Raw genomic sequence first — 461,373 nt, 5'->3', positions numbered from 1 at the left:
GCTGGAAGGTTGTATCTAGAGGGTTCCTCATTGGACTTGCGACCCTTTTAGCATTTATGTTTGTGTATCACCGTGATCCAAACAACCTGCCATATGCACAGACTGTTGCATTTAGTACGCTTGTGTTGGCGCAGCTCATTCATGTATTTGACTGCCGCAGTGAACGATCCATCTTTGAACGCAATCCATTCGGGAATCTCTACTTAATCGGTGCGGTTTTGTCATCACTTTTACTGATGTTTGTGGTCATTTATTATCCGCCGCTTCAGCCGATTTTCAAAACGGTGGCGATTGCACCAATTGATTGGCTGCTGATCATCGGTATGTCTGCACTGCCAACTTTTTTACTGGCAGGATCACTTTTGACAAGAAAAAAATAATTCGTTATGGTATAATTTTGAGGTAATAGTGTCTGCTATTACCTTTTTCATTTTATTAATATGAAAGAATTGGGTGTTTTGACATGATACGCAGTATGACGGGATTCGGCCAAGCGAGTAAAACGGATGGAGAACTGACAGTGTCAGTTGAGCTAAAATCGGTCAATCACCGTTTTAAAGAGGTTCATGCCCGTTTGCCGAGGCCGCTTTTATATTTCGAAGACACATTAAAAAAAATCATTCTTCGTCACGTGCAGCGCGGTAGAATTGAGCTGTTTGTTACGATTGAAGGCGGTAAACTAGCAAGCCGGTCCTTGCAGATCGACTGGCCGCTGCTTGATGAATACATGAAAGCCGCAAAAGATCTCGAGAAACGCTATCACATTTCAGGCATTCAGCATGCACATGACTTACTGGGGCTGGAGCATGCCGTTCAAGTAGAAGAATCGGCTAGCCGAAATGAGCAATTAGAGCAATTGCTGATGGAAGCTTGTGAAACGGCTGTCAAGGAGCTTTGCTTCATGAGAGAGCAGGAGGGAACATCACTTCAAAAAGACTGTGAGCTGAGGCTTTCTGAATTAGAGGCCTATACAGAAGAAATCAAAGTCTTTGCACCAGAGGTTGTGAGTCAGTATAAAGACAGGCTCAATCAGCGATTGCAAGAATGGATCGGAGAGGCGCTTGACGAAAGCAGATTGACAACAGAGGCTGCGATCTTTGCTGACCGCTGTGACATTACAGAAGAGATTACGAGATTGAAAAGTCACTTTCAGCAATTCCAGCAAATCTTGATGCAAGGCGGTGCTGCTGGCAGAAAACTTGATTTTCTTGTACAGGAGCTCAACCGTGAAGTGAACACCATTGGCTCAAAAGCGAACCATCATCATTTAACTAAGCTGGTGGTTGAAATGAAAAGTGCTATTGAAAAAATAAAAGAACAAGTGCAGAATATAGAATAGTCATTGTGTATGCTGTTTACAGTACGTCTCTTTCGGCGAGACTAGAGACGTTTATAATACAGGGGGACGTTAGAAGATGACCATAAAGTTGATCAATATCGGATTTGGAAACATCATTTCAGCGAATCGGATGATTTCGATCGTCAGTCCGGAATCAGCACCGATTAAACGAATGATACAAGACGCAAGAGATCGAGGCATGCTCATAGATGCTACATACGGAAGAAGAACCCGTGCTGTTGTCATTATGGACAGTGACCATGTCATCTTATCTGCCGTTCAGCCTGAGACTGTCGCGCAAAGACTTTCTGTAAAAGAAGAAATCATAGATGAAGGGCAGGGGTAATACGCCATTATGAAAGAAAGAGGACTTTTAATCGTTCTCTCTGGACCTTCGGGAGTTGGAAAAGGAACGGTCAGACAAGCCATTTTCTCCCAGGAAGATACGAGATTTGAATACTCAATTTCTGTGACAACACGTAAACCGCGTGAAGGTGAAAGAAATGGTGTCGATTATTTCTTTAAATCCAGGGAAGAATTTGAACATATGATTGAAAACAAAAAGCTGTTAGAATGGGCAGAGTATGTCGGGAATTACTACGGCACGCCTGTTGACTATGTAGAACAGACATTAAGCGAAGGAAAAGATGTTTTCCTTGAAATCGAAGTGCAAGGTGCACTTCAAGTAAGAGAAGCATTCCCAGAAGGTCTTTTTATTTTCCTTGCACCGCCTAGTCTTTCAGAACTTCAGAACCGCATCATTACACGTGGTACAGAGTCTGAGGAGCTCATTCGAAATCGAATGGCTGCTGCAAAAGAAGAGATTGAAATGATGGATGCTTACGACTATGTCGTGGAAAACGATGATGTCGAGCTTGCTTGTGAAAGAATCAAAGCGATCGTCCTTGCAGAACACCTGCGCAGAGACAGAGTCGCACCAAGATATAAAAAAATGCTGGGGGTAGAATAAACTATGTTAGATCCTTCAATTGACTCATTGATGAACAAACTTGATTCAAAATACACACTTGTGACAGTATCTGCACGCCGTGCACGTGAAATGCAGATCCACCAAGATCAGCAAATCGAAAATACGAAATCTTACAAATTTGTAGGTAAAGCACTTGAAGAAATCGATGCCGGTCTTTTGACATTTGAAAAAGAGGATCAAGTATAACACATCGCTTCTGCTATGCAGATACGATACGTTCAAAAAAGTCAAAACTATGATTGGTTTTGACTTTTTTGAATTGTAGACGAATTTGTGAAAAAGGCCGTTAAGGGGGACAAACAAATGTTACAGTCAAAAAATATTTTGCTCGGCGTCAGCGGAGGAATCGCCGTATATAAAGCAGCTGCACTTACTAGTAAACTCGTACAGGCGGGCGCAAATGTAAGAGTGATTATGACGGAATCTGCTCGTGAGTTTGTGTCTCCGCTTACCTTCCAAGCTCTGTCTCGACATGAGGTGTATGTGGATACATTTAAAGAAAACAATCCAAAAGTCATTGCGCATATTGACGTAGCTGACTGGGCCGATCTCATTCTTGTTGCCCCTGCAACAGCACATACGATTGGTAAAATGGCGGCAGGGCTTGCAGATGATATGCTCACGACGACCTTACTTGCTTCAACTGCTCCTGTATGGATCGCGCCAGCTATGAATGTGCATATGTATGATCACCCGGCTGTAAAGCGGAACATTCGCACATTATATGAGGACGGCTACCGGTTTATTGAACCGAGTGAAGGTTATTTAGCCTGTGGCTATATTGGAAAAGGGCGATTAGAGGAGCCTGAAAAAATAGTTGAGCACATCCGTGCTTTTTTCGAAGAGCCAAAAAACTTACCGCTTTCAGGTAAAAAAGTCGTGGTGACAGCAGGTCCTACACGAGAAGTCATCGATCCTGTGCGTTTCTTTACAAATCGATCGTCTGGAAAAATGGGCTATGCGATTGCAGAGGCTGCGCAGCAAATGGGGGCTGATGTCACGCTTATTTCAGGACCTGTTTCTTTAACGGCACCTAATCATGTACATGTGGTGCACGTTGAATCGGCAGAGGACATGTATCAAGCCGCATTAGCTGTGTACGAGGAAGCGGACCTTGTCATTAAATCAGCAGCAGTCGCCGACTATACCCCTGTGACCTCATATCCTCATAAAATGAAAAAACAGGACGGCGGCTTAGAAATTGAATTCACCCGGACAAAAGATATTTTAAAAGAGCTGGGGAAAAGAAAAGAGCATCAAGTGCTTGTCGGTTTTGCAGCTGAAACGCAGGATGTAGAATATTATGCGAAAAAGAAAATCGAATCCAAGCATTTAGATATGATTGTGGCCAACAATGTCACAAAAGAAGGTGCAGGCTTTGGCACAGACACAAATGTAGCAGCAATCATCAAAGCAGATGGTACAACAACAGAACTGCCAATGATGAGCAAAAAAGACCTCGCTTTTGAAATCTTAAAGGAGGCAAAACAGCTGTTGCCAAAAGAGCGTGATCGCGCATGATTGCTGAAGTCATCGTAGATGTCACAACGAAAGCCATTGACCGGCCATTCGATTACCGTGTACCAGATCGATTCAAAGATCTCGTCAAAGCGGGAATGAGGGTGGTCGTTCCCTTTGGCCCGAGGAAGATTCAAGGGTTTGTGACAAAAGTCAAAGAAGAAACAGACGTAAAAACAGGAAGCATAAAGGACATTGTCGATTTATTTGATTTATCACCTGTTCTGACAGATGAGCTATTGGAGCTTTCCCACTGGCTGACGGAAAAAACATTGTCCTATCACATTACGGCACTTCAATCGATGCTGCCTGCAGCCATGAAGGCGAAGTATGAAAAAGAAATTCAAGTGCTGTCAGATGAAGAACTTCCGCAGTCATTGAAAGAGCTTTTCGGTCAGCGAGATAGCATTCTTTACGCTGACATCCCAGCCGAACAACTAAAACAGATTCAAAAGCATGTCCAAAAAGGTCATCTAGAGGTAAGGTATCACGTCTCGCAAAAATCTGGAAAGAAAAAAGTGCGCACGCTCCAACTAGCTGCATCAAAAGATAAGCTTGAAGAAAAACAGCAGCAGCTGAAAAAAAATGCGGTGAAACAAAAGGCTCTGCTCTCCTTTTTGCTTCAAGCGAGTGAGACGACCTTTTTAGCGAAAGACTTGCAGCAGCAAACAGGCGCGAGTTCTCAAACGCTTAAAACCTTTATTCAAGAAGGGCTGCTAACAGAAAGCTATGAAGAGGTCTACCGGGATCCTTATCGTGACCGGGCATTTACACCTTCTGCTTCACTTGACCTTATGCCAGAACAAGCAGAAGCGGCAAAACATATACATCAAGCAGTCAGTGATGACCGGCATGAAACCTTTCTGCTGCACGGGGTGACAGGAAGCGGTAAAACGGAAATATACTTGCAGACGATTGATCATGCCCTACAAAAAGGAAAAGAAGCGATCGTCCTCGTTCCAGAAATCTCGTTAACCCCTCAAATGGTTCAGCGGTTTAAAGAACGATTCGGTTCAAATGTGGCTGTACTTCACAGCGGCTTATCGACAGGGGAAAAATATGATGAATGGCGGAAAATCCACCGCAAGGAAGTCAAACTTGTCGTGGGCGCGAGATCGGCTGTTTTCGCACCATTTGAAAATCTAGGCATGATTATCATAGATGAAGAGCATGAATCTTCTTATAAACAAGAGGAAATGCCTCGTTATCATGCCAAGGACGTCGCCATTGAACGAGCCAAAAGGCATCGATGCCCAGTTGTTTTAGGTAGTGCAACTCCTTCACTTGAAACCTACGCGCGTGCCAAAAAAGGCGTGTTTACATTGCTGACGCTCAAAAACCGAGTCAACCAGCAGCAGCTGCCGCACGTTTCGTTAATTGATATGAGAGAAGAATTGAGAAATGGCAACAGGTCCATGTTTTCAGAAGAATTAATGCTCAGATTAAAGGAAGTGCTTGAAAGAAAAGAACAAGCCGTCTTATTTCTGAATAAAAGGGGCTATTCATCCTTTGTGATGTGCCGTGATTGCGGATATGTGGAGCAATGTCCTCATTGCGAAATTTCTCTCACCTATCACCGCTATCAAAAACGGCTGAAATGCCATTATTGCGGTCACGAGGCACCGGTGCCAGCTGAATGTCCAGAATGCCATAGTGAGCATATTCGCTATTTTGGTACGGGTACACAGCGTGTAGAAGAAGAGCTGGCAAAAGTACTGCCAGAGGCAAGAGTCATCCGAATGGATGTAGATACAACGTCTCGTAAAGGTGCTCATGAAAAGCTCCTCACATCTTTTGGCAATAAAGAAGCAGATATTTTGCTCGGGACGCAGATGATTGCAAAAGGGCTAGATTTCCCAGATGTCACACTTGTTGGTGTTCTAAGTGCGGATACGTCTCTTCATATCCCTGATTTCCGTTCAAGTGAAAAAACATTTCAGCTTCTCACGCAGGTCAGCGGCAGGGCAGGACGACATGAAAAAGCGGGCTCTGTGATCATTCAATCGTATACGCCTTCTCACTATAGTATTGAATTAACGAAGCAGCATGACTACGAAGCCTTTTATGAACAGGAGATGCTGCATCGCCGCCACCAGTCCTATCCGCCGTATTACTTTTTGGCGATGGTGACAGTATCACATGAGGAAGTGACGAAGGCAGCGCATGTCACGGATCAAATTGTTCAGTTCCTAAAAATGAACTGTGCCCCGAATACAAGAATTCTTGGTCCGGCTGCATCACCAATCGCTAAGATCAAAGATAGATATCGATATCAATGCGTGATAAAATACAAAAGGGAAAATGAACTGGCAAGTTTACTACGGAAAATACAAGATCATTATCAAAAGGAAATGGAACAAAAACAATTGATGATTTCAATAGATATGAATCCATATATGATGATGTAAAACGGAGGGCTTTAAGTGGCAGTCAAACCAATAGTCATGCATCCGGCAGAAGTACTCGAACAAAAGGCAGAGCCTGTCGATACGTTCGATAAAAAGCTCAAAAAACTGCTTGATGATATGTATGATACAATGCTTGAGCTAGATGGAGTCGGACTAGCAGCACCACAAATCGGCATTTCACAAAGAATTGCTGTTGTCGATATCGGAGAAGAAACGGGCAGAATTGATTTAGTAAATCCCGAGGTTCTTGAAGTGAAAGGAAGTCAAACAGATATTGAAGGCTGCCTGAGCTTTCCATCTTTATACGGCACAGTAGAAAGACCGAGCTATGTGAAGGTAAAAGCCTTTGATAAGAAAGGCAAACCATTTACAATAGAAGCAGAAGGATTTTTAGCAAGAGCCTTATTGCACGAAATTGATCACTTAGACGGGATATTATTCACGTCGAAAATCATTCAAACCTATACAGAAAAAGAACTTGCGGAAATGGAAGGGTGAAGAAAATGGCACGTATTGTATTTATGGGAACCCCTGATTTCTCAGTACCTGTGCTGCAGACACTTATAACAGAAGGATACGAAGTTGTCGGGGTCGTCACGCAGCCAGATCGCCCGAAAGGCAGAAAACGAGTACTCACGCCGCCTCCTGTGAAAGTGGAAGCCTTAAAGCACGGCATTCCGGTCTTGCAGCCTGAAAAGGTACGCCTTGATGAAGAAATTGATAAAGTGCTTGCCTTAAAGCCAGATTTAATTGTCACGGCGGCATTTGGACAAATTCTACCAAAACGATTACTAGATGAACCTCAGTTCGGCTGTATCAATGTACATGCCTCGCTGCTGCCAGAACTAAGAGGGGGCGCGCCGATCCATTATGCGATCCTTCAAGGCAAAAAGAAAACAGGCGTCACGATCATGTACATGGTGGAACGGCTCGATGCAGGGGACATGATCAGTAAAGTAGAAGTGGAAATCGACGAATTAGACAATGTCGGTACATTACATGATAAATTAAGTGTAGCAGGCGCCGCACTATTGAAAGATACTGTGCCGAATGTTCTGAGCGGATCTATTTCTCCAATTCCGCAAAATGAAGAAGCGGCAACGTATGCACCTAATATAAAGCGAGAGCAGGAAAGGTTAGACTGGACAAAGACCGGAGAAGAGCTTTACAACCAAGTTCGCGGCTTAAATCCGTGGCCAGTTGCCTATACTGAATGGAACGGGGCTCATCTAAAAGTATGGGAAGCGAAAAAAGTTCCACTCGAAGCGCAAGAAGAACCTGGGAAAGTGATTGAGCTTCAAAAAGAAGGACCAGTCATTGGAACTGGGAATAAACAAGGCCTTTTATTAACAGGTGTGCAGCCAGCTGGTAAGAAAAAGATGAGCGGCGAAGACTTCCTAAGAGGCGCAAATATCGAAATGGGACAGAAATTAGGGTTAATGAATGAAGAAAAGTAATGTAAGAGAAGTAGCGCTGGACGCTTTAATCAAACTCGAACAAAACCAAGCTTACAGTAATTTGCTTTTGCAGTCAGTTATGAAAGACAAAGACTTGGCCGATCAGGACAAACCGCTCTTAACAGAGCTTGTGTACGGTACACTGCAAAACAAGCTGGCATTAGATTATATGCTGGCACCATTTGTGAAAAAACCGCAAAAGGTGGCTCCGTGGGTCATGCAGCTTTTGCGGATGTCTCTTTATCAAATGGTCTACCTTGAAAAGATTCCAGATCGTGCAGCCATCCATGAAGCGGTTGAGCTAACGAAAAAGAGAGGGCACAAGGGCATTTCTTCACTTGTGAACGGCGTTCTTCGATCCGTGCAAAGAGAAGGCGTTCCGGCTTTTGATGACATCAAAGATCCAGTCAAGCGGCTTTCGATTGAGACAAGCCACCCATTATGGCTCGTGCAGGAATGGGTTCAGTCGTACGGATTTGAAGCGGCAGAAAGCATGTGCCGCATTCATTTAGTACCGCCAAAGCAAACCCTTCGTGTCAATCGAATGAAAACGGACCGCGCAGCACTGCAGCAAGAACTGCTGGATGCCGGAATTGAAACGGAGCTTGGCGATTTATCAGAAGATGCACTTAAGCTGATGAAAGGGTCCATCGTTTCAACCCCTTCTTTTCAAGAAGGCTATGTGACCATTCAAGATGAAAGCTCAATGCTTGTCGCAAGAGCACTAGACCCTCAGCCGGGAGAAGCTGTGCTTGACGCCTGTGCGGCTCCAGGCGGAAAATCAACACATATCGCAGAGCGTATGAACGACGAAGGACAAATTGTTTCACTTGATTTGCACGAACACAAAGTGAAACTCATCAAACAAGCAGCAAAACGTCTGAACCTTACTCAGATCGAGGCAAAAGCGCTTGATGCAAGGAAGGCAAAAGACGATTACAGCGAAGCTTCATTTGACCGGATTCTGATTGATGCGCCGTGTTCTGGTTTTGGCGTCATTAGACGAAAACCAGATATGAAATATACAAAGTCTCCAGAAGACTCAGCAAGGCTTGCTTCAATTCAGCAGGCAATCTTAAAAGAAACAGCTCCGCTTTTAAAGCCTGGCGGAACCCTTGTATATAGTACATGTACAATGGACCCAACAGAAAATCAACAAGTGATTCATGCGTTTTTACAAGAACACCAAGACTTCGAACCCGATCTATCTCTTAATGAACGGCTGCCTGAGCAGGTTGCTCCGTTTGTTCAAAACGGAAGTGTGCAAATTCTTCCTCATTATTTCGGAACAGATGGTTTCTTTATTTGCAGCATGAGAAAGAAGGGATAAAAAATGACAGAACAAAAAGTAAGAAAAGAACTGAAAACAGATATGCCGTCGATCTATTCATTTGAGCTTCACGAAATGAAAGAATGGTTAAAAGAACAAGACGAAAAGCCTTTCCGCGCAGCTCAAATTTTTGAGTGGCTTTATGAGAAACGTGTGACATCCTTTGATGAAATGTCTAACCTCTCCAAAGATTTAAGAGAAAAATTAAAAGATCAATTTACAATCACAACATTAAAAACCGTGATCAAACAAACGTCTCAAGACGGAACGATCAAGTTTTTATTTGAACTGCATGATGGTTATACAATTGAAACAGTTCTTATGCGTCATGAATATGGAAACTCTGTCTGTGTGACAACGCAGGTTGGCTGTAGAATTGGCTGTACATTCTGTGCATCTACACTCGGCGGTTTAAAACGAAACCTTGAAGCCGGAGAAATCGTTGCACAAGTATTAAAAGTACAGCAGGCACTTGACGAAACAGACGAGAGAGTCAGCTCTGTTGTCATCATGGGAATTGGCGAACCGTTTGATAACTTTGAAGAAATGCTTGCTTTCCTTAAAATCATCAACCATGATCATGGCTTAAATATTGGTGCACGCCATATTACGGTTTCGACAAGCGGAATCATTCCAAAGATCTATCAATTCGCTGATGAGCAAATGCAAATCAACTTTGCTGTGTCATTGCACGCACCGAACACAGAGATCAGAAGCCGCCTAATGCCGATCAATAAGGCATATAAGCTGCCAAAATTAATGGAAGCCATCGAATACTACATTCAAAAGACGGGTAGACGTGTCAGCTTTGAATACGGCCTGTTTGGCGGAGTAAATGATCAAGTTCACCATGCAGAAGAACTTGCAGACCTATTAAAAGGAATCAAGTGCCACGTGAACCTCATTCCGGTGAACTATGTACCAGAGAGAGATTATGTGAGAACACCTAGAGAACAAATCTTCCTATTTGAAAAAACGCTAAAAGAACGAGGCGTAAACGTAACGATTAGACGAGAGCAAGGCCATGACATTGATGCTGCTTGCGGTCAGCTAAGAGCGAAGGAGCGTCAGGAAGAGACGAGGTGACGAATGTTGATAAGGGCAGCCTTTCTTACCGATACAGGAAAAGTCCGTCAGCATAATGAAGATGATGCAGGTATTTTTGAAGCAAAAGAAGATTCACTTCTCGCTGTTGTAGCAGACGGCATGGGAGGTCATCTTGCTGGTGATGTCGCCAGCAAGATGGCAGTCTCTTCTTTAAAAGAATACTGGGAAGAAACATCTTCAATTCCAGAAAAGCCAGCCGATCAAGAAAGCTGGTTAATCTCTAAAATCAGTGACATTAATGACCAAGTTTATGAACATGCGCAAAACAATGAGGAGTGCCAAGGAATGGGGACGACTATTGTATGCGCGCTCGTTCATTTGCAAACGGTCACAATTGCGCATATTGGAGACAGCCGCTGCTACCTGCTAAGAGAAGGAGTGCTGACCCAATTAACAGATGATCATTCACTCGTAAATGAGCTTGTGAAAACAGGTGAAATTTCAAAAGCGGATGCAGAATATCATCCAAGAAAAAATGTGCTCACGAAAGCATTAGGAACAGATAAACGTGTTCAAATTGATGCACGTACTTTTGAAGTGGACCCAGGAGATCAAATCCTGCTTTGCTCAGATGGTCTATCGAATAAAGTAGAAGAAGAGAATTTGACTCATATATTAACGCAAACGACCGCACCAGAGGAAAAAGTAACAGAGTTAATACAAACAGCGAATGACAACGGCGGTGAAGATAACATTACAGCAGTACTGTTAGAAATCTCCTCCCAGCCAGAGGAGGGTGACAGCAAGTGTTGATCGGAAAAAGGATCAGCGGCCGTTATCAGATTCTTCGCGTCATAGGCGGAGGCGGAATGGCCAACGTCTATTTGGCGGAGGATATGATTTTAGATCGCGAAGTAGCGATTAAAATTTTGCGGTTTGACTTTGCGAGCGATGATGATTTTATTAGACGTTTCCGGCGGGAAGCGCAGTCAGCTGCAAGCTTAGATCATTCGAATATTGTCAGCATCTACGATGTTGGGGAAGAAGATGACATTTATTATATTGTCATGGAATATGTCGAAGGGATGACGCTGAAAGAATACATACACGCCAATGGCCCGCTTCATCCGAAAGAAGCCGTTCGCATCATGGAGCAAGTCGTTGCGGCGATGGAAGAAGCCCATGCGAAACAGCTCGTCCACCGAGACATTAAGCCTCACAATATATTAATAGACAATATGGGGAACATCAAAGTCACTGATTTTGGGATTGCCATGGCACTCAGCTCAGCGACCATTACCCATACAAATTCTGTCCTAGGCTCCGTGCACTACTTGTCTCCAGAACAAGCACGCGGGGGTCTTGCAACGAAAAAATCAGACATCTATTCACTTGGGATTGTGCTCTATGAACTCATCTCAGGACGCATGCCATTTGAAGGAGAATCGGCTGTCAGTGTTGCACTGAAGCATTTGCAATCAGAGCCACCATCTGTGAGAAGATGGAATCCTTCTGTTCCACAAAGCGTGGAAAACATCATTTTAAAGGCGATGGCCAAAGATCCATTTTATCGATATGAAGATGCATCTGAAATGCAAAAAGACTTAAAAACCGCTTTCGATCCAGCCAGATTAAAAGAAAAACGCTTTGTTATTGAAGAAGACCATGAAGCAACGAAAGCAATCCCAATCATTCAAGATCATCAAATCGATCAAGACAATGAAAAAACAGCCGTCCATCCGGCTCAAAAACCGAAGAAAAAAGAAAAACAAAAGCCGAAAAAGAAACGAAAAAAATGGCCATGGATTGTGGCATCCATCTTATTTATATTGACTGCTGCGTCAATTTTAGCCATCACTGTGTTTCCGGGGCTGCTTTTTCCAAAAGATGTGGAAGTCACAGATGTATCTGGCATGACGGTTGAAAAAGCAGAAGATACCTTAAAGAAAGCTGGGTTTACCGTCGCTTCGGAGTCAATAGAGATCGCTGATGAGAAAATTGAAAAAGGTCTCGTCGTCAAAACAGACCCGAAAATCGGCACAAAGGTCAAAGAAGGAACAGAGATTCAGCTTTACGAAAGTACTGGCAAGGAAAAGACCGAATTACCTGATGTTACAGGCGAAAAGGTCGATAAAGCAAAAGAAATATTAGAGAAAAAAGGATTTAAACAGGTCGTTGTGGAGGAAGTGAATGATAATGACACCGAGTCTGGGATTGTCATGGAACAGAGTCCTTCCGCGAATACTGAGCTTGTAGCAGCAGATGAAGAAGTCACGTTGACTGTCAGCATAGGTCCTGCCGATATTACATTACGTGATTTAACGACGTATAGTAAGCAAGCGGCATCGAATTATTTAGAGGATAACGGCTTAAAGCTCGATGAAAAAGAAGCGCATTCTGACGATGTGCCAAAAGGCGAGGTCATGAAGCAGGAACCAGGAGCAGGAACGGCTGTTAAACCAGGTGATACGGTCAAGATTACATTCTCTCTTGGACCGAAGGAAAAACCAGCTAAAACGGTAACTGAAAAGATTGAGATCCCTTATGAACCAGAAGCGGAAGGGCAGGAGATGAATGTCCAAATTTCCATTGATGATGCGGAGCATAGCATCTCTGATTCATACGAAAGCTTTAAAATCACTGCGCCGACTGAACGGACCATTAAATTTAAGATTGAACCAGGTCAAAAAGGATATTATCAAGTGACGGTTGATGATAAAGTCGTCAGCTCGAAAACGATCGAATACCCTGATGATGAATAAAGGAGGGACTTTATGCCTGAGGGCAAAATTATTAAAGCATTAAGCGGATTCTACTATGTGCTGGATGAGTCGCAAGAGAGTGGAAAAGTAGTTCAGTGCAGAGCGAGAGGCATCTTTCGAAAAAACAAAATTACACCTCTTGTTGGCGATTACGTCGTGTATCAAGCAGACAATGATAAAGAAGGCTACTTATTAGAAGTAAAAGAACGGACAAACGAACTTGTTCGTCCGCCTATTAGTAACGTTGATCAAGCGGTACTTGTTTTCTCAGCGGCAGAACCAGCCTTTAGCACCTCACTTTTAGACAGATTTTTAGTGCTTGTAGAAGCCAATCATATTGAGCCGATTATCTGTATCACTAAAATTGACTTATTGAAAACAGACGAAGAGCGTGAAACGATCAAGGCATATGCAGACGACTATCGGCAAATTGGTTATGAGGTTCATTTAACCTCTACGATTGAAGGAGATGGCATTGAGAAGCTGACCCCGCATTTTCACAATAAAATCACGGTATTTGCCGGTCAGTCTGGTGTAGGCAAGTCCTCCCTTTTAAATGCGATGAGTCCTGAATTGGCGCTGAAAACAGATGATATCTCATCCCATCTCGGACGAGGAAAGCATACGACAAGACATGTCGAACTCATTCGAACAGCAGACGGGCTCATTGCAGATACTCCGGGCTTTAGCTCGCTCGAATTTACTGGCATCGAAGCAGAAGATCTAGGTCTATACTTTTTAGACATTAGAGACCGGAGTGCAGATTGCAAATTTCGAGGCTGCTTGCATGTGAAAGAGCCTGGCTGTGCGATAAAAGATGCGGTCGAGCATGATCAAATCAAAGAATATCGCTATCAGCATTATTTAGAGTTTTTAACTGAAATCAAAGACAGAAAGCCGAGGTACTAAATCATGGTTTATATTGCCCCTTCCATTTTATCGGCCGATTTTGCCAATTTGGAGAAAGATATCCGTGATGTGGAACAAGGCGGTGCAGATTACATTCACATCGATGTCATGGACGGTCATTTTGTTCCGAATATGACATTTGGGCCAAATGTCGTTGAAGCGATCAGACCGCATACGCGTCTGCCGCTTGATGTTCACTTAATGATTGAGCAGCCAGATCGGTATATTCCTGCATTCGCAAAAGCAGGCGCTGATATTATCTCTGTTCATGTGGAAGCTTGTCCGCACTTACACCGAACAATACAACATATGAAAGAACAAGGTGTAAAAGCAGGGGTCGTCTTGAATCCGCACACACCTGTTTCTCACATTGAGCATGTATTAGAAGATGTGGACCTTGTGTTATTCATGACAGTGAACCCTGGTTTTGGGGGACAGGCATTTATTCCATCTGTCCTCACGAAGGTAAAAGAAGTAAAAGCACTGAGTGAACAAAAGGGCTTAACCGATTTACTAATAGAAATAGACGGCGGTGTCAATGTAGAGACTGCAAAGAGTTGCAAAGAAGCAGGCGCTAATTTACTAGTAGCGGGCTCTGCGGTATATGGTAAAGAAAACCGCGCAGCAGCGATCCAGGCAATTCGAGAAGCGTAAAGGAAGGAACCAAAGTCATTGTGATCTTTGGTTCTTTTTACATGGAGAGGAGCGTGTATCATGCACATACATATCGTAGCCGGCGGTCCTTTTGAATACATCCCGCCACTTGAACGTGAAGCATCACAGGAGGATGTTCTCTGGATTGGCGTAGACCGTGGAACCCTCTTCTTACTAGAGCACGGTATTACCCCTGCCAAAGCCTTTGGTGATTTTGACAGTGTGACAGAAAAAGAGCTTCGAGAGCTGAAAGAGAAATTGCCTGCTCTGAATGTATTTCAAGCTGAAAAGGATGAAACTGATTTAGAGCTTGCACTGAACTGGGCACTAAGTCAGCACCCAGCACATATTTACATCTATGGTATTACAGGAGGAAGGGCGGATCATTTTCTAGGAAATATCCATCTTCTTTACAAAGGGATTCAGCACAAGCAGAATATCACCCTTGTAGACAAACAAAATATCATTCAAATGTTTGAACCTGGTACATACGAAATAAAAGAAGATCAGGATAAAAAATATGTATCGTTTTTACCCTTTGGAACACCGGTTGAAAAGCTGACGTTAAAAGGTTTCAAATATCCTCTGAAAAATTGTCATATTGAGCCTGGTTCCACACTATGTATTAGTAACGAACTCATCCACTCAAATGGTACTTTTTCTTTTCATGAAGGCATATTAATAATGGTAAGAAGCAAAGATTGACCAACCTATCAATGTGGATGGCTGATTAAGCTCAATTGTGCTGCAAGCGGTACTTTTAGGAGGGGGACAAAATGAAATTTTATACAATCAAACTGCCTAGATTTCTTGGCGGCATTGTCCGTGCGATGCTTGGTTCATTTAAGAAAGATTAATGAGTAATCTCCTTTATTTCCACATAAAAACGCCTGCTACAAGTTATTGTAGCAGGCGTTTACTCTTGCTTATACACGCTCAACTTTACCAGATTTCAAAGCTCGAGCTGATACATATACTCTTTTAGGCTTACCGTCCACTAGAATACGAACTTTTTGAAGGTTCGCGCCCCATGTACGTTTTGTAGAGTTCATTGCGTGAGAACGATTGTTCCCAGCTTTTGTTTTTCTGCCTGTAATAACGCATTTACGTGCCATTTGTTTCCCTCCTAACTGCGAAAACATCATCATATTCTTCATATACGTACTTAGAGATGCCTCAAGATACTTTAATAATTTACCACAGCTTCAAGGGGTTTGCAAGGATTGTTTACTCCTCTTTCAAGAAAAATACCTTGACATCTTGATAAAAAATCAAGGCTATAGTATAAGTAGGATTGGGTCGGATTGAATGATTTCTTTTAAAAAGAAGGGTCTTATAGTAAAATAGTGATAACTCAGGGCAATTTCTCAAAAAGGGGGAACCAATGTGTCCATTGAACTTAGAACGAAATACGGACAAATTGATATATCAAATGAAGTCATTGCAATGGTGGCAGGAGGCGCTGCGATCGATTGCTATGGTATTGTTGGGATGGCGTCCAAAAATCAAATCAAGGACGGCTTGACGGATATTCTCCGTAAAGAGAACTTCAGCCGGGGTGTTCTTGTGCGTCAAAAAGAAGACCGCATTCATATTGATATGTACATCATCGTCAGCTACGGTACAAAAATATCAGAAGTCGCACATAATGTTCAAACGAAAGTCAAATATACGATTTCTCACACAGTTGGACTTTCTGTTGATTCGGTCAACATTTATGTACAAGGAGTAAGAGTTACGAACCCGTAGTAAGGAGGAAATATATTGTCTATTAGAAATCTTGATGGCCGCTCATTTGCAAAAATGATTCTTGCAGGTGCTCACCATCTTTCTCAAAACGCACAAATTGTGGATGCGTTAAATGTTTTTCCAGTGCCAGACGGAGACACGGGGACAAATATGAATTTGTCAATGACTTCAGGGGCAAAAGCAGTTGAAGAAACAAATACCGATCATATTGGGAAGGTCGGCGTGGCCTTGTCAAAAGGGCTATTGATGGGCGCAAGAGGAAACTCAGGCGTCATCCTATCACAGCTCTTTAGAGGTTTCAGTAAAAATATAGAACAAAAAGAGACGATTGACGCCAAAGAATTTGCCCTTGCCTTACAGGCAGGTGTCGATACAGCCTATAAAGCCGTGATGAAGCCGATTGAAGGGACCATCTTAACGGTCGCAAAGGATGCAGCAAAGAAAGCGGTTGCTGTTTCAGTAACAGAAAAAGACATTGATCGCGTTCTTGAGTTAACGATTGAGGAAGCGAGAGCATCACTTGATCGAACGCCAGATCTGCTTCCTGTTTTAAAAGAAGTAGGCGTTGTCGATAGTGGAGGTAAGGGACTTCTCTGCGTATATGAAGGTTTCCTTGCTTCATTAAGAGGAGAGGACCTCCATCTGAAAGCGGCCTCTTTGCCAACGTTAAAAGAACTTGTCAGTGCAGAGCATCATAAAAGTGCACAAAGCCATATGAACACTGAAGATATTGAATTTGGTTATTGTACTGAATTTATGGTGAAATTTGAAGAAGAGAAACAGTCCTTTGATGAGAATGCCTTCAGAGAAGACTTAAGCGAATTCGGAGATTCACTTCTTGTGGTATCTGATGAAACGCTGGCGAAAGTTCATATTCATGCAGAGCAGCCTGGAGATGTCTTATCCTATGCACAGCGCTACGGCAGCCTGATCAATATGAAAATTGAAAACATGAGAGAGCAGCATAGCTCGATTGTGAACGAAGAAAAAGAACATGCGCCCGCTGCACCAAAGGCACCTGCTGCTGAAAAACAGCGCTTTGGAGTCGTCAGTGTCGCAATGGGAGAAGGAATTGCTGACTTGTTTAAAAGTATCGGAGCTTCCGTCGTCATTGAAGGCGGACAGACGATGAACCCAAGTACAGAAGACATTGTCACAGCAATTGAAAGCGTACATGCCGAAACCGTCTTTATCTTACCTAATAATTCTAATATTGTCATGGCAGCGAAACAGGCGGCAACTGTCTCGAGTCGTGAGGTTGTTGTCATTCCAACGAAGACCGTTCCTCAAGGAATGTCGGCACTTCTTTCTCTCAATGAAGCAGCTTCAAATGAAGACAACGAAGCGGCGATGCTAGAAGCGATTGACCACGTGAAAAGCGGCCAAATTACCTTTGCGGTGAGAGATACCCAAATTGATGGAATCGACATTGCCAAAGGAGATTATATGGGTCTCTTTAACGGAAAAATCACCCTAACTGCGAAAAATCAATTAGATGCAGCAAAAGAACTTTTGACCAAAATGGTGACAGAAGATGATGAGATTGTTACGATCATTAAAGGGGAAGATGCATCATCTGAAGAGATGGATGAGTTAGAAGCCTTTATTGAAGAAACATTTGAAGATATAGAAGTTGAAGTCCACGATGGAAAACAGCCGCTTTATTCATATATTTTGGCTGTCGAATAACGAAAGAAGGGCAAATAAAGCCCTTCTTCTTCTTTTGCAATTTTTTACTAACGATTCAACGGTGAAATGAGTTGCGGGAAACGATTGAATCCATTAGTCTAAAGAAAGAACCAAACCAATATGTGAGTGGTTATGAGAGGGGAAGACCTATGAAATTTAGAAGTGTGTTTGATATTATTGGACCCGTCATGATTGGTCCATCAAGTTCGCACACAGCGGGTGCGGCTCGAATAGGAAGAGTGGCTCGCAGCTTATTTGGAAGAGAACCGAAGCGAATTGTCGTTTCATTTTATGGCTCTTTTAAAGATACGTATAAAGGACATGGTACAGATGTCGCCATGATCGGCGGCGTTCTTGACTTTGATACATTTGATGAACGCATCAAAACAGCGATCGATATTGCAAAAAGCAAAGGGATCGACATTGAATTTAAAGAAGAAGATGCGGTACCAGCGCATCCGAATACAGCAAAAGTAGAGATATCAGATGCGAACGGAAGCCTTGAATTAATCGGGATTTCCATCGGCGGTGGTAAAATCGAAATTACTGAACTGAATGGCTTTGAGCTCAGACTTTCAGGAAATCATCCTGCCATTCTTGTGGTTCATAACGATCGCTACGGCACGATTGCGGCAGTCGCCAACGTGTTAGCGAAATTCGCCATCAACATCGGTCATATGGAAGTGGCGCGTAAAGATGTCGGGCAAGAGGCTCTGATGACCATCGAAGTGGATCAAAATATTGACCCAGCTGCCTTATCAGAACTTGAAACACTGCCAAACATTATTCAAGTCACACAAATTGCAGAGTAACAACAAGGAGGTTATGAATGATGTTTAAAAACGTCAAAGAACTCGTGCAGCTAACAGAAGAACGGAATACCTCCATTTCAGAAATCATGATTACGCAAGAAATGGAAGTAACAGGGAAATCGCGTGAAGATATTTTCTCCCAGATGTACCGCAACTTAGAAGTGATGGAACAAGCCGTAGAAAACGGGCTAAAAGGTGTGAAATCATTATCCGGTTTAACAGGCGGAGATGCGGTCAAACTTCAAGCGTATATCGCATCAGGCAAAACATTGTCTGGTCATACGATATTAGATGCTGTTAGTAAGGCAGTGGCAACAAATGAAGTCAATGCCGCAATGGGGACGATCTGTGCAACGCCTACAGCAGGCTCAGCAGGTGTTGTGCCAGGTACGTTATTTGCAGTAAAACAAACATTAAAGCCAACAAAGGAACAAATGGTCAGATTCCTATTCACTTCTGGCGCATTTGGTTTTGTTGTGGCCAATAATGCGAGCATCTCTGGTGCAGCAGGCGGCTGTCAGGCTGAGGTAGGCTCAGCATCAGGGATGGCGGCAGCAGCCATTGTCGAAATGGCAGGCGGTACACCTCAGCAATCTGCTGAAGCAATGGCGATTACACTGAAAAATATGCTTGGACTTGTTTGTGACCCAGTAGCTGGACTTGTTGAGGTACCGTGCGTAAAACGAAACGCCATGGGTGCATCAAATGCGATGATTGCAGCAGATATGGCACTTGCCGGCATCACAAGCCGTATCCCATGTGATGAAGTCATTGATGCGATGTATAAAATCGGCCAAACCATGCCAACGGCACTTCGCGAAACAGCACAAGGCGGACTTGCTGCGACACCGACAGCAAGAGAGCTTGAAAAGAAGATTTTCGGAGGTGTGACCCCATCTCGTGATACAGAAACTGCAAGATAATGTCTCAGTCCTTAAGGGGATTGGAGAAGAAACCGAAAAAACACTCAATGAACTTGGAATTCACACAGTAGCCGATTTACTTGGCTACTTTCCTTATCGATATGACGACTATGAGCTTCGTAACTTAGAAGAAGTAAAGCATGACGAACGTGTCACAGTTGAAGGAAAAGTGCACAGTGAGCCCGTCCTCACCTATTATGGAAAAAAACGAAGCAGGCTGACATTCAGGCTGCTTGTCGGGCGTTTTCTCATCACAGCAATTTGCTTCAATCGTCCTTATTTAAAACGAAGCCTTGTGTTAGGTGATACGGTATCCGTCACTGGCAAATGGGATAAAAACCGTCAATCGATCATGGTGCAGGAATTTAAAAAAGGGACGCACGAGCAAGATGGCAGTATAGAGCCTGTTTATTCAGTAAAAGAAAATGTAACCGTGAAAATGATGAGGCGTTTTGTCAAACAAGCCTTGTCACTTTATGTAGATAAAGCTGAAGATCCACTGCCAAAGCAGCTTGTCTCTACCTATAAACTCATGTCCTATCAGGAAGCATTAAAAACCATTCACCTGCCAGAAACAAGAGACTCGCTCAAGCAAGCAAGACGCCGCTTTGTGTACGAAGAATTTCTTATTTTCCAGCTGAAGATGCAGGCCATCAGAAAGAAAGAACGAGAAAAAACATCGGGCATCCAGCATCCGTTTTCTAAAGACGCTGTTTTTGAGTTTGTTCACAGTCTGCCATTTCCGCTGACAAAGGCACAATCAAGAGTGCTTGATGAAATTATGTCTGATATGGCGTCCCCGTACCGGATGAACCGTCTGCTGCAAGGGGATGTAGGTTCAGGGAAAACTGCTGTTGCAGCTATTGCACTATATGCCGCTCATTTATCCGGCTATCAAGGTGCATTAATGGTTCCAACAGAGATTTTGGCAGAGCAGCATGCAGATTCCCTTTATCAGCTGTTTGAAAAATGGGGACTAAATATCGCTCTACTAACAAGCTCTGTGAAAGGAAAGCGCCGCAGAGAATTGCTAGAACGTCTAAAAGAGGGCGAGATTGATATATTAGTCGGAACGCATGCGCTCATCCAAGACGAAGTCGAATTTCAGCAGCTCGGTCTTGTGATCACAGATGAGCAGCACCGGTTTGGCGTCGAACAAAGGAAAAAACTAAGAAGTAAAGGGCAGGACCCAGATGTCTTATTCATGACTGCCACACCTATTCCGCGCACACTTGCGATCACTGTTTTTGGAGAAATGGACGTTTCCGTCATTGATGAATTACCAGCCGGCAGAAAACAGATCGAAACGTATTGGGTCAAGCATGACATGCTTGAGAGGATTCTTGCATTTGTAGATAAAGAGCTAAAAAAAGGAAGACAGGCATATATTATTTGTCCACTCATAGAAGAATCGGACAAGCTGGATGTCCAAAATGCGATTGATGTCCACAGCATGCTGACAGAGGCATACCGCGGTAAGTGGTCGATCGGCTTAATGCACGGGAAACTGGCGAGTGATGAAAAAGATCAGGTGATGAGAGACTTTACAGCAAATGAAGTACAAATTCTCGTTTCAACCACAGTCGTTGAAGTGGGTGTCAACGTGCCGAATGCGACCATCATGGTCATTTACGATGCAGACCGTTTCGGACTGTCTCAGCTTCATCAGCTCAGAGGCCGGGTTGGACGCGGAGAGCATCAATCATTTTGTGTTTTAATGGCGGATCCAAAATCGGAAACCGGGAAAGAGCGGATGAGGATTATGTCCGAAACAACCGACGGCTTTGAGCTGTCTGAAAAGGACTTAGAGCTAAGAGGACCCGGTGATTTCTTCGGTAAAAAACAAAGCGGAATGCCTGAATTTAAAGTAGCAGATATGGTTCATGACTACAGAGCACTGGAAACTGCTAGAAAAGATGCGGCAGAACTTGTGCAATCAGATGCATTTTGGACAGATCCCGAATACAAAGAACTTCGGCAAACACTTGTAGACAGCGGGGTGCTGGGCGGAGATAAATTAAGCTGATCAAGCGCTGGAGGAATTTTCTTGTCTTTTTGAAACAAGGATTGATTTATCATCTATGAGATTATATACTACTATTAGTACCTAGTCATAAATGTACGGATGGTGTCTGCATATGAAACTAAATAAAAAAGAACGTCAAAAGCTTCTCCAGCAAACGATCAGCTCGACTCCGTTCATTACTGATGAAGAATTGGCAAGTAAATTCGGTGTAAGCATTCAAACGGTTCGTCTTGATCGTTTGGAACTGTCAATTCCTGAATTACGCGAAAGAATTAAGCATGTGGCCGAAAAGACATTAGAGGATGAAGTGAAGTCACTTCCGCTGGATGAAGTGATTGGAGAAATGATTGATGTAGAGCTTGATGACCAAGCCATTTCCATTTTAGAAGTGAGAAAAGAGCATGTATTTAGCCGAAATCAAATTGCCAGGGGACATCATCTCTTCGCCCAGGCAAATTCGCTTGCAGTAGCGGTCATTGACGATGAACTGGCTTTAACAGCAAAAGCGAATATTAAATTTACAAGGCAGGTTAAACAAGGCGAACGAGTTGTCTCAAAAGCCAAAGTAGCCTCGCATGATAAAGAAAAAGGCAGAACTGTAGTTGAAGTAAACAGCTATGTCGGTGAGGAAGTTGTCTTCTCAGGTGACTTCGTCATGTATCGCTCAAAACAAAAGTAAAAGGTGGCACGTAATATGAGAATTGCAGTCGATGCAATGGGGGGAGACCATGCCCCTAAAGCCATTATTGACGGTGTGCAAAAAAGCTTAACGGCATTTTCAGATATCGAGATTACACTTGTCGGCGATGAAAATAAAATCAAACCATACATAACAAATAACGAGCGCATCACGATTTTAGATGCAAAAGAAGTCATTGAACCGACAGATGAACCAGTGCGTGCAGTTAGACGTAAAAAGGATTCATCTATGGTGAAAATGGCGCAAGAAGTATCCGAAGGACGAGCAGATGCTTGTATTTCAGCAGGAAACACTGGCGCACTCATGACAGCAGGACTGTTTATCGTAGGAAGAATTGATGGCATCGATAGACCGGCACTTGCTCCAACACTGCCAACACTTGATGGCAGCGGGTTTTTATTACTAGATGTCGGTGCAAACGTTGATGCCAAACCAGAACACCTTGTGCAATATGCGATGATGGGTTCAATTTACGCAGAGCGTGTTTTTCCAAAGAGCAATCCGCGTGTAGGATTGTTAAATGTAGGAACAGAAGATAAAAAAGGCAACGATCTCACAAAAAAAACCTTTGAATTATTGAAAGCATCAAATTTGAATTTCGTAGGAAATGTGGAGTCTCGTGATTTACTAGAAGGTGTAGCTGATGTCGTTGTCACAGATGGTTTCACAGGAAATATCGCCCTGAAAACGATTGAAGGCACAGCTCTTTCTGTCTTTAAAATGCTGAAAGAAACATTAACATCCAGCTTCACAGCAAAAATAGCGGCTGGCATGATGAAGCCGAAATTGATGCAGATGAAGTCTAAAATGGATTACTCCGAATATGGCGGTGCCGCTTTATTTGGTTTAAAGGCACCTGTCATTAAAGCGCACGGTTCCTCTGATGAAAACGCCATTTTTCATGCCATTCGTCAGGCACGTGATATCGTAGAAAAAGACGTTTCAGCCATCATTCATCAAGAGGTCCAAAAAGAAACCACGAACGAGTCTTAATGGAGGTATAGCAGCATGACTAAAATCGCATTTTTATTCCCTGGCCAAGGCTCTCAAAAAATTGGCATGGGAAAAGATTTATTTGACCAAGAAGAAGTATCTAAAGCTGTATTTGAAGAAGCAGACAAGACCCTCGGTTTTGACTTATCTTCAATGATTTTTGAAGGAGATGCAGAAGAGCTGACGCTCACTTATAACGCGCAGCCAGCTCTTTTAACGACAAGTATCGCCATCTTAAAGAAATTTGAAGAGAGCGGAATCAAAGCAGATTACGCAGCAGGACATAGCCTTGGTGAATATACGGCCCTCGTTGCGGCAGGCGCACTTTCGTTTCAAGATGCTGTCTATGCAGTGAGAAAGCGCGGCGAATTAATGAACGAAGCTGTTCCAGCAGGAGAAGGCGCTATGGCAGCGATCCTTGGCTTAGATCAAGCTGCGCTTTTAGAAGTGACAAAAGAAGTGACAGAGAGTGGTCATCTTGTAGAACTCGCTAACTTAAACTGTCCTGGTCAAATCGTGATCTCTGGTACAGCAAAAGGGGTTGAACTCGCTTCAGAGAAAGCGAAAGAAAAAGGCGCAAAACGTGCGATTGCCCTTGAAGTGAGTGGACCTTTCCATTCTGCCTTAATGAAACCAGCCGCTGAAAAATTCACAGATGTTCTGTCAAAGCTAAACATTACAGATGCCAAAACACCAGTGATCTCAAATGTCACAGCAGACATCGTTACATCTCGTGATGCTATTGAAACAAAGCTCATTGAACAATTGTATTCTCCTGTTCGATTTGAAGAAAGTGTAGAACGTCTGATTGATTTAGGCGTGACAACGTTTATTGAAATTGGCCCAGGCAAAGTGCTTTCAGGTCTTGTGAAAAAGGTCAATCGCCGCCTGATAACTATTTCAGTTTCAGATCAGGAAACAATTGAAGCAGCCATTGAAACATTGAAGGAGGATTCTTGATGCTTACAAATAAAACAGCCGTTGTAACAGGTGCATCACGCGGGATTGGCCGTTCTATTGCGATCGATTTAGCAAAGAATGGTGCAAATGTTGTCGTCAACTATTCTGGAAACGAAGCAAAAGCAAATGAAGTCGTAGACGAAATCAAAGCACTTGGCCAGCAGGCATTTGCCGTTAAAGCTGATGTTTCAAATGCTGAAGAAGTACAATCGCTCATGAAACAAGCGATTGACACATTTGGTTCAATTGACATTCTTGTCAATAATGCAGGGATCACAAAGGATAACCTGCTCATGAGAATGAAAGAAAATGAATGGGATGACGTCATTAACATAAACTTAAAAGGTGTCTTTAACTGTACAAAAGCTGTGACACGTCAAATGATGAAACAGCGCAGCGGAAGAATCATCAACTTGGCTTCAGTGGTTGGCGTATGTGGAAATCCTGGACAAGCAAACTATGTTGCAGCAAAAGCTGGTGTCATCGGATTAACGAAAACAACAGCAAAAGAGCTGGCAACTCGTCATATTACAGTCAATGCAGTAGCACCAGGCTTTATTTCTACAGATATGACAGACAAGCTTGATGAGAATGTACAAACTGAAATGCTTAAGCAGATCCCGCTTGCACGCTTTGGTGCACCTGAAGATATTAGCAACGTTGTTGTCTTTTTAGCTTCAGAAGGAGCAGGTTATATTACAGGCCAAACCATCCAAGTAGATGGCGGAATGGTCATGTCCTAAGAAATATCAAAATTTCATTAGGTTTTCTCTAGTTTTTTAAAAACGAATCAACTATAATACTTTGAGGGGAGGTGAAAGGCAATGGCAGACGTATTAGAGCGTGTATCAAAAATTATTGTAGACCGCCTTGGCGTTGATGAGGCTGACGTGAAAATGGAAGCTTCATTTAAAGAAGATTTAGGCGCTGATTCCCTTGATGTAGTTGAGCTAGTTATGGAACTTGAAGATGAGTTCGATATGGAAATTTCTGACGAAGATGCTGAAAAAATTGCAACAGTCGGTGACGCTGTGAACTACATAAATAGCCAGCAATAAGCGTAACAAAGTCCCGTCTGTTTTCATGACGGGACTTTCAAAATTTATGTTAGTTTCAACATATTCAGCTGATCAATTGTCAGCCTTTTTCAGATGCTAAGGAGCAAAGTTTCCTTGCATGTAGAAAGAGAGACTCCATATAATCAGTATCCTTAAAGGCGATTAAGCCTACCTGGAGGTTGCTATGCCAAAACAATATAAAGACAAACAGAAACAGAGCAAAAAACTAGAGCAATTTAGAGAATTCCAGCAGCGTATTTCTGTACACTTTCAAAATGAAAAACTTCTATATCAAGCCTTTACGCACTCCTCTTATGTGAATGAACACCGGAAAAAGCCATACGAGGATAATGAAAGACTTGAATTTCTAGGAGATGCTGTTTTAGAATTGACCATCTCTCAATTCTTATTTGCGAAATATCCTGCGATGAGCGAGGGAGATTTAACAAAACTAAGAGCAGCGATCGTATGTGAACCGTCACTTGTGTCTCTGGCACATGAGCTGTCCTTCGGAGACCTTGTTCTTTTAGGAAAAGGCGAAGAAATGACCGGCGGGAGAAAACGCCCAGCACTTTTAGCGGACGTATTCGAGGCGTTTATCGGGGCACTTTATTTAGATCAAGGGCTTGAGCCAGTGGAGCGATTCCTAGAAGCCTATGTTTATCCGAAAATTAATGATGGAGCGTTCTCGCATGTCATGGACTTTAAAAGCCAGCTGCAAGAATTCGTTCAGCGCGATGGAAAAGGTGTACTGGAATACCACATCCTGCATGAAAAAGGACCAGCACACAACCGGGAATTTGAAGCAAATGTCTCCCTTCGCGGAGAAGTGCTTGGAATTGGAAATGGCCGCAGTAAAAAAGAAGCAGAACAGCATGCTGCACAGGAAGCACTTGCTAAATTGCAGAAACATCATATGAACCAATAAAATCCCCCTCGTCATTCAGGGGGATTTCACTCTGTTTTCCATCATCTTTTTTCACTTCATATGGTAAGATAATAGTACTTTAAATACATAAGGAGGATCACTCTCATGTTCCTCAAACGTTTAGACGTGATAGGATTCAAATCTTTTGCACAGCGAGTGACCGTGGACTTTGTCAAAGGGGTCACCGCTGTTGTTGGACCAAACGGAAGCGGCAAAAGTAATATTACCGATGCCATCCGCTGGGTACTTGGAGAACAATCAGCGAAAAGCCTCCGCGGAGGAAAAATGGAAGACATCATTTTTGCAGGAAGCGACTCAAGAAAAAGAGTCAACCTAGCAGAAGTGACTTTAACATTAGATAACGAAGATCACTTTTTACCGATCGATTTTCACGAAGTCAGTGTGACAAGAAGAGTCTATCGTTCAGGAGAAAGTGAATTTCTCATAAACAATCAATCTGTCCGCTTAAAAGATATTATTGAACTTTTCATGGATTCAGGTCTTGGAAAGGAAGCTTTTTCGATCATCAGCCAAGGGAAGGTAGAGGAAATTCTATCTAGTAAGGCAGAAGAGAGAAGAAGCATCTTTGAAGAAGCGGCTGGTGTTTTGAAATATAAAACAAGAAAGAAAAAAGCCGAGAATAAACTGTTTGAAACGCAGGACAACTTAAACCGAGTAGAAGATATTCTGCATGAACTAGAAGATCAAGTAGAACCATTAAGAATGCAGGCATCTATTGCAAAGGACTATTTGCAAAAAAAAGAAGAGCTTGAAAATGTCGAAATCGCCTTAACTGTCCATGACATCGAAGCACTTCATGAAAAATGGACAACACTTGGTGAAGCTGTCGAGCGCTTCAAACAAGATGAAATGAAGCAATCCACAGATATTCAAGCAAAAGAAGCTAAAATTGAAGAGTCAAGAGACCGCATTCAAGCACTTGACGAATCAATTAATGACCTGCAAGAAGTTCTTCTTTTCACAAGTGAGGAATTAGAAAAGCTTGAAGGTAAAAAAGAAGTACTAAAAGAACGGAAGAAAAATGCAGCCGCAAATCAGGGACAGCTAGAAGAAACGCTCATTCGTTTAACTGAAAAGCAGGCGCAGCTAACCGAAAAAATTCAGCAACAGAAAATCGCGCGGGACAGCCTTCAAAAAGAAGTGCAGCAGCTAAAAGATGAAGTGAAAACAAAGCAGCATCAACTGTCGCTTCATAGTGAAGATGTGGAAGGTCAAATTGAACAGCTGAAAAGCGATTATTTTGATCTGCTCAATGAACAGGCTACCATACGCAATGAACGCAAATTATTAGAAGAACAGCAGCGCCAAGCGGCCATGCAGCTAGATCGGCTAACGCAAAACAACCAAAAACACATTGAAGAACGTGTGTCTGTCAAAGAGAAGAAAACAGAGGCTGAGCAGCAGCTTTCAGCCCTAGAAGAAGACATTCTGGCTCAGGTCAAGCGTTTTAGAGAAGCGGAACAAAAGCTTGAGCAAATGAAACGTCAATACGAGAAAAAAGAAACGGCTCTTTACCAAGCCTATCAATATGTGCAGCAGGCAAAGTCAAAAAAAGAGATGCTAGAATCCATGCAGGAAGACTTCTCAGGCTTTTTCCAAGGAGTAAAAGAGGTCTTAAAGGCAAAAGAACGGTTAGGCGGTATTCACGGTGCCATTGCAGAGCTGATTCAAACAGATCAGCAGCATGAGACAGCGATTGAAATCGCGCTAGGCGCAGCAACGCAGCACGTCGTCACAGAAAACGAAGCCGCAGCGCGACAAGCAATTGCATACTTAAAGCAGCACTCCTTTGGACGAGCAACCTTCCTGCCAATGAATGTGATCAAAGAACGAACCATTCAGCATAGAGACGTCCAAACAGCCGAGCAGCACGCTGCATTTATCGGTGTAGCAAGTCACCTTGTTTCCTTTGAAGAAAAGTATCAAAAGGTCATACAGAACTTGCTTGGAACGGTTCTGATCGTTAGAGACTTAAAAGGCGCCAATGAACTGGCAAAAATGCTTGGTCATCGTTATCGCATCGTGACCCTTGATGGAGATGTTGTGAACCCCGGCGGTTCAATGACTGGTGGCGGTGTTAAGAAAAAGAACAACTCCCTTCTTTCAAGAAACCGTGAAATCGAAACATTAACAAAGCAGCTTGTTGAAATGGAAGAAAAAACGACGATCCTTGAAAAGGAAACAAAAGAAACGAAGCAATTGATTGCAGCAAACGAAAGTCAATTAAACGAACTGCGTCAGCGGGGAGAAACGCTTCGAGAACAGCAGCAAGAGCTCAAAGGGAAGCTATACGAACTGCAAGTAGCAGAAAAAAATATTAATGCTCACCTTGAACTCTATGACCAAGAAAAAGAAGAATTGCAGCTGCGTTCTACTGAACTTACAGATAAGGACAAAAAGCAGGCAGCTCTTGAAGTTTCTATAGGGGAGAAATTGACCACCCTTGATCAAGAGATCAATACATTAACAAAGCGTAAACAGACCCAAAGCTCAACGAAAGAAACCATTTCTGCCGAATTAACAGAGCTGAAAATCTCGCTTGCCAAAAAAGAGCAGTCCTTAGCGAATGAACAAGAAAAGCTTTCGAGCTTAATGGCCGAATTAGAAGAGGCTGAACAAACGCTGACGGAAACAAAAGAAGATCTGTCACTCTTAACAAGTGAAATGACATCTAGCTCAAGCGGAGCAGAACAGCTGGAAGAAGCGGCGAAAGAGAAGCTGGAAAATAAAAACAAAACAACCGCGCTCATTTCAGAGCGGCGCAAACAGCGTCTTGCTCTTTCTGAAACGTTAGAATTTGCTGAACGTGAACTGAAAGAACAAAAACGCCTTTACAAGCAGCTCACCACAAGCTTAAAAGATGAAGAAATTAAGCTTGGCCGTATGGAAGTTGAGCTCGACAACCTCATCGCTTATTTGAACGAAGAGTATGCTCTCTCGTTTGAAGGGGCAAAAGAGATGTATCATCTGACGTTATCGCCAGATGAAGCAAGAAAACGAGTGAAACTGATCAAATTAGCCATTGAAGAGCTAGGAACAGTGAACTTAGGCAGCATTGATGAGTATGAACGAGTAAATGAACGCTACCTTTTCTTAACAGAACAGCGAAATGATCTGACAGAAGCGAAAAATACATTATTCCAAGTGATCGAAGAAATGGATCAAGAGATGACAAAGCGCTTCTCTGAAACATTCTCGCAAATTCGCGGGCATTTTGAATCAGTTTTCCAAGCATTATTTGGCGGCGGGAAAGCAGATCTTAAGCTGACAGATCCAAACGATTTACTAAACTCTGGCGTTGATATTGTCGCGCAGCCGCCAGGGAAAAAGCTGCAAAACTTAAGCCTTCTTTCAGGCGGTGAGAGAGCATTGACAGCGATCGCTTTACTATTCTCTATTTTAAAAGTCAGACCTGTTCCATTCTGCGTGTTAGATGAGGTAGAAGCGGCGCTTGATGAAGCCAATGTTTTCCGCTTTGCACAATATTTAAAAAAATACAGCGAAGAAACACAATTCATAGTCATTACGCACCGCAAAGGAACAATGGAAGAAGCAGATGTGCTCTACGGTGTTACGATGCAGGAGTCAGGTGTTTCTAAGCTTGTATCTGTCAAACTAGAAGAAACGAAAGAGCTTGTCCAGTAATTAAAGGAGGTTTTTGAACCAAATGAGCTTTTTTAAGAAATTAAAAGAAAAATTTACGCAGCAAACCGATTCAGTATCAGAAAAGTTTAAAGATGGACTTGAAAAAACGAGAAACTCCTTTCAAGGAAGAGTAAATGAACTCATTTCACGCTACCGTAAAGTTGATGAAGACTTTTTTGAAGAATTAGAAGAAGTTCTGATCGGCGCGGATGTCGGTTTCACAACGGTGATGGAACTGATTGATGAGCTGAAAAAAGAAGTGAAACTAAGAAACATTCAAGACCCAAGTGAAGTACAATCGGTCATCTCTGAAAAACTGGTTGAAATCTACAATAGCGGAGAGGAACAAATCTCTGCGCTGAATATTGAAGACGGGCGATTAAATATCATTTTATTTGTTGGTGTCAATGGCGTTGGGAAAACAACGACGATCGGCAAACTTGCAAATAAGCTGAAAAATGATGGGAAATCCGTCATTTTGGCAGCAGGTGATACATTCCGTGCCGGTGCGATAGAGCAGCTTGAAGTATGGGGAGAGCGTTCAGGTGTCCCTGTTGTCAAACAGACGGCTGGCTCTGATCCAGCAGCGGTGATCTATGATGCCGTTCAATCAGCAAAAGCGAAAAATGCGGATGTCCTTATCTGTGATACAGCAGGAAGACTACAAAACAAAGTCAACTTGATGAAAGAGCTAGAGAAGGTCAAGAGAGTCATTGAACGCGAGGTTCCAGATGCACCGCATGAAGTGCTGCTCGCTCTTGATGCAACAACGGGTCAAAATGCGATGGCACAAGCGAAAGAATTTTCTAAAGCGACGAATGTGACAGGAATTGCTTTAACAAAGCTTGACGGCACTGCAAAAGGCGGGATTGTCCTTGCAATTCGAAATGAGTTAAACATCCCCGTGAAGCTCGTCGGTTTAGGTGAAAAGGTAGACGATCTGCAAGAATTCGATGCAGAATCGTATGTGTATGGATTATTCTCAGACGTGATTGATCAAGAGGACTAACAAAAATGCCGGCAAAGATTGCTGGCATTTTTATTTATACGCCGCTTCATGCAGTGACAAGATAAAAACTTGACACACAGTAGAGAACCGTGTAAACTTAGTTGATGTAAAGGGAATGAACTTAACAAAGGGGAGAGAGCCCATGACGCTTGAAAAAACAACGAGAATGAACTACTTGTTTGACTTCTATCAATCGTTGTTAACCGCAAAGCAAAAGAGCTACATGTCGCTTTACTACCTAGACGATTTTTCCCTCGGTGAAATTGCGGATGAATATGAAGTATCAAGACAGGCTGTTTATGATAATATTAAACGGACTGAAGCGATGCTTGAACAATATGAAGAAAAGCTGCTCTTGTTTAAGAAATTTAAAGAGCGTAAAGAACTTCTCAAAAAAATGAGTGAGCTCGTAGCAGATTCCGCTCAGATGGAAGAAGCAGAAGCTTTAATTGAATCGCTTGAGAAATTAGATTAGGAGGCGGCACAGTATGGCATTTGAAGGATTAGCCGACCGACTGCAGCAGACGATTTCAAAAATCCGCGGCAAAGGAAAAGTGTCAGAACAAGATGTAAAAGAAATGATGCGCGAGGTACGCCTTGCCCTTCTTGAAGCTGACGTCAATTTTAAAGTAGTCAAAGACTTTGTGAAAAAAGTAAGTGAGCGGGCAGTTGGACAAGAGGTCATGAAAAGCCTTACCCCTGGGCAACAGGTCATTAAAGTTGTAAAAGAAGAACTCACTGAATTAATGGGCGGAGAAGAGAGTAAAATCGCTGTAGCGAAAAAATCTCCGACGGTCATTATGATGGTTGGTCTTCAAGGGGCAGGTAAAACCACCACAACTGGGAAGCTTGCCAATTTACTTCGCAAAAAACATAATCGCAAGCCGATGATGGTGGCTGCAGATATTTACAGACCAGCAGCGATCCAGCAGCTTGAAACGCTAGGGAAACAGCTTGATATGCCTGTGTTTTCATTAGGTGATCAAGTCAGTCCTGTCGAGATTGCCAAACAGGCAATCGAAAAAGCGAAAGAAGAACACCATGATTATGTCATTTTAGATACAGCAGGACGTCTTCATATTGATGAAGAATTGATGGATGAACTTCAGAAAGTAAAAGAAGTAGCGAGTCCAGAAGAAATTTTCCTTGTTGTTGACTCTATGACAGGTCAAGATGCTGTCAATGTAGCGAAAAGCTTTAATGAACAGCTAGGTTTAACAGGTGTCGTTTTAACGAAACTAGACGGGGATACACGAGGCGGTGCAGCACTTTCCATTCGAGCTGTCACCAATACGCCGATTAAATTCGCCGCGCTAGGTGAAAAGCTTGACGCGATTGAACCATTCCACCCAGAACGGATGGCATCAAGAATTCTTGGCATGGGAGATGTGCTTACACTGATTGAAAAAGCACAGGCAAACGTGGACCAAGATAAAGCGAAAGAGCTTGAACAAAAAATGCGGACCATGAGCTTTACACTCGATGATTTCCTCGAGCAGCTTGGCCAAGTTCGTAACATGGGTCCACTTGATGAATTGATCCAAATGATGCCGGGAGCCGGTAAAATGAAAGGGCTCAAAAACGTCCAAGTAGACGAAAAGCAGCTCAATCACATCGAAGCGATCATTAAATCAATGACGACCGAGGAAAAAGAACAGCCAGAGGTCATCAATGCAAGCCGAAGAAAACGGATTGCAAAAGGAAGCGGAACATCTGTACAGGAAGTCAATCGCCTCTTAAAGCAATTTGACGAAATGAAAAAGATGATGAAGCAAATGACCAACATGTCCAAAGGAAAGAAAAAAGGCTTTAAATTACCATTTATGTAATTGGTTATACATGATAAAACCGTTGTTAAGAAAAAACACTTTACAAACCCTTTTATCATTGTTAATATACTATCTTGTTGAAATATTTTCGGAGGTGCTAGTAAAATGGCAGTAAAAATTCGTTTAAAACGTATGGGATCAAAAAGATCTCCTTTCTATCGTATTGTAGTAGCAGATTCTCGTTCACCACGTGATGGTCGTTTCATCGAAACAGTTGGAACATACAATCCAGTGTTATCACCAGCTGAGGTGAAAATCAACGAAGAATTAGCTCTTAAATGGCTTCAAAATGGTGCGAAACCATCTGATACAGTTCGCAACCTTTTCTCAAGCCAAGGAATTCTTGAAAAATTTCATAATGCGAAAAACAGCAAATAATGAATGAGCTGTCCTTGGAAGAATTGATTGTGTCCATCGTCGAGCCACTTGTTGATTTCCCAGAAGATATTCACGTATCTTCATTAGAAAAAGATGAGCAAGTGATTTACACACTGTCTGTCAATGCTGAAGATACCGGAAAGGTGATCGGAAAGCAGGGACGTACAGCGAAAGCGATACGAACAGTCATGTTTGCAGCAAGTGCAGAGTCTTCTAAGAAAGTTCAACTTGAGATTGCTGACTAAAAAGGGAGAGGGCTTAGGACCTCCCCTTTTTTTACACGTTTAAATCTATTTTTCGTTATACTGTAGAGGACAAATGCCTTCGGATAGGGGGACAAAAAGGAAGATGCAGATCATTCAACATGTCACCGTCATGCAAGTATTAACTGAAAGCAGTAAGGACAAACTGTTAACGACTTTTTTGGAGAAAAAAGAAAGACTAGAACGTGAATGCAACCAACTATATTTTCAACTGAAAAAACATGAAAAAGAACCACATCAGCAAGAAGCCATCCCTCAATTTCAAAAAGCCATCGATAAACGGCAGGAAAAGATCCAGCAAATTGACTTTCAAGTAGAGCAGCTGCATATTTTGCCGCTTGGAAGTGAAATGAAAGAGACAGAAGTGGATGCGCTGGTTGAAGTGAAAATAGGTGATAAATGGGATGACAAGATGCAAGACAATGTCATCGTCGTGAAAGACGGCACCATTGTGGAAATACGTCAGGGGTGATTGAGAACATGGAACAAGAATGGTTGAATGTTGGAAAGATTGTCAATACACACGGAGTGCGCGGAGAAGTACGCGTCGTATCAAAGACAGATTTCCCAGAAGAGCGTTACAAAAAAGGAAGCGTCCTCTATATTTTTAAGCAAGGTCAAGGGGAGCCGCTGAAAGTCACTGTCGCATCACATAGGCAGCATAAACAGTTTGATTTGCTTACATTTGAAGAAATTAGCTCATTAAATGAAGCAGAGCTATTGAAAGAATCAATCTTAAAAGTAGAAAAAGAACATCTCGGCTCTTTAGATGAAGGAGAATTTTATTTCCACCAAATCATTGGCTGTGAAGTATACGATGAAGAGGATCAGCTTGTCGGCCAAATCAAGGAGATTTTAACACCAGGGGCAAATGATGTCTGGGTGGTCGGAAGAAAAGGCAAAAAAGATGCCTTGATTCCTTATATCCCATCTGTCGTCAAAAAGATCGATATCTCATCCAAAACCATACACATTGAAGTGATGGAAGGACTCATTGACGAATGAAAATCGACTTCTTAACGCTTTTTCCTGAAATGTTCGAAGGTGTGCTCCACTCATCGATCTTAAAAAAGGCACAGGAGAAAGAAGCTGTCTCATTCAATGTTGTCAATTTTAGAGAGTATTCAGATCATAAGCACAAAACAGTAGATGATTACCCATATGGCGGCGGTGCTGGTATGGTACTGAAAGCACAGCCCGTATTCGATGCGGTAGAAGATTTAACGAAGAAAGCAAGCAAGAAGCCCCGAATTATTCTTGTCTGTCCTCAAGGAGAAAGATATACACAAAAGAAGGCAGAGGAACTTGCAAAAGAAGAACACCTTATGTTCATTTGCGGCCATTATGAAGGCTACGATGAGCGCATCAGGGAGCATCTTGTCACAGATGAAATCTCAATCGGAGATTTCGTTCTCACAGGCGGAGAGCTGCCAGCGATGATGATTGCAGACAGTGTGGTCAGGCTTTTGCCTCATGTGCTTGGAAAAGAAGCGTCTCACATTGAAGATTCATTTAGTACAGGTTTGCTAGAGCATCCTCACTATACAAGGCCAGCCGATTATAAAGGACTAAAAGTGCCGGAAGTGCTCCTCTCTGGAAATCATGCCAAAATTGAAGAGTGGCGGCGCAAAGAATCCTTGAAGCGAACTTATACAAGAAGGCCAGATTTGATCGATTCATGCAAAACGTTAACAGATGAAGAAAAAAGATGGCTTTGGCAGCTTCATAATGACTAGATTGTATTGCACACTGCATAGAGGTATGGTATGATACTACTTGTGACTTGGACGGCTTGCCGATTCAAGTTTGAAAACGATGTTCCGCTGCAATGAAGAAAGAGGACATGAGCATCTGTTGGAAGGAGTTGAAAACGATGCAACATTTGATTGAAGAAATCACAAAAGAACAATTACGCACTGATCTTCCTGCGTTCCGTCCTGGTGACACTTTACGTGTACACGTTAAAGTTGTCGAGGGTACTCGTGAGCGTATCCAGATCTTTGAAGGTGTTGTAATTAAGCGTCGTGGTGGTGGAATCAGCGAAACTTTCACAGTTCGTAAGATTTCTTACGGTGTAGGCGTTGAGCGTACATTCCCTGTACACACACCAAAAATCGCTAACATCGAAGTTGTACGTCACGGTAAGGTACGTCGTGCGAAACTTTACTACCTACGTGAACTTCGCGGTAAAGCGGCTCGTATCAAAGAAATCAGACGATAATGATATCAAAGGAAAGAGCTTGTTACCTGTAACAGGCTCTTTTTTTGTACAATGTATAGAGATAATCGATAGAAGAGAAGGTGCACATATGACGATTCAATGGTTTCCAGGCCATATGGCAAAAGCAAGACGTGAAGTCACAGAAAAATTAAAGCTCATCGACATCGTATTTGAATTAACTGATGCTAGAATTCCGATGTCCTCTAGAAACCCAATGATCGAAGAAATCCTTCAGAATAAACCCAAAATCATGCTATTAAACAAAGCAGATAAAGCGGATCCTCGTGTGACAAAGGAGTGGCAGGCGCACTTTGAGCAGCAAGGCGTTCGGTCACTTGCTATTAACTCTGTCGATGGACAAGGGTTAAATCAGATCATCACAACTTCAAAAGAAATCTTAAAAGAAAAATTCGACCGCATGAAAGCAAAAGGTGTTAAACCACGTGCAATCCGGGCGCTGATTATCGGGATTCCCAACGTCGGGAAATCGACCTTAATCAATCGTTTAGCGAAAAAGAACATTGCCAAAACAGGAGACCGTCCTGGTATTACCACCTCACAGCAATGGGTGAAGGTAGGGAAAGAATTGGAACTGCTCGATACACCTGGAATCCTCTGGCCGAAGTTTGAAGATGAGAAAGTAGGACTTAGGCTAGCGGTAACTGGAGCGATCAAAGATTCTATCATCAACTTACAGGATGTCGCTGTATATGGACTTCGCTTTCTAGAAGAAAACTATCCAGAGAGATTAAAAAAACGCTATGACCTAACGGAGATCCCTGAAGATACGGCTGAGCTGTTTGATGCAATAGGTACAAAGCGCGGCTGTCTCATGAGCGGTGGATTGATTAATTACGACAAAACCACCGAAATCATTATTCGGGATATTCGAACAGAAAAATTTGGTCCCCTCACTTTTGAGAAGCCTGAAAGCTAAAAGACACGCAGCTCATGCGGGTCTTTATTTTTTGCGGAAAACTGCCGATATAAAGAAGGAGGCTGACGAAAAGCCTATGTACACAGTGAAACAAATAAAAGAACTGATAGAAAAGCATTCGCAAGACGAGTCATACATTCATGAGCTTGTAAAAGATGATAAGAGAAAAAGTGTCCAAAAACTGATAGAGAAGTGGCACAAAGAGAGAGAAAAGCAGCAGCAACTTCATGTAGCATGGAATGAGATGCTGCAATTTGAAAACAATGCTAAGGCGCAGGGATACACATGTATTGCTGGAATAGATGAAGCAGGAAGAGGACCGCTGGCAGGCCCCGTTGTAGCAGCAGCTGTCATATTAAAGGAAGATACAGTCCTGCTCGGTTTAAACGACTCAAAGCAATTATCTGAGAAAAAAAGATTGGCATATTATGACCTGATCCAAAAAGAAGCACTTGATATCGGTATCGGCATTGTTGATGCGGCTACGATTGATGAAATCAATATTTACGAGGCATCAAGACTGGCGATGGTGAGAGCGGTGGAGCAGTTAACTCATACACCTGATTATCTACTCATAGATGCCATGACGCTCCCACTTCCTATTCACCAGGAGAATATCATCAAAGGAGATGCAAAAAGTGCATCCATCGCAGCAGGTGCATGTATTGCAAAGGTGACAAGAGATCAGATGATGGAAGAATACGGGCGTAAGTACCCTGAGTATCAATTTGAAAAACATAAAGGGTACGGAACAAAAGAGCATTTGGCTGCCATTCAAACACATGGAGCTGCCCCAATCCATCGATTATCGTTTGCACCAGTGAAATCCGTTATCTCATAAATTTTTGACCTAAGGAGGCTGCCTGTGATGACAAGAGTTGAGGACATACATACAGCACTGAATAGCCGGTTAAGTGCGGCAGAATCTGTGCCATTAAACACCGAAGGAAAGGAAAATGTGCATCGGCTGATTCTCGGTAAAGTACTGAAAATGCTTGGAGATGATACAGCCCTTGTTCAAATAGGCTCAACAAAAATAAAAGCACAGCTAGCGGCTCAGCTCAAAGCAGACGCATTTTATTGGTTTCAATTTGAACAAGAGGGTGGAGACAGCCTCAATAAACTAAGGCCAGTCCAGCAATTTGATCAAGATCCTAAGACATTAAAGGATGCCGCTGCCAAACTATTAGAAGGTCTCTCTCTGAAAAGCGGACTTGAAAACATTCTAACAGCCACAGCTTTTTTAAAAGAAAAATCGGTTATCAACGAAACAGAGTTAAAAACGGCAGTGAAGTGGATCGAACAGCTTCAAGGAGCTGATGTGAAAAAAGGTCTCCAGGCACTTCTATTTGCTTTAAAGAAAGACTTGCCGATCCAGGAAGGAGTGCTTCAATCCATTTTAGCTGTGAAATCATCCTCTGCTCTTCATCAGGATATGACAGCGCTGCTAGAACGCTTAACACAGCTCCCGAAGCACTCAGACGCCACACAGGCGCTTACACAAGCCGTTCGATCAGTCATAGATGCTGAGACGTCTGTCCATGCAGAAAAGCTCTTATCGGTCCTTCTAGCAGCGAGAGAAGGGGCGACGAAGCAAGGAGGAAGTCTACCTGTAACGCCTCAGCCCAATCTGACTCAACCAAAAGAAAATAGCCAAACTCCAATCGCTCAAGAGCGTCAGACGACCCAAGTTCTTCAATCTAACGTGCAGCAGTCAACAAGTCCAAAAGAGCTGCACATCCCGCCTCAGCAAATTGAGCGGATACTTACAAGTTTAATAAAACAAGGCGCAGATGGGCAGCAAGAACCTAGCTTAAAACAGCTCACGTCATTGCTGCAAGGGCTTCAGCAGGCTGGATCTCAGCCTGACGCAAAAGCATCTGTGCTTCAAAAAGAATTTCCATTCCTGTCAAAAATAGAGGCAAAAGCATTGGCTCAGGTGGTGCAGCAGACGGAACCCGCATTAAGCAATAAAACCGATGTGCTCGATTTACTCATGACGATGAAAAAGGCAATAGGTGTACGTGACGAAATCGGTATGCTGAAACTACTCGAAAAAGGCAACCAGGATGTAAAAAATCAGGAGCTTCACCAATTAAAGCTCGTCTTAAATGATGTGAGACAGTCTGATTTACCAGAGCCCGTAAAAAAAGAAGTCGATCAATTGTTTCATAGATTGAACGGGCAGTTATTTGTGCAGCAGGAGAACCAAACCATCAGCCAAATGATGGTCTCTTATCCGCTCTTTTCAAAACATAGTGTTCAAGATTTAACCTTTATTCTAAAAGGACATAAGAAAAAAGATGGCTCTATTGACATTTCTCAGTGTCGCCTTATGTTTTACTTAAACATGGAAAACCTCGAAGAAACATTAATCGACTGTACGATTCAGCAAAAGGTCATGTCAATTACAGTTGAAACCGGTCATGAACTTCAAGGAACCATTAATCCAATGATTCCAGCAGTTCGGGAGAATTTAAATGCCTTAGGATACAGCCTTACGGGAATTACAGCAAAGAAGAGACAAGAGCCAGTAGATCCGTCTCACTTTCTAGATGAACACTTTCATAAAATCAGCGAGAAAGGGCTGGACTTACGAGTATGAAGGATTCAAAACCGCTTAGAAGGGCGGTCGCTCTACATTATGATGAAGAAAAACAAAAGGCGCCAAAAGTCGTCGCGACAGGGAGCGGCTATGTGGCAGACCATATCATTGAAGAAGCAAAAAAGTCGGGAGTTCCTATCCAAGAAGACCGTAATTTAGTCGAACTCATGCGCCACTTAACGCTGGATGAGGAGATCCCTGAAGCGTTATACGATACTGTAGCAGAAATATTTTCGTTTATCTATAGGTTAGATCAAAAAATGAAAAAATAAGGTAAAATAAGTGTTTTGAATGAAAAATTTATATTTTTAATAAAATAAAAGTTTGAATGTTTAGAAGGATTTTACGATTTTACATAGAACCCTAGACATTCTCTTTTTTATTCTTTAAAATGAAAGCGCAGTCTATTTTATAATTTTTGTTTCTACATATGTTGGGAGGATGGGAAATGAATATCCATGAGTACCAAGGAAAAGAAATCCTAAGAAAATATGGGGTTTCAGTTCCAAATGGTAAAGTAGCATTTACACCTGATGAAGCAGTGAAAGCATCAGAAGAGCTAGAAAGCTCTGTATATGTCGTAAAAGCACAGATTCATGCAGGCGGCCGTGGTAAAGCAGGCGGGGTAAAAATTGCAAAAACAAAAGATGAAGTGAAAGGGTTTGCAGAGGAATTGCTCGGCAAAACACTTGTCACACATCAAACTGGGCCTGAGGGGCGCGAAATAAAACGCTTACTTATTGAAGAAGGCTGCGATATTCAAAAGGAGTACTACGTTGGACTTGTTTTGGACAGAGCGACATCAAGAATTGTATTGATGGCTTCTGAAGAAGGCGGTACTGAAATTGAAGAAGTAGCAGAAAAAACGCCAGAAAAAATCGTCAAAGTGGTCATCGACCCAGCGATTGGATTGCAAGGCTATCAGGCGAGAGAAGTAGCGTTTAAAATTAATATTCCAACAAAATTAGTTGGCCAAGCTGTTAAGTTTATGACAAGTCTTTACAATGCGTTCGTTGAAAAAGATTGTTCAATTGCTGAGATTAATCCACTTGTTGTAACAGGCGATGGAAAAGTCATGGCACTTGATGCGAAATTAAACTTTGATAGCAATGCCTTATATAGACAAAAAGATATATTAGAATACCGTGACCTTGATGAAGAGGATCCAAAAGAAATTGAAGCATCTAAATATGATCTAAGCTACATTTCTCTAGATGGAAATATTGGCTGTATGGTCAATGGTGCAGGTCTTGCGATGTCTACAATGGATATCATCAAGCATTACGGCGGGGACCCTGCAAACTTCCTGGATGTTGGCGGCGGTGCAACAGCTGAAAAAGTAACGGAAGCATTTAAAATCATCTTATCTGATCAAAATGTAAAAGGGATTTTCGTGAACATTTTTGGCGGCATCATGAAATGTGATGTCATTGCAGAAGGTGTCGTTGAAGCGACGAAACAAGTCGGCTTAACATTACCACTCGTTGTACGTCTTGAAGGAACAAACGTTGAATTAGGGAAGAAAATTCTGAGCGATTCAGGCTTAAATATCACTTCTGCTGAGTCTATGGCTGATGGGGCAGAAAAGATTGTATCTTTAGTCAAGTAGAGCAGAAAGGCAGGGAACCTAAATGAGTGTATTTATTAATAAAAATACGAGAGTAATTGTTCAGGGGATTACCGGTTCAACCGCATTGTTCCATACAAAACAAATGATTGAGTACGGAACAAATATTGTTGGCGGTGTCACACCTGGAAAAGGTGGAACTGAAGTAGAAGGAGTTCCTGTATTTAATACAGTATCTGAAGCTGTTCAAACAACTGGAGCAAATGCTTCTGTTATCTATGTACCAGCACCATTTGCAGCAGATGCCATTTTAGAGGCTGTTGATGCAGAAGTCGATCTAGTCATTTGTATTACAGAACATATTCCAGTACTTGACATGGTCAAAGTAAAACGGTATATGGAAGGGAAAAAGACAAGACTTGTTGGCCCTAACTGCCCAGGTGTCATTACACCTGAAGAATGTAAGATTGGGATCATGCCAGGCTACATTCATAAAAAAGGTCATGTGGGGGTTGTTTCTCGTTCTGGAACGCTTACATATGAAGCGGTACATCAGCTTTCAGAAGCTGGCGTTGGTCAATCGACAGCTGTAGGAATCGGCGGAGACCCTGTCAATGGGACAAACTTTATTGATGTATTAAAAGCATTCAATGAAGACCCTGATACACATGCTGTCATTATGATCGGTGAAATTGGCGGTACGGCTGAAGAAGAAGCAGCTGAATGGGTAAAAGCAAATATGACAAAGCCAGTTGTTGGCTTTATTGGCGGTAAAACGGCGCCTCCAGGAAAACGCATGGGACATGCTGGTGCCATTATTTCTGGTGGTAAAGGAACAGCTGATGAAAAAGTAAAAACAATGCGTGAATGTGGAATTGAAGTGGCAGAGACACCATCTGTCATGGGAGAAACTTTGATTAAAGTACTAAAAGAGAAGAATCTCTTTGAAGCTTGTAAAACGCATTAATGACACAAGAAGACTTGTTCTTTGACAAGTCTTCTTCTTTCTATCTTAAACAGGAGGAATGGTATGTACAACGTGTCCGAAAGAATGATTTTTCACCGCTTAAAAGGCCTCATCTCACCCTCTTTGTTAACAAAATGGTGGAAAGTCGATCCTGAGCTATATATAAATGAAGAAACACATCATTTCAAACAGGATCGATCATTACAAACAATCGACTTTACCCGCTTAAAACAAGCCGAAGAAAAAGAATTCCCCATTTTTCAACACATCGTTCAAGCCTATTTAAAGCAAAACATTCACATGATTCCCATCACATCACCCTTATATCCCAGCACACTAAAACATATTTATGATCCTCCCCCTGTGTTATTCCTAAAAGGAAACATATCGTATTTAAATGAAGAAAAAAGTTTAGGTGTAGTAGGCACACGAGTTCCATCGTCTTATGGAGAAGCATGTGTGAAGAAAATTGTTGGTGAGCTTGTAAAGGAAGAGTGGACGATTGTCAGTGGCTTAGCAAAAGGCATTGATGGACTTGCACATAAAGAGTGCATTAGGAATAAAGGGAAAACGATCGGTATTATAGCAGGCGGATTTCAGCACTTATACCCAAAGGAACATGTGCAAATGGCTGAATACATGGGCGAGCATCATTTGCTTTTATCTGAGCATCCGCCTTACGTCAAACCAGAAAAGTGGCATTTCCCTTTGAGGAATCGTTTAATTAGTGCGCTCACAAGTGGAACCATCGTGATTCAGTGCAAAGAAAAGAGCGGTTCACTCATTACCGCCTATCAAGCACTTGAGCAAGGCAAAGAGGTATTTGCGGTTGCAGGATCAATCTTTGATCCTAATTCCACAGGTCCAGCCAGACTTATACAGCAGGGAGCAAAGCTTGTTCATTCAACGAAGGATATTTTAGAGGAATTCTCCTTCCGCAGCGTTCAATATACTGAACTCTCATAAAAATATCGTTTGACAAAAGACATAGGAATATTTAATAATAGTGAGGATTTAAGTTTACACTTTGTTTTTCGTGTTTATAATGATGTTCATCATAAAGAATTTTTCATGATTGCCTGTTAGATAGGTGCAATTAACATAAATATGAATTGTGAAATGTATAAAGAGAGAACACCTCTTAAGGGGGATTTTGAGTATGGCTGATTATTTAGTCATCGTTGAGTCGCCAGCCAAGGCGAAAACGATTGAGCGTTATTTAGGTAAAAAGTATAAAGTAAAGGCTTCAATGGGGCACATAAGAGATTTACCGAAAAGTCAGCTTGGTGTTGACACTGAGCATGACTTCGAACCGAGGTATATTACAATTCGCGGGAAAGGCCCCGTATTAAAAGAATTAAAAACAGCTGCGAAAAAAGTAAAGAAAGTCTATCTCGCAGCTGACCCCGATAGAGAGGGAGAAGCGATTGCTTGGCATTTAGCGCATAGCCTTGACCTTGACCTCTCTTCTGACTGCCGCGTTGTCTTTAACGAGATTACAAAAGATGCTATTAAAGATTCCTTTAAGCATCCACGTATGATCAATATGGATTTAGTTGATGCACAGCAGGCAAGACGGATCTTAGATCGTCTCGTTGGGTATAAAATTAGTCCGATTTTATGGAAGAAAGTGAAAAAGGGCTTAAGTGCTGGTCGTGTTCAATCAGTTGCACTCCGCCTGATTATTGATCGCGAGAATGAAATTAATGAATTTAAACCAGAAGAATACTGGACAATTGACGGTACATTCCTAAAAGGAAAAGAAAGCTTCGAAGCGAGCTTCTTTGGCGTCAATGGCAAAAAGCATCCACTGAAAACAAAAGAAGATGTAAAAGAAATCCTTTCGAAACTAAAAGGGAGCAAATTCTCTGTAGAGAAAGTGACGAAAAAAGAGCGTAAACGCAACCCAGCTGTTCCGTTTACAACATCTACTTTACAGCAGGAAGCTGCGAGAAAATTAAACTTCCGTGCGAAAAAGACGATGATGATTGCACAGCAATTATATGAAGGAATTGATCTTGGTAAAGAAGGTACAGTCGGACTCATTACATACATGAGAACGGACTCAACACGTATTTCCAATACGGCGATTGAAGAAGTATCTGCTTTCATTGATCAGACATACGGTAAGAATTTCTTAAATACAACAAAACGAACCGCTAAAAAGAATGAAAATGCACAAGATGCTCACGAAGCCATCAGACCGACATCTACGCTAAGAAAACCAGCAGATGTCAAACATGTCTTAAGCCGAGATCAGCTTCGTCTGTATAAATTGATTTGGGAACGATTCGTCGCAAGCCAAATGGCGCCAGCTGTTCTTGATACAATGAGTGTGGACCTTGATAATAACGGGCTTACATTCCGTGCTAACGGAAGCAAAGTGAAATTCCCTGGATTCATGAAGGTATATGTAGAAGGGAAAGACGATCAGCTAGAAGAAAAGGACAAAATGCTGCCTGATCTTAAAGAAGGTGATACGGTTCTTTCAAAAGATATCGAACCTGAACAGCACTTCACGCAGCCGCCTCCGCGCTACACTGAGGCAAGACTTGTCAAAACGCTTGAAGAGCTAGGTATAGGCCGTCCGTCTACGTATGCACCAACATTAGATACGATTCAAAAGCGTGGCTATGTCGCACTTGATAATAAACGGTTTATCCCAACAGAGCTTGGGGAAATTGTTCTCAACTTAATCATTGAATTCTTCCCTGAAATCATTAACGTGGAATTCACAGCGAAAATGGAAAAAGAACTTGATAGCGTTGAAGAAGGTACGATCGAATGGGTTCGTATTATCGACAGCTTCTATCAAGACTTTGCAAAACGGGTCGAAAAAGCGGAAGCAGAAATGCAAGAAGTTGAGATTGAGCCTGAATACGCCGGAGTTGACTGTGAAGAGTGTGGACATCCGATGGTGTACAAAATGGGTCGATACGGTAAGTTCATGGCTTGCTCTAACTTTCCTGACTGCCGTAACACAAAACCAATTGTGAAAGATATTGGTGTGAAATGCCCGACATGTCATGAAGGAAACATTGTTGAACGAAAATCTAAGAAGCGCCGCATTTTTTATGGCTGTGATCGTTTTCCAGAGTGTGAATTCGTCTCTTGGGACAAACCGATTGAAAGAAAGTGTCCAAAATGCGAAAATATGCTTGTAGAGAAAAAGCTGAAAAAAGGCATGCAAGTTCAATGTGTGAACTGTGATTATAAAGAGGAACAACAAAAATAGCGGTGAGCAACCTTGTTCACCTGCTTTTTTATGTCATCAAACAGAACTTACGAAATAGGAGAGTTGTACAATGAGTCAATTTGTAAATGTGATCGGAGCAGGTTTAGCTGGAAGTGAAGCGGCATGGCAAATTGCTAAACGCGGAATTAAAGTCAACTTGTATGAAATGAGACCTGTCAAACAAACGCCAGCTCACCACACAGATAAATTTGCAGAGCTTGTATGCAGCAATTCACTGCGTGCCAACGCTTTGACAAATGCGGTCGGTGTATTAAAGGAAGAAATGCGTCATTTAGATTCAGCGATTATCGCAGCTGCAGATGAAAGCTCAGTTCCTGCTGGCGGAGCGCTTGCAGTAGATCGTCATGAATTTGCAGCAAACGTTACTGATCGCGTAAAAAATCACCCGAATGTGACAGTTTTTCAAGAAGAAGTGCAAAGCATTCCAGAAGGTCCAACAATTATTGCGACAGGCCCACTTACATCTGAAGCACTTTCAAAAGAATTAAAATCGTTAACTGGTGAAGAATATCTGTACTTCTACGATGCAGCGGCTCCTATCCTAGAGAAAGATAGCATTGATATGGATAAGGTGTACTTGAAATCACGTTATGACAAAGGAGAAGCTGCTTATTTAAACTGTCCAATGACAGAAGAAGAATTCGATCGTTTTTACGACGCGCTTATTTCTGCTGAAACTGTGCCATTAAAAGAGTTCGAAAAAGAAATCTTCTTTGAAGGCTGTATGCCAATTGAAGTCATGGCGAAAAGAGGAAAGAAAACGATGTTGTTTGGTCCGATGAAGCCAGTAGGACTTGAAGATCCGAAAACAGGAAAAAGACCTTATGCTGTTGTTCAATTAAGACAAGATGATGCAGCAGGCACTTTATATAACATCGTCGGCTTCCAGACACATCTGAAGTGGGGCGACCAAAAGGAAGTATTCCGCTTGATTCCAGGTCTTGAAGAAGCAGAGATTGTTCGTTATGGCGTGATGCACCGCAATACATTCATTAACTCACCAAGTCTTTTAAAACCAACGTATCAGTTTAAAAATAGAGAAGATCTATTCTTTGCCGGACAAATGACAGGCGTTGAAGGCTATGTCGAGTCCGCAGCTTCCGGACTAGTGGCTGGAATTAACGCCGCTCGTTTTGTCAAAGGAGAAGAGCTTGTGACACTTCCGGAGGAAACAGCGATCGGCAGCATGGCTTATTACATCACATCGACAAACAAGAAAAGCTTCCAGCCAATGAATGCGAATTTTGGTTTGTTGAAAGATCTTGGTGTTCGCATTAAAAACAAACAAGAGCGTTATGCGGAGTACGCTAAGCGCGCAATCGAAACTATTCAAACTATTTCGAAATCTCTGTAGTAAATCATTGCACGGAAAGCAAGATATGTGATACCATTTAAAAGCCTTAAAGAGGTGTAAAAATGACGAATAAACAGCGTCTTGTCCACTTATTCATTGAATATCTGCAAATTGAAAAAAACTATTCTGCTTTAACCATCTCAGGATATACAGAAGCGATTGAAGAGTTTGTCAGATTTATGAACGTTCAAGGAATAGACGGTTTTGAAGAGGTATCCTATCAAGATACGAGAATTTATTTAACAGAAGCTTATGAAAAAGGCCTGACAAGAAGAACGATTAGTAAGAAAGTCTCTGCGCTTCGCAGCTTTTATAAATTTCTATTAAGAGAACAGCTTGTGAAAGAAAATCCTTTTTTACTCGTTAGCTTACCAAAGCAGGATAAGCGAATTCCTTCATTTTTGTATGAAGAGGAACTGAAAGAGCTTTTTACAGTTTCTGATGTCAGCACACCGCTTGGGCAAAGAAACCAAGCGATTTTAGAACTTCTTTATGCAACAGGTATGAGGGTCAGTGAGTTATGTTCATTAAAAGAATCTGATCTTGATTTATCGATGGATACAGTGCTTGTTCATGGAAAAGGCAGCAAGCAGCGGTATGTTCCTTTTGGTTCATATGCTCATGAAGCGCTCATCACTTATTTAGAGGATGGAAGGCTAAAGCTGAAAGCGAAGGGGAATGATCGTGCTGATGCATATGTGTTTTTGAATCAGCGCGGGGCGCCTCTTACAGACAGAGGCGTTCGATTCATTCTCACTGAACTAATGAAAAAGGCGTCAGGCACATTACATATCCATCCTCACATGTTAAGGCACACCTTTGCCACACACCTCTTAAATGAGGGGGCAGATTTGAGAAGTGTTCAAGAACTTCTTGGTCATTCGAATTTATCATCAACTCAGGTGTACACGCATGTATCAAAAGATTCTTTAAGGAAAACGTACATGTCTCATCACCCAAGGGCTTTTAAACGATCCTAAAAGGAGGTTTTTTCATGTCATCATTTCATGCAACAACCATCTTTGCCGTTCAACACAAAGGAAAAAGTGCGATGGCTGGAGACGGTCAAGTCACTTTCGGGCAGGCTGTCGTGATGAAACACACAGCAAAAAAAGTGCGCCGTCTTTTCGGAGGCAAGGTGCTTGCAGGTTTTGCAGGTTCAGTAGCAGATGCATTTACACTCTTTGAAAAGTTTGAAACGAAGCTTGAAGAATATGGTGGTAACTTAAAGCGGGCAGCCGTAGAACTAGCAAAAGAATGGCGTAGTGACAAGATGCTTAGACAGCTTGAGGCCATGCTGATCGTTATGAACAAAGACAGCATCCTGCTTGTCTCTGGGACAGGAGAGGTCATCGAACCAGATGACGGTATTTTGGCCATCGGCTCAGGCGGCAATTATGCGCTTAGCGCCGGGAGAGCACTCAAAACACATGCAGGTGATCATCTCACAGCAAGAGATATTGCAAAGGCAGCTCTTGAAACCGCTGGAGAAATCTGTGTCTACACGAACGATCAAATCACTTTAGAAGAGCTTGAATAGAAAGGACATGAGACGTATGGAGAAAAAGCCGTTCACCCCAAGAGAGATAGTTGAAAAGCTTGATCAATACATTATTGGTCAGCTTGATGCGAAAAAAGCAGTGGCGGTGGCTTTAAGAAACCGTTACAGAAGAAGCCTTTTACATGATAAGCTAAAGGATGAAGTCGTTCCGAAAAACATTTTAATGATCGGCCCAACAGGTGTGGGGAAAACAGAGATTGCCCGCAGAATTGCAAAAATTTCTGGTGCGCCTTTTATTAAAGTGGAAGCGACGAAGTTTACTGAAGTTGGTTACGTCGGCCGTGATGTAGAATCGATGGTCAGAGATCTAGTTGAGACAGCGATCCGAATTGTCAAAGAAGAAAAGATGAAAGACGTTCAAGAAGAAGCAGAAAAACAAGCAAATAAACGTCTTGTTCATTTACTTGTTCCTGGCAAGAAAAAAAGCCAGTCTGTGAAAAATCCTTTTGAGATGCTGTTTGGTGGTTCTGATGAAGATGACCGTGATCGAGATCAATCAAGTGAAGAAGTTGAACTTGAATCGACAAGAAAGCGAATCGCTCATCAACTGGCTATGGGCGAACTTGAAGATCATTACGTCACGATCGAAGTCGAAGAGCAGCAGCCATCCATGTTTGATATGCTTCAGGGCTCGGGTATGGAGCAAATGGGCATGAACATGCAGGATGCGCTCGGCAATCTCATGCCTAAAAAGAAAAAACGCAGAAAGCTGACCGTCAGAGAAGCAAGAAAGGCGTTAACAGCTGAGGAAGCTTCAAAACTGATTGACATGGATGAAGTCAGTCAAGAAGCTGTCTATAAAGCAGAGCAGCAAGGAATTATTTTTATCGACGAAATCGATAAAATCGCTAAAAGCGGTGGTGCATCATCTGCAGATGTTTCTCGTGAAGGGGTTCAACGTGATATTTTACCGATTGTAGAAGGTTCAACTGTGATGACGAAATATGGGGCAGTGAAAACAGACCATGTGCTTTTTGTAGCAGCAGGTGCATTTCATATGGCAAAACCATCAGATTTGATTCCAGAGCTTCAAGGGCGCTTCCCAATTCGTGTAGAATTAGATAAATTAAGTATCGAAGACTTTGTGAAAATCTTAACGGAACCAGATAATGCATTATTAAAGCAATATAAAGCTTTACTTGAAACAGAAGGTATATCTCTTGAATTTTCTGACGATGCTATTCATAAGATTGCCGAAGTGGCTTATCATGTCAATCAGGAGACAGATAACATCGGTGCAAGAAGGCTTCATACCATACTTGAAAAGCTGCTTGAAGAGCTTTCATTTGAGGCGCCTGATATTACACTAGGGACAGTGACCATTACCCCTCAGTATGTGGAAGAGAAGCTAGGAAAGATTGCGAATAACAAAGACTTAAGTCAATTTATACTTTAACAAATGAATAAAGTAATCTAGGAGGATCATTAATATGGCGTTACTACAAAAAACAAGGATTATTAACTCAATGCTGCAAGATGCAGCGGGGAAACCAGTTAATTTTAAGGAAATGGCAGAAACGTTGAGAGATGTCATTGATTCAAACATTTTCGTATTAAGCAGAAGAGGGAAGCTTCTAGGCTACTCGATCAACCAGCAGATTGAAAATCCGCGTATGAAGAAAATGCTTGAAGACCGTCAGTTCCCTGAAGAATATACAAAAAGTCTATTTAACATCCCTGAAACATCTTCAAACCTTGACATTAACAGTGAGTATACAGCTTTCCCGATTGAGAACCGTGATTTATTTGAATCAGGTTTGACAACCATTGTTCCAATTATCGGAGGAGGAGATCGTTTAGGGACGTTAATCCTGTCTCGTTTGCAAGATACATTCAAAGATGATGATTTAATTCTTGCTGAATACGGTGCAACAGTTGTTGGAATGGAGATCCTTCGTGAGAAATCAGAGGAAATCGAAGAAGAAGCAAGAAGTAAAGCTGTTGTCCAAATGGCGATTAGTTCTCTTTCATATAGTGAGCTTGAAGCCATTGAGCACATCTTTGAAGAACTTGATGGCAACGAAGGGCTTCTAGTGGCAAGTAAAATTGCTGACCGTGTAGGAATCACTCGTTCAGTGATCGTGAACGCCTTACGTAAGTTAGAAAGTGCAGGCGTCATCGAATCTCGTTCTCTTGGAATGAAGGGAACGTATATCAAAGTGTTAAACAACAAATTTTTAATTGAACTTGAAAATTTAAAATCTCATTAATCAAAAACCCTTTTCAGCAGAAATACAAGCTGAAAAGGGTTTTTTTTTATAAAAAAAGAGGATTTGTCCGAAAAATGACACTCTTTTTTCCAAGAAAACCCTTACAATTCTTAGTTCTTTGAATCTAGGTCTTTATACCTATTCGTAAAATAGATATATATTACGAGTTTTTTTTACATATACATCATAGACTTTAATCCTATTATTTCTTACAATGAACATATGGTTTTACAAATCTCGACATGATTAAATGGAATGAAATACATATGATTGGAGGTATATGGTTTTGGATATATTTTCTGGAACGATAAGCAACCTTGAGAATGCCTTGGGCAGAGCGAATGTTAAGCAAAAAGTCATAAGCAATAATATCGCGAATATAGACACACCGAACTACAAGTCGAAAAACGTCGCATTTCATGATATGCTAAACGATGCATCGATCAAGTTAGATGCTAAAAAAACATACCAAGGTCACATTGATTTTTCTAAAACAGGGTCTAATTATTCAGTTGTTTCGAGCAACCGTACTTCATATCAAGAAAACGGAAATAATGTCGATATTGATCAAGAGATGAGTGAACTCGCTAAAAACCAAATTCAGTATAATGCGTTGGTTGAAAGAATGAGTGGAAAATTCAATTCTCTTAAAACAGTTTTGACAGGAGGTAAGTGATGTCAATTTTTTCAGGCGTTAACGCTTCGGCCTCTGCATTAACAGCACAGAGGCTCAGAATGGACGTTGTATCCTCTAACCTTGCAAATATGGATACAACAAGAGCGAAACAGGTTGATGGCAACTGGGAGCCTTATAGACGTAAGCTCGTCACATTACAGCCGTCAGGTGAATCGTTTTCATCTATATTAAACTCAAGCATGAATTCGAGCGGTAAATTAGGAAACGGCGTGAAAGCAACGAAGATTACAGAAGACGAAACTCCATTCAACCTTCAATATGATCCTACAAATCCCGATGCCAATGAAAATGGATATGTTCAAACACCTAATGTTGATCCATTAAAGGAAATGGTTGACCTCATCAGCAGCTCAAGGTCATATGAAGCAAACGTGACCGCGCTAAATGCGAATAAAAGCATGTTGATGAAAGCTTTAGAAATAGGAAAGTAAGGTGAAAAGAATTGGTTAACGCAATATCTCCTTTCCAGCTTCAAGCTGCTCAGCAAGCAAGTGAATTGACAAATGCATCGTCCGTTCATGCGGCTGCACCTAAAAGTCAAACGAATTTCTCTGATGTGCTGAAGAATTCCATTGAGGCATTAAATCAATCACAGCTTAAATCAGACCAGTATACAAATGCACTTGCACAAGGAAAAGATGTCAATCTCGATGAAGTCATGATTGCCTCGCAAAAAGCGAGTGTGACACTCACAGCTGCAACGGAGTTTCGAAATAAAGCGGTCGAAGCGTACCAAGAGATTATGAGAATGCAGATGTAGGAGGTGCTGACGGACAAAAAAAGACTGAATGGAATGACCGGGGGTTAAGATGAATCGTACTTTAATGCAATTAAGAACAAAAACAGTTGAGTTTTGGCGAAATCGATCAAAATTACAAAAAATACTTATGATTGGCGGCGTTGCTGCCCTAGCAATCATTATTACGGTTGTTAGCATCTTTGCTTCTTCTGAAAAAATGGTTCCATTGTTTAGAGATTTGTCTGAGGCAGAAGCTGGGCAAATCAAACAGGAACTAGATGGCAAAAACGTTAAATCGGAACTTGCGAATAATGGAACAACGATTCTCGTTCCAGAAAAGCAGGCCGACTCTTTAAAAGTAACACTCGCATCTGAGGGTCTCCCTAAGACAGGGAATATTGATTACTCCTTCTTTGCGAATAATTCCGGCTTCGGTTTAACAGATAATGAATTTGATGTTCTGAAAGTAGACGCAACTCAGACAGAACTATCCAATCTAATCAACACGATTGATGGGATCAAAGATTCAAAAGTTATGATTAACCTGCCAAAAGATTCCGTTTTTGTTGGAGAAGAGCAAAGTAATGCATCAGCATCCATTGTGCTGCAAGTTGAACGTGGCTACACGCTCGCGCCGCAGCAAGTAAAAGGCCTTTATCATCTTATTTCAAAAAGTGTACCGAATTTAAAGACAGAAAACATTGTCATTATGGACCAAGATTCCAACTACTACGACTTAAACAGCAGTTCCGATTCCTATGCAAGTGGAATGGATGCACAGCAGCAGAAAAAAGAAGAAATCGAAAAGAACCTTCAAAGAAAAATTCAACAGCTGCTGGGAACAATGATGGGTCAAGAAAAAGTCGCTGTATCGGTCACAACAGACATTGATTTTACTGAAGAGAAAAGAAAAGAAGACCTTGTAGAACCAGTTGATAAAGAAAACATGCAAGGCATCGCTGTCAGCGCTGAAAAGATTGCTGAAACTTATTCAGGAAATGGTGCAGCAGCTGGTGGAACCGCTGGAACAGGCGACGATGATGTCACAAACTATCAAGGCGCCGATGGAGCGAACGGTAGCGGAGATTACGAAAAGAGCGAAGATCGTATCAACTATGAAGTCAACCGCATTCATAAAGATATCAAAGAGAGCCCTTATAAAATTAGAGATGTTGGCATTCAAGCACTGGTCGAACCACCAACTGCAAACGATGTGAACTCTTTAACAGCTGAAAGACAAGATGATATTAAAAAGATTCTTTCAACGATCATTAGCACGTCAATTGATAAAGAATACACAAATGGTCAAGCGCTCACTCAAGCGGACTTAGATAACAAAATTGTTTTATCTGTATCAAAATTAGACGGTAAACAGCAAACTGCAGCAGAAAACCCATCAAACAATATTCCAATTTGGGTTTATATTGTAGGCGGTGTGCTACTACTTGCAATTATCGCTCTCATTATTCTTCTTGTGCGTAAACGCAGAAAAGAAGAGGAAGAAGAGTTTGAGTTTGATGAACATACACCAATTCATGTTCCTGATATCGACACTGAACCAGAAACAGAAGAAATGGTGAGGAAAAATCAGCTTGAAAAAATGGCAAAAGATAAACCAGAAGACTTTGCTAAATTGCTACGCAGCTGGCTGTCCGAGGATTAGGAGGAATATACATGTCGAGAAAAGATTCAAATCGACTAACAGGCAGACAAAAAGCAGCAATCCTAATGATTTCCTTAGGGCTAGAGGTGTCAGCATCTGTATACAAACATCTGTCTGAAGACGAAATAGAAAAATTAACATTGGAAATTTCCAATGTGCGAAGTGTAGATACTGCTAAAAAAGATGAAATCATTGAAGAATTTCACAGCATCGCCATCGCGCAGGACTACATATCACAAGGCGGTCTTATGTACGCAAGACAAGTGCTTGAAAAAGCGCTTGGTGAGGACAAAGCGGATAGTATCTTAAACCGATTAACATCCTCACTTCAAGTGAAACCGTTTGATTTTGCTCGAAAGGCTGACCCAGAACAAATCTTAAACTTTATCCAGCATGAGCATCCACAAACCATTGCGCTCATCCTTTCCTACTTAGATCCAGTTCAAGCAGGGCAGATTTTATCTGAATTAGGTGAGGAAGTACAAACAGAGGTTGCGAGACGTATTGCTTTAATGGATCGCACATCTCCAGAGATCATCAATGAAGTGGAACGCATTCTTGAACAAAAACTTTCTTCAACCTTTACGCAAGACTATACGCAAACGGGCGGAGTCGAAGCGGTTGTAGAAGTACTAAATGGTGTAGACCGTGCGACCGAGAAGACCATTTTAGACACTCTTGAAATTCAAGATCCTGAGCTTGCTGATGAAATTAAGAAACGTATGTTTGTCTTTGAGGATATTGTCACTCTTGACAGCAGAGCGATTCAGCGCGTGATCAGAGATGTTGAAAATGATGACTTATTGCTTGCACTCAAAGTGGCAAGCGAAGAGGTCAAAGAAATTGTCTTCCGCAACATGTCACAGAGAATGGTCGAAACGTTCAAAGAAGAAATGGAGTTTATGGGACCTGTCCGGCTTAGAGATGTCGAGGAAGCACAAACCCGTATTGTCAGCATCGTAAGACGACTCGAGGAAGCTGGAGAAATCGTCATAGCTCGAGGCGGAGGAGACGATATCATTGTCTAGGATTATCAAACATGAAACATCTGTTATTCCTGAGCAAGGCCGGCAAACGATTCCTTTGCAGCAAGTGGAGTTCAAAAAAGAACATCATGAAGAAGAGCTTGTCAATGAAACAGAAGTGTCGCAGCTTGTACTAAGTGATGCTGAAGATCAAGCAAGCCGTATAGTAGAACAAGCAAATAGTGAGCTTGAAAAAACAATGGCTGAAATCAATCAGCGCCGCGCTGATTTTGAAGAAGAAAGAATGCAGCTTATTGAAGAAGCGAAACAAGCAGGTTACCAAGATGGCTTCCAAAAGGGTGAAGCAGATGCGATGAGTCAGTACCGATCAATTCTTGATCAAGCAAATGACATTGTCAGTCTTGCCAAGCAGGATTACGAAGAAAAAATTGAAAGCTCCGCAGAAAAAATTGTGGAACTGGCTTTTGAACTCGCCAAACGTGTTTGGTACTCGGCTGAGGACACGAAAGATCAATTTTTGGCTCTCGTGAAGCAGGTCATTTCTGAAGTGAAAGAATATGACGATATTTCCATCTATGTTGACCCTGAACATTACGATCATGTGATGGAGTATAAAGACGAATTAATCAGAATCCTTCAAAAGGATACACACCTTGCCATTTACTCGGATGAAAAAGCGCCAAAAGGGACTTGTTACGTAGAAACAAGCTTTGGAAAAGTGGAAGCGAGTGTTGATACACAAATGAATCAGTTGAAAGAAAAGCTACTAGAAGTCATTGATTCAGGTGATCACAAATGAACATCGATGTGTTAAAAGAAACGATTGAAACCGCAGATCCTTATAAACGATTTGGTAAAGTCAATCGAGTTGTTGGACTGATGATTGAATCTAAGGGGCCGGAAAGTTCTATCGGAGACGTGTGTCTCATTCATAAAAAGGGGCGTAAGCACGATCCAATAAAAGCAGAGGTCGTAGGGTTTAGAGATGAAAATATTCTGCTCATGCCTTATGTAGAAGCATCCAATATTTCACCAGGAAGTCTAGTTGAAGCGACAGGTGAGTCGCTGAAGGTCAAAGTTGGGACTGGGTTAATTGGCGAAGTTGTTGATGCCTTCGGTGAACCGCTGGACGGCAGTATGCTTCCAAAGGGACTTGCACCTGTTTCGACAGATCAGTCACCTCCAAACCCGATGGACAGGCCACCTATTCGTGAAAAAATGGGCGTTGGTGTCAGAGTGATCGACAGTCTGCTTACAGTCGGCACTGGTCAGCGGATCGGAATTTTTGCCGGAAGTGGTGTTGGGAAAAGTACCTTAATGGGGATGATTGCTAAGCAGACAGAAGCAGACCTCAATGTCATTGCCCTTGTTGGAGAGCGTGGCCGGGAAGTTCGTGAGTTTATTGAAAAGGATTTAGGTACCGAGGGACTAAAGCGATCGATTGTTGTCGTCGCAACTTCTGACCAGCCTGCACTGACGAGAATGAAGGCTGCTTATACAGCAACAGCTATTGCAGAATATTTTAGAGACAGAGGCAAAAACGTCATGTTCATGATGGACTCTGTTACACGGGTCGCTATGGCACAAAGGGAAATCGGTCTTGCAACTGGTGAACCGCCAACGACAAAAGGATATACGCCTTCGGTGTTCGCTATACTGCCAAAATTACTTGAACGAACTGGAACGAATCAGCTTGGTTCCATCACAGCGTTTTACACAGTGCTTGTTGATGGTGACGATATGAATGAGCCAATCGCTGATACAGTCAGGGGAATCTTAGATGGCCACATTGTACTTGATCGTGCTTTAGCCAACAAAGGACAATTTCCTGCTGTCAATATTCTGAAAAGTATCAGCCGTGTTATGAGCAATATCGCAAGTCATGATCACAAGGAGGCGGCCAACCGGTTCCGCCAGCTTTTATCCACTTATCAAAACGCTGAAGACCTCATTAACATTGGAGCATATAAAAAAGGCTCCTCGAAAGACATTGATGATGCCATGCAGGCTTATCCTCATCTGATTTCATTTTTGAAGCAGGATGTAGAAGAGGCTGTATCTATTGACGACAGTGTGAATGTATTGCTCGGTTTGATGAATAGAGAGGATTGACAAAAACAGTGAGATATCAATACAAATTTCAAAAGCTCTTAGAACTGAAAGAAAGTGAAAAAGACAAGTCACTCGCAGCGTACCAACAATCCGTTTCGGCATTTGAGCAAGTCGCTGAAAAGCTCTATGAAAATATGAGTAAAAAAGAATTAATGGAAAAAAGCAAAGAAGAAAAGCTGAGAAGTGGTATGAGTGTTCAAGAAATGCGTCATTATCAGCAATTTGTGACCAATTTAGATAACACCATTCAGCATTATCAGCAGCTTGTGATCATGAAACGCCATCAAATGAATGAAAAACAATCTGATTTAACTGAAAAAAACATCGAGTTTAAAAAGTTTGAAAAAATGAAAGAAAAGCAGTATGAAAAGTTTTCCCTTGAACATAAGGCCATTGAAATGAAAGAAATGGATGATATCTCTATCAGCCAATTCATGTTTCAAGGACATTAGGAGTCGAGATGAATGCCTAAGAAGGAAAAAACGAAAGAATCAAGCGGCGGTAAATTTCAATGGATCTTGTTTATTGTCATCATCCCATTGATTGTGCTTGTGTTAGTGACTGGCACAATCCTTTATATGGCAGGTTTTGATCTAAAGAAACCGCTCCAAAACATTCCGGGCGTCAGTAGTTTGGTTGGTTCAGATGACACCTCAAAAACGTCATCTTCACATAATAATCAAAGCGATGCAGAATTGAAGGAACTGAAAAAGACCATTAAAGAGCAAAAGAATGAACTTGAAATTGCACAAAAAGACTTAAAAACAAGTGATGAAGAGATTAAAAGACTGAATCAAAAAATCAGTTCACTTGAAAAAACATCTGAAAATGATGCGAATGATAAGTCAGCGGATGACAGTTCATCAAATAGCAGCTCATCAAGCGATACATCAGGTAATAATGCATCAGGGACAACTTCTGATGGGGCAGCAGCCTCTAACCAGAAACCGAAAGGGAAGATTGCCAGTATCTATGAAAGCATGGACGCAGGGAAATCTGCCAAAATTTTATCAGAATTAAGTGATAAAGAGGCATTGAAGATTCTTGAAGAGCTGAGCAAAAATAAACTAACAGACATATTAGCAAAACTAACACCTCAGAAGGCAGCTACGTTTACGAAAGAGCTTTCTAAAAAAGAAAGTGAAAATGGGGGTGGACAATAAGTGAAGCTATTGGATATTGGAGCCTTACAGCAATCGTCTCAAGGTCTCTCGGGACCAAAGGGGAGCGGCGCGGCATCTGCAAGCGGGTTGTTTAAACAATTACTTAGCGGGGCAGGCGCACAAAGCGGCCTTGTGAATGCTGAGACAGCGGGTGCCACTCTTTCCATCAATGATGCGATGCAAATCATTGAAAAATGGATGCAATCGCCTGAAGAAGGCATCAACGGAGACCTTCTTAGCGCGCTTCAAACACTTCAAGGTCAAACGCTTGATTCGTCTGATCTCAAGTCACTAGAAGAGCTATTTCAAAAAATGGAATCATCCATTTACGGTGATCAAATGGATAAGTCAGCTTCTGAACATAGTGAGCAGCTCATACAAGTCCACTTTTTCATATATCAACTACTCAATCAACAGCCGCTCAGCTTTGATGCAAAGCTAGTGCAAGATATTGAAGCAAAGGGTCAAGACTTCATTCACTTTCTTTCAAAAAATGGAGTAGATGAGAAACTGATTCAGCAAGTAAAAGAGCAGTTTTTCTCGCAGGGTTCAGCACCAAAGCTGAATTCGATGTCTCAAAGTGAGCTGAAACACTTTAATCAGTTAATCGACCATATGATGGCAAATGCAAAAGGGTCAGACAAAGAGTTGAAGATTGCTTTAGGAGAGTTAAAAGAATTGGTCTCTCCAAGACAAGAATCTACTCTTGCTACTCCTGCAAAAGGGGCTAACTCTCTTGAATGGCTCATCAAAAAGGAAGTTGTCAAAGGACAAAGCACTGCTGCACCTGCTTCTGAAAAAACAATCACTCATACGCTGTTGCCAGGTCATAAGCAGTTTTTTCAACTGCAATCAGCAGCTCCTGTTCAGCAGACACAAACAACTGATGAAAAGCCGGGAACGGTTGATCAGCAAATTCTAAATACGTGGAAGCAAATGAAATTCACGCCATTTGGCAACTCAAGTGGGCGCTTTACAGTTCGGTTAAATCCAGAAAATCTCGGATTTATCACGATTCAGCTGACGAAGCAAAATGGTATGTATGCGAGTAAAATTACAGCTTCGACACAGGCAGCAAAAGAACTGCTAGAGCATCACCTTCCGCAGCTCAAGCAGGCGCTTCCGAATATGTCGGTTCAAGTGGACCGTTTCCATATACCGCTTCAATCAAATGAGCAGCCGTTATTTGGACAACAATTTAACGAAGAAAACAAGCAGCAGCAGTCAAAAGGACAGAATTCCCAGCAGACTGATGAACAGGAAGCAGAATTCCAAGATGTACTGGATGCTCTTGTTGGGTCAGATGAAGAAGAGGAGGAGATCTAATGGCAACAGTTGATGCTACAAATAGAATAGCCGCACAAACAGACACTTCTTCAAAAGCAGAAAAGAAAACAGATACGCTTGGCAAAGATCAATTCTTGAAAATTTTGCTCACACAGCTTCAAAACCAAGATCCGACAAACCCACTAGATGACCGTGAGTTTGTCACACAGCTTGCAACATTTTCATCTTTAGAACAGCAAACCAATATGAACGATTCGATCACCAAGCTGAATCAGCTCATGTCTACATTTGTTGCACACCAAGATCCGTTTACGACGTATGTAGGGTGGATCGGTAAAGAAGTATCGGGCAAATTGGATGATAAAGAGATATCAGGCACTGTGAAATCTGTTAAAAACATAAACAATGAATACTTCCTATATTTAGAAGATGGAACGAAAATCAGCCCTTGGGATGTTACAGCAGTTGGAGAAAAAACGAAGTAATTCGAGGAGGAAAATAAATGTTACGCTCACTTTACTCAGGAATTAGTGGAATGAAAAACTTCCAATCAAAATTAGATGTTGTAGCCAACAACGTAGCCAACGTCAACACACACGGATACAAAAAAAGCCGTATCACTTTTAAAGATATGGTCAGCCAAACCATTGGAAGTTCTGGTGGGCCAACGAACAACTCTGGTTCAATCAACTCAAAGCAAATTGGTTTAGGGTCATCTTTATCTTCAATCGATAAAATTATGTCAGCGGGATCTTCTCAAAATACAAATGAACCTTACGACTTCTATATCAATGGAGATGGGTTTTTCCGTATTGAAGTTCAAGGAGAAGTTCTTTATACAAGAACAGGAAATTTCGACACTGATTCAGAGGGAAGCTTAGTCACCCCTGATGGAAATTATCTACTTGGAATGAATGGACAAAAGATAACGATTCCAGACGGTGTTTCAAGTGTAAGTGTTGGTCCAGATGGAACGATTTCGGTTGTTGAAAACAATGTATCAAGAACCGTTGGTCAAATATCACTCGTATCTTTCCGTAACGCAGGAGGGCTAGACAAAGTTGGTGACAACCTTTACCGCCAAACGTTAAGCTCAGGTGCTCCAAGTAATCCAATCGTACCAGGTGAACAAGGAACGGGCGTCGTCCAAACAGGGAAACTTGAAATGTCAAACGTTGATTTAACAGACGAGTTTACCGAAATGATTATCGCGCAGCGTGGATTCCAATCGAATGCAAAGACGATCACAACATCTGATGAAATCCTGCAAGAGCTTGTGAATCTGAAACGATAGGAGGTAGGGGGAGCGGATGATCGCTTCTCTGCTTAATATGATCGAAGTGACAAGATTGAATGGCAAAGGATTTATGCTGAACGCTCTCCATATCGAGCAAATCGAAAGCTTTCCAGACACGACCATTACATTAGCCAATGGAAAGAAATTCGTTGTGAAAGAAAATGAAGAGCAGCTTCAAGAGAAAATCATTTCTTTCTACAGAAAAATCCAAGTCATTTCATTGAATCAAGGAATAGAGGAATTTGAATGAAGAAGAAATTAGTCGTAGTAATGCTAATCATGATTATTGCCATCGGCGGAATAGGAGCAGGCATCATTTTTCTGTTGAATGGTTCAGAAGAAGCAAAAGCTGAAAAAGAGCCAACAGCAGATGAAGTCGTAAAAGCTTCTGTTGAAATTCCTGAGATTATCACCAATTTAAAGTCTGAAGGAAATGCGGTCAAACTTGTATTGAATATTGAAACAGACTCTGAAAAAGCAAAAGAAGAGCTCGAGAAAAGAAGTTTTCAAGTGAAAGACGCCGTAATTGACATTTTATCAGACACAAATGCAGATGAACTTGATGGCAAAAAAGGCAGAGAACATTTTAAAGCACTAGTTAAAAACAAAGTGAATAACTATTTGCAAGATGGCAAGGTGAAAGAAGTATATATAACCTCCTTTAATCTGCAATAGAGGCGATTAATTGACACGATGGAGGTGAAGAAATGTCAGGAGAAGTGCTTTCCCAGAATGAGATCGATGCATTATTATCCGCCATATCTACAGGCGAAATGGATGCAGAAGAGCTGAAAAAAGAAGAAACGACGAAAAAAGTAAAGGTGTATGATTTTAAACGTGCACTTCGCTTTTCGAAAGACCAGATTCGAAGTTTAACAAGGATTCACGATAACTTCGCTAGACTGCTCACCACACACTTTTCAGCTCAGCTAAGATCATATATTCAAATTACTGTCAGCTCGGTTGACCAAGTACCATACGAAGAATTTATTCGTTCGATTCCTAATATGACATTATTAAACTTATTTTATGTCAGCCCGCTTGAAGGAAGAATTATGCTTGAAGTGAACCCAACAATCGGCTATGCCATGATGGACAGGCTGATGGGCGGGATAGGCATTAGTCATAATAAGACAGAATCACTTACAGAAATCGAAACAAAGATTATCTCAAACATGTTTGAGGGAGCTTTGGAAAATTACAGAGAAGCGTGGCAGTCCATAACCGACATCGAGCCTGAAATGGCAGATTTCGAGGTAAATCCCCAGTTTGTTCAAATGGTGTCACCAAACGAAACAGTTGTCGTCATTTCTCTTAATACACAAATTGGTGAGGTAAGCGGGGTTATTAACCTATGTATTCCTCATGTTGTATTAGAGCCTATTATTCCAAAGCTGTCTGTACACTACTGGATGCAGTCTGAACGAAATGAACCAAAACAACAAGAAACAAAGGCTATTGAAAAACGGATTATGACGGCAAAGATACCGGTAGTCGCAGAGCTAGGGGAATCGGAAATGACGGTGGAAGAGTTTTTGAATTTGGAAATTGGTGATTGTATTGCCTTGGACAAACCAGTAAATGCGCCTCTTACTGTTATGGTCGGAAATAAACCGAAATTCTTGGGACAGGCCGGCCGCGTGAATCGGAAACAGGCGATTCAAATTCTAGATCACGACATAAGAGGTGAAGAAGATGGAGAATAACGGAAGTAAATTATCACAAGACGAAATCGATGCGCTCCTTAAAGGAGGCAGCAATGACGATATAGAGCCTGAAACAATCCTTTCTGCAATGGAGCAAGATGCCATTGGAGAAATCGGAAATATTTCATTCGGCAGTTCTGCTACAGCACTTTCAACCCTATTAAATCAAAAAGTGGAGATTACCACTCCAACTGTTACAGTGATTCAAAAAAGTATGCTGAATGAGGAATTTCCTCATCCGTATGTCGCGATTGAAGTGAATTATACGGAAGGCTTCAGCGCAAGTAACCTGCTTGTCGTCCAGCAAACAGATGCAGCAGTCATTGCGGACTTAATGATGGGCGGAGACGGGACAAATGCTGACCCTTCTTTAAGCGAGATTCACTTAAGTGCAGTGCAAGAAGCGATGAACCAAATGATGGGTTCTGCTGCGACATCCATGTCGACGGTCTTTAATAAAAAGATTGATATTTCTCCGCCTCGCGTCGAATTACTTGATGTGAAAGAAGGAGAAGGAACAGACCGGATCCCAGCTGAAGAAATGCTTGTCAAAGTGTCCTTCAGATTAAAAATAGGAGAGCTCATTGATTCAAATATTATGCAGCTTTATCCTATTACATTTGCGAAAGATTTAATTGCAGAATTAACAGACCCAGCGCAGGAGGAAGAGCCGGTTCAAGACACGCAAGTGAGCACACCTGAACCTCAGCAGGCAGCACCTCAAACGCAGTCTGCACCAGCGCAGCAAGCTGCTCCGCCGAAAAGACAGGCGAAGCCAAAGCCGGCAGCACCTGTAAATGTGGCACCAGTTGAATTTGAAGCGTTCAGTGAGCCTCAGCATACAACAAGCCAGCTTGGAAATCTTGATATGCTGATGGACATTCCGCTTTCCATTACGGTGGAACTTGGAAGAACTCAGCGAAGTGTCAAAGAAGTCCTTGAGCTTTCAGCAGGAAGTATTATTGAACTGGACAAACTTGCTGGTGAGCCAGTAGACATTCTAGTGAACAAACGAATCGTCGCCAAAGGGGAAGTCGTTGTCATTGATGAGAACTTTGGTGTTCGTGTGACTGATATTTTAAGTCAGTCAGAAAGACTTTCTAATTTAAAATAAACAAACATACAGGGAGAGAATAAGTAAATGGCTACTAAGGTATTAATCGTAGATGATGCAGCATTCATGAGAATGATGATAAAGGATATTCTTGTAAAAAACGGATTTGATGTAGTAGGAGAAGCAGAAAACGGCGCTCAAGCAGTTGAAAAATTTAAAGAAACATCTCCTGATCTTGTCACAATGGATATCACAATGCCAGAAATGGACGGGATCACAGCATTAAAAGAAATTAAACAAATCGACGCTTCTGCAAAAATCATCATGTGTTCTGCAATGGGCCAGCAGTCAATGGTTATTGACGCGATCCAAGCAGGTGCAAAAGACTTTATCGTGAAGCCGTTCCAGGCAGACCGTGTACTTGAAGCAATTAATAAAACGTTAGGCTAAAAAAGGGTGTAAGACTTGTTGAAAAAACGTTTGATATGTATAGCAATGATCAGTTTTATGCTTTTCTTAACGATACAGCCTGTCTCACTGTTTGCTGAAACGAAAGATCCTGAAAATGGCACAGTGAATGACTGGCTCAAAGAAGAGAAAGGCAGCAAAAAGGATACAGAAAAGACAACCACTGACAATCAAACGAATCCGGCAGAAGAAGTTCCCTCTTCTTCTGTCTCCATTATGGATTTTGTCAAAATGATTGGTGCCTTACTTTTTGTCATCCTGCTCATATATGGATTGGTGAGATTTGTTGGTAAGCAAAACCGCTTACTTAAACCATTTCGCTATGTTGAAAATATTGGCGGAACGACGGTTGGCCAAAACCGTTCAGTCCAGCTTATCAAAGTGGGCAAACGAGTATTAGTTGTCGGAGTAGCGGACTCAATCCAGCTGCTAAAAGAAATTGATGATGAACAAGAATGTGAAGCGATCGTGAAACAATACGAAGAAGCGATGGAAAGCAAAACAGATTTACCAAAAATCGTTCAAAAATTCACATCTCAGATAAAGAAACAGGATCAGCCAACCACTTCTTCTTTTTCAGCCAATTTGAAGGCGCAGCTAGCCGAATTGAAAAAGACCCAATCAGAAGTCAGAAAGAAAGGCCCGAAACAAAATGAATGAGTTTATCGATTTATTTAATTCCAGCGGTGCAGGGAATATTAGCACGTCTGTCCGTCTTCTTTTACTTTTAACCGTATTTTCGGTTGCACCAGGCATTCTCATTTTAATGACGTGTTTTACACGAATTGTGATTGTACTTTCATTCGTTAGAACGTCACTTGCAACCAACTCAATGCCGCCAAACCAAGTGCTTGTAGGGCTTGCATTGTTTCTCACATTTTTTATCATGGCACCCACGTTCTCAGAGATTAATAAAGAGGCACTCACGCCGCTTTTAAATGATGACATTACGCTCAATCAGGCATATGAAAAAGCCGAAGTGCCCATTAAAGAATTTATGAGTAAACATACGAGACAGAAGGATTTGGCTTTATTTCTTAGTTACGCAAAAATCGATACACCTGAATCGATAAAAGATATTCCGTTAACGGCGATGGTACCCGCTTTTGCGATTTCAGAATTAAAGACGGCATTTCAAATTGGTTTCATGATCTTTATTCCCTTTTTAATTATTGACATGGTGGTCGCAAGTGTTCTGATGTCAATGGGGATGATGATGCTTCCGCCGGTTATGATATCGCTCCCTTTTAAAATATTGTTATTTGTTTTAGTCGATGGATGGTATTTGATTGTTAAATCTTTGCTGCAAAGCTTTTAGAGTAGGTGCTTAAAACATGAGTTCAGAATTTGTCATTACGATGGCTGAAAGATCAGTGTATGTGGTATTGCTTGTCAGTGGGCCGCTTCTAGCGCTCGCTCTTATTGTGGGACTGATTGTCAGTGTGTTTCAGGCGACAACCCAAATTCAAGAACAGACGCTTGCGTTCATTCCTAAAATTGTTGCAGTTCTTATCGGGCTTGTTGTGTTTGGTCCATGGATGCTGTCAACCATTGTGTCCTTTACGACAGAGCTGTTCTCGAATTTAGATCGATTTGCAGGTTAACGAGCGATGTCAATCATAGAATTATTCCCTGCTTTTCTATTAGTTTTTATTCGGATCACCGCTTTTTTTGTGACAGTACCGCTTTTAGCGCATAGAACGATCCCAGCTGTACACAGAGTTGGATTCTCTCTGTTTTTAGCCGTGATTAGTTTTAGCACGATTAAGGAACCGCCAGCACTCGACATAGACGGTCTTTATATGATGCTTGCGGTGAAAGAAGCAATGGTCGGACTTCTGCTTGGCTTGATTGCATATATCATGGTGTCCGCTGTTCAAATTGCCGGCTCATTTATTGATTTTCAAATGGGCTTTGCGATCGCCAATGTGATTGATCCGCAAACAGGGGCGCAAACGCCGCTGATGGGGCAGTTTTTTTATACGGTCACATTGCTATTGATGCTGGCAACCAATGCACACCACCTGCTGCTTGATGGAATCTATTACAGCTTTCAATATATTGCAGTTGATCAGTACGCACTGAATTTCGGCAGTGAATCCTTTGCTTATTTTATTGCAAAGAGCTTCAACCAAATGTTCATCATTGCCTTTCAAATCTCAGCACCGGTCGTTGCCAGCTTGTTTTTGGTCGATTTAGCACTGGGCATTGTGGCACGAACAGTTCCGCAGATGAACGTTTTTGTTGTCGGACTTCCTATTAAAATGGGTGTGAGTTTTATTATGATCATCATCTGTATGGGCGTCATCTTCGGGGTTGTCCAAAATACATTTGATACGATTGTACTCACCATGAGGAATTTCTTAGCATTGGTCGGTGGTTCGTCATGATGACAAGACTTAGACTAGACTTGCAATTTTTCGCAGGTGAAAAAACAGAAAAAGCAACGCCGAAAAAGAGACAAGATTCACGTAAAAAAGGTCAGGTTGCCAAAAGTACCGACGTCAATACAGCCATCTCATTTCTATTAATCTTTTTATCATTCTTTTTTATTGGGCCTTTTATGAAAGAGCGTATTATTGCGCTCATTGAACGTTTTTATTCAACAACGATGCTAATGAAGGTTAGCACGTCTAATATTCATCAACTATTTGTGCAATTGCTTCAGGAAACAGGAATCCTCCTCATGCCAATCCTTGGTGTTGGTATGCTGGCAGGGATCATCAGTAACTATTTGCAAGTTGGTTTTCTCTTTTCGACAGAAGTAATCAAACCAAAATTAGAAAAACTCGATCCAATCAAAGGGTTTAAACGGATATACAGTATTCGAGCCCTCGTAGAGCTATTAAAATCCATTTTGAAAATTGGTTTAATTGGTTTTGCGACATTTATTGCACTTTGGATGCACTTTGACGAAATCCTGAGGCTTCCTTTATTAACAGCAGAGGAAACCCTTCATTTCGTCGCAAATATGACCTTGATTATGGGGCTATATGCAGCAGGTGCTCTCATGATCTTAGCAGGGCTTGATTATATGTATCAGAAATTTGATTATGAAAAAAACTTACGGATGTCCAAACAAGACATCAAAGATGAGTATAAAAAATCAGAGGGTGACCCGCTCATAAAATCTAAGATTAAACAGCGCCAGCGGGAAATGGCCATGAGACGGATGATGCAGGAAGTCCCAAAAGCGGACGTCATCATTACAAACCCAACCCACTATGCAATTGCTTTGAAATATGACGAAGAAAAGATGGACGCGCCCTTTGTTGTGGCAAAGGGGACAGATATTTTAGCTTTGAAAATTAGAACGATTGCGAAAGAGCACGATATCATGACCGTAGAAAACCGGCCGCTCGCTCGGGCACTATATGATCAGGTCGACATCGACCAAGCGGTCCCAGAGGAATACTTTAAGGCGATCGCAGAAATTTTAGCTTACGTCTATAAAACGAAACAAAAGATTTTATGAATTTTTGGTTTTAAAAGGAGAGAACAGGCATGTCAGCAAGAGATTTATCTGTTATATTCAGTGTTATTTTAATTGTGGCGATGCTGGTCATACCGTTTCCGCCAATGCTATTAAGTATTTTAATCATTATTAATATTTCTCTTGCGCTTATCGTGCTTCTCACCACTATGAACATGCAAGAACCACTGGAATTTTCAATTTTTCCATCATTGCTTTTGCTCTTAACACTGTTTCGTTTAGGGCTTAACATCTCTACAACACGTTCTATTCTTTCAACAGGAGATGCTGGAAAGGTTGTAGAAACGTTTGGTTCATTTGTTGTTGGAGGAAATATCATCGTTGGTCTCGTTGTTTTCCTTATTCTGATCATCATTCAGTTTATTGTTATTACTAAAGGGGCTGAGCGTGTATCAGAGGTTGCGGCAAGATTTACACTTGATGCGATGCCAGGTAAACAAATGAGTATTGACGCTGATTTAAATGCAGGGATGCTGACAGAAAGTGAAGCAAGAAACCGCCGTGAAAAAGTAGCGAGGGAAGCAGACTTTTATGGAGCGATGGACGGTGCCAGTAAGTTCGTTAAAGGGGACGCCATCGCTGGTATTATCATCGTTATCATCAATATTATATTTGGAATTATTATTGGGATGCTTCAGCAAGGCATGTCGATTCAAGAATCAGCTTCCCACTTTACCCTGTTAACAGTAGGGGACGGAATTGTTTCTCAAATTCCGGCACTCCTCATTTCAACGGCGACAGGGATTGTTGTTACGAGAGCAGCTTCTAACGGAAACCTTGGATCAGACATTACAGGTCAGCTCTTTGCATTCCCAGCCATGCTTTATGTCACAGCAGGCACGATCTTCCTTCTTGGGTTGTTTACTCCAATCGGCGTACTTTTGACAGGACCGATCGCAGGTTTACTTGCCCTCGGCGCATACTTGATGTCAAAAAACAAACAGGATCAAGAAGAAATAGAAGAGGTACTAGAGGAGCAGGCAGAGGTAGAAGAGATGAAAAGTCCAGAAAGCGTCATTCACCTTCTCCAAATGGATGCCATTGAATTTGAGTTTGGCTACGGCCTGATTCCGCTAGCCGATGCAAATCAAGGCGGTGACCTGTTAGACCGAATTGTGATGATCCGAAGGCAGCTTGCCCTTGAACTCGGTCTTGTGATTCCAGTTGTCCGGATCCGGGACAACATTGCACTTAACCCAAATGAGTATCGACTCAAAATAAAAGGGAACGAAGTGGCAAAAGGCGAGCTCCTGCTTGATCACTACTTAGCGATGTCTCCTACGCCTGATGATGATCCGATTGAAGGAATCGAAACAATCGAGCCATCCTTTGGTCTTCCGGCTAAATGGATCTCAGAAGCAGAAAAAGATCAGGCTGAGATGCTCGGCTATACGGTTGTAGATCCTGCATCTGTTGTGTCTACTCACATCACAGAGAAGATTAGACAAAACACACACGAACTGCTCGGGCGCCAAGAAACGAAGCAATTAATCGATCATCTGAAAGAAAGTTATCCTGTCTTAGTGGATGAAGTGACCCCGAATCCACTAGCAGTTGGTGAGATTCAAAAAGTGCTTGCAAAACTGCTGAAAGAAAAGGTTTCTATTCGAAATCTTGTCACCATTTTTGAGACGCTTGCAGACTACGGAAAATTAACGACGGATACAGATTTGTTAACAGAGTATGTCAGACAGGCGCTGGCAAGACAGATTACTGCACAATATGCGAGAGAAAATGAATCGCTCAAAGTCGTGACATGCTCAGGCCGAGTGGAAAAGGTGATTGCTGACAGCGTACAGCAGACAGAGCATGGCAACTACTTATCGTTAGATCCAGAATCCTCTGAAAGTGTGATTCAATCAGTGGCGAGAGAAATTGAACAGCTTTCGCTTCGTCAGGAAACGCCGGTTCTATTGTGCTCACCTCCTATAAGAATGTACGTCAAGCAGCTGTTAGAAAGATATTTCCCGGATTTACCGGTACTATCTTATAACGAACTAGAAGCAAATGTGGAAGTACAGAGCATCGGAGTGGTGGATATCTAATGAAAATGAAAAAAATCACAGCGAATTCAATGCAGGAGGCAACGATTCAAATTAGGCAGCAGCTTGGAAAGGATGCCGTCATTTTAAATTCCAAAACCGTTGTGAAACGAAAGCTGTTCGGTTTAAAGAAACAGCAAATGGTTGAAGTGATTGCAGTGCTGGATCAAGATTTTGAAGAAAGAGCGGGTAAAGGTGGACACCCTGCGCCTCCTCTTCCAGTATTTCCGAAAAAGGAGCAGATTCAACACCGGCCTGAAGAGCCGTCTCTTGCTCCTGAGGCAGTGAAACCAGTACCTTCTCAAGCTCAGCCTTTAGAATATGCGAGGAATGAGCGGCATGCTGGTATTCTGCCTGATCCTCTCATGGCAATCGATCAAAAACTGAAGGATCAAGGTCTTGATGATGTCATTCGAGACGAATGCCTCAAAGGTCTTTTAACGAAGGGTGCTGTCAAGGAAGATCAAATTCAAAAAGAACTTGAACAACAGCTGACAGATATGCTGCCGGCTCACACCTCTGAAGAGCCGATGATTCGTTCAAAATACATTGTGCTGTTTGGTTCAACTGGAGCTGGTAAAACAACAACGATTGCAAAGCTCGCTGCTAAAACGGCCATTCAGAAGCAAAAGAAAATCGCTTTTATTACAACAGATACGTACCGAATTGCAGCGATCGAACAACTGAAAACATATGCGGAACTGCTCAATGCACCGCTTGAGGTTTGTTATTCGAGAGAGGATTTTGTAAAAGCTCAAGAGACGTTTAAAGAGTATGATCATATTTTCGTAGACACAGCGGGTCGTAACTTTAAAGAAGAAGCGTATATCAAAGAGCTGACAGACATCATTCCATTTAATGAAAGCATTCAAAGTTTCCTAGTGATGAGTGCGACCTCGAAGTATCAGGACATGAAAGCCATGGTTAAACGCTTTGAACACGTTCCAATCGATCAATTCATTTTTACAAAGGTAGATGAAACAGACACGATGGGAACCATCTTTCAAATCATTGCAGACTCTCAAATTGGACTTGGCTTTTTAACAAATGGTCAAAATGTTCCTGAGGATATTCTTGAGGGCTCTCCTCTTGAATTAACAAGGATGGTCTTACAATGATGAAGCCCGACCAAGCAGAAGGTTTAAGAAAGCTCGTTCAGCAGAATCAAACGATCGCACCAGCTCCTCTTGGTATAAGCGGACAGGCAAAAACCATTGCTGTCATGAGCGGTAAAGGTGGGGTTGGAAAATCGAATTTGACGCTGAATATGGCACTGTCTATCGCAAATGCAGGGAAGCGAGTGTTAGTCATCGACCTTGATTTTGGTATGGGCAATATTGATATTTTACTAGGAAAAACTTCGACTAGCTCTATATTAGATGTTCTTGTCAGGAAGAAATCCTTCCAAGCAGCTATGACCCAAGGAACGAACAACCTTTATTACATTTCTGGTGGCAGCGGACTTGAACAGCTGTTTTCTTTAGATAAGGATCAATGGTCGTTCTTTCTAGAGGAAATGGAAAGAATGATGCACGACTTTGATTGTATCTTCTTTGATATGGGGGCTGGCTTGTCTAAAGATCAACTGCCTTTTGTTTTATCAGCAGGAGAAGTTGTGGTTGTGACAACGCCAGAACCAACATCAATCATGGATGCCTACAGCGCAATTAAACACTTAGCGATTCATCAGTTCGAACAATCTGTGCAAATCATTGTCAACCGGTGTAAAACCTCGTCAGAAGGGTCAGAAACCTACCGGAAATTAGCAGGAGTGGTCACATCATTTTTACACAGAAAACTAGTATTTGCTGGTGCTGTGCCTGATGATCCTGCGGTTCCAAAAGCGGTGGCTGAACAAATTCCATTTTATATGAAGCAGCCTCATTCACGGCTGAGTAAAACGATCAAGATGCTGGCAGAAACACTTTATCAACAGCAGATAAGAGAGGCACAGAGAGAGCAGCATACGTTTATAGATAAGTTGTCCTCTTTTTTTAAAAGGAGGAAGGTGGACTCATGATTAGAGTGCTTGTAGTAGATGACTCGGCCTTTATGCGAAAGCTCATTAGTGATTTCCTAAGTGCCGAGCAAGAAATAGAAGTCGTCGGAACGGCGCGAAATGGGGAAGATGCCTTAAAACGGATCAAGGAACTGAATCCAGATGTCGTCACATTAGATGTGGAAATGCCTGTTTTAAATGGAACAGAAGCATTAAAACAAATTCTGGCTGAACACGACCTTGCCGTGATTATGGTGTCAAGCCAGACAAAGCAAGGGAAAGATTTAACCATCCATTGCTTAGAACTTGGTGCTTTTGACTTTGTGACAAAGCCTTCAGGAAGTATTTCGCTCGATTTACACAAAGTAAGAGGCCAAATTGTAGAGCGGGTGCTTGCGGCAGGGCTGTCAAGGAAACGCACTGAAGTACAGGTTTCTCCAAAGCCGGTGATGAAGCCGCCAATTCCAGTGGCTACACCTCGCCCGCAAGCCGTAAAAAGTGGCTCACTCCGAAAGATTATTTCAATCGGAACATCAACGGGAGGGCCAAGGGCACTTCAACGAGTTGTCACGAAGCTGCCTAAGGACATAGAAGCACCTATTTTGATTGTGCAGCATATGCCGGCAGGATTTACAGCATCACTTGCTACTAGGTTAGACCATTTATCTCAAATTTCGATTAAAGAAGCACAAGATGGAGACATCGCTAAAAATGGAGTGGCTTACATAGCACCTGGTGGAATGAATATGTCACTTCATGAACAAGGGGCATCCTTAGTCATCAGGCTATCTCCAGAGGACACGGAAAGCCGGCACAAACCTTCTGTTAACTATTTATTTGAATCCATCAGTCATATAAAGGGTTACGAGAAAATTGCTGTCATTATGACAGGCATGGGTAGTGACGGCACAGAAGGTGTCAAAAAAATGGTCGCAAGCGGTCATACAAAAGTCATTGCAGAAAAAGAAGAATCATGTGTTGTTTTCGGAATGCCTAAATCAGTCATTAAAGCAGGCCTTGCACATGAAACAAGGCATGTGGATGACATCGCACATGCAATTATAAGCTCCATGAAAAAAGAGAGGGCGTGAACACGTTGGATGTAAACCAATACTTAGATATCTTTTTAGATGAAAGCAGAGAACACTTACAAACTTGTAATGAAAAACTTCTTGATTTAGAAAAGAACCCAACCGACTTGCAGCTAGTGAATGATATATTCAGAGCGGCTCACACATTGAAAGGCATGAGTGCAACGATGGGCTACGCTGATATGGCTCAGCTAACACATCATTTAGAAAACATGTTTGATGCCATTCGAAATGAACAAATGATTGTCACACCTGAGTCAATGGACACAATGTTTGAAGCACTTGATCACCTTGAAGCAATGGTTCAATCAATTGCAGAAGGCGGAGATGGGAAACGCGATGTCACAGAGATTAGTAAAAAGCTAGATGTGACAGGAAGCCATGCTGAGGCAGCTCCTAGTGTTGAAACAGCGGCTGTATCAGCGGCTGCTGCTAATGACTTAGACTATAACGAATTTGAACGAACAGTGCTTGATGAAGCGAGGGAACAAGGCTTTAAATGCTATGAACTCAATGTAACATTAAGTGACGCATGCCTATTAAAAGCCGTTCGTGTCTATATGATCTTTGAAAGACTGAACGAAGCAGGCGAGGTCGTCAAAACAGTTCCAAATGCAGAACTTTTAGAATCAGAAGATTTCGAATCTGAATTCAGTATTTCTTATTTATCTAAACAACCGATGGACGAAGTGAAAAAAATCGTGATGACGATCTCAGAAGTTGAACAAGTTGAGATCTCAGAAGTTTCTGCATTTGAAGAAGCGAATCCAGCTGAAAAACAAGAAGCAAAACCTGAACAGAAAAAAGAAGAAGTCTCCGTGCCTGCTGCGAAAGCACCAGCAAACGATGCACCAAAAGCAAATGGCAATAACGGTTCAGCTGCAGGAGGAACAAAAACGATTCGTGTCAACATCGATCGTCTAGACTCTCTTATGAATCTATTTGAAGAACTGGTGATTGACAGAGGCCGTTTAGAACAGATTGCCAAAGAGCTTGAAAATAACGAACTCACTGATACGGTCGAAAGAATGACACGTATTTCAGGCGATCTGCAATCGATCATCCTGAACATGAGAATGGTACCTGTAGAAACGGTGTTTAACAGGTTCCCGCGTATGATCCGTCAATTGACGAAAGAGCTCAATAAAAAAATTGAACTGATCATTGAAGGTGCTGATACTGAGCTTGATCGAACAGTCATCGACGAGATTGGAGATCCGCTCCTACACTTACTTAGAAACAGTCTAGATCACGGAATTGAATCGCCAGAAGAACGTGTGAAAAAAGGCAAGCCAGAAAAAGGAACCGTTCTATTAAAGGCGTATCATAGCGGAAACCACGTCTTCATTGAAGTAGAAGATGATGGCGGCGGAATTAACCGTAAGAAAGTGCTTGAAAAAGCATTAGAGCGCGGGGTTATTACAGAAAGAGAAGCGGAAACCATTGAAGATCATCAAATTGATTCATTGATCTTTGCAGCAGGATTCTCTACAGCTGATGAGATATCTGACATCTCAGGCCGCGGTGTAGGTCTTGACGTCGTGAAAAACAAGCTGGAATCACTAGGCGGATCTGTAAGCATCAACTCAACAGAGGGACAGGGCTCACTATTCTCGATCCAGCTTCCGCTTACATTATCGATTATTTCTGTACTTCTTGTAAAATTGGAAGAGGAAACATTTGCGATTCCGATTTCTTCTATTATTGAAACGGCTGTCATTAAGAAAAGCGACATCCTTCAAACGCATGATCGCGAAGTAATTGATTTCCGCGGATTTATCGTACCGGTCGTGTACTTGAAGAAACAATTCCACGTACCAAATGCGAATGAATTAGAGGAAGAACTGCACATCATCGTTGTTCGTAAAGGAGATAAGCTGACAGCATTTGTGGTCGATTCATTTATTGGTCAGCAAGAGGTTGTATTGAAATCACTAGGAGATTACCTGCCAAACGTGTTTGCGATCTCAGGCGCAACAATCCTAGGCGACGGTCAAGTTGCACTCATCGTTGACTGTAATGCACTGATCAAGTAAAAAACAATAGAGGAGCGGTCTGAAATGAGTACAGATATCAAAACTGGCGAAAAGATGATTGTGTTTATCGTAAACAAAAAAGAATACGCCATTTCAGTATCAGAAGTAAAGTCCATTGAAAAATGGCAGCAGCCGACAAGAGTCCCTGGCGTTGCCCCTTATATATGCGGTGTTATTAATCTGCGCGGTGTCGTGACGCCTGTCATCGATCTTAGAGTGAGACTTGGATCAAGTGACAACGAAATTACAGATGAAACAAGAATGATTATTGTACAAGTTGGTGACATTGAAGTCGGCTGGATTGTTGATGAAGCTAATGATGTCATTACAGTCCATCAAGAAGAAGTAGAATCTTCTCCTGAGTCAGCTGAAAAAGAAGGACAATCATGGGTAACAGGTATCATTAAGCATGATCAGCGTCTATTTAATATCATTCACCCTGGTGCTGTCCTCGACAAGAGCGTTCAAGATGCACCTGTTCATTAAGGAGGATGTGAAATGAGCATTTTCAATGAAATAAAAGATGAACAGCTGGATGTATTAAGAGAGGTTGGGAATATTGGAGCAGGCCACGCCGCGTCTGCTCTTGCCAGCCTTTTGGATCGCAAAATAGATATGGCTGTTCCGTTTGTCAAGGTTCTCTCGTTTGAAGAATTAATGGATTTCTTTGGCGGTGCAGACCTCCCAGTTGCAAGCATTTTCCTGCGAATGGAAGGAGATTTATCTGGCTCTATCTTTTTCATTATGCCCTTTGAGCAAGCTGAGCAATTTGTAAGAGAGCTTGTACGAGATCCAGCATTTGATATTGATACCATTCACGAGCATGTGATGGGGACGTCAGCACTACACGAGCTGGGAAATATTTTAGCAGGCTCTTATTTATCAGCCCTTGCCGATTTAACAAAATTGCAGCTTCACCCAAGTGTTCCAGATGTTACGCTCGATATGTTCGGGGCTGTCATTAGCGAAGGGTTAATGCAATTCAGTCCTCTAGGTGATCAGGCAATTGTGATTGATACATCAATTTTTGATGATCAAAATAAGCAAGAGCTGAAAGGAAATATGTTTCTATTACCAGACTTTGAATCGTTTGAAAAACTATTCAAAGCATTAGGTAACCTTTAATGAACGTTCAGATTCCGGCAGTTGTAAAGGTTGGTATAGCGGATGTTCAGCTTGTGAAAACACCGGACCGCATTCGGACATCCGGACTTGGTTCTTGTGTAGGGCTTGTTCTGTTTGATCAAGAAAAAAAACTGGCAGGTCTTGTCCATGTCATGCTTCCAGACTCATCCCTTGCAAAAGGGGCAGTGGAGAACTTGGCTAAATATGCAGATACAGGTGTCAAGCATACAATTGATCTGCTCCTTAAAGAAGGAGCGCGCAAACATGCGCTAAAGGCAAAACTTGCTGGTGGCGCAGAAATGTTTAAGTTTAAGTCAACCAATGATCTGATGAGAATTGGACCTAGAAACGTATCAGCTGTTAAAGAACATCTGTCTCTTTATCGCATCCCGATCATTAGTGAGGATACGGGCGGGAACAATGGTCGTACGATTGAATTTGACCCGCTTACGACAGAGCTTGAGATCCGCACTGTGAAGCAAGGCATTATGAAGATATAACTAAGGAAGTATAGGGGGAGAAAGATGCAATCCTTAAATTACGAAGATCAGGCGCTATGGGCTAGATGGAAAGAGTGGAAGGACCCAGCTGCTGGAGATGATCTTATGCGCCGCTATATGCCGCTCGTCACATATCATGTTGGAAGAATTTCCATCGGTCTCCCGAAGTCAGTGCATAAAGAAGACTTGATCAGTCTAGGGATGCTCGGTTTATATGATGCCCTTGAAAAATTCGACCCCGGAAGAGATCTGAAGTTTGATACATATGCATCCTTCAGAATCCGCGGGGCCATCATCGACGGTCTTCGTAAAGAGGACTGGCTGCCTCGTACATCAAGAGAAAAAACAAAAAAAGTAGAAGCGGCTATTGAAAAGCTTGAACAACGCTATTTACGAAATGTGACGCCAACAGAAGTGGCAGAGGAACTTGGCATGAGTGAACAGGATGTTGTCACAACAATGAATGAAGGTTTCTTTGCAAATCTGCTTTCAATCGACGAGAAGCTGCATGATCAAGAAGACGGTGAAAACGTCCAAGTCATGATTCGCGACGAGAAAACTGTGACACCTGAAGAGAAGATGCTGAAAGATGAATTAATAGAACAGCTTGCTGAAAAAATGACCGAGCTATCTGAAAAAGAAAAGCTCGTGATCAGTCTTTTCTATAAAGAGGAACTGACGTTAACGGAAATCGGTCACGTGCTCAATTTATCGACCTCACGCATTTCGCAAATTCATTCAAAGGCATTGTTCAAGCTTAAGCATCTGCTTGATAAAGCCATTCAATCTTAAAGAGTTAGTGAGTGAAAAAATATGTTATGGCTGATTAGCTTCATGCTTCATGCTGCACTTATTTATTTTGTGATCATTTTATATACGAGAATGAATTCGCTGAAGGCAACTGAACAAAAGCAGCGAGAACTTCTAGAAGAAACGGAAAATACCCTGGCTGCATTTTTGATGGAAGTCAAAGAAGAGAATGACAAACTATCAAAAGTGGCAGCCGCTTCCCCTGATTTTTCTGCTGAAGAGCTGAAAACAGATTTTCAGACACCAAAGCAGCCACAAACACCAATTGAATCCCAGCAATCGGTAGAAAGTGAAGATCCAGTACCAGAGCACTTGTCGGCTCTCCTTAGCGAAGTCGAAGTGCAGGAAGAGAAGGTAAACGAACCCGTTCCACATCTTGAATCAGACGCTTTTGCGTCTTCTGAAAGTGAAGTAGAAGAAACATTCGAGGACCAAGTGAAGACCTTATATGACCAAGGGCATTCGCTAGAAGAAATAGCGAAAGAACTGAAAACGGGCAAGACAGAAATCGAGCTTTTATTAAAATTTAGCGGAAAGCTGTAAAGGATTCTTGATTGTCAGTCCATCATGTGTTATATTATTTCTTGGTGTTAAATACACACGCTTAATGATTCATATGAAGGTGCTGCCGTGGCGCAGTTTTATGTGAACATGACTTGAGCGGAGGAAAAAAAACCATTATATTAGGAGGCAACAACATGTCAGTTATTTCTATGAAACAATTGCTAGAAGCTGGTGTTCACTTCGGTCACCAAACGCGCCGCTGGAACCCAAAAATGAAGCGTTACATCTTTACAGAGCGTAACGGTATCTACATCATCGATCTTCAAAAAACGGTGAAAAAAGTAGAGGAAGCTTACAACTTCACGAAAAACCTTGCTGCTGACGGAGGAAAAATCCTTTTCGTTGGTACGAAAAAGCAAGCACAAGATTCAGTGAAAGAAGAAGCAATCCGTTCTGGTATGTTCTATGTGAACCAACGCTGGCTTGGTGGAACTTTGACAAACTTTGAAACAATCCAAAAACGTATCAAACGTTTAAAAGATATTGAAAAAATGCAAGAAAACGGTACATTCGATGTTCTTCCTAAGAAAGAAGTCGTTCAACTGAAAAAAGAATTAGAACGTCTTGAAAAATTCCTAGGCGGAATCAAAGACATGAAAGGTCTTCCGGATGCACTTTTCATTATCGACCCTCGTAAAGAGCGTATTGCAGTTGCAGAAGCTCGTAAATTGAATATCCCAATCATCGGTATCGTTGACACAAACTGTGATCCAGACGAAATTGATGTTGTGATCCCTGCAAACGATGATGCAATCCGTGCTGTAAAACTTCTAACTGCTAAAATGGCAGATGCGATTCTTGAGTCTAAACAAGGCGAAGAAGAAGCTGTTGTAGAAGAAACGACAGAAACTGAAACAACAACTGCGTAACCTATTCAAAAGGTGATAAGAGGGAAATGCCTTTTATCACCTTTTTTTCACCTAGTAATCCGTGTTTTAACATAGAAGGAGGAAATGTAAAATGGCTATTACTGCTCAATTAGTTAAAGAACTGCGTCAAAAAACTGGTGCAGGTATGATGGACTGTAAAAAAGCGTTAACAGAAACTGATGGTGACATCGACAAAGCAATCGATCTTCTAAGAGAAAAAGGAATTGCAAAAGCTGCGAAAAAAGCAGACCGTATTGCTGCAGAAGGATTAACTCTTATCAAAACTGACGGCAACACAGGCGTGATCCTAGAAGTGAACTCTGAGACTGATTTCGTTTCGAAAAACGAAGGGTTCCAATCACTTCTTAACGAACTTGCTGATCATTTGCTTGCTGCTAAACCTGCAACAATTGAAGAAGCTCATGCTTCTAAAATGGAAAACGGTTCAACAGTTGAAGAGCATATCACATCTGCGATTGCGAAAATCGGAGAGAAAATCACTCTACGTCGTTTCTCTGTTATCACGAAAGAAGATAACGCAGCTTTCGGTTCTTACTTACACATGGGCGGACGCATCGGTGTGTTAGCTGTTCTTAACGGAACAACTGACGAAGAGCTTGCAAGAGACATCGCAATGCACGTTGCTGCTGTAAACCCTAAATACATTTCTCGTGACCAAGTGTCAGAAGAAGAAGCAAACCGTGAGCGCGAAGTATTAACGCAGCAAGCGCTTCAAGAAGGAAAACCTGAAAACATCGTAGCTAAAATGGTAGAAGGCCGTCTAAACAAATTCTTCGAAGAAATTTGCTTACTTGACCAAGCTTTCGTTAAAAACCCAGATGAAAAAGTGAAACAAGTAGTAGCTGCGAAAAACGCAAGCGTTCAAACTTATGTTCGCTATGAAGTGGGCGAAGGCATCGAGAAGCGTCAAGACAACTTTGCTGAAGAAGTGATGAGCCAAGTGAAAAAATAATGTTTGAAAAGCTCTCTGGGGCTTTTTTAGGGAGCACAAGCACTGTGTTCCCTATTTTTTAGAGGATATTGATTTACAAAAGGCAGTTTCTTACGCATAATAAGAGACGGTATAGTTTACACTTGGAGGTTATCATGAGCAAACCGAAATATAATCGCATTGTACTGAAGCTAAGTGGCGAAGCACTAGCAGGTGATGCTGGAAATGGAATTAACCCAACTGTCATTCATTCAATTGCAAAGCAAGTAAAAGAAATTGCAGAGCTAGATGTTGAGGTTGCAGTTGTTGTAGGCGGAGGAAACCTTTGGCGCGGTAAGACAGGTAGTGACTTAGGAATGGACCGTGCAACAGCAGACTACATGGGCATGCTGGCAACAGTGATGAATTCACTCGCGCTACAAGACAGCCTAGAAACGCTTGGCATTCAGTCTAGGGTACAAACCTCTATCGAAATGAGACAGGTTGCAGAACCATACATAAGAAGAAAAGCGATCCGTCATCTTGAGAAGAAACGTGTCGTAATTTTTGCTGCAGGTACTGGTAACCCTTATTTCTCTACAGATACAACGGCAGCACTTCGTGCAGCAGAAATTGAAGCAGATGTCATTTTAATGGCGAAAAATAATGTAGACGGTGTCTACAGTGCTGATCCTCGTACAGATGCGGATGCAGTAAAATATGACAAGCTTTCATATCTTGATGTGCTAAAAGAAGGGCTTGCAGTAATGGATTCTACTGCGTCCTCATTATGTATGGACAATGACATTCCATTAATCGTATTCTCTATTATGGAAGAAGGAAATATTAAACGTGCCGTAAATGGCGAATCAATTGGAACGATTGTGAGGGGGAAATAACGTGTCAAAAGAAGTATTGAACCAAACGAAAGAAAAAATGGAAAAAGCCGTTCAAGCATACGGACGTGAACTTGCAACTGTTCGTGCGGGCAGAGCAAATGCTTCATTGCTTGATAAAGTGACGGTTGATTATTACGGTGCACAAACACCACTTAACCAAATCGCGTCAATCACAGTGCCAGAAGCACGTATGCTGATTATCACACCTTATGATAAAACAGCTATCGGTGATATCGAAAAATCGATCCAAAAGTCTGATCTTGGCATCACGCCAACAAGTGACGGAAATGTGATCCGTATTGCGATTCCTGCACTAACAGAAGAAAGACGTAAAGAGCTTGTGAAAGTGGTAAGAAAATATTCAGAAGAAGCAAAAGTAGCTGTTCGTAATGTTCGTCGTGATGCAAACGATGAGTTGAAAAAGCTCGAGAAAAATGGTGAGATCACTGAAGATGAATTAAGATCATCAACAGAGGATGTTCAAAAATTGACAGATGAATATGTCGCTAAAATTGATGACGTGACGAAAGATAAAGAAAAAGAAATCATGGAAGTTTAAGAAAAAACTATGTACAATAGATAATAGTGAAAAGACCCTCTTCATGTTTACAGGGGGTTTTTTTGTTAATACTGTTGGTGACTATATTATTAGCGGAAACGCAACCTTTTTGGGTGATGGAGGAATCTCATGCTCAATATACTCAAAAATTGGAAGAATCAGCAAACTGCAGCTTCCAACTTAGAAAGTCTGACAAAAGAAGACATATTAAATGGAGAAATTCCTGAACATATCGCCATTATCATGGATGGGAACGGAAGATGGGCAAAAAAACGTGCTCTTCCGCGGGTAGCAGGACATCATGAAGGAATGAAAGTCGTCAAGCGCATGACAAAGCTTGCAAATGAGCTGAATGTCAAAGTGCTGACTTTGTATGCTTTCTCTACAGAAAATTGGAAGCGTCCAAAACTAGAAGTAGACTTTTTAATGAAACTTCCTGAAGAATTTTTAAACATCTACCTGCCCGAGCTCATCGAGGAAAATGTCCGTGTTCGCTTAACAGGTGATCCAGACGGCCTCCCGCAGCATACGAAAAGAGCGGTGGAGAACGCAGTAAAGAGTACGACGAATAACGACGGGCTCATTTTGAATTTTGCGCTCAACTATGGAGGGCGCACAGAAATCGTCTCCGCATGCAGACAAATTTCTGAAAAAGTCAAAGAAGGTAAGCTTCAAGCAGAAGACATCACAGAAGAGATGTTTTCAGCTTATTTAATGACAGAATCTCTTCAAGATCCGGATTTGCTTATTCGCACAAGTGGAGAAATTAGATTGAGCAACTTCATGCTTTGGCAAATTGCGTACAGCGAATTTGTCTTTACGGATGTGCTTTGGCCTGACTTTTCTGATGAGCATCTTATAGGCGCTATCGGAGAATACCAGCGCCGCGGCCGGAGGTTCGGTGGAATTTAGAGGGTGGTGCAGATGAAACAAAGAATTTTGACGGGTGTTTTGGCAGCTGCAGTCTTTTTACTTGCAGTTATATATGGACAGATGCCATTTACCCTGCTGATTTACTTAATGGGAAGTGTCGCTCTCTTTGAGCTTCTAAGAATGAAAAAGATATCGATTTTTAGCTTTCCTGGTATTGTCAGCTTAATATTGCTTTGGCTTTTAATGGGCGGAGAGAACAGCTTCTTCCCGAACGTAGACGCATCAAAAATGCAGATTGCTTTATTTGCAGTCTTAATTCTTTTAACTTATACAGTGTTGAGTAAAAACTCTTTCACATTCGATGAGGTTGCTTTTGTAATATTAGCGACATTATATATTGGCGTCAGTTTCTATTATTTTATTCAAATTAGAGGCTTATATGGCATGAGTGCGATCTTCTTCGCAGCAGTGATTATTTGGTCCACTGACTCAGGTGCCTATTTTATTGGGAAATCGATGGGGAAACGAAAGCTCTGGCCAGAGATCAGCCCAAACAAAACAGTAGAAGGATTTATCGGCGGAATCGTCACAGCGGTCGTGTTGTCATTTGTGTTTCAGGCGGTTACAGGATTTTTGCCATCATATCTGCTCGTTATGTTTATTACGCTTTTGCTCAGTATCTTTGGACAGCTTGGCGACCTTGTGGAATCTGCTTTAAAGCGTCATTACCACGTGAAGGATTCAGGGACAATTCTCCCTGGACATGGCGGGATTTTGGACAGGTTTGACAGCTTTTTATTCGTTCTGCCGTTTTTATATTTATTGCTTGCAACGTTTGCCAGCTAACCTCATAGAAACTTATTGAACGAGAGAAGGAGTGGCAATTTGAGATATATTTCGCTATTAGGCGCAACAGGATCAATTGGAGAACAAACATTAGATGTGATGAGGCAGCACCCAGACAAATTTAAGCTAAAAGCCATGACGTTTGGCCGAAATGTAGACAAAGCCATACCAATCATTGAACAGTTTCAGCCTGAATTTGTCGGTTGCTTAAGTGAAGAGGCCTATCACACGCTAAAAGGTCATTCATTTGAATACGATGTCAAAATGGCTGCTGGTGATGAAGCCAACATCGAAGCAGCGACCTATGATGCAGTGGACGTTGTGGTCAATGCCCTTGTCGGAAGTGTCGGGCTTGTTCCAACATTAAAGGCCATTGAACAAAAAAAGACGATTGCACTCGCAAATAAGGAAACACTTGTGACAGCTGGTCATATAGTAAAAGAGTACGCGAAAAGATATGATGTACCTTTACTTCCTGTCGATAGTGAGCATTCCGCTATTTTTCAATGCCTGCAAGGTGAACAAGCTAAAAACATTGAACGCTTAATCGTGACAGCCTCAGGTGGTAGTTTCCGAGATAAAAAACGAACTGAACTTGAAGGTGTTACGGTTGAAGAAGCGCTGAACCACCCAAACTGGTCGATGGGAGCGAAAATTACCATTGATTCAGCGACGATGATGAATAAAGGGCTCGAGGTGATTGAGGCACATTGGTTGTTTGATATACCGTATGAACAAATTGATGTGCTGTTACATAAAGAGAGCATTATCCATTCGATGGTGGAATTTCACGACAAAAGCGTCATGGCTCAGTTAGGGACACCTGACATGAGAGTGCCCATTCAATATGCACTCACATACCCTGACAGGGCGCCATTACCAGAAGCAAAATCATTGAACCTTTGGGAGATTGGACAATTGAATTTCCAAAAAGCGGATTTTGACAGGTATCGCTGCTTACATTTTGCTTATGAATCAGGTAAAATAGGAGGGACAATGCCTGCTGTGCTCAATGCAGCAAATGAAATGGCAGTCGATGCATTTCTGAAAGGCAAAGTAACATTCCTGCAAATTGAAGAATTGATTGAAAAGGCACTAAACAGACATCATGTGATTTCAACGCCTAGTTTGCAAGATATCCATGAAGTGGACAAAGATACACGAGACTTTGTTCAATCAATCCTCACATAAGGTGGTATGTTCGTGAATACAGTGATTGCGTTTATTATTATTTTTGGAACGCTCGTTTTTTTCCACGAGCTTGGCCATTTAATTATGGCGCAGCGAGCGGGGATTTTATGCCGTGAGTTCGCAATTGGTTTTGGGCCGAAGATTTTCTCCTTTAAACGAAAAGAAACCGTTTATACCATTAGACTTCTCCCTATTGGCGGATTTGTTAAAATGGCAGGAGAGGACCCTGAAGTCATTGAAATTAAACCAGGTCATACAGTGGGGCTCTTATTCAATGAGCAAAATGAAGTAGAAAAAATCATTTTAAATGATAAAGAAAAATATCCTGATGCACTTGTCATCGAAGTTGAGCAGATTGATTTAGATCATGCCATGAGAATCTCAGGATATGAAGCTGGAAATGAAGATATTTTGACTGGCTACAATGTAAGTCAAACAAGCTTTTATATTGCAGATGGTGAAGAGATTCAAATTGCACCGTACAATCGTCAATTTGGATCAAAAACGGTATGGCAGCGTATTAAAGCGATCGCAGCTGGACCGATTATGAACTTTATCTTGGCGTATGTGATTTTAGTTGCTTTAGGGTTTATTCAAGGGGTCACCGTTGATGATCCTGTACTCGGCAAGCTGACGAAAGACGGCCGAGCGGCAGAAGCTGGACTCATGCAGGGAGACCACATCGTGTCCATTAACGGGGATAAAATGAATTCTTGGACAGATGTCGTTCAAACCGTTCAAAAGAACCCTGAGAAAAAAATGAATGTCGTCATTGACCGAGACGGCAAAGAAAGCACTGTGCAGGTTGTACCAGAAGCTGTGAAAGCAGACGGAAAAAACATTGGCCGTTTCGGATCTTATCCGCCAACGGAAAATGGATTTCTGAAGGTTATTTCATCCTCAGGAACGACTGTGATTTCAACAGCAGGTCTGATTTTAACGAACTTACAAAAGATTGTCACAGGGCAATTTTCACTAGATATGTTAGCAGGTCCTGTTGGGATCTATGACATGACAGGAGAAGTAGCTAAGCAAGGTGTGTTAACATTAATGCAGTTTGCGGCGTTCCTTAGTATTAACTTAGGTATCGTGAATTTATTGCCGATTCCTGCACTAGACGGAGGACGTTTACTATTCTTGTTTGTTGAAGCCATTCGCGGTAAACCAATTAATCGTGAGAAAGAAGCACTTGTTGTCTTTATCGGTGTTGCATTCCTCATGCTGTTAATGCTAGTGGTTACGTGGAATGACATCCAGCGATTATTTTTATAAAACCAATGTCTCTTGTTTCTCATTACGGGAAACAAGAGTTTTTGTGAGAAGTCCTATTTCATAAATGAGGTGTAACGACATGAGACAATCCCTGACTTTCATACCAACTCTTCGAGAGGTGCCAGCAGATGCTGAGGCAAAAAGTCACCAGCTCTTAGTAAGAGCTGGGTTCATTAGACAAAACACAAGCGGAATCTATCATTATCTGCCGCTTGCTCATAAAGTCATCCAGCATATTCAATCCATCGTTCGCAAGGAGATGGAAAAGGCGGGAGCAGCTGAGCTGTTAATGCCAGTGCTGCAGCAGGCAGAAATGTGGCAAGAGTCAGGAAGATGGTATACATACGGTCCAGAATTGATGCGTATGAAAGATCGTCATGGCCGTGAGTTTGCACTTGGCCCAACGCACGAAGAAGTGATTACATCACTTGTACGCAGCGAAGTGAAATCGTATAAGAAGCTTCCTTTAACTCTTTATCAAATTCAATCAAAATTCCGCGACGAACAGAGACCGCGTTTTGGGCTACTACGCGGACGTGAATTTATTATGAAGGATGCGTACTCATTCCATTCTTCACCAGAAAGCCTTGATGACACTTACAACAAGATGTTTACAGCTTACTCCAATGTATTCTCAAAAGTAGGTCTTAATTTTAGACCAGTTATTGCAGATTCTGGTGCAATGGGAGGAAAAGATACACATGAGTTTATGGCACTGTCAGAAGTAGGAGAAGATACAATCGCATACTCTGATACATCTTCCTATGCTGCGAACATTGAAATGGCTGAAGCTGTATATCAAGGAGAAGAAGCAAATCCTGCGGACTTCAAAGAACTTGAAAAAGTCCATACACCGCAAGCAAAAACGATTCAAGACATCGCTGGATTTTTAGAAGTTGATCCTTCTCTTTGTATCAAGTCTGTTTTGTTTAAAGCAGATGATGCGTATGTTCTCATCCTGACGAGAGGCGACCATGAAGTAAATGATGTGAAAGTGAAAAACTTGGTAGGAGCACAGCTTGTAGAGCTTGCTACTCGCGAAGAAGTACTAGAAGTCATTGGAACAGAGCCTGGATTTGTTGGTCCAGTGAAGCTGGAAGCAGAAGTCGATATTTATGCAGACCTTGCGGTTAAAGGCATGACAAATGCTGTTGCAGGTGCAAACGAAGCGGATTATCACTATATCAATGTCAATCCTGCGCGTGATGTGTCAGTGAAAGAATTCACAGATCTCCGTTTGATCCAAGAAGGCGACGTTTCTCCAGATGGAGAAGGCACAATCCAGTTTGCTAAAGGGATTGAAGTAGGACAAGTCTTTAAACTAGGCACTCGTTATTCTGAGTCAATGGATGCGACGTACCTTGATGAGAATGGTCGAGCGCAGCCAATGATTATGGGCTGCTATGGTATTGGTATCTCTAGAACGCTTTCAGCGATTGTTGAACAGCATCACGATGAGAAAGGAATCATTTGGCCGGAAGCTGTTGCGCCATATGACCTTCATCTCCTTGCATTAAATATGAAAAACGATGCTCAAAAAGAGCTAGCTGAAACGTTATACGAGCGCTTAGAAGATGAGGGCTTTGACGTACTTTTCGATGACCGTCAGGAGCGAGCAGGCGTGAAATTTGCAGACAGTGATTTAATTGGGCTGCCAATTCGCATTAGCTGCGGAAAACGTTCAGAAGAAGGCATTGTTGAAGTGAAGTTTAGAAAATCAGGGGAATCACACGAAGTATCTGTTGATGAGCTGATTTCATTTATACGCCAAGCATAAAAAACGAACAAAAAAATGAAGGTACCTCCTGTAGAAAAGAGGTACCTTTCTGATTGACAAAAGGAGGGTCCTGTCTTGGATGAACAATTACCGATCACACGGCGGCAATTTCATATATTACTCAATCAGATTCAAATGACAGATGATGACCTCAGTCGTTACTTTGAAGAAGGAGAAATCGTCAAATTGACGGTGCATAAGGCGGCGAAAACGTGGCATTTCCTTTTTAAATTTAAGGCGCTTTTGCCTTACAAGGTATATGCAATGTTTCTCAGCAGGCTGACAAATGCATTTTCTCATATTGCACAAGTCACTTGCACGATTGAAGTCAATGATTCGAGCATCTCTGAAGAGCTCGTTCAATCGTATTGGTCACATTGTGTGGAAGAGCTTCAAGGAATTTCTCCTCCAATTATCAGCTTGCTTCAGCAGCAAAAACCATCGCTGTCTGGACATAAAATCATCATCAAAACGAAAAGCGAAACAGAGGCTTTGGCCATCAAGAAGAAGTACAGTCCAATGCTCCAGGCTGCTTTTAAACAAGTAGGCTTTCCAGAATTGCAATTTGATACAGAAATTTTTGTATCAGATCAAGAGATTCAGAAGTTCAGAGAACAAAAGCTTGCTGAAGATCAAGAAAGAGCGATGCAAGCCCTCACTGAGATGGAGAAGAAGGAAAGTGAGGAGCAGGAGGAAGGTCCGTCTGGCCCTCTCATGATTGGCTATCAAATTAAAGACAATGAAGAAATTCGTACGCTTGATAGTATTATGGATGAGGAAAGAAGAATCACCGTCCAGGGCTACGTATTCGATGCAGAAACGCGTGAGCTGAAAAGCGGCAGAACGCTTTGTATCTTTAAAATTACAGATTATACAAACAGTATTTTAATTAAAATGTTTGCAAGAGAAAAAGAAGATGCCCAACTGATGAAATCATTGAAAAAAGGCATGTGGGTCAAAGCAAGAGGAAGCATTCAAAACGATACGTTTGTCAGAGACCTTGTCATGATTGCCAATGACGTCAATGAAATGAAACCTCAGCTGAAAGAGGATACGGCACCTGAGGGTGAAAAGCGTGTCGAGCTTCATTTGCATTCCCCAATGAGTCAAATGGATGCTGTTACTGGCATTGGCAAGTTGGTGGAACAAGCAAAAAAATGGGGACATGAAGCGATTGCTCTGACGGATCATGCGGTTGTACAATCCTTCCCAGATGCCTATGCAGCAAGTAAAAAGCATGACATCAAAATGATGTATGGTGTGGAAATCAACTTGGTTGACGACGGAGTACCTATTGCCTATAATCCAGAGCACCGTTTGTTAGAGGATGCAACATATGTTGTATTTGACGTAGAGACAACTGGACTTTCAGCTGTGTATGACACGATTATTGAGCTGGCAGCAGTGAAAATAAAGGGCGGAGAAATCATTGACCGTTTTGAGGCATTTGCAAATCCTCATCACCCACTATCAGCGACAACGATCGAATTAACAGGTATCACGGATGATATGGTCAGAGATGCTCCAGATGTCGTCGATGTCGTACGGGATTTCAAAGAATGGATTGGACAAGATATACTTGTTGCGCACAATGCAAGCTTTGATATGGGCTTTTTAAATACAGCGTACAAACGCCTGTTAAAAACAGATAAAGCGTCAAACCCTGTGATTGATACACTGGAACTTGGCCGATTCCTTTACCCTGAATTTAAGAATCACCGGCTGAACACACTTTGTAAAAAGTTCGATATAGAACTGACGCAGCATCACCGGGCCATTTACGATGCAGAGGCGACAGGCTACCTCATGCTGAAAATGCTAAAAGATGCGGCTGAAAAGGATATTGCCTATCACGATCAATTGAATGAAAACATGGGTCAGTCTAATGCTTACCAGCGCTCACGTCCTTACCATGCCATTCTGATCGCACAAAATGAGACAGGGCTGAAAAATTTATTCAAGCTTGTTTCTCTTTCTCATATTCATTATTTCTACCGAGTGCCGCGCATTCCGCGCTCACAGCTTGAGAAATATCGAGAAGGTTTAATTATTGGGTCTGCCTGTGATAAGGGTGAAGTGTTTGAAGGGATGATGCAAAAATCACCTGATGAGGTGGAAGACATTGCAGCATTTTATGACTATTTAGAAGTTCATCCGCCAGAAGTGTATCAGCATCTGCTACAGCTGGAGCTTGTTCGAGATGAACGTGCGTTAAAAGAAATCATCACAAACATTGTGAAGCTTGGCGAAAAGCTGAATAAACCAGTCGTAGCAACCGGAAATGTGCATTATCTGCATCCAGAAGACAAAATTTATCGTAAAATCTTAATTTCATCACAAGGTGGAGCAAATCCGCTGAATCGTCATGAACTGCCAAAAGTTCATTTTAGAACGACAGATGAAATGCTTGAAGCATTCTCCTTTCTAGGAGAGGAAAAAGCGAAAGAGATCGTCGTGACGAATACGAAAAAAGTCTCTGAGATGGTCGAAAGCATTAAACCAATCAAAGATGACCTATACACACCAAAAATTGAAGGTGCAGATGAAGAAGTACGGGAAATGAGCTATCAAATGGCGCGCAGCATCTATGGAGATGATTTGCCGAAAATCGTAGAAGACCGTATTGAGAAAGAATTAAAAAGTATTATCGGGCATGGATTCGCCGTTATTTACTTAATCTCTCATAAGCTTGTAAAGAAATCACTTGATGACGGATATCTTGTTGGTTCAAGGGGATCTGTCGGCTCATCTCTTGTTGCAACTTTAACAGAGATTACCGAAGTGAACCCGCTTGCGCCGCATTATGTATGTCCAAGCTGTAAGCATTCCGAGTTCTTTAACGACGGATCTGTTGGTTCAGGCTTTGACCTTCCTGACAAGGACTGCCCGGAATGTGGCACGCCGTACAAAAAAGACGGGCATGATATTCCGTTTGAAACGTTCTTAGGTTTTAAAGGAGACAAAGTCCCTGATATCGACTTGAACTTCTCAGGTGAATATCAGCCGATTGCCCATAACTATACGAAAGAGCTGTTCGGTGAAGAGTATGTATACCGAGCAGGTACGATTGGTACTGTTGCAGAAAAAACAGCATATGGTTACGTGAAAGGCTACGCTGGAGATCATAATCTTCATATGAGGGGCGCAGAAATCGACCGGCTTGTACAAGGCTGTACAGGGGTAAAACGGACAACGGGCCAGCATCCAGGCGGTATTATTGTAGTGCCGGATTATATGGACATTTACGATTTCTCACCTATTCAATTTCCAGCAGATGCGACAGGTTCTGATTGGAAAACGACGCATTTTGATTTCCACTCAATCCATGACAACTTGCTCAAACTTGATATATTAGGGCACGATGATCCTACGGTTATTCGTATGCTTCAGGATTTAAGCGGAATTGATCCAAAGACGATTCCAACAGATGATCCAGAAGTGATGAAAATTTTCCAAGGAACAGAGCCTCTTGGTGTAACAGAGGAGCAAATTGGCTGTAAAACAGGTACACTCGGTATTCCAGAGTTTGGGACAAGGTTTGTTCGGCAAATGCTTGAGGATACAAAACCAACAACCTTCTCAGAGCTTGTTCAGATCTCTGGATTATCACACGGGACGGATGTATGGCTCGGGAACGCGCAAGAGCTCATTCACAATAAAACGTGTGAACTAAGTGAAGTGATTGGGTGCCGTGACGATATTATGGTCTATCTCATCTATCAGGGCTTAGAGCCGTCACTTGCCTTTAAAATCATGGAGTCTGTTCGTAAAGGAAAAGGACTTCCCCCTGAATGGGAAGAAGAAATGAAGAATAATAATGTACCGAACTGGTATATTGATTCTTGTAAAAAGATCAAATACATGTTCCCTAAGGCCCACGCAGCTGCTTATGTATTAATGGCTGTACGGATTGCCTACTTTAAGGTGCATCATGCACTTTTATACTATGCGGCTTACTTTACCGTTCGTGCAGATGACTTTGATATTGAAACAATGACAAAAGGATCGAATGCGATTCGAGCGGTCATGGACGATATTAACTCAAAAGGTTTAGATGCATCACCGAAAGAAAAGAACCTATTAACTGTACTAGAGCTTGCCCTTGAAATGTGTGAAAGAGGCTACCATTTCAAAAAAGTGGATCTCTATCGATCAAGTGCAACAGAGTTTATCATTGATGGAGATGGATTAATTCCGCCATTCAACTCAATCCCTGGACTCGGAACGAACGTTGCGTTAAATATTGTTCGCGCACGTCAAGATGGGGAATTCCTTTCAAAAGAGGATTTACAAAAACGCGGAAAAGTGTCGAAAACGATTCTAGAATATTTAGATCGTCAAGGCTGCTTAGAAGCACTTCCTGATCAAAACCAGCTTTCTTTGTTTTAATGCGATCAATGAAGAGCGCCCTTAAAGGGGCGTTTCTTTTTTATATATACAATAATATTATTATGTTAACTAATAAAGAATTTCCACCAAATGGAATCATTTTCTAATTCAATCATATACCTTGATTTAGCGTGATGTTTTAAAAGAAGAGATTGTATGTCATTCTTTCTACCCAAATAGAGCAAAAAAGAGAATTTCGCCGTCTGAAATGTTCTCAATCGACATATGATCATTCTGGGTACAGTCACAGAAAGAATCAAGAGAAAAAAACTTCGATGAGCGCAAAGCTGATTGCTGTTTACTATGCTTATTTTTGAAACATATTTGATTCTTTTCAAAGCTGTTCAAATCACGTTCTGAATCAAAGGAGGTGGCTTGTCTATTCATGTTTGACTAAATAGAAGGGGTGAGTCATACAGAAATGGCATCGTATAACTATGTAGAGGTTCTTCAAAAATCCTTGTTGTTTTATGAAGCGCAGCGGTCTGGAAAACTGCCTAAAAGCAGCCGTCTCAACTGGCGGGGAGATTCTGGACTAGAGGACGGGAAGGATGTAGGGCATGACTTAACTGGCGGCTGGTATGACGCAGGTGATCATGTGAAATTTGGACTTCCAATGGCGTACTCAGCAGCTGTGCTTGCATGGACAGTATATGAATACCGAGAAGCCTATGAAGAGGCAGAACTGCTTGATGACATCCTCGATCAAATCAGGTGGGCAACAGATTATTTTTTGAAAGCTCATACAGGTCCGAACGAGTTTTGGGCGCAGGTAGGTGATGGGAACGCTGATCATGCTTGGTGGGGACCGGCAGAAGTGATGCCGATGAGCCGGCCAGCTTTTAAAATTGATGAAAATTGTCCAGGAACAGAAGTGGCCGCACAAACTGCGGCAGCTTTAGCAGCGGGCTCTATCATTTTTAAAGAGACAGATGCCCCTTATGCAGCAAAGCTTCTGACGCACGCGAAACAGCTGTATGCATTTGCGGACAGGTATCGCGGCGAGTATACAGATTGTGTCACAAACGCTCAGCCGTTTTACAACTCATGGAGCGGCTATATTGATGAACTCATTTGGGGCGGAATCTGGCTGTACTTGGCAACAAATGAAGAAACCTATTTAAATCAAGCATTAAAAGCAGTAGAGGAATGGCCGAAGGATTGGGATTATACGTTTACCATGTCTTGGGACAATACTTTTTTTGCTTCGCAAATCTTACTCGCCAGAATCACGAAAGAGAATCGATTTATAGAATCGACAGAGCGTAATCTTGATTACTGGACCACAGGTTTTGTTCAAAATGGAAAAGTCGAAAGAATCACTTATACGCCTGGCGGTTTGGCATGGCTTGATCAATGGGGCTCGCTTCGTTATACAGCAAATGCAGCATTTTTAGCCTTTGTTTACGCTGATTGGGTGTCAGATGAAGAAAAAAAGAATCGATACCAAACGTTTGCGATCAACCAAACTCACTATATGCTTGGTGATAATCCGCTTAATAGAAGCTATGTCGTTGGGTTTGGCCAGAACCCGCCGAAGCATCCACACCACCGAACTGCACACGGTTCATGGTCTAATCAACTGACAAATCCTTCGAATCATCGTCACACTCTTTATGGGGCGCTCGTTGGCGGACCTAATGCACAGGATCAATATGACGATGACATCTCTGATTATGTATCAAACGAGGTGGCGACGGACTATAATGCCGCTTTTACAGGAAATATAGCCAAAATGGTACAGCTGTTTGGAAAAGGGCAATCAAAGCTGCCCAATTTCCCGCCTCAAGAACAACCAGAGGATGAGTTTTTTGTAGAGGCAGCATTGATGAATAACGATGCAACATCTACTCAAGTAAAGGCGGTTCTATACAACCGGTCCGGATGGCCGGCGAGACGTAGTCAAACGCTCTCCTTTAGATATTATGTCAATCTGAGTGAGGTCTTTTCAAAGGGATTCACTGAAAAAGATATTCAAGTGACAACCGCCTACAATGAAGGCGCTTCCTTATCTCCGCTCAAGGTATATGACGCATCAGCTCACGTGTATTATGCAGAAATTGATTTTACGGGCGTAGCGATTTTTCCTGGAGGAGAATCAGAGCATAAGAAGGAAATACAATTTCGATTATCTGCACCAAATGGGTCGAATATATGGGATGCCTCAAATGATTATTCCTTTCAAGGCTTAACATCCAATATGCAAAAAACACCGAGAATTCCTGTTTTTGATGATGGTGCTTTAGTATTTGGTACACTTCCAGACAAATAAAAATCAAGATTTTTTGAAAGGGTGAAGGATTTGTCAAACAAAGAACGGTTTTTAACGCTTTATCATCAAATTAAAAGTGATGGGAATGGATATTTTTCATCAGAAGGAATTCCGTATCATTCAATTGAGACGCTTATTTGCGAAGCGCCTGATTATGGGCATATGACAACGTCAGAAGCGTATAGCTATTGGCTGTGGCTAGAGGTGTTGTACGGACATTACACAGGGGATTGGAGCAAATTAGAGGCAGCCTGGGACAATATGGAGAAGTACATCATCCCAGTAAATGAAGATGGAAATGATGAGCAGCCGCATATGAGCGCCTACAATCCTTCTAGCCCAGCCACATACGCAGCGGAAAAACCATATCCAGATCAATATCCTAGTCAGCTGAGCGGAGCTCGTCCTGCTGGTCAAGATCCGATTGATGGTGAATTGAAATCAACCTATGGAACGAATGAAACGTATTTAATGCACTGGCTGCTTGATGTCGATAACTGGTATAAATATGGGAACTTACTCAATCCATCACATACAGCCGCATATGTGAACACGTTCCAGCGCGGGCCGCAGGAATCTGTATGGGAGGCGATCCCACATCCATCACAAGATGATCAATCTTTTGGGAAGCCAAATGAAGGCTTTATGAGCTTGTTCACAAAAGAAAACCAAGCACCAGCTGCTCAGTGGCGCTATACCAATGCGACGGATGCTGATGCGCGTGCAATACAAGCGATGTATTGGGCAAAGGAACTCGGCTACAATAATTCAACCTATCTTGATAAAGCGAAAAAAATGGGTGATTTTCTCCGTTACGGTATGTACGATAAGTATTTTCAAACGATTGGAAGCGGCAAGCAAGGGAATCCGTACCCTGGAAACGGAAAGGGTGCCTGTCATTACTTAATGGCGTGGTATACCTCTTGGGGCGGAGGACTTGGCGACTATGCAAACTGGTCATGGCGTATCGGAGCGAGCCACTGCCACCAAGGGTATCAAAACCCTGTCGCCGCTTATGCTTTGTCCTCAGACAAAGGTGGTTTAAAGCCATCTTCCGCTACCGGTGCAAGCGATTGGGAAAAAACATTAAAAAGGCAGCTTGAATTTTATGTATGGCTTCAATCAAAAGAGGGAGCGATAGCAGGAGGCGCAACCAATAGCTGGAATGGAGACTATAGTGCATATCCGGCGGGAAGAAGTACTTTTTACGATATGGCATACGAGGATGCACCTGTTTACCATGATCCACCTTCTAATAACTGGTTTGGGATGCAGGCATGGCCGATGGAACGCGTAGCAGAGCTTTATTATATTTTTGTGAAAGATGGAGACAAAACTTCTGAAAATGTCCAAATGGCGAAATCTTGTATCACAAAATGGGTCGACTATGCATTAGATTACATTTTTATCGGCAGCCGTCCTGTGTCGGATGAAGAGGGGTATTTCTTAGATGACCAAGGACAAAGAATTCTAGGAGGAACAAATGCTGCTGTGGCTACAACGAGTGCACCTGGCGAGTTTTGGCTTCCTGGAAATATTGCATGGAGCGGACAGCCTGATACTTGGAATGGGTTCCAGTCTGCAACAGGAAATCCAAACCTAACAGCTGTCACAAAAGATCCAACTCAGGATACGGGCGTACTAGGGAGTCTCGTCAAGGCTTTAACATTCTTTGCTGCTGCTACTAAGCTAGAAACAGGGGATTATACAGCGCTTGGCGTAAAAGCGAAAGATGCAGCCGCACAGCTCCTTGAGGTGGCGTGGAATTACAATGATGGCGTGGGCATTGTGACAGAGGAAGACAGAGAGGACTATGACCGCTTCTTTAAAAAAGAAGTGTATTTCCCAAATGGTTGGAGCGGGACCTTTGGTCAAGGGAATCAGATTCCTGGATCAAGCACTATTCCTTCTGATCCGCAGCGAGGAGGTAATGGGGTCTATACGAGTTTTGCTGATCTTCGTCCGAACATTAAACAAGATCCAGCATGGTCTTCACTCGAGAGTAAATATCAGTCTTCATTTAATGAAGCAACAGGCAAATGGGAGAATGGGGCACCGGTTTTCACCTATCACCGTTTTTGGTCACAAGTGGATATGGCCACTGCCTACGCAGAATATCATCGTCTAATCAACTAGCAGGTGAAATTTAAGCTGCCGGTTTCTTTGAGCCGGCAGTTTGTTTAAGAAATATAAATACAGTGAAGATAAGGGTGTTTTTACATGGTCAAAGAAAGAAGTTTTCTTCATCAATCAATAAACAAGGGCGAAAATGAGCAGATCAATCTGATGTGGAAAAAAGAGGCGAATGATCGAATCTCAGAGCATAGACAAAGAGATCTTGAAATAAACGTCACAAATCACGATAAAAAGCCAATAGCAGGAATAGAGGTTGAGTTGAAGCAAATTAGGCATGAATTTGCATTTGGTTCAGCGATGAATGACCAAGTGTTATTTAATCAACAATATGCCGATTTTTTTGTGAAGCATTTTAATTGGGCTGTTTTTGAAAATGAGGCAAAATGGTATGCAAATGAGCCGGAAAGAGGGAGAATCACCTACGAAAAAGCAGATGCGATGCTGAATTTTGCAGATAAACATCAACTTCCAGTAAGGGGGCACGCTTTATTTTGGGAGGTAGAGGATGCCAATCCAAGCTGGCTGAGGTCACTACCGAATCACGAAGTGTATGAAGCCATGAAAAACCGGCTTGAGCATGCGGGCAATCACTTTAAAGGAAGATTCCGTCACTGGGATGTAAACAATGAAATGATGCATGGTTCATTTTTTAAAGACCGCTTCGGGAAAAATATTTGGAAATGGATGTATGAAGAAACGAAAAAAATTGACCCTCAAGCACGATTGTTTGTGAATGATTATAATGTGATCTCATATGGTGAGCACCATGCTTATAAAGCACATATCAATGAACTTCGTCAGTTAGGCGCACCTATTGAGGCGATTGGTGTACAAGGGCATTTTGAAGAACGGGTCGATCCAGCCGTTGTAAAAGAGAGGCTCGATGTGCTTGCTGAGCTTGGACTTCCTATATGGGTTACAGAGTACGACTCTGTTCACCCTGACGCTAATAGAAGAGCGGATAACCTAGAGGCTTTATATCGCGTCGCATTTAGTCATCCAGCCGTAAAAGGAGTGCTAATGTGGGGATTTTGGGCAGGTGCCCATTGGAGAGGTGAGCATGCGGCCATCGTGAATTACGATTGGTCTTTAAATGAAGCAGGTAGACGTTACGAAAAGCTTCTAAATGAGTGGACGACACAAAGAGTTGAAAAAACAGATGCTAATGGCAATGTGACATGTCGAGCATTTCACGGGACATATGAGATTCGAATCGGTAAAGAAAGTAAACTGTTGAAACAGCAGACAATTGAACTTGATTCAAATGAACAAACACCACTTCGGCTAGATGTGATCATACCTGAAGAAGGATAGATTGTGAGGAGAATGTAAATGAAAAAGTGGACTCAAAGAGTGTCCTTCTTCATACTTGTGGTCGCTATATGGGCCGGATGGTTTTCACTGACGATTAAAGCCGCCGCTTATGTACAGACGTCTGGCACACAATTTACGCTGAACAATCAACCATTTTACTTTGCTGGTACAAATAATTACTATTTCCATTACAAATCTAAAAAGATGGTAGATGCAGTGTTCGATGATATGAAAGCAATGAATTTAAAGGTCTTACGTATTTGGGGATTTCACGACGGAGCCCCTCAAGAAAACTCCGTTTTACAATCTAGTCCAGGGGTCTATGAAGAATCGGGTTTTCAAAAACTAGATTATGCGATTTATAAAGCGGGGCAGGAAGGAATAAAACTTGTCATCCCACTAGTGAACAATTGGGATGACTTTGGCGGGATGAATCAATACGTAAAGTGGTTCAATGCAGGATCACATGATGCCTTTTATACAGATCCTCGTATTCAACATGCTTACAAAAATTATGTGCGTTATGTTTTAGAAAGAACGAATACGTACACAGGTGTTCAATATAAGGACGATCCAGTTATTATGACTTGGGAGCTAGCCAATGAGCCGCGTGTGCAGTCAGATCCAACGGGTAATATACTAGTCAAATGGGCAGATGAAATGAGTACATGGATCAAATCGCTGGATCGTCACCATCTTGTTGCAGTAGGAGATGAAGGGTTTTTTCGCATACCAGGCCATGAAGATTGGTTTTACAGAGGCGGAGAAGGCGTCGATTGGGACCGTTTGACAGCTCTCTCTAATATCGATTATGGAACCTACCATCTGTACCCAGATCATTGGAACAAGTCTGCTGCTTGGGGAGTGAAATGGATCGAAGACCATATCACCCGCGGGAAGTCAATCGGAAAACCAGTTGTGTTAGAAGAGTTTGGCTATCAAAATCAATCAGCACGTCCTGACGTATACCAAAGCTGGCTGTCAGCGGTTGAGCGGCTCGGAGGGGCTGGTAGTCAATTTTGGATTTTAACAAGCATTCAAGACGATGATTCTCTCTATCCCGATTATGACGGTTTCCGCATCATAAAAGGGAGCAGGGAGGCAGCCCTTATCAGTGAACATGCGAAAAGAATGAACGAAAAGAACTGATGGCGAATGCTTGCTGAATAAGGAACTTCATTTGCTGTTTATATTGCTTAAACCAAGTTTTCAGAAAGGATCAAGTGACAGAAGGTATTTATGAGATTTCGTTCCCCATAAAAAAGGAGGTGGTTATTTTTATTTTTTATCTTAATTTGTAAAAAACATTTCCAATAACTTGACTAAATGGAAATTTAATTCTATACTCTGTAGTACAGAGTTCTTTGTGGAAGAGGAGTTTATTTATGCCGAATGAAAAATCGAATAATTCAGAAATATTAGAGAATTTATCTCATATCAAGACGATTACAAACTATAAAACAGAGTATTGTAAACAAACAAGTATTTATTTTATCATTTGGGGCCTTATTTGGATAATGGGGTATTCAATACCTTTACTTTTTGCTAATCCAATAACTATAGGTGTCTTTTGGCTTGTTTTAGGTATTGTGGGCTGGGTTATCACTTTAACTACATATTTTAAACAAAGGAAAATGATACCAATGCCCTTGTTTTTAAGAACTCAATTGCAATACACATGGCTTGGCCTTGGAATCATTTTAGGTATCTTTATTTTTTTAATATGTGTTGGTTTATTACCATATACAGTAGATAATTTACCCTTTTATATTGTTTTATTGGTATCCATAATGTATTTACTTTTAGGTATTGTTCTAGCTAAAGAGATTTTTATTATGGGGTTCTGGTTAAGTGTTTTAGGTGTAACTACATTTTTATTATTTCCTAGTTTAATGAACATTATTTTTGCTTTTATTGGTGGAGGAAGTTTGTTATTAACTGGTGTGATTTTAAAAAGAAAAGGACAAGGAAATGAGTAATGTCAATAGTTTAAATGATTTAATCCATCCAAAAGTCCGGTTAGGGATTATGAGTTTATTAATGATTTATGAAACATGTGATTTTACCTTCTTAAAAGGTTCTTTATCTGTAACAGACGGGAATTTGGGCTCGCATTTGAAAAAATTAGAAGAAGCTGGCTATGTGCTAATTACAAAGACCTTTGTGGATAAAAAACCAAAAACAATAGTTAGTATAACAGATTTAGGAGAGCACGCTTACAAAGAATATTTGAGTGTTATTGAAGCCATTTTAAAAAATAAATGAGATGAAAGGAAAGGGTGCCGAATGTTGAAAATAGAAAACGTCAGTAAAAAATACGGAGCTTCCCAAGCGTTAAGAAGTATTACATTAACGATTCCAGAAGGAGTTTGTTATGGATTAATAGGTCCAAATGGCTCTGGTAAATCAACCTTAATGAAAATTATATCTCATATAATTAAATCTTATGAAGGCAAAGTTGAGCATGTTGGTGAGTCTAAAAGTGCGCTAGGCTACATCCCCCAAGACATCAGCTTGGAGGAAAAATTAACAGCTAAAGTAAATATGGAGTTTTTTGGACAGATTTATGGTTTAAAAGGGAAGAAATTAGATGAAAGAGTAGAAAAAACACTAAAAGATGTAGGGTTGTGGGAAAGAGCAAATGATATAGTTGAACATTTTTCAGGAGGAATGAAACGCCGTTTGAATATTGGCTGCGCTCTCATGCACGCCCCTGAGTTAATTCTTTTAGATGAACCGACAGTGGGGGTAGATCCTCAATCAAGACGCTATATTTTTGACATAATCAACAAATTGAAGGAAGAGGGAAGAACTATTATCTATGTTAGTCATTATATGGAGGAAATAGAGAGTTTATGTGATTATGTGGCTTTCATTGATAAAGGAAAAATTGTTGAAGAAGGAAAAATAGGTGAACTTTTGAATCGTTATGCAGAAACATCTGTCTTTTTTGATTCTATGATTCCTAATAAAACATTAACTAGTCTCGGGTATGACTTTGTAACTTATCAAGGCGGTGTGTTAGTTAAAACAACAAAACCCTTAGAAACGTTAGAAGATTTGGCTAAACTGAGTAAAAAAGAATCATTGGTTCCCCAACAATTATCTTTGTACAGACCTAGACTCGAAGATGTATTTTTTCAATTAACAGGAACAGATTTACGTGATCAATTCCAATAAAAATGTCTTTATGAATGAAAACCACTCTCGTATTTTAATTCATATAACTTATAAGAGTGATTGACATAGTTAAGAGGCATACATCAAACGAACAGAATTACCTTGTGTGAACCTTCAATTTAAAATAATAAGTAGGTTAGTTAAGATGATTTGACTAATTATAATTAAATACATCTATAAATGGTAAAATAATTAAAAAATGTGATTATTTTAAAGCGATATAAGAAAGCGAATTAAATTAATATAACGGGAGTGATTTTTATGTGGCCATTAGTCCGCATCGAATCCATAAAACAAGTGAAAGATCGATCTTTGTTGTTCTGGACCATTTTGTTGCCAGTTGCTTCAATTATTCTTTTAATAGAATTATTTACATCAGGTAGTTCACAAGCACAAAAAACATTAGTTGCTTCTCAATCGGTTACAGGAATGAGTGTGTTTTTTTCCACATTTGTTATTATTTCAATTGTAATTAGCTTTGTAAAAGATCGAGAGAAAGGAATTGTGGCAAGGCTGGCAAGTACTCCCTTACAGCCGCATAATTTTTTTCTTGGAAAGTGTATTCCGTTCTTTGTCATCATTTTATTTCAAGTTTTGTTGTTAACCATTTTGGGTGTTTACTTATATGGTATTGAAATCACACAATACAGCTCGTATTTCTTAGTAGTTGTCCTATTATCAATGCAAGTCACTTCATGGGGAGTAGCCATCGCCGCATTTGCTAAAACTGAGAATACAGGTTTAGTGATGACGAACATGATTGCTTTAGGGACAGCGGTTGCTTGTGGTTTATGGACTCCATTTGATCAATTACCTAGTTATTTAAAAATAATTGGAATGCTCTTCCCACAGTATTGGGCACATCAAGGCTTAGTGCAATCAGTATCAACACTACCCGGGGGGGAGAATTTGATCTTAGTAACAGTAGTCCTTATAGGTTATACACTGTTAGGATTTATTCTTTCGTTGGTTGGTTATAAAAAATATATAAAGAGAGCCAGAGGCTAGGCTATAAAATTTCAGCTGAATGTTATGCACATAAACTAACTTAAATTTTAATGATTTATCTAAACTTCAATTAGTCTATTTCTAGAACGTTGACCGAAAAATCAATACTTGTAAGCCGTCTTTTTATATAGAAGGAGTGGGGCAATGTTAAGTGAAAAGTTAGAATTATATGTTGAAAGTTGTTTTCGGCCATATAAAAAAGACAAAACATATGAAGAAAAGAAAAAAGAATTATTAGAGATGCTTGGAAAAGTTAAATTAAAACTGAAAAATGCTGGAACAAAAGATGAAGAAGTTCAGGATATGCTTATTGAAAAGCTGAAATCAGGTGAAATAAGCATTGATGTCAATACATTAGATATTGATGATCATAATCGAGTAGAGCATGTGAAAAAAATATTTGTTAATGCTGATTTAGATTGGTTGACTTTTATAAATGTTAAGTATAAATTGTGCGATTTTAAAGGGCTATCGATCGTACAAAAAGTGATGAACCATTCAGAATTTAATGGGTGTTATCTGAGAAAAATGAATGTTAGCAATTCTAAAATTTCCACATCAACTTTTGAAAAGAGTGATTTGACTCAATCTCATTTTGAACATTGTGAGATAACGAATTCATCTTTATATGGCTGTCATTTACCCAATGTTCGTATTGATGAATCAACTTTAATAAATGTTTCATTTGAAAATTGTTATTTTAAAAACATCTCTTTTGAGAATTCTAAATTAATAAATGTTAATTTCAAATCATGTACGTTTAAAAAATTAAATTTTATTGGAGTGACAATGGATAAAATGACCTATCATATCTTAGAAGGAGAAGGGGCTGATTTAAGCGGTGTGAAAGTAATCGATAGTTAATGTAGTAGGCTGTTGAGAAAAATCTCAATAGCCTTTTTTGTTTTATCCTCTATCTCTAGATTACCCCATTAGTATCATGATCACCGTGTCTTTGGGTTGAAATTCAAATATATGTAAGAGAAATAGTTGTGTTGAGAATTTAAATTGAAGTACAAGAATTAGTTTAATTATAAGAGGGAGCTTTACAAAAGCGAGTTAAATGCAAGGTTTTCGTTAAGGAGAATAAGTGTGGAAAATTTCTATTTTTCCAAATAAAAGATGACCACACACCTAACTAATCTGCTTCGCTAAGTGTGTGGGAGGTTTTTTCAATCATATATATTACGAAAAAACCTAAAGTTGATTAGAAAGTTGAAGAACTTGAGATGATTGTTGTGCAAGTGCAGCGCGCAGCCATTGGTTCAAATAAATGTTGACCTTCCCCATGTACCTTAGCAGACAAAGCAGTTGGAATTGTAATTTTAGTCATCTTTAAACCTCCTTAAATAAAATTTATCAACATAGATTATGTAGTTGATATATTACATATGATGGTTCATAAGTCTTTATTTGTCAATAATTAAGTGTGAAAGTTTTATATTTTCTGAAAAGTACATTGATAACACCAAAAAAGTGTGGTTTAATATGACTATGGAAAATAATACTATAATTAAAATTTTATGTATTTAAAGTCATTATATGGTCTAGATGTTATTTTTTAATTGAGGGATGATGTTAATTTGGATCAATTATTTTGGGTATTTAGATATTAAGTTAAGTAAATGTATGAAAAAAGTCGAGGTTAACTATGTTATGAAGAACTCAAAAAGAAGATTACTATTTCTGTTAAAAGTTTAATCATTTTATCTAACTGAGAGATAAGAAAGAGAAAAGAGGGAAGTGCTGTTTATGAGTATTCATTATGTCGGTATTAGAGAACCAATAAAAGTCTATTTAGAGAAGATGAAAGTTGATTATGACGACTACCCTGTTCAAGTTATTGATTTGGGCGGAGCGGTCAATTATGACAAAGAATTTTTTATAAATAATACTGATTTTCAAACGGAAACAATTCTTTTATCTAATAGAAGGCATAATGTCGAGGATGAACTAGGTTCTCTTGAAAGTGAATTATTGAAAATTTATCAGAATAGTATACTTTATAGGACTTCACCGCTTGATATCAATATAGAACTTTATAGAGGATGGGCAGGTGCTACTGGAAAATTAATAACTGCATTTTCTCCCGAGGGAGTTAATTGGATTAATACAATAGATGTTATAAAGGCATGTTTGATCCCTAAAAAAGATGTTAGAAGTCGCGCTGGAAAAGCATATGATTTAACAGGGCCAGAGTTAGTAAGTATGAGTAGGCTTAAGGATATCTTTGAAAAGGATTTAGACATGAAAATTGAATTATATTGTAAAAGTAAAGAAGAGGTTATAACAATTTTATTCCAAAATAATATGCCTTTAGATGTATTAGAATGGTTAGTCGGATTTCAGGAATATTCTTCTTCAAAACAATTACAGCCATTTACGAAAACGCTAGAACAAATAATTGGTCATCCCCCAACAAGTGCACAATTATTTAAAAATACAAATTAGTTATTCTTAAAGGAGGAATAATGTATGTTTGTTAAAGAACAAGAAAGCACGAGATATAAATTAGCACCACACGTTACGCTGGGTAAATTAGAAGACAGTTTGATTGGTTTAAAAGCGCAAACTGTCACCAAAATTGAAGGTGAAGGAATTATTGAATTTATTCAAGAAATTTCTAATCATCTCACGAAAGATAATGGGGTTTCAATTAAAGAGCTAGAGGAGAATTTTGAAATTGAGAGTGATCAATTAAAACATGTCCTCGAATTTTTAGTTGCGAATGGAATATGTGTTAAGACTGATATGAACTTTGATTTGACTGCGCTTTTGTCTTATGAAAGAGCCGGTGGCCAAGTATTGGTTGAAGATATACTAGATCGTTTAAAAACAGGGATTGTTGAAGTGATTGCGCAGGATCACAATCCAGTTGCTGTAGAATTCATTCGTCATTTGCAAGAGGCAGGGCTACATGTAGCGCTTAAGGGAGAAATAACTAAGCAACCAAATATCAGGGTTGCTATTGGTAAATCTCATTTAGATCCGATTTTGGAAGAAATAAATGACCTAGCATTAGAAGACCATATACCTTGGTTAAGCATTGTGCCATATGATGGACAGACATCTTGGGTAGGTCCATTTTTCATACCACATCAATCAGCTTGTTTACATTGTTATAACCTTCGAAAATCAGCGAACTTTTCTGACGAAGTACTGCGTTCAGACTTAATGAAAATCAAACCTGTAAAGCCTGAAAAGAAGCCGGTTTATCATATGCCGATTAATTTAGTTCAAATCGGGATTGCAAGTAATTTAATTCTAGAATGGCTCACTTTAAAAGATTACGCACCAAGTGCAACACCAGGTGGATTTACAACAATTAATTTAGATGATAAGGGAGTATCTGTTCATAATCATCGTGTTTATAGAGTACCAAGATGCCCTAAGTGTTCTCCAGCTGCAGATACCGGTTTTCCTCAAGTTTGGTTTCATGGTGAGGTGAAAAATTAATTATGGTTAATAAATGGACAACATTAGAAGAGTCATGGGAGATACTTGACCAATTGGCGGATCCTTATGTTGGGATAGTCCGTAGAGAGTATAGAAAACTCAGAGACGTTGATGATATATGGGGTCATTCATATGGAGCGCATGGTACAGACAGCAATATTTTATTTGGAGTACCATCTAATTCTTATAATGGGGGAGGGTCTGCTAATCCAGCAGCAGCCAGATTAGCAGCTATAGGTGAAACGGTAGAAAGATATAGTGCAGCTTATTTACCTTTAAACTCTGATGTAGTTTGTTTTGGAACACAAAAGGACTTAATCAATGAAAACAAATCAGTAATTGGCTTTGATAAGTGGGAAATGTATGCTGTCACCCAATATGAAGATCCGAATTTTCCTCATAATGTATGGAATGAAGATACAAAATTATGGTGGAGAAAAGGTCATATTGCTGAAAATAATGAAGAAGTTTGGACGCCTGCTCAATTAATTCATATTGCAAACTATACTGAGTGGCCAGGAGACCCAAATATTGGTCATGCAACTAGTAATGGACTAGCATGTGGTATTACATATCAAGAAGCGGCAATCTCAGGTTTATTTGAAACAATTGAAAGAGATGCATTTATGCTTACTTGGTACAATAAGTTAAGTTTACCGCAGATCGATATTAATACTTCACCTAGATTAAAACATTTCTATGAACGATATATTAAACCTACATCTCTTGATTTGCATTTAGTAGATATGACCGTTTTTTCTGGTGTACCTACTATTTTGGCAGTGATAAGAAATCCTCATACAGATTTAGCTCCATTTGCTATTGGCGCTGCCTCTGCTCATTCAATTGAAAGAGCATGTGAGAAAGCTGCAATAGAGGGAATGTATACAAGAACTTGGGTAAAAACAGAACAACGATTAGGGAATGCGCTAGTAGATGTAGATTATCATCGTGATATAAATAGTTTTGAAGATCATATTAAACTCTATGCTGGAACAGCTATTGTGAAAGAAGCTGATTTTTTAACTGCGAGCAAGAAATTAGTGGATGTTAATGATTATACACCGTTTGATGATGGTTCTCCAGATATCTTATGGACTAGTCTCGTCAGTCATTTATCAAAACAAGGATATCATGTAGCAACTTTTGATTTAACCAGTCCTGATATAAAAGATGCTGGTGCATATGTCGTAAAATCAATTATTCCTGGATATAAACCGATTGACGTTCTATATAGAGGTAGAATGTTGGGTGGAGAACGAATTTTAAAACACTCTTATCAATTAGGTTTAGTAGATAAACCTTTTAAATTAGAAGAACTGAATCCAATTCCGCATCCATTTCCTTAATATCGTAGAAAGGTGATTAAATATATGAATAGTATTGAAAGACATGCTACTAATTTGGCTGATGTTGTGTATGGAAACGAAGCATTACGGTTTGATGATCCTTCTGAAAATTGGTTTGAAGCAACAAAAATCTATAGAGGTTCAATGGCATGGGACGCACCTGGTGTTGCAGGACTGCTTCGATCTCAAACTTTGCAAAAGATTGCTACACATGCAAGTAAAAGGTTTGATGACCTACCATTAATTTCACTACCTAAACCATTAAATACAAATATATCTTTAGACGATGTCATTAAGGGACGAAGAAGTGCAGATTATTTTAGCGGGGGGAGTGTTTCATTAGAACAACTCTCAACAGTTTTACAGAAGAGTTATGGATTGGTAGAGCGTAAAGAAGGACCTAGACGTCCTATACCATCTGGTGGTGCGCTCTATCCTCTAGATCTATATATTGTAGCCAATAAAGTGGATACTTTAGACAAAGGTGTTTATCATTTCGATCCGTATAGAAGAGGATTGACTAAAATGGGTGATTACTCCGAAAAAGAATTTGAGAAAATAATGTTACAAGAAGAATCAGTTCAAGATTTTGCATTTGCTATAGTCATTTCAGCTAATTTTTGGCGTTCTCGATTTAAGTATGGACATCGTTCTTATCGCTTTGTTTTTATGGAGGCAGGACATGTCATGCAAAATATGATCATGCTATCTACTGCACAGAAGATTAATAGTCGACCGTTCGGAGGGTTTATCGATGATGAGTTGATGGAATTGATCGGTGGATTTAATGGGGTAGATGATGCCCCAATTTATACATTGATTGCGGGTACTTAAATAAATGATTTCAATGATAGCAGCTTTAGGGATCCTCATTCACTTTTTGGGTCCCTTAAGTTCTAAAATGGTTGTCAAAATCATGAGAGATAAATCAACAGCCAATCGAAGGCTAACAACATATATCACACCTCAGAGGAGCTATGATGGACTCACCATTATCGGAGCTTCTATATGCTGTGGGGCGCTTTCTCAAGAACTCTTTGTTGAAGTCGCGAATAGTAAAAATGTATTTGGCATTTTATTTTTCTTTTTGTTAGGAGTACTTTTACCATCAGTGCTATGGAAAATAAAAAACAAAGTGATTGTATTTAAAGGTAGATATGCTGTCAATGTTGATTCAATCGTTTTTCTTCCATTGACTGCTCTATCAGAAGAAGTAATTTGGCGCTTTATTCTTCCGGCTTTATTAATGAATTTATGGGAATCTATTGCAATATCAATCTGTGTAAGTTCGATAGGATTTATATTGCTGCATATACCATTAGGCGGTGCTAAGTCAACTGCTTATATGTCTCTTTTTACATTAATTACAGTTATTTCATATTTTGTATTTGGGATTTTAGCAGCGATAGCATTTCATATTTCTCATAATTTGTTCATTCATTTTTTTCACCCTCTCAAAGTAAAGGAATTCAAAACGAAACCTCCCGTATTATCTGAAACTGACTGGTGAGGCTTTTATAAAGGTGGTAAACCCTGTGATGATACAAGAAAAAATCAAAGAGCTTGAAGTAAAAAGAGCTCTGGCTCAGTCATGGTTTTTGGATCCAGATAAAAGAAAAATAAGTTCAAATTATGATAATAGAGAAACACCATTTACTCGATTTCTATCAGCTGAAACTTTCATTTCTTATTATCAACTAACATTCAAAAAAACACCTGTTTCTATTTTAGATATAGGGTGTGGACAAGGTCAGATGCTTGAGTATATATCTAAGCAATTACCTCTAGCTGATTTGACTGGGATTGATTCATCTGAAGAAGCCATACATTGTGCAAATAAATTAAATATAAAAGCCAATTTTATTTGTACAGATATAAAAAATTTTTCATCACATGCTAAAATATATGATGTGATTTTAATACATCTGTGTTTTGGGCTATTTGAAAATCCGATCGAATTATTAGAACAGTTACTTCCTTATTTATCAAATGAATCTATGATTTATATTGTTGATTTAAATCGAGATAGTATAGAAAGTGGATTGAGTTCAGTTCAGAGCAAAGAAGAAGAACTGTATATATATGATCAATATCATGCCTCGTTGACATTATCTGAGTTTGAACAGTTACTCACCTATATTACCAAACCGAGAGAAGATATGATGTATAAGATTGGTACTTCTATAATTGGAGGATTTAGCCCATTTAGTATGGAATTTTTATCGTTAATAGGAAATGGAAATTTACAACAAACGTTAAGACAGGCTCCAGATCAATATAGCAGTTCAACGCAGAAAGTACCTGTACTTTTACATGCGTGGCTTATTAAAAATTCTGGCTAAATAACTCCATCTAAACATGGTCCTTTCTTTATGTGTAATGTTAAGGTTATCAGTACAGTATTCCGCCTACTCTCCATGGAGTTCGATGTGAATTTTTTCTCAATTTTATTCGCTAGAAACAAGTTGGGAGGGTTTTCTTTGAAATGAGGGAGCAAAGGCAAAGCGATTAAAATGGAAGCCTGCTTATTTCTTTAACATTTACACTCTTTTCTTCTATATTAAATATCAACCATTCTGTTTAATACAAAATGCTTTTTCGACATAGAAATGATTTAGTGCAGATGGAGATCATTTTTCATAGGGAGTTCTGTTCTTCGCCCATAGTATACAGCTGCGATTATCACCAGCCCGTTCTGTTCATATTGGCATATATAATAAAGGAAGAGAGAGTTATGATTGGTTTAAAGTAAACGATTTACGAGTACCTGTTATAAGGAAGAACTTCATTTGCATAAAAAAATTGGATATGGTATAGTTTTTATGGAAATGCTAACGATTACCGAGACAAGAGTGGGGAAACCCGCTCTTTTGTATTGAACAGGCAATTTTTGTCTCGACATTATTCATCCGTTTTCTGCTCCCCCTGCTCACATAAAGCAGGGTTTTTATGCAGAATGATTGATAAGAGCGTTTATCGAAAGCACAAGGAGGAAGAGAATGAGCAAAAAAGTAGTGGATGTCGTAAGCGAAATGGTACAGCCAATTTTAGATGGCTTACAGCTTGAACTCGTTGATGTTGAATTTGTCAAAGAGGGTCAAAACTGGTTCCTTCGCGTGTTTATTGACTCTGATAAAGGCGTCGATATCGAAGAATGTGCCAAAGTGAGCGAAGCCTTGAGCGAAAAGCTTGATGAGGCAGATCCGATTAGCCAAAACTACTTTCTTGAAGTGTCCTCTCCTGGAGCGGAGCGCCCATTAAAGAAAAAAGCTGATTTTGAAAAAGCACTTGGAAAAAATGTTTTCATGAAAACATATGAACCAATTGATGGTGAAAAAGCATTTGAAGGTGAGCTTACAAGCTTTGATGGTGAGATTGCAACAGTGACAGTGAAGATCAAGACAAGAAAGAAAGAGATCAATATTCCATACGAAAAAATAGCTAACGCAAGATTAGCAGTTTCGTTCAATTAACCTTTTCATTGATATAAGGGGGAACCATAAAAATGAGTAGTGAGTTGTTAGATGCCCTGACTGTTCTCGAGAAAGAGAAGGGTATTAGTAAAGAAATTATTATTGAAGCGATAGAAGCTGCACTCATTTCTGCATATAAGCGTAACTTTAATCAAGCGCAAAATGTTCGTGTTGATTTAAACCGCGAAACGGGAACAATTCGCGTATTTGCAAGAAAAGATGTTGTAGATGAAGTGTATGATTCTCGCCTTGAAATCTCTGTAGATGATGCAGCCAATATGAACCCGAATTACATGGTAGGTGACGTCGTTGAAATTGAAGTCACGCCAAAAGATTTCGGACGCATTGCAGCTCAAACTGCGAAACAAGTGGTGACGCAGCGAGTGAGAGAAGCAGAGCGAGGTGTGATCTACACTGAGTTTATCGATCGCGAGGAAGACATTATGACGGGAATCGTTCAGCGAATTGACAGTAAATTCATTTACGTGTCACTTGGCAAAATCGAAGCCCTTCTTCCGGTCAACGAACAAATGCCAAATGAGGACTACAAACCACATGACCGCATTAAGGTGTTTATTACAAAAGTCGAAAAAACAACAAAAGGACCACAAATTTATGTGTCTAGAACACATCCAGGTCTTTTAAAGCGTTTATTTGAAATTGAAGTGCCAGAAATTTATGATGGTACTGTAGAGCTTAAATCGGTTGCTAGAGAAGCTGGGGACCGTTCTAAAATCTCTGTTCGTACGGATGATCCTGATGTTGACCCAGTTGGTTCTTGTGTTGGACCAAAAGGCCAGCGTGTACAAGCAATTGTCAACGAGCTAAAAGGCGAAAAAATTGACATTGTCCATTGGTCTAATGACCCGGTTGAATTTGTTGCCAATGCATTAAGTCCATCAAAAGTACTTGATGTTATTGTGAATGAAGAAGATAAGGCGACAACAGTCATTGTCCCTGATTATCAGCTGTCGTTAGCCATTGGTAAAAGAGGTCAAAATGCTCGTCTTGCAGCAAAGCTGACTAGCTGGAAAATTGACATTAAAAGCGAAACAGATGCAAGGGAACTCGGTATTTTCCCAAGAACTGAAGACTCTGAATCTCTTTTCTTAGAGGCTGAACCAGTAGCTGAGGAATCTGACGAATAAGAGGTGATGTAAAAGGTGAATAGCCGAAAAAAAATCCCGCTTAGAAAATGTGTCGTGACGGGAGAAATGAAACCAAAGAAAGAACTGATCCGTGTTGTTCGTTCTAAAGAAGGTGAAGTGTCTGTTGACGCAACTGGAAAAAAGAACGGACGCGGAGCTTACCTTTCTCTCGATAAAGAAACCATTCTTGCGGCAAAGAACAAACGCAGTTTACAGCAGCAATTTCAGACACAGATTGACGAACACATATTTGAAGAATTACTAGAACTAGCTGAAAAGGTGAAAAAACCAAATGACTGATTCTAAGTGGTATCCTTTGCTTGGTCTAGCAAATCGAGCTCGTAAAGTCGTGTCAGGAGAAGATCTTGTGATCAAAGAAGTTAGACATGCGCGTGCTAAGCTGGTTCTTCTTGCAGCAGATGCCTCACCGAACACAGAGAAAAAGGTATCTGACAAATGCAAATTTTATAATGTTCCGGTTAGAAAAATTGAAGACCGTTCCGTTCTCGGACGTTCTATTGGGAAAGAAGCTCGCGTAGTTGTCGCTGTCACTGACCAAGGCTTCGCTAAGAAGCTTATAAGCTTGCTCGATTAATTTATTTGGGGGTGAACGAATGGCTAAAGTGAGAGTATATGAATACGCAAAAGCCATAGATGTTTCAAGTAAAGATATTATAGCAGCGCTTAAGGATATGAATGTGGAAGTGAACAACCACATGGCGACGCTTGAAGACGACACTGTGAAAAAGCTAGACGCTATCTATAAAAAAGCCAAAGCAAAAGAGACAACTAACGAGAAACCCGCAGAACAAAAAAAACAATCATCTAACAAAAACAATGATAGAAAGAAGAATGACGTGCAGAATAATCAATTTAATAAAAACAAAAAAAACAACAACCAAAACAAAAACAAAAATAAACGCGGTGGGAATAACAAATCGCAGCATCAACAAGCTAGACCTGTGAAGCCTAAGAAAGAGCTTCCTGAAAAAATTGAATTTACAAATTCAATGACAGTCGGCCAGCTGGCTGAAGAGCTTGGAAAAGAAACAGCTGAAATTATCAAAAAGCTGATGATGCTTGGTGTAATGGCAACCATTAACCAAGAGCTGGATAAAGATACAGTTGAACTAATCGCTTCTGAATATGGCGTTCCAGTAGAGGAAGTCATTATTTTAGAAGAAACTGAACTTGAAAAGTATGAAGTGGAAGATAAAGAAGAAGATATGCAAGTACGCCCTCCAGTTGTGACGATCATGGGACACGTTGACCACGGGAAAACAACGCTTCTTGACAGCATTCGTAAGACGAAAGTCGTTGAAGGCGAAGCTGGTGGAATCACGCAGCATATCGGTGCATACCAAATTGAAGAAAACGGCAAGAAAATCACGTTCCTTGATACACCTGGACACGCAGCCTTTACAATGATGCGTGCACGTGGTGCCGAGGTAACGGATACAACCATTCTAGTCGTGGCAGCAGATGATGGTGTGATGCCGCAAACGGTAGAAGCTATTAACCATGCGAAAGCAGCAGAAGTGCCAATCATTGTTGCTGTCAACAAAATTGACAAACCAACAGCGAACCCTGACCGTGTGATGCAGGAATTAACGGAGCATGGTCTAGTACCAGAAGCTTGGGGCGGCGAAACGATCTTCGTTCCTCTATCTGCAAAAACAGGTGAAGGCATTGACGAATTGATCGAAATGATCCTTCTTGTCAGCGAAGTTGGAGAACTGAAAGCCAACCCAAATCGTGCGGCAAAAGGGACTGTTATCGAGGCTGAGCTTGATAAAGGAAGAGGGTCAGTTGCAACCCTTCTTGTTCAAACTGGTACGCTTCAAGTAGGTGACCCAATCGTTGTCGGAAATACATTTGGGCGCGTTCGTGCAATGGTCAATGACATCGGACGCCGCGTGAAAACAGCAGGACCATCTACACCTGTTGAAATCACTGGTTTAAACGATGTACCAAATGCAGGGGATCAGTTCCTCGTATTCAAAGATGAAAAAACAGCTCGTCAAGTAGGTGAGGCGCGTGCTTCGAAACAGCTTGATGAACAGCGTTCAGACAAAGCGAAATTATCTCTAGATGACCTATTTGAGCAAATCAAACAAGGTGAAGTGAAAGATATCAACTTGATCGTGAAAGCAGACGTACAAGGTTCTGCTGAAGCACTGACGGCCGCTCTTCAAAAAATTGAAGTGGAAGGCGTAAAAGTGAAAATCATCCATACGGGTGTTGGAGCGATTACAGAATCTGATATTATTTTAGCAAGTGCTTCTAATGCGATCGTGATCGGATTTAACGTACGTCCTGATGGAAATGCGAAGAGCACAGCTGAAACAGAAAACGTAGATATCCGCTTACACCGCATTATTTATAAAGTCATCGATGAAATTGAAGCGGCGATGAAAGGAATGCTTGACCCTGAATATGAAGAAAAAGTCATCGGTCAAGTTGAAGTTCGTCAAACGTTCAAAGTATCTAAAATCGGTACAATTGCTGGTGGCTATGTTACTGAAGGAACGATCACAAGAGATAGTGGTATCCGCTTAATCCGTGACGGCGTCGTTATTTTTGAAGGCGAAGTCGACGTATTAAAACGATTCAAAGATGACGTGAAAGAAGTTTCACAAGGTTATGAATGTGGTATTACCATTAAGAAATACAATGATATCCGTGAAGGCGACGTTCTGGAATCATTTGTTATGCAAGAAATCGAAAGAAAATGATCGGTTATACCGAATGTGAGTGCATCATTTATGATGCCTCCTCACTGAAGGAAAAACGTGCGGTTCTTCAGCGTATATTGACAAGAACGCGCCATAAATTCAATGTAACCATGGCTGAAATGGATTACCAGGACACATGGCAGCGTACATCAATTGGAATCGCCGTGATTTCCTCATCTCGGGTTCAAGTGGAAAAGGAATTGCAGCGTGTTTTAAGCTTTATTGATTCTTTTCCTGAAATTGAACGAACGATCACGAAAACTGAGTGGTTTTAATTAGAGGTGATATGATCATGAGTATGAGAGCAACCCGCGTGGGTGAGCAGATGAAAAAAGAATTAGGCGATATCCTAGGCAGAAAGCTAAAAGATCCAAGAATCGGCTTTTTGACTGTAACCGATGTCGAAGTAACCGGTGATTTGCAAATTGCCAAAGTCTACATTTCTGTTCTCGGTGACGAGAAGAAAAGAGAGGAAACCTTAAAAGGCCTTGCTAAGGCTAAAGGGTATATCCGCTCTGAAATTGGCAATCGAATTAGACTTCGCAAAACACCAGAACTGCACTTTGAATTCGATGAATCCGTAGATTACGGAAACCGAATTGAAAGCCTAATTGCTGAACTAAACACAAAAGATCACGAATAAGACGTTGAAATAAGGATAGGCGATGATCGTCTGTCCTTTTTCATCGTTTACGAAAGGAGAGAGCGCAGATGGTAAATGGTGTTCTTTTATTACATAAAGAAAGAGGGATGACCTCTCACGACTGTGTGTTCAAAGTGAGAAAGCTCTTACATACAAAAAAAGTCGGACATACAGGCACCCTCGACCCCGAGGTATCAGGTGTTCTGCCCATTTGTATCGGAAGAGCAACGAAGATTGTCGAATACTTAACAGATAAATCGAAAACGTATGATGCAGAAATCACGATTGGATTTTCTACAACAACAGAAGACCAAACAGGTGAGATCGTAGAAGAAAAAAAGGTGCAAAACCCCATCTCAGAAGAAGACATTGATGCTGTGCTGAAACAGTTTCAAGGAACCATTGAACAAATTCCTCCTATGTTTTCGGCTGTGAAAATTGGCGGAAAAAAACTCTACGAATATGCAAGAGAAGGCATTGAAATTGAGCGGCCGAGCCGCGAGATTACGATTCACCGTATCGAGCGGACAACACCTGCTTTATTTGAAAATGGAAAAGTATCATTTAGATTCACCGTTTTATGTTCAAAAGGAACGTATGTCAGAACCTTAGCAGTTGATATTGGAAAGAAACTAGGATTTCCAGCTCATATGTCACATCTCATTCGCATAGGATCAGGTGATTTTACACTAGATGAGTGCATCACCCTTGATGAGTTGCGAGATATAAGCGAAGAAGGCACAGTAGATGAGCACCTTGTCTCGATCGAGCGTGCGCTCAATCATTTGCCGAAATGGGAGATAAATGATACATTAGCAAGTAAAGTGGAAAACGGTGCAGTCCTGCCCATGCCTGATGAATTCGCTCATTTCGCAGAGGAAGATCGTGTCGCTGTCTTTGCTCCTTCAGGCAGGTGTTTGGCGATATATATGAAGCACCCGACCAAACAGAATCTGATGAAGCCGGCGAAGATCTTATCTCAGGACAAGCAATCTTAAAGAAAAGGTGACCATCTCGTGAAGACTATACATATTTCACACCCACATACATTGAATCAAAAGGATCAAGACCCGTCTGTTATGGCTTTAGGGTATTTTGACGGTGTTCACCTCGGACATCAAAAAGTGATTGACGCAGCAAAAAGCATTGCGAGAAAAGAAGGATTGGCTTTAGCGGTCATGACCTTTCATCCGCACCCATCACATGTTTTGCAAAAAGCACGTGAACCCAAGGACTTAATTACACCGCTTGAGGATAAAATTGATTTCATCGAACAACTGGGCGCTGACTATTTATACATTGTGCAGTTCAGCGAAAGCTTTGCAGCGCTATCTCCTCAAGAGTTTGTCTATCAATATTTAGATGAGCTGAATGTGAAGCACGCAGTAGCTGGTTTTGATTTTACGTTTGGCCGTTTTGGTGCAGGCACAATGGAAACCTTCGATGAGTACGGAAAAGGGCGTATCACGGCCACCATCGTTCCTAAGTTGTCCAATCAAGACCGAAAAGTCAGCTCAACACTCATACGCTCTGCATTGAAAAATGGGGATGTTGAATATGTGAGTGAGCTTTTAGGAAAACCGTATCAGCTGCGCGGTATTGTCATTCATGGTGATAAACGAGGACGGACGATCGGCTTTCCGACTGCGAATGTCGGTTTATCTGCTGAGTATATCATTCCGCCAACAGGGGTTTATGCAGTAAGAGCAGAAGTGAAAGGTAAAGTGTATGACGGTGTTTGTAATGTTGGCTATAAACCAACCTTTTATGAAAAACGTCCTGATCAACCTGCCATTGAAGTAAACCTCTTTGGTTTTAACGAAGAAATATATGGTGAACCGATTAAATTACAGTGGTTCAAGCGCATTCGCAGTGAGCAAAAATTTAACGGAATCCAGGAGTTAACGGCTCAAATCAGTCAAGATAAAGAAGAAGCGATTCAGTTTTTTCAACATCAGCGAAAGCAAACAAAAAATTCATAGAAAAACAGCTCTACCATTTGCAAATTCAGCATATTTTTAGTATGATTATTCCTGTAGCTTTAAAACCACTTACTTGGCAGGCCGACTTCACCGACGGTTGCGAGGTAGATGGGGCTAACATGATTTGGAGGTGAAACAGGATGGCTATTACTCAAGAGCGTAAAACTCAATTAATTAGTGAGTTCAAAACACACGAATCTGATACTGGATCTCCAGAAGTTCAGATCGCTGTCCTAACAGAATCAATTAACAACTTGAACGAGCATTTACGTACTCATAAGAAAGATCACCACTCACGTCGCGGTCTTTTGAAAATGGTAGGTAGACGTCGTAATCTTCTTACGTATCTACGTAATAAAGACGTAACTCGTTACCGTGAGTTAATTAACAAACTAGGCTTACGTCGATAATCGTAAAAAGCGGGAGGATTCCCGCTTTTTTATCGTATAATCACTAATATTTTATGGTTAAAATGTTGAAAGAATGGCAAAAACCCTTCTACATACACCTTTCACATTGATATGTGAAAATCATTTTGTTCATAATAAGAATTAACTAAAATTTCAAGATAAGAGAGGAGTTTTTCTCAGAATGGGACAAGAGAAACATGTCTTCACCATAGACTGGGCTGGACGTCAACTGACAGTTGAAACTGGCCAGCTTGCAAAGCAAGCAAACGGAGCGGTCCTCGTACGCTACGGAGATACAGCTGTGCTTAGCTCAGCAACAGCTTCTAAAGAACCAAAACCACTTGATTTCTTCCCGCTCACTGTGAACTACGAAGAAAGATTATACGCAGTAGGTAAAATTCCTGGTGGCTTCATTAAAAGAGAAGGCCGTCCAAGTGAAAAAGCGATCCTTGCGAGCCGCTTAATTGATAGACCAATCCGTCCATTATTTGCTGATGGATTTAGAAACGAAGTACAAGTTATTAGTATCGTCATGAGTGTGGATCAAGATTGTTCATCTGAAATGGCTGCAATGTTTGGCTCATCTTTAGCATTATGTGTGTCTGACATTCCATTTGAGGGACCAATCGCTGGCGTTACAGTAGGACGAGTTGATGGAAAGTTTATCATCAATCCAAATGTAGAACAGCTTGAACAAAGTGACATCAACCTTGTAGTCGCTGGAACAAAAGATGCGATCAACATGGTCGAAGCTGGTGCTGACGAAGTACCAGAAGAAACAATGCTTGAAGCTATCATGTATGGTCACCAAGAGATCAAACGTTTAATCGAATTCCAAGAGGAAATTGTCAAAGCAGTCGGTAAAGCAAAAATCGATATTCCTCTATATGAAGTAGATCAAACGTTAGCAGACGAAGTAAAAGCACTTGCTGAAACAGACCTGCTGAAAGCGATTCAAGTACATGAGAAGCATGCACGTGAAGATGCAATCAGTGCAGTGAAAAAAGCTGTGGTTGAGAAATTTGAAGAAGAAGATCGCGACGAAGCGACAATTAAACAAGCGAAAGACGTATTAAACAAGCTTGTCAAAAATGAAGTTCGTCGTCTGATCACTGAAGAGAAAGTACGTCCAGATGGACGTGGTGTAGATCAAATCCGTCCACTTTCTTCAGAAGTAGGACTTCTACCAAGAACGCACGGTTCAGGTCTATTTACAAGAGGACAAACACAGGCGCTCAGTATTTGTACATTAGGTGCACTTGGCGATGTGCAAATTCTTGACGGTCTAGGCGTTGAAGAATCAAAACGCTTCATGCACCATTACAACTTCCCTCAATTCAGTGTTGGTGAGACAGGGCCAATGCGTGGCCCAGGACGCCGTGAAATCGGACATGGAGCGCTAGGTGAACGGGCATTAGAACCAGTGATCCCATCTGAAAAAGATTTCCCTTATACGGTTCGCCTTGTGTCTGAGGTACTGGAATCAAACGGATCTACTTCACAAGCAAGTATTTGCGCAAGCACACTTGCGATGATGGATGCGGGTGTTCCAATTAAAGCACCAGTTGCAGGGATTGCAATGGGACTTGTGAAATCCGGTGAATACTACACAGTGCTGACAGACATTCAAGGAATGGAAGATGCACTTGGTGATATGGACTTTAAAGTTGCAGGTACATCAAAAGGTGTAACAGCACTTCAAATGGATATCAAAATCGATGGTCTATCAAAAGACATTTTGGAAGAAGCGCTCCAACAAGCGAAAAAAGGAAGAATGGAAATCTTAGATAGCATGCTGTCAACGATTCCTGCTTCTAGAGGAGAATTGTCTCGTTATGCACCAAAAATCTTAACGATGAAAATCAATCCTGATAAAATTCGCGATGTCATTGGACCAAGCGGTAAACAAATCAATAAAATCATCGAAGATACCGGTGTGAAAATCGATATTGAACAAGATGGTACAATCTTTATCTCTTCTACAGAAGAAGACATGAACCAAAAAGCGAAGAAAATCATTGAAGATCTTGTGAGAGAAGTTGAAGTAGGACAACTTTACTTAGGTAAAGTAAAACGCATTGAAAAATTCGGTGCTTTCCTTGAAATCTTCAGCGGCAAAGATGGACTTGTTCATATTTCTGAGCTTGCGCTTGATCGTGTAGGCAAAGTAGAAGATGTCGTGAAGATTGGCGATGAATTACTTGTCAAAGTCACTGAAATCGATAAACAAGGCCGTGTGAACCTTTCTCGCAAAGCTGTTTTACGTGAAGAAAAGGAAAAAGAAGAAAAACAGTCTTAATGAAATATGTTAGAAGCCAGGTATCCGTACCAGGCTTCTTTCTTTTCTTGCGCTAACAATAGTTCTAGCTTGTTTCTCCCCATCATAATTTGTGGTAAAGGGGAGGGACAACCATTGAAAAAAACGTTACCATTCATTGTGTTTGTATTTTTACTGCTCGTGTCATATCAAACGATGAAGCAGCCGGCTGCTGTTACATATATTGAATCAATGAAAGAGCATGCTGAGGTTGCATCTGTTTCAAAAGATATTTTATATCAAGAGATTGAATCGAAGTCTTCTGACTATGAAGTGAAGGCGCAAAATGCTAAGATTGATAAAGTGTGGAAAAAGATGCCTGGTCTAAATGGACAGACGGTCAATATCGATGCCTCTTATGAAAAAATGAAAAAACAAGGGTCATTTGATGAAAAGCTGCTTGTTTTCAATGAAACAAAACCTTCTATTCATTTACATGAACTTGGTGCTGAACCCATTTACAAGGGACATCCAGATAAAAAAATGAATGCTTTCCTCATCAACGTGGCTTGGGGTGACGAGCATTTAATCAAGATGTTAAAGACACTGGAAAAGCATCAGGTCAAGGCGACCTTTTTCTTAGAGGGCAAATGGGTGAAAAAAAGCACGGATCTTGCTAAAAAGATCGTGGCAGATGGTCATGAAATTGGAAACCATTCATACAATCACCCAGATATGCGCACACTGACAAGAGAACGAGCATTAGAGCAGATTACCAAAACAAATCGTCAAATTGAAGAATCCCTTGGAAAAAAACCGAAGTGGTTCGCCCCTCCAAGCGGTAGCTTTAAAGAAGAAACAGTGAAGCTTGCCGCAGAAGAAGGAATGGAAACCATTATGTGGACGGTAGACACCATTGACTGGCAAAAACCGTCACCAAACGTACTACAAAAACGGGTGCTTGGAAAAATTCACAATGGGGCGATGATATTAATGCATCCAACAGATTCGACGGCGAAAAGTCTTGACGCACTTATCACTCAAATCAAGGAAAGAGGATATGAATTAGGAACGGTTTCTGACCTCCTAAGTGAAAAAAGACATCCGTGATCCGATCTGTTTGTTGAATAGGAGGAGCAAAACTTGGTCAAAACGTATACATGCCAAAACGGAGTAAGAATTGTACTTGAAAACAATCCCACTGTAAGATCTGTCGCAATTGGCGTCTGGATTGGAACGGGTTCTAGACATGAGACACCAGAAATTAACGGAATCTCACACTTTTTAGAGCATATGTTCTTTAAAGGGACAAAGACGAGATCTGCACGTGATATCGCAGAATCCTTTGACCGCATCGGTGGTCAAGTAAATGCCTTTACGTCAAAAGAATACACTTGCTACTATGCAAAGGTGCTTGATTCACATGCCGGCTACGCCCTCGATGTATTAAGCGACATGTTCTTCCACTCTGCTTTTGATGAAGAAGAGCTGAAAAAAGAAAAAAATGTAGTATATGAAGAAATCAAAATGTATGAGGATACACCTGATGATATCGTTCACGATCTGTTGAGCAAAGCGATTTATGGTGATCATTCTTTAGGGTTCCCGATTTTAGGAACAGAAGAAACACTTTCTACCTTTAACGGTGATTCTCTTAGAGCTTATATGGATGAATTCTACACGCCGGACCGCGTCGTTATCTCTGTTGCAGGGAATGTGGATGACACATTCATTAGTGAGGTTGAAAAGTTGTTCGGTTCGTATGAAACGAAAGGAAAAAAACAGCCTGTAGAAGCGCCGCAATTTCACTATGACAAGCTCACACGCAAAAAGGAAACAGAGCAAGCGCATCTATGCATGGGCTTTAATGGCCTCCCAGCTGGAGACAAAGGCATCTATGACTTAATCGTCTTAAATAATGTTCTTGGGGGAAGCATGAGCAGCCGCTTATTTCAGGATGTAAGAGAAGACAAAGGCCTCGCCTATTCCGTTTTCAGCTATCACAGTTCATTTGCAGATAACGGCATGCTGACGATTTATGGCGGGACTGGAGCGAAGCAGTTAAACCTGCTCTCTGAAACCATCTTACAAACACTTGACGTCTTAAAGCGTGAGGGAATTACGCAAAAAGAGCTTGAAAACTCTAAGGAGCAAATGAAAGGGAACCTAATGCTCAGTCTTGAAAGCACAAACAGTAAGATGAGCCGAAACGGTAAAAATGAACTGCTCCTTGGCAAACATCGTACACTTGATGAAATTATTGAAGAAATCAATAAAGTCACATTAGACGGTGTGAATAACTTATCAAAACGAATCTTTACTGAGGATTATGCGCTCTCGCTTATTAGTCCTACGGGTGATCAGCCATCATAATGTAAACAACACGGCAGGCTTCTTATGAGGTCTGCCGTTTATTGTATATCAAGTAGAAAGGGGCACTGCTTACATGGAACGTGAAAAACTGAAACTCCTCTCTCCGCTTCTGACACAAGCCATCTCCTTTCAGCCGATGACATCTGGCTTTTCTGGAAACCGTACTTACCTCGTCACAACATCCTCAAGTGAAAAGCTGGTGCTCAAGCTATCAAATCTCAAAACGTATACTAATTTTAAAAGAAAAGCTTCAGTTCAGCAAAAGTTTAAAAATCGAGGGCTTCTATGTTCTGAAGTCATGGAGGTTGGAATGAATCCTGAACTTAACTGTACCTATCGTATTTTCTCTTTTATTGAAGGAGAGAACGCTAGAGCATCCATCCATCTGCTTACAAATGAAGAGCAGTATGAAATCGGAAGACGGGCAGGCAGAGAGCTGAATTTCATGCATACATGTCCCGCACCTTCTCATGTCGCGCCATGGGATGAGAGAGTCATGGCGAAACATGAACGGTATGTACATGCCTATCAATCAAGTGGAGTGACCTTTACGAAAGAGCAATTCGTATTAGATTTTATCAAATCACATGCTGATGCGGTAAAGGCGAGACCTAATCAATTCCAGCATGATGATTTTCATTTGGGGAATATCATCATACAAGAAGGTGAGTATGCCGGCGTCATTGATTTTGATCAATCTGACTGGGGTGACCCGGTTCATGATTTTTATAAATTGTCCTTATTTAGCCGAGAAAATAGTATTCCGTTTTCAGCAGGGCAACTGGATCACTATGTAAATACGCAGGTCACAGACGATTTTTGGCTTCTTTTTTCTATCTATACAGCAATGAGCTGCTTTTCTTCTATTGTTTGGACGCTTTCTTATGACACTGAACATGTACAAGGTATGGTGAACCGAGTGGAGAGAATGCTGGCAGACCATGATCACTTTCATCAACTGAAACCAGCTTGGTATTCAAATTGGCATCATGCATAACTTGCAAAAGCGGGACGGTCTATTTCTTCTTGTGGCTGCATATATGATACGGAAGGGAAGTGATGCGATTTTGAGGCTAAGCGAGCTGTCAGGAAAAGAGATCGTTGATATTAAAAGAGCGGAGCGGCTTGGCGTGCTTGGACAAACCGACCTTGAAATCAATGAACAGGACGGTCAAATCACAGCACTCATCATACCTTCCGTGAAGTGGTTTGGCTTTCGAAAGCAAGGAAATGACATCCGCGTCCCGTGGAATCACATTCAAAAAATAGGATCAGATATGATCATTCTCGATGTGCCTGAAGCACTTCAGCCGCCCGGGGAAAAAGAGCATCCATCATAAATGGGTGCTCTTTTTCTTTTCTCTCTTCGATTTGTTCACAGGCTGAATCCTCTCCTCATATGCTGAAAGGGAGATTCAGAAAATATTACAGACTTTTTTAAATAAAGAAGGTGAACGGTCAGTATGTTGAGCGGTTTAACGGTTGCGGTGATCGGGGGAGATGCAAGGCAGCTTGAAATTATTCGCAAGCTGTCACAGCAGCATGCCAAAGTGTTTTTGGTTGGATTTGATCAGCTGGATCACGGATTTATTGGGGCTGAAAAGCTAAAAATGTCAGAACTTCCATTCGAACAGGTAGACAGTATGATCCTGCCAGTATCAGGGGCAACGGATGAAGGTGTTGTCGCGACAGTTTTCTCAAATGAACAGGTGTTACTAGAAGCAACTTATTTAGAAAGAACCCCTGCCCATTGTACCTTGTACTCAGGTATTTCTAATACGTACTTAGACAATCTGGCAAAGCAGGTGAACCGAAAACTTGTGAAGCTGTTTGAGCGAGATGATATTGCCATATATAACTCTATTCCAACAGTTGAAGGGATTATCATGATGGCCATTCAGCAAACGGATTATACGATTCATGGATCACGTGTCGCTGTTCTTGGACTCGGAAGAACAGGACTCACCATTGCCCGCACATTTCGGGCACTCGGTGCGGATGTAAAAGTAGGGGCAGCAGATACAGCGCATTTAGCGCGGGCATTTGAAATGGGACTCGATCCATTTTCAATGGACCGGTTAAAAGAAGAAGTAACCGATGTAGATATCATCATCAATACCATTCCAAGCCTTGTATTAGATTCATCTGTCATCGTCAGCATGACACCAAAGACACTCATTTTGGATATCGCCTCCCGCCCAGGAGGAACAGACTTTGACTTTGCACAAAAACACGGGGTGAAGGCGCTTCTTGCACCAGGACTCCCGGGGATTGTCGCACCAAAGACAGCGGGGCAAATCATTGCAAAAGTGCTTTCTGGGCTCTTATGTGAACTTGCAGAGGAAAAAAGGGGGATGGAATCATGACAACATTAAAAGGGAAAAGAATCGGCTTTGGCTTAACTGGTTCCCACTGTACGTACGAAGCTGTTTATCCGCAGATCGAAGCACTTGTAAAAGAAGGAGCAGAAGTGCGTCCAGTGGTGTCATATACGGTCCAGAACACGAATACAAGATTCGGAGATGGGGCGGACTGGATTGAGCGGATCGAGAAGCTGACTGGCTTTAAGGCGATTGACTCAATCGTGAAAGCAGAGCCGCTCGGACCTAAGCTGCCACTTGATTGTATGGTCATTGCTCCATTAACAGGGAACTCGATGGCGAAATTCGCAAATGCCATGACAGACAGCCCTGTTTTAATGGCGGCAAAAGCAACCATTCGAAATCATCGTCCTGTCGTTTTAGGAATTTCAACAAATGATGCGCTAGGCTTAAATGGTACAAATCTGATGAGGCTGATGTCGACAAAAAATATTTTCTTTATTCCATTTGGCCAGGATGATCCATTTAAAAAACCGACCTCCATGGTCGCGAACATGGATTTGCTTTCTCAAACAGTAGAAGAGGCACTTCAGCATAGACAAATTCAGCCAATTTTAATTGGACCAAGCGAATAATAGATTCACTAGAAAATCATGAAAGATTCAAAAAAGATGCTTCAAGCCTTGCTTTTCTATGGTAAAATAAAATGTAAAAAGTCATAGGATGGCCATCCGAAAGAAAAGAATCATGGATGGGTCGGAAGGAGTTTTACTGATGGGAAGAGGATTGCATGTAGCTGTAGTTGGAGCGACTGGAGCTGTCGGTCAACAAATGTTAAAAACACTAGCTGACAGAGATTTTGAAATGGATACACTGACTCTACTATCCTCAAAACGTTCTGCTGGAACAAAAGTGACATTCAGAGGTCAAGAGTATACTGTACAGGAAGCAACACCTGAAAGCTTTGAAGGAGTAAGTATTGCATTATTCAGTGCTGGAGGAAATGTTTCCAAGGCGCTAGCTCCTGAAGCAGTCAAACGAGGTGCGATTGTTGTAGACAACACAAGTGCTTTCCGTATGGACGAAAACATCCCTCTTGTCGTACCAGAGGTAAACGAAAAAGACTTGCATGACCATAAAGGAATCATTGCAAACCCTAACTGTTCAACGATTCAAATGGTAGCGGCATTAGAACCGCTTCGTCAGGCGTATGGCATGAAAAAAGTCATCGTGTCCACTTACCAAGCCGTATCAGGTGCAGGACATGAAGCCATTGACGAGCTATATAGCCAATCACAAGCCATTTTAAATAAAGAAGATGTGAAACCGGAAGTCATGCCTTATCAAATTGCATTTAATGCGATTCCGCAAATTGATAAATTCCAAGACAATGGCTATACATTTGAAGAAATGAAAATGATCAACGAAACGAAAAAAATCATGCATATGCCAGAGCTGGAAGTAGCGGCAACATGTGTGAGACTTCCAATTGAAACAGGACATTCAGAATCTGTTTACGTCGAACTAGAATCAAACGACGCAACAGTTGAAGACGTCAAGTCCATTCTAAAAGATGCTCCAGGCATTACACTGCAAGATGATCCGTCTCAGCAAATTTATCCAATGCCTGCAGATGCTGTTGGGAAAAACGACGTATTTGTCGGCCGCATTCGGAAAGATTTGGACCGTCCAAACGGGTTCCATATGTGGATTGTATCTGATAACCTGCTAAAAGGCGCTGCATGGAACTCCGTTCAAATTGCAGAAAGCTTAAAAGCATTAAAATTAGTTTAACATTCAATGGATGATGAGGACGAACAGAAGAGAGTTAGGCATCATTCGCCTGCTCTCTTCTGTTACGTCAGAATGAACTTGGAGTGAAAACAGTGAAAATAATTGTCCAAAAATTTGGCGGTACATCTGTCAAAGATGATCAAGGTAGACAAAGGGCACTTGCACATATCTTATCGGCAAAAGAGAAAGGCTATAAGTCGGTTGTCGTCGTTTCCGCAATGGGACGAAAAGGCGATCCTTATGCGACAGATACGCTGCTTGGTCTGCTTTACGGCAGCGCGCAGCATATGACAAATCGAGAAAAAGACTTGCTCGTTTCCTGCGGAGAGAATATTTCAGCTGTTGTGTTTTCAAGCATGCTGAATGAAAACGGGCTAAAAGCTGTAGCGATGACAGGCGCACAGGCTGGCTTTGTGACAGATAAGGAACATACGAGTGCGAAAATTATTGATATGAAGTGCGAACGTCTCGAGGCGGCACTATCTGAACATGATGTTGTCGTTGTTGCTGGGTTCCAAGGAGCCGCGAAAAATGGAGACGTGACCACAATTGGACGAGGCGGCAGTGATACGTCCGCAGCTGCTTTAGGTGCTGCATTACAGGCAGATTTTATTGATATTTTTACAGATGTAGAAGGCGTCATGACGGCAGATCCCCGCATTGTTGAAAATGCAAAGCCGCTCAGAGTCGTGACTTATACAGAAATTTGCAACCTTGCATATCAAGGAGCAAAAGTCATTCACCCGAGAGCTGTCGAAATTGCGATGCAAGCAAAAGTACCAATGAGGGTCCGTTCAACATACTCTGATGAAGAGGGCACACTCGTCACGTCACACTACTCAGATAAAATGAGCCATGATGTGTACGACCGCCTCATTACGGGTATTGCACATGTCAATGATGTGACGCAAATCAAAGTCCCGGCAAAAGAAGGGCAATACAGCGTCCAAACAGAGGTCTTTAAAGCAATGGCTAATGCACAAATCAGTGTCGATTTCTTCAATATTACACCGAGTGAGATTGTGTATACCGTGACAGGTGCAATGACTGAAAAGGCAACCTCGATCCTAAAAGATCTTGGTTATACGCCAATTGTCACAACAAATTGTGCGAAAGTATCAGCTGTTGGCGCAGGCATCATGGGTGTACCAGGTGTCACATCAAAAATTGTATCGGCTCTATCCGAGCAAAACATTCCGATTTTACAATCGGCTGACAGCCATACGACCATTTGGGTGCTAGTGAACGAAGAAAACATGAGAGCGGCTGTCAATGCCCTGCACGAAGTGTTTGAACTTTCAAGATAAATGTGATTGAATCATGATGAGGTGAAAAAAATGAATTTCGGAAATATCGCAACAGCTATGATTACACCTTTTGATAAAAAGGGCAACATTGATTTCCAAAAGCTATCAATTCTCATTGATTACTTGTTAAAAAACGGCAGTGACTCATTAGTCGTTGCAGGGACAACAGGCGAATCGCCAACTTTATCGACTGAGGAAAAAGTCGCTCTTTTTCAGCAATCGGTAAAATTAGCAAATGGTCGTTGTAAAATCATTGCAGGAACAGGCAGTAATAATACAAATGCGTCTATCAAACTAACGAAAAAAGCAGAAGAAGCGGGCGTTGATGCAGTGATGCTTGTCGTACCTTACTACAACAAGCCATCACAGGAAGGCATGTATGCACACTTTAAAGCCATTGCCGAGTCTACATCTCTTCCTGTCATGCTTTACAATGTACCAGGGAGAACGGCTGCGTCATTAGCCCCAGAAACAACCATTAAGCTTGCGCAAATACCTAACATTGTCGCAATCAAAGAAGCAAGTGGTGATCTTGATGCCATGACAAAAATCATTGCAGAGACACCAGAGGATTTCGATGTCTATTCAGGTGACGACAGCTTAACACTTCCAGCTGTATCTGTTGGTGCAAAAGGAGTAGTCTCTGTGGCGTCTCATATCGTAGGGCTTGATATGCAGCAAATGCTGAAAAGCTATGCTTCAGGTCAAACGGCCAATGCCGCATTGATCCATCAAAAGCTGCTTCCAATCATGAAACAGCTATTCTCAGCGCCAAATCCAACGCCTGTCAAAACAGCTCTTCAGCTGAAAGGACTAGATGTCGGATCGGTTCGTCTTCCGCTTCTACCTTTGTCAGAAGAAGAGAGACTGGATTTAAGCAGCGTCTTAAACAGCTGATCAAAACAAAAGATTTCGTAAGCGGTCATTCTCAGATGTCCCTGAGTATGACCGTTTTTTATACATAAACACTTTCTTAAAATGTGACTTCATCTTGTTTTCTAAAATTAGATTCAGTTATAATAGCATTAAGCGATGATGGACGGGCTTGAGACTAGGAGGATAAGAATTTTGAAAAAGAAAAATACAGAGAACGTAAGAATTATTGCACTTGGAGGCGTTGGAGAAATCGGGAAAAACTTATATGTCATTGAAATTGATTCGGACATATATGTGGTAGATGCAGGCTTGATGCATCCAGAAAACGAAATGCTAGGCATTGACGTTGTCATTCCTGATATCTCTTATTTAACAGAACGTGCTGATCGGGTGAAAGCAATTTTTCTTACCCACGGACATGATGAAGCAATCGGAGGCGTATTCCATTGCTTAAGCAAATTGTCTGTACCAGTTTACGGAACGAAGCTGACCCTTGCGTTACTTCGAGAAAAATTAAAACAGTATGGCTTCAATCAAAAAGCTGATTTGCGTGAGGTACATGCAAAATCAGTCATTACGTTTGAAACAACAAAGGTATCATTCTTTAGAACGAATCACAGCATCCCTGATTCAGTTGGGATCAGCTTCAAAACCTCTCTTGGTTCAATCGTATGCACAGGTGATTTTAAATTTGATCAAACCCCAGCGCTTAACCAAGCCTGTGACATCGGAGAGATTGCGAAAATTGGAAACAATGGCGTTTTAGCACTTCTTTCAGACAGTGCCAATGCTGAAAAACCAGGCTATACACCTTCTGAGGCGCTCGTCCAAGACGAAATCTCAAATGCGATGTACAATGCTGAAAATCGTGTCATTGTGGCTGTATCTTCATCTAACATTAACCGAGTGCAGCAGATCATTAATGCAACAAATCAAAATGGCCGTAAGCTTGCCGTAGCAGGAAAGAATATGATGACGACTCTTCAGCTGGCGATCAAACTTGGTTATGTCACAGCAGACGAAGAATTATTTGTACCAGTTCAAGAAGTGAAGAAAATGGCGAAAAACGATGTGGTCGTCCTGACAGCTGGAAGCCACGGAGAGCCTTTAGCTGCGTTAACAAAAATGGCGAAACAAAATCACAAACAGCTTCATATTGAAAAAGATGACACGGTTGTGATTGCATCTACACCTCTTCCTGGACAAGAACTTACCTATTCAAAAACAGTGGATTTCCTTACAAGAAGCGGCGCACAAGTCATTTTTGCACAAAAACGTGTGCATGTTTCTGGACATGGCTGCCAAGAAGAGTTAAAGCTCATGCTGAACTTACTAAAGCCGAAGTATTTAATTCCGGTGAATGGCGAATATCGTATGCAAAAAGCACATTCTCGTGTTGCTGAAGAAGTGGGAATGAAACGAAGTGACATTTTCTTGATTGATAAAGGGGATGTTGTGGAGTTTAGAGGACAGAACGTCAAGATTGGTGAAAAAGTTCACCAAGGCAATATTTTGATCGATGGTCTTGGCGTTGGTGATATCGGGAACATTGTGTTACGCGATAGACGCCTATTGTCTCAAGATGGTATCTTAATTGTCGTCATTACGCTCGATAAACAAAAGAAACAATTAATTTCTGGACCTGAAATCATCACAAGAGGATTTGTGTATGTCAGAGAATCTGAAGAGCTGATTGTGAAAGCGACAGAAATGGTCAAAGGGATTGTCAAAGAGCAAACGGAAAACTCAATTGTTGAATGGTCAACATTGAAACAATCCATGCGCGACGTACTTAATCAATTCCTATATGAAAAAACAAAACGTAAGCCGATGATCATTCCGATTATTATGGAAGTATGATGAGAAAGCCCAAGGAGCATAAGCTCTTTGGGCTTTTTTGATGTGGTGCGAGGAATGCGGATTGAATATGGCCTTCTTGTTCATAATAGGAGGAGAGTTTGAGGAAAGGATGGAGACAAATGGACGAAAAAAATGAACAGCAGCCTGAGCGAAAGCCAGAAGAAAAAGACAGCATTATGAGCAAAATACAGCAGCTTGGTGAAACAGCCATACCACAGCTCCCGCAAGATACAAATATCCATTGCCTCACCATTATTGGACAAATTGAAGGGCACATGCAGCTTCCACCACAAAATAAAACAACCAAATACGAGCATGTCATACCGCAAATCGTAGCAGTAGAGCAAAACCCAAAAATTGAAGGGCTTTTGATAATCTTAAATACAGTAGGCGGCGATGTTGAAGCGGGACTAGCGATTGCAGAAATGCTTGCTTCTTTATCAAAACCGACTGTATCGATTGTACTTGGCGGCGGCCACTCCATTGGTGTCCCGATTGCTGTATCGTGTGACTATTCCTATATTGCGGAAACAGCCACGATGACCATTCATCCTGTGCGTTTAACTGGTCTTGTGATCGGTGTCCCGCAAACCTTTGAATACTTAGATAAAATGCAGGAAAGAGTCATTAACTTTGTGACAAGCCACTCCAATATTACAGAAGAGAAGTTCAAAGAGCTCATGTTCTCAAAAGGCAATTTGACAAGAGACATTGGAACAAATGTTGTTGGTCATGAAGCGGCAGAATACGGTCTCATGAATGAAGTAGGCGGTGTAGGACAAGCGATTAAAAAGTTGAACGAGCTGATTGGAGAAAGGGCATCTCAAAACGAGGGGCTGATCCAATGATTTTATACACACCTATGCCATATGAAGCCATTTACGCAGAGGAACAAGGAGACCGCAAACTTCAGCAGGTAAACATCCAAGGCGTGCCAGTTATGGTTGAAATGAAAGAGGATGAAGCAGAAATCGTTCAGGTCATGAGCACCAATCCAATGGACTTTTTGAATCAAGAGCTTGCACCAGGCAAGCGATTGAAGTTACAATTAGGCTCCAATCAAACCGACTCATATGAATGATTCTATGCTATAATAAAGGGAAAACTTACAACAAGATGCAGCCAAAACCAGGCTGCTTTCTTTCTGATCTTTCGGTAGGTTATATTTTCTTTCGTAGTAAGGTGATGAGTATGGCTAAAAAGAGAAAACGGAAAACGAGAAAAAAACAAAATAAACAGCTAAAACTGAAATATGAATTAAATGGGTTAGTCTGTATTGCCATAGCGATCATCGCCATTTTACAGCTAGGCGTCGTTGGACAAACCTTCGTACATTTATTCCGATTCTTTGCAGGTGAATGGTTCATTCTCTGCCTTATCGGATTATTTCTTTTTGGCGTGACCATCTTCTGGAAAAAACAAATCCCAGATATGTTGACAAGAAGAAAAGCAGGGCTATACTGCATCATTGCGAGTATCTTGCTTTTGTCTCATGTGAAGCTCTTTCAGCACCTTTCATCTGCGGGTGCGATAGGCTCTCAAAGTGTGATCAGAAATACATTTGAGCTTTTCTTGATGGACATGAAAGGTGAGACGGGGTCGCCTGATTTAGGAGGCGGCATGATCGGTGCCGTATTATTTGCTGCTTCTTATTTCTTATTTGCACAAGCAGGCTCTCAAATCATGGCAATCGTTCTGATGCTGATTGGAATTGTGCTGATTACAAATCGATCTCTTCAAGAAATGGTGAAAAAAGTGACGCTGCCTGTCTCGCAATTTATGGTGAAGCAGTGGAAAGCGTTTGTTGAAGATATGAAAGGAATCAGGCAGGCGAAAAAGAGCGCGCCCTCTCAGAAAACGGCCCAAAAGAAAAAACGGTCTCGTATTCAGGAAGAGGACGAAGATGGTCAGATCATAATGGAAGAGGAAGCGCCAGTGCCTGACAATAGTCAGCCGATTATCTCAAGCTTTGCTGACAGAGATGACATTCTCACCCCGCTCGTTCAAAAAGAGCAGGTGGCAAAAGAGACTTCGCCTCTTCAAGAATCTGTGCAAAGTACGCCGGCTCCATCAGATTCAGCTGATGAACCAAAAGAGGCGCCGCCGATGACGTTTACGGAACTTGAAAACAAAGATTACGAATTGCCGTCACTGGATATTTTGGCAGAGCCGCAGCACTCAGGACAGCAAACAGACAAAAAGAATATATATGAAAATGCAAGAAAGCTTGAAAAAACGTTTCAAAGCTTCGGCGTCAAAGCGAAAGTTACACAGGTTCACTTAGGACCGGCTGTTACCAAATATGAGGTCTATCCAGATGTTGGCGTGAAGGTAAGTAAGATCGTCAATCTAAGTGATGACTTAGCTCTTGCTCTCGCCGCAAAAGATATTCGGATTGAGGCGCCGATTCCTGGGAAATCAGCCATCGGTATTGAGGTTCCTAATGCAGAAATTGCGATGGTTTCTTTAAAAGAGGTATTAGAATCGAAGCAAAATGACCGTCCAAATGCGAAGCTGCTGATTGGACTAGGCCGCAATATTTCGGGTGAAGCCGTGCTCGCTGAAATGAACAAAATGCCGCATTTACTTGTAGCAGGATCGACAGGAAGCGGAAAAAGTGTGTGTATCAATGGCATTATCACAAGTATTCTCATGAGAGCGAAACCTCATGAAGTGAAAATGATGATGATTGATCCGAAAATGGTTGAACTAAATGTGTATAATGGCATTCCGCATCTGCTCGCTCCCGTTGTAACGGACCCTAAGAAAGCCTCACAGGCACTGAAAAAAGTCGTCAGTGAAATGGAACGCCGATATGAATTATTTTCTCATACGGGGACAAGAAATATTGAAGGGTACAATGATTACATTAAACGAATGAATCAATCAGAAGAGGCGAAACAGCCAGAACTTCCTTATATTGTCGTCATTGTAGACGAGCTTGCAGATTTAATGATGGTCGCTTCCTCAGATGTGGAAGATTCTATTACAAGACTTTCGCAAATGGCTCGTGCAGCCGGGATTCATTTAATTATTGCCACACAAAGACCTTCTGTCGATGTCATTACAGGTGTCATTAAAGCCAACATCCCATCTCGCATCGCCTTTAGCGTGTCCTCGCAAACCGATTCAAGGACGATCCTTGATATGGGAGGCGCAGAAAAACTGCTCGGCAGAGGGGATATGCTGTTTCTGCCAGTTGGAGCAAACAAACCGGTTCGTGTGCAGGGCGCCTTTTTATCAGATGAAGAAGTAGAGCATGTCGTTGACCATGTGATCACTCAGCAAAAAGCGCAATATCAAGAAGAAATGATTCCAACTGAAGAAACGCAGGATCAGCTTACAGCTGTGGATGACGATTTATATGATGAAGCAGTGGAACTCATCATCGGCATGCAGACGGCTTCTGTCTCTATGCTTCAAAGAAGATTCCGCATCGGCTATACCCGGGCCGCCCGCCTGATTGACGCAATGGAAGAGCGAGGCGTTGTCGGTCCTTATGAAGGAAGTAAACCGAGAGAAGTCCTGCTTTCAAAAGAACAATATGATGAGCTCTCTTCATAAATCGAAGAGAGCTTTCTAAAAAAGAAGTGAACGATAGTATGATTATGTTAACTGGAAGTCAGACTATTTATTTATTTGCAAAAACATGATATAGTTATGTTCAACTTATCTCGGAATAGAGATTTCTCATCTTATCATTTGCATTGATTAGACGGAGGGAAAACATGTCGACCAAAACAGACAATCGCCATTTATATTTGAAAGTGATTGACCGTATTAAAGAAGATATACAATCAGGCGTATATGCCGAAAAAGAAAAGCTGCCTTCTGAGTTTGAGCTCTCAAAGCTTTTAGGCGTGAGCAGAGCGACACTGCGTGAAGCCCTTCGTATATTAGAAGAAGAGAAATATTTAATTAGAAGGCATGGTGTGGGTACGTTCGTCAACACAAGACCACTCTTTTCAACAGGCATAGAACAGCTGGCAAGTGTCACGAAAATGATAGAGCAGGTCAATATGACGCCTGGTACCATTTTTTTATCCTCCCAAGAAGGGGAACCAACAGAGAATGATGTGATTCGTTTTCAGTGTGATGAATCTGATGAGATTTTTTCAATGGAGCGCGTTCGGACGGCAGATGGACAGCCCGTGGTTTACTGTTTAGATAAAATTCCGGTCAAGCATCTTCCCGCTTCTTTTACACATGAAGAAGAGTCTCTTTTTGAGCTGTTTGGAAGAGAACCACACAGCGGGATAAAATATGCAGTTGCTGACATTGAACCAATCGGCTACCACGATCAGGTTTCACCGATACTAGAATGTGACCCTGAAACAGCATTATTACTACTGAAACAAATGCACTATGATCAGGATGATCAGCCGGTCTTATACTCGCTTAATTATTTTCGAGCGGATAAATTCAGCTTTCATGTGATACGTAAACGATTTTAACGAGCAGTCGCTTTCATAAGCGGTTGCTTTTTGTTTGCCCATACATAATACCCGTAAAACTTGCCACACTAATACGTAACAGTATATAGAATTGGGTGAATGATGTTGGGCGAGAAAACAGTCAGTAAAAAGAATATTATTGCATTATCATCAGTGCCTTTAATCATGACACTTGGGAACTCGATGCTCATTCCCGTATTGCCACAGATAGAAAAGACACTTTCCATTACTTCCTTTCAAGTCTCCCTCATTATTACGGTATACTCCGTTGTCGCGATCTTATGTATTCCGATCGCCGGCTATTTATCAGATCGAATCGGGCGAAAAAAGGTACTCCTGCCGTGTCTGTTAATCGCAGGACTTGGAGGGGCTGTGGCAGCAGTTGCCTCAACGATCATGAAAGAACCGTACATGTGGATTCTATTTGGCAGGGTCCTTCAAGGTGTTGGCTCAGCCGGGGCAGCACCTGTCGTGATGCCGTTTATTGGAGATTTGTTTCATGATGATGAAGAAGTCAGTGCGGGACTAGGCGCCATTGAAACCTCTAACACAGCTGGAAAGGTATTGAGCCCGATTATTGGGGCGCTTTTGGCTTCATGGTTTTGGTTTGTGCCGTTTTGGTTTATTCCGTTCTTCTCAATCATCAGCTTTCTCATGGTACTGTTCATGGTAGAATCCGCGAAAAAAGAGGAGGACCCGCCTTCATTCAAAGAATTTTTACAATCAACAAAGACCATATTTAAGCATGAGGGACGCTGGCTGTATGCCATTTTTGCAATTGGCGGTTTTATTATGTTTCTTCTTTTTGGTGTGCTTTTTTACTTATCTGATAACCTAGAGGCAGCTTATCAAATTAAGGGTGTCAAAAAAGGGCTCCTGCTTAGCATTCCGCTCCTTTTTCTATCCATCAGCTCATACGTTGCTGGGAAAACAATTGGAAAAGAAAAAGGGAAAATGAGAATCTTTTTAATCGTAGGCATGGCCTTGCTATCACTTTCCTATATGCTTTTATGGTGGAATCACAGCTTTTATGTATTGTTTATCTGCTTAAGCATTGGCGGTGTTGGCATCGGTATTGTCCTGCCTGCACTTGATGCCCTGATCACAGAAGGAATTGAAAAAGAGCAGTGCGGAACCATTACGTCGTTTTACAGCAGTATGCGTTTTATCGGTGTCGCTTTAGGACCTCCGATTTACGCTTATCTCATGGATAAAGGGGACTCCATCGTTTTTATTCTCTCGACCATTTGCAGTCTTATTTCTCTATTTTTGGTCATCTTCTTCATCCAGCCAGATGAAGAGGATGAAAGTGAACAATTAAAAACGGTTTAATCTAGAAAAAAGACGGTATTTTGCCATCTTTTTTCTTTTTTATAAATTGACATGTAAAATTTTGATAGTTAAACTAATGTATAGTAATATCTTTTAAATTATTCCAAACGGGAGGTGTTCAAAAACATTCATTTTCTGTCCTTCTTTAGGCGGAAATTGAGTTCGCGTGGTGATGATGAATGTGTGTTTCTTCAACACGAAAAGACAATTGAATAGGTCATCCTGCCATTAGCACGTTGAAGGAGACGCAGTCAGCACTTCAGACACGCTCAAATATAGCAAATTGATTGATGAACTAGAAGGAGCTTGAAGCAGCTATGTTGCAAATAATTAAAGCAAGATGGATTGTATTAGTGGTGTGGATGATAACAGCTGTGATTCTGTTTATTACTGCGCCCAATTTAGAGGAATTAACAAGAGAAAAAGGGCAATTAAAGGTTCCGGAGGGGACACCAACAGCTGAGGCACTTCACTTATTGGATAAGCTCACAGATCAAAACGGGAAAAAAGATACGGGTGTCATTGTATTCTCCGAACAACATCTGTTCCCAAAGAAAGAGCAGGAATTAAAAAAGGCTTTATCTGCACTCATGACACATGCTCCAGACCTCCACGTTGACGGAATTACTTCGTATTTTCATGTAGATCCGGACATTCAAAGACAACTTTTATCAAAGGATAAAAGTACACTTCTTGTTCCATTCAAATTCGACCACTACGAAACAAAAGCTGTGAAGCTTAAAGAACAAATTGAGGAAGTTTTAAAGCCCTATCATGTCTCATATGAAATGACGGGACAAAAATTTGTGGATTCAGATGTCATTCAAAGCTCTCAACAAGGTCTGAAGAAAACTGAACTTATAACGATCATTTTTATTTTCTTTATTTTAATCATTGTTTTCAGATCGATTTTGGCACCTGTTGTTCCGCTCATTACGATCGGCATTTCTTATGCTGTCAGCCGGTGTATTGTGGCTTTTCTAGTAGAATATATGCAATTTCCTCTATCTAATTTTACTCAGATTTTTATGGTAGCGATTATGTTCGGTATAGGAACAGATTATTGTATTTTGCTGTTAAGCCGTTTTAAAGAAGAAATCGGTCAAGGTCGTGATGTCAAAGAGTCGATTATCATCACATATAAATGTGCAGGGAAAACGGTCCTTTTCAGTGGCTTAGCCGTGTTAGTCGGCTTCTCAAGCATTGGGTTTGCCAAATTTCAATTGTATCAATCAGCCGTTAGTGTTGCTGTTGGAGTTGGTATCCTGCTGATCGCCCTTGTCACCATCGTTCCCTTTTTTATGTCTGTTTTTGGAAAATCCCTTTTCTGGCCATCTAAAAGAGAAAACATTCGCCACCCGCAAAGTAAAATGTGGGAATGGGCTGGGCGTTTTTCATTTAAAAGGCCGCTGATCAGCCTAGGTTTAGTTGCACTCATTACGGTGCCTCCTATTCTGATGTACGACGGGACTCTTTCTTATAACAGCTTAAATGAGATTGGGACAAAGTATGAATCAGTGTCTGCATTTAATACGATATCAGAGCAATTTGGCTTTGGGGAAGCGCTGCCCCTGAATGTACTTGTTGAAAGTGACAATAAGTTAGATAACCAAGAAAAGATTGTCATAATTGAAAAACTGACCCGTAAATTAAATGACATTGACGAAGTAAAAACAGTTCGCAGTGTCACTCGGCCTGTTGGGGACGGGCTAAGTCAGCTTTACGTCACCTCTCAAGCAAAAGAGCTGGGCGGAGAACTAGGAAAAGGCCATGAAGGAATCGGAAAAATTTCAGATGGTTTGACCGAAACAAATCTTGCCCTTCTTAAACAAAAACCAAAAATTCAAGAATCCGCTAAAGGCATTGATCAGCTGATTGATGGAACAAAAGCGATCAAAAGCGGCATTGGAGAAGTAAGGGTGTCTCTGATCTCTTTAGAAGATGGGGTGAGGCGCAGTAAAGATGGCGTCGGAACCATTCGAAGTAAAATCAAAGAAGCGAAAAAGGAATTAGAGCAAGAATATCGAAGCAGTGAAGCGATGATTCAAGAGCTTAAACGAATGGTGAGTACGTTTGAACGTCATGCGAAATCAAATCAGCAGCTAATAACCACCATTAAAAAAGTAAAAAGTTCGTATGAAAATGTATCGTTTGAAGCACTTGAAAAACGGCTTCCAGAAGTAAAAGATATGGATGAATATAAAGAAATAAAGAAAGTATTCAAAGACACAAAAGGAATGCTTGATCAAGCAGGGGACCAAATGGGTCTGTATGAAGAGGAAGCCTCTGTCTTTAAAGAAAAGATCAAGAAAGCAGATTCAGTGATTCAAAGCCTATCAAGCAAGCAAAAAGAAGTAAAACGTCAAGTACAAGCGCTCATGGAAGGACTGGATCAAATTTATGCCGGTCTTGATCAAACAAATGAGGGTCAAAAACAATTGATTAAAGAAATGCCTAAAATTGAAGATGGCGCAGACCAGCTGACAGACGGTCAAAAAGCCATCAAAAAAGGATTTAGCCAGCTTTCATCAAAACTCACATTGTTAACAGATGGTTTAGATGAAAGTATTGAAGGGCTTGAGCAGGTCAAAAGCGGCTTCACAGAGGCGGACGGCTATTTAAAGCAGCTTCAGAAAGCGCCAGATGAAGAAATAACAGGCTGGTTTATTCCAGAAGAAGTGCTGAAACGCCCTGAATTTAAGCAAATCTTTCATACGTATATGTCTCCAGATCGTAAATTAACAACCTTTGAAGTTATTTTAAATGTGAATCCATACAGCAATGAAGCGATGAAAGGCGTTGCGAAAATTGAGGACACCCTTGATCAATATTTACCTGTCAGCGGGTTAAAGAATGCAAATTACGGTGTGTCTGGTATCTCAAGTTTAAATGTAGATTTAAAAGAAACATCTGACGGTGACTTTATTCGAACGGTCATTTTCATGCTAGTTGGCATCTTTATCATTTTAATTATATTATTACGGTCAATCGTCATGCCGATATACTTAACACTTTCACTCATTTTAACGTATTTTACATCCGTCGGTTTAACAGAATGGATCTTTAAAACATTTTTTGGCTACGACGGTCTCAGCTGGGCTGTCCCATTTTTCAGCTTTGTCATTCTTGTCACCCTTGGCATTGATTATTCGATCTTCTTAATGGATCGCTTTAATGAATGGAAGGGAGAGCATGTGCAAGCATCAATGATATCAGCGATGAGAAATATGGGTTCCGTCATTATTTCAGCAGTCGCGATATTAGCGGGGACCTTTGCCGCTATGCTGCCGTCCGGTGTATTATCACTTGTTGAAATTGCAACGGTCATACTCATTGGGCTTTTATTATATGCTTTTGTTGTATTACCGCTCTTCATCCCAGTCATGGTTCGTATTTTCGGTAAATGGAATTGGTGGCCTTTTAGAATGAAATAACGACCGGCGTCTCTGCTTATAGCAGAGGCGTTTTTATTTCCTATCCTTTCCTCTGATTGATATAATGTCTATTAAATGGCTGTTTTACGTATATATCAGCTATGTTCTAATACATAATAAATAGGATGAACAAAGGAGGTTTCTCATGACGTACTTACAAGAGAAGACACTAGACACACCTGGTCTTCATACTCATATTGTCAAAACAGAAAAATTTAAAACGGTCACAATCCTTTTTAAAATGCTTGCGCCTCTATCGAAAGATGACGTCACCATGCGTTCACTTTTCCCGCATGTGCTGTTAAGAGGAACAGAGAAAATGCCGAAAACAGGAGAATTGCGTGCTTATTTTGATGAGCTTTATGGTGCTACGGTTTCAGCAGACATGGCGAAAAAAGGGGAGAATCACATCATTACCTTCCGCCTGGAAATGGCGAATGAGAAATATTTAAAGGATCAAACCCCTTTACTAGAAAAAGGGATTGCCTTACTATCTGATCTACTATTCCATCCGTATGTTGAAAATGGAGCGTTTAGTCAATTATATGTAGATCAAGAAAAACGCACTTTAAAACAGCGAATTCAAGCAGTGTATGATGATAAAATGCGTTACTCGAACTTAAGGCTTGTGCAGGAAATGTGCAAAGGTGAACCGTATGCACTGCACGTCAATGGAGAAATGGAAGATATCGAAACGATCACAGCTCATTCGCTGTTTGAAGCATATAAGCATGCGCTTCAAACAAATCAGCTTGATCTTTATGTTGTGGGAGATGTAGACGAACAAGACATCAGCCGAATGGTCTCTCAATACTTCAAAACAAGTAATAGAGAACCGGTCAAACAACACGCTGAATCAGCAAGCACGCAAAGAGAAGCAAAAGAAGTCATCGACGAAGAAGACGTAAAGCAAGGCAAACTGAATATCGGCTTTCGCACGCATACGACGATTGCAGATGACGATTATCCGGCTTTGCATTTGTTTAATGGCATATTCGGCGGCTTCTCACACTCGAAGCTATTCATCAATGTTCGGGAAAAAGCAAGTCTTGCGTACTACGCTGTGTCTAGACTTGAGAGCTTTAAAGGCTTGATGATGGTTATGTCAGGAATTGAAGTCGGCAACTATCAGCAGGCAGTAGACATCATTAAAGAACAATTTGAAGCGATGCAAAAAGGTGATTTTTCAGATGAAGCGATTGACCAAACAAAAGCTGTCGTCAAAAATCAGCTGCTTGAAACGATCGATACATCTTATGGGACAGCGGAATACCTGTATCAGCATGCCGTTGTGCCAACAGGGGAAACGCTTGATTCCTTTTTAGAAGCACTTGACCGAGTGACAAAAGAGGACATCATCAAAGTGGGTCAGAAAATCGAATGGGATACGACCTATTTTCTTAAAGGAACGGAGGGTGCTTCATGACAGTGAAAACAATTCAATTCGACCAGCTGCAAGAAACTGTTTATCACGAAAAAATGGAGAGCGGACTTGACGTCTATGTGCTCCCAAAGCAAGGGTTTAACAAAACCTATGCGACCTTTACAACCAAATATGGTTCTGTCGATAACGAATTTGTGCCGCTTGGCAAAGAAGACATGATTCGAGTGCCTGACGGAATTGCCCATTTTTTAGAGCATAAACTGTTTGAAAAAGAAGACGGAGACGTATTTCATACATTTAGTAAACAAGGAGCATCCGCAAATGCTTTTACGACATTTACGAGAACAGCTTACTTATTCTCAAGCACCTCAAATGTCGAACAAAATCTTGAGACACTCATTGATTTTGTTCAGGAACCTTATTTTACTGAAAAAACGGTCGAAAAAGAAAAGGGCATCATTGGTCAAGAGATTAACATGTATGATGACAATCCGGACTGGCGTTTATTCTTCGGTCTGATTGAAAATCTATATCAAGAGCACCCCGTGAGAATTGATATAGCTGGAACAGTAGAAAGCATTGCTCCGATTACAAAAGATCATTTGTATGAATGCTATGAAACGTTCTATCACCCGAGCAATATGCTTCTATTTGTTGTCGGTCCCGTTGATCCGAAGCAAATATTAGATCAAGTTCGAGCGAATCAGGAGAAAAAGCCATTTACAGACCAGCCAGAGATCAAACGAAAAGACATCAATGAGCCTGAAGGTGTGTACCGAAAAGAATACGAACTTCCAATGAACGTACAAGGCTCGAAATGTATGTTCGGTTTGAAAACAAAGAATCCTCATAAAAAAGGAAATGAGCTGTTAAAACATGAACTCGGAATGAATCTCATTTTAGAGACACTGTTTGGTAAAAGCTCCTTACAATATGAACAAATGTATGAAAAAGGTTTAATTGATGAGACCTTCAGCTACGATTATACGGAAGAAGGCGGCTTTGGCTTCACGTCAGTTGGCGGAGACACAAATGATCCTGATCAACTGGCGAAAGTATTAAAAGAAACCCTTCTTCAAGCAAAGAACTTGATCTCAGAAGAGAAAATTGAGCTCGCGCGTAAGAAGAAAATCGGAAGCTTTTTAAAAGCGATGAACTCTCCTGAATACATTGCGAACCAATTTACCCGATATGCATTTTTAGATATGAGCTTATTTGATGTCGTGACCATGCTGGAACAGATCCAATTAACTGACATTCAGCAAATTTTAGAGGAAGAAATTGATGAAGAACGGATGTCCGTTTTCAAAGTCGTCCCGAAAACCAAATAAATAAAGAGAGACAAACTCAGATAAATGAGTTTGTCTTTTTTATGTCTAATGAATAAAAGCCTGTGATGTGTGAGGATTTTCATTGACAATCATTTTGTTCATTAGTTAAACTCTTTAATAGTTAAACACTTAAACTAAAAAAGGAGCAACGTATGGAACAAAATAAAATTGCACAGCTCATTCAGAGATATGCAGACGTCTATCTTATGATGGAAAAAAAGGTATCGAGTATGATCACGGAAAAGCTTGATAAAGAGCTGACGCTTGATCAGTATTACTCGCTTCGATACATCAATTTACATCCTGGATGTACGTCTACTGACCTTGCAAATGTATGCAATGTGAATAAAAGTGCGGTAACCTCCATGACCAATCGTCTTTTTACAAAAAACTATATTGTCCGTGAGCACGATAAAGCCGATCGAAGAAATGTTCACCTTTACGTCACGCCAGAGGGCAAAGATGTGGTCAGCCGAATGGAAAAGCAGCTTCAGGATCTCGTTCGATCTTATTTTGAAAAGCTGGAAGAAAAAGAAATGGAATCATTTATTCAAACATATGAAAAGATCTATCAAGTAATCATCGAAGAGGAGGCACAAAGTACTAATGAGAGCAATCATAAAGGGTAGATGGCTGATCACGATTTTATGGATCGTATTAGCGGCAGTGTTACTCATCACCGCCCCTAATATGGCGCAATTAACAAAAGAAAAAGGGCAAATTTCAGTACCAGACGGCTATCCGTCCTCATATGCAAATCAGTTATTAAAGAAAATGTCTGAAAACGGTGATACAGAAAAATCAATTGTCATTGTCTTTCAAGAAAAGAACATCGTCAAAGAAAGAGAAACATCTTTAAAAAAGGCAATGGAGATTTTAGAAAAGGACCAAGATCTACATGTCGAGGACATCACTTCTTATTTTGACGCCAATAAAGATATCAAAAAACAGATGCTTTCTAAAGATCGCACGACGCTCCTTGTTCCAGTTACATATGACTCAAACAAAATCAAAGCTTCCGATTTTAAAGAAAGAGTCAATGAAAAGCTGAAGAGCTTAAATCTAACATATGAAATGACAGGACAGCCGTTAATTGATGATGACGTGATCACAAGCTCGCAAGAAGGTCTGAAGAAAACAGAGTTCATTACGATTGGGTTTATTCTCATCGTTCTTGTCCTTGTCTTTAGATCAGCTGTGGCGCCTTTCGTTCCATTAGTCGCAGTAGCTCTGTCTTACTTGGTGAGTCAATCCATCGTGGCTTATTTAGTTAAATATCTCGACTTCCCGCTCTCGACCTTTACCCAAATTTTCATGGTCGCGATCATGTTTGGAATAGGAACGGACTACTGCATTCTACTTCTCAGCCGCTTTAAAGAAGAAATCGCACACGGTAAAGATAAAATTGAGGCAATTCTCATTACGTATAAAACAGCAGGAAAGACTGTTTTATTCAGCGGAATTGCTGTGCTCATCGGTTTTACATGTATTGGCCTGGCACAGTTTCAGCTCTATAAATCAGCTGTTGCAGTAGCAGTTGGTGTTGCTGTGCTCATTGTGGCGCTTCTCACGATTGTTCCGTTCTTTATGGCGGTTTTAGGTAAAGTGTTATTTTGGCCGATTAAAGGTGATATTGCGCATCCGCAGTCAAAAATGTGGGAAACAGCAGGACGCTTTTCATTTAAAAAACCACTTTTCAGTTTATTAATCGTAGGAATCATTACGCTTCCGCCCATTCTCATGTATAAAGGAACGCTTTCTTATAACAGCTTAGATGAAATCGGTAATAAATATGAATCAGTCAATGCATTCAATACGATTTCCGACAAATTTGGGCCAGGAGAAGCTCTACCTGCAACGATTGTCGTGAAATCAGCTGATCTGTTAGACAACAATAAAGGGCTGATTGCTGTTGAAAAACTCAGCCGTGCAATTGAACAAACAGATGGCGTAAGTAAAGTGAGAAGTGCGACACGTCCTGTCGGTAAAGGGCTGAGTGATCTATACGTGAAATCACAAGCAAAAGAACTAAATACCGGACTTGATAAAAGTAATGAAGGCTTGAAAAAAATCCAAGATGCACTGACGACAATGAGTCAATCCATTGAGGATCAAACGCCGCAAATCAAATCATCTGGAAAAGGCATTAACAAATTGATTTCTGGTACAGAATCAGTGAAAACAGGCATTCAAAACATCGAAAAATCGTTAAGAGATTTACAAGGCGGAATCGCTCAAAACAAAAACGGTGTTGCACAGATTAAAGAAAAAATTAAAGGTGCGAAAAAAGAATTAACGACTCAAGTCGCACAAGTAAATCAGCAAGTGTCGCTATATAAAAGCATTTCCAGAGAATTAAAGGCAGCATTAGCGAAGGTGGATACGTCCTCCTCTGCCGCAGCAGATGTAAAAGCATTAATCACACAAGCAAATAAACAATTTAGTACACTTGAAAAACAAATTCCGCAAGTGAAAGAAAATCAATCGTATCAAGCCATCAAAGCTTCATATAATGAACTTTCTACGACCTTGCAAGAAGGGGCGAAACAGGCAGACAGCTATGCCAAACAAGCGAAAGAAGCTAGAAAACAGCTTGAAGCAGCGGATGCCTTTATCGCAAAAGCTAGAGAGCAGCAAAAAGTTTTGACGAGTCAAATCGATGAACTCGTTGCTGGCTTAGATGCAATTGAAACTGGATTGGATAAAACGTCTAAAGGTCAAGGGCAAATAGCTGATAATATGCCAAAGCTTGCTAATGGTGCCGGGCAAGTGATTGATGGTCAAAAACAAATGAAAGAAAAGATTGGCGGCTTTGGTGATAACCTGACCAAACTGACAGATGGGCTGAACAAAAGCGTCGATGGCTTAGAGAAAATTTCAAGCGGATTAATGGGTGCAGGTGACTACTTAGACGAACTGAAAAATGCACCAGATCAAGACATGGCCGGCTGGTTTATCCCAAAAGACGTGCTGAAAAACAAAGCATTCAAGCAAGTGTTTGATTCATACATGTCGGATGACCGCAAGATGACAAAGATTGATGTCATTTTAGAAAAAAATCCATATGGCAACGAAGCCATGTCGACGATCAAACAAGTAGAAGCTTCTGTCGAGCGGGCACTTCCTGAAACGAATTTAAAAGATGCATCATTCGGCGTTTCAGGTGTATCAAGTATGAACGCTGATTTAAAACAGCTGTCAGACCAAGATTTCAATAAGACGGTTCTTTACATGATGATCGGTATTTTCCTCATCCTGGTGATCCTGTTCCGTTCGCTTGTGATGCCGCTGTACTTGGTAGGTTCACTTATTTTGACTTACTTTACAGCTATCGGAATGACAGAATTTATTTTCACTCATTTCTTCGGATATCCGGGCATTAACTGGGCGGTTCCATTCTTTGGATTTGTCATATTAATGGCGCTCGGAGTCGATTATTCGATTTTCTTAATGGAGAGGTTCAATGAATACAAAACAAAAGACATTCAGTTTGCGATGACCGAATCAATGAAGAATATGGGCTCTGTCATTATGTCTGCTGCTGTTATTTTGGCAGGAACATTTGCAGCCATGCTTCCTTCAGGAGTGCTGTCTCTCCTGCAGATTGCAACACTTGTTCTCACAGGACTTTTGCTGTACGCACTCGTTGTGCTACCATTGTTCGTACCTGTGATGGTGAAATTGTTCGGATCAGCGAACTGGTTCCCATTTAAACGAAAAGAATAGATATTTCAAATAGAAAGTAGGAATCCATGTGATGAGTCGTTGGGCGCTGATAACAGGAGCCAGTGGCGGGATTGGGCAGGCTGCGGCAAAAAAGCTTGCCCAGGAAGGCTGCCATGTGATAATCCATTATCAAAAAAATGAACAGACAGCCGTTCAGCTTGCCGCTGAGCTGGAAGAAACATGTCATATTCAGACGCATGTCGTTCAAGCGGATTTAGCTAAAACGGGCGGAGCAGATGAGCTCGTCAGCCGTCTGCCTGTATGTCCAGATATTCTTGTATTAAATAGCGGTAAGAGTCATGTCGGATTAGTGACAGATACAGAAAAAGACGTATTAGCCAGTATGGTGCAGCTTCATGTCACAAGTCCATATGAGCTCACCCAGCACCTATTGCCAGCCATGATTCAAAAAAAAGCAGGTCATATTGTTGCGGTAAGCTCAATATGGGGAGAAACAGGTGCATCGTGTGAAGTGCTGTATAGCATGGTAAAGGGGGCGCAAAATGCGTTTATTAAAGGTCTGGCAAAAGAGCTTGCCCCAAGTGGAATTAGAGCAAATGCTGTTTCGCCAGGTGCTGTCCATACAGACATGATGAAAAGCTTCACACAAGAAGATATTGACATGCTGGAGGAAGAAATCCCGCTTGGCCGGCTTGCATCACCTGAGGAGATTGCAGATGTCATTTGGTTTCTCGCCTCAAAGCAGTCAAGTTATATGACAGGTCAAATTTTATCCGTTAATGGAGGCTGGTACTGTTAAATAACGTGTATAATTCGTAACTCCATGACAAAAGCTATGGCTGTAATTCATCTTTTCGAATGGAGGAATCGACATGTCAGTACTTGAGAACTGGGACCATTGGAAAAACTTTTTAGGTGACCGCTTAAATCATGCGCAGGATAAAGGCTTAAAAGATGATACCATCAATAACCTTGCGTATGAAATTGGCGGATATTTAGCTAACGAAGTTGAAGCAAAGAACGAGCAAGAAAGAGTACTTGCTGACCTTTGGAGCGTTGCATCAGAAGATGAGCAGCGCGCAATTGCCAATATGATGGTCAAACTGGTTGAAAATAATAGCTCGCACTAAACAAAAAGAGGGGTCGTTTGTGCCTCTCTTTTTATTTTAACTGTTTCACAACATTGTGCTTTCTAAAAATGTGAAAATGCTTTATGATATAGGAAGGTAAAAATTTGCCACAATGAAGGGGGTAATATCATTTGGCAAAGCTCGAATGGTATTTTGAATATGAGATACAGGTAAACCGTCCCGGACTTTTAGGAGACATTTCATCTCTAATGGGGATGCTTTCAATTAATATTGTGACAATTAATGGTGTTGATGTATCAAGACGCGGAATGCTTTTGCGCTGTGACCATACAGATCAAATTAAGCGCCTTGAATCAATTTTAAATACAATGGAAACGATAAAAGTAACGAAATTAAGACAGCCAAAACTTCGTGACCGCTTAGCGGTTCGTCACGGCAGATATATTCAGCGTGATGCAGATGACAAAAAGACGTTCCGATTTGAAAGGGACGAGCTTGGTCTTCTTGTTGATTTTATGGCAGAACTATTTAAAAAAGAAGGACATAAATTGATTGGGATTCGCGGGATGCCGCGTGTCGGAAAAACAGAATCAATTGTGGCTTCAAGTGTATGTGCCAGCAAGAGATGGCTATTTGTATCGTCGACTCTTTTGAAACAGACGATCCGAAGTCAGCTGATTGCGGATGAATACAGCCCAGATAACGTCTTTATTATTGATGGTATTGTGTCGACGCGAAGAGGTTCTGAGAAGCACTTGCAGCTTTTAAGAGAAATTATGAGACTGCCGGCAACAAAAGTAGTTGAGCATCCAGACATCTTTATTCAAAATTCAGAATATACAATGGATGATTTCGACTATATCATTGAATTGCGTAATAGTGCAGACGAAGAGATTACATATGAGCACGCTGAAGAACCACAAGTGTTTGATCATTCTGGTTTTTCTGGCTTCGATTTTTAATATGGTAATGGTAGGTGTTTGTTTTGACTGAATTGGGAAAACGGCTCATTGAGGCCAGAGAGGAAAAAGGGATGTCGCTGGAGGATCTTCAGACGGTGACCAAAATCCAAAAGCGCTACTTGCTAGCAATCGAACAAGGAAACTATGATATTATTCCAGGTAAATTTTACGTCAGAGCATTTATTAAACAATATGCCGAAGCCGTTGGACTAAATCCTGAACAATTGTTCGAAGAATTTCGTAAAGATGTGCCGAGCACATATAACGATGAAGTATCTGATAAATTATCAAATATTAAGCCGCAAAGAGAGCTGCCTAAGCCTGCCTCGAAGGTGCTTGAGCTGCTGCCGACCATCTTGATTATTGGAGGCGTCCTTGTGGTCATCGCGATCATTTATGTCATCGTGCAGGCGGTCAATCATGATAGCGGACAGAAGAACAACCAGACGGCTCCTCAGCAGTCAGAATCTAAGTATGAAGTATCTGAGGATTCATCTCTTGCCAAGGATCAAAAGAAAAAAGAAAAAGCTTCGTCAGATGATCAAGAAAAATCATCTAAAAAAGATGACTCATCAAAGGATTCATCCAAAGACGATGAAACGGTCTCTTTGAAGGCAGCGAATACAGAAGGCTCAACGACAACGTATGAAGTGTCAGGCGCAGATGATATGGAGTTAACCATTTCTGCTACAAAAGCTTCTTGGCTGCGCGTCAGGGACGAATCTGGAAAAGTGCTGAAAATGGGTGAACTTAAAGATGGCGAATCGTTTAAAACAGACTTGTCTGAGCTCTCTCAGGTCGATATCCGTCTAGGCAATGCGACTGGAATTGATATTAAGGTGAATGACGAGACGCTTAAGTACGAATTAGACCCTAAGAACACCATGACACAAAACATTGTGATTGTGAATAAAGGAAAGGAAAAGTCATCTTAAGCAAGTAGATGACTTTTCTTTTGTTCCTACTATTATATATACATAAAAAAAATGGCTTATTGGAGGATTGAAATTCATGTTTAACTTACCGAATAAAATAACTCTTTCTAGGATCGCCTTGATCCCTGTTTTTATGATTATTATGCTTGCACCTTTAGATTGGGGCGTTGCGCGTTTTGGTCACGTCAGCATCGAAGTGACACATCTTGTTGGAGCAATCCTGTTTATTGTTGCTTCGACAACGGACTGGATTGATGGGTACTATGCGCGTAAACTGAACTTAGTGACGAATTTTGGTAAATTTTTAGATCCGCTTGCAGATAAATTGCTTGTTTCAGCTGCTTTAATTATACTTGTTCAGTACAACCTCACGCCGGCATGGATGGCGATTGTGATCATTAGCCGTGAATTTGCTGTAACTGGTCTAAGGCTTGTGCTAGCCGGAGGCGGTGAAGTGGTAGCAGCTAATATGCTTGGAAAAGTGAAAACATGGGCGCAAATCATTGCGATTTCAGCTCTTCTATTGCATAACCTGCCGTTCGAACTTGTATCATTCCCGTTTGGTGACCTTGCGATGTGGGTAGCAGTGTTCTTCACTGTTGTGTCAGGCTGGGATTACTTTGTGAAAAACTGGGAAGCTTTAAAGAATGCTAACTAAAAAGGACGTGTACGCTTTGAAGTCAGAGAGAAAAGCAGAAATTATTGCAGTCGGTTCCGAACTTTTGCTAGGGCAAATTACGAATACGAATGCACAATTCATCAGCAAACAGCTGGCTGAAATTGGTGTGAATGTTTATTACCATACAGCAGTTGGTGACAATCCAGAGCGTTTAAAAAGGGCCATTCAAGTGGCGCAGGAAAGATCGAATTTTATTATCTTCTCAGGTGGTCTTGGACCAACGAAAGATGATTTAACAAAAGAAACCATCGCGAGTACGCTTGGAAAAGAGCTCGTGCTAAATGAAGAAGCATTTGAATCCATTCAAGAATACTTTCGAAAGACTGGACGAGACATGTCACCGAATAACCGGAAGCAGGCACTCGTCCTAGAAGGATCTGATGTGCTCGTGAACCGGTTTGGAATGGCTCCGGGTATGTTTATTCAAGAAAACGATACGTTTTATATGCTTCTTCCTGGTCCGCCAAGTGAACTGCATCCAATGTTTGAGAACGAGGCGAAGCCGCTGATATGTGAGAAACTGGATTTGAAGGAAAAAATCGTGTCTGTTGTTCTTCGCTTTTTCGGAATCGGTGAATCACAGCTTGAAACAGACCTAGAAGATTTAATTGATGCTCAAACCAACCCAACGATTGCACCTCTCGCATCTGACGGTGAAGTGACACTTAGGCTCACGGCTAAGCATAAGGATGAAAAAGAAACGGAGCGTCTGTTAAAAGAGACGGAAGCGAAAATTTTAGCGCGTGTAGGAGAGTACTTCTACGGGTATGGTGATACATCACTTGTCCGTGAAGCCTCCAAGGCCCTGCACGAACACGGGAAAATAGTGGCAGCGGCTGAGAGCCTGACAGGCGGAATGTTTTCTGAATGGCTGACAGACCTTGAAGGTGCATCGTCGATTTTAAGCGGCAGTATCGTTTGTTATACAAACCAAGTCAAACAGCAGGTGCTTGGCTGCCGTGAGGAAACATTGTCTTCTCATGGTGCTGTTAGCAAAGAGTGTGCTTTAGAGCTTGCTGAAGGTGCTAGAAAGCTTACGGGAAGTGATATTGGCATTAGCTTTACGGGTGTAGCAGGCCCTGATACCCACGAGGGACAGCCTGTCGGAAAAGTGTTCATCGGGCTATCTACGAAAGACCATACAGACGTGTTTGAATGGATGTTTACAGGAAGCCGGTCAGGCATTCGAAAGCGCGCTGTGAAATACGGACTGCATCACTTGCTGAATTTATTAAAAGAAAGTTAATTTTGTTTTTTGTTAGGTTTACTCCTTTATAAAAGAGTGTTTTTTCTAATAGAAATCACTCTTTTCTTAAAAATCTGCCAAGAAAAAAATCGAATATGTGTTCGTTTTTTTTCTTGGCAAATGTCGTGAAACAAGGTATAGTATAGATAGTGGAATTGATAAAGGAGGAAACAATAGAATGAGTGATCGTCAAGCAGCCTTAGATATGGCTCTTAAACAAATAGAAAAACAGTTTGGTAAAGGCTCTATTATGAAACTAGGAGAGCGAACAGATACACGTATTTCAACAGTACCGAGTGGCTCGTTAGCACTTGATACTGCACTAGGAATAGGTGGATATCCTCGTGGCCGTATTATTGAAGTATATGGTCCAGAGAGTTCTGGTAAAACGACAGTAGCACTTCATGCCATTGCCGAGGTTCAGCAGCAGGGAGGACAAGCTGCATTTATTGATGCAGAGCATGCGCTCGATCCAGTTTACGCTCAAAAACTAGGTGTCAATATTGATGAGTTGTTACTTTCTCAGCCTGATACAGGAGAACAAGCACTTGAAATTGCAGAAGCTCTTGTCCGCAGTGGTGCAGTTGACATTGTTGTTATTGACTCAGTAGCTGCTCTTGTACCAAAAGCAGAGATTGAAGGAGACATGGGTGATTCACACGTTGGTCTACAAGCACGTTTGATGTCCCAAGCACTTCGTAAACTATCTGGTGCCATTAATAAATCAAAAACCATTGCCATCTTTATTAACCAAATTCGTGAAAAAGTTGGGGTCATGTTCGGTAACCCTGAAACAACGCCAGGTGGACGTGCGCTGAAGTTCTATTCATCTGTTCGTTTAGAAGTGCGCCGTGCTGAACAGCTGAAGCAGGGCAATGACATTATGGGGAATAAAACGAGAATTAAAGTAGTGAAAAACAAAGTAGCACCGCCATTCCGTATTGCAGAAGTAGACATTATGTACGGTGAAGGAATTTCAAAAGAGGGCGAAATCATCGACCTTGGAAGCGAACTAGATATCGTACAAAAGAGCGGTGCTTGGTATTCTTACCAAGAGGAACGTCTTGGACAAGGCCGCGAAAATGCGAAACAGTTCCTGAAAGAAAACAAAGATATCATGCTAATGATTCAGGAGCAAATTCGTGAACATTACGGCTTGGATAATAACGGAGTAGCGCAGCAGGAAGCTGAAGAGGCGCTAGAAGAATTAGAATAAAAATAAAATCAGTATGAAATGATACAAAAGGCTGGGTGAAAAAACTCAGCCTTTTTTATTTTGCAAAAAACTTTCGACAACTTTTTCAGTACTTCATCCGTCTAAAATATAAAATGGAATTTATTTTGGGGGGAAAAGGTAATGACAAGCCCAACCCGCAGTAGAACTGCAAAACGCAGACAGAGAAAACCAAATCAGAGGGGAAAACTTGTGCTTGTTTTTTTAGCAGCGATGATTTACTTAGCGATGTGGAATGTGCTTCATCGAAATAGTGAAGAGAACAACCCGTTTCAACAAACTGCAGCAGCTTCAAGTACTAGCCAGAAAAAAGAAGTCAAAAAGAAAACCGTCAAAAAATCAGAGGAACAAATCAAAACAGTGGACCGCAATCAAAATATCAGCAGCTATTTAAATGAGATCGGTTTCAGCGGAACAGCCATGATGGTTAAAAATGGAGAAATCGTAACAAATAAAGGTTTTGGTTATGCAGACCGTAAACAAAAAATTCAAAATAATCCATTGACATCTTTTTATGTCGGTTCGTCACAAAAAGCGCTGATAGCAACCGCTATTTTGCAGCTTGAGGAAAAGGGGAAACTTCAGACAAGTGATCCGGTAAGCATGTATTTACCTCATTTCCCTAACGGACAAAAGATTACCTTGAAAAATCTGCTTACACATACATCGGGAATAAACGGACATATTGAAGGAAACGGCGCAATTACTCCGGACAATTTAATAAAAGATATAGAACGTCAGGGAATTAATCGTCAGCCGGGCGTATGGGAATACAAGGATTCCAACTATTCTGTTCTTGCTTATATTGTTGCTAAAGTAAGCGGTGAGTCCTATGAACAATATATAACGAATCATATTTTTAAACCGGCAGGAATGACGCATGCAGGTTTTTACAAAACATATGAAAAAAACCCTTATCCTGCTGTAGGGTATAAACTGAAAGGCGGCAGAATGGTTACACCGTATATGCTTGATCTATCTCAGCTGTATGGTGCTGGAGATATTTATATGAGTGCTATAGATATGTGCAAATTTGACCAAGCACTGATAGACGGCAAACTGTATTCGCAGAAGAGTTATAAAAAGATGTTTACGCCAGGAAGCAGCTCCACATACGGAATGGGATTTTATGTTGCTCCCGGCAGCTATTCAAACCATGGTGTCATGCCGGGTTTCAACATTTTGAACAGCTTTAGCAAATCTGGACAAACCATTGTTGTATTGTTGTCAAACATTCAAAATAACACGAAACTGGGCCAAGTGAACAATATAATATATCAGCTGCTGAATCAAGAATAATTCTGATCTGCTTTTGCAAACGTTAAGATAGCAAGCTTGACAAGTATTTCCGACACAATTACAATGGAAATGTATCACTTGTTTTTCTTAACATGATTGATAACTAATTTAAACTTGACAAGGGCAGTGAGGATCTCATTCCCTGTGAAGGCCCTGTATGTTGAGACACAAAACAATGTACATGCCGACACTTTATTTGTAAAACCAAGTTCATAGCAAGAGGAGGTGAAAATATGTCGCCTACGATGTTTACGATCATCTCCATTTTGCTGAGCCTAATCTGTTTAGTTGTTGGCTACTTTGTTCGTAAAACCATTGCAGAAGCAAAAATATCCGGCGCAAGAAACATGGCCGAACAAATTGTTGAGGATGCAAAGCGTGATGCGGAAGCATTGAAGAAAGAAGCGCTCTTGGAAGCGAAAGATGAAATTCATTCCTTTCGTGTAGAGGCGGAGCAAGAAGTTCGTGAAAGACGTAATGAGCTTCAAAGACAAGAAAACCGTTTACTTCAAAAAGAGGAAAATCTTGATCGCAAAGATGAATCTTTAGATAAACGGGAGTCCCTGTTGGAGAAGAGAGATCATTCTCTGAATGAACGACAACAACATATTGAAGAGATGGAAAGCAAAGTGGATGATATGATTCGTTTGCAGAAAGCCGAGTTGGAACGTATTTCAAGTTTAACTCGAGATGAAGCGAAACAAATCATTCTGGATCAAGTTGAAAATGAGCTTTCCCACGACATTGCAGTCATGACGAAAGAATCTGAAAACCGAGCGAAAGAAGAGGCTGATAAAAAGGCGAAAAATATTCTTTCACTTGCGTTACAGCGTTGTGCAGCTGATCATGTAGCTGAAACGACGGTATCTGTAGTCAATCTTCCAAATGATGAGATGAAAGGTCGTATTATCGGACGTGAAGGACGAAATATCCGTACGTTAGAAACGTTAACAGGTATTGACTTGATCATAGATGATACACCTGAAGCTGTTATCCTATCGGGCTTTGATCCGATTAGACGTGAAACAGCGAGGATAGCTCTGGACAAGCTAGTCCAGGATGGCCGCATTCATCCTGCACGAATTGAAGAAATGGTGGAAAAATCACGCCGTGAAGTCGATGATTATATCCGTGAGATGGGTGAGCAAACGACATTCGAAGTCGGAGTTCACGGTCTGCATCCGGATCTCATCAAGATTCTCGGTCGCTTAAAATTCCGTACAAGTTATGGACAAAATGTCCTGAAGCATTCAATTGAGGTTGCACATCTTGCAGGTCTCATGGCTTCAGAGCTTGGAGAAGATGCAAAGCTTGCAAAACGAGCAGGTCTTCTGCATGACATTGGAAAAGCCATTGATCATGAAGTAGAAGGAAGCCACGTAGAAATTGGCGTTGAGCTTGCGACGAAATATAAAGAGCATCCTGTTGTCATCAACAGTATTGCCTCTCACCACGGTGACCAAGAACCGACATCTATTATCGCTGTTCTTGTTGCGGCAGCAGATGCATTATCTGCAGCACGCCCTGGTGCACGAAGTGAGACGCTTGAAAATTACATTCGGAGACTTGAGAAATTAGAAGATATCTCTGAATCTTATGAAGGTGTTGAAAAATCGTTTGCGATACAGGCTGGACGTGAAGTACGTATTATGGTGAAGCCGGATTCAATTAATGATCTTGAAGCTCACCGTCTAGCAAGGGATATTCGTAAGCGGATTGAGGACGAGCTCGATTACCCTGGTCACATTAAAGTGACGGTCATTCGAGAAACTCGCGCAGTAGAGTATGCAAAATAGAGCGGTGCGCTTAGCGCCGCTTTATTTTTTTGTGTAAATATGCAACACTGATAAGAAGTCAATTTATAAGAGAAAGGGTTCAAAGCGCATGAAAATATTATTTGTTGGAGATATTGTCGGTTCACCTGGACGAGACACACTGAAAGAATACTTGCCAAAGCTAAAGAAGAAATATCAGCCCCACTTTACCATTGTCAATGGAGAAAATGCTGCTCATGGAAAAGGGATCACTGAAAAAATCTATCATGAACTGCTGCAAGCAGGAGCTGACGTGCTCACAATGGGCAACCATACATGGGATAAAAGAGACATTTTTGATTTCATTGATGACGCAGCCAACATGGTTCGTCCGGCGAACTTCCCAGAAGGTACACCTGGTAAAGGTCTTACGTTTATCAAAAAACAAGGGAAAGAATTAGCCGTCATCAACCTGCAAGGACGTACTTTTTTACCCCCACTTGACTGCCCATTTCAAAAAGTAGACGAGTTAATTGCGGAAGCATCTAAACGTACACCGTTCATTTTTATTGATTTTCATGGTGAAGCCACAAGTGAAAAGCTAGCGATGGGCTGGTATACAGACGGCCGTGCATCATGTGTCGTTGGAACGCATACACATGTTCAAACAGCAGATAACCGCGTTTTGCCAAAAGGAACTGCGTATATTTCAGATGTGGGGATGACAGGACCTTATGATGGCATTTTAGGTGTTGATCGGGAGACGATTATTAAACGATTCAAAACGAGTCTTCCAGTCCGTTTTGAGATTGCGGAAGGACGCACGACATTAAGTGCAGTAATCGTAGAAATTGACGAACAGTCGAAAAAAGCTGTCAAAATTGATCGAATTTTGATAAATGATGACCATATTTTCTTTGAATAAATGTTCACATATTTATTTCAGAAAAATATTAATCAGAAAGAAGGAATATGCGCCCTCTATCGTGAATATAGTAAAAATGGTAGGTAGCCTGCTATTTTTGAAAAACATTTTGGGGATGGATTTTCAAAAAATAGCATCATCTAACAAAGATTGTTCTAATGAACACTCACTTATCCATTGTAAATTTAAGGGGGAGCAGAAATGGAGATTTTAAAAGTTTCAGCAAAGTCAAATCCGAATTCAGTAGCAGGAGCATTAGCAGGCGTTTTACGTGAACGCGGTGCAGCGGAAATACAAGCAATCGGCGCTGGAGCGCTGAATCAGGCGGTCAAGGCTGTAGCCATAGCAAGGGGATTTGTTGCACCAAGTGGAGTGGATTTGATATGCATTCCAGCCTTTACTGACATTCTTATCGATGGAGAAGAAAGAACAGCCATCAAATTGATTGTTGAGCCACGATAATTCTAATTTTATTATTTTCAACCTGCTTACATCATGTAAGCAGGTTGTTTTTGTTTACCACTATACATTTCTTATATAACATATTCAGTTCATGAAATAGATAAAAATGACATATTAGAGCTTGCATTTTTTCACCATGATGATAAATTAAGATTAAGTTAAAAATACTTCATCAAAAATAAATATTTAAGTAGGTGAAATAATGGTTGAAGCTTTTTTGAAAAGAGGAAAGCTTGTTTTTATTTTATTTTTTATTGTTCTCATTGCTGGTGGCTATTTATTTACGCAGCTTCCTAAGCGAGAACTGCCAGAATTCCAAGCGAATATCGTCACGATTTCCACCGTGTTCCCAGGTGCGGATGCAAAACAGGTGGAAAGTGATGTAACCAATAAGCTCGAATCAGCCATATCTGATATCAATGGTGTAGAGAAAACGAGCTCTGTTTCTGCCATTGGGTTTTCAAATATTGTGCTTGAAATTGATGATCAAGCCGACTTTCAAAAGGTGGCAAGTCAAATTAAGAACGAAACCACAAGTGCTGCGTCGTCCTTTCCTGATGGAGTGATGGAGCCTGATGTAAAGGATGAGTTTGGCAGCGTGCCGGTTGGTTCTTATATGGCTGTGGCAAGTCAATCAGCAGACTTAGCAAAAAGTCAGGAATCGCTGCGTGCGTTGAAGGAAAAGGTTGAGGACATCAATGGGGTAGACAGTGTCGTCATCAAAGGATTCAATGACAAACAAGCGGTATTAAACTTAGATTCAAGTAAACTGGAGGATGAAGGGTTAAGTGTAACGGATGTCACAAATGCCATCAATCAGGAATTTGACACATCTCCACTAGGCGACATTCGGACAGGCGGCGAGAAGGTTAAGCTGTCCATCGATGCCTACGACCGTTTGAATCAAGTGAAAAAGCTTGAGCTTTTCTCCAAAACGAACCGTGAACCGGTCACAATCAGTCAGCTTGGCAGCTTAAAAGAAGTAGAAAAAGAGAAAAGTGACATTGTGTCGTATAACGGAAAGCCTGCCTATTCATTTACAGTCAATATCAAACCAGGGCTTGATATTCCTAAAATGTATGACAAAGTCAGTGATGTTATTGAGAAAGAGAAGCAGCTTCCAAGTGGTGTCGAGTGGGTAAACTACTATTCACAAAAAAGTGAAGTGGATGCCATTTTTAATGATTTGATAAAAGAAGCCATTGTTGCGGTCATCGCTGTTATTGTTGTCACCACACTTGGTCTGACCATTGGCGGTGCGTTCATCGTTTCACTTGCCATCCCATTATCAATCACAATCGGAACGATTCCGCTGCCATTTTTACAAGTGGACCTCAATCAGATATCGATTATCGGATTTATCATTGCCCTAGGAATACTTGTCGATGATGCCATTGTCGTCAACGATAATATTTTAAGGCAGATGAAAAAATATGAAAGTCCGCTGAAAGGAACGATTGCAGGGGTCAAAGAAGTTGCAGGGTCTATTTTGACCTCAACACTTGCGGTTGTGTTTGCTTTCTTGCCACTTGTTTTCCTATCAGGTGCAAACGGTTCATTTATACGAGCATTACCGTCTGTCCTCGTAACGACTGTACTTGCGTCTATGGTAATTTCTCTGACACTAGTGCCAGTCTATCAATATACTGTGAACCGAAAAAGACAGAACAAAAAAATTCAAAAAGAGCCAGGATTCCTAGGCAAACCGTTAAAAAAATTAGCTGATTTTTATGCAGACCGTGTGCTGACGAATATTGTGAAGCGTCCGCTGCTTATTGGTTTAAGTGGTTTGCTTGTTGCAACGCTTGCCTTTTTACTAATTTTCGTCACACCATTTGAATTTTTCCCTGCAGCGAATAAGAAAGAAGTGGTTGTCACTGTCACACTTCCAAGTGAAACAACATTAGACAAAACAAATGAAACATTAGAGAAAATAGAACAAGAGATGAAACAGCAGAAAGGCATTGAAGAGACGGCGATCTTTGCAGGCGGCGGTGTACCGAACCTGTTTAATGAAAGTATCTCAAATGCAAGTGATCATACTGGCCAGGTTGTCGTGAGAGTAGACAATGATCAGGTGACGAGTAAACAATTGATCGATCGTATGACAGAGCCATTGCGTAAGAAGTTTAAAGATGCTGATATCTTTATGAAAACCATTGTTCAAGGACCTCCAACTGGTGCACCTGTGACAGTAACCATTGCGGGTGACTCTTTTGCAAAGCTCATTGATGTCAAAGAAACGCTCACAAGTGAAATGAAAGAAAAAGGAGCGAGCTTGATCACTGACGATGTCAATCAGCCGGTAAAAACGATCTCCTTTGAACTAAACCGTGACCGAATGGCAGAGGATGGCCTCACCGCTCAGCTTGTCAGCAGACAGCTCGGTCTTGTGACAGAAGGCATGCCATTAGGCAGCTTTAAACAAGGAACAAAAGATATCGATTTAGTGGTCAAACAGGATGTAGGTACACATCAAAATGGATTAAAGCTAAAAGAAATAAAAGTGCCTGTCAATTCAAATGAAGGCGGTATGCCTTCACTCGAGCCACTTAGCCGATATGTAAAAGAAAAAGAAACAGAGCAGTACGAAAGCATTCCACATGAAAATGGAATTCCGACCATTACGCTGAAGGCGTACCCTGGCACGTCAGAGTCGTTTAAAGACGACATGAAAGAAGTCGTCGATCAAGTAGGAAAAACAGATGCAGCGAAGGATCTAGCTATTTCTCAAGGCGGAGAAAATGAAGATCAAACCAAGTTCTTTATTGAAATTAGTCTCTTATTTGGGGTTGTCTTGCTTCTCATTTATGTGACCATCGCTTTCCAGTTCAATTCATTGATGCTTCCACTATTAGTTCTAGGAACGGTTTACTTAGCGATATCTGGAGCTGTTATCGGACTATTTGTCACACAAACACCGTTCAGCTTTATGGCAACAATGGGAATTGTCTCATTAGCTGGTATCGTGGTCCGAAATGCGGTTGTCTTGTTCGAGTTTATTGAGCAGCGGCGTAAGCAGGGATTCGATCAACAGACAGCTGTCATTGAAGCGGGAAGAGCAAGGATTAGGCCAATTTTACTAACAGCATTTACGGCACTTGTTGCCCTAATGCCTGTAGCATTAAGTAATGATCCGCTCTTTAAGCCGCTGGCAATCTGCATTGTATCGGGTGTCTTTTTCTCAACAATTTTGACACTATTAATTGTGCCAGCCTTATATATTGTCGTTTCAAAAAGACGGTGAATCAAAAAGTAAATCTCCTTTTCTACGGGGATTTGCTTTTTTTTTAGAAAAATATCCAAAAAAATATGTGGAGTGTTCATTTGTCTTTTTGCAGTAGACAATGGTATTTACGACGAAAATAAGACGTGTTAAAATCTCATTGGGAGAAGTTTTTTAACAAAGGGGTTGTACGTCATGTGTGGAACGATGAAAGCAATTGTTAAAAAAGAAAGCGCTTACGGAGCGATGCTGATGGAGATGCCGATTCCAGAAATCAATGATCATGAAGTATTGATTCAGGTGAAAGCCACTTCGATATGCGGAACAGACGTGCATATTTACAATTGGGATGACTGGGCAAAGGGAAGAGTTAAAGCGCCCTACATTTTTGGACATGAATTTACAGGGGAAGTTGTCAAGACGGGGAAACAAGTCTCACGTGCAAAAGTAGGGGATTTTGTATCGGCAGAGACACATGTTGTATGTAATCAGTGCTCTATGTGTTTAACAGGTCAACAGCACTTGTGCAATGAAACGAAAATTTTAGGAGTAGACATTGACGGCTGTTTTGCTGAATATGTCAAAGTACCTGAACAAAATGTGTGGCACAATCCAGCTCAAATGCCAGTAGAGCTTGCGTCTATTCAAGAGCCGCTTGGCAATGCGGTTCATACAGTGCTGCACACACCTGTTTCAGGTAAGTCAGTAGCGATTTTTGGCTGCGGACCAATCGGTTTAATGGCGATCGCCGTCGCGAAAGCTTCCGGTGCTGTCCAAGTGTTTGCTGTCGATCAAAACGAATACAGGCTGAATCTTGCCCGGGAAATGGGAGCAGACCATATCGTGGATATTGGAAAAGGTGATCCTGTTGAGGTGATTAAGCAGTTCACGCGGATGGAGGGGGCAGATGTGATATGCGAGATGTCAGGACATCCAGTTGCCATTAATCAAGCTCTCGAAGCTTGTGCAAATGGAGGGAAAATCAATATACTAAGCTTGCCAGAACGACCAGTGACAATTGACATTACGAATCAAATTGTTTTTAGGGGATTAACCGTGCAAGGGATCACGGGGAGAAAAATGTTTGAAACGTGGCGTCAAGTATCTGAGTTATTAAGAACAAATACCATCGATGTCAAGCCAGTTGTCACCCATACACTACCATTTGAACAGTTCGAAAAGGGATTTGAACTCATGAGAAATGGGATGTGCGGAAAGGTCGTACTGATGATGCCATCAAATCAAAGGGGGAAGAAATGATGAAAGAATTCACGTATTTACAAGATGAACTGGAAACAATGAAGCAGCAAGGCACTCACCAAACATTGAAAGAGATTGACTCAAAACAATCATCCACTGTGACATTAAATGAACAACCTGTCATACAGCTCTCCTCAAATAACTACTTAGGCCTCACCTCACATCCAAGGCTGATGAAAGCGGCAAAAGAGGCCATTGATCAATTCGGTGCTGGTACGGGGTCGGTACGAACGATCGCTGGCACAATGACGATGCACGAACGTCTTGAAAAAAAGCTCGCTGCATTTAAAAAGACCGAGGCAGCCCTTGTATTCCAATCAGGCTTTACGACCAATCAAGGGGTCTTATCAAGTATCCTGACAAAAGATGATATTGTGATTTCAGATGAACTGAATCATGCCTCAATCATTGACGGCATTCGGTTAACAAAAGCAGATAAAAAAGTATATGGTCATTCCAATATGGAAGAGCTTGAGAAAATTTTAAAGAAATCTATGAATTACCGCGTTCGTCTCATCGTCACAGACGGTGTGTTCTCGATGGATGGAGATATTGCGCCACTTCCTGAGATTGTCAGGCTCGCAGAAGCATATGATGCATTTGTGATGGTAGACGATGCACATGCCTCGGGCGTGCTTGGTGAAAATGGCCGCGGGACAGTCAACCATTTTAAACTCGACGGCAGAGTGCATATTCAGGTTGGGACACTTAGTAAGGCTGTCGGAGTGCTCGGCGGCTATGTAGCGGGATCAGCCGTTTTGATTGATTATTTAAAGCATAAAGCAAGACCGTTTTTATTCAGCACCTCACATCCGCCAGCTGTGACTAGAGCGTGTGAAGAAGCGATTGAAGTGCTGTTAGACGAACCAGAGCGAATTAGCACGCTCTGGGAAAACGCCGCCTATTTCAAAGAAAAAGTCGTCAGCCTTGGATTTCAAGTTGCTCCGACAGAAACACCCATTATTCCAATCATGATTGGAGACGAAGCTCTTACGTTTCGCTTTTCAAAGGCTTTAATAGACCGAGGCGTGTTTGCCCAGGGCATCGCTTTCCCAACTGTAGCAAAAGGAAAAGCGAGAATTAGAGCCATCATCACAGCAGAGCACACAAAAGAAGAACTGGACCGTGCACTGACGATCATCGAAGAAGAAGCAAAAAAACTGAACATACTTGATTGAGAGAGCGCAGGCTCTCTTTTTTTTGCACTATTCTTTCCATATTTCATCAAATCTACCGTTTGTTATGTATAATGTATGTAAAAAGATCTATTGAGGTAAGTGGTGAGACAAATGTTATTTAATAAAGAAAATTTTTATGAGCAATTTTTAGATTATAAGAACAAAGGGAGAACAGATAAGAATCACCCTTTTCACAACATGTTTAATAAAGAAATCCCAAACAACATTCGTTATGAATTAGAAAAACGTCATATGAGGAATTTGGATAGGATCGATATTAAAGCATCTACAGGAAATGGAAAAGTTGCAGAATGTTTTTGGATTGCACTTTTAGACAGGAGATTAACGACAAATCCTAATTCCCAAAAAACAACGACACAAAAAGGAATATTTATTGTTATTTTATTTGCTGAGAACGGGGAAGATTTTTATTTAACAATTGAAACTGGAACTGAAAATTTATCTTTATCTGAAATTAAAGAAGAGGCAGCTATTTGGAGGAAGAGGCTACAGCCGGAATTAAAGCACCATAAAAGACTAGAGGACTTTCATATAGGTGATTTTCATTTGGGTAAATCATTAAGACCTAAAAAATACGTGGCAAGCTCATTGGTTTTTAAAAAGTATAATATTGATCATTTTGACCATCACCAATTAATACAAGATATCAATTCTTTAAATGAGTTTTTTTATGATTTTGTTTACGAAGTATATTTGGATCAGGACCTTACTCCAAAAGTGAAAGATCAGAACAAATTTAAAAGAAAAAGAATCATTCATAGAGATGTTTATAAACAATTAAGAGAAGAAAGAGCAAAGCAAAACGAAGAGACAGGTAGAATAGCAGAGAAATTTGTTTATCGTAAGGAAGTAGAGCAATTAAAAGCAGTGGGTCGGGAACAATTAGCGGAAGCTGTCGATTGGGTGGCTGAGACGGAAGATGGTCATGGATTTGATATCAAATCTTATTACCCCGATGGAAAAGAGAAGCTCATAGAAGTAAAAGGATCTAAACTGACTCACCAAGACTTTCCATTCTTCTTATCTGAACAAGAAAGAATGGTAGCAGAAGAGGAAAAAGAATCATATGTGATTACTTTAGTTGAGAGTGTCGGGACACAGCATATGAAGATTGTCAAAGAAATACAAAACCCTTTAGGTAAAGACGATCTACATCTGAAACCTACTCAATATTCATGCAAAATTCGTGTGGATTGAAAAGTAGTGGCACGTATGAATTTATTTTCAATTCATCACAAAATAGTCTATACTGTAGGGTGGAGCTTGGTTTGAAAGGAGTACAAATTCATGAATGAAGAGCAGAGAAAAGCGAGCGGACAAGTAAGTTCATCGGACAAAAAATCCGAGAAGGACTATAGCCAGTATTTTGAAGCTGTGTACATTCCGCCTTCCTTAAAAGATGCAAAAAAACGGGGTAAAGAAGAAGTCGAATACAATCAATTTCAAATTGACGAGCGTTTTCAAGGGTTAGGAAACGGGCGCAAGTTTTATATTCGCACATATGGCTGTCAAATGAATGAGCATGACACAGAAGTGATGGCTGGTATTTTTATGGCGCTTGGTTATGAACCGACAAACTCAACGGAGGATGCAAATGTCATCTTATTAAACACTTGTGCAATTCGTGAGAATGCGGAAAATAAAGTGTTCGGAGAGCTTGGTCATTTAAAAGCATTAAAGCGTGAAAAGCCAGATTTAATTTTAGGTGTCTGCGGATGTATGTCTCAAGAGGAATCTGTCGTCAACCGTATTCTGAAGAAACATCCATTTGTTGATTTGATTTTCGGTACACACAACATTCACCGCCTGCCAGAGCTGTTATCTGAATGCTATCTTTCAAAAGAAATGGTCATCGAGGTTTGGTCAAAAGAAGGCGATGTCATTGAAAACCTTCCGAGAGCCCGCCAAGGAAAAATTAAGGGCTGGGTGAATATTATGTACGGTTGTGATAAATTCTGTACATACTGTATCGTCCCTTACACACGCGGTAAAGAAAGAAGCCGCCGCCCTGACGAAATTATTCAAGAGGTCAGACGTTTAGCGGCAGAAGGATATAAGGAAATTACCCTTCTTGGTCAAAACGTGAATGCGTATGGAAAAGATTTTGAAGACATGGAATATGGTCTTGGACACTTGATGGATGAGTTGCGTAAAATCGATATTCCGCGTATCCGTTTTACAACAAGCCACCCGCGTGACTTTGACGATCACTTAATTGAAGTGCTTGCTAAGGGTGGGAACCTTCTCGATCATATTCATTTGCCAGTTCAATCCGGCAGTTCTTCTGTCTTGAAGCTTATGGCGAGAAAATATGACCGTGAGCGTTACCTTGATCTTGTGCGCAAAATCAAAGAAGCGATGCCAAATGCTTCATTAACAACGGATATTATTGTTGGGTTCCCAAATGAGACAGATGAGCAGTTTGAAGAAACACTTTCCCTCTATCGCGAGGTTGAGTTTGACGCTGCTTATACGTTCATTTACTCTCCAAGAGAAGGAACACCAGCAGCGAAAATGCAAGACAACGTGCCAATGCATGTGAAAAAAGAACGTCTGCAGCGCCTGAATGCCCTCGTGAATGAAATTTCTGCGAAAAAAATGAAGGAATATGAAGGGCAGACTGTCGAAGTATTAGTAGAGGGTGAAAGTAAAAACAACCCTGAAATCCTAGCCGGATATACAAGTAAAAGCAAGCTTGTGAATTTTAAAGCACCAAAAGAAGCGATTGGCAACATCGTCAAAGTGAAAATCACACAAGCCAAAACTTGGTCTCTTGACGGAGAAATGGTTGGAGAAGCTATCGAGGTGAATTAAAATGACACTTTATTCAAAAAAAGAGATTGTCGAGCGCGCAAGAGAGCTCGCTAAAATGATTTCTGAAACAGAAGAAGTTGATTTCTTCAAGAAAGCAGAAGCGCAAATCAATGAAAATACAAAAATTTCAACGATTATTAATCAAATTAAGGCGCTTCAAAAACAAGCTGTGAATTTAAAGCATTACGGCAAACATGAAGCCTTAAAGCAAGTCGAAGAAAAAATCGATGCCCTGCAAGAAGAACTGGATGAAATCCCGGTGATTCAAGAATTCAAAGAATCACAAGTGGAAGTCAATTCCCTGCTTCAGCTCGTAGCGCATACGATTTCTAATCAAGTAACAGATGAAATCATTCTTTCAACCGGCGGTGACCTCTTATTAGGAGAAACCGGTTCAAAAGTGAAAAACTCATCACCAAGTTGCTCCATTAAATGAGAAAACCCCGCAAATGCGGGGTTTTTATTATATAGAATATATGTAATTTGTATTTTGCTACTGCATCAACAACAAAATGTTGATGCAGTAGCCCTGTATTTCGTAATTTATTTATTCAAAATATTATAGTGATACGTTATAAACTAAAAATTAATTGATTTTACAGATTAAAAGATTTGAATTGAAGCTCAATGCTTAATCCAAAAATGTTTATTATAATATTAAATTGTTTCATAAGATCTCCTCCTTATATAAAGAAGGGCTACTATCTTTATTACATCAAATGACACCATTACAGTCAACCCCAAAATCTCTCACTCTCCAACTTTTCCAATTTTCAAGGCAAGTTTGTGGGCGACCATGCATACACTGAAACAGAAATGAATTTAATTGAACATGAAGTTCAAAATCGTGACACACTAGACGAATGCCCAGCATAAGATAAAACGATCAAGAACAAGGAGGCATGCCGGAATGTCTGAATACAGAGAAATTATTACAAAAGCGGTGGTTGCAAAAGGGAGGAAATTCACCCAAAGCACACACACCATTTCTCCATCGCAAAAACCAACCAGCATCCTAGGTGGTTGGATCATTAATCATAAGTATGATGCTGAAAAGGTCGGTAAAACTGTTGAGATTGAAGGAACCTTTGATATTAACGTATGGTATTCTTACGCTGATAACACAAAAACAGAAGTCGTCACAGAACGGGTGAAATATGTAGACATCATCAAACTAAGATATAAAGATAAAAATTTCCTTGATGATGAGCACGAAGTGATTGCAAAAGTACTGCAGCAGCCGAATTGTCTAGAAGTGACCATTTCTCCAAACGGCAATAAAATTATCGTTCAGGCAGAGCGTGAATTCATTGCTGAAGTGGTAGGAGAAACAAAAATTGTTGTAGAGGTCAATTCAAGCTGGAAAGAAAAAGATGATCATGAGTGGGAAGAAGAGGTGGATGAGGAGTTAGAGGATATTCATCCAGAATTCCTAGCGGGTGATCCAGAAGAGTAATTGATGACTAGGGCGCATATCCCCCTAGTTTTTTTGTGTCCTATCTAGGAGAAAAAAGGTGATTTTTTATGCTATAATGAAAGATGGTATGAATTCGAATGTAATATAGTGAGGGATTAGAAATATGGCAAGTTATACGCCCATGATACAGCAATATTTAAAAATCAAGGCAGAGTATCAAGATGCCTTTTTATTTTTTCGCTTAGGCGATTTTTATGAAATGTTTTTTGATGACGCAAAAGAAGCGTCACAAGAATTAGAAATCACGCTAACAAGCAGAGATGGCGGGACCATACCAATGTGCGGTGTTCCTTATCATTCTGCTTCTGCATACATAGAACAATTGATTTCAAAAGGCTACAAGGTCGCGATTTGTGAGCAGGTGGAAGATCCTAAAACGGCAAAAGGTGTAGTCAAAAGAGAAGTCGTTCAACTCATTACACCAGGTACGGTGATGGATGGTAAAGGCTTAAGTGAAAATGAAAACAACTTCATTGCCTCTGTGACAAAGTTTGAAAATGGATATGGACTTGCACTTTCCGATTTATCTACTGGTGAAAACATGGCGGCTTTCATTGATCGATTAGATGAAGTCGTGTCTGAAATTTATTCTGTCGGTGCAAAAGAAATTGTGGTGTCAAAGCAGCTGGATGAGGAAACAGTCAAGACCTTAAAGGATCGGTGCCAAGCGACCATTTCATACGAAGATAGTGATGAATTGATCGATGAAGCTGAGCGGCTCGTGTCTCGCCTGAGTGAGCAACTAAGATCGGCCTTTTTGACATTATATGCTTATTTAAGAAGAACGCAAAAAAGAAGCCTCGATCACCTTCAGCCAGTTCAAGTGTTTGAGCTCGAACAAACAATGAAAATTGATCTTTACTCAAAACGAAATCTTGAATTAACAGAGACGATCCGCTCAAAAAGCAAGAAGGGCTCTTTGTTATGGCTGTTAGATGAAACAAAAACAGCGATGGGTGGAAGGCTGCTCAAGCAATGGATCGACCGGCCGTTAATTCGGCTTTCGCACATTAAAGAACGCCAGGAAATGGTGCAAATTCTCATGGACCATCTCTTTGAACGAGAGGATCTGCGTGAACGGTTAAAGCAAGTATATGATCTCGAACGTTTAGCGGGCCGCGTCGCATTTGGCAACGTAAATGCCCGTGATCTCATTCAGTTAAAGGAATCCTTAAAACAAGTACCAGCCATTAAAGAGCTTGTGCACTCACTGCCAGAGGAAATGGCAAAATCAAGAGCGAATGCGATTGATCCTTGTGGTGACTTGCTTAATTTATTAGAAGATGCACTTTATGAAAATCCGCCGATGACGATAAAAGAAGGCAATTTGATTAAAGATGGCTACAATGCAAAATTAGATGAATACCGTGATGCCAGCCGAAACGGAAAGGACTGGATTGCACGTCTTGAACAGCAGGAAAGAGAATATACCGGCATTCGCTCCTTAAAAGTCGGGTTTAATAAAGTGTTTGGTTATTATATCGAAGTGACACGCGCAAATACACATCTGCTGGAGGAAGGCCGTTATGAAAGAAAACAAACGCTTGCCAATGCAGAGCGGTATATCACACCTGAATTAAAAGAAAAAGAAGCACTGATACTTGAAGCAGAATCAAATATCAACGAATTGGAATATGAACTATTTACAGCTCTCAGGGAGCAAGTGAAAGGTTATATTCCTAGATTACAGCTGCTTGCAAAACAAATGAGTGAGCTGGATGCGCTTCAATGCTTTGCGACTGTCAGTGAAAAACGCCGTTATATCCGTCCAGAATTCTCAGAGGATGAGGTAGATGTCATAGATGGTCGTCACCCAGTCGTTGAAAAAGTGATGGATCACCAGGAGTATGTACCAAATGACTGCCATATGGGAAATGGCCGGCAAACCTTACTCATTACTGGACCAAATATGTCAGGGAAAAGTACGTATATGAGACAAATGGCGCTTATCTCCATTCTTGCGCAAATTGGCTGCTTTGTGCCGGCATCGAAGGCGACTCTTCCGATCTTTGACCAAATCTTTACACGCATTGGGGCGGCAGATGATTTGATTTCTGGTCAGAGTACTTTTATGGTAGAGATGCTCGAAGCAAAAAATGCGATGGTGCATGCAACGAAAAACAGCTTGATTTTATTTGATGAAATTGGACGCGGGACAAGCACCTATGATGGAATGGCTCTTGCGCAGGCGATCATTGAATTTGTTCACGATCATATTGGTGCCAAAACGCTTTTTTCCACACATTATCACGAGCTGACAGTTCTTGAATCTCAATTAAGCGAGCTGAAAAATGTCCATGTACGTGCTGAAGAGCATGAGGGCACGGTCGTTTTCTTACATCAAATCAAAGAGGGTGCAGCTGATAAAAGCTATGGTATTCATGTAGCGCAGCTTGCTGAATTGCCTGATGCGATCATCGATAGGGCCCAGACCATTTTGACGGAGCTTGAGAGCGGATCACATGAAGTGACCCCGCACGTATCTGCAGCTCCAAAAACAGAAAAGGCGGAGGAAAAGCAGCAGCTTTCTTTCTTTGAAGTAGAAGAAAAACCGCAAACCAAACCAGTTCTAAAACAGAAAGATCAAGCGGTGATCGAGGAATTAAAGTCATTCAATCTAATGGATATGACTCCGCTCGAAGCGATGACTAAGCTATATGAATTGCAAAAGAAATTATAATGTAAGGTGAGGTGAGCAAAATGGCAAAGATTATTCAGTTATCCGATGACCTATCCAATAAAATTGCTGCAGGTGAAGTAGTCGAACGTCCAGCTTCTGTCGTAAAAGAGCTTATGGAAAATGCAATCGATGCAAGTAGTACAGTGATTGAAATCGATGTAGAAGAAGCAGGTCTTTCTTCTATTAGAATGATTGATAATGGTGTTGGAATCGATGCTGAAGATTGTAAGCTCGCCTTTCAGCGCCATGCAACGAGTAAAATCAAAGATGAAAATGACCTGTTCCGTGTCAGAACGCTCGGTTTCAGGGGAGAGGCGCTGCCAAGTATCGCATCTGTCTCTCATCTAGAAATGAAAACAAGTACTGGTGAAGGAGCTGGAACGCACCTGGTGCTGCAAGGCGGAAAGATCATTTCAGAGAAAAAAACCTCTAGTCGCCGCGGTACCGAGATCGTCGTTACCAACTTATTTTACAATACACCGGCCCGCCTAAAATACATGAAAACCGTTCATACGGAGCTTGGCAATATATCAGATGTCGTCAATCGAATTGCGCTGGCTCACCCAGAAGTATCGATTCGCTTGCGTCATCAAGGAAAAGTCCTGCTTCAGACGAATGGAAACGGGGATGTGCGGCATGTGCTTGCGGCCATTTACGGGACAGCTGTTGCGAAAAAAATGGTGCCGCTTCACGTGCAATCACTTGATTTTGAAGTGAAAGGATATATCTCCTTGCCAGAAGTGACAAGGGCATCACGGAATTATATGTCTTCTGTTGTAAACGGCAGATATGTTAAGCATTTTCCGCTCGTGAAAGCGGTCCATGAAGGGTATCACACGCTGCTACCGATTGGCCGCCACCCGATTACATTTATAGAGATGAAGATGGACCCCATTTTAGTGGATGTGAACGTTCATCCTTCGAAGCTTGAAGTGAGACTTAGTAAAGAGCAGGAACTTCATGAGTTAATTAAGCAAGGAATTAAGGACGTATTTCAAAAGCAGCAGCTCATTCCAAGTGCTTCGGTGCCAAAGAAAGCACCAATGCCAGCGATCAAAAATGAGCAGCAATCCTTAACCTTTGATGCGAAAAAAGGAAACACAAGCGAGGTGGAAACGCCGCTATCCTATCAGCCGGAGCCGCTCGAATCGGTCTTATATGAGACAAGCCATACCGAAGCATACGGAATGCCTAATCAAGAGAAGACGGAACCATCATCACCAGTATTTTATGAAGAAGCCTCATCTGAGCGAGTTCAGTTAGAGGAATCCGCCGCTTCACTAGAATATGAAGAGTCAGAACTAAGAGAAGATGCTGTAGAAGCCATTTCAGAAAACGAACGCGTCCCTGTGATGTATCCCATCGGACAAATGCACGGCACATATATTTTGGCTCAAAATGAACGTGGGCTTTATATTATTGATCAGCATGCGGCCCAGGAGCGAATCAAGTATGAGTATTATCGTGAGAAGGTAGGAGAGATCAAACAGGAAGTGCAAGAAATGCTCGTCCCATTAACATTCCATTACTCGAAAAACGATATGCTGATTATTGAAGAGCATAAAGAGATACTAACGAAAGTGGGTGTCTTCTTAGAGCCTTTTGGTTCAGGAAGCTACATTGTACGGTCGCATCCGCAGTGGTTTCCAAAAGGAGAAGAGGCTGAACTGATCGAAGAGATTATTGAGCAAGTGCTGGATGAGAAACGTGTAGATATCAAAAAATTAAGAGAAGAAGCGGCAATCATGATGAGCTGCAAAGGCTCTATCAAAGCAAATCGTCATTTGCGAAATGATGAAATCAAAGCCCTATTAGATGAACTCAGGCAGACAAAGGACCCTTTCACTTGTCCGCACGGCCGGCCGATCATCATTCATCACTCGACATATGAAATGGAGAAAATGTTTAAACGGGTCATGTGATCAAATAAAAAAAGCGCTCTTATTAAGGCACCTCAGCGTGTAGACAAACTATTGCGCGAGCTGGTGCTCACGAATGTCTAATCCGCGCCAGAACTCGTCCTTCCTAAGCTACAAAGGTTTCTATCACACTGAAAAGAAGACAAAGGGCTAAAATAAACATCATTTTGCCCTTTGTCATTTGAAGCGCTCTTATTAGAGCGCTTTTTTATTTAGCATCCACACGGATCTGGCGGTGTGACCACAACTGGTCGTGTATTAATATCAATCGTATCTTCTGCATAAAATGTAGAACCGATGCTAATTGCTCGATTTTCTGCGCGGAACGTATATGTACCTGCGGCAGGGAGTACTTTATGTGAAAGCTTTAATGTATATTTGGAAATTCCAAGTAAATCCAATCTAAGCGGAATACGGACGGTTTGTCCGTTGTTCAAAATGTAGCTGTCTTTTAATGCTTTACCGTTCATAATGTCTTTAGTTGTTGCTTGGAAACCCTTTGGCAGTGTGAACTCAACCGCACCAAGACTTAGAATAGAATTTGGGCTGTACGTTAGTTCAATGTCAGAAAAAGACCATTCCTGCTTACTTGTACCTGTAATTTTTGCGTAAAGGGCAGCTGGTTTTGCATTGGTTGATGCTTTGCTTTCCTCTGTTTTGGCTCCTTCAGCAGATGCAGAAAGCGGTACTGACAGCGCCATAACCAATGTGAGCATCCCCATCATGATCATCGTCCATGTTTTTTTCATTTCTTCCTTCCCCCTTGTTGAATATAGGTAAATAATAGATGATTACACCCATTATTTACCTATAATGTTACCATATCCCTACATGGTATTAAATGGTATATTATACCCTTATTTTGTCATTTTGTTTAGTAATAACGGGGAAAATGCGCATTTGGTTGGTTCATTCCGTAACCAAAGCCTGGCATTTGCTGATTCGGCATCATCATATGCATATCTTGATATCCGTATGGATGATATGGCATCATTCCATATCCACCATAGTGGCCATGATGATGGTGATCCTTCATTGGAACATGCGAAAAGGGGTCATGCTGATTTGGAAAAGGCGGATAGGCTGAATGATGATGCGGATAATGTCCGCTGTACTTATCCTTTTTACCGGTATGATAATGGTTTGGCATATTCATATGATCATGCATGTTTGGCGCGACCACATGCTCATGATTGGCTGTATACACATTCTCAAACGTATGGTACGGATTTCCTTCGTGATGATAATTCATTTGGCTATTCATATTGTTCATTTGATATCTCATCCTTTATGTCAGGTTGCCATATCCTATGAGCATGATCCGTTTCATGAGCCTATCCATATGAAAAAAACCGGCTTTTCAGCCGGGAAAACAAAAAGCAGTTGAAAGCGTCAGGTGCTAATATGAGAAGCCATGTCTTCTTCTACGACGCTTCTTACAACTGCTGCAGACACTTTTAGGGTAATAATAGGGATCGTAGCTTCTAGAAGTATCCCAGAAATCGCTCTCAAACCAATCATCTTTTTTATGATGAAACTTTTTTTCTTTACATGGGTCCTCATGGCAATGATCGTCATGCTTTTTATAACAGTTTGAGTGGGAATGTTTGCACTTGCATTTGCACATTGTCATCCCTCCTAAATGTGACTCAATGCTAGTATATGCACGAATAAGACAAGGGGACTGGATGGTGGCGCATCTTCTCTAAAAAAAGGCTTTTTCTCAAAATTCAAATGAAAAGAATTGACTAGTGCTAAAATAACATGATAAAATATAAATTTTTATCCAACCATGAAATGTGTTATAATCAAATTGTGAATACTTTCGGAGGTGGCGGATTTGTTTCAAATAGGTGATAAAATTGTTTATCCTATGCATGGTGCCGGTGTGATTGAAGGAATGGAAGAAAAAGAGATTTTAGGTAAGACGGAGGAATATTTTCTGATTCAAATGCCGAATATGCAGATGATGATCCCAAGAGGCAGAATCAATCAACTAGGTATTCGTCAGGTAGCAGATCAAGCAACGCTGAAAGTTGTGATGAACAATTTTGCAGAAGAAACAAACGACGACACGCTTACTTGGAAGCAAAGATATGATGAAAATATGAAAAAACTAAAAACAGGTGCGATCGAAGACGGTGCAGACGTTGTCAAAGATCTGATGAGACGAAATCAGAAGAAAGCATTAAATTCAAGTGAAAAGAAGATGCTTGAAGATGCTAGAGGCATGTTAGTGAGTGAAATTTCTCTTGCACAAGGGCTTTCACAAGATGAAGTCCTTTCAGCTTTAGAGAATGAACTAAGAATTTAATGATGGATATACAATAATTGGCTGTAAACAGAAGGGCATCCCTTTTGTTTGCGGCTTTTTTGTTTGAAATCAGAAAAACATGTCCATTTTTGTAGGTGATTTTAACTAAAGCTAAAATAAGGTCATACGATGCAGTTTTTTATTCAAGCAGCGAATGATTCAAAGAAGTCAGAAATACCTAGAGCGGCATAAAAAAACAGGAAAGTTCTCCTGATTCATTTAAATGAGCCGGACAACCTTTGAATTCTGTTAGCCATTGATAGTAAAATAATGCGATAAGATGACACCTAAGAGAATGAAAAGGAGCGGTGAAATGAAAAGGCTACTGATATGTGGATTCATCTTTCTGATCCTATGTGCTCTTTTAATGGTGAAATGCAGCCATTCTGTTCAAGAAAAAAAAGAGCAAAAGAAACATCAAGAAGAGGTAGAAAAGTATCAAAAAGAGCGAAAAAAAGGGGATCGATACGACAGTTTTAAACAGCTTATTCGGCATGAAAGAAAAGGGTATGAAATAGAATTTCACGAAAAGGGCGGAAGTGATTTACTCGTCTTTTCTCCTCATGGAGGGGAAATTGAACCAGGAACAAGTGAAATTGTAGAAGCATTTCAACAAAGATACTCGACGTATTTGTTTGAAGGAACGAAACAAGACAACAATCGTGATTTGCATATTACAAGCACCAAGTTTGATGAACCGATATTGGTCCAAATGATTAAAACGTATCCCTTCTCCATTTCCATCCACGGCTATAAAAGTGATAAAAAGCACACGCTAGTTGGCGGGACAAACGAAAAAATGAAAAGAGCAGTTGTACGAGAGTTAAAAGATCGAGGATTTTCTGCAGAAATGGTGCAAGAAGGCGAACGGCTTTCAGGAACAGATCCTAAAAATATTAATAATCGAAATGCAAGTGGTGAAAGCGTTCAGCTAGAAATTAGTACGGCGCAGAGAGAATCTTTTTTCGACCATTTTGATACGAGAAAAGGAAAGAAAAAAGCATTCAGACGTTATATCCGTGCTTTAAAAGAAGTATTAAGAGAATTTGACCCAACTTCGTAGTAAAATCGTTTTGATGGGTAAAAGTACTCCATTTAAACTTGGTAAAAAAGATAGAAATATGCGAAATGAACATAAATCATGCAATAAATTACAATTTGCCTTAAAAACATAAATTATGTAAAATAATAGTTATCAGTTTGATATGATAGAATGGGGCTGAAGTGGATGGCACATAAAATACCATCTTCCGAAGTAGGTGTAAAGATCAATCAATGGTACACGCATATTTGCAAATTTGAAGTCGAACAAGCAAACGATATGAAGCGCCTTGTTGAAGAAGAAATTCATGAGATGGAAGAGGATCAAGATTTGCTTCTATATTATTCTCTAATGGATTTTCGCCATCAACTGATGCTTCAGCATTTAACGCCAGTCCATGCAGGGAGTGAAACACTTCAAGCCGTGTCTTTTCCGAAAGAAATGGAAGATGGAGAAGATGAGATGACAGGCTTACTTGGCTATTACTTTCATTTTTTTCATGGAATGTATGCGTTTATCCAGCGCCGATACATCGAGGCCATTTCCTATTACAAGCATGCGGAACATCAACTGATCTTAGTGACAGATGAGATTGAAAAAGCGGAATTTTACTATAAAATCGCTGAAGTATACTATCATATGAAACAAACTTATTTCTCCATGCATTATGCTAAAAAGGCGAGAGACATTTATAAGAAACATCAGCTTTATGGAAAAAGAAGCATTCAATGTGATTTTGTCATGGCAGGTAATTGTATTGATGTGAGTCAGCACCAAAAAGCGCTTCCTTACTTAGAAAAAGCGTTAAAGGTTTGTGAAGCGATGGAGCGGAAAGAGTGCACATCTTATTTTAAAGCGATGGCTCTTAATAACTTAGGAGCTTGTCATTATAGTATGGGAACGTACCATACAGCGACAGTCTTTTTTGAACAAGCCATTTCCCTTTATCAAAAAGATCAAGCATCCACGATGATCAAATCATTATTTTCACTTGCTCTTACCTGGTTTAAACTCGGAGATATCGAGCGGGCGGGTGAGGCTATACGTAAAGGAATGAACGAGGCTTGTTTATTGGAAGATGAAATTTATCAGTTGAAATTTCAATTTTTACAGGCGCTTTATATAGAAAAAGACAGCTGTGAGCAATTAAGATCGGCACTATTTGGACTGCGAAGCAAAAAAATGTTTGCTGATTTAGAGGAATTAGCACTTGATGCGGCTAATTATTATAAGGAACGCGACATGTACAAGGAATCCTCCACTTTTTTTGAGATTGTGATCGAAGCGCGTACGCACATTCAAAAAGGAGATGAGATGTATGAGAACGAAGCATAACATGTCAGCTGATCAAGTAGATGAAAGACTTCACACGTAATAACAGACAAAAACAACACCCTTTACGAATCAACGTAAAGGGCTTTTTTATTTATTCTTTGATGGCTTTTTCTGCGTCAATGGCACCTGCCCCGTAAATCATCGGGTCATCCCCAGACCACTTGCTTGTATTTTCTTTTAACAGGGTTTTGACCTCATCGGGCGTTAAATCTGGTGAATGCTCTAATAGAAGAGCACAAATACCAGCGCAAATCGGTGTTGCCATAGATGTGCCAGATAACGTCGTGTAATCATCATCGACTCTGCTTGATTTGTCGAGTTTATCTAGAAAGGATCTTGGTGATCTGAGAGAGACGATGTTTACTCCTGGTGCAAGGATATCAGGCTTTGTCTCACCATAAACAGTAGGACCTCTGCTTGAAAATGGTGCCACGATATCATCGTTTGATTCTGGTGTATTCCGGTCATCAAAAGCGCCAACCGTAATCACTTTTTGACTGACGGCAGGGCTCGCAATCGTTTGACTGTTAGGACCAGAGTTTCCGGCTGCGACGCATACTACAATGCCTTGATCCCAAGCAGCATTGACAGCACGCACCATCGGATCGTCCTGTTCGTCATCATAACGCTGAGCATCTCCGCCTAGTGACATACTCATAATATGAATCGGATCATCAGGGTGATCTTCATTGAACTGGATGCACCATTCAACCCCTTCTATAATAGTAGAAAGCGATCCAGCCCCTTGTTTATTTAACACTTTTACGCCAATTAAATGAGCTTTTGGAGCAGGTCCTTTGTACAAGCCATCTGAGGCCGCTCCGTCTCCAGCTACATCTCCAGCGCAATGAGTACCATGCCCGTTATCATCATAAGGCTTTGTTTTTTGCTTGACTAAGTCCACAAAATCGCGAATCCTTCCTTCTAAATCTTCATGCGGATAAATTCCTGTATCAATGACAGCGACCGTAATGCCTTCCCCTGTTAAGGCTGTACCGTTGCGGAAGACTTCATCCGCGTGACTGGCTTGTGTGGCCACATCCAGAAGTGCATGAACTTTCCGGTCTAAATAAATTTTACGAATATGCTCACCATTTGCTAACAGCTCCTCTAAAGCGGCCGGTGTTATGTCTGCAGCGCAGCAGTCGATATGTGAAAAGTGCCGTTTGATATTTGTTTTTCTACTTTTTTTCATGAGCTGTTTTGTGCTTTGAATCCCTGCTTCGACCGCGTCTTCCTTAAATTCAATAATTACACGAAGCTTCTTTCTCTTCTTTAATCTTCCTTCAAAGAAACGATGAAGAAAGCATGGCGTCCATTTAAAAGGTTTATAAAGGTGAAGGACGGTCTCTCTTAAAGGCTGATCTAGTTTACTAGCATGTGTCCTGACCATTTGCACCATAGAAAATCCAAACATGTGATGCCCTCCATTCTAGCTATCCATTCTTGTACACTCTTACGTTATGAGAATGAGAGCTGCTTTGTTCGGATTCTTGTCCCTTCTTTTCTTCATATTGGCGGCTTACTCATTTCTGATGAAAAAGAAAAGCGCTTACATTTTGTAAAATAATAGAAAAAGGTGGAAAACATGTAGAATCAGCCGATGATAGGTGGGAGAGTTCTTCTTAGAGAACCGGTGAAACAAACGATTTTGCAGAAAAAAAGGAGGGGTTAGACAGGGTCAATGCTCATACAAATGTGACTTGTCACAGAGGAAAAAAATCAAATCCATATAAAAACAAGCCGAATTAAAGAAAACAGACTGGATAGAACTAGGTCATTTTAAACATAACTTCGTTTGTCTGTCATACTATTCTAACTCTGTTTTCAAAGACGAGAGGCGTTTCTGTGTATATAAATGCAATTATCTTATTTTTGAGGAATCTCATGATCTAGAGTGTTATGATCAAATTTGAAGAGAAAAAGTGGAAAAAATGAAAAGAAATGATGATTCAATATAAATCATAGAAACGGCTTAGAAATCTGTTAAAGGAGAACGGGAATGAAGAAGTTTTTTGCTTTGCTTCTCCTGCTTGCGATCGGATGGGGCGTTTATTATACAATGCAAGCACAGGAACATGATGAGCCATTGTCATCAGGTGGGGAAGACGAAAGCGGTTCAAATGATATTTATCGCAATTTTAAAGAACTGGAAGAAAACGAATCAACAAGCAGCTATCAAATTACAGCCAACCCAGTGCCTGGAAGCCGTCTTCTTGTGATGTCACCCCATGGCGGGAGAATTGAAGGCGGCGTGAGTGAGATCGTCCATTTTTTCGATAATGATTTCTCTACGTATTTGTTTGAAGGTTTAAGAGAGAATGCGTCAGAACTTCATGTGACAAGTACAAACTTTGATGAGCCAGTCGGCGTCGCGCAGGCAAAAGCACACGATTATATCTTAGCAGTGCATGGATACAAAGGTGAGGAAGGCATTGACCATACGCTCGTTGGCGGAACAGATTACGACCGTGCAGAAAAAATAGTGAACTCATTAGAGCGGAACGGATTTTCTGCTGAACTGGCTGTCGCACACGCAACCCTGAGTGGAACAAGCAATCATAATATTAATAATCTTACTAAAACAGGGCAAAGTGTACAGTTAGAGATTAGTAGAAGTCAGCGTGAAGCTTTATTTGACAGTTTTGACTTTCGGCGGCGGTCGAGTACAAAAAACGAGACGTTCTACCGGTATGTCAGGGCGATTCGGACAGTGCTGGATGAGGAATATACATAAAGATGGTGCACATGTTAAGACAAGCAGCGTGAATTCTTGTTACACTATAAAAAGTGATAACAAAAGGAGAGACGAATATGGCGCGTCATCATTTTCATCTTCAGGCGAGCTGGCCTGGCCTGCGTAACGATGTGGGTACAATCTCATGCGAACAGTTAAAAACGAAGATTTCAATTCCAAAAGAAATGGACGGTCCCGGCATCGGAACAAATCCAGATGAGATGCTCTTAGGTGCAGCGGCTACGTGTTATATTATTACACTTGCCGCTATGATGGAGCGGAGCCAATTAGAAAAAGAGGATCTCACAATGAGTTCTGAGGCTGTCGTAGATGTGACAAATGGTGTGTTTACATATGAAAAAATCATTCACCGGCCTGTCATCATCCTCAAAGCCTCTGCTTCTCCGCAAGATATTGAGCTGGCCCGCAAGCTCGCGCACAAAGCCGAAAGCTCATGTATGATCTCAAGAGCTGTTCAAGGAAATGTGGACATTTCCTTAGAAGAAACCATTCAAGTCGGCGGGTAAAAACAAAAAGTCATTTTCTCTTAATGAAATGGAGAAAATGACTTTTTTTATGACGTCCATTCGGTTTGATCGATTTGTTCTTTGTTTTCTTCCTTTTGTTTTTTTGACAGGTTCAAGACAATCACGCCGCATATCACTAGTGCAAGACCGATGAAGCCTTTTATGTGAATGGTTTCGTTAAACAGCACGAGTCCGATAAGAGCAGTGAGTGCTGTTCCAACGCCAGACCATGTTGCATAAGCAGACGAAAGGTCAATCGTTTTAAGTGCCAGACTGAGGAAGGTAAAGGCACACCCAAATCCGATCAGGACCCCAATACTCGGCAGCAGTTGCGAAAAACCTTGGGAAAGCTTCAGCATCGTACTGCCAAAAACCTCTGTCAAAATAGCCCCTGTTAAATAGAGCATTCCTTTCATGATCTCTCACATCCTTTATGACATATTTAAAAGTACGACTCCTGAGACAAGCATCGCCATCCCAATGATTGCTCTTTGGTTCAAGGTTTCTTTGAAAAAAAGCACGCCAAAAATAGCCGTGAGGACTGTACCAACCCCAGACCATGTTGCGTAAGACATGCTAAGCGGAATGATATTCAGTGTCAATGACAGCATATAAAAGGCAAGTGTATACCCAGCAACAACGACAGCGCTAGGCTTAAAGCGAGTAAAGCCATTTGAGAATTTTAACATCACGGCGCCAATGGCTTCTGAAAAAATAGCCACAGCTAGAAAAAGATATCCGAGGATCATGATTATCCCTCCTCTAATAGGTGTAAAATCCGATGAAGTAAAAGGGTTTTTTCCTCTCGGTTCAGCGGTTCAAGCTGAAACATTTCTGAAAACCATATTCCATCACATGAAAGGCGGATCAGCTGGCTCAATGCAGGGTCATTGATTTCCTCAGCTGCTTTCGCTTTGAACTCTGCATAAAAATCACGCCAAGGGTTCAATAACGCTTCATCAAATGACATGGTGGCCAGCATACTTGTACATAACTGGGTCGTGTTTTGCATATCAAGATCATTTAATGTCGCCAAAATATATGCACGTACATAAGGAGCCTTTTCGTTTTTGTATGTTTCCTGATACGACTCAAGCTGCTGACGAAAGCAGACAATCGCGTGCTCATTCATTTTTTGGATGAGCTCTTCCTTGCTTGAAAAATGATAAAGCAGGCCGGCCTTGGTCATATGTGCATGCTCTGCTACATGTTGAAGGGTAAGCTGACTTAATCCTTCTTTTAAAATCGTACGAGCAGCTGCCTCAAAAATTTGCTCTTTTTTGGTTTTAGACATAAAAAAAACACCTACTTTACTGAACGGTCGGTAAAGTAAATGTTAACCCATGAAAAACTAGTGTGTCAATCGATTCATTTTATGAAAGGTTGTTTTCACTTAAAAGACATGTTTAATAATAAGGGTATGGTCCATATGGCGGGTACGGAGGCGGATAAGGGTACCCATAGCCATAGCCTGGAGCAAGCAGGGACCCAGCAAGTAGTCCTCCGGTAAAACCACCTAAAAATGGAGCTCCAAAAAATCCAGGTCTCCCAAAACCAAATCCAGGTCTTCCAAAACCAAATCCTGGGCCTCCAAAACCAAACCCAGGGCGTCCAAATCCAAAAGGTCTTCTCATGTCTTCTTGAATAAACGGTGGTGATTCAAAATAATTCATAAAAAAAGGCTCCTCTCACATAAAATCACTGTAACTGACATCAGTGTATTCAAATGGCCTACATGTGTTTGGGTGACCGCCTAATATAAGGAGGAATGTCAAAAATGGGCCTGTATCCATCTGATTGGGCAAATTGTCCGCCGCATGCTCATGCCTATAAAGCACGAACGGATATAACAGAAGAGCATTATCATTTAATTGAAGGGATCTCTCAGCCTGTAAATGGAAGCAGTACTGACAAGCATACGCATTACTATCGCGGGGTCACCTCTTTTGAAAGAGGCCATTTTCACAGATACTATGGCATCACAGGACCTGCTATCCCAAGAGCCGATGGCACACATTATCACGAAATCCAGGAGGTCACGTATTCTGCTTATACAGATCCTGTCCCCATCCGATACGGAGGTGTCGTCTATAGTCCAGATCAAGAGAGGCCAACGCATACCCATCGTTTTAAAGGAAAAACATATGAAGTGGTCGGAAATGAACCACTCGGCTGGTGATAGGCATTATATAGGAGAGAAAGAGAAGTTATGCTATACTGTAGGCAGTTTGTAAAAGAGAGTGATGTTATGAAAAAAACGAAACAACCAGTGATTGTATTAGTAGGACCGACGGCTGTCGGCAAAACAAAACTGAGCATACATATAGCCAAAGCATTTAATGGAGAAATTATCAGTGGTGATTCTATGCAGATTTATAAAGGAATGGACATTGGAACAGCTAAAATCACCCCTGAAGAAATGGATGGTGTCCCGCACCACTTAATTGATATTAAAGAGCCGGCCGAATCCTTTTCTACAGCTGAATTTCAGCAGCTGGTCCGTATGAAAATCAAAGAGATTGCCGCTAGAGGGAAAACACCCATGATTGTCGGCGGAACAGGTTTGTATATCCAATCTGTTTTATATGATTACACATTTACCGATGAGAAAAGTGACCCTGCTTTTAGAGAAGAAATGGCGCTGTTTGAACAGCAGCATGGCTCCCTTCAGCTGCACGAAAAGCTAAAAGCAGTAGACCCTGATGCTGCAAAAGCCATTCATCCGAATAATGTCCGCCGCGTGATCCGGGCGCTGGAAGTGATCCATACAACAGGTCAGAAAATGTCGGAGATGCAAAATGGTCATCAAGAAGTTCCTCTTTATGATACAGCCTTCATTGGGCTCAAAATGGATCGAGAGCTTTTGTACGAGCGCATTCACCAAAGAATTGATATGATGATAGATGAAGGCTTAATTGAGGAAGTGAGCGCACTTTATCAATCTGGCTTGAAGGATTGTCAATCGGTTCAAGCGATTGGTTATAAAGAGTTGTATGCGTATTTTCAAGGTGACTGCTCACTTGATGAAGCTATCCAGCAATTAAAGCAAAATTCCCGTAGATATGCGAAGCGTCAGTTCACGTGGTTCCGTAATAAAATGGATGTCACTTGGTTCGACATGACACCGCCTTGCCACTTTTCAGACAAAAAAGGGGAAATTTTCGCATATATAGCAGGAAAGCTTGGACTTAAAGCGAAACTGTAGTTATCAGAATCAAGGAGGACGAAACATGAAACCGATTAATATTCAGGACCAATTTTTGAATCAAATTCGTAAAGACAATACATTTGTTACAGTATTCTTACTGAATGGCTTTCAGCTTCGCGGTCAAGTGAAAGGCTTTGACAATTTCACGGTGCTGCTTGAAACAGAAGGGAAGCAGCAGCTTATTTATAAACACGCCATTTCTACATTTGCACCTCAAAAGAATGTAAATCTAGAATTAGAATAGGATATGTTCGACCTAATAGCCCCATGCATCTGCGAATAAACCGGCCGGAACCCGCTACGTTTTTTGTCAGTGCAGAGGGGCTATTTTGCATGCCGTGAAACCTTTCTGTCTATTTTGCGTATAATCCCTTATTGGATATGAAGAAAGGTGAGGGAAGCGATATGGAAAATGCAGAGCTTGAATTAAGAAGGATTAGAGTGATCCTTCTATTGATTGGGATTGTTGTCTTATTTGGATCATGCGCCATTTCAAACATTGAATCAAGACAGGAAAGCTGGCATAACTATTCTAATCAAGATGATCATGGACATATAGATGGCCTATTACAATCAGCTGTTGCACTAAAAAATAATCACTTTGCTGTTGTGAAAGATGATGAAGTACATGTGTACCGGTTTGATGAAAAAGAGGGAGAACTGACCCTTATTAAAACAAAATACATAGATGAGTGGGACGAAGATGATGATGATGACGATTCTGTAGAAGAGTAAGCACGTAAATTTACAAATGAATGTGAAGTCGCTACACTATAATCATGCATCAGACATCTAGACAGAAAAGGATGAGTTCATGACACACAAAATTAAAATTAATCATTGGGAACAAACTTGTGAAGACGACTCCTGTTTTGAATATGGAACAAGCGTTTCTGTAAATGGGAAAGAATTAGTCAGAGAAGCTTCAATCGTCTCTGCGCTTGAAGCGGTGCTAAAAGAATTAGGTGTTGAAGTGGAAATTACAGAAGTGTCAGAAGATTTACAGTGCGATGCCTACAAAAAATAAAACAAAAAGTCTAGTCTACTAAGCGATTTTTTTTCGTGTTATGATAGATTTCGGTTTCAGTTGAATAGAGAGTAGAGCAGTCTATTTTTAGATCCTGTTCTGCTCTATTTATTTGAACGTACGAGTTCGGCTATGAATGTTCGGCCGGGTTGGTTGATTTTTTTCGTTTCGAACATCTATATGTTGTGTTTTGAAAAAACATAGTATACTATATATAGTGAATAACGAAATGATCAACAATACTAAAAACTAGGTCGTGATGGAATTGATTCAAATCGTATTTGATTCAAAAACAGGAAATGTTCAACGCTTTTTGGACAAGACCCCTTTTACAGACAAACGAAAATTGACTGGAGAAGAGTTTTTGGATACGCCGTTTATTCTCGTCACCTTTACGACAGGATTTGGACAAGTCCCTAGTACTACTCAATCCTTTTTAGAGAAAAATGCTCACCTTTTACTAGGTGTAGCGGTGAGTGGAAACAAAGTATGGGGAGATAATTTTGCCAAAAGCGCCGATACGATTTCTAAACAATATCAAGTTCCTATTTTGCACACCTTTGAACTAAGCGGAACAAAAAGGGATGTTGAATTGTTTACACAGGAGGTAGAAAGAATTGTCACAAAATCAGGTTCCAAAGTGGATACAATTAAATAACGAGATTATGATTCAAAAAGAAGGAAAGTTTCAGTTCGATAAGGACAAAGAAGCTGTACATAGTTATTTCGTAGATTATATTAATCAAAACACAGTCTTCTTTCACAACTTAGAAGAGAAGATTGATTACTTAATAGAAAACGACTACTATGAGGAAGAATTTTTAAGACAATACAGCATGGCAGATATTAAAGAGGTATTCGAAGCTGCATATGCGAAGAAATTTAGATTCCCATCATTCATGAGTGCGTTTAAGTTTTACAACGACTATGCACTGAAAACAAATGATAAAAAGAAAATCCTTGAACGCTATGAAGACCGCATTTCAGTTGTAGCGCTTTTCTTTGCGGGCGGAGATAAAGAAAAAGCCCTTGAGTTTGTAGAACTGATGATCAATCAGGAATACCAGCCAAGTACACCAACATTCTTAAACGCTGGACGTAAAAGACGCGGTGAGCTTGTGAGCTGCTTCTTGCTTGAAGTGAATGACTCATTAAACGATATTTCAAGAGCGATTGATATTTCAATGCAGCTTTCAAAATTAGGCGGCGGCGTCAGCTTGAACTTGTCAAAGCTTCGTGCAAAAGGCGAAGCAATTAAAGATGTTGAAAACGCGACAAAAGGTGTCGTCGGCGTGATGAAGCTTCTTGATAATGCATTCAGATATGCAGATCAAATGGGACAAAGACAAGGATCAGGTAGTGCCTACCTTAATATTTTCCACAGAGATATTAATGATTTCTTAGATACAAAAAAAATCTCTGCAGATGAAGATGTGCGTGTGAAAACATTGTCCATCGGTGTCGTCATCCCGGATAAATTTATCGAGCTTGCCAGAGAAGATAAAACAGCTTACACCTTCTATCCGCACACAGTCTATAAAGAATATGGACAGCATCTTGATGAGATGGACATGGAAGAAATGTATGATGAGCTTGTAGAAAACCCGAAAATCAAAAAAGAAAAAGTCAATCCGAGAAAGCTTCTTGAAAAATTGGCTGTTCTTCGCTCAGAATCTGGCTATCCATATATCATGTTCCAAGATAATGTGAATAGAGAGCATGCATTAAACCATATTTCACGAGTGAAATTCTCAAACCTTTGCTCAGAAGTGCTTCAAGCTTCAGAGGTCTCTTCTTACGCGGACTATGATCAAGAAGATGAAATTGGTCTTGATATTTCTTGTAACCTTGGTTCATTAAATATCATGAATGTCATGAAAAACAAATCGATCGAAAAAACGGTCAAACTAGCAACAGACTCACTCACGCTTGTATCTGAAACAACAGATATTCGCAATGCACCGGCTGTTCGAAAAGCGAACAAAGCGATGAAATCAATCGGACTTGGTGCGATGAACCTTCACGGGTATTTGGCTCAAAACCAAATGGCCTATGAAAGTGAAGAAGCAAGAGATTTCGCGAATACGTTCTTTATGATGGTGAACTACTATTCAATTAAACGTTCAAGTGAGCTTGCAAAAGAAAAAGGAGAAACATTCCATCGTTATGAAGGCTCTGGCTACGCAACGGGCGAGTACTTCAATAAATACGTGGAGAATGATTTCACACCAAAAACAGAAAAAGCAGCAGCATTATTTGAAGGCATGCACATTCCAACAAAAGAAGACTGGGCAGCACTCAAAGACTTTGTAGCGGAAAATGGCATGTACCATAGCTACCGCTTATGTATTGCACCAACAGGTTCCATTTCTTATGTGCAATCGGCAACAGCCTCTGTTATGCCAATTATGGAACGTATCGAAGAAAGAACATACGGCAACAGCAAAACGTATTACCCAATGCCAGGTCTTTCAGCGCAAAACTGGTTCTTCTATAAAGAAGCGTACGATATGGATATGTTTAAAGTGGTCGATATGATCGCAACGATTCAGCAGCACGTCGATCAAGGAATCAGCTTTACACTATTCCTGAAAGATACGATGACAACGCGTGACCTAAACCGCATCGATCTGTATGCACACCATAAAGGCATTAAGACACTTTATTATGCAAGAACGAAGGATACAGGGCAGGAAGGCTGTCTTTCTTGTGTTGTTTGATTAAAGGAGAGTTTAACGTGACAAAAATTTATGATGCAGCCAACTGGTCAAAACACGAAGATGATTTTACACAAATGTTTTACAACCAAAATGTGAAGCAGTTCTGGCTTCCTGAAGAGATTTCCTTAAACGGGGACCTCTTAACATGGAAATATCTAGGTGAAAAAGAGCGAGATACGTACATGAAGGTACTTGCTGGATTGACTTTACTTGATACAGAACAAGGAAATACAGGGATGCCGATTGTGGCTGAACATGTAGAAGGCCATCAGCGTAAAGCAGTATTAAACTTTATGGCGATGATGGAAAATGCGGTACATGCGAAATCATACTCAAATATCTTCATGACACTCGCACCAACTGAAACGATCAGTGAAGTGTTTGAATGGGTCAAAAAGAATAAATTCTTGCAAAAGAAAGCAGATATGATTGTCAGTTTATACCGTTCGATTCAAAAGGACGATCCGATTTCCCTCTTTAAAGCAATGGTTGCTTCTGTTTATTTAGAAAGCTTCCTATTTTACAGTGGTTTTTACTACCCGCTTTATTTCTATGGACAAGGAAAGCTCATGCAAAGTGGTGAAATCATCAACTTGATTTTGCGTGATGAAGCGATTCACGGTGTATATGTTGGATTATTAGCACAAGAAATTTACAACAAACAAACACCTGACGTGCAAAAAGAGCTATATGATTTCTCGATTGACCTCTTGAACGAGCTTTATGAAAATGAACTTCATTACACGGAAGATATATATGACCAAGTCAATTTATCGCATGATGTGAAAAAGTTCATTCGTTACAATGCCAATAAAGCGTTAATGAACCTTGGATTTGCCCCTTACTTTGAAGAAGAAGAGATCAATCCAATTGTATTGAACGGACTCAATACAAAAACAAAATCGCATGACTTCTTCTCAATGAAAGGGAACGGCTACAAAAAAGCAACGGTTGAGCCGTTAAAAGATGACGACTTCTTCTTTGGAGATGAATCATAAGTAAGGCGTAAAAGTCAAAACGCATCACTCGTTTTGGCTTTTTGCCATTTCATATAATGCGTTACATACTGGAGGTTACCGAACATGGGAAAAATGGATGAAATCATACTAGTTGCACCGCGCACACGCGTATTCCAAAACGAAACGCTTGCGTTTAATGGTGTGAATAGTGAAGAGAAAACAATCAACACCATTATGAAAGAAATCGAAGAGCACTTCAAGCAGATGCGCAGAGGCGATGCGGAAGAAAATCCTGACTTCAAGCAGCCGATTCCTTATGTCGTGATTAAGCGTGAGGACGAAGTGTATGTATATGAAAGGCTTCAAGGCGGGGGAGAGACTCGATTGCATCATAAGTTATCTCTTGGCTTTGGTGGTCACATGAATTTCATCGAAGGCAAAAACTTTGCTGAAATTCTAAAAGAAAATACGGATCGTGAACTAGACGAGGAACTTTCTATTCAAGAAGAAGACAAACTTGAGATGAAAACCCTTGGTTTAATTAATGATGATGACAACAGTGTCGGCCGTGTGCACATTGGACTGTTATCGGCGCTTGAATTATCTCCAGGCGCTCATGTAGAAGTGAAAGAAACAGATCAAATCTCAGGAAAATGGATGAAAGCATCCGATTTGAAAAAGCCTGAATACTTCGATCGACTTGAAACGTGGTCTCAATTTGTCGTGAACATTTTAGCATAAAGGAATCAATCATAAACCGGCTCAGCAGCAGACTTGAGCCGGTTTATTTCGTTATAACAAGCTTCAGTTATTGGAAAACGAATGCGTCATGACCGGCCTGTTTCAATCTTGCGACGAGGTCATCCGCATTTTGCTTTGTACGAAAAGCCCCGGCTTGCACTCGGAACATGCCGCCCTCTAATACAACGAAGGCGTCAAAGCCTTTGGATTTCAGCGTGGCTGCTAATTCATCTGCATTGGCTTTCACCTTGAAAGCTCCAGCCTGAACTTTATAAAGATTACTAGCTTTTTTTTTCAGCTGAAAGGCTTTCTCTAATCCAGTGGCATGAGCGCGAGCGATGCCTTGAAGGAAGGTTGCGTTGCGGAGCTTATTTGCATCAGCTGTCGTATCGATGAAACCATTCTCTGTTAAAATAGCGGGCATAGAAGTTTCTCGAAGAACGTGGAAGTTCGCTGTTTTCTTGCCGCGGTTGGCAAAATCCACCGAGCGAACAATTTCATCATGAAGGGCATTGCGATACGTGGTGGTTGGTGCTGAAACGCCAGGATACACATAGCTTTCAAAACCTGTGCCCCCGCCTGCATTAATATGAATAGACACGAAATAGTCAGCTCCCCAGCTGTTTGCCGCATTTGTACGCTGGGCCAAAGTAACGGATTGATCAATTGAACGACTTAAGCGGACGGAAACGTCATCATAATCACTAATCAACATATCTCTCAATAAAATCGCGATTTGCAGTGTGATATTTTTCTCCAAAAGTCCATTAGCAGCAGCTCCAGAATCTGTTCCTCCATGGCCAGGATCAATAAAAATTTTCACCATCTATTCATCACCTCGTCTTTATTTTATGAGAAAATAGAAAAATTGCCTGTACAAAATGCGGAAATCATTGAGACTCTTTTCTGCACAATTTGTGATGAGAAAGCTACATTTTTCTAAGAAAAAACAAATTGTTGGTTTGTCCGCCTAAATGGGATGAATACAATGGAAATAGCACATCATTTCCTGGGAAACCGCAGAAATCCCTACAATATTCGGAATCTCGGGTCATTTTGACAGCAAACTTGGGCTTAAGCGGGCGATTGTCACGATTACAGCTCCACCCGAATAGAATAAAGAGAGAAGAGCGAGAGGTGAATACGTTGGAGCGAGCTGTCACATATAAAAACAACGGCCAAATCAATATTATACTTAACGGACAAAAACAAGTATTGGTTGATTCAGATTCAGAGGCAGAATACCTAGAAGCCTTGCAGAAAAATGAGGCAAAACACAGCATCTTACGGGAAATAGAGCGTGAAATGAACAGCCTTGTCGGTATGGATGAAATGAAACGAAACATAAAAGAGATTTATGCTTGGATCTTTGTCAATCAAAAAAGGCAGGAACAAGGGTTAAAGGTAGGTAAACAAGCGCTTCATATGATGTTCAAAGGGAATCCCGGCACAGGGAAAACAACGGTTGCAAGACTTGTCGGGAAGCTTTTCTTTGAAATGAATGTCCTCTCAAAAGGTCACTTAATTGAAGCGGAACGCGGAGATCTAGTCGGCGAGTACATTGGTCATACTGCTCAAAAAACAAGAGATTTAATTAAAAAATCACTAGGCGGCATTTTGTTCATCGACGAAGCCTATTCTCTTGCCCGCGGAGGCGAAAAGGATTTTGGGAAAGAAGCGATTGATACCCTAGTCAAACATATGGAGGACAAACAACACGAATTCATTCTCATTCTTGCTGGCTACTCCAAGGAAATGGATCATTTTCTATCATTAAACCCCGGCCTGCAATCGAGATTTCCAATCAATATCAGCTTTCCTGATTATACCGTCGATCAGCTCATGGACATTGCCAAACGGATGATGGCTGACAGAGAATATATATTTACTCAAGAAGCTGAATGGAAGCTGCGAGATTACTTAATGCACATTAAAAGCACCACGAGTCCTGCAAAATTCAGCAACGGCCGTTTTGTGCGAAACACGATTGAAAAGGCCATTCGAACCCAAGCGATGAGACTCCTGCTTGTGGATCATTATGACAAAAAAGATTTGCTCACGATTAAAAGTCACGATCTCCAAATGAAAGAGGATACGCCTACTTAAAATGGCGTATCCTTTTTATAAAGAGATACTAAAATAAACCATCCGAATAGTGGTATACGTGTGGTGTGTTTGGTATGATGGTACTACTGAAAACTTAAGTACAGAAAGGAAACAACTGACGTTGAATGAACATGAAATGACAGAAAAAGCGATCCTTGTCGGCTGTCAATTGCCGCATGTCACGGATGAACGCTTTCAATACTCAATGGAAGAATTAGCTTCCTTAACCAAAACGGCTGGCGGTGAAGCTGTCAGCGTAATGACGCAGAAGAGAAATAGACAAGACAGCGCAACATATATCGGTAAAGGGAAAGTAGAAGAGCTTGAAGTGCTTTGCGAGGAATTCGAATGTGATGTCATTATTTTTAATGACGAACTGTCTCCAAGTCAACTAAAAGCTTTGGCAACTGCCTTAGATGTGAAAATTATCGATCGGACACAATTGATTTTAGACATCTTTGCAAAAAGAGCCCGGACAAGAGAGGGGAAGCTGCAAATAGAGCTTGCCCAGCTTCAGTATGCCTTGCCGAGACTAAGCGGACAAGGGATCAGCCTCTCAAGGCAAGGCGGAGGAATTGGCGCAAGAGGTCCAGGTGAAACAAAACTTGAAACAGATAGACGCCATATTCGAAACCGTATTCACGAAATTAACGGGCAATTATCTACAGTCAAAGAGCACCGGACAAGATACCGGGAGCGCCGGAAGAAAAATGGTGTGTTCCAAATTGCCATTGTTGGGTATACGAATGCCGGAAAATCTACTTTGTTTAACCAATTAACAGATGCAGATAGTCATGAAGAAGATCTGCTATTTGCGACACTTGATCCAATGACACGTAAGATGACATTAGCATCTGGCTACAGTGTGCTGATTTCAGACACCGTTGGTTTTATCCAAGACCTCCCAACAACACTCATTGCGGCATTTCGTTCCACTCTTGAAGAAGTGAAGGAAGCCGATTATTTGCTTCATGTCATTGATTCTTCTAATGAGGATTACGAAGGTCACGAACGGACGGTTCATGAGCTTTTAGAGGAATTAGAAGCAGATCGTATTCCAATGCTGACGGTTTATAACAAAGAAGATCAAATCAGACCGGATTTCATCCCATCTTCAAAGCATCGTCATCTATTAATCAGTGCGAGGCGCGAAGAAGATGTAAAGCGATTAAAAGCGGATATTATGGCAGAACTGAAACAAAACTTTTTAAAGCCCTATCATGTGAAGATTCCAGCGTATGAAGGAAAGCTCATCTCCGCATTAAAATCAGAAACGCTCGTGGAATCGCTAGAATTTCAAAAAGAAGCAGAACTTTATGACATCACCGGGTTTAGCGGTGAGGAGCAGACCATATTAGGTCAAATCAAGAAGTATATGTTGTAAGAAAGGAATTAAATCAAGATGTTTCATACATTAAAACACGGCAGTATTTTAGAAAAAGTAGCAGCAGAAACAGAACAAGACATTTTTCACATGCATCAGCAAATTGATCAAAAGAGTGAACAAAATGAGTGGCGGGTGCTTGAAAGCTACCGAAAGCATAGAGTCAGTGATTCTCACTTTAACCCGACAACTGGATATGGCTACGATGATATGGGAAGAGACACGCTAGAAAAAATTTATGCGGATGTCTTCGGAGGAGAAAGCGGCCTTGTGCGTCCGCAGATCATTTCCGGCACACATGCCATTTCCATTGCGTTATTTGGTGTGCTGAGACCTGGCGATGAATTGATCTATATGACGGGAAAACCATACGATACGCTAGAAGAAATTGTAGGGATTCGCGGCAAAGAAGGGACAGGCTCATTAAAAGACTTCCAGATTGATTACAAGGCCATTGATTTAAGACAAGATGGATCCGTCGATTATGACAAAGTAAAAGAGTCAATCTCCTCTAAAACAAAAATGATCGGCATTCAGCGTTCGAAAGGCTATGCTTCAAGACCTTCCTTTACAATAGAAGAAATCGAGCAAATGATTTCATTTGTAAAAGAGATCAATGAAGAAATCATTGTGTTTGTGGACAACTGTTATGGTGAATTTACTGAATTACAAGAGCCATGTCATGTGGGAGCGGATCTTATGGCGGGTTCCCTTATTAAAAACCCAGGCGGCGGGCTTGCCAAAACAGGCGGCTACATCGTTGGAAAAGAAAAATGGGTAGAAGCTTGCTCTTATCGAATGACATCTCCGGGCATCGGCAGTGAAGCGGGTGCCTCGCTTTATGCGCTTCAGGAAATGTATCAAGGATTTTTCTTAGCACCGCATGTTGTGGCGCAAAGCTTAAAAGGTGCAGTGTTCACGGCTCGTTTTCTTGAGAAGCTCGGGTTCCAAACGAACCCGGCGTGGAATGCGAAAAGAACGGATTTAATTCAATCCGTCGAATTTGGTGATCCTAACAAAATGATTGCATTCTGTCAGGCGATTCAATATGCATCTCCGATCAACAGTCACGTCACACCGCATGCAAGCTATATGCCGGGTTACGAGGATGATGTCATTATGGCAGCGGGCACCTTCGTCCAAGGGGCTAGTATCGAATTGTCAGCCGATGGACCGATCAGACCGCCTTATACAGCCTACGTTCAAGGCGGACTCACGTATGCCCATGTGAAAAATGCGATTTGCAGTGCTGTAGATGCCTTATTGGAACAAGGTTTCATCGACATACCTGCTCGATAAAAAAATCCATGTTAATATTCCTAACATAATGTTGACACATAATATAACATGACATATAATAAATTTAAGCAAAGAGGAGGAGACAGTTGAGATGAGTGATAACATTCGCCGCTCAATGCCTTTATTCCCAATTGGGATTGTCATGCAGCTAACAGAATTATCTGCAAGGCAAATTCGCTATTATGAGGAAAATGGTTTAGTATTTCCAGCAAGAAGTGATGGGAATCGCCGATTATTTTCTTTCCATGATGTTGATAAATTACTAGAAATTAAAAACCTCATCGAACAAGGTGTAAACATGGCAGGAATCAAAAAACTTTTTGCCAATGCTGAGGCAGAACATCCAGCGTCTGATGCAAAGACCGAGGAGAAATCCACAGCGAAGCACAACTTGACAGATGATGAACTCAGGAAGCTACTGAAGAAGGAACTCATTCAGGCTGGACGTTTCCAACAAGGAACGACCTTTAGGCAGGGGGATATGTCAAGGTTCTTCCGTTAACCAATTAGCAAAAGCATTGCTATACAATTTTACCTTTTGTAGGGGAGGAGTTTTACGAAATGGCAAAATACACAAGAGAAGATATCGTAAAATTAGTAAATGAGGAAAATGTAAAGTACATCCGTCTGCAATTTACAGACATTCTCGGAACGATTAAAAATGTTGAAATTCCTGTGAGCCAGTTAGAAAAAGCTCTCGATAACAAATGTATGTTTGACGGTTCATCTATTGAAGGTTTCGTACGTATTGAAGAATCAGATATGTATCTATACCCAGATCTCAACACATTTGTTATATTCCCTTGGACAGCAGAAAAAGGTAAAGTTGCACGCTTTATTTGTGACATTTACAAGCCAGACGGGACGCCATTTGATGGAGACCCACGTAACAACTTAAAGCGTGTCTTAAAGGAAATGGAAGACCTAGGATTTAGTGATTTCAACCTTGGACCTGAGCCAGAATTCTTCTTATTTAAATTAGATGAAAAAGGCGAGCCAACGCTTGAATTAAACGATAAAGGTGGATACTTTGACCTTGCACCAACAGATCTAGGCGAAAACTGCCGCCGTGATATCGTGCTTGAACTTGAAGAAATGGGCTTTGAAATTGAAGCGTCTCACCATGAAGTAGCACCTGGACAGCATGAAATTGACTTCAAATATGCAGGCGCCATCCGTTCTTGTGATGACATTCAAACGTTCAAACTCGTTGTCAAAACGATCGCGAGAAAGCATGGTCTTCATGCGACATTCATGCCAAAACCATTGTTTGGTGTAAACGGATCTGGTATGCACTGTAACCTATCATTATTCAAAAATGGCAAAAACGCATTCTTTGATGAAAAAGCAGATTTACAATTAAGCGAGACGGCTAGACACTTTATCGCAGGTATCGTCAAGCATGCAACTAGCTTTACAGCGGTCACAAACCCAACGGTGAACTCTTACAAGCGTCTTGTACCTGGTTATGAAGCACCTTGCTACGTGGCATGGAGTGCACAAAACCGTAGCCCATTAATCCGTATCCCTGCATCACGCGGCATCAGCACACGTGTAGAAGTGCGCAGCGTAGACCCATCTGCAAACCCATACCTTGCATTAAGCGTATTACTTGCAGCAGGTCTTGACGGAATCAAAAACAAACTAGACGCACCAGCACCAATTGACAGAAACATCTATGTCATGGACAAAGAAGAGCGCCTTGAAAACGGCATCGCTGATCTGCCTGCAACACTTGCAGAAGCACTTGAGCTGCTGAAATCAAACGAAGTCATGGTCAACGCGCTAGGCGATCACTTATTCGAACACTTCATCGAATCAAAAGAAATCGAATGGGATATGTTTAGAACCCAAGTACACCCATGGGAACGCGATCAGTATATGTCTCAGTATTAATCAAGAAACCCCTTGGAGCCATTGGCTTCAGGGGGTTTTTGTTTTTGTGGGTGTTTCTAATATTTCAAAATGAAGCAGGCATTACCCACAAACCATAGATGTCTCAGATTACAAGGCGGGTGTCGAAGGGCTAGCATCAAGAATGTAAATAAAAGCTATGTTTGGCAAAAGCTCATTATAATTAAAGTCCCTTCTTATTTGAGGGGTTTGACTATAACAATTATAAAAAGTAGTTTTGTTAAATCACTTTTTGAAAAATCTTATGAGATTGATGGTTGAATTTTCAGATCGAAGTTATCAATTTTTTAAGAAGATGTAGGTAGCCCTTTAGAAGAAATAAATATCAGAAGTCTCTCTCTTCTGATGTCACTTCACTCAATTATTATCGTATTTGCGGGATACCGAAAATTTCTATTATGAACAGTTTGACTTTACATATGTTGTAAATCTAGTGTTAAAATATTAGAAGGATTTGTTTAGAAGGGGGTAAAGGGATGTCAGAATTAATTGCCTCTCAGGAGGTAGGGAACATGCTAAACACTTGGAATCTTGCTATACAAAAAGGAAATTTATCGGCAGCTATTGAAATGCAAGATGATATAGACAGGGCAATCGAACAAATGGAAGAAAATCAAGATATTCTTTTGTATTATCAACTTTTGAGCTTTAGACTTAAGCTGAAACTTCAGAATATTAGCAGAAATTTAGATAAGCCATTTTTTGAGAGAAATGCACCAGATGAAAAAGAAGAAAAAACAAATAAACTCATGTCATATTACTTCTACTTTTATAATGGGATCTATCATGACTACTTGCAAGATTATGATAAGGCATTAAGTTATTTCAGAATAGCTGAAAAGAAGTTAGCTTATGTTGATGATGAAATAGAAAAAGCTGAATTTCATTATAAATTAGCTGTTCTGTTCTATGATTTGAAAATGACTTTCCTATCTAAATATCATGCTCAAATTGCTTGTGACACATTTAATGCACATGAATCATATATCAAAAGACAAATTAACTGCAGAATGCTACATGCGCTGAACTTAATCGATCAATTTGAATATGAGAAAGCAAGTGAACTTTTCTGCGAAGCAGAGAACATGATCGGAAGTATCAATGACAATCATTTAATTATTCACCTCTATTACAGCATGGGTTTTTTGGAAAGTAAAAAAGAGAATGCTGAGAAAGCATCAGTCTTCTTTAGACGTACGCTGAGTTATGAAGAAATTGAAAAACAAATATTATTAAAAATGAGATGTTTATATGAACTAGCTAGGATAGAAATATCAAATCAAAGCCATGAAGTGATTGAATGGATTGATCTAGGCATTTCTTTGTCGGAACAAGTGAACCATCATATTTTTCAAATCAAATTTAAATTGTTAAAAGAACTATTATATGAAACAAATGAAACTCAACTGGCCAATATGAATAATTTGTGTGCAGAGCTTGAAGAAAAAAGAGTATGGGTTGATTTAGAGGAAATCTTGGTTGATGTGGCGAAATATTTAGAGGACAAGGGCTTACTGCAACAATCATTGAATTACTATAAAAGAGCCTTACATGCAAGTCAATTTGTAGGAAAAGGAGTGAATTAAATGAAAAAGTCAATTTTTATTACATTATCAATAGCTGTGGTAGCAATAAGTACACTTTTCTTTACAAATGGTTCGATTCAGCCTCAACCTCAACATGAAGATGTCCAAACAGTCGCATCAAGAGGCAGCTCTGGAGGATAATTGGTTAAAAAACGATAAAGTGGATTAAAGTGTCAGGCTCCTTATGGTATTCTAGTAAAAGAATATTCCATAAAAGGAGTCTTTTTTATATGAAAATATTAGATGCTCCATCTTTACTATCAGCTGTCGAACAGAGGTCAAAGGCCTATCATGAGCTTCAAGAAGAGATGAAACTTGTGAAAAAAGCATTAAAAGGTGTATCGGGATTAGGTGATGAGTTTACTGGAAAAGGTGCAGATAATATCAAAGCTTTTTATAATGATCTTGCACTATACGCAGACACTTATCTTGATTTTATCGATATGCAAAAAGCTTTTTTAGATGGAGTGAAAGGAAAGCTGGATGATGAATCATTAGGCGGGAGTACATTTATTGATGAGCACTTCCTAGATGCTCAATTGAAGCAAGGCATTCAGAATAATAAAGATATGGTCAAGGAACAAAAAGAAGCTCTTTCCACTATTTTTGACGATATCAGTGATTTAATTGAATTACACACATTTTCAAGTAAAGAGGTCAATGAACATTTAGACGATGCGAACAAAAAAAGAAAAGAGACAATTGATGCTTTACATAAAATAGATCATGAGCTAAAAATAGAATACGCAAAGTCAGAAGAGATTGAGAATCACCTCAAAACTTTTTATACAAAAATGATGGCTGCTACAGGAAAAGGTAAGAACGCTCAGCCCATGTATTATGATGCAAAAGCATTTCATGAGACAGATGTGTACAAGAATCATGATAAAATCGATGCACAGGTGAAAGCATATTTAAAAGTGAAAAAAGAAGAAAAAGAGAAACGAAGAATTAAAGAATTGAAAGAAAAGCTCAATGATCCTTCGTGTATATCAGAAGCGAAATACTTTGAGATTGTAGACGAAATTGGATATGAAAATCTTTCTTACGATCAAAAAATGTATTACAGCCAGCTGCTCCAAATCAAAGCGCAGGAAGAAGCATCAGAGGTATTCGTTGATAGTGTAAAAGGTGCTGCAGTTGGTCTATATGATGTGGCCAAAGATACAGTGACCGGAATATATGATCTTGTGACAGACCCTGGTGGTGCCGTAGAATCAGTCATTACGGCTGTTTCTCATCCAATTGAAACATCGAAAGCGATTGGAAAATCAATTTCAGACTCATTCCAAAAAGAAGTCATAGATGGTGATGCGTATTCTCGTTCACACTGGTTCGCCTATGCGACTGGTTCACTAGCAGAAATCGTCTTTGGTTCCAAAGGGGCAGGAGCCATCACAAAAACAGGGACAACCGCGGCCAAAACTACAGTGAAGAAAGGGCTTGAACAAGGAGCAAAATCATTAGACAGAGTCTCTATTCCGAATCTATTGCCGTACTCACCAAAGTTTCAAATGGCTGGTGGACCGAAGCTCCCGTACAATGTATTTGACGGGGAAAAACTTAAAAATAAACTCCTCTCCATGGCTAAGCGTCTAGACAACAACTCAGGCTACGGCATCTCTCAGACAGGCAGACGCTTACCAGCACAAAAATCACCGCCAACCGTTGTCAGTTACGGAGACCACTATGTGAGATGGAAACGTAAAAAAGTATTAAAACCAAATGTCGTTTATTCAACAAAGCAAGGCTACACCTACACAACCGATCACTACGGACGTATTGTCAAAGTTGAAGCAAGTGATTTAAAATACGGAGAGGTCAAAAGAAACCAATACGCCCAATCTAATTCAGGCAAGCCAGATCGATTACTGGATGATGATGGTGGGCATTTAATTGCGTCAATTTTTAAAGGTTCAGGTGATATTGATAACCTGCTTCCGATGAATTCACAGATTAATCGTAGTGGCGGGAAATGGTATGAGATGGAGCAAAAGTGGAAAAAAGCATTAACGGCTGATCCTCCAAAGTATGTAGAGGTCAAAATTGAGCCTGTTTATATAAATGATTCATTAAGACCTGCAGAATTTCTTGTAGAATATAAAATCGGAGACCAAAAGAGATTTAGAACTATTAAAAATAAGCCAGGAGGTTGAATTGTGGAAAAAATAGAAGAAAACTATAAAGAAATAGCAGAAATATTAAATGAAATGATTCCTGTTGAATGGGATAAAGTTTGGATGTATGCAGAAATCGTGGATGATTCGTCAGAAGTGAATTTTTATTTCTGCAACCCAGACAGTGAAGAATTGATTTATGGTCATAATATTCCTGGAAAATATAGTGTTAGTAACTCTATTTATAAAAAGTTATTGTTAAAACTTCTCCATTCTTTAGAAAACTTAAAAAAAGAATATATAAAAAATGGATTCGGAGATTGGTCGACAGCAATTATAAAAATGGAGCAACCAGGAAAATTCTCTATTGAGTATGGATACAAAGATATTTATTCATTAGGAATTGATGGTGATCAAAGAATAGCAGTTTGGGAATATGAAACCTTTGGATTTCTCCCTGAAGATGAGGAAGATAAAGAAGCTGTATTAAATTATTTAAAAAATAAAGACGACAACTAACACGCATTACCCTCCTAATCAAGGAGGGTTTTTATGTGCCTGTATTTGATATATTTCATATCATAAAAAACTCATTCCATTATTTAAACCGATAAACCGTCACTTCACACCCACCCAATACCTCTTCAATCATGCCTTCCACAATCGCCCAATCGCCGCCCGCCAGTCCGCAGCCGATCCCGTAGGGAATGGCGATGGAAGTATGGTTTTTCTTTTCATTTGAATGGGTTACTGTGTCTTTTAGGCTTTGTAAGCAGCTGCGTAAGGCATCGTAGTCCGTTTGCATTCTTTTTCTTCCGTATCCGGTTTGAGCAAATAAGTTGGCAATTGTTTTTCCGTCATTAGTTGTGATGAGTTGAACGGAGCTTAACAAGTCATCTCCTTGTTCTGTACATAATTCTTTATACTCTTTGTACACATTGGGGTATTTGCTTTTGATTTGTTTGGCTAATCCAGCGCCCATGACCCCTTTACAGTTCACCTGGTGACAGATGATGTCTTCACTTGCCTCTAAAATGTTGCCATCCACTGTTTTGATCATATCGTGTAACCCCTTTTTCATAAAATAGAAACATAAGTTCTATTTTATCAGTTTTGACCAAATGATTTAATAGCAAAATGCTTTTTATGAGTTTCGTTTATTTGAAGACACTTCAGAATAACTTGATTGTCAAAGCTGGTGCATGTCATCTAAAATATGAAGAGACTAGAAAACACGAAATAAAGCAAGAACAGTGAGGAGTCATTTATGAATCAATTAGAAACGAATCGTTTAATGCTTAGACCGTTTTGCGATGAAGATGCAGCAGGGATGCTTGAGTACTTGTCTAATCCAAGAGTAAATTGTTTCCTCGCTGATCGAATTTCTTCATTAGAAGAAGCTTTGGCTATAGTGAAAAAGAGAAAAGAAGACCATTCATATGTAGCGGTTTGTTTAAAAGAAAGTGGGCAGATTATCGGTGAGTTGTTTCATTTAAAAGAGGATCCTGATACGTATTCAATCGGCTGGAATATCAATGAAGCATATGAAGGAAAGGGATATGCACGAGAGAGCGCTGTGGCGCTTTTGTCCTATTTATTTGTAGAAAAGGCAGCAAGGCGGCTTTATGCCTATGTAGAAGATGATAATGTCCGTTCGCAGGCATTATGTGAGCGATTAGGCATGCGGAGAGAAGGCCTTTTTCTTGAGTTTATTTCATTTACTACATATGAGGATGGCACCCCTAAATATGAAAACACGTACCAATATGCTTTACTAAAAAAGGAATGGCAGCATCACTCTCTATAGAGCAGTAAGTAAATGATGTCAGTGACAGCAAAGTGACAAACATGTCATATGGTTCCATGGTTTGTTCGTTCAATCGATGGAAGAGTCATCTTATTTCAATTATCCTTATCATAAATCGAGGAAAAAGGAATGAAATGAGATGCAGCGATATAATGAAGATTTATTTAGGTGGGTGAATCAGCTCAGTATCGATCATGGTTATTTGAATCCGATATTCATTGGACTAGCTGAATATACTGTGCTGTTAGCAGCGCTCACGTGTCTGTTCATATGGTTTCAAAATCGAAGTGAAACCAATAGGGGGATGGTGGTATCTGCTGGACTTACTTTCATATTGGCAGAGTTAATTGGGAAAATTGCAGGATTTTTTTATTCCAACCAGCAGCCCTTTGCCGAAATGAGTCATGTCAATCTTTTGATTCAAAAGGAAGTGAATAACTCTTTTCCGAGTGATCATACCATCTTTATTTTTTCTGTATGTCTGATCTTTTGGCTTTTTCACAAACGCCATGTTTATTGGCTGATCATAGCGTGCGCCGTTGGTTTTTCTAGGATATGGGTAGGTGTCCATTATCCTTTTGATGTCTTAGCAGGGGCTGTTATAGCGTGTTTAATAGCGGTTGCAGTTGTCTATTTGCCGATATGTCAAAGGAGCGTGAATGCCATCTTGTCATGTTATGAGTGGCTTGAGCAGAACGTTGTAAGGAAGAGAACAAAATAACATGTTGCAGCAAAATGCCCCGATCTGATAATGGCTCAGATCGGGGTACTTTTTATTTTCGCCAAAACGTTGTACAATCCGCTTTGTCTTCAATATTAAATTCGATGATTTTCTTTAGGAGAGGATAATCAACTGGTAAGCTTTCCTTCATGCGAAACATCTTTTTTCCATGATCGTAACCCGCTTGTACAATGTCAGCTGAAAAGTGATCGATTCCTTTTCCTTCTGGTGCGACAGAAATGTGATGTTTTGCCACGCTAAACCCAATAATAAATGTGCCATGGTCTGTGAACATGGGCTGATTCCAAGCAATTTTTGGTTCTAGTTGAGGGAATGTGTCTAATATCCATTGTAAAATGTCTTGCGTGCGCTGCTTCAGCTCTGGATTACCGATGTTGCTTACATATTCTTTAAACACATGCATGATGTTTTATCCTCCCATTCCATCGACCTCATAAGCCTCAGACGGGATTCGAACCCGCACTCCTTTCGTAAGCATAGGCTAGGGGCAACACGCTTCCCTACGGAATTTCACCGACAGGAGTTTCGCCTGTCTCAGCTCATGTGCTTTTCGGTGCTTCTGAAACCCTTGCCTTGCGACCCGCTAGCTACAATTTGTTTTACGGCGCTCTTCCCTTCTAGAGCTACTGAGGCGCGGAAGTTATTGATCATATTATATAAAGAAACTGGATAAATGAAAAGCTGTGCTGATAATTAGTTTACTGATCTATAGGCGAATCGCACAAAATAGTCAAAGACACATATGATAAAAGACCATATGGATTGTATACAGCATTGAATTGGGCTGATGGAAAGTGACAAACCTGTTGATGAGTAAATTGAAAGAGATAAACAATCAAACAAAAAATGAAAGCTTTACTCACAAGCGTTCAATGAGTCCTTCTTTTTTGCTACTCATGGAAGATGGAGAACCTTTCTACTCATGGGTGTTCTTTGAAAAAAGTGTGTTTAAGACTTGCTATTTTTCCTTGATTTCCATCAATGAAGAACAAAATTGTGTGGTGTTAGAGCTTCTTGTTCCATGCTGCATGCGATCGGCGTGCTGTCAGAAAGTTTTATATCGATCCAGTTCAAAGATCCTTGTTGATCTTTCTTTTTTATGCGGAATGATTGAAGCAGAACAACCAGTCTATGATGCGATCATTTTAAAGAACATAGAACCTCACCACCTCCTTCTTGGTTTTTCAACATCGCCCAGTTCGGTTGAAATCTGGCGAAATGGAACAAAATTACCAAATGCAGCAACAGTGATTTTGCATCATCATGATGATCAAGATGTGCCGGTTTCTATCACGATTCAAACGAAAAAATCATGTCACGATATATGTGTTCAAAAAGGAGAAAGTCGATCGATTACTGTAAAAGATATGATGTTGATTTTCAATCATCAAACCACTGAAAAGGTGCAAGCATGTTTAGACATTCGATTGAACATGGTACAAAGGAAAAAAATAAGGCTTTGAGTCTGGGATAAGCGCACAATCTTCGTAGATCACTAGATCATAGTCTATCAAGAATAGGTTGAAGGAGGGTTAAAATGGCTATTTTAGGCGGGTGTAGTAATGAGCAAACAGGCTTTGTGAATGATGCGGTATGCTTCACAGTCGATTTAGCAGCAGCAGCGGATCCAGTAGTCGTCTGGACGGATGGAACACCATTTGTCATAAACGGGACCATTATGGTGGAAAACAACGGAATCGTGGCTGTAGCTCCAACTGTGACATTAGAGGTCAACGGTGCGGCTGTTCCAGATTTCACTGTACCTCCAGGAGAGAGTCGATCCATTACGCTAAGTGATCTTAACTCCATTGGGATTGTAGCTACGGGTGGGACCTCGACTGGAAGTATTGTCGTTTCTTTTTCTCTCAATTATCAGTATTAGTGTGTATGTCTTGAAGATTCCACAGTTTGAAAGAAGTGAGAGGCATGTGTGCCCAGCTTAATATGTGTGGAGGAATAACGGGTCCAACAGGAGTAACTGGCCCAACCGGATCAACTGGCCCGACCGGATCGACGGGTTCAACCGGATCAACAGGATTAACCGGAGTAACTGGCCCAACAGGATCAACAGGTTCAACGGGAGTAACAGGTCCAACAGGATCAACGGGCCCAACAGGATCAACGGGTTCAACCGGATCAACAGGATTAACCGGATCAACTGGTCCAACCGGAACAACAGGTTCAACGGGATCAACAGGCCCAACGGGAGTAACTGGCCCGACGGGAGCAACGGGTTCAACCGGCCCAACCGGATTAACAGGTTTAACCGGATCAACAGGCCCAACGGGAGTAACTGGCCTGACCGGATCGACGGGTTCAACGGGAGTAACTGGCCCGACGGGAGCAACGGGTTCAACTGGTCCAACCGGAACAACGGGTTCAACGGGAGTAACTGGTCCAACCGGAACAACGGGAGTAACTGGTCCAACCGGATCAACAGGATTAACCGGAGTAACAGGAGCAACAGGTCCAACCGGTACAATTGTAACCGCTAACTCAATGTACGCGTCTAATACGTCGGGAAGTACAGTGCTTGTTGTCCTAGGCGGGACAGCGGTTTCTTTGCCTAATAATCAGAGCTTAGATGGTTTTACGGCAAGTGGTGGAAATACGATTTTTACAGTGCCAGTCTCGGGTCGCTATTTCATCACTTATCAAGTGAACACAAATGCAGCGCTGCTTGCTGGAACAAGGCTGGTTAACAGCGGATCTGCCATTCCCGGTTCTATATTAACACCCGCTTTATCGGCATCTACCTACAACGTATCACTCATTACAACACTTGCAGCAGGTAACCAAATTTCTCTCCAAATTTTCGGTTTAGTCGCAACAGTGGTGTTACTTGGGGGAGGTTCTGTTGGAGCGGCACTTACCATCATACGATTGGAATAAGTACAAAAAGCCCCCAAAAAGGGCTTTTTTCATTTCATCCGAGATGATTGTTTATTTTAAAACCGAAAAAAGACGGAATTTTTACGCAAACATCATTGGTTAGAAAAAAGAAAAGCTTTTTCAAAGGAAACGGTTATTGAAGATTTAAGTGATTCATATTAAAATGATCTCGAATGGACTAATTAGCAATTGCTAATAGAAGTTCCATATTTAGTGAAATCATGTGATGCAGCTGAAGGTGATTGGGGGTGTAGAATGAGCAAGATTCCTGTTGCGGAATTGGCATCATTATTAAATGACTGGAACATGGAAATTAAAAAAGATCATGCAGATGAGGCAGAACGGCTATTTGCTAAAGCGAAACAAGCAGTAGAGGAAATTGATGATGCGGACATCCTTATGTACTATTCTCTTCTTGAGAAGAGGCATCACATTCTCATGTACAATTTAAGAGGTCAAAAGGGCAGTGTTTCAACGAAAAGTATGGAAGGTCTCCACGGGAAAAAAGAGGATGACTTATCTAACCGCCTTGCCTACTATTTTGATTTTTATGAGGGTGTGTATGAGCAGCATCAAGGGAATTACGAGGTTGCATTGCAAATGTATCAAAGTGCTGAAAAGCTCTTAGATAAAATTCCAAGTGAGATCGAACGTGCTGATTTTGATTTTAAGGTGGCCTGGCTTTACTACCGGCTTAGTCATATCATGCTCTCACTAAGCTATATCAGGAGAGCCCTTCACGTTTATAAACGGCACAAGCATTATGAAAGAAGAACGGCACTTTCATATTCCCTCATAGCGGCGAATCAAACAGAGATCGGCCGGTATGAAGAGGCGCTTGAAAATTATCGTTTGGCGGAAGAGGTTTTGACAAGCGAGCAGGATGATTTTATGCTGGCTCAGCTTCATCACAATGTGGCCATTTTATATTCATTTTGGAATAAACCGAAAGAATCAATACGTCATCTTGAAAAAGCATTGTCCCATCAAGAATATTACGAGTCGGATTTCTTTTTCCATTCTACGTATCTGATGAGCCGGGAACTCTGTGTGATTGGTGAAAAGCAGCGTGCAAGCCACTATATAGAGGCTGCGTATGCGAGAATAAAAGATGCTTCTCATGAAGTGTTTCAGCTGAAAATAGGCATCGTCCATGACCTTTACTTAACGAATGCACCACAAAGATTTCAACAAATTGATGAGAAATTAAGAAAGTTAGAAGAGAAGAATGAATATCATGAAGTAAAAGAGCTTTCACATTTTGCGGCTAAGTATTGTGAAAAGCAAGCACTTTATGAGCAGTCTGTTTTTTATTTGAACAAAAGTTTAGAAGCGGATTTACATATGAAAAGAATGGGGTTGATTTAAGATGAAAACAGGTTTAAAAGTATTATTCGTTGTAGGTTTAGCGATCGCTGCGTCAGTTCTGACTCAAAACGTTGCGGGTTCTTTCGAAGTAGCAGAAAAAATCATTGGTGGTTAATCCACCATTTATCTCTTGCCCTTGTTGATTATCGTCAGCAAGGGTTTTTTGTCTTTTAATAGGCTCTTCTTATTAAACGCTACAAGAACGTTTAATAAGAAGAATTCGCAACAAAGGGGGTGTGCAAATTTGTTACCTGCCTCATTATTCTAAATAAACATAGGGCAGAGCAACAAGTTAAAAAGGTCACCTTTCTTTGCTTAATTTAATTTTTTGCAGGACTTTTCATTCAAATTTTCTCAAATTGGTCTATTGTACATAGAAGTAAAAGAAAAAGCGGGAACACCGCTCCATTTGTCATGCATATGATGAGATGAAGTGTATCTAGAAGGTAGGTGATTGTATGGACCCACGGGTATATGGAGGTTTTCATGGAGGCGGTTTTAGCGGAGGAGCAGTGGGGCCACATATTGGCTTTGGCGGGTATTATGTGAGCCCTGGCGTGTTCTCTGGTTTAGGAGGTTATCCTGGATATGGTGGATTCGGGACATTTTCTGGATATTCTCCATACGGCTCCACGTTCATTATGGGGCGTCCTCCTGGTTTTTATGTAAGAAGTTATTAGTGGTTTCATTACAGAGATTGAAATAGCCATCTTTCGATTGGCTATTTCAATTGATGAAAGTGCTTGAATGCAGCAGTGATCACAATGACCCCTAGGATAGAGATAGGCAGCCAAATGATGATAAACGGATCGAATGCATCTGTGTATGCCGCTAATGCAGCACCTAGGCAGTAAAAGACAATAGAGCCTATTCGCATGAAACTGACATGCTGAATGGGAGCTGTTCTTTTTTCCCGATGTGAAATGCGCTGAGCCAAATCCTCAAATAGGTTGGCGAGTGTATTCGTTAGAACCGTTGTGGAAATGCCAGCCACATTTAATTTGCGGGCGGCCGCTGTCTGCAGGCCCATGGCCATGCTTAAAAGGATAATGAGCATAAAATAAGCACCTTGTGTATAAGGGAAAATGGCCATGAGAACAAATAGAAGCAGTATCAGGACTTCTATGATAAAGATACGTGTAACGGCTTTCGGCCAAAATGTTTTCTCATGCTTTCCGCCTATCACAACAGCAAGTAAAATCCCTAATACAAATCCACTCAGTGCGGTGATGGAATGAAGGGCCGTAAGCTGCAAGGAGCTTCCTGCTGCAATGCCAAGTAGCACAATATTACCTGTCATATTGGCTGTAAATACATGCCCTAAGCTCAAATAGCCAATCACATCCACAATACCTGCTGCAAGGCACAAGAAAATAAGTGCTATATTTCGAAATGAATGTGCGGTCAAAATGGTCATCCCTTTCTTACTCTCTAATGAGTAAGTGTAACGCTTAATGACCGCGTATGTCCATCTTATGTGCCGGGATAATGTCCTCAAGCCGGTGCAAAACTTGTCTGAAAGTGTCATCATTTGCAAGGTGCCTCATGCGTCGGAATGGATTGCCTTTTTCCTTTAGACGCTCTATCACAGCTGGCATGGTAAACAAAGAAGGATGAAGTCCATCTTGATGGAGTTCGTCCCATTCAAGCGGTGTTGCTACAAGTCCAAGCTCATTTCCTCTTGGTGAATAGGGCGCAATGATTGTTTTTCCAGCATCGTGCTGAATATAGTCTAAATACAAGCGCTTGCCGCGTTTTTTCTTAAGACGTTCCAAAGTAAATAGCTCAGGGGCTTGTTCACATAAAAATTGGCATATAAACGCGGTAAATGTCCTCGTTTCTTCATATGTGAAGGCATTTTTCTTTAATGGAATATAAACTTGCAGTCCTTTACCACCGCTTGTTTTAATAAAGGCTGTGAGAAAGAGACCGTCTAAAAGCGTTTTGATTCGCTTGGCAGCTTCTATGGCTAGATGAAACTCGTTAACAGACGGCGGGTCTAAATCAAAGACGATTTCGACCGGCCGGTTCGTATCCCTTGTTTCAAAAGGAATATGAAATTCCATTGCAAGCTGGTTGCCAAGCCAAAGAAGCGTCTGAGGGTCATTACAGACCGTGTAAGCAATATCATCAGCTTGATCGGTCAACACATAATCTGGCGCATAATCAGGTGTCGACTTTTGATAAAAGAATTCATCCCCGGCGCCATGAGGAAACCGAATTAAAGTCAGCCGTCTTTCACGTAAAAAGGGCAAGAGATAGGGAGCGGCTTGTCTCAAATAAAGTAAGTAATCTGCCTTGTTCAGATGAAGAGACGGCACAATCGGTTTTTCGGGATGAGTGATGTCAATCACAGCAGGGAGCGGATATAGCTGTTTGAGCATTTGCTGAAACGTACACGTTGCTGGATCAGTATCTAGTAAAAAGGAAGAAAAACGCGGCTCTCTTAAGGCGGATCCATCAAAGGAGATACAAGCAATGCTCGCGACGATAGAAGGTGGGATTTCATATCCTGATGCCCCTGCCTGCTTGCCTTTTGTTTGAAAGAGCGTACGAAGCGTTTGTTCTTCTTCTTTAGAAAATCCATGCTTGAATTGGACAACCTCGGTGAGTTGATGATCTTGATAAATACAGCCTTGAAAGTAGCCATTTTCTTTATCAAAATGAGTCACTATGACAGAGACATATCGCCAGTTTTTGACTTTCAACCATTCTTTTGACCGGGTATTGTCGTGCCATTTACTCGTCCCTTTTTTCGCAACGAGTCCTTCTGCTAAATACGTCGTCATCAGCTTTTTCATATTTTCAGGATTTGTGTCTGTATGAATGAGTTGAAGAAGGGAAGGGTGCTCAAGCTGTACAGATGGCGGAAGTTTTGCTGCTTGGAAAACTTGCTGTAACTGTTTTTTCCTTTCTATCAACGGTAAATCAATTAGAGATTGCCCTTTGCATCTTAATAGATCAAATGCGATCAAATGACATGGAAACCGCTCAGCCTGTTGCTTAATCGCCTCTTTGTTTTTCAGCCTGCCTCTTTGCTGAACCCTCGCAAAATCGCTTTGCTGTTCATCCAGTAAAAAGACCAATTCCCCGTCAAACGTCAGAGGTAAAAAAAGAGCAAACTGATCCCTTAATTGTTCGCACTGTTCAATCATCTCAGGAAACTGTTCATTTAATCGTTTTCCGGCTCTGCTTTCTAAATGAATCTCGTTTTGATCCCACGTCAGAATGGCTCGAAAGCCGTCATATTTTAATTCATACGCCCAGTCTGCACCGGTAGGAACCTCATGTGCAGCCGTTAATCGCATAGGTTTCATTTGTGCATGTCACTTCCTCGTATAATGTGTTCTTAGAGTGGGATGAAATTTTCATTCACATACATAAGTCTAACGAAAACATTGCATAGTAAGGAGAAAAGAACGGAGGCGACGCGATGCATACAGTTTGGAAAGGCGGCATTAGCTTTGGACTAGTCAATATTCCAGTGAAGCTGTTTACCGCTACAGAGAACAAAGACATTAAATTAAGGCAGCTGCATAAAGAGTGTCACACGCCCATTAACTACAAGAAAGTATGTGCCAATTGCGGTGAAGAGGTAGCGCCAGAACAAATTGTGAAGGCGTATGAATATGCGAAAAATAAATTTATTGAATTGGACGAGGAAGAGCTTGAAAAACTGCGAAAAGAAAATGAAGAAAAAGCCGTTGAAATCATTGATTTTGTGAAGATAGAAGAGATTGATCCAATCTATTATGAAAGAAGTTACTTTTTATCACCAGATACCGGCGGAGCGAAGGCTTATTCATTATTAAGAAAAGCTTTAGAGGAATCGGGGAAAATTGGTGTCGCAAAGATTATGATCCGCTCAAAGGAGCAATTAGCAATCGTTAGATGCTATGAACATATTTTACTGATGGAAACCATTCATTTCCCTGATGAAATTAGACAGGTATCAGATGTACCGAATATCCCCCAAGAAGAAAACATTGTAAAAAAGGAGTTAGATACAGCGCTTCTTTTAATCGAGCAATTAACCACAACTTTCGATCCAGCTGCCTATCAGGATGAATACAGAGAACAGCTGATGAATTTAATTGGAGATAAAATATCTGGAGAACATACAGTTCAGCCAGAAACGACAGGCAAAAAAGATCCTGCATCCAATGTGACCGATTTAATGGCAGCTCTACAGGCTTCAATCGACCGATCAAAACCAGCCAAAGCGAAAAAGGCAGCACCTAAAAAAAGAAAAGCACCAGCGAAAAAAGAAAAGAATGCATAAAATAAGACCGCTTTTGAGCGGTCTTACTGCGGTTTTAACACATCCTGAATGCTCCCATCTTTTCTATGGATAACAACAGAAGTCCCTTTATTAGATGCAATCTCACTTGCCCGGTCGATGGCTTCTTGTTTCGTTTCTTTGACCTCACTTGCTCGTTTTGCTTTCTCTGTTTGAACCGCCCAGCCTTCTTCGTGCTTGACGACATGCTGCGCATGATCCATAAGCTCTGGTCTTGCGGAGCTGCTGTCTTTAGATGGCGTGACAGAACCATGAGCTGAGACATTCTCGATCTCTTTCTCCGTTGCGTTCTTTTTCCATTCTTTCGCTTGACTGATTGCAATTGGGATGGCTCTACTTTCGTCATAGCCTTCCTGCATCATTTTGTTCGCAATCTCAAGCGCTTTTTTTCGAATGACGTTGTCTAATGATTTAAATGAAGCAGGATAATCTTTCATCGTCCAAGGCATATAAAGCGCTCCTTTCTTTTATTTGAACAACTTCCCCCATATGTAATCGATCAAACATATCATTCTTCTCAAACCAATGAAGGGGATAAAATACATCGTTTTGCTGAGGCAGAATCTCATCAATTCCCGCAGAATAGAAGGTAGAAAAGGAGTGATTTTGATGATGATAAAAGGTTTGTATGAAGCCCATTTACCTGTGAGTGACTTAAAGAAATCTATTGCGTTTTATGAAAAATTGGAATTGACACTTGCTCACGCAAATGAACGAGTTGCTTTTTTATGGATTGAGAAAGGGAAGAGCTGGCTTGGCTTGTGGAAAGTAGATATCAATGACTTCCCATATCATCCCTCGACACGGCACGTTGCTTTTCAAATTACAACCTCTAGTATCGAACAAATCAAGGCTTGGCTGGTTGAAAAAGGCATCAGCATTCACCCAATGTTTGGCTTTTCAGAAGAGAAGCAGCCTTTAGTTCTCGATAATCCGCCGCAATTTCATGCAGCGATCTATTTTCTTGACCCAGATGGAAATCTGCTTGAATGCATTGCCCCGCTTGAGCTTGATACAGAAGAAGACTACGATATCATGACTTATGAGGACTGGGATCAAAAGAAAAATCCATTTATTGATTGACAAAACCACTCATTGTAACTATATTGATTACAACGGTGGTGAAAGATTGTGAAACAAATTAGCAGCAGGTATCCGATTGCTGTTCATATTGTGTCATTTATTGCAGGTGTTCCAAAAGAGTGTACAGGTGATTTTATTGCAGAGAGCGTGAATTCAAATCCAGCCATTGTTCGAAAAATGATGGCAATGCTCAAACGGGCGGATCTTATTGAGATCCGCCGCGGAGTAGGCGGTGCTTATTTAAAAAGACCGGCTGAGGAAATCACGCTATTAGATGTGTACCGCGCTGTCGATGTAAGCGAGGATGAAGAATTATTTAACTTTCATCAGCCCGTCATCGCATGCCCGATTGGTCAAGCGATGGATACGAGACTGCGGCATGAACTAAAAGAAGCACAAGCTGCACTTGAGAATCACCTAAAGCAAGTGACAATTCAGCAATTATTGACAGAGGCGGAATAAAAAAGCTCATACATTGGAGCTTTTTTTACACCTTTGTTGTAACCATTTTGATTATAACGTATGCACATCACCGTTGAATGAAAAATGAGGAGGTCAAACAAATGAAATTATTAGTAACAGGCGCAACAGGACAGCTTGGATCGCTCGTCGTCCAGCATTTACTTAAAAAGGTACCAGCTGAACAAATTGCGGTGAGTGTTCGAGATCCGCAAAAAGCAGCACATTTAAAGGAAGCCGGGGTGGATGTACGCCGCGGAGACTTTACTCAGCCAGACACCCTTAAGGCAGCCTTTCAAGGCATTGACCGCCTTTTGATCATTTCAACTGCGGATGGTGACCGCGTGCAGCAGCATACGGCTGCCATCCAAGCGGCCAAAGCAGCCAGTGTATCCTTTATTGCTTATACAAGCGTTGTGAATGCAAGAGAGAGTCAGCTTGTCCTTGCACACGACCACGCAAAAACTGAAGAAGCCATTGTGGCCTCTGGCATTCCTCATGTGTTTCTAAGAAACAACTGGTATGTAGAAAATGAAAAAGATACGATACTAGCAGCCGTTAGCGGCGCACCATTTTTAAGTCCAATTGGTGATGGCAGGGTTGGCTGGGCAACAAGAAATGACTACGCAGAAGCGGCCGCAAATGCGTTAACACTTTCTAAACATGACAAGGAGATATATGAACTGTCAGGCCCTCTTCGGACACACACTGAACTTGCTCACATTGTCAGTGAGGTGAGCGGAAAAGAGATCAAAGTGGAGCAAATTGATGTCGACACATTTGGGGAATTTTTAGCTTCTAATGGTGTACCAAAAGAAGCTGTGCCATTTGTCAAAGCCATTCAAAGCGGAATTCGCGATGGTGCCTTAGCCGTTGAAAGCCATGATTTCGAAACCTTATTAGGACGGCCGTTAACACCTATCGACGAAAAAATTCGTGAAATGATTACAAAATAAATTTTCTCAAACGTCCTATCAAAAGGGCGTTTTTTTCATTCAAGCTACACGAGCACTTCATTGAAATTGCAGGAAGTTGGGACTAAAATGGAATTTAGGCTTATTATTTGTTTATTCTTCCTGCTTAATCTAGCATAGGGAAGCTAATAATAAAGGTTAGATTTTCAATTAGTTCTTCTGAATAATGGACGTATATAATGGTTATTACTCTTTCTTAACATATGCAACCTTTTAAAATCTACATAAGCAGGATGTGACGAAATGTTACGAAAAGCCTCACTTTCTTATCTTATTGCAAGCATTATAACAATAATAGTCATTTTGATTGAAGTTGGTATCCGTTCAGCAGTTGTTTCTCCTTTTGTTCTACTTGATTCGAACAAAGATAACAATCCAAAAGTATTAATCTCCCATTCTCTTTATCAGGGTGATTTTTTATTAACCTATCAAGATGATGACTCCAAAGATCGTTCAGAAGCAGCCTTTCAATTGGGGGGAAAGCAAGTAAATTTCACGGAGATTTCATCTAGGAATAGAGTTAGCACGATTGAAACTAACAAATTAATGAAAGAAAAAGCAATGGTTTTTCTAAGAAGAGGTTTTGTACTTATTCATGATGATAAAATTAAGATGGAACAGGTATCGCAAAATCCTTTTTTCTCTAAATACAATCTAACGAATCTAACAGAAAGTACTAAGGTCAAAACAGGTTTTAAGCATAATACCACATATATTATATTAATTACCTTAATAGGAATTATTTTTCCATCTATGTTATTTTTATTTTTTAATCTTCATGAATCTATGAAAAACCTATTCACATTATTTATTCCCTTTGTTCTAGCCATTTTTCTTCCCTTGGGATTAAATTATTTTTTCTTAATGGGATATGCGCTATCAATAACAGGCTCTTATGTATTAAGCATCATTCTCTCTATACTTGTACCTAGTTTCCTGTCAGTCTTATTGACAGCTTATTCATTTGAGTATACTACAAAAGATACGCCTGAAGGTTTAGAAGAGAATGAAGGTGCGTCAGGAAATTCGTTTTTAATGAATGTTAGGGAGCAAGTTGTTTTGTTTGGTGCTGCCACATTATCTTTGCTATATTTCGGATCATATTTATTACTTCCTTTGTCATTTCAAGCGAAGATCATGGATAACCTTTTTCTCTTTTGTGGCTGGTACTTCGCCCTAATCATATTATTTATTTTTGGTTACTCAATCATACAAAAAATAATAAACAAATATGAACTTTTAAATACGGAAGCATTCATGAATATTCGCAAAGATATTGAGAATAAGACAAACCAAAAGGTAAATATTTGGGTGAAAAAAGACTCTCAACAGGATGTGAATGCCTGGATATATTCATTTAAACTTCCATTTAAAAGAAGAGTTGATGTGTATGTGACAGAAGGGTTGTTAGATAAGTTTGAAAAAGATGAAATTCGTGCCATCTTATACCATGAAATGGGGCATGCGAAGTTAAAACATGCGCATTATACCATGTTTCTAACTTTGATCGTAACATTATTTATGGGCATCAGTATGTATTATGCCAGACAGGTTATGCTTGCTAACGGATGGTGGCAATATGTTCTTATTTTCCCAGTAGGAGTAATTCTCATGATCTTCATTACGGAATGGTTGCCAAAGAAAATCAGCCGGTTATTTGAGATTCAGGCTGATAACTTTGCTGTTTTCCACCTTGGGAATAAAACACTGTATCTCAATACTTTGATTAAATTAAGCAGCCTTATTGAAGAAGAAGATGGAGATTATGGAAAAAAGTCTGAATGGCGTGAAAGTCATCCCTCTTTCGAAAAAAGAATTGAGAACATAAAGAAAAATTAGGCCATCTCACTCCTATTAACGAAAAAATTCGTGAAATGATTACAAAATAAATTTTCTCAAACGTCCTATCAAAAGGGCGTTTTTTTCATTCAAGCTACACGAGCCATATGTCCAAATTTAGACAAATCACCTCGTTGAAATTTCAGAAATTTGGGATTAAAATGAAAATAAGGCCTGTTATTTCGTCATCAGATGACCAAATTGATGAATCAAATTGCAGCAAAGAAGGGAAGTTCGCCGATGAAAGTCCATTTATTCGTTACTTGTTTAATTGACACTATGCAGCCAAATGTAGGAAAGGCCACAGTGGAAGTATTAGAAAGGCTCGGTGTAGAAGTGGAATTTCCAGAGGCACAAGTGTGCTGCGGGCAGCCAGCCTTTAACAGCGGCTATACAAAAGAAACCATTAAAGCAGCAAAAAACATGATCAAAGCCTTTGAATCAGCTGAATATGTCGTGACGCCGTCAGGTTCTTGTAAGGCGATGTTTTTAGAATATCCTCATCTTTTAAAAGAAGACCCAGTGTGGTCAGCAAAAGCTAAGGCACTTGCTGAGAAAACATATGAATTAACCGAGTTTATTGTTGATATATTACACGTCACAGATGTCGGAGCGAGCCTGAAAGGAAACGCAACCTATCACACATCCTGTCATATGACGAGACTGCTGCGAATTAAGGAAGCCCCTTTCACACTGTTGTCAAATGTCAAAGATTTGACGATGACACCATTGTCGCGCGCCGAAAATTGCTGCGGATTTGGAGGAACCTTTTCAGTAAAAATGACTCCTATTTCTGAGCAAATGGTCGATGAGAAAGTCCAAAGCATAGAGGAGACACAAGCTGAATACATCATTGGTGCTGACTGCGGCTGCCTGCTGAATATTGGCGGGAGGCTGAATCGTCTTGATAAGCCCATTCAAGTGATGCATATCGCAGAGGTATTAAATAGCCGCTGACTTTAAGAGGGGGAACGGCACATGAGTATGAAAATTGGAGAGAAGGCCTTTAAAGAACGAATCGGGGAAGGGTTAGAAGATAAAGTCATGAGAGGTGCTGTTTCCTCAGCACAGGAACGCCTGTATGAAAGGCGGCTAGCTGCGAGCGAAGAGCTTGGCAATTGGGAAAAGTGGCGTGAGCTTGGCGAGGAAATCCGGCAGCATACGCTGACGCATCTTGATGACTACTTATACCAGTTAAGTGAAAGTGTTAGTGCACGCGGAGGACATGTCTTTTTTGCAAAAACAAAGGAAGAGGCATCGGCGTATATTCAACATGTGGCACAGAAAAAGGCGGCCCAAAAGATCGTTAAATCAAAATCAATGGTCACAGAAGAAATTGAAATGAATCAAGCCCTTGAAGAGATCGGCTGTGAGGTGGTGGAAAGCGATCTTGGCGAGTATATTCTGCAAGTAGATGATCATGAACCTCCTTCACATATTGTGGCACCTGCTCTTCATATGACGAAAAAACAAATACGAGAAGTCTTTCACGAAAAGCTCGGATATGAGATGTCAGAGACACCTGAAAATATGACGAGTTTTGTGAGAGCCATCTTACGTGAAAAGTTCCTCGAAGCAGATATTGGTGTCACCGGCTGTAATTTTGCTGTCGCCAATACAGGTTCCATTTGCCTAGTGACAAATGAAGGGAATGCGGATCTTGTCACGGCTATCCCGAAGACACATATCGCCGTTATGGGCATGGAACGGATTGTTCCAACGATGGAGGAGCTGGATGTCCTCGTTGGTCTTTTGTGCAGAAGTGCAGTCGGTCAGAAATTAACGAGTTACATTTCTGTCGTTGGACCAAAAGGAGAAGAAGAAGTGGATGGACCAGAAGAATTTCACTTGGTCATTGTAGACAATGGGCGGTCCAATATATTAGGTACTGCCTTTCAGCCTGTTCTCCAATGTATCAGGTGCGCAGCCTGCATCAATGTGTGCCCAGTTTACCGGCATGTGGGCGGACATTCATACGGATCGATTTATCCGGGGCCAATTGGTGCTGTTTTATCGCCGCTTCTTGGCGGCTATGATGACTACCAAGAGCTCCCCTTTGCATCCAGCCTTTGCGCGGCCTGCACAGATGCTTGTCCAGTAAAGATCCCGCTTCACGAGTTATTAATAAAACATCGTCAAGTCATCGTGGAAAAAGAGGGGAGAGCGTCTAAAGCTGAAATGATGGCGATGAAAATGTTCGGAATGGGCGCATCGACTCCCGGGATGTATCAATTCGGAACAAAAGCAGCTCCTGTATTGATGAATCGTATGGCTTCAAACGGACAGATTTCAAAAGGAATAGGTCCTTTAAAGAATTGGACAGATATTCGTGACCTGCCAGCTCCTAGTAAAGAAAGATTCAGGGATTGGTTTAAAAAGAGACAGAAGGAGGAGCAGTGATGAAGGGAACCATTTCTCAACGAGAGTCGTTTTTAGCTCATATCCGTAAGCAATTAGGGAAGGATTCCTCCTCGTCTGCATCTATTCAGCGTCCAGCTTGGAAGCATCAAGTTCAGTGGGAAACAAACGGACTTTTGTCTAAAGAAGAGCTAGTCGAGCAATTGAAGGTGCAATGTCAACGAATTCATACAAGAGTGGTCGAAACAACACCAGAGGAAGCGCCCTCTGTATTACGATCATTGATGACAGAGTATGGAGAGGGTTCTGTGATGACATCGGGCGATCATCGTTTTGAACAATATGGATTTTATCCGATGTTTGACACCTTGCTGCACGAAGGATTCGCAGTCACCAGTTGGAATGCTGAGGCTTCAAGGGAAGAAAATATCAGGCTGGCAGAGCAAGCGGCGTATTCGGTTGTATTCAGTGATTACACCTTAGCAGAATCAGGTACAGTCGTCCTTTCATCCCATCAGGGCCAAGGAAGAGCGCTCCATTTTTTACCGATGATGTATATCGTGTGTATCGAAAAAAGCACGGTGGTTCCGCGGATGATTCAAGCTGTTTCGGCTCTTAATCGCTCAGTAGAGGAGGGAGAGCAGGCGAAAGGTGCTATTCATTTCATATCAGGTCCGAGTAACTCTGCGGATATCGAGATGAATTTAGTAGTAGGGGTTCATGGTCCAGTTCGGGCGGTTTATCTATTGATAGATGATGAATAGGGCTTTCGAGAAGAAAGCCTTTTTTCATGCAAAAAAAGCGTACATAAGTTTTAAAATCATCTTGCCTCTAGCGGATTGGACATAGTAAGATGACGACATACAAGATGAACTTCTCATCTACTGCTGATGTAAAGGAAGCTGCTTATGGACATGAAGTCAACTGCTCAAAAGAAATCAATTGCACTACCGCTTGTGATTTCAATTATTGCCATTTCGTTTTCTGCTATCATTGTGAAATGGTCAAATGCACCTGCTGCTATTTTAAGCATGTATCGAATGATCTTTGCCGCGATTTTTATGCTGCCGTTTATTCTGCCACGAAAAAAAGAATTTCTCTCGATTCAGCGAAGAGATTGGTTTTTCTTATGTATGTCAGGCTTCTTTTTAGGACTCCATTTTGTGTTGTGGTTTGGCTCACTGAAGCTGACGACTGTGGCAAGCTCTACTATTATCATCGCCCTTCAGCCGATGGTCTCCTTATTAGGCGGCTTTCTCTTTTTCCGTGAACGAACCACGCTGCCTGCACTCTTGACGATGTGTGCCGCAATTGTTGGTGCACTTATGATTGGGTGGGGAGACATAGGTCATAGCCAGGAAGCCATCCTAGGAGACATTTTATCCTTTTTAAGTGTGATCGCGGTTGTTTGTTATTTATTAATAGGTCAACAGGCTGTCAGAAAGATATCTCATTGGATTTATAGTTTTTGTGTGTTTGGTTTTGCCGGTCTTTTTTTAATTTTATTCAATTTGATTCAGCAAACGCCTTTTACAGGCTATCCGGGTAAAGAGTGGGGAATCTTTTTATTGCTTGCGATCATTCCCACCATGTCTCATGTCATTAATAATTGGCTTTTAACCTATGTCAATGCCACAACCATTTCAATGAGTATCCTTGGCGAACCTGTTGGAGCCACGATTCTTGCTGTATGGCTGCTTGGAGAGAAAGTCACGCTGCTCCAAATGTGTGGCGGTTTTCTTGTCCTTTTAGGCGTCTTTTTCTTTTTGATGCAGCAGCGGCAAGGGATTGTGATGAAACAAAAAAAATCCGGTTAAATTCCGGATTTTTTACTCTTTTAAATCGTTTTTTTCAATCACTTTGTTCAATCTTTCCTCAACCTTCTTCAATTCCATTCTTTTTCTTCTGATCATTCGAAAAGCGATGACAATGATCGTCACGATAGCAGCAATGAATAGAAGAGAGAACACTTGAAATAGAAGATCACCAATATTAAATGCCATATTCTCCCCATTAGACATACGTAAAACCTCCCTTTCTATCTATATATTACCATAATCGATAAAAGATTGAGATTTATCCATCATTTATCTATAATAGGTAAAATATCACTTATTAAAGGAGAACCAATATGAGAACTTTAGTCCTTTTACGAGGTCTCCCAGGCGTAGGGAAATCAACTTGGATCAAAGCCCAAGGCTTAGAGCCTTACACATTATCAGCGGATCAGATTCGTCTTTTGACCCAGCCTCCGCAGTTATCTGTCAATGGGAAACCAGAAATTTCAAGCAAGCATGATCACAAAGTCTGGTCTTTATTATTTGAATTGCTTACAGCACGTATGGAACGCGGAGACTTTACTGTGATTGATGCCACGCATATTTCAAGCAAATCGATATCTCAATATAAATCGCTGGCCACATCGTATCGTTACAGGGTGTATGTCGTCGATTTCACGCAGGTGCCGCTTGAAACAGCTCTATTGCAAAATCGCTCACGGGTAGCTCACAAAGTTGTGCGGGAGTCTGTTTTATATCAAATGAATGAGCGGTTAAAAACAGAAAAGGTCCCATCATGGGTGACTGTCTTGCAGCCTGAGGAATATCCGCAAGTGATGACCTATCAGCCTCGATCCTTCGATCAATATGAGGCCATTCATGTTTTTGGAGATATTCACGGCTGTCATACCGCTCTGACCACCTATTTGCAAGGAGATATTAAAGAAAATGAACTTTATATCTTTGCAGGTGATTTGCTTGATAGAGGCATAGAAAACAAGGAAGTATTAGAATGGATGCTCGCACATAGAGAATGCCGGAATGTCATCGTGATTGAGGGCAATCATGATCAGCATTTATACCGGTTTGCACATGGTGAAAAAGTAAAAAGTAATATGTTTAACCGGCATACTGCACCTGAGATTGAAGCAGCAGACTTTGATTTAAAAGAAGTACGAAAGTTTGTTAGGACATTTCATCAGCTTACTTATTTTACGTACCATGGCAAGACATTTCTTGTTACCCACGGGGGGCTTGCTCATTTGCCAGAAGAGCTATTGCATGTCTCAACACAGCAACTCATCCACGGTGTAGGTGAATATTCAGATGACATTGATCACTTGTTTGTTCAAAATACTGCTGGATTAGATGTCATTCAAATTCACGGGCATCGCAATTTATACAGGCTGCCTATTCAAGCAGCGGAAAGGTCTTATAATCTAGAAGGCCAGGTTGAATTCGGGGGACAGCTGAGGGTGTTGAAAATCACAGCTGACGGGATTGAGACTCATGAAATTGACAACCCAATCTATAGAGCTTCTGAGAAAAAACCATCAGCCGCTATTCAACCAGATATCTCACTAGATGACTTTTTAGCTCACTTAGATCAGCATGAGTATGTACAGGAATTAAAGCTTCCGCACCATATTTCATCTTTTAATTTTACGAAAAAAGCGTTTAGTGAACGGCAGTGGGATGATGTGAATGTGAAGGCAAGAGGCTTGTTTGTCAATATGGTGTCAAAGCAGATTGTTTCAAGAAGCTACAACAAATTTTTTAACATTGATGAGCGTCCGGAGACAAAAATGCATCATCTAGTGAACCACCTTCAATTTCCTGTCACCGTCTATGATAAAGCAAATGGATATTTAGGGACGGTTGGGTATAACGAAATGGAAGATGAATTGGTGTTTACGTCCAAATCGTATACATCTCATGTGAAACAAAATCAGCATGCTTCCTGGGTCGAGGAGTTATTCTATCAGACCTTCGGAGACGTGCAGGTCGACTACATCAAATCATACGTACGTGACCACAATGCATCTCTTGTGTTTGAAGTCATTTTGCCAGAGAAAGACCCACATATTATCACATATGATCATGATCAACTCATTTTGCTTGATATAGTGAAGCGTCAGCTAAGCTATGAAAAGGCACCATTTACTGAAGTGAAAAGAGTAAGCGAACAGCTTGGAATATCCAGCAAGCAGGAAGTGGCTGTCTTCCATGATTGGACGTCTTTTTATAAATGGTATCAGGCCGTTTCTCATGACGACTCGATCAAAGAAGAGGGATATGTCATTGAGGATGATCGCGGCTTGATGACCAAGCTCAAGCTTCCTTATTATCAATTCTGGAAGCAGATGCGCGCGATCAAACAGCGCGTTGCAGAGAAGCGTTCCACGCATAAATATATGCAGGCATTGCAAACAGCGGAGCAAGCTAGATTTTATACGTGGCTTCTTGAGCAAGATGACAATGCTGTCAGAAATAGCTCCATTATTGAGCTGCGCTCACATTTTGAGCAAAGCGATGCAGCCCAATTGAATAATGATGGAATAAATGCATAGTCTAAAAAGGAGTCTTTTCTAAGGAAAAGGCTTTTTTTGATGCAATTGAAAGGTGGACCCTTACATGCCTGACCATATTGAAGTCATTTTACGGACGATGTTTGCTTTTGCGATTTTATTTGGTGGAGCACGTCTTCTTGGAAAGCAAACCATAGCACAAATGAATATTTTTGATTTTATAGCAGCCATTAGCTTAGGTTCAATTGCGGCGAGTCTCGCGTTTAATACAACGCTTCCGTTTCATCACACGACGATTTCCTTTGTCACGCTTGTCATGATCATTTATGTGATTTCGCTCATTGCTTTAAGGAGCCGAAAATTGAGAGGATTTATGGCCGGTAAACCAACCCTTGTCATACAAAATGGCAAAATTCTTGAAGAGAATATGAAGGGAATGAGATATACCCTTGATTATTTAAATCAGCAGCTGAGAGAAAAAGACATTTTTGATATTAGCGAAGTTGAATTTGCCATAATTGAAACAGATGGACATATGTCAGTGAAAAAATATCCTTCGTTTGAAAATGTCACTCGAAAGGATCTTCAATTGTATATGAAGGCAGAGGGCTACATGCCTATTGAAGTGATCATGGACGGAAAGCTCATTTTGAAAAACATTCATGAAAATCAATTAACGGTGGAGTGGATAGATGAAGAGCTTAAGAAAAGGCAGCTCTCCTTAAAGGACATTGTATACGCAGTCCGTTCAAGTAATGGCAGCTTATATATTGATACATATGACGACCACATTCACTCTCCGATTGATCAAGAATGAAGGTATAGTGCGGAGGTCACCCGCATGACACATATCCGTCAATGTTTATAAGTCGTTTGGATGCTGTCTGACTAGGCATCATTTCTCAATTATTATTATTTTCAGAAAATGTGATGACGGAAAAAAATAAATGTGTTTAAGTGTATATAGAACAAATTAAAATATTAATATAATATACCGTTTGCGGAATGAACGTTCATTCCTGTGGCGAGGAGGGGATGAAGTGCAAGCAGTGACTGATAAACAAGAACAGATCATGAAGGCTTCACTAGACTTATTTATTGAACGGGGCTTTGATGGGACCACGATGCCAATGATTTCAAAAAGAGCAAACGTCGGAGCGGGAACCATTTACCGTTATTTCGACAGTAAAGAGGCACTCGTCAATATTTTGTACCAGCGCAGCCTTTCTGCATTTATCGAAAAAATGAACACAAACAGTCCAGATCCAAAGGCGAGTATTCGGGCGTACTTTAAGCATGTATTTTATTGCTTGGTTTTATTTACAAAGGAGAATCCAAGCGGGCTATATTTCTTAGAAATTGATAAACGATCCCATTACTTAGACGAGACGAGCAAAGAGAAAATGCAGCATTTGTTACATGAGCTATTCCTTATCTTTGAAGAAGGGAAAAAGGATGGGATTCATCCAAATCTTTCAGGTAAAACCATTTTATCGATTGTATTTGGTGCCTTTGTACAGCTGCATAAACAAATTCTTGCAGAAGAAATAGAGCCAACGATTGAATTTCTAGAGGACATTGAGCAAAGTTTATGGCGCGCTATCAGCGTCGCATCTTAATGAATGAAAAGGAGTGGGCACATGCAACAAACATCAATCATTCCAAAACCAAAAACATACGGACCTTTTAAAAATATTCCCCATATCAAAAAGGGGGAGCTTTCTCAAACCTTTTGGCGGCTGGCAGATGAATTAGGACCGATCTTTCAGTTTGAATTTTCAAAAGCAACAAGTATTTTTGTTTCTAATCATGAACTTTTCCAAGAAATATGTGATGAGAGCCGTTTTGATAAATACATTGGGACTAGTCTCAATAAAGTAAGAGCATTTGCAGGGGATGGGTTATTTACGAGCTGGACAGAAGAACCGAACTGGAGAAAGGCTCACCACATCTTGATGCCGGCGTTTAGTCAGCAGGCCATGAAGGGCTATCATGAAATGATGCTCGATATTGCCACACAGCTTGTACAAAAATGGCAAAGAACAGGCCGTGATGAAGAAATTGAAGTAGCAGAGGATATGACAAAGCTTACTTTAGATACGATCGGACTTTGTGGTTTTGATTTCAGGTTTAACAGTTTTTATAAAGAAAATCAGCATCCATTCATCGAAAGTATGGTGAATGGTTTAAGCGAAGCGATGGATCAGGCGAGCCGGTTGCCGGTTGCAGATAAGCTAATGATCAAAAGAAGAAAAAAATTTGAAGATAATGTTGATTTTATGAAGCAATTAGTAGATGACATTATTCAAGAACGGAAAAAACAAGATAAAACGGGCGATGATTTACTGTCCCTCATGCTGCATGCAAAGGACCCTGAAACAGGAGAGCGCCTGTCAGATGAAAATATTCGCTATCAAATCATTACCTTCTTAATAGCTGGGCACGAAACAACAAGCGGGCTGCTATCCTTTGCGATTTATTTCTTATTAAAGAATCCTGAAAAATTAAAGAAAGCTGTCCAAGAAGCAGATGATGTGCTGCAAGGCGGACTGCCAACATTTAAGCAGGTACAAAAACTAAATTACACACGTATGGTTTTAAATGAATCTCTTCGCCTCTGGCCAACAGCGCCTACGTTCTCTTTTTATGCGAAAGAGGACACCGTCATCGGAGGGAAATATTCGATTAAAAAGAACCAAAGTGTCTCCGTGCTGCTACCTAAGTTACATCGTGATCAAGCGGTATGGGGAGAGGATGCGGAAGAATTTAAACCAGAGCGGTTTCTACACCCTGAAAAGATCCCGCAGCATGCCTACAAGCCTTTTGGGAATGGACAGCGTGCATGTATCGGCATGCAATTCGCCCTTCATGAAGCCACAATGGTACTGGCAATGGTCCTGCACAACCTGGAATTGATTGATCACACATCATATGAACTTGATTTAAAAGAATCTCTGACGATTAAGCCAAACGATTTTAAAATCAAAGTGCGGCCAAGAAAGCAGCAACTCTTTATGGCACCACCGAAAGAAGAGGCGAAAAAAAGCACAAAATCTGATGAGTCAAAAGTGGAGAGTCATGGTACACCACTGCTTGTTTTATATGGATCAAATCTTGGCACAGCGCAGCAAATCGCAAACGAATTGGCTGAAGAAGGAAAAGCAAAAGGGTTTGATGTGACCACTGCTCCGCTTGATGACTATACACGTCAATTACCAGATAAGGGTGCAGTCTTCATCGTGACCGCTTCATATAATGGACATCCGCCTGACCATGCGAAAAAATTTGTGGATTGGGTCACGCAGGATAAAGAGCAGGATTTAACAAACGTGACGTTTGCTGTGTTTGGATGCGGAGATCGAAATTGGGCGAGTACGTACCAGCGTATTCCTCGCCTCATTGATGAAGCACTTGAAAGAAAAGGTGCGAAACGTGCAGCTGATTTAGGAGAAGGTGATGCAGGCGGAGATATGGATGAGGATAAAGAAGCATTTCAGAAAACGGTCTTCAAGCAGCTCGCAAAAGAATTTAAGCTCACCTTCCAAGAAAAAGGTAAAGAAAACCCAAAGCTATCAGTTGCTTATACCAATGAGCTAGTAGAACGTCCTGTGGCGAAAACATATGGTGCCTTTTCAGCTGTTGTACTGAAAAATGAAGAATTACAATCTGAAAAAAGTGAGCGGCAAACAAGACATATAGAGCTGCAATTGCCTGAAGGGAAAAAGTACAAAGAAGGGGATCATATCGGAATTGTTCCGAAAAATAGTGATGCACTCGTTCAGCGGGTGATCAATCGCTTCAATCTAGATCCTAAGCAGCACATCAAGCTTTCTTCTGAGAAAAAAGCAAATCATTTACCTTTAGATCAGCCGATTCAAATGAGAGAATTACTTGCGTCGCATGTTGAGCTTCAAGAGCCTGCAACACGTACGCAGCTAAGAGAGCTCGCCGCATATACAGTTTGTCCGCCTCACCGCGTGGAGCTTGAGCAAATGGCTGGTGAAGCGTATCAAGAAGCTATTTTAAAGAAACGAGTAACCATGCTTGACTTACTAGATCAATATGAAGCATGTGAGCTGTCATTTGTGCACTTTTTAGCACTTTTACCAGGTTTGAAGCCGCGTTATTATTCTATTTCTAGCTCACCAAAGGTCGATGAAAAAAGAGTCAGTATCACAGTGGCGGTTGTGAAAGGGAAAGCGTGGAGCGGCCGCGGAGAATATGCCGGAGTCGCATCAAACTATTTATGCGGTCTGCAGGAAGGAGAAGAAGTCGCCTGCTTCCTCCACGAAGCGCAGGCAGGATTCCAGCTGCCGCCTTCATCTGAAGTTCCGATGATCATGATCGGACCGGGTACAGGAATCGCTCCATTTAGAGGGTTTGTTCAGGCAAGAGAAGTATGGCAGAAGGAAGGCAAACCACTAGGCGAAGCTCACCTATATTTTGGCTGCCGTCACCCTCATGAAGATGATCTGTATTTTGAAGAAATGCAGCTTGCAGCGCAAAAAGGAGTTGTCCACATCCACCGGGCTTATTCTCGTCACAAAGAGCAAAAAGTATATGTCCAGCATTTGTTGAAAGAAGACGGCGGCATGTTAATCAAGTTACTTGACCAAGGTGCGTATCTTTACGTGTGCGGGGACGGAAAAGTCATGGCACCAGATGTAGAGGCTACACTGATCGACCTCTATCAACACGAGAAACAATGCTCGAAGGAAGCAGCTGAAAATTGGCTGACAACCCTTGCGAATAATAATAGATATGTAAAAGATGTATGGAGCTGACAAGAGGGAAGACCGCCAATTAGGCGGTTTTTTCTGTTTCATCAAGAGAGGTGAGATCGATAGAATGAAAGTTTGAAAGATACAAAACACCTAATTTGAAAATGAAATATTTTGTAAAAAATAAGAATATTCTCTCATTTACTCCAATATGGAACAATCGTATCATTTTTGATATAGGACATAAAGGAGGAATATGATGAAAAAGGTGAAAATGTTACTCCCTTCTCTACTCGTTTTTGGTGCTTTAAGTGTGCCTAGTTTTGCCCATGCCGCATCGGATTCAGTACTAACATCTGATTATGACATGGTGACTTCTGATGGAAAGGTGATCTCTTCAAGTGATTTCCACAATGATACGAAATCCCCCTCATCCTTTGATAAAGTGGATGATCTATCTTCAACTGTTGGTGAAAAAGTAAAACCACTATCAAAATATGTAAAAGACTTTCAAACTAAAGTCGTCATTGGAGACGATGGTAGAACAAAAGTAGCAAATACAAGAGTAGCACCATATAATTCAATTGCTTATATTACATTTGGCGGCTCCAGCTGCACGGGGACACTCATTGCCCCTAACAAAATTTTGACAAACGGACACTGCGTGTACAATACAGCATCGAGAAGTTATAGTGCAAAAGGATCGGTGTATCCAGGGATGAATGATAGCACTGCGGTAAATGGGTCAGCAAATATGACAGAGTTCTATGTACCAAGCGGATATATCAATACAGGTGCGAGCCAATATGATTTTGCCGTGATCAAAACAGATACGAACATTGGCAATACAGTCGGTTACCGCTCCATCCGTCAAGTGTCAAACTTAACTGGAACAACGATTAAAATTTCTGGATATCCAGGTGATAAAATGAGATCGACTGGCAAGGTGTCGCAGTGGGAGATGTCAGGTCCTGTGACAAGAGAAGATACGAATCTCGCATACTATACGATTGATACATTTAGCGGAAATTCAGGCTCAGCGATGCTAGATCAAAATCAGCAAATCGTTGGGGTTCATAACGCAGGGTATTCAAACGGAACGATTAATGGCGGTCCAAAAGCGACAGCTGCCTTTGTTGAATTTATCAACTATGCAAAAGCGCAATAAAAGCTAGAACATAAAGCTTGTTTCCTTCATAGGGGACAAGCTTTTTTATGTGGATACAAGTGTCTATCTGTCTATACTTGAAAGATTCATTGAGTTTTCAGCCTCTTCATTTTTTTCACATGTCATTCGTGAACGACTCATACATTAAAATGACACATTTCCTTTAAGTCAAGATTCTACTTGAGAAAAATGAGGAGGTCACGCATTTTTGAAGATGAGAAGAGGCTGGATTACTGCTGTCGCCTTATGCTTTGTGATATGGATGGGCACGCTGCTAGGTGGATTTGGGGAGGAACATGCGGCAAAAGGTGCGGATCGATATGATCATGTTATTCAATTTCCAAAGGAACGGTACCCTGAAACAGGCAGTCATATTCAAGAAGCCATTCGAAAAGGGCATTCAGATGTGTGTACGATAGACCGAAATGGAGCAGATGCCCGCAGGCAAGAATCATTAAAAGGCATTCCGACTAAGCCTGGATTCGACCGAGATGAGTGGCCGATGGCAGTTTGTCTTGAAGGAGGAAAAGGGGCGAGTGTTCAATATGTCAGTCCGTCTGATAATAGGGGAGCGGGCTCATGGGTCGGACACCAGATGAGCGGGTATCCTGATGGGAAAAGAATTTTATTTATTGTGAAATAAAACTAAAAGAGAGGCGCCTGTGAGTAGGTGCCTTTTTTGATGATGATCAGAGCGTATTGGAGCTAGCAGGGGCAAAAGATTCAGTGGTACAATGGATCCTATAAGGTACAAAGACAGACAAGAAGAAAATGTGAAGGGACATATGCTTATGGATAAGAACCGTGCATTATACGATTATTTCATGCAACATGCAGAGAAACTGACTGAAACTTGGTATGATTCAATTGAAGATGATGATCCAGAATCAATATATCGTTCAACAGATTCCAGCATCATATCAGAGCTAAAACGGCAAAATCAAGATTATTACCAGCATTTTATACGTGCTCTTATTGAAGACAAGACGTATTTACATACTGAGTTTAAAAAGTGGTCTGAAGACTTAGCCAGTGACCCAAAGCATTTAAACACACCATTAGATTATGTTGTGAGAGAATACATGTCCAATCAAAGAGTGGTCCTTCATTACTTAAAAGAATTTATTAAACAGCGTCAAGATGAAATTGATATTGACCGCATCTTTTATTGGTATGATTTAATTTCAGAGGCGTTTAATATTTCTATTCATATGTTCATCCAGCAATATGTGAAAAATACAACGAGGAAGCTCGTGGCACAAAGAGACATGATTTACGAGCTGAGCTCACCTGTCATTGTCTTAAAAAGTCATATTGCGTTATTGCCGTTAGTAGGTGATATTGATACAGCAAGAGCAAAGATTATTTTAGAAAATACGCTAAAACAGTGCTCACAAAAAGGTGTACAGCATTTATGTATTGATTTATCGGGCGTTGTCATCATTGATACAATGGTGGCTCATCAAATCTTTGATCTTGTCACATCACTTCGGTTAATTGGAGTAGAGACAACTATTTCAGGAATCAGACCAGAAATTGCCCAAACCGCTGTGCAGCTCGGGCTTCCTTTTAATGAATTTCGCACGGCATCATCACTTGCTCACGCCTTAGACCGCATGACTGAATTTACTTCAATATAAAAACCAGGCCGATTGAATGGCCTGGTTTTTATTTAGATAACAGCGTCAATTTTAGTGACTTTCCAATCTTTTTGTCCTTTTTCGAACGTAACCGTTCTTTGTACTTTGCGTCCATCAAGTGTTGGGACAGTGAATTCATATGTGCGGACTGTTTGTTTTTTAGAGACAAGTTTAGGTGTCGCTTTATCCCAATTAAGCATATTGTCTCCGTCGCCGACTGGAACAGCCATTTTGCCTTTATGAACAATGAACTGGTAGTCTTTTAAACCTTGATTGATGGCTTCTTTTGTGAAAACTTGAGATAGGTAGCTGTTTAGTTTTTTCTTTGTATCAAATGTTTTAGAAAGATAGTTGTAAGTCATGTCTTTATAGCTAAATGATTTTAATTTGTAATCAGAATGTTCATTAATTTTGTAGCCTGACATCGCACTCCAAAAGTGTTCCCGTGCATCAAGGGCAATATGTAACGCTTCTTTATTTGTCAAAGTGGCTGGTTTTTTAGAAGCGGCCAATGTTGTAGATTGTAATGAGATCATAAGCATAATAGCAGTTAATAAAACGAATAATTTTTTCAAGGCGATTGCCTCCTTTTCTCAATGAAAACTTCTTATGTTACAAATGTTACAATAATTACAGTGATATTACAAGTATTAAATTGAAATGTTTTTTATTTCTTTTCTTTCTATATATATAACGTTTGAGGGTGGCAAAAAGTTTTCATTTTTTTATTTTTTCTTTATATCTACTACTTAACCGTTCTAAAGAAGAACAAAACGTTTTTTGGAAAAGTTTCTGTTTGGACGTTCAACACGCTTTTTCATTTATGACATATACTATCGTGATGAATGTCTAAGAAAGTGGTGTTGAATATGTATTATCCGTATGAAGGTATGTGGAATGGGTACTCATATGATAGGCAGATGCAAGGTTGGCCGTCGCTCCCTTCTCAAGTTGGAGGATTTCCAGGGTTTCCAATCGGAGGAGGAGGCACTGGGCCCGGATCTAGTGGATCAGCCCCGCCAGCCCCACCACAGCATATCGTTTCGCAATATCAGCAAGCATTATCACAGCCTCAAAGCATGCAGTCACTTATTTCAGGGCAAACAGGTGGAGGTCAGCAATCGGTTCAATTTGCCGCGGGATGTAATAGAAGGTGGACGATTGTGTTTATGAGAAACGGTCAAGTATTTTTAATGTATGTTCTATCTTCACAGCCTTTCGGGAGAACAACTGGCTTTATTTGGCCGAACTTTACATTTGGTTCCTTCCCAAGCTCGAGTATTCTTGCCTATTCTTGTTCATAAAAAAAAGCCGGTTCTCATCATTAACTGATGAAATACCGGCTTTTTTTAGTGAATATTTCTAAAGACGCCAATCACTTTACCTAGTATACTTACATTCTGTAAAATAATCGGTTCCATAGATGGATTTTCTGGCTGTAATCTAAAGTGTGTATCTTCTTTATAGAAACGTTTCACTGTCGCTTCATCTTCCTCTGTCATGGCGACGACAATATCTCCATTGTTAGCAGTGCTTTGCTGACGCACAATGACATAGTCCTTGTCCAAAATTCCTGCGTCAATCATACTTTCTCCCATAATTTCAAGCATAAATACTTGTTCATCTGGTGCTGCAAAAGTCTCTGGAAGAGGGAAGTACTCTTCTACATTCTCAACAGCCGTAATAGGCAGGCCTGCTGTTACTTTTCCGATGACTGGTACGTTCATTACAGCACTCTTTGGAATATTCATTTCCTCTTCATCTAGTACTTCGATCGCTCTAGGTTTTGTCGGGTCTCTTCTAATTAAGCCCTTCGTTTCTAGTCTAGCTAAATGTCCATGAACCGTTGAACTGGATGCTAGACCGACAGCTTCTCCAATTTCACGAACGGATGGGGGATAGCCCTTGCTTTTTACTTCTTCTTTGATGAATGTCAGGATATCGAGTTGTCTTTTTGATAGCTTCGTCATCTTTTGCACCTCAAAACGTCAATTTTAAAGAAATTATAGCATGTTTTTCCTAACAGTACAAACATAGGTTCGAAAAAAACGTTTGACAGAAACGTTTGTTCGTATTTATAATAAGTGTCAGAAAGAACGAACACACATTCTATTAGGAGAGATGACATTATGAGGTTAAAAGAATCTATTATTTTTATTGGGGTATTCTCATTCATCGTTGGCATATTTCTCTCACTTATTGCAGTCACAAGCCATAATGATCCAAATCAGTATGTTAAAATAGAAGTTCAATCAGGGGATACTCTTTGGGGGTTAGCTGATCAAGTAAACGACAGCAAATCAATCGATAAAAATGCGTTTATTGACTGGGTCACTCAGCACAACGATCTTGCTTCAACAGAAATCCAGCCTGGTGACATCCTTGTCATACCAGTCAAAAAAGAGCATCCAGTCGTATATCAACTTGCAACAGTACAGTAGAAAGGTCGATTGAAGACATGAATGCAATCATCTATGCGAGAGTAAGCACTGTCAAAGAAGAGCAGGAAACCTCACTGAAGAGACAAGAAGAAGAATTGCTAGCTTTAGCTGCTATGCACAAGATGAATGTGGTTAAAGTCATTAAAGAAAAAGCAAGCGGGTATGATCTAGATCGCGATGGTGTGTTTGATATGCTAGCTACACTAAAAGAAGAGTCAATTGATGCTGTTCTTATCCAGGATGAAACACGTCTCGGAAGAGGACAAGCAAAAATTGCGCTTCTTCATTGTCTTTTTAAAGAGAATGTGAAGGTGTACAGTACGTTTCATAGAGGCGAACTTGAGCTTTCAGAAGCAGATGAAATGGTGATTGAGATCGTAGGAGTCGTTGAAGAGTATCAACGAAAAATTCATAACCTGAAAATCAAGCGGGGAATGAGAAGAGCCGTTGAACGAGGGTATCAGCCCGAACTGAATTTAAAACAGCAGGATCATGCGCCTGGCCGTGAGCGTATTGAAGTGCCGATTTCAGAAATTGTTCGATTAAGAAAAAATAACATGACCTTCGCAGAAATCGCAGCAACTCTTCAGGCACTAGGTTTTGACATTTCAAAAGCAACGGTCCATAGAAGGTATCAAGAATATGAAAAAGGTCTGACCACCTAAAGCTTGATTTGTTGTCAAAATGATTGATATTTAGTAGTATGTAGAGAAAATGCTTTAAAGGAGTTAGTCATGATTTCTAAAAATCAGCTTGCAAGAATCAATGAGCTTTCAAAAAAGTCAAAAGAGACCGGTTTGTCAGACGCTGAAAAAACAGAACAAAAGCAATTAAGAGAAGAGTATTTAAAAGCTTTTCGTTCTTCTATGAAAAATACACTTAAAACCGTGAAAATCGTTGACCCTGAAGGAAACGATGTCACACCAGAAAAATTAAAAAGAGAAAGAGATCAAAACCTTCATTAAGTTTTCGGTTTCTTGAATTTTGAAAAGATGGGAAGGATATTCTCATCTTTTTTCATATTTGCATAACTTTTTAGGTGATCGATAAACTAAATGTGACAAAATCACTCTTTTTCAGCGTGAAATAGTTGTGAAAAAAGGACAGTAGATTTATGATAATGGTGTACACAAGATACGGAAGGGGATTTATATGGAAACGATTGAATTGAAATCTATTGCAACAATACGTACTCTCTCCATAGACGCAATTGAAAAAGCGAATTCCGGCCACCCTGGAATGCCGATGGGTGCTGCGCCAATGGCATACGCTTTATGGACGAATCACTTAAACGTAAGTCCGCAAAACCCAAATTGGTTTAACAGAGACCGTTTTGTATTATCTGCGGGACATGGTTCTATGCTTCTATATAGCATGCTTCATTTAAGCGGATACAATCTGAGCATCGATGATCTAAAACAATTCCGCCAATGGGGTAGCAAAACACCTGGACATCCTGAATTTGGACATACAGATGGCGTCGATGCTACAACAGGTCCTTTAGGACAGGGGATTGCCATGGCAGTTGGTATGGCACTTGCAGAAAGACATCTTGCGGAAACGTATAACAAAGACAACTTTAATGTTGTAGATCACTATACATACAGCATTTGCGGAGATGGAGACTTAATGGAGGGAATTTCCTCTGAAGCTGCTTCCCTTGCTGGTCATTTAGGCTTAGGCCGTTTAATTGTCCTTTATGATTCAAATGATATTTCTTTAGATGGCGACCTAGATCGTTCATTCTCTGAAAATGTGAAGAATCGTTTTGAAGCGATGAACTGGGAAGTTCTTTATGTGAAAGACGGCAATAACATTGAAGAAGTGACGGCTGCTATCGAAAAGGCAAAACAAAGCACAGACAGACCTACACTGATTGAAGTGAAAACAACAATCGGTTTCGGATCGCCAAACCGTGCAGGAACTTCTGGTGTGCATGGTGCACCACTTGGCAGCGACGAAGCCAAGCTGACGAAGGAAGCTTACTCTTGGACGTTTGAAGAAGATTTCCATGTACCTTCTGAAGTGTACGATCATTTCAAAGAAGCTGTAAAAGACGCTGGTCAGAAAAAAGAAGCAGCTTGGAATGAACTATTTGCGCAATATGAAAAAGAATACCCTGAGCTTGCAGCTCAATTGCAGCTTGCGATTGAAGGAAAGCTTCCTGAGAATTGGGATCAAGAGGTTCCTGTTTATGAAGCAGGTTCAAGTCTTGCCTCCCGCGCTTCTTCAGGCGAAGTATTAAATGGCATTGCGAAGCAAGTACCTTTCTTCATTGGCGGGTCTGCTGACCTTGCAGGTTCAAACAAAACAACGATTAAAAACACAGACGATTTTGGTAAAGATCATTATGCTGGTAAGAACATTTGGTTCGGCGTCAGAGAATTTGCAATGGGTGCCGCGTTAAACGGTATGGCGCTTCACGGCGGCCTTCGTGTATTCGGCGGAACGTTCTTTGTTTTCTCAGATTACTTAAGACCAGCGATTCGTCTTGCTGCCTTAATGGGACTTCCAGTCACTTATGTCTTTACTCATGACAGTATCGCTGTTGGTGAAGATGGTCCGACGCATGAGCCGGTTGAACAGCTTGCTTCATTACGTGCGATGCCGAACCTTTCTGTCATTCGCCCTGCGGATGGAAACGAAACAGCTGCAGCGTGGAAACTGGCTGTATCTTCAACGGATAAACCGACAGCACTAGTTCTGACTCGTCAAAACCTTCCAACGATTGACCAAGCACCTGAGAAGGCGTATGAGGGAGTAGAAAAGGGTGGATACGTCGTCGTTGAAGCTGCTGATGCGCAGCCAGAAGCACTTCTACTCGCATCTGGATCTGAAGTCGGTTTAGCGATTGAAGCGCAAAAAGCACTTGAGAAAGAAGGAATCCGCGCGTCTGTTGTCAGTCTTCCTGCATGGGATCGTTTCGATCAGCAGTCAGACGAATACAAAGAATCAGTCCTTCCTACAGCAGTGCGGGCTCGTATTGCGATTGAAATGGGGGCTTCACTTGGCTGGGAGCGTTACACTGGTCTTGATGGTGACGTAATTGCCATTGATAAATTTGGCGCTTCTGCACCTGGTGAAACCATTATTGAGAAATACGGCTTCACGGTCAGCAATGTCGTCAGCCGTGTGAAAGCGAAGCTGAACAAATAACGAAGTCTCCAAGCATCATGCTTTTTTTCATCTGTTTGCAGAGCATTTTCATCCGCTCTGCAAACTTTTTTCTTTTTTCTTGTTTTTTTGACAAAACTAGTTTCTTCTTGCTTCATATATAGACAATTCTTTCTTTCACATTTTTGTATAATACAAGCAATATACGAGATTGACGAAATGTGAAAGGAAGGGATAGACATGGAACGCCATTATTATATTTATTGGATTGAGGATGAATTTGCGCATCATTATTTTGGCAGAGAATCAATTTTGTTTCATTTGTTTGAGTCGTTACACTGGACGAACCGCACGGAAGATGAATTGGTGATGCTTGTGAAACAAGTGGATTACGTGACGAAACGAATCCCTGCTTTTCATATGCATCAGCGATTAATGAACAACTTAACGAACGTTCACTATACACAAATTGGCTCGATATACAGCGCTTCCTTACCTGATGGAAAAGGAACGGCTGCATTTATCATAAAAGATCGTTATATCCAAATGTCTGCCACCGGTAGTTATGAAGCAGAAGCAGTGTTTTTTGAAGTGCTGAGAAAAATTAGTCCTTGCTTCCTTGCGATGGACTTCGGTTCAAAGAAGCACGGGTGGCTCAATCCGGTAAAAGTGAGGAATTTTGTTTAAAAAAATAAATTTGAACGTGAAATGTTGTATAATAGCCTTTTGTTTAGTACACTTTATACGAGACAACATGAAGGAGGAAGAATTATGGATTTATGGGTTGTCATCCTTGTAGGCGTTGTTGCACTGCTTGCAGGAGTTGCACTCGGATTCTTTATTGCTCGTAAGTATATGATGAGCTACTTGAAAAAGAATCCACCAATTAATGAACAAATGCTTCGAATGATGATGATGCAAATGGGCATGAAACCGTCCCAGAAGAAAATCAATCAAATGATGAAAGCCATGAACAACCAAGCGAAATAATACGTACGATATTATGATCATAGATGGAACATGGTTATAAAGAATGGACAAGCGTTGTCCTTTCTTTATTGAATTCACCTTCATCAGACGCTTTAAAACCACTGTACTTGCCTAAATGAAGCAGGGAAGGTGGTTTTTATTTTGGCGTCAGCTTCCTGTAAAAAAACAAAAACCCCTGTTATCAGAGGTTTTTGTTTCGTTTATGGTCACACATATCAACTGTTCTAAAAATCGTGCAGCATGATAAATATCATGAGATATGATTAGTTGGCTGAGTTTGAGTGTAAGTGTCGTTGATATTGTAAGAGGAGATGATCTAGCTGCTGGCTATGTTCGATGGTCACTGTTGAGGTCATCCCATTGTGCATCACAACTTTCATCAGCTCTTCTCTTTTTTCTTCGATTTGAGTTAATAATGATGTTTTTACCAAAGTCATGTTCCTTTCATGCAAATCTTGATAAAAAGAATCGATTCTATTATATCCATTTTCAGGTTTATTTTCAAATTTAAAGGATTCGTTATCTCGATGTCAAATTAAATTATATAAGGTTTTAAGAGAATAGACCATCTTTATTGAGAGGATGTAAAAAAAATGAAATGATTTTGTCATCTCTTATTGTATATTGTAAGAAGGGGGTGTTCTTTTGACAGATTTGAATTACTTTTTAGCTTTCGGAGCAGGATTCCTTTCTTTTATCTCACCGTGCTGTCTGCCGCTTTATCCAGCGTTTTTATCTTATATTACGGGCGTTAGTATGGATGAAGTGAAATCTGAGAAGGTGATGCTGAGAAGAAGAAGTCTGCTTCATACCTTATTCTTTTTAATTGGTTTCTCTATTATCTTTATTGCGATAGGCTTTGGGACATCGTTTGTTGGGAAGTTTTTTGATGATTACCATCAAGCGATTCGCCAGGTTGGAGCTATCCTCATTATTTTCTTTGGTTTTATGACGCTTGGTGTATTTCAGCCTTCTTTCCTCATGGGCGAAAAGAGAATGCAGTTCAAAAACCGACCTGCTGGTTTTTTTGGATCGATTCTCATTGGAATGGGCTTTGCCGCTGGTTGGACACCTTGTACAGGACCTATTTTATCTGCTGTTATCGCACTGGCGAGTAACAATCCTGAGTCGGCTGTGCCTTATATGATTGCGTATGTATTTGGATTTGGCGTTCCCTTTTTTGTTCTCTCCTTTTTCATTACGAAAATGGCGTGGATCAGAAAGCGTCAGCAGTTCATCATGAAAATTGGCGGGATCATTATGATTGTGGTAGGGATATTGCTGTTCTTTGATCTCCTCACATGGATTATCATCATGTTCTCATCCTTGTTTGGCGGATTTACAGGCTTTTGAAATCGTTTTCTACAGTCGCGGCGAATGGTTTTTTTTCGTCAATTGGAGTATATTATACATAGGCTGACCTTAAAGAATAAAGGAATGATTTGATATGATGGTCTTAATCTCTTCTATAATTGCAATATGTATGGCGGTAGCCGTCATGTTTATTCGCATTAAGTCATCTGCAAAACCGGCAACCGCGAAAAAAATTATATTACCTCCTATTTTCATGAGCACTGGAGCTTTGATGTTTTTTGTTCCTATGTTTCGAGTAACTGGAGCTGAATTTCTTGAAGCGATCACAGTGGGGATGTTTTTCTCCATCTTTTTAATCAAAACATCGAAGTTTGAAATTAGAGGGAACGAGATTTACTTAAAGCGTTCAAAAGCATTTGTGTTTATTCTCATTGGACTTCTTGTTCTTCGTATCGGGATGAAGACGATCCTGAGTTCTTCTATTGATTATGGCTCTCTAAGCGGAATGTTTTGGATACTTGCCTTTGGCATGATTGTACCTTGGCGCGTTGCCATGTATTTGTCGTTTAGAAAGCTGTCTAAGCAATTAGATCCGCAGCAGGTTCAAATGAATTAAACCCAGATTGTTGACAAAGGGCTAAAATGATCTTTATTTTAGCCCTTTGTCTTCTTTCTTTTCAGCGTGATAGAAAACCTTTGAAGTCTAGGATGGGTGAGCACCAGCGCACAGACTGACAAAGAATGCGAGGGTTTGTCTACACGCTGAACCTCCTTTTTATAAAGGAGGTTATTTTAATAACGCCTCATATGGCGTATGATCGATGTTTTTTTCTTGAAGGCGCTTCAATAAAAACTTATGATCACGCTTTGGTGTAGCGATAATATAGCCGCGAATGATTAAGTCTAAATTAATGCTGGCAGCTTGTTCTTTTAAAGCCAGCTCGCCAATTTTTCCTGCAATTTTTTCTTTGGCGACATCTCTAAACAGCTCTGGAACAGGTAATACAAGCTCATTTAAAAGCTGTTTGTCTTCTTCCCGCCATAGGTGGAGGCTCTTTTGAATATATTCATCCTGCCAATCAAGCTCTGATTTCCCATCTTCCTTCGGCAATCGTTTTAAAAATTTGCGAAACATAAAAAAGCCACCGATTGCGAGTAATCCGATCATCACCGTACCCCAAAATAAAATGAACCACAAAAACCAGCCGCTTAACATGTTCTCACTCCTTATACCCCTCGTCTCTCTATCTTATTTTACATGAAGCGATGATAGAAGAAAATAACAAAAATGTATGTCTCTCATCTCTATGAACGCCTTTTTTCATTCATAACTGCCCATTTACTAGAAAGACCCAAACCATCTAGTAGAAAAAGAATACCTTATCATATAGCGACTCTACTATTTGGCCATGGTGGTTCGCAAAAGGTATTGACTTGACACGAACGGAAGAGAGCCCACCAAATGAAGGTGGGCTCTTAATGTTTGAAGTGCGGGATTTGAAAGGAAAATGCCCCGCGTGGATGGTCGGAACTTTTTTTAATTCTTATCGAAATGATTCGGTTTTCGTATTCTGTTTCAATCTCTTTGTCGTTCAAATAAAAAGGGAGCATGACACTTTTTTCAATTGGCTGTTCGCCTTCAACATTTGGCTTTTGTACCGTGCAACAGAGAGTCAGCTCATGTCCAGCGAAGGTCAGCTTTACATCGGTGATCGATAGGGTGGAGACATCAATCTCAATAATATAATCACGGCTTGTTTCATAAAGGTCAATTGGGAGGTGTTCATCATACCAGGCAAATGGATCATCCATTAAAACATTGAGCCAATCATCTATTTCTAGAAAATCAGAGGAATTCGATTGCTTTTCATTCTCCATAGACACTCCTCCATCACATCTCATAATAAATGATATGTTGAGAACTGAAATGTGTGAAAGACCTAAAACATTCCGTTTTGCCACGGGATGAGAGGAGAATGTTTACATATCGTGATGAGAATTGTGCTTTTGTCTTGTATGGTTGCGGTTTTTTACTTTTTTACTGCCTGATAATGGCTCAGGCTGTCCGCTTTGATGCTCCTTAGGCGAGTTTTGACGGATGTCTTTTCCTGTGTTTTTATTCGTCATGATGCTTGCTCCTTTCCTATTGGTTTTTTTTACGTTTTTTATTGTTTTGTCTTTGTTCTTCTGTTAAAACGAGTTGGTCATTTTCAATATAGCCTGCACCATTACCTTGGCTTTTGGCTGCATTCATGCCGTCAATCACATGATTTGCTTTACGTTTTGTCATGTTCTATCACCTCATTTGTAGTATGAGCCCGCCCCGCTTCGTTTATGAAGAGTAATCATTTCCTGATGATAAGTTAAACTTATTGAATTTAATAAAAGCATTGTTATTTACTTATGTATGAATTTGTTTTAAGATGAAATTGTGAGAAAATTGTGGTGAAATACGACGATTTTTCTGAGAATTGAAATTGATCTTGATCATCAAAAGGGGGATTTTGGATATGTCGAAACAGCAGCAAGTCGCTAAACAAGACGCTTTTCAATCTAGAAAAACGTTTTCGACAAATGGGAAAACGTATCACTATTATTCGTTAGAAGCACTAGAGAAACAAGGAATCGGAAATGTTTCTAAGCTGCCTTATTCCATTAAGGTACTTTTAGAATCAGTGCTTCGCCAAGTAGACGGTAGAGTGATCAAAAAGGAACACGTTGAAAACTTGGCAAAATGGGGAACTGCCGAGGTCAAAGAAATTGATGTTCCATTTAAACCTTCTCGTGTTATTTTACAAGACTTCACGGGTGTACCAGCCGTCGTTGACCTTGCTTCATTAAGAAAAGCAATGGCAGATGTAGGTGGGGATCCGGATAAAATCAACCCTGAAATTCCAGTTGACCTTGTTATTGATCACTCAGTACAAGTTGATAAAGCTGGAACTGAAGATGCATTAAACATTAACATGGATTTAGAATTCGAACGTAACGCAGAGCGTTATAACTTCCTTAGCTGGGCAAAGAAAGCGTTTAATAACTATCAAGCTGTTCCGCCTGCAACAGGGATTGTTCACCAAGTAAACTTAGAGTACCTTGCAAGTGTTGTTCATGCGATTGAAGAAGATGGCGAGATCATCACTTACCCAGATACATTGGTTGGTACTGACTCTCATACAACCATGATCAACGGGATCGGCGTACTTGGATGGGGCGTTGGCGGTATTGAAGCGGAAGCTGGTATGCTCGGTCAGCCTTCATACTTCCCAGTACCAGAAGTCATTGGTGCTAAATTAGTTGGAGAACTTCCAAACGGAACGACTGCAACTGACCTTGCATTAAAAGTGACACAAGTTCTGCGTGAAAAAGGCGTAGTGAACAAGTTCGTTGAGTTCTTCGGACCAGGTGTTGCACAGCTGCCGCTAGCAGATCGTGCAACGATTGCGAATATGGCGCCTGAATACGGGGCTACTTGCGGATTCTTCCCAGTAGATGAGGAAGCTCTTGCTTACCTTCGCCTTACTGGACGTGATGAAGAGCAAATTAATATCGTTGAAGAATATTCTCGCGCAAATGGCTTATTCTATACGCCAGATGTAGAGGACCCAATTTTTACGGATGTTGTGGAAATTGATCTTTCTCAAATTGAATCAAACTTATCTGGTCCAAAGCGTCCACAAGATTTGATTCCACTTTCAGAAATGAAAGAGACGTTCCATCAGCACATCGAAAGCCCAGCTGGTAACCAAGGGTTTGGATTAGAAAAATCAGAGCTGGATAAACAAATTGAATTTGATCTAGCAAATGGTGAAAAAGCTGTGATGAAGACAGGTGCGATTGCGATTGCAGCGATTACGAGCTGTACGAATACATCAAACCCTTACGTCTTAATCGGAGCAGGTCTTGTTGCGAAGAAAGCAAGTGAGCTTGGCATGAAGGTGCCAAACTACGTGAAAACGTCACTAGCGCCAGGTTCTAAGGTTGTGACAGGATACCTCGTGAACTCAGGTCTTCTTCCATACTTAAGAGACCTTGGATTTAACATCGTTGGGTATGGCTGTACAACATGTATCGGTAACTCAGGACCGCTTGCACAAGAAATTGAGGATGCTGTCTCTGAAAATGATCTGCTGATCACATCTGTTTTATCAGGTAACCGTAACTTTGAAGGACGTATCCATCCGCTTGTAAAAGGAAACTACCTTGCATCTCCACCATTAGTTGTGGCATATGCACTTGCTGGTACGGTCAATATCGATTTAACAAAAGACCCTATCGGTGTGGATAAAAACGGTGAGAACGTTTATTTCAATGACATTTGGCCATCAATGGACGAAATCAACAGTGTCGTGAAAAGCACAGTCACACCTGAACTCTTCCGTTCAGAGTATGAAACTGTATTTGACAGCAATGACCGCTGGAATGAAATTAAAACGACAGATGATGCTTTGTATAAATGGGATGAAAATTCCACATACATTGACAACCCGCCATTCTTTGAAAACCTATCAGTTGAACCTGGTAAAGTTGAACCGCTTAAAGGCTTGCGCGTCGTTGCGAAGTTCGGTGACTCTGTGACAACTGACCATATTTCTCCTGCTGGAGCGATTGGTAAAGACACACCTGCGGGTAAATACTTGCAAGAAAGAGGCGTATCTCCTAGAGACTTTAACTCATATGGATCTCGCCGTGGTAACCACCATGTCATGATGAGAGGTACTTTTGCAAACATCCGTATTAAGAACCAAATCGCACCAGGAACAGAAGGCGGATATACAACGTACTGGCCAACTGGTGAAGTGACATCCATCTATGATGCATGCATGCGTTATAAAGAAGATGGCACAGGTCTTGCGATTTTAGCAGGTAAAGACTACGGAATGGGTTCTTCCCGTGACTGGGCTGCAAAAGGAACAAACCTTCTTGGAATTAAATTCGTTCTAGCTGAAAGCTTTGAGCGTATCCACAGAAGTAACCTTGTCTTCATGGGTGTACTTCCTTTACAGTTTAAAGACGGAGAAAGTGCAGAAACTTATGGACTAACAGGAACAGAAACATTTGAAGTTGAAGTTGATGAAACAGTTCGTCCACGTGATCTTGTCACTGTGAAAGCAATTGATACAGATGGCAATGAGAAAACATTTGAAGTGGTTGTTCGCTTTGACAGTGAAGTCGAAATTGACTACTATCGTCATGGTGGTATCCTTCAAATGGTACTTCGTGAAAAATTGGCAAGCAACTAATACTCATACAGCAAAGAAGAGAAGGCGCCTAGACAGCTTTCTCTTCTTTTTTAAAATAGTGGAGGATCAATCATGTGGAAAAAAGGAATAGCAAGCGCTGTTTTACTTGTATTGATTGGTTTACTTGTGTGGAATTTACTTGAACCAAAAGAGCCCGCAATTGGTCTTGAAAAAGGGGATCAAGCCCCTGATTTTGAACTTAAAACCCTTGATGGTCAAACGGCCTCGTTATCTGATTACAAAGGGAAAAAGGTGCTCGTCAATTTTTGGGCGACATGGTGTAAGCCATGCAGGACAGAAATGCCGGATCTAGACGCAATTAGAAGCGAATATGATCAGGTCGAAGTACTTGCAGTGAATTTAACGACCACTGAAAAAAGTGAAGATCATGTTGCAGCATTTGCAGATGAATTAAAGCTGAGCTTTCCTATTTTATTGGATCAAAAAGGCATTCAAGCACGATATCAGGTGCTTTCATACCCCACGACATACATATTAGATGAAAAAGGACGCATCATGTCTGTGAAGCATCAAATGCTGACAAAAAAAGAAATTGAGCAAGAGCTGGATCTATAATGATTCAGCTTTTTTGCTTATTTTCTAAATGTTTTGGCGAAAATGAAATACAAACACTGGAGGTGAGTACAATGAGAAGAAGAAAACGCCGTACATTTGAAGAGCTTGTACTTGAAAATAAAAAAGAATTATTAAGCAATGAGGAATTTTTAAACCAGCTTGAAGAAAAGTTGGAAGAGCGATTTAGACAGAAATAAGTTATGAATTATCCTTTTTCGTTCATCCTAAAGAAGAGGAGGGATGAATGATGGGTAGAGAGCATGATAAACAAGCGCAGTTTACACCAGACCATTTAGGGACAAAACCTGTAGCATACAAACGCAATAAAGGTAAAAAGATGCATAATAAATCAAATGAACAGCCTGATGTGATCCAGACGAAGGGCGAATAAGGAGGGAATCAAGATGAATGGAAAGTCTTATCAATCCAATCCAGATGATCGTTCTGATAATGTTGAAAAGCTGCAAGATATGATTGAAAACACCTTTGACAATATCGATGAATCTGAAGCAGCGATGGCCCTTTCGACAGATCAAGAAAAACAGATGATTAAGCAAAAAAATGAAAATCGAAAAATGAGCATAGATGCGATGCGTTCTGAAATCAAGGACGAAGAAGCAGCAAGAAAAAATGGCTATACTGAATAAACCAGGGATCCCTGGTTTATTTTATTGCCTCCTTTTAGAAGAACCATTTCGATTGTGGTAAAATGGCAGAGATCTTAGGTTTTGATAGGAGAGCGATGAAAACGTGTATGTATCTAAAAAAGAAATAGAAGTCCGTTATGCAGAAACAGATCAAATGGGCATTGTGTATCATGCCAATTATTTAATCTGGATGGAAGTCGGCAGAACAGCACTGATTAAAGAATTAGGATTTTCCTATGCGCAGCTAGAAGCAGACGGCGCTCTTGCACCCGTTATAGATTTGCAGGTGAAATATAAAAAACCACTCCTGTACGGTGAAACAGCGACCGTTCATACTTGGATTGAAGAATACAATGGACTCAAAACGGTGTATGGCTACGAAATTCAAAAGCCTGATGGACAAACAGCGATTACAGGGACAACCTCGCATATTTGTGTAGACAAAGACACCTTTAGACCTATTCAATTTAGAAAAGCATTTCCTGCCTGGCACAAAGTATATGAACAGTCGAAGAAGCAGGTTTAACTTATGGCGTTTGGTCTTAAAAGAAGCGATCTAAATGCGTGGAAATCAGCTGTTCAGCAGGGAAAAATGGCCTTTTTAACTCATTATTGGCTTGATGACCGTTTCCCGCATGCTAATACCGTCACTAAAGCAGCCTGTCAGGATATGAAGCAGTTAATTGAATGGGGAGAAAAGCATGGACTTAAAAAAGAATGGATTCATGACCGCGCAGGGTTTCCTCACTTTGACTTGATCGGTGAACCACAAAAAAGAATCCTGCAAAAGGAGCGGTCTTTAGGAAACATTCAGGAGTATGGGCTATATATTGAAGGATAAAACAAAAAAGATACCCGAGGGATGAGGTATCTTTTTTGTTTATTCATAATGAAATTCTGGTTCTTTTACAGACTCGTTATAATCAATATGCAGATCATGGTTGTCAAAATACCAAATATCACTTTCTTCTACAAAGAAAGTAATACCTTCTATTTCAGCGGTTGCGCCGGCATTTTGAGGTTCATCTTTTGCGACGCCGAGAGAAAAGCCTTTTTGTACATTACTGCACCCGCCATATCTCACAAAAAAGCGAACTTGATCACCTTTTTCTAAATCTAATTCATCCTTGTACCAATTAAGTGCATCTTCTTTTATCGTTAATTTCAATGTGATCGCCCCTTTTTGAAGTCATGCTGTTTTTTAAAATGCAGGATGCAAAAAACAGCTTTTCTTTACTTTTACCACAGAATGAAACTTATGAAACGGCTAGAGCCATTTGATTTTCGGTTCAGTTTTGTTGAGGATTCGTTTGAGGTTGGCGATGTGTCTGTAGATCACAAAACCAGCAAGAACGGCAACAACAATGATTAAGAATACGTCTTTGGTGAATATGCTGTAAATGAATGTATAGATGCCGGTCAGCATAGATGATAATGAAACATATTTACTAATGTATAAAAATAAGAAAAAAGCAGCGATCATCGTGATAAATAAGAATGGGGCATAAAATAATAACACGCCGCCAGATGTAGCGACTGCTTTTCCCCCTTTAAATTTTGCAAAGATAGGAAAGCTGTGACCGATAACAGCAGCAACCCCTACTAATAAGGGATGAATGTCCAGTTGCATGAAAAACGGTAAAGCAGAAGCGAGAGTCCCCTTTAAAATATCAGCAGAAATAACGATAGACCCTGCTTTTACGCCAAGCGTACGAAATGCATTCGTCGCACCAAGGTTGCCGCTGCCATGTTCACGGATATCAATCCCCTTTGCAGCTTTCCCGACAATGAGACCGGATGGAATACTGCCGAGAAGATAAGCCAAAATAAACATCAAAGCAATTAACATCTGCATAACTCCTTTATATTCTCCCTCTTGTCTTACATTTTAACATGATCTTATGAAAAACATGGGGATCTTTTTTTGAAAAAATCAAAAGCAGATGGATTCAGCTTTGTTTTTAAGCAGAAGTTCGCTAAAATAGAGGAAAAGGGGTGTTTGGATGAATCATCCTTCGAAACAAGAAATTGGCCGCATATTAAAAAGCAGTAAACGAATTGCTGTTGTTGGTTTATCAGATCAACCGCACCGAACGTCATATATGGTGTCTAAAGCGATGCAGGATGCCGGTTATGAGATCATTCCGGTGAATCCAACGATCGATGAAGCACTTGGTGTGAAAGCAGTCGCTTCACTAAAAGATATCAAAGAGCCTGTTGATATCGTGAATGTTTTTAGACGTTCAGAGTTTTTGCCCGAGGTAGCAGAAGAATTTCTTGAAATAGACGCACCTGTTTTTTGGGCGCAGCAAGGCATTTATCACGAAGAAGCGAAAAGGCTGATTGAGGAAAATGGCAAGGTCGCCATCATGGATGTATGTATCAAGGTGGCTCATGCAATGACAAAAACTCATTAAATCGTCAAAAATCCTTGGTTTTCAAGGATTTTTGCTTTTTTGTTACAGAAATATATTTGCGATTCTAGAAGAAAGCGATAAAATAAGGCGACAGGGACATATCGGTGATCTTGCATAACAAGCAAAAGAGCGATAAGATAAAAAACAGAACATTTGTTCTGTTTTGTAAAAATCATCATATGATTGCATTTGGCTTATCAAACAGTCTTGTTTATAATGGACTTCTAGTTCTCATTGCAGAATGTAGAACATTCTCATAGCCGTTAAGGAGCATGTGTTGTTGAATCACACATGCATGGTGATGATGCAGCTTATTAAAGTGGACAGTAATGAGCAGCATGATCATCATTAAAATCTAGAGAGATCATTTGATGGTTTGCCGGTTATGTTTGTTAGTGAAAGGGGATTAAGCATTTGGTTAAAAAGCAGCAAGTAGATTATAACGATGATTCTATTCAGGTGCTAGAGGGGCTTGAAGCGGTCCGTAAACGTCCAGGGATGTATATTGGGTCAACGGATTCACGCGGTCTTCATCACCTTGTCTATGAGATTGTAGACAACTCTGTCGATGAAGTACTCGCTGGCCATGGAGATCATATCGTTGTCAAAATACATAAAGATAACAGCATTTCCGTTCAGGATAAAGGACGCGGGATGCCTACTGGTATGCATAAGCTTGGAAAACCGACACCTGAGATCATTTTAACGGTCCTTCACGCAGGCGGAAAATTTGGTCAAGGCGGATATAAAACAAGTGGTGGGCTTCACGGAGTTGGGGCATCTGTTGTAAACGCGCTGTCAGAGTGGCTTACTGTCACAATTGAACGTGATGGCTTTATTTATCATCAGCGCTTTGAAAACGGCGGAAAGCCTGCCACATCACTTGAAAAAGTCGGAAAAACGAAAAAAACCGGAACACTGATTCATTTTAAACCAGATCGATCGATGTTCAGCGTTACAACCTATAATTTCGATACATTATCAGAACGTTTAAGAGAATCTGCCTTTTTATTGAAAGGATTAAAAATAGAGCTGATTGATGAACGACATGATGTACAAGAAACCTTTTATTATGAGACGGGCATTGAAGCCTTCGTTGCTTATTTAAATGAAGAAAAAGATGTTCTGAGTGAAGTGGTCTCATTTGAAGGAGAGCATCAATCAATCGAAGTAGACTTTGCATTTCAATTCAATGACGGCTACTCGGAAAATATTCTTTCTTTCGTCAATAACGTGAGAACAAAAGATGGCGGTACGCATGAGTCTGGTGCCAAAACGGCGATGACAAGAGCCTTTAATGAATATGCGCGCAAAGTAGCCCTTTTAAAAGAAAAAGACAAAAACTTAGAGGGCACTGATATTCGCGAAGGGCTGTCTGCTATTATTTCTGTCAGAATTCCTGAAGAACTGCTTCAATTTGAAGGCCAGACAAAAGGAAAGCTTGGAACAAGTGAAGCTCGCTCAGCTGTTGATGCTGTTATTTCTGAAAAGCTGGCTTATTTCCTTGAAGAAAACCGTGAAACAGCGACTCTTCTTGTGAGAAAAGCGATTAAAGCGCAGCAGGCAAGAGAAGCTGCTAGAAGAGCACGTGAAGAAGCAAGGAGCGGCAAGAAACGGAAAAAGTCCGAAGCAACACTGAGCGGTAAATTAACACCTGCTCAATCTAGAAACCCAGCAAGAAACGAATTGTACCTTGTAGAGGGCGACTCTGCGGGCGGGTCAGCAAAACAAGGACGTGACCGTAAATTCCAAGCGGTGCTGCCGCTTCGTGGAAAGGTCATTAACACAGAAAAAGCGAAACTTGCTGATATTTTCAAAAATGAAGAAATCAACACCATTATTCATGCGATCGGTGGAGGCGTTGGTGTCGATTTTAATGTAGAAGACATCAATTATGACAAAATCGTGATCATGACAGATGCTGATACGGATGGAGCGCATATTCAAGTGCTTCTGCTCACGTTCTTCTACCGCTATATGAAGCCGCTGATTGAGCATGGCAAAGTGTTTATTGCACTACCGCCTTTATATAAAGTCAGCAAAGGCTCAGGTAAAAAAGAAGTTATTGAGTACGCATGGTCTGATGAAGAAATGGACGACGTACTGAAGAAAGTTGGAAAAGGGTACACGATTCAGCGCTATAAAGGTTTAGGTGAAATGAACGCCGACCAGCTATGGGAAACGACAATGAATCCAGAATCGAGAACACTTGTCAGGGTTAAAATCGACGATGCTGCACGTGTGGAACGCCGCGTCACGACATTGATGGGTGACAAAGTAGAACCACGTCGTAAATGGATTGAAAAGAATGTCGCCTTTGGACTTGATGAGGAAAGCAACATTCTTGAAAATGAAAACTTGTCGCTAGCTGAGGAGGTTTAAACATGGCACAACAAGAACGATTTCATGATTTACCATTAGAAGAAGTAATCGGAGACCGGTTTGGTCGCTATAGTAAATATATTATCCAAGACCGCGCGCTTCCAGATGCGCGAGATGGACTAAAGCCTGTACAACGAAGAATTTTATATGCGATGTACGCAGAAGGAAACACGCAAGATAAAAACTTCCGTAAAGCCGCGAAAACAGTCGGTAACGTGATTGGTAACTATCATCCGCACGGTGACTCATCTGTTTATGAAGCGATGGTGAGAATGAGTCAGGATTGGAAAGTACGGAATGTGCTCATTGAGATGCATGGAAATAACGGGAGTATCGATGGTGATCCGCCTGCTGCCATGCGTTATACGGAAGCAAGGCTATCTGCGATTGCTTCAGAGCTATTAAAGGACTTAGACAAGGAAACGGTCGAGTTTGTCGCAAACTTTGATGATACAAGCAAGGAGCCAGTTGTTTTACCAGCAATGTTTCCAAACCTTCTCGTGAATGGATCAACAGGGATTTCTGCTGGTTATGCCACTGATATCCCGCCGCATCATCTAGGAGAAGTGATTGATGGTGTCATTAAACGAATCGAACAGCCGCATTGTACGGTTGAGGACTTAATGACGGTCATCAAAGGTCCAGAATTCCCAACAGGCGGTATCATTCAAGGGGTAGACGGCATTAAGAAGGCCTATGAAACAGGCAAAGGAAAGATCATGATTCGCGGAAAAGCGGAGATTGAAACCATCCGCGGCGGGCGCCAGCAAATTGTGATCACAGAGATTCCTTATGAAGTGAATAAAGCCAACCTTGTCAAAAAGATGGACGAGTTCCGAATTGAAAGAAAAGTGGAAGGAATTTCAGAGGTTCGAGACGAGACTGACCGGACTGGGCTTCGAATCGTAGTAGAGCTGAAAAAAGAAGCAGATGCAAATGGTGTTTTGAATTTCTTATATAAAAACTCAGATCTGCAAATCCCGTATAACTTTAATATGGTGGCGATACATAATCGTAGACCAACCTTAATGACGCTCACAACTATACTTGATGCATATATTGCTCATCAAAAAGAAGTGGTGACGAATCGCTCAGCATATGAGCTTCGAAAAGCGAAGGAACGCCACCATATTGTAGATGGATTAATTAAGGCGCTATCCATCTTAGATGAAGTCATTGCCACAATCCGCTCTTCTAATGATAAGCGAGATGCGAAAAACAACTTGATGGATAAATATGACTTTACAGAAGCACAATCAGAAGCAATTGTTTCCCTCCAGTTATATCGTTTAACGAATACGGATATTACGCAATTAAGAGACGAAGCAAGTGAGCTTGATGTGCGTATAGCAGAACTTGAAGACATTTTAGGTAACGAGAAAAAGCTGCTAAAGGTCATTACAAACAGTTTGAAAAAGCTCAAAAAGACATATGCTGATGAGAGACGATCTGTCATTGAGGAAAAAATCGAAGAAATTAAGATTAACCTAGAAGTGATGATTGCCTCAGAGGATGTTTACGTCACGGTGACGAAGGATGGGTACATCAAACGGACAAGCCAGCGCTCCTATGCTGCATCTAACGGTAAGGACTTTGGCATGAAGGATACAGACCGCCTGATTCATCAGTTTGAAATGAACACAACAGATGTCCTTCTATTGTTTACGAATAAAGGGAGCTACATTTATTGTCCTGTGCATCAGCTGCCAGACATACGATGGAAAGACATGGGGCAGCATATTACGAATATCATTTCTATTGATCGTGATGAATCCATCCAAAAAGCCATTCCAATTAAAGAATTTGATGAAACATCGTATCTGCTGTTTTTTACAAAGGGCGGAATGGTGAAAAAAACAGAGCTTCTTCAATATAAAGCGCAGCGCTATTCAAAACCACTTGTCGCCTTGAACCTAAAAGGGGACGATGAACTCGTGGATGTCCATGTGACAACAGGACAGCAGGAATTGTTTATTGCGACGAAAAATGGCTACGGATTGTGGTTTGATGAAGAAGAAGTAAGTGTTGTTGGTCCGAGAGCGGCTGGTGTTAAAGGCATCAACTTGAAGGACGGGGACGAAGTAGTCTCTGGCCAGATCATTGATCCGAAAAACGATGTCCTTGTGCTGACGACACAAAGAGGGGCTGTGAAGCGAATGAACCTCTCTGAATTTGATAAAACATCTAGAGCAAAACGCGGAGTTCTGATGCTAAGAGAATTAAAGAAAAACCCGCATCGTATTGTGGCTGTCATTGCTGCATCACTGCACGACACACTTGAAATGGATACAGAGAAGGGTGCAACGATTCCGCTTGATATCTCTACTCTCAGAGCGAATGACCGTTATAGCAATGGATCATTTATTGTAGATGAGGAAGAGCAGGGAGAAGTAACGCATGTCCTTGTCACACCTCAACCTGCACCAGATGACAATAAATAAGCAAACGAAAACCCCCTGCGATAAACAGGGGGTTTCTTTTATATACGGGTCATTTAGCTCTCGTGGCTGCCAAACATGTTTGTAATGGCGTGCACTACTTCAATTCCTTGGTAGACGAAAAGAGAAAGTGAAGTGACAGAGAATAGACCTAGAATGAATACTCTTAAGAAAAATAACATCGTGTAAAACCTCCCAATTTTTGTTTTGATTTAGATGGTTGGGTTAAACACGAGACAGTCGGAAATAAGAAGATTGATAGAACACTGCAAGTAAATGCTTCTTTTTCCGGTCATATTGATCAGTATGAGTGATGCGTGCAAATCCAGCTGTCATACTGCCAATCATCAGCAGTACTGTAAATGCGGCAAATACTGCGCTCACATGTTTTTGTTTCTTTTCATCGCCCATGGTCTGAGCGATTTTCATCTCATGTGATTCTTGATCGGCAACCACCTTTGCATGATGGTATACCTGAACGGAATGAGGCATTGAGAACAAATGAAAACTTGCAAGTGCTATGAATAAGACAGCTAATTTTAGCAACATATTTTTTTTCATTTATCTCACCCCTTCCTGTTTATTTTCATGATCTTACCACGTTTTCTGTTATTTGAAAAGTCTTATTTTTTCACTTTCCCTCTTTAAAAAAGCGATAAACATCAGGACATTTATAGGACTGTTTCACTTCATGAAAGGTTTCAATTTTATTTTTTAATTTAAAAAAAGTGCCATGATCGAGGATCAGACACTTTTAGTGAACTTGTGATGTACGCGGTTTTGCGACAGCTTTTGTAAAGATTCCTGCAATACATATGGCGAATAACACAAAAATAAAGGCATGAAGCAGTCCTACTTGATTGGCAAGCAGCCCTAATATAGGCGGCCCAGAAAGAGAGGCGGTGTAACCTGATAAGGTCACAATGCTGACGCGTTTCACGGCGTACCGGCTATCATCACCAGCTGCAGAAATGGTTAGCGGGAAGCCTAAAGAAGCGCCAAGTCCCCATAAAAAGATCGATATCATACATACCACAAGTGAAATCTTTAAAATGACCAAGAATAGTCCAGCAGCAGCTGATACAATCGCAACTCTTAGCAATAACACCCTGCCGAAACGGTCGATCAAACGTCCGCTGATTAATCTGCCGCTAATCATCCCGCATAAAAATAATGCATAGATGACGGTACTCATGGAATGTGAAACCTGGTATCCATCCACCATTGCAAGTGGAATCCAATCATTAGCAGACCCTTCGACAAACGCAAGACATAAGGCGATCATCGCAAGAGATATCGTCCGTTTGTTCAGCCATGGCGTTTGAGTATCATCTATTGTATCTGACTGCGACTGCTTCTCATGCTGATCCATTCCAGTCCCATGCGGAATATACCGGGTACAAATTAGGATGCTGAGAAAGAAGAGAAGGGCAATGACAAGTAAATGAATCAACACAGAGACCCCTAGATGAATAAAAAGAATGCCAGCACCTGCTCCAATTAAAGTGCCAATGCTAAAGGAAGCGTGCAATATAGGCAAAATGGTTTTCTTAATCCTGTATTCAATTTCTGTCCCTTCTAGGTTCATCGCCACATTGCACATCCCTGAGCCTGCTCCAAAAAGAAATAGCCCAGCCGTGACGACAAAGATAGAAGAGAGGGTCGAACCAATAGCAAGAGTGGTGAATCCAAGAAACATCAAAAAAGCACTAATCACAATCGCCAATCGTCCGCCTTTTTTTCGAACAAATACATTTGAAAGAACAAGCCCAACAATTGAACCAACGGATAATCCGAGTAAAATGAGTCCCATCGTTCCTGTATTGGCTTGTAATAAATCTCTCACTTCTGGTGTCCGTGAAAACCATGTGGAAATGGAAATACCAGACATCGTGAAAATGATGATGATTGCTTTATACCACTTTAATTCCATGTAATCCCTCACATTTAAAGATGTATCTGTTACTGAACAAATCTACTCGATTATAAATGAGACGGGTCGATTCGTAAATAACTTATGGCAGGAACATGGCCAATTCTATTCAAAAGAAATCATGCCTTCACAAATTCTTCTGAAGAGAAGGTAAAATAAAGAAAAAGGGGAGGAGAGGATCAATATGAAAAGTGAGAAGGAAAAAATGATCCAAGGAAAACATTATGTATCTAGTGCCCAAACCTTGATCGCAGATCGTGAAAGAGCGAGACAATTGACCTTTGCATACCAGCCATAAAAAAGAACAGCCATTTTATTAAAGGAATTATTAGGTGCTTGCGGAAATGATGTCGTTTTGAACCAATAGAACGTGCAAAAGGCATTGAATTTGGCAAGTTGGCGGAAATCCTGCGAAAATCATGAAATATCTAGATGAATCAAAATCTGGCGAATAAGCGAAGGATTTTGATTTTTCCTTTTTTGTCTCAATAAGATAAGTATGCTTAAATTTGAGACATGAAAAATGTATTCGTTGTTTAACTTCCTAGAATATATATTATGTAAACTAAAAAATGAAAATAAACAGACGCAATGCAATTGTTCTGTACTAGAAGGTAAATGTGAATCCATTGTTGTACACTCCCTCTTATCCATCTCCAACTGCCCTTTTGTATGTAATATCAAAAACCTCTATGTCCAATAAATTATTTTGAATTTAATTATTGTTACCTAATTGCCATCCCTCGACTTCACCCACATATTAAAAAATGTTTTTAAAAGCTTGTTATCTTTATTGAAATACTTAACTTCAAAAGGCCTTTCGCAAAGGGTGGATCGCCAGTTAAACAAGCCCTTTCTGCCTCAAAAATCTCTGTTAAAGCCTCTTTCCTAGTATTGGGCTTATTATCACCAAATAACTCAAGACCAAAATCAATTTGTGATCTTTTAGTCGAATTAAAGAACTCTCGATTTTCTTCAATACCGATAAATTGGAGTAGTGAATTATCTGAAATAAATACAGCGCAGTGGTCACTTCCGGACCTAACTGCCCTTCCCACCCCCTGTAATCGTTTGAGCAGTTTGTGCACATCCCTCTCGCACAATAGAATTATATTGTTCTCTTGCTGTGTATGAGTTAGGCTTACCATCAAGCACGAGGATTCTGCAAGAATCCCCTGCCAGATCTACTCCATGTCATATACAAATTATCCAGTCAAATATAAACTAGACGTACTTCACATGGGACGTCTATCATGGAAACACAAGGAGAAGACGCCCCCAAATCAATGAAAAAGGGGCGTCCGTCTATGAAAAAAACAGGAAAGCAAGCACCAGCTAAAGGATCGATGGAACTTTGATTTAAGGCATAAATACCCGGTGAAAGCACTGCTTAAGATCGCAGGTATTCCGCGAAGTACCTACTACTATTTGGTGAAACATTGGAATCTTCATAACCGAGATGTCCATCTGAAAAAATGATTCAAAATATTTACTAATCTTTAATATGTTTTATTTTTTTATCGCATGAATGTAATGAATCGTTTCAAAAGCAGATAAGTAATCATTACGATTCTTAAAATAAAGTTCATGAATTTGAGCCGGTGATAGGTGTTCGTAAATTAATAAACCGGATTTCTCTAACATCTTCTCAATTTCAAAGTAAGAAAAACATGATTTCATTGGTTCCCCGCCTATTGAAGCCATTTTCAACATATTTTCAACTCTATTAGAGGTTCCTTTTTCTTCGAATAGTTTCTCGTCTGCATAATCAAAAACGATTGAACTTCCTGATGGAACCTTGGTGAATAAATAATCTATTAAGCTTGAAACTTCCTCTTTAGTTAAATAGTATGAAACACCTAAAAGACTAAAGAACGTCTTTTTGTTATCAAATCCTTTACCTGTTAGGTTTTGATAGGACAATTTTTTTGTGAAGTCCATAGAAACAAAATGAAGATTACTTGGGATTTTTAAATTAGCCTCGTCCAGTTTTTTCTTTTTAAATTCCTGTGTAGTAGGATAATCAATTTCGAATATTTCTAAGATGTTTTCCAATTCTGGATGTCGAAAACTAAAAGTATCTAATCCAGCGCCAAGTATGACATATTGTCTTAAACCTAAAGCTACCTCATTAAGTAATACTTTTTCGCAATACGCAGCACGTGATAAGGTTATTGGAGAAAGTTGTACTTGTGTAATCCATTTTAATATTTCTTCTGTATTCCCCTCGAATTTTTGTGCGATATCTTTGTTGAAGAAATGTATGCCTTGAACCATATTCTCTTTGATGTCATTAAATTCTTTTTCGGAAATTAAGTCTTTAGCTAAATAATCATTAAAGATTTTAGGGGTATCATCAAATTGACTATGATAGGATCTGCCAAAAGCTGATATTAACGAAGTTACACTTGACTCATCTTTCTTCATACAAACACTCTCCTTTATTATAGAACAAAAAAATAGGGTTCCCCTGGCCAGGAGAACCCTATTATATAACCGAAAAAAACAAAAGTAAATTATAGCACAAATAAAAAATTTCGTCAAGCGTAAATCGAATTTTTTTGTTTTATTTCGTAACCTTAAATGCTTTAACAAGGTCAATACAACTTTTCGAAATATTGTTTTATTGAAGGGAAGCTACCTTTTGGAGCACCTAATAGTTTTTCATAAATCTCGTCAATCGCATCTAGTTTGGCAATGAGCTGTTCGTGAGTCAATGAGAAAAGGCTGGGATCAAGCATAAAATGGAGTCCGACTAATAAGAATTCCGTAATTTCATCTGGAAAATCCGTGTGAAATACACCTTCTTCTACTCCTTGCTTCAAAACAGATGAAATAATTGGTACATATTCTTTTATCATGCAAACTTTCATTTTCTGATGTAGAAGAACGTTATCTTTGTGATGTAAATGAGTCATTAATCCATCACTGAAATGATTTGATGTTTCCTGTGAAAAAAACTGAATAATATTTATAAACTTCTCTATTGCTTTTAAATCGGAGTTATTATTAATTTGTTTAAACACTTGAACACTTGAATCAATAGAGTCTTGAATTACTGCGTCCGCAATTTCATCTTTTGACTTGAAATAATGATAAAAAGTGCCTTTTGCAACTCCAATTTTTTTAATAATATCGCTAATCGTAGTATTCTCGTACCCATTAGATGAAAACAAATCTTTTGCGACGGAAATAATCTCGCTTCTTCTTTCTTCGGGTTTTTTGACAATTCTTTTCATGGAACTCCCCCCTCGAGACTTATAATTGTCTTTTAAAGATACATCATTGACCGACCGACGGTCAATGATGTATTATTTATTTACTTTTAACATCTTTAAGGAGTGTGAAGAGGTGAAGAATGGAAACCAAGTGCGAAAGTATGAAGAGGAGCGCATTCGTATTGTTTTAAGAGAAATTGAAAAAAAAGTCGTTAAGTTGGATCATGATTCTGGTGGATTAAAGAAAGATGTCATTCATCTAAAGAAAACCTTTTGGGATGATGTAAAAATAAATCTAGATAATCCTGAAGATGCTGGTGAAACCTTATCAAGCATTAGACAGCAGGCGGAGATGCTGTCCGAGAGAGAAAGAACGCACCGTCAGCTAGATAAGCAGAGGAAGACCTTATCTCGATTAAAAGATTCTCCATATTTCGCCCGTGTTGATTTTCTCGAAAATGGTAAGGAGACAACAAATAACGTGTACCTTGGAGTTTCGAGTTTAATGGATGAAAATGAAGAAACATTTCTTATTTATGATTGGAGAGCCCCTATTTCCAGTATTTATTATGATTACTCTCCAGGATCAGCCCAATACGAAACAGTAGAAGGGATAATTCAAGGAGAAATAGAGTTAAAGCGTCAGTTTATCACGAGAGATGGGCAAATCAAAACGATGTTTGATACGGATGTTACCATTGGCGATGAACTTTTGAAAGAAGTACTTGGCAATAATGCGAGTACCAATATGAAAAGTATTGTTGCTACCATTCAGAAAGAGCAAAATCAGATTATTCGTAACGTGAAAAGCAAGTATTTAGTTGTACAAGGGGTTGCTGGAAGTGGGAAAACCTCTGCAGCTCTTCAAAGAGTTGCTTATTTGCTATATCACTACCAGAATGAGATCACGGCTGAAAATATTATGCTTTTTTCACCTAATTCTTTATTTAATCGCTACATTGCTTCTGTCCTCCCTGATTTAGGGGAGGACAATATGCAGCAGCTCACATTCCAAGAATATGTGGAGAAGCGTCTTGGAAAACAATTTGATGTTGAACATCCGTTTACGCAAATGGAATATATGCTTACATGTCAGGACCATAAAAAGTATCCTGCAAGAAGAAAAGGAATACGGTATAAAGCGAGTAGCGATTTTAAAGCTTTGATTGATTCCTATGTTGTTATTCTCTCGAGTGAAGAGCTTATCTTTAAAAATATTTCTTTCCGAGGAGAAATGTTGATTAGAGCTGAACAAATTAAAAACTATTTTTATTCACTAGATGCATCTATCTCCATTCCAAATCGTATGCAGTTAGTAAAGGAATGGCTTCTAAAAGAGTTAGGAAAGAAAGAAAAATTGGAAAGAACCAAAGATTGGGTAATAGAAGAGAGTGATCTGTTAGAACTTGAAGAGTATACAAAAGTTTATAGTGAGCTACTGAAGGAAGGAAGATTTTCTGAGAATACGTTCGACGATTTTGAACAGGAGCAAAAGAAAATAGCTAAAATGATTGTCAAAAAACACTTTAAACCAATACGAACAGCTGTAAAGAAACTAAAGTTTATTAATGTAGCGGCGATTTACTGTCAACTGTTTAAACAGAAAGACAACATCCTTCAAAAGCTTAAAGGTACACTTCCTGAAAGTTGGGAAGAAATTTGTTCGTATACATTAAAAAAGCTACAAAGAAAAGAAATGACGTATGAAGATGCAGCGCCTTATTTGTATCTCCAAGATAAACTTGAGGGAAAAAGAATAAACACAAGAATACGCCATTTATTAATTGATGAAGCACAGGATTATTCACCCTTTCAGTTTTTTGTTCTTAAGCAGCTTTTTCCTTATTGCCGAATGACGATTCTAGGTGATTTTAATCAGGCGATATATGCCCATACACTAAATGCACCAACCTTACTATCAAGCGAATTATATGTAAAAGAAAATTTTGAGAGAATAGAGTTAACGAAAAGCTACCGTTCAACTCGTCAAATCGTTGAATTCACAAAGGGAATTATAGAAGAAGGAGAAACTATTGAAGCTTTTAACAGAGATGGTCAGAAGCCTACTTTTACGAAGGTTGAGGATCTTGACACCCTTCAATCTCGAATAACACAGAAGATTCGTCAACTGCAGTCAGCAAACCATGAAACAATCGCTGTGATATGTAAAACGGGAAAAGAATGCAAGGAATCCTATGAGCAATTGAGTAAGCAAATGGATCTCAAGATGATTGAACAAAGTGCGATTTCCTATCAAAAAGGTATCTTAATTCTCCCTGCTTATTTAGCAAAGGGAATCGAATTTGATGCTGTGATCATATACGATGCTTCTAATATAAAATATGGAAGAGAATTTGAAAGGAAACTCTTTTACACTGCATGTACGAGGGCTATGCACGAGCTTCATCTTTTCTCCGTAGGGGAAATGAGCACGTTTATGAATAAGATTCCTGAAAATTCGTATGAGATTACAGTTTGAGTATAATTTCAATGAGGAATTGCTAAGCGTTTAAAAGCCGCCCTATCACTTCAATTCCTGCCAGATTTGCGGATGCTTCTTTTTCTTTGACATTAAATATGAAAGCCGATGAATCCTTAGCGTAGGAAAAATCGGCTTTATCCATCTAGAAATTGTCTTAGCGTATGTTTTCCGCGTTTGGCTGGTAGGACCCCAAAAAGAGCTGGCTCTTTTTTAAGTCATCAACTATCTGTAACTGTACGAAGTCTACATTTCTTTACTAATTTCGGAGTCAAATGATGAAATAATCTTGGAGGAATGTGTAGGTGCCGAATAGCTAACAATTTTCACCTTCTATTTCCATGGTGTTTACACTTGATTTGCTAGGAGAAGAAAACTTTGCTACTTCTTATCTTTATTTTGATTTATTAGTCGTTCATTATGGATCCACTTTTAACTTCTATGAAAAGAGTATAAAAATTGGATCCATTAAATTATAGAATCCTTATTTCACTAGTGTCAATGAAGCATTCAATGGATCTATATTTACCTTCTTGTACATCTTCCCTTCTGTGCATCATCTCAAAAACCTCCATAGAGGTTTTTGAGTTAAATGAGCTGTCATATGACAATTCTTAATTTTAAATAAAGCCTATTGGCTCATTTTGTTGATGAGCTAACTCCATTCCTTCTGCCAGATAGAGAGCGTTCTTTTTATCTATATCATCATCAGGCCAATTGTGGATCAGTTGACGTAATCTAACTGCAACGGTCCTACAAACATCTGGCATTAAGTAGCTATCAGAATCCGAAAGTTCCAGCAAAGGAATGATGTCATCTGCAAAGTTCTCAATCGGTGTAAGACCAATGTGCTTCGCAATGAGTAAAATCCAATCCCACGAATCATTCCTCCGTTTTCAAATTGTAATGATCAATGTTTTCAACACTCGCAAACGTCACTCCTGATTGATCATATAATAGGTCACGAGGCACGCAACTCTCTATTCTACCTGAGTTCTGCGTGATTTTCCCCTAAGGTTATTTTGATTTAATCCCTGCACCACAAAGAGGTATGACAATGGTTTCTTCTGGTTCCTTTTGATATTTCATGTAGCCAGCAAAATTGACTGCAGATGTCACTTCGACATAAAATCCTTTTTCACTCAGTTTAGATCGTGCATTTAAGATCTCATCTTCTTCAATATCAATAAATGTACCATTCGTATCTAGTACAGCTTCTAAAATTTGTTTGGAGCGCGCCGGGGCAGCAATGGCGATCCCTTCTGCTAAGGTCCCTTTATTCGTCACAGGTGCTGCTGATTTTTCTTCATTTTGATAAGCTTTCACAAGGGGTGCACAGTTTTTCGCTTGTACTGCAACGATTTTCGGTATGTTATGAATGAGACCATTTTCAAATAACTCTTTAAAACCATAATACGCACCTAGGAGGAGAGTACCATTTCCAACCGGAATGATTAAAGCATCAGGTGCTCCTTTTAGTTGCTCATAGATTTCATAGGCGTATGTTTTTGTTCCTTCAAAAAAATAAGGGTTATAGACATGGCTTGCATAAAAAACGTCTTCGTCGTCTACTGCTTTTTGGGCTGCGGCTGCAATATCCTCTCGAGTACCACGAATTTCTTTAATCGTTGCTCCATGGGCTTTTATTTGAGCGACCTTTTTAGGAGAAGTGTCATCGCTTAGATAGATGTCACAGGCAATCTCGCAGCGTGCTGCATAAGCTGCAATCGCCGTTCCTGCATTCCCACTACTATCAGCAATCACTTTTGATACCCCGAGTTCCTTAGCCTTTGTCATTAGAACTGCGGCTCCTCGGTCTTTAAAGGATAAGGTCGGCATCATATAATCAACTTTGACATAGGTGTTTGGCTCATTAGGATCTAGAACGATTAAAGGGGTTTGACCCTCCCCCATTGTGACAGTTTCCCAAGTCTTAGAATCTTTTGAAAATGGCATGGTTTCAACATAACGCCATAATGAGTTTGGATAGTGATCCCAAGCTGCGATATCTATGTTCGGGGTATCTTTCACCAGGTTTAATACTCCATCACAATCACATCTCCATAGAGTTGGTGTCATCTCATACTTTTTCCCGCAATGGTTACAAATCAATTGATTCATCAATCATCAACCCCTTCAAATATTTTTTTATACGAAATATAATTTTTTATATAGAGTAGGCAAAAAAAAGATCTTAAATATATGCAATGGCATCAATTTCAATTTTGAAACCAAAATGTAATTCATTCGTTGGTACAATAGTACGTGCTGGTTTATGTTCACCGAAAAAATCAGTATAAACAGCATCAACTTTGTCCCATAAGTGAATATCCGAAATGTATAATGTCATGCGCAAAATCTTCTCTTTGTTACTTCCAGCAGCCTCTACAATCATCTCTACATTCTTAAGCGCTTGTAATGTCTCTTCTTCAATGGGGCCGAACTCTTTTTCTCTCGTTTCGGGATTGATGGCAAATTGTCCTGAAACATAGACCGTGTTTTGATGAATGGTTGCGAATGCATAGTGTCCGTTTGATTTTAGATTTCCTACCTCGAGTATGCTTTCCATTTTGACTCTCCTTACCTCGATTTATTTTTGATTTCATCCAAATAGCTATAGACGGTTACTTTGGAAATGCCTAACATAGATGCGACCTTCTCAACAGATCCTTTCATTAAAAAAATGCCCTTTTCATCCATGAATTTAATTAGTTCAATTTTTTCATGACGTTTCATGACTGGATGAACACTGTTTTGAATGATTTGTTGAATCAATTGATCTACTATTTCTTCCACATTTTCAAGATCATCATTTGATGTTGTTTCTTTCTCTGGAGCTTCCACTTGTGTAGAAAGAAAAGTATCCATAAATTGCTGCATTTGATTCAGTGCTTCAACATCAAAGTTGATACAGAAAGCACCAATCACTTTTTGCTTTGAATCACGTATTAATGAAGTCGAAGAACGAATCGTACGCTTATCTTCTGTTACAAATGTATAACCAGCCAGATAATCTTCTTTAAAATCTTCTGATTGTAATACAGTCTTTACTAGATGATCAAATGATTGGCCGATTTGTCTTCCTGTCACATGGTTATTTACTGTAAACATGACAGATGCTTGAGGGTTCGTTAAATCATGAATAACCACTTCACAATTTGGTCCAAACATTTTTGCTGTAGATTTTGCTAAAGGAATATAACTCTCTAATAAATTTTTAATATGTTCCATGCCTAAGCACCTCATTTTTTTATTCCACTAGATTATATAATTTTTTATATATAAAAACAATATATAGATTTATTTATATATCATGATGCTCACAAGATCATAAATGTGAAAATCACCATATAAAAAAAGCAGCCATTGACTGCTTTTTGCTTGTGCTCCTTTCTAATTGATTTCTTTCTGGATTCCATACAAAATGACGTCAATTCCCCACCTGAACCGTTCCATTGATACGGTATCACCTGCAAACATTTCTTCTTTTACACTATGAATGAAAGGAAAACGCGTTTTGTCTGCATCATGAAATGTTTTTTTAATGTCTGAAATCTGCGAAGAGTCATGTTTCTTCCAAGAGACCTTTTCGTAAGCTACCGAAGATACGTATAACAGCAATAGGTCTACTCCCCATGCAGCGGATGTAGATTTGATCCCGCCTTCATTTAATGCAGTGAGAATACGTTCGGTCAACTGAAGAAAGTTCGTTCCTTGTGGAATGGTGGAAAGAGAAATTTCAGCGAGACCAGGTTTTTCGAATAGCAGTAGGAAATAAGTATGCAATATGTCAAATAACTGTTCTTTCCATGTGCGATTCTCTGAATCTGGGTAAACCATTTGGCCGAGACCATAATCCAATACGTAAGCACTGAGTTCTTGAAAATTGTTCACGTAGACATACAAGGATGCAGGTCCCGTATCCAATGCTTTAGCCACCTTACGCATACTCATGCCCTCTATCCCTTGCTCCTTAAGAAGCTCATAGGCCGTTTTCACAATGAGCTCACGGCTTAAGGGCTCTTTAGCCGGCCGAGACCGGCGACTTATAATACGACGATTTGAATTGTTCATACTCTCTTTATAACATGTCAAAGTAAAATAGTAAATTGAGCATCAATCACCGTTTTCTTGAAAAGAATTCATCATATCTGCAAGCTTGACCGCAGCGTCTTTTGAAAAACACAGTTTTAAACTATTCTCCGATTCATGTGCCTTTTCCGATGAATATTCGTACATCATGTCTTCGTATTCCTCAATGGCCTTTTCAATATCATGAGGATGTCGGACAATAGCAAGTGCTAGCTCCCTTGCATCAAACATCGCCATGTTTACACCCTCGCCTGCGAATGGTGACATGACATGAGCTGCATCACCGATAAGCGTTACTCCTTTATGACGGTTCCATTTAAAACCGGTAGGAAGCGTATAAATCCGTCTTGGAATGATGGCATCTTCTGCATAACGAATATACTTTTTCAGCTGATCATCCCAATCACTAAATAACTCTAATAATTGTTCTTTTGCTTCTTTCGCTTGATGAAACGGTATACCACAAGTCTCGATCCAGCTGCGTTCTACCATAAGGCTTGCATACACTTTGATTCGTCCATCTCCGTTCAACTGCCCAATTATCCCTTTGTGATCAGCTAAAGCAAACATCTTACCACGTTTATTAAATTCAGCTAAATCAGGGTGGTTCGCCTCTACGCTTAGGACATTCAATTCCAGCATCGTGAGCCCAGAGTATTCAATCTCAATATCTGTTAACAGAGGACGCACACGAGAAAATGCACCATCAGCCCCAATCAAAAGGTCAACTGTCTCGACAACCCCGTTTTCAAAATGAAGCTCCGTCATGCCGTTTTCTAATGAAACGCATCTTTCTAGTTTATATCCATATTTGATGTTTGCAGCATCAATTTGATCTAACAGCAGTTCGCACAACACACCACGATCAATTTCTGGACGAGTGCCTTTTTGATCTGATTCCGTTTCTTCATCTAAATAAATTCTTCCTGATTTATCAAGTAATCGGAAATCTTCTCCTTCATAACGGGCATTCCTTTGAAATTTCTCATAAACTCCTGCTTCTTTTAATGCTTTTTGGCCTGTTTCTTCGTGAATATCCAGTGAGCCTCCTCGTTCAAGACTCTTGTCATGCATCTCCCGTTCGTAGATGGTTGTTTGTATACCGTAATTCTGCAGAATTAAGGCGAGTGTTAGCCCCCCAGGTCCTCCTCCAATAATAGCGATTTGCTTTTGGTTCTTAGATAATGCCGTCATCGTATGCATCTCCTCTTCTTTTATGGAAATCGTTTAAAACTACATCTCATTTATATTATAACGAACATTGTTCGTAAAGAACAGTGTTCGTTTGAAATTTGTTTGTTTCACGATTGTGTTTTAATGAAAAGAAACCACTCGCCCGCCATCATATGATACACTCCATCTAGGAATATTAAAGGTTTTCATTGTTCAAATTGTGAGTGTAAGAGGTGTTTCTATGAATAAATTATTGGCAATGTTGATATTAGGATTGGGCTTTAGTGGTGCCGCGCTCATTCTTTCTGTCCCTTTGTTATTCAAATCCAAATTAGAACAATCTGGGCTGATGTTTGCTGCTGGATCAGCAGGCGCTTTCGCAGTTTTTGCTGTCTCATGCCTAGTTCTTCGAAAACGATTCAATCGCTAAAAAACCTAAACACAATCTATCATTGGAACAATGGAGATGTGTTTAGGTTGTTGTGACTCACCTTAATATGAACTTAAAGAATGTGGTATAAGCTGACCCCAATACTAAGAGAGAATAAAACAAGTGCAGGAATTGCTTTTTTAAAGGGATCTTTGGCCAATACGATCAGAGTAAATGCAGCTGCCAGCATCGTGCCTCCTAACAATAAGCCTGATAATAATGCTAATGTTGGCATCCATATGCCGGCTAGCATTCCAGCAGCGCCTATTAGCTCAAGAGCGCCCGTTAAAACATTGAAAAATGCGGGTAAACCAAATCGTTTGAACTCTTCTGCCATTTTCCCTGATATGATTTTCGTTCCTGTGAGGAAAAAGAAAACGGCCAATACAATTTGTAGAATAAGAATAAAAATAGTGATCACATCTTTCTAAGTTATTTGACCAAATGGTGTCATTTATATGTCATAGCATATATCGTACAAAAATAGAGGTTGTTCCTACTTTACAGATTTATCAAGATGAATAGTGTGAATGAAATAATTTGTTTAAAAGTAATTTTAATTGTTGAATCTCTTCATCGCTTAATTGATTTGTCACAGTTCGATGTGCATCCATGACGACAGGAAGAATCGCCTTTTTGATCTCGTCCCCTTTTTCTGTTAAAAACAGGTGATGTGATCGCCGGTCTTGTTCATTATAGCTTTTTTTGACAAGCCCTTTTCGTTCCATTGACTGGATCATTCTTACGACAGTGGTTTGATTTTTATCAATGCCTTCTGCCAATTCCTTTTGAGTCGAGCCTTTTTCACGGCTAAGAATACTAATAATGCTCCACTGTTCTGGTGTAACTCCGTACGGCTTTAACCTATTCGTAAAATAATTCGTCATTTTCACATCAGTGCGATGAACGAGATAACCTATTAAATCATGTAACTTCATGTAAACACCCTCTACCAATTTTATATGCTATAGCATTTATATTAGTGGAGCGGTTAAACATTGTCAAATTGTCTACATGCTATGCTTAAAATCAATTCCTGACATGATATACGGCAATGCTGATTTGATAAATTCTTCTGAAGAAATGTGCGAACTATTCTTTCTCCACTCAACAGAAGCTCCGTGAATTCCCCAGCTTAAAAAAACAGCCGTGACCTTCAACACTTGCTTTTCGACATTTGTATATTGATTCACTAACAATTGATAAAAAATAATTTCAAGCTGTTCTCGAACAATCGGAGCAAGTTCAGTTTCATATTCTACTTGGCAGCGGTTATGCAGAGATTGTTGAAAACTGGCTAGCGCTTTAAAGATATTCATCATTGTATCTTCATCAAGTTTACTATTATTAAAATTGATACTTTCTAAATTAATCGACAATACTTCAGAGAGTGTTTTATCCAATAAATCGTATTTATCCTCAAAATGATAATAAAACGTCGCTCGGTTAATCATGGCTTCTGCTGTCACATCTTTCACCGTAATATCCTTAAATTCCTTTTTCGATGAAAGCTTGATGAAAGACTCCATGACTAATTTGCGCGTTCTTAATACGCGCGGATCTGTCTTTGGCTGCGTCATCTTCTTCCTCCTTCTTTTTAAACACATGCTTGAATCTGTTGGATAAACAACAAATTGAAGAAATTATTGGTGTTGATCTCACTCATTCTGTCTTAAGATTCAATTGTAAAGCAAATGATTGATTCAAACAACTTATAGGAAATGACGTTTCCTGCAAAATTAAGGAGGAAAAATAATGATGAAAATGAGGTTGTATCTTGGTCTACTGCCTTAAAAACCATTAGAACTTAATGAACATAGATAATGAAAAAGAAAAGAGGAAAACAACTTGAAAAACAATGACATGTTTTGTGATTTAGAAACTGGTGTATGCGGTGTAGGTGAAGAAGAAGATATCCAGGTCATTGACTTTCACCAACCTAAAAAATCCATTACGCTCTACTATGTAACAGATCCGATTTGTTCTCATTGCTGGGCAATTGAACCTGTCCTGCGTCGTTTTAAAGAGCAATATGGACATTATTTTCATTTCCAGACTGTGCTTGGTGGACTGCTAGAGAAATGGCATGACGGTCCAATTGATCCCGCAAACGGAATTTATAAGCCTGCTGATGTCGCGGGTCACTGGAGAGAAGTCGGAGAGCATTCTCGCATGCCAATTGATGGGTCCTTAATGATTGACAATCCTGTTCAATCCTCCTACCCGTCCTCTCGCGTGTTCAAAGTGATTCAAAAACATCACGGTGATGAACAAGCCTATACGTTTTTACGCCGTGCAAGAGAAGCACTATTTGCATTCAATCAAAATATATCTGATATTACGGTTTTGATTGATATCGTCAACAACCTTGGACTGAACGGAGATGTTATTTTACATGAAGCGGAGCTCCTTAGCGGACAAGACTTATTAAATCAAGATTTTGCTCTTGTTCGAGACCTCGGTGCAAGAGGTTTTCCGACCATCATCTTCGTCAACGAAGAAAATAAAGGAGTTAAAATCACGGGTGGTCGACCGTTAGACGTCTATGTTGATGGATTAAAGAAAGCTTTAAACACTGTAGAGATTCAACCGAAGAAGCTCCCAGCTGTTTCTGCCTTACTCGAAAAAGAAAAACTTCTATTCTCTAAAGAGATTGCAGTAATGTACGATATTGACCAATCGGATGTGCGGGCATTTATGGAGAAAGAACTTTCACAAAAACCGTTTCAAATGAAAGAAGTTCTAGGGGAACAGTATTTCACAACATCAACATAAGGAGAATGGCGATGGCTTACGTATTACAAGTAGATTTTAAGATGAATGTCCCTTTTGGGGATGAAATGGCAAAAGAGTTTTCTGATTTAGCGAGAAGTATTAATCAAGAGGACGGGTTCATCTGGAAGATATGGACGGAGAATTCTGAGGAAAATGAGGCTGGCGGGATTTATTTATTCGAAACAAAAGAAGCAGCTGAAACATATCTCGATATGCATTCTAAAAGAATCACTAGCTTTGGCATAACAGACATCAACGCGAAAATCTTTGACATTAACTCTGAGCTGACTCATATCACAAAAGGCCCATTAAAAACGCATAAAGATTGACAAACGAAAAAAGAGCAGTTGTTGGCTGCTCTTTTTGCTTATGAATTAAATAAGATATTCAACTTTAAGGCTGCTATCAGCAGCTTCCCCTATCTCACTTGTTGCTGGTTTTCTTGATTAAGTCTACACCTTCATATGACAGGCTTTCTACACGTACAGCCTTTTGCAGGATGTAATGATCAAAAAAGGTCTTCGTATAGTCCGTCACAAGATTTCGCATCTCTAATACATCCCTTGTGCCTCTAAGTTCCTCATCTACACCGGTAAACACGATGTCACAGTAATCTAAATGTGCAGCACCATCAACAGAGAAATAATAGGTTTCCATGCTGTTGTTATCACCAATGATCGCATTCATATAATAATTCGGTTCAGAAAACAGGAGCAAAAAGGGTTTATTGAGGTCGCTGTCGAGAAGGCCGAATGCACCACTATCTAAGCCAACCCCGCAGACAAACCGGTCGTCATCCCGGCAAACAATAGCCGCTGTAGGCCCGCCATAAGAATGCCCTGCGATGCCCATGCCGATGCCGAGCAGCAGTCTGTTACGAAAGATAGACTTCCATTCTCCAGAGTCTAGTTTGTGAAGATAATCGGCTACGTACCTTACATCTTCTGCCTGTTGTTCACTATATCTTGTTAACTTGTTAATGGTTGGCAAGGTAAGGACGTTACGGCACATCTCAATAGCCGTTTCATCGTCAGGCCGCATTTTCATCTTACTAGCCAGCGCCATCATCTCTGGATCTTCAGAAAACGTCATTATGACATCCGAAAAATCCTTTGAGACATTCACCAGCTTCCCATCTTTCCGTTTATACATGGTGCTATCCTGATGACCGATACTGACGACAACATACCCTTGGCATGCCATGTCTGTACAGATGGCTGTCCCCCATTCTGGTGAACCACCCCCGCCGCAAACATAGAATACCACTGGATAGCGCTTTTCCTTCCCGGAAAGAGCAAGATCGTCATAACAATGAGTCTTGATATCGGTAGAGAAGAAGTTTATTTCCTTCAAATATTCAGTGACAAGTGGCTGCTCATGAAGCATCTCGTAGACTTCAGGAAACATGTACGTTGATGCAGTCTTCCCTTCGCTGCTATCAGATGGATAGTATATAAACGCGGTCAATTCTCTTTTTGAGTGATCTGATGCGGTATACTCAAAATCCATCTGGATTTGGCCGGCTATATAGCTACCGATTGGTTTTGGGAATGTGTCATACCTTTTCATTCTTTTATGCCCCTTTCATCTTGAAAATGGATATCTGTTCTTTGCTGGGTGAGTATCGTTTTGTGATATAATCTTGAGTCAAATACAAGTGATAAGAAAAATGAAATGAACTTGCTGAATGGAATTCTTGATTGTAAAAAATTCTGAAGAAATGATAGGGTGATAGCGATGAGAAGACTTGAGTCTGGTATATCAATAGACTACGAATCATTTTCTGATATTGCCAGGTATGAACACGAAACAATCAGCAGAACGACAATCATCAACTCAAATGTTCGTTCTCCTATTTTTTGGAGCTGTCACCTGGATCATCTTGTATTTGATACGTGTGATCTCACGAATGCAAGATTTTTTGCCGGTAGTACGATTGATCATTGTACTTTTAGTCGTTCCGACTTGCGTTCTGTGGGCATTGGCAAAAACGAAGCTGTCTTCACCAATTGCGTATTTTCTTCTTGCGATATGAGGGGAATGACCTTGGAGAATGCTACGTTTATCGATTGCATTTTCTCTAAATGTAGATTCAATGACCGCGTTTTACAGGTAGCGAATATCGTCAATTGTACCTTTGCTGGTAAGCTAATAGATATAACGTTTGAGGGAAATGGCAAACAAAAGCTGATCGCCGATTTTGAAAACTGCACCCTTGACGGTGTTCGTTTTACAGGCTGTGAACTGTCGGCATGTATTCCGCCAGCATCCAAAAACCAACTCTATGTTGAAAAGGTATCTGCACGAGTGAAAATGGCTTTGGAGAAGGTAAATGATGACCCTGCTCTTTCTGACGATGAACGGAAAATACTAGTGCGTAGTCTGCGCAAGCTTGAGCATATGGAACAGTATATTTTTAACATGAATCATATGGAGAAAATATATGGGGTTGCTTTTGTTGAGCGATTTTTCAGTCATCTTGGATGCAGTAAGGATCACACTTGACGTTTTCTGCATCCATCCTCCTACTGTATATCTATGGGGCACATCAGCTTCGAGTATATTTGAGCGGTATGAGTTCTTCGATTTTCACCTTGACCAGCTCCCCAGCCATCTCGATGATGACAAAACATGCTGGTCCGAAGTCTGAAATGAGCTCTCGGCAGATGCCGCAAGGGCTTACTACTCTAATTTTTCTATCTTCTTCATCTGAATAGGGATGTCTCACTGCCACAATTGTATCAAAATCCTTATGTCCATTCGATAAAGCACTGCCAATCGCAATGGCTTCTGCACAAACAGTTACCCGTCCGATATAGGCTTCTATATGGACAGCCGACATTATTTCTCCTGTTTTCATGCGGATCGCTGCCCCTACATGGTGTTTATCATCTTCATAAAGACTGATAATCTTCTTTTTTGCTTCGTCTATTAATTCAAGATCTTCTTGGGATAAATCAAAAGTTTCCAACGTGTTCTCCTTCCCCTTCCATGCTCGTATCTATTATACCAAACATTAGGTAATGAACTGTTTGCCCGAAGATGAGTGGAAACAAAAATAAAGCTTATGTTTGCAGGCATAAGCTTCTTTATGCTTTTTTATAGCGTTGAATCATAAATTGGATGATTTTTGTGATGAGAGAGGTACACATGCATAGAAAAGTCATTGCGACGACCCAATACATATTCGACAAATCGAACCCCGTATAGGCAAAGATAAAAACGGTTGAAGCTGCAAATGTGATCACTAGAACGACGTAGACCCGCTTAAAGATGAAATAGCCGACAATCCCCCATATCAAAGATAACAAAGGCAATGTAAACAAGATCAGAGCCATAGGTTGAAGAAAGGAAACAATCATCATTCACTCTCCTTTACTAGCCGTCATTTATTTAAATCCAATGAAGAAGCGAACAATCATTATATTAATGGGAAATACGATCGTTGTAAACAAAAATTGGAATTTAAGGAAGTGGAATCTGTAGTGAATGGATATTGTGATTATATTTAAAAAGACTGCTTAAAAGGAAGCAGTCTTTTTGGTGTGAACGGAATCCCTAACGATTAATCACCTGAATGATTTTCTCCTGAGCATCTTGTGCCTCAGGGATTGGCATGACAACAAATACATGAAGCATTTCGGGATAAACAAAGGTTTTGATGTCAATTCCTTGTTCTGTTAGTTTTTCATCGAGCTTTATGGCATCTGGATATAACATATCATGTGTTCCAATGAAATGAGTAATCTTCGCAAGTCCTTTGAATTCACCGTAAATGGGACTGATCAATGGGTCAGTTACATGTTGATCAGCTGTCCAAATCTTTGCAATGGCTTCCATTCCTTCATAACCTAGAATCGGGTCCTTTTTTGCATATTCAAACATGAGAGGATTGCTTAAGCTCATGTCAACACATGCAGATAATAAAATAATATCCTTCGGCTGCGGCAGATCCTCCTTCTTTAAAAGGTGCGCCAGACCAAGTGAGATATTTCCGCCAGCTGAATCTCCCATGATCGTCAATTGATTGGCACTTCCGGCAGTTTTCAGAAGGTCTTTATATAGGTTAAGTATTTTCGGATACGTATCCTGGTAGCTATAATGAGGCACTTTTGGGTAAATAGGAGCGACTACTTTCGCACCTAGTGATTGCGCCATTTTATCCATGAACCACCAATGGACATTCAAAGGCTGATTTGTCCACGCGCCTCCATGTAGATAGAGAATGACTTTTTGGTTTTGTGATGCTTGTTCATTCAATGTGAAAACTTGCATGCCTTCGAATGTCTGCTCTTGTACCTCACTCATTAACTTCACATCATCTCCAATGGCATAAGGCTGCGTATTTTCCATTCCTTTTTGCTCAAGAAATTTTTTTGTGTGCTCGATACTAGAAAAACTCTCTTTATTACTTTGCGAAGCGAATAATGTTTCAAATTGAATACTTTCGTCAGAACGTTCACCTTGATAAATTTCTACACTCATTTTTTTCTCTCCTTTCACTCAATATGAGGATTGATCATCCTGGTTTGGTACACGAAATGATTCCATGTAGACTTGTACTTTTTTTTCAGGAGTTTTTAATAAGTTAGATAAAAGGTCTTGAATGAGACGAAGGCTTTTGATTTTCCTTTCAATTTCTTCATGTTTAAGATGGACAATTTTTCTTAGCGTATCAAGTTCTATGTCTTGACTTAGCATGTCCATGATTTCAGCTATTTCCTTTAATGAATAACCCAATGTTTTCGCATCTTTGATCAATTGAATCTTCACAACATAGTCTTCTGTATAGAATCTGTAACCGTTTGAACGTCGTCTTGGAGCAGGTAATATGTTGTGCTCTTCATAGTAACGAATTGCGGCAGGACTTATTCCTGTTTTTTTGGCAAGTTCTCCTCTAGTCATCAACTCCATCGTTACTCCTTTGTCATTATTTTGTCTTACTATATATATATTATAAAGGTTGAACTATACATCAAGGTCAAGGTGAAACATTTATTGGCTTGCTATGACATGATTTGGGTTTCTTTTCGGTAAACAAATAAAACACCATCGCACCCGGCAAATAAAGGCGGGCGCAATGATGTTTTCATCATTCAATCTGGATTATGATAAATCTTCTCCATTTGTTGCAATCACATTTTTGTACCAGTAGAAGGAATCTTTTCGGTAACGATTTAATGTACCATTCCCTCTGTCGTCTTGATCCACATAGATCAAACCATAGCGTTTACTCATTTGAGATGTTCCGCAGCTAATTAAGTCGATGCATCCCCAAGGCGTATACCCCATTAAGTCGACACCTTCTTTGACTGCTTCTTTCATTTGTTCAATATGTTTTTTCAAGTAATCAATTCGATAATCGTCGTGTATTTCTCCGTCTGGTGTCAATGTATCTCTTGCGCCAAGTCCATTTTCACATACAAATAAAGGCTTTTGGTATCTGTCATACAGCTTGATTAATGAAATGCGGAGTCCCATCGGATCAATTGGCCAATCCCATTGTGATAGCTCCAAATGCTCATTTTTGATTGGACTATCAAATGTACCCGCTAGCTCAGCCGCATCTTCTCGCGCTTCTGCAACGTGGGACATATAGTAGCTGATTGCCACAAAATCAACAATGCCCTCTTTCAAAATTTGTTCATCCTGCTCTTTGATATCCAGCTTGATGTCGTTGTCTGCAAAGTATTTTACCATGTATGTTGGATATTCTCCTCTAGCTTGAACATCTGGATAGAACATATTCAATTGGTTCGATTTTACCGCTTGCAGCTGGTCCTCTGGCTTTGTTGTTTTTGCATAGGCTTCAATTTGGTTAATCATACAGCCAATTTGTGCATGAGGAATGATTTCTTTTGCTGCCTTCACTGTGAGAGCGCTGGCGATAAATTGATGATGTGACGCTTGATACGCAGCCTGTAATTTATGGTCTACTAGGTCCTCTAAAATTCCAGCACCGGTGTAAAGGCTGTTGAGGTTCATATTCATTTCATTGAATGTAATCCAATACTTCACTTTATCTTTATATCTTTCTAAAATGGCGCGGGCATATTTTTCAAACAACGGCACAAGCTCTCTATTCATCCATCCATTATATTTCTCTGTTAAAGTAATCGGCATTTCATAGTGAGACATCGTGACTAACGGTTCAATTCCATATTTCGCACATTCATCAAATACTTGATCATAAAAAGCCAATCCTTCTTCGTTCGGCTTTTCCTCTAAACCAGTTGGGAAGATTCTTGCCCATGATATAGACAAGCGAAACACTTTAAAGCCCATTTCTGCAAATAGTGCAATATCCTCTTCATATCGATGGTAAAAATCGATTCCGCGTCTTTTCGGGAAATCAAATTCATCAGGTTGTTCCTTGTATCTTTTTAATTCAGCTGAACTAACATCGAAAGTAAAGTTGTTCACTTTTCCTTTTTCATAAGGATCTTTATATGCAGCAAAGTCTGACGTCGATAAGCCCTTGCCACCTTCTAAGTACGCGCCTTCTATTTGATTGGCAGCAGTTGCGCCACCCCATAAAAAATCATCTGAAAATCCTTTTTTTACATTCTTCATTTCAATCATCCCTTCTCTTTATATTAGTGAATAAGCATTAAGAGCTTATTTTGACCTGCGGTGACATGAGCGTCACCTGTATGAATCACATCAAGGTATTGCGTTGAATTTGTGACGATAATAGGTGTCACTACATCTAAATGGTTTGATTGAATTCCTTCTATATCAAACGATAATAAATGATCCCCGGTCTTCATCTCATCGCCCTCTTTTACTAGTACATCAAAGAATTGGCCATTTAGGCTGACGGTATCAATCCCCACGTGGATCAATAATTCAATTCCATCATCTGAAACGAGTCCGATGGCATGTTTAGTAGGCGTAACAGTCACTACTTTTCCTGAGAACGGTGCTTGTACCACCCCCTTATCAGGCAAAATTGCGACTCCCTTCCCCATCATTTCACTTGAGAACACTGAATCATTCACTTCAGATAAAGGAATGACCTTTCCACTCATAGGTGCTTGAACTTCGAATGGGCTTGTTTGCTTAGACATTTGTTGATTCTCTGTACTCACAGTGTGATTTGGCTTTTCTGCTGCTTGCTCGTGAACGGCTGTGACAGACTCCTTAAATCCAAGGAAAATGGTGACGAGAAGTGACACGATGAAGCTCAAGGCGATTCCAATCAGAGCCAGCTGGAAATTATTCGTCCCTTTCATAATGTAAGTGGGCAGTGAGGTGATGCCTGGAATCGAAAAGGCTGTCGTTTTAACTGAAAATAAACCGTAAAAACATCCACCGACTGCGCCGCCAATTAATGAAGCATAAAAAGGTTTTTTTAGTCTAAGTGTGACTCCATAAATGGCTGGTTCTGTGATACCGAAGAAACTAGGAAGCAATGTTGAAAGTGCTAAAGACCTTGTTTCTACCCGCTTGGTGCGGATGATGACACCTAACACAGCGCCTGCTTGTGCCATATTCGCAATGAAATTCATCGGAAGCAGCATGATATCGTAACCCACTTTTTCAAAGCTGGCTAACGTGCTTGGGAAGAATGCGTAATGCATCCCAGTTAACACAATGAGTGGCATCAAGCCGCCCATTAATAAACCGGCAATCGGACCAGCGAAATTGAACAAAGAAGTGAAAAAGATTTCTAAATACTGCCCGGAAACGTTTCCAATAGGAGCTATAAAAGCCAGTGTAAGAGGAGCCGTGATCATCAGGCTCAGTACTGGTGTAAATACGATACTTAAGGATTTAGGGATCGCTTTTGTTATCCACTTATCGACAAAGCTTAGTAATAGCACACCTAAAATAATTGGTAATACGGAAGATGTGTAATTATTTAGTGGAATACTTAACCCTAAAAAGCTTAACGGGTCTGCTCCTTTTGCTGCACCTTCGATCATCGTTGGATATAGTAAAATTCCTGCTAATGCGAGCGCGAGAGATTCTCTTGTTTTAAACTTCTTCGCTGCCGAATAAGCAATGAGGAAAGGTAAAAAGTAAAAGACAGCATTTGAAAAGATTTGAAGTACTTGATAGGTAGCGCTTGTTTCCGTCAGCCAGCCTAAGCTAACAAGTAGTGCCATGATCCCTTTGATCAATCCACTACCAACAATCGCTGGCAAAATAGGTGTGAAAATCCCGCTGATCACATCGAATACGACTTCAATTGGATTCATCTTTGACGTGTTTTTACCAGGAGCAGATTCATTGCTGCTATGACCAACCAGATGATCAATTTCCTCATAGACCTCTGCTACCTTTGCTCCAATAATGACTTGGAATTGTCCACTTTGGAATTGTGCACCTAAAACACCATCTAATGTTTTCAGCTCATCTACTTTTACTTGGCTTTCATCGTTGAGATTAAATCTTAGTCTCGTGATACAATGCCAACTTTGAGATATATTTTCGGTTCCACCGATTAAATTCACAATTTCTTGAGCCAATTCTTTGTTTTCCATGCCTTCACCCCTTCATTTTCACAAAAAAAACCTAAACAAAATCCGCCATTAGAAAAGATGATTCTTCTTCATGGAGATTTGTTTAGGTTAATGCTTTTTCATAACACGCCTAAAAGAAATCAGTTATTTTTTTGGTGTTCCTTTGTGATTCTCTCAATATGGATGACTAAAAAAACAAGTTCGTCTTCTGTCACATTCCAATTGAATTCTCGTTTTAACATTTCTTTGATAATCAATCCGCAGGCATAACTCTTCATATAACGATCCTGAATTAATTCTTTTAACGAGTCATCCATCTGCTGCGGCGGGTGATTGGTTTCCTGCCTCACAATAAAATATCTCAAGTGTGTGATAAACCTCGAATAATTAATGGATGATTTATCCAATATCATCTCGAAAATATTTTGAATAATTTTGACGATTTCCTTCGTGAGGTGAGTCATCTTAATGGTGTCTCCCATAGACTGACCATCTATTTGAGCGTTTACAAAATGCAGGGCAATGAGTGAAGCTTCAGTATCTTCAAAAGAAATGCCCATCATTTTTTGAATAATTGTCAGTGCTTTTTTCCCGATTTGATATTCTTGAAAATAGAGATGTGGAATTTCCCACACAATGGGGTTTTCATACGCCATTTTTTCTTCGTGCCTTTGAATAGCAAAGGTAAGATGATCGGATAGCGAAAAGAGCACGCTGGAACCTAACTTCTTATTCAACATCTCTTCGCCCACACGAATGATTTTTTCAGTTAATAAAAGGATATCAGTTGGGATAGCGGCAAGTTGAGATTCTAATGGAGACGTCTGATCAGAATAAAATGTCTTACTGACAGCGCTCTCATCAAGAGTATCACCTTTCTTCTTTTTAAAACCTATTCCTGTTCCAAAAACAACGACTTCATTTTGAGTCTCTGTTAGAGCTAATACGATATTATTATTTAAAACTTTAACGACGGTGAACATCCTCATCCCACCTTACCTAAAATGCTAAAAAAAGCATAAAAAAACACCAAAATCTCAGCAAACAACGTACAAAATGTACAAACTGTTTACCTGACTTGGTGGTGCCTGATCATATCAGTAACACTCCTGCATCGGTTACGACTTTATTTTAAACAGAGGGATGACCAAAGTCAACTATTTTTTCTGAAAAAATAGATTGAAATACCTATAATCATTTTATCTTTCATTGATCATTTTACGGTTTAACATTTTTAAGGTTGCTGTAAGGTTCGGATTAATACAAGTTAAGGTTGAGGTTGTACAATGGGGTTGTAAGGAAGTGAGGGATGAGTCAAATGGTCCCCTCTTCTAAATCAATCATAGAGGTGAAAAGGTTTGAGAGAAAATAAAATTTTGTCTTCATTATGTTACTTCAGTATCTTTTTTGCACCGTTTCTGTTTCCAATTATCGTCTATTTCTTAGGAAAGGACGAAGTGAAATATCATGCGAAAAAATCGCTTTGGACGCATTTAATTCCTTATTTGATTTTTGGCATCGGTATTGCCGGTTCAGGGTTACTTGGCATGAACGATATCAGTCATGCTGGTCCGTTCTTAATTGCAACGTATGCTGTGACATTCCTTGTCGCGATCTACTTCTTCATTTGGAACATTGTGAAAGGCATTAAAGTGTTTTCAGAATAATAGTTGAAAAAAACGGTTCTGTGATTGAGCAGAACCGTTTTTTTGTATGTCCGTTCATGCGGGTAATTGGATATCAATCGTTGTTCCTTCCCCAATCATACTTTGTATCTTAATATCCCCGCCGTGTTTTTTGATAATATCCTTTGCAATCGCCATTCCAAGACCAGAGCCTGCATGTGTCCCTCCTGTATTTGTCCCTCTATAGTAGCGGTCAAACACTTTTTCTAGCTCTGCCTCTTCGATTCCTTTGCCGTTGTCTTGAATCGTAATGTGGGTGTTTTCTTTTTGTTCAAGCTGTACAATGATGTTCACATCAGCATCATTGTGAACAAGGGCATTTAAAATGAGATTGGTGACCGCTCTTCGTATGAGGATCGTATCAATATTCAGCATAAGCTTGTCTACATTCGTTTGCAGCTCAATGGTCTGATCTGCATATCTCGAATCGTTGAGGATATCAATTAACGTTTCACGCAGCAACGGTACAATGTTCACCAGCTCTTTATGCAGCATCACGTCGTTATTTTTCAGCCTTGTTGTTAAATTGAGATCCTCCATGACATCTTTGATGTACAGTGATTTATTCTCTATGATGCTGGCATAATGTTTGATGTCTTGATCTGAAAGAGGATAATTTGGATCTTTCATGATTTCTGCATAGCCTTGAATGGAGGATAATGGTGTTTTAATATCATGAGAAATATGGCTGATCCACTCTTCTCGCATTTGCTCTAATTTGTCTTTTTCTTTTTGGCTTGAAGCGAGCTGTTCTGATAAGTGATTGACATTATAGAAGACATCTTTATATATCCCCTTAGTTGGCAGCTTCGTCGTATAATCTCCGTTTGCGAGCCGCTGGATGCCATAAATGGCACGGCCGAGCGGTTTGATGAGCTGCCGGCTGAATAAGTATCCAATGACTAAGGCAATGATGGCATCAATCGATAATAAAATCATCGTCCCGATATTGAATTGCGATATTAAGTCTTTCGTATCGAACGAAAATAAATATTTTCCGATGGAAGGGTCCTTAAATCCGATAAAGTAGCTGTATTCCTTACCCTTTCCATTTTTCCCCCCAGCATAGATAGTCGACATCAATTGCTTATCTTTATATTTATGTAAGTTTACGATTTCTATAGGTGTGTATTTGCTCTTTAAGCCTTTAGGTGCTTGTGCATGATAAACATCTTGTCCATTTTCGTCTAATATTTGAATCCATGCATTTTGTTGTTTTAAGGCTTGCTGTCCTTCTTTGCTCACAGTGATATCTTGATTGGACAAGGTGATGTATTGTTCAAATGTTCTTGTGAAGGTTTCCGGCGTATTTTCTTCGTTTTGCTGGCTGCTTGCTTGTAGTACAAGCCAAATCATGAATCCAAATAAGTTAATAAAGACCGTGATAATGGTCACGATAATGACAGAGACCATATATCTGCCTGTTAATCGCCATTTCATCTTTACGCATCCTTTACAACGAATTTATAGCCAAGTCCTTTAACCGTTACGAGAAATTCTGGTGTAGATGGGGAATTTTCTATTTTCTCCCGAAGTCTTCGTATATGAACCATCACCGTATTATCAGAACCGAAGAAATCCTCTCCCCAAACCGTTTGATAAAGCGTTTCTTTACTGATCACGCGATTCGGGTGCTGCAAGAAATAGGTCATCAGCATAAGTTCTTTCGGAGTGAGCTCAATCGCCGCTCCGTTTTTCGTCAGTTCGGCTTGCTGCTCGTTTAACTCAAATGGCCCTTTTTTGATGATGGGTTCTGCTTGAGAAGGCTGTAAGTATGACGACCGTCTAAGCTGTGCTTTTACCCGGTAGGCGACTTCTTTTGGACTGAACGGCTTTGTAATATAATCATCACCGCCAATGGCAAGTCCTACAATTTTGTCTGATTCCTCTCCCTTTGCTGATAAAAAGATAATCGGAACATGCGAGACGTCTCTGATTTGTTTGCAAATATCGTAGCCTTCACCGTCTGGTAGCATAATATCCAGTATGACGAGATCGGGTTGTTCTTGATGGAATTGCGAGAGCCCATCACGGGCAGTTGAAGCTGTTATCACCCGGTCAATGCCTTCTCTTGTTAATACGGTATGGATTAATTCTAAGATTTCTTTTTCGTCATCTATAATCAATACTTTGCTTTGAAGTTTTGGCATTATGATCACTCTCCTGAAGTCATTGTTATTATTATACCCAAAGTGGAGACGTCGTGAAAAATCAACTTTCTATTTACACAGAAAAAGCCAATTTTCTTTGTTAATGAGAAAATTGGCTTTTGGTGTTTTTTAGCGTTTGACCACAAATGTTGTCACACTTTGAGCAGGGAGATGAGCCCAAAATTGATTTCCTGATATGTTTAAGTCAGTTCCAGGCTGAAGGTTACTGTTGCTGCTCGTGATCCATCTTGACGCTTGGGAAGCAGTTCCGTTTTGCATGACAAAGTGTTGATTGACTCCTGTATTGTTTTTGTTAATCGCGACAATGACGACCTGATTGTTTCCTTTATAGGCTGAGACGAAAACATTCGGTTCAGGGCTTTTCGTTGCATCAATTCTGACGTACCCTGGACGCACAAACTTGGAGAAATGCGCCATGTTGTATCCGCGCTTGCTAATCATTCCATCTTCTTTCATAGGACCGTATGATCTCCGGATGTACCACCACACATACGCCTGAAAGTCCCCTTCCACCATTGAATGGTGAATATGCTCTGATACCCCTAATGCCTCAGGCCAGCGGTCCGCTGAATTGTTATCACTATTCGGGTAGTAGACCTCTGTCATCCACAGCTCTTTCCCCCCTCCTTTTTGTTTGAAAAGAGGATACGGAAGCTGGCTGATTTGGGTTCCGTACAGATGGGCACCGAGAATGTCCATATTTCTAAGCGCCTGCGGATCGTTTAAGATAGGATCTGAGATATTCTTAAGGTATTGAAAGGATTCTGGTGCAATCACACGTGCATTTATGGAGCCAGCATTTTCTCTCATGAATCGCAGGATTTCCTGAGGTGTCCACCATGTCCATTCATGTGCATAATCAGGCTCGTTCTGTACAGAAATGGCATAGAGATTGACGCCATTATTTTTCATGAATGTCACAAAACCATTCAAATGCTGAGCATATGCGGCGTATTGATTGTATCTCAGCCGCTTTGCAGACGCACCATTACGGTTGAAAGTCTCTACCATATGGCTTGGAGGATTCCAAGGCGAAGCGATCACCAAAGCGCCGTGCTCTATCGCTCTTTTGGCGGTGGCGACTTCTCTGTGCCAATTATTTCTGTTCTCGTCTACATAAATCCGTAAAATGGAGAATCCTAACTGATTCTGTCCATTGCCAAAGGCGGTATCCCTTTGAGGGCCGGTCAAATCACCAATCCAGGCCGGGTGGTTCATTCCGCCAAAGCCGCGGATCACTTGTCTTTCCGCGTTGACATTAATATTCGCATCTGCCGCTGACACCTCAGTTACCCCAGGCCCTAAAAACATGACAGACAACATAGTGAAGCAGACCAATAAAGTGCAAATTGGTTTTTTGATTATGGACATCAAATTTTCCCACTCTCCCATCAACCATTAATCGATGCCGTAGCATCAGATTTTGTTTACCTTTGAGTAAACTGCCAGGAATCAAATTGGAATAGGTTGGCACCATTTCCTTTGAAGACAAAAAATACGTTGTGTACTCCCGTTGCCCCGTTTACTGCCGCTTCTATTTCTCGCCAGTTTCCGCCTGTGGAAGGGACATTGAGTGTTCCAGCAATTCTACCGTCTGGACTGCCAAGACGTACTTCAATTTGTCCGCCTGAAGCGGCTGCTACATTGGCTTTAAAGGTTCTGGCACCTCTCGATCCGAAATCGACATTACTGACAGCCACCCAATCGCCGTTTTGAATGTTTGTGACGTGCTGGTTATTGGCTGGCCCACCAGGTGCTGAGGAGGCCTCTGTTAAAATGCGCCCATTCCAAGCGAATGTTTCAGCTTCTACCCGTTGATAAGGATTTAAGTTGGAAAGCTGTTTAACGCCTTCAAAATTGGCTGCGACCTCTCGAAGGGAGCCGTCAGCATTATGCACAAGCTTATTAATGTGGGGAGATCTGTAGCCTTTCCCTGCTCCGTATAAGGCAGAGCTCACCGTTTGTGTGTGATACACGACATACCACTCGTTTTTAAAATTGAACACAGCATGATGGTTGTTACCGCCGCCACCGAAAAATGCACCCGGATTTTTCAAGAAGTGTCCTTTATACGTAAAGGGACCCATAGGACTTGAGCTCGTCATATAGCCGATCTCGCCTGGTGGTTTATCTGCTGGGTGAGAGCCGCCAAAATTGATGCAATAGGAATAGTAATAGGTACCGTTATACTTATGCATCCCTGAATCTTCAAACATGAAAGGAGCATCAATGGTTGATGCACTACCGACCACACTTGTCATGTCAGGCCCTAGCTTCAGAACTCTTGCTGTTTTAGGATTGGCCCATTGTCCCTGCGTTGGATTTGAACCGCCTGGAACGCCTCCACCAGCATATAGATAACCGGTCCCGTCATCATCTACAAATACGGCTGGATCAAACAGCCATACAACACCTGACATCCCTGGTGTATTTGGCGTGACGAGCGCTTTTCCGATAGGATCTTTCCATGGACCAATCGGGCTGTCCGCTGTCAGGACGCCAATCCCTCCACCGCTGTTAGCAAAATAAAGGAAAAATTTATCCTTCCCATTGATCTTCTTCACCGCAGCGGCTGGAGCCCAAGATGCGCCTGCCCATTTGGCAATCCCTTTCCCGCCATTGGCCCCATTGGCACCTGCTACTGGAATCGCTCCGTGATCTGTCCAGTTCACCATATCTGCCGAAGAGATGACAAAAACCCTATTCAAATTTGCAAAAGAATTGTCCTTAATCGTTCCATTGCTGTGATACTCATAGTCATCGCTCGACATATAAATGTACACTCTTCCGTTATAGGTGAGCGCAAACGGATCTGCCCCCAGGTGATGGTCTATGAGCGGATTTGCATTTCCTACTCGTTTTGCAATGGGGGTACTTGCTGCACTCGCATCATATACAGGTATACAGCTCAGTACCAAAGCAAGAATCAATAAACCTAAACCGCACTTCATCCTCTTTCTCATCGTGTCATTTTCCTCCTGTTTTCATCTTCCTAATCTTGGGGTTTACGCCCAATTTCAAATTATGTTGATAGACGCTGATGAAGAATGAATACAAAGGATGATTTCTTGGGAGAATCGCTGCTAAAACAACGATGAAAACCCTTACTTTTTGACTAGGAGACAACAAAAAAATGCAGTTCTCCTTTTGGAACTGCATTTTCTTAGCTTATTCATGATTGTTGATCACATATAACGCGCGGTCACCATTTTCTTTCTTGTGTAAAACTCTACTCCGTCTGTTCCATTCGCGTGCAAGTCCCCGTAGAAAGAATCCTTCCAGCCGGAAAACGGGAAAAATGCCATTGGTGCGGGAACACCGATATTGACGCCGAGCATCCCTGCGTCGATGTTTTCGCGAAATTCTCTGATGCTTGATGCACTGTCTGTGTACAGGCAGGCACCGTTCGCAAATTTTGATTGATTGGACAGGTCGATTGCTTCTGTTAGTGAAGAGACACGAACAATGGATAAGACTGGGGCGAAAATCTCGTCCTGCCAAATTTTCATTTGATTTGTCACATGGTCAAAGATCGTTGGTCCAACAAAATACCCTTTTCCATTTGTTTCGTGATCTTTCCTGCCATCACGAATGAGACTTGCGCCTTCTTCAATCCCTGACTGGATGTATTGAAGCGTTCGTTCTTTATGTTCCTTTCGAATGACTGGACCAAGAAAGACCTCTTCATTTATTCCATTTCCAATGACGAGCTCGTTCGATTCATCAACTAATTTTTGAATGAGCTCATCTGCCACTTCTTCTTCCACTGCGACAACGGCCGCAGCCATGCAGCGCTCTCCTGCTGATCCAAAGGCAGCACCAATGATTTGTTTCGTTGCCGCGTCTAAATCTGCATCTTTGAGAACAATGGAGTGATTTTTTGCTCCTGCAAGTGCTTGGACACGTTTGCCATGCTCTGTGCCTTTTTTATAGACGTATTCTGCGACTGGTTGAGAGCCGACAAATGAAATGGCTTTGACCTTTTGGTGTTCAAGCAGACCATTGACGACATCGTGAGCCCCATTGACAATGTTGAGAACACCTTTTGGAAGACCTGCTTCTTCAAATAGCTCGGCTAAACGCGCGGCAAGAATCGGCGTGCGCTCTGAAGGTTTTAAAACAAACGTATTTCCGCACGCAATGGCAAGCGGGAACATCCAGCAAGGGACCATCATCGGAAAGTTAAATGGTGTAATCCCCCCGATGACGCCTATTGGATAGCGGTACATGCCGGATTCGAGTCCAGATGCGATATCTGGTAATTGTTTTCCCATCATTAAGGTTGGTGCACCAGCGGCAAATTCGACACATTCAATCCCGCGCTGCACTTCTCCTTTTGCTTCTGTTATGCTTTTTCCGTTTTCAATCGTGACGAGTTCAGCCAGCTCATCCCATTTTTCAACGAGTAACTGCTGATATTTAAATAAAATGCGGGCACGGCGGGGAACGGGGGTTTTCGACCAAGTGGTAAATGCTTGTTGTGCTTCCTGTACCGCACGTTCGACATCTTTTTTTGTTGATAGCGGCACTTCTGCGATGATCTCGCCAGTAGCTGGGTTATATACTGCCTCTGTTTGACTAGTTTCTGCCTCAATCCATTGTCCGCCAATATAATTTTTCAACATTTGTACATCTGTTTTGGTCATGTTCCCTCTCTCCTTTTTATGAAAAAATGTCATGCTTATAGGATGTGTTTGGTTGTCATTGTCTCATCTAATGGGCGCCCATCTGTATACACTCTTTGTCAAATATTATTGTCGTTTTGGTTTACGTTGTGATAAAAGCTTGCTCTAACGTGTGAAAGGTTGTCGCCCATTCATTTGTTTGTGAGAAATGATTCCGGAATGTGATTCATTCATGATGTATTTTTGATTAACTATTGGTTAACTTTAGAAAAATCATAATATTAAAAATGCTTTCAGTCAATCCTCTTTTTGCAGCATAAAAAAACCTGATGCGCGTAGCATCAGGTAGAGGCTGGTTTATTTCTGTAAGTTGGTTGATGCGGCATATTGATTCGGTTCTGCAAAATGCGGAAGCATCTCACCATGTGCTTCAATGAGTTCATCGCATAATTTGATGATGTCATCAATCGATAGTTCAGCGCTTGTGTGTGGATCAAGTAATGCCGCTTGATAAATGTGCTCTTTTTTGCCGCTGATTGCTGCTTCGATTGTCATGAGCTGTGAGTTGATATTGGTCCGGTTCAGTCCAGCCAATTGTTCAGGGATCTCTCCGACATAGCATGGCATGATACCGCTCCGATCTGCAACACACGGCACTTCGACACACGCTTTTTCAGGCAGGTTGTGAATGAGGCCTCCTGTGTTCAGCACATTCCCGCCAAATTTAAAGGGAATGTTCGTTTCGATCGCTTCAATGATACGGGAACCATATTCTTTTGAGCGAGTATGTGTGATCTGTGTATTGCCCACAAGGTCATGCTTCATGGTATTCCAGTTGTTGATTTGTTCCTCGCAGCGTCTCGGGTATTCATCGAGCGGAATGTTATATTGACCGATCAGTTCTGGATAGCGAGATTTAATGAAATAAGGATGATATTCGGCATTATGTTCTGAGGATTCTGTGACATAGTAGCCGAATTTATCCATCAGCTCAAAACGTACCATATCATGATGCCGCGATTGCTGCTTTTCTTTTGCTCTTTTTTTGATGTCTGGATACAAGTCTTTTCCGTCCCGTTTCACTTCTAATAACCATGCCATATGATTAATGCCGGCAATTTTTTCTTCAATGCCTTCATGATCCATTTCAAGTGATTCAAATAGATCCTTTGTACACACCTGCACACTATGACAAAGACCCACTGTTTGAACCTGTGTATAGCGCAGCATCGCGCCTGTCAGTGTGGCCATTGGATTTGTGTAATTTAACAATAAAGCATTTGGGCAAACCTCTTCCATCTCCTTTGCAAAATCAAGCATCACAGGAATTGTTCGAAGGAAGCGGAAGATGCCGCCGATGCCAACCGTATCCGCAATCGTTTGTCTTAACCCATAGTTTTTCGGAATCTCAAAATCAATCACCGTGCTTGGCCGGTAGCCTCCAACCTGGATGGCATTGATCACATATTTCGCATCCTTTAAGGCTTCTTTTCGGTTGTGATAGGACTTAATGGCCACATGTGCACCGTAGTTCTCTTTTAAATGGCGGAGCATCGTTTCGGATTCTTTCAGCCGGTTGTGGTCGATATCATATAAAGCGAATTCAAAACCGCTTAGTGCAGGGACGAACAAACAATCTCCTAATATATTTTTAGCAAACACGGTACTCCCTGCACCGATAAATGTAATTTTAGACATAGACGACTCTCCTTTTCGCATCCATATTGAACTACCCTTTGACAGAGCCTTGTGAAAGCCCTGCGATAAAATATTTTTGCAACAGTAAAAACATCGTCACCATCGGCAGCATTGCAATGAGCGCAGCAGCACCAACGAGCTGAAGCTGATGTTGATTTTGACCAAAAAAATGGGATAAGGCGACTGTGAGTGTATGCATCTCTTTATCTTGCAAAAAGAAGATGGCAAATTGATAGTCGTTCCAAATATACACACAGGCAATGATTAAAACAGAAGCGGTAATGGGTTTCAGAAGCGGAAAAACGACGGTGAAAAAAACTCTAAGTGTCCCCGCTCCATCAATACGGGCTGCTTCTTCAAGGTCCTTTGGAATGGTTGACCGGATAAAGCCTGCATATAAGAAAATCGTTAGCGGCAAAAAAGCAGCGACATTATTTAAAATAGCGATTTGATAGGTGTTCATCATCCCGATTTGAACGACCATTTTATAGAGAGGGACAAGGGCTGTGAGTGGTGGAATGACCATAATGGCGATGAATAAAACATAAACTGCTTGATTTAGCTTTGTGCTCCTTCTTGCGAGCGGATAGGCTGCAAGGGAGCCAAGAAAGATGAGGCATACAGCAGAGCTGAACGTAATGATCACGGTATTCAAAAAGGATTGGCCAAGCTGAGCCTCTGTCCATGCCGTGCGAAAGTTTTCAAGATGAAGCGCTTTTGGAAACAGCCATTTTGAACTAAAATCTCCTATCCCCTTTAATGATGTCGTTACCAAGATATAAAATGGAATGAGATGAAGCAATGTCACCAAAAGGGCGAGGAAGGTGTACCATCTCTTCTTACGTTTAAAGGCATTTTCCATCACACCTCGGTCTCCTTTCGTTTGAAATACATCAACGCTGCGACACTAATGACAAGGATGATGACCGCCATGAAGACCCCTTGCGTTGCTGCATAGCCTGCATCCTGACGTTTGAAATACAGATCATACATAAAGGTCGACATCGATTGCGAGGAATCTCCAGGTCCGCCGCCAGTAAGCGCCACAATGACATCAAAGAGCTTGAGCCCGCCAATGACATTTAGCACAACATTAATGGTGATAGACGGTATAAGGAGAGGCAATGTAATTCGCCTGAATTGCTGGAGGCTGGATGCACCGTCTAATTGTGCGGCTTCATAATAATCCTTAGGAATGCTTTGCAGTCCTGCTAAATAAATGATCATCGCGATCCCGACGAATTGATAGGTGTTGACGAGCACAATGATCCATGTGTTTAGTTGCGGATTGCCAAGCGCATTCATTTGATCAAATCCAAAAAGCGTCACCACATCGTTTAAGGCACCGCCTTGGTAAGCAAACACAAAATACCAAATATAGCCCATCGCAATCGGACTAATCATGACAGGTAAATAGACAATTGTTCTTGCGATCGCTCTCATTTTTAAGGTTTGATTTAATAAAAGAGCATATCCAAGTCCGATGATATTTTGTAAGATGGTGCTACCGATGCCGTATAGAAGTGTATTTTTAACAACAAGCCATGTCGTTGGGTCCTGAAGCAGGCGCTTATATTGATCCAGCCCAATCCATTCATAAGTTTGTGAGAACCCATTCCAATTCGTAAAAGATAGCTGAATTCCGTTCAAAAAAGGATAAATGATAAAGGTACTGACGACGAGAACAGCTGGCAAGTACATCCACCAAAGGGATGAATTCTGGCTTTTTTTCATTTTCTGCTTTGGTAAAGAGGTGAATGCGGCTGGCTGCTGTGCTTTTGTGATGTCATTCATTGGCTTCACTCCTGTTTCAGCATGAGCCTGCTATTGTTTTTTCAGACGCTTATATTCCTCTTCCATCTTTTTCGATAACTGTTCTGGTGTGATGGAGCCTGCTAATAATTCTTGACCCGATGTTGCCATGACAGCCCACATGCCGCTTGGTAAGTATTTTCGATCGAAATACGGTTCAATCTTCACCTGTTCGTATTGATCGTAAAACGTAGAGTAATAGTTTTTCGCTTTTACTTGCTTTAAGGCTGCTTCAGAGGATGTGCCTTCTGCGATCTTTTTCGCATTTTCAGGCTTTGCGAGAAAATCAATGAATTGTTTTGCTTCTTTTAGATGCTTGGAGTCTTTCCAAGCAGCGACCGTAAACCGTTCTCCTCCAATCCAGCTTTGCTTATCTCCTTCATGAATAGATGGAACTGGCATCGTCCCTACTTTGATCGATGGATTGAGTTCAGATGCTTCAGGTCCTAATGAGCCTCCGACAAAGGTGAAGGCTATTTTGTTTTGTGCCATCAGTTCAGGTGCTTGAGATAGTTTTGCTGTGAGGACATCTTTGTTTAAAAGATCTTGATCCTTCAGCTCCTTCATGAACTGTGCAAGCGGTGTATAGAGAGACCAATCAAATGATCCGTTTTCAAGGTCTTTTCCGTATCGGTGGTTTGGACTGGTGATCAATAAAGGTGTGGCGAGTTCATCAAAGACTTGGGCGATATTTGAGTTGTCTCCTCCTGGTATCCAGAGCGGCACAACCTCTCCTTTGCTCTTTTCCTTCACTGTCAGCAAAGCGGATTTTAGCTCATCAAGTGTTCTAGGGATTTCAATGTCATAGTCCTTTAATAGATTGGCATTAAAGCTAAGCCCGTCTTTTGCTTGATTCAGCGGATACGCGTATACTTTGCCATCTTGGTCCTTTAAAATTTGATCGAGTGAAGGATCAAGCTGTTTCACCCAATCCATTTCTTTTAAATCAGCCACATACTCGCTGTAGCGCAGTTTTGCCCAGCCATGTGTGTCAAACAGATCCGGCATATCGTTTGCCCCCATTTTGACGCGGATCGTATCTTCATAGCTGTTGCCTGGGAAGTTGGCATCGATTCGAAGATGTGGATGCTCTTTTTCAAACTCACGAATCACTTCTTCAAACGCTTTTCTTTCCCCGCTGTTGCTCATCGTCGAAAAGAGAGTCAAGGTGACCTTTCCGTTTGCTTCGGACGTACTGTTATTGCTGCAAGCAGACAAAAGAATGGTCAAGATAAAGGCCGCAGTGAGTAGCATGATTTTTTTATTCATGGTTTCCTCCTTTTAATCACTGAAAATTCAGACGATAATCGGTAGAATTCATGCAGTTGCGGAAACAAAAGAAGTCCATTATACTGGAATTCTATTCTTTTCAAAGAGATAAGAGAGCATACCGGTAGGCTGCCTTGTTCTTCGCATGATCTGGCCATCATGCTAGCAGCTTGCTTTCTGCTTTTTTGTCTCTTTTTTGTTTGCTGAAATCTCGGGTTCACCCCCTTTCATGGATGAGACATGTGCTGCCTCTTTCGATGAGTTTTGTTGGCACGACGACTTTTAGAGGAAGCTTTCTGCCGTTTATTCTCTCAAGCAAAAGCTTCAGACCGACTTCCCCCATTTCTTCTGTATATACTTTGACGGTTGTAAGCGGCGGGCTTGAAAATGAAGCCGCTTCAATGTCATTAAACCCAACAATGGATACATCGAAAGGAACACGCAGACCGGCTTCGTTGAGCGCTCGCATTGCACCGATCGCCATTGAATCACTTCCGATAAAAAAGGCTTGTGGCAGGTTTCCTTTTTTAATGGCCTTCTGCATGAGCGTATAGCCTTCTTGCATGGAGTATTCTCCAATATGGATGTCATCCAGATGAAGACTACCTGCCTCTTGCATTCTTTTCATAAACGTCGTTTGTCTTTCGTCCTCAATCACAGCATTACCTTCGAAATAATGCTCTCGCTCCTTTCCGCCAATATAGCCTAGATGTGTATAGCCAAGCGATTGCAGATGGCGAATCGCTCGATCTGCCGCTCTGACAAAATCGACATGTACACAATCATATAAATCCTCATCCGCATAATGATTGATAAAAACAATGTGTTCCATTCGATTTGTCATTTTTTCCACCGTATCAGGGCTAATTCGTCCAATGACGATCAAACCGTCAATATCCTTTAGCATCGCCCCTTTATCCATGCTTCTCAGGCGAAAGGTATGGAGGGTGGAGAGCCCTTGTTTGGCATATTCTTTTTCAATTCCTTTTCGAATCGATGAAAAAAAGGGGTCATTTAATTCTTCGTCAATGGATTGAGCGACAACGATACCGATGACTGGGGATTCAGATGGGCTTTTTTCCTCTGTGTGATCGGCTTTTCTTGCTCTCACTGGGGTATAGTTTAGCTTCTTTGCAATGTCGAGGATGTTTTGTCTTGTTACGTGCGAAACGGCAAGGGTTTGATCACCATTTAACACACGGGATACAGTGGATACGGACACTTTTGCATCATGAGCAATATCTTTGAGTGTGGTCATAGGCAAACTCCTCTTGGTTTTTGACTAAATATTTACTAAAGATATTTGAAGGATAACATGTTGATAAAGCGCTTTCAAGTGTGAAGTTATGATTTTTTATTTTGTTTTCGAGTATGTTTTGGTTAGATACGATGTTTTAGTAAAGTTGCGTAAAAAAGAGGATGGGTTTCATCCTCTTTTACTAACGTGATTCAATTGAGGCTGTTTCTTTTGAAAACAATTGCTTCATTGTCTCCCAAGCTGTATCAAGTTGATGGTGAAGTCCAAATAAACCTGAGGTACCGATAATATAGATCTCGTTTCCAGCCTCAGCAAGCAGCCGGAACGTGCTCTCATTACAGGAGCCGTCTACTTCAATTGAAAACGTGTAGCCTCCCTTCTCTTTTACATCTTTCACCTGTTTCATTTTCTGAAGCATTTCTTTAATAAAAGGCTGCCCTGCAAAGCCTGGATCAATCGTCATGATCGTCACTCGGTCTATTAAATGTATATAGGAATCTAACACTGCAATTGGTGTGGCTGGATTTAAGACAAAGCCAACCTCGCAGTCTCTTTGATGGATATGCCGAATGATCCTAAAAACGTCCTTTTGCACGACCTCTGGGTGTAAGCAGATCATGCTTGCGCCAGCATCAATACAGGCATCAATTAAAAATTCTTGGGGGAATTCAGCCATAAGATGCACATCAATTGGTCTATCTGTCAGTTTTCGGAGCTGTTCTATGAAAAAGGGTGATAAGGTGATATTTTTCACGTAATGACCATCCATGACATCGACATGATATCGATCTGCTCTTGTGTTGAGAATATGAATATGTTCGCGGAAATGCGTTAAATCCATGCACATCAGCGAAGGTGAAAAAATGGCTGTCATTCCCAGGTTCCTCCTTTTTACAGTTGAAATAAAAGCTTGATCAATCCAATCAAGATTCCGATGATACCAAAGTCTGTATCTCCAAAAGTTGTCCCTTCAAAACCAAGGGTTCCTAACACAGGTAATAAACAAGCAGGTAAAAAAGAAAGAAGCAATCCATTTGCAAATGCCCCAGCGACAGCCCCTCTCACGCCTCCAGTTGCATTACCATACACTCCTGCTGTAGCGCCGCAAAAAAAGTGCGGGACAAGACCAGGAACGATGACAGTTAAACCAAACAAAGGTAAAAGAAAAATGGATACAATGCCTCCTGCAAAGCTGCATAAAAAACCGATAATGACTGCATTTGGAGCAAATGGAAAAATGGTTGGTGCGTCAAGTGCCGGTTTTGCCCCTTTCACAAAACGATCGGCAATCCCTTTGAAAGCAGGCACGATTTCACCGATTGCCATCCGAACCCCGGCTAAAATAATGTACACACCAGCAGCAAAGGTTATCGCCTGAATGAGAATGAAGACGGCGAAGTTCGTGCCCCCACTCATTTGTTCTATAAAGGGAATCCCAGCAAACGGTGCAATCGCAAAGAAGAGCAAAGCCATCGTGATTGAAATGGCCACAGATGTATCTCGTAGAAAGCCGAGTGATTTAGGCACTTGAATGGTTTCTGTTGATCTCTCTGGACGACCGATCCATTTTCCGATCATTCCCGCTGTAAAATAACCGAAGGTACTGAAGTGTCCAAGCGCAAGATCATCGCTTCCAGTGACTTTCCTTGTGAATGGCTGAAGAATAGCGGGTGCAATGACCATAGCGGTCCCTAATATAATTGAACCGATAGTGACAAGAAGCGCTCCTTGCATTCCTGCTGTCGAAAGAACGACTGCGAGCATTGCAGCCATATACAAGGTATGGTGTCCTGTTAAAAAGACGTATTTAAAGGGGGTGAATTTTGCCAATAATAAATTGACCAGCATGCCAAAAATCATAATGAGAGCCGTCTGTGTCCCGAATTCCTTTTGGGCAATGGCCGCCATGGCATCTGTATTTGGGACAACCCCTTGAATGTGAAATGCTGCTTCAAACATTTTCCGAAAAACGCCAAGTGAATCAGACACGACTGTGGCGCCCGCTCCTAATATTAAAAAACCCATCGTTGTTTTTAAGGTGCCTGATACTGTATCGGCAGCTGATTTTTTCTGCAAAAGTAAACCAGCTAGTGCAAACAAACCGATGAGAATGGCTGGTGTGCCCAATATATCGTTCATGATCAGTTCTATCATGATGTGAATCCCCCTTTTTCGTGGCTTAAATGTGTTTACGAAGGACGTCTTTAATGGCTTCCTGGTCTAACAAGTTATTTAATCCAGCGACCTTTCTTGTGCCGTCATCCAGCTGATCGATAATGTCTGTTGCTCCGATATATAGATCAGCCAGTTCATTTTTACTTGTGCTGAGATCGGTATGGTCCACTTCAGCTACAAGTCCTAACTCTTCTAATGCTTTTTTGACATTCATTTCTACGATAAAGCTGCTTCCTAATCCGTTTCCGCACACAACAAGAATTTTTTTCATTCTCTTTTTCCTCCTTTATCGTTGTGAAAATTGATCAACTAGTTTTTGCACCGATGCTAATTCCTTTGCTTCAACCAGTTGTTTCCTCCGTTTTTCATCACTTAACAGCATGGTCAGCTGTTTGAGCGCTTTCAGGTGGGTCATACTGTCAATGGCTGCTAGCACAATGATGAGACGAACTTGTTTTTTTTCATCCTTAGAGAAAAAAACGGGCCATTCGAATGACATGAGTGACATGCTTAATTCGTTCACGCCGTCCTCTGGTCTAGCATGCGGAATGGCTACTTGTGGCGCGATCACAATATAAGGTCCATTTTGATGAACGGACTGAATCATGGCCTCCACATAACCTTTCTGAATGGCATTTTGATCGAGTAAAGGCTGCGCTGCTTTTGTGATGGCCTCTTGCCATGTTTCTGCTGTTTGTTGGAGATGAATGGTTTTTTCTGTTAATAAATCGTTTAACACTGGTTTCCACCCTTTCTGATGGGATACATATGCGGGATGCAGTAGCGCTTTAAGATCATGAAGCAGTGCATTTTCATTTTGTACGATGGTATGTTGTTGAATGATGTTGAATAAAGCGTTCACATTTTTCTCATCAAACCTAGTTTCTGCACCTTCTCCATATTGAAGTAAGGTTTTTTTTTCATAGGCAGTAAGGATGGGATGAACGAGATGAACTGGCTTTCCTTTAAACGAAATAGGTGTTGTTGACACAACAAAGTCGACATCAATCGATGACAGCTGTTCATATGAGCGCTTTGATAATAGATCACGTACATCGATATAACCGATTAATTCGATAAGCTGTGTTTTCAGCATATGACTTGTGCCAATTCCTTCGCCGCAAACAATGTATACAGAACGCCGCACAATTGGCGAAATCCCTTCTCTTCTCATCCAACCACCAAAATGCATCGCCACGTAAGCAATTTCATGATCACTTATCTTGGAGCAGGTCGCCTTTTCTAAATGGCATACGACCTTTTGAGTGATGTCAAACACCTCTGGCTGTGTTTTTTTAATAGATTCTGTTAATTCATTGTTGATATCGATGTGATAGATGAGTCTGTAATAGGCAGGGATGAGATGCATGGTTAAGTTTTGCTCCAAGGCTTCGTACTCTTGAAAGGAGATACATGCATACCGCTGAAAATCAACAATCATTTGTCTGGCAATGGTGCGAATGAGATGCTCTTCTGGCTTTTGACTTGATGGAAGCTTTTGTTTCTTGGCGCTGAGCCATAGAGTGCTAAGAAAATAGATTTCATCATCATGAACTTGAAGGCCGGTTTCTCTTTGAATTCGTGCCATGAAACGAATAGCCGCCAAGCATTCATCTGTTTCCTGCAATGTACGCTTTTCTTCGTTTGAAAGGTGTACAGCACGTCCTAGCTTCATCCGCTTAAAGTAGAAAAAGAGATCCAAAGAGAGCTGATCCAGCATGTCATCTGCAAACTCGAGCTTAAGCTCTTGTTCTGACTGCTCGAGGAGATGTTTTAACCTGTTATATGAAATGGGCCCCTTTAACCAAAAAGATGGAAACGCTTTTTCGTTTTTTATCATGGTGCGAATGGAATGAATATAAGGTTTCAGCGCCAATCGAATCATTCTTTCTTCTCCTGAAATCAAATAGCCGCAGGCTGCCTGATAGTGAAGCGTGAGCTGCTGCTTTGAAAGTGCTTCTTTTAGCTGTTTCATATCTTCAAGCAATGTATTCCGGCTCACTTTGGTGAGCTTCATAAAATCATCAATTTTTAGACATTTCTCACTGCATGCAATAGATAAGAGCAAAATAGCCCTTCTTTCCATTACACATGGTTCATAATCATCACCAACGAGAATGCTGTTCGCTTTTTGAATAATGACTTCTTTTTCATGTGGGTGTAAGTAGTAGCCAAGTTGATCTTTTCGCTGAACGCCACTAAGCTGATGTGTGTCCAGCCAGCTATTCATGCGTTTGATTTCATAGTAGACAGTTCGAGTAGAGACATTCAGTCGATTCTGTAAATCTTCAATTGATAAATAAGATGTCGTGTGAATCAGCATCGATAATAAAGTCGTACCCCTTTTGGTTAAGTGCAGTTCGAATTCCTCCCTTCTTCCCTTTGGTTATAAGTCTAATCAACTCCCCTGCGTCAAAGAAGTCCAAATGTCTTCAGCAAATGCTGTGCAGCTTTTTGGGTGTTCTTTTGCTATAAGAAAAAGCACACCCGCTTGAGTGTGCTTTGAGACTTGTATAAAAAGAATTCTTTGTTTTCTTTTATGTGATAGAAAACGTTTGTAATGAGGTCATGGATGTACTGAATCGTCCTTTATGCCTTTTTTGATCTTTCACAATTCTTTTGGCATTCTTGATTTACTCATATGTACTGAATCATCGTTGCTAAAAAAGCGGACACCTTATATGCCTTCATAGGAAAAAAGGTCACCATCCACCTTTTTGTCGGTTTTTTGCATAATCTCATTAAAACGAACTAATTTGAATGCATTTTTGAAAGAAAGTCTTGAAGAACTACTTTTACTGGTGAATTCGCAGTAGTAGTCACTACATGATTTACACGTTCTAAAATTTGAGGATGCTTCAATATCAATTTCTTGCCTTCTTCAATTGGAAAACTTCTCAATGTATCAATACAAATCTCAAACAATTCTTTATCATTAGTATTCAACAAATCTATTAAAATATTTAACTCATATTCATTGCACTCATTATCCAGACAGTAAGCAATTTTACGCTGCCACTCTATTGGTTTATTAAGCACCTGATTTGATAGTTCTTCCCAGTCGTTTAGGCTAAAATCTGAGAGTATCTCACTAGCAATCAAACACCCGTCATCATACCAAGAGTCTATCGTTGTATTAGCAGATAAAAGATTATCTAATTCTATAAACATATTGAGTCCCTTAATTATGAATTTACTCTGAGAACACATTCGAGTACCTATAGCCCCAAAAATTAATCATAAAACGAGTAAAACTGAAGAAAATAACGATGTTAATTTGTTAGTAATTAAGTAACTAGCATTTTATTTCCACCAGTTAGATGTAATTTCTTTCAAATGAAATTCTATAAAATCAATCACTTTGGTATAGTCATCCGAGCTGAATTCCTGAATAGGATTGTCCCAATCTGTATTTTTAACTATTAGAACAAGATAGTGACCATCTGAAGATAAGTCGGGATACCACCCTAAATCCAATGTTATTGATGATGTCTCATGATAAAGTTGTAACAAACTTTCAGTGAACATAAACCATCTATCATCTTCTGTTTCTAACTTTTTAGGGTCAATTTCCCTGAAATTATTATAACGTACAATCCAACCTTCAGTTATTCTTAAAGGATGAATGTTTACTTCGGGAATATCAAGTTTTACATATTTTCTCATCATCTGACCTCTTTGCTAATATTCTAGTTATTTTATTCCTAATTTATTTAAATACTTATTTAGTCTGTCTCCAGCAATAGGGTGGCCGTGATACACATTTCCACTCGTCAGTTCTCCCCTTATCCAACTTGTAGATTTACCATTATCATAACCAACAATTTTACCTGTATCATAAATGAAATAAAAATTATTGTTGCCATTATCAATGATATGCCCTTTTTGAAGAGCCTCTTTTTCTAAAACTTTATTATTTATTTCAGGCAGGTATTGAGCATTTCTTTTTCCTGTCTCACTAAAACGTTTGGCTTCTTCAGCAGTCCTAGCCTTTAAATGTTTATTATCATGATGAGAATATACTGCATTATTTATCTTAGCTCTAAAATCTTTTCTACCATAATAACTTTTATGAGCAATTTCATCGTGCCTTTTTGAAATATTAGGTATGCCTGTACTCTTTACCCCCATCTTCCCATGAAACCCTTTCGCCCCAAACGGCAAAAGCATTCCCAGCGCCGCATTCATACTCGCTTCCTGCTGTTCTTTCGAGACCTTATTTCCAAACATATCACGCCCTGTAATCGCTTCGCTGAAGCCGTTGGTGGCGGTGAGACCATATAAGCCTTTTTGAGAAGTTTTCAACGCATCAAAAGACTTTTGCGATGTCTTGTAAATGTCGACTGCTCTCACTGCGGCTGATGTGGCTTGAGTTGTTTTATAGACGGCTTTTCCACCTTTGAAAATACGACCTGCCCATCCGACGATTGGGATATAACCTGCTGCTGCCATGCCGCCTGCGGCGACGCGCTGTCCTGCGGTAAGTTCTTCGCCTGTAATCGGGTCAACGCCTGTTGCGGCGCGTTTTGCATCGTTCACGCCAGTCAGTTCATTCACGATATTTCCGCCATAATCAAGTGCTTTTTCATACCAAGGACGGTTGGCGAGTGCTTCTTGTTCTTTTGCAATCTCACGGGCCTCTTCTTGTTCTTTTTTGATTTTCAGATATTCAGAAGTTTGCTTCTCAATATCGCTTTTTGCCTTGTAGATTTCACTATTTTGATACGCTTTCTTGTCAAAATTCATAGGCGAAATGGCTTTTCCGTCATTTGTGGCATTCATCATTTCCGTATACAATGCCATTGTAGCTTGCTGCTCCGTTTCTGACAAAGCATATTCATCTTTTACATTTTGATCAAGTTCTCTTAGGTCTTTCACTGTCTTTTTTCGCTCGTCTTCCGCATCTGCAATTTTTTCATCAAAGGTTTGACTATCAAATACTTCTAAAGAAATAAGGTCGTCGATGTCTTGAAAAATCGTTTTAAGCGCCTTTTTTTGATCCTTCACAATGCTTTTGGCATTTTTGATGCCCATATGTACAGCGTTGTCTAAAAAGTGTTCTTCTACAAAGGTGTCGCCGCCAAAGTTTGTATCATCTAGTGTCCCAGAAACACCTTCATGAAAGGCTTTTTGCTTATCAATGAAGCTGATAAACATATCTACATTTCCAGCCAGTTCTTTATAAAAGCTTTTAATGTTATCGGCACCTTTTCCAGTGAAATCATCACCGAGGTTAGAAACACCTTGTAATGCTTTTTTTAAATCTACCATTTGTTCACGGAGTTCCTGGTAGTGTTTTGCCCTTGCATCCATGGCACTTGTTAGTGCTTTTGCATCAAGTATCTTGCCCAGAAGAAGTCACTCCTTCCTATTCATTGACAAGGTCAATTTTACCAACACAAAGTTTGTCATTAAATAGGAATAAAGATACAAAAAAGTACTTAATATGTAATGAACCGTGTTTTATTAGAACGCTTTAGCGCCGCTATCGTCAGTAATCATTAAGACGCGATTTTTAAACCATCCTTTAATTAAAATCATTTGAGATGTTCCATTGTAAACAAGGTTATAGAGCACTTCCATGGTAAGAAGAGGCCACTAATTGAGCCAATTATAATCTTCGCTACCTTATTTGAACAACTTATAGAAAAGCACACCCGCAACAGTGTGCTCTCTTACGATTTAGACTTAAGCAATTGCAACTCTTGATCCATAATATCTGCTGCTTCGGTAATAAATTGAATAATTAAGTCTAATTCTTCTCGTTTGTATTCGTTTGTAAGCTGTTTTGTTGATGCCGATAAGGATCGAAAGAGTTCTTTTACCTGTGATTTCCCTGCTGTTAATGGAACGATGATGACTCTTCGTTTGTCTTTTGGGTCCTTTTCTCTTTTGGCGTAGCCTGCTTTTTCAAGGCGGTCAATCAGAGCTGTGACCGCACCTGAGCTAAGACCTGTTTTTTCACTTAATTCTCCTGCTGTGAGAGGACCGAGTTCGTTTAATAAATCGGCTGATTTGAGGTCTGTTGGGAAAAGGCCAAGCGATTGTGCGGCCGCTTGGTGGAATAAAACCGTTCGTGTGGCGAGGCGCCTCATTGTATGGATGATCAGGTCTGCTCTGTCTTCTGCGTCGTTCTTTATTGACAACTTGTTCTCCTCCCTTTAAAATCAATTTATCTTGATCATCAAGATAAATGTTCTCTTACTTTATATTTAAGTTGATCATAGCAAAAATAAGGAGAGAACGTAAGCAGGAGGTAAATGAAATGAATCATGTGGATAAAGGCAAGGCATCCACTCACTTAGTTGTCATCGGTTTGCTGTTAGGAATTTTTATGGCGGCGATGGACAATACCATTGTTGCAACAGCAATGGGAAGCATCGTAGCAGATTTGGGCAGTTTTGATAAATTTGCTTGGGTGACGGCTTCTTATATGGTGGCAGTAATGGCTGGAATGCCGATTTACGGAAAGCTTTCTGATATGTATGGTCGAAAGCGTTTTTTTCTGTTTGGACTTATTTTCTTTTTAATTGGATCTGCGCTTTGCGGTATCGCACAAACGATGGATCAGCTCATTATTTACCGAGCCATTCAAGGGCTTGGAGGCGGTGCCCTTCTTCCGATCGCGTTTACGATCATCTTTGATATCTTCCCGCCTGAAAAACGCGGGAAAATGTCCGGTATGTTTGGTGCAGTGTTTGGTTTATCGAGTGTACTAGGACCACTATTAGGAGCTATTATCACAGATTCAATCGGCTGGCATTGGGTTTTCTATATTAACGTGCCAATTGGTATTGTTAGTGTGTTCTTGATCGCCAGATACTATCATGAATCCCTAGAACATCGCAAGCAGAAAATTGACTGGTCAGGTGCTATTACACTTGTCGTGGCGGTTGTCAGCTTGATGTTCGCTCTTGAGCTTGGCGGTAAATCCTATGCATGGGATTCGGTGCAAATCCTCACACTTTTTGCCGTGTTTGTTGTGTTTGGTACCATCTTCTTTATTGTTGAGCGTAAAGCGGAGGAACCGATTATTTCATTTTGGATGTTTAAAAATCGTTTATTTGCGACATCTCAAATTTTGGCGTTTTTATATGGCGGAACATTTATTATTCTTGCCGTCTTCATTCCTATTTTCGTCCAGGCGGTGTACGGTGAATCAGCGACAAGTGCAGGATTCATTTTAACACCGATGATGATAGGGTCTGTCATTGGCAGTATGATTGGCGGAACGATGCAGACGAAAGTGCCTTTCAGACGTCTTATGACGATCTCTGTCATTTCATTTTTCGCGGGGATGCTGCTGCTTGCCAATATGTCACCAGATACAGCTAGACTGTGGCTCACAATCTTTATGATGATATCAGGCTTTGGTGTCGGCTTCAGCTTCTCCCTTCTGCCGTCAGCTTCAATGAATGATCTTGCCCCTCGTTACCGAGGCAGTGCAAACTCGACCAATTCATTTATGAGATCACTTGGGATGACACTTGGTGTCACGATTTTTGGGACGATTCAAACCAATGTCCTATCGAATCGCTTAGCAGATGCCTTTAGCGGAATGAAAGGAGTCCCTTCTCAAATAGGCGATCCACAGGCCATTTTCCAAGAAGGTGCCCGTTCACAAATTCCGCCTGATATTTTAAATAAAGTCATCGATGCGATGTCACAAAGTATCACGTACGTATTTTTGATTGCGTTATTCCCTATTGCCCTTGCAGCGATTACGGTCCTGTTTATGGGAAATGCACGGGTGCGCACATCAAATGAAATGAAAGAAAGCGAATAATGTGAAAAAGCAGAGCTTAAGCGGCTCTGCTTTTTTGTTTCACTGATATAGAGGATGGGCTTTGCCCTCACTGCCAACGATCCGTATTTTCGATGTGACCATATCTTTTGCTGCTTGTTTAGCTTTTTGTAAATACATCCGTGGATCTAAGCTTTCCGGTTCGTTTGAGAAATGATCACGAATGGCTTCAGAGTACGCATTTTTTAATTCAGTTGAGACATTGACCTTTGCCATACCAAGTGCCACACATCGTCTGACGTCTTCATCCGGTACAGCGGAACCCCCGTGCAGCACAAGGGGAACATCGACCAGTGATGCAATTTGTTCAATGCGGTCAAAATCAATATCCGGAACCCCTTTATAAATGCCATGTGCGGTACCAATTGCAGGTGCTAAAGTTGGTACCCCAGTTTCTTCTACAAATTGACGGCATTCTGATGGAATGGCTTTTTCAGCATCCTTTTCATCGACAACGATATCATCCTCTACGCCGCCCACCTTGCCTAGTTCAGCTTCAACGTTCACCCCTACTTTTAATGCGAGGTCCACCACTTCTTTTGTGCGGCGAACATTTTCTTCATATGAATGCATCGATGCATCGATCATGACGGATGTATATCCCGCCCTGATACAGGTGAGAATCACATCAAAGTCCGTACAGTGATCGAGGTGCAGGCCGATTGGGATTTGATATTGATCAGCCGCCGCTTTGACTGTATCTGCAATCGCTTTTGCTCCAAGAGATTGAACGGTTCCAACCGTTGTTTGCAAAATGACAGGTGACTTTAATTCTGCGGCCGTTTCGAGCACCCAATAAATACTGTCAAAGGAATGTACATTGAATGCAACGATTCCGTATTTTTCTTTTTTCGCAGTCTCAAGCATCGGTGTTGTGGATAGTAAAGGCATGATCAAACATCCTCTCTCGTTAAAATATCTGTTTCTAATACAGTTAGCATCTCTTCATTTGTTCTTGTTTCCAGTAGCTTTTGTCGTTTCGCTTCATCCATTAATCCTCGTGAAAGGGCAGAAAGAGCCTTTAGATGAGTGGTCCCTGCTTCACTTTTGGGGATCAGTAAGGATAAGAAGAAAAAGCAAGGCTTCCCATCAAAAGCGTCCCATTCAATGCCTGTTTCCGTGCGGACGATCACGAGTGCTGGTTTTGTGATGACGTCTGTTTGTGTATGCGGAATCGCAAATCCATCTTGAAATCCAGTTGTGCTCAGTGCTTCTCTTTCCGCTAAGCCTTTTTTAACATCCTCTGGTGATGTACAAATACCTGCTTTGTAGGCAATATCAGCAATGGCTGCGAAAACACCAGCCTGTGACGACGCGGTTTCATGAAGATTCATATAAATATGTTCCATCATTTCTCTTCCTCCCTATTAAACTGCGGGTTTGTCTATTTTTTTACGATAAAGTCCGTATAGAATGGCACCTACAAGTGATCCGATCAGTATGGATAGTACCCACTGGAATGCGCCTGTGACGACTGGAAGGACAAGGAACCCGCCATGCGGAGCTGGAACCTGTACGCCAAATAGATATGTCAATATAGCAGAGATGGCGGAACCAAACATGATAATTGGCAGGACAACGATCGGGTTCTTTGCCGCAAATGGGATGGCCCCTTCTGTTATATGTGTCGCTCCTAGAATATAGTTGATGGCCCCTGCATTTCGTTCCTGCGGTGTGAAATGTTTTCGGAAAATCGTTGTGGCAATCGCAATGATAAGCGGTGGTGTGATACATGCTGCTGACACACCTGCCATGAAGTAAAGGTTACCTTCTGCAAGTAAAGCCGTTCCTGTGACATAGGCTGCTTTGTTAAAAGGTCCTCCCATGTCAAATCCACACATCGCTCCAACAATTAAACCTAAGAGCAGCGGATTCGTGGATTGAACAGCTGAGAGAAAATCCATTAATGAATTATTTAGCCCCGTGATTGGTACTAATAGAGGTGTCATCACAGCCCCAATTAAGAAAATACCGATGACAGGATAGATGAAGATTGATTTTAATCCGTCAAGTGATGCAGGTAATTTTTGAAGCAGGAATTGAAGGAGTACGATGATATACCCTGCTGCAAAACCTGCGATAATACCACCTAAGAATCCAGCACCTCCATCGTTTGCAAGCAGGCCGCCGATAAATCCGACAACCATCCCTGGGCGTCTGGCGATTGAATCAGCGATAAATGCTGCTAAAATAGGCACCATTAAGCTAAAGCCGAGTCCACCAATGCTTTTCAAGTAGGCAGCAAACGGATGATACGTTTCATGCTGAGGATCAGCTGAGTAAATACCGAATAGAAAAGATAAAGCAATTAAGACCCCGCCTCCAACAACAAATGGAAGCATGTGTGATACACCGTTCATTAAATGTTTGTAGATGGTGTGTATCCACTTATTCGCCGACTTTTGTTGAGCTGGTGAAGAAGAAGCAGATGTTTTTTCTGTTCCAGTAGCTCTTCCTTTCACTTGATGAACGGGAGCTTCTCCATTGATAATGCCTTGGATCAGTTCATTTGGCGTGCGGATACCCTTCGCTACAGGCACTTCAATCAGTGGTTTGCCGTGAAAACGATCTGTATTCACATCTTTGTCAGCTGCGACAATGACCCCATCGGCCTCCAGAATGTCTTGATCGGTTAAAGCGTTTTCAATTCCTACTTGACCGTGCGTTTCAACTTTGATGTCGACCCCTAGTTGCTCAGCAGCTATTTTTAATGCCTCAGCTGCCATAAATGTGTGTGCAATGCCTGTTGGACAGCCAGTTGCAGCGACAATTTTTTTGCGGCTCATGTCTATTCCCCCTTATATCTTGTCAATGTGTACTTGATCAATTAATGAATGAATGTCATGTAAATCACTTAAGCCTTTAGAAAATGCAGTAGATGCCCCTGTTGCAATGCCGTAACGTAAGCACTCTTCAGGTGAATGTCCTTCAAGCTGTTTACTAAGAAAGGCTGCGAGCATCGCATCTCCAGAGCAAGCTGTATTTACTACAGTGCCTGTCGGTGCGTTTCCTTTTAAGACGGCGTCTTTTGTAATGAACAAAGCCCCTTCTCCCCCGCGGGAAATAAGCACTTGCTCTGCACCCATCTCAATGAGCTTTTCTCCTGATTGAATGAGTTCTTTTTCTGACATAGGATGTGTTTTGCCGAAAAAAGCAGCGATTTCTTCTTCATTCGGTTTTAATAAATACGGCTTGTATTGAAGCGTCTCAAGAACTGCTGCGGAGCTTGTGTCTAAAATAAACTTGACGTTGTGCTGATGACAAATAGCTGCTACTTCTGAAAAAATGCTGGCTGGTACGCCCTTTGGCAGGCTGCCTGACATGATCAGGATGTCCCCCTGCGGGATGGCCGCTATTTTTTCACGAAAGGCGTGAAGTGCTTTTTCTTCAATCGCAGGTCCTTGGTTCACGAGCTTATATTCTTCTGTCGTATTAATAAAAACATTAATGCGTGTAATTCCTTCAACTGAGATAAAATCGGTTTGAATGGAAAGGTCCTTTAAGGATTGTTCAATATAAGAGCCTGAAAACCCAGCAATAAATCCTAATGCAGTGCTGGTGAATCCATATTTCTTTAGCATAATGGAGACATTGACTCCCTTGCCGTTCGGCTGATAATCTTCATCTTCCGTGCGGTTGACTGCATTTGCCTTCATTTCTTTTAATGCAATATATAGGTCAATAGCAGGATTTAAGGTGCAGGTATAAATCAATTGGTTTCACCTTCTTTCTTTTCTCTAAAGAAAGTATCTCATACGCAGGAGTGAAAATGTTTTCAGATTGTGTAAAGGTTTTCATGATAAAAAGCCTTCTAGATCAAAGTCTCGAAGGCTTCTTTATCGGTTATTTCATTCGAATCACGTAGGCATCTAGTAAAATGCGGGCAATGACATGAAGAGACAGGCGCGATCTGACCTCATAATCTGGGAAGAAAGATTGTTCGCCTTTATATCCGACTAGAGTCATATCTGATATTTTACTTAATGTAGAATCTATTCTTGTGGTGACGGTAATGGTCGTGACTTGCTTCATGCTAAGATTTTGACACGCTTCAACGAGCTCTGCTGTTTCGCCATTCAATGAAACAAAGATTGCAAGTTCGTTTTTACCGATATCCCGCGACTTCAGCCGAATGATATTCGGGTCGTCATGTACTTCACATGTTTTTCCGATGAGCTGTAATTTGATGGTCATTTCTTTGGCAATCATCTCTGAGAAGCCTCTGCCGAAAATATAAATTTTGTCCGCATTATGTATTTTTTGAACGGCATCTTCAATTTGCCCAATACTTTGCAGCTGGATCGTCTTTAAAACCTCTTCTTCGTTTTTCCGAATCGCTAGTTTGATGTCTTCATCAATGTTTTTGAGCTGATCACTTGCATCGGTCATTTTCTTTTCTTGTTTCAATCGATATTTAAAGGATGTATAGCCGTTGTAGCCGATTTTTTTCATCAGCCTGACAATTGTGGCTGTCGACACATTGGCTCTTTCACTTAATGTGACGATGGATAAGGTGGAGATATCCTCTAAATGCTGGTGAATATAGTTGAGTAAATAACGTTCTGTTTCACTTAGCGTTTGATACACTTCGCTTGGAATGTTAAATAGTGGTTCATTCAATTCGATTCCCCCTTACTCATTTCATACTATAATTAAATGCCCAATAAAAACAAGTTGATTCTTTTGTCATGTATTTTTTTAAAAAAGCCAAAATGAGTGAAATTTCATTTTTGACATACACTAAGGAAAAGTTGTGTCTGTGTGAAAGGAGCTGATCATGATGCTTCATCTTTTGTTTTATCTCATCCTTTTTTATGTCGTCTATGTATTTTTGACCGCATTTGTTTTGTTTTATTTACCGATACGAAAAACATGCAAAGAACATTGCATTTATAAAGCCTCTTCTATCTCAGGAGACGATCAGGGGACAAATCAAGTCATGCTTCTTGACGACGGCTTTGAATCTGGTCAGGTGAGGATCCAAATGATTCGTGAGGCAAAGAAGATGATCCGTCTCAGTTACTATTCCATTCAAAAGGGAAAAACAGCCGAATGGATACTAGGTGCTTTAATTGAAGCAGCTGATCGAGGTGTGAAAGTGCAGCTGTTGTTAGATGGCATCTGTCACAGTTTGCGCGGGCCACTAAAGCATTTGCGCTATGCAGTAGCAAATCATCCGAACATGTCGATTCGTTTTTATGAGCCCTTTCGTTTGTTCAAGCCATGGACATGGCATAATCGGCTACACGATAAGCTGCTACTAGCAGATGGCCGAGTGGCTGTGATGGGCGGAAGAAATATCGGTGATAAATACTTTGCAGATCAGCCGCCGAAAGACTTTGCTTTTGACCGTGATGTGCTGCTCTATAACCCCAAAAAGGGAAAAGTATTAGATGAAATGGAGCAATATTTCGTTTATCTATGGAATCATGATTTCACAAAAAGAACAAAAGATGTGTTCTCTAAGCCAAAAGCGAAAAAAGGGTTAAAGCTAAGAAAACAGCTGCTCAGATCTTATCAAGAAGCCATGCGCACGAAAGAACCTTTTGTGATGTCCTCATTTGATTGGGCAGCAGATTCCACTTCTGTGAAACAGGTTGCCTTTTTCACAAATCCTGTGGAACGCTTTAATAAGCGGCCACTTGTGCTGAAAAAACTGAACGATCTTGCGCACCGGGCAAAGCGTTCTGTGCTTATACAGACGCCTTATGTCATTCCAACACGCCCAATGAAATCCGGACTCACCCCCTTACCTAGTGAGATTCAGACGACAGTGGTGACGAATTCTCTTACGGCGACGCCAAATCCATTAGCCTTTGCTGGATATTTAAGTACAAAAAAGGAATTGATGAAAACAGGCGTTCATTTGTATGAATACGAAGGTCCATATTCGATTCATGCGAAATCAATGGTGATTGATGATTACCTGAGTATTATTGGGACATATAACTTAGATGCGAGGTCTAGTTTTTTAAACACAGAGTCCATTTTGGTCATTGACAGTGCCCCGTTTGCGTTATCACTTACGCAAGCAATTGAACGAAAAATCGCCTATAGTTATCTCGTTGCTAAAGATCGAACTGTCTACCAGACGAGCGCTTATGGACAGAAAAAAAAGCCTTTGATGAAAAGGCTCCTTTTAAATGGATTATCCGCGATAACAGTTTTATGGCGTCGATTGATATAAAGTAGGGCAGCTACTCTTGTGGCAGCCCTTTTTCTTGCGTTTGATCTTTTTCTGCAGACTCCAATTTGGTCAATTTAAACACCAAGATCCCTGCCACAATCACAATAACACCTAAAAGTTTTGTCAAAGAGAATTCTACTTTTTCTAACCCAAGCCAGCCAAGCGAATCAAACAAAAGCGCGCAGCCGAGCTGTGACGTGAGGACAATCGAGATGCCATAAGTCGGTCCAAGACGTTTGATACTTTGAACAAGACAAATGACCACTCCTACCCCAATGGCCCCGCTGATCCAGTACCATGCTTCCATATGTCTTAATCGAAACATGCCAGTCCCCTCTAGTAAGAGCCCCATCAGGAGTGAAGCAATAAAGCCCATTCCAAGAACGAGGGTTGTCGTTGACCAAGAGCCTGTGTGCTCGTTGACCTTACTGTTAAAAATGGTTTGTAAGCTGACGAGTGCGCCAGCCGTGATGGCTAATACTATTCCTATGATCATATATAAATCCCTTCATTTCCTCTATTCATAAATGTTGTGCTCGGCTATTTCTAGGAGCCCTTTGCGGTCACAAATCGTAATCTTTCCTCTCTGCCTTTCTATCAGCCCTTTTTCACAGAATTGCTGAATGACTCGGTTAATATGACGGTAGCTCGTACCGATTAAGCTTGCCGCATCAGTGAGACGAAGGGCGCTCGCGCTGTCGTCATCTGTGACAACAGACAATAAGTAGCTTGCGAGCCTGACCTCCACAGGATATAACAGGTGGAAACTCAAATCGTTTGATTTTGTATAAAATTTGTTTGTGATCCCTTTTAGCAGAAAGGTTAGCATGCGCGGGTCATCCTTCGCATGGCGCATGAGCGCTTGATGAGAAATCCTTAACATATGTACTTCTGTGACCGCTTCGACTGTATTGACCATGTCCGTCTGCTGAACGTATTCGATATCTCCAATCGCTTCAAGGGGATGTTTAAAGCTAAGAATAAAGGTTTTCCCTTCCTTTGTGGTCGTGAAAATCTTTAATTTTCCTTTCACTAACAAGTACAGGTACTCCCTCTTATCCCCTTTTGAACAAACGAGCTCCCCTTGCTCATAGCGCCACAAACTTACGTGTGATATGAGCTTTTGATGAAAGACACTTTCTAATTGATGTGCCTTCATATATGAGGCAAAAAGAGATTCATCTTGAAGTTCCTCCATCTGTCGCCCTCCTTTATAGTTTTAAAATGATCACGCCTGTGACCATCAATAAAATTCCTGCGTAATGTGGCCATTTCATTTTCTTTTTCTGAACACCAAACCATCCTTTTGCATCGATTGCAAAGGTAAAAGCAAGCTGTGCAATCAATAAAGCTGCGATAGTGAGTGTCACACCGATGATTTGAATCGCGGTGACTTCATTAAAAATAATAATCGCTGCAAATGCGCCGCCTATTAAATAAAGTGGCTGCACCTTTCGATATTCTCTGAAGTGTCCGTCTCGTACGATGAGTAAAATGACGAGCGAGATGATAAAGCCGGTCAGCTGCGTGATGGTGGCTGCCTGCCATGTGCCGATATCCTGGCTAATTCTTGCATTGGCTACGCCTTGTAGTGTAATACAAGCGCCTCCTAATAAAGCGAAAATAACACCTTTCATTCGTTCAAAAGCTCCTTCTTTTTTCAGTCTAGTTCCATTAAATGATACATGCCTGCCGGTTGAAAAGGACATATGTCCCACTTTGCGTATTATATCAGAAACTTTTTCTTTTGCAGTTTGTTCGTTTTAGATTTTTCACAGTGGGTACAGTTTTATATCAGCTGAAAACAGAATATTGAATGAATCATATACAAAAAGGAGACATGTCAGAATGAGAAATCAAGAGAAACATTTTATTAACGGAGAATGGGTTGCATCAACAGGAAACGAAACGACAGAGGTCATCAACCCTGCGACAGAGGAAGTCATTGGCACCATTAGCTTAGGAACAAAAGAAGATTTAGATAAGGCAGTGAAAGCAGCTCGTGCCGCCTTCCCTTCTTTCTCCAAAACATCTCGAAATGACCGAGTGAAGATGCTGGAAAACATTGTGCGCGGCTACGAAAAACGCAAAGATGAACTTGTAGAAGTGATGACACAAGAGCTCGGTGCACCGCTAAAAGTATCCGAAGAAGTTCATTACAAAATGGGCTATGAACATTTTTCTAAAGCAGCGGAAGCACTTAAATCTTATACATTTACAGAGGACCGCGGCGGACATACCATTATAAAAGAAGCGATTGGCGTCAGCGGATTGATTACACCGTGGAACTTCCCAACGAATCAGACATCTCTTAAAATCGCAGGTGCCATTGCGGCAGGCTCACCAGTTGTCTTAAAGCCAGCGGAAATTACACCATTTGCTGCGATGATTCTTGCAGAAATTATGGATGAAGCTGGTGTACCGAAAGGAGTCTTCAACTTAGTAAACGGAACGGGTGACGTGATTGGTGACGGCATTAGCTCACATCCTGATATTGACTTTGTTTCATTTACCGGATCAGGTGCCGTCGGCTCTAAAATTATGGAAAACGCGGCGGACAATGTGAAGAAAGTGGCTCTTGAGCTTGGCGGGAAATCCCCTCTTATCGTCTTAGATGATGCAGATGTGGATGTAGCAGCAGAAACCGCTGTTCATCATATTGCGATGAATACAGGTCAAGTGTGTTCTGCAGCTACGCGTGTGCTTATTCCAGAATCAATGAAAGACAAGTTTGAAAAAGCGCTGCTGAACGCCCTGCCGAAGTTTACAGTGGGTGATCCGAGAGAAGATCATGCTACAGGCCCGCTTGTATCTAAAAAGCAATGGGATACCGTGCAATCTTATATTGAAAAAGGAATCGAAGAAGGTGCTACCCTTCTTGCAGGGGGAACTGGAAAGCCGGACGGAATCGATAAAGGATATTTCGCCAAGCATACCATTTTCACCAATGTGAAAAATGACATGACCATTGCACAAGAAGAAATCTTTGGACCGGTCATGAGTGTCATCACGTATCAGGACCTGGATCATGCCCTTGAGATCGCCAATGATACAGTGTATGGCCTTGCTGGGTATGTTGTTGGAAAAGATGAAAAAACATTAAAATATGTCGCTGAACATATTCGTGCTGGCCAAATCACCATTAACAATGCCGAAACAGATTACTTTGCCCCATTTGGCGGCTTCAAGCAATCAGGTATCGGAAGAGAATGGGGAGACTTCGGCATCGAGGAATATTTAGAAGTGAAAGCTGTGATGGGGTTACCAACTGCATAAATCGAGAAGGGGGGAAAACTCTAGGGTTTTTCTCCCCTTTTTATTTAGTAAGAACCCATTTCGAATTTTAAGAACTGCTTACTACTCTCTTATTTATTCTTATCCATAATGATTTTGTATTTTTCGACGGTTGCTTTTGGAGGAAACGATTCTTGTAACTCATCAAACCAAATCTCAATCGTTTGCCCCTGTGACAGCTCTTTAGAATCTACTTTCGTTAAATCGATAATGATGAGATCATCTTTATACTTATCAATAAGTAGATGAGTATTCAACGAATCATCGCTTTTTAGAGGCGTTTTATTGTTTATAAGAAGTAAACTCGTCTCCTCTTTACATAGCAGTATGCCTTTTTTTGAAAAAGGTGCTGTTGTTTTATTCTGATTGTATGAATCCTTTATATTTCCCTTCGGAGAATTGCACGCTACTAATAAAATGAGAAAAATCAAGATGACAAGCCGAAAACATTTTATTTTTTTAAACTTTAGCTGTATCAAATTTCATTCACCCCTTTTCAATTCTTTGCATCGCTTCTTCATGCTAGCATTCTTAGAACAAAACGACCCATTTTTCTTAAGATGCTTTATACAGTTAAACTGATTCACCTTCAAGTTCATTCATCTTATAAAGGTATTAGAAATCTTAATCATGACAATCAATATTATATATTTTACTTAATGGCAAACTTTCGGTAAAGTTCAAATTGAACCTATATATATAATTCCTATCGAATTAATCTATGTTTATATTCCTTGTGAGGTGGATATCGTTGCAACTTCATGTATTGAACAGTCCGTTTAGTCAGCAGCAGGCAGACTTGCTTAATCAGCTGCTTCCGACTTTAACAGATCAACAAAAAATTTGGCTTACCGGTTATTTATCAGCACAGGCAGCTCTAACCGGATCAGAAACAGCTACTCTAGCCCCTTCTCCTTCTGCCGCAGTACCTGCGCAGCCTGTCAGTAAAGATGTGACCGTCATTTATGGCTCACAAACAGGTAATTCCGAAGGATTAGCGAAAAAGACAGCGCAGCATCTTGAGGAGAAAGGTTTTCAAGTGACGCTCTCTTCTATGTCAGATTTTAAACCAAATAATCTGAAAAAAATACACAATTTACTGATGATCGTCAGCACACATGGCGAGGGAGATCCGCCTGATAATGCCCTTTCTTTCCATGAATATGTCCATGGTAGACGTGCGCCAAAGCTCGATCATTTAAACTTTTCTGTTCTTTCACTTGGCGACAGCTCCTACGAATTCTTCTGTCAGACTGGAAAAGAATTTGATGAGCGCTTCAAAGAGCTTGGCGGAACGCGCCTGACAGATCGAGTGGATTGTGACCTTGATTATGATGAGCCGTTTTCGGAATGGCTTCAAGGGGTGACATCGTCACTTAGCGAAGGTGAAGCCGCAGCCTTCCCGCAAGAATCAGCAGGAGAGAGCAACCAAACAGCAGCTACTGAATACTCAAGAACGAATCCTTTTTATGCGGAAGTTCTTGAAAATATCAATCTAAATGGTCGCGGCTCTAACAAAGAGACCCGCCATTTGGAGCTTTCACTAGAAGGATCAGGACTTGTGTATGAACCGGGTGACAGCCTTGGAATTTATCCAACAAATGATCCTGCGCTTGTTGATGAACTGATCACGACATGTGGATGGAATGCAGACGAAGCCGTAACTGTTCATAAAAACGGTGACACTCTTCCTTTAAAAGAAGCACTTACCTCACATTTTGAAATAACAGTATTAACAAAACCTCTTCTTCAAAAGTTGGCGGACTTGACGAAAAGTGAAGCCCTCCATGCCCTTTTAGAAGAAGGAAATGAAGAAAAGTTAAAAGCGTATTTAGCAGGAAGAGATTTAGTCGATGCTGCGCGCAACTTCGGTCCTTTTGAAGGAACAGCCGCAGACTTTACTGCGATTTTAAGAAAAATTCCTGCCCGCCTTTATTCGATTGCAAGCAGCCTGAAAGCGAATGAAGAAGAGGTTCATTTGACGATCGGTGCTGTGAGATATGATGCGCACGGGAGAGAACGTCAAGGTGTCTGCTCCATTCTATGTGCAGAGCGCTTAGAGCCAGGTGATACGCTGCCTGTTTATATTCAGCACAATCAAAACTTTAAGCTTCCTGAAAACCCTGATGCACCGATCATTATGGTGGGACCAGGCACAGGTATCGCCCCTTTCCGTTCGTTTATGCAGGAACGAGAAGAAATCGGTGCAAGCGGAAAGTCGTGGTTATTCTTCGGCGATCAGCACTTTGTGACGGACTTCTTATATCAAACCGAATGGCAAAAGTGGTTAAAAGATGGCGTCTTAACGAAAATGGATGTGGCTTTTTCAAGAGATTCAGAGGAAAAAGTATATGTTCAGCATCAAATGAAGAAGCAAAGTAAAGAATTATTCGAATGGCTGGAGCAAGGTGCGTATGTATATGTTTGCGGAGATGAAAAGCATATGGCGCATGATGTGCATCGTACCCTTCTATCGATTATCCAAGAAGAAGGAGCGATGAGCAAAGAGAAAGCAGAAAGCTATCTAGCTAACTTGCAGCAGCAAAAACGCTATCAGCGCGACGTATATTAATGGACTTGATGCTTGAAAGAAAGGAGCTTTTACTTACATGGTGAAGACAGCATTAACAGCGCCGGATGGACCTCCGAGCGACGTAGAAGAAATCAAAGAAAAAAGTGATTATTTACGGGGTACGTTAAAAGAAGTAATGCTTGATCCGATTTCAGCGGGAATTCCTGATGATGACAACCGCCTGATGAAGCATCACGGCAGCTATTTACAGGATGATCGGGACCTCAGAAATGAACGGCAGAAACAAAAACTTGAGCCTGCCTATCAATTTATGCTGCGTGTACGCCTGCCTGGTGGAATCGCCACATCTAAGCAGTGGCTAGTGATGGATGAGCTTGCTCACACATACGGAAACGGTACGTTAAAGCTGACTACTCGTGAAACCTTTCAGCTTCACGGTATTTTAAAATGGAATATGAAAAAAACCATTCAAGACATTCATTCTACTATGCTTGATACAATTGCTGCTTGCGGCGACGTGAACCGGAATGTCATGTGTACATCAAACCCCTATCAATCAGAAGTGCACCATGATGTATACGAGCTGGCGAAAAAATTAAGTGATGACCTGCTTCCGCAAACAAGAGCGTATCACGAAATTTGGCTTGATGAGGAAAAGGTTGCGGCAACGCCAGATACAGAAGTTGAACCGATGTATGGCCCGCTTTATTTACCAAGGAAATTCAAAATTGGTGTGGCGGTCCCTCCTGCTAATGATATTGATGTCTTTTCGCAGGATTTAGGCTTCATTGCGATCATCGAAAATGAGCAATTAATCGGCTTTAATGTCGCAATTGGCGGCGGAATGGGTATGACTCATGGTGATACAGCGACCTATCCTCAGCTTGCAAAAGTAATTGGCTTTTGTACACCGGAACAAGTTGTAGAGATTGCGAAACAAGTGATTACTATTCAGCGTGACTACGGAAACCGTTCCGTGCGAAAAAATGCCCGCTTTAAATATACAGTGGACCGCCTTGGTCTTGAGAATGTAAAAGAAGAGCTGGAGCGCCGCCTCGGGTTTGCCCTTTTAGGCGCAAGAGATTATCACTTTGATCATAATGGGGACCGCTATGGCTGGGTAAAAGGCATCAATGGCAGATGGCATTATACGATGTTTGTAGAAGGCGGACGTATCACAGATTATGATGATTATCCGCTGATGACGGGCATTCGTGAAATCGCAAAAATTCATACGGGTGACTTCCGCTTAACAGCGAATCAAAATTTGATCATTGGAAATGTCACTTCTCATAAAAAGAAACAAATCGAGCAGCTCATACAGGAGTTCGGTTTATCAGCTGGTCAGCAGCACTCTGCACTCCGCCGCAGTTCAATGGCCTGTGTTTCTCTTCCAACATGCGGCTTAGCAATGGCAGAAGCAGAACGCTACCTCCCGCGCTTGATTGACAAAATTGAAGAGATTGTTGAAGAAAACGGCTTAAGTGATAAAGAAATCACGATTCGTATGACTGGTTGTCCAAATGGCTGTGCCCGCCATGCGCTAGGTGAAATTGGTTTTATCGGCAAATCACCTGGCAAATACAACATGTATCTTGGCGCTGCGTTTGATGGCAGCAGATTAAGTAAGCTGTACCGTGAAAATGTTGGTGAGGAAGAGATTTTAAACGAGCTTGGTTCTCTTCTCCCCCGCTATGCAAAAGAACGAGAAGACCAAGAACATTTCGGTGATTTTGTTGTTCGGGCAGGGATTGTCAAAGAAACAACAGATGGCACGAATTTTCATGTGCAATAGAAAAAGACAGGACACTCTCCTGTCTTTTTTTCAGCCCTAGGAAGAACGAGTACCGGCACGCAGATCTGAACACCGATGCGAGGGCTCTTGTTTACACGCAGTTCTGTTTCCGTTTTAAGTACTCGCAAATGCTTTTGTACACATGAGGATTGTCTAAAGAAGAAAGATCTGGTGAAGGCTGCTGTTCATAAGCTCCTTTTAATAGACGCCGGACGATTTTTCCGTTTCTTGTTTTCGGTAAAGCTGAAATAAGATGAATTTCCTTTGGCGTGAGCGCTTTTCCCGCAAATGAACCAACATGAGTTTTGAGATCTTGAATCAGTTTTGATTCGTCACAAGACTGCGGGCTGGTCACGATGAAGCATACGAGTGCCTCCCCCTTCACCTCATCCTTTACCCCAATGACAGCTGCCTCGTGTACAGCTGGGTGTCCGACAAGAATGGATTCAATTTCTGCTGGACCGACACGTTTTCCTGCTGTATTAATGACATCATCCGACCTGCCAGTGATATGAAACGTGCCATCCTCTGATTGCACCACCCAATCACCATGTGTCCACACCCCATCAAATCGTTTGAAATACGTGTCTTCATAACGCTTAGGATCTTTCCAAAACCCACATGTCATGCCAACCCATGGCTTTTTCACAACGAGCTCTCCTACTTCATTTATGACGCTCTGACCTGCTTCATTATATACATCAGCTGCCATTCCTAAAATCGTCGCATTAAAAAGGACTGGTTTAATTGGGCGAAGCAACGTACTTCCTACAATTCCGCCTGAGACTTCTGTTCCTCCCGAATAGTTTAGAATTGGAATATGCTTATGACCAATTTTATCAAAAAGCCATTGCCATGGTGCTTCATTCCATGGCTCACCTGTAGATATGATGGCTTTGACATGGGGCAGCTTTATACCTGCAAGATCTTGCTGCATCGCAGATCGAACAAACGTAGGTGAAAGACCAAAGTGGGTGACCCTTTGCTTGTGAATGAATGACCAGAGGTGCTGTTCATCTGGATAATCGGGTGCGCCGTCATATAAAACAATCGCAGCTCCATTGATCAAGCCGCCAAAGACGAGAAATGGCCCCATCATCCAGCCCATGTCTGTGAGCCAAAACAAGCGGTCTCCTTTTGCAACGTCCATACAAAGACCGGCATCAAAAGCTGCTTTTACAGGGAATCCTGCGTGTGTATGAACCGCTCCTTTTGGCGTACCAGTCGTTCCAGAAGTGTATAAGATCATGAGAGGCTCTTTATTTGTGAGATAGGTCGGTTCACTTATCGGATTTTCTTTTAACAAATCATTTAGCCTGATATCTCCTTCATATTCAGTATCAGAGGAGGTGTGTACAATGACGGTTTTGACGGTCGTGGTTTTGCCTATGGCTTCTGCTGCACATTCCCGCATATTGATCTTCTTCCCGCGGCGCGTCATGCTTGAGCCTGTGACGACAATGGCTGCACCTGACGCACGAATACGTACGGCAAGAGGCTCGCTTCCATATCCAGAGAAGACGGGGCTAAAGATAACGCCAATTTTTGCAAAGGCTAGCATGACAGCGACCGTTTCAGGAAGCATCGGCATATAAATGACTGCCACATCTCCTTTTTGAAGCCCATTCTTCAAAAAGCCAGCAGCGAGGCGATTCACCTTTTCCTGAAGATCGAGATACGTCCATCTCCTCTCTTCGCCCATCTCGTTTTTCCAAATCACGGCTGGCTGATGCTGCGCTTCTTCGTTCTCTGCCCATTTGTCCACGGCCGTTTCGGTTATGTTGAGTTGGCCGCCTTTATACCAGTTTGGCCACATGAGTGAATCTTGACCTAATGCGGCTTCATACGGCATCTTCCATTTAATACCGACCGCCTTTTCAGCTTCTCTCCAAAACCAATCGGTACGCTCGATACTAGCTTTGTAGAATGCATCATAAGTAGAAAAACCAAGTGAGTGCATCCATTGGTAAAGACGTGTCTGTTTGATCATCTGCTCTTCCGGTTTCCATACTGGTTTCAGGTTCATCATGAGGCTGCCCCCCCTTAGACCGGATAGACCGGATGTTTTCGGCTTGTAAATGTCATCTCTTTTGAGGAATAGGCTTGTAATCGATGACAAAGCTCATCTCGCAGGTGGTCGAACGGGATGACGCCGTCGACAATCATTTCAGATGCAAGCTCATATATATTCATATCTTCTTGATATTCCTTGCGTTTCTCTTGGATAAATGCAGCTCTCTCTTCAGCAGGCAATTCGGCAATCTTATTTGCATAGACAGCATTTACAGCCGCTTCTGGCCCCATGACAGCAATTTGCGCTGATGGAAGAGCAAGACAGCAGTCTGGTTCAAACGCTGGTCCTGCCATTGCATATAAACCTGCACCGTATGCTTTACGCACAATGACCGATATTTTCGGAACGGTTGCCTCTGACATAGCGGAGATCATTTTCGCCCCGTGCCTAATAATGCCAGCTTGTTCCACTTTTGTTCCGATCATAAATCCCGGTATATCCGCAAGGAAAAGGAGCGGGATATGAAAGGCGTCACATAGCTGAATAAACTTGGCAGCTTTGTCAGCTGAGTCATGGAACAGCACCCCGCCTTTTACCCTCGGCTGGTTGGCGATAAGACCGACAGGCTGTCCGTTCATGCGGCCAAAGCCTGTGATCAGCTCTGCGGCAAACAGTTTTTTGATTTCAAAAAATGATCCTTCATCAATGAGTAAATCAATGAGCTGATACATATCAAAAGGGGTATTCTGCCCTTTAGGAATAAGGTCTTGGATGGTCCTCTCAGATGCTTTAGGTGCTTTTGCGGCTGCCAGTTTTGGTTTTTCTGTATAGTTGGCAGGCATGTAGGTTAAATAGTCGCGAGCGATTTGAATGGCTTCTTCCTCGGTTTTGGCTAAAATATCACCACATCCTGATATGCTGCAGTGCATGTTTGCCCCGCCCATTTCTTCAAGTGTTACTTTTTCTCCAATCACCATTTCGGCCATTCTCGGAGAGCCTAAATACATCGAGGCATTCCCTTCGACCATCACAACGATGTCACAAAAAGCAGGAATGTAAGCACCTCCTGCCGCAGAAGGACCAAATAGTAAACAAACTTGCGGGATACGTCCAGACAGCTTCACTTGGTTATAAAAAATGCGTCCCGCTCCTCTTCTGCCTGGAAACATCGCAATTTGATCGGTGATTCTAGCACCCGCAGAGTCGACTAAATACAGCATTGGGCAGTTGAGCTTTTCTGCTGTTTCTTGGATTCTGATGATTTTTTCGACCGTTTTGACGCCCCATGATCCAGCTTTGACAGTAGAATCATTGGCCATAACGCATACGGTTTGCCCATTCATCCGCCCCGTCCCTGTAACAACACCATCTGCTGGTAAATGCTCATCTTTACACTCGGCAAACATCGCATCCTCAATGAACGAATCCTGATCTAATAACAACTGGAGCCGGTCACGGACGAACAATTTTCCTTTTTCTTTGTTTTTTTGATGGTATCGTTCAGCTCCTCCTTTGACAATCCGCTGTTTTTTCACTTCATATTCTTCAATCATGCCCATTCCCCTTTCTTGCTAGTTGCCTCTGTATTGAGGCGTTCGTTTTTCTTGGAAAGCTTGAAGACCCTCCATTCGATCTTCTGTATCAATGAGCCGTACATAGGCTTCGTATTCCTTCATCAAACCTGTACGCAGATCGTGATCAAGACTCATTTGAATCGCTCGTTTCGCTTCTTTTAAAGCAATTGGGCCGTTTTTGGCGATTTGTTTTGCGAGAGAAATGGCGTCATTCATAAGGGAATCTGCTAAAGAGAGGTGCTCAATTAGTCCAATTTGAATGGCTTCTTCAGCTTGTAATGAAGCACCTGTGAAAATGAGTTCTTTTGCTTTACCGAGTCCAATGAGACGAGGAAGCCGCTGCGTACCTCCTGCCCCTGGTATGATAGCTAGTCCTGTTTCTGGCAGACCGAGTCTTGCTCCGGCTCGTGCGATGCGAATATCACAAGCCAGTGCGAGCTCAAGTCCTCCGCCAAGTGCGTGTCCATTCATGACGGCAATGACAGGTACAGGAAGGAATTCAAGTTCTGTAAAGGTTTGCTGAATTGACAGAACTGCCGCTTTTGCTTCTTCTTCTGTCATCAATCGTCGCTCTTTTAAATCAGCACCTGCGCAAAAAACGTTAGAACCAGCTCCTGTCATGAGCAGGCAGCGGATGCTTTCATCATGTTTGATTTCTTGAATGAGTTGATTGATCTCCTCAAGCATCGCAGCAGATAGGGAATTTGCTTGTGCTGGTCTGTTTAAGGTCATGATTCCAATCTGTTCATCTTGTATCGTAAAATTGACCAATGATGTCATGTCACATTCATCCTTTATGAAGTAGTATGAGAGTGAAAAGCGCGTAAACAATGACTAGGCAGGGTTCGATTTACTTTTGATTCGATCCATTCTGCCGCTTTTATCAATGCTGGAAAATCGATATTGGTTTCAATTCCTAGTTTTTGAAGCATATGCACGACATCTTCTGTCGCGACATTTCCACTAGAGCCAGGCGCATATGGACAGCCGCCTAGCCCGCCGCTAGAGGCGTCAAATGTGGTGATTCCAGCTTTTAATGCCGTATAAATATTGGCAAGACCCATCCCTTTCGTATCATGAAAATGAAGAGCGATTTTATCAGCAGGAAAACGTTCAAGTAAAATGTCTAAGCGTCTTTCTACTTGAAGCGGATGGGCTTCTCCAATGGTGTCGCCGAGTGATATTTCATCAATGCCATAAGAAAGCAGCATATCCGTTAACCGCAACACTTGATCCATCGGCACTTGATGTTCATAAGGACAGCCAAACACGGTGGAAATATATGCGCGTGTCTGTTTTCCTGCTACTTTTAAATCAGCTGTCATTTGTTTGATGACAGGAAGTGTTTCGTGGATGGATTGATTCATATTCTTTTTGTTATGTGTTTCACTCGAGGAGATAAACATAGCGCCTGTGTCAAGATTTGCTTCAAAAAAGTGAGCTAAGCCTTTTTCGTTAGGAATGAGTGCTGCATAGGTGATGTCGCCTCTTTTGTGTAAGGATTGGGCTAACTCTTTGGCGTCTTTTAAGGCTGGGACCCATTTAGGATGAACAAATGAGGTGACTTCAATATAAGGAAGCCGGGATGCTGTGAGCAGTTCAATCCATCTTTGTTTCTCACTTGTGTCCAGCCAAGTGGATTCATTTTGCAATCCGTCCCGCGGGCCAACCTCCCTAATAAGTACACGCTTTGGTAATGCCATCTCGCTTCCCCCTATTCTGTCAGCTCTAGAAGAACCTCCCCTTCATCGACAAATTCTCCCTCTCTTTTATACACTTTGCTGATGACACCTGCCTCTTCTGCCACTATTGGAATCTCCATTTTCATTGATTCCAAGATAGCGACCTCCTGCCCTTTTTGCACTTCATCGCCTTGTTTCACAAGAAGCTTCCATAAGTTTCCCGCCATTTGTATCGTGACCGTTTTCATGAACGGTTCCCCTCCCTTTTTTTCATGAGAAAATCGGTTGTGATGCTGCCATGTAAGAAAGTAGATGATTCAGCCATTTCCCTCAAAAGCGGTAAGTTGGTTTTGATCCCTTCTATTTCATATGCTTGTAACGCCTGTTTTAATCGTTCTATTGCAAGTTTTCGTGTATCACCGTAAACGACCATCTTCGCAATCATTGGATCGTAATATGGGGTAATGACGCTCCCGCTTGTCACACTTGATTCATGGCGTATATAGGGAGCTTCTGGTATAGATAGCCGAGTGATTGTTCCTGGTGACGGATAAAAGGTGACGGGATCCTCCGCATAGATTCTGACCTCGATGGCATGCCCGATTTGATGAATGTCCCCCTGATTGAAGGAAAGTGGCTCTGATGCAGCGATTTTCAGTTGCTCCTCGACAAGATCAATACCTGTAATTTCTTCTGTGACAGGGTGCTCTACTTGTAATCTCGTGTTCATCTCTAAAAAGTAAAATTGTTGGTTTTGATCGACTAAACATTCAATTGTCCCTGCATTTTCATAGCCAATGGCTTTGGCTGCTTTCACCGCCACCCGTCCCATCTCTTGTCTTACGGATTCATCGAGACAGGCAGCTGGTGCTTCTTCGATGATTTTCTGGTGTCTTCTCTGGAGTGAACAGTCGCGCTCAAATAAGTGAACCCCGTGGCCGAATGAATCAAAGAGGACCTGGATTTCAATGTGCCGCGCGTCTTCAATGACCTTTTCCATATAAAGCGTCCCGTCGTTAAAAAAACTTTGCGCTCTTTTTTGATTTCCCTCAAAAGCTTTACGCAGCTCCTCATCATTTCGGACAAGCTGCATGCCTATACCTCCGCCTCCGCTTGATGCCTTGAGCATGATCGGATAACCGAGTGACTGCGCTTTACTGACTCCTTCTTCTGCGTCATGGAGAGGTGCTGAAACGCCAGGTACAATGGGGATTCCCGCATGATCCATCGTTTTTCTCGCTTCAATTTTATTCCCCATGCGCTGAATGACCTGTGCAGATGGACCAATAAAAGCGATTCCTTCGCTGCGGCAGCGTTCTGCAAAGGCGGCATTTTCTGATAAAAGGCCATACCCAGGGTGGATGGCGTCTGTATTTGTCTGCTTGGCTACCTCGATGATCACTTCCATGTTTAAATAGCTTTCAGATACTTTTGCACCTCCAATAAGATAGGCGCTGTCTGCTTCTTGCACATGAAGTGCATGCTGATCTGCCTCTGAATAAACAGCCACGGTGTTGATCCCGAGCCTTTTACAAGTCCGAATAATTCGACGAGCAATTTCGCCTCGATTGGCGATCAATACTTTTTTGAACATCGCTGCCCTCACTCCTTTATTAGATCAAGTGCCTGTTTTTTCAGACGAAATTTTTGAATCTTCCCTGAGGCGGTCATCGGATACTCGTCTGTGATGAAAAAATATTTCGGAATTTTGTAGCGTGCCATTTGTGACTGACAGTAGCTGGTTAATGTCTCAATCGTCACCGTGCGACCTTGTTTGAGCCGAATGAAAGCGGCGGCTTCTTCTCCGTAAGTCTCGTCAGGAATACCGACGACCTGTGCATCAAGAATGGCTGGATGCGTGTAAAGAACGTCTTCAATCTCTTTTGGATAAACATTTTCCCCGCCTCTAATGATCATATCTTTCAGCCGTCCTGTGATTTTCACATAGCCATCCTCATCCATCTCCGCTAAATCTCCTGTATGAAGCCACCCGTCCTCATCAATGACTTCATTTGTGGCTTCTTCATTTTTATAGTAGCCTTTCATCACGTGATAGCCTTTCGTGCACAGCTCGCCTTGTTCTCCTCTTGGTACTTCATATGGGGTACCTGGGGCGGTGATTTTTACCTCGATGTGAGGAAGCGCCCGTCCGACTGTTTGAACCCGCCTTTCAAATGAATCATCCGTTCTTGTTTGGGTAATGACAGGTGAGCTTTCAGTCTGGCCGTAGGCAATCGTGAGCTCCTTCAGACCCATTTGTTCAATGACGGCTTTCATCACATGGGATGGGCAGAGAGATCCTGCCATAATGCCGGTGCGTAATGTTGACAGATTGTACTTGTGGAAATTCGGATGATCAAGCTCTGCGATGAACATTGTCGGGACGCCGTGAAGAACCGTGCACTTCTCTTTTTCCACTGTTTGAAGGACTCGCTCTGGGTGGAAAGATTCAATTGGAATGATCGTGCCACCTTTTGCGAGACAAGCAAGTACGCCAAGAACAGACCCAAAGCAATGAAAAAACGGCACGGGGATACACATGCGGTCTTCACGGGTGAGCTTCATGCAATCTGCGATTTGACTGGCATTGCAGACGATGTTTGTATGGCTGAGCATGACACCTTTTGGGTAGCCGGTTGTCCCTGACGTATATTGCATATTAATGACGTCATCAGGCGTCAGCTCCTCCATTCGTTTCTCCCATTCATCATCCCCCGTTCTTTTGGCAGCAGCTTGAATACTGTCCCAGCTGCGCATGCCCTTTGGCGTGTGCTCGCCAATATAAACGACACTTTTTAAATATGGAAATGCTGTTGAAGTGATCTCGCCCTGATGAGCTGTTTGGAGCTCTGAGATGAGGTCTTCAAGCATTCTGACATAGGATGTCTCTTTAAACCCGTCTACGATAAACAGCATGCTGCTATCAGAGTGCTTTAGTAAGTAAGCGAGTTCTTGTGATTGAAAGTTCGTATTCACGGTGACAAGAACGGCTCCAATAGAAGCGCAGGCGAATTGCAGCATGAGCCATTCAGGTACATTGGGTGCCATAATGGCGATATGATCTCCTTTTTGAACGCCTAATGCCATAAGACCTTTCCCTGTTTCCTTGACCTCTTTAAAAAACGCTTCGTATGAATAACGTAATGAACGTTCTGGATACACAATGGCTTCATGTGCTGGGTGCTGCTCCTTTTTCTCTTTTAATAGGGAGCCAATCGTTTGTGGATGAATCGACATCATGAATTTCCTCCTCCACCAATAGTAAGCGTTTTCATAACAGAATTAAGCTAACAATTGTCTTGCGATGACTAAACGCTGAATTTCAGAGGTGCCTTCTCCAATTTCCATGAGCTTGGCATCTCTCACAAGCCGTTCTACCCCGCACTCTTTCATATAGCCTGTTCCTCCGTGAATTTGGACAGCATCAAGACTTGCTTTTGTCGCCATTTCTGAAGCGAAAAGCTTGGCATAGGCAGCTTCTTTTGTAAATGGCTTGCCATGATCTTTCAGCCAGGCGGCTTTCCACACCATTTGTCTAGCGAGTTCTATTTGCATCGCCATATCTGCCAGCTTAAACTGAATGGCTTGGAAGGAAGAAAGGGTCTGCCCAAATTGCTTTCTTTCCTTAGCATAGGATAGTGAGGCATCAAGTGCAGCCTGCGCGATGCCAACTGATAAGGCAGCAATGGATATGCGTCCTCCGTCTAAAGTGTATAAAAATTGCTTGAAGCCTTTGTTTGGATCTCCTAATATATGATGTGCTGGTACACGTACGTTGTCTAAAATGATTTCAGCCGTATCTGAACCGCGCACCCCCATTTTGTCATATGGATTTGTAATGGTCAGCCCTTTTTGCCCTTTTTCTACAATGAAGGCGGAGATGATTGGACGGCCGTGCTCATCGTGATCCGATACGGCGGTAACGATAATGGTTCTGGCAAAATTGGCGTTTGTGATCCAGCACTTCTCCCCGCTGATCACATATTCTTGTCCGTCTTTGACCGCTTTTGTTTTTGTCCCTTTAGCATCTGATCCTGCATTTGGTTCCGTTAATCCGAAGGAACCGAGTGCTGTTCCAGAGGCCAGCGGGACGAGGTGATCCATTTTTTGTTCCTCTGTACCGAAGTAATACAGCGGGCTTGCGCCTAAGGAAACGGCCGCGGCATAGCTAAGACCTGTACTGGCACACTGTTTTCCGATTTCTTCTACAGCGAGCGCATATGAGATTGTATCTCCACTTGAGCCTCCGTATTTCTCTGGAAAAGGAATACCCATCAAGCCGAGCTCCCCCATTTTTTGAAAAGTTTGGGCTGGGAATACAGCCTGTTCATCAATGGTTTGAGCGAGTGGTGCAATTTCTTCCTTGGCGAATTCTTTGACCATCTGCCGAATCATTTGTTGTTCTTTCGTTAATTCAAAATCCATCATGTTTCCCCCTTTGGCTCTTTTCTATCATATTTATTAATCAAGTGGCTGCTTCATGCCAAGCTTGGCTGAATTCAGAAAATTAAAACAAAAATAATAGAAAAAAGCATGAACGAAGAAAATCCTCATTCATGCTTTTTCGTTATCTCACTCTTTTTGTAGAAGGTTTGCTTTCGTGATGAAGACGATTGAGAGCCGTTACTTTGTAAGTATTACTCTTATTCTGGTGAACTGAAAGATCTTTGACAGATGTCAGCGTACCAGTTTCTTTTCTAACAGTTTGAAGCAACTCATATGTTCCTTTCGTCGTCAATCGATAGACTGCATAATAGGATGCGGTAGATTGCGGATCATTTTTGATCTGTAAAGCTGCACCATCTGCTGTTTTTTTAATAGATTGAATGATTGGTTTTTTTGGCGCTTTCTGATGAAGCCAAGGCATTTCTGGAATGAGAGCCGGTTTACGGTACGCATCTTCTATCAATCGATTTTTGACATTCAAAGGGTTACGGTTGATATCCTTTAGGCTAAAGTGCATGCTTCCCTGTACGAGAGGTGACTGTCTGTTTAGTTTGATCTGCCGAAAGTATTCTTCTGGATCTGACCAAGCAGGATCACTGTTTTGATTAATTTTATACGTCGCCTGACCAATGTACAGGTGAACAGGCTCTCCCTTCACTTCATTTGACCACCATTTCGTGAGCACGTCATAGGCGGCTGCCTGAAAACCGATGCTCCAGTAAATTTGCGGGGTGACATAGTCGATATCATGCTGCTGAATCCACTCTCTTGTATCAGCATACAAATCATCGTAATTGGTCATCCCTGCTGTGGTATTTGAACCAGTCGGGTCATCCTTTATGTTGCGCCATACTCCAAATGGGCTAATACCAAATTTCACATACGGCTTTACTTTCTTCACGGTGTCGTTGATTTGTTTGACCAATTGGTTCACATTATCTCTTCGCCAATCTTCTATATGAGTAAATGCCTTTTTTCCATATGTTTCATACGTTTCTTGATCTGGGAACGGCACACCGGCTATTTTATTCGGGTAAAAATAATCATCCATATGCACTGCATCAATATCGTAGTTTTTCACGACTTCTTCTATACCGCCGACAATGAACTTCTGAGCTTTTGGAATGCCTGGATTGAAATAAAGCTGATTTCCGTACGCAATGGTCCAATCAGGATGTTTTTTTGCCGGGTGATCGGCTGATAAACGGCTGAGATCGGTATGATTCATTGTGATGCGATACGGGTTAAACCAAGCGTGAAATTCGAGCCCGCGTTTATGAGCTTCTTCGATCATGAATTCAAGCGGGTCATACCCGGGATCTTTCCCTTGCGTGCCGGTTAAATATTCGGACCACGGCCCGTATGCCGAAGGGTAAAAGGCATCTGCTGTCGGTTTAATTTGCATGATCACGGCATTCATATTCATCGCTTTGATCTCATCTAACAAATGAATAAACTCTTCTTTTTGCTCTTTGACAGGCAGCCCTTTCTTTGAAGGCCAATCTAAATTATAAACCGATGCGATCCATACTGCGCGCATCTCTCTTGTGCTTTCAAGCTTCCCTTTTGGGATTGGACGAGCTAGACTGCTAGAAGGAATCAATAAGAATACAAACATTAAAATTATTGTTAGACACGTCATACAGATCTTTTTCACCATTTTTTGCATCACCTCATCATCAGTTTATTCCGCTTTTTGAGATCGAATGCCAGCAGATGGTGTCAGCAGGATGTTTTTCATTTCCTTGAGCTGGGCTTCAGGTATGTCGCAAGCCTCGATTAAATACCGCTCTGCACTCCCGTATGTCTCCATCATTTCGTTTAGCACATCTTCCAGATAATCTTGCTGCACACCGAGAAGCGGCTGAATTTGCTCTTTTGATACCCGATATAAACTCATCATCCGGACAAATCGCTGCTGCCTTCTGACAAGCATTTTCACCCCTTCGTTAGAGCGCATGTATTCACTTAAAACGGCAGACATCGGTACACCTGCTGCTAATTGAATGAGGGCAGATAAAAAGCCTGTCCGGTCCTTACCGCTTGTGCAGTGAAGCATCAGCGGGTAATTGCTTTTATCTGAAAGCAGTGTGAACAGTTGCTGAATTTCTTCTTTACGCTCTGTGAGCATGCTTTGATATAAATCCTTCATAATCGGTGTGAAAGTGAAAGATTTCCCTTCTGCTACCAGCATACGAAACATGGTCCATTTACTTGGCATCTTACTGTCAGGATGCATGGGAATATGGACGATTTTGTTATGTTCCTTGATCTTTGGCGGATGTGATTTGCGTTCTGAGGCTGTACGAAGATCACAAACGGTTTGAATCCCAAGGGTCGAAAACGTCTCGATATCTTGTTTCGTCAGACGGGACAAATCTGCGGATCGATAAATCATCCCCTCCCTGATCACCATTTCATCTGTTGTGTGAAGTCCCCCTACTTCTCTAAAATTCGCAAGCTTTGAAAATGGGTTGTTTGATTGATTCATAGAAGTGAAAGTCCTTTCCGTTACGTTCTTTTCTCTATCATACGCTTTTATCGAGATGGGGAAAAGAGAAGCCATTTGGTATAATGGAAAAAGGACATACGGTTGGATTGGAGAAATGTAGCATGATCAAAACAAAACGGATTCAGCAAATCAAAGAGTATGTGTTTGACCGGGAATCTGCCTCACTGGATGAGCTTGTGGCGCATTTTGGCGTTTCAAAAAACACGATACGCCGAGATGTACAAGCATTGGTCGAGTCCGGCGTGCTCAAAAAAGTATATGGCGGAGTGGCTGTGAATCATTCAACATTAGTAGTATATCAGGAGCGAAAGACCCGTCAGCTGAGTAAAAAGCAATTGATTGGTCAAACAGCAGCTGCTTTTGTGGAAAATGGGGATATGATTTTTGTTGATTCTGGTACGACAACACTTGAGATGCTTCCCTATTTGACTGAGAAACAGGTGACTGTTGTGACCAATAATGTAGATTTCATCACACAGGCGATGCCTTATGAGAATCTCACTATCTTTTCCACCGGCGGGATGCTTGAGAGAAAAACGAATTCATTCGTTGGCTATCAAAGTGTAGAGCGTTTGAAAGCTTACAATGTCAATAAAGCCTTTATCGCATCAACTGGTTTATCCATTGATCACGGCGTCACGAATTCGTCCCCGCTTGAAACGGATATTAAAAAGACGGTTGTTGAAAAAAGTGCCAAAACGTTTTTATTAGTGGATGATAGTAAATTTAATCATTACGCTTTGACCACATTTTGTCATTTGCAAGATCTTGATGTCGTCGTGACGAATAAACAGCCAAGTGAAAATTATCTTCAATATGGAAAAGAGCATGATGTACGGTTTGTCACGCCTTCATCAAAATAGATGGATCACAAAACAACGGCTCAGGAATTTGAGCCGTTGTTTGATTCATTCATTTCAAGCTGCATGATCAGGCGGAATAAAAAGCGGTACACGGCTGAGATGACTTCAATGAAGGGCATATCTTCATGGATGTCCTCAAGCTCAAGAAGCTGTAAATTCACATCAAACAAGCCGTCTTGCCCATTAAATTGAAGCTGCGCACCATTTAATGAAGCCAGCATGTCCTTTAGAATGCCTGTGTCTTTTTTAGGACGTTTGAAACCGAATAACACGGTATACGTTTGAAATACTTCGTCCCATTCAATGGCTAATCCATCGACTCTCACCACATCAAACCACTTTGATTCGATATAAATGAATTCTTTTTGATGTTGTTTTACATATGTAAGCGGTGTGTTTAGAAATGAGGCGCCCTCTGATTGAATCATGTCCTCGGATTCTTTGTCTACACGCTCTATATATACATCGCTAAAGCGTGCCTCTTCCTTTATTCTTGCACCCTCTAAAGGCCAATTGTGGCGCGCCGCTTCGTCATATTCAAAGTCTGTCAGCGCTTGTCCTTCTTTCAATAGATCTTGTAAGCGATTTTGTAGCGACATGGCTATGTCTCCTTTCTTCTCCTTCATGTGCGTGTATTATTTTAGCATAACTCATGAAAAGAAAGATATGGATCAGCATATGATGGTATGATAGTGTCAAAAGATACATCTCGGAGGGGTACGTTTTGCTCACAATGACACTGGCAGAAAAAATCGTAGACGAGGTCAAAAAGGTGCTGACTGAGGAAATCATCATTACACAAACAAACGGCACCATCATAGCGGCAACAGATCCAGCGCGCATTGGTCAATTTCATGAAGGAGCATATTTGACATCCTTTGAAGGACAAAAACGAATCCTTACAAAGGATGATGAGCAGCGAATGAAAGGGGTCAAAGCTGGCATCAATCTGCCTATTTATTTTAAGCAAGAGGTCATTGGTGTAATTGGGATGACAGGAAATCCTGTCCATGTCTCTCCATTTGGCGAAATATTACGAAAAATGACCGAATTGCTTATTCAAGAACATGAATTTTTTCTAGAAACGGAAACCGATGAACGGCAGCTTGAAGCGTTTGTGTTCGACTGGCTTCATCTGCCAGAGACAGCCATCGATCTCACTGAAAAAGCAGCGCGGCTTCAGCTTGATATCAATAAGCAGCGTGCGGTCGTCCTCATTGATTGTCACGATGAATCGTTTATGAAGCAGGATCAATACAAAAAAGTGAAGGAAATGCTGCATCTCACCAATCAGGAAATGATCGTCCGCTGGGGACATGCCCGCTTTTTGCTCATGCTACAAACCTCGGCAAATGACCGTGATACTTTGCGGCAGCGTCTTTTTTACATCCATGCTGCGCTCACCGCACATCCTAAGTCAAAGGTTTTGATAGGTGCGGGAAAACCTGCAGCTGGACAGATGATGAAGCAATCATTTCATCAAGCCTTTCGTGCTTTAAAAATGGCGAATGCAGATACACCGATTGTGTTTGATGAGGATTTAACACTTGAACTTTTTATAGAAGAAGTGAGTCAAGAAACAAAAGAAGTGTTCCTTGATCGAACGATTGTCCCGCTTCTCCCCTACCCTGAACTAGTGAAAACATTGCGTGTACTCATGACGTCAGATTGCTCATTGAAATATACTGCGGAAGCGATGCACGTACATATCAATACACTGCATTACAGGCTAAAACGTATCCAAGATTTAACGACACTTGATCCGAAACGCATGCAAGATGCGATGCTCTTTTATTTAGCTTTGATGCTATTAGATCATCATCCAAATAAACGAGGCGAACAGCCCGATATTTTGTAGAATCGTCCATAGGCATGAGGCGATTCTTTTTTTATACTGAAAGAAACGGTATGTCTAATCAGTAGGAGTGAATGCGTATGTTAAATTCTGAATTTTTTAGTCAATTAAAAAAGATTGTCGGTGCGTCTCATGTACAGCGCAGTAAAGCCGATCGGCTTGCCTACTCTTATGATGCAACGCCTAATTTTCAGCATATGCCAGATGTCATCGTAAGCCCGCACGCGGCTGAGGAGATCCAGCAAATTGTTCGGCTCTGCGCCTCATATAAGGTGCCGATTGTGCCAAGAGGATCCGGTACGAACCTTTGTGCAGGCACCTGTCCGACACAAGGCGGACTTGTGATGTTGTTTACAAGAATGAACCAATTCATCGAAATTGACGAAGAAAACCTGACTGCAACGGTCCAGCCTGGTTTGATCACACAGGAACTCATTCACCAAGTAGAGGCAAGAGGCCTTTTCTATCCACCAGACCCAAGCTCGATGAAAATTTCGACGTTAGGCGGCAATATTAATGAAAATTCAGGTGGGCTCCGGGGGTTAAAATATGGTGTGACGAGAGATTATGTACTTGGACTTGAAGTGGTTCTGCCAAACGGTGACATCATCAAAACGGGCGGCAAGCTCGCAAAGGACGTGGCCGGGTATGATATGACCCGTTTATTTGTTGGATCAGAAGGAACGCTCGGAATTGTCACTGAAGCCACGCTGAAGCTTTTGCCGCTTCCAGAAACTAAACAAACGATGCTTTGTTTATATGAAAGCCTTGAGGAAGCAGCTGCATCAGTTTCGGCGATTATTGCAGAGCGTATCATCCCCGCCACGTTAGAATTTATGGATCAGCCGACACTAGAAGTCGTCGAAGACTTTGCCAAAATCGGCCTGCCGACTGACGTTCAAGCGGTGCTATTAATCGAACAGGACGGCAATCCTGAGGCTGTTTCCCGTGATATGCAAAGCATTGCAAAGGTTTGTCAGCAGCACGGTGCAAAAGAAGTGAATATCGCACACTCTGAAGAAGAAGCAAGTGCCCTTTTAACAGCGAGGCGAGCCGCTTTATCTGCCCTCGCCCGTTTAAGCCCTACGACCATTTTAGAAGATGCCACAGTGCCCCGTTCTGAAATTGCGAACATGGTGCGCGCGATCGAAGACATTGCGAGAGAGTACGACGTGAAAATCTGTACATTTGGTCATGCAGGTGACGGAAATCTGCATCCTACTTGTGCAACTGATGCAAGAAATGAAGAAGAAATGAAGCGGGTTGAAGAAGCATTTCAGGCCATTTTTGAAAAAGCAGTCTCCCTTGGTGGCACCATTACGGGTGAGCATGGTGTGGGTCTAATGAAAGCCCCCTATTTGGAGCTAAAGGTCAAAAAAGAAGGAATCGCTGCAATGAAAGCGATCAAACAAGCGCTAGATCCAGCAAATATCATGAATCCTGATAAGGTGTTTGGAAAAGCGGCAAGGAAGCGAGTGGTGGTCTCATGAATTCCTCTAAACAAACAAAGATTCAGCAAACATTTCAACAGCAAATGGACGAAAAGGAGCTGCTCAATTGCATGCGCTGCGGCTTCTGCCTCCCTTCCTGCCCTACTTATATTGAATCCGGTCAACAAGAAACGCACTCACCCCGCGGCCGAATTGCTTTAATGAAGGCGGTAAGAGACGGCGTGATTGAGCCTGATGAAGACGTCGAACATTCATTGAACCTTTGTCTTGGCTGCCGTGCATGTGAACCGGTTTGCCCCTCAGGCGTCAAATATGGACGTTTACTTGAGGATGCAAGAGACATCATTCAGCAGCACAAGAAACAATCCCTTCCTGTCAAATTTGTGAGACGTGTTGTGTTTAAAGGACTCTTTCCTTCCCAAAGCCGAATGCGTCAAGCGGCTGGACTACTGCGATTTTATCAAACCTCTGGTCTGCAAACGGCCGCCCGCAAGTCTGGCATGCTAAAGGTACTTCCGCCGCATTTACAGCTGATGGAAGAGGCCCTTCCAAAGGTGCCGCGTCAACAAAAAAACCGTGCGTTAGAATACAAGGCCATTGGCACAGCAAGAAAGCGTGTCGCCTTTTTTACTGGCTGTTTAATGGACACCGTTTTTTCCAGCACAAACGAAGCAACCATCCAGCTTTTGCAGCTGGCCGGCTGTGACGTTGTCGTCCCTCCTGTTCAGACGTGCTGCGGTGCACTTCATGGTCATAGTGGAGAAAAAGAGCAAGCGAAAGAGCTAGCAAGGCGGAATATTGAAGCATTTGAGGAGGTTGAGGCAGATGCCATTGTCATGAATGCGGGCGGATGTGGTGCCTTTTTAAGTGATTATGATCATTTACTAAAGGATGATCCGTCTTTTCAAAAGCGAGGTGAAGCCTTCTCACAGAAAATCACGGATATATCAGACATTCTCGTGGAGCTGGAATTTCACGGCCGTACGCCGCTTGCTTTGCCAAAGCAAGTCATCACCTATCAAGATTCCTGTCATTTGCGGAACGGAATGGGTGTACAGCAAGCGCCAAGGGTGCTCATGAAGGCAATTCAAGGGGTATCATTTAAAGAAATGAAAGATGCCGACCGCTGCTGCGGATCTGCTGGAATTTATAATATCTTGCAGCCACAAATGTCGATGCAAATTTTAGATCATAAAATGACAGAAGCTAGTCAAACAGCTGCGACTGCGATTGTCACGTCCAATCCAGGCTGCCAGCTGCAAATGGCAGCAGGTATCAAACGTTCAGGACAATCGAACAGCATGCGTGCTGTTCATCTCGTAGATTTTTTATTAGAAGCGGTTCAATATGGAAAAGAAGCGTCCAGCACATCAAGCTGAACGCTTTTTTTCATGCATATCTTCCGGCAATTGGTTGGATAATAGAGGCAAATTGCGGAAGGAGATGGTTCAAGTGCTGAAGAAAAACAAACAACATCAAAAAGACCCAAATTCAGTATTTGAGGCATTGTCACGTTCCTCTGATTTTACAAACGAGTTGTCACGAAGTGAAGGGTTTCTTTATCGAATTTCTTTTTTTCGTTCTTTAATTAATGGGCATCTACTTCATGAACAAATTTTGCCCTGCATGAAAGAATTACATCTCACCCCTACTCTTGAGGAGCTGAAAGAACGAATTCCCATTGAACAGTCCGTCATCACGACCGATCTTCAGGAAGTGGAAAAAGCGCTTCATTTAGGTAACTTGGCCATTCGGCTCGAAACGGATTGGGGCAAAGCGCTTCTGATCCCGATTGAAGAAAAGAAAGGCAGACAAGTAGGTCCGCCCGAGATAGAATTTGGCATTATTAGTGCACAGGAAGCATTTGTGGAGGTTTTGGATACCAATTTAAATTTGGTCAGACGGCGGCTGCCGACACCGAACCTAAAAGTGTCAGAAAAGACGGTTGGCACGCTTTCGCAAACAAAAGTAGCGGTGTTATATATTGAAGAGATTGCTAATCCGACAAACATTGAAACCGTTCTCCAGCGTATTGAAGACATTGATTTTGATCAAATTTTAGATGCAAATTACCTTGCACAGATGCTTTATGATGTGTCCAATACGATCTTTCCGTTGTTTTTAAATACAGAAAGACCCGACCGCGTCTCTTCAGGTTTATCAGAAGGGAAAATTGCCATATTAGTGGATGGCTCGCCTCATGTCTTGCTTGCCCCGACGATTTTACTTGAGTATTTTTCCACTATGGAAGACTACAATATGTCGTGGATTGCGGCTTCTTGCTTTAGGCTGTTACGCATATTTGCTGTGATATTTTCCATTTTTGCGACACCTTTATATGTAGCCGTTTTAACGTTTCATTATGAGCTAATTCCAAAAGACTTATTAGAAACCATTGTGGCCTCCCGCTATCTGGTTCCATTTCCTCCAATCATTGAGGCGCTATTTTTAGAGATTTCGATTGAATTACTAAGAGAAGCGGGTTCGAGGCTTCCAGCTAAAGTCGGTCAGACGCTCGGGATTGTTGGAGGGATTGTCATTGGACAGGCTGCTGTGGCAGCAGGATTAACAAGTAATATTTTACTCATTATTGTTGCCCTTTCTGCTCTTGCCTCATTTGTCACCCCTATTTACAAAATGGGCAGTGCCATTCGGCTGCTGAGATTTCCCTTTCTACTTGCGGCACAGGTGTGGGGTGCATTAGGTATTGCAGTGATGGGATCATTCCTTCTCACCCATTTAATGAAATTAACGTCTATTGGACGTCCGTATCTAGAGCCTATTTTTCCGCTGCGCCTGACAGATCTAAAGGGCAGTTTGATTCGCCCTCAGCTTCGTTTTTTGAATAAAAGACCGGAAAATTTACGCCCGGAAAATGAAACCATCCATCGGCAAAAGCCTAAGCAAGGCCGTAAGGGGAAAAATGATTTTTATGAATAAGGAAGTGAAAGCATGAGTTCTTCTTCTGTAAAAGAGAAATTTCAAGTTTCCCCTTTTTTTGTGTTTTTTCTCGTTAATGCTAATCAAGTTGGTGTTGGCATTTTAAACTTTCAAACAAACCTTGTTCGTTCTATGAATAATGATGGATGGATCGCCATTCTGATTTCTGGCTTCAGTGTCAATGTCATGATCTTTCTTATGTACATGATGTTTAAAAAGGCCCCTTCGGATGAATTTGGTGATATCACGCAATATGTATTTGGCAAGTGGGTTGGGCAATTATTCAACATTCTCTATATCTTATATTTTGCTTCTTTGTCGTTGACCGTTCTCGTCCATTATATGGATGTGATCCATGTATGGCTGTTTAAAGAAATTCCTGGTCTATTGTTTGCGTCTGTACTTCTGCTGCTCGTGTATTACATTCATACCGGCGGGTTTAGAACGATTGCTGGATGGGCATTTTTTAGTATTGTACTGACGTATTGGATGACGTTTATTTGTTTTTATGCCATGAAATATATTCACATTCGTTTCATGTTCCCGATGTTTGATCATACATTTTCGCAGCTGTTGATGGGAGTCAAAGATGCTTCATTATCCATGTTTGGTTTTGGCACACTGCTTGTCTATTATCCCTTTATTAAACATGCGCAGACGTCTCAAAAATTTGCTCACATGGGGGCATTATTTACGACATGCTTAAATTTACTCGTCTTTCTCGTCTCCATTGCGTATTACTCAAGTGCTCAGCTTAAATTAACAAAATGGCCGACGTTAACGTTAACAAGCATTGTGAAGCTCCCGTTTATCCAGCGCTTTGAATTTATCGAAGTGTCTCTTTGGCTGCTTTTAATCATTCCGAATATCGCGATTCCACTGTGGGCCGCGAGCCGAATGGCAAAACAAGTGCTTCATACAAGCCAGCGCGTCACGTTCATCGCGCTCAGCATCCTCATTCTGGTCATGTTTTCATTTTTTACGGGGGCGACTTCTTTTGAAACCTTTAACCAATGGGTGGAATATAGCGGATACTTTCTTGTATATGGCTTGATTGTCTGTATGGTTATTGGACTGATGTTGAAAAAAAGGTGGGTGAAAAAACGAGCATGAAACGTTATATACTCACGGGTCTCATGTTGTTTAGTCTCTTCTTAACTAGCTGTGCACAGCCTCGCCTTTTAGATGAATTAAATATCTCTCAGGCGGCAGGATTTGATTTAATCGAAGATGGAGAAATGAAGGGCTTCTTTGTCTTCCCTGTCTTTAAAAGTGAGGAGCAAGGAAGTTATCAAATATTAAGCGCAAGGTCAAATACCATTAGTAATATTCAGTTTCTCGTATCAGAAAAATCACCTTTTCCAGTCGTCATGGGTCAGGTGCTCGTTATTTTAGTCAGTGAAAAATTAGCAAAGGAAGTCGGCATGATCGATTTAATGAATTACATTTATCGTGATCCTATCATTGGTTCACGCCAAGTGTTTGCGATTGTAGGCGAAGAAGTTGAAGATTTATTATATACAAAAATGAATCAAACGAACTTAAATATAGGTGTGTATCTCTCTGATCTGTTGTCCCAAAATATGCGAAATGGCAATCAACCTGTCACTAATCAGCATATTTTCATGAATCAGATGCTGGCAAAAGGAGTCGATGCTTACCTGCCTTACATCAAGAAAACTAGCAACGCCATTAAAGTCACAGGAGTTGCTCTGTTTGATCAGGAAAAAATGGTCGGTCATATCCCTGGAGAAGACACGTTTACATTTAAAGCGATGATTGAAAATCATAAAAATGGTATCTACGAGTTTCAATTGGCTGATCAAGAAAAGACCCATGTCGTCATTGAAAATATCAAATCACATGTGTCCTACCAGGTCAAACCAACGAATAACCTAACAAAAAAGCCTCATATCACGATTGATATCAAGCTGAAGGGCGAATTAAAAGAATTCATGAAATCCAAGAAAATTGATAAACCGAATATATTGGACCATGTCGAAAAAGAAGTTGAAAAACGTGTCGCCCAGCAAGGACAAGACCTTGTTCAGTCCTTTAAAAAGCAACATATTGATCCGCTTGGGCTAGGCTTAAGGTATCGATCAAAAGACAAAGCTATGACACCAGAAAAATGGAAGGAAATCTATCCTGATGCGGATGTACAAGTTAAATGCCATATGAAAATTGTGCAAACTGGTGTCAGTCAATAAAGGAGTTGGAAATTATTCGAAAATATCTTCTTTGTTGTTCAATATGGTAGACACGTTCGTTTTGACTCTTGGAACGCAGTCTTTTTGAAGATAGTCATTTAACGTGTTCTCTACTTCACTTTTATCTGTGTGAAGGATCTTAGGTGAACATTGTTCCACAAGGACCGGTCTATTCCCTTTAGCACAGTGTGTCATTGTTTCAAGGGCAATTAAACTGAAAGGTCTTCCTTTGTCTAGCCATGTTTTCATTCTATCCCAGGTTGGACAGCTTAAAGCTGCCAGCCTTCCCCAATGAACGTGAAAATGAGTGCAAGTGACCTCCATCCAATTTAATACTTTGTTAGAGTGGAAACGGTACAGACAGATAAAAGCAGCTGTCGGTAATTCTTTTTCACTGATCGATTTCAATTTCTCTATCACATGTTGTAAACCTTCATCTTCGGGCAAACTGCTGGCCGCTGCCCAAGAAAGTGGATAAAGAAATTCTTCGTCAGCCTGATTCACCAGTTCCCTTACCCACCCAGCGGCAGATGTACCTAAAACATCAGCCACGATTTCTAACATGCGTGATTTCACTTCGATATGCTGAGTTTCCTCAAACCGGCTTTGAACAGAGTCTAAGGTCCTTTGCTGATCATGCTGTTTCAGCGCATCAATGACATCATCCTCAAGAAACCACCTAGTAATTGAGAAGTCTATTAAAGACGCCAAATCTTGCCGCACGTCTTGTAATGTGGGGGCTTTATCTTCTTTGGTGACGATGACACCATCCAAAGCCTGTCCATCCTCTCCATAAAAGTCATCATGCAGTAAAAATTGTTTAGGAGAATGGAGAACGGCTAAGTTATACCATTCAATCGGTCGTAAAGAATTGTTGATTAGTCTCTTGTGACACGGCTGACATAATTGATAAGGTTGTTTCGGTTCATCAGTATCTTCTACCACATTCATTGCGTTTTTTTGACAGGCTTCACATAAGACGACTTTTTCCACTCCATTCACTTCCTTTGAATCTAATCTTCATCCTTTACATCTGGATCTTCAGGAATCGGTTCATTTAAAATCTCTTGGACGAGCTCTTTGTATTGTTCAAGCTGCTTCATATGCGTTTGAAACTGTCCTTGATAAATGAGATATGATTCTCCGTCAAATACAAAACGGATCTTTTTTTGCTGAATTAATTTCTCAATATACGCCTCTGATACTTCTAAGTATTCAGCTGTTTCTTCGATTGTTAAATACATGTTTATGCACCACCCGTTCGTTTCATCTAACAAATTATATCATGATCTGTTGAAAAAAACGGAAGCCGCCTGTTCATATTTTCTTTCCTGATATCATGATAACAAGTGTTCAGCAAGTAGATCGTCTAGGTGCGAGCAAATATGGTATGATAAAGTTTGCTAGATGGGCGTTTTTCGGTTTGACCTTCAGAGAGGTAAGCGAAAAGCAGACTCATGAGAGAAACAAAACAAGCATAGGCTTTTATATGAATGCTTGAAGAAAATTCGTATTTAAAGGCAGAGTGAAATGAATGGGAACCTTGTTTAATGAAATTTTAACTTGGCTGACAAGCCTTGGTTATGTAGGTGTAGCACTAGGTCTGATGATTGAAATCATTCCGAGCGAAATTGTTCTTGCTTATGGCGGATATATGGTGTCAACAGGAACAATCGGTTTTGTTGGAGCTGTTATCGCCGGCGTCATCGGAGGTACGCTCGCACAGTGTTTTATATACTGGATCGGTCTTTATGGCGGAAGACCTTTTTTAACAAAGTACGGGAAATACTTATTCATCCATGAACATCATATCGCCACTGCAGAGCGCTGGTTTGATCGATATGGAACCGGTGTGGTGTTTACAGCGCGCTTTATTCCTATTGTCCGCCATGCCATCTCCATTCCAGCCGGTATTGCCAAAATGCCTTTTTTGAAATTTGTCCTCTTGACAGGATTAGCAGCCATCCCTTGGTCGATCTTATTTATCTATCTCGGTATGCAGCTTGGGACAAAGTGGGACCACATTCAAAGTGTTGCTCACGCTTATACCACTCCTATTATGGCCATTGCGATTGTCCTGATCGTTCTCTATTTCGTCTTAAAAAAAATTCGTACGAACCGAAAACGGACAATCTAATGAAAAGCGCCTTCCACTGATCTAGTGAAAGGCGTTTTTTCTATGAGTGTAAGGATTGTTTTTTCATATATTGAGATAATTCCATAATCATTGCACCCATTCTCTCAAGTGACGGGGCGAGAATCCGGTCAATTCCCTCTTCTTTTAAAGCTTCAGCTGTGACTTTTCCAACAGCTACTGCCAGTACGGGCTGCTCGAATAGCGCTTGGAGTTCTTCTTTTCTTCCCCATTTTGCCGCTAGTGTGAAAAAGGCGTGCACCTGAACAGCGGTTGTAAAACAGACGGCTTGGACTTTTCCATCTTTCATTTCTTGAAGCAATGTTTCTGCGGCTTCTGGTTCAGGTGGTGTGTGCTGATAAGGTAAAAGCGGCAATACATCTGCCCCTTTGTCATGTAAAAACTTCATGAGAGCCGGAGCGTTTTCTCCGTGCAGCTGCACCATGACACGTTTGCCTTGAAACTCTTTGCCTTCAAGCTTTGAGATTAGGTCACGCACCGTTCCATCTTCATCAGATACGTCTGGCTGAATTCCGCGTTTTTTGAGTGCAGCATAGGTTTTGTATCCTCTTGAAGCAATCTGTGCATTTGATAGAATGTGCATAAATTCTTCCCCTAAATGAAGCTCTTCTGCACTCTCAATTAATGTATCAGTCCCGATACCCGTTGTTAAAATCACCCAATCGGCGCCTTTTTTCACAAAGGTTTCAATGCCTGGCTTTAACTCCTCTTTGGCTAAAAATACGGTTCCTTGAAGAGAACGAATAACGGCTTGTCCCCCTTGCTTTTCGACAAGTGTACGCATTTCTTCTGTTTTTCTCGTTCCACAAATGGCAATCGTTTTTCCAGCTAAGCCTTTACTCAATTTTATCCCTCTTTTTCTATCACATTTGATATGTATTAAATATAGATTTATTTGGAAGACGTTGCAAGTGTCTACTAAAAAAGAGCTTGACGTTTCGGTCTAATTCGAGTATCTTTTGTAAGTGCAAATTGTAGGAGGTCATTATGGAAAAACAGAATGTTCAAGCTTATCGATTATCAATTGCAGACCCAACACCACTTGGTTTGTTTGGTTTAGCAATGGTGACGCTCGTTGCGTCCTCACAAAAACTAGGAATTACAGATGGCACTTCCCTTATTTTACCTTGGGCTATCTTCCTTGGAGGCATCGCGCAGCTGATCGCGTCCATACAAGATTCAAAGCATCAAAATATTTTTGGAGCCACTGCCTTTGGCGCATTCGGTCTTTTTTGGATGGGCGTTGGTACGACTTGGCTCATTCAAGCGGGCGTTTTTGGGAAAACGCTTGCGGAAGCAGCAGATCCAAAACAACTAGGTTTTGCGTTTATCGGATATTTAATTTTCAGCTTGTTTATGACGATTGGTGCAATGGAAACACATAAAGTATTATTTTTGATTTTCGTCTTTATTGATTTCTTATTCCTTGGTCTTTCCCTAAGCTCATTTGGTGTGATGTACGATGTGACTCATACCATTGCCGGTATTGCAGAATTGATCATTTCCCTGCTTTCTTTTTATGGTTCAGCAGCAGTTGTGCTCAATACTCATTTTGGCCGTACTGTACTGCCAATTGGACAACCATTTCGTATTTTTACAAAAGCATAAGTAAAAAAAGAACTGCTTTGTGCAGTTCTTTTTTATGTTTATTTTTCTTGTGCCTCTTGGAAGATCTCGCTGATGATTTCATATGAACGCATTCTTTCTTGATGGTCAAACATATCCGAATTAATCATCACTTCGTCTGCTTGAGTAGCTTCAACAAAGGCTTCCAATTCTTTTTTCACCTTTTCTTTATCCCCGATCATTGTTGAACTTAATTGTTCATCCACCATCGCTTTTTCATATGGACTCCAAAGGCCGTCCATACTGTCGACAGGCGCTTTGAGTTTTCCTGGAGTATTTCGAATGAGACTCAAAAACCGCTGATAATGAGAGGTTGCCAAATATTCAGCCAGCTCTGTTTGATCTGCAGCAAAAGCTGTCACCCCCACCATGGCATAAGGCTCTTTCAACACATCAGAAGGTCTAAATGACTGTCTATACAACTCTAAAGCAGGAATTGTATTTTTAGGTGAAAAATGTGCCGCAAAGGCAAATGGCAATCCAAGCTCTCCTGCAAGTCTTGCGCTAAAACCGCTTGAACCAAGCAGCCAAATCGGAATGTTTAGACCCTCTCCCGGAACGGCTCTTACATGTTTTTTGACCTGTCCAGTTGGTTTAAAATATTGCCGAAGTTCTTCTAGCTGCTCAGGGAAATCTTCTCCATTATGAAGATTACGTCTAAGCGCCCTTGCCGTTAACTGATCTGTCCCTGGTGCTCTGCCAAGACCTAAATCAATTCTCCCCGGATATAATGTCTCAAGTGTGCCGAATTGTTCAGCAATGACAAGTGAAGAGTGGTTTGGCAGCATAATTCCACCAGATCCTACTCGAATTTTTTCGGTTCCTCCAGCAATATACCCAATTAAAACGGACGTTGCTGAACTTGCAACACCTTCCATATTATGGTGTTCTGCCAGCCAGTATCTATGATAACCCCACTTCTCCGCCTTTTTTGCTAAATCCATACTATGTTCAAAAGATTCCTTAATGGAGCCTCCTTCTGTCACAGAGGATAAATTTAAAACGGAATAAGCTGTACGCTGTAAAACTGATTGACTCATAAATGATGTCCCCATTTCTGTCAAAAATCATACTAGTTTCATACTTTCAACACCATAACATAAAATCATCAAACATTTAAATGATTTGATTCGATGATTTTCGAAATGATGATTTTCTAGGTTTTACTTCCAATTTAAAAATTTGCACATAGAATGAAATATCAATTTTAGGAGATGGGCAATTTGTACAATCAATTCGATCACAAATGTCCCTTTTGCGGTAAATATCATGAACAGCCTCATTACAAAAGATCACGTCATGACCGTTCTCAAAGAAGAGACTGTCCATTTATCAAACAAGAACTTTCGAAACAAAATAGACCTCAAGGAAATCCTCTCTGTCACAGTGCAAAAGGAGAAAAACAATCAAAACCAATTCAAAGGGTTGGACGAAGAGGTCCCGCTGGGCCTATAGGACCCACCGGACCTGCTGGCGCTACTGGGGCAACCGGTGCAACGGGAGCCACCGGAAATACTGGTCCAACTGGAGTTACCGGACCAACTGGAGACACTGGTCCGACCGGAGTTACTGGTGCCACTGGTGATACCGGTCCAACGGGAGCTACTGGTGCAGGGTTAACAGGTATTGAAGCGTTTGATCCGGTAATCAGCCCTACTTACCAAGTAGGGCAAGTAGTGACCTTTAATGGCAGTACGTATGTAGTAAATACTGCACCACCGACAGGTACACCAGATACTTCCCCAGACTACACATTACTGGCTGCAGCAGGATCAACTGGTGATACTGGACCAACAGGTGTAACTGGAGATACCGGGCCTACTGGCCCTACTGGTGCCACTGGTCCAACTGGAGATACTGGCCCTACTGGAGACACTGGTCCAACCGGAGCTACCGGTCCTACTGGAGACACTGGTCCAACCGGAGTTACTGGCCCTACTGGTGCCACTGGTCCAACCGGAGTTACTGGTCCAACCGGAGATACCGGACCTACTGGAGACACTGGTGCGACCGGAGTTACTGGTGCCACTGGTGATACTGGTCCTACTGGACCAACAGGTGTAACCGGAGCTACCGGTCCAACGGGAGACACTGGTGCGACCGGAGTTACTGGACCAACAGGACCAACAGGTGTAACCGGAGCTACTGGAGCGACCGGTCCTACTGGTGCAACTGGAGATACCGGCCCTACTGGTCCAACCGGAGTTACTGGAGCCACTGGTGATACTGGTCCAACCGGAGATACCGGTCCAACGGGAGCTACTGGTGCAGGGTTAACAGGTATTGAAGCGTTTGATCCGGTAATCAGCCCTACTTACCAAGTAGGGCAAGTAGTGACCTTTAATGGCAGTACGTATGTAGTAAATACTGCACCACCGACAGGTACACCAGATACTTCCCCAGACTACACATTACTGGCTGCAGCAGGATCAACTGGTGATACTGGACCAACAGGTGTAACTGGAGCTACCGGACCTACTGGAGACACTGGTCCAACCGGAGATACTGGCCCTACTGGAGACACTGGTCCAACCGGAGATACTGGCCCTACTGGAGACACTGGTCCAACCGGAGATACCGGTCCTACTGGTGCCACTGGTCCAACCGGAGATACTGGCCCTACTGGTGCCACTGGTCCAACCGGAGTTACTGGTCCAACAGGTGTAACCGGAGATACCGGTCCAACGGGAGACACTGGTGTAACTGGAGATACCGGTCCTACTGGAGACACTGGTCCAACCGGAGATACTGGCCCTACTGGTGCCACTGGTCCAACCGGAGTTACTGGTCCAACTGGACCAACAGGTGTAACCGGAGATACCGGTCCAACGGGAGCTACTGGTGCAGGGTTAACAGGTATTGAAGCGTTTGATCCGGTAATCAGCCCTACTTACCAAGTAGGGCAAGTAGTGACCTTTAATGGCAGTACGTATGTAGTAAATACTGCACCACCGACAGGTACACCAGATACTTCCCCAGACTACACATTACTGGCTGCAGCAGGATCAACTGGTGATACTGGACCAACAGGTGTAACTGGAGCTACCGGACCTACTGGAGACACTGGTCCAACCGGAGATACTGGCCCTACTGGAGACACTGGTCCAACCGGAGATACCGGTCCTACTGGTGCCACTGGTCCAACCGGAGATACTGGCCCTACTGGTGCCACTGGTCCAACCGGAGTTACTGGTCCAACAGGTGTAACCGGAGATACCGGTCCAACGGGAGACACTGGTGTAACTGGAGATACCGGTCCTACTGGAGACACTGGTCCAACCGGAGATACTGGCCCTACTGGTGCCACTGGTCCAACCGGAGTTACTGGTCCAACTGGACCAACAGGTGTAACCGGAGATACCGGTCCAACGGGAGCTACTGGTGCAGGGTTAACAGGTATTGAAGCGTTTGATCCGGTAATCAGCCCTACTTACCAAGTAGGGCAAGTAGTGACCTTTAATGGCAGTACGTATGTAGTAAATACTGCACCACCGACAGGTACACCAGATACTTCCCCAGACTACACATTACTGGCTGCAGCAGGATCAACTGGTGATACTGGACCAACAGGTGTAACTGGAGCTACCGGACCTACTGGAGACACTGGTCCAACCGGAGATACTGGCCCTACTGGAGACACTGGTCCAACCGGAGATACCGGTCCTACTGGTGCCACTGGTCCAACCGGAGATACTGGCCCTACTGGTGCCACTGGTCCAACCGGAGTTACTGGTCCAACAGGTGTAACCGGAGATACCGGTCCAACGGGAGACACTGGTGTAACTGGAGCTACCGGTCCTACTGGAGACACTGGTCCAACCGGAGTTACTGGCCCTACTGGTGCCACTGGTCCAACCGGAGTTACTGGTCCAACCGGAGATACCGGACCTACTGGAGACACTGGTGCGACCGGAGTTACTGGAGTTACTGGTGCCACTGGTGATACTGGTCCAACTGGACCAACAGGTGTAACCGGAGATACCGGTCCTACTGGAGACACTGGTCCAACCGGAGTTACTGGACCTACTGGAGACACTGGTCCAACCGGAGTTACTGGTCCAACTGGACCAACAGGTGTAACCGGAGATACCGGTCCAACGGGAGCCACTGGTGCGACCGGAGTTACTGGTGCCACTGGTGATACTGGTCCAACCGGAGATACTGGACCTACTGGTGCCACTGGTCCAACCGGAGTTACTGGTCCAACTGGACCAACAGGTGTAACCGGAGATACCGGTCCAACGGGAGCCACTGGTGCGACCGGAGTTACTGGTGCCACTGGTGATACTGGTCCAACCGGAGATACTGGACCTACTGGTGCCACTGGTCCAACCGGAGTTACTGGCCCTACTGGAGATACTGGACCAACAGGACCAACTGGTGTAACCGGAGATACCGGTCCTACTGGTGCCACTGGTCCGAGCGGAGATACCGGTCCTACTGGTGCCACTGGTCCGACCGGAGTTACTGGAGCTACTGGACCAACAGGTGTAACTGGAGATACCGGACCTACTGGTGCCACTGGTGCGACCGGAGTTACTGGTGCCACTGGTGCAACTGGTGATACTGGTGATACTGGTCCAACTGGTGTAACTGGTCCAACCGGAGATACTGGTCCAACTGGACCAACAGGTGTAACTGGAGATACCGGTCCAACGGGAGACACTGGTGTAACTGGAGCTACCGGACCTACTGGAGTTACTGGTGCCACTGGTGATACTGGTCCAACTGGACCAACAGGTGTAACCGGAGATACCGGTCCTACCGGAGCCACTGGTCCAACCGGAGTTACTGGACCTACTGGTGCCACTGGTCCAACCGGAGATACTGGCCCTACTGGAGCCACTGGTCCAACCGGAGTTACTGGTCCAACTGGACCAACAGGTGTAACCGGAGATACCGGTCCTACTGGTGCCACTGGTCCGACCGGAGTTACTGGTGATACTGGACCAACAGGTGTAACTGGAGCTACCGGAGATACTGGCCCTACTGGTGCCACTGGTGCGACCGGAGTTACTGGAGCCACTGGTGATACTGGTGATACTGGTCCAACTGGTGTAACTGGTCCAACCGGAGATACTGGACCTACTGGTGCCACTGGTCCAACCGGAGTTACTGGTGCCACTGGTGATACCGGTCCTACTGGTGCCACTGGTGATACTGGTCCAACTGGTGTAACTGGTCCAACCGGAGATACTGGTCCAACTGGACCAACAGGTGTAACTGGAGATACCGGTCCAACGGGAGACACTGGTGTAACTGGAGCTACCGGACCTACTGGAGTTACTGGAGCCACTGGTGATACTGGTGATACTGGTCCAACTGGTGTAACTGGTCCAACCGGAGATACCGGTCCTACCGGAGCCACTGGTCCAACCGGAGTTACTGGACCTACTGGAGACACTGGTCCAACAGGTGTAACTGGAGCTACCGGACCTACTGGAGACACTGGTCCAACCGGAGATACCGGTCCTACTGGAGACACTGGTGCGACTGGAGATACTGGACCAACAGGACCAACTGGTGTAACCGGAGCTACCGGTCCTACTGGTGCCACTGGTCCGACCGGAGTTACTGGTGATACTGGACCAACAGGTGTAACTGGAGATACCGGACCTACTGGAGACACTGGTCCAACCGGAGATACTGGACCTACTGGTGCCACTGGTCCAACCGGAGTTACTGGTCCAACCGGAGATACCGGACCTACTGGAGACACTGGTGCGACCGGAGTTACTGGTGCCACTGGTGATACTGGTCCTACTGGACCAACAGGTGTAACCGGAGCTACCGGTCCAACGGGAGACACTGGTGCGACCGGAGTTACTGGACCAACAGGACCAACAGGTGTAACCGGAGCTACTGGAGCGACCGGTCCTACTGGTGCAACTGGAGATACCGGCCCTACTGGTCCAACCGGAGTTACTGGAGCCACTGGTGATACTGGTCCAACCGGAGATACCGGTCCAACGGGAGCTACTGGTGCAGGGTTAACAGGTATTGAAGCGTTTGATCCGGTAATCAGCCCTACTTACCAAGTAGGGCAAGTAGTGACCTTTAATGGCAGTACGTATGTAGTAAATACTGCACCACCGACAGGTACACCAGATACTTCCCCAGACTACACATTACTGGCTGCAGCAGGATCAACTGGTGATACTGGACCAACAGGTGTAACTGGAGATACCGGGCCTACTGGCCCTACTGGTGCCACTGGTCCAACTGGAGATACTGGCCCTACTGGAGACACTGGTCCAACCGGAGCTACCGGTCCTACTGGAGACACTGGTCCAACCGGAGTTACTGGCCCTACTGGTGCCACTGGTCCAACCGGAGTTACTGGTCCAACCGGAGATACCGGACCTACTGGAGACACTGGTGCGACCGGAGTTACTGGAGTTACTGGTGCCACTGGTGATACTGGTCCAACTGGACCAACAGGTGTAACCGGAGATACCGGTCCTACTGGAGACACTGGTCCAACCGGAGTTACTGGACCTACTGGAGCCACTGGTCCAACCGGAGTTACTGGTCCAACTGGACCAACAGGTGTAACCGGAGATACCGGTCCTACTGGTGCCACTGGTCCGACCGGAGTTACTGGTGCCACTGGTGCGACCGGAGTTACTGGTGCCACTGGTGATACTGGTCCAACTGGTGTAACTGGTCCAACCGGAGATACTGGACCTACTGGAGACACTGGTCCAACCGGAGTTACTGGTCCAACTGGACCAACAGGTGTAACCGGAGATACCGGTCCAACGGGAGACACTGGTGCGACCGGAGTTACTGGTGCCACTGGTGATACTGGTCCAACCGGAGATACTGGACCTACTGGTGCCACTGGTGCGACCGGAGATACCGGTCCTACTGGTGCCACTGGTCCGACCGGAGTTACTGGTGATACTGGACCAACAGGTGTAACTGGAGATACCGGACCTACTGGTGCCACTGGTGCGACCGGAGTTACTGGTGCCACTGGTGATACTGGTCCAACTGGTGTAACTGGTCCAACCGGAGATACTGGCCCTACTGGTGCCACTGGTCCAACTGGTGTAACTGGTCCAACCGGAGATACTGGTCCAACTGGACCAACAGGTGTAACTGGAGATACCGGTCCAACGGGAGACACTGGTGTAACTGGAGCTACCGGACCTACTGGAGTTACTGGTGCCACTGGTGATACTGGTCCTACTGGACCAACAGGTGTAACCGGAGATACCGGTCCTACCGGAGCCACTGGTCCAACCGGAGTTACTGGACCTACTGGAGCCACTGGTGATACCGGTCCTACTGGAGCCACTGGTGATACTGGTCCTACTGGAGCCACTGGTGATACTGGTCCAACTGGTGTAACTGGTCCAACCGGAGATACTGGTCCAACTGGACCAACAGGTGTAACTGGAGATACCGGTCCAACGGGAGACACTGGTGTAACTGGAGCTACCGGACCTACTGGAGTTACTGGTGCCACTGGTGATACTGGTCCAACTGGACCAACAGGTGTAACCGGAGATACCGGTCCTACCGGAGCCACTGGTCCGACCGGAGATACCGGTCCTACTGGAGCCACTGGTGCGACCGGAGTTACTGGTGATACTGGACCAACAGGTGTAACTGGAGATACCGGACCTACTGGAGACACTGGTCCAACCGGAGATACTGGCCCTACTGGTGCCACTGGTCCAACCGGAGATACCGGACCTACTGGTGCCACTGGTGCGACCGGAGTTACTGGTGCCACTGGTGATACTGGTCCAACTGGACCAACAGGTGTAACCGGAGATACCGGTCCTACTGGAGACACTGGTCCAACCGGAGTTACTGGCCCTACTGGAGCCACTGGTCCAACCGGAGATACCGGTCCTACTGGAGACACTGGTGCGACCGGAGTTACTGGTGCCACTGGTGCGACCGGCCTTACTGGAGCTACTGGTGCGACCGGAGCGACCGGCCCTACTGGAGCTACTGGTGCCACTGGTGCGACCGGAGTTACTGGTGATACTGGTCCAACTGGTGCCACTGGTGCGACCGGTCCTACTGGTGCCACTGGTGCGACCGGCCTTACTGGAGCTACTGGTGCGACCGGAGCGACCGGCCCTACTGGAGCTACTGGTGCCACTGGTGCGACCGGCCTTACTGGAGCTACTGGACCAACAGGTGTAACCGGAGCGACCGGTCCAACGGGAATCACTGGTGCCACCGGAGCGACCGGTCCAACCGGAGATACTGGACCAACCTCACAAATTTTCTTTGACCAAACAGCAACACAGCAGCAAGTATTTCCTCCGTTGAATTCAGAAATAACAGTACTCACTTTTACAGTTCCTGTAACAAGTGGTCAAAGAGTAAAGATTGACCTATCAGCAAATATTACAGCTAACACTACAGCGAATTATAGTATAAGTGGAAATACTCGATTAAGGAGAAACGGAACATTGTTAACAGAAGTTCCTTTCTTTAGATCAGGATCAGGCGCAGGGGCACAAAGCTTTGTAGTTTCCACCACTTTCGTTGATACTGTAACTAGTACGGGTAATAATGTATATACTGTTAATATCATTATTACAGCACAGTCAAATATAACAACAGTTAACACAGATACTCGAGCTGCAAATGCTGTAAGATATGTATAAACAAAACGCATAAAGGCTTTGGCCTTTATGCGTTAAGGCTGTCGAAAAAATCTAGACAGCTTTATTTTTTTCCTTAAAGTTTCCATTCCCCCATTTTATAATAGAGAAAGCAACACCTTCCATATTATGGTGTTCCGCCAGCCAGTATCTATGATAACCCCACTTCTCCGCCTTTTTTGCTAAATCCATACTATGTTCAAAAGATTCCTTAATAGTGCCTCCTTCTGTCACAGAGGATAAATTTACATAAAACAATTTAACTTTTAAATAATTTGATTCGATGAACTTCGAAATAAAAATATCATTTAACTTAATTTCGCTTTTTAAATTTCCACATAGAATAAAATATTAACTTGTAGGAGATGGGGAATTTGTATAATCAGTACGACAACAAATGTCCCTTTTGCGGAAAAAAGCATGATTGGCAACCTCATTACAGAAAATCTCGTCACGATAGACCTCTATTTGATGACTGCCCTCTTCTTAAACGAGAATGTAAAAAGAACAAAGTTGTTAAACATCACAGCACTTGTGCTAAAGCAAAAGGACGGAAAAAAACAAATAATAAAATTGTAAAAAGAGGTCCTACTGGTGCAACCGGAGCTACCGGTCCTACTGGAGTTACTGGTGCAGGGTTAACAGGTATTGAAGCGTTTGATCCGGTAATCAGCCCTACTTACCAAGTAGGGCAAGTAGTGACCTTTAATGGCAGTACGTATGTAGTAAATACTGCACCACCGACAGGTACACCAGATACTTCCCCAGACTACACATTACTGGCTGCAGCAGGATCAACTGGTGATACGGGAGCCACCGGAGATACCGGGCCTACTGGAGACACTGGTGCAACCGGAGTTACCGGTTCTACTGGAGTTACTGGTGTAACTGGAGATACCGGCCCTACTGGAGTTACTGGTGCAACCGGAGATACCGGCCTTACTGGGGCCACCGGAGTTACCGGTCTTACTGGTGCAACTGGTGCAACCGGAGATACCGGTTCTACTGGAGTTACTGGTGTAACTGGACCAACAGGTGCAACCGGAGGTACCGGCCTTACTGGGGCCACCGGAGTTACCGGTCCTACTGGAGCTACTGGGGCAACCGGCTCTACTGGAGCTACTGGGGCCACCGGAGTTACCGGTTCTACTGGAGTTACTGGTGTAACTGGAGGTACCGGTCCTACTGGACCAACAGGTGCAACCGGAGATACCGGTCCTACTGGAGCTACTGGGGCAACCGGAGATACCGGCTCTACTGGAGCTACTGGGGCAACCGGAGTTACCGGCTCTACTGGAGCCACCGGAGTTACCGGTTCTACTGGAGTTACTGGTGTAACTGGAGGTACCGGTCCTACTGGACCAACAGGTGCAACCGGAGATACCGGTCCTACTGGAGCTACTGGGGCCACCGGCTCTACTGGAGCTACTGGGGCAACCGGAGTTACCGGTCCTATTGGACCAACAGGTGCAACCGGAGTTACCGGTCCTACTGGAGCCACTGGGGCAACCGGAGTTACCGGCTCTACTGGAGCTACTGGTGCAACCGGAGATACCGGTTCTACTGGAGTTACTGGTGTAACTGGAGGTACCGGTCCTACTGGACCAACAGGTGCAACCGGAGATACCGGTCCTACTGGACCAACAGGTGCCACCGGAGATACCGGTCCTACTGGAGCTACTGGGGCCACCGGCTCTACTGGAGCTACTGGGGCAACCGGAGATACCGGTTCTACTGGAGTTACTGGTGTAACTGGAGGTACCGGTCCTACTGGACCAACAGGTGCAACCGGAGATACCGGTCCTACTGGAGCTACTGGGGCAACCGGAGATACCGGCTCTACTGGAGCTACTGGGGCAACCGGAGTTACCGGCTCTACTGGAGCCACCGGAGTTACCGGTTCTACTGGAGTTACTGGTGTAACTGGAGGTACCGGTCCTACTGGACCAACAGGTGCAACCGGAGATACCGGTCCTACTGGAGCTACTGGGGCCACCGGCTCTACTGGAGCTACTGGGGCAACCGGAGTTACCGGTCCTATTGGACCAACAGGTGCAACCGGAGATACCGGTCCTACTGGAGCTACTGGGGCCACCGGCTCTACTGGAGCTACTGGGGCAACCGGAGTTACCGGTCCTATTGGACCAACAGGTGCAACCGGAGTTACCGGTCCTACTGGAGCCACTGGGGCAACCGGAGTTACCGGCTCTACTGGAGCTACTGGTGCAACCGGAGATACCGGTTCTACTGGAGTTACTGGTGTAACTGGAGGTACCGGTCCTACTGGACCAACAGGTGCAACCGGAGATACCGGTCCTACTGGAGCTACTGGGGCCACCGGCTCTACTGGAGCTACTGGGGCAACCGGAGTTACCGGCTCTACTGGAGCCACCGGAGTTACCGGTTCTACTGGAGTTACTGGTGTAACTGGAGTTACCGGTCCTACTGGACCAACAGGTGCAACCGGAGATACCGGTCCTACTGGAGCCACTGGGGCAACCGGAGTTACCGGCTCTACTGGAGCCACCGGAGTTACCGGTTCTACTGGAGTTACTGGTGTAACTGGAGGTACCGGTCCTACTGGAGTTACTGGTGTAACTGGAGATACCGGTCCTACTGGAGCTACTGGGGCAACCGGAGTTACCGGCTCTACTGGAGCTACTGGGGCAACCGGAGTTACCGGTCCTATTGGACCAACAGGTGCAACCGGAGTTACCGGTCCTACTGGAGCCACTGGTGCAACCGGAGTTACCGGCTCTACTGGAGCTACTGGTGCAACCGGAGTTACCGGCTCTACTGGAGCTACTGGTGCAACCGGAGTTACCGGCTCTACTGGAGCTACTGGGGCCACCGGAGGTACCGGCTCTACTGGGGCCACCGGAGATACCGGTCCTACTGGAGCTACTGGTGCCACCGGAGTTACCGGTTCTACTGGAGTTACTGGTGTAACTGGAGGTACCGGTCCTACTGGACCAACAGGTGCAACCGGAGGTACCGGTCCTACTGGACCAACAGGTGCAACCGGAGATACCGGTCCTACTGGACCAACAGGTGCAACCGGAGATACCGGTCCTACTGGACCAACAGGTGCAACCGGAGATACCGGTCCTACTGGAGCCAATGGTGCAACCGGAGTTACCGGTTCTACTGGAGTTACTGGTGTAACTGGAGATACCGGCTCTACTGGAGCTACTGGTGCCACCGGAGTTACCGGTTCTACTGGAGTTACTGGTGCAACCGGAGATACCGGTTCTACTGGAGTTACTGGTGTAACTGGAGGTACCGGTCCTACTGGACCAACAGGTGCAACCGGAGATACCGGTCCTACTGGACCAACAGGTGCAACCGGAGATACCGGTCCTACTGGAGCTACTGGGGCCACCGGAGATACCGGTCCTACTGGAGCCACTGGTGCGACCGGAGTTACCGGCTCTACTGGAGCCACCGGAGTTACCGGTTCTACTGGAGTTACTGGTGCAACTGGAGGTACCGGTCCTACTGGACCAACAGGTGCAACCGGAGTTACCGGTCCTACTGGAGCTACTGGGGCCACCGGCTCTACTGGAGCCACCGGAGATACCGGTCCTACTGGACCAACAGGTGCAACCGGAGATACCGGTCCTACTGGAGCTACTGGTGTAACCGGAGTTACCGGCTCTACTGGAGCCACCGGAGTTACCGGTTCTACTGGAGTTACTGGTGTAACTGGAGGTACCGGTCCTACTGGAGCCACCGGAGATACCGGTCCTACTGGACCAACAGGTGCAACCGGAGTTACCGGTCCTACTGGAGCTACTGGGGCCACCGGCTCTACTGGAGCTACTGGTGCAACCGGAGATACCGGTTCTACTGGAGTTACTGGTGTAACCGGAGTTACCGGCTCTACTGGAGCCACCGGAGATACCGGTTCTACTGGAGCCACTGGTGCGACCGGAGTTACCGGCTCTACTGGAGCCACCGGAGATACCGGTTCTACTGGAGTTACTGGTGTAACTGGAGGTACCGGTCCTACTGGACCAACAGGTGCAACCGGAGATACCGGTCCTACTGGACCAACAGGTGCAACCGGAGATACCGGTCCTACTGGACCAACAGGTGCAACCGGAGATACCGGTCCTACTGGAGCCACTGGTGCGACCGGAGTTACCGGCTCTACTGGAGCCACCGGAGATACCGGTCCTACTGGAGCTACTGGTGCAACCGGAGTTACCGGTCCTACTGGAGCCACTGGGCCTACTGGTCCAACTCAAACGGCTCTTTATGCCGGAAATACAACGGGGCCTACAATCATTACTGTTCTTGGTGGTACGAACATTGCTTTACCAAGTAATCAAAATATCAATGGATTTGCACCGAATGGTTCAAATGATACTTTTACTGTACAACAAACAGGTAAATACTATATCACATACCAAATTAATACAACAGTTGCACTTTTAGTTAGTGCACGGCTACTTCTTAATGGAGCCACTGTCATCCCAGGTTCTATTCAATCACCGGTGGTCTCAACCACATTTATCAGTAACACATTGATTGTGAATTTAACTGCTGGAAATACGATATCATTGCAATTGTTTGGGGCAGTTGTAACAGCTATTTTAATTGGTGGAGGTGCAACCGGGGCATCCCTAACAATCATAAGACTCAGTTAACGAAAAAAAGAAGGGCTACTTTAGCCTTCAGATTGTAGAGAAACTCATGTTTTTCTACAATCGTTAGGTTGAATAAAAAAGGCATCCCACACACGTTTTGTTTTCCTCTCAACCGGCAATAGCGAAGCCCATGCAGTTGTTTTGAATCTGCAAGGCTTCGCTCTATTTTTCTTTTCTTTTTTTATATAGCTCTTTTCCAGAGGCAGACAGACGATTTTGTCTGATCTTTTCTTGTGTTCCTCTCCCATACATGTCTGGAGATCACTTTTTGATGATTTTTCGATCTTGTACAGCTCTCAAGGAAAGAGATGGAAAATATCTAAGAAAAAAATAAAGCTGTCGAGATTTTCTCGACAGCATGAGAAAGGCTTTTTCAGCCTTTCTTTTTTATGTCTTCTATGACATTTATACATTGTTCAATATCATCAGATTGTAAGAGGTGAAAAATAGATTGGATGACGGTAAACTCTAAATTCCACCATTCTAATAACTGAAGTTTTTCGATGATTTCAGATGAAAACCGGTATTTCATGAGCTGCTGCGGATTTCCTGCGGCAATCGCATATGGAGGCACATCTTTTGTGATGACACTATTTGCACCAATCACTGCTCCGTTCCCTATACATACTCCTGACATGATTGTTGCTCCATAACCAATCCAGACGTCGTGTCCTATGTGGACATCTCCTTTTGACTTTGGATGTCCTTTAATGTGAGAAGCTTCCTTGAAAATTTGATTAAACGGATACGTTGTGGCCCAATCTGTACGGTGTTCACCGCCAAGGAAAATTTTGACTTCGTTTGCGATGGAACAAAACTTTCCAATGTTTAATGTTGTTCCTTCCCCCCACGTCAGCACTTGGAAATCTGGTCCGGCATAAGAAAAATCACCGATATTGTACGCGCTCAGTTCATTTCTTTGATTCAAATACATAGAAGATCAGACCTCCTGAAAAGTGATAGATCTTCGTATGTATATGCTGCTTCACACTTTTACATTATGACTGCACTAGCGCTACAATCTGTTTTTTCTTCCATACGAGCTGATAGTAGCCGTATTGAAGGAGTAAGTTCACGAAAAAAGCCGCAGGATAGCCAATCCAGATGCCCTTGATGCCAAGGGTTGTGTGGTGCGATAGCACATAAGCGACTGGTACTTCTACAAGCCAAATGGAACAAATACTAAAGATCGTTGGCCATAGCACTGTTCCGCTTGCTCTCATCGTGGCTGCAACAATTTGGGCTGTTCCAAAAATAAGATAGCTCCATAATGTAATGACAACTAAGCTATAGGCAATGTCAATCGTCTTAGAATCTGTTAAAAAGATAGATAAAATCTGCGGTGCGAAGAGATAAACAATGATAATAATGAATCCGCCTATGGCAAAATTGAGTCCTAGCCCGATTTTTATCACATCTTTCAATCGGTTGATATTCCCTGCGCCGATGAATTGTGCTGCAAAGATCGAGACCGCGATGCCAAGACTCACCGCCGGCATCTGCACATAGCTCACAACTTGATTGACAACACCATAGGCAGCAGTCGCCTGTGATCCATAATCATTGACAAAGGAAATAACAGCAATTTCTGATAAAGAAATAAGGATCATATTAATGCTCGATGGAATGCTGAGCTTTAATAATGTTTTTAGTAGATCCCCTTTCATCAATAAATGCTTTCTAACCGATGCATCGATGCGAAGCGGGTGTTTTGTTTTATATAAGTAGATATGTAGAATAATAAACGTCACAATGGTTGAAATCACAGAAGCATACGCAGCACCGTATAAACCAAATGCCGGCAGTCCCAGCCAGCCAAATAATAAAATCGGCAGCATCAAAATATTCGTTGCCGTACTAATCATTAAGAAATAAAAAGGCGTTTTTGAATCCCCTGTCCCTCGCAGGAAAGTCGTGTAAACAAAATAAAGAAATAAGATCGGCATTGAGATGAATAGAATTCTGGCATAAGCCGCACTTTCCTTCACGATATTCGCAGGTGTTCCCATGAGATTTAAGATATCTGTTGCAAAAAAACCTCCAATGATTGCTAAAGAAAGTCCGATTAAAAAAGTAAATGAAAGCGTTGTGCCAATAATTTCTTTTAATCTTTGTTCATTTTTTGCTCCATACGCTTGTCCAATAAGGATTGAACTTCCCGATCCAATTCCGATGGAAAAAGAAACGAGTAAAAAGAAAAGCGGAAAGAATGCAGAAATGGCAGCTACTGCATCCTCTCCAATCCATCTGCCGACAAGGACAATGGATACAAGCTGTCCGATTGATTGCAAAATATTGCTAAGCAAAAGCGGGACGAGAAAAATGGACATGGTTTTTACTAAAGATTGATTGTTATCTAACGTCATGGTGGTTCTCCTTCTCTATCTAAAGATTCTCAGCTAAAATGCTAACAATGTGGTCTTCTATCTCTTTCCCTTTCTCGTCATCAACAAGATGATTTAATAAAATGGAAAAAGCGACCGTCTTTCCACTCTTTGTGTCAATATATCCAGAAAGTGTACTGACCGTAGTTAATGAACCTGTTTTTGCACGTACTTTTTCTAGTGTAGCTGGTTCTTTCAACCTGTTTCTTAACGTCCCTCCCACCATTCGTTCACTTGCCCCTGCTAACGGAAGCGCATGTTCATAGGTCTTAAACCATTTTTCCTTTTGAATGTTTGTTAAAAATAACGTGAACTGGTTGGCAGAAACAAGGTTAATAGGTGAGATGCCTGACCCATCTCGCAGCACTGCAAGAGATGGATCGATGCCGAATGCAGGAAGCCGTTCATTCATCACATCCAGTCCATCTTCAAAGCTCCCTTTGCTTTTCACTTGTTTTCCAAGTTCCTTCAGCAACATTTCTGCTTGGGTATTGTTGCTGAGTTTCATCATGGGAACAAGGAGCTCTGATAAAGGCATCGATGAATGGGTGGCAATTTTCTTGGCTTTTTTAGGAACTTGTTTTATTTTAAGCGGTCCTTTTACGTGAATCCCTTCCGCCTTTAACGCTCGTTTCATTAAATCTAACGCATAAGAGGATGGTTCCCATAACGCTACCCATTGTCTAGATACACTCGCTTTCACCGGAATGGTGCCAGTCAAAGTGATTTTGTTGGTGCCGTGAGAGCGCTTAAAAGAAATCTTCTTTTTCCCTTCTTCTGGCACGGTTTTTACTTGATTGATGACTTGAGGGACAGAAGTCTTCGGAATCATGTCATAGGTGGCTTTTTGCCCAGCTTTTTTGCCTGGCTTTACTTCGAGAATCACGGTTCCTGCATCAAAATCTTGATTCGGTGAAGCCGTGAGAGCAGAGATTTGTGCACCGTAATATTGATCCTCATCACTCCAAGGTAAATCAATCGAATATCTTGTGTCATCATACCATGTATCGTCTGCCGCAAGCTGTCCGCGAATTGTATGTATTCCGACCTTTTTCACTTGTTTGGCAAGTGCTGCAAAATCCTCTTCTAATAAAGTCGGATCCCCGGTACCGCGTAGATACAGGTTGCCATGTAACGTTTTCTTTTGAATAGAACCATCTATCCAGATGTCTGTCGGGAATGTGTGTGTTTCTCCTAGTATATCAAGGGCGATGGCTGATGTGAGCAGTTTCATATTAGAAGCAGGAGTAAGACGAATATCGGCTTGATGTTCATAAAGAAGAGAGGAGTCAGAAGTATCGCGGACGCTGATGCCAGAGATCGCGCCCTCTAAATCAGGTGCTGTTCGTATAAATTCATCTAAAGCTGTCACCCACGGCAGTGAGTCGTCACGAGCTGTCAGTTGATCATCTTTTGCTGAAAAAGGGAGAAATAAAATCGACAGGATACATATGTGTAAAAACAAGATCTGTGAAAAACGCTTCATACAATCCCTCCTTTTTAGTCGCAGCCAATTTTAGAAGAATATGTTCATTATACACAAAAGAACGTTTGTTCTCAAAGGTTTTTTAAACAGAAAAGTCAGCTTTCTTTGACGAAAACTGACAAGCTCTTTACCTTTTTTCTGGATTCCAGCCATCGGTTCCGCTAAGAACAGCTTGCACTGTGATTTGACTTGCTTCGTTTTTCGATAAAATACTGGACCATTTTACGCGGGTTGCTGCGTTGCTTCCTGCTCCTGTCGATCCATATTCTTTATATCTTGCTGTTCTTTCGTTATCACGGTTATCCCAGTTATGCCAACCCTCTGCCTTAATATGATCATCCATATTTGTATAGAGGAATGTCACAGCAGAATGAGGCCGCCACGGACGTCCTAAATATACCGATTGAGCAGCAGCCGTCCCCTTTTTGAGCGTAGAATCGATGAATACATATCCATACTTTTGCGCTTCTGTTGTGGATGCTGCAGTAATATACCCATTTCCAAGACTTTTTATTTCAGCTCTTTTAAACACGGCTGTGGCTGATCCGAAAATAAAATCGACCGTTCCTTCGATATAGCAGTTTTCATAATATTGCCGGCCTGTACCTGTTGCATAAAGTGTATCTTGATACCCTAAAACTCGTATTTGTTTAAACGCAGCCCGGTCGCCGGACACGTACAGTGCAACCGCCTGACCAGCATGTCTGCCAGCCGTATTTTGAAAGGTGATATTTTCTGCATAAAAGTCGTTCGCACGAATCATTGTGCTTGAGCTATTTGTTGTGCTGCCAGTACTTGCATTTGTATCATGATACGTCAGAATCGTCTTGTATTGGTCTTCCCCGATAAAGGACACGTAAGGTTTATTTTGCGGAAGCAGGATTTTTTCTTTATACACACCATTTTTAATATAGATCGTTACGCGCTGTTGATTGTTCACTGGAATCGCATCAATGGCAGATTGAACGGTTCGAAACGAGCCATTTTCCTTTTGATCGACCACAAGAACGCGATTTGTTTGATTCTGATGTCCGGCTGCTTGAAGTGAAGCTGAGTTCAATAATAATAAAGACAAGACGACTACAAGCCATACCTTTCCATACTTCATCGTGCATCTCCTCCTCTTTGTGAACGTTTTCAATCAAACATTCTTTTTGATCCTATTCATGACACGCACAAAAAAACACCCACTTATAGATGTTATGGATGTTTTTTGGACTTTTCATATTTCATTGCATAAATCCCTTCATTTTCAATCCATTCACAAAATAGAACGTCTCGATAGGAAGAAATGTGCTGCTTTTTTAATTGCTCACTCAGCCATGTTTCATCGAAGCCAGCTTCTTGTAAATCTTTTTTTAAAATTTCACCGTCAATAATAAACGTTCTAGGTAATTTGACTTCTTTTCCCTTCACGTTCACATCTTCTGCGGTGGCTGTTGCGTATTTCATTTTCGGAAGAACGCTTACCGAGCCGTCTGTTTCCAAAATGGCATATTCAATTTCATTCAAAGCAAAATGACCCTTCGCGCGAATCAGTGTTTGTAGCTGATTGAGATCCAGCATATTTTTCTTTAAACGTTTGTAGTGAATCTTCCCTTGATCAATGACAAGTGTCGGTCTTCCTTCTAAAAAGGCTCGAATACCTTTAAAGCGCTGTGAAAACCATTCAACTGTATAGAGAAGAACGCCCCATACCGCAACAGCAAACAAAATGTGCTGAATCTTGACTTCTGGGTCGAAAATGGCGTTTCCGACCATTTCGCCTAAAATCAGTGCAGAAATAAAATCAAACGGCGTGATTTGTGCAAATTGTGTTTTCCCTAATAATTTTATTATAGAAAATAAGGCAAAAAATCCGATAAACAGTTCAATCAAAATATTAAAAAATGGCACAAACATACCTTCCTTTCAAAGTGCATTTACCTACAGCATGCACATGAAAGGAAGGATCTAAACCGTTTACAAAGTAAAACGTCGTCTCCCTCAAGCAATGAGTCATATACTTTGACGCATCCATGATCTGGTGCTTGAATGTCACCTCATGTAAGATGGCTTTTCAAATCAGCTCACTGCCTAGAGCGGAAAAAAGTGATAGTAAATCAAAATATCTGATTCATAAAAAGCCATGACCACTCTTCGGTCATGGCTTTTCTTTATATGTGTAAACACCCTTTGTTTGACCTATTTTGGCAGAACCGAACTCCCCATTAAATAACGGTCTACCTCGTGCGCCACTTGTCTGCCTTCATTAATTGCCCAGACAATCAAGCTTTGCCCGCGTCTTGCATCTCCCGCTGCAAATACGCCTTCTACATTTGTTGTATACTCCCCATACGTTGCGTCAATGCGATTGTTTTTGCTGTCCACGCCAAAGTGTTTCACGAGTGGCTGTTCAGTTCCCTCAAAACCAATTGCAATAAAGACTAGCTGAGCCGGCCATACCTTTTCTGTCCCTGGAATCTCATGAAATTCAAACTTCCCTTGTTCGTTTTTCACCTTTTCCATTTGAATCGTATGAAGCTCTTTTAATTTTCCATTTTTGTCTGCCACAATTTTTGTGGTTTGAATGGAATATTGACGCGGATCTTCCCCGAATTTTGCTTGTGCTTCTTCATAAGCATAATCGAGTGAGAAGACGTAAGGCTGTTCAGGCCACATGTTATCCCCTACACGTGTATTTGGAAGCTTCGGATGCTTCCCGAACTGAACAACACTTTTTGCTTTTTGGCGAAGTGCAGTTGCAACGCAATCTGCACCTGTATCTCCCCCGCCAATGATAATCACGTCTTTTCCTTTTGCATCAATGAAGTTTTTGTCTTTAAATCCTGAATCCAGCATGCTTTTTGTTGCGAGGGTCAAATAATCCATCGCTAGGTGAATCCCTTTAGCTTCCCGGCCTTCAATCAACAGGTCACGCTGCTTTTGTGCACCTGTACAAAGGATGACCGCATCAAACTGCTCTTTCAGTTCATCGGCAGTGACATCGACGCCAATTTCTGTGTTCGTTACAAAATCAATGCCTTCTTGTCTTAGCAGTTTGACTCTTCGTTCCACTACTTCTTTGTCCAGCTTCATGTTTGGAATGCCGTATGTCAGCAGTCCGCCAAGGCGATCAGACCGTTCGAACACTGTGACGGCGTGGCCTGCTTGGTTTAATTGATCAGCACTTGCAAGTCCTGCTGGTCCTGAGCCGACAATGGCAATCTTCTTGCCTGTACGGCTTGAAGGAATTCTCGGTGTGATCCATCCATTTTCAAAGCCTTTATCAATGATGGTGCGTTCGATATTTTTAATCGAAACAGCTGGATCATTGATGGCGACTGTACATGACCCTTCGCAAGGCGCTGGACACACTCTCCCAGTAAATTCAGGGAAATTATTTGTTTTTTGCAGTCTTTCGAGCGCTTCTTTCCATCTGCCTCGATACACAAGGTCGTTCCATTCTGGAATTAAATTGTAGATCGGGCAGCCTGACACGCCGCCTTTGATCTCCATCCCAATTTGACAAAACGGTGTGCCGCAATCCATACATCTAGCGCCCTGCTTCTTCAATACGTCATCTGTATAAGGAGCTGAATATTCTTTCCAGTCATTTTGACGAGTGAGAGGGTCACGTTCATTTGGCTTTTCTCTTTTATAATCCATAAAACCTGTTGCTTTGCCCATTGTCCTCTCCCCTTTCTTAATGAGCGAGGGCTGCTTTTTGCCCGTTTGCCGTTTCTTGATTTTTCGGTTTCGTGTTTGCTTCAAAGGCATACATGACCGCTTCCTCATGACTAAGGCCCGCTTGTTTTTGTTCTTCAATGCTTTGAAGCATCATTTTGTAATTTCTCGGAATGACCTTGATGAATTGATCCTTTTCTTGCGCCCAGTTTTCTAAAAGTGCCGAAGCTTTTGCGCTGTTTGTATAGTGAAGGTGCTCTTGAATCAGCTGTTTCACTTCTTGCTCTTCATCGTGATCTGTGAGTTTTTCAAACATGATCATTTCCATGTTGCACATTCTTTTGAACTGTTTCGCATCGGATGTATGGACATAAGCTACGCCGCCAGACATTCCTGCGCCGAAGTTCTTTCCGACGTCTCCTAAAATGACGACACGTCCGCCAGTCATGTATTCACAGCCGTGATCACCGATTCCTTCAACAACCACCTGCACGCCTGAATTACGAACGGCAAAGCGCTCACCTGCACGCCCGTTAATATAGGCTTTTCCACTTGTCGCTCCGTAGAATGCGACGTTTCCAACAATGACATTTTCATGTCCATTTTGTACAAAGTGATCAGATGTTTTGACCGCAATTTTGCCTCCAGAGAGTCCTTTGCCGATATAGTCATTTGAATCACCTGTTAAATAGAGAGACATGCCCTTTGGCACAAATGCGCCGAAGCTTTGTCCTGCGGAACCAGTGAACCTTAGTGTGATCGTATCCTCTGGCAAGCCTTCTTCCCCGTAGCGTTTAGACACTTCACTTCCAGTAATGGTTCCGGCCACACGATTGATATTGCGAATATTCAATGATAGATCAACCGGTGTTTGATGATTCAACGCTTCCTGTACATAAGGGAGGATTTCATTCATATCCAGTGATTCATCAATTTTATGATTTTGCGGTGTTCTGAATGTACGAGCTCCTTCTGGCTGATAAAGCAGTGTTTCAAGGTCTAGCTGGCCTGCTTTCCAGTGAGCTTTTGCTCGTTCGCTAACTCCTAGAACATCCGTGCGTCCAATTAATTCATCCATTGATGTAAAGCCGAGTTCCGCTAAGATTTCTCTTACTTCCTCTGCAATAAACATCATGAAATTCACAATATGGTCAGGGTTCCCCATGAATTTTTTACGAAGCTCTGGATTCTGTGTAGCGACGCCGACTGGGCAAGTATCTAAATGACATGCTCTCATCATCACGCAGCCCAATACGACAAGTGGAGCTGTCGCAAAGCCATATTCTTCTGCTCCTAATATCGCAGCCATGACAACGTCGCGACCAGTCATTAACTTTCCGTCCGTTTCAAGAACGACTCTCTCGCGAAGGCCGTTTAACACAAGGGTTTGATGCGCCTCTGCCAAACCGAGCTCCCAAGGAAGTCCTGTGTGTTTAATACTCGTTTTCGGCGAAGCTCCTGTGCCGCCATCGTATCCACTGATCACAATGACATCCGCCGTTCCTTTTGCAACACCTGCTGCAATCGTACCAACGCCTGCTTTAGACACAAGCTTGACGCTGATGCGGGCATCACGGTTCGCGTTTTTCAAATCATGGATCAGCTGCGCTAAATCCTCGATGGAATAAATATCATGATGCGGCGGTGGTGAAATCAATCCGACGCCTGGTGTAGATCCGCGTACATCGGCGACCCAAGGGTATACTTTATTTCCTGGCAGCTGTCCGCCTTCTCCAGGCTTTGCTCCTTGTGCCATTTTAATTTGCAGTTCATCTGCATTGACCAAATAATGACTCTTTACGCCAAAGCGGCCAGAAGCAATTTGTTTAATCGCACTTCTGCGATCATCGCCGCGTTCATCAACTGTAAAGCGTGCAGGATCTTCTCCGCCTTCTCCGCTGTTACTTTTACCGCCAATTCGGTTCATGGCAATCGCAAGTGCTTCGTGCGCTTCTTTACTTAAAGACCCAAATGACATGGCGCCTGTCTTGAATCGGCGCACGATGGATTCAGCAGATTCAACGTCTTCCAAACGAACTGGTTTTTGTTTTGGCTGGAAAGCAAATAAATTTCGAAGGAAGCCGATTCTTTCTTCGTCCGCTGCCTTTGTATATTGCTTAAATAGATCGTAATCTTCATTGCGACATGCCCACTGAAGCGTATGGATCGTTTTTGGATTAAAGGCATGGTGCTCACCATTTTTTCTCCACTGGAAGTCACTTCCTGATTCGAGTGTTTGGTCAGTCGCTGCCTGATACCCTGCTTCATGACGAAGTTTTGCTTCATGTGCAATGGTCTCAAGGTCAATCCCGCCAAGCTGAGAAGCTGTTCCCGTGAAATACGCCTGAATGACGTCTTCACTAATACCAACGGCTTCAAAGATTTGGGCTCCTCTATAGCTTTGCACAGTGGAGATTCCCACTTTAGACATGACTTTGACGACACCTTCGGTTACGCTTTTACCAAACTTAGTGACTGCTTCATCAAAGCTGAAAGAGATCGCTTCTTCTGCAATCAGCTGTTTGTACGTTTCATACACAAGATAAGGATGGATTGCATCTGCTCCGTAGCCAATCAGTGCGGCAAAATGATGAACCTCTCTGACTTCTCCAGATTCAACGATCAGACTCACCTTTGTCCGTAAGCCTTGACGAACAAGATGCTGATGCAGTGCACTTAGCGCTAGAAGTGGTGGAATCGGCACTTTTTCTTCCGTCATTTCACGATCGGAAAGAATTAATAAAGATACACCTTCGCGGATCGCTTTTTCCGCCTCTTCAAACATCGCATCCAGCCCGCGCTTTAAATCATCGGTGAAAAGAGTATGAATCGTTTTGCTTTTAAAGGCATTATGAACAATTGTTCTCAAACCGTTAAACTGCCCGCTTGTTAAGACGGGTGTATACAGTTTAATTCGTCGGCATGAATATTCATTCGGATGTAAAATATCTCCTTCAGCACCTAACCACGTCATCGTAGATGTCACAAGCTGCTCACGAATGGCGTCAATCGGCGGGTTCGTCACTTGTGCAAACAGCTGCTTGAAGTAAGAAAACAGAGACTGCGCACGATCTGATAACACAGCAAGCGGAGTGTCGCTTCCCATTGAACCGATTGGGTCCTTGCCTTCTTCTAGTAAAGGAATTAAATACTTTTGAATGTCCTCGTACGTATAATGGAAGGCACGCTGGCGCGTCAATAAATCATCCATTATACTAGAATTTTCTGAATTTTCTTCCGAGCGATTGACGTGCACCATTTCTTCATCAAGCCATTTTTGATAAGGAAGTTCATTCGCAATCGTCGATTTCACTTCTTCGTCAGAAATAATTCGCCCTTCTTCTAAATCAATTAAAAGCATTTTACCTGGCTCAAGACGATCTTTATACTTCACATCCTCTTCATTTGTGTCGATCACACCGACCTCAGAAGAGAAAATGATATGATCATCATTTGTGACATAGTATCTTGCCGGTCTTAATCCGTTTCGGTCTAAGATGGCTCCGATTTGTTTACCATCAGTAAAGGAAATAGCTGTTGGCCCATCCCACGGCTCCATAAGAGAACTATGGTATTCATAAAATGCCCGTTTTTCTTTCGACATGTGCGTGTTTTCAGTCCATGGCTCTGGAATCAGCATCATCGCTGTATGAGCAGGTGTTCGGCCTGCAAGCACAAAGAATTCAAAGGCATTGTCTAGAATGGATGAATCACTTCCGTCTGCATTCAGCACTGGCAAAATCTTGTCTAAATCGTCTCCGAAAGCTTCAGATACGAATTGTTGTTCTCTTGCTCTCATCCAATTGATGTTTCCTCTTAATGTGTTGATTTCACCGTTGTGAATCAAATAGCGGTTTGGATGGGCTCTTTCCCATGTAGGAAATGTATTTGTACTAAATCGTGAATGAACAAGTGAAAATGCAGAAACAAATGTTTCATCCTGAAGATCAAGATAAAAAGCATCGACTTGATCTGATGTTAAAAGCCCCTTGTATACAATGGTTTGACTCGACAGGCTGACAAAGTAAAATTGCTTTTCCTCTGCTGTCCCCCAGTTCTCAGCCTGCTTACGAATGACATATAATTTTCTTTCAAATGACAAACGATCTGTGATCTTGTCATTTGCCCCGATAAAGACTTGCCTCACAACCGGACAGCTCTTCGCTGCGACAGTACCAATTTTCCCGGCATCAATAGGAACTGTTCTCCAGCCAATTAATGTTTGACCTTCTTGTTTAATGAACCCGTTGATTTTTTGCTCGATGGCTTGGCGCGTTTTCTCGTCATCCTCTTTTGAAAAGAAGACCATTCCTACCCCGTAACGGCCCTTTTCAGGAAGTGCAAAGTCTTTGCAGCTTTTTCTAAAGAAAGCGTCTGGTAGTTGTACCATTAAGCCGGCACCATCACCTGTATACGGATCACTGCCTTGCCCGCCGCGGTGATCAAGCTGGCACAGCATTTGTAATCCCTTTTTGACGATGCTGTGTGTCGCTTCCCCTTTTAAATGAGCGTACAGTCCGATCCCACATGCATCATGTTCAAATTCAGGACGGTAGAGACCTTGTGGTTGTGGTAGTTGATTATAAGTCATCGTTTCTCTCCCCCGTTTAAAAGATCCGTTTTTTCACAGTAATAAAATCTCACAAACTCTGTAACTTATTTTAAGTTTTCAAATTAATATAAACAATATATAATTTAGATGAAAACAATCTCTTTTTGAGATAGATGGGTGTGAAGTGTAAAAATGGAGCTTCGTCAGTTACGTTATTTTGTAGAAGTCGCAGACCGTGAACACGTGTCAGAAGCGGCTGAAAACTTACATGTTGCCCAATCTGCGATCAGCCGGCAGATTGCGAATTTAGAAGAAGAGCTTGGAGTGGCCTTATTCGAACGAGAAGGACGAAATATCAAATTAACGAAGATCGGCAGACAATTTTTAGATCATGTCAGAACGGCTCTAAAAGCCATTGATTATGCGAAAGAACAAATTGATGAATATTTAGATCCACACAAAGGAACCGTCAATATCGGCTTTCCTACTAGCCTAGCAAGCCAAGTGCTACCTTCTGTCATTTCCGCCTTTAAACAGGAATACCCAGAGGTCGATTTTTTACTTCGTCAAGGATCCTATAAATTTCTCATTGAAGCTGTAAAAAATCGAGATATTGATCTCGCCTTTTTAGGACCCGTACCGACAAACGATCCTCAAATAGAAGGACATATTTTGTTTTCAGAAAGCATTTATGCCTTGCTGCCTGTCAGCCACCCCTTTAGCGGACAAAGGAGTATTCATTTAAGTGATTTAAGAAAAGATCATTTCGTGTTATTTCCGGAAGGATATGTCCTGAGACAAATTGCGGTTGATGCTTGTAAGCAGGCAGGTTATGAGCCAACCATTTCATCAGAAGGAGAAGATTTAGACGCCATTAAAGGTCTCGTATCAGCGGGTATGGGAGTTACCTTATTACCCGAAAGCGCCTTTTATGAAACCACACCGCGCTTTACAGTGAAAATTCCGATCGATTTTCCGCAAGTGAGAAGAACGGTTGGAATTATTGCTTCTAAATCACGAGAAATGTCTCCTTCTGCTCATGATTTTTATGTGTTTGTGAAGGATTTCTTTTCTAAAATTGAACAATATAAATAATTCATTAAAACAAGACATTTCATTTGTGGAAATAATCCCTCTTTGTATATGATGAGTTACAGAACAACACACTATATGGAAGAAAGGTATTCGTATGAAATCAATTTTATCGTTTTTAAAGCCGTATCGGCTGTCCGTTGTCTCCATTGTGATCCTCACCTTTTTAAGCAGTATGCTCCAGCTGTATTTACCGACGCTTACGGCAGATATCGTCGATGTCGGGATCGTCCAAGGAGATATTGCTTACATATGGAAGGTTGGCGGCTGGATGGTGGCCTGTTCTTTACTTGCCATCTTACTCACGATCTGGAAGTCCTACTTGTCATCAAAGACTGCACTTGGCTTCGGGCGTGATATGAGAAGACAGCTATTTGTGCATGTCGAACAATTTTCATTAGAAGAATTTCAAAAGATCGGAACGTCTTCCTTTATTACAAGATCAACAAATGATGTAAAACAAGTCCAAGATGTCACGATCATGATTTTACAAATGATGACGAGAGCCCCGCTTATGCTTGTCGGCGGAATTATTTTAGCTGTATCACGCGATGCTGTCCTGTCTCTCATCTTTTTAGCAGCACTTCCCCTTCTTGGCGGATTTATCTATTTGGTGTCGAGAAAAGCCATTCCGCTCTTTGGCCAGCTTCAGAAAAAAACAGACCGGCTGAATTTAATTATGCGAGAATCTCTTTCAGGCATCCGGGTCATTCGTGCTTTTAACCGAGTAGATGATGAAAAGGAGCGTTTTCAAGAAGCCAACACATCCTACAAGGATACCGGCCTTAGAGTCAACCGTTTAATGGCTTACTTGTTTCCATTTATGCTGATTATCATGAACTTCACGAATATCGGCATTGTCTGGCTAGGTGCAAACCGAATTGATGCCGGAGAGATGGAAGTAGGGAATCTCATTGCCTTTATCCAATATGCGATGATGATTTTGATGGCACTGATTATGCTGTCGATGAGTTTTATTATGGTCCCAAGAGCACAAGCATCAGCTAAACGGATGAACGAAGTGTTAAACATGGAACCGAAAATTCAAGACAATGAAGGAACGGTTCCTAACCTGCGCGCGCCAGCACAATCCATTCGCTTTGAGGATGTGTCATTTTATTACTCAAATGCTGAAAAGCCGGCAGTTCAAAACATTTCGTTCGAAGCCAAAACTGGCGAAACGACAGCTATTATTGGAAGTACAGGTTCAGGGAAAACCACTCTTCTCCAGCTAATGACGCGCTTTTACGAAGCAACTGAAGGCCGGATTACACTAGATGGTGTAGACATTAGAGAGCTGCCTCAGGAGAAACTAAGAGGCCAGATGGGCTATGTTTCTCAAAAAGCGGTTTTATTTAGTGGAACCATTGCCGATAATGTGCGCTTCGGCAGGCAGAATGCAAGCGATGAAGACGTCTGGCAGGCGCTGCGAACGGCGCAGGCAGAAGAATTTGTTTTGCAAAAAGATGGCGGCATCGATGCGGAAATTGACCAGGGTGGATCGAATCTATCTGGCGGTCAAAAGCAGCGTCTTTCTATTGCAAGAGCGCTAGTGAGAAAGCCGTCATTCTATCTGTTTGATGATAGTTTTTCAGCACTTGATTATAAAACAGATGCGAAGCTTCGGGCATCATTAGAAGCTGAAAAAGCGCATGCAGCCCTCATCATTGTGGCGCAAAGAATCAGCACAGTGAAGCATAGTGATAAAATCATCGTACTAGATGATGGGAAAATCGCAGGTATCGGTACACATGAACAATTACTGAAGGAGAACCTTGTCTATCAAGAGATTGTTGCATCACAGGAAGGTCAGGAGGTGGAGCGAGGATGAGTAAAAAAATGTCTTCCGGCATGGGTCATAAAGGCGGCCACCCTAGAGGACCTGTCGCAAAACCAAAGGAATTTAAGAAAACACTGCTTCGTTTGATTGGCTATTTAAAACCAAGGAAGATTCAATTGATCATTGTCTTCATTGCAGCAGTCGGTTCAACCGTCTTTAACGTCATTAGTCCAAAGCTACTCGGGGATGCCACCTCTTCCCTGTTTGACAGCTTTACACAAGGAACAGCTGTACAATTTGATGTCATTTCACGAATCTTATGGCTGCTTGTCGTGCTATACGTCGTTGCTGCTCTCTTTTCATTCGTTCAGCAATATGTCATGGCGGGTGTCTCCCAACAGACCATTGCTGAATTACGGCAAGAAGCAAATGACAAGCTCACACGTCTCCCCCTTCGGTATTTTGATAAAACAACCCACGGGGACACGCTGAGCCGTGTAATGAATGATATCGATAATATTAATACTTCGCTTCAGCAGGCACTCACCCAAGTGATTACATCTGTTATTACAGTTATTGGGATTGTCGTCATGATGCTATTGATTAGTCCGCTGCTGACCTTGCTTGTTTGTTTAACACTGCCGCTCAGCCTGTTTGCCATTCGCGGCATTACGTCATTTTCTCAAAAACATTTTAAAGCGCAGCAAAAAGAGCTAGGAATGATCAATGGACATATTAATGAAATGTTCACAGGGCATCAAACGGTTCGTGCATATGGCTACGAAAAGAAAGCGATCGATACATTTGATCAATTAAACGAGCAGCTGTATGAATCATCAAGGAAAGCACAGTTCATTTCTGGCTTAATGATGCCAGTGATGACGTTTATCGGGAACCTCGGCTATGTGGCAGTCAGTGTAGCCGGCGGTATTCTTGTGATTAACGGGAATATTCGTGTCGGAGATGTGCAGGCGTTTATTCAATACACGCAGCAAATGTCTCAACCGCTAGTGCAAGCATCAAGTGTCGCCAACTTGGTTCAATCAGCGATTGCTTCTGCTGAAAGGGTGTTTGAAATTCTGGATGAGAAAGAAGAAAGTCCCGAGGAAGATGCAGCGATTGATCTTGAATCACTTTCAGGCGATGTGAGCTTTGAACAAGTTCAATTCGGATATGAAAAAGACCATCCAATTATTAAAGATTTGACTTTAGATGTAAAAGAAGGTCAAACGGTTGCGATTGTTGGGCCAACAGGCGCAGGAAAAACAACCATCATCAATCTTTTAATGCGTTTCTATGAATTAGATCAAGGCTCTATCCGCATCGGCGGTGTCAAAACAACTGACCTCAGCCGTCATCAAGTACGCGACTTATTTGCGATGGTTCTTCAGGATACGTGGCTTTTTGAAGGGACGATTCACGACAATATTGCCTATGGCAGGCAGAACGTCTCAAAAGAGGATGTCATCAAAGCCGCCAAACATGCTTATGCTGACGACTTCATCCGCACGCTTCCAAACGGATATGACACACTCTTAACAGAAGATGCCGGCAATCTGTCCCAAGGTCAGCGCCAGCTATTAACCATCGCCCGTGCAATTTTATCTGATCCAAAGATCTTAATACTAGATGAAGCAACGAGCAGTGTGGATACACGAACAGAGATGCACATTCAAAAGGCGATGAATGAGTTGATGAAAGGCAGAACGAGCTTCGTTATTGCACACAGACTTTCGACGATCAAAGATGCCGACCTTATTCTAGTCATGAAAGATGGCACTATCATTGAAAAAGGAACGCACAGCGAACTCTTAAAACAAAATGGTTTCTATGCAGACTTATATATGAGCCAATTTACGGAGAATCAAGTCGGTTAAAGATAAAAAAGGATAGACACGCATCCATGCGGTCTATCCTTTTTTGGTTACTCTAAACGCTTTTTCACTTTTACACTGAGTTTCGTTATATACTCTGCTTCATCTTTAGACATGAGTGAATGAAGCAAATACTCCTCAAATACATCTCCATCCAGCATCATGTCCTTTTTCTCAATTTCATCTAACAAGCGCGAATAAGCAGATTCAATCACTTCATATGATCCTTGATCATACATCACCGCATAAAGGCCCGCAGGTTTTTTAACTGCTTCCGGCGCTTCCATTCGGCAAAACAACTGATCTGACTGATGATATTGACGCTGAAGGAACTGCTCCTTCTTTAAGACAGCTCCATTTGCCGCAGCCCCTTTTATGCCAATTTCCTTTAGAAAATGTCCAACAATACGAGATATTTCTTCTACGGATGTATTCATGTCAATCGGGTTCGGTGCACTTAATACAACTGGTTCTTCTGGCAGCTCTTGAAACAAGACCTCCCCCATTTTGACAGATGATAGTTCCTGCGTCGTCTCCATGACCCGCATAAGAAAAGACTGGATATCTTGAAGTTTTTCAATCTCTTGTTTGACCTTTTCTATTTGTTCAGCTGCTAGGCTTTGGAGCCTTTCTCGGGAAGGCTCAGTGAAATATTGTTTTAACTCTTTTATCGGAAATTGCACAGCTCGAAGGGATTGAATCGCTATAAAATGATCAAATTGCTCAAGTGTATAGTATCGGTACCCATTTTCATGAACACCAGCTGGCTTAAATAAATCAATTTTATCGTAATAAAACAAGGTGTCTTTCTTTACATCAAATAGCTTGGCAAATTCTCCAGTAAAAAATGTTTTTTGCACATCATTTATCATAACTAAGGCTCCCCTCTTGACTATGGAGTTACTCCACCCTTTATGATAACATGCAGAACACCACTACGCTTGGAAAGGATAAAAACATGAACAACATCACTCAACATGAAGTGGCATTAGAACTTGCAAAAAAAGAGGACTTCCCTTTTATGAAAAATGAGCTACAGAAAGCTTTTACAGCTGGTGTGATTGACGCATTTGGCGATGCGCATGATGGACCGACTCCTCCAGGTGAAGTGATTGATGAATCTTTTCATTCGAATGAACACATCGTTTACCATATTATGCTAAATGGCGAAAAAGCAGGCGGCGTTGTCATTAAAATCAACCAAGAGACCCACCACAACTCAGTTGACTTATTATACATCTCTTCATCCTCACACGGAAAAGGCATTGGTCAGGCAGCATGGAAAGCCATCGAGGCACAATATCCAGAAACGATTGTTTGGGAGGTTGTGACCCCGTATTTTGAAAAACGCAACATTCATTTCTATGTCAATAAGTGCGGCTTTCAAATTGTGGAATTTTATCATATGAAACATCCAGATCCGAACGCACCTCATGCAGCTGATCAAGAAACTAAGCCTTCAGCACCTGAAGAATTTGAATTTTTTAAATTTGAGAAAGTGATGAAGAAAACCTGCTCTAGCTAATAAATATCAGCATCAAAAAACACTACCCCATGAAAAAAGGTAGTGTTTTTTGAATCTCATCTAGCTTCTAATCTGACCGTCACCCGACAGAAGCAGCTTCGTTGTCGTGAGTGCTGGAAGTCCCATCGGACCTCTTGCATGCAGTTTTTGAGTAGAAATGCCAATTTCAGCCCCATATCCAAGTGCACCTCCGTCTGTAAAACGGGTAGATACGTTATGATAAACCGCCGCCGCATCGACTTCGTTTAAAAACTTAAGTGCCTGCTCTTCATCCTCTGTCACGATGGCTTCTGAATGTTTTGTACCGTACTCTTCAATATGGTGGATCGCTTCCTCGATTGAATCGACTACCTTTACTGCAAGATCAAGACTTAAATACTCATCTGTCCAGTCCACTTCCTCAGCAGGAATGGCGTTTGAAAAATGAGACAGTGCTTCCTCGTCGCCATGTACGGTGACATGGTGCTCTAGCAGAGCTTCATTCAACGATGCCGCATTTTCTTTCAGCCAATCGCGATGGATGATTAGCGTCTCAAGTGCATTACATACAGCCGGACGATTCGTTTTTGCATTGATGACAATCTCAATGGCTTTTTTCACATTGGCTGTTTGATCAATAAAGACATGACAGTTTCCTGTTCCTGTTTCAAGGACAGGAATGGTAGATTGTTCAACCACGGTTTTGATTAAAGAAGCTCCGCCTCGCGGAATTAAGACATCGATCCATTCTTTTAGATGAAGCATCGCTTGAACCGATGAACGGTCTGTTTGTTCTATCAATTGCACCGCATCACGCGGAATCTTTGTTTGATCTAATGCTTCATGAATAACACTTACAATGGCTTTGTTGGAAGAAATAGCGGAGGAACCGCCTTTTAAAATCACTGCGTTGCCTGCCTTAAGGGCAAGCCCTGCTGCATCGACAGTGACGTTCGGTCTCGCTTCATAGATCATCCCGATCACGCCGAGCGGTACTCTTCGGCTTTTCACATGCAAGCCGTTCTCAAGAGTCCATTCATCCAATATTTCTCCAACAGGATCTGTTAATCTCGTCACAAGCCGCAAGCTTTCGGCAAACTCATGAATTCTTTCTTCATTTAACATTAAACGATCCAAGAGTGCCTCTGAAAATCCCTTTTCCTTCCCGGCATCTATATCCTTTTCATTCTCTTGCAAGATGAACGTGCTATTTTGTTCTAACGCTTCTGCTAGTTTCAGCAGTGCCTCGTTTTTATCCTCTGTATGAAGTAAACCTAGTTTTTTTGAAACGTGCTTTGCTTTTTTCGCTTTTTCTTTGACCGATGTGACAACTTCAGCTGTCAGTGTCATGGAATTCCTCCCTTTTGGTTAGCAAACTGGTATCGATAAATCTAAATGACAAACAAAAGCTTCAAGATCGACGACATGAACCACTTCATCCTGCAACGAGTCACTGCTCAGTGCAAGTTCGTCAGATGGATAATTCACAATACCAAGCCCGATTTCTCTTCCATCTTGATCTAAAATGCGGACGACATCGCCTTTTTTAAACGAACCCTTTACATTGACAATGCCACCCGAATCAAGGCATTTCTCCCTATGCATGAGGTGTTCCTGCGATTTCTTTTGAACAACAATCTCGCCTTTTGGTCCAGAATGAAAGGCAATCCACTGCTTCTTGTAATTCAGCGGTGCTAAATTTTCATCCGCGGTAAAATAAGTGCCGTCCTCTGTTCCATTAATGGCTTTGTCTAAAATGTGAGGCGTATCCGCTTTGCCTAAAAAGCCGTTAATGCCAGCTGCCATTGAAATTTTAAACGCATCGAGCTTTGATTTCATTCCGCCTGTGCCCACACTGCTGCCTGCATCTCCAGCTGCTGCTTCGATGTCTTCTGTGATGTCTGTGACTTCAAGAATTCTTTTCGCATTCGGATTTGTATGCGGGTTCTCTTCATACAAGCCATCAATATCAGATAAAATGGCAAGGAAATCCGCGTCAATGAGTCCAGCTACTTTTGCAGACAATGTATCGTTATCTCCAAACTTCAAGCGGTTAATCGTCACTGTATCATTTTCATTGATAATCGGAATGATGCCTCGATCTAATAACACATTCATCGTGTTGCGCACATTTTGATAGCGCGTTTCATCTGAAAAATCACTTCTTGTGATTAAAAGCTGTGAGGCAATATAACCGTGTGATAAAAATAAAGTAGAATATGATTCCATTAAAAGGCCTTGCCCAATTGAGGCAGATGCCTGTTTTTCCGGCAGTGTTTTGGGTCTATCGATAAATCCTAGTTTTCGGTAACCAGCTGCAACCGCACCAGATGAAACCAAAATGACTTCGTGTCCTTCATCTTTGAGTTTTACAATTTGATTGACGAGGTTTTCTAGTTTTTTTAAACTAATCTCCCCTTGAAAGCTAGTAAGTGAGCTGCTTCCGATTTTTACAACAATTCGTTTTCTCTCTTTATCTGCGTACACCTTATCACTCCTGTACCTGGGCTCTATTTATTATATAGATACTTTTTGTTTTTGCTGTTTGCTGATCTCTTTTGATCGGTTGGCAGCATGTTTGACGGCCTGCTTGATTGCTTCTCCTCCGCCAAAATCATCTAATGCATTCAGTCCTGCAGCTGTTGTTCCATTTGGTGACGTAATTTTCTCTCTCAGAGTAGAAGGGTCTTCCTCTGTTTCTTGCAACATTTTCGCAGCACCGAGAAGTGTCTGCGCGCCAATTTGGCGAGACAATTCCTTAGATAAACCTGCTTCTTCTCCTGCTTCTTCGATTCTTTCCATTAAGAAATAAAAATAGGCTGGTCCGCTTCCGGCAATTCCAGTGAAAATATCCATTTGCTCTTCCTGAATGGTATACACTTCGCCCATTTCAGATAAAAGAGCCTGACTCATGCTGATATGGTCGTCTTTCACATAACGTCCAGCACATAAAGCGGTCGCTGAAGCCCCGATCGTACTTGACGTATTCGGCATGACCCTCATCACGGGCTGTCCTTCATGCAGCATATCTTCAATATACGATTGCTTCACGCCTGCAAGGACAGACATGATCAGCTGGTCTCTCCGAATATGAGGTTTTAACAATTCAAGTGCTGTTTCAGCATCCTTTGGCTTCATGGCCAGGATCAGTATATCCATTTCTTCAAAAGGAAAAGAATCCATTGTGGCTGTTTGTATTCCGTAACGTGTCGTTAGTTCATTCAATCGAATTTGATTTTGTCTGTTTGTTGCGTAAATTTGGCCTAGTGGCATTTGTCCTGATCGCACAATCCCGGCAATCATTCCTTCCGCCATAGAACCTGCTCCAATGAAAGCAACTTTCTTTTGATCAATGATATTGATCCTCTCCCTTGTTCGCTTTTTGTTCGTGTTTTTCGCACGTTAGTTATCGTAACATGATGAGAAATCGTGTCAAGAAAGAGCCAGCGCTTTTCAAAAGTCCCGAATACGCGTTCAACCGCTTGCTGTATGTATACTGACTGCGCTTTTGCAAAACAACATTTTAGATCAAAAGTACTATTCGTATTTGCATCATAGTACCCTTTCGTTCGACTGAATTCCCCATTTTATTTTTGGTTTCGGTGACTTCAATTCTATTTTTTAGAAAGCGCTATCATTTTTAATGACTTTCTATTTTCCTATACGATGAATGCGCTTGAATCTTCCGATTAGACTATTGACATATTTTAGAAAACATGTCCGTTGAAATGATATTTTACGGGTGATACCGTGAAAGGGAAACTAAGTGAAAAAGGAGCGTTCATAATGAAAGTGAAAGAAAACTATATCAATGTCATTCCAATGAAAGAAATCCGTTCGACCGATGACCTTCTTTTCCCGTTCCCTATTTACAATGAGCTACGTGCCCAGAGTGATATTAGATATGATGAAACAAGAAAGTGCTGGGATCTCTTTCGATATGCGGATATCCAGTCTGTTCTGAAGCAGCCAAAAGTGTTCTCATCACAGCGAGGAAGAAGCACAACGAAAACGAGTATTTTAACGATGGACCCGCCAAAGCATACAAAAATGAGAGCACTCGTCAATAAAGCATTCACGCCAAAAGCGATTAAACAATTAGAAGATAACATTAGAGACCTGACACATGACCTGCTGCAACAAGTCAAGGAACAGCGTACGTTTGATATCGTCCAAGATCTAGCAGCTCCCCTGCCTGTCATGATTATTGCTGAGCTTCTCGGCGCAGAGGTAAAGGATAGAGCGTTCATTAAGAAACATTCTGATGCCCTAGTAGCAGGTGCTAAGGATGAATCAAAAGAAGCCATTCAAGCAGTAGTCGATATGCAGAAACGCGCAGAGGAAGAGCTGTCCGCTTATTTTGCTCACTTGATCCAAAAACGAAAAGAATCCCCTGCTGATGACCTGATCTCACTTCTTATTCAAGCAGAAATCGATGGTGAGCGTTTAACCGAGAATGAACTACTTGGTTTTTGCATTCTATTACTTGTTGCTGGTAATGAGACAACGACCAATTTGATTACTAATGCAGTAAGACTGCTAACAGAGCAGCCGCATATCGCTGAAGCAGTACGGCAAGACCCCTCTCTTATTCCTCAATTGACCGAGGAAACGCTACGCTATTATCCGCCTGTTCAAGCCATTGGGCGAATCGCGGCCGAGGATGTTGAGATTGCAGGCTCAAAAATTAAAAAAGGAGACTATCTCATTAGCTGGGTTGCTTCAGCAAATCGTGATGAACAGAAATTTGACGATCCGGATACGTTCCGTCTTGACCGGAAATCAAACCCGCATATGAGCTTTGGCTTTGGCATCCATTTTTGTCTCGGTGCACCGCTTGCCCGTCTTGAGAGCAACATTGCCCTTGAGGTTTTACTCCAGACGTTTCAAGACATCACCTGTGCGGCAGATCAGCTAAAACCTATTCAAAGCACATTTGTTTTTGGGGTAAAAGAATTTCCTGTACAGGTCACCCGTTTTTAAAAGTCCCTTTTGAGGGGCTTTTTTTCATTTTCTTCAATTCATCATCTCTTTCTTACCTTCCACCTCCGAACATGCTAAAATAAAGTCCATATAAAGTGATAACGGATTTCAGAAAAGGAGCCAAAAATTCATGACCGATTATACAGCAATGAAAGACGGAATATTCAAATCAGTTTGTTCGTTAGATTGCCCGGATCAGTGCGGTCTGTTGATACATAAAGAAAATGGAAAGATCGTAAAAGTGCAGGGAGATCCAGACCACCCCGTCACCCAAGGCAACATATGTAATAAAGTGCGGAATGTCACAGCCCGTTTATATGATGAAAAGCGACTGACCACTCCTTTGAAGCGTGTTGGCCGCAAAGGCGATGGACAATTTGCTCCGATTACGTGGGAAGAAGCCATTGAAACCATTCAGCAAAAATGGACAAAACTGATTGAAGAAAAAGGTCCAGAAAGTATTCTGCCTTACAGCTTTTATGGGAATATGGGCAATCTGAATGCAGAAGGCATGGACCGCCGTTTTTTCTATCGTCTTGGTTCAAGTCAATTAGACCGGACCATCTGTCAGTCAGCAGGAACGACTGGCTATAAATATACAATGGGTGCAAGCATTGGGACAGATCCAGAAGAGACCATTCATACGAAACTATTCATCTTTTGGGGGATCAATGCCGTGTCGACCAATATGCACCAAATCACCCTCGCACAAAAAGCGCGAAAGCAAGGAGCAAAGATTGTCGTGATTGATGTACACAAGAACCAAACCGGACGGATGGCAGATTGGTTCATTCCGCTTCGACCTGGTACTGACAGTGCCCTTGCCCTTGGCATCATGCATGTTCTTTTTAAAGAAGGACTGACAGATGAAGCCTTTTTAGAATCTTATACAACCGGTCATAAGGAGCTGCGTGAGCATGTGAAGCAGTATGATCCAGACACTGTTGAGGGCATCACGGGGGTTTCTAAAGAGGACATCCTTACACTTGCAAGAATGTACGCAGAAACATCGCCGTCTCTCATTCGCATTGGCAATGGTTTGCAGCACCATGATAATGGCGGAATGAGTATTCGAACCATTTCCTGCCTCCCTGCCCTGACTGGTCAGTGGCTCCACAAGGGCGGCGGTGCGATGAAATCAAACTCTTCTTTTCTCAGCTATAATGAAACAGCTCTTCAGCGGCCAGATTTATTAAAGGAACGCACGCCAAGATCATTTAATATGAATCAGCTAGGCAGTGTGCTGACGAATGCAGCGCCTTCCATTGATTCACTCTTTGTCTACTCGTGCAACCCAGCTGTTGTGACGCCTGAAGCGAATAAAGTAAGAGAAGGTTTGCTGAGAGATGACTTATTTACAGTCGTTCACGACCTATTTCTAACAGAGACAGCTAAGTATGCAGACATTGTTCTGCCGGCAACATCCGCCTTTGAAAATGAGGATTTCTATACATCATACTGGCACCATTATATTCAAATTCAAGAGCCAGTGATTGAACGCTATGGAGAAAGCAAATCCAATACAGAAGTGTTCCGCTTGTTAGCCCATGCGATGGGCTTTGAAGATGAAGCCTTACGCGAGACAGATGCGGAACTCATGGAACAAGCCCTTCATCATCCAGAAAATCCGCATTATGAGGACATTTCATACGAGACATTAAAAGAAAAGAAATGGATCAAAGCAAAACGAGGACCTTTCCAAGACTTAAAGCTCTCTACCCCGAGCGGCAAAATTGAGCTTTATTCTGAACAAATGAAAAAAGACGGATATCCGGCGCTTCCTACCTACGTGCCCCTTTATCAGGAAAGCGAATATCCGCTTACCTTTATACCGGGACCGAATCATAATTTTCTTAACTCGACCTTCTCACTTCATGAAAAGCATCAAAAGCTTGAGAAGTTCCCGAAGCTTCATATGAATGAACAAGATGCAAAGGCAAGAAAAATTGAAGATGGTGACATGGTGCGTGTGCTCAATGACCGAGGAGAATGCGAGCTTGTCGTGTCAGTCGGTCACAATGTATTACCTGGTGTTGTGGTCAGCCAAGGATTATGGGCAGATCAAAAAGGCAAAAAGCATCTAGTTAACGGGCTAACACCTGATCGGCTGGCAGATATGGGCGGCGGTGCGACGTTCTTTTCTGGCAGAGTGGAAGTTGAAAAATGATCATAGACAGAAGAAAAGCCAGCAAAAACTGCTGGCTTTTTTCATTTCGTTTTATCGAATAATCAGCTGGTTGGTCATCACATTCGCACTTCCGTTGCTTCGGTAGCCTTCTACAGTTAATGCTGTTTCATACATTTTCCCCATTGGCATACCTAGGCTTTCCCATTTTCTGAAATGCTCACTGACGGATACAGTACCGCTCGTACGTTTTGTTTGACGTACACTCCAATATTGCTTAAAGGTAGCGTCTCCAATAATAGAAGGCTGATTGACACGTAGCGTTTCATAAATGTCATATGTGCCTCCATCGGCATAAAATGATCCTTTATACGTTCCTGTTGGGCGATAGGTGCCCCATGACTCAACAATGTAGTATTCAGCTAATGGAGATTGTGTCCAGCCATAGACACATAAGTAGGAATTCCCGCCTGGGTTAAAGGCTGCGTTGTAATTGATGGAGATGTTGCCAAGTTGATGATGAGTTTTAGTGGAATCAAACTTCTTCCCTTTTCGAAACAAAGCATTTCCGATATTGTTCCATTGTGCGCTAAATGCCCCGCCGTTATTGAGTGTCATTGCGGTATTTCCGTAATCCTTCCATAATTCAAAATCGTACCCGCTGTGATTGCCTATTCTATTGTCATAAATCGTTTCCGCATGAGCTGGTACAGCCGTCAGTGTCAGCACAAATCCAATACACATCACAAACAATAGCCTCAATCTTTTCAAGTTCATTTTCCATCCATCTCCTTTTTTCATTAAAATTGTTCTGCCTACTCTAAGATGAAGCGAGCTCATCACCTCCTTTCATGTCACCCTTTTTGCTAGACGGAACGGTATTGTTCTAACCCGGCATGGATATCTCTTGTTTGTGTATAGATCTTTTGATACAGATGAAACAGATCATCATATATACTTGCATGCTGCTGCTCTGGCTCATAGACAGCTGCTTGATGGATAAACTGTTCCGCACATGCTTCAAGCGACGGATACCAGCCGCAGCCAACGGCGGCCAGTATCGCTGCTCCTAAAGCAGGCCCTTGTTCATTGTCTAACTGGATGACCTCTGCCTGAAAAATGTCTGCTTGCATTTGAAGCCATGTCCGGCTTCTCGCACCGCCTCCAATGGAAACAATTGAATCTATGTGTTTCCCAGCTTGCCTGAATAAAGCGATCGATTCATTTAACGAGAAAGTAATCCCTTCTAGCACAGCCCTAACGACATGTGCCCTTTCATGCCGGCTGTCTAATCCAATCAAGCTTCCACGAATGATAGCATCCGCATGAGGTGTTCTTTCCCCGACTAAATATGGCGTGAAGAGCAATCCATTTGCTCCTGGCGCGACATAAACCGCACCCTCTAAAAGTGATTGGAACGATTCCTCTGGAGCCAGTAAATGTTTTATCCAGTTAAGGCTATATCCTGCTGAAAGGGTCACACCCATTGTGTAGAAAGCGTCTTTTTTTGCATGATGGAACAAATGCAGGTTTCCTTGAAGCTCTCTTTCATGATCCTCTTCGTAAGAGAGAATGACCCCAGATGTGCCAATACTGCATAACGTGCGGCCAGAGGATAAAATACCAGCACCAATTGCTCCGCAAGCATTGTCTGCCCCGCCAGCAAAGACTTTTGCACCCTCTTCGATCCCCGTCTCACGTGCAATGTGCGGAAATAGTGTACCAACCTCTTCCTCTGATGAGATCAGTGGCGGACAAATATGAGGAGGAATATCAAATGCCTGACAAATTTCTTCACTCCACGCTTGCTCTCCAATATTTAATAACAAGGTGCCAGCCGCATCAGAATAATCGATATGAACAGAACCTGTTAATCGAAATCTGACATAATCTTTTGGGAGTAAAAACATGTCGATTTGTTGATCAATTTCTGGCTCATGCTCCTTTACCCATAATAATTTTGGCAGTGTGAATCCTTCAAGCGCTTGATTTTTCGTGATCTGTTGGAGCCGTTCCCCCAGTTTTTTTGTAATATGTGTACATTGCGCTGTCGTTCGTGTATCATTCCATAAAATTGCAGGGCGGAGCACCTCGCGGGATTCATTTAAAAGAACCAGACCATGCATCTGTCCAGAGAAGCTGATGCCCTCTACTTTCTTTGAAAGGACAGGCTGCCTTGCCATCAGTTCTTTCATCGCAGCCACTGTTTGCTCAACCCATTCCTCTGGGTTCTGTTCACAATATCCAGGTTTATCTTGAATGAGGCGGTAAGGCTTAGTGGCCTCGCCGCACACCTTTCCATTCTCATCTACTAATATGGCTTTGACTCCGCTCGTTCCAAGATCAATTCCCATCACATACTTCATGTCTTCACTCCTTCAAAACAGGTCCGCTTCTTCAATCAATCTTCTAACAAGTATTGATTTAACCGGGCTTTTAACTGTTCCTCTCTTCCCGATTCGTTACTGATTAAAGGGTGCTTGAGCGCATACTCTTCTAATGTATGAAAGTTTGCCTTTCCTTCTGAAATGTCACGGCCAATCCCTTCAGAAAAACTGCGATATCGGTGCTTGATCACATCTTCAAACACACGATCTTCTATGAGTCTATGAGCCACCCGCAGTCCTTTTGCGAATGCATCCATGCCCGCAATATGGGCATACAAAATATCTTCAAGCTCAAAAGAAGCTCTTCTCACTTTTGCATCAAAATTGAGACCGCCAGTTCCTAGTCCGCCATTTTGCAGAATTTCATACATGGCAAGAGTTGTGGCATATAAATCGGTTGGAAATTCATCCGTGTCCCAGCCAAGCAGCGTATTCCCTTGGTTCGCATCCACAGAACCGAGCAATCCATGTATTCTTGAGACGCGTAATTCATGCTCAAACGTATGACCAGCAAGCGTCGCATGATTGGCCTCGATGTTCAATTTAAAATGTGAATCTAGTCCGTATTGCTTTAAAAAGGCAATAGATGTCGCTGCATCTGCATCGTATTGATGAGTGGTTGGCTCCTTTGGCTTAGGCTCAATTAAAAATTGGCCAGTGTACCCAATTTCCTTTGCATAATCAACAGCCATATGCAAAAATGACGCCATGTGATCAAGCTCTCTTTTCATATCTGTATTCAGCAGAGTATCGTACCCTTCTCGTCCTCCCCAGAAAACGTAATTTTCTGCGCCAAGTTCTTTAGCTGTTTCGATGCCTTTTTTCACCTGTGCGGCTGCATAGGCAAAGACATCTGCATGACAAGATGTCGCTGCGCCGTGTACAAATCTAGGATGCTTGAACATATTGGCTGTATTCCACAGCAGCTTGACTCCGCTATCCCGCATGTATTCTTTCATTCTTTCTAAAATGATGTCTAATTGCTGATTCGTCTCTTGAAGCGTATCTCCCTCCGGTGCAATGTCACGGTCATGGAAGGAAAAATACGGAACATCCAATAGATCAAACAGTTGAAAGGCTACTTCCAATCTAGCTTTTGCTAAATCCATTCCGCTATAGGAGTCCCAGGCTCTCTGCATCGTACCAGTTCCAAACATGTCTGTTCCATCAGCAGTCAATGTATGCCAATAAGCGACTGAGAAGCGCAGGTGATCTTTCATTGTTTTTCCGCCAATCATTTCACTTGGATCATAGTGTTTAAAAGCGAGTGGATTTTTTGATTGTTTTCCTTCAAATTGTATTTTTCCGATTCCTTCTAAGCTGTGTAACGTTTTCATATTTGAGTTGGCCATCTTTTATTCCTCCTATGAATATACTTTGTAAGTTGATTCAACAAACTAATGTTCAATTGATGATCCATTCACTTTGAATTTTCCATATTTTTTAGTTTTTTAGAAATATTTTCGTTATAATAAAGTTAAAATCATCCTTCTTACAGATTACATGCGTAGAAAAGCAGCTTTTTTCTTCACTTAATCTAAAGACGAAACAAATGGAGTGGATAACATGGATATCGCTGATCAGAACTTTGTGAAAAAAATAAATCAAAAGCTATTATTAAAAGAAATTCTCCAGCATGCACCAATTTCTAGAGCTAAATTATCTGAACGCACTGGGTTAAATAAATCGACTGTTTCCTCTCAAGTGAGTACATTAATGAAAGAGCAACTCGTCTATGAGATCGGTCAAGGTGAGTCTAGCGGCGGGAGAAGACCGGTTTTACTGATGTTTAATAAACGTGCTGGCTGCTCCATCGGGATTGATGTCGGCGTTGATTATGTCAATGGCATTTTAACCGACCTTGAAGGGTCCATCCTTCAAGAAGAACAGATCAAGCTCCCATCAAGCGCTCCTGATGTGACCATACGCATATTAACTGAATTAATACAGCAGTTGAAGGCCCAAATCCCTTCTTCCCCATATGGGCTCATAGGTATTGGCCTATGTATACCTGGGCTAGTGGATGCCGATCAACAAATCGTGTTTACGCCGCATTCTAAATGGAAAAATGTTGACATGAAAACAACGCTCCAAGACGCATTCCAAGTACCCGTCTTCATTGAAAATGAAGCAAATGCCGGTGCATATGGTGAAAAAATCTTTGGTGCCGCTAAACATTATGATCATTTGATCTATGCCAGCATCGGCACCGGCATTGGAATCGGGATCATTATCAATCATCATTTATACAGAGGTGCATATGGCTTTTCTGGTGAAATGGGACATATGACCATCGACTTTAATGGACCAACATGCAGCTGCGGAAACCGTGGTTGCTGGGAGCTGTATGCATCTGAGAAAGCCTTGTTTCAGTCCCTTCAAACAAATGATCAGCCCATCTCTCATCAAGAATTGGAAAAGCTGGCGACGTTAAATGACATGAAAACCCTCAATGCCCTGCGCAACTTTGGCTTTTACCTTGGGGTTGGTCTCACAAACGTCCTCCATACCTTTAACCCGCAAGCGATTATTTTACGAAACAAGGTGATTGAAGCGCAGCCAACGGTTCTACGTGTGATTCAAGAGGAGGTCTCCTCCAGGATGGATACTCAATTCAGTTCACATGTCGAGCTGCTTCCATCGTCATTAGGACACAACGCACCAGTATTAGGGATGACATCTCTCGTCATTGAAGCTTTCCTGCAAGATGCCACCCTCTCACCATGACAAATTCATAGATAAAAAAGACAGCTCTTACCGTGTTGTCTTTTTTTATTTATCTGTTTCCTCATAACGGAAATAGTTGAAATCAGCAGGAAGACGCTCGCCACTTGTATCCTGGCACTGCATGCCGACAAATGCCCCTGTAAAAAATCCTCCTCCTCGAATGAAGTCATCAGATAGGTGGCTAGATTCAAATATCACATCAATTTCCTTCCAGTCTTTTTGATCAAATGAATAAGAATAGGTATATGTTTCTTTCTGAACGGTCACTTTTAAATACACATAGGTGACCTCCTCTGGAATGACGATTTTTTGTGCCAATGGCTGAGAAAAGGAAAGGTTTTGACAGGCAGATAATTCAAGAATGCGGCCAAGTTCCTCGTCATATGTCACCTGAAGCGCTGTCCAATTTTCCGTATTGTAATAATTCACAAGACCAGCGGCTTGCTGAAAATTCTCTGGATAGAACAACACAGCTGTCTCTGCTTCAAAATAAAAGCTTTGCCAGCGCCTTGCAACAAAGGCTTGAGTAAACTTAGATGTTAGAGATTCGTGACCATATAACCTTAAATGCTGAGGTTTTTCCGTTAATGAACCGATCTGTTCAGTAAAAGGAATTCTTAATGTTTGAAAGTGTCTATTTAACGTTGATTCTTTAAACTCATCGACTGTATGGTAGGTAGGAGCAAAAACCTTTTCGTTGATCGCTGGCGCTTCAACCTCCAGCGTTCCTTCTTTTCCGCCCACAACATACGGCCAGCCATCCTTCCATTCAAGCTTTTGAATCGCTGTTTCTCTTCCTAAAGGACACCACCCTCTTTGCTGAAAAATAGATTCCTTGCTTGATTGAATGGGGCGGCCAGTCAGATGAGCGAGATACCACTCATTTGTGTGCGTTTGAACAATGGAAGCATGACCGCATTTTTGAAGCGGATGTTCAGGTGAGTGAAAAGCACTTAAAATTGGGTTATCAGGATGAACCTCATAAGGCCCTTCAATCTGCCGGGAACGGGCAATTGTTGCCGCATGCTCGTACCTGGTGCCTCCTTCTGCTGTTAATAAATAATAGTAATCACCGATGTGATAAAGATGCGGTGCTTCTGTCAATTTAATCGGTGTGCCTTTAAAAATGACCTTCCGCTGACCAATGAGTTTCTTTTCCGTCACGCTATATTCCTGCAGGGCAATACCCGCAAAGGAATGGTGCTTTTCTCTATGATCCCACAGCATATTTAAGACGTATTTCTTCCCGCTTTGGTCATGAAATAAAGAGGGATCAAAGCCAGAGCTATTAAGCTTAACCGGCTCACTCCAATCACCATCAACTTCACTTGCCGTAACCAAATAATTATGACCATCTTTAAATGGACCATCCACTACTTTGATATCTGAATAAATGAGCCAAAACTGACCATCTGCATAGCTTAGGCACGGTGCCCATACTCCGCCAGAATCAGGATTTCCTTTCATGTCCAGCTGCGACGTTTTTTGCAAAGGACGCGCAGCAAGCCGCCAATGGACGAGATCCTTCGAATGATAAATTTGTACCCCTGGAAACCATTCAAATGTAGAGACCGCCATGTAATAATCTTCTCCTACACGGCAAATACTTGGGTCCGGGTTAAATCCTTTGAGTACTGGATTGGTGATTTTCATTCAACTTCCTCCTCTTTCACGACCTACATTTTAAAATCATCCATATGATCGATATATACTTGATCCCTATTCTCAAGCTCCCTCACGACTTTTTGGTGCTCTTCTTCATCTAGGTTATAAAAATTAATATCAATCATCGCTAAAATCAGTAAGCATACAGGAATCACTGTTACCGTGATTAAAATGCCAAGCAATGCTTCTGGCGTCTGCACTTGGTTTGCAACATAGCCAAATCGATCGAGTACAAGCCCCGGAACAATCCCGCCTAATGCCATCCCAAATTTAAAGAAAAATCCAATGACTGCGTAGATCAGTCCGCCCATCCTTTTTCCAGTTTTATATTCGCCATATTCAACAGTCTCAGGAATGAGCGCCCACATGTAAGCACCCGCTGTAATACTCCCCGCAGCAGCAACAAGCCTGAAAATCAGTATTAAAGTGATTTGACTCGGCGGTATCACAAGTAAGGCAAGAAGACCTACTATATTCAGCGATAAAGAATAATTCAGCAGCTTTTTCTTTCCTAACAGCTTGTGCAGCTTCGGAATAAATGGCAGCACCATTAAAGCTGGCAGACTGCCAATGAGTCCGTACCATTTCACTAAATCTTCACTGCCAAGGTTATACGTCACATAATAGATCCCAACAGAGTTGCTGATCGAGTTCACACCAAAAATAATAATAAAGAAAATGCTTAATACAACAAGCGGGCGATTCACTCGTAACTGGACAAAGATATCACTGAATTTAATCTTTTCCTCTGGCTTTTGAAGCGTGACACGTTCATTCGTGCTTTTAAAACAGAAAATCAGTAATGCGCCGCCAAGAACGCCGAGAAAAGCCATCGTCATCTGCCAGCCAAGTGCTGTATTTCCTGTCGTATCACTTAAAAAGGTCGCAAGAAAAGGAACAAAAAAAGCAACAACTAGACCACCTAGATTGGCAAACACCATACGAACGGACGTAATACTGACAACCTCTTGGTTATTTCTTGTCATTGCGGAAGTTAAAGCACCATAAGGAACGTTGATGAATGTGTATGTAAGCGATAAACCAACATACGTGATGTAGGCATAAATGAGTTTACCCATTTCGGAAAAATCAGGTGTTGTAAAGCAAAGAATGGCAAGTACGACAAAAGGAAATGCACCGAATAACAAATAAGGTCTGAATCTACCAAAACGGCTGTTCGTCCGGTCTACCAATGCACCAATAAATGGATCTGCAAGCGCATCGATGGCGCGAACAACCAAAAACATCGTCCCTGCTGCTGCCGCTGATAAACCGTACACATCTGTATAGAAAAATAATAGATACGTAGAAACAGTAGCGTAAATCAAATTACATGCGAAATCCCCTGAAGCATATCCCACTTTTTCAGACATACGAATCTTCTTTAAATTCTCACTAACCATGAGCTTTCTCCCTTCTTCACTTAGCCTCTTCTAACGAACAGATGACGGAGGGCAGCAGCAATCAATACAGGGAATATAAAGCGCTTTCAATTTGTTATAAAAATGTAGCTGAACATCTCTTCCTTTCAGCTTAGCCCAAATGCGCAGCAAAACAGTCGAATGACAGAATCATCTCCTTCAATATAGGGATCAATACTTGAAATTCATCTTAGTTTATTGACCAAACAAACTAAGATGAATTCATTTTATAAAATCTGATCTGACTTTTCAATATATTTTGAAAAAATAATCCAAATAATCGATTTCTTGTCATTCATCTTGTGAAATGACAAGAAAATCTGAAAGAATTCATTTAAAGGTTGCATTCAAGCTCATCCCATGCTATATTAATCAAGCGATGAGCTGAATTGTGTAAGTCGGGTAACATGTCTCTTTGAGACACACACGAATGTGGCGTGTGGTTATTCCGCCTCAATACGCAAAAGACATCTTCTTAGGAAGATGTCTTTTTTCTTACCCTATTTTTGTTCCATTCTCAACCGGTTCATCTGTCGCTAACAACACCACGTCTTCTTTTGACGGCATGCCTCCTAAGACAAGCACTTCTGATTTGAACCCTGCAATTCTTCTTGGCGGGAAATTAACGACCGCTACGATTTGTTTGCCGGTAAGATTTTCCGCTGTATAACGCTTCGTCAACTGAGCACTAGATTGCTTCACACCAATTTCTTCACCAAAATCAATCTTGAGCTTCAACGCAGGCACTCTTGCCTCTGCAAAAAATTCTGCTTCTATGATCGTCCCAACGCGAATATCTAACGCCAAAAACTGTTCAATATCTGCCATCTGACTCTCTCCTCTTCATAAAAGGTAACGTAATCTATTGATTATTCATTGTAGCACATTCATTTTGTCATAGAGGAGGTTCAAAAAGCCTATACAGCGTTAAAATCACCTTTATAGTTTACATAATAAATTTATTGTCGTGTATTAAATGTTTGCATCCTGAAAATGAATTCAGTAAAATGGCAAATAATCCTACTGCTTCCTCCCGAATATATTGGGGAGGGTTCACACTTGTTTACATTATCGGATATGTGGACGTTTTGCTGGTCGTTTTTTGTCATTCTTCCTATCGTTGCCATCCTGCATCAGCTTGGCCATATTGTGGTCGCGTGGATGTTTGGAGCAAAGGTTTCCTTTGCGCTTGGCAGAGGGAAAAAAGTGTTGAAAGTAGGCGTCGTTGAAATTAGACGAATCTATTTTCTAGATGCATTTTGCCACTATGAAGAAATGAGGAAAAACAACCGATTGTCGCACATTCTTGTCTACTTAGGCGGTTCATTATGCAACCTGCTCAGTGTTCTCATACTGAACACAATGATCGCCAATGATTTCCTGCCAGAGCACCAATTTTTCTATCAATTTGCTTACTTCTCAGTCTACTATGTATTTTTTGCACTGCTGCCAGTCCAGTATGCAGATCATCATCCGAGTGATGGGCAAGCGATTGTGAACATCATTCGGCACGGTGAACCATGCGACATCATTGACTAACATGATGACTTTCACTGTCAATATGATAATGAATCGTTAAAAAAGGAATACCGAACAGCTTCATTTGATGTACCGCTGTGAGACTTTGATCTGTCTCCGGCTTCATATGAAAGCTTTCTTCCATTGGCAGTTTCATGGTGATAAAAGGCGTATGCAAATACAATCCTTCGTCACCGGTACTGCCTTTTGGACATGCGCTTTTTAATAGAAAATCTTCTTTCTCATTAAAAGGCTTTAAAATAGCTGTCAGCTGAGAATACGGAAGTGGCAGCGCAATATTCATATAACCCGCAGCTGCATCGTAATGAAGAGCATAAAGTGCAAAAAAGACTTGCTCTCCTTTTACATTGTGACGTATCCAAGCCCGAACATTTTCCCTTTCTTCCTTCGGATGTTGAAATCTAGTCAGACGTCCCTGCATCTCATATGGATGACGAGATAACCCCAAATAAAGCTGACCTATTTTCTTAAACACTGGCTGAAGTAAAAAAACAAACGGCCTTACCCACCAATGAAAGCTGACGGCTGCTTTTAATGTAAAAGCCATAGGGTCTTCATAAAATCTGCGAATCACAGGTGAGACCCTGTCAGCTGAAAATGTCGTTCCATTTAATTCATCAAGCGAATCGACTAAACCCAGCTTCTCATGGTTATGCACGCTTTCCTCTTGAAAAGAGATCAGTTGAAACCGGCCATACACTTTGGAAATCGGAAAGTTCTTCTGCTTTAATTGATCCTTCGGTCCTTCAATCAGCCAGCCAATCAACCCCGGCAAAATCACAAAAAAAGCATTGATACTGCCATGAAACCAAATCATCTGATCCATGCTGATGTAGGTCACACGCATCAGCATACCAGCGGAATAAAGAAGTGATAACACGATCGTCCCCATTAAAACTAAGCTAGAAAACACAACAAGACCTTTTGCCAAAGTCGACCGAAATCTTGTTTTCATACAAAGGATGCCATATATGTAGAGCGCCATTACATAAAGAATGACGCTGAACGTATCAAATAGACGGGAAAAGCTAATCCCCACAGCAATCATCACAGGCGACAGCAAAATCACCCAGCCTGCCGCTTTGTATAAAGCTGTCTCTTTTATTCGCTGCCTTCCTAAAAATCCATAAAAAAGCGGGATAAAAAAAGCCGAGTAATGAAAATGAATAGCGGTCAAAAGAACAATGATCGGCGAAAATGTCATCACCTGTATATCTGCTGTGTACAGCCAAAACCACAGACCGCCTAAAGCGAGATACATCCATGCGCCATCAATCATCAGCTCATGAAGCGGAAAGATTCCTCTTTCCAGCAAACGACAAAAGCCAAATAACGCCAATAAGATTGTATATAAAAGCCATCCCGATGCAAACCAAGCGGAATGATAGATAAAAGCAGCGGTTGCACAAAGAGCCGCTAGTGGAAAGGCTTTCATTAAAAAGCCGATCAGCCTCTCTGGCTTGTGTTTCTTCCCTTCTTTCTCAAAAAAGTGTAAGGCAGAGGGAACAAAAAATAGAATTGCCATGAGAACAAAAAATTCTGCTACCCGGCCTGTCATGAAACGGGTGGCGATAAAACAAGACATGAAGATCAGACTGGATGTCAAATGCCACTTATTCATCATGAGACACCCTTTCTGTAAAACGGCCTTTATATGTAAAAAGAGTACCAAACAGGCGATTTTTCACGTGGACATCAATGGTATATTCACCTACATGTTCATCGTAGCCTTCCGTTACATCTGACACACCATAAAGCCATGAAGGCAGCGGCCATTCCCTGCCGAACATCAAAAACTTCTGCCGGCCGGATTGGATGTGTAAGAAACCATGCTTTGTTACTGTAAAATGAAGCTCTGACACAAGAAGTCTAGGCTTTCCAAAGTAGTCTAGTACTGTATGACTCTTCTGATCAATGATCATATCTGCATCAAAGTGCCGCTCCTTCTTTGGGAAATAAAACGTTCGATACCAGTGCATCCCTTCCTCTCCCTTATGTGTCACAAAGGGATCATTGACAATTTGGAAAGGAATGTCTTTTCCTCTTTCAGGGAAAAAGCACCGAAACAAAGAACCAATTCTAAAAATAAATCGAATGAGTCTTGACCCGCCGCCTATTTCCTCCATGGTGCCTTCAGCAGAAAACGCGCGATTGTATCTCTCTTTTAGCTTTGGATGCAGCTTATCGTAATCCTTTACTTGATGACGATGAACGACCATGTCTACCTCCCCTTTTTCGTTTGATGGAAAATACATCTACACAATCTTTTAGATTGATCATACCTGCAATCGACAAAATGAAAAATGCACTCATCACAAGCGGCTCATGAAGCGTCGTTTGCGGGGATAGGACCCCTATACAAAGCATGATGAGAAGAAACATACTTTGAAAAATGAATAGATATTTCTTTGTTAGCTTGGGAATTAGCCATGATACGCCTAAAAGCGCATAAAACAATCGGAAACTCGTGCTATGATCAAAAGCCGAATGTGAAAAAGGAATGACCGCTTGGCATAGCCAGACGATGGCAAACAGCAAACAAATCCCGTAATGAGCAAGTGTTCTCTCTAGCAGCAAACGGGGATGCGTTCCCTTTTCAAGCCACGTCTTTAATGCCCCAAAACTAAAGGCTGTCATAAACCCGATCATTGGGCGAAAAAGAATTCGGTCTGCCCATGTCCATCCTTTTCCTTCTTTCGTTTTGTAATCAAATTGAGTTTGAAACACAATGTGGTCGCTTGTTTTCATATACTTCCAGTAGCCGCTGCCTTCTTTGATAAAAGACAATGGGTGTGACGATTTGAAATGAAGTGAGGATGCCCGCTCATTCCGTTCATCCATCATTCTTGTTCGATAAGCTCCTGTCCCTGTGACACTTAAACCAAACCCAAGATGCTTTTCATACAAAAAGGATTGGGGCTGTTCATTTTGAGGTTCATTTAATGAAATGGTTGAAAAGCGCAAATCCCATTGTTCATGAAGCTTTGGATTTTGCGTATACTCCCATACTTTCTCTATCGGTGCATGAATGGTTGTTTCCACATAAACGGGCTTTCTTTTCATCTGCCTCTACTCCTCTATGTGAATTATTTCACATAATAAGCATACCATGTTTCACAAAACTGTCAAATGTTTATTCTTTTTTTGTCAAAAAATTGGTTCAAGATGGTCGCCTCTTTAACATATCGGTTCACTACCAAAAAAAGACCTGTCAATGAGACAGATCTTCCAGCGTGTAGACAAACCCTCGCATTCGTTGTCAGATCTGCGCGCTGGTGCTCACGAATGTTGAATTCGCTCCGCTCCAGTGCTCGATCTTCCTAGACTTCAAGGGTTTTCAATTCACGCTGAAAAGAAGACAAAGGGCTAAAATAAAAATCATTTTAGCCCTTTGTCAACAATCTGAAAGACCTGTCAATGAGACAGATCTTCTTTTTGCAACACACCTGAGATATAAAGCTTGACCGCATAGCTCACACTGTCTTCAAGCTGTTCTTTTCGTTGAAATCCATTTTTATTTGAAATATCACCGAAGCCGTGCAATAAGCTTCTTAGTCCTCTGACCACATGTGTCATCTCTTCTTCTTTGACACCAAAACGGGCCATGATGGATTGGACAAATTCAACAAGGCGCTCTGCCTCACTTCTTACTTTTTTCTCCTCCATATGTGAAAAGGCCGCTTCATAAAGGCCTGGATGTTCGCGGACAAATTCAACATACTGTTTGGCAAAGGCTAACACAGCTTCTTCTTTATCCAATCCCTCTGTTACGTGTATACCTTCTTCACGTAGCATGGACAGCCCTTTTTCTGCGAGTGCCGCCTGAATTTCAAGAAGACCAGATACATGATTATAAAGAGAAGGTGGTCTGATGTTCAGCTTTTTAGACAATGTAGCAATGGTCAATGCAGAAAAGCCCTCTTCATCAACAAATGCGGCCGCTGTATCGATGATTTTTTCTTGCGTGATACCCATTCTTGGAGACACGGTTTACTGCTCCCCTTTCTTTAACTGATGCTGCCTTTTTGTTATGGCAGCTTGAAGCTTGGCATGAGGTTCCATGATAAGATCACCATGTCCTACTGCAAGACAAGATAAGGGAAGTGCCAGCAATTTTTCGGCACTTTTGAGTGCTGTTTCTGCATCCCAAGTGGCAAAAGCCGGGAACGGGAAGGTCAAGCGAAACTCACCCGTTACGAATAAACCGCCTTTTGTCACAAGTGCATCTCCTGCAATGACAATCCCTGACCTTTCATCGTATAAAGAAATGCTGCCAGGTGTGTGCCCTGGTGTTGCAATGACTTTCAGCGGTCCAATCTCATCCCCTTCTTCGACAAGCACATCCGGTTTTGTACGAATATGTTTCGAAAAACTGCCTTTAATTTTTTGCTGAGGTTCACCAGGAAGCAAGGAAAAATCACCTTCAAAAAGGAGGGCATCGCGTTTTGATAAATAAACGACTGCCTCTGGAAAAGCCTTTTTCACTTCATCTAGTGCACCGATATGATCCATATGACTATGAGTGAGAATAATCTTGTCGATTGGCTTGTCTTTTTTGTGCGCAAATTCAATGATCGAGCTTGCTGCCATTTTTAAAGCAGCATCAATTAATATCAGTCCATTTTCTTCCTCAAATACATAGCAATTTACCGGAAATAGACGTGGCATCAATGTGAGCTGGTGCAGGCGATCAAAAGTTGTCAATCTCATCATATGTCCTCCTAAAACTAATGTTGTTAGTTTTATATTAACTAATGATATTAGTTTTAGCAAGCATTTCTTCATCAACCGCAATATAAATATCAATTTGCGCTTCTTTTGGATCTATAGATCTTTCATCATACCATTCAAAGTCGCCTGTATATGTGCGGTAATGGCGCTCATCCCACGCCCAAATCTGCTGCCATGTCTCCAACACAACCTCTTCAATAGGTCCCTTTCTCGTTCGGAATTTTGCGTAGGTCGATGAAGGAACCTCTATGACATGTTCTACCTGCTGATCCACGAATTGCCCAGCAGTAAATAAATAAGAGCCATGCTCATCTTTTTCATAATCTGAATATAATCCTATGACGGGCGCTTGCCCTCCGTGAAGCTGCTGCGCAAAAAATTGTTGCCAGAGTGGAGCAATCTTCCGCTCTTTTGTTTGCTCCATTTCGTTTGTTGTTCGAACAGACAACCCTTTCATCCATTGTTTCTCTAATGTCACGATATCGTACATACATTCTCATCTCCTTTTTTTCTATCATATAAAAAGAAACCTGACAACACTGTGTCAAGTTTCTATTCGTTTGAGAAATTGTTTCAACTGAATGTCAAACGCTTCTTTGACATGCTTCGGGGAAAGAATGTCAACATCTGGACCTAAATGGAATAGGAAACTATTTAACCAATCATCAAGAGGTACGGTAATGGTGGCAAGGTAAGTGCCGTCTGAACAAACATTCAATTCGTTCTCATCTACCCACTCCTTCACTTTCCCCACTGATGCTTCCGTTAACCTGAGCGTGACAGAGCTGACCGACGGTTGTTCTTGCCAAGAATCATTCCAAGGCTTTTCTTCGTTTTTGATTCTTTTCGGTTGAAAATACCCTGAAATGGTGACAAGACCCGTCATTCTAGTTAGCTTGAACAGACGAAAAGCTTTTTTTACACAACAGAACGCATACAAATACCAATGCCTCCCTTTTAAAACGAGCGTATAAGGCTCCACTTTGCGTGGAAGTGTTTCACCTTTCGCATTGCGGTAAGTAAACTGAATGTATTGGTGCGCTGACGCAGCTGTATGAATGAGCTGGAGCTTCTTTTCTGCCTGGCTGTCTTTTCCCCAGGAGCTTAAATCAATGAAGACATGATGCTGCTTTTCGTTTTCACACGTATGCGTGGGAATAAGCGATTTGATTTTTTTCAGTACATGTTCGCTTTCTTTAAAGGAATAGGCACTCGTCATGCTTTCGAGGGCTGTTAAAATGACCTCGATGTCATCATCGGTAAATAATTTTTTCTCTAAACGATAATCCTCAACAAGTGAAATGCCTCCACCTGCTCCTTGGGTTGTGACAACAGGGATTCCCGCTTGATTGATGGTATCAATGTCACGATAAATGGTCCTCGTGCTCACTTCGTGAAGTTCAGCAAGATCTTTCGCCTGTACTTGCTTCTTGCTAATGAGCAGCATCACAGTAGATAAAATGCGGTCGATTTTCATGACTTTTCCTCTTTTTCATAAATGTAGGTTTTGTTTTGATAAAAAAAGAAAGAATGGTAAAGATAAGTAACAGCCAGCATTCGTTTACATCCCTGCACGTGCAGGAGGAGGTTGCATCATGACACATAACGTGTGGCAATTGTTCATGATTGGGAGCATTATGTTGATCTGCATCATGATTCGAATGAATCGAATGAGACGCTTTCAGCTTGTACGCCCCATCAGGCTTTTGATGAGAATGTATCTCTTTGGTCTTTCAGCCCTTATTCTCCTATCAGAAGGATGGCAAAATCATAATATCCTCATCTATGCCGCTATTGGTATGCTTTTTGGAAGCAGCCTAGCTGTTCATGCCTATCAGACGATTCGTATGAAAGAAGAAAATGGCCGGCTGTATATGAAAACGAGTAAATGGATTGAAAGCTTCATTTTATGTTTGTTTTTATCCAGGCTTAGTTTTAAGCTGGTTGAGCTCACAAACCATTCGATGACCAAAATCAGTGTCGTTGAACTGTATCAGCACATCGTGAGCGATGATGCGATGACCATGCTCAGCTTTTTTCTTTTAGCTGCTTACTATGTTGTTTTTTCTTTTCACATGATGAAAGCAAATAAACGATCGACACATGTGCATCATGCATAAAAACCTTCCTATATGAAAGTAGGAAGGTTTTTTATCAATCGTGCTGTGCATGGTGAATCATCTGTTCAAGCACTTCCATCACATGCTGATCTTCAGGGCTGTAAAAAATCGAGGTCCCTGCTCGTCTAGATTTCACGAGACGAAGGTTTTTTAAAAAGCGCAGCTGATGAGAAACGGTTGATTGCATGAGATTCAGTGTTTCTGCTATATCATTTACCGAGTGTTCACCTTGAGACAGCAGGTGCAGAATTCGAATACGTGTCGGATCAGATAAAGCTTTAAAGGTTTGGGAGACAAGAAATAGACTTTCTTCATCCAGCTCCATCCGTTCCTGTTCTTGATTTGTATTCAGTTCTTCCTTCATTTTGCTTCACCTTTCTTGTCCGTCAAATCACGACTTATTCTATGTATCATCATATACCAAAACGTCCGGCATGCAAAGAGAGCACACTTTAGAAAAAAGATTTACTCAAATAGCATTGACACTTGGTAGCATTCTTTTTAAAATGAGCATTATTTATTCATTTTTTTAGAGGAGCTGATAGGCAAATTGACTGAAGAGCCAAGACTAAAACGCAGCCTGACTGTCTTTCCACTTGTTGTGATCGGGCTTGCTTATATGGATCCACTTGTCGTATTTGATTCATACGGCATTGTGGCTCAGCTGACGAAAGGACACGTCGCTACAGCTTATATATTTACGTTACTTGCATTACTATTGACAGCGCTTAGCTATGGGAATATGGTGAAGGCTTTTCCAAAAGCAGGATCTGCTTATACATACGCGCAAAAAAGTATTCATCCTCATGTTGGCTTTCTTGTAGGCTGGACACTTTTACTGGATTATTTATTTTTGCCTATGGTGAATTTTGCGATTGGAAGTGCTTATTTAACCGCAGCCTTTCCTGATGTACCTCATTACATTTGGATCTCCATACTTGCTATCGCCATAACGACTGTCAATGTAATCGGTATCCGGCTTACAGCCAACATCACGGCACTATTTGTGACCTTTCAGGTCATTGTCGCCGTCACTTTTGTTGGGTTTATTATGTATGGGCTCACGCAAAATGCAGGCAGCGGGGAATTATTGTCCGCCCGGCCTTTTTATTCGGCGAGCTTAGATCCAGCGCTTATTTTTTCAGGAGCAACCATTTTATGTTTTTCGTTTCTAGGATTTGATGCGATTTCGACCCTGTCTGAGGAAACCATTAAGCCAAAAAAGACGATCCCACTTGCCATCTTCTTAACCGTTGCCATTGGAGGCGTACTGTTTACCTTGACGTCTTATTTTTTGCAGCAAGTATTTCCAAATTTTCAGCAGTTCAAGCATCCCGATGCGGCCTCACTTGAAATTGCGGATTTTGTGGGCGGCGCCTTTCTCCACTCGTTCTTTTTAGCTGGCACAATGGTCGCTGTTATCTCTTCTTCCTTATCGTCACATGCAAGTGCAGCAAGGCTATTATATGCAATGGGTAGAGATGAGTCGTTACCGAAGCGTTTCTTCGGATATATACATCCGAGATTAAAAACGCCTGTTTTTAATATTTTATTAATTGGTGCTTTCTCCTTAACCGCAGTCGTTGGCGAACTTGAAGTCATTTATTCCTTTATCAGCTTCGGCGCGTTGATTGGATTCACATTAGTGAACTTATCTGTTTTTGCGTACTATTTCATTAGACAAAAACAAAGAGGTGTACTCAATACATTGAGATACGCAGTGATTCCTCTGTGCGGGACGGCCTTTTGTATATGGCTGTTAACGAACATCAGTACAAATGCATTAATCATTGGTTTGCTTTGGCTAATTATCGGTTTTGTTTATTTCTGCTACAGACTGAAAACAAGACCCGAATTTACATTTGGGTACGATTGATTATAAGGTTTTCACTTGGTATCTTGTGCAGGATATGGCATAATAAAAAGGCTGTACTTCCCTTTTAAAAGCGGGGCAAAACAGGGGTGAACTGACCTTGAAAAAGAAAAAAACAGGATGTTTTGCCATTTCAGGCTGCTTCACGATTTTTCTGTTTGTTTTCGTATTAGCAGCCATTGTCATGTCCTTTAATCAAAAGGAGTTAAAAAAGCTGCCGATTGATACGGAATCAATTGTTTTGTCGAGATTGGATGATTTCAAACCGCTTGTAGAAACAGAGTTAAGAGATCAAGATTTAGATCAATATACCGCGTTAATCCTCGGTATGATGTATCAAGAATCAAAAGGCAGAGGCGGAGATCCAATGCAGTCCTCTGAATCTCTTGGTTTGAAACGAAATGAAATCAATGACCCTCAGAAAAGCATTAGACAAGGAGTCCATCATTTTTCTACTATGTACAAGCATGGGAAGAAAAAAGGCGTTGATTTGGAAACCATTATTCAAAGCTATAATATGGGAATTGGCTATATTGATTTTGTTGCAAAAAACGGGGGAAAACATTCCGAGAAATTGGCAAAACAATACTCTAAAAAGCAAGTGAAACGAAACCCAGAAGTCTATACGTGCGGAGGCAACAAAGATAACTTCCGCTACCCATATTGCTTCGGTGACTTCACTTATGCTGAAAAAGTAAAAGAAAAAACGAAAACAGTTGAAGAAAAGATGAAATTGGCTTCGTCATCCTCACCATCATCGTAAAAAAAAGCACTTCCATTTAGGAAGTGCTTTTCATTTTATCGATGTTCTTTCCCGATTTCCGGCAGGATCGTTTTCGCTAAATGCTGATCCATTTCCTCATATTCATCATAATGAATCGTTTCATACAGCTCTTGTCTCGTTTGCATGTCCTTTAGCATTCCTTGCTGCGTCCCCTTCTCCATGATTTCTGTAAATAAACGCTCATACGCTTTTGCAGCGACTCTGAGTGATGACACAGGGTAAATGACCATTTGAAAGCCAAATACAGAAAATTCGTCTGCATGATAATAAGGCGTCTTGCCAAACTCCGTCATATTTGCAAGGAGCGGTCCTTTAATATTGTTTGACGCATGCGTGAAGTCCTCTGCTGTGATGAGTGCCTCAGGAAAAATAGCGTCAGCTCCTGCTTCTACGTAAAGATTGGCCCGGCGGATGACATCCTCCATCCCATTTACGGACCTTGCATCGGTTCTCGCAATCACCAAAAGCGTTGGTGCCGCTTGTTTGATGGCTTTGATTTTTGCGATCATCTCTTCTACTGGAACGAGCGATTTTCCGTTTAAATGTCCGCATTTTTTTGGCATTTGCTGATCTTCAATTTGAACAGCTGCCACCTTACTTTCTACCATTTCCTTTGCCGCCCTTGCAGCATTCAATACACCGCCATAGCCAGTATCCATATCGACCAAAAGCGGCAGCTGAGAAGCTCGAATGATTTCCTTTGCTTTTTCAGCCATTTCCGTTGAATGGATCATGCCGAGATCAGGCAATCCTTTGCTGGCACAAAAGGCGGCTCCGGATAAATAGAGCCCTTGGAAGCCCATTTTTTTTGCATAGAGCGCAGACATTCCATCGTGAACGCCTGGAATTTGAAATAAAGCTGATTTGTGCATTTGTTCTTGAAAGGCTGCGGCTAAATCTACTTGACTTGATTCATCATTCACGATCCACACACTAATTCCCTCCCTTATATGACGAATAAGTCCATAAATGCTGGTACGGTTGTTGTTTTTAATTGATTTGGATTTTGACAGAGTGACACAATTTGATCCACTTGTTTTTGTGGAAATCTCGTCTTCAAATGATAGAGCCATTTCTTTTCAAGCAGAGGAATGCCTTCCTGCCTTCTTCTGCGATGACCAAGTGGATATTCAATTTCGATTCGGTCTGTCATCGTCCCGTCTTTAAAGAAGATCTGCACACTGTTTGCAATGGATCTCTTTTTCGGATCTAAATAATCCGCTGTATATTGTTTATCTTCTTTGACGACCATTTGATCCCGGAGACGATCAATGACCGGATTTTGCGCCGTTTCTTCTTCATAATGGTCAGCTGTGAGCTCACCATAGATTAATCCAATCGCAGTAATATATTGCAAGCAATGATCGCGGTCTGCTGGATTATACAGCGGTCCCTTCTTATCGATAATCCGAATCGCTGATTCATGTGTTGTAATCTCTACTCGGTCAATGTCATCTAATCGACCTTTTACAGCGTCATGCAGGATCATAGCAGCCTCTGCAGCCGTTTGGGCATGGAACTCAGCAGGATAAGCAATTTTGAAAAGCACATTTTCGATGACGTATGATCCTAGCGGCTGAGCGAGTGTGAGAGATTTCCCTTTCATCAGAACATCTTCAAAGCCCCACTTCTCTGCACTAAGCGGCGTTTGATAGCCCATTTCCCCTTTGAGTGTCATCATTGCGAGTCTCACCCCACGGCTTGTTGCATCCCCAGCTGCCCATGATTTCCTCGACCCTGTGTTTGGGGCGTGGCGATACGTCCTAAGCGGAGAATTATCAACAAACGCTTGCGATAAAACATGCTGCACGTCTTCCTTTGTTCCGCCAAGCAATGCACATACAACAGCACTTGTTGCTACTTTGACAAATAGGACATGATCCAAGCCATTGCGATTCAGACAATTTTCTAAAGCCAGTACGCCTTGAATTTCATGTGCTTTGACAATCGCATGTAGTACGTCATTCATCGAAAGCGGCTCTTCCCCGTTTGCAAGCCGTGTTCTGCTGATGTAATCACTCACAGCTAAAATCCCGCCTAAGTTATCTGACGGATGTCCCCACTCCTCTGCAAGCCACGTGTCATTATAATCTAACCAGCGAATCATACAGCCTATATCAAAAGCCGCTTGAACAGGATCTAGCACAAAGGAAGTACCTGGAACTCTTGCTCCATTAGGTACAACGGTTCCAGGGACGATCGGTCCAAGATGCTTCGTACATTCAGGAAAATTGAGCGCCAGCATTCCGCAGCCAAGTGTGTCTATGAGCACATAGCGTGCCGTTTCAATGGCTTCTTTACTCGTAATTTCCCCGTCTACTGCATAGGCTGCGATTTCTTCTAATAGCTGATCCGTTTGATTGGCGACTGCTGTTTTATTCATGTTCATTCCCCCATTTTTCCATCATCATCTGAAACTTTTAATCCTCTTGGCCCTAAATAACGGACTCTCGGTCTGAAAATGCGATTATGCAAATGCTGTTCAATGACATGAGCAGCTAATCCACTTGCCCTTGCAGCAAAGAAAATCGGTGTATAAAGTGAAATTGGAATCCCGAGCACGTAATAAATAGGTGCGGCGTAATAATCAAGGTTCGGATAGAGGTTTTTCTTCTCTTTCATGTATGCCTCTCCTGCTACACACATGTCATAAAGCGTTGTATCTCCCTTTGATTCCGTAAGCGTTTTCAATGATCGTTTTAAAAGAGCGGCTCTTGGGTCCATTTTTCTCATGTATACCCTATGGCCAAAGCCCATCATTTTTTCCTTTGCGGCTAATTTTCGCTCAATCAGCGCAAGGAAGCCTTCCGTTGTTTTCCCTTCGAGAAGCATATGCATGACAGCTTCATTCGCTCCTCCGTGCAAGTCACCTTTTAATGAAGAAATTGCTCCAGTAAAAGCACCATACATGTCAGAATGTGTGGATGCGATGACTCTAGCGGCAAACGTTGAATTAGGCAGCTCATGTTCACTATATAATGTGAGTGTTTGGTCAAAAGCGGTGATTTCGTCTTGGGTTGGCGTGCGTCCGGTTAGCATGGTTAAAAAGGTTTCAGTGTAGGATTTGGTCTGATCTGGAGAAATAGCGGCGTCTTTTGTGAGAATATGATAGCTTCCAGCGACAATGGCCGGTAGCTGGCCGAGTAATCGAACAGCACGCTTTTGCTGGCATGCTTCTGATCGATCTTGTAACGCATCATCGTACCCACTAAGAGCAGATATGCACGTTCTCATGGCATCCATCGGATGTGTGGTTTTTGGCAGTTTTGTTAAAATGGTTTGAATGGTTGGATGTAAGTTGGTTTGTGAGGAAATGTCTTGCTGAAACTGGTGATATTCCATCGCATCTGGTAATCTTCCATAAATAAGCAGATAGGCTGTTTCTAAATAGGTCTTTTTTTGTGCCAACTCGATGAGGTCATACCCGCGAATTACAATCTCTTCTTGCTGCACATCTAAGTATGAGATAGACGTTTCGCTTGCCACAATGTCTTCAAGCCCCGGTTTATACTGCAGTTGTTCAGTCATCATATAACCCCCGTTTCGTTCAATTGTTGTTCTCCAAACGAGCAAACGGCCAGAAATGATGTGAGTCTATAGATGGGAAGATACCGTGCAAGTCGGATACCCAATTCCCATTTTATCCAAAGCACTGCATCTTGTAAATAAAAGAACGTATGTCCAGTTGGACATACGTTAGCTGTAGTATGGAGAAATCATCATATACACAATGACGCCAGTGAGACTGACATAAAGCCACAGCGGCATGGTCCAGCGAGCAATTTTACGGTGACGCTCGACTTGCATCTGTGCGCCTCTAAACAGCGTAATCAGGGCAAGCGGTACAATGACTGCTGATAAGACGATATGTGTGATTAAAATAAAGAAATAAATTGGACGGATAATCCCTTCTCCTCCGAAATGGGTATCAGCTGCCATTGAGTGATAGGTCACATACGAAATTAAAAAGACAAGTGTCGTTGAAAATGCAGCAAAGATAAATCGTCTGTGCGCTTTAATGTTCTTTTGTTTAATCATGATGAGTGCTGAAAGTAAAAAGATAAACGTAAAGCTGTTCATCACGGCATTAAGTAACGGCAAAAATGTAATATCCAGATGGCTAAATTTATCTGATTTTGGCATTAAAAATAATAAAGCGATTAATCCGTTGATGGCAATTGTTAAAATGATCACAATACCAGTAAAATTTTTCGGTTTTTGATTCTGTTCGTTCATGTTTGAAAACCTCTCTTTATTAGTTCCGACTAAGAGTATGTTATTTAAATTTCTCTATAAAGTCAATGAATTCGCTGTCTTCGTCGAATTTTAGACAAACTTGCAGGTTGCAGGCGTTCTAACGGCTTGAAAGATCCATCCACTTCCTTTAAAATTGGAATTTATGTGATTTTGATCATTTCTGATAGGAAAGGAGTAATGGACTTGTCAATCTTACAGGAAACAGCCAACGATGTGAAGACGTTAGAGCAAGAATTACAGCAATTGCAGTTCCAAATGTATCGAATGCAAGAAAATATGAAAGATATTTCGAAAAAAGCAAAGATCATTGGCATCGATCAAGCGAAAGAAGATGAGTGGCTGATCGTCTCTGCCATTGAAAGTGCAGATACATGTAAAATTATGCTCAGCGATTGTGAAAAAGCTTTTCGCGGACAATCTGATTTTTCCTTAATTGCGGAATATCCTGAAGAAGGAAAGATTCATATTGCCGATATTAAAGGCCCGCCAGATAATGGATACGGCTCCATCTGCATGAAGCATTTAAAAGAAATCGCAAGAGAGCAGAACATACCCGTGATTACTGGCGACCTCGTCAAAAGAGACTGGGATCACGTAGATCGCTTAATTCATTTTTATGAAAAGCATCAATTTGATGTCCAGATCAATTGGAAAGAACAAAGCGGAGAAATTTATTGGGTGGACAGCTAACGACAAAAACCAGCGTGTATCATAAGATATGCGCTACTTTTTGTCGAAAATGCAAATTTTTCTGAAAAATATGTGTATTTTTGACCAAAAAAAGGGTACAATAAAAGCATCAGGCCGCCACCTGATGCTTTCTTCCAAAAAACAATTATTTACTAGTTAAGTACTTTTACTTTGACTGATTTTACGCCCCAATTTTTCGCTTGGGATTTGCTTGGTACATGTACATCAATTTTGTTACCTTTAATTGCGCCGCCAGTATCTGCTGCGATGGCTTCACCGTAGCCTTCAACATAAACCTTACTTCCTAATGGAATGACATTAGGATCTACTGCAATGACTTTTGCATTTGGGTTTTTGTTTAAGTTTACCCCTGTTGCAGTGATACCTGAGATGCCACCATCATTTGCTGTATAAGCCGTAGCCGTAACAGTCATTTCTTTTTGTACACTCTGACTAGCAGAAGATGATTCTGCTTTAGCTGTTTCCTTTTTAGGAGCAGCTTTTTTCGTTGTTTGCTCTTTTTGGACAGGTTCCTGTTTTTGAACAGGTTCTGAGCTTACCGGAGCCGAGCTTTGGCCAGCAACACTTAGTGTTGAACCAACCATAATTATATCTGAGTTTAAGTTATTCCAAGACTTAATATCGCTAATTGACACATTGAATTTTTGAGCGATTTTCCAGAGGCTGTCCCCCTTCTGGACTTTATACTGCTCCTGAGTTTTCTCTTTTGAAGAGATTGTCAATTTATCACCTACATAGATCATATCAGTAGATAAATTGTTCCAACCCTTTAGGTCCTTTAGAGACACATCATTTTTTTGTGAGATTCCCCAAAGTGTATCACCTTTCTGTACAGTGATTTCCTTTGCAGAAGCTTGCTGCGCTCCAAATGCTGTTGTTGAGATTGCTGCAACAGCAACCAAGGACATAATAGTCTTCTTCATAAAGTAAATCCTCCCTTGTTAGCTTTTTATGGCGGCTAACGAGTGCTATCGTAACATATGTAAATGTCAATTCAATAACAAAACGATATGTTTTAGATTACAGTTCCTTTACATGAAACATCTCTCTCCATTGGTAAATCAGACCACAAAACGGCTTGATTCCCTGCCATATCAAGGTTTTAAAAGGATCAAAAACGGCCTGATGAAAACGTGTCCAAGTGCAGCGAAAAATATTTATTTTTCTTCTTCAAACTCTTTATTTTTTCTCTTTTTCTATAAATAAACGAATTTCTTCTAAAAAAACATCTCCGTATTTCTCTCTTTTTTGAGCGCCAATCCCCTTAATTTGGAGTAATTCATCATCTGTTTGAGGCTCTACCGCTGACATTTCCTTCAATGTTTGATCAGAAAAGACAACAAACGGCGGAACACCTTGCTCTCTAGCTAGCTTCATTCTCAGCGATCTCAATCGCTCAAATAATGCATCGTTTTCTTGAATGGCTTCTGCTTTGATCGCCTGCTTTTTATACACAGCCTCTTGTCCAACTAACACTTTCTTCCCTTTATGGGTCACCTTCAGTGTTGGGTAAGCTCCTTCAGACATGTGCAAATACTCTTCTGTAATTAAAAATTCAATGAAGTCACTGATTTGCTGAGCCGAATGTTGTTTCATTAAAGCATATGTAGGGAGACGATCGAAACCTAGCTCTAGCACTTTTTTGTTTTTAGAGCCCGCCAGTACTTGGGCGATCATCATTTTACCGAAGCGCTCATTCATTCTCACTGTACAAGATAACACCATCTGTGCTTCTCTTGTGACCTCTTCACGCTCTCTTTCATCAAGGCAGTTGCTGCATTTACCACAAGGCGAACTAGCTGTTTGATCAAAATAATCCATCACAAATTGCTGCAGACATTGCTCAGTATGACAGTAATCCACCATTTGCCTTAATTTAAGCAGCTCATGCTGGTAGCGCGTCTCATCTTCTATTGACTGTTCAATGAGAAAGCGCTGCACTCTTACACCTTGAGGTGAAAACAGTAAGATGCATTCACTTTCAAGCCCATCTCTGCCGGCACGCCCAGCTTCTTGATAGTAGCTTTCAATATCCCTTGGAATTTGATGATGGATCACAAAACGGACATTCGACTTATTGATTCCCATGCCAAATGCTGATGTGGCGACCATCACCTGGATATCATCATTTAAAAAGAGGTTTTGCTGCTCTTCTCTCGTATGATCATCCAATCCACCATGATAAACGCCAGCTTTGATCTTTTGTTTTTTTAGTCGATGATAAATATTATCCGCTTCTTTACGAGTGGCTGTATAAATAATGCCAGACTCAAGACTGTTTTTCTTCATATATTGTGTGATAAAACGTTCACTGTTTTCTCCTTTGATCACTTGAAAGGACAAATTTTCTCTAGCAAACCCAGTAAAGACGGTTTCTTCTCCGTTTATGCCAAGCTGTTCACATATATCTTGGTGTACCTTTTTCGTCGCTGTAGCTGTTAATGCGACAATCACCGGTCTTTTTGACAGCTTGTTCAAGCATTCTTGAATGAAGCGATAACTTGGCCTAAAATCATGTCCCCACTCGGATATACAGTGCGCTTCATCAATCGCGATTAAAGGAATCGTTAACCGATCTAACAGCTGAAAAAAACGTTCATTTTGTAAGCGTTCAGGTGTGATATAAAGCAGTTCATATTCCCCGTTTTCGCATTTTTTCAGCCTTTCATTCATTTCAGCTGCGGACAGAGTGCTGTTTAAAAAGGAAGAACGTATGCCCATCTCATTTAACGCATCAACCTGATCCTTCATTAAAGAAATAAGCGGAGATACTACGATCGTTGTACCTTCCATCATTAGCGCAGGGATCTGATAGCAAACTGACTTCCCTCCGCCTGTCGGCATAATGCAGACGGTATCCTTTTGTTTATTTACAATCGCTTCAATGGCTTGTTTCTGTCCTTTTCTAAAGGCATCAAAGCCATAATATTGTTTCAGGAGTGCTTCTGCTTGTTCTAACATTCAATTCCCTCTCCGTCATTTGTTTTGTCCATTTTAACATAGATTCTTGCCTCTACAGGCGATCAGTCGAATTTCGTCTTTTTACAAAATAAAAAGCCATTTTCCGAAATGGAAAATGGCTTGAATCATCCTAGGAAAAGCTGCGGATGCCGTAATCTAAGTAAGAAAGTTTTAAACCACCACTCCTCAAAGTGGGTGTTTGCAGAAACGTTCCTGTCTTCCTCTCTAAGGAGGCATGACATTCCGGCTTCAATATAAAACTCCCTATTACAGCTTAAAGGTTAAAACTTAATTAACATTACGCGCATCGCAGCCTTTAAACTATATTACACGAAAGTTTATTAAATTTCAAGAGATCTTTTTTCTATGAAATACTCATGTATACAAGATATTTGTCATTGCATACATAAGAAAAAATTATTCTGAAAAAATGTAACTTCGATTAATTATCCTATTTTTCTTCGTCTATGTCAACATCCTGCTCTTCCTCTAATCGTTCATACGTATCTGAATGCATCTGATCCATTGTTTGTCTATTTGTTAAATCACGCATTTGATCTGAGAAATTACGGTCAAACTCGTTTGGGTCTTGAGTGGTTTCTTCATTTTTCTTCGCATCGATTGAATAACGTGTATAGGGAACTGCTTTTAAACGTTCATATGGAATGTCTTTCCCTGTTTTCTCACAGACCCCATATGTTCCGTCTTCCATTCGTTTCAGGGCTGCATCAATTTCAGCTTCAAGCTGGCCATCAACTTGGTCCAGCGTTTGTTCGGTCATGCGGTCTAAATAAATGCTCCCATGATCAGCGATATGGTTCCCAACACCATTTGAAATCTCGCTCGATTCACTTAGCATAGATTCTTCTTTCTTTTTTGACCCTTTTACATCTTCCTTTAATTGATTCAATCTTTCGTATAAATCAGCTTTTTGTTCTTTCGTTAAGCCCACGGTCAATCACTCCTTTCTTATTACCTTCCCGCTGCAAGGGAATTGAAAACATCAAAAAAGCCGCCGCCTTATTGGCAGCAGCTTGCTTCTCTTACAGGGTGCGAAGTGCTTCTTCTACTGGTTTATCCCCTTTAATTAAGTCAAAGGATTTATTTTTCACATTGGATTCTGTTAAGCTTTCCACTAGTACAGCGGCTACGTCCTCTCTTGAAATCTCAATGTTTTGATTATCTGAAATATGCTCCGCAGCTTCAATCTTTCCTGTCTTTTCCTCATGCAGCAAGGCACCTGGACGGACAATGGTATAGGAAAGTCCAGACTGTTTTAGATGTTCATCTGCTTTTCTTTTCGCCTCATAATAAATTTCCATACTTCCTTGCCCTTTTCCCTGGTTTGGATCATCGGCATTAAAGGAACTCAGCATCACAAAATGCTGAATGTTTTCTTTTTTCGCTGTGTCGACAAGACGTTTTGCACCTTCTTGATCCACTGCAATCGTCTTATCTGCACCTGTTTTCGAGCCTGAACCAGCTGCAAAGATGACAGCATCTGCTTGTTTCACAGCATCTGTCACATCCTTTTCAAGATCACCGATGACAGGCGCTGCACCAAGTTCTTTTAGCGCATCCGCTTGTTTTTCATCTCGAATGAGAGCAAGCGACTCATGTCCTTTTTCTTTTAAATAACGAATGACGAGTCTACCTGTATGTCCATTTGCTCCAGCAACTAATACTTTCATTGTTCATTCCCCTTTCTGTATCTGTTTCATCTTTATCCTTTTTTGCTATCATTCAAACACCTGAACAAAAAAGCCCTTCCCAGAAAATATGGGGAAGGGCTCAGGCAATGTGCGATCTATTAAAATAAATACGTAGAATGAGAAAAGTGCATGTGATCTATGTAATCGCAAGGTTGATCAGCAAATATGTTTTGTCAAAATGGCTTGAACATCACTCAAATCCGTCTCTTTTGAAAAATCGAGTTCAAATACTTTTGAGCTTGTGACAAGCAGCATACCTGTGTCCTGATCAAACACGCCAGCTTCTTGAATGGCAAAACTTTCAATTGATCGATATGGCAAGGAGACCCTAACTTTCTTCTTAGAAAATACGCGGTTATCGCCAAAGATCAGTCGTTTATTGGTGAAACAAATTTGGTCGTGACGCAGTCTGTAAACAGCTTCAATTCTTTCCCCTTCAATTAGTAAGGATTCGAATTTCTTATCATTTTGTTTACTGACAGAAAAAATACCCACGTAAACCCCCTCTTCCTCCATCAAATTCCTTTATGAAAAAACGGCCACACGCTCTGTGGGTACGTTTTGTTCTCACTTATAGAATACGCTATAAATGATCGTTATTCCATTACGAATAGATTAAATTTCATTTAACTTTTTCTTTTTGATTCGATGCTCTTTTCTCTACTTATTTAGACAGTTAAAGCAGGAAAAAAGTTTCAGTTCTTTTTGAGAAAAATGGTTGAATTGTGACCAATAAAAAAACAGTGATTTTTTCAAATCACTGTCAGCGTGTAGACAAACCCTCGCATTCTTTGTCAGTCCGGTGCTCACGAATGTCAAATTCGCTCCGCGCCGGTACTCGTCCTTCCTAGGGCTGCAAAGGTTTTCATGTCACACTGAAAAAGAAGACAAAGTGCTAAAATAAAGATCATTTTAGCACTCTGTCAACAATCTGGACTATTCGTCTTTTGGTGTTTCAATGGTTCCCTCGGCATATACATCGGAAATCTGCTCAAGCGTAATTGCCATATCAGCATCTTCGTTATCATGCCAAGCATTTTGTTGATTCTGCTCATCTGTTTGCTTCTTTTTCATCATCATCACCCTTTACTGTTTTTCTTAGTATGAGTGATGATGATCAAAATCATTCAGCAGAAAAGTCTTCGAAATACTCTTTATAATACCCGCCTACTTTACCTGTATTATCAACGACAAACAGGAATTCTTCTGTTTCATTTTTCACTTCATATGTGCTTCCAACCGTTAGTGCACGGTCGACCATATATTTTTTCGCATTCGTATGTATACATTTTACTTGTTTTAACGTTTGAGCCGTTTGCCAGTTTTGATGGATCATGATTTAAAAACTCCTTTTTTCATCTATACATTTATTGTAGCCAATTTTTCATGAAATGCAATGAGTGTTATGGATTGCTTTCAAACATGTGGTGTAATATGATGAATGTATACGTTTACATCCATGTGCGTATACTAGATCATTTGCTTCAAATCCGCTTTTTCACCTAGAACTCGCAGAACAACCCATATCTTTAAGGAGGTTTGTTTATTTATGAGCTCTACAACACTTCAAATTAGTTCAAAACTCGAATCTTTTCTCCAAGGGACGAAAAAACTCTACATTAATGGTCAGTTTGTCACAAGTCACGATAACAAAACCTTTTCAACTCCTAACCCAGCCACAGGTGAAACCCTTATTGATGTATATGAAGCAGGTGCAAAAGACATTGATGAGGCAGTAAAAGCAGCCAAAAAAGCCTTTCATGGTCCTTGGCGCTCCATGTCTGCCGCCGAACGCGCCCGGCTCATGTTCAAGCTTGCTGATTTAATGGAAGAAAACCAAGAAGAGCTCGCTCAGCTTGAAACTTTAGATAACGGAAAGCCAATTAATGAAACAACCAATGCAGATATCCCTCTCGCAATCGAGCATATGCGCTATTATGCGGGCTGGACAACCAAAATAAGCGGACAAACCATTCCTGTCAGCCAAGGATATTTTAATTATACCCGTCATGAGCCTGTTGGCGTTGTAGGACAAATCATTCCTTGGAATTTCCCGCTGCTTATGGCCATGTGGAAAATGGGTGCTGCACTTGCGACTGGCTGCACCATCGTGTTAAAACCAGCAGAACAAACACCCCTCTCTGCGCTTTATTTAGCTGAATTAGTAGATAAAGCCGGCTTCCCAGAAGGTGTGATTAACATCGTTCCTGGATTCGGTGAAACAGCTGGGAATGCGTTAACCGATCACCCTGATGTGAATAAGCTTGCCTTCACGGGGTCAACAAATGTTGGGAAACTCATCATGGAGAAAGCAGCCAAATCCATTAAGAGGGTCACATTAGAACTTGGCGGAAAATCACCAAATATTATTTTGCCAGATGCCGATTTAAAGAAAGCCATTCCAGGTGCTTTAAATGGGGTCATGTTTAACCAAGGTCAGGTATGCTGTGCAGGTTCTAGGGTCTTTGTTCACCGGAGCCAATATGATGAGGTTGTCGATCAAATGGCTGAATATGCGACATCCCTCAAACAAGGAGCCGGTCTTCATCAAGATACGCAAATCGGACCTCTCGTAAGTAAAGAACAGCACGAGCGCGTGTTAGGCTATATTGAAAAAGGTAAATCAGAAGGTGCAACAGCCGTTGTCGGTGGCGATTGCCCTTATGAGGCTGGTTATTTTGTCTCCCCTACTGTTTTTAAAGATGTAGAAGATGACATGACCATCGCAAAAGAAGAAATCTTCGGACCTGTCCTATCTGCAATTCCTTACGATTCCATTGATGAAGTGGTCGAAAGAGCCAACCAGTCTGACTATGGATTAGCCGCAGGACTTTGGACAGAAAACTTAAAGCATGCCCATGACATTGCTGCACGTCTTGAAGCAGGCACGATTTGGGTCAACTGCTATAACGTCTTTGATGCTGCCTCCCCGTTTGGAGGATACAAGCAATCAGGTCTTGGCAGAGAAATGGGATCATACGCCCTTAACAACTATACAGAAGTCAAAAGTGTGTGGATTAATCTCCAAGACTAATGACGCCTATAAAGCCGGTGACCATGTCATCGGCTCAGATTGTCGACAAAGGGCTAAAATGAACTTTATTTTAGCCCTTTGTCTTCTTTTCAGCGTGATAGAAAACCTTTGCAGTCTAGGAAGGACGAGTACTGGCGCGGAGCGAATTTGACATTCGTGAGCACCAGCACGCAGGACTGACAACGAATGCGAGGGTTTGTCTACACGCTGAGCCGGTGACCATGTCATCGGCTTTTTTGTGATTGCATGTGACAGGCAGGCTCCTGAATATAGTAATAAAGGAAAGGAGCATGGCCGAATATGCAAGATTTTAAAACAAAAGTAAACGAATATATTGATGAATTGCACATGCAACTGCAGCGCAGACAACGAGAAGATGGCGCTTTTGTCTTCTGCTTTGAAGGGCCAATGATGACAAATGCTTTTTTGATTATGCTGTTAAAGGCGGTCGGTGATTCGGATCAGGCTTTGGTTCATCAATTGGCAGAAGCTATACGTGAAAAGCAAAATGAGGATGGTTCTTTTTCTTTGTATCATGATCAGGCGGGACATGTAACCGCGACTGTGCAAGGCTACTGCGGGATGCTCGTGTCAGGCAGGTATCAACAAGATGAGCCGCATATGGAAAAAGCAGCACATTTTATTCGATCAAATGGCGGCTTGAAGGACGTTCATTTTATGACAAAGTGGATGCTTGCCGTCAATGGCATGCACCCTTGGCCATACTTCTATGCACCACTTTCATTTTTACTCATCCCTACATATTTCCCACTTCACTTCTATCATCTTAGTGCATATGCAAGAATTCATTTTGTCCCAATGATGATTGCACTCAACAAACGATATACCTCTCATGAACAGTTTCCAAGCTTAGCACATCTCGATGCAAACATGTCTAAAAATCCTTTTGACTGGTTTATGGCAAGAGAAGAACGTTCCACTCACCACTTTCTAGCATACATGCGGTCGTATACTGCACTCGACAGCCGGCTCGACTTTTTCGGGTATGAGGCAGCGAAGCGGTATATGTTTGAACGCCTTGAAAAAGATGGCACGCTGTACAGCTATTTAAGTGCCAGTATTTTTATGGTCTATGCACTCATGAGTCTTGGATACTCTCCGGGACATCATCTCATTTTAAAAGCAGTCAAAGGGATGAAACAGCTAGTCACTGACTGTGGGGGCAGGAAATATGCTGAGAATTCTACATCCACTGTTTGGGATACAGCGCTTGTCAGTTATGCTTCTCAGCAAGCAGGCAGAACACAAAATGATCCAGTGATCAAAAAGTCTTTTACGTACTTACTGAACCGGCAGCAAATGAAGAAAGCAGATTGGGCGATCCATAACCGGCATGCAGCTCCGGGAGGCTTTGGTTTTTCAGATTTAAACACAAATAACCCAGATTGTGATGATACGCAAATTGTGTTAAAAGCCATTCCTCAAACTTACGCTCCCGTTCAGTGGAAACGAGGATTTGATTGGCTTCTTTCCATGCAAAACCGGGATGGCGGCTTTTCAGCTTTTGAAAAAAATCAAAATCACTTCTTGCTTCGTCATCTCCCGCTCGAATCTGCTGAGGATGCGGCCATTGATCCTTCTACGCCTGATATTACAGGTCGTGTGCTCCATCTTATTGCTCTTGAAGAGAATAGCATGTCACCACTCATGCAAAGGCAAAAAGATCATTGTGTGAAATGGCTGCTTGATCATCAAGAGAAAAACGGATCATGGTTCGGAAGATGGGGCGTTTGCTATATTTATGGTACTTGGGCTGCGTTAACAGGACTAAAGGCTGCTGGCATCTCCTCATCGCATTCTGCTGTTCAAAAAGCATGTCGATTTTTAAAAACAATTCAATTAGAAGATGGCAGCTTCGGAGAATCGTGTAAAAGTGCAGAGGTTAAAAGGTACGTCCCGCTTCCATTTGGGACAGTGGTTCAAACGGCTTGGGCTGCTGAGGCACTTTTACAATATGTGCAGCCAGATGACAAAGTGATTTTAAAAGCCATCTCATTTTTGATTCAACATCAGCACTCGAGTGAAGCCTTGCACTATCCAGTAGGTATTGGTCTTCCAAAGCAATTTTACATCACCTATCATAGCTATCCATTTGTCTTTCCAATGATGGCTTGTTCCACATTTTCAGAAGAAATGAGGCGTAAAAATGAATAAGGAAGAATATCGCATGCAGCTTAAAGATTGGCTTAGCTTCATTCAAGGTGCAGTTCAAGATGACAACATTCGTCAGAAAGCAGAACATTTATCGTTCATCATGAATGATGAACATTCCAGTGAAGAAGAGTGGTACGAATTGGCTGAAAGTATTGCAGAGGATATAATTCCACAAGATGCAATGCGAGATGTGGCAGTTGGCGGCCATCAATTACCCCCTCTCCCTTACCGGTATGATGCACTAGAACCGTTTATTTCAAAAGAGGTGATGTATTTGCATCACCAGAAGCATCATCAATCATATGTTGAAGGTCTGAACCAAGCTGAGCTTGCCTTAAAAAGAGCAAGAAGAACCAATGATTTTAAAATGATCAAGCATTGGGAACGGGAGCTAGCCTTCAATGGTGCGGGACACTATTTACATTGCATTTTTTGGTTTTCTATGAGTCCTTCAGGCAAACGAAAGCCCACTGGTCAAATGCTTCGTCTTATTGAACAATCGTTTGAAAGCTATGATGCATTCAAATCCCAATTTTCAGCTGCAGCCAAACAAGTTGAAGGTGTTGGATGGGCCATTCTCGTATGGGCACCAAGATCTCAGCGATTAGAGATTTTACAAGCAGAACGCCATCAATTTTTATCACAATGGGATGTGATTCCTCTTCTTGCTCTTGACGTATGGGAGCACGCCTACTATCTGCAATATCTGAATGAAAAAGCGACATATGTAGATCGCTGGTGGAATGTCGTTGACTGGCGTGAGCCAGAAGCACGCCTTAAGCAAGCTCAGCAAGTGAAATGGACCCCTTTTTAAAAACGCTACTCCATGTAGGCATTTGCTTATATGGAGTAATTATAGTTTACATAATATTATTATCACCACTAAAAGAATGGGTTGTTTTTTCAGAAAATTCATTTAAAATAGAAAAGATATGTATAGAAAGAGAGCTGAAGCAATGAATGAAGATTTTATTAACCATTAGTCACTTTGCAGGAAGAACCTTTGCAATTTGGGTCATTTTATTTGCGTGTCTTGGATTTGCCTTTCCTGCCGAATTTTCTAAGATTGGACCTTATATTCCTTTTTTACTCGGTATTATTATGTTTGGGATGGGGCTTACCCTGTCTGCTGAAGATTTTAAAGAGCTGTTTCGAAAACCTCTCTATGTGCTGATTGGGGTTCTGGCGCAGTACACACTCATGCCGCTTATCGCCTTTCTATTAGCTTACGGATTACAGCTTCCTTCTGAAATTGCAGTAGGCGTTATTCTTGTGGGCTGCTGCCCAGGCGGTACAGCATCCAATGTGATGACCTTTTTGGCGAAAGGAAATACGGCATTATCTGTAGCCGTCACCACCATATCGACCCTTCTTGCTCCATTTTTAACACCTGTCTTTATTTTACTCTTTGCAAGATCATGGTTACCTGTATCGCCAGAAGCGCTATTTTTGTCAATTGTACAAGTTGTGTTGATCCCAATTATCTTAGGTGTCATCGTTAAATTGTTTTTCAAAAAACAAGTGACCTATGCAGTTCAAGCATTGCCGCTTGTATCTGTCACCGGAATTGTAGTGATCATTGCAGCGGTTGTCAGTGCAAATAAAGAGCAGATTCTTCAATCTGGGCTGCTAATATTGGCCGTTGTGATCTTACATAATGGACTTGGTCTTTTATTTGGTTACCTTATCGCAAAGTGGTGCAAAATGGATATCCCTTCTCGAAGAGCCATCTCGATTGAAGTAGGCATGCAAAACTCTGGACTTGGTGCAGCTCTAGCGACAGCACACTTCTCGCCACTTGCAGCCGTACCAAGTGCCATTTTTAGTGTGTGGCATAATTTATCTGGTTCCTGGCTTGCGACGTATTGGTCAAAGAGAGGAAATACTGAAAATGAAAAGAAAAAAAGCTAGCACCTTTAATGGGTGCTAGCTTTTCAAATTGAAGATTATCCTTCAAGTAATAGCTGCTCTGGATCTTCAAGTAAGTTTTTAATCGTGACAAGGAATCCAACTGCTTCTTTACCATCGACAATCCGGTGGTCGTAAGAAAGAGCTAAATACATCATCGGACGGTTCTCAAAACGTTCTTCATCAATTGCCACAGGTCGAAGCTGAATTTTGTGCATCCCTAAAATTCCAACTTGAGGGCTGTTTAAAATTGGTGTTGAAAGCAGTGAACCGAATGTTCCGCCGTTTGTGATCGTGAATGATCCACCTTGCAGCTCATTTAGAGACAATTTGTTATCTCGTGCTTTTTTCGCAAGATGACCAATTTCCTTTTCAATCCCTGCAAACGACAATCTGTCTGCATCACGGACAACCGGTACGACAAGTCCTTCGTTAGCAGCAACAGCGATGCCGATGTCATAAAATTTCTTCAAGACGAGCTCATCACCTTGAATTTCTGCGTTAAGCAGCGGATATTTCTTCAGTGCTGCTACAACTGCTTTTGTGAAGAAAGACATGAAGCCAAGCTTTACATCATTTTGTTCAAGGAAGGCATCTTTACGGCGTTTTCTTAAGTCCATCACAGCCGTCATATCTACTTCATTAAATGTCGTCAGCATTGCAGCCGTTTGCTGAACCTCAACTAAACGTTTTGCAATCGTTTGTCTGCGGCGCGACATTCTCTCACGTTCAATTGGCTTTCCTGGTTGTTCATTTTGCACCGCAGCATTTGCTTTTGGCGCGGCTTTTGGTGCACTTGCAGGTGCTTCATTTTTTTGATAAGAAGCGACATCCTGCTTTCGTACCCTGCCCAGCGGATCTACGGTTGGAATTTCAGATAAGTCTAGTCCCTTCTCTCTCGCTAGTTTTCTAGCTGCAGGAGAAGCGATGGTCCTGCCATTACCAGATTTCGGCTCTTCTTTCACTGCTTCTTCTTTTTGAGCAGCTGCCGGTTCTTCTTTCGAAGCTGGTGCAGACTCTTGCTCAGGTGCTGGAGCTGCGGACTCGCTTCCGCCAGCTTCACCCGCTGCAATTGTTCCGATGACTTCTCCAACTTGTACAGTGTCACCAGAATCCTTCAGCACTTCTTTCAGTACACCAGATTCTTCTGCTGTCAGTTCGACATTGACTTTATCTGTTTCAAGTTCTAACAGGTATTCTCCCTGCTCCACATAATCGCCTGGCTGCTTTAGCCATTGAGCTATCGTTCCTTCCGAGATCGATTCCGCTAATTCAGGTACTTTAATTTCCGCCATTTTTCATTTCCCCCTTAGTTTTTGCGAGTCAAGCTATCAGATACAATTCGTTCTTGTTCTTTTTTATGCACAGTTGGATCACCCTCAGCCGTACTTGAACGTCTTCTTCGACCGATGTAACGTACTTTTACTTTTTCAGACGCAATTTCACGTAAATATGGCTCAATGTATCCCCAAGCCCCCATATTTTGTGGTTCTTCTTGCGCCCATACGATTTCTTCTAAGTTTGTTAGTTTTGATAAAATCGCTTTAATATCTTTGGCTGGGAATGGATATAGTTGTTCGACTCTCGCAATGTGAAGCCAATCTTTCGGCTCTTCCATTTGAGTAAAACGATCACTAATATCGATTGATACCTTCCCGCTAGATAGCACGAGTCGCGATACTTTTTCGTGATCATGCACAAGGCCTGGTTGTTCAAGAACTGGTTGGAACTGTCCATCCGTTAATTCCTGGACTTCAGACAATGTGTTCGGGTTACGAAGCAGACTCTTCGGTGTCATGATGACAAGCGGACGAATCTCTTCACGAAGCAGCATTTTCGCCTGTCTTCTAAGAATGTGGAAGTATTGCGCTGCACTTGTGAGGTTCGCCACTGTCCAGTTATTCTCAGCAGCTGATTGCAGGAATCGCTCTGTTCTTCCACTTGAATGCTCAGGACCTTGTCCTTCATATCCATGAGGCAAGAGCATCACTAGACCTGATTTTTGTCCCCATTTTGCGCGTCCAGCTGAAATAAATTGATCGAAATACACTTGAGCCGCATTTGCGAAGTCTCCAAATTGAGCCTCCCAAATGACTAACGTTTCAGGAGAATAGACATTATAACCATATTCAAACCCGATGACTGAGCCCTCTGACAGTGGACTATTATGAACAGTAAATGATGCGTTTGCATCACTCAGCTCATGAAGAGCAATAAATTCATCTCCAGTTTGACTGTCGTGAAGAACAAGGTTTCTTTGAGCAAAAGTACCTCGCTCTGAATCCTGTCCGGTCATTCGAATTGGCGTACCGTCTTTTAATATAGATGCAAATGCAAGTGCTTCCCCAAGTGACCATTCTACTTTACGGTCATCTGTAAACACTTTTGCACGTTTTTCAAGGATCCGTTTAAGCTTACCAAATACTTGGAAATCGTCCGGCCAGCTGATCAATTCTTCATTCAACTTTCGTAATACATCAAACTCTACGGATGTATCCACTGCTGGGAAGCCATTTGATACTGGTTCTGGCAGTTCAATTTCTTGAATCGTATGCTCTTTCTTTGAAGGCACCTTTTGATAGGCCTCTTCTATTCTCGTCGCTACAGCCTGCTCGATTTCTTCACGCTGCTCTTTCGTTAGAAGACCTTCTGTGACAAGTTTATCTGCAAAGATATTCTTGACCGTTTTGTGCTTTCTGACTGCATCGTACAGCATCGGCTGAGTCGTAGAAGGCTCATCCATTTCGTTATGACCGTATCTGCGGTAACCGATCAAGTCAATTAAGAAATCCTTCTTAAAGCGTTTGCGGTATTCTACAGCTAATTGAACAGCCGCTAAACATGCTTCTGGATCATCTGCATTGACGTGAACAATTGGAATCTCAAACCCTTTTGCAAGGTCACTTGCATATTTCGTTGAACGAGATTCATTGCTTTCCGTCGTAAATCCGATCATATTGTTTGCAATGATATGGATTGTTCCGCCCACTTGATAGCCTACAAGTTGACTTAAATTTAATGTTTCTGCCACTATTCCTTCCCCAGGAAATGCCGCATCACCATGAATTAAGATGGCTAATGCCTTTTCAACGTCTTGTACTGGATAGCCCTTTTGAGTACGTAATTCCTGAGCAGCACGTGTGCTTCCTTCAATGATTGGATCAATGAATTCCAAGTGACTTGGGTTATTAGCAAGCGTGACTCTCGCACTCTTTGTATCTTCGTCTTTAATTTGACGATCTGCTCCAAGATGGTACTTTACATCACCTGTCCACCCGTAGCTGATGCCAATAGAGCCTTCTGATGGAACAAGCTCTTTATTTGGCGCATGCTGGAATTCTGAGAAAATAATCTCATATGGTTTTCCTAACACATGTGCTAATACATTTAAACGGCCTCTGTGTGCCATTCCAATGTTAATATTTGAAGTCCCTTGTGTAACAGACTCTGAAATAATTTCATCAAGTACTGGGACAAGTGCGTCTAATCCTTCTATTGAGAAGCGCTTTTGCCCAACAAATGTTTTATGAAGAAACTGTTCGAACTGCTCAACTTCTGTTAATCTCTTGAATACAGAAACTAGTTTATCGGCTGGTTTTTTCTTAAATAGTTCACCAGACTCGATTGATTTTGAGAGCCAGTTCCGTTCTTCGAAATCATGTACGTGATCAAACTCAAATGAAATGGTACGCTTATACGTATTTCTCAAATGGTTAATGGCTTCTATGCCGTTTGAAATGTGTTTTGGTGCGTCAGGACTAATAATAGATATTGGAATATTCTTGACGTCTTCTTCTGTTAAACCGTATTCCTTTAAAGGAAACAGCTCTTGTAATTCCTTTTCTTTGCGAAGAGGATTGACGGAAGCATTTAAATGGCCATACGTTCTGATGTCTTCTGCCAGTTTAACGACTGATGCTATCTTTTGGATTTGTTCAGAAGTAACTACGCTATTTTCTTTTTTCCCAATTTCCTCCTTCATTTCACTCGGTGGTGCACCAAGTTCATCAAATATGCCTCTTAGATCTTCATCAACACTAGTAGGATCCTGGACATACTGATCGTAGAGCTCGAGCACATAGCCGAGGTTCGGACCATGAAATTCTTCCCAACTCAACGGTTGTTTCACATCATTTTGAAACATTTTGAACACTACCCCCAACTTTGATCATCAAGTGATTGAACACTATCTCGATATAACTTCCAGAACACAATGACCAAATTTATGTAATAAAACGCTTCCAATAATATTCTACCACTGTTTCGGATTACTTTCTACATTCTTTGTTCAATTAAAGATAAAAAATTCACAGAAAAACAAAAAATTTAAATCATTCCGAAAAATATTTTGAAGAAAGGGGCAAAACCTTATGCCCCAATGCTTTTATGCAGTAATTTCTTCAGTAACGGATATAAAACATCTGGCAATGTATCGACATCTGGTACAAAAATGCTGAACTTGCCATACATATCTTGAATGGTTTTCATCTGTGCTTCTTCGATCGGTGAATTGGATAAAAACACATTGATTACTTCAATGCCTTTTTTCCTCGCCTCAAGAACTGCTTCATGTGTATCGACGATCCCATTTTGTTCGTAGCTGAATGCAGCTGGCTCTCCGTCGGAAAAAACAATGAGAAACTTTTGCTCTTCTCTTCGTTTTAATATCATTTTTGTCATTTGGCGAATCGCATAGCCATCCCGGTTATCCTCTTCTGGCTCAAGAGACATAATGGAAGGACCTGCATCAAATAAAGAATCTTTGAACGACACGACTGTGTTGAAATAGTTCGGCTGACTTGTTTCTGATGCGTCGTTTGTATCTTCCCAAAACCCCACAATTTGATGCGGGACTTGAACGGACTTTAAGGCTTCATGGAATAGAACAATGCCTTTTTTCGTCTCGTCCATCTTGTCAAACATGCTAGCAGAACAATCCACTAATAAAGTGAAAACAGCATCAATCTCCGAAGAAGGTGCCTGTTTTTTATAGAAAAGACGCGGATTCGACTCTGTAAAATAACGAATGAGCTTTTTACTCAGACGTCCTGCATGAAGATCCGTTTTTGGCCATGTTTTTTTATGTTCGAGCGTTTTTTGAATCATCTGTTTTAACCGTTTCTGATAAGGCTCAATCTCCTTGGCGTGCTGCTTGTATACATTGATTTGTTCTGGCGCGGGAGGATCTGGTGAAATCATGACTGGAAACGCATATTTGTTCTCTTTTCCATTCTCATGAGCATCCGCTCCGCTTTCCTCGCCTTCAGCCTCTTCCAGCGCCTCAAGCTTTGAATAATCTTTTCGGTGAGTCTGCTTGGCAGAGCCTTGGACAGTGCCAAGTGCTTGATCTCCGTCATCGCCTTCTCTTGCTGCATCCTTCCCGAGATCACTTTTCCCGCCGTGCTCTAAATCAAATTGAAGGAAGCTTTTTGACGGCGCTTCTGTTTCTCGATGCCACACTTCCATATACTCTTGGTGGATGTCTTCATCGCCCTCTTTTTCCCGGTCAACTTTGATGTCCTCGCTTAATTTAGGTTTTCTTTTTAAGTCATGAAACAGCGGTTCTTTTGCCGCTTTTTCATAGTCCAATTCCGGGAAGAAAAAGTACGTATTCAGCATATCTTTATCAAGAAGCTCATCAAAGCCTTCCATTAATTCTTTGACGATGACTGCGATATCTCCGGTTGAACGCGCTTCATATACACGCTCAAGACTTGATTCAATAAATGGAATCATTGGGTTGATCCGCTCGTGAAGAGGCGGAATTTCTTCTAGCGGTGAATCCGCTGTCAGCTTCACATACATTGCACAATAGAGTGCATCCGTTAAAATGCTCCGCTCTTGGTTAATCGTTAATTGCGTCTTAAAATGACGCCGGTATAGCTCTCTTCTTCGTTTAAATACCTTTTTTGTTCCTGGGCGGTCACGTTTAATCCGCTCTTCAATCCGGATATCTTCAAAGAGCATAAACAATTGTTTACACAGGTCAGGAATGGACATTGTATGAGCATAGCGAATGATTTCCTGAAAGACAGTCAGATCACTATAAACGGTTCCTACTGCACGGAGGAATACATCACTTTTCAGTCCGGCTGTCATGTCTTCCTGTTTACGGTCATCCCAAAAATGGCTGATGAAAATTTTCTTTTCAAAAGGATCATAGTAGGACTGCACTCCGTATTCAAGCTCGACATCATCACTTTTTGCTAACGTTTTGGCTAAATCCGTTAATTCCATAAATAAAAATGAATCGATTCTGCTGTCATTAAATTTGATGAATTTCAAAACTCAGAACCTCACTCGAATAATGTTTGGGCAATATTTCTTACCGCTGCTTTTTCCCGGTCATCTTCTAGCTTTTCAACAATCCCTCGTTCAACTGCACGAAGCGGCGGGATGTATTGCGCAAGATCACATGTGTCTAGAAGGGCGCGAATGGATGCTGCTTCTTCACTCACCTGCCCGTTGTGTGCCTGTGTAATGAGGTCTGATGAGAGCTGCACGAATTGATCGATTAAACGTTCATCCTTTAATACAGATTGAGATTGCAGTACATCCTTTAAGATGCCGCCGCCGATATATGGAACGTCAATGACAACAAATCGGTTTTTTAATGCTTCATTTAGAGGCACTGTGCCGACATAGCCTTCGTTGATTGCCGCTATCACGCCAAAGCCTTCATCTGCTCGAACGACCTCTCCTGTAAATGGATTTGTCATCATTTTTCTGTAGTCGAGTACACCGTTTAAAATAGGCAGAGTTTCTGGCTTTGCCATGTTGATTTCATCAATATATAAAAGATGGCCTTTTTTCATTGCTTTCGTTACAGGTCCTTCAATAAATTCAATAGAAGCAACTTGACCATCATTGTGAATGGTTTTATAGCCAATCAAGCTTTCTGCATCAAGATCAACCGAGCAGTTCACACTGTGCATCGGCTGCTGAAAGAAAGCAGATAAAGTTTCTGCTAATTTTGTTTTACCTGAACCAGTCGGCCCTTTTAAAAGAACGTTTTTGCCGAGTGCTAGTGCAATCATCGCATCTTGTATGATAGACGTGTCCTGTGATTCATAGCCGCCTGTTCCAATAAGCGGACGGAATTCTTCTTCTAGTCCTTTTGCTTTTGCTTCAATCATTGCTTGAATTTCTTCTGGGAGTAATTGTTCGTTAAACATGTATGATTAATTCCTCTCTTCGATCATTTTCCTCACCAAGTATACTAAAAAAACCTTTATGCACTCAATACATAAAGGCTAGACATCTGTTATTTTACCATTTCTTTTGTGATCGCTCCGCATGCGATGCGTTTCCCTGAGTTTCCAGAAGGGTTGCTTAAGTAATCATCTGCTTCTGCATGAATGATAAAGCTACGCCCATTTTGATCGATTAATTGGTTCGATCCTCCCTTTAACGTCACATCTGGTACATTCACGACAACATCAATTTGTCCATCTGCCCCAACTTCTAAATTAGGCATATCTCCAGCATGATGACCCTTTGGGTTATCAAAGCCATGCTCCCGGTGTGTTGGATTAAAGTGAGCCCCTGCCGTTTCAAAACCTGGCGCTTCACATCTTCCTGTTTCGTGAATATGGAAGCCATGAGGACCTGGCGGCAGATTTTTCGCTTTCACATGTAAATCCAGCCCGTTTTCTGAGGAGTCTCTTACTTCGATGCTCCCTATTTTTTGCCCGTTTTCATTGATGAGTGACGTGGTAACTGGTGCTTGCTTAGGTGCTGCAACTTCAATGGTTTCTTCTGTCGTTTCTTTTTTCGGCGGTGCATGACAAGCTGTTGCAACAAAGACCAGACACATCATGATCAACCACACTGACTTTTTCATATGATTGCCCCCTTTTAATATCAGTATGGACAACCTGATCAATGGGCAAACAAAAAAAGCCGAAAATCGGCTTTTTTAGAAGAAACGTTTTGCACCTAAATAGGCTTTTTTCCAATATGGATTGCTTAAGTTTGAGATCCCCACTCCGTTGTCACTTGCGTGAAGGAAATCTCCTCCGCCAAGGTATAGTCCCATATGAGATGGACCCGCTTTGTACGTTGTGAAATAAACAAAATCGCCAACTTGAGGTGTGCTCACAGGTGTCATCATACTCCAGTAGCCTGCAGTGCTTAATCTCGATACAGACGAAACCTTGTTAATGAGATAATAAACAAAGCCGCTGCAGTCAAATCCAGATGGTGTATTGCCGCCCCATCTGTAAGGAATGCCTGTCAGCTTTTTACCTTCTTGAATCATCGTCGTGATTTTTGCATTCATTGGCACATCGGGTTTGTTATTGTTGACCGGCTTTGTCGAGCCGTTAGACGTAGAACCATTCGACCCAGTTGAGCCTGAAGCTGCACCATTAATTTTGAGAACTTGTCCAATTCTAAGCACATCGCTTTTTAAGCTGTTGGCTGTACGGATGGACTGAACTTGCACTTTAAATTGATTCGCAATTTTCCATAAAGAATCGCCTGATTTTACAGTATAAGATGTTGCTTTCCCGCTTGAAGACTGGTTACTGTTTGAATTGCTTGGTTTAGTAGGTTTCGGCTGACTTGGTTTTGATGCAGCCGTCCCTTTTACTTTCAATACTTGATTCGGATAAATCATATCAGATTTTAATCCGTTCAATGTTTTGATTTCACCAATCGACATATTGAGCGAATTCGCAATTTTCCAAAGAGAATCCCCTAATTTGACCTTGTATGTACTTGATGATGATGAACTATTTGAGTTCGTTGTCTTATTGTTTGAGCTGGAATTTGAAGAGGAGTTTGATGACTGGCTCCCGCTTGTCTTCGTGCTTCCAGATACCTTTAGCTTTTGTCCAGGACGAATTAAGTCACTGTTTAAGCTGTTTAGACTTTTTAAGCTTGCCACTGACATTTTATGATTTTTCGCAATGAGCCATAAAGAATCTCCAAGCTTTACTGTGTAGCTTGATGTCGTTGAAGCATTTGATTTCGTTGCTTTTGAACCAGTTGACGAACTGGATTTTTTGCTTTTTGCGCCAGGAATTTTCAAGCTTTGTCCTGCAAAAATCATCGTCGTTTTTAGTTGATTAAGAGATTGAAGCTCCGAAATACTTGTATTGTACTGTTCGGCAATCTTCCAAAGTGAGTCACCGCTTTTCACCTTGATCGTCTGTGCTTCTGCCGGTGCAGCAAACACAGCTGAGCCAGCGATCGCTGAAACTGTGAGGCCGGTTACTACTTTTTTCTTCATAGATAAATCTCCGCCTTTCATGATTTCATTCAACAAGACTTATGTACTAGTTTTAAGTTTAGCATTTAACGACTCTGCTTCTCTTGCACTATTTTATCTTTATTTCTATTATATTACTCGACATGTAGACGTTGGGCAATAACAAATAGGCTAAAGCAGTCAACTCAAAATGCTAAAACAAAGCCATATCGTTTGTATCGGCCGTTTGCTGTATTTATAAACATTTTTTAAGGAATTTTTAAGTTGACGTTTAGAAATTTGTCAAAACAAGCACGCTGCTAGTTTCATAGTTCTATTCTACATGACAAATTTTTCTGTATCAAATGACTTTTTACTTAATTGCCTGTTTTTTCTCCTCAAATGAAAAAAGCATCCTTCCGAATGAAGAATGCAGCGATTGGTTTTTTATTTTCTGATTTCAGGTTCTTTTACAGTGAGCGGATAAAGGACTCCTTCTTTCGCAAATGACATTTTACCCGTTTCCTCTGAAACGACGAGAACAAGTGCATCGGTCATGCCAGAGAGTCCGATCGCAGCCCTGTGTCTTGTCCCGAGAGAAGGACTGACTTTTTTTGAAGTAAGCGGGAGCACATTTGCCGCAGATACGAGCGTATTTTCTTTGACTAAAAGCGCACCATCATGAAGTGGATTTCCTGGGTAGAAAATGCTTTCAATTAATGAAGCACTAATTTTCGCATGAAGATTTGTCCCTCTTTGAATAAAATCCTCGACCTCATCCCGCCTTTGTATCACAATCAGTGCCCCGTGCTTTTGTTTTGATAAGCTCTCAATGGCTAACGAAAATTGAGCAAATCCAGGTGTGAATTCTTCCATGTACGATTGTAAATAAAACGAGGAAGCCTCTGCATGCATTTCATTAAACTCATCATGTAATGACTCGAGATCACAAAGTAGACATTGCTCAATCTCATCAAGGGAATCGATAATGTCACTTGCATCCTTCATAATTTTCATCAAGTGTGTTCTCATGCCCACTTTAAATTGCACTTCTTCATTCGTACGATTGATCATTTGACCTTTTCCCTCCTCCTTTTCGTTGTCATAAAATAACAAATTATGCACATTCTATTGTTATGGAGGTGACTTAATATGACCATTCAGAAAGTGATTCAATATGCTTGCAGCATTTTAGGTGTTGTCAGTCTTTCCTTTATTTATGCCCAAATGTTTAAAAAAACGAAGCCATCTAAGAAAAATAATCCGACAGAGAATTGATTTTTTTACATAGCATGATATAATCCTCTCGTTATTTCTGTTCAGAGAGGAACTTATGATGAGAGAAACAAATAGCATTCGAGCTAAGGTGACACTATTTTTAACCATTTTGATTCCGATTTTAATCACTCAAGCGGGTCTTTCGCTTATTACGTTTTTAGACACCGTGATGTCTGGAAAAGTGAGTGCAGAAGACCTTGCGGGTGTTGCGATCGGTTCTAGTATTTGGACACCCGTTTATACAGGACTTGCTGGTATATTAATGGCCGTTACGCCAATTGTCGCTCAGCTGATGGGCGCAGGGCATAAAAAAGATGTTCCTAAGGCTGTCTTTCAGGCGATTTATTTATCCTTTCTTTTAAGTATCTGTGTGATTGCAATTGGAACAATTAGCATCCCTTACGTATTAGGGGGACTTGGACTTGAGCAATCCGTAGAGGATATTGCGCGGCATTTCTTAAGTTTTCTTGCTTTTGGTATCATCCCACTGTTTGGTTATTCGGTGCTCAGGTCATTTATTGATGCATTAGGGAAAACACGTGTAACGATGTTTATCACGTTAACAGCACTTCCGATTAACTTTGTGTTAAACTATGTATTTATTTTTGGGAATTTTGGCTTTCCAAAGCTTGGCGGTGCGGGAGCTGGTCTTGCTTCTGCGTTGACGTATTGGGCGATTTTCATCATGAGTATTTGTATTGTCATGAAAGCAGAACCATTTGCCTCATTTCGTTTGTTTCAGAAACTGCCTCAAATCAATATCTCCCGTATGGGGCAAATACTGAAAATCGGTCTTCCTATTGGGTTTGCGATCTTTTTTGAAACGAGTATCTTTGCAGCAGTTACGTTATTAATGGGTCACTTTGATACTGTGACGATTGCAAGTCACCAGGCTGCGATGAACTTTGCTTCCATCTTATATATTTTACCGCTCAGTATCTCGATGGCTTTAACGATTGTCGTTGGGTTTGAAGCTGGTGCCAAGCGTTATAAAGACGCGCAAAGCTATAGCTATATCGGAATTGGAACGGCGGTATTATTCTCCTTGTGTACGGCAGCACTCATTTTATTATTTAGACCAGAGATTGCTGGTTTATACACAGCTGAATCGGCTGTTTTACAGTTGACACAGCAATTTTTGATTTATGCGATCTTTTTCCAGCTGTCAGATGCCATTGCAGCACCCATTCAAGGGGCGCTGCGCGGCTATAAAGATGTTAACTATACGCTCATTGCCGCATTTGTTTCATACTGGGTGATCGGCCTTCCTTCCGGCTATCTGATTGGCACCTATACCTCGTATGGGGCATTTGGGTATTGGATTGGTCTCATTGCGGGACTTGCCGCTGGTGCCATTGTCCTCTTTATCCGTCTCAGATTGATTGAAAAACGATTGCTTCAACAAGCGCCCAATCACTAAATACGACACAAAAAAACAGCTGATCAATGTCAGCTGCTTTTTTTATTTAGTCATTCCATTGGTACGTCCAGAAAATTTCTTCATCGAACCATTTTTGGACGACAGGTTCTTTGTTTTTCAGCTTCTGTTCAAGCTCTCTCAGCATGCCTTCTGTTTGCGTTCTATGCGCTCTCAGTGCATTTAATTTGATATCTGCTACATCTGTAATGTCGATCGTAATATCTGCATTTCCAAGCACTTCTTCTCTATTTTTCGTAATGGCCATGCAGTATGTGACAGGACGATCTTCTTTTTTCTTACGGTAAAGAGCGCGAATCACCGCTTCCCCTGTCGCATCATGATCAGGATGTACACCGTGTCCAGGATAAAACGTCACAATCAGTGTAGGTTTGACTTCATCAATGATGGTTTCCATCACATCAGCTAAATACTCGTCGTCTTCAAATTCCAATGTTTTATCACGAAGTCCAAGCATACGTAAGTCTGTGATATCCATTTCTTTGCAGGCGCTGATTAATTCCTGTTTTCTTAATTCAGGAAGTGTTTCACGGTTAGCATATGTTGGGCTGCCCATATTTCTGCCCATTTCCCCAAGTGTCCCGCATGCATACGTGACTGGGATGCCGCGTTTTCTACTTTGTGCAATGAGACCTGCAACCCCAAACGATTCATCATCTGGGTGAGGCAGCATCACTAGTACATGTTCATTCATGACTCGTCACCCTTTCTTCTACACCTGAAATGGTGTTTCACTAATTTGTAATGAGATCGCTAGTTTCCCGTCTGGCAAGTGCCCAGCTAACAGCAGGCGGCCATGGTCATCAAACACATAATCCGTTAATCCTTCTGCGTAAATCCAGCCATCTTCTGTTTTCATTCCAACACGGTACGGACCTTGTCCTTTTATTTTCGCCTGTGAATAGACGACTTTCGCATTGCGGATATAGGCAACGACCGTCATATTTTGTTCATTTACATGAGCTGAATAAGAACCAGTGGTCGTTTCAAGATGAACGAAGACTGGACGATTTAAAAACGATTCAAGATGTGCTGTGACATCTTCCGTTTGAATTGGTTTCATGAGTGGTTCCTTCCTTCATTTTGAATTAATTCGCGCAGCTTTTTTGTATGTAAGCTGATCAGCTGCAGCTGATGATCATGCCGAAGCCCACTTTCTAATATTCTCTCTACAGCGAGTACATATTTTTGATGAAATGATTTTCTCGCCCTCGGATGAGTGCGCGCATCGCTTAAATCATCACATATTGCCTCGTGTAAAGAAGACATATCATCGACATCAAGCTGACGATTTTTCCATAAAGATTGATAAGCAGCTGTAAGCTCATTGGCTGATGACATGTAATCACCTCTACAGTTTTGGTAACAACTTATTATGACATGATCCGCCTTCAAAAAAAAGCAAACTGCTCGTAGGACTTAATGAGAATTCGCAGTTTTTTTCATGCGTAATTGAGAGGTCGTAAACAATAAAATCGCCACCCAGATACAAAGAAACGTCACAATTTTAGCTGAAGATAAATGCTCGTGATACACAAATAACCCTAAAAACAGCGTAATCGTTGGTGCAATGTACTGTAAAATACCCACTTGATAAAGAGGAATTCTTTTTGCCCCTTCAGAGAATAAAAGAAGCGGTACCGCAGTAAAGACCCCTGCAAAGAATAAGAGACCAAGCGATCCGAAGCTGTTAGGATTCATTGTCACCACAGGTTCTTTTAAGAAGAACAATAAGTACACAAGAGCTGCCGGGGCTAGAAGCAGCGTTTCAATTGTCAAACCAATGGCACTCGTGAAGCTCATTCTTTTTTTAATCAATCCATAAAAACCGAAGCTAAAGGCAAGTAATATTGCCACGACAGGAAATGAACCGTACTGAATCGTAGAAAGAATCACCCCAGCTGCGGCAATTAAAATCGCAATGGTTTGTAATTTATTGAGCCGCTCTTTCAAGAAAATGATGCCTAGTAAAACAGAGACAAGCGGATTAATATAATACCCTAAACTAGCTTCTAGCATAAGATGATGGTTGACTGCCCAAATGTACACATACCAGTTAACCGATATTAAAATAGCAGATAATAGTAATGAAAAAAGTGCCTTGCCATCGAGCATGAGACCCTTCACTGTCTGCATCGCCGGCCGGACTTGTTTTAAATACAGAAGAATACCGCACATAAAAACAAATGACCATAAAATTCTGTGCGCTAAAATTTCGCCTGACGAAATATGTTCCATCAGTTTCCAATATAACGGGAATAATCCCCATAATGTAAAAGATGCTGCCGTATAGAGAACACCTTTTGATTGCTGTTGTTCGTTCAATCTAACCATTCCTTTCTAAACCTATCGTATATTATAGCACGCACTCAAGTGAATGGGCATATACTAATTCAGGGCATTTAGAAAGGATGATTTGCATGTTTGACTGGAACCGATTATTCCCTTTTCAAAAGCAATTTTCAAAAGAAGCCTTAAAGAATTCAGACCCTAAAGACGTCGAGCAGTACGTCAATCAAGTGATGGAAAGTGTATTCGGCTCCAATTATCCTGCTCAGTTCCCTTTTCAGGACCCACTCTCTCAACATCAAAAAACGAGAGAAACAGACGTCAAAAAAGAAAAAGAACCCGAAGTGGAAGTGTTCGAAACCACTGATCACGTGTTCGTTAAGATTGAGCTTGCTCGGCCGAGCACAGAAAAAGTAAAAATTAAACATACAGCCAACCTGCTGTTTATTGATCATTTTCCTGAGGAAGGCACGCAGAAAAAAGTCGTCCTCCCTGCTGCTGTCAAAAGAAAAGGAACGAAGGCTTCGTATCAGGACGGTATTTTGGAGATTATGTTTTTAAAGCATGATGATCCGGGGATTTCTGAAATCGATATTCCATTATAAAAAGCCTGCTTTGATATAGAAGCAGGCTTACTCTTTTTTCTTAATAGTATGGTGGATATCCTCCGCCATAAGGTGGTGGAACAGGCGGTGGTGGTGGCGGGTAATATGGACGGGGATAATTAAAAATCGCACTTCCTAAAAACCCGCCAAGCAGTCCGCCGACTAAAGGAGCGCCAAAACCAAAAAACAAAGGGACTCTGGATTCATATGGCGGAATGCCAGGGGCGCCGCCTCGGAAATACGGAGTATGAGGGTACATGCATTTCTCCTCCTTTGTCATGTGCCTAAGATCAGCATATTCATCAGGAGTCAAAACGTTTGGGCAAACCTGAAACTAGGCTTGTTCCTTTTTTTTATGAGATTCTGTATATTCCCCTGCCCACCTAGATACCTCATGAAACACATCATTTAGCGCATTTCCTTTTTCAGTTAAACAGTAAATGACTTTCACAGGCGTCTCAGGCAATACAGTTCGCTCTATAATCCCTTCTTGCTCAAGTTCCTTTAAACGCTCTGCGAGCATTTTTTGACTGATGGATGGGATAATGTCCGTCATGTCTTTAAAACGCTTTGGACCATCAAGCAATACATGAATAATGAGACCGTTCCACCTTTTGCCTAGCAGTAAAAAAGCTTGCTGAATGTGTGGACATAATTGAAATTCCATAAATTTCAGCCTTTCTTTTCATGATTGTTTGACAAACTAACGGTATACAATTTAAAATATATCTCTAGTTACAATAAGTAAGTTTCTCACTTTTTAGTTATTGTACCATATTATTTGCAAAAACGGGAGGAAATATCCACATGGCGACTGATCAAAAAACGATTGACATTTTAAAACAAAGAGCTTCAGTAAAAGAGTACGATACAACTCATGAAATGACAAAAGAAGAGTTAACAGAGCTTCTTGATATCACAACAAAAGCACCATCCGCGTGGAACCTTCAGCATTGGCATTTCACTGTCTTCCATAGTGCTGAATCTAAAGCGAAGTTACTTCCAATCGCTTACAACCAAAAGCAAATCTCACAAGCATCAGCTGTTATTGCTGTACTAGGAGATCTTGAAGCCAATCAAAATGGTGAAAAAATCTACAGTGAGCTGGCAGAACAAGGCTTCATTACTGAAGACATCAAAGAAACATTGATGACTCAAATCAATGGCGCATACCAAAGCGAGCAGTATGCACGTGAAGCTGCGTATTCAAATGCTTCATTAGCTGCTATGCAATTAATGATTGCTGCAAAAGCAATGGGCTATGATACATGCGCAATGGGTGGTTTCAGTAAAGACGCCTACATCAAAGAATTCAATGTAAGCGGCCGATATGAGCCAGTCATGCTGATTTCAGTTGGTAAAGCAGCGAAAGAAGCTCATAAAAGCAATCGTTTCGACATCGAAGAAGTATCTGATTTCCTTTAAAATTGGCAAGGCCTCAGCTTTCATGCTGAGGTTTTTTTATTTGGTTTCAATATTATTTCTGCATATTTTCTTTTCACTTTACCCCTTTTCACCTCCACTTTTTCTCCTTTTTAAGAATGAAAGCGTTATATTAGTATGATATTCAGCGAAATGATTGTTTTTTCTGAAAATGGTCTTGTGATCTAATCTGACAACTGCTATTATTATGAAATTACAAAAAATTCAGGAGGAAATCATGAATAAAAAATTGATACTGGCACTACTTATAGCGATTCCATTCATCGGACAGCTCGCACTGCTGCCCTTTGCGAATCGTATCCATCCATTTGTGATAGGCCTGCCTTTTTTCCACTTCTGGCTCTTACTATGGATTGTTCTCACACCAGTCTGTACATTCATCATTTACCGCATGCAACATTCAAATGGAGGAACTGACTAATGCAAGGAAATTTGACAGCTTTATTGATTACAGCAAGTATCATTTTCATCGTCGTGGTCATTGGATTTGCCGCTGGCCGTGATAAATCATCCAGACAGTCAGTAGAGGAATGGTCTGTCGGCGGGAGAAAATTTGGCGGGCTGCTCGTCTGGTTCCTCGTTGGCGCAGATTTATACACAGCTTATACCTTTTTAGGGCTCACTAGTACAGCCTATACAGCTGGAAGTGTCGCTTTTTTCGCTATTCCCTATTCAGTTCTAGCGTATTTTATTGCTTATTTCTTCTTACCAAAGCTATGGACGGTTGCGAAGAATCACAACCTCACAACGCTCGCTGATTATGCACGTGAGCGCTTTGACAGCAAGCTGTTATCCAGTCTAATTGCAATTATTGGAGTACTTATGCTCATTCCTTATATTTGTCTTCAACTGAGCGGGATTCAAGATACGTTAACTGTCGCTGGAACTAGTTATATTAATGTGAATGCAGTTGTTATTATTTCATTTATTTTAGTCGCACTTTATACATTTTTCAGCGGGATTAAAGGTCCTACATATACAGCCATTATTAAGGATATTCTCGTTTGGGTCATCATGCTGTTTATGGTGGTTTCGCTGCCAATCATTCATTTTAACGGCTGGACTCCGATGATGAATACGTTAGCTAAGGAAGCTCCACAGCTTCTGACAATTCCTGACGGCGGTCCTAAAGGCATTTTATGGTTCATTACCGCTTCAGGTGTTTCTGCCCTTGCTTTGTTTATGTGGGCACATGCGGCAACAGGGGTATTTACAGCAAAAAGTGCAGATGCTATCCGTAAAAACAGCATGTTTTTGCCTCTTTATAACATCGTATTGATTTTGGTCATCTTCCTTGGATTTATTGCCTTTTTGGTCTTACCAGAAGATACGAATCCAAGATTTGCACTTCTTCATTTAATTCAAACGTCATATGGCGGCGTGATGCAGGGTCTTGCTTATTCAACGATTGCACTGGCTTCCCTCATTCCATGCTCGATCATGGCCATTGGTGCATCGAATTTATTTGCCAATAATTTATATCGTGACTTAATTCATCCGAATGTATCACCTAAAAGGTTGACCATCATCACTCGTTCAATGGTGTTTATCGTGATCGGACTGGCTCTATTATTCGGAATGCTCTTCCCAACAGCACTTGTGACGCTTCAGCTCATTGGTGTTTCAGGAATGGTTCAAATCTTCCCAGCCATTGCGATCAGCTTGTTCTGGAAAAAACAATCGAGAGAAGCAACGATTGCGGGGTTAGTTGTTGGCATCATCGTCACCTTTACAGCCAATATCTCACAAGTCACGTTCGGTCTTTATGAAGGGTTTCTTGGTTTACTAGCAAACGTTGTGGTCATCCTGATTTTGAATCCATTCTTCCAAAAGAAGGTCACATCCAATTCTGTCATGAATGAACTATTTGAAAAAGATCAAGACAAAACAGAAGCGATGGGAAACAACGCGTAAATATAAAAAGAGCAGTCCCCCTATGAGGACTGCTCTTTCTTTATTTCATTTCTTTTTTCAAGACTTCAATGGCTTTTTTCATTTGAGTATCATTTTTCTTTAGCTTATCTTGGATCTTTGTCATCAGTACTGTCGTTGTATCTCCCGTCAGAATTCCGTCTGCTTTCAGATCGTTGTCTGTTTGGAAGCTTTTGACGATCGTCTGGAAGGCTTGATCGTACTCACCATTTGCTTTTGCTTTGTAGTCAAGCGCTTGGAACATTTTTTGAGCCGCTTTGACTTCATCTCCATTGTCATTCAGCTGATACGTTTTTTTCGGGCTTAAGTATGGCAGCTTTGCATAACTTGGGAGCGATGCTTTGACCTGTGGTTCAATTCCTTTTTTATGAATCCACGAACCATCCGGCGTTAGCCACTTGGCAATGGTTAACTTGACACTAGAACCATCATTATAGCTTTGCGCATTTTGAACAGTTCCTTTACCAAATGTCTTTTCACCAATAATTTTGATACCTGAAGATTGGTGCAGAGCCGCCGCCATGATTTCTGCAGCGCTGGCTGAGCCGCCATTTACAAGGACAACTGCCGGCTGATGAACTTTGCGTTCTTTTTCAGCCTTGTACTCTTCTTTCTTCCCTTTTTCTTCAACTTGCATGATGACTTTCCCTTTATCGATAAAGTCATTACTCATTTCAATCGCTTCTGTCATAATGCCGCCTGGATTATCTCTCAGGTCAATGACAAACCCTGTTGCCCCTTTTTTCTCGAGGTCATCAATGGCTTTATCTAACTCTTTTGACGTTGTTTCAGCAAAGGACGTGATTTGGATTTCTCCTATTTTGTCTTTTGTGAGTTTTGCATACACTGTTTCAACTGGAATGGTGTCTCTTGTGATGGTCACATCAACATTTCCCACTCCTTGGCGGTTAAGGTGAAGCTTGACATCCGTTCCTTTTTTCCCTCTGATTAGAGAGACTGCTTGATTGACCGACATGCCTTTTGTGCTTTTTCCATCCACCTTTAAAATACGATCATGAGGTTTCAACCCGGCTTTTTCAGCAGGAGAGCCTTTAATCGGTGCGACAATTAAAATTTGTCCATCCTTCTCTTCTACTTGTGCACCAATTCCTTCAAATGATGAAGAAATGGTGTTGTTAAATCCTTCGGCTTCCTCCTGATCCATATATGTAGAGTATGGATCATCAAGTGATGCGATCATTCCTTGAATCGCACCATCTACTAGTTTTTGATCATCCGTTTTTTCGTAATACTCATCTTTTACTTTCGTATACGCAGCCATGAGTTTACTAAACTTCTCATCTCCTGAGACATTGACAGTCCCTTGTTTTGTGATCACAAATGTAATCGCTGAGGACAGTGCCGCTGTCACCAAAATAGCGATGACGATCTTAAATTGTTTTTTCAAAAAAACACCACCTTTATCTCCTTTCATTATTATCAAGGACGATGCTTCATCCGTCAACCAAAGGATCGAAGTTCTCTTTGAAAAGATAAGCCATTTGACCTTGCATTGCATAATCTTTAAAGAGGAACTTGATAAGGAAAGAAGGGATTTTATGAGTGATTATGTAGAAATGCTTGCCTATTTTGGCGTATCTAGTGCCCATCCTGGCGGAATTGAGTTAACAAAAACGATGCTTGAGCATATAAAATTGATGCCTGATGCGCGCATACTGGATGCGGGATGCGGGACTGGACAAACGGCGGCATATTTAGGCAATATCGGTTATCAGGTGGAGGCGATTGATACACACCCTTTGATGATTGAAAAGGCTAATCTGCGATTTGAGCGAGAAGAACTGCCGATCCGCGCACTGCAAGCATCGATCGAACAGCTGCCATTTCCAGATGAAGCGTTCACTCTTCTGATCAGTGAATCTGTTTTGAGCTTTACCAACCTTCCAGCGGCACTTGCTGAGATTAAACGCGTGCTTGCCCCTGGAAGTCAACTTGTTGCGAATGAAGCAGTATTAAAAGCACCCCTTACACCGAAGGAGCTTGCCGCCGTTCAAGATTTTTACGGGTTTCACGCACTCTTTTCACTTGAAGAATGGAAGGAGCAGCTAAAAGCAGCAGGATTTCATGACGTTCGCATTCTCTCATTTGATGATCACATGGTACAAGAGGAGCCGACAGAAATGGAATTATCTGAATATATCCCGCCTTCTCTTTACGAAACGATGCAAACACACTACGATCTGATTCAAGCGCACCGAAAGCAGCTAAGCCACATTCTATTTGAATGTACCGTATAAAATGAGCGAATCTCCTATATGTTTTGTCCAAACTCTATGAGGTCTCTCGCATAGGATAAGAGGGAAAAGAGTTTGTCATAAGGAGGAAAAATATGGAGCGCTATCAAAAGCTTTGTCAGCAGCATATGGGGAAAGTCGCTAGAATCACAGATCGTAATGGCAGAGTACATGTCGGACGCATTGAGCGGGTGACAAACCGCAAAGTGTATATTCGTCCAGTCGGCGGTTCTCGCGGCGGCTTTGGCTTTGGTTATTACGGAGGGTATTACGGCTGGGGTGCCGCTTATGGCATCGGGCTTGGTTTCATTACAGGTTTCGCATTAGCAGGATTGTTCTTTTTTTAAAAGAAGAATAAAGAAGGCCCCCCCGAATAGCTGGGAGGCCTTTTTATTTGATTAAATTTTCTTCACTTTATTCATGTACTCTTCAAATGTTAAATCGTGATCATGCATCGCTTTTGCTGCTTCTTTTCCAACATAGCGCAGATGCCACGGCTCATATTCATATTTTGTCATGTCTTCTTTTCCTTTTGGATAACGAATGATAAAACCATATTTATAGGCGTTTTTAGCCACCCATTTGCCATCAGGTGTTTCACCAAACTTTTCAGAGATGTCAAAGCCGGCACTTTTTGAGGAAATGTCCATTGCAAGGCCTGTTTGGTGTTCACTTTCGCCTGGTAAAGCTACTGCTTCTTGCGCTTTTTCTTTGCCTTTTAACTTGACTTCACTATCAAAAATGACCTTTTGACGGTCATAGGAGCGATAGCCAGATACGGCAGCCAGCTCAAAGTTTTTCTTTTTCGCATCTTTGAATAATGTCTCAAGTGCTTCTGCTGCTTCTTTACGAATATATCGTTTTTCAATATCCTCTGAAAAAGAGAATTCTACTTTTGGAACAACGAGATCAGAAGGTTTATAGGTTCCTGGTAATGCGTATTCTTTGTTGACAAGTGCTAGCACGTTTGCAGGATTTTGAATGGTTTTCAGCCCGCTTACCACTTTGATGTCATTGAAATATTCACTCTTTAACGTCAGCTCTTGATCCGATGAATCTGCTGTATTGTTTGAGTTTTGCTGGGTAGATGAATTTTCTGCGCTTTTTTGTTCGTTTGTTTTGTTCGATTCAGATGTACCGCTTTTTTGATCCAGCAACTGGCAGCCCGATAGTGCGGCTGTCAAAACAAGAATCGATGCGATTGAGAGTATTTTATAGCTTTTCTTCATGACATACCTTCCTTTTGCTCTTCTAAAAAAATAAAGATGCGCTACATCGTAGCACACCCTTTATACTATTATAAAACGGAGTCTAGCGCAATTAAGATCATTTCGTCAAATGTCGTTTGACGCTCTTCAGCCGTTGTTTCTTCACCTGTGAGAACATGATCACTCACTGTCAGAATGGATAACGCTTTACGATCAAATTTTGCTGCAAGCGAATATAGAGCGGTTGTCTCCATTTCAATTGCTAGAATTCCGTATTGAGCCATGAGCTCAAGTGGTTTTTCATTGTAAAATTGATCTGCTGTAAATACATTACCGACACGTACAGCGACATTTTTTGCTTCTGCTGTGTCGTATGCTTTCTTAAGCAGTCCAAAATCAGCGCAAGGTGCGTAATCAATCGGTCCAAATGCCACACGATTCATTTGTGAATCTGTTGAAGATGTTTGAGCTAAAATGACATCTCGTACGTTGACATCCCTTTTGATAGCCCCGCAAGATCCAACGCGGATCAAGTTCTGAACATCATAGCTTTGAATGAGTTCATTCACATAAATCGAAATAGAAGGTACGCCCATTCCGGTTCCTTGTACAGAAACGCGCTTTCCTTTGTAGGTTCCAGTATAACCATACATTCCGCGCACTTCGTTATAGCATTCGACATCTTCTAAATATGTATCTGCAATATATTTCGCACGAAGCGGATCGCCTGGCAGCAATACCGTTTCTGCAATTTGTCCTTTTTCTGCTCCAATATGTACACTCATTTTTTTAGCCTCCACTTACGTTTACTATGTGTTTTGTCCTATTTAGTATAAACGATTGAGCCCAAAAAAGAAAATACCAGCTAAAGCTCGAGCTGGCATCGAAAATCTCTATTTAACTCATCGTCAACAGTCGTTTACTGCGTTTCCATCCTGCCGGAAAAAGCTGATAATAGCATTTTCCCTTTTTCTTATCATCAATCACAACAATATCACCTGTTGTGATAAACCGTGCATTGTAATCACTAGGGACTGTATCATGTACATTAAATGTCGAGAATGCTTTTTCCAGAACATCCAGGTGTGTTCTGCCGCCAATCTTTGTCCGGTACACAGGCTGATGCCCACTTGCAGCGCCATATTCAGGTGTCTGATAAATGGTTAAGTGAAATGCTGAAGGTTTCTTTTGAAAAAATCTCAACGTCAATTGCATTCAAATCCCTCCCCTTTTATATAAAATTGGCTGGGGTCTGTCAATTTCCTTCTTCTATTTTTGTCGAATGATAGACAATTTTTCGTCAATCTTTTTACAAATGAGAAATAAAGCAAGTCCTATCGCAAAACCGCCTGCAACATCTGTCAAAAAATGAACGCCGATATACATTCGGCTGATCCCAATCAAAACAACACAGACCCCTGTGATCAAGTAGACGATTTTTTGTCTTTCTTTCAGCCATGGAATCATTTCAACTAATAGATAAGCTATAAACGGATAGATTGTGGCTGCATTCATCGAATGTCCGCTCGGAAAGCTGTAATACGTTTCATTGACAAGATGATCAAAGGCCGGACGCTCTCTAGCAAACAGCCCCTTTAGTTCATGGTTGATGGTCTTTTCTGTGAGATATAATAGAAAAAGCATCATGATAGAGTAATAGCGCTTATACATGAATAAAGCGACACTAAAAATGAGCATGATGGGCACGAGCAGCGCACTAATGCCAAAGTCCGTCAAAGTCAGCATGACATCATTTAAAAAAGGGAGTCTGATGCTCTCAAACCATAAGATGATCTGGTTGTCCAATGCTTGACCCACTCCAGATACCATGAGCGCAGCAATGGCACCAAATAAAATTAAAAGAAATAGGATATACACGCGAAAGATTCTCCTCCCTCTCTTCAGAATCACTTCAAAGTATAGTGCCTACCACGCCTCTTCTTCAACTATCATTGTTTTTTTCAGCATATATTCAAACGTAATGTCAGCAAGCTCAAACGTTTCCAGCTCCGCAGGTATGTACCCTCTTTTGACCAGCTCCATGTAGAAGAATTCCGCAATTTCCTCTGTATCGATCACCAAATCTGCTTCTTTCATGACATTCCGCCTCCTTTTTTATGATGTATGAACGACGCCTGTTTTTTATTACAGTTTGTCATAATGGCTCATTCCATACATATAAATGCAGTAAACAAAAAGAAAAGGGGTTTGAGGCAATGAAATGGTTCAGCATATTAGATGGAGAAATGTTTGATCAGGTGATGGGCCGTATCTTGAGGGGATGGTTTTATGTGATTGTTTTTTTCTGTGTGCCTTATTTTTTATTCGTGTTAGGACAAGTCTTTCTTTAACCAAAATGCTCGTGTAAACTTTCCAATATAAAATCCATCATATCTTTGTATTCTGGATCTTCGAAAAATTCGTAGAGAATTTTATAGTCATTATAAATATCAAGAAGCTCATCCACTATAGATACAGCGAGAAATTCTAGTGATGCTTCGCTTTCTTGTTTCTCTTCTAATTGTAATAGAGCTGTTTGCACCATATCTTCTTCCATTTCTTTTGAGGTTTCACCGACGTAATGCACAAAAAGAAGCTGATGAACGAACTGGTCCATCTCATATTTCCTTAGGACAAGCGTTAAGTCTTCCTCTTCTGTTTCCAGCCACTCTCCGTCCTTTAGCCTCGTGAGTTCATAAATGACATCTTCCCAGCCATCATCAAGGTATCGCCATATTTCAGTTCGATGGCCAATAATTTTAAATAGCTCTTTTCCGTAATCTTTTACATATACAACATCGCCAATGAGGAACTCATATTCAATGTCCAGCTTTTCTGTATCCACAATCACCCCGTCGTACTCATCGTAAAGCTGAAGTGATGTTTCAAAATAAAGCACCTCATTATGATTGACCTCATACAAATAGTGCTGGTCAATTTGATGGACTTTTGTAATCGTTCCAACTGTGCCGTACATGACAACGACGACAATATCCCCTACTTGATATTTTGGTGCTTTCGCCTTCATTCTGTCTCCCCCTTGCCCGACTTTTGGTCTTAACGTATCGTATGCCGGCGCAAGGAATTCTGCATGGGCAACCACACCATGCAAAACGCCATTTTATTTCTCATCAAAAAACCGCTTCTCCCATCTGGAAAAAGCGGTTGTGTGTTATTTTTTTTTGACTTCTACTTCATATTGCTCAAACGCTTCGTCAAATGTTGTCATTGAGCTTAAATAATCGCCATTTAATTCTAAATAGGCACACAGCTCATGATAATCAGTGGACGCTTTCGGGAAGCTGTGATCCTCATAAGCAGCATTTGCAAAATGGCTGATTTCATCTTTCGGTTTTGGATGTCTGTACTTCATTAAATAATGGTAAAACGACTTCACCTGTTTTTCCCTCCGCGACACTCTATTTTGTTGTTATATTATACAGCAATTTGATGACTTGTATAGGCGGAGGTACAACTTATGATGAAAAGTCAAAGTAATTTCGCTTTAATAACCGCTCCATGCTCATTAATTCTTCGTATGAAATTTTTTCTGGAAGTTTTGTCTGATCCACTAAAATTAATTGATCTTCTATCCCTTTAACCGTCTCATCCTTTTGATATGTCATACCGCAGTGCGTGCAGGAAATGGACGGTGTTTCGATGATTTCAATGGATTGTGTGCCAGTGATCAGTTCCCAATAGACTGTTGTCTGCTCTGCGTTTGCTTTGTTTTCCTCACACCAATCACATGTCAGCAAGGTTATTTCTCCTCCTTTACAGTTTGATCTTTTTTGAGCTGCGCTTGATATTTTTTCTCTTTTAATTCATCTCGTTTTTCACGTTTGTTTTTGAGTGTGTCATGCTCAGGATTTGTCTCATATGCTTCTCTTCGTTTCATCCGGCTTAAATTCTCTGGCGTAAACGATTTCGCCTCATCCTCAAATAGTGCGGTAATACCAATTGCCGGGTCTTGTTTCTCTTCATAAATTTCATTAAAATACGCATCTGCCTGGCCTGCGACGTAATGCTCTGGTTCAGGGTAAGAGGTGATGACACCTTCAAAGTTACGAAGGACGACTTTGTCAGGGCTTTGCGATAATAAATAATTTGGCTGCAAGGCGATCTTTCCTCCGCCTCCTGGTGCATCCACAACAAAGCTTGGCACGGCATAGCCGCTCGTATGCCCTCTTAAGCCTTCTATGATTTCAAGACCTTTTGATACTGGTGTTCTAAAGTGGCCAATGCCCTCAGATAAATCACACTGATAAATATAATAAGGTCTGACCCGTATCATCACGAGATCGTGCATCAGCTTCTTCATAATCGGCACACTGTCGTTAATTCCTGCAAGGATGACGGCCTGATTACCTACAGGCACGCCGGCATTTACAAGACGTTCGCACGCTTCTTTTGCTTCTTTCGTAATTTCAATGCTTGTATTGAAATGGGTATTCAGCCAAACTGGATGATATTTTTTCAAAATCTCGCACAGCTCATCTGTAATGCGCTGCGGAAAGACGACTGGCGCGCGGGTTCCTATCCGAATGATCTCAACATGCGGAATGTCTCGTAAGTTTTTCAAAATGTATTCAAGCACTTGATCGTTGATTAAGAGCCCATCTCCGCCGGAAATTAACACATCCCGCACCTCAGGTGTTTCTCTAATATATCCAATGGCAGCATCTAACTGCTTTTTTGGCACGCCCATACCGATCTGACCGGAAAAACGTCTTCTCGTACAATAGCGGCAATACATGGAGCACTGATTTGTTACAAGAAAGAGCACACGATCTGGGTACCGATGTGTTAACCCCGGGACAGGTGAGTCTTCATCTTCATGCAGCGGGTCTTCCAGGTCATATTTTGTTTTATGAAGCTCCTCAGCAATTGGCACAGATTGCATACGTACTGGACATCTTGGATCGTCTGGATTCATCAATGAGGCATAGTAGGGTGTAATGTTGAGTGGAATGGTTTTGGTGGAGATCTTCACCCCTTCTCTTTCCTCTTCTGTTAAGTTTACGACTTTCTCTAAATCTTCAAGCGTTTTCACGGTATGCGTCAGCTGCCAAATCCAGTCGTTCCACTTTTCCTCAGGTACATCTTTCCAAAGCTCAATGTCCTTCCAATGACGCGCCGGTTCATATAGTTTTTGATTCATATCCATTCCCCCTATCAGCATTCTCCTTATACTATGCAAGTTATGTGCCAACATGGGAAAATGCCCCTATTCTTTATAGAAGGAGCTTTACCCGTGATATTCAATGGATGGTGATGCCTATATTTCGGCATCTGCATATTTCTTCAGTTTATATTGCAGTGTTTGTCGAGGGATTTTTAAAGCGGCAGCGGTTTTTTTAATATTGCCATGATGCTTGTTTAAAGCTTCTTGAATGAGTGTTTGTTCAAATGAAGAAACCTGACTTTTTAAGGAGGCATTGAGTGTTCCTTCCTCAAGCTTCTGCGTACGTAAATGAGCAGGAAGGTATGAAGGTGTGATGTCTTCCGCTTCCTTTGGCATCATCAATACGGCATGCTCAATGGTATGTTTTAATTCTCGAACGTTCCCCGGCCAGTGGTGAGCCATAAACAATTGCTTTGTTTCTTCAGAAAGGCGTTTGACGTTTTTTGAAAACTGCTGATGATAGGTTTGAATGAAATGGCGGGAAAGCAGCGGGATGTCTTGCTTTCTCTCACGAAGCGGCGGGATATGAAAAGATGACACATGCAGTCTATAAAATAAGTCTTCTCTTAAAATTTGCTTTTTCACCGCTTCAAATGGGTCCATATTGAGTGCAGTAATGAGTCTTACATCTACTTGAATCGCTTTTGCATCTCCAATGCGGCGCACCACGCCATCCTCTAACACACGTAATAATTTCGTCTGCAGCGTGAGCGGCATCGCTTGCAGTTCATCAAGAAAAAGCGTGCCTCCATCAGCTAATTCAAAGAGCCCCTTACGATCAATTGCGCCTGTATAGCTCCCTTTGACAGATCCGAACAATAGGCTCTCAAGTAGCGATTCTGGGAGTGCCGCACAGTTTTGCGGAATGAACACTTGGTTTTTCCGATCAGATTCATGAACGATGGCTTGAACGAGCACTTCTTTCCCTGTCCCTGTTTCCCCGTAGACAACAACTGATGACGGATAAGCAGCAGCTTTTTTTGCCTTTTCAAGCATTTCATTTAAGAGCGGATCATTTGTTAAAAATGAAGAAAAATCATGCATTTGTTCTGCCCCAGCCGCATCGTGTATTCGTTTTTTTTGATCTAAACGATTCGAAAGGGCTGACAGCTTCGATACATCTTTTGCGACTTCGACCGCACCTATTAACTGGCTGTCTTCAATAATAGGCAATGTCGTATTGACGGTCTCAATTCTTTCGCCGTTTTTATTCAAATAGGTTTGCAGCGAATGATAAATGGGCTTCCCTGTTCTCAAAACATGCATGAGCGTACTTGTTTTTTCTGTTAAAGAGGGATACACATCAAGGATGTACTTGTCAATCACCTCTTCTTTTTGTAAACAGTCAAACTTAGCGGCATTATGATTGTAAAAGATCGTCATTCCTTGATCATCTACAACATGGATGGCTTCATCAATGGCTTCTAAAATTAATTCAAACCAGTCCGCTCTTTCGACAACCTTCCCCATTCTTTCCCCCTCACTTTCAGTGCCGAAAAACTGGCATCTATTGCCGGATTTTCAGCGGCTTGATCATCTTCATCACACGTTCTCCTGTCCTTTCATGTTTCGCTTTTTCCTTGCAACTTCCTGCTTTTTTTGTCAATAGCGTCAAAAAAGCACCCCTCTTATGAGGAGTGCTTTCGCCCTGATGTTTGATAAAGAGACATATCGAATTCTTGCAGCGATTCCATATACAGCGGCATTATCGGCTTTCCTTCTTGAAATAATGTAAATTGGGAAGGGTATAAATTAATTGGCTGATGATAAAAAGCAAATCGCTTTACAACCTCAGGGTCAATACGGCAAAAAGTATGATGCATCAGTAAATAGACATCTTGTTTCCATTTAAAGAGCCGCCTGTTTGGCGGATTAAATACTGGTGACACTTGAATCATGCCGCCCTCTTCATACATCTGAAGCCGTTCATTTGAAATCGTATAGATATCCTTAGGATGAAACTGAAAATATTGCACGTCACGCTTTGAAGCAAACCGCCTTTTTTTCTGACCTTCAATATAATAGAACGTTTTCCCATGATCTGCTGTGACAACTGTATAATTAGGTACTGCCAGCATGTCTTTCATCTCATATTTCATCGCACATAACGATGGAACCCGAATGGCGCGTCTGTTTTTTTCGTTCACCCAGCACCTTTCAATTTCATGAAGATTCCCGCCTGCGATTTGGTAGTAATCCCCTTCCTTTTCAATCACCGTTCCGTCAATGAGATCATACGGCATACTCGAAAACAAATGATGAAAGGAATGAGGCGTTTTATACGTTGTATCAAGTACATCTCTTAATGGAAAAAAAGCAGCAAAATCATTCAGCCTCATCCAAAAAACAGAATCTGCATGATGCCAGTGTTTCGGCTCATCAGCCCAATATTGTCCGTATTTTTCATGAATTAGCGGAAGCAAACGCCTTCTGTGCATGACCGAACAATGGTCCACTTGAAAGGACGCATGCTCCAATATTTGGTCTGCTTCACGCACAAAGTTCATCGTCTCAACTAATTGCTTATCAACATGCACGACCCGCTGCGAGGAATACACAATATCGATATGAGGCTTCGACTGAAAAACATCCACCATTTTCTGCAAACGATCTTGATGATACACGGTATCATCGGTTAAATAACAAATGAGCTCACCTGTTATACGAGCTAACGCTTCATTAATTAGTGTCGCATACCGTACGGTTAACAGCCGTTTTGCAGGATGAACCGTGCGTGAATACAGATGAATGCGCTCATTTTCTAAATAGGGCTGGATCTTTTGGATGGTGCCTTGTTCTGAGCCATCATCCATAATGAGAAGCTCCCAATTTGAATACGTTTGTTCCACCATACTCTTTAGCACACGATCAATGAAATCAGGTTTATTGTAGCTTGTTAAAATCACCGATACTTTCATGATCATTATCCTTTTTAATTAGATTAAAAAGCCCCCCAGCTGACGATGTTCACGTAAGGAACATTCACTCTTAGCTGATTTGTCGCGTTTTTAAAGACCGCTACTGTATCAAAGAGCTGCACAACAACTACGTTTTGAAGGACATCTCCATTGACTAAATGAACGCGTGGCACTGGAATGCCAAGTTCAAGCCACGGACGAAGTAATTCTTTGATGTCTGACACACTCTCTTCCTCACTTTCTTCTAATAGACGAAGAAGAAGTAAAATCAAGATGACTTCAAGTACTCCTTCTGCTTCTAGTAATTCTTCGTTCCAACCATTTAATAATTGATCAAATTCCATTCATAATCCCTCTCTCTTCGCATTTAATCTTTACTAGAGTATGAGATTCACTTCATTTAGCCTCAGCATTTGAAAACATTTTTAAAAATGTGTGAAGTGATTAAATGATAAAAAGAACAAGGAATCAGCGTTCTGCTTATACCAAAAAAAATGAACGGCATATACATAGGGGTGAGTTTGAATTGATGAAGAAAGGATGGGAAAAAAATGAGCGACAAGCGTGCCGAATTAAAAAAAGAACTATTGAAAGTGTTTTTCAAACCACTTACTCGTACATTAACAGTTAATCTTGAAGAAGGAGGAGTTCAAATGGAAGAAAAATTGAATGATTTATTAAGTGAAGTGGCAGCTGAGGCATCACCTTCAGATTCTGCTACAACACTTGATGTATCGCAGCCAGCAAGATGGATTTTTGCAAGACTTACACCAGGAACCGTCATTAGCATTGTCACTGACTCAGGAGACTTAATCGGGCCAGTTCAATTCGTATCATTCGATGCGTCAACGGGTGTTGTCTTTGTTACACAAGAAAGCTCAGTCACACCAACAGGCTCTGCAACGACTTTATTAGATGTAGATAAAGTTGAAAGTGTTACGTTCACGTCTTAATGTGAGAGGGCCATCATGAAGCTTCTTTATATCAGCTCTGGCTACGGCGGAATCTATCATATGTTTGATCAATGGGTAGAAGAGAGCTTCATTGATTCCCCCTTTTCATGTGTAAAGATTGACCGAGAATCTCTACCCGCTCACATGCACAAAATCCGGACATTTTCTCCGGATTTTGTTTTGATGATGATCGGTGATCATGTTCCGAGCGAAGTGCTTTATCAATTCAAACAAGAAAAGATCCCGATCGTTTTGTGGATGACAGAAGATCCCTTTTATACAGATGTGTCAGCTGCTTGCACGCGTGATGCGCGGCTCATATTAACAATTGATGAAGGAGCTTTGCCATTTTACAAGCAATTGGGCATAGGTCACGCCTACTACTTTCCCATTCCGGCAAATACAAATATTTTTCAAAAAAATGAATCGTCTGAAAAGATGTGCATCTACGACATTGCACTCATTGGCTACCCTTATCCCAACCGCATGAAAGCCATTGATACACTCTTACAACAAAAAAAATGGCGAATTCTCGTTGCAGGTAAGGAATGGCATCGTCATTTAAATAAGTCACGAAGACATGATCACGATCTCACATTAGTGACCAATTGGCTGAGCCCTCAGCAATTGGCGGACATCTATCAGCAATCAGCGATTGTTCTTAACCCGCACAGACCGGCTCAATTTGCTTATAACAAAAACAAAGCCATGGTTCAAAATGTAAGCCTGAACAACAGAGCGTTTGATATCGCTGCAGCTGGAAGCTTTCAATTGACGGATCTACAACCGCCTCAAGCTTTTTCAAGCTTCGCTTTTTATAAAGATGAGGACGATTTGCTGGAACAGTTTGAATATTATGGATCAAATGCCGAGAAAAGAAAAGCAATCGCACGAAACAATTACGAACAAGTCGTTTCTTGGAATACATTTGAGTCATTTCCACACAGACTTTATGAGATCGTAAAAAGCGCCCTATGACAGGGCGCTTTTCTCGTTGAAATTCTTCTTATACCTAACCCTCCGCATCTCTGCGAGCCAATAAGACTTTCTCCGCTTTCTCAAGATCTTCTTCCTGTTTCACCACAAGTGATTTTTGGGAATCCATGATATACGCTCCAACAGATCCTTCTAAAAAGGAATGAATGCATTCTTTTGCATATGGAACATGAAAAGCATACACTGCTCCATTTAAACGGCCATACGTATATGGCTGCTCATGCTTTGGCATGAAAAAGTAATGATTGTCCTTATATAAAGTGGCTTCATTATTCTCATGCAGTGTCCATGTCTCATTTGGGTTTTCTAGCGCCTCTGTAAAAGATGCCACGCAGTCATAGCTCCCTTCTACTAGAAGCTGCAAGCACTTCTCAATATCTTCCGGCTGTCTTAAAGGAGACGATGGATGCAAATATAGAACAATATCAAAGGTTTTCCCCTCACGCTCTAAGTAAGCAAGCGCATGCTTCACCGCTATGAGTGACGGTGTTTGTTCTGTTACATGACTGTCTGGAAGTTCTATCACACGGGCTCCGTAGTGAGAAGAAATGATTTGTGTATTGACATCCTGTGTAGAGACGATGATTTCGTCTAACTCAATCATTTGCAGTAACGGCTGAATGGTCCAATAGATGAGCGGCCGCTCCGCCAATACGCGAATGTGTTCATCATGCTGATCGCGCCTGCTTCTAAAAGCTGGTATCAAGGCTAAAATACGATTTCCCCTATACATGTATTCCCTTCTCCCCTCGCGCAAAGCTCTCTACATATTCTTCCGAGCTGATCGCAGTACTGAAGTGTTCAGGTCTCTCATTTTTCTACTTATTCTCTTATCTCTCCATATTCTATTAAAACGTCATGCAGATGGTTATAATGTGTTCACCTAATTTATATAGAAAGTGGTTCTTTTCCTCAAACGGATACCACTCTTTCACATATGATGCAAAGTAGAGAAATGAGAGTTGGGGGATTAGATATGTCCAAAAAGATAGAAACGAGTTTGAAGGCTTTTTTTCGTGACAAAACGATATTAGTTACAGGCGGTACAGGTTCAATCGGACGTCAAATTGTGAAAAAATTAACATCATGCTCTCCAAAAAAGATTATCGTCTTCAGCAAAGATGACAGCAAACAATACATGATGAAAAATGAGTATGCGGATCACCCAGAAGTCGCCTTCGCTTTAGGCGATGTACGAGATGCAAGCCGCGTGAGACAGCTCGTCAAAGGCGTTGATATCATCTTTCATGCAGCCGCCTTAAAACAAGTACCTACTTGTGAAGACAATCCGTTTGAAGCCGTGCAAACAAATATTATCGGCGGGCAGCACATCATTGAGGCTGCAATCGAACATGAAGTCAGTCATGTTGTCAACATCTCCACAGACAAAGCAGTTTCTCCGACAAATGCCATGGGTGCAACAAAATTAATTTCAGAAAAACTATTTTTCCAAGCAAACGAAAGTATTCTGAACCAAAAAACATTGTTTTGCTCTGTGCGTTTTGGCAATGTGCTTGGATCAAGAGGTTCCGTCATTCCCATCATGCTCCAGCAGCTGTTAAATGAAAAACCTTTGACCGTAACTGATCCTCATATGACACGTTTTTTTATGTCCATCGAAGAGGCTGTCTCCCTCACACTTCAAGCAGCCATCATGATGAAAGGCGGCGAAACGTTCATTCTCAAGATGGAGTCATTACAGCTTGCTGATCTCTTAAAAGCGTTTCATGAATATGCTGCTCAAATCAATGTCTCATCTCCGGAAATTCTCGTTGTCGGGAAAAGACCTGGAGAAAAGCTTCACGAAGAGCTTACATTTCCGCACGAAGCAGATGCACTATTTGAGCATGAACAATTTTATGCCATTTTACCAAGACCAAAACTGCATGCTTCCTTTCAAAAAGTCGACTTAACCAATTACACATCCAATGAAGCGCCTCTCATTACAAAAGAAAAGCTATTCCGCATCATTGAACAATTACATCACACGCATCATAAAAAATAAAAAATCGTCACACGGAAGCAGATGCCTTCCATGTGACGATTTTTCAATAGATCAATCAAATAGATGTTTCAAATCCCCATAGCCTTCTTTTTCAAGATCATCTTTTGGGATAAACTTCAAAGCGGCTGAATTAATACAATACCGAAGACCATTTGGTCCTGGTCCATCAGGAAAGACATGACCTAGATGAGAATCAGCTGTCTTGCTGCGCACCTCTGTCCGCACCATCCCATGGCTCTTATCCACCTTCTCGGCTACTTCCTCATCTTCAAGCGGCTTTGTGAAACTCGGCCAGCCGCAATGGGCATCAAACTTATCTAAAGAAGAAAAAAGCGGCTTGCCTGAAATGATATCTACATAAATGCCTTCTTCTTTATGATCCCAGAATTCATTTTGAAATGGCGGCTCAGTGCCATTATTTTGTGTGACTTCATACTGCATTCGGTTTAATTCTTTTAGTCGTTTTTCTTTATCGTTTGTCATGATTTATCACTCCAATGGGACTCAATAAAACCCGCTCTGCCAGAACCGACATGATATCGTTCGTAGTGCATTTTGTTCTTTTTATAATAGTGCTGATGATACTCCTCTGCGGGATAAAAAGGAGCAGCATCTAAAATTTCTGTCACAATTGGCTTTTGAAAGATGCCGCTTTCGTTCAGCTTCTCTTTCGATGCCTCTGCAAGCTTTCTCTGCTCATCATGATGAACATAAATACCTGTGCGGTAGGACTCTCCTCTATCACCAAATTGCCCGCCATCATCTGTTGGGTCTATTTGCTGCCAATACAGTTCTAATAGCTTTTCATACGGGAATACGTCTGGATCAAACGTGATTTGAACCGCTTCTCTATGCCCCGTTGTATTTGTACATACTTCTTCATAGGTCGGATTCACTGTATGTCCGCCAGTATACCCTGATTCAACTTTGATAATGCCCGGCTGTTCATCAAAAGGTTTAACCATACACCAGAAGCAGCCTCCTGCAAATGTGGCTAATTCTTGTTTTTCAGACATATTAGTGCCCCCTTCATTTAAAAAATGGTATCATCATATTATAACATGATGAAAAATAATGAAAATGATACGACTCGTCTACCTAAATGATAAAAAAGCATTTTGTCGTATTTTAAAATATAATGGGGGTTTAATGATTGGAACAAAGAAAAAAAATGATGTATGAAATGGATACTTTACTGAGAACCGTATTTAAGCAGATCCGTTATGAGATTAACAGCCTGCTCGAAAACGAATTATCTCGGAATGAATTTCTCATTTTAAATCTGCTTCGTGAGCAAGGTGCAAAAAAAGTAACGGAATTTGCGTCCATTCTAGGAGTGTCAGCAAGCCATATCACAGCTGTGACCGACACACTTGTAGAAAAGGGCTGGATCACCCGTATCCGTTCTAAAGAGGATCGCCGCATCATTAAAATCCACTTAACCGATAAGGGTAAGGAAATTACTGAGCATTTTGAGAAAAAGAAAACAGAATACTTTATGGAGCGATTTGAGTCATTCGACGATGAGGAACTAAAAACAATGATCAAATTATTTAAAAAGCTGGATAAAAGTCAAAAGGATGAAGCATAGAATTTAGCGCAATGGACATGCTACGGATAAAAAGAGGTGGAATGAACCATGACAAGCCCTTATCTTTGTCCAAACTGTAAAACGAACAGAACGCGCTTTAATCTGATTGAGCAGCTTTCAGAACCTGTGAAGCTGGACCCTGCGACCGGAGCAGTTGTCGAAAGATACGAAGGAGAGCAGCTTTCTCCTTTTCACATGAGCTATCAAGGTCCTCAAATAAAAGTCCAGTGCGGTGTTTGTGGTCTCATTGAGGATGAAAAAACGTTCATTAAGCTAGCTGAATATCATCAATATTCTTCTCCTTCTTAACATGCGGGCCTGACGGAAAACGTCAGGCTTTTTTCTATGCTTCGTTTGCCTATACAGATCGCCTTTTTCATGCATACGCTACAAAAAACACCATCGCATAAGAAAGTAGGGATTGATACATGCAGCAGCTCTTTTATCATAACTATCCATACCGTCCACTCGCTGCGGGCTTCGAGCACCCTCAAAGCAGCCCTTCATCCAAAGCCTTTATTCGGCTTTTTCACGCTGCCCCAGATCTTAGTGAGCTCGCTGTTTATGTGAACCGGAATGAGGTTTTGAAAAAAATGCCTTACAGCCAGTTAACAGCTTATATGGAGTGGGATGAGGGAATGTATGAGATAGAAGTGTTCAAGCTAGCTACAAAACAAAGAGTTCTTCATTCTCGTATGATGATTAAACGTGACGAGATTTATACCCTATGTATCACAGGTACGCATGCAGGTTTTGCGCTGCTGACAGAGCGGCAAGACCCTCTGATTCAACATAAGGACCTGTCAGCCCTTACATTTGTCCACCTTTCTCCAGACCTTCCTTCCATTGATATATATGAACGTGATCAAGGGGTGTTAGCTAAGGAGCTTCACTATGTAAACAGCACTCACATTCATCATTTCTCCCCGAATAAATATCATTTTGAATTGAAAGCCGCCGGCACTCAAAGTATACTGCTTGATATCCCAAAAGTTCATCTGCAAGCAAATCGCGCATACCTCATTCTGCTTCATGGATTTGCTAACGGAGAGCCAGAGCTTATGGCGAAGGTGGTCTTGTCTCAGCAAATATAAAAAAGAGCCTTTTCCATAAAGGAAAGGCTCTTTACGAGACATCTTCAGCTTTTTCTTGCTTTTGAAAATCAAAAGCAAGAATCATGATACCTAGAAATAATGCACAATAGGCAATATTTAAGTAAAACTGATCGATATTTTCTGCTCTTAAATCAGTGGCAGCTGTGATGCCAAAGTACGCAGCAAATAAAAACGACAGTAAACTAAAATATTGATAGACTCGCTTCATGATTTCACTCCTGACTCACTTTCTATTGCTTTGGATGATAATATGAGAACTCAATTTCATCGTTCTCTAGATCAATTTTGTTTGCTTTCACATACATATCATTCGTCAACGGCATTTCTGAAAGGCGCACTTCAACCGTTTTTTGATCCGGTTTCACATGAACGAATTCTGGCAGTTCATAGAACTGGCCCATGTAGCTTAGAACAAAACTAATCGGAATGCTCAATTGTCCAATTGAAAGGCCATCCACTTTCAAAAGCACATCACCATTATCTTCAACAGTTGGCGTAAATGAGACGTTTGCATCAATCGTCGAAGAGAAAGCTTTAATGGCGCCTGTTACTTTCACATCTTGATCGATCGCCACATGAAAGTCTGGCATATCGCTTGACCCTTGATTTTTCAAGTAATCATTGATAAAGCTGGTGAGTGATTCCTTTGAGCTAGATATATTAAAAGAATACTCGCTTTTCAATTCTTTAGTTGAAGCGGATTGACCGCCTGGCATTAACATCAAAATACCGCAGGCAAGTACAATCAATAGATTGATTGCAAGTAAAATAAAAAATAAGCTTTTCCACTTTTTCATACGTTCACCCTATTCCTTCGGCAGTCCTTCTTTTTTCACTTTGGAGAATAAACGATTTGCCATAAGAGAGTACCCCTTTTGGTTTGGGTGGAAATCATCATCTGCCAGTAATTTTTCATCAGAATCTTCCTCAAATAAATCTGCTACATTGATCATATCAGCGTTGCCATCTTTTTTCAGTTCTTTTTTGGCGACGGCATTCCAGTCTTTGACGACTTCATCAATGTCTTTCAGCTCAGTGAGACTGAATTTAAAGGGATTATACATGCTTACATACATGATCTTCGCATGGTCATTATGTTCTCTCAGTTGAGCAAGAATGGTTTTAAAGCGCTCCTCAAAAGGCCCCTGCTCTTTTTGAAAAGGAGCAAACGTCAAATTGAGTACATTTTGACGAACGACATGCATTAAGTCATTGCCGCCGATCGTAAAGAAAATATAGTCAGCATCTTTCAGACCGTCTTGCACTTTTTTTTCTTTTAATCTTTTTAATAAATCTACCGTTCTACTGCCTTTAATGGCATAGTTTTTTAATGTGACAGATTGCACGCCGTCCACTGCTTCTAACTTGTCACGGGTCATGCCTGCATATCCTTTTTTTTGTTGATCTCCGATTCCTTCTGTTAAGGAATCTCCAACCGCTGCGATGGTAATATGTTCTTTTACGTCTTGTGTGTCTTCTAGTTTATCCTTTATGCCAGCCTCTTGCGCGGAACATGCAGAAAGAACAAAAGCTAGAGACATCACAATCAAAATCAAACGAGCCTTCAAACGATGATGTCCCTCCTTTTTCTGATTAAAAAAGTGTATCATGTTTTTGCTCATTTGAACATCTTTATGCTAGCTACGGATCAGCGTTTTGATGTCCTTGATGATGTCATCATATGGCGTGTTTTGTACACCATCATAATTTTTCATCACTTTTCCTTCTTGATCAACTAGGAAAAACAATGACTGATGGATCACTTGGTCTTCATCTTCAGGTTTCTTCACAATGGTTTTAAAGCTTTTCATTGCGAATTTTTCAATTGCTGACTGCGAGTAACCAGTGAGGAAATCCCAATTTTTAAAGGATAAAGGATATGCTTTTGCAAATTCTTTTAGCTTTTTCGGTGAATCTACCTCCGGGTCCACGCTAAAGGAAATGATATGCGCATCCAATTTTTCTTCTTTTAACCGTTTTTGCAGCTCTGTCATATGTGCAGTCATCGGCGGACAGATCGTTTCACAGCTTGTGAAAATAAAATCTGCCACCCATACTTTCCCCTTCAAATCATCCAATGACACCTTTTGTCCATCCTGATTTTCATATTCAAACGGCTGTATTTGATAATTTAACGCATCTTTGATTTGTCCATTTGAACATGAGACTAAAAGAAGCACGCTTATGATCATAAGCGCACCAAGTGAGGCTCCCCTTTTTTTAAGCATGGTACGTCCATCCCCTTTTCGAAGTCAATCGGTATAAAAAGTAAAGCCTATTGCACCTTTTCCAGTGTGACACGAAATAATCGGTGTTGTGTAGGCGATGTCAACAGGTGCTTCAGGTGTATGGTCAAGCAGCGCTGATTTGAGCTTTTCAGCGAGTTCTAATGCATCTGCATGCGCTATCCCAATGGCTTGAACTGTTTTTCCTTTCACCGCCTGTACATACTGTTTGGTTAAATAGCGGACAAGAGCAGAATAGCTTCTCACATTCGCTTCTGGCGTGTATACCCCGTCTGTTAAGCTCGCAATTGGTTTGATGTGAAGAAGTGAGCCGATCAGCGCCTTCCCTCTTCCAATTCTTCCACCTTTCACGAGATTTTCTAATGTATCGATTGTGACAAATAGCTTTGTTCCAAGACGGATTTTATCCATTTCTTTGATGATGTCTTCACGGCTTGCACCATTTTGTGCAAGTTCGGCTGCTTTGGTGACTTGAAACCCTAGTCCATATGAAATAAAGTTTGAATCAATCACCGTGATGTTTCCGTCTACCATTTTCGAAGCGCTTTCAGCAGTTTGAACTGTACCACTCATCCCGCCCGTTAAATGGATACTAATGACTTCGCTTCCATCTGCCGTCAGCCTTTCATATAATTCGACGAATTGACCGATCGCAGGTTGAGACGTTTTCGGCAATTCCTCAGCGGCCTCCATTTTTTCAATAAATTCATCTGCCTGTATATTCACTCGGTCAATATAATCAACCCCAGAAATGGAGATATTGAGCGGAATTACGTGAATGGAAAGATCATTGATTTTTTCTTGCGGAAGGTCCACTGTTGAATCTGTTACAATTTTAATTTGTTTCACTATTGTCTCATCCTTGCTGTCTTAGTCTTTACTTATGATATTACCTTATTTCGTGCAAACTTGAAAACAACTGTCATGACGTTTTTGAAATTGTCACATTTTCTTCTTATCATGAAAAAAATCCTTGCCAAGCTGAGCAGCAGCCATTTTAAAACAGCCGCTCACTCCCTTTGACAAAGATTCCTTTTTACGCATTGTGTTTCAGTGTAGGCTCCTGATAGATCTGCTCATATGTGCTCCACTTGACGTTACGTTTCACATCCTCTCTGAAAGAGTACACAGCTCTCTTTCCTTTAGATACATAGACTTTTTTCAAGAAAGCTTCAAGTCTAAAGGTGAGCATGAAACGATACGGCTCATCTCCCTTTAGTACAGGAACTTCTGTTACCTTGATCTGAGCTCCATCCATCCGTCTAAAACATATTGTTTTGAGCAGCACAAACGATCAATCCTCTTTTCCAATGTTCTGTTACGCCTAAATAAATAGGTGGAATAAATCTTGATCTTTATTCACTTCAACATAATGGAATCCTTTTTTATTCATCCGTTCAATGAGCGCCGCATAGTCATCTCTTTCTTTCAATTCGATGCCAACAAGCGCGGGTCCTTTGCTTCGGTTATTCTTTTTCGTATATTCAAAGCGGGAGATATCATCATTTGGCCCTAATACTTCATCTAAAAATTCCCGAAGCGCACCTGCTCTTTGCGGAAAATTGACAATGAAATAATGTTGAAGCCCTTCATAGATCATCGACCGTTCTTTGATTTCCTGCATTCTGCCAATATCATTATTTCCTCCACTGACAATACAGACAACATTTTTCCCTTTAATCTCCTCGCGATGGGCATCCAGCGCTGCGATCGGAAGTGCGCCTGCCGGCTCTGCTACAATCGCACATTGATTATAAAGCTCTAAAATGGTTGTACATACTTTCCCCTCAGGTACAAGACTAATTTTATCGACAACAGATTGTAGCGATGTAAACGTCTTTTCGCCAATCCGCTGAACCGCTGCTCCGTCTACAAACTTATCAATGGAATCAAGTGTCACAACCTTGCCCTTTTCATGAGAGGCATGGAGTGAAGCTGCGCCAAGTGGTTCGACGGCAATGATTTCGGTTTCTGGGGCGATATTTTTGATATATGTACCAACTCCAGATAACAGACCTCCACCTCCAACACTTGCAAATAAAAAGTGAGGCTCCACTTCGATATCATTTAATATTTCTACAGCAGTCGTTCCTTGTCCTGCCATCACATCTAGATCATCAAACGGATGGATAAACTCACGCTTTTCTTCATCTCCGCATTTAACTGCTTCATGATATGAATCATCAAACGTATCTCCGGTTAAGATAATTTCAACATATTCTTTTCCGAAAAGCTCTACTTGAGATACTTTTTGCCTTGGTGTCGTAGCAGGCATAAAGATTTTTCCGTGGATACCTAGATATTTACAAGAATAGGCAACACCTTGTGCGTGATTTCCTGCACTTGCGCAGACAATGCCGTTTTTTAGTTTATCTTTTGGAAGCTGGCTCATTTTATTAAAAGCGCCTCTTAATTTAAAGGAACGAACTACTTGCAGATCCTCTCTTTTTAAGTAGACATTACATTCATATCGTTCAGAAAGTCGCTCATTTTTTTGAAGAGGTGTATGAATGACTACATCCTTCAAATTTTGATGGGCCTTTAAAATGTCTTTCACTTGAATTAGCGTGTTTTCTTTGAGCAACGGTTTCATGTACAAGATCCTTTCTCTTTAACCTTATTTAATTTGTCATTATAACATGAATATTCAAAAAATAAACCAATAGATCATAGATCAAGCATAAATTTCATAAACTTTTTCGTTTCTCTGTACATTTAGTTTTATTGGGTGTTACAATTGAACCAATTAGAACCATAAAGAAAGGAATCACCCAATGACCACACATTCGTTTACGTCTATATATGGAGAGCATCAAGAAATGAAGCGTGCCATTCACCTGGCAAAGCAATTCACAAAGCACGAGCAGCCTGTCTTGATCACAGGAGACATTGGCACAGGCAAAACACGATTTGCCCATGAAATTGCTCATGCATCGGCTCCAAACGCTTCACTGACATATCTATATTGCCCCATCTTAGATGAAGATACCTTGCAGAAAGCCTTCACGGAAAAGACCCATCAAATCCTTTATTTAGACGAAATCGCCGCATTAAGTATTCCTATGCAGCATCAGGTTGTTCGTTTTCTAGAAACATCTCCTGCAACAAAAATCATTGCCACTTCGTCTTTATCAATAGAGGCATTGAGGGTTTCATCTACCTTTTTACCTGAGCTGTTTTATCGCTTAAATGTTTTCCATTTGCCCTTACCGTCATTAGCAGATCGAAAAACTGACATTCCTGTGTTAACAACTGCTTTCTTTCAGGAGCTGAGCATGGCGCCTGATATTGATCCAAGTGTTTGGGAAACCTTGCAGGAGTATCCGTTTGAAGGAAACGTACAGGAACTCAAAAATATCGTTCATTATGCTGCAGTCATTCTCGAGGGGCAAACGGTATTTTTACACCACCTGCCGCCTTTTGTGTTAACCCCTCTTTCGCCGGAGGTAAAAGGAAAAAAGGAAGATCATCAACTCACACTAATGGAAAAACAAGAGTTTGTTTTCCTGCTAGAAGCCATTAAATCTCTCAATGAGAAAGGTGAAGCAGCCAGCAGACGCATCTTGTCTGAATTAAGCAAGCAAGGCGACATCCCGCTGACCCCTCAGCAGGTGAGGAGCCGATTAGATGACCTTGAGAAAAAAGCATACGTGACGAAAGGAAAAGGCAGGGCCGGCACAAAGATTACACTTGAAGGTCTTTCATTCCTGAAGTCACTTGATGGTTATATACCGGTTCAATAAAAGGAGGACATCCATTGTTTACTGTAAAAGAAGAAATTGCAAACGCCATTACACATGGCATTGGCGTTATTTTATCCATACCAGCCATTGTTTTTCTCGTGTTATTCGCTGTTCAATACGGCACTATCACAGAGATCGTGAGCTTTTCAATATTTGGGGCATCCATGCTGCTGCTCTATTTAAGCTCGACCTTGCTTCATAGCATTCGGCACAAAAAAACAAAAGATGTATTTGAAATCCTCGACCACTCGGCTATTTATGTATTGATCGCTGGTACCTATACGCCCTTTTTACTCGGACCATTAAAAGGCGCTCTCGGCTATACGCTTCTTGCAATTGTATGGGCTCTTGCTGCTGGCGGAATTGTCTTTAAAATCTTTTTCGTCAAACGGTTTATCATTGTGTCCACCCTCGTTTATTTATTAATGGGCTGGATGATTATCATTGCCATCAAACCACTTTACATTGGATTAACGGGCGCAGGATTTGGCCTCTTGCTGTTAGGCGGTCTATTGTATTCGGTCGGAACCATCTTTTATATTTGGCGGAAAATCCCCTATCATCATGCCATTTGGCACAGCTTTGTTCTCGGCGGCAGTGCATCAATGTTCTTCTGCATTCTCTTCTACTGTGTGAACATTCCTGCTGCATGAAAAAAACCAGCATCCGAAAGTGGATGCTGGTTTTTCTATGCGCGCTTTTGGGCGTAATCGCTCATCATGACAGGTGCTTTAATATGAATATCAACATTAACAGGGCGCAGCCTTTTCACGACTTTCCCAGTTAATAGACGCTCCGTTCCACTTGTTTCAACCGGTACAAGCGGACAATCACAATCTTCAGCAAGTGCCTCTGCCATGTGACGCTGTGCTTCTGAAAGCAATACACTCTGACCCGATAAGATTCTTTCCTTTGCTTCTTCTAATAAGGCATCATCAGATTGATTCTGATGCATAACCGCCATCTTCTTCAGCCATTGTTTTAAAATGGGATATCGACAAAGATTCGGCTTTGCCATGAAAGCAAATGGTTTTTCAAGGTGACCAATCAATAATGTCGTCGTGACTGGATTCAGTACCTGTGTGATATAAATAACGGGTCCATCTGGCAGCTTCTTTTGCTGGTGAATGGTCATGACTGATCCTGACTGGTCAATACATCCCCGGGCAAACCTTTTTACATGCTCATGAATGAGGTGCATTCGTTTCGTATAGGAAATGCGTGGATCAGTTAATTCATGAGCATGCAAATGCCTCATACTTTTAAAAAAGGATACAACAACATAAAGCGTTAAAAACCAATAACGAAACAACCGTACTCCTCCTACTCATTTATCCTTTTTTGTCATATACGACAAATTCATAATTGTAGGGGTTCTTTTCGTCACGATGGCCTTTTTTGCGTGATACAACCGTCCATTCGTTTTCATTGTAATCAGGAAAGTAGCGGTCTCCTTCAAACGCATGGAGAATATGCGTGATATATAGACGATCCGCATATGGCATCATTTCTTCATACAGCTTAGACCCGCCGATGATAAATAACTCGGTCTCGCTTTCCCCCATTGCCAAAATATCGGCAATGGAATGGACAACCTCGCATCCTTCTGCTTCAAAAGAAGAACTTGTTGTGAGCACGATATTTCGGCGGTTAGGCAGCGCTCGTCCAATGGATTCAAACGTTTTTCTGCCCATGACAATCGTATGGCCGCCTGTGACCTTCTTAAAATACGCTAAATCAGCTGGTAAATGCCAAGGCATTTGATTATCTTGACCAATGACTCTGTCTTTTCCTGTCGCCACAATCATCGAAATCATACACTGACTTCTCCTTTAATATGCGGATGCGGATCATAGTTCTCAAGTACAAAATCATCGAACGTGAAATCGAAAATGCTCTTCACATCTCTTGTGATGCGAAGCTGCGGAAGCGTGCGTTCCTCGCGCTCTAGCTGCATTTTCACCTGCGGAAGATGATTCTGATAAATATGTGCATCTCCTAGCGTATGAACAAACTCTCCTGGCTCAAGATTTGTGACTTTGGCAATCATCATCGTGAGAAGAGCATATGAAGCAATATTAAATGGCACGCCTAAAAAGATATCTGCCGATCTTTGATAAAGCTGGCAAGAAAGCTTCCCGTTTGATACGTAAAATTGAAACAGACAATGACATGGTGGCAGTGCCATTTGATCAATTTCAGCCGGGTTCCAAGCGCTGACGATCAGTCTTCTTGAATTCGGATTATGCTCGATATCGTGGATCAGCTTTGTGATCTGATCCACTGTCTCACCGTCCCCACTAGCCCAAGATCGCCACTGCGCTCCGTATACACGGCCCAGTTCGCCATTTTCATCTGCCCATTCGTTCCAAATACGGACACCATTTTCCTGAAGATATTTGACATTTGTATCACCTTTTAAAAACCACAGTAACTCATGAATAATTGATTTCAGGTGCAATTTCTTTGTTGTTAACAGCGGAAATCCTTCCTGCAAATCAAATCTCATCTGGTAACCGAACGTGCTGATTGTACCTGTTCCCGTTCTGTCACCTTTTTCATCCCCGTGCTGTAATACATGACGGCATAACTCTTTGTATTGTTTCATTTTTTTCATCCTTTATTTATGTTCTTGTTGTAGTTTACCTTATTTCCGCTTTTGTTTAAACACCAAAAAAACATGCCTGCATAATCATGAGCAGACATGTTTTTCTTTTTATACTTGATTCACTCGATCCTGCTCTTCGTCCTTAATATCTTGGTGTGAGTGAGCAATACGACTAGCTGCTGCTGCGGCAAGCGCGGCGACAAGATCATCAAGGAAGGTATGCACTTCACCTGGACGACCTTCATCTAATTCCCTGATAATACCAAATTTCTCTTTATCTAAATAACCGAAGTTGGTCAAGCCGATTGATCCATATACATTGACAATGGAAAGCGGAATAATCTCATCAATTCCATATAGCGGCTCATCTGTTTCAACTAAGTGCTGCAAAGGTTCTGGCAACAGCTTTTTTTCTGCCAGCTGATCAAGGGCAAGTCCTGTTAAAACCGCATGGACAATTTCCCTTTTATTCAACACTTTTTCAACATTTTCAATACAGACACTAAGTGGAAGGTTTGGATGATATTTTTCTTGAAGCTTTAGCACAATGTGTGCAATATCTTCAATTTTCACTCCGCGTTCGTTTAACATTCGTTTTGTAATCTGCACCATTTCGTTCATTGTATACTTTTTCAATTGGCATGACATCTCCTTCTAGTGGCTCATCCAGCTCGGCGGGGTGTTTTTGTCCCAGTAAATATTACCGAGTTCATGATGCGTCTGGAATCCATCTTCTGCTGTATGGTAGTGAAAGTTAAACCAATATCCGCTGTGTGGCGGCTGATCTCTTCTCACATGAAAACGGAGCAAATCTTCTCCAGTCTTCCGGTTGTAGATGTGAAAGATTTTTTCGCCATTTCCGCTTGAAGGCTGATCAGTTAACACAACATCTTGAAATTTTTCGTCATCTTTGAAATTTGTTAAAACATCGGTTAACACTTGTTCAATTTTCGGTTGAATCTCTTCTCTGTACTCGTCTTCAATGACAGGTGTGATTTTACGGCCGAATTTGAGAAATGACTGATTTTCTGCACTTGATAGAACCTCTTCCTTATATTGCTCAAAGGGGTCTACCTGCTCTTTGCTTGCCTCTTGCGATCGTTCCCAGCCTGATGTATCATAAACCGCTGTATAAGGCGTTTTATCAGGTGAAGAAAGTTCAGATGGCTTGTCTGTCATCAAAGCCGACGGAGGAGAGACCAAACCAAAAGTTGCAATGGTGAAGAGCGCAACAAGCGTTTTTCTCATCCACATCTTCATGATATCTAATTCCTTCCATAAGTTATCATACTGCTATTCTAGCATATAATGAATTTTCAGTCATTCAATTTGGTCACTGATTTGAGACTTTCTTTTTCATAATAAAACGTTTACAATGACAGTAATGGCAACTAAAATTTGGGAGGAATGGGTATGCTTGAAGGCTTTTTCGTCACAGCTTCCTTGCTGACACTGTTTTATTTTGTCTATATGGAGATTACGGATTAAAAGCCCTTAGAGAGGGCTTTTCAGATTGTTGACAAAGGGCTAAAATGATCTTGATTTTAGCCCTTTGTCTTCTTTTCAGCGTGATAGAAAACCTTTGAAGTCTAGGAAGGACGAGTACTGGCGCGGAGCGAATTTGACATTCGTGAGCACCAGCACGCAGGACTGACACCGAATGCGAGGGTTTGTCTACACGCTGAAAAGCCCTTAGAGAGGGCTTTTTTCTTTCTCGATATACCCATAATGAAATTGGGCTGTTTTTCGTTTGATGACGTGAAATTGGTAAGAGTCCGCTGTAAATCGTGTGCTTTTCCAATGATCTTTTAACACCACTCTTTTTCTTGCCACTCTTAATGCTTCTTGCACGGCTGCTTCGTGATCAAAGTCGTGCTCTGCCGCATGACGTAGCGGCGCTATACTTGTAGATTCTTGGATCGTTTCCTCAAACATCGGATCAAAATAGACGATATCAAATGAACAGTCAGGATACTTCTTTAGCTGCTCGATACTGTCTCCACTGATAACAGAAATCCGTTTCATCGCTTCATCAGCTTCCTCTATCCCCGTCTCCCATGTATTCAGTCCTTCTTTCACTAGTAACGCCGTAATGGGATTCTTTTCAATACCGACGACCCTTCCATTCCTGCCTATCGCACAGCTTGCAGTAATCGCATCAGACCCTAAGCCAAGTGTGCAATCTAAAAAGGAATCTCCCGGCTTTAGCTGTGCTGCTTCAATTAAAGGATCCTTTTCTTCGCGCAAGAGCCGCTTCACCCTGAACATCGCTGAGCTTGGATGAAAGAAGAACTTTTCACCATTTGGCTGATACCATTCAAATCTTTCTTTTCCGACAACAAGGACATCTCCTCGTTTCATCGCAAGCTGCTTGACAGATTGTTTGCGTCTTTCTACATACTCACCATGTAAATCCTCTGCAAGAGCCTTCGCTGTTTCAATCGTTTGTTCATTTGCTCTAAAGCTTGTTGTAATGAGCATATCGTTCCTCCATCATGATCAAGAAAAAATGCCCTGATCTAGTTACAGGGCATTTCAACACGTGTATTAGCAATGTTTTTCAAATGCAGTTAAGACATTTTTCATGATATCTTCCATTTCATGACCTTCAATTTCGTCACGTGGGATAAAATGAACGAGTTCATTTCCTTTTAAAAGGGCCATAGAAGGAGATGATGGCTCTTCACCAGTGAAGTATTCTCTCATTTTTGCCGTTGCTTCCCGGTCCTGCCCAGCAAATACTGTGACGATTTTGTCTGGCGCTTTTTCTGCCTTCATCACAGCTTGAGTCGCTGCTGGGCGTGCTAAGCCGGCAGCACAGCCGCATACAGAATTAACAACAACAAATGTTGTTCCTTCAGCTTCTTGCATCGTTTGTTCTACTTCTTCTTCCGTCGTCAGTTCTTGGAATCCTGCACTTGTCAGCTCTTGGCGCATTGGCACAACGAGCTGGCGCATATATTCTTCATATGCCATTGACATAAAAAAGCCCCCTCTAAAATCCTTATGTTGTGAATAAAGGATACTATAGAGAGAGCCAATTTTCAAATGTTCTATTTCAGATTAAATTTTCATAATTCCGCCTGTGTTGGCTGATGTCACAAGTTTTGAATATCTGGCAAGATAGCCCGTTTTCACTTTTGGCTCAAAGCCTTTCCAGTTCGCTTTTCGTTTTTCCCATTCTTCCTCTGGAACCTCTACGCTTAAAATGCGCTGCTCAATATCAACCACGACATGGTCACCATTTTCAACAAAGGCAAGCGGGCCGCCTTCAGCTGCTTCAGGAGAGACGTGTCCGATAGACAAGCCGCGAGAAGCGCCGGAAAAACGTCCGTCCGTAATTAAAGCAACCTTTGGTCCAAGACCCATCCCGACAATTTGTGAAGTAGGAGCAAGCATTTCTGGCATACCAGGTCCGCCTTTAGGTCCTTCATAGCGAATGATGACAACATGTCCTGCTTCTACTTTTCTATTAATGATGCCTTCAAGAGCTTCTTCTTGGGATTCAAATACGATCGCAGGTCCTTCGTGACGTGTGATCCCATCTTGTACTCCGCCCGTTTTAATGATGGCTCCATCTGGCGCAAGGTTTCCAAATAAAACCGCTAAGCCGCCCTTTTCAGTAAATGGCTTGTCGATTGGATAAATGACGTTATAGTCTTTAACCTCGTGACCTGCAATGTTCTCACCCATCGTTTTCGCTGTGACGGTCATTGTATCTAAATGAAGGGCGCCTTCTTTTTTGGACAATTCATTTAGTGCAGCTGTGACACCGCCTGCTTCATGTAAATCCTCAATATAAACATCCGAAGCTGGAGCAAGTTTTGATAAATGAGGCACACGCTCTGCTACTTCATTGATGCGTTCAAGTGAATATTCAACACCTGCTTCATTTGCGATCGCAAGTGTGTGAAGAACTGTATTCGTTGAACCACCAAGTGCCATATCTAATGCAAATGCGTTATCAATTGCCTTTTCAGTGACAATATCACGTGGTTTAATATCCTTTTTAATGAGCTCCATTAGTTGTTTTGCTGACTTTTTCGCAAATTCTCTTCGCTCTGGTGATGTCGCCAAAATCGTTCCATTTCCAGGAAGAGCAATTCCAAGTGCCTCTGCTAAACAGTTCATTGAGTTTGCTGTAAACATACCTGAACAAGATCCGCAGGTCGGACAGCCAAACTGTTCTAATTCATTTAATTCCTCTTCGTTAATTTTACCTGACTGGTAAGCACCGACACCTTCAAATACAGAAGAGAGGGAAATCTTTCTGCCATCACTTGTTCTACCCGCTTCCATCGGTCCACCGCTGACAAAGACCGTCGGAATATTGACACGCATTGCTGCCATCATCATCCCCGGTGTAATTTTATCGCAGTTAGGAATACAAACCATTCCATCAAACCAGTGAGCAGATACAACGGTTTCGACAGAGTCAGCAATGATTTCACGGCTTGGTAGTGAATATCTCATCCCGATATGGCCCATCGCAATTCCATCATCGACCCCAATCGTATTGAATTCAAATGGGACCCCGCCAGCTTCACGAATGGCTTCTTTCACAATCTTTCCGAATTCCTGAAGATGGACATGTCCTGGGACAATATCAATATAGGAATTACAAACAGCAATAAATGGCTTGCCGAAGTCCTCATCCTTTACCCCCGCTGCTCTTAGTAAGCTTCGGTGAGGTGCTCTGTCAATTCCTTGTTTAATCATATTACTACGAAGTTCTGCCATCTGTTTAAAAAGCCTCCTATACTACAAGTCTTGTTGACTGTATGATTTTGAGTTGATTTTATTTTACAAATTTTCTGTTTATTTAGACACCGATGAATGACCGATGACCAGCATAGCTGCTGAAGCTAGTGTTCAGCATGGTTCGTGTCATAAAATCTGACCTCCAATATTCTATATTGGTACTACTATATAGAGTTTTTTCGTATATTTCAACAATATTCAAAATAATTTTTCTAAAAAAATTTTTCCGTCTATGATTTTAGAAAAACAAGCTACCTATCATTGGCAGCTTGCTCATAAGTCTCATCATTCTGATGCATTTTTTCTACTTTCTGTCATTTGCTTCCATACTGAGCCTTTCGCTTCTTCTCCGTGCTCAATGCGCTCAATCGCCATTTTCACTTGAAGGCTGACTTCAAATTCAGGGTCTTGCTCAGCTTCTTTTAATGCGTCAAGTGCTGTTTCGTCACCTTCTTCATAAAGAAACATCGCTGCACGCCAGCGAACAAGTTTACTTGGATCCTTTAATGATTCGATCATTGCTTCTATAGCACTCGGGTCACCAAGGTCTGAAATGCAGTCTCCAGCGGTTCTGCGGACCGTCACTGTTTTATCTTTAAGCCCTTTATATAAAATAGGCAGAATAGCAGGATCTTCAATCATTCCAGCATTCACAACGGCTTGTCTGCGAATCGATGTTTTAGGGTCCTCCATTGCTTTCATTAAAACAGGTATATCCTTTTGCTCTGGCTGCATTTGCTCTAAATGGGCAAAACGCTTTTTCCAATCTTCCTCGCGCAGCATTTCTTCTGTCACATCATATGCCTTACGGTTCACCTGTCGATCTACAGCTTCTTGTCCTTCTTTGACTGCCTCTGTTAAGCGGGCTAAACGTTCGTCATCATAGGCTGCTTGGAGCTCTTCTGTCACTTCCTGGCCGATATCTGCAAAGTCACCAAAACGAACGCCATGTTCTTTCCACACACGTTCAAATACGACATTGTCTGAACTGCTTCTGAGCTTTAAAATGGCTGCTTGGAAGCGTTCAGGCATACCAAACCGCTCTTCTCTTTCACCGTCCGTTAATTTGACTTGCATCGGAATCCCATTAAACATTTGGATGAACACTTTGACTTCGCCAAATGTGTCACCGCCAGACTGCGACCCTTCCTGAAGGCCTTCTGTTTCTTGACCAAAGGCTTCTCTGACCTGCTGCAAAATGCCCTGCCAGTCAAACTTTGCATTACGCTCAACCGCTAAGAAATCTGCG

Annotated in this window: 447 protein-coding genes, 1 other RNA gene and 4 pseudogenes (2 of these 452 running past the window's edge); 280 read left to right on the top strand and 172 right to left on the bottom strand. The window is 41.5% G+C overall.

Going from position 1 to position 461,373, the window contains the following annotated elements; all coding sequences use genetic code 11:
• The 17 genes from MHH40_RS02900 to spoVM form a co-directional block, all read left to right on the top strand.
• Positions 1–380: the 3' portion of a calcium-translocating P-type ATPase, SERCA-type gene (locus MHH40_RS02900; protein ID WP_137054646.1), read on the top strand. 2,296 nt of this gene lie to the left of the window's left edge; the window shows 380 of its 2,676 coding nt (coding positions 2,297–2,676); its start codon lies beyond the left edge, outside the window; it ends in the stop codon at positions 378–380.
• Positions 381–463: 83 nt separating this feature from the next.
• Complete coding sequence (locus tag MHH40_RS02895) at positions 464–1,339, top strand: YicC/YloC family endoribonuclease (RefSeq protein WP_003211878.1); 876 nt, start codon at positions 464–466, stop codon at positions 1,337–1,339.
• 76 nt (positions 1,340–1,415) lie between these two features.
• Entirely contained in the window at positions 1,416–1,685 is a 270-nt protein-coding gene (remA, locus tag MHH40_RS02890) for an extracellular matrix/biofilm regulator RemA (protein ID WP_008344898.1), read from the top strand.
• 9 nt (positions 1,686–1,694) lie between these two features.
• The gene (gmk, locus tag MHH40_RS02885) at positions 1,695–2,309 is read left to right on the top strand and encodes a guanylate kinase (protein ID WP_212045853.1); all 615 of its coding nucleotides are present in this window, start codon (positions 1,695–1,697) and stop codon (positions 2,307–2,309) included.
• Between the two features lie 3 nt (positions 2,310–2,312).
• Positions 2,313–2,516: a DNA-directed RNA polymerase subunit omega gene (rpoZ, locus tag MHH40_RS02880; protein ID WP_050945069.1), complete on the top strand. Its 204-nt coding sequence runs from the start codon at positions 2,313–2,315 to the stop codon at positions 2,514–2,516.
• A 117-nt stretch (positions 2,517–2,633) separates the two neighbouring features.
• Complete coding sequence (gene coaBC / locus MHH40_RS02875; protein ID WP_065097254.1) at positions 2,634–3,851, top strand: bifunctional phosphopantothenoylcysteine decarboxylase/phosphopantothenate--cysteine ligase CoaBC; 1,218 nt, start codon at positions 2,634–2,636, stop codon at positions 3,849–3,851.
• On the top strand, positions 3,848–6,256 hold the full coding sequence (gene priA, locus MHH40_RS02870) for a primosomal protein N' (RefSeq protein ID WP_340900624.1): 2,409 nt from the start codon (positions 3,848–3,850) through the stop codon (positions 6,254–6,256). Before coaBC ends, priA begins: the two co-directional genes overlap by 4 nt.
• A 15-nt stretch (positions 6,257–6,271) precedes the next feature.
• Positions 6,272–6,754 (top strand): peptide deformylase, encoded by a 483-nt coding sequence (gene def / locus MHH40_RS02865; protein WP_050945066.1) that lies wholly within the window; start codon positions 6,272–6,274, stop codon positions 6,752–6,754.
• A gap of 5 nt (positions 6,755–6,759) precedes the next feature.
• On the top strand, positions 6,760–7,713 hold the full coding sequence (gene fmt, locus MHH40_RS02860) for a methionyl-tRNA formyltransferase (protein WP_050945065.1): 954 nt from the start codon (positions 6,760–6,762) through the stop codon (positions 7,711–7,713).
• Complete coding sequence (rsmB, locus tag MHH40_RS02855) at positions 7,700–9,043, top strand: 16S rRNA (cytosine(967)-C(5))-methyltransferase RsmB (protein WP_212045855.1); 1,344 nt, start codon at positions 7,700–7,702, stop codon at positions 9,041–9,043. Before fmt ends, rsmB begins: the two co-directional genes overlap by 14 nt.
• 3 nt (positions 9,044–9,046) lie before the next feature.
• Entirely contained in the window at positions 9,047–10,129 is a 1,083-nt protein-coding gene (gene rlmN / locus MHH40_RS02850; protein WP_003212089.1) for a 23S rRNA (adenine(2503)-C(2))-methyltransferase RlmN, read from the top strand.
• A 3-nt stretch (positions 10,130–10,132) separates the two neighbouring features.
• Positions 10,133–10,903: a Stp1/IreP family PP2C-type Ser/Thr phosphatase gene (locus MHH40_RS02845; RefSeq protein ID WP_321998980.1), complete on the top strand. Its 771-nt coding sequence runs from the start codon at positions 10,133–10,135 to the stop codon at positions 10,901–10,903.
• Positions 10,897–12,852 (top strand): Stk1 family PASTA domain-containing Ser/Thr kinase, encoded by a 1,956-nt coding sequence (pknB, locus tag MHH40_RS02840; RefSeq protein WP_003212486.1) that lies wholly within the window; start codon positions 10,897–10,899, stop codon positions 12,850–12,852. The genes MHH40_RS02845 and pknB overlap by 7 nt, the downstream gene beginning before the upstream one ends.
• Before the next feature lie 12 nt (positions 12,853–12,864).
• Positions 12,865–13,761 carry a ribosome small subunit-dependent GTPase A gene (gene rsgA / locus MHH40_RS02835; protein ID WP_050945062.1) on the top strand — a complete coding sequence of 299 codons (897 nt, stop codon included), beginning with the start codon at positions 12,865–12,867 and terminating at the stop codon, positions 13,759–13,761.
• Between the two features lie 3 nt (positions 13,762–13,764).
• Complete coding sequence (gene rpe / locus MHH40_RS02830) at positions 13,765–14,415, top strand: ribulose-phosphate 3-epimerase (RefSeq protein WP_050945061.1); 651 nt, start codon at positions 13,765–13,767, stop codon at positions 14,413–14,415.
• A gap of 60 nt (positions 14,416–14,475) precedes the next feature.
• The gene (locus MHH40_RS02825; protein WP_003210934.1) at positions 14,476–15,120 is read left to right on the top strand and encodes a thiamine diphosphokinase; all 645 of its coding nucleotides are present in this window, start codon (positions 14,476–14,478) and stop codon (positions 15,118–15,120) included.
• 71 nt (positions 15,121–15,191) lie between these two features.
• A complete protein-coding gene (spoVM, locus tag MHH40_RS02820; RefSeq protein ID WP_008354550.1) occupies positions 15,192–15,272 on the top strand; it encodes a stage V sporulation protein SpoVM in 81 nt (26 codons plus the stop codon).
• 69 nt (positions 15,273–15,341) lie between these two features.
• On the opposite strand, the gene rpmB is transcribed toward spoVM, so the two are convergent.
• Positions 15,342–15,530, bottom strand: coding sequence for a 50S ribosomal protein L28 (gene rpmB, locus MHH40_RS02815; RefSeq protein WP_003212514.1), 189 nt, complete (start codon positions 15,528–15,530; stop codon positions 15,342–15,344).
• Between the two features lie 271 nt (positions 15,531–15,801).
• Between rpmB and MHH40_RS02810 the strand changes: the two genes are divergently transcribed.
• From MHH40_RS02810 to MHH40_RS02390, 85 genes are all read left to right on the top strand, one after another.
• Complete coding sequence (locus MHH40_RS02810; protein ID WP_003211680.1) at positions 15,802–16,164, top strand: Asp23/Gls24 family envelope stress response protein; 363 nt, start codon at positions 15,802–15,804, stop codon at positions 16,162–16,164.
• Between the two features lie 15 nt (positions 16,165–16,179).
• On the top strand, positions 16,180–17,853 hold the full coding sequence (locus MHH40_RS02805; RefSeq protein ID WP_050945060.1) for a DAK2 domain-containing protein: 1,674 nt from the start codon (positions 16,180–16,182) through the stop codon (positions 17,851–17,853).
• Positions 17,854–18,002: 149 nt separating this feature from the next.
• Positions 18,003–18,665, top strand: coding sequence for an L-serine ammonia-lyase, iron-sulfur-dependent subunit beta (gene sdaAB, locus MHH40_RS02800; protein ID WP_003212160.1), 663 nt, complete (start codon positions 18,003–18,005; stop codon positions 18,663–18,665).
• A 20-nt stretch (positions 18,666–18,685) separates the two neighbouring features.
• A complete protein-coding gene (gene sdaAA, locus MHH40_RS02795) occupies positions 18,686–19,588 on the top strand; it encodes an L-serine ammonia-lyase, iron-sulfur-dependent, subunit alpha (RefSeq protein WP_034620038.1) in 903 nt (300 codons plus the stop codon).
• Positions 19,566–21,614 (top strand): ATP-dependent DNA helicase RecG, encoded by a 2,049-nt coding sequence (gene recG / locus MHH40_RS02790; protein ID WP_050945059.1) that lies wholly within the window; start codon positions 19,566–19,568, stop codon positions 21,612–21,614. The genes sdaAA and recG overlap by 23 nt, the downstream gene beginning before the upstream one ends.
• 112 nt (positions 21,615–21,726) lie before the next feature.
• Positions 21,727–22,293: a transcription factor FapR gene (gene fapR / locus MHH40_RS02785; RefSeq protein WP_003210820.1), complete on the top strand. Its 567-nt coding sequence runs from the start codon at positions 21,727–21,729 to the stop codon at positions 22,291–22,293.
• Positions 22,294–22,308: 15 nt separating this feature from the next.
• Positions 22,309–23,307, top strand: coding sequence for a phosphate acyltransferase PlsX (plsX, locus tag MHH40_RS02780; RefSeq protein WP_003211133.1), 999 nt, complete (start codon positions 22,309–22,311; stop codon positions 23,305–23,307).
• Positions 23,308–23,322: 15 nt separating this feature from the next.
• The gene (fabD, locus tag MHH40_RS02775) at positions 23,323–24,267 is read left to right on the top strand and encodes an ACP S-malonyltransferase (RefSeq protein ID WP_050945058.1); all 945 of its coding nucleotides are present in this window, start codon (positions 23,323–23,325) and stop codon (positions 24,265–24,267) included.
• Positions 24,267–25,010, top strand: a complete 744-nt coding sequence (gene fabG / locus MHH40_RS02770) for a 3-oxoacyl-[acyl-carrier-protein] reductase (RefSeq protein ID WP_050945057.1) — start codon at positions 24,267–24,269, stop codon at positions 25,008–25,010. Before fabD ends, fabG begins: the two co-directional genes overlap by 1 nt.
• A gap of 81 nt (positions 25,011–25,091) precedes the next feature.
• Positions 25,092–25,325, top strand: a complete 234-nt coding sequence (acpP, locus tag MHH40_RS02765) for an acyl carrier protein (RefSeq protein WP_003212028.1) — start codon at positions 25,092–25,094, stop codon at positions 25,323–25,325.
• 184 nt (positions 25,326–25,509) lie between these two features.
• A complete protein-coding gene (rnc, locus tag MHH40_RS02760) occupies positions 25,510–26,253 on the top strand; it encodes a ribonuclease III (protein ID WP_003211549.1) in 744 nt (247 codons plus the stop codon).
• 105 nt (positions 26,254–26,358) lie between these two features.
• Complete coding sequence (smc, locus tag MHH40_RS02755; protein ID WP_050945056.1) at positions 26,359–29,919, top strand: chromosome segregation protein SMC; 3,561 nt, start codon at positions 26,359–26,361, stop codon at positions 29,917–29,919.
• Between the two features lie 22 nt (positions 29,920–29,941).
• On the top strand, positions 29,942–30,928 hold the full coding sequence (gene ftsY / locus MHH40_RS02750) for a signal recognition particle-docking protein FtsY (protein WP_003211188.1): 987 nt from the start codon (positions 29,942–29,944) through the stop codon (positions 30,926–30,928).
• A 142-nt stretch (positions 30,929–31,070) separates the two neighbouring features.
• Positions 31,071–31,403, top strand: a complete 333-nt coding sequence (locus MHH40_RS02745) for a putative DNA-binding protein (RefSeq protein ID WP_003210763.1) — start codon at positions 31,071–31,073, stop codon at positions 31,401–31,403.
• Between the two features lie 13 nt (positions 31,404–31,416).
• Positions 31,417–32,757 (top strand): signal recognition particle protein, encoded by a 1,341-nt coding sequence (gene ffh / locus MHH40_RS02740; RefSeq protein WP_050945055.1) that lies wholly within the window; start codon positions 31,417–31,419, stop codon positions 32,755–32,757.
• A 105-nt stretch (positions 32,758–32,862) separates the two neighbouring features.
• Positions 32,863–33,135: a 30S ribosomal protein S16 gene (gene rpsP / locus MHH40_RS02735; RefSeq protein WP_003212139.1), complete on the top strand. Its 273-nt coding sequence runs from the start codon at positions 32,863–32,865 to the stop codon at positions 33,133–33,135.
• On the top strand, positions 33,135–33,380 hold the full coding sequence (locus MHH40_RS02730) for a KH domain-containing protein (RefSeq protein WP_012009937.1): 246 nt from the start codon (positions 33,135–33,137) through the stop codon (positions 33,378–33,380). Before rpsP ends, MHH40_RS02730 begins: the two co-directional genes overlap by 1 nt.
• Before the next feature lie 103 nt (positions 33,381–33,483).
• Positions 33,484–33,870, top strand: coding sequence for a YlqD family protein (locus MHH40_RS02725; protein ID WP_050945054.1), 387 nt, complete (start codon positions 33,484–33,486; stop codon positions 33,868–33,870).
• An 8-nt stretch (positions 33,871–33,878) separates the two neighbouring features.
• Positions 33,879–34,403 carry a ribosome maturation factor RimM gene (rimM, locus tag MHH40_RS02720; protein ID WP_050945053.1) on the top strand — a complete coding sequence of 175 codons (525 nt, stop codon included), beginning with the start codon at positions 33,879–33,881 and terminating at the stop codon, positions 34,401–34,403.
• The gene (trmD, locus tag MHH40_RS02715) at positions 34,400–35,134 is read left to right on the top strand and encodes a tRNA (guanosine(37)-N1)-methyltransferase TrmD (protein ID WP_003211682.1); all 735 of its coding nucleotides are present in this window, start codon (positions 34,400–34,402) and stop codon (positions 35,132–35,134) included. Before rimM ends, trmD begins: the two co-directional genes overlap by 4 nt.
• 137 nt (positions 35,135–35,271) lie before the next feature.
• Positions 35,272–35,619: a 50S ribosomal protein L19 gene (gene rplS / locus MHH40_RS02710; RefSeq protein ID WP_003212364.1), complete on the top strand. Its 348-nt coding sequence runs from the start codon at positions 35,272–35,274 to the stop codon at positions 35,617–35,619.
• An 88-nt stretch (positions 35,620–35,707) separates the two neighbouring features.
• The gene (ylqF, locus tag MHH40_RS02705) at positions 35,708–36,556 is read left to right on the top strand and encodes a ribosome biogenesis GTPase YlqF (RefSeq protein ID WP_050945052.1); all 849 of its coding nucleotides are present in this window, start codon (positions 35,708–35,710) and stop codon (positions 36,554–36,556) included.
• A 76-nt stretch (positions 36,557–36,632) separates the two neighbouring features.
• Complete coding sequence (locus MHH40_RS02700; RefSeq protein ID WP_003210902.1) at positions 36,633–37,397, top strand: ribonuclease HII; 765 nt, start codon at positions 36,633–36,635, stop codon at positions 37,395–37,397.
• Positions 37,398–37,424: 27 nt separating this feature from the next.
• The gene (locus tag MHH40_RS02695) at positions 37,425–39,161 is read left to right on the top strand and encodes a hypothetical protein (protein WP_050945051.1); all 1,737 of its coding nucleotides are present in this window, start codon (positions 37,425–37,427) and stop codon (positions 39,159–39,161) included.
• Positions 39,158–39,433: a FlhB-like flagellar biosynthesis protein gene (locus MHH40_RS02690; protein WP_003211418.1), complete on the top strand. Its 276-nt coding sequence runs from the start codon at positions 39,158–39,160 to the stop codon at positions 39,431–39,433. The genes MHH40_RS02695 and MHH40_RS02690 overlap by 4 nt, the downstream gene beginning before the upstream one ends.
• A gap of 176 nt (positions 39,434–39,609) precedes the next feature.
• On the top strand, positions 39,610–40,770 hold the full coding sequence (sucC, locus tag MHH40_RS02685) for an ADP-forming succinate--CoA ligase subunit beta (protein WP_003211841.1): 1,161 nt from the start codon (positions 39,610–39,612) through the stop codon (positions 40,768–40,770).
• 22 nt (positions 40,771–40,792) lie between these two features.
• Entirely contained in the window at positions 40,793–41,695 is a 903-nt protein-coding gene (sucD, locus tag MHH40_RS02680; protein WP_003212080.1) for a succinate--CoA ligase subunit alpha, read from the top strand.
• A gap of 63 nt (positions 41,696–41,758) precedes the next feature.
• Positions 41,759–42,661: a DNA-processing protein DprA gene (gene dprA / locus MHH40_RS02675; RefSeq protein ID WP_050945050.1), complete on the top strand. Its 903-nt coding sequence runs from the start codon at positions 41,759–41,761 to the stop codon at positions 42,659–42,661.
• 193 nt (positions 42,662–42,854) lie between these two features.
• Positions 42,855–44,930, top strand: a complete 2,076-nt coding sequence (gene topA, locus MHH40_RS02670; RefSeq protein WP_003212237.1) for a type I DNA topoisomerase — start codon at positions 42,855–42,857, stop codon at positions 44,928–44,930.
• Between the two features lie 70 nt (positions 44,931–45,000).
• The gene (gene trmFO / locus MHH40_RS02665; RefSeq protein ID WP_003212444.1) at positions 45,001–46,305 is read left to right on the top strand and encodes an FADH(2)-oxidizing methylenetetrahydrofolate--tRNA-(uracil(54)-C(5))-methyltransferase TrmFO; all 1,305 of its coding nucleotides are present in this window, start codon (positions 45,001–45,003) and stop codon (positions 46,303–46,305) included.
• Positions 46,306–46,367: 62 nt separating this feature from the next.
• Positions 46,368–47,285: a tyrosine recombinase XerC gene (xerC, locus tag MHH40_RS02660; RefSeq protein WP_003211704.1), complete on the top strand. Its 918-nt coding sequence runs from the start codon at positions 46,368–46,370 to the stop codon at positions 47,283–47,285.
• 14 nt (positions 47,286–47,299) lie between these two features.
• The gene (hslV, locus tag MHH40_RS02655) at positions 47,300–47,845 is read left to right on the top strand and encodes an ATP-dependent protease subunit HslV (protein WP_003211247.1); all 546 of its coding nucleotides are present in this window, start codon (positions 47,300–47,302) and stop codon (positions 47,843–47,845) included.
• Positions 47,846–47,861: 16 nt separating this feature from the next.
• On the top strand, positions 47,862–49,262 hold the full coding sequence (gene hslU / locus MHH40_RS02650) for an HslU--HslV peptidase ATPase subunit (RefSeq protein WP_003211907.1): 1,401 nt from the start codon (positions 47,862–47,864) through the stop codon (positions 49,260–49,262).
• A gap of 34 nt (positions 49,263–49,296) precedes the next feature.
• Complete coding sequence (codY, locus tag MHH40_RS02645) at positions 49,297–50,076, top strand: GTP-sensing pleiotropic transcriptional regulator CodY (RefSeq protein WP_003210838.1); 780 nt, start codon at positions 49,297–49,299, stop codon at positions 50,074–50,076.
• Positions 50,077–50,362: 286 nt separating this feature from the next.
• Complete coding sequence (gene flgB, locus MHH40_RS02640; RefSeq protein WP_012009952.1) at positions 50,363–50,752, top strand: flagellar basal body rod protein FlgB; 390 nt, start codon at positions 50,363–50,365, stop codon at positions 50,750–50,752.
• Complete coding sequence (flgC, locus tag MHH40_RS02635) at positions 50,752–51,204, top strand: flagellar basal body rod protein FlgC (RefSeq protein ID WP_012009953.1); 453 nt, start codon at positions 50,752–50,754, stop codon at positions 51,202–51,204. The genes flgB and flgC overlap by 1 nt, the downstream gene beginning before the upstream one ends.
• Positions 51,205–51,215: 11 nt before the next feature.
• Positions 51,216–51,533 carry a flagellar hook-basal body complex protein FliE gene (gene fliE, locus MHH40_RS02630; protein ID WP_003212183.1) on the top strand — a complete coding sequence of 106 codons (318 nt, stop codon included), beginning with the start codon at positions 51,216–51,218 and terminating at the stop codon, positions 51,531–51,533.
• Positions 51,534–51,582: 49 nt separating this feature from the next.
• Positions 51,583–53,175: a flagellar basal-body MS-ring/collar protein FliF gene (fliF, locus tag MHH40_RS02625; RefSeq protein ID WP_034619909.1), complete on the top strand. Its 1,593-nt coding sequence runs from the start codon at positions 51,583–51,585 to the stop codon at positions 53,173–53,175.
• A gap of 11 nt (positions 53,176–53,186) precedes the next feature.
• Entirely contained in the window at positions 53,187–54,203 is a 1,017-nt protein-coding gene (fliG, locus tag MHH40_RS02620) for a flagellar motor switch protein FliG (protein ID WP_003210883.1), read from the top strand.
• On the top strand, positions 54,196–54,960 hold the full coding sequence (fliH, locus tag MHH40_RS02615) for a flagellar assembly protein FliH (RefSeq protein WP_003212485.1): 765 nt from the start codon (positions 54,196–54,198) through the stop codon (positions 54,958–54,960). Before fliG ends, fliH begins: the two co-directional genes overlap by 8 nt.
• Positions 54,957–56,273 (top strand): flagellar protein export ATPase FliI, encoded by a 1,317-nt coding sequence (gene fliI, locus MHH40_RS02610; protein ID WP_003212478.1) that lies wholly within the window; start codon positions 54,957–54,959, stop codon positions 56,271–56,273. The genes fliH and fliI overlap by 4 nt, the downstream gene beginning before the upstream one ends.
• An 8-nt stretch (positions 56,274–56,281) precedes the next feature.
• Positions 56,282–56,725 carry a flagellar export protein FliJ gene (gene fliJ, locus MHH40_RS02605; RefSeq protein ID WP_034620036.1) on the top strand — a complete coding sequence of 148 codons (444 nt, stop codon included), beginning with the start codon at positions 56,282–56,284 and terminating at the stop codon, positions 56,723–56,725.
• 12 nt (positions 56,726–56,737) lie between these two features.
• Positions 56,738–57,436 carry a MotE family protein gene (locus MHH40_RS02600; RefSeq protein ID WP_050945049.1) on the top strand — a complete coding sequence of 233 codons (699 nt, stop codon included), beginning with the start codon at positions 56,738–56,740 and terminating at the stop codon, positions 57,434–57,436.
• The gene (locus MHH40_RS02595; RefSeq protein ID WP_050945048.1) at positions 57,437–58,762 is read left to right on the top strand and encodes a flagellar hook-length control protein FliK; all 1,326 of its coding nucleotides are present in this window, start codon (positions 57,437–57,439) and stop codon (positions 58,760–58,762) included.
• The gene (gene flgD / locus MHH40_RS02590; protein WP_050945047.1) at positions 58,762–59,208 is read left to right on the top strand and encodes a flagellar hook assembly protein FlgD; all 447 of its coding nucleotides are present in this window, start codon (positions 58,762–58,764) and stop codon (positions 59,206–59,208) included. The genes MHH40_RS02595 and flgD overlap by 1 nt, the downstream gene beginning before the upstream one ends.
• 17 nt (positions 59,209–59,225) lie before the next feature.
• A complete protein-coding gene (gene flgG, locus MHH40_RS02585) occupies positions 59,226–60,017 on the top strand; it encodes a flagellar basal body rod protein FlgG (protein WP_017359086.1) in 792 nt (263 codons plus the stop codon).
• A gap of 37 nt (positions 60,018–60,054) precedes the next feature.
• Complete coding sequence (locus MHH40_RS02580; RefSeq protein ID WP_034620035.1) at positions 60,055–60,270, top strand: flagellar FlbD family protein; 216 nt, start codon at positions 60,055–60,057, stop codon at positions 60,268–60,270.
• Entirely contained in the window at positions 60,267–60,695 is a 429-nt protein-coding gene (fliL, locus tag MHH40_RS02575) for a flagellar basal body-associated protein FliL (RefSeq protein ID WP_050945046.1), read from the top strand. The genes MHH40_RS02580 and fliL overlap by 4 nt, the downstream gene beginning before the upstream one ends.
• A gap of 32 nt (positions 60,696–60,727) precedes the next feature.
• Complete coding sequence (gene fliM / locus MHH40_RS02570) at positions 60,728–61,726, top strand: flagellar motor switch protein FliM (protein ID WP_003212239.1); 999 nt, start codon at positions 60,728–60,730, stop codon at positions 61,724–61,726.
• Positions 61,716–62,840 (top strand): flagellar motor switch phosphatase FliY, encoded by a 1,125-nt coding sequence (gene fliY, locus MHH40_RS02565; protein WP_050945045.1) that lies wholly within the window; start codon positions 61,716–61,718, stop codon positions 62,838–62,840. Before fliM ends, fliY begins: the two co-directional genes overlap by 11 nt.
• A gap of 27 nt (positions 62,841–62,867) precedes the next feature.
• Positions 62,868–63,230, top strand: a complete 363-nt coding sequence (locus tag MHH40_RS02560) for a response regulator (protein WP_003212360.1) — start codon at positions 62,868–62,870, stop codon at positions 63,228–63,230.
• Positions 63,231–63,248: 18 nt separating this feature from the next.
• Positions 63,249–63,908 (top strand): flagella biosynthesis regulatory protein FliZ, encoded by a 660-nt coding sequence (gene fliZ, locus MHH40_RS02555; protein WP_050945044.1) that lies wholly within the window; start codon positions 63,249–63,251, stop codon positions 63,906–63,908.
• Entirely contained in the window at positions 63,901–64,566 is a 666-nt protein-coding gene (fliP, locus tag MHH40_RS02550) for a flagellar type III secretion system pore protein FliP (RefSeq protein ID WP_003211147.1), read from the top strand. The genes fliZ and fliP overlap by 8 nt, the downstream gene beginning before the upstream one ends.
• A gap of 16 nt (positions 64,567–64,582) precedes the next feature.
• Positions 64,583–64,852, top strand: a complete 270-nt coding sequence (gene fliQ, locus MHH40_RS02545) for a flagellar biosynthesis protein FliQ (RefSeq protein WP_003211206.1) — start codon at positions 64,583–64,585, stop codon at positions 64,850–64,852.
• A 6-nt stretch (positions 64,853–64,858) separates the two neighbouring features.
• A complete protein-coding gene (fliR, locus tag MHH40_RS02540; protein WP_012009967.1) occupies positions 64,859–65,638 on the top strand; it encodes a flagellar biosynthetic protein FliR in 780 nt (259 codons plus the stop codon).
• Positions 65,635–66,723, top strand: a complete 1,089-nt coding sequence (gene flhB / locus MHH40_RS02535; protein ID WP_003211738.1) for a flagellar biosynthesis protein FlhB — start codon at positions 65,635–65,637, stop codon at positions 66,721–66,723. The genes fliR and flhB overlap by 4 nt, the downstream gene beginning before the upstream one ends.
• Positions 66,724–66,752: 29 nt before the next feature.
• Positions 66,753–68,786 (top strand): flagellar biosynthesis protein FlhA, encoded by a 2,034-nt coding sequence (gene flhA, locus MHH40_RS02530; RefSeq protein WP_050945043.1) that lies wholly within the window; start codon positions 66,753–66,755, stop codon positions 68,784–68,786.
• The gene (gene flhF, locus MHH40_RS02525) at positions 68,786–69,901 is read left to right on the top strand and encodes a flagellar biosynthesis protein FlhF (protein ID WP_268458646.1); all 1,116 of its coding nucleotides are present in this window, start codon (positions 68,786–68,788) and stop codon (positions 69,899–69,901) included. The genes flhA and flhF overlap by 1 nt, the downstream gene beginning before the upstream one ends.
• Positions 69,898–70,803, top strand: coding sequence for a MinD/ParA family protein (locus MHH40_RS02520; protein ID WP_050945041.1), 906 nt, complete (start codon positions 69,898–69,900; stop codon positions 70,801–70,803). The genes flhF and MHH40_RS02520 overlap by 4 nt, the downstream gene beginning before the upstream one ends.
• Positions 70,800–71,873: a protein-glutamate methylesterase/protein-glutamine glutaminase gene (locus MHH40_RS02515; protein WP_003210900.1), complete on the top strand. Its 1,074-nt coding sequence runs from the start codon at positions 70,800–70,802 to the stop codon at positions 71,871–71,873. Before MHH40_RS02520 ends, MHH40_RS02515 begins: the two co-directional genes overlap by 4 nt.
• A gap of 5 nt (positions 71,874–71,878) precedes the next feature.
• The gene (locus MHH40_RS02510) at positions 71,879–73,909 is read left to right on the top strand and encodes a chemotaxis protein CheA (protein ID WP_003212481.1); all 2,031 of its coding nucleotides are present in this window, start codon (positions 71,879–71,881) and stop codon (positions 73,907–73,909) included.
• A 24-nt stretch (positions 73,910–73,933) separates the two neighbouring features.
• Positions 73,934–74,395 carry a chemotaxis protein CheW gene (locus tag MHH40_RS02505; protein ID WP_003211606.1) on the top strand — a complete coding sequence of 154 codons (462 nt, stop codon included), beginning with the start codon at positions 73,934–73,936 and terminating at the stop codon, positions 74,393–74,395.
• A 12-nt stretch (positions 74,396–74,407) separates the two neighbouring features.
• A complete protein-coding gene (locus MHH40_RS02500; protein WP_003211405.1) occupies positions 74,408–75,034 on the top strand; it encodes a chemotaxis protein CheC in 627 nt (208 codons plus the stop codon).
• A complete protein-coding gene (locus tag MHH40_RS02495; RefSeq protein ID WP_003212153.1) occupies positions 75,034–75,534 on the top strand; it encodes a chemotaxis protein CheD in 501 nt (166 codons plus the stop codon). The genes MHH40_RS02500 and MHH40_RS02495 overlap by 1 nt, the downstream gene beginning before the upstream one ends.
• Before the next feature lie 24 nt (positions 75,535–75,558).
• Complete coding sequence (locus MHH40_RS02490) at positions 75,559–76,326, top strand: FliA/WhiG family RNA polymerase sigma factor (RefSeq protein WP_012009976.1); 768 nt, start codon at positions 75,559–75,561, stop codon at positions 76,324–76,326.
• A 21-nt stretch (positions 76,327–76,347) separates the two neighbouring features.
• The gene (locus MHH40_RS02485; protein ID WP_050945035.1) at positions 76,348–76,887 is read left to right on the top strand and encodes a Swarming motility protein SwrB; all 540 of its coding nucleotides are present in this window, start codon (positions 76,348–76,350) and stop codon (positions 76,885–76,887) included.
• Positions 76,888–77,042: 155 nt separating this feature from the next.
• Positions 77,043–77,777 (top strand): 30S ribosomal protein S2, encoded by a 735-nt coding sequence (gene rpsB, locus MHH40_RS02480; protein WP_003212093.1) that lies wholly within the window; start codon positions 77,043–77,045, stop codon positions 77,775–77,777.
• A 91-nt stretch (positions 77,778–77,868) separates the two neighbouring features.
• Complete coding sequence (tsf, locus tag MHH40_RS02475; RefSeq protein WP_003211584.1) at positions 77,869–78,750, top strand: translation elongation factor Ts; 882 nt, start codon at positions 77,869–77,871, stop codon at positions 78,748–78,750.
• 134 nt (positions 78,751–78,884) lie between these two features.
• Positions 78,885–79,607 carry a UMP kinase gene (pyrH, locus tag MHH40_RS02470; protein WP_003210919.1) on the top strand — a complete coding sequence of 241 codons (723 nt, stop codon included), beginning with the start codon at positions 78,885–78,887 and terminating at the stop codon, positions 79,605–79,607.
• A 1-nt stretch (position 79,608) separates the two neighbouring features.
• Entirely contained in the window at positions 79,609–80,166 is a 558-nt protein-coding gene (gene frr, locus MHH40_RS02465) for a ribosome recycling factor (RefSeq protein ID WP_003212469.1), read from the top strand.
• Positions 80,167–80,295: 129 nt separating this feature from the next.
• A complete protein-coding gene (locus MHH40_RS02460) occupies positions 80,296–81,078 on the top strand; it encodes an isoprenyl transferase (protein WP_003212321.1) in 783 nt (260 codons plus the stop codon).
• A 12-nt stretch (positions 81,079–81,090) separates the two neighbouring features.
• Positions 81,091–81,885: a phosphatidate cytidylyltransferase gene (locus tag MHH40_RS02455; protein WP_044141895.1), complete on the top strand. Its 795-nt coding sequence runs from the start codon at positions 81,091–81,093 to the stop codon at positions 81,883–81,885.
• A gap of 39 nt (positions 81,886–81,924) precedes the next feature.
• A complete protein-coding gene (gene dxr / locus MHH40_RS02450; protein WP_003211521.1) occupies positions 81,925–83,076 on the top strand; it encodes a 1-deoxy-D-xylulose-5-phosphate reductoisomerase in 1,152 nt (383 codons plus the stop codon).
• 6 nt (positions 83,077–83,082) lie between these two features.
• Positions 83,083–84,348, top strand: coding sequence for an RIP metalloprotease RseP (gene rseP / locus MHH40_RS02445; RefSeq protein WP_106055909.1), 1,266 nt, complete (start codon positions 83,083–83,085; stop codon positions 84,346–84,348).
• Between the two features lie 79 nt (positions 84,349–84,427).
• Positions 84,428–86,125, top strand: coding sequence for a proline--tRNA ligase (locus tag MHH40_RS02440; protein ID WP_050945032.1), 1,698 nt, complete (start codon positions 84,428–84,430; stop codon positions 86,123–86,125).
• Between the two features lie 135 nt (positions 86,126–86,260).
• Positions 86,261–90,514, top strand: coding sequence for a PolC-type DNA polymerase III (locus MHH40_RS02435; RefSeq protein ID WP_233421743.1), 4,254 nt, complete (start codon positions 86,261–86,263; stop codon positions 90,512–90,514).
• A gap of 421 nt (positions 90,515–90,935) precedes the next feature.
• Positions 90,936–92,786, top strand: coding sequence for a glycoside hydrolase family 9 protein (locus MHH40_RS02430; protein WP_050945028.1), 1,851 nt, complete (start codon positions 90,936–90,938; stop codon positions 92,784–92,786).
• Between the two features lie 30 nt (positions 92,787–92,816).
• The gene (locus MHH40_RS02425) at positions 92,817–94,922 is read left to right on the top strand and encodes a glycoside hydrolase family 48 protein (protein ID WP_003210908.1); all 2,106 of its coding nucleotides are present in this window, start codon (positions 92,817–92,819) and stop codon (positions 94,920–94,922) included.
• Between the two features lie 84 nt (positions 94,923–95,006).
• Positions 95,007–96,236 carry an endo-1,4-beta-xylanase gene (locus tag MHH40_RS02420; RefSeq protein ID WP_003211457.1) on the top strand — a complete coding sequence of 410 codons (1,230 nt, stop codon included), beginning with the start codon at positions 95,007–95,009 and terminating at the stop codon, positions 96,234–96,236.
• Positions 96,237–96,254: 18 nt separating this feature from the next.
• Positions 96,255–97,385 carry a glycoside hydrolase 5 family protein gene (locus tag MHH40_RS02415; RefSeq protein ID WP_050945026.1) on the top strand — a complete coding sequence of 377 codons (1,131 nt, stop codon included), beginning with the start codon at positions 96,255–96,257 and terminating at the stop codon, positions 97,383–97,385.
• Positions 97,386–97,621: 236 nt separating this feature from the next.
• Positions 97,622–98,215, top strand: a complete 594-nt coding sequence (locus MHH40_RS02410; RefSeq protein WP_003211448.1) for a hypothetical protein — start codon at positions 97,622–97,624, stop codon at positions 98,213–98,215.
• On the top strand, positions 98,208–98,501 hold the full coding sequence (locus MHH40_RS02405; protein WP_034619900.1) for a winged helix-turn-helix domain-containing protein: 294 nt from the start codon (positions 98,208–98,210) through the stop codon (positions 98,499–98,501). The genes MHH40_RS02410 and MHH40_RS02405 overlap by 8 nt, the downstream gene beginning before the upstream one ends.
• A 21-nt stretch (positions 98,502–98,522) precedes the next feature.
• A complete protein-coding gene (locus MHH40_RS02400) occupies positions 98,523–99,416 on the top strand; it encodes an ABC transporter ATP-binding protein (protein WP_003211121.1) in 894 nt (297 codons plus the stop codon).
• 261 nt (positions 99,417–99,677) lie between these two features.
• Complete coding sequence (locus MHH40_RS02395) at positions 99,678–100,424, top strand: ABC transporter permease (RefSeq protein WP_050945024.1); 747 nt, start codon at positions 99,678–99,680, stop codon at positions 100,422–100,424.
• A gap of 144 nt (positions 100,425–100,568) precedes the next feature.
• Entirely contained in the window at positions 100,569–101,288 is a 720-nt protein-coding gene (locus MHH40_RS02390) for a pentapeptide repeat-containing protein (RefSeq protein WP_050945022.1), read from the top strand.
• 343 nt (positions 101,289–101,631) lie between these two features.
• On the opposite strand, the gene MHH40_RS02385 is transcribed toward MHH40_RS02390, so the two are convergent.
• Complete coding sequence (locus MHH40_RS02385; protein ID WP_003212531.1) at positions 101,632–101,757, bottom strand: plantazolicin family TOMM peptide; 126 nt, start codon at positions 101,755–101,757, stop codon at positions 101,632–101,634.
• Positions 101,758–102,176: 419 nt separating this feature from the next.
• On the opposite strand from MHH40_RS02385, the gene MHH40_RS02380 reads away from it, so the two are divergent.
• The 57 genes from MHH40_RS02380 (at position 102,177) to mutL (ending at position 169,195) form a co-directional block, all read left to right on the top strand.
• Positions 102,177–102,875, top strand: a complete 699-nt coding sequence (locus tag MHH40_RS02380) for a protein involved in maturation (protein WP_050945020.1) — start codon at positions 102,177–102,179, stop codon at positions 102,873–102,875.
• Between the two features lie 24 nt (positions 102,876–102,899).
• Complete coding sequence (locus MHH40_RS02375) at positions 102,900–103,880, top strand: TOMM precursor leader peptide-binding protein (protein ID WP_050945018.1); 981 nt, start codon at positions 102,900–102,902, stop codon at positions 103,878–103,880.
• Positions 103,881–103,882: 2 nt separating this feature from the next.
• Positions 103,883–105,229 carry a YcaO-like family protein gene (locus MHH40_RS02370; protein ID WP_003211025.1) on the top strand — a complete coding sequence of 449 codons (1,347 nt, stop codon included), beginning with the start codon at positions 103,883–103,885 and terminating at the stop codon, positions 105,227–105,229.
• A 24-nt stretch (positions 105,230–105,253) separates the two neighbouring features.
• A complete protein-coding gene (locus MHH40_RS02365) occupies positions 105,254–106,063 on the top strand; it encodes a SagB/ThcOx family dehydrogenase (protein WP_050945016.1) in 810 nt (269 codons plus the stop codon).
• 82 nt (positions 106,064–106,145) lie between these two features.
• Positions 106,146–106,739, top strand: a complete 594-nt coding sequence (locus MHH40_RS02360) for a CPBP family intramembrane glutamic endopeptidase (RefSeq protein ID WP_159037605.1) — start codon at positions 106,146–106,148, stop codon at positions 106,737–106,739.
• Between the two features lie 28 nt (positions 106,740–106,767).
• Positions 106,768–107,571, top strand: coding sequence for a class I SAM-dependent methyltransferase (locus tag MHH40_RS02355; protein WP_233421742.1), 804 nt, complete (start codon positions 106,768–106,770; stop codon positions 107,569–107,571).
• 657 nt (positions 107,572–108,228) lie between these two features.
• Entirely contained in the window at positions 108,229–108,702 is a 474-nt protein-coding gene (gene rimP, locus MHH40_RS02350) for a ribosome maturation factor RimP (protein ID WP_003211398.1), read from the top strand.
• 32 nt (positions 108,703–108,734) lie between these two features.
• Complete coding sequence (nusA, locus tag MHH40_RS02345) at positions 108,735–109,850, top strand: transcription termination factor NusA (RefSeq protein WP_003211013.1); 1,116 nt, start codon at positions 108,735–108,737, stop codon at positions 109,848–109,850.
• Between the two features lie 15 nt (positions 109,851–109,865).
• The gene (rnpM, locus tag MHH40_RS02340; protein WP_003210758.1) at positions 109,866–110,150 is read left to right on the top strand and encodes an RNase P modulator RnpM; all 285 of its coding nucleotides are present in this window, start codon (positions 109,866–109,868) and stop codon (positions 110,148–110,150) included.
• On the top strand, positions 110,143–110,445 hold the full coding sequence (locus tag MHH40_RS02335; protein WP_034619894.1) for a YlxQ family RNA-binding protein: 303 nt from the start codon (positions 110,143–110,145) through the stop codon (positions 110,443–110,445). The genes rnpM and MHH40_RS02335 overlap by 8 nt, the downstream gene beginning before the upstream one ends.
• 19 nt (positions 110,446–110,464) lie before the next feature.
• Positions 110,465–112,585, top strand: coding sequence for a translation initiation factor IF-2 (infB, locus tag MHH40_RS02330; RefSeq protein ID WP_003212253.1), 2,121 nt, complete (start codon positions 110,465–110,467; stop codon positions 112,583–112,585).
• The gene (locus tag MHH40_RS02325) at positions 112,582–112,860 is read left to right on the top strand and encodes a DUF503 domain-containing protein (RefSeq protein WP_012009994.1); all 279 of its coding nucleotides are present in this window, start codon (positions 112,582–112,584) and stop codon (positions 112,858–112,860) included. The genes infB and MHH40_RS02325 overlap by 4 nt, the downstream gene beginning before the upstream one ends.
• A 17-nt stretch (positions 112,861–112,877) precedes the next feature.
• Positions 112,878–113,228, top strand: coding sequence for a 30S ribosome-binding factor RbfA (gene rbfA / locus MHH40_RS02320; protein ID WP_003210803.1), 351 nt, complete (start codon positions 112,878–112,880; stop codon positions 113,226–113,228).
• A gap of 68 nt (positions 113,229–113,296) precedes the next feature.
• Positions 113,297–114,226, top strand: coding sequence for a tRNA pseudouridine(55) synthase TruB (gene truB, locus MHH40_RS02315; protein WP_050945010.1), 930 nt, complete (start codon positions 113,297–113,299; stop codon positions 114,224–114,226).
• Between the two features lie 18 nt (positions 114,227–114,244).
• Positions 114,245–115,210, top strand: a complete 966-nt coding sequence (gene ribF, locus MHH40_RS02310) for a bifunctional riboflavin kinase/FAD synthetase (protein ID WP_050945008.1) — start codon at positions 114,245–114,247, stop codon at positions 115,208–115,210.
• Between the two features lie 140 nt (positions 115,211–115,350).
• Positions 115,351–115,620 carry a 30S ribosomal protein S15 gene (gene rpsO / locus MHH40_RS02305; protein ID WP_012009997.1) on the top strand — a complete coding sequence of 90 codons (270 nt, stop codon included), beginning with the start codon at positions 115,351–115,353 and terminating at the stop codon, positions 115,618–115,620.
• Positions 115,621–115,801: 181 nt separating this feature from the next.
• A complete protein-coding gene (pnp, locus tag MHH40_RS02300) occupies positions 115,802–117,919 on the top strand; it encodes a polyribonucleotide nucleotidyltransferase (RefSeq protein WP_003211098.1) in 2,118 nt (705 codons plus the stop codon).
• 174 nt (positions 117,920–118,093) lie between these two features.
• A complete protein-coding gene (locus tag MHH40_RS02295) occupies positions 118,094–118,987 on the top strand; it encodes a polysaccharide deacetylase family protein (protein WP_223250646.1) in 894 nt (297 codons plus the stop codon).
• Between the two features lie 33 nt (positions 118,988–119,020).
• Positions 119,021–120,250 (top strand): M16 family metallopeptidase, encoded by a 1,230-nt coding sequence (locus tag MHH40_RS02290; protein WP_050945004.1) that lies wholly within the window; start codon positions 119,021–119,023, stop codon positions 120,248–120,250.
• 73 nt (positions 120,251–120,323) lie between these two features.
• Positions 120,324–121,247, top strand: coding sequence for an aminoglycoside phosphotransferase family protein (locus tag MHH40_RS02285; protein WP_050945002.1), 924 nt, complete (start codon positions 120,324–120,326; stop codon positions 121,245–121,247).
• A gap of 70 nt (positions 121,248–121,317) precedes the next feature.
• The gene (locus MHH40_RS02280) at positions 121,318–121,590 is read left to right on the top strand and encodes a YlmC/YmxH family sporulation protein (protein WP_012010001.1); all 273 of its coding nucleotides are present in this window, start codon (positions 121,318–121,320) and stop codon (positions 121,588–121,590) included.
• A 123-nt stretch (positions 121,591–121,713) separates the two neighbouring features.
• Complete coding sequence (gene dpaA / locus MHH40_RS02275; protein ID WP_003212195.1) at positions 121,714–122,616, top strand: dipicolinic acid synthetase subunit A; 903 nt, start codon at positions 121,714–121,716, stop codon at positions 122,614–122,616.
• The gene (gene dpaB, locus MHH40_RS02270) at positions 122,613–123,206 is read left to right on the top strand and encodes a dipicolinate synthase subunit B (RefSeq protein ID WP_050945000.1); all 594 of its coding nucleotides are present in this window, start codon (positions 122,613–122,615) and stop codon (positions 123,204–123,206) included. Before dpaA ends, dpaB begins: the two co-directional genes overlap by 4 nt.
• 139 nt (positions 123,207–123,345) lie before the next feature.
• Complete coding sequence (asd, locus tag MHH40_RS02265; RefSeq protein ID WP_003211715.1) at positions 123,346–124,365, top strand: aspartate-semialdehyde dehydrogenase; 1,020 nt, start codon at positions 123,346–123,348, stop codon at positions 124,363–124,365.
• A gap of 92 nt (positions 124,366–124,457) precedes the next feature.
• Positions 124,458–125,672 carry an aspartate kinase gene (dapG, locus tag MHH40_RS02260; protein ID WP_050944998.1) on the top strand — a complete coding sequence of 405 codons (1,215 nt, stop codon included), beginning with the start codon at positions 124,458–124,460 and terminating at the stop codon, positions 125,670–125,672.
• A 30-nt stretch (positions 125,673–125,702) separates the two neighbouring features.
• Positions 125,703–126,569 carry a 4-hydroxy-tetrahydrodipicolinate synthase gene (dapA, locus tag MHH40_RS02255; RefSeq protein ID WP_003211660.1) on the top strand — a complete coding sequence of 289 codons (867 nt, stop codon included), beginning with the start codon at positions 125,703–125,705 and terminating at the stop codon, positions 126,567–126,569.
• Positions 126,570–126,740: 171 nt separating this feature from the next.
• Positions 126,741–128,408, top strand: coding sequence for a ribonuclease J2 (rnjB, locus tag MHH40_RS02250; protein ID WP_003212233.1), 1,668 nt, complete (start codon positions 126,741–126,743; stop codon positions 128,406–128,408).
• Between the two features lie 119 nt (positions 128,409–128,527).
• The gene (locus MHH40_RS02245; protein ID WP_003212436.1) at positions 128,528–129,256 is read left to right on the top strand and encodes a ClpP family protease; all 729 of its coding nucleotides are present in this window, start codon (positions 128,528–128,530) and stop codon (positions 129,254–129,256) included.
• Entirely contained in the window at positions 129,253–129,489 is a 237-nt protein-coding gene (locus MHH40_RS02240) for a YlzJ-like family protein (RefSeq protein WP_003211099.1), read from the top strand. The genes MHH40_RS02245 and MHH40_RS02240 overlap by 4 nt, the downstream gene beginning before the upstream one ends.
• 110 nt (positions 129,490–129,599) lie before the next feature.
• Complete coding sequence (locus MHH40_RS02235) at positions 129,600–131,972, top strand: FtsK/SpoIIIE family DNA translocase (RefSeq protein WP_050944995.1); 2,373 nt, start codon at positions 129,600–129,602, stop codon at positions 131,970–131,972.
• 164 nt (positions 131,973–132,136) lie between these two features.
• Positions 132,137–132,862 (top strand): GntR family transcriptional regulator, encoded by a 726-nt coding sequence (locus MHH40_RS02230; protein WP_050944992.1) that lies wholly within the window; start codon positions 132,137–132,139, stop codon positions 132,860–132,862.
• Positions 132,863–132,964: 102 nt separating this feature from the next.
• Positions 132,965–134,194 carry an MFS transporter gene (locus tag MHH40_RS02225; RefSeq protein ID WP_226805337.1) on the top strand — a complete coding sequence of 410 codons (1,230 nt, stop codon included), beginning with the start codon at positions 132,965–132,967 and terminating at the stop codon, positions 134,192–134,194.
• Positions 134,195–134,511: 317 nt separating this feature from the next.
• Positions 134,512–137,628, top strand: coding sequence for an MMPL family transporter (locus MHH40_RS02220; RefSeq protein WP_050944986.1), 3,117 nt, complete (start codon positions 134,512–134,514; stop codon positions 137,626–137,628).
• Positions 137,629–137,773: 145 nt separating this feature from the next.
• On the top strand, positions 137,774–139,054 hold the full coding sequence (yfmF, locus tag MHH40_RS02215; protein WP_050944985.1) for an EF-P 5-aminopentanol modification-associated protein YfmF: 1,281 nt from the start codon (positions 137,774–137,776) through the stop codon (positions 139,052–139,054).
• Positions 139,051–140,343, top strand: coding sequence for an EF-P 5-aminopentanol modification-associated protein YfmH (gene yfmH, locus MHH40_RS02210; RefSeq protein WP_050944983.1), 1,293 nt, complete (start codon positions 139,051–139,053; stop codon positions 140,341–140,343). The genes yfmF and yfmH overlap by 4 nt, the downstream gene beginning before the upstream one ends.
• Before the next feature lie 152 nt (positions 140,344–140,495).
• On the top strand, positions 140,496–140,972 hold the full coding sequence (locus tag MHH40_RS02205) for a MarR family winged helix-turn-helix transcriptional regulator (protein WP_003212512.1): 477 nt from the start codon (positions 140,496–140,498) through the stop codon (positions 140,970–140,972).
• A complete protein-coding gene (locus MHH40_RS02200) occupies positions 140,950–144,069 on the top strand; it encodes an MMPL family transporter (protein WP_050944982.1) in 3,120 nt (1,039 codons plus the stop codon). Before MHH40_RS02205 ends, MHH40_RS02200 begins: the two co-directional genes overlap by 23 nt.
• Before the next feature lie 31 nt (positions 144,070–144,100).
• Positions 144,101–144,829 carry an elongation factor P 5-aminopentanone reductase gene (ymfI, locus tag MHH40_RS02195; RefSeq protein WP_050944980.1) on the top strand — a complete coding sequence of 243 codons (729 nt, stop codon included), beginning with the start codon at positions 144,101–144,103 and terminating at the stop codon, positions 144,827–144,829.
• Positions 144,830–144,902: 73 nt separating this feature from the next.
• Entirely contained in the window at positions 144,903–145,160 is a 258-nt protein-coding gene (locus MHH40_RS02190; protein ID WP_003211590.1) for a DUF3243 domain-containing protein, read from the top strand.
• Between the two features lie 131 nt (positions 145,161–145,291).
• The gene (locus MHH40_RS02185) at positions 145,292–146,083 is read left to right on the top strand and encodes a DUF3388 domain-containing protein (protein ID WP_003211480.1); all 792 of its coding nucleotides are present in this window, start codon (positions 145,292–145,294) and stop codon (positions 146,081–146,083) included.
• A 23-nt stretch (positions 146,084–146,106) separates the two neighbouring features.
• The gene (locus tag MHH40_RS02180) at positions 146,107–147,018 is read left to right on the top strand and encodes a helix-turn-helix domain-containing protein (protein ID WP_050944977.1); all 912 of its coding nucleotides are present in this window, start codon (positions 146,107–146,109) and stop codon (positions 147,016–147,018) included.
• A 76-nt stretch (positions 147,019–147,094) separates the two neighbouring features.
• Entirely contained in the window at positions 147,095–147,676 is a 582-nt protein-coding gene (gene pgsA, locus MHH40_RS02175; protein WP_003211136.1) for a CDP-diacylglycerol--glycerol-3-phosphate 3-phosphatidyltransferase, read from the top strand.
• Between the two features lie 16 nt (positions 147,677–147,692).
• Complete coding sequence (locus MHH40_RS02170) at positions 147,693–148,943, top strand: competence/damage-inducible protein A (protein ID WP_050945463.1); 1,251 nt, start codon at positions 147,693–147,695, stop codon at positions 148,941–148,943.
• Positions 148,944–149,121: 178 nt separating this feature from the next.
• Positions 149,122–150,159, top strand: coding sequence for a recombinase RecA (recA, locus tag MHH40_RS02165; protein WP_050944976.1), 1,038 nt, complete (start codon positions 149,122–149,124; stop codon positions 150,157–150,159).
• A gap of 141 nt (positions 150,160–150,300) precedes the next feature.
• On the top strand, positions 150,301–151,476 hold the full coding sequence (locus MHH40_RS02160) for a serine hydrolase domain-containing protein (protein WP_050944974.1): 1,176 nt from the start codon (positions 150,301–150,303) through the stop codon (positions 151,474–151,476).
• Positions 151,477–151,709: 233 nt separating this feature from the next.
• Positions 151,710–153,272 carry a ribonuclease Y gene (gene rny / locus MHH40_RS02155; protein ID WP_003211958.1) on the top strand — a complete coding sequence of 521 codons (1,563 nt, stop codon included), beginning with the start codon at positions 151,710–151,712 and terminating at the stop codon, positions 153,270–153,272.
• A gap of 88 nt (positions 153,273–153,360) precedes the next feature.
• Complete coding sequence (locus MHH40_RS02150; protein ID WP_003212177.1) at positions 153,361–154,155, top strand: TIGR00282 family metallophosphoesterase; 795 nt, start codon at positions 153,361–153,363, stop codon at positions 154,153–154,155.
• 201 nt (positions 154,156–154,356) lie between these two features.
• The gene (gene spoVS, locus MHH40_RS02145) at positions 154,357–154,617 is read left to right on the top strand and encodes a stage V sporulation protein SpoVS (RefSeq protein ID WP_003211281.1); all 261 of its coding nucleotides are present in this window, start codon (positions 154,357–154,359) and stop codon (positions 154,615–154,617) included.
• Positions 154,618–154,819: 202 nt separating this feature from the next.
• Positions 154,820–157,864: an efflux RND transporter permease subunit gene (locus tag MHH40_RS02140; protein ID WP_050944973.1), complete on the top strand. Its 3,045-nt coding sequence runs from the start codon at positions 154,820–154,822 to the stop codon at positions 157,862–157,864.
• Positions 157,865–158,038: 174 nt separating this feature from the next.
• Positions 158,039–159,103: an L-threonine 3-dehydrogenase gene (gene tdh, locus MHH40_RS02135; protein ID WP_050944971.1), complete on the top strand. Its 1,065-nt coding sequence runs from the start codon at positions 158,039–158,041 to the stop codon at positions 159,101–159,103.
• Positions 159,100–160,281, top strand: coding sequence for a glycine C-acetyltransferase (locus MHH40_RS02130; RefSeq protein WP_106032963.1), 1,182 nt, complete (start codon positions 159,100–159,102; stop codon positions 160,279–160,281). Before tdh ends, MHH40_RS02130 begins: the two co-directional genes overlap by 4 nt.
• A 111-nt stretch (positions 160,282–160,392) precedes the next feature.
• Positions 160,393–161,499, top strand: coding sequence for an MrcB family domain-containing protein (locus MHH40_RS02125; protein WP_050944967.1), 1,107 nt, complete (start codon positions 160,393–160,395; stop codon positions 161,497–161,499).
• 90 nt (positions 161,500–161,589) lie between these two features.
• Positions 161,590–163,116, top strand: a complete 1,527-nt coding sequence (gene miaB / locus MHH40_RS02120) for a tRNA (N6-isopentenyl adenosine(37)-C2)-methylthiotransferase MiaB (protein ID WP_012010025.1) — start codon at positions 161,590–161,592, stop codon at positions 163,114–163,116.
• 1 nt (position 163,117) lies between these two features.
• A complete protein-coding gene (locus MHH40_RS02115; RefSeq protein ID WP_003211238.1) occupies positions 163,118–163,552 on the top strand; it encodes a RicAFT regulatory complex protein RicA family protein in 435 nt (144 codons plus the stop codon).
• 474 nt (positions 163,553–164,026) lie between these two features.
• The gene (cotE, locus tag MHH40_RS02110; protein ID WP_003212450.1) at positions 164,027–164,572 is read left to right on the top strand and encodes an outer spore coat protein CotE; all 546 of its coding nucleotides are present in this window, start codon (positions 164,027–164,029) and stop codon (positions 164,570–164,572) included.
• Between the two features lie 124 nt (positions 164,573–164,696).
• Positions 164,697–167,273 (top strand): DNA mismatch repair protein MutS, encoded by a 2,577-nt coding sequence (gene mutS / locus MHH40_RS02105; protein WP_050944965.1) that lies wholly within the window; start codon positions 164,697–164,699, stop codon positions 167,271–167,273.
• 20 nt (positions 167,274–167,293) lie between these two features.
• Positions 167,294–169,195 (top strand): DNA mismatch repair endonuclease MutL, encoded by a 1,902-nt coding sequence (gene mutL, locus MHH40_RS02100; RefSeq protein ID WP_050944963.1) that lies wholly within the window; start codon positions 167,294–167,296, stop codon positions 169,193–169,195.
• Positions 169,196–169,404: 209 nt separating this feature from the next.
• On the opposite strand, the gene bslA is transcribed toward mutL, so the two are convergent.
• Positions 169,405–169,941: a biofilm surface layer hydrophobin BslA gene (bslA, locus tag MHH40_RS02095; RefSeq protein WP_050944961.1), complete on the bottom strand. Its 537-nt coding sequence runs from the start codon at positions 169,939–169,941 to the stop codon at positions 169,405–169,407.
• 125 nt (positions 169,942–170,066) lie between these two features.
• Entirely contained in the window at positions 170,067–170,465 is a 399-nt protein-coding gene (locus tag MHH40_RS02090) for a hypothetical protein (protein ID WP_003211318.1), read from the bottom strand.
• Positions 170,466–171,032: 567 nt separating this feature from the next.
• On the opposite strand from MHH40_RS02090, the gene MHH40_RS02085 reads away from it, so the two are divergent.
• From MHH40_RS02085 to MHH40_RS02075, 3 genes are all read left to right on the top strand, one after another.
• The gene (locus tag MHH40_RS02085; RefSeq protein WP_050944959.1) at positions 171,033–171,506 is read left to right on the top strand and encodes a CarD family transcriptional regulator; all 474 of its coding nucleotides are present in this window, start codon (positions 171,033–171,035) and stop codon (positions 171,504–171,506) included.
• Positions 171,507–171,819: 313 nt separating this feature from the next.
• Positions 171,820–172,569 (top strand): poly-gamma-glutamate hydrolase family protein, encoded by a 750-nt coding sequence (locus tag MHH40_RS02080; protein ID WP_050944957.1) that lies wholly within the window; start codon positions 171,820–171,822, stop codon positions 172,567–172,569.
• A gap of 165 nt (positions 172,570–172,734) precedes the next feature.
• On the top strand, positions 172,735–173,883 hold the full coding sequence (locus tag MHH40_RS02075; protein WP_003211287.1) for a Rap family tetratricopeptide repeat protein: 1,149 nt from the start codon (positions 172,735–172,737) through the stop codon (positions 173,881–173,883).
• A gap of 91 nt (positions 173,884–173,974) precedes the next feature.
• On the opposite strand, the gene MHH40_RS02070 is transcribed toward MHH40_RS02075, so the two are convergent.
• A complete protein-coding gene (locus MHH40_RS02070) occupies positions 173,975–175,300 on the bottom strand; it encodes a S8 family peptidase (protein WP_050944956.1) in 1,326 nt (441 codons plus the stop codon).
• Positions 175,301–175,885: 585 nt separating this feature from the next.
• Between MHH40_RS02070 and MHH40_RS02065 the strand changes: the two genes are divergently transcribed.
• Both MHH40_RS02065 and MHH40_RS02060 read left to right on the top strand, forming a co-directional pair.
• Positions 175,886–176,620, top strand: coding sequence for a poly-gamma-glutamate hydrolase family protein (locus MHH40_RS02065; protein ID WP_003211920.1), 735 nt, complete (start codon positions 175,886–175,888; stop codon positions 176,618–176,620).
• Between the two features lie 77 nt (positions 176,621–176,697).
• Positions 176,698–177,147 carry an OsmC family protein gene (locus tag MHH40_RS02060; protein ID WP_050944954.1) on the top strand — a complete coding sequence of 150 codons (450 nt, stop codon included), beginning with the start codon at positions 176,698–176,700 and terminating at the stop codon, positions 177,145–177,147.
• Between the two features lie 47 nt (positions 177,148–177,194).
• On the opposite strand, the gene erbB is transcribed toward MHH40_RS02060, so the two are convergent.
• From erbB to MHH40_RS02040, 4 genes are all read right to left on the bottom strand, one after another.
• A complete protein-coding gene (gene erbB / locus MHH40_RS02055; RefSeq protein ID WP_034662159.1) occupies positions 177,195–177,563 on the bottom strand; it encodes an SMR family multidrug efflux transporter EbrB in 369 nt (122 codons plus the stop codon).
• 15 nt (positions 177,564–177,578) lie between these two features.
• Entirely contained in the window at positions 177,579–177,896 is a 318-nt protein-coding gene (erbA, locus tag MHH40_RS02050; RefSeq protein ID WP_003211368.1) for an SMR family multidrug efflux transporter EbrA, read from the bottom strand.
• A 2-nt stretch (positions 177,897–177,898) separates the two neighbouring features.
• Positions 177,899–178,441: a TetR/AcrR family transcriptional regulator gene (locus MHH40_RS02045; RefSeq protein ID WP_050944952.1), complete on the bottom strand. Its 543-nt coding sequence runs from the start codon at positions 178,439–178,441 to the stop codon at positions 177,899–177,901.
• 112 nt (positions 178,442–178,553) lie between these two features.
• On the bottom strand, positions 178,554–178,820 hold the full coding sequence (locus MHH40_RS02040) for a hypothetical protein (RefSeq protein ID WP_050944950.1): 267 nt from the start codon (positions 178,818–178,820) through the stop codon (positions 178,554–178,556).
• 104 nt (positions 178,821–178,924) lie between these two features.
• Here MHH40_RS02040 and MHH40_RS02035 point away from each other — a divergent pair, with 104 nt between their 5' ends.
• From MHH40_RS02035 to MHH40_RS01995, 9 genes are all read left to right on the top strand, one after another.
• A complete protein-coding gene (locus MHH40_RS02035; RefSeq protein ID WP_050944948.1) occupies positions 178,925–179,326 on the top strand; it encodes a YmaF family protein in 402 nt (133 codons plus the stop codon).
• Between the two features lie 69 nt (positions 179,327–179,395).
• Positions 179,396–180,352, top strand: a complete 957-nt coding sequence (gene miaA / locus MHH40_RS02030; RefSeq protein WP_340900608.1) for a tRNA (adenosine(37)-N6)-dimethylallyltransferase MiaA — start codon at positions 179,396–179,398, stop codon at positions 180,350–180,352.
• A gap of 25 nt (positions 180,353–180,377) precedes the next feature.
• A complete protein-coding gene (hfq, locus tag MHH40_RS02025) occupies positions 180,378–180,599 on the top strand; it encodes an RNA chaperone Hfq (RefSeq protein WP_003211269.1) in 222 nt (73 codons plus the stop codon).
• A gap of 161 nt (positions 180,600–180,760) precedes the next feature.
• On the top strand, positions 180,761–181,090 hold the full coding sequence (locus MHH40_RS02020) for a YmzC family protein (protein WP_309216751.1): 330 nt from the start codon (positions 180,761–180,763) through the stop codon (positions 181,088–181,090).
• 79 nt (positions 181,091–181,169) lie between these two features.
• Positions 181,170–181,382 carry a hypothetical protein gene (locus MHH40_RS02015; RefSeq protein ID WP_003212415.1) on the top strand — a complete coding sequence of 71 codons (213 nt, stop codon included), beginning with the start codon at positions 181,170–181,172 and terminating at the stop codon, positions 181,380–181,382.
• A 265-nt stretch (positions 181,383–181,647) separates the two neighbouring features.
• Entirely contained in the window at positions 181,648–182,040 is a 393-nt protein-coding gene (gene nrdI / locus MHH40_RS02010) for a class Ib ribonucleoside-diphosphate reductase assembly flavoprotein NrdI (RefSeq protein WP_008360380.1), read from the top strand.
• Positions 182,000–184,102, top strand: coding sequence for a class 1b ribonucleoside-diphosphate reductase subunit alpha (nrdE, locus tag MHH40_RS02005; protein ID WP_003212060.1), 2,103 nt, complete (start codon positions 182,000–182,002; stop codon positions 184,100–184,102). The genes nrdI and nrdE overlap by 41 nt, the downstream gene beginning before the upstream one ends.
• Before the next feature lie 17 nt (positions 184,103–184,119).
• Positions 184,120–185,100 (top strand): class 1b ribonucleoside-diphosphate reductase subunit beta, encoded by a 981-nt coding sequence (nrdF, locus tag MHH40_RS02000; protein WP_003212452.1) that lies wholly within the window; start codon positions 184,120–184,122, stop codon positions 185,098–185,100.
• A gap of 84 nt (positions 185,101–185,184) precedes the next feature.
• Complete coding sequence (locus MHH40_RS01995; protein ID WP_050944943.1) at positions 185,185–185,802, top strand: hypothetical protein; 618 nt, start codon at positions 185,185–185,187, stop codon at positions 185,800–185,802.
• A 67-nt stretch (positions 185,803–185,869) separates the two neighbouring features.
• On the opposite strand, the gene MHH40_RS01990 is transcribed toward MHH40_RS01995, so the two are convergent.
• The gene (locus MHH40_RS01990; protein ID WP_050944941.1) at positions 185,870–186,628 is read right to left on the bottom strand and encodes an N-acetylmuramoyl-L-alanine amidase; all 759 of its coding nucleotides are present in this window, start codon (positions 186,626–186,628) and stop codon (positions 185,870–185,872) included.
• Between the two features lie 320 nt (positions 186,629–186,948).
• Between MHH40_RS01990 and spoVK the strand changes: the two genes are divergently transcribed.
• The 9 genes from spoVK to MHH40_RS01945 all read left to right on the top strand — a co-directional run bounded on the left by spoVK (position 186,949) and on the right by MHH40_RS01945 (position 196,727).
• The gene (gene spoVK, locus MHH40_RS01985) at positions 186,949–187,908 is read left to right on the top strand and encodes a stage V sporulation protein K (RefSeq protein WP_340900606.1); all 960 of its coding nucleotides are present in this window, start codon (positions 186,949–186,951) and stop codon (positions 187,906–187,908) included.
• A gap of 121 nt (positions 187,909–188,029) precedes the next feature.
• Entirely contained in the window at positions 188,030–189,292 is a 1,263-nt protein-coding gene (gene hflX, locus MHH40_RS01980; protein WP_050944939.1) for a GTPase HflX, read from the top strand.
• An 18-nt stretch (positions 189,293–189,310) separates the two neighbouring features.
• Complete coding sequence (locus tag MHH40_RS01975) at positions 189,311–190,591, top strand: methionine gamma-lyase family protein (protein WP_050944937.1); 1,281 nt, start codon at positions 189,311–189,313, stop codon at positions 190,589–190,591.
• Between the two features lie 91 nt (positions 190,592–190,682).
• Positions 190,683–191,093, top strand: a complete 411-nt coding sequence (locus MHH40_RS01970; protein WP_212045882.1) for a MerR family transcriptional regulator — start codon at positions 190,683–190,685, stop codon at positions 191,091–191,093.
• 59 nt (positions 191,094–191,152) lie between these two features.
• Entirely contained in the window at positions 191,153–192,487 is a 1,335-nt protein-coding gene (glnA, locus tag MHH40_RS01965) for a type I glutamate--ammonia ligase (protein ID WP_003211015.1), read from the top strand.
• Positions 192,488–192,981: 494 nt separating this feature from the next.
• Entirely contained in the window at positions 192,982–194,091 is a 1,110-nt protein-coding gene (locus MHH40_RS01960) for a response regulator aspartate phosphatase (protein WP_212045883.1), read from the top strand.
• Positions 194,092–194,232, top strand: coding sequence for a hypothetical protein (locus MHH40_RS01955; RefSeq protein WP_309216768.1), 141 nt, complete (start codon positions 194,092–194,094; stop codon positions 194,230–194,232).
• An 89-nt stretch (positions 194,233–194,321) separates the two neighbouring features.
• A complete protein-coding gene (locus MHH40_RS01950) occupies positions 194,322–196,247 on the top strand; it encodes a T7SS effector LXG polymorphic toxin (RefSeq protein WP_340900602.1) in 1,926 nt (641 codons plus the stop codon).
• Between the two features lie 3 nt (positions 196,248–196,250).
• Positions 196,251–196,727, top strand: coding sequence for an immunity protein YezG family protein (locus MHH40_RS01945; protein WP_050944926.1), 477 nt, complete (start codon positions 196,251–196,253; stop codon positions 196,725–196,727).
• Positions 196,728–196,806: 79 nt separating this feature from the next.
• Here MHH40_RS01945 and MHH40_RS01940 read toward each other — a convergent pair whose 3' ends face one another.
• Positions 196,807–197,268 (bottom strand): macro domain-containing protein, encoded by a 462-nt coding sequence (locus MHH40_RS01940; RefSeq protein WP_050944924.1) that lies wholly within the window; start codon positions 197,266–197,268, stop codon positions 196,807–196,809.
• A 207-nt stretch (positions 197,269–197,475) separates the two neighbouring features.
• On the opposite strand from MHH40_RS01940, the gene MHH40_RS01935 reads away from it, so the two are divergent.
• Both MHH40_RS01935 and MHH40_RS01930 read left to right on the top strand, forming a co-directional pair.
• Positions 197,476–198,015: a GNAT family N-acetyltransferase gene (locus MHH40_RS01935; RefSeq protein WP_050944923.1), complete on the top strand. Its 540-nt coding sequence runs from the start codon at positions 197,476–197,478 to the stop codon at positions 198,013–198,015.
• 139 nt (positions 198,016–198,154) lie between these two features.
• A complete protein-coding gene (locus MHH40_RS01930) occupies positions 198,155–198,736 on the top strand; it encodes an undecaprenyl-diphosphatase (protein ID WP_050944921.1) in 582 nt (193 codons plus the stop codon).
• Between the two features lie 52 nt (positions 198,737–198,788).
• On the opposite strand, the gene MHH40_RS01925 is transcribed toward MHH40_RS01930, so the two are convergent.
• Complete coding sequence (locus MHH40_RS01925) at positions 198,789–199,160, bottom strand: iron chaperone (protein WP_050944919.1); 372 nt, start codon at positions 199,158–199,160, stop codon at positions 198,789–198,791.
• A 406-nt stretch (positions 199,161–199,566) separates the two neighbouring features.
• Between MHH40_RS01925 and MHH40_RS01920 the strand changes: the two genes are divergently transcribed.
• From MHH40_RS01920 to MHH40_RS01895, 5 genes are all read left to right on the top strand, one after another.
• Positions 199,567–200,220 (top strand): CotZ-related putative spore coat protein, encoded by a 654-nt coding sequence (locus MHH40_RS01920; protein ID WP_050944918.1) that lies wholly within the window; start codon positions 199,567–199,569, stop codon positions 200,218–200,220.
• A gap of 74 nt (positions 200,221–200,294) precedes the next feature.
• Positions 200,295–200,639: a DUF3992 domain-containing protein gene (locus MHH40_RS01915; protein ID WP_034660755.1), complete on the top strand. Its 345-nt coding sequence runs from the start codon at positions 200,295–200,297 to the stop codon at positions 200,637–200,639.
• Between the two features lie 35 nt (positions 200,640–200,674).
• A complete protein-coding gene (locus MHH40_RS18805) occupies positions 200,675–201,649 on the top strand; it encodes a BclA C-terminal domain-containing protein (RefSeq protein WP_445661691.1) in 975 nt (324 codons plus the stop codon).
• A 255-nt stretch (positions 201,650–201,904) separates the two neighbouring features.
• Positions 201,905–203,017, top strand: coding sequence for a response regulator aspartate phosphatase (locus tag MHH40_RS01900; protein WP_050944915.1), 1,113 nt, complete (start codon positions 201,905–201,907; stop codon positions 203,015–203,017).
• A 458-nt stretch (positions 203,018–203,475) separates the two neighbouring features.
• Positions 203,476–203,697 (top strand): hypothetical protein, encoded by a 222-nt coding sequence (locus MHH40_RS01895; RefSeq protein ID WP_008343948.1) that lies wholly within the window; start codon positions 203,476–203,478, stop codon positions 203,695–203,697.
• 41 nt (positions 203,698–203,738) lie between these two features.
• Here MHH40_RS01895 and MHH40_RS01890 read toward each other — a convergent pair whose 3' ends face one another.
• Positions 203,739–204,434 carry a YoaK family protein gene (locus tag MHH40_RS01890; RefSeq protein WP_340900599.1) on the bottom strand — a complete coding sequence of 232 codons (696 nt, stop codon included), beginning with the start codon at positions 204,432–204,434 and terminating at the stop codon, positions 203,739–203,741.
• A 34-nt stretch (positions 204,435–204,468) separates the two neighbouring features.
• Positions 204,469–206,334, bottom strand: coding sequence for a DNA ligase D (locus MHH40_RS01885; RefSeq protein ID WP_340900598.1), 1,866 nt, complete (start codon positions 206,332–206,334; stop codon positions 204,469–204,471).
• 116 nt (positions 206,335–206,450) lie between these two features.
• On the opposite strand from MHH40_RS01885, the gene ku reads away from it, so the two are divergent.
• Positions 206,451–207,299 (top strand): non-homologous end joining protein Ku, encoded by an 849-nt coding sequence (gene ku, locus MHH40_RS01880; RefSeq protein WP_003211891.1) that lies wholly within the window; start codon positions 206,451–206,453, stop codon positions 207,297–207,299.
• Positions 207,300–207,322: 23 nt separating this feature from the next.
• Here ku and MHH40_RS01875 read toward each other — a convergent pair whose 3' ends face one another.
• Complete coding sequence (locus MHH40_RS01875) at positions 207,323–207,766, bottom strand: DUF2188 domain-containing protein (protein ID WP_268458593.1); 444 nt, start codon at positions 207,764–207,766, stop codon at positions 207,323–207,325.
• A 160-nt stretch (positions 207,767–207,926) separates the two neighbouring features.
• Here MHH40_RS01875 and MHH40_RS01870 point away from each other — a divergent pair, with 160 nt between their 5' ends.
• The 8 genes from MHH40_RS01870 (at position 207,927) to MHH40_RS01835 (ending at position 215,847) form a co-directional block, all read left to right on the top strand.
• Entirely contained in the window at positions 207,927–208,400 is a 474-nt protein-coding gene (locus MHH40_RS01870) for a VOC family protein (protein ID WP_268458592.1), read from the top strand.
• A gap of 48 nt (positions 208,401–208,448) precedes the next feature.
• The gene (locus tag MHH40_RS01865; RefSeq protein ID WP_061407918.1) at positions 208,449–208,862 is read left to right on the top strand and encodes an Rrf2 family transcriptional regulator; all 414 of its coding nucleotides are present in this window, start codon (positions 208,449–208,451) and stop codon (positions 208,860–208,862) included.
• Between the two features lie 101 nt (positions 208,863–208,963).
• On the top strand, positions 208,964–209,815 hold the full coding sequence (locus tag MHH40_RS01860) for an SDR family oxidoreductase (protein ID WP_335364950.1): 852 nt from the start codon (positions 208,964–208,966) through the stop codon (positions 209,813–209,815).
• Positions 209,816–210,076: 261 nt separating this feature from the next.
• Positions 210,077–211,672 carry a M48 family metallopeptidase gene (locus tag MHH40_RS01855; protein ID WP_050944909.1) on the top strand — a complete coding sequence of 532 codons (1,596 nt, stop codon included), beginning with the start codon at positions 210,077–210,079 and terminating at the stop codon, positions 211,670–211,672.
• Positions 211,673–211,912: 240 nt separating this feature from the next.
• Positions 211,913–212,629, top strand: coding sequence for a (Fe-S)-binding protein (locus MHH40_RS01850; protein WP_113387071.1), 717 nt, complete (start codon positions 211,913–211,915; stop codon positions 212,627–212,629).
• 21 nt (positions 212,630–212,650) lie between these two features.
• On the top strand, positions 212,651–214,072 hold the full coding sequence (locus MHH40_RS01845; protein WP_310023856.1) for a LutB/LldF family L-lactate oxidation iron-sulfur protein: 1,422 nt from the start codon (positions 212,651–212,653) through the stop codon (positions 214,070–214,072).
• Positions 214,072–214,794 (top strand): LutC/YkgG family protein, encoded by a 723-nt coding sequence (locus tag MHH40_RS01840; protein WP_340900594.1) that lies wholly within the window; start codon positions 214,072–214,074, stop codon positions 214,792–214,794. The genes MHH40_RS01845 and MHH40_RS01840 overlap by 1 nt, the downstream gene beginning before the upstream one ends.
• 144 nt (positions 214,795–214,938) lie before the next feature.
• Positions 214,939–215,847: a DMT family transporter gene (locus MHH40_RS01835; RefSeq protein ID WP_050944906.1), complete on the top strand. Its 909-nt coding sequence runs from the start codon at positions 214,939–214,941 to the stop codon at positions 215,845–215,847.
• 12 nt (positions 215,848–215,859) lie between these two features.
• Here MHH40_RS01835 and MHH40_RS01830 read toward each other — a convergent pair whose 3' ends face one another.
• Positions 215,860–216,051, bottom strand: coding sequence for a TIGR00366 family protein (locus MHH40_RS01830; RefSeq protein WP_137054585.1), 192 nt, complete (start codon positions 216,049–216,051; stop codon positions 215,860–215,862).
• A gap of 110 nt (positions 216,052–216,161) precedes the next feature.
• Between MHH40_RS01830 and MHH40_RS01825 the strand changes: the two genes are divergently transcribed.
• From MHH40_RS01825 to MHH40_RS01795, 7 genes are all read left to right on the top strand, one after another.
• Entirely contained in the window at positions 216,162–218,378 is a 2,217-nt protein-coding gene (locus MHH40_RS01825) for an RNA ligase (RefSeq protein ID WP_340900593.1), read from the top strand.
• A gap of 64 nt (positions 218,379–218,442) precedes the next feature.
• Positions 218,443–219,153 (top strand): DUF421 domain-containing protein, encoded by a 711-nt coding sequence (locus tag MHH40_RS01820; RefSeq protein WP_113387033.1) that lies wholly within the window; start codon positions 218,443–218,445, stop codon positions 219,151–219,153.
• Between the two features lie 256 nt (positions 219,154–219,409).
• Entirely contained in the window at positions 219,410–219,955 is a 546-nt protein-coding gene (locus MHH40_RS01815; protein WP_340901412.1) for a TetR/AcrR family transcriptional regulator, read from the top strand.
• A 21-nt stretch (positions 219,956–219,976) separates the two neighbouring features.
• Positions 219,977–223,120 carry a bifunctional cytochrome P450/NADPH--P450 reductase gene (locus MHH40_RS01810; protein WP_137054582.1) on the top strand — a complete coding sequence of 1,048 codons (3,144 nt, stop codon included), beginning with the start codon at positions 219,977–219,979 and terminating at the stop codon, positions 223,118–223,120.
• Between the two features lie 196 nt (positions 223,121–223,316).
• The gene (locus tag MHH40_RS01805) at positions 223,317–224,225 is read left to right on the top strand and encodes a trypsin-like serine peptidase (RefSeq protein WP_226805234.1); all 909 of its coding nucleotides are present in this window, start codon (positions 223,317–223,319) and stop codon (positions 224,223–224,225) included.
• A 262-nt stretch (positions 224,226–224,487) separates the two neighbouring features.
• Complete coding sequence (locus MHH40_RS01800) at positions 224,488–224,868, top strand: NucA/NucB deoxyribonuclease domain-containing protein (protein WP_223251181.1); 381 nt, start codon at positions 224,488–224,490, stop codon at positions 224,866–224,868.
• 148 nt (positions 224,869–225,016) lie between these two features.
• Positions 225,017–225,865 carry an STAS domain-containing protein gene (locus MHH40_RS01795; protein ID WP_044141412.1) on the top strand — a complete coding sequence of 283 codons (849 nt, stop codon included), beginning with the start codon at positions 225,017–225,019 and terminating at the stop codon, positions 225,863–225,865.
• 32 nt (positions 225,866–225,897) lie between these two features.
• Here the strand turns inward: MHH40_RS01795 and MHH40_RS01790 are convergent, their stop codons facing one another.
• Complete coding sequence (locus MHH40_RS01790) at positions 225,898–226,440, bottom strand: IseA DL-endopeptidase inhibitor family protein (RefSeq protein WP_003211360.1); 543 nt, start codon at positions 226,438–226,440, stop codon at positions 225,898–225,900.
• Between the two features lie 294 nt (positions 226,441–226,734).
• On the opposite strand from MHH40_RS01790, the gene MHH40_RS01785 reads away from it, so the two are divergent.
• Positions 226,735–227,169, top strand: a complete 435-nt coding sequence (locus MHH40_RS01785; RefSeq protein ID WP_003212431.1) for a hypothetical protein — start codon at positions 226,735–226,737, stop codon at positions 227,167–227,169.
• A 45-nt stretch (positions 227,170–227,214) separates the two neighbouring features.
• Here MHH40_RS01785 and lexA read toward each other — a convergent pair whose 3' ends face one another.
• Positions 227,215–227,835 (bottom strand): transcriptional repressor LexA, encoded by a 621-nt coding sequence (gene lexA / locus MHH40_RS01780; protein ID WP_003212311.1) that lies wholly within the window; start codon positions 227,833–227,835, stop codon positions 227,215–227,217.
• Between the two features lie 159 nt (positions 227,836–227,994).
• On the opposite strand from lexA, the gene yneA reads away from it, so the two are divergent.
• The 6 genes from yneA to MHH40_RS01750 all read left to right on the top strand — a co-directional run bounded on the left by yneA (position 227,995) and on the right by MHH40_RS01750 (position 232,410).
• The gene (gene yneA, locus MHH40_RS01775) at positions 227,995–228,306 is read left to right on the top strand and encodes a cell division suppressor protein YneA (RefSeq protein ID WP_003211955.1); all 312 of its coding nucleotides are present in this window, start codon (positions 227,995–227,997) and stop codon (positions 228,304–228,306) included.
• A 17-nt stretch (positions 228,307–228,323) separates the two neighbouring features.
• Positions 228,324–228,971, top strand: coding sequence for a YneB family resolvase-like protein (locus tag MHH40_RS01770; RefSeq protein WP_003211322.1), 648 nt, complete (start codon positions 228,324–228,326; stop codon positions 228,969–228,971).
• 69 nt (positions 228,972–229,040) lie between these two features.
• Complete coding sequence (locus MHH40_RS01765) at positions 229,041–229,271, top strand: DUF896 domain-containing protein (RefSeq protein ID WP_003211509.1); 231 nt, start codon at positions 229,041–229,043, stop codon at positions 229,269–229,271.
• 187 nt (positions 229,272–229,458) lie between these two features.
• Positions 229,459–231,462 (top strand): transketolase, encoded by a 2,004-nt coding sequence (tkt, locus tag MHH40_RS01760; RefSeq protein ID WP_050944901.1) that lies wholly within the window; start codon positions 229,459–229,461, stop codon positions 231,460–231,462.
• 198 nt (positions 231,463–231,660) lie between these two features.
• A complete protein-coding gene (gene sirA, locus MHH40_RS01755; RefSeq protein ID WP_003212113.1) occupies positions 231,661–232,107 on the top strand; it encodes a sporulation inhibitor of replication protein SirA in 447 nt (148 codons plus the stop codon).
• Between the two features lie 84 nt (positions 232,108–232,191).
• On the top strand, positions 232,192–232,410 hold the full coding sequence (locus tag MHH40_RS01750; protein WP_003212379.1) for a YneF family protein: 219 nt from the start codon (positions 232,192–232,194) through the stop codon (positions 232,408–232,410).
• A gap of 263 nt (positions 232,411–232,673) precedes the next feature.
• Here the strand turns inward: MHH40_RS01750 and MHH40_RS01745 are convergent, their stop codons facing one another.
• A complete protein-coding gene (locus MHH40_RS01745; protein WP_371475009.1) occupies positions 232,674–232,847 on the bottom strand; it encodes an aspartyl-phosphate phosphatase Spo0E family protein in 174 nt (57 codons plus the stop codon).
• Positions 232,848–233,055: 208 nt separating this feature from the next.
• On the opposite strand from MHH40_RS01745, the gene MHH40_RS01740 reads away from it, so the two are divergent.
• Both MHH40_RS01740 and MHH40_RS01735 read left to right on the top strand, forming a co-directional pair.
• Positions 233,056–233,763, top strand: a complete 708-nt coding sequence (locus tag MHH40_RS01740) for a cytochrome c biogenesis CcdA family protein (protein ID WP_050944899.1) — start codon at positions 233,056–233,058, stop codon at positions 233,761–233,763.
• 94 nt (positions 233,764–233,857) lie between these two features.
• Positions 233,858–234,340 carry a CcdC family protein gene (locus MHH40_RS01735; protein ID WP_050944898.1) on the top strand — a complete coding sequence of 161 codons (483 nt, stop codon included), beginning with the start codon at positions 233,858–233,860 and terminating at the stop codon, positions 234,338–234,340.
• Between the two features lie 171 nt (positions 234,341–234,511).
• Here MHH40_RS01735 and MHH40_RS01730 read toward each other — a convergent pair whose 3' ends face one another.
• The 4 genes from MHH40_RS01730 to sspO all read right to left on the bottom strand — a co-directional run bounded on the left by MHH40_RS01730 (position 234,512) and on the right by sspO (position 236,014).
• Positions 234,512–234,940 carry a DUF2621 domain-containing protein gene (locus MHH40_RS01730; RefSeq protein WP_044141405.1) on the bottom strand — a complete coding sequence of 143 codons (429 nt, stop codon included), beginning with the start codon at positions 234,938–234,940 and terminating at the stop codon, positions 234,512–234,514.
• 260 nt (positions 234,941–235,200) lie between these two features.
• Positions 235,201–235,602, bottom strand: a complete 402-nt coding sequence (locus tag MHH40_RS01725) for an Hsp20/alpha crystallin family protein (RefSeq protein ID WP_050944897.1) — start codon at positions 235,600–235,602, stop codon at positions 235,201–235,203.
• A 102-nt stretch (positions 235,603–235,704) separates the two neighbouring features.
• A complete protein-coding gene (locus tag MHH40_RS01720; protein WP_012010105.1) occupies positions 235,705–235,851 on the bottom strand; it encodes a small acid-soluble spore protein P in 147 nt (48 codons plus the stop codon).
• A gap of 16 nt (positions 235,852–235,867) precedes the next feature.
• Positions 235,868–236,014, bottom strand: a complete 147-nt coding sequence (sspO, locus tag MHH40_RS01715; RefSeq protein WP_003210995.1) for a small acid-soluble spore protein O — start codon at positions 236,012–236,014, stop codon at positions 235,868–235,870.
• A 220-nt stretch (positions 236,015–236,234) separates the two neighbouring features.
• Between sspO and acnA the strand changes: the two genes are divergently transcribed.
• The 7 genes from acnA to MHH40_RS01680 all read left to right on the top strand — a co-directional run bounded on the left by acnA (position 236,235) and on the right by MHH40_RS01680 (position 241,028).
• Positions 236,235–238,964, top strand: a complete 2,730-nt coding sequence (acnA, locus tag MHH40_RS01710) for an aconitate hydratase AcnA (protein ID WP_050944896.1) — start codon at positions 236,235–236,237, stop codon at positions 238,962–238,964.
• A 72-nt stretch (positions 238,965–239,036) separates the two neighbouring features.
• On the top strand, positions 239,037–239,540 hold the full coding sequence (locus MHH40_RS01705; RefSeq protein ID WP_050944895.1) for a TlpA family protein disulfide reductase: 504 nt from the start codon (positions 239,037–239,039) through the stop codon (positions 239,538–239,540).
• 71 nt (positions 239,541–239,611) lie between these two features.
• Complete coding sequence (locus MHH40_RS01700; RefSeq protein WP_003211002.1) at positions 239,612–239,737, top strand: FbpB family small basic protein; 126 nt, start codon at positions 239,612–239,614, stop codon at positions 239,735–239,737.
• A gap of 50 nt (positions 239,738–239,787) precedes the next feature.
• Positions 239,788–239,931: an acid-soluble spore protein N gene (locus MHH40_RS01695; protein WP_008357830.1), complete on the top strand. Its 144-nt coding sequence runs from the start codon at positions 239,788–239,790 to the stop codon at positions 239,929–239,931.
• A gap of 13 nt (positions 239,932–239,944) precedes the next feature.
• Positions 239,945–240,187 (top strand): small acid-soluble spore protein Tlp, encoded by a 243-nt coding sequence (tlp, locus tag MHH40_RS01690; protein ID WP_050944894.1) that lies wholly within the window; start codon positions 239,945–239,947, stop codon positions 240,185–240,187.
• A 103-nt stretch (positions 240,188–240,290) separates the two neighbouring features.
• Entirely contained in the window at positions 240,291–240,713 is a 423-nt protein-coding gene (locus tag MHH40_RS01685; RefSeq protein ID WP_003211985.1) for an acyl-CoA thioesterase, read from the top strand.
• Positions 240,714–240,716: 3 nt separating this feature from the next.
• Entirely contained in the window at positions 240,717–241,028 is a 312-nt protein-coding gene (locus MHH40_RS01680; protein ID WP_050944893.1) for a hypothetical protein, read from the top strand.
• Between the two features lie 39 nt (positions 241,029–241,067).
• Here MHH40_RS01680 and MHH40_RS01675 read toward each other — a convergent pair whose 3' ends face one another.
• Positions 241,068–241,355 carry a HesB/YadR/YfhF family protein gene (locus MHH40_RS01675; RefSeq protein WP_003210876.1) on the bottom strand — a complete coding sequence of 96 codons (288 nt, stop codon included), beginning with the start codon at positions 241,353–241,355 and terminating at the stop codon, positions 241,068–241,070.
• 99 nt (positions 241,356–241,454) lie between these two features.
• The gene (plsY, locus tag MHH40_RS01670) at positions 241,455–242,036 is read right to left on the bottom strand and encodes a glycerol-3-phosphate 1-O-acyltransferase PlsY (protein ID WP_003212462.1); all 582 of its coding nucleotides are present in this window, start codon (positions 242,034–242,036) and stop codon (positions 241,455–241,457) included.
• A gap of 154 nt (positions 242,037–242,190) precedes the next feature.
• Here plsY and MHH40_RS01665 point away from each other — a divergent pair, with 154 nt between their 5' ends.
• The 3 genes from MHH40_RS01665 to parC all read left to right on the top strand — a co-directional run bounded on the left by MHH40_RS01665 (position 242,191) and on the right by parC (position 247,427).
• A complete protein-coding gene (locus tag MHH40_RS01665) occupies positions 242,191–242,604 on the top strand; it encodes a CoA-binding protein (RefSeq protein WP_050944892.1) in 414 nt (137 codons plus the stop codon).
• A 414-nt stretch (positions 242,605–243,018) separates the two neighbouring features.
• Complete coding sequence (gene parE, locus MHH40_RS01660; RefSeq protein ID WP_095117801.1) at positions 243,019–244,986, top strand: DNA topoisomerase IV subunit B; 1,968 nt, start codon at positions 243,019–243,021, stop codon at positions 244,984–244,986.
• 2 nt (positions 244,987–244,988) lie between these two features.
• Positions 244,989–247,427, top strand: a complete 2,439-nt coding sequence (gene parC / locus MHH40_RS01655) for a DNA topoisomerase IV subunit A (protein ID WP_050944889.1) — start codon at positions 244,989–244,991, stop codon at positions 247,425–247,427.
• Between the two features lie 53 nt (positions 247,428–247,480).
• Here parC and MHH40_RS01650 read toward each other — a convergent pair whose 3' ends face one another.
• The 3 genes from MHH40_RS01650 to MHH40_RS01640 all read right to left on the bottom strand — a co-directional run bounded on the left by MHH40_RS01650 (position 247,481) and on the right by MHH40_RS01640 (position 249,357).
• Complete coding sequence (locus MHH40_RS01650; protein WP_003210976.1) at positions 247,481–247,606, bottom strand: hypothetical protein; 126 nt, start codon at positions 247,604–247,606, stop codon at positions 247,481–247,483.
• A gap of 43 nt (positions 247,607–247,649) precedes the next feature.
• Entirely contained in the window at positions 247,650–247,985 is a 336-nt protein-coding gene (locus MHH40_RS01645) for a hypothetical protein (protein ID WP_003210975.1), read from the bottom strand.
• A gap of 193 nt (positions 247,986–248,178) precedes the next feature.
• Positions 248,179–249,357, bottom strand: coding sequence for an MFS transporter (locus MHH40_RS01640; protein ID WP_050944888.1), 1,179 nt, complete (start codon positions 249,355–249,357; stop codon positions 248,179–248,181).
• 184 nt (positions 249,358–249,541) lie between these two features.
• On the opposite strand from MHH40_RS01640, the gene MHH40_RS01635 reads away from it, so the two are divergent.
• Positions 249,542–249,655, top strand: coding sequence for a maltose acetyltransferase domain-containing protein (locus tag MHH40_RS01635; protein ID WP_080984779.1), 114 nt, complete (start codon positions 249,542–249,544; stop codon positions 249,653–249,655).
• A 955-nt stretch (positions 249,656–250,610) separates the two neighbouring features.
• Positions 250,611–250,830, top strand: a pseudogene (locus MHH40_RS01630) (IS3 family transposase); the annotation flags it as partial.
• Positions 250,831–250,866: 36 nt separating this feature from the next.
• Here the strand turns inward: MHH40_RS01630 and MHH40_RS01625 are convergent.
• Entirely contained in the window at positions 250,867–251,784 is a 918-nt protein-coding gene (locus MHH40_RS01625) for a class I SAM-dependent methyltransferase (protein WP_050944886.1), read from the bottom strand.
• A gap of 170 nt (positions 251,785–251,954) precedes the next feature.
• Positions 251,955–252,596 carry a TetR/AcrR family transcriptional regulator gene (locus MHH40_RS01620; RefSeq protein WP_050944885.1) on the bottom strand — a complete coding sequence of 214 codons (642 nt, stop codon included), beginning with the start codon at positions 252,594–252,596 and terminating at the stop codon, positions 251,955–251,957.
• A gap of 112 nt (positions 252,597–252,708) precedes the next feature.
• Between MHH40_RS01620 and helD the strand changes: the two genes are divergently transcribed.
• Positions 252,709–255,054 carry an RNA polymerase recycling motor HelD gene (gene helD, locus MHH40_RS01615; RefSeq protein WP_050944884.1) on the top strand — a complete coding sequence of 782 codons (2,346 nt, stop codon included), beginning with the start codon at positions 252,709–252,711 and terminating at the stop codon, positions 255,052–255,054.
• A gap of 1,017 nt (positions 255,055–256,071) precedes the next feature.
• Here the strand turns inward: helD and MHH40_RS01610 are convergent.
• From MHH40_RS01610 to MHH40_RS01590, 5 genes are all read right to left on the bottom strand, one after another.
• Positions 256,072–257,175 (bottom strand): threonine synthase, encoded by a 1,104-nt coding sequence (locus MHH40_RS01610; protein ID WP_050944883.1) that lies wholly within the window; start codon positions 257,173–257,175, stop codon positions 256,072–256,074.
• A gap of 73 nt (positions 257,176–257,248) precedes the next feature.
• Positions 257,249–257,623 (bottom strand): RidA family protein, encoded by a 375-nt coding sequence (locus MHH40_RS01605; protein WP_050944882.1) that lies wholly within the window; start codon positions 257,621–257,623, stop codon positions 257,249–257,251.
• 11 nt (positions 257,624–257,634) lie between these two features.
• Positions 257,635–258,285 (bottom strand): helix-turn-helix transcriptional regulator, encoded by a 651-nt coding sequence (locus MHH40_RS01600; RefSeq protein WP_003211123.1) that lies wholly within the window; start codon positions 258,283–258,285, stop codon positions 257,635–257,637.
• 162 nt (positions 258,286–258,447) lie between these two features.
• Entirely contained in the window at positions 258,448–259,128 is a 681-nt protein-coding gene (locus MHH40_RS01595) for a TetR/AcrR family transcriptional regulator (protein ID WP_050944881.1), read from the bottom strand.
• A 42-nt stretch (positions 259,129–259,170) separates the two neighbouring features.
• Positions 259,171–260,340 carry an FAD-dependent oxidoreductase gene (locus tag MHH40_RS01590; protein WP_050944880.1) on the bottom strand — a complete coding sequence of 390 codons (1,170 nt, stop codon included), beginning with the start codon at positions 260,338–260,340 and terminating at the stop codon, positions 259,171–259,173.
• A gap of 220 nt (positions 260,341–260,560) precedes the next feature.
• On the opposite strand from MHH40_RS01590, the gene MHH40_RS01585 reads away from it, so the two are divergent.
• Positions 260,561–260,749 carry a hypothetical protein gene (locus MHH40_RS01585; RefSeq protein ID WP_050944879.1) on the top strand — a complete coding sequence of 63 codons (189 nt, stop codon included), beginning with the start codon at positions 260,561–260,563 and terminating at the stop codon, positions 260,747–260,749.
• A 73-nt stretch (positions 260,750–260,822) separates the two neighbouring features.
• Here the strand turns inward: MHH40_RS01585 and MHH40_RS01580 are convergent, their stop codons facing one another.
• From MHH40_RS01580 to MHH40_RS01570, 3 genes are all read right to left on the bottom strand, one after another.
• Positions 260,823–261,170, bottom strand: coding sequence for a DoxX family protein (locus tag MHH40_RS01580; RefSeq protein WP_050944878.1), 348 nt, complete (start codon positions 261,168–261,170; stop codon positions 260,823–260,825).
• A 91-nt stretch (positions 261,171–261,261) separates the two neighbouring features.
• On the bottom strand, positions 261,262–261,687 hold the full coding sequence (locus tag MHH40_RS01575; RefSeq protein ID WP_050944877.1) for a MarR family winged helix-turn-helix transcriptional regulator: 426 nt from the start codon (positions 261,685–261,687) through the stop codon (positions 261,262–261,264).
• Between the two features lie 72 nt (positions 261,688–261,759).
• Positions 261,760–262,329: a TetR/AcrR family transcriptional regulator gene (locus tag MHH40_RS01570; protein WP_050944876.1), complete on the bottom strand. Its 570-nt coding sequence runs from the start codon at positions 262,327–262,329 to the stop codon at positions 261,760–261,762.
• A gap of 268 nt (positions 262,330–262,597) precedes the next feature.
• On the opposite strand from MHH40_RS01570, the gene MHH40_RS01565 reads away from it, so the two are divergent.
• Both MHH40_RS01565 and MHH40_RS01560 read left to right on the top strand, forming a co-directional pair.
• Entirely contained in the window at positions 262,598–263,524 is a 927-nt protein-coding gene (locus tag MHH40_RS01565) for a DsbA family protein (protein WP_050944875.1), read from the top strand.
• Positions 263,525–263,535: 11 nt separating this feature from the next.
• A complete protein-coding gene (locus MHH40_RS01560; protein ID WP_050944874.1) occupies positions 263,536–263,853 on the top strand; it encodes a monooxygenase in 318 nt (105 codons plus the stop codon).
• Positions 263,854–263,947: 94 nt separating this feature from the next.
• Here the strand turns inward: MHH40_RS01560 and MHH40_RS01555 are convergent, their stop codons facing one another.
• Positions 263,948–265,093 carry an alpha/beta hydrolase gene (locus MHH40_RS01555; protein WP_050944873.1) on the bottom strand — a complete coding sequence of 382 codons (1,146 nt, stop codon included), beginning with the start codon at positions 265,091–265,093 and terminating at the stop codon, positions 263,948–263,950.
• Positions 265,094–265,261: 168 nt separating this feature from the next.
• Between MHH40_RS01555 and MHH40_RS01550 the strand changes: the two genes are divergently transcribed.
• Positions 265,262–266,029: a pentapeptide repeat-containing protein gene (locus tag MHH40_RS01550; protein WP_050944872.1), complete on the top strand. Its 768-nt coding sequence runs from the start codon at positions 265,262–265,264 to the stop codon at positions 266,027–266,029.
• 43 nt (positions 266,030–266,072) lie between these two features.
• Here the strand turns inward: MHH40_RS01550 and MHH40_RS01545 are convergent, their stop codons facing one another.
• The 7 genes from MHH40_RS01545 to MHH40_RS01515 all read right to left on the bottom strand — a co-directional run bounded on the left by MHH40_RS01545 (position 266,073) and on the right by MHH40_RS01515 (position 272,975).
• Positions 266,073–266,495, bottom strand: a complete 423-nt coding sequence (locus MHH40_RS01545) for a cytidine deaminase (protein ID WP_003211471.1) — start codon at positions 266,493–266,495, stop codon at positions 266,073–266,075.
• A gap of 118 nt (positions 266,496–266,613) precedes the next feature.
• Positions 266,614–266,886 (bottom strand): DUF2651 family protein, encoded by a 273-nt coding sequence (locus tag MHH40_RS01540; RefSeq protein WP_050944871.1) that lies wholly within the window; start codon positions 266,884–266,886, stop codon positions 266,614–266,616.
• 196 nt (positions 266,887–267,082) lie between these two features.
• Positions 267,083–268,009 carry an alpha/beta hydrolase fold domain-containing protein gene (locus MHH40_RS01535; protein WP_050944870.1) on the bottom strand — a complete coding sequence of 309 codons (927 nt, stop codon included), beginning with the start codon at positions 268,007–268,009 and terminating at the stop codon, positions 267,083–267,085.
• Between the two features lie 18 nt (positions 268,010–268,027).
• The gene (locus MHH40_RS01530; protein WP_050944869.1) at positions 268,028–268,438 is read right to left on the bottom strand and encodes a MerR family transcriptional regulator; all 411 of its coding nucleotides are present in this window, start codon (positions 268,436–268,438) and stop codon (positions 268,028–268,030) included.
• A 192-nt stretch (positions 268,439–268,630) separates the two neighbouring features.
• Entirely contained in the window at positions 268,631–270,106 is a 1,476-nt protein-coding gene (locus MHH40_RS01525) for a glycoside hydrolase family 1 protein (protein ID WP_050944868.1), read from the bottom strand.
• 14 nt (positions 270,107–270,120) lie between these two features.
• Positions 270,121–272,013 carry a beta-glucoside-specific PTS transporter subunit IIABC gene (locus tag MHH40_RS01520; RefSeq protein WP_050944867.1) on the bottom strand — a complete coding sequence of 631 codons (1,893 nt, stop codon included), beginning with the start codon at positions 272,011–272,013 and terminating at the stop codon, positions 270,121–270,123.
• A gap of 119 nt (positions 272,014–272,132) precedes the next feature.
• Entirely contained in the window at positions 272,133–272,975 is an 843-nt protein-coding gene (locus MHH40_RS01515; RefSeq protein ID WP_050944866.1) for a PRD domain-containing protein, read from the bottom strand.
• A 375-nt stretch (positions 272,976–273,350) separates the two neighbouring features.
• Here MHH40_RS01515 and MHH40_RS01510 point away from each other — a divergent pair, with 375 nt between their 5' ends.
• Complete coding sequence (locus MHH40_RS01510; RefSeq protein ID WP_050944865.1) at positions 273,351–273,659, top strand: DUF4870 domain-containing protein; 309 nt, start codon at positions 273,351–273,353, stop codon at positions 273,657–273,659.
• A 54-nt stretch (positions 273,660–273,713) separates the two neighbouring features.
• On the opposite strand, the gene MHH40_RS01505 is transcribed toward MHH40_RS01510, so the two are convergent.
• The 18 genes from MHH40_RS01505 to MHH40_RS01420 all read right to left on the bottom strand — a co-directional run bounded on the left by MHH40_RS01505 (position 273,714) and on the right by MHH40_RS01420 (position 294,780).
• On the bottom strand, positions 273,714–275,117 hold the full coding sequence (locus tag MHH40_RS01505; protein WP_050944864.1) for a sensor histidine kinase: 1,404 nt from the start codon (positions 275,115–275,117) through the stop codon (positions 273,714–273,716).
• Between the two features lie 2 nt (positions 275,118–275,119).
• Positions 275,120–275,827 carry a response regulator transcription factor gene (locus MHH40_RS01500; RefSeq protein WP_050944863.1) on the bottom strand — a complete coding sequence of 236 codons (708 nt, stop codon included), beginning with the start codon at positions 275,825–275,827 and terminating at the stop codon, positions 275,120–275,122.
• A gap of 129 nt (positions 275,828–275,956) precedes the next feature.
• Positions 275,957–277,222: a glucuronoxylanase gene (locus tag MHH40_RS01495; RefSeq protein ID WP_050944862.1), complete on the bottom strand. Its 1,266-nt coding sequence runs from the start codon at positions 277,220–277,222 to the stop codon at positions 275,957–275,959.
• 53 nt (positions 277,223–277,275) lie between these two features.
• Entirely contained in the window at positions 277,276–278,811 is a 1,536-nt protein-coding gene (locus MHH40_RS01490) for a glycoside hydrolase family 43 protein (protein WP_003212282.1), read from the bottom strand.
• A gap of 222 nt (positions 278,812–279,033) precedes the next feature.
• Positions 279,034–280,494, bottom strand: coding sequence for a CoA-acylating methylmalonate-semialdehyde dehydrogenase (locus MHH40_RS01485; protein ID WP_050944861.1), 1,461 nt, complete (start codon positions 280,492–280,494; stop codon positions 279,034–279,036).
• 336 nt (positions 280,495–280,830) lie between these two features.
• The gene (locus MHH40_RS01480; protein WP_050944860.1) at positions 280,831–282,171 is read right to left on the bottom strand and encodes an alpha-glucosidase/alpha-galactosidase; all 1,341 of its coding nucleotides are present in this window, start codon (positions 282,169–282,171) and stop codon (positions 280,831–280,833) included.
• Between the two features lie 31 nt (positions 282,172–282,202).
• On the bottom strand, positions 282,203–283,033 hold the full coding sequence (locus tag MHH40_RS01475) for a carbohydrate ABC transporter permease (RefSeq protein ID WP_050944859.1): 831 nt from the start codon (positions 283,031–283,033) through the stop codon (positions 282,203–282,205).
• On the bottom strand, positions 283,033–283,965 hold the full coding sequence (locus tag MHH40_RS01470; protein ID WP_340900571.1) for a carbohydrate ABC transporter permease: 933 nt from the start codon (positions 283,963–283,965) through the stop codon (positions 283,033–283,035). Before MHH40_RS01470 ends, MHH40_RS01475 begins: the two co-directional genes overlap by 1 nt.
• A gap of 30 nt (positions 283,966–283,995) precedes the next feature.
• On the bottom strand, positions 283,996–285,252 hold the full coding sequence (locus tag MHH40_RS01465; RefSeq protein ID WP_050944857.1) for an ABC transporter substrate-binding protein: 1,257 nt from the start codon (positions 285,250–285,252) through the stop codon (positions 283,996–283,998).
• 217 nt (positions 285,253–285,469) lie between these two features.
• Positions 285,470–286,510: a LacI family DNA-binding transcriptional regulator gene (locus MHH40_RS01460; protein WP_050944856.1), complete on the bottom strand. Its 1,041-nt coding sequence runs from the start codon at positions 286,508–286,510 to the stop codon at positions 285,470–285,472.
• Positions 286,511–286,691: 181 nt separating this feature from the next.
• Entirely contained in the window at positions 286,692–287,384 is a 693-nt protein-coding gene (gene alsE, locus MHH40_RS01455; protein WP_050944855.1) for a D-allulose 6-phosphate 3-epimerase, read from the bottom strand.
• A 17-nt stretch (positions 287,385–287,401) separates the two neighbouring features.
• On the bottom strand, positions 287,402–288,664 hold the full coding sequence (locus MHH40_RS01450) for a PTS ascorbate transporter subunit IIC (protein ID WP_050944854.1): 1,263 nt from the start codon (positions 288,662–288,664) through the stop codon (positions 287,402–287,404).
• Between the two features lie 25 nt (positions 288,665–288,689).
• On the bottom strand, positions 288,690–288,956 hold the full coding sequence (locus MHH40_RS01445; protein ID WP_050944853.1) for a PTS sugar transporter subunit IIB: 267 nt from the start codon (positions 288,954–288,956) through the stop codon (positions 288,690–288,692).
• A gap of 15 nt (positions 288,957–288,971) precedes the next feature.
• The gene (locus tag MHH40_RS01440; RefSeq protein WP_267885156.1) at positions 288,972–291,044 is read right to left on the bottom strand and encodes a BglG family transcription antiterminator; all 2,073 of its coding nucleotides are present in this window, start codon (positions 291,042–291,044) and stop codon (positions 288,972–288,974) included.
• Positions 291,045–291,436: 392 nt separating this feature from the next.
• Positions 291,437–291,856 carry a hypothetical protein gene (locus tag MHH40_RS01435; protein ID WP_050944851.1) on the bottom strand — a complete coding sequence of 140 codons (420 nt, stop codon included), beginning with the start codon at positions 291,854–291,856 and terminating at the stop codon, positions 291,437–291,439.
• Between the two features lie 132 nt (positions 291,857–291,988).
• Positions 291,989–292,351, bottom strand: a complete 363-nt coding sequence (locus tag MHH40_RS01430; RefSeq protein ID WP_050944850.1) for a hypothetical protein — start codon at positions 292,349–292,351, stop codon at positions 291,989–291,991.
• A 27-nt stretch (positions 292,352–292,378) separates the two neighbouring features.
• On the bottom strand, positions 292,379–293,998 hold the full coding sequence (locus MHH40_RS01425; RefSeq protein ID WP_233421730.1) for a ribonuclease YeeF family protein: 1,620 nt from the start codon (positions 293,996–293,998) through the stop codon (positions 292,379–292,381).
• 362 nt (positions 293,999–294,360) lie between these two features.
• Positions 294,361–294,780 carry a MarR family winged helix-turn-helix transcriptional regulator gene (locus MHH40_RS01420; protein WP_050945458.1) on the bottom strand — a complete coding sequence of 140 codons (420 nt, stop codon included), beginning with the start codon at positions 294,778–294,780 and terminating at the stop codon, positions 294,361–294,363.
• A 170-nt stretch (positions 294,781–294,950) separates the two neighbouring features.
• On the opposite strand from MHH40_RS01420, the pseudogene MHH40_RS01415 reads away from it, so the two are divergent.
• Positions 294,951–296,517: pseudogene (locus tag MHH40_RS01415) on the top strand (MDR family MFS transporter).
• Here MHH40_RS01415 and MHH40_RS01410 read toward each other — a convergent pair.
• The 5 genes from MHH40_RS01410 to MHH40_RS01390 all read right to left on the bottom strand — a co-directional run bounded on the left by MHH40_RS01410 (position 296,511) and on the right by MHH40_RS01390 (position 301,109).
• Complete coding sequence (locus MHH40_RS01410; protein ID WP_003210866.1) at positions 296,511–297,380, bottom strand: class II fructose-bisphosphate aldolase; 870 nt, start codon at positions 297,378–297,380, stop codon at positions 296,511–296,513. The pseudogene MHH40_RS01415 and the gene MHH40_RS01410 sit on opposite strands and share 7 nt — an antisense overlap.
• Positions 297,381–297,382: 2 nt before the next feature.
• Positions 297,383–297,841, bottom strand: coding sequence for a PTS sugar transporter subunit IIA (locus MHH40_RS01405; protein ID WP_050944848.1), 459 nt, complete (start codon positions 297,839–297,841; stop codon positions 297,383–297,385).
• Positions 297,842–297,856: 15 nt separating this feature from the next.
• Positions 297,857–299,275: a PTS fructose transporter subunit IIC gene (locus MHH40_RS01400; protein WP_003211208.1), complete on the bottom strand. Its 1,419-nt coding sequence runs from the start codon at positions 299,273–299,275 to the stop codon at positions 297,857–297,859.
• Positions 299,276–299,287: 12 nt separating this feature from the next.
• Positions 299,288–300,202, bottom strand: a complete 915-nt coding sequence (gene pfkB / locus MHH40_RS01395) for a 1-phosphofructokinase (RefSeq protein ID WP_050944847.1) — start codon at positions 300,200–300,202, stop codon at positions 299,288–299,290.
• A gap of 130 nt (positions 300,203–300,332) precedes the next feature.
• Positions 300,333–301,109 carry a MurR/RpiR family transcriptional regulator gene (locus MHH40_RS01390; protein WP_050944846.1) on the bottom strand — a complete coding sequence of 259 codons (777 nt, stop codon included), beginning with the start codon at positions 301,107–301,109 and terminating at the stop codon, positions 300,333–300,335.
• Between the two features lie 160 nt (positions 301,110–301,269).
• Here MHH40_RS01390 and MHH40_RS01385 point away from each other — a divergent pair, with 160 nt between their 5' ends.
• Entirely contained in the window at positions 301,270–302,676 is a 1,407-nt protein-coding gene (locus MHH40_RS01385) for a phospholipase D-like domain-containing protein (RefSeq protein WP_050944845.1), read from the top strand.
• Between the two features lie 10 nt (positions 302,677–302,686).
• On the opposite strand, the gene MHH40_RS01380 is transcribed toward MHH40_RS01385, so the two are convergent.
• Genes MHH40_RS01380 through MHH40_RS01370 form a run of 3 tightly spaced genes read right to left on the bottom strand, consistent with a single transcriptional unit; the run spans position 302,687 to position 304,313 of the window.
• The gene (locus MHH40_RS01380; protein WP_050944844.1) at positions 302,687–303,172 is read right to left on the bottom strand and encodes a DMT family transporter; all 486 of its coding nucleotides are present in this window, start codon (positions 303,170–303,172) and stop codon (positions 302,687–302,689) included.
• Positions 303,173–303,193: 21 nt separating this feature from the next.
• Positions 303,194–303,874: a Crp/Fnr family transcriptional regulator gene (locus MHH40_RS01375; protein WP_050944843.1), complete on the bottom strand. Its 681-nt coding sequence runs from the start codon at positions 303,872–303,874 to the stop codon at positions 303,194–303,196.
• Between the two features lie 13 nt (positions 303,875–303,887).
• The gene (locus MHH40_RS01370; protein ID WP_012010174.1) at positions 303,888–304,313 is read right to left on the bottom strand and encodes a DMT family transporter; all 426 of its coding nucleotides are present in this window, start codon (positions 304,311–304,313) and stop codon (positions 303,888–303,890) included.
• A 211-nt stretch (positions 304,314–304,524) separates the two neighbouring features.
• Between MHH40_RS01370 and MHH40_RS01365 the strand changes: the two genes are divergently transcribed.
• Positions 304,525–305,952, top strand: a complete 1,428-nt coding sequence (locus MHH40_RS01365; protein WP_050944842.1) for an aldehyde dehydrogenase family protein — start codon at positions 304,525–304,527, stop codon at positions 305,950–305,952.
• Between the two features lie 89 nt (positions 305,953–306,041).
• Here MHH40_RS01365 and MHH40_RS01360 read toward each other — a convergent pair whose 3' ends face one another.
• Positions 306,042–306,401, bottom strand: a complete 360-nt coding sequence (locus MHH40_RS01360; protein WP_233421739.1) for a DUF3221 domain-containing protein — start codon at positions 306,399–306,401, stop codon at positions 306,042–306,044.
• Positions 306,402–306,721: 320 nt separating this feature from the next.
• Between MHH40_RS01360 and MHH40_RS01355 the strand changes: the two genes are divergently transcribed.
• Positions 306,722–308,542, top strand: coding sequence for an assimilatory sulfite reductase (NADPH) flavoprotein subunit (locus MHH40_RS01355; RefSeq protein WP_340900560.1), 1,821 nt, complete (start codon positions 306,722–306,724; stop codon positions 308,540–308,542).
• A 37-nt stretch (positions 308,543–308,579) separates the two neighbouring features.
• Complete coding sequence (gene cysI, locus MHH40_RS01350; protein WP_050944839.1) at positions 308,580–310,298, top strand: assimilatory sulfite reductase (NADPH) hemoprotein subunit; 1,719 nt, start codon at positions 308,580–308,582, stop codon at positions 310,296–310,298.
• 91 nt (positions 310,299–310,389) lie between these two features.
• On the opposite strand, the gene MHH40_RS01345 is transcribed toward cysI, so the two are convergent.
• The 10 genes from MHH40_RS01345 to MHH40_RS01300 all read right to left on the bottom strand — a co-directional run bounded on the left by MHH40_RS01345 (position 310,390) and on the right by MHH40_RS01300 (position 322,505).
• Positions 310,390–312,327: an AMP-binding protein gene (locus tag MHH40_RS01345; protein ID WP_050944838.1), complete on the bottom strand. Its 1,938-nt coding sequence runs from the start codon at positions 312,325–312,327 to the stop codon at positions 310,390–310,392.
• Positions 312,328–312,341: 14 nt separating this feature from the next.
• The gene (locus MHH40_RS01340) at positions 312,342–313,865 is read right to left on the bottom strand and encodes an acyl-CoA carboxylase subunit beta (protein WP_106918384.1); all 1,524 of its coding nucleotides are present in this window, start codon (positions 313,863–313,865) and stop codon (positions 312,342–312,344) included.
• A gap of 18 nt (positions 313,866–313,883) precedes the next feature.
• Positions 313,884–314,666: an enoyl-CoA hydratase gene (locus tag MHH40_RS01335; protein WP_050944836.1), complete on the bottom strand. Its 783-nt coding sequence runs from the start codon at positions 314,664–314,666 to the stop codon at positions 313,884–313,886.
• A 14-nt stretch (positions 314,667–314,680) separates the two neighbouring features.
• A complete protein-coding gene (locus MHH40_RS01330) occupies positions 314,681–315,589 on the bottom strand; it encodes a hydroxymethylglutaryl-CoA lyase (RefSeq protein WP_050944835.1) in 909 nt (302 codons plus the stop codon).
• A gap of 11 nt (positions 315,590–315,600) precedes the next feature.
• On the bottom strand, positions 315,601–315,816 hold the full coding sequence (locus MHH40_RS01325) for an acetyl-CoA carboxylase biotin carboxyl carrier protein subunit (protein WP_050944834.1): 216 nt from the start codon (positions 315,814–315,816) through the stop codon (positions 315,601–315,603).
• The gene (locus MHH40_RS01320) at positions 315,813–317,162 is read right to left on the bottom strand and encodes an acetyl-CoA carboxylase biotin carboxylase subunit (RefSeq protein ID WP_050944833.1); all 1,350 of its coding nucleotides are present in this window, start codon (positions 317,160–317,162) and stop codon (positions 315,813–315,815) included. Before MHH40_RS01320 ends, MHH40_RS01325 begins: the two co-directional genes overlap by 4 nt.
• A gap of 8 nt (positions 317,163–317,170) precedes the next feature.
• Positions 317,171–318,808 carry an AMP-binding protein gene (locus MHH40_RS01315; protein WP_050944832.1) on the bottom strand — a complete coding sequence of 546 codons (1,638 nt, stop codon included), beginning with the start codon at positions 318,806–318,808 and terminating at the stop codon, positions 317,171–317,173.
• 42 nt (positions 318,809–318,850) lie between these two features.
• Positions 318,851–319,993: an acyl-CoA dehydrogenase family protein gene (locus MHH40_RS01310; protein ID WP_050944831.1), complete on the bottom strand. Its 1,143-nt coding sequence runs from the start codon at positions 319,991–319,993 to the stop codon at positions 318,851–318,853.
• Positions 319,994–320,135: 142 nt separating this feature from the next.
• Entirely contained in the window at positions 320,136–321,674 is a 1,539-nt protein-coding gene (locus MHH40_RS01305) for a glycoside hydrolase family 10 protein (protein WP_050944830.1), read from the bottom strand.
• A gap of 24 nt (positions 321,675–321,698) precedes the next feature.
• The gene (locus MHH40_RS01300; RefSeq protein WP_050944829.1) at positions 321,699–322,505 is read right to left on the bottom strand and encodes a tyrosine-protein phosphatase; all 807 of its coding nucleotides are present in this window, start codon (positions 322,503–322,505) and stop codon (positions 321,699–321,701) included.
• 122 nt (positions 322,506–322,627) lie between these two features.
• Between MHH40_RS01300 and MHH40_RS01295 the strand changes: the two genes are divergently transcribed.
• Positions 322,628–323,389 (top strand): DeoR/GlpR family DNA-binding transcription regulator, encoded by a 762-nt coding sequence (locus tag MHH40_RS01295; RefSeq protein ID WP_050944828.1) that lies wholly within the window; start codon positions 322,628–322,630, stop codon positions 323,387–323,389.
• A 20-nt stretch (positions 323,390–323,409) separates the two neighbouring features.
• Here MHH40_RS01295 and MHH40_RS01290 read toward each other — a convergent pair whose 3' ends face one another.
• Positions 323,410–323,988 carry a hypothetical protein gene (locus tag MHH40_RS01290; RefSeq protein WP_050944827.1) on the bottom strand — a complete coding sequence of 193 codons (579 nt, stop codon included), beginning with the start codon at positions 323,986–323,988 and terminating at the stop codon, positions 323,410–323,412.
• Positions 323,989–324,113: 125 nt separating this feature from the next.
• On the opposite strand from MHH40_RS01290, the gene MHH40_RS01285 reads away from it, so the two are divergent.
• The 6 genes from MHH40_RS01285 (at position 324,114) to MHH40_RS01260 (ending at position 331,845) form a co-directional block, all read left to right on the top strand.
• On the top strand, positions 324,114–325,247 hold the full coding sequence (locus MHH40_RS01285) for a CdaR family transcriptional regulator (RefSeq protein ID WP_050944826.1): 1,134 nt from the start codon (positions 324,114–324,116) through the stop codon (positions 325,245–325,247).
• A 77-nt stretch (positions 325,248–325,324) separates the two neighbouring features.
• Positions 325,325–326,734: a glycolate oxidase subunit GlcD gene (glcD, locus tag MHH40_RS01280; RefSeq protein ID WP_050944825.1), complete on the top strand. Its 1,410-nt coding sequence runs from the start codon at positions 325,325–325,327 to the stop codon at positions 326,732–326,734.
• Positions 326,731–328,074 (top strand): (Fe-S)-binding protein, encoded by a 1,344-nt coding sequence (locus MHH40_RS01275; protein WP_050944824.1) that lies wholly within the window; start codon positions 326,731–326,733, stop codon positions 328,072–328,074. The genes glcD and MHH40_RS01275 overlap by 4 nt, the downstream gene beginning before the upstream one ends.
• Before the next feature lie 73 nt (positions 328,075–328,147).
• Complete coding sequence (locus MHH40_RS01270) at positions 328,148–329,635, top strand: spore germination protein (RefSeq protein ID WP_050945456.1); 1,488 nt, start codon at positions 328,148–328,150, stop codon at positions 329,633–329,635.
• A 12-nt stretch (positions 329,636–329,647) separates the two neighbouring features.
• Complete coding sequence (locus tag MHH40_RS01265; RefSeq protein WP_050944823.1) at positions 329,648–330,748, top strand: GerAB/ArcD/ProY family transporter; 1,101 nt, start codon at positions 329,648–329,650, stop codon at positions 330,746–330,748.
• Positions 330,745–331,845, top strand: coding sequence for a Ger(x)C family spore germination protein (locus MHH40_RS01260; protein WP_340900556.1), 1,101 nt, complete (start codon positions 330,745–330,747; stop codon positions 331,843–331,845). Before MHH40_RS01265 ends, MHH40_RS01260 begins: the two co-directional genes overlap by 4 nt.
• 12 nt (positions 331,846–331,857) lie before the next feature.
• Here the strand turns inward: MHH40_RS01260 and MHH40_RS01255 are convergent, their stop codons facing one another.
• Positions 331,858–332,838 carry a hypothetical protein gene (locus MHH40_RS01255; RefSeq protein ID WP_233421729.1) on the bottom strand — a complete coding sequence of 327 codons (981 nt, stop codon included), beginning with the start codon at positions 332,836–332,838 and terminating at the stop codon, positions 331,858–331,860.
• Positions 332,839–332,858: 20 nt separating this feature from the next.
• Positions 332,859–333,089: an excisionase family DNA-binding protein gene (locus MHH40_RS01250; protein WP_050944821.1), complete on the bottom strand. Its 231-nt coding sequence runs from the start codon at positions 333,087–333,089 to the stop codon at positions 332,859–332,861.
• 290 nt (positions 333,090–333,379) lie between these two features.
• Between MHH40_RS01250 and MHH40_RS01245 the strand changes: the two genes are divergently transcribed.
• Positions 333,380–333,982, top strand: a complete 603-nt coding sequence (locus tag MHH40_RS01245; protein WP_050944820.1) for a DedA family protein — start codon at positions 333,380–333,382, stop codon at positions 333,980–333,982.
• 40 nt (positions 333,983–334,022) lie between these two features.
• Here MHH40_RS01245 and MHH40_RS01240 read toward each other — a convergent pair whose 3' ends face one another.
• Positions 334,023–334,844 (bottom strand): uroporphyrinogen-III synthase, encoded by an 822-nt coding sequence (locus MHH40_RS01240; protein WP_050944819.1) that lies wholly within the window; start codon positions 334,842–334,844, stop codon positions 334,023–334,025.
• Between the two features lie 143 nt (positions 334,845–334,987).
• Here MHH40_RS01240 and MHH40_RS01235 point away from each other — a divergent pair, with 143 nt between their 5' ends.
• Entirely contained in the window at positions 334,988–335,608 is a 621-nt protein-coding gene (locus MHH40_RS01235; RefSeq protein ID WP_050944818.1) for an acetate uptake transporter, read from the top strand.
• Between the two features lie 38 nt (positions 335,609–335,646).
• Here the strand turns inward: MHH40_RS01235 and MHH40_RS01230 are convergent, their stop codons facing one another.
• On the bottom strand, positions 335,647–336,666 hold the full coding sequence (locus tag MHH40_RS01230; protein WP_050944817.1) for an LLM class flavin-dependent oxidoreductase: 1,020 nt from the start codon (positions 336,664–336,666) through the stop codon (positions 335,647–335,649).
• A 183-nt stretch (positions 336,667–336,849) separates the two neighbouring features.
• On the opposite strand from MHH40_RS01230, the gene MHH40_RS01225 reads away from it, so the two are divergent.
• Entirely contained in the window at positions 336,850–344,262 is a 7,413-nt protein-coding gene (locus tag MHH40_RS01225) for a hypothetical protein (RefSeq protein ID WP_340900553.1), read from the top strand.
• Between the two features lie 102 nt (positions 344,263–344,364).
• Here the strand turns inward: MHH40_RS01225 and MHH40_RS01220 are convergent.
• Positions 344,365–344,544: pseudogene (locus MHH40_RS01220) on the bottom strand (LLM class flavin-dependent oxidoreductase); the annotation flags it as partial.
• 89 nt (positions 344,545–344,633) lie between these two features.
• Between MHH40_RS01220 and MHH40_RS18800 the strand changes: the two are divergent.
• Positions 344,634–348,911 carry a beta strand repeat-containing protein gene (locus MHH40_RS18800; protein WP_445661687.1) on the top strand — a complete coding sequence of 1,426 codons (4,278 nt, stop codon included), beginning with the start codon at positions 344,634–344,636 and terminating at the stop codon, positions 348,909–348,911.
• Positions 348,912–349,005: 94 nt separating this feature from the next.
• On the opposite strand, the pseudogene MHH40_RS01205 reads toward MHH40_RS18800, so the two are convergent.
• From MHH40_RS01205 to gltB, 8 genes and pseudogenes are all read right to left on the bottom strand, one after another.
• Positions 349,006–349,212 (bottom strand): annotated as a pseudogene (locus MHH40_RS01205) (transposase); the annotation flags it as partial.
• Between the two features lie 72 nt (positions 349,213–349,284).
• Positions 349,285–349,845 carry a CatB-related O-acetyltransferase gene (locus tag MHH40_RS01200; protein ID WP_050943960.1) on the bottom strand — a complete coding sequence of 187 codons (561 nt, stop codon included), beginning with the start codon at positions 349,843–349,845 and terminating at the stop codon, positions 349,285–349,287.
• Positions 349,846–349,909: 64 nt separating this feature from the next.
• Entirely contained in the window at positions 349,910–351,277 is a 1,368-nt protein-coding gene (locus MHH40_RS01195; protein WP_050943959.1) for an MATE family efflux transporter, read from the bottom strand.
• 19 nt (positions 351,278–351,296) lie between these two features.
• On the bottom strand, positions 351,297–352,781 hold the full coding sequence (dacB, locus tag MHH40_RS01190) for a D-alanyl-D-alanine carboxypeptidase/D-alanyl-D-alanine endopeptidase (protein WP_340900552.1): 1,485 nt from the start codon (positions 352,779–352,781) through the stop codon (positions 351,297–351,299).
• Between the two features lie 127 nt (positions 352,782–352,908).
• Positions 352,909–353,889, bottom strand: a complete 981-nt coding sequence (locus MHH40_RS01185; protein ID WP_050943957.1) for a pectinesterase family protein — start codon at positions 353,887–353,889, stop codon at positions 352,909–352,911.
• Between the two features lie 92 nt (positions 353,890–353,981).
• Complete coding sequence (locus MHH40_RS01180) at positions 353,982–354,683, bottom strand: DUF421 domain-containing protein (protein WP_170966009.1); 702 nt, start codon at positions 354,681–354,683, stop codon at positions 353,982–353,984.
• A gap of 282 nt (positions 354,684–354,965) precedes the next feature.
• A complete protein-coding gene (gene gltD / locus MHH40_RS01175) occupies positions 354,966–356,450 on the bottom strand; it encodes a glutamate synthase small subunit (protein WP_340900551.1) in 1,485 nt (494 codons plus the stop codon).
• A 16-nt stretch (positions 356,451–356,466) separates the two neighbouring features.
• Positions 356,467–361,038, bottom strand: coding sequence for a glutamate synthase large subunit (gene gltB, locus MHH40_RS01170; protein WP_050943954.1), 4,572 nt, complete (start codon positions 361,036–361,038; stop codon positions 356,467–356,469).
• Between the two features lie 153 nt (positions 361,039–361,191).
• On the opposite strand from gltB, the gene MHH40_RS01165 reads away from it, so the two are divergent.
• The 3 genes from MHH40_RS01165 (at position 361,192) to MHH40_RS01155 (ending at position 365,748) form a co-directional block, all read left to right on the top strand.
• Positions 361,192–362,094 carry a LysR family transcriptional regulator gene (locus MHH40_RS01165; protein ID WP_050943953.1) on the top strand — a complete coding sequence of 301 codons (903 nt, stop codon included), beginning with the start codon at positions 361,192–361,194 and terminating at the stop codon, positions 362,092–362,094.
• 94 nt (positions 362,095–362,188) lie between these two features.
• Positions 362,189–363,922 carry an ABC transporter ATP-binding protein gene (locus MHH40_RS01160; RefSeq protein ID WP_050943952.1) on the top strand — a complete coding sequence of 578 codons (1,734 nt, stop codon included), beginning with the start codon at positions 362,189–362,191 and terminating at the stop codon, positions 363,920–363,922.
• Entirely contained in the window at positions 363,919–365,748 is a 1,830-nt protein-coding gene (locus MHH40_RS01155) for an ABC transporter ATP-binding protein (protein WP_050943951.1), read from the top strand. Before MHH40_RS01160 ends, MHH40_RS01155 begins: the two co-directional genes overlap by 4 nt.
• Positions 365,749–365,795: 47 nt before the next feature.
• On the opposite strand, the gene MHH40_RS01150 is transcribed toward MHH40_RS01155, so the two are convergent.
• Positions 365,796–366,617, bottom strand: coding sequence for a MerR family transcriptional regulator (locus MHH40_RS01150; protein WP_050943950.1), 822 nt, complete (start codon positions 366,615–366,617; stop codon positions 365,796–365,798).
• A gap of 86 nt (positions 366,618–366,703) precedes the next feature.
• Here MHH40_RS01150 and MHH40_RS01145 point away from each other — a divergent pair, with 86 nt between their 5' ends.
• Positions 366,704–367,270, top strand: a complete 567-nt coding sequence (locus MHH40_RS01145) for a GNAT family N-acetyltransferase (RefSeq protein ID WP_050943982.1) — start codon at positions 366,704–366,706, stop codon at positions 367,268–367,270.
• 60 nt (positions 367,271–367,330) lie between these two features.
• Here the strand turns inward: MHH40_RS01145 and MHH40_RS01140 are convergent, their stop codons facing one another.
• From MHH40_RS01140 to proC, 3 genes are read right to left on the bottom strand one after another with little or no spacing between them, the layout of a single operon-like run.
• On the bottom strand, positions 367,331–368,599 hold the full coding sequence (locus MHH40_RS01140) for a glutamate-5-semialdehyde dehydrogenase (protein ID WP_050943949.1): 1,269 nt from the start codon (positions 368,597–368,599) through the stop codon (positions 367,331–367,333).
• Between the two features lie 18 nt (positions 368,600–368,617).
• Complete coding sequence (gene proB, locus MHH40_RS01135; protein WP_050943948.1) at positions 368,618–369,736, bottom strand: glutamate 5-kinase; 1,119 nt, start codon at positions 369,734–369,736, stop codon at positions 368,618–368,620.
• A gap of 30 nt (positions 369,737–369,766) precedes the next feature.
• Positions 369,767–370,564: a pyrroline-5-carboxylate reductase gene (gene proC / locus MHH40_RS01130; protein ID WP_050943947.1), complete on the bottom strand. Its 798-nt coding sequence runs from the start codon at positions 370,562–370,564 to the stop codon at positions 369,767–369,769.
• A gap of 471 nt (positions 370,565–371,035) precedes the next feature.
• Here proC and MHH40_RS01125 point away from each other — a divergent pair, with 471 nt between their 5' ends.
• Together MHH40_RS01125 and MHH40_RS01120 are read left to right on the top strand one after the other, a co-directional pair.
• Positions 371,036–372,232 (top strand): cytochrome P450, encoded by a 1,197-nt coding sequence (locus tag MHH40_RS01125; protein WP_050943946.1) that lies wholly within the window; start codon positions 371,036–371,038, stop codon positions 372,230–372,232.
• Positions 372,233–372,362: 130 nt separating this feature from the next.
• The gene (locus MHH40_RS01120) at positions 372,363–374,399 is read left to right on the top strand and encodes a molybdopterin oxidoreductase family protein (protein ID WP_050943945.1); all 2,037 of its coding nucleotides are present in this window, start codon (positions 372,363–372,365) and stop codon (positions 374,397–374,399) included.
• 51 nt (positions 374,400–374,450) lie between these two features.
• Here MHH40_RS01120 and MHH40_RS01115 read toward each other — a convergent pair whose 3' ends face one another.
• From MHH40_RS01115 to xylA, 3 genes are all read right to left on the bottom strand, one after another.
• Positions 374,451–375,134 (bottom strand): glycoside hydrolase family 11 protein, encoded by a 684-nt coding sequence (locus MHH40_RS01115; RefSeq protein ID WP_050943981.1) that lies wholly within the window; start codon positions 375,132–375,134, stop codon positions 374,451–374,453.
• A gap of 89 nt (positions 375,135–375,223) precedes the next feature.
• Complete coding sequence (xylB, locus tag MHH40_RS01110; protein WP_050943944.1) at positions 375,224–376,723, bottom strand: xylulokinase; 1,500 nt, start codon at positions 376,721–376,723, stop codon at positions 375,224–375,226.
• A gap of 35 nt (positions 376,724–376,758) precedes the next feature.
• The gene (gene xylA / locus MHH40_RS01105) at positions 376,759–378,096 is read right to left on the bottom strand and encodes a xylose isomerase (protein WP_050943943.1); all 1,338 of its coding nucleotides are present in this window, start codon (positions 378,094–378,096) and stop codon (positions 376,759–376,761) included.
• 214 nt (positions 378,097–378,310) lie between these two features.
• Between xylA and xylR the strand changes: the two genes are divergently transcribed.
• Positions 378,311–379,471, top strand: coding sequence for a transcriptional repressor XylR (xylR, locus tag MHH40_RS01100; protein ID WP_050943942.1), 1,161 nt, complete (start codon positions 378,311–378,313; stop codon positions 379,469–379,471).
• A gap of 45 nt (positions 379,472–379,516) precedes the next feature.
• Here the strand turns inward: xylR and MHH40_RS01095 are convergent, their stop codons facing one another.
• From MHH40_RS01095 to csaA, 3 genes are all read right to left on the bottom strand, one after another.
• Positions 379,517–381,124 (bottom strand): glycoside hydrolase family 43 protein, encoded by a 1,608-nt coding sequence (locus tag MHH40_RS01095; RefSeq protein ID WP_050943941.1) that lies wholly within the window; start codon positions 381,122–381,124, stop codon positions 379,517–379,519.
• A gap of 23 nt (positions 381,125–381,147) precedes the next feature.
• A complete protein-coding gene (locus MHH40_RS01090) occupies positions 381,148–382,539 on the bottom strand; it encodes an MFS transporter (protein WP_340900547.1) in 1,392 nt (463 codons plus the stop codon).
• A 513-nt stretch (positions 382,540–383,052) separates the two neighbouring features.
• On the bottom strand, positions 383,053–383,385 hold the full coding sequence (gene csaA / locus MHH40_RS01085) for a chaperone CsaA (RefSeq protein WP_003215734.1): 333 nt from the start codon (positions 383,383–383,385) through the stop codon (positions 383,053–383,055).
• Between the two features lie 231 nt (positions 383,386–383,616).
• Here csaA and MHH40_RS01080 point away from each other — a divergent pair, with 231 nt between their 5' ends.
• On the top strand, positions 383,617–384,096 hold the full coding sequence (locus MHH40_RS01080; protein ID WP_003216048.1) for a site-2 protease family protein: 480 nt from the start codon (positions 383,617–383,619) through the stop codon (positions 384,094–384,096).
• On the opposite strand, the gene MHH40_RS01075 is transcribed toward MHH40_RS01080, so the two are convergent.
• The 7 genes from MHH40_RS01075 to MHH40_RS01045 all read right to left on the bottom strand — a co-directional run bounded on the left by MHH40_RS01075 (position 384,086) and on the right by MHH40_RS01045 (position 390,304).
• Positions 384,086–385,717, bottom strand: a complete 1,632-nt coding sequence (locus MHH40_RS01075) for a YndJ family protein (RefSeq protein ID WP_050943940.1) — start codon at positions 385,715–385,717, stop codon at positions 384,086–384,088. The two genes, MHH40_RS01080 and MHH40_RS01075, sit on opposite strands and share 11 nt — an antisense overlap.
• Positions 385,710–386,315: a DUF4166 domain-containing protein gene (locus tag MHH40_RS01070; RefSeq protein WP_050943939.1), complete on the bottom strand. Its 606-nt coding sequence runs from the start codon at positions 386,313–386,315 to the stop codon at positions 385,710–385,712. Before MHH40_RS01070 ends, MHH40_RS01075 begins: the two co-directional genes overlap by 8 nt.
• A complete protein-coding gene (locus tag MHH40_RS01065) occupies positions 386,278–387,159 on the bottom strand; it encodes a hypothetical protein (protein WP_050943938.1) in 882 nt (293 codons plus the stop codon). Before MHH40_RS01065 ends, MHH40_RS01070 begins: the two co-directional genes overlap by 38 nt.
• A gap of 351 nt (positions 387,160–387,510) precedes the next feature.
• Positions 387,511–388,083, bottom strand: coding sequence for a TetR/AcrR family transcriptional regulator (locus MHH40_RS01060; protein ID WP_050943937.1), 573 nt, complete (start codon positions 388,081–388,083; stop codon positions 387,511–387,513).
• 3 nt (positions 388,084–388,086) lie between these two features.
• Complete coding sequence (locus tag MHH40_RS01055) at positions 388,087–388,806, bottom strand: MBL fold metallo-hydrolase (RefSeq protein WP_340900546.1); 720 nt, start codon at positions 388,804–388,806, stop codon at positions 388,087–388,089.
• Between the two features lie 37 nt (positions 388,807–388,843).
• A complete protein-coding gene (locus tag MHH40_RS01050) occupies positions 388,844–389,317 on the bottom strand; it encodes a GyrI-like domain-containing protein (RefSeq protein ID WP_050943935.1) in 474 nt (157 codons plus the stop codon).
• A gap of 54 nt (positions 389,318–389,371) precedes the next feature.
• The gene (locus MHH40_RS01045) at positions 389,372–390,304 is read right to left on the bottom strand and encodes a helix-turn-helix transcriptional regulator (protein WP_050943934.1); all 933 of its coding nucleotides are present in this window, start codon (positions 390,302–390,304) and stop codon (positions 389,372–389,374) included.
• A 118-nt stretch (positions 390,305–390,422) separates the two neighbouring features.
• Between MHH40_RS01045 and MHH40_RS01040 the strand changes: the two genes are divergently transcribed.
• A complete protein-coding gene (locus MHH40_RS01040) occupies positions 390,423–390,947 on the top strand; it encodes a hypothetical protein (RefSeq protein WP_050943933.1) in 525 nt (174 codons plus the stop codon).
• A 34-nt stretch (positions 390,948–390,981) separates the two neighbouring features.
• Here the strand turns inward: MHH40_RS01040 and czrA are convergent, their stop codons facing one another.
• A complete protein-coding gene (gene czrA, locus MHH40_RS01035; protein WP_007500691.1) occupies positions 390,982–391,311 on the bottom strand; it encodes a Zn(II)-responsive metalloregulatory transcriptional repressor CzrA in 330 nt (109 codons plus the stop codon).
• Between the two features lie 186 nt (positions 391,312–391,497).
• On the opposite strand from czrA, the gene MHH40_RS01030 reads away from it, so the two are divergent.
• Positions 391,498–392,823, top strand: a complete 1,326-nt coding sequence (locus MHH40_RS01030) for an APC family permease (protein ID WP_050943932.1) — start codon at positions 391,498–391,500, stop codon at positions 392,821–392,823.
• Between the two features lie 97 nt (positions 392,824–392,920).
• A complete protein-coding gene (locus tag MHH40_RS01025) occupies positions 392,921–393,583 on the top strand; it encodes a lysozyme family protein (protein WP_003215897.1) in 663 nt (220 codons plus the stop codon).
• Positions 393,584–393,618: 35 nt separating this feature from the next.
• Here the strand turns inward: MHH40_RS01025 and prpB are convergent, their stop codons facing one another.
• The 4 genes from prpB to MHH40_RS01005 all read right to left on the bottom strand — a co-directional run bounded on the left by prpB (position 393,619) and on the right by MHH40_RS01005 (position 397,840).
• On the bottom strand, positions 393,619–394,536 hold the full coding sequence (gene prpB / locus MHH40_RS01020; RefSeq protein WP_050943931.1) for a methylisocitrate lyase: 918 nt from the start codon (positions 394,534–394,536) through the stop codon (positions 393,619–393,621).
• A 14-nt stretch (positions 394,537–394,550) separates the two neighbouring features.
• Complete coding sequence (locus MHH40_RS01015) at positions 394,551–395,987, bottom strand: bifunctional 2-methylcitrate dehydratase/aconitate hydratase (RefSeq protein ID WP_050943930.1); 1,437 nt, start codon at positions 395,985–395,987, stop codon at positions 394,551–394,553.
• Positions 395,988–395,989: 2 nt separating this feature from the next.
• Positions 395,990–397,132: a citrate synthase gene (mmgD, locus tag MHH40_RS01010; RefSeq protein ID WP_050943929.1), complete on the bottom strand. Its 1,143-nt coding sequence runs from the start codon at positions 397,130–397,132 to the stop codon at positions 395,990–395,992.
• A gap of 168 nt (positions 397,133–397,300) precedes the next feature.
• A complete protein-coding gene (locus MHH40_RS01005) occupies positions 397,301–397,840 on the bottom strand; it encodes a DUF420 domain-containing protein (protein ID WP_003215636.1) in 540 nt (179 codons plus the stop codon).
• Between the two features lie 198 nt (positions 397,841–398,038).
• Here MHH40_RS01005 and MHH40_RS01000 point away from each other — a divergent pair, with 198 nt between their 5' ends.
• The gene (locus tag MHH40_RS01000; RefSeq protein ID WP_050782689.1) at positions 398,039–398,551 is read left to right on the top strand and encodes a hypothetical protein; all 513 of its coding nucleotides are present in this window, start codon (positions 398,039–398,041) and stop codon (positions 398,549–398,551) included.
• A gap of 152 nt (positions 398,552–398,703) precedes the next feature.
• On the opposite strand, the gene MHH40_RS00995 is transcribed toward MHH40_RS01000, so the two are convergent.
• The 8 genes from MHH40_RS00995 to MHH40_RS00960 form a co-directional block, all read right to left on the bottom strand.
• Entirely contained in the window at positions 398,704–399,495 is a 792-nt protein-coding gene (locus tag MHH40_RS00995; protein ID WP_003216022.1) for a LysM peptidoglycan-binding and 3D domain-containing protein, read from the bottom strand.
• A 256-nt stretch (positions 399,496–399,751) separates the two neighbouring features.
• The gene (recQ, locus tag MHH40_RS00990) at positions 399,752–401,533 is read right to left on the bottom strand and encodes a DNA helicase RecQ (protein WP_050943928.1); all 1,782 of its coding nucleotides are present in this window, start codon (positions 401,531–401,533) and stop codon (positions 399,752–399,754) included.
• Positions 401,534–401,666: 133 nt separating this feature from the next.
• Positions 401,667–401,852, bottom strand: a non-coding RNA gene (ssrS, locus tag MHH40_RS00985) — 6S RNA.
• A 132-nt stretch (positions 401,853–401,984) separates the two neighbouring features.
• A complete protein-coding gene (locus tag MHH40_RS00980) occupies positions 401,985–402,485 on the bottom strand; it encodes a TraR/DksA family transcriptional regulator (protein ID WP_003215876.1) in 501 nt (166 codons plus the stop codon).
• 91 nt (positions 402,486–402,576) lie between these two features.
• Positions 402,577–403,224, bottom strand: coding sequence for an SDR family oxidoreductase (locus MHH40_RS00975; RefSeq protein WP_050943927.1), 648 nt, complete (start codon positions 403,222–403,224; stop codon positions 402,577–402,579).
• 177 nt (positions 403,225–403,401) lie between these two features.
• Entirely contained in the window at positions 403,402–403,740 is a 339-nt protein-coding gene (locus MHH40_RS00970) for a PH domain-containing protein (protein ID WP_003215537.1), read from the bottom strand.
• Positions 403,741–404,181: 441 nt separating this feature from the next.
• The gene (locus MHH40_RS00965) at positions 404,182–404,319 is read right to left on the bottom strand and encodes a DUF4025 domain-containing protein (RefSeq protein ID WP_223250615.1); all 138 of its coding nucleotides are present in this window, start codon (positions 404,317–404,319) and stop codon (positions 404,182–404,184) included.
• Positions 404,320–404,368: 49 nt separating this feature from the next.
• Positions 404,369–404,581, bottom strand: coding sequence for a DUF6501 family protein (locus tag MHH40_RS00960; protein WP_003215772.1), 213 nt, complete (start codon positions 404,579–404,581; stop codon positions 404,369–404,371).
• Between the two features lie 213 nt (positions 404,582–404,794).
• Here MHH40_RS00960 and MHH40_RS00955 point away from each other — a divergent pair, with 213 nt between their 5' ends.
• The 4 genes from MHH40_RS00955 (at position 404,795) to MHH40_RS00940 (ending at position 410,365) form a co-directional block, all read left to right on the top strand.
• Complete coding sequence (locus MHH40_RS00955) at positions 404,795–406,279, top strand: aldehyde dehydrogenase family protein (RefSeq protein WP_050943926.1); 1,485 nt, start codon at positions 404,795–404,797, stop codon at positions 406,277–406,279.
• A gap of 300 nt (positions 406,280–406,579) precedes the next feature.
• Entirely contained in the window at positions 406,580–408,454 is a 1,875-nt protein-coding gene (locus MHH40_RS00950; RefSeq protein ID WP_340900544.1) for a terpene cyclase/mutase family protein, read from the top strand.
• A complete protein-coding gene (locus MHH40_RS00945; protein WP_050943924.1) occupies positions 408,447–409,268 on the top strand; it encodes a superoxide dismutase in 822 nt (273 codons plus the stop codon). Before MHH40_RS00950 ends, MHH40_RS00945 begins: the two co-directional genes overlap by 8 nt.
• A gap of 146 nt (positions 409,269–409,414) precedes the next feature.
• Entirely contained in the window at positions 409,415–410,365 is a 951-nt protein-coding gene (locus MHH40_RS00940) for a bile acid:sodium symporter family protein (RefSeq protein WP_050943923.1), read from the top strand.
• Between the two features lie 35 nt (positions 410,366–410,400).
• On the opposite strand, the gene odhB is transcribed toward MHH40_RS00940, so the two are convergent.
• The 7 genes from odhB to cdaS all read right to left on the bottom strand — a co-directional run bounded on the left by odhB (position 410,401) and on the right by cdaS (position 420,629).
• Positions 410,401–411,657: a 2-oxoglutarate dehydrogenase complex dihydrolipoyllysine-residue succinyltransferase gene (odhB, locus tag MHH40_RS00935; RefSeq protein WP_003215695.1), complete on the bottom strand. Its 1,257-nt coding sequence runs from the start codon at positions 411,655–411,657 to the stop codon at positions 410,401–410,403.
• A gap of 14 nt (positions 411,658–411,671) precedes the next feature.
• Complete coding sequence (sucA, locus tag MHH40_RS00930) at positions 411,672–414,506, bottom strand: 2-oxoglutarate dehydrogenase E1 component (RefSeq protein WP_003215743.1); 2,835 nt, start codon at positions 414,504–414,506, stop codon at positions 411,672–411,674.
• Positions 414,507–414,730: 224 nt separating this feature from the next.
• Entirely contained in the window at positions 414,731–416,647 is a 1,917-nt protein-coding gene (locus tag MHH40_RS00925; protein ID WP_050943922.1) for a vWA domain-containing protein, read from the bottom strand.
• Between the two features lie 11 nt (positions 416,648–416,658).
• On the bottom strand, positions 416,659–417,537 hold the full coding sequence (locus tag MHH40_RS00920) for an ATP-binding protein (protein WP_050943921.1): 879 nt from the start codon (positions 417,535–417,537) through the stop codon (positions 416,659–416,661).
• An 89-nt stretch (positions 417,538–417,626) separates the two neighbouring features.
• Positions 417,627–418,205 (bottom strand): superoxide dismutase family protein, encoded by a 579-nt coding sequence (locus MHH40_RS00915; protein ID WP_050943920.1) that lies wholly within the window; start codon positions 418,203–418,205, stop codon positions 417,627–417,629.
• A 75-nt stretch (positions 418,206–418,280) separates the two neighbouring features.
• Positions 418,281–419,597: a C40 family peptidase gene (locus tag MHH40_RS00910; RefSeq protein ID WP_050943919.1), complete on the bottom strand. Its 1,317-nt coding sequence runs from the start codon at positions 419,595–419,597 to the stop codon at positions 418,281–418,283.
• A 405-nt stretch (positions 419,598–420,002) separates the two neighbouring features.
• Entirely contained in the window at positions 420,003–420,629 is a 627-nt protein-coding gene (gene cdaS, locus MHH40_RS00905; RefSeq protein WP_034620466.1) for a sporulation-specific diadenylate cyclase CdaS, read from the bottom strand.
• A gap of 78 nt (positions 420,630–420,707) precedes the next feature.
• Between cdaS and MHH40_RS00900 the strand changes: the two genes are divergently transcribed.
• Together MHH40_RS00900 and MHH40_RS00895 are read left to right on the top strand one after the other, a co-directional pair.
• Positions 420,708–420,833 carry a hypothetical protein gene (locus MHH40_RS00900; RefSeq protein ID WP_003215647.1) on the top strand — a complete coding sequence of 42 codons (126 nt, stop codon included), beginning with the start codon at positions 420,708–420,710 and terminating at the stop codon, positions 420,831–420,833.
• Positions 420,834–420,891: 58 nt separating this feature from the next.
• On the top strand, positions 420,892–422,253 hold the full coding sequence (locus MHH40_RS00895) for an MATE family efflux transporter (RefSeq protein ID WP_050943918.1): 1,362 nt from the start codon (positions 420,892–420,894) through the stop codon (positions 422,251–422,253).
• A gap of 46 nt (positions 422,254–422,299) precedes the next feature.
• Here MHH40_RS00895 and bshB2 read toward each other — a convergent pair whose 3' ends face one another.
• The 4 genes from bshB2 to rarD all read right to left on the bottom strand — a co-directional run bounded on the left by bshB2 (position 422,300) and on the right by rarD (position 424,596).
• Positions 422,300–422,965 carry a bacillithiol biosynthesis deacetylase BshB2 gene (gene bshB2, locus MHH40_RS00890; RefSeq protein WP_050943917.1) on the bottom strand — a complete coding sequence of 222 codons (666 nt, stop codon included), beginning with the start codon at positions 422,963–422,965 and terminating at the stop codon, positions 422,300–422,302.
• Between the two features lie 18 nt (positions 422,966–422,983).
• The gene (locus tag MHH40_RS00885) at positions 422,984–423,334 is read right to left on the bottom strand and encodes a YojF family protein (RefSeq protein ID WP_050943916.1); all 351 of its coding nucleotides are present in this window, start codon (positions 423,332–423,334) and stop codon (positions 422,984–422,986) included.
• On the bottom strand, positions 423,331–423,612 hold the full coding sequence (locus tag MHH40_RS00880) for a hypothetical protein (RefSeq protein WP_003215525.1): 282 nt from the start codon (positions 423,610–423,612) through the stop codon (positions 423,331–423,333). Before MHH40_RS00880 ends, MHH40_RS00885 begins: the two co-directional genes overlap by 4 nt.
• 78 nt (positions 423,613–423,690) lie before the next feature.
• Positions 423,691–424,596, bottom strand: coding sequence for an EamA family transporter RarD (gene rarD / locus MHH40_RS00875; protein ID WP_012010264.1), 906 nt, complete (start codon positions 424,594–424,596; stop codon positions 423,691–423,693).
• Between the two features lie 95 nt (positions 424,597–424,691).
• Here rarD and MHH40_RS00870 point away from each other — a divergent pair, with 95 nt between their 5' ends.
• Complete coding sequence (locus MHH40_RS00870) at positions 424,692–425,165, top strand: Hsp20/alpha crystallin family protein (RefSeq protein ID WP_003216069.1); 474 nt, start codon at positions 424,692–424,694, stop codon at positions 425,163–425,165.
• 40 nt (positions 425,166–425,205) lie between these two features.
• Here MHH40_RS00870 and MHH40_RS00865 read toward each other — a convergent pair whose 3' ends face one another.
• The gene (locus MHH40_RS00865) at positions 425,206–425,424 is read right to left on the bottom strand and encodes a hypothetical protein (protein WP_003215921.1); all 219 of its coding nucleotides are present in this window, start codon (positions 425,422–425,424) and stop codon (positions 425,206–425,208) included.
• Between the two features lie 75 nt (positions 425,425–425,499).
• Positions 425,500–425,832, bottom strand: coding sequence for a winged helix-turn-helix transcriptional regulator (locus tag MHH40_RS00860; protein WP_050943915.1), 333 nt, complete (start codon positions 425,830–425,832; stop codon positions 425,500–425,502).
• Positions 425,833–425,972: 140 nt separating this feature from the next.
• On the opposite strand from MHH40_RS00860, the gene MHH40_RS00855 reads away from it, so the two are divergent.
• The 3 genes from MHH40_RS00855 to MHH40_RS00845 all read left to right on the top strand — a co-directional run bounded on the left by MHH40_RS00855 (position 425,973) and on the right by MHH40_RS00845 (position 428,522).
• Complete coding sequence (locus tag MHH40_RS00855; protein ID WP_003215532.1) at positions 425,973–426,590, top strand: nitroreductase family protein; 618 nt, start codon at positions 425,973–425,975, stop codon at positions 426,588–426,590.
• Between the two features lie 235 nt (positions 426,591–426,825).
• Positions 426,826–427,029 (top strand): DUF3311 domain-containing protein, encoded by a 204-nt coding sequence (locus tag MHH40_RS00850; RefSeq protein WP_003215965.1) that lies wholly within the window; start codon positions 426,826–426,828, stop codon positions 427,027–427,029.
• On the top strand, positions 427,029–428,522 hold the full coding sequence (locus MHH40_RS00845) for a sodium:solute symporter family protein (RefSeq protein ID WP_050943914.1): 1,494 nt from the start codon (positions 427,029–427,031) through the stop codon (positions 428,520–428,522). Before MHH40_RS00850 ends, MHH40_RS00845 begins: the two co-directional genes overlap by 1 nt.
• 40 nt (positions 428,523–428,562) lie before the next feature.
• On the opposite strand, the gene MHH40_RS00840 is transcribed toward MHH40_RS00845, so the two are convergent.
• Entirely contained in the window at positions 428,563–429,948 is a 1,386-nt protein-coding gene (locus MHH40_RS00840; protein ID WP_050943913.1) for a S41 family peptidase, read from the bottom strand.
• Positions 429,949–430,099: 151 nt separating this feature from the next.
• On the opposite strand from MHH40_RS00840, the gene MHH40_RS00835 reads away from it, so the two are divergent.
• Together MHH40_RS00835 and MHH40_RS00830 are read left to right on the top strand one after the other, a co-directional pair.
• Positions 430,100–430,798 (top strand): class I SAM-dependent methyltransferase, encoded by a 699-nt coding sequence (locus MHH40_RS00835; RefSeq protein ID WP_050943912.1) that lies wholly within the window; start codon positions 430,100–430,102, stop codon positions 430,796–430,798.
• A 92-nt stretch (positions 430,799–430,890) separates the two neighbouring features.
• Positions 430,891–431,142: a hypothetical protein gene (locus tag MHH40_RS00830; protein WP_003216113.1), complete on the top strand. Its 252-nt coding sequence runs from the start codon at positions 430,891–430,893 to the stop codon at positions 431,140–431,142.
• Between the two features lie 51 nt (positions 431,143–431,193).
• Here MHH40_RS00830 and MHH40_RS00825 read toward each other — a convergent pair whose 3' ends face one another.
• The 12 genes from MHH40_RS00825 to cgeC all read right to left on the bottom strand — a co-directional run bounded on the left by MHH40_RS00825 (position 431,194) and on the right by cgeC (position 440,450).
• Positions 431,194–432,024 carry a M15 family metallopeptidase gene (locus MHH40_RS00825; protein WP_050943911.1) on the bottom strand — a complete coding sequence of 277 codons (831 nt, stop codon included), beginning with the start codon at positions 432,022–432,024 and terminating at the stop codon, positions 431,194–431,196.
• 68 nt (positions 432,025–432,092) lie between these two features.
• Positions 432,093–432,788: a purine-nucleoside phosphorylase gene (deoD, locus tag MHH40_RS00820; protein ID WP_012010274.1), complete on the bottom strand. Its 696-nt coding sequence runs from the start codon at positions 432,786–432,788 to the stop codon at positions 432,093–432,095.
• Between the two features lie 112 nt (positions 432,789–432,900).
• Positions 432,901–433,218 (bottom strand): hypothetical protein, encoded by a 318-nt coding sequence (locus MHH40_RS00815; protein WP_050943910.1) that lies wholly within the window; start codon positions 433,216–433,218, stop codon positions 432,901–432,903.
• A 54-nt stretch (positions 433,219–433,272) separates the two neighbouring features.
• Positions 433,273–433,881, bottom strand: a complete 609-nt coding sequence (locus MHH40_RS00810) for a phosphatase PAP2 family protein (protein ID WP_050943909.1) — start codon at positions 433,879–433,881, stop codon at positions 433,273–433,275.
• Between the two features lie 48 nt (positions 433,882–433,929).
• Complete coding sequence (locus MHH40_RS00805) at positions 433,930–434,100, bottom strand: YozD family protein (RefSeq protein WP_003216084.1); 171 nt, start codon at positions 434,098–434,100, stop codon at positions 433,930–433,932.
• Between the two features lie 250 nt (positions 434,101–434,350).
• Positions 434,351–435,031, bottom strand: a complete 681-nt coding sequence (locus tag MHH40_RS00800) for a hypothetical protein (protein ID WP_012010279.1) — start codon at positions 435,029–435,031, stop codon at positions 434,351–434,353.
• Between the two features lie 144 nt (positions 435,032–435,175).
• Positions 435,176–435,400 carry a YozE family protein gene (locus MHH40_RS00795; RefSeq protein WP_003215834.1) on the bottom strand — a complete coding sequence of 75 codons (225 nt, stop codon included), beginning with the start codon at positions 435,398–435,400 and terminating at the stop codon, positions 435,176–435,178.
• Between the two features lie 79 nt (positions 435,401–435,479).
• Positions 435,480–435,761 (bottom strand): YokU family protein, encoded by a 282-nt coding sequence (locus MHH40_RS00790; protein ID WP_050943908.1) that lies wholly within the window; start codon positions 435,759–435,761, stop codon positions 435,480–435,482.
• Positions 435,762–435,763: 2 nt separating this feature from the next.
• Positions 435,764–437,164: a lysine 2,3-aminomutase gene (ablA, locus tag MHH40_RS00785; RefSeq protein ID WP_003215473.1), complete on the bottom strand. Its 1,401-nt coding sequence runs from the start codon at positions 437,162–437,164 to the stop codon at positions 435,764–435,766.
• A gap of 117 nt (positions 437,165–437,281) precedes the next feature.
• Positions 437,282–438,658, bottom strand: coding sequence for a sigma-54 interaction domain-containing protein (locus tag MHH40_RS00780; protein ID WP_050943907.1), 1,377 nt, complete (start codon positions 438,656–438,658; stop codon positions 437,282–437,284).
• Between the two features lie 158 nt (positions 438,659–438,816).
• Positions 438,817–440,112, bottom strand: coding sequence for a glycosyltransferase family A protein (locus MHH40_RS00775; protein WP_050943906.1), 1,296 nt, complete (start codon positions 440,110–440,112; stop codon positions 438,817–438,819).
• Between the two features lie 17 nt (positions 440,113–440,129).
• The gene (gene cgeC / locus MHH40_RS00770; RefSeq protein WP_050943905.1) at positions 440,130–440,450 is read right to left on the bottom strand and encodes a spore maturation protein CgeC; all 321 of its coding nucleotides are present in this window, start codon (positions 440,448–440,450) and stop codon (positions 440,130–440,132) included.
• Positions 440,451–440,657: 207 nt separating this feature from the next.
• Here cgeC and MHH40_RS00765 point away from each other — a divergent pair, with 207 nt between their 5' ends.
• Both MHH40_RS00765 and MHH40_RS00760 read left to right on the top strand, forming a co-directional pair.
• Positions 440,658–441,059: a hypothetical protein gene (locus tag MHH40_RS00765; RefSeq protein ID WP_050943904.1), complete on the top strand. Its 402-nt coding sequence runs from the start codon at positions 440,658–440,660 to the stop codon at positions 441,057–441,059.
• A gap of 15 nt (positions 441,060–441,074) precedes the next feature.
• Entirely contained in the window at positions 441,075–442,037 is a 963-nt protein-coding gene (locus MHH40_RS00760) for a CgeB family protein (RefSeq protein WP_050943903.1), read from the top strand.
• A 34-nt stretch (positions 442,038–442,071) separates the two neighbouring features.
• Here the strand turns inward: MHH40_RS00760 and MHH40_RS00755 are convergent, their stop codons facing one another.
• Positions 442,072–442,788: an acylneuraminate cytidylyltransferase family protein gene (locus MHH40_RS00755; protein ID WP_050943902.1), complete on the bottom strand. Its 717-nt coding sequence runs from the start codon at positions 442,786–442,788 to the stop codon at positions 442,072–442,074.
• 243 nt (positions 442,789–443,031) lie between these two features.
• Here MHH40_RS00755 and MHH40_RS00750 point away from each other — a divergent pair, with 243 nt between their 5' ends.
• Positions 443,032–444,060 (top strand): SDR family NAD(P)-dependent oxidoreductase, encoded by a 1,029-nt coding sequence (locus tag MHH40_RS00750; protein WP_050943901.1) that lies wholly within the window; start codon positions 443,032–443,034, stop codon positions 444,058–444,060.
• Positions 444,061–444,111: 51 nt separating this feature from the next.
• Here MHH40_RS00750 and msrB read toward each other — a convergent pair whose 3' ends face one another.
• Positions 444,112–444,543 (bottom strand): peptide-methionine (R)-S-oxide reductase MsrB, encoded by a 432-nt coding sequence (gene msrB / locus MHH40_RS00745; protein ID WP_012010290.1) that lies wholly within the window; start codon positions 444,541–444,543, stop codon positions 444,112–444,114.
• Positions 444,540–445,076 carry a peptide-methionine (S)-S-oxide reductase MsrA gene (gene msrA / locus MHH40_RS00740; RefSeq protein ID WP_050943900.1) on the bottom strand — a complete coding sequence of 179 codons (537 nt, stop codon included), beginning with the start codon at positions 445,074–445,076 and terminating at the stop codon, positions 444,540–444,542. Before msrA ends, msrB begins: the two co-directional genes overlap by 4 nt.
• A gap of 155 nt (positions 445,077–445,231) precedes the next feature.
• Between msrA and MHH40_RS00735 the strand changes: the two genes are divergently transcribed.
• The 3 genes from MHH40_RS00735 (at position 445,232) to MHH40_RS00725 (ending at position 446,745) form a co-directional block, all read left to right on the top strand.
• On the top strand, positions 445,232–445,651 hold the full coding sequence (locus MHH40_RS00735; protein ID WP_371475140.1) for a MarR family transcriptional regulator: 420 nt from the start codon (positions 445,232–445,234) through the stop codon (positions 445,649–445,651).
• 48 nt (positions 445,652–445,699) lie between these two features.
• Positions 445,700–445,960: a hypothetical protein gene (locus tag MHH40_RS00730; RefSeq protein WP_012010293.1), complete on the top strand. Its 261-nt coding sequence runs from the start codon at positions 445,700–445,702 to the stop codon at positions 445,958–445,960.
• Positions 445,961–446,079: 119 nt separating this feature from the next.
• Positions 446,080–446,745: a DUF4397 domain-containing protein gene (locus MHH40_RS00725; protein WP_050943898.1), complete on the top strand. Its 666-nt coding sequence runs from the start codon at positions 446,080–446,082 to the stop codon at positions 446,743–446,745.
• A gap of 31 nt (positions 446,746–446,776) precedes the next feature.
• Here the strand turns inward: MHH40_RS00725 and ypmT are convergent, their stop codons facing one another.
• The 7 genes from ypmT to ilvA form a co-directional block, all read right to left on the bottom strand.
• Positions 446,777–446,974, bottom strand: coding sequence for a protein YpmT (gene ypmT, locus MHH40_RS00720; protein WP_012010295.1), 198 nt, complete (start codon positions 446,972–446,974; stop codon positions 446,777–446,779).
• A gap of 22 nt (positions 446,975–446,996) precedes the next feature.
• Positions 446,997–447,563, bottom strand: a complete 567-nt coding sequence (locus tag MHH40_RS00715) for a YpmS family protein (RefSeq protein ID WP_050943897.1) — start codon at positions 447,561–447,563, stop codon at positions 446,997–446,999.
• A gap of 9 nt (positions 447,564–447,572) precedes the next feature.
• On the bottom strand, positions 447,573–448,334 hold the full coding sequence (locus tag MHH40_RS00710; RefSeq protein WP_034620452.1) for an SGNH/GDSL hydrolase family protein: 762 nt from the start codon (positions 448,332–448,334) through the stop codon (positions 447,573–447,575).
• 69 nt (positions 448,335–448,403) lie between these two features.
• Positions 448,404–448,994 (bottom strand): SCO family protein, encoded by a 591-nt coding sequence (locus tag MHH40_RS00705; protein ID WP_003216134.1) that lies wholly within the window; start codon positions 448,992–448,994, stop codon positions 448,404–448,406.
• Positions 448,995–449,018: 24 nt separating this feature from the next.
• Positions 449,019–449,861 (bottom strand): DegV family protein, encoded by an 843-nt coding sequence (locus MHH40_RS00700; RefSeq protein WP_050943896.1) that lies wholly within the window; start codon positions 449,859–449,861, stop codon positions 449,019–449,021.
• A 187-nt stretch (positions 449,862–450,048) separates the two neighbouring features.
• A complete protein-coding gene (locus MHH40_RS00695) occupies positions 450,049–450,300 on the bottom strand; it encodes a YpmP family protein (RefSeq protein ID WP_003215729.1) in 252 nt (83 codons plus the stop codon).
• A 36-nt stretch (positions 450,301–450,336) separates the two neighbouring features.
• On the bottom strand, positions 450,337–451,605 hold the full coding sequence (gene ilvA, locus MHH40_RS00690; protein ID WP_003215464.1) for a threonine ammonia-lyase IlvA: 1,269 nt from the start codon (positions 451,603–451,605) through the stop codon (positions 450,337–450,339).
• Between the two features lie 181 nt (positions 451,606–451,786).
• Here ilvA and MHH40_RS00685 point away from each other — a divergent pair, with 181 nt between their 5' ends.
• Entirely contained in the window at positions 451,787–452,755 is a 969-nt protein-coding gene (locus MHH40_RS00685) for a sigma 54-interacting transcriptional regulator (protein ID WP_050943895.1), read from the top strand.
• A gap of 14 nt (positions 452,756–452,769) precedes the next feature.
• A complete protein-coding gene (trhA, locus tag MHH40_RS00680) occupies positions 452,770–453,408 on the top strand; it encodes a PAQR family membrane homeostasis protein TrhA (protein ID WP_003215766.1) in 639 nt (212 codons plus the stop codon).
• 35 nt (positions 453,409–453,443) lie between these two features.
• Here the strand turns inward: trhA and MHH40_RS00675 are convergent, their stop codons facing one another.
• The 9 genes from MHH40_RS00675 to MHH40_RS00635 all read right to left on the bottom strand — a co-directional run.
• Positions 453,444–454,067 carry a lysophospholipid acyltransferase family protein gene (locus tag MHH40_RS00675; protein ID WP_050943894.1) on the bottom strand — a complete coding sequence of 208 codons (624 nt, stop codon included), beginning with the start codon at positions 454,065–454,067 and terminating at the stop codon, positions 453,444–453,446.
• Positions 454,068–454,086: 19 nt separating this feature from the next.
• A complete protein-coding gene (locus MHH40_RS00670; protein ID WP_050943893.1) occupies positions 454,087–454,572 on the bottom strand; it encodes a dihydrofolate reductase in 486 nt (161 codons plus the stop codon).
• A complete protein-coding gene (locus MHH40_RS00665) occupies positions 454,569–455,363 on the bottom strand; it encodes a thymidylate synthase (protein WP_050943892.1) in 795 nt (264 codons plus the stop codon). The genes MHH40_RS00670 and MHH40_RS00665 overlap by 4 nt, the downstream gene beginning before the upstream one ends.
• A 108-nt stretch (positions 455,364–455,471) precedes the next feature.
• A complete protein-coding gene (locus MHH40_RS00660) occupies positions 455,472–455,999 on the bottom strand; it encodes a phosphatidylglycerophosphatase A family protein (protein WP_044141171.1) in 528 nt (175 codons plus the stop codon).
• 18 nt (positions 456,000–456,017) lie between these two features.
• Positions 456,018–456,623, bottom strand: coding sequence for a YpjP family protein (locus MHH40_RS00655; protein WP_003215665.1), 606 nt, complete (start codon positions 456,621–456,623; stop codon positions 456,018–456,020).
• A gap of 432 nt (positions 456,624–457,055) precedes the next feature.
• On the bottom strand, positions 457,056–457,844 hold the full coding sequence (locus tag MHH40_RS00650; RefSeq protein WP_050943891.1) for a class I SAM-dependent methyltransferase: 789 nt from the start codon (positions 457,842–457,844) through the stop codon (positions 457,056–457,058).
• A 66-nt stretch (positions 457,845–457,910) separates the two neighbouring features.
• Positions 457,911–458,345 (bottom strand): BrxA/BrxB family bacilliredoxin, encoded by a 435-nt coding sequence (locus tag MHH40_RS00645; RefSeq protein WP_003215999.1) that lies wholly within the window; start codon positions 458,343–458,345, stop codon positions 457,911–457,913.
• An 81-nt stretch (positions 458,346–458,426) separates the two neighbouring features.
• Positions 458,427–460,103, bottom strand: coding sequence for a dihydroxy-acid dehydratase (gene ilvD / locus MHH40_RS00640; RefSeq protein ID WP_050943890.1), 1,677 nt, complete (start codon positions 460,101–460,103; stop codon positions 458,427–458,429).
• Between the two features lie 306 nt (positions 460,104–460,409).
• Positions 460,410–461,373: the 3' portion of a conserved virulence factor C family protein gene (locus MHH40_RS00635; RefSeq protein WP_003215956.1), read on the bottom strand. The gene runs 173 nt beyond the window's last position; 964 of the gene's 1,137 nt are visible here — the last part of the coding sequence; the start codon falls outside the window, past its right edge; it ends in the stop codon at positions 460,410–460,412.

This window comes from Bacillus sp. FSL K6-2431, from assembly GCF_038005165.1.
GTDB lineage: Bacteria > Bacillota > Bacilli > Bacillales > Bacillaceae > Bacillus > Bacillus pumilus.
Note: the sequence above shows the minus strand (reverse complement) of the source record. Positions and strands in the feature narration are given on the sequence as shown.

What these genes read in the sequence shown, in the direction of transcription:
- rpmB (WP_003212514.1), bottom strand. Translation starts at nt 15,530, where the DNA reads ATGGCACGTAAATGCGTTATTACAGGCAGAAAAACAAAAGCTGGGAAC.
- fabG (WP_050945057.1), top strand. Translation starts at nt 24,267, where the DNA reads ATGCTTACAAATAAAACAGCCGTTGTAACAGGTGCATCACGCGGGATT.
- MHH40_RS01810 (WP_137054582.1), top strand. Translation starts at nt 219,977, where the DNA reads ATGCAACAAACATCAATCATTCCAAAACCAAAAACATACGGACCTTTT.
- MHH40_RS02375 (WP_050945018.1), top strand. Translation starts at nt 102,900, where the DNA reads ATGTTTGTTAAAGAACAAGAAAGCACGAGATATAAATTAGCACCACAC.
- MHH40_RS02240 (WP_003211099.1), top strand. Translation starts at nt 129,253, where the DNA reads ATGATTTTATACACACCTATGCCATATGAAGCCATTTACGCAGAGGAA.
- MHH40_RS02485 (WP_050945035.1), top strand. Translation starts at nt 76,348, where the DNA reads ATGTTATGGCTGATTAGCTTCATGCTTCATGCTGCACTTATTTATTTT.
- MHH40_RS01815 (WP_340901412.1), top strand. Translation starts at nt 219,410, where the DNA reads ATGAAGGCTTCACTAGACTTATTTATTGAACGGGGCTTTGATGGGACC.
- sdaAA (WP_034620038.1), top strand. Translation starts at nt 18,686, where the DNA reads ATGTTTAAAAACGTCAAAGAACTCGTGCAGCTAACAGAAGAACGGAAT.
- MHH40_RS01735 (WP_050944898.1), top strand. Translation starts at nt 233,858, where the DNA reads ATGATGGTCTTAATCTCTTCTATAATTGCAATATGTATGGCGGTAGCC.
- csaA (WP_003215734.1), bottom strand. Translation starts at nt 383,385, where the DNA reads ATGGCAGATATTGAACAGTTTTTGGCGTTAGATATTCGCGTTGGGACG.
- MHH40_RS01900 (WP_050944915.1), top strand. Translation starts at nt 201,905, where the DNA reads ATGAGCAAGATTCCTGTTGCGGAATTGGCATCATTATTAAATGACTGG.
- MHH40_RS01265 (WP_050944823.1), top strand. Translation starts at nt 329,648, where the DNA reads ATGAGTTCTTCTTCTGTAAAAGAGAAATTTCAAGTTTCCCCTTTTTTT.
- MHH40_RS02045 (WP_050944952.1), bottom strand. Translation starts at nt 178,441, where the DNA reads ATGTCTAAAACCAAAAAAGAGCAAATTTTTGAGGCAGCTGCTCGTACG.
- MHH40_RS01055 (WP_340900546.1), bottom strand. Translation starts at nt 388,806, where the DNA reads ATGAGATTGACAACTTTTGATCGCCTGCACCAGCTCACATTGATGCCA.
- MHH40_RS01155 (WP_050943951.1), top strand. Translation starts at nt 363,919, where the DNA reads ATGAGTAAAAAAATGTCTTCCGGCATGGGTCATAAAGGCGGCCACCCT.
- MHH40_RS00865 (WP_003215921.1), bottom strand. Translation starts at nt 425,424, where the DNA reads ATGTACCCTCATACTCCGTATTTCCGAGGCGGCGCCCCTGGCATTCCG.
- MHH40_RS01695 (WP_008357830.1), top strand. Translation starts at nt 239,788, where the DNA reads ATGGGTAGAGAGCATGATAAACAAGCGCAGTTTACACCAGACCATTTA.
- alsE (WP_050944855.1), bottom strand. Translation starts at nt 287,384, where the DNA reads ATGACAGCCATTTTTTCACCTTCGCTGATGTGCATGGATTTAACGCAT.
- MHH40_RS01160 (WP_050943952.1), top strand. Translation starts at nt 362,189, where the DNA reads ATGAAATCAATTTTATCGTTTTTAAAGCCGTATCGGCTGTCCGTTGTC.
- MHH40_RS02355 (WP_233421742.1), top strand. Translation starts at nt 106,768, where the DNA reads ATGATACAAGAAAAAATCAAAGAGCTTGAAGTAAAAAGAGCTCTGGCT.
- MHH40_RS01550 (WP_050944872.1), top strand. Translation starts at nt 265,262, where the DNA reads ATGAGAAGACTTGAGTCTGGTATATCAATAGACTACGAATCATTTTCT.
- MHH40_RS00945 (WP_050943924.1), top strand. Translation starts at nt 408,447, where the DNA reads ATGAATAAGGAAGAATATCGCATGCAGCTTAAAGATTGGCTTAGCTTC.
- MHH40_RS00825 (WP_050943911.1), bottom strand. Translation starts at nt 432,024, where the DNA reads ATGAAGAAAAGCTATAAAATACTCTCAATCGCATCGATTCTTGTTTTG.
- asd (WP_003211715.1), top strand. Translation starts at nt 123,346, where the DNA reads ATGGGAAGAGGATTGCATGTAGCTGTAGTTGGAGCGACTGGAGCTGTC.
- MHH40_RS01140 (WP_050943949.1), bottom strand. Translation starts at nt 368,599, where the DNA reads ATGACACTGACAGCTGAAGTTGTCACATCGGTCAAAGAAAAAGCGAAA.
- MHH40_RS01120 (WP_050943945.1), top strand. Translation starts at nt 372,363, where the DNA reads ATGACCGATTATACAGCAATGAAAGACGGAATATTCAAATCAGTTTGT.
- rlmN (WP_003212089.1), top strand. Translation starts at nt 9,047, where the DNA reads ATGACAGAACAAAAAGTAAGAAAAGAACTGAAAACAGATATGCCGTCG.
- MHH40_RS01995 (WP_050944943.1), top strand. Translation starts at nt 185,185, where the DNA reads ATGGGAAAAATGGATGAAATCATACTAGTTGCACCGCGCACACGCGTA.
- MHH40_RS02060 (WP_050944954.1), top strand. Translation starts at nt 176,698, where the DNA reads ATGGCGCGTCATCATTTTCATCTTCAGGCGAGCTGGCCTGGCCTGCGT.
- nusA (WP_003211013.1), top strand. Translation starts at nt 108,735, where the DNA reads ATGAGTAGTGAGTTGTTAGATGCCCTGACTGTTCTCGAGAAAGAGAAG.
- flhB (WP_003211738.1), top strand. Translation starts at nt 65,635, where the DNA reads ATGATGACAAGACTTAGACTAGACTTGCAATTTTTCGCAGGTGAAAAA.
- rpsB (WP_003212093.1), top strand. Translation starts at nt 77,043, where the DNA reads ATGTCAGTTATTTCTATGAAACAATTGCTAGAAGCTGGTGTTCACTTC.
- MHH40_RS00920 (WP_050943921.1), bottom strand. Translation starts at nt 417,537, where the DNA reads ATGTTTAACGAACAATTACTCCCAGAAGAAATTCAAGCAATGATTGAA.
- MHH40_RS01335 (WP_050944836.1), bottom strand. Translation starts at nt 314,666, where the DNA reads ATGACATCATTGGTCAATTTTACGATACAAGATGAACAGATTGGAATC.
- rny (WP_003211958.1), top strand. Translation starts at nt 151,710, where the DNA reads ATGTCGCCTACGATGTTTACGATCATCTCCATTTTGCTGAGCCTAATC.
- MHH40_RS01855 (WP_050944909.1), top strand. Translation starts at nt 210,077, where the DNA reads ATGTTACGAAAAGCCTCACTTTCTTATCTTATTGCAAGCATTATAACA.
- MHH40_RS00885 (WP_050943916.1), bottom strand. Translation starts at nt 423,334, where the DNA reads ATGAAACCAATTCAAACGGAAGATGTCACAGCACATCTTGAATCGTTT.
- rplS (WP_003212364.1), top strand. Translation starts at nt 35,272, where the DNA reads ATGCAACATTTGATTGAAGAAATCACAAAAGAACAATTACGCACTGAT.
- MHH40_RS00760 (WP_050943903.1), top strand. Translation starts at nt 441,075, where the DNA reads ATGAAGCTTCTTTATATCAGCTCTGGCTACGGCGGAATCTATCATATG.
- MHH40_RS00965 (WP_223250615.1), bottom strand. Translation starts at nt 404,319, where the DNA reads ATGAAAAAGAAGCAAACAGATGAGCAGAATCAACAAAATGCTTGGCAT.
- MHH40_RS01380 (WP_050944844.1), bottom strand. Translation starts at nt 303,172, where the DNA reads ATGATCATAGGAATAGTATTAGCCATCACGGCTGGCGCACTCGTCAGC.
- MHH40_RS01165 (WP_050943953.1), top strand. Translation starts at nt 361,192, where the DNA reads ATGGAGCTTCGTCAGTTACGTTATTTTGTAGAAGTCGCAGACCGTGAA.
- MHH40_RS01340 (WP_106918384.1), bottom strand. Translation starts at nt 313,865, where the DNA reads ATGATTGAAGAATATGAAGTGAAAAAACAGCGGATTGTCAAAGGAGGA.
- MHH40_RS02695 (WP_050945051.1), top strand. Translation starts at nt 37,425, where the DNA reads ATGACAAGAGTTGAGGACATACATACAGCACTGAATAGCCGGTTAAGT.
- MHH40_RS01590 (WP_050944880.1), bottom strand. Translation starts at nt 260,340, where the DNA reads ATGACGGCATTATCTAAGAACCAAAAGCAAATCGCTATTATTGGAGGA.
- MHH40_RS01825 (WP_340900593.1), top strand. Translation starts at nt 216,162, where the DNA reads ATGAGAACTTTAGTCCTTTTACGAGGTCTCCCAGGCGTAGGGAAATCA.
- MHH40_RS02390 (WP_050945022.1), top strand. Translation starts at nt 100,569, where the DNA reads ATGTTAAGTGAAAAGTTAGAATTATATGTTGAAAGTTGTTTTCGGCCA.
- MHH40_RS01930 (WP_050944921.1), top strand. Translation starts at nt 198,155, where the DNA reads ATGCAGCGATATAATGAAGATTTATTTAGGTGGGTGAATCAGCTCAGT.
- fliP (WP_003211147.1), top strand. Translation starts at nt 63,901, where the DNA reads ATGAATGAGTTTATCGATTTATTTAATTCCAGCGGTGCAGGGAATATT.
- MHH40_RS01505 (WP_050944864.1), bottom strand. Translation starts at nt 275,117, where the DNA reads ATGAAATGGCGATTAACAGGCAGATATATGGTCTCTGTCATTATCGTG.
- MHH40_RS01095 (WP_050943941.1), bottom strand. Translation starts at nt 381,124, where the DNA reads ATGAAAATCACCAATCCAGTACTCAAAGGATTTAACCCGGACCCAAGT.
- MHH40_RS01920 (WP_050944918.1), top strand. Translation starts at nt 199,567, where the DNA reads ATGAGTAAATTGAAAGAGATAAACAATCAAACAAAAAATGAAAGCTTT.
- sucD (WP_003212080.1), top strand. Translation starts at nt 40,793, where the DNA reads ATGAGTGTATTTATTAATAAAAATACGAGAGTAATTGTTCAGGGGATT.
- dpaA (WP_003212195.1), top strand. Translation starts at nt 121,714, where the DNA reads ATGTTGAGCGGTTTAACGGTTGCGGTGATCGGGGGAGATGCAAGGCAG.
- deoD (WP_012010274.1), bottom strand. Translation starts at nt 432,788, where the DNA reads ATGAGTGTACATATTGGAGCAGAAAAAGGACAAATTGCAGAAACGGTA.
- MHH40_RS01680 (WP_050944893.1), top strand. Translation starts at nt 240,717, where the DNA reads ATGGCGTTTGGTCTTAAAAGAAGCGATCTAAATGCGTGGAAATCAGCT.
- MHH40_RS01700 (WP_003211002.1), top strand. Translation starts at nt 239,612, where the DNA reads ATGAGAAGAAGAAAACGCCGTACATTTGAAGAGCTTGTACTTGAAAAT.
- MHH40_RS02020 (WP_309216751.1), top strand. Translation starts at nt 180,761, where the DNA reads ATGGAAAATGCAGAGCTTGAATTAAGAAGGATTAGAGTGATCCTTCTA.
- miaB (WP_012010025.1), top strand. Translation starts at nt 161,590, where the DNA reads ATGAATGAAGAGCAGAGAAAAGCGAGCGGACAAGTAAGTTCATCGGAC.
- fliY (WP_050945045.1), top strand. Translation starts at nt 61,716, where the DNA reads ATGGAGAATAACGGAAGTAAATTATCACAAGACGAAATCGATGCGCTC.
- proC (WP_050943947.1), bottom strand. Translation starts at nt 370,564, where the DNA reads ATGGCGGAAGGAATGATTGCCGGGATTGTGCGATCAGGACAAATGCCA.
- MHH40_RS02440 (WP_050945032.1), top strand. Translation starts at nt 84,428, where the DNA reads ATGAGACAATCCCTGACTTTCATACCAACTCTTCGAGAGGTGCCAGCA.
- MHH40_RS00975 (WP_050943927.1), bottom strand. Translation starts at nt 403,224, where the DNA reads ATGAAAGTATTAGTTGCTGGAGCAAATGGACATACAGGTAGACTCGTC.
- MHH40_RS00645 (WP_003215999.1), bottom strand. Translation starts at nt 458,345, where the DNA reads ATGTCAATGGCATATGAAGAATATATGCGCCAGCTCGTTGTGCCAATG.
- MHH40_RS02435 (WP_233421743.1), top strand. Translation starts at nt 86,261, where the DNA reads ATGACAGATGATGACCTCAGTCGTTACTTTGAAGAAGGAGAAATCGTC.
- MHH40_RS01260 (WP_340900556.1), top strand. Translation starts at nt 330,745, where the DNA reads ATGAAACGTTATATACTCACGGGTCTCATGTTGTTTAGTCTCTTCTTA.
- sucC (WP_003211841.1), top strand. Translation starts at nt 39,610, where the DNA reads ATGAATATCCATGAGTACCAAGGAAAAGAAATCCTAAGAAAATATGGG.
- MHH40_RS01765 (WP_003211509.1), top strand. Translation starts at nt 229,041, where the DNA reads ATGATTTCTAAAAATCAGCTTGCAAGAATCAATGAGCTTTCAAAAAAG.
- MHH40_RS01605 (WP_050944882.1), bottom strand. Translation starts at nt 257,623, where the DNA reads ATGGAAAGCATACTCGAGGTAGGAAATCTAAAATCAAACGGACACTAT.
- MHH40_RS01400 (WP_003211208.1), bottom strand. Translation starts at nt 299,275, where the DNA reads ATGAGCCGCAAAAAAATTGTCGCTGCAACTGGCTGTCCAACAGGCATT.
- MHH40_RS01935 (WP_050944923.1), top strand. Translation starts at nt 197,476, where the DNA reads ATGAATCAATTAGAAACGAATCGTTTAATGCTTAGACCGTTTTGCGAT.
- MHH40_RS01075 (WP_050943940.1), bottom strand. Translation starts at nt 385,717, where the DNA reads ATGAATAAGTGGCATTTGACATCCAGTCTGATCTTCATGTCTTGTTTT.
- MHH40_RS00655 (WP_003215665.1), bottom strand. Translation starts at nt 456,623, where the DNA reads ATGAAGATGTGGATGAGAAAAACGCTTGTTGCGCTCTTCACCATTGCA.
- MHH40_RS01310 (WP_050944831.1), bottom strand. Translation starts at nt 319,993, where the DNA reads ATGGATTTTGAATTAACGAAAGAACAACAAATGATTCGGCAGATGGTC.
- MHH40_RS02500 (WP_003211405.1), top strand. Translation starts at nt 74,408, where the DNA reads ATGAGCATTTTCAATGAAATAAAAGATGAACAGCTGGATGTATTAAGA.
- cdaS (WP_034620466.1), bottom strand. Translation starts at nt 420,629, where the DNA reads ATGATCAATCGTACGAATGAAGAAGTGCAATTTAAAGTGGGCATGAGA.
- MHH40_RS01650 (WP_003210976.1), bottom strand. Translation starts at nt 247,606, where the DNA reads ATGTTATTTTTCTTAAGAGTATTCATTCTAGGTCTATTCTCTGTCACT.
- gmk (WP_212045853.1), top strand. Translation starts at nt 1,695, where the DNA reads ATGAAAGAAAGAGGACTTTTAATCGTTCTCTCTGGACCTTCGGGAGTT.
- rnc (WP_003211549.1), top strand. Translation starts at nt 25,510, where the DNA reads ATGCCAAAACAATATAAAGACAAACAGAAACAGAGCAAAAAACTAGAG.
- trmFO (WP_003212444.1), top strand. Translation starts at nt 45,001, where the DNA reads ATGAGTCAATTTGTAAATGTGATCGGAGCAGGTTTAGCTGGAAGTGAA.
- MHH40_RS02460 (WP_003212321.1), top strand. Translation starts at nt 80,296, where the DNA reads ATGCTCAATATACTCAAAAATTGGAAGAATCAGCAAACTGCAGCTTCC.
- fliG (WP_003210883.1), top strand. Translation starts at nt 53,187, where the DNA reads ATGTCGAGAAAAGATTCAAATCGACTAACAGGCAGACAAAAAGCAGCA.
- MHH40_RS01540 (WP_050944871.1), bottom strand. Translation starts at nt 266,886, where the DNA reads ATGATTGTTTCCTTTCTTCAACCTATGGCTCTGATCTTGTTTACATTG.
- MHH40_RS01070 (WP_050943939.1), bottom strand. Translation starts at nt 386,315, where the DNA reads ATGGTCGTTCATCGTCATCAAGTAAAGGATTACGATAAGCTGCATCCA.
- MHH40_RS01195 (WP_050943959.1), bottom strand. Translation starts at nt 351,277, where the DNA reads ATGACGTTAGATAACAATCAATCTTTAGTAAAAACCATGTCCATTTTT.
- MHH40_RS01610 (WP_050944883.1), bottom strand. Translation starts at nt 257,175, where the DNA reads ATGAATCAATTGATTTGTAACCATTGCGGGAAAAAGTATGAGATGACA.
- MHH40_RS01750 (WP_003212379.1), top strand. Translation starts at nt 232,192, where the DNA reads ATGGATTTATGGGTTGTCATCCTTGTAGGCGTTGTTGCACTGCTTGCA.
- erbA (WP_003211368.1), bottom strand. Translation starts at nt 177,896, where the DNA reads ATGATCCTCGGATATCTTTTTCTAGCTGTGGCTATTTTTTCAGAAGCC.
- MHH40_RS01840 (WP_340900594.1), top strand. Translation starts at nt 214,072, where the DNA reads ATGAAGGGAACCATTTCTCAACGAGAGTCGTTTTTAGCTCATATCCGT.
- MHH40_RS00880 (WP_003215525.1), bottom strand. Translation starts at nt 423,612, where the DNA reads ATGTCATCAGCCAATGAGCTTACAGCTGCTTATCAATCTTTATGGAAA.
- MHH40_RS00805 (WP_003216084.1), bottom strand. Translation starts at nt 434,100, where the DNA reads ATGAAAGAAGCAGATTTGGTGATCGATACAGAGGAAATTGCGGAATTC.
- MHH40_RS02070 (WP_050944956.1), bottom strand. Translation starts at nt 175,300, where the DNA reads ATGTTTGGATTTTCTATGGTGCAAATGGTCAGGACACATGCTAGTAAA.
- MHH40_RS00775 (WP_050943906.1), bottom strand. Translation starts at nt 440,112, where the DNA reads ATGATCATGAAAGTATCGGTGATTTTAACAAGCTACAATAAACCTGAT.
- rbfA (WP_003210803.1), top strand. Translation starts at nt 112,878, where the DNA reads ATGAGTATGAGAGCAACCCGCGTGGGTGAGCAGATGAAAAAAGAATTA.
- MHH40_RS01895 (WP_008343948.1), top strand. Translation starts at nt 203,476, where the DNA reads ATGGACCCACGGGTATATGGAGGTTTTCATGGAGGCGGTTTTAGCGGA.
- MHH40_RS01315 (WP_050944832.1), bottom strand. Translation starts at nt 318,808, where the DNA reads ATGATGTCGATTCATCCACAAACGATTGGCTCCCTATTAAAAGAGAAA.
- MHH40_RS00750 (WP_050943901.1), top strand. Translation starts at nt 443,032, where the DNA reads ATGTCCAAAAAGATAGAAACGAGTTTGAAGGCTTTTTTTCGTGACAAA.
- MHH40_RS01575 (WP_050944877.1), bottom strand. Translation starts at nt 261,687, where the DNA reads ATGAAGTTACATGATTTAATAGGTTATCTCGTTCATCGCACTGATGTG.
- MHH40_RS00835 (WP_050943912.1), top strand. Translation starts at nt 430,100, where the DNA reads ATGAGTGATTATGTAGAAATGCTTGCCTATTTTGGCGTATCTAGTGCC.
- acpP (WP_003212028.1), top strand. Translation starts at nt 25,092, where the DNA reads ATGGCAGACGTATTAGAGCGTGTATCAAAAATTATTGTAGACCGCCTT.
- MHH40_RS01405 (WP_050944848.1), bottom strand. Translation starts at nt 297,841, where the DNA reads ATGATGGAACATATTTATATGAATCTTCATGAAACCGCGTCGTCACAG.
- sucA (WP_003215743.1), bottom strand. Translation starts at nt 414,506, where the DNA reads ATGTTTCAAAATGATGTGAAACAACCGTTGAGTTGGGAAGAATTTCAT.
- glcD (WP_050944825.1), top strand. Translation starts at nt 325,325, where the DNA reads ATGTTAAATTCTGAATTTTTTAGTCAATTAAAAAAGATTGTCGGTGCG.
- hslV (WP_003211247.1), top strand. Translation starts at nt 47,300, where the DNA reads ATGTCATCATTTCATGCAACAACCATCTTTGCCGTTCAACACAAAGGA.
- MHH40_RS02130 (WP_106032963.1), top strand. Translation starts at nt 159,100, where the DNA reads ATGATGAAAGAATTCACGTATTTACAAGATGAACTGGAAACAATGAAG.
- MHH40_RS01050 (WP_050943935.1), bottom strand. Translation starts at nt 389,317, where the DNA reads ATGTACGATATCGTGACATTAGAGAAACAATGGATGAAAGGGTTGTCT.
- erbB (WP_034662159.1), bottom strand. Translation starts at nt 177,563, where the DNA reads ATGAAAGGAATGCTCTATTTAACAGGGGCTATTTTGACAGAGGTTTTT.
- miaA (WP_340900608.1), top strand. Translation starts at nt 179,396, where the DNA reads ATGAAAAAAACGAAACAACCAGTGATTGTATTAGTAGGACCGACGGCT.
- flgD (WP_050945047.1), top strand. Translation starts at nt 58,762, where the DNA reads ATGGCAACAGTTGATGCTACAAATAGAATAGCCGCACAAACAGACACT.
- MHH40_RS01515 (WP_050944866.1), bottom strand. Translation starts at nt 272,975, where the DNA reads ATGTTCACCGTCGTTAAAGTTTTAAATAATAATATCGTATTAGCTCTA.
- MHH40_RS02090 (WP_003211318.1), bottom strand. Translation starts at nt 170,465, where the DNA reads ATGAACAATATGAATAGCCAAATGAATTATCATCACGAAGGAAATCCG.
- MHH40_RS02385 (WP_003212531.1), bottom strand. Translation starts at nt 101,757, where the DNA reads ATGACTAAAATTACAATTCCAACTGCTTTGTCTGCTAAGGTACATGGG.
- MHH40_RS01290 (WP_050944827.1), bottom strand. Translation starts at nt 323,988, where the DNA reads ATGTCGCTACAAAATCGCTTACAAGATCTATTGAAAGAAGGACAAGCG.
- fabD (WP_050945058.1), top strand. Translation starts at nt 23,323, where the DNA reads ATGACTAAAATCGCATTTTTATTCCCTGGCCAAGGCTCTCAAAAAATT.
- trmD (WP_003211682.1), top strand. Translation starts at nt 34,400, where the DNA reads ATGAAAATCGACTTCTTAACGCTTTTTCCTGAAATGTTCGAAGGTGTG.
- ilvD (WP_050943890.1), bottom strand. Translation starts at nt 460,103, where the DNA reads ATGGCAGAACTTCGTAGTAATATGATTAAACAAGGAATTGACAGAGCA.
- pgsA (WP_003211136.1), top strand. Translation starts at nt 147,095, where the DNA reads ATGTTTAACTTACCGAATAAAATAACTCTTTCTAGGATCGCCTTGATC.
- ylqF (WP_050945052.1), top strand. Translation starts at nt 35,708, where the DNA reads ATGACGATTCAATGGTTTCCAGGCCATATGGCAAAAGCAAGACGTGAA.
- MHH40_RS01245 (WP_050944820.1), top strand. Translation starts at nt 333,380, where the DNA reads ATGGGAACCTTGTTTAATGAAATTTTAACTTGGCTGACAAGCCTTGGT.
- MHH40_RS02040 (WP_050944950.1), bottom strand. Translation starts at nt 178,820, where the DNA reads ATGAATTATTTTGAATCACCACCGTTTATTCAAGAAGACATGAGAAGA.
- MHH40_RS00850 (WP_003215965.1), top strand. Translation starts at nt 426,826, where the DNA reads ATGAATAAAAAATTGATACTGGCACTACTTATAGCGATTCCATTCATC.
- fliF (WP_034619909.1), top strand. Translation starts at nt 51,583, where the DNA reads ATGAATCGTACTTTAATGCAATTAAGAACAAAAACAGTTGAGTTTTGG.
- czrA (WP_007500691.1), bottom strand. Translation starts at nt 391,311, where the DNA reads ATGAAGGAAGAACTGAATACAAATCAAGAACAGGAACGGATGGAGCTG.
- MHH40_RS02505 (WP_003211606.1), top strand. Translation starts at nt 73,934, where the DNA reads ATGAGTACAGATATCAAAACTGGCGAAAAGATGATTGTGTTTATCGTA.
- MHH40_RS01365 (WP_050944842.1), top strand. Translation starts at nt 304,525, where the DNA reads ATGAGAAATCAAGAGAAACATTTTATTAACGGAGAATGGGTTGCATCA.
- MHH40_RS01525 (WP_050944868.1), bottom strand. Translation starts at nt 270,106, where the DNA reads ATGATTGAAATGAAGAATGTAAAAAAAGGATTTTCAGATGATTTTTTA.
- rseP (WP_106055909.1), top strand. Translation starts at nt 83,083, where the DNA reads ATGTTCGTGAATACAGTGATTGCGTTTATTATTATTTTTGGAACGCTC.
- MHH40_RS01875 (WP_268458593.1), bottom strand. Translation starts at nt 207,766, where the DNA reads ATGCCTTGGACGATGAAAGATTATCCTGCTTCATTTAAATCATTAGAC.
- MHH40_RS01720 (WP_012010105.1), bottom strand. Translation starts at nt 235,851, where the DNA reads ATGACGAATAAAAACACAGGAAAAGACATCCGTCAAAACTCGCCTAAG.
- rpsO (WP_012009997.1), top strand. Translation starts at nt 115,351, where the DNA reads ATGGCTATTACTCAAGAGCGTAAAACTCAATTAATTAGTGAGTTCAAA.
- msrA (WP_050943900.1), bottom strand. Translation starts at nt 445,076, where the DNA reads ATGTCTGAAAAACAAGAATTAGCCACATTTGCAGGAGGCTGCTTCTGG.
- MHH40_RS02560 (WP_003212360.1), top strand. Translation starts at nt 62,868, where the DNA reads ATGGCTACTAAGGTATTAATCGTAGATGATGCAGCATTCATGAGAATG.
- MHH40_RS01370 (WP_012010174.1), bottom strand. Translation starts at nt 304,313, where the DNA reads ATGAAAGGTGTTATTTTCGCTTTATTAGGAGGCGCTTGTATTACACTA.
- MHH40_RS01940 (WP_050944924.1), bottom strand. Translation starts at nt 197,268, where the DNA reads ATGATCAAAACAGTGGATGGCAACATTTTAGAGGCAAGTGAAGACATC.
- MHH40_RS00765 (WP_050943904.1), top strand. Translation starts at nt 440,658, where the DNA reads ATGAGCGACAAGCGTGCCGAATTAAAAAAAGAACTATTGAAAGTGTTT.
- MHH40_RS01520 (WP_050944867.1), bottom strand. Translation starts at nt 272,013, where the DNA reads ATGGAAAACAAAGAATTGGCTCAAGAAATTGTGAATTTAATCGGTGGA.
- truB (WP_050945010.1), top strand. Translation starts at nt 113,297, where the DNA reads ATGGTAAATGGTGTTCTTTTATTACATAAAGAAAGAGGGATGACCTCT.
- fmt (WP_050945065.1), top strand. Translation starts at nt 6,760, where the DNA reads ATGGCACGTATTGTATTTATGGGAACCCCTGATTTCTCAGTACCTGTG.
- smc (WP_050945056.1), top strand. Translation starts at nt 26,359, where the DNA reads ATGTTCCTCAAACGTTTAGACGTGATAGGATTCAAATCTTTTGCACAG.
- MHH40_RS01585 (WP_050944879.1), top strand. Translation starts at nt 260,561, where the DNA reads ATGAATAAATTATTGGCAATGTTGATATTAGGATTGGGCTTTAGTGGT.
- MHH40_RS02690 (WP_003211418.1), top strand. Translation starts at nt 39,158, where the DNA reads ATGAAGGATTCAAAACCGCTTAGAAGGGCGGTCGCTCTACATTATGAT.
- MHH40_RS01445 (WP_050944853.1), bottom strand. Translation starts at nt 288,956, where the DNA reads ATGAAAAAAATTCTTGTTGTGTGCGGAAACGGATTAGGAAGCAGCTTT.
- rsgA (WP_050945062.1), top strand. Translation starts at nt 12,865, where the DNA reads ATGCCTGAGGGCAAAATTATTAAAGCATTAAGCGGATTCTACTATGTG.
- MHH40_RS01465 (WP_050944857.1), bottom strand. Translation starts at nt 285,252, where the DNA reads ATGAATAAAAAAATCATGCTACTCACTGCGGCCTTTATCTTGACCATT.
- MHH40_RS01430 (WP_050944850.1), bottom strand. Translation starts at nt 292,351, where the DNA reads ATGAGAAAATATGTAAAACTTGATATTCCCGAAGTAAACATTCATCCT.
- MHH40_RS01620 (WP_050944885.1), bottom strand. Translation starts at nt 252,596, where the DNA reads ATGAAAAGAATTGTCAAAAAACCCGAAGAAAGAAGAAGCGAGATTATT.
- MHH40_RS01015 (WP_050943930.1), bottom strand. Translation starts at nt 395,987, where the DNA reads ATGAATAAAACAGCAGTCGCCAATCAAACGGATCAGCTATTAGAAGAA.
- MHH40_RS00915 (WP_050943920.1), bottom strand. Translation starts at nt 418,205, where the DNA reads ATGAAAAAGTCAGTGTGGTTGATCATGATGTGTCTGGTCTTTGTTGCA.
- spoVS (WP_003211281.1), top strand. Translation starts at nt 154,357, where the DNA reads ATGGAGATTTTAAAAGTTTCAGCAAAGTCAAATCCGAATTCAGTAGCA.
- MHH40_RS00960 (WP_003215772.1), bottom strand. Translation starts at nt 404,581, where the DNA reads ATGATCCATCAAAACTGGCAAACGGCTCAAACGTTAAAACAAGTAAAA.
- MHH40_RS01705 (WP_050944895.1), top strand. Translation starts at nt 239,037, where the DNA reads ATGTGGAAAAAAGGAATAGCAAGCGCTGTTTTACTTGTATTGATTGGT.
- MHH40_RS02745 (WP_003210763.1), top strand. Translation starts at nt 31,071, where the DNA reads ATGACGCTTGAAAAAACAACGAGAATGAACTACTTGTTTGACTTCTAT.
- MHH40_RS01885 (WP_340900598.1), bottom strand. Translation starts at nt 206,334, where the DNA reads ATGAAACCTATGCGATTAACGGCTGCACATGAGGTTCCTACCGGTGCA.
- MHH40_RS01635 (WP_080984779.1), top strand. Translation starts at nt 249,542, where the DNA reads ATGAAAAGTGAGAAGGAAAAAATGATCCAAGGAAAACATTATGTATCT.
- MHH40_RS01040 (WP_050943933.1), top strand. Translation starts at nt 390,423, where the DNA reads ATGACACATAACGTGTGGCAATTGTTCATGATTGGGAGCATTATGTTG.
- ftsY (WP_003211188.1), top strand. Translation starts at nt 29,942, where the DNA reads ATGAGCTTTTTTAAGAAATTAAAAGAAAAATTTACGCAGCAAACCGAT.
- gltD (WP_340900551.1), bottom strand. Translation starts at nt 356,450, where the DNA reads ATGGGCAAAGCAACAGGTTTTATGGATTATAAAAGAGAAAAGCCAAAT.
- fliL (WP_050945046.1), top strand. Translation starts at nt 60,267, where the DNA reads ATGAAGAAGAAATTAGTCGTAGTAATGCTAATCATGATTATTGCCATC.
- pyrH (WP_003210919.1), top strand. Translation starts at nt 78,885, where the DNA reads ATGAGCAAACCGAAATATAATCGCATTGTACTGAAGCTAAGTGGCGAA.
- MHH40_RS01005 (WP_003215636.1), bottom strand. Translation starts at nt 397,840, where the DNA reads ATGAACGAACAGAATCAAAAACCGAAAAATTTTACTGGTATTGTGATC.
- MHH40_RS00730 (WP_012010293.1), top strand. Translation starts at nt 445,700, where the DNA reads ATGACAAGCCCTTATCTTTGTCCAAACTGTAAAACGAACAGAACGCGC.
- cotE (WP_003212450.1), top strand. Translation starts at nt 164,027, where the DNA reads ATGTCTGAATACAGAGAAATTATTACAAAAGCGGTGGTTGCAAAAGGG.
- MHH40_RS00800 (WP_012010279.1), bottom strand. Translation starts at nt 435,031, where the DNA reads ATGAAGGCGAAAGCACCAAAATATCAAGTAGGGGATATTGTCGTCGTT.
- MHH40_RS02220 (WP_050944986.1), top strand. Translation starts at nt 134,512, where the DNA reads ATGTTGCAAATAATTAAAGCAAGATGGATTGTATTAGTGGTGTGGATG.
- MHH40_RS01860 (WP_335364950.1), top strand. Translation starts at nt 208,964, where the DNA reads ATGAAATTATTAGTAACAGGCGCAACAGGACAGCTTGGATCGCTCGTC.
- sdaAB (WP_003212160.1), top strand. Translation starts at nt 18,003, where the DNA reads ATGAAATTTAGAAGTGTGTTTGATATTATTGGACCCGTCATGATTGGT.
- MHH40_RS02235 (WP_050944995.1), top strand. Translation starts at nt 129,600, where the DNA reads ATGGCTAAAAAGAGAAAACGGAAAACGAGAAAAAAACAAAATAAACAG.
- MHH40_RS01450 (WP_050944854.1), bottom strand. Translation starts at nt 288,664, where the DNA reads ATGATAGAACTGATCATGAACGATATATTGGGCACACCAGCCATTCTC.
- MHH40_RS00685 (WP_050943895.1), top strand. Translation starts at nt 451,787, where the DNA reads ATGACCACACATTCGTTTACGTCTATATATGGAGAGCATCAAGAAATG.
- MHH40_RS02700 (WP_003210902.1), top strand. Translation starts at nt 36,633, where the DNA reads ATGTACACAGTGAAACAAATAAAAGAACTGATAGAAAAGCATTCGCAA.
- fliM (WP_003212239.1), top strand. Translation starts at nt 60,728, where the DNA reads ATGTCAGGAGAAGTGCTTTCCCAGAATGAGATCGATGCATTATTATCC.
- flgC (WP_012009953.1), top strand. Translation starts at nt 50,752, where the DNA reads ATGTCAATTTTTTCAGGCGTTAACGCTTCGGCCTCTGCATTAACAGCA.
- MHH40_RS01320 (WP_050944833.1), bottom strand. Translation starts at nt 317,162, where the DNA reads ATGTTCAAAAAAGTATTGATCGCCAATCGAGGCGAAATTGCTCGTCGA.
- MHH40_RS00900 (WP_003215647.1), top strand. Translation starts at nt 420,708, where the DNA reads ATGACCATTCAGAAAGTGATTCAATATGCTTGCAGCATTTTAGGTGTT.
- MHH40_RS02360 (WP_159037605.1), top strand. Translation starts at nt 106,146, where the DNA reads ATGAGAGATAAATCAACAGCCAATCGAAGGCTAACAACATATATCACA.
- plsY (WP_003212462.1), bottom strand. Translation starts at nt 242,036, where the DNA reads ATGTTAATTGCTTTGATGTTTATTTTGGCTTATCTTCTCGGCAGTATT.
- fliR (WP_012009967.1), top strand. Translation starts at nt 64,859, where the DNA reads ATGTCAATCATAGAATTATTCCCTGCTTTTCTATTAGTTTTTATTCGG.
- MHH40_RS02065 (WP_003211920.1), top strand. Translation starts at nt 175,886, where the DNA reads ATGAAGAAGTTTTTTGCTTTGCTTCTCCTGCTTGCGATCGGATGGGGC.
- xerC (WP_003211704.1), top strand. Translation starts at nt 46,368, where the DNA reads ATGACGAATAAACAGCGTCTTGTCCACTTATTCATTGAATATCTGCAA.
- MHH40_RS02225 (WP_226805337.1), top strand. Translation starts at nt 132,965, where the DNA reads ATGTTGGGCGAGAAAACAGTCAGTAAAAAGAATATTATTGCATTATCA.
- MHH40_RS00940 (WP_050943923.1), top strand. Translation starts at nt 409,415, where the DNA reads ATGAAGATTTTATTAACCATTAGTCACTTTGCAGGAAGAACCTTTGCA.
- lexA (WP_003212311.1), bottom strand. Translation starts at nt 227,835, where the DNA reads ATGACGAAGCTATCAAAAAGACAACTCGATATCCTGACATTCATCAAA.
- codY (WP_003210838.1), top strand. Translation starts at nt 49,297, where the DNA reads ATGGCGTTACTACAAAAAACAAGGATTATTAACTCAATGCTGCAAGAT.
- fliI (WP_003212478.1), top strand. Translation starts at nt 54,957, where the DNA reads ATGAACATCGATGTGTTAAAAGAAACGATTGAAACCGCAGATCCTTAT.
- ymfI (WP_050944980.1), top strand. Translation starts at nt 144,101, where the DNA reads ATGAGTCGTTGGGCGCTGATAACAGGAGCCAGTGGCGGGATTGGGCAG.
- MHH40_RS01625 (WP_050944886.1), bottom strand. Translation starts at nt 251,784, where the DNA reads ATGAAGAAAGATGAGTCAAGTGTAACTTCGTTAATATCAGCTTTTGGC.
- MHH40_RS02395 (WP_050945024.1), top strand. Translation starts at nt 99,678, where the DNA reads ATGTGGCCATTAGTCCGCATCGAATCCATAAAACAAGTGAAAGATCGA.
- MHH40_RS00845 (WP_050943914.1), top strand. Translation starts at nt 427,029, where the DNA reads ATGCAAGGAAATTTGACAGCTTTATTGATTACAGCAAGTATCATTTTC.
- MHH40_RS02245 (WP_003212436.1), top strand. Translation starts at nt 128,528, where the DNA reads ATGGACGAAAAAAATGAACAGCAGCCTGAGCGAAAGCCAGAAGAAAAA.
- MHH40_RS01915 (WP_034660755.1), top strand. Translation starts at nt 200,295, where the DNA reads ATGGCTATTTTAGGCGGGTGTAGTAATGAGCAAACAGGCTTTGTGAAT.
- MHH40_RS02400 (WP_003211121.1), top strand. Translation starts at nt 98,523, where the DNA reads ATGTTGAAAATAGAAAACGTCAGTAAAAAATACGGAGCTTCCCAAGCG.
- MHH40_RS00995 (WP_003216022.1), bottom strand. Translation starts at nt 399,495, where the DNA reads ATGAAGAAGACTATTATGTCCTTGGTTGCTGTTGCAGCAATCTCAACA.
- infB (WP_003212253.1), top strand. Translation starts at nt 110,465, where the DNA reads ATGGCTAAAGTGAGAGTATATGAATACGCAAAAGCCATAGATGTTTCA.
- MHH40_RS02495 (WP_003212153.1), top strand. Translation starts at nt 75,034, where the DNA reads ATGAACGTTCAGATTCCGGCAGTTGTAAAGGTTGGTATAGCGGATGTT.
- yfmH (WP_050944983.1), top strand. Translation starts at nt 139,051, where the DNA reads ATGACAGTGAAAACAATTCAATTCGACCAGCTGCAAGAAACTGTTTAT.
- MHH40_RS01185 (WP_050943957.1), bottom strand. Translation starts at nt 353,889, where the DNA reads ATGAAGTATGGAAAGGTATGGCTTGTAGTCGTCTTGTCTTTATTATTA.
- MHH40_RS00950 (WP_340900544.1), top strand. Translation starts at nt 406,580, where the DNA reads ATGCAAGATTTTAAAACAAAAGTAAACGAATATATTGATGAATTGCAC.
- MHH40_RS01600 (WP_003211123.1), bottom strand. Translation starts at nt 258,285, where the DNA reads ATGGAACATATTAAAAATTTATTAGAGAGTTATATTCCTTTAGCAAAA.
- MHH40_RS02430 (WP_050945028.1), top strand. Translation starts at nt 90,936, where the DNA reads ATGGCATCGTATAACTATGTAGAGGTTCTTCAAAAATCCTTGTTGTTT.
- flhA (WP_050945043.1), top strand. Translation starts at nt 66,753, where the DNA reads ATGTCAGCAAGAGATTTATCTGTTATATTCAGTGTTATTTTAATTGTG.
- MHH40_RS01115 (WP_050943981.1), bottom strand. Translation starts at nt 375,134, where the DNA reads ATGAACTTGAAAAGATTGAGGCTATTGTTTGTGATGTGTATTGGATTT.
- remA (WP_008344898.1), top strand. Translation starts at nt 1,416, where the DNA reads ATGACCATAAAGTTGATCAATATCGGATTTGGAAACATCATTTCAGCG.
- MHH40_RS01845 (WP_310023856.1), top strand. Translation starts at nt 212,651, where the DNA reads ATGAGTATGAAAATTGGAGAGAAGGCCTTTAAAGAACGAATCGGGGAA.
- MHH40_RS02370 (WP_003211025.1), top strand. Translation starts at nt 103,883, where the DNA reads ATGGTTAATAAATGGACAACATTAGAAGAGTCATGGGAGATACTTGAC.
- MHH40_RS00715 (WP_050943897.1), bottom strand. Translation starts at nt 447,563, where the DNA reads ATGAAAAAGTGGAAAAGCTTATTTTTTATTTTACTTGCAATCAATCTA.
- MHH40_RS01820 (WP_113387033.1), top strand. Translation starts at nt 218,443, where the DNA reads ATGCCTGACCATATTGAAGTCATTTTACGGACGATGTTTGCTTTTGCG.
- odhB (WP_003215695.1), bottom strand. Translation starts at nt 411,657, where the DNA reads ATGGCGGAAATTAAAGTACCTGAATTAGCGGAATCGATCTCGGAAGGA.
- MHH40_RS02160 (WP_050944974.1), top strand. Translation starts at nt 150,301, where the DNA reads ATGACAAGCCCAACCCGCAGTAGAACTGCAAAACGCAGACAGAGAAAA.
- MHH40_RS01530 (WP_050944869.1), bottom strand. Translation starts at nt 268,438, where the DNA reads ATGGAGTTGATGACTAGAGGAGAACTTGCCAAAAAAACAGGAATAAGT.
- yneA (WP_003211955.1), top strand. Translation starts at nt 227,995, where the DNA reads ATGAGGTTAAAAGAATCTATTATTTTTATTGGGGTATTCTCATTCATC.
- bslA (WP_050944961.1), bottom strand. Translation starts at nt 169,941, where the DNA reads ATGAAAAAAACATGGACGATGATCATGATGGGGATGCTCACATTGGTT.
- MHH40_RS01180 (WP_170966009.1), bottom strand. Translation starts at nt 354,683, where the DNA reads ATGTTTGTGCCATTTTTTAATATTTTGATTGAACTGTTTATCGGATTT.
- MHH40_RS00670 (WP_050943893.1), bottom strand. Translation starts at nt 454,572, where the DNA reads ATGATTTCGATGATTGTGGCGACAGGAAAAGACAGAGTCATTGGTCAA.
- priA (WP_340900624.1), top strand. Translation starts at nt 3,848, where the DNA reads ATGATTGCTGAAGTCATCGTAGATGTCACAACGAAAGCCATTGACCGG.
- xylR (WP_050943942.1), top strand. Translation starts at nt 378,311, where the DNA reads ATGGATATCGCTGATCAGAACTTTGTGAAAAAAATAAATCAAAAGCTA.
- MHH40_RS01960 (WP_212045883.1), top strand. Translation starts at nt 192,982, where the DNA reads ATGTCAGAATTAATTGCCTCTCAGGAGGTAGGGAACATGCTAAACACT.
- MHH40_RS01925 (WP_050944919.1), bottom strand. Translation starts at nt 199,160, where the DNA reads ATGCATGTGTTTAAAGAATATGTAAGCAACATCGGTAATCCAGAGCTG.
- MHH40_RS02035 (WP_050944948.1), top strand. Translation starts at nt 178,925, where the DNA reads ATGGGCCTGTATCCATCTGATTGGGCAAATTGTCCGCCGCATGCTCAT.
- rpoZ (WP_050945069.1), top strand. Translation starts at nt 2,313, where the DNA reads ATGTTAGATCCTTCAATTGACTCATTGATGAACAAACTTGATTCAAAA.
- MHH40_RS01870 (WP_268458592.1), top strand. Translation starts at nt 207,927, where the DNA reads ATGATGATAAAAGGTTTGTATGAAGCCCATTTACCTGTGAGTGACTTA.
- MHH40_RS02490 (WP_012009976.1), top strand. Translation starts at nt 75,559, where the DNA reads ATGCAATCCTTAAATTACGAAGATCAGGCGCTATGGGCTAGATGGAAA.
- MHH40_RS02730 (WP_012009937.1), top strand. Translation starts at nt 33,135, where the DNA reads ATGAATGAGCTGTCCTTGGAAGAATTGATTGTGTCCATCGTCGAGCCA.
- MHH40_RS01490 (WP_003212282.1), bottom strand. Translation starts at nt 278,811, where the DNA reads ATGAGAAAGAGGATGAAGTGCGGTTTAGGTTTATTGATTCTTGCTTTG.
- MHH40_RS01955 (WP_309216768.1), top strand. Translation starts at nt 194,092, where the DNA reads ATGAAAAAGTCAATTTTTATTACATTATCAATAGCTGTGGTAGCAATA.
- MHH40_RS00910 (WP_050943919.1), bottom strand. Translation starts at nt 419,597, where the DNA reads ATGAAGAAAAAAGTAGTAACCGGCCTCACAGTTTCAGCGATCGCTGGC.
- MHH40_RS02140 (WP_050944973.1), top strand. Translation starts at nt 154,820, where the DNA reads ATGGTTGAAGCTTTTTTGAAAAGAGGAAAGCTTGTTTTTATTTTATTT.
- hslU (WP_003211907.1), top strand. Translation starts at nt 47,862, where the DNA reads ATGGAGAAAAAGCCGTTCACCCCAAGAGAGATAGTTGAAAAGCTTGAT.
- flgG (WP_017359086.1), top strand. Translation starts at nt 59,226, where the DNA reads ATGTTACGCTCACTTTACTCAGGAATTAGTGGAATGAAAAACTTCCAA.
- MHH40_RS01275 (WP_050944824.1), top strand. Translation starts at nt 326,731, where the DNA reads ATGAATTCCTCTAAACAAACAAAGATTCAGCAAACATTTCAACAGCAA.
- MHH40_RS00725 (WP_050943898.1), top strand. Translation starts at nt 446,080, where the DNA reads ATGCAGCAGCTCTTTTATCATAACTATCCATACCGTCCACTCGCTGCG.
- MHH40_RS01725 (WP_050944897.1), bottom strand. Translation starts at nt 235,602, where the DNA reads ATGGAGAATGAAAAGCAATCGAATTCCTCTGATTTTCTAGAAATAGAT.
- MHH40_RS01745 (WP_371475009.1), bottom strand. Translation starts at nt 232,847, where the DNA reads ATGACTTTGGTAAAAACATCATTATTAACTCAAATCGAAGAAAAAAGA.
- recA (WP_050944976.1), top strand. Translation starts at nt 149,122, where the DNA reads ATGAGTGATCGTCAAGCAGCCTTAGATATGGCTCTTAAACAAATAGAA.
- MHH40_RS01835 (WP_050944906.1), top strand. Translation starts at nt 214,939, where the DNA reads ATGGACATGAAGTCAACTGCTCAAAAGAAATCAATTGCACTACCGCTT.
- MHH40_RS02115 (WP_003211238.1), top strand. Translation starts at nt 163,118, where the DNA reads ATGACACTTTATTCAAAAAAAGAGATTGTCGAGCGCGCAAGAGAGCTC.
- MHH40_RS02205 (WP_003212512.1), top strand. Translation starts at nt 140,496, where the DNA reads ATGGAACAAAATAAAATTGCACAGCTCATTCAGAGATATGCAGACGTC.
- MHH40_RS01500 (WP_050944863.1), bottom strand. Translation starts at nt 275,827, where the DNA reads ATGCCAAAACTTCAAAGCAAAGTATTGATTATAGATGACGAAAAAGAA.
- rpsP (WP_003212139.1), top strand. Translation starts at nt 32,863, where the DNA reads ATGGCAGTAAAAATTCGTTTAAAACGTATGGGATCAAAAAGATCTCCT.
- parC (WP_050944889.1), top strand. Translation starts at nt 244,989, where the DNA reads ATGGCACAACAAGAACGATTTCATGATTTACCATTAGAAGAAGTAATC.
- recQ (WP_050943928.1), bottom strand. Translation starts at nt 401,533, where the DNA reads ATGTTAGAACAAGCAGAAGCACTCCTGAAACAATATTATGGCTTTGAT.
- MHH40_RS01890 (WP_340900599.1), bottom strand. Translation starts at nt 204,434, where the DNA reads ATGACCATTTTGACCGCACATTCATTTCGAAATATAGCACTTATTTTC.
- MHH40_RS01460 (WP_050944856.1), bottom strand. Translation starts at nt 286,510, where the DNA reads ATGACCACACTCAAAGATATTGCTCATGATGCAAAAGTGTCCGTATCC.
- MHH40_RS00780 (WP_050943907.1), bottom strand. Translation starts at nt 438,658, where the DNA reads ATGGGGAAGGTTGTCGAAAGAGCGGACTGGTTTGAATTAATTTTAGAA.
- MHH40_RS02515 (WP_003210900.1), top strand. Translation starts at nt 70,800, where the DNA reads ATGATTAGAGTGCTTGTAGTAGATGACTCGGCCTTTATGCGAAAGCTC.
- mutL (WP_050944963.1), top strand. Translation starts at nt 167,294, where the DNA reads ATGGCAAAGATTATTCAGTTATCCGATGACCTATCCAATAAAATTGCT.
- MHH40_RS01480 (WP_050944860.1), bottom strand. Translation starts at nt 282,171, where the DNA reads ATGTCTAAAATTACATTTATCGGTGCAGGGAGTACCGTGTTTGCTAAA.
- MHH40_RS01295 (WP_050944828.1), top strand. Translation starts at nt 322,628, where the DNA reads ATGATCAAAACAAAACGGATTCAGCAAATCAAAGAGTATGTGTTTGAC.
- MHH40_RS01200 (WP_050943960.1), bottom strand. Translation starts at nt 349,845, where the DNA reads ATGTATTTGAATCAAAGAAATGAACTGAGCGCGTACAATATCGGTGAT.
- ypmT (WP_012010295.1), bottom strand. Translation starts at nt 446,974, where the DNA reads ATGAAGCGAGTCTATCAATATTTTAGTTTACTGTCGTTTTTATTTGCT.
- MHH40_RS00735 (WP_371475140.1), top strand. Translation starts at nt 445,232, where the DNA reads ATGATGTATGAAATGGATACTTTACTGAGAACCGTATTTAAGCAGATC.
- MHH40_RS01665 (WP_050944892.1), top strand. Translation starts at nt 242,191, where the DNA reads ATGAATCATCCTTCGAAACAAGAAATTGGCCGCATATTAAAAAGCAGT.
- MHH40_RS01805 (WP_226805234.1), top strand. Translation starts at nt 223,317, where the DNA reads ATGAAAAAGGTGAAAATGTTACTCCCTTCTCTACTCGTTTTTGGTGCT.
- MHH40_RS01420 (WP_050945458.1), bottom strand. Translation starts at nt 294,780, where the DNA reads ATGAGGCGCCTCGCCACACGAACGGTTTTATTCCACCAAGCGGCCGCA.
- tlp (WP_050944894.1), top strand. Translation starts at nt 239,945, where the DNA reads ATGAATGGAAAGTCTTATCAATCCAATCCAGATGATCGTTCTGATAAT.
- plsX (WP_003211133.1), top strand. Translation starts at nt 22,309, where the DNA reads ATGAGAATTGCAGTCGATGCAATGGGGGGAGACCATGCCCCTAAAGCC.
- MHH40_RS01300 (WP_050944829.1), bottom strand. Translation starts at nt 322,505, where the DNA reads ATGAATCAATCAAACAACCCATTTTCAAAGCTTGCGAATTTTAGAGAA.
- topA (WP_003212237.1), top strand. Translation starts at nt 42,855, where the DNA reads ATGGCTGATTATTTAGTCATCGTTGAGTCGCCAGCCAAGGCGAAAACG.
- tdh (WP_050944971.1), top strand. Translation starts at nt 158,039, where the DNA reads ATGTGTGGAACGATGAAAGCAATTGTTAAAAAAGAAAGCGCTTACGGA.
- MHH40_RS02150 (WP_003212177.1), top strand. Translation starts at nt 153,361, where the DNA reads ATGAAAATATTATTTGTTGGAGATATTGTCGGTTCACCTGGACGAGAC.
- dpaB (WP_050945000.1), top strand. Translation starts at nt 122,613, where the DNA reads ATGACAACATTAAAAGGGAAAAGAATCGGCTTTGGCTTAACTGGTTCC.
- MHH40_RS00955 (WP_050943926.1), top strand. Translation starts at nt 404,795, where the DNA reads ATGAGCTCTACAACACTTCAAATTAGTTCAAAACTCGAATCTTTTCTC.
- MHH40_RS01485 (WP_050944861.1), bottom strand. Translation starts at nt 280,494, where the DNA reads ATGACCAAAACAGATGTACAAATGTTGAAAAATTATATTGGCGGACAA.
- rimP (WP_003211398.1), top strand. Translation starts at nt 108,229, where the DNA reads ATGAGCAAAAAAGTAGTGGATGTCGTAAGCGAAATGGTACAGCCAATT.
- MHH40_RS01990 (WP_050944941.1), bottom strand. Translation starts at nt 186,628, where the DNA reads ATGGTGAAAATTTTTATTGATCCTGGCCATGGAGGAACAGATTCTGGA.
- MHH40_RS01325 (WP_050944834.1), bottom strand. Translation starts at nt 315,816, where the DNA reads ATGAAAACGGTCACGATACAAATGGCGGGAAACTTATGGAAGCTTCTT.
- MHH40_RS01800 (WP_223251181.1), top strand. Translation starts at nt 224,488, where the DNA reads ATGGGCACGCTGCTAGGTGGATTTGGGGAGGAACATGCGGCAAAAGGT.
- fapR (WP_003210820.1), top strand. Translation starts at nt 21,727, where the DNA reads ATGAAACTAAATAAAAAAGAACGTCAAAAGCTTCTCCAGCAAACGATC.
- coaBC (WP_065097254.1), top strand. Translation starts at nt 2,634, where the DNA reads ATGTTACAGTCAAAAAATATTTTGCTCGGCGTCAGCGGAGGAATCGCC.
- tsf (WP_003211584.1), top strand. Translation starts at nt 77,869, where the DNA reads ATGGCTATTACTGCTCAATTAGTTAAAGAACTGCGTCAAAAAACTGGT.
- MHH40_RS02415 (WP_050945026.1), top strand. Translation starts at nt 96,255, where the DNA reads ATGAAAAAGTGGACTCAAAGAGTGTCCTTCTTCATACTTGTGGTCGCT.
- ku (WP_003211891.1), top strand. Translation starts at nt 206,451, where the DNA reads ATGCATACAGTTTGGAAAGGCGGCATTAGCTTTGGACTAGTCAATATT.
- MHH40_RS01385 (WP_050944845.1), top strand. Translation starts at nt 301,270, where the DNA reads ATGCTTCATCTTTTGTTTTATCTCATCCTTTTTTATGTCGTCTATGTA.
- MHH40_RS02190 (WP_003211590.1), top strand. Translation starts at nt 144,903, where the DNA reads ATGTCAGTACTTGAGAACTGGGACCATTGGAAAAACTTTTTAGGTGAC.
- MHH40_RS02725 (WP_050945054.1), top strand. Translation starts at nt 33,484, where the DNA reads ATGCAGATCATTCAACATGTCACCGTCATGCAAGTATTAACTGAAAGC.
- dacB (WP_340900552.1), bottom strand. Translation starts at nt 352,781, where the DNA reads ATGAAGCGTTTTTCACAGATCTTGTTTTTACACATATGTATCCTGTCG.
- MHH40_RS01090 (WP_340900547.1), bottom strand. Translation starts at nt 382,539, where the DNA reads ATGGTTAGTGAGAATTTAAAGAAGATTCGTATGTCTGAAAAAGTGGGA.
- mmgD (WP_050943929.1), bottom strand. Translation starts at nt 397,132, where the DNA reads ATGACTGAACAACTGCAGTATAAACCGGGGCTTGAAGACATTGTGGCA.
- MHH40_RS00870 (WP_003216069.1), top strand. Translation starts at nt 424,692, where the DNA reads ATGTTTGACTGGAACCGATTATTCCCTTTTCAAAAGCAATTTTCAAAA.
- MHH40_RS02295 (WP_223250646.1), top strand. Translation starts at nt 118,094, where the DNA reads ATGAAGCAGCCGGCTGCTGTTACATATATTGAATCAATGAAAGAGCAT.
- xylA (WP_050943943.1), bottom strand. Translation starts at nt 378,096, where the DNA reads ATGGCCAACTCAAATATGAAAACGTTACACAGCTTAGAAGGAATCGGA.
- MHH40_RS01410 (WP_003210866.1), bottom strand. Translation starts at nt 297,380, where the DNA reads ATGCCTTTACTATCCACAACACCGATGCTTGAGACTGCGAAAAAAGAA.
- MHH40_RS01560 (WP_050944874.1), top strand. Translation starts at nt 263,536, where the DNA reads ATGGCTTACGTATTACAAGTAGATTTTAAGATGAATGTCCCTTTTGGG.
- MHH40_RS01145 (WP_050943982.1), top strand. Translation starts at nt 366,704, where the DNA reads ATGAACAACATCACTCAACATGAAGTGGCATTAGAACTTGCAAAAAAA.
- MHH40_RS00860 (WP_050943915.1), bottom strand. Translation starts at nt 425,832, where the DNA reads ATGGAATTTCAATTATGTCCACACATTCAGCAAGCTTTTTTACTGCTA.
- MHH40_RS01235 (WP_050944818.1), top strand. Translation starts at nt 334,988, where the DNA reads ATGGAAAAACAGAATGTTCAAGCTTATCGATTATCAATTGCAGACCCA.
- mutS (WP_050944965.1), top strand. Translation starts at nt 164,697, where the DNA reads ATGGCAAGTTATACGCCCATGATACAGCAATATTTAAAAATCAAGGCA.
- MHH40_RS01375 (WP_050944843.1), bottom strand. Translation starts at nt 303,874, where the DNA reads ATGGAGGAACTTCAAGATGAATCTCTTTTTGCCTCATATATGAAGGCA.
- MHH40_RS01305 (WP_050944830.1), bottom strand. Translation starts at nt 321,674, where the DNA reads ATGGTGAAAAAGATCTGTATGACGTGTCTAACAATAATTTTAATGTTT.
- MHH40_RS00705 (WP_003216134.1), bottom strand. Translation starts at nt 448,994, where the DNA reads ATGCTTAAAAAAAGGGGAGCCTCACTTGGTGCGCTTATGATCATAAGC.
- spoVM (WP_008354550.1), top strand. Translation starts at nt 15,192, where the DNA reads ATGAAATTTTATACAATCAAACTGCCTAGATTTCTTGGCGGCATTGTC.
- MHH40_RS01475 (WP_050944859.1), bottom strand. Translation starts at nt 283,033, where the DNA reads ATGGAAAATGCCTTTAAACGTAAGAAGAGATGGTACACCTTCCTCGCC.
- MHH40_RS01345 (WP_050944838.1), bottom strand. Translation starts at nt 312,327, where the DNA reads ATGATGAACCTGAAACCAGTATGGAAACCGGAAGAGCAGATGATCAAA.
- rsmB (WP_212045855.1), top strand. Translation starts at nt 7,700, where the DNA reads ATGAAGAAAAGTAATGTAAGAGAAGTAGCGCTGGACGCTTTAATCAAA.
- MHH40_RS01330 (WP_050944835.1), bottom strand. Translation starts at nt 315,589, where the DNA reads ATGGCATTACCAAAGCGTGTACTTATTAGGGAGGTTGGCCCGCGGGAC.
- MHH40_RS00650 (WP_050943891.1), bottom strand. Translation starts at nt 457,844, where the DNA reads ATGCTCATTACAACAAGCTTTAGAGCAAATGAACAAACGATTGAAACA.
- MHH40_RS00830 (WP_003216113.1), top strand. Translation starts at nt 430,891, where the DNA reads ATGGAGCGCTATCAAAAGCTTTGTCAGCAGCATATGGGGAAAGTCGCT.
- ffh (WP_050945055.1), top strand. Translation starts at nt 31,417, where the DNA reads ATGGCATTTGAAGGATTAGCCGACCGACTGCAGCAGACGATTTCAAAA.
- MHH40_RS01555 (WP_050944873.1), bottom strand. Translation starts at nt 265,093, where the DNA reads ATGAAAAGGTATGACACATTCCCAAAACCAATCGGTAGCTATATAGCC.
- MHH40_RS01250 (WP_050944821.1), bottom strand. Translation starts at nt 333,089, where the DNA reads ATGTATTTAACAATCGAAGAAACAGCTGAATACTTAGAAGTATCAGAG.
- MHH40_RS02580 (WP_034620035.1), top strand. Translation starts at nt 60,055, where the DNA reads ATGATCGAAGTGACAAGATTGAATGGCAAAGGATTTATGCTGAACGCT.
- fliQ (WP_003211206.1), top strand. Translation starts at nt 64,583, where the DNA reads ATGAGTTCAGAATTTGTCATTACGATGGCTGAAAGATCAGTGTATGTG.
- ablA (WP_003215473.1), bottom strand. Translation starts at nt 437,164, where the DNA reads ATGAATCAAAAACTATATGAACCGGCGCGTCATTGGAAGGACATTGAG.
- MHH40_RS02600 (WP_050945049.1), top strand. Translation starts at nt 56,738, where the DNA reads ATGCCTAAGAAGGAAAAAACGAAAGAATCAAGCGGCGGTAAATTTCAA.
- MHH40_RS01785 (WP_003212431.1), top strand. Translation starts at nt 226,735, where the DNA reads ATGTATTATCCGTATGAAGGTATGTGGAATGGGTACTCATATGATAGG.
- MHH40_RS01425 (WP_233421730.1), bottom strand. Translation starts at nt 293,998, where the DNA reads ATGGATGCAAGGGCAAAACACTACCAGGAACTCCGTGAACAAATGGTA.
- rimM (WP_050945053.1), top strand. Translation starts at nt 33,879, where the DNA reads ATGGAACAAGAATGGTTGAATGTTGGAAAGATTGTCAATACACACGGA.
- yfmF (WP_050944985.1), top strand. Translation starts at nt 137,774, where the DNA reads ATGACGTACTTACAAGAGAAGACACTAGACACACCTGGTCTTCATACT.
- MHH40_RS02325 (WP_012009994.1), top strand. Translation starts at nt 112,582, where the DNA reads ATGATCGGTTATACCGAATGTGAGTGCATCATTTATGATGCCTCCTCA.
- MHH40_RS01230 (WP_050944817.1), bottom strand. Translation starts at nt 336,666, where the DNA reads ATGAGTCAATCAGTTTTACAGCGTACAGCTTATTCCGTTTTAAATTTA.
- MHH40_RS00755 (WP_050943902.1), bottom strand. Translation starts at nt 442,788, where the DNA reads ATGTATAGGGGAAATCGTATTTTAGCCTTGATACCAGCTTTTAGAAGC.
- MHH40_RS01000 (WP_050782689.1), top strand. Translation starts at nt 398,039, where the DNA reads ATGGACTTGTCAATCTTACAGGAAACAGCCAACGATGTGAAGACGTTA.
- MHH40_RS02895 (WP_003211878.1), top strand. Translation starts at nt 464, where the DNA reads ATGATACGCAGTATGACGGGATTCGGCCAAGCGAGTAAAACGGATGGA.
- xylB (WP_050943944.1), bottom strand. Translation starts at nt 376,723, where the DNA reads ATGAAGTATGTGATGGGAATTGATCTTGGAACGAGCGGAGTCAAAGCC.
- MHH40_RS02845 (WP_321998980.1), top strand. Translation starts at nt 10,133, where the DNA reads ATGTTGATAAGGGCAGCCTTTCTTACCGATACAGGAAAAGTCCGTCAG.
- MHH40_RS01045 (WP_050943934.1), bottom strand. Translation starts at nt 390,304, where the DNA reads ATGAAAATCGACCGCATTTTATCTACTGTGATGCTGCTCATTAGCAAG.
- flhF (WP_268458646.1), top strand. Translation starts at nt 68,786, where the DNA reads ATGAAAATGAAAAAAATCACAGCGAATTCAATGCAGGAGGCAACGATT.
- rpe (WP_050945061.1), top strand. Translation starts at nt 13,765, where the DNA reads ATGGTTTATATTGCCCCTTCCATTTTATCGGCCGATTTTGCCAATTTG.
- msrB (WP_012010290.1), bottom strand. Translation starts at nt 444,543, where the DNA reads ATGACAAACGATAAAGAAAAACGACTAAAAGAATTAAACCGAATGCAG.
- MHH40_RS00665 (WP_050943892.1), bottom strand. Translation starts at nt 455,363, where the DNA reads ATGAAACAATACAAAGAGTTATGCCGTCATGTATTACAGCACGGGGAT.
- MHH40_RS02380 (WP_050945020.1), top strand. Translation starts at nt 102,177, where the DNA reads ATGAGTATTCATTATGTCGGTATTAGAGAACCAATAAAAGTCTATTTA.
- MHH40_RS02825 (WP_003210934.1), top strand. Translation starts at nt 14,476, where the DNA reads ATGCACATACATATCGTAGCCGGCGGTCCTTTTGAATACATCCCGCCA.
- MHH40_RS01470 (WP_340900571.1), bottom strand. Translation starts at nt 283,965, where the DNA reads ATGAATGACATCACAAAAGCACAGCAGCCAGCCGCATTCACCTCTTTA.
- MHH40_RS01850 (WP_113387071.1), top strand. Translation starts at nt 211,913, where the DNA reads ATGAAAGTCCATTTATTCGTTACTTGTTTAATTGACACTATGCAGCCA.
- MHH40_RS00815 (WP_050943910.1), bottom strand. Translation starts at nt 433,218, where the DNA reads ATGCAATTGACGTTGAGATTTTTTCAAAAGAAACCTTCAGCATTTCAC.
- MHH40_RS01830 (WP_137054585.1), bottom strand. Translation starts at nt 216,051, where the DNA reads ATGTCTAATGGGGAGAATATGGCATTTAATATTGGTGATCTTCTATTT.
- sspO (WP_003210995.1), bottom strand. Translation starts at nt 236,014, where the DNA reads ATGACAAAACGTAAAGCAAATCATGTGATTGACGGCATGAATGCAGCC.
- pnp (WP_003211098.1), top strand. Translation starts at nt 115,802, where the DNA reads ATGGGACAAGAGAAACATGTCTTCACCATAGACTGGGCTGGACGTCAA.
- cgeC (WP_050943905.1), bottom strand. Translation starts at nt 440,450, where the DNA reads ATGGAATTTGATCAATTATTAAATGGTTGGAACGAAGAATTACTAGAA.
- MHH40_RS02455 (WP_044141895.1), top strand. Translation starts at nt 81,091, where the DNA reads ATGAAACAAAGAATTTTGACGGGTGTTTTGGCAGCTGCAGTCTTTTTA.
- MHH40_RS02405 (WP_034619900.1), top strand. Translation starts at nt 98,208, where the DNA reads ATGAGTAATGTCAATAGTTTAAATGATTTAATCCATCCAAAAGTCCGG.
- MHH40_RS02230 (WP_050944992.1), top strand. Translation starts at nt 132,137, where the DNA reads ATGTCGACCAAAACAGACAATCGCCATTTATATTTGAAAGTGATTGAC.
- MHH40_RS02420 (WP_003211457.1), top strand. Translation starts at nt 95,007, where the DNA reads ATGGTCAAAGAAAGAAGTTTTCTTCATCAATCAATAAACAAGGGCGAA.
- MHH40_RS02125 (WP_050944967.1), top strand. Translation starts at nt 160,393, where the DNA reads ATGTTATTTAATAAAGAAAATTTTTATGAGCAATTTTTAGATTATAAG.
- MHH40_RS01640 (WP_050944888.1), bottom strand. Translation starts at nt 249,357, where the DNA reads ATGGAATTAAAGTGGTATAAAGCAATCATCATCATTTTCACGATGTCT.
- MHH40_RS02365 (WP_050945016.1), top strand. Translation starts at nt 105,254, where the DNA reads ATGAATAGTATTGAAAGACATGCTACTAATTTGGCTGATGTTGTGTAT.
- MHH40_RS01970 (WP_212045882.1), top strand. Translation starts at nt 190,683, where the DNA reads ATGAGTGATAACATTCGCCGCTCAATGCCTTTATTCCCAATTGGGATT.
- MHH40_RS02410 (WP_003211448.1), top strand. Translation starts at nt 97,622, where the DNA reads ATGCCGAATGAAAAATCGAATAATTCAGAAATATTAGAGAATTTATCT.
- MHH40_RS02075 (WP_003211287.1), top strand. Translation starts at nt 172,735, where the DNA reads ATGGCACATAAAATACCATCTTCCGAAGTAGGTGTAAAGATCAATCAA.
- MHH40_RS02285 (WP_050945002.1), top strand. Translation starts at nt 120,324, where the DNA reads ATGGAACGTGAAAAACTGAAACTCCTCTCTCCGCTTCTGACACAAGCC.
- MHH40_RS00895 (WP_050943918.1), top strand. Translation starts at nt 420,892, where the DNA reads ATGAGAGAAACAAATAGCATTCGAGCTAAGGTGACACTATTTTTAACC.
- gltB (WP_050943954.1), bottom strand. Translation starts at nt 361,038, where the DNA reads ATGACTTATAATCAACTACCACAACCACAAGGTCTCTACCGTCCTGAA.
- MHH40_RS01770 (WP_003211322.1), top strand. Translation starts at nt 228,324, where the DNA reads ATGAATGCAATCATCTATGCGAGAGTAAGCACTGTCAAAGAAGAGCAG.
- MHH40_RS02520 (WP_050945041.1), top strand. Translation starts at nt 69,898, where the DNA reads ATGATGAAGCCCGACCAAGCAGAAGGTTTAAGAAAGCTCGTTCAGCAG.
- dprA (WP_050945050.1), top strand. Translation starts at nt 41,759, where the DNA reads ATGTACAACGTGTCCGAAAGAATGATTTTTCACCGCTTAAAAGGCCTC.
- MHH40_RS01975 (WP_050944937.1), top strand. Translation starts at nt 189,311, where the DNA reads ATGTTTCATACATTAAAACACGGCAGTATTTTAGAAAAAGTAGCAGCA.
- MHH40_RS01645 (WP_003210975.1), bottom strand. Translation starts at nt 247,985, where the DNA reads ATGAAAAAAAATATGTTGCTAAAATTAGCTGTCTTATTCATAGCACTT.
- dapA (WP_003211660.1), top strand. Translation starts at nt 125,703, where the DNA reads ATGAATTTCGGAAATATCGCAACAGCTATGATTACACCTTTTGATAAA.
- bshB2 (WP_050943917.1), bottom strand. Translation starts at nt 422,965, where the DNA reads ATGAATGAACATGTACTAGTGATGCTGCCTCACCCAGATGATGAATCG.
- glnA (WP_003211015.1), top strand. Translation starts at nt 191,153, where the DNA reads ATGGCAAAATACACAAGAGAAGATATCGTAAAATTAGTAAATGAGGAA.
- cysI (WP_050944839.1), top strand. Translation starts at nt 308,580, where the DNA reads ATGGTGAAGACAGCATTAACAGCGCCGGATGGACCTCCGAGCGACGTA.
- MHH40_RS01950 (WP_340900602.1), top strand. Translation starts at nt 194,322, where the DNA reads ATGAAAATATTAGATGCTCCATCTTTACTATCAGCTGTCGAACAGAGG.
- MHH40_RS01150 (WP_050943950.1), bottom strand. Translation starts at nt 366,617, where the DNA reads ATGATAAATGATGTGCAAAAAACATTTTTTACTGGAGAATTTGCCAAG.
- MHH40_RS01065 (WP_050943938.1), bottom strand. Translation starts at nt 387,159, where the DNA reads ATGAAAAGAAAGCCCGTTTATGTGGAAACAACCATTCATGCACCGATA.
- acnA (WP_050944896.1), top strand. Translation starts at nt 236,235, where the DNA reads ATGTCGAAACAGCAGCAAGTCGCTAAACAAGACGCTTTTCAATCTAGA.
- MHH40_RS01730 (WP_044141405.1), bottom strand. Translation starts at nt 234,940, where the DNA reads ATGTTAAGCGGCTGGTTTTTGTGGTTCATTTTATTTTGGGGTACGGTG.
- MHH40_RS01595 (WP_050944881.1), bottom strand. Translation starts at nt 259,128, where the DNA reads ATGAACAATTCAAATCGTCGTATTATAAGTCGCCGGTCTCGGCCGGCT.
- MHH40_RS01795 (WP_044141412.1), top strand. Translation starts at nt 225,017, where the DNA reads ATGGATAAGAACCGTGCATTATACGATTATTTCATGCAACATGCAGAG.
- hfq (WP_003211269.1), top strand. Translation starts at nt 180,378, where the DNA reads ATGAAACCGATTAATATTCAGGACCAATTTTTGAATCAAATTCGTAAA.
- MHH40_RS01535 (WP_050944870.1), bottom strand. Translation starts at nt 268,009, where the DNA reads ATGAGTGTAGAAATTTATCAAGGTGAACGTTCTGACGAAAGTATTCAA.
- MHH40_RS02080 (WP_050944957.1), top strand. Translation starts at nt 171,820, where the DNA reads ATGAAAAGGCTACTGATATGTGGATTCATCTTTCTGATCCTATGTGCT.
- MHH40_RS02015 (WP_003212415.1), top strand. Translation starts at nt 181,170, where the DNA reads ATGACACACAAAATTAAAATTAATCATTGGGAACAAACTTGTGAAGAC.
- tkt (WP_050944901.1), top strand. Translation starts at nt 229,459, where the DNA reads ATGGAAACGATTGAATTGAAATCTATTGCAACAATACGTACTCTCTCC.
- MHH40_RS00855 (WP_003215532.1), top strand. Translation starts at nt 425,973, where the DNA reads ATGGCGACTGATCAAAAAACGATTGACATTTTAAAACAAAGAGCTTCA.
- ilvA (WP_003215464.1), bottom strand. Translation starts at nt 451,605, where the DNA reads ATGAAACCGTTGCTCAAAGAAAACACGCTAATTCAAGTGAAAGACATT.
- MHH40_RS02200 (WP_050944982.1), top strand. Translation starts at nt 140,950, where the DNA reads ATGAGAGCAATCATAAAGGGTAGATGGCTGATCACGATTTTATGGATC.
- MHH40_RS01435 (WP_050944851.1), bottom strand. Translation starts at nt 291,856, where the DNA reads ATGTTTATAGAATTAGATAATCTTTTATCTGCTAATACAACGATAGAC.
- MHH40_RS02335 (WP_034619894.1), top strand. Translation starts at nt 110,143, where the DNA reads ATGACTGATTCTAAGTGGTATCCTTTGCTTGGTCTAGCAAATCGAGCT.
- MHH40_RS01570 (WP_050944876.1), bottom strand. Translation starts at nt 262,329, where the DNA reads ATGACGCAGCCAAAGACAGATCCGCGCGTATTAAGAACGCGCAAATTA.
- sirA (WP_003212113.1), top strand. Translation starts at nt 231,661, where the DNA reads ATGGAACGCCATTATTATATTTATTGGATTGAGGATGAATTTGCGCAT.
- MHH40_RS01125 (WP_050943946.1), top strand. Translation starts at nt 371,036, where the DNA reads ATGAAAGTGAAAGAAAACTATATCAATGTCATTCCAATGAAAGAAATC.